General features: G+C 64.0%; 408 protein-coding genes, 4 tRNA genes, 3 pseudogenes and 1 riboswitch (1 of these 416 cut by a window edge). Of the genes and pseudogenes, 267 read left to right on the plus strand and 148 right to left on the minus strand.

Features of this window, described 5'->3' with window-relative positions; translation table 11 throughout:
- The 10 genes and pseudogenes from GEV01_RS05180 to GEV01_RS05225 form a co-directional block, all read right to left on the minus strand.
- Positions 1-474: pseudogene (locus GEV01_RS05180) on the minus strand (flagellar hook-length control protein FliK); the annotation flags it as partial.
- Between the two features lie 14 nt (positions 475-488).
- Positions 489-818, minus strand: coding sequence for a flagellar protein FliT (locus GEV01_RS05185; protein WP_152802353.1), 330 nt, complete (start codon positions 816-818; stop codon positions 489-491).
- A 3-nt stretch (positions 819-821) separates the two neighbouring features.
- A complete protein-coding gene (gene fliS / locus GEV01_RS05190) occupies positions 822-1,256 on the minus strand; it encodes a flagellar export chaperone FliS (protein WP_152802354.1) in 435 nt (144 codons plus the stop codon).
- A 28-nt stretch (positions 1,257-1,284) separates the two neighbouring features.
- Entirely contained in the window at positions 1,285-3,975 is a 2,691-nt protein-coding gene (gene fliD / locus GEV01_RS31400; protein WP_328595443.1) for a flagellar filament capping protein FliD, read from the minus strand.
- Positions 3,976-4,220: 245 nt separating this feature from the next.
- On the minus strand, positions 4,221-4,610 hold the full coding sequence (locus GEV01_RS05200; RefSeq protein ID WP_152802355.1) for a flagellar protein FlaG: 390 nt from the start codon (positions 4,608-4,610) through the stop codon (positions 4,221-4,223).
- A gap of 90 nt (positions 4,611-4,700) precedes the next feature.
- Positions 4,701-6,290, minus strand: a complete 1,590-nt coding sequence (locus GEV01_RS31405; protein ID WP_152802356.1) for a flagellin N-terminal helical domain-containing protein — start codon at positions 6,288-6,290, stop codon at positions 4,701-4,703.
- Between the two features lie 295 nt (positions 6,291-6,585).
- The gene (locus GEV01_RS05210) at positions 6,586-8,166 is read right to left on the minus strand and encodes a GGDEF domain-containing protein (RefSeq protein WP_152802357.1); all 1,581 of its coding nucleotides are present in this window, start codon (positions 8,164-8,166) and stop codon (positions 6,586-6,588) included.
- A gap of 151 nt (positions 8,167-8,317) precedes the next feature.
- Positions 8,318-8,965: a response regulator gene (locus GEV01_RS05215; RefSeq protein WP_008451315.1), complete on the minus strand. Its 648-nt coding sequence runs from the start codon at positions 8,963-8,965 to the stop codon at positions 8,318-8,320.
- A 23-nt stretch (positions 8,966-8,988) separates the two neighbouring features.
- The gene (locus tag GEV01_RS05220; protein ID WP_152802359.1) at positions 8,989-10,173 is read right to left on the minus strand and encodes a sensor histidine kinase; all 1,185 of its coding nucleotides are present in this window, start codon (positions 10,171-10,173) and stop codon (positions 8,989-8,991) included.
- Positions 10,174-10,209: 36 nt separating this feature from the next.
- A complete protein-coding gene (locus GEV01_RS05225; protein ID WP_152802361.1) occupies positions 10,210-10,779 on the minus strand; it encodes a hypothetical protein in 570 nt (189 codons plus the stop codon).
- Between the two features lie 115 nt (positions 10,780-10,894).
- Between GEV01_RS05225 and greB the strand changes: the two genes are divergently transcribed.
- The 3 genes from greB (at position 10,895) to GEV01_RS05240 (ending at position 14,308) form a co-directional block, all read left to right on the plus strand.
- Positions 10,895-11,461 carry a transcription elongation factor GreB gene (greB, locus tag GEV01_RS05230; RefSeq protein WP_008451309.1) on the plus strand — a complete coding sequence of 189 codons (567 nt, stop codon included), beginning with the start codon at positions 10,895-10,897 and terminating at the stop codon, positions 11,459-11,461.
- A gap of 139 nt (positions 11,462-11,600) precedes the next feature.
- Positions 11,601-12,338: a hypothetical protein gene (locus GEV01_RS05235; RefSeq protein ID WP_328595444.1), complete on the plus strand. Its 738-nt coding sequence runs from the start codon at positions 11,601-11,603 to the stop codon at positions 12,336-12,338.
- Between the two features lie 509 nt (positions 12,339-12,847).
- On the plus strand, positions 12,848-14,308 hold the full coding sequence (locus GEV01_RS05240; protein ID WP_175022943.1) for a TolB family protein: 1,461 nt from the start codon (positions 12,848-12,850) through the stop codon (positions 14,306-14,308).
- An 86-nt stretch (positions 14,309-14,394) separates the two neighbouring features.
- On the opposite strand, the gene GEV01_RS05245 is transcribed toward GEV01_RS05240, so the two are convergent.
- The 4 genes from GEV01_RS05245 to GEV01_RS05260 all read right to left on the minus strand — a co-directional run bounded on the left by GEV01_RS05245 (position 14,395) and on the right by GEV01_RS05260 (position 18,534).
- On the minus strand, positions 14,395-16,728 hold the full coding sequence (locus tag GEV01_RS05245; protein WP_008451305.1) for a RelA/SpoT family protein: 2,334 nt from the start codon (positions 16,726-16,728) through the stop codon (positions 14,395-14,397).
- A 112-nt stretch (positions 16,729-16,840) separates the two neighbouring features.
- Positions 16,841-17,044 carry a DNA-directed RNA polymerase subunit omega gene (gene rpoZ / locus GEV01_RS05250; protein ID WP_008451304.1) on the minus strand — a complete coding sequence of 68 codons (204 nt, stop codon included), beginning with the start codon at positions 17,042-17,044 and terminating at the stop codon, positions 16,841-16,843.
- A gap of 24 nt (positions 17,045-17,068) precedes the next feature.
- Positions 17,069-17,707 carry a guanylate kinase gene (gene gmk, locus GEV01_RS05255; RefSeq protein ID WP_152802367.1) on the minus strand — a complete coding sequence of 213 codons (639 nt, stop codon included), beginning with the start codon at positions 17,705-17,707 and terminating at the stop codon, positions 17,069-17,071.
- 83 nt (positions 17,708-17,790) lie between these two features.
- Entirely contained in the window at positions 17,791-18,534 is a 744-nt protein-coding gene (locus GEV01_RS05260) for a DUF72 domain-containing protein (RefSeq protein WP_152802369.1), read from the minus strand.
- Between the two features lie 112 nt (positions 18,535-18,646).
- Here GEV01_RS05260 and GEV01_RS05265 point away from each other — a divergent pair, with 112 nt between their 5' ends.
- A complete protein-coding gene (locus tag GEV01_RS05265) occupies positions 18,647-18,934 on the plus strand; it encodes a putative quinol monooxygenase (protein ID WP_152802371.1) in 288 nt (95 codons plus the stop codon).
- A 19-nt stretch (positions 18,935-18,953) separates the two neighbouring features.
- On the opposite strand, the gene GEV01_RS05270 is transcribed toward GEV01_RS05265, so the two are convergent.
- Complete coding sequence (locus GEV01_RS05270) at positions 18,954-19,844, minus strand: YicC/YloC family endoribonuclease (RefSeq protein ID WP_152803944.1); 891 nt, start codon at positions 19,842-19,844, stop codon at positions 18,954-18,956.
- Positions 19,845-19,932: 88 nt separating this feature from the next.
- On the opposite strand from GEV01_RS05270, the gene GEV01_RS05275 reads away from it, so the two are divergent.
- The 3 genes from GEV01_RS05275 to rph are packed head-to-tail and all read left to right on the plus strand — an operon-like array spanning position 19,933 to position 22,700.
- On the plus strand, positions 19,933-20,949 hold the full coding sequence (locus GEV01_RS05275) for a serine/threonine protein kinase (RefSeq protein WP_152802373.1): 1,017 nt from the start codon (positions 19,933-19,935) through the stop codon (positions 20,947-20,949).
- Positions 20,950-20,967: 18 nt separating this feature from the next.
- Entirely contained in the window at positions 20,968-21,948 is a 981-nt protein-coding gene (locus tag GEV01_RS05280) for a PP2C family protein-serine/threonine phosphatase (RefSeq protein WP_152802375.1), read from the plus strand.
- A gap of 23 nt (positions 21,949-21,971) precedes the next feature.
- A complete protein-coding gene (rph, locus tag GEV01_RS05285) occupies positions 21,972-22,700 on the plus strand; it encodes a ribonuclease PH (RefSeq protein WP_152802376.1) in 729 nt (242 codons plus the stop codon).
- A gap of 7 nt (positions 22,701-22,707) precedes the next feature.
- On the opposite strand, the gene GEV01_RS05290 is transcribed toward rph, so the two are convergent.
- Complete coding sequence (locus tag GEV01_RS05290; RefSeq protein WP_152802378.1) at positions 22,708-23,295, minus strand: hypothetical protein; 588 nt, start codon at positions 23,293-23,295, stop codon at positions 22,708-22,710.
- A 236-nt stretch (positions 23,296-23,531) separates the two neighbouring features.
- Between GEV01_RS05290 and rdgB the strand changes: the two genes are divergently transcribed.
- Positions 23,532-24,116, plus strand: a complete 585-nt coding sequence (gene rdgB / locus GEV01_RS05295; protein WP_152802380.1) for an RdgB/HAM1 family non-canonical purine NTP pyrophosphatase — start codon at positions 23,532-23,534, stop codon at positions 24,114-24,116.
- Entirely contained in the window at positions 24,113-25,372 is a 1,260-nt protein-coding gene (gene hemW, locus GEV01_RS05300) for a radical SAM family heme chaperone HemW (RefSeq protein ID WP_152802382.1), read from the plus strand. The genes rdgB and hemW overlap by 4 nt, the downstream gene beginning before the upstream one ends.
- Here the strand turns inward: hemW and GEV01_RS05305 are convergent.
- The 14 genes and pseudogenes from GEV01_RS05305 to pgi form a co-directional block, all read right to left on the minus strand.
- Positions 25,369-27,138, minus strand: a complete 1,770-nt coding sequence (locus tag GEV01_RS05305) for a methyl-accepting chemotaxis protein (protein ID WP_152802384.1) — start codon at positions 27,136-27,138, stop codon at positions 25,369-25,371. The two genes, hemW and GEV01_RS05305, sit on opposite strands and share 4 nt — an antisense overlap.
- 123 nt (positions 27,139-27,261) lie before the next feature.
- Positions 27,262-28,347: a patatin-like phospholipase family protein gene (locus GEV01_RS05310; protein ID WP_152802386.1), complete on the minus strand. Its 1,086-nt coding sequence runs from the start codon at positions 28,345-28,347 to the stop codon at positions 27,262-27,264.
- A 100-nt stretch (positions 28,348-28,447) separates the two neighbouring features.
- Positions 28,448-29,917 (minus strand): efflux transporter outer membrane subunit, encoded by a 1,470-nt coding sequence (locus GEV01_RS05315; RefSeq protein ID WP_152803946.1) that lies wholly within the window; start codon positions 29,915-29,917, stop codon positions 28,448-28,450.
- Positions 29,910-33,062 carry an efflux RND transporter permease subunit gene (locus GEV01_RS05320; RefSeq protein WP_152802387.1) on the minus strand — a complete coding sequence of 1,051 codons (3,153 nt, stop codon included), beginning with the start codon at positions 33,060-33,062 and terminating at the stop codon, positions 29,910-29,912. The genes GEV01_RS05315 and GEV01_RS05320 overlap by 8 nt, the downstream gene beginning before the upstream one ends.
- Positions 33,063-33,077: 15 nt before the next feature.
- Entirely contained in the window at positions 33,078-34,268 is a 1,191-nt protein-coding gene (locus GEV01_RS05325; protein WP_152802389.1) for an efflux RND transporter periplasmic adaptor subunit, read from the minus strand.
- A gap of 180 nt (positions 34,269-34,448) precedes the next feature.
- The gene (gene tal, locus GEV01_RS05330) at positions 34,449-35,384 is read right to left on the minus strand and encodes a transaldolase (RefSeq protein ID WP_152802391.1); all 936 of its coding nucleotides are present in this window, start codon (positions 35,382-35,384) and stop codon (positions 34,449-34,451) included.
- Between the two features lie 133 nt (positions 35,385-35,517).
- The gene (ampC, locus tag GEV01_RS31485; protein WP_408014826.1) at positions 35,518-36,630 is read right to left on the minus strand and encodes a class C beta-lactamase; all 1,113 of its coding nucleotides are present in this window, start codon (positions 36,628-36,630) and stop codon (positions 35,518-35,520) included.
- A pseudogene (gene blaOXA / locus GEV01_RS31490) lies at positions 36,616-37,377 on the minus strand (class D beta-lactamase); the annotation flags it as partial. The gene ampC and the pseudogene blaOXA (GEV01_RS31490), both read right to left, overlap by 15 nt.
- 28 nt (positions 37,378-37,405) lie before the next feature.
- Positions 37,406-38,230 (minus strand): class D beta-lactamase, encoded by an 825-nt coding sequence (gene blaOXA / locus GEV01_RS31495; RefSeq protein ID WP_408014827.1) that lies wholly within the window; start codon positions 38,228-38,230, stop codon positions 37,406-37,408.
- A gap of 135 nt (positions 38,231-38,365) precedes the next feature.
- A pseudogene (locus tag GEV01_RS31500) lies at positions 38,366-39,238 on the minus strand (M56 family metallopeptidase); the annotation flags it as partial.
- Positions 39,239-39,318: 80 nt separating this feature from the next.
- On the minus strand, positions 39,319-40,173 hold the full coding sequence (locus GEV01_RS05345; RefSeq protein WP_008451275.1) for an SIS domain-containing protein: 855 nt from the start codon (positions 40,171-40,173) through the stop codon (positions 39,319-39,321).
- Entirely contained in the window at positions 40,174-41,646 is a 1,473-nt protein-coding gene (zwf, locus tag GEV01_RS05350) for a glucose-6-phosphate dehydrogenase (protein WP_152802397.1), read from the minus strand.
- Positions 41,647-41,766: 120 nt separating this feature from the next.
- Positions 41,767-42,663: an SMP-30/gluconolactonase/LRE family protein gene (locus tag GEV01_RS05355; protein WP_152802399.1), complete on the minus strand. Its 897-nt coding sequence runs from the start codon at positions 42,661-42,663 to the stop codon at positions 41,767-41,769.
- 4 nt (positions 42,664-42,667) lie between these two features.
- The gene (gene pgi / locus GEV01_RS05360) at positions 42,668-44,317 is read right to left on the minus strand and encodes a glucose-6-phosphate isomerase (protein WP_152802401.1); all 1,650 of its coding nucleotides are present in this window, start codon (positions 44,315-44,317) and stop codon (positions 42,668-42,670) included.
- A gap of 208 nt (positions 44,318-44,525) precedes the next feature.
- On the opposite strand from pgi, the gene edd reads away from it, so the two are divergent.
- A complete protein-coding gene (edd, locus tag GEV01_RS05365; protein ID WP_152802403.1) occupies positions 44,526-46,448 on the plus strand; it encodes a phosphogluconate dehydratase in 1,923 nt (640 codons plus the stop codon).
- Between the two features lie 3 nt (positions 46,449-46,451).
- Positions 46,452-47,075: a bifunctional 4-hydroxy-2-oxoglutarate aldolase/2-dehydro-3-deoxy-phosphogluconate aldolase gene (gene eda / locus GEV01_RS05370; RefSeq protein WP_152802405.1), complete on the plus strand. Its 624-nt coding sequence runs from the start codon at positions 46,452-46,454 to the stop codon at positions 47,073-47,075.
- Between the two features lie 5 nt (positions 47,076-47,080).
- Here the strand turns inward: eda and GEV01_RS30715 are convergent, their stop codons facing one another.
- From GEV01_RS30715 to GEV01_RS05385, 4 genes are all read right to left on the minus strand, one after another.
- The gene (locus GEV01_RS30715) at positions 47,081-47,251 is read right to left on the minus strand and encodes a hypothetical protein (protein WP_175022945.1); all 171 of its coding nucleotides are present in this window, start codon (positions 47,249-47,251) and stop codon (positions 47,081-47,083) included.
- Between the two features lie 150 nt (positions 47,252-47,401).
- Positions 47,402-47,911, minus strand: a complete 510-nt coding sequence (locus GEV01_RS05375) for a hypothetical protein (RefSeq protein ID WP_235914253.1) — start codon at positions 47,909-47,911, stop codon at positions 47,402-47,404.
- Between the two features lie 54 nt (positions 47,912-47,965).
- Positions 47,966-48,586 carry a hypothetical protein gene (locus GEV01_RS05380; protein WP_152802408.1) on the minus strand — a complete coding sequence of 207 codons (621 nt, stop codon included), beginning with the start codon at positions 48,584-48,586 and terminating at the stop codon, positions 47,966-47,968.
- A gap of 5 nt (positions 48,587-48,591) precedes the next feature.
- Positions 48,592-50,028: a cytochrome P450 gene (locus tag GEV01_RS05385; protein WP_152802411.1), complete on the minus strand. Its 1,437-nt coding sequence runs from the start codon at positions 50,026-50,028 to the stop codon at positions 48,592-48,594.
- A gap of 92 nt (positions 50,029-50,120) precedes the next feature.
- On the opposite strand from GEV01_RS05385, the gene GEV01_RS05390 reads away from it, so the two are divergent.
- Complete coding sequence (locus GEV01_RS05390) at positions 50,121-50,969, plus strand: helix-turn-helix domain-containing protein (protein WP_152802413.1); 849 nt, start codon at positions 50,121-50,123, stop codon at positions 50,967-50,969.
- 7 nt (positions 50,970-50,976) lie between these two features.
- On the opposite strand, the gene GEV01_RS05395 is transcribed toward GEV01_RS05390, so the two are convergent.
- The 5 genes from GEV01_RS05395 to GEV01_RS05415 are packed head-to-tail and all read right to left on the minus strand — an operon-like array spanning position 50,977 to position 53,868.
- Positions 50,977-51,405, minus strand: coding sequence for a VOC family protein (locus tag GEV01_RS05395; RefSeq protein ID WP_152802414.1), 429 nt, complete (start codon positions 51,403-51,405; stop codon positions 50,977-50,979).
- A complete protein-coding gene (locus tag GEV01_RS05400) occupies positions 51,402-51,872 on the minus strand; it encodes a DUF6265 family protein (RefSeq protein ID WP_152802416.1) in 471 nt (156 codons plus the stop codon). The genes GEV01_RS05395 and GEV01_RS05400 overlap by 4 nt, the downstream gene beginning before the upstream one ends.
- A gap of 24 nt (positions 51,873-51,896) precedes the next feature.
- Positions 51,897-52,871, minus strand: a complete 975-nt coding sequence (locus GEV01_RS05405; protein ID WP_152802425.1) for a sensor domain-containing diguanylate cyclase — start codon at positions 52,869-52,871, stop codon at positions 51,897-51,899.
- The gene (locus GEV01_RS05410; RefSeq protein ID WP_152802427.1) at positions 52,868-53,494 is read right to left on the minus strand and encodes a chemotaxis protein CheC; all 627 of its coding nucleotides are present in this window, start codon (positions 53,492-53,494) and stop codon (positions 52,868-52,870) included. The genes GEV01_RS05405 and GEV01_RS05410 overlap by 4 nt, the downstream gene beginning before the upstream one ends.
- Before the next feature lie 2 nt (positions 53,495-53,496).
- On the minus strand, positions 53,497-53,868 hold the full coding sequence (locus GEV01_RS05415) for a response regulator (protein ID WP_152802429.1): 372 nt from the start codon (positions 53,866-53,868) through the stop codon (positions 53,497-53,499).
- 223 nt (positions 53,869-54,091) lie between these two features.
- Here GEV01_RS05415 and rpiA point away from each other — a divergent pair, with 223 nt between their 5' ends.
- Together rpiA and GEV01_RS05425 are read left to right on the plus strand one after the other, a co-directional pair.
- Positions 54,092-54,769: a ribose-5-phosphate isomerase RpiA gene (gene rpiA, locus GEV01_RS05420; RefSeq protein ID WP_070270432.1), complete on the plus strand. Its 678-nt coding sequence runs from the start codon at positions 54,092-54,094 to the stop codon at positions 54,767-54,769.
- An 87-nt stretch (positions 54,770-54,856) separates the two neighbouring features.
- Positions 54,857-55,222 (plus strand): hypothetical protein, encoded by a 366-nt coding sequence (locus tag GEV01_RS05425; RefSeq protein ID WP_152802431.1) that lies wholly within the window; start codon positions 54,857-54,859, stop codon positions 55,220-55,222.
- 43 nt (positions 55,223-55,265) lie between these two features.
- Here the strand turns inward: GEV01_RS05425 and GEV01_RS05430 are convergent, their stop codons facing one another.
- The gene (locus GEV01_RS05430; RefSeq protein ID WP_008451241.1) at positions 55,266-55,538 is read right to left on the minus strand and encodes an oxidative damage protection protein; all 273 of its coding nucleotides are present in this window, start codon (positions 55,536-55,538) and stop codon (positions 55,266-55,268) included.
- A gap of 34 nt (positions 55,539-55,572) precedes the next feature.
- Positions 55,573-56,883, minus strand: a complete 1,311-nt coding sequence (argA, locus tag GEV01_RS05435; RefSeq protein WP_008451239.1) for an amino-acid N-acetyltransferase — start codon at positions 56,881-56,883, stop codon at positions 55,573-55,575.
- A 55-nt stretch (positions 56,884-56,938) separates the two neighbouring features.
- On the opposite strand from argA, the gene hrpA reads away from it, so the two are divergent.
- Positions 56,939-61,177, plus strand: coding sequence for an ATP-dependent RNA helicase HrpA (hrpA, locus tag GEV01_RS05440; protein WP_152802433.1), 4,239 nt, complete (start codon positions 56,939-56,941; stop codon positions 61,175-61,177).
- A 66-nt stretch (positions 61,178-61,243) separates the two neighbouring features.
- Positions 61,244-62,359: an extracellular catalytic domain type 1 short-chain-length polyhydroxyalkanoate depolymerase gene (locus tag GEV01_RS05445; protein WP_175022947.1), complete on the plus strand. Its 1,116-nt coding sequence runs from the start codon at positions 61,244-61,246 to the stop codon at positions 62,357-62,359.
- A gap of 3 nt (positions 62,360-62,362) precedes the next feature.
- Here GEV01_RS05445 and GEV01_RS05450 read toward each other — a convergent pair whose 3' ends face one another.
- Positions 62,363-63,616 carry a putative Na+/H+ antiporter gene (locus GEV01_RS05450; protein WP_152802435.1) on the minus strand — a complete coding sequence of 418 codons (1,254 nt, stop codon included), beginning with the start codon at positions 63,614-63,616 and terminating at the stop codon, positions 62,363-62,365.
- Positions 63,617-63,750: 134 nt separating this feature from the next.
- Here GEV01_RS05450 and imuA point away from each other — a divergent pair, with 134 nt between their 5' ends.
- The 4 genes from imuA to GEV01_RS05470 all read left to right on the plus strand — a co-directional run bounded on the left by imuA (position 63,751) and on the right by GEV01_RS05470 (position 67,731).
- A complete protein-coding gene (gene imuA / locus GEV01_RS05455; protein WP_152802437.1) occupies positions 63,751-64,461 on the plus strand; it encodes a translesion DNA synthesis-associated protein ImuA in 711 nt (236 codons plus the stop codon).
- A complete protein-coding gene (locus GEV01_RS05460) occupies positions 64,391-65,869 on the plus strand; it encodes a Y-family DNA polymerase (RefSeq protein WP_152802439.1) in 1,479 nt (492 codons plus the stop codon). The genes imuA and GEV01_RS05460 overlap by 71 nt, the downstream gene beginning before the upstream one ends.
- A 31-nt stretch (positions 65,870-65,900) precedes the next feature.
- Positions 65,901-66,656: an alpha/beta hydrolase family protein gene (locus GEV01_RS05465; protein ID WP_152802442.1), complete on the plus strand. Its 756-nt coding sequence runs from the start codon at positions 65,901-65,903 to the stop codon at positions 66,654-66,656.
- A gap of 70 nt (positions 66,657-66,726) precedes the next feature.
- Positions 66,727-67,731: a thioredoxin fold domain-containing protein gene (locus tag GEV01_RS05470; protein WP_152802444.1), complete on the plus strand. Its 1,005-nt coding sequence runs from the start codon at positions 66,727-66,729 to the stop codon at positions 67,729-67,731.
- A gap of 8 nt (positions 67,732-67,739) precedes the next feature.
- Here the strand turns inward: GEV01_RS05470 and GEV01_RS05475 are convergent, their stop codons facing one another.
- The 3 genes from GEV01_RS05475 to GEV01_RS05485 are packed head-to-tail and all read right to left on the minus strand — an operon-like array spanning position 67,740 to position 71,009.
- The gene (locus tag GEV01_RS05475) at positions 67,740-68,087 is read right to left on the minus strand and encodes a hypothetical protein (RefSeq protein WP_070361027.1); all 348 of its coding nucleotides are present in this window, start codon (positions 68,085-68,087) and stop codon (positions 67,740-67,742) included.
- A gap of 54 nt (positions 68,088-68,141) precedes the next feature.
- Positions 68,142-69,068, minus strand: coding sequence for a sensor domain-containing diguanylate cyclase (locus GEV01_RS05480; RefSeq protein ID WP_152802446.1), 927 nt, complete (start codon positions 69,066-69,068; stop codon positions 68,142-68,144).
- 60 nt (positions 69,069-69,128) lie between these two features.
- Positions 69,129-71,009: a M61 family metallopeptidase gene (locus GEV01_RS05485; RefSeq protein ID WP_152802448.1), complete on the minus strand. Its 1,881-nt coding sequence runs from the start codon at positions 71,007-71,009 to the stop codon at positions 69,129-69,131.
- 251 nt (positions 71,010-71,260) lie between these two features.
- Between GEV01_RS05485 and GEV01_RS05490 the strand changes: the two genes are divergently transcribed.
- The 6 genes from GEV01_RS05490 (at position 71,261) to GEV01_RS05515 (ending at position 78,443) form a co-directional block, all read left to right on the plus strand.
- Positions 71,261-71,719, plus strand: coding sequence for an Hsp20 family protein (locus GEV01_RS05490; RefSeq protein WP_008451218.1), 459 nt, complete (start codon positions 71,261-71,263; stop codon positions 71,717-71,719).
- A gap of 156 nt (positions 71,720-71,875) precedes the next feature.
- Entirely contained in the window at positions 71,876-73,375 is a 1,500-nt protein-coding gene (locus GEV01_RS05495; protein ID WP_152802450.1) for a DegQ family serine endoprotease, read from the plus strand.
- 46 nt (positions 73,376-73,421) lie between these two features.
- Complete coding sequence (locus tag GEV01_RS05500) at positions 73,422-74,081, plus strand: response regulator (protein WP_008451216.1); 660 nt, start codon at positions 73,422-73,424, stop codon at positions 74,079-74,081.
- The gene (locus tag GEV01_RS05505) at positions 74,078-75,466 is read left to right on the plus strand and encodes an ATP-binding protein (RefSeq protein ID WP_152802452.1); all 1,389 of its coding nucleotides are present in this window, start codon (positions 74,078-74,080) and stop codon (positions 75,464-75,466) included. The genes GEV01_RS05500 and GEV01_RS05505 overlap by 4 nt, the downstream gene beginning before the upstream one ends.
- 32 nt (positions 75,467-75,498) lie before the next feature.
- A complete protein-coding gene (coaD, locus tag GEV01_RS05510; RefSeq protein WP_152802454.1) occupies positions 75,499-76,647 on the plus strand; it encodes a pantetheine-phosphate adenylyltransferase in 1,149 nt (382 codons plus the stop codon).
- A gap of 122 nt (positions 76,648-76,769) precedes the next feature.
- Entirely contained in the window at positions 76,770-78,443 is a 1,674-nt protein-coding gene (locus GEV01_RS05515; RefSeq protein ID WP_152802456.1) for a phospholipase D-like domain-containing protein, read from the plus strand.
- On the opposite strand, the gene GEV01_RS05520 is transcribed toward GEV01_RS05515, so the two are convergent.
- From GEV01_RS05520 to GEV01_RS05555, 8 genes are all read right to left on the minus strand, one after another.
- On the minus strand, positions 78,440-78,946 hold the full coding sequence (locus GEV01_RS05520; RefSeq protein ID WP_152802458.1) for a hemerythrin domain-containing protein: 507 nt from the start codon (positions 78,944-78,946) through the stop codon (positions 78,440-78,442). The genes GEV01_RS05515 and GEV01_RS05520 overlap by 4 nt on opposite strands.
- Positions 78,947-79,027: 81 nt before the next feature.
- Entirely contained in the window at positions 79,028-79,318 is a 291-nt protein-coding gene (locus GEV01_RS05525; RefSeq protein WP_152802460.1) for a type II toxin-antitoxin system RelE/ParE family toxin, read from the minus strand.
- A gap of 7 nt (positions 79,319-79,325) precedes the next feature.
- Entirely contained in the window at positions 79,326-79,610 is a 285-nt protein-coding gene (locus GEV01_RS05530; RefSeq protein WP_152802462.1) for a hypothetical protein, read from the minus strand.
- Between the two features lie 72 nt (positions 79,611-79,682).
- Entirely contained in the window at positions 79,683-80,426 is a 744-nt protein-coding gene (locus GEV01_RS05535; RefSeq protein WP_152802465.1) for a tetratricopeptide repeat protein, read from the minus strand.
- Between the two features lie 68 nt (positions 80,427-80,494).
- Positions 80,495-82,591 carry a bifunctional 2',3'-cyclic-nucleotide 2'-phosphodiesterase/3'-nucleotidase gene (locus tag GEV01_RS05540; RefSeq protein WP_152802466.1) on the minus strand — a complete coding sequence of 699 codons (2,097 nt, stop codon included), beginning with the start codon at positions 82,589-82,591 and terminating at the stop codon, positions 80,495-80,497.
- A gap of 87 nt (positions 82,592-82,678) precedes the next feature.
- Positions 82,679-84,412 carry a DUF3443 domain-containing protein gene (locus GEV01_RS05545; RefSeq protein WP_152802468.1) on the minus strand — a complete coding sequence of 578 codons (1,734 nt, stop codon included), beginning with the start codon at positions 84,410-84,412 and terminating at the stop codon, positions 82,679-82,681.
- A gap of 10 nt (positions 84,413-84,422) precedes the next feature.
- Positions 84,423-84,863: a DUF2844 domain-containing protein gene (locus tag GEV01_RS05550; protein ID WP_235914254.1), complete on the minus strand. Its 441-nt coding sequence runs from the start codon at positions 84,861-84,863 to the stop codon at positions 84,423-84,425.
- Positions 84,864-85,024: 161 nt separating this feature from the next.
- Positions 85,025-87,427, minus strand: coding sequence for a TonB-dependent receptor plug domain-containing protein (locus tag GEV01_RS05555; protein WP_152802472.1), 2,403 nt, complete (start codon positions 87,425-87,427; stop codon positions 85,025-85,027).
- A gap of 268 nt (positions 87,428-87,695) precedes the next feature.
- Here GEV01_RS05555 and GEV01_RS05560 point away from each other — a divergent pair, with 268 nt between their 5' ends.
- Positions 87,696-88,823, plus strand: coding sequence for a WD40 repeat domain-containing protein (locus tag GEV01_RS05560; protein ID WP_175022949.1), 1,128 nt, complete (start codon positions 87,696-87,698; stop codon positions 88,821-88,823).
- Positions 88,824-88,859: 36 nt separating this feature from the next.
- Positions 88,860-92,024: an error-prone DNA polymerase gene (locus GEV01_RS05565; RefSeq protein ID WP_152802476.1), complete on the plus strand. Its 3,165-nt coding sequence runs from the start codon at positions 88,860-88,862 to the stop codon at positions 92,022-92,024.
- Here the strand turns inward: GEV01_RS05565 and GEV01_RS05570 are convergent.
- The gene (locus tag GEV01_RS05570) at positions 92,021-92,440 is read right to left on the minus strand and encodes a PRC-barrel domain-containing protein (RefSeq protein ID WP_152803950.1); all 420 of its coding nucleotides are present in this window, start codon (positions 92,438-92,440) and stop codon (positions 92,021-92,023) included. The two genes, GEV01_RS05565 and GEV01_RS05570, sit on opposite strands and share 4 nt — an antisense overlap.
- Positions 92,441-92,663: 223 nt before the next feature.
- Here GEV01_RS05570 and GEV01_RS05575 point away from each other — a divergent pair, with 223 nt between their 5' ends.
- The 13 genes from GEV01_RS05575 to GEV01_RS05635 all read left to right on the plus strand — a co-directional run bounded on the left by GEV01_RS05575 (position 92,664) and on the right by GEV01_RS05635 (position 102,885).
- Complete coding sequence (locus GEV01_RS05575) at positions 92,664-94,352, plus strand: CTP synthase (RefSeq protein WP_152802478.1); 1,689 nt, start codon at positions 92,664-92,666, stop codon at positions 94,350-94,352.
- Positions 94,349-95,203, plus strand: coding sequence for a 3-deoxy-8-phosphooctulonate synthase (gene kdsA / locus GEV01_RS05580; protein ID WP_152802480.1), 855 nt, complete (start codon positions 94,349-94,351; stop codon positions 95,201-95,203). Before GEV01_RS05575 ends, kdsA begins: the two co-directional genes overlap by 4 nt.
- A 129-nt stretch (positions 95,204-95,332) precedes the next feature.
- Positions 95,333-96,616, plus strand: a complete 1,284-nt coding sequence (gene eno, locus GEV01_RS05585; protein WP_152802482.1) for a phosphopyruvate hydratase — start codon at positions 95,333-95,335, stop codon at positions 96,614-96,616.
- Positions 96,617-96,659: 43 nt separating this feature from the next.
- Positions 96,660-96,980, plus strand: a complete 321-nt coding sequence (ftsB, locus tag GEV01_RS05590) for a cell division protein FtsB (protein WP_008451141.1) — start codon at positions 96,660-96,662, stop codon at positions 96,978-96,980.
- An 8-nt stretch (positions 96,981-96,988) separates the two neighbouring features.
- Positions 96,989-97,786: a type 2 periplasmic-binding domain-containing protein gene (locus tag GEV01_RS05595; RefSeq protein WP_152802484.1), complete on the plus strand. Its 798-nt coding sequence runs from the start codon at positions 96,989-96,991 to the stop codon at positions 97,784-97,786.
- Between the two features lie 4 nt (positions 97,787-97,790).
- Entirely contained in the window at positions 97,791-98,180 is a 390-nt protein-coding gene (locus GEV01_RS05600; RefSeq protein WP_328595445.1) for a VOC family protein, read from the plus strand.
- A complete protein-coding gene (locus GEV01_RS05605) occupies positions 98,177-99,133 on the plus strand; it encodes an SRPBCC family protein (RefSeq protein WP_235914255.1) in 957 nt (318 codons plus the stop codon). Before GEV01_RS05600 ends, GEV01_RS05605 begins: the two co-directional genes overlap by 4 nt.
- A gap of 50 nt (positions 99,134-99,183) precedes the next feature.
- Positions 99,184-100,098, plus strand: a complete 915-nt coding sequence (locus tag GEV01_RS05610; RefSeq protein ID WP_152802487.1) for a L,D-transpeptidase family protein — start codon at positions 99,184-99,186, stop codon at positions 100,096-100,098.
- Positions 100,099-100,173: 75 nt separating this feature from the next.
- On the plus strand, positions 100,174-100,485 hold the full coding sequence (locus GEV01_RS05615) for a DUF4124 domain-containing protein (protein ID WP_152802489.1): 312 nt from the start codon (positions 100,174-100,176) through the stop codon (positions 100,483-100,485).
- 57 nt (positions 100,486-100,542) lie between these two features.
- Complete coding sequence (locus tag GEV01_RS05620) at positions 100,543-100,932, plus strand: VOC family protein (RefSeq protein WP_070357862.1); 390 nt, start codon at positions 100,543-100,545, stop codon at positions 100,930-100,932.
- Positions 100,933-101,009: 77 nt separating this feature from the next.
- Positions 101,010-101,708, plus strand: coding sequence for an aspartate/glutamate racemase family protein (locus GEV01_RS05625; protein WP_152802491.1), 699 nt, complete (start codon positions 101,010-101,012; stop codon positions 101,706-101,708).
- Positions 101,709-101,722: 14 nt separating this feature from the next.
- Positions 101,723-102,349, plus strand: coding sequence for a glutathione S-transferase family protein (locus tag GEV01_RS05630; RefSeq protein ID WP_152802493.1), 627 nt, complete (start codon positions 101,723-101,725; stop codon positions 102,347-102,349).
- A 5-nt stretch (positions 102,350-102,354) separates the two neighbouring features.
- Positions 102,355-102,885: a gamma carbonic anhydrase family protein gene (locus GEV01_RS05635; RefSeq protein WP_152802495.1), complete on the plus strand. Its 531-nt coding sequence runs from the start codon at positions 102,355-102,357 to the stop codon at positions 102,883-102,885.
- Here GEV01_RS05635 and GEV01_RS05640 read toward each other — a convergent pair.
- Both GEV01_RS05640 and GEV01_RS05645 read right to left on the minus strand, forming a co-directional pair.
- A complete protein-coding gene (locus GEV01_RS05640) occupies positions 102,870-103,364 on the minus strand; it encodes a hypothetical protein (protein ID WP_152802497.1) in 495 nt (164 codons plus the stop codon). The genes GEV01_RS05635 and GEV01_RS05640 overlap by 16 nt on opposite strands.
- Positions 103,365-103,382: 18 nt before the next feature.
- On the minus strand, positions 103,383-104,459 hold the full coding sequence (locus GEV01_RS05645) for an extracellular catalytic domain type 2 short-chain-length polyhydroxyalkanoate depolymerase (protein WP_152802499.1): 1,077 nt from the start codon (positions 104,457-104,459) through the stop codon (positions 103,383-103,385).
- 285 nt (positions 104,460-104,744) lie between these two features.
- Between GEV01_RS05645 and GEV01_RS05650 the strand changes: the two genes are divergently transcribed.
- From GEV01_RS05650 to GEV01_RS05675, 6 genes are all read left to right on the plus strand, one after another.
- Positions 104,745-107,081: a TonB-dependent receptor domain-containing protein gene (locus tag GEV01_RS05650; protein WP_152802501.1), complete on the plus strand. Its 2,337-nt coding sequence runs from the start codon at positions 104,745-104,747 to the stop codon at positions 107,079-107,081.
- A gap of 10 nt (positions 107,082-107,091) precedes the next feature.
- The gene (locus tag GEV01_RS05655; RefSeq protein WP_152802503.1) at positions 107,092-108,261 is read left to right on the plus strand and encodes a hemin-degrading factor; all 1,170 of its coding nucleotides are present in this window, start codon (positions 107,092-107,094) and stop codon (positions 108,259-108,261) included.
- Positions 108,262-108,393: 132 nt separating this feature from the next.
- The gene (gene mtoX / locus GEV01_RS05660; RefSeq protein WP_152802505.1) at positions 108,394-109,680 is read left to right on the plus strand and encodes a methanethiol oxidase; all 1,287 of its coding nucleotides are present in this window, start codon (positions 108,394-108,396) and stop codon (positions 109,678-109,680) included.
- A complete protein-coding gene (locus GEV01_RS05665; protein ID WP_152802507.1) occupies positions 109,661-110,380 on the plus strand; it encodes an SCO family protein in 720 nt (239 codons plus the stop codon). The genes mtoX and GEV01_RS05665 overlap by 20 nt, the downstream gene beginning before the upstream one ends.
- Before the next feature lie 5 nt (positions 110,381-110,385).
- Positions 110,386-111,651 carry an NAD(P)/FAD-dependent oxidoreductase gene (locus GEV01_RS05670; RefSeq protein ID WP_152802509.1) on the plus strand — a complete coding sequence of 422 codons (1,266 nt, stop codon included), beginning with the start codon at positions 110,386-110,388 and terminating at the stop codon, positions 111,649-111,651.
- Positions 111,652-111,699: 48 nt separating this feature from the next.
- Positions 111,700-112,107, plus strand: a complete 408-nt coding sequence (locus GEV01_RS05675) for an SRPBCC family protein (protein ID WP_152802511.1) — start codon at positions 111,700-111,702, stop codon at positions 112,105-112,107.
- Here the strand turns inward: GEV01_RS05675 and GEV01_RS05680 are convergent.
- Entirely contained in the window at positions 112,101-112,880 is a 780-nt protein-coding gene (locus GEV01_RS05680) for a MipA/OmpV family protein (RefSeq protein ID WP_175022951.1), read from the minus strand. The genes GEV01_RS05675 and GEV01_RS05680 overlap by 7 nt on opposite strands.
- Before the next feature lie 157 nt (positions 112,881-113,037).
- On the opposite strand from GEV01_RS05680, the gene GEV01_RS05685 reads away from it, so the two are divergent.
- From GEV01_RS05685 to GEV01_RS05695, 3 genes are all read left to right on the plus strand, one after another.
- Positions 113,038-113,730, plus strand: coding sequence for a response regulator (locus GEV01_RS05685; RefSeq protein ID WP_152802515.1), 693 nt, complete (start codon positions 113,038-113,040; stop codon positions 113,728-113,730).
- Complete coding sequence (locus GEV01_RS05690) at positions 113,727-115,115, plus strand: ATP-binding protein (RefSeq protein ID WP_328595446.1); 1,389 nt, start codon at positions 113,727-113,729, stop codon at positions 115,113-115,115. The genes GEV01_RS05685 and GEV01_RS05690 overlap by 4 nt, the downstream gene beginning before the upstream one ends.
- 77 nt (positions 115,116-115,192) lie before the next feature.
- The gene (locus tag GEV01_RS05695) at positions 115,193-115,813 is read left to right on the plus strand and encodes a PEP-CTERM sorting domain-containing protein (protein ID WP_152802516.1); all 621 of its coding nucleotides are present in this window, start codon (positions 115,193-115,195) and stop codon (positions 115,811-115,813) included.
- Between the two features lie 6 nt (positions 115,814-115,819).
- Here GEV01_RS05695 and GEV01_RS05700 read toward each other — a convergent pair whose 3' ends face one another.
- Together GEV01_RS05700 and GEV01_RS05705 are read right to left on the minus strand one after the other, a co-directional pair.
- Positions 115,820-116,998 carry a glycerophosphodiester phosphodiesterase gene (locus GEV01_RS05700; RefSeq protein WP_152802518.1) on the minus strand — a complete coding sequence of 393 codons (1,179 nt, stop codon included), beginning with the start codon at positions 116,996-116,998 and terminating at the stop codon, positions 115,820-115,822.
- Positions 116,998-119,394: a TonB-dependent receptor gene (locus tag GEV01_RS05705; protein ID WP_152802520.1), complete on the minus strand. Its 2,397-nt coding sequence runs from the start codon at positions 119,392-119,394 to the stop codon at positions 116,998-117,000. The genes GEV01_RS05700 and GEV01_RS05705 overlap by 1 nt, the downstream gene beginning before the upstream one ends.
- Positions 119,395-119,514: 120 nt before the next feature.
- Here GEV01_RS05705 and GEV01_RS05710 point away from each other — a divergent pair, with 120 nt between their 5' ends.
- A complete protein-coding gene (locus tag GEV01_RS05710) occupies positions 119,515-119,838 on the plus strand; it encodes a hypothetical protein (RefSeq protein WP_152802522.1) in 324 nt (107 codons plus the stop codon).
- Between the two features lie 2 nt (positions 119,839-119,840).
- On the plus strand, positions 119,841-120,581 hold the full coding sequence (locus tag GEV01_RS05715; RefSeq protein WP_152802524.1) for a hypothetical protein: 741 nt from the start codon (positions 119,841-119,843) through the stop codon (positions 120,579-120,581).
- A 25-nt stretch (positions 120,582-120,606) separates the two neighbouring features.
- Here the strand turns inward: GEV01_RS05715 and hslO are convergent, their stop codons facing one another.
- Both hslO and GEV01_RS05725 read right to left on the minus strand, forming a co-directional pair.
- Entirely contained in the window at positions 120,607-121,572 is a 966-nt protein-coding gene (gene hslO / locus GEV01_RS05720) for an Hsp33 family molecular chaperone HslO (protein ID WP_152802526.1), read from the minus strand.
- 3 nt (positions 121,573-121,575) lie between these two features.
- On the minus strand, positions 121,576-122,100 hold the full coding sequence (locus GEV01_RS05725; RefSeq protein ID WP_152802528.1) for a gamma carbonic anhydrase family protein: 525 nt from the start codon (positions 122,098-122,100) through the stop codon (positions 121,576-121,578).
- Between the two features lie 155 nt (positions 122,101-122,255).
- Here GEV01_RS05725 and GEV01_RS05730 point away from each other — a divergent pair, with 155 nt between their 5' ends.
- From GEV01_RS05730 to bamC, 10 genes are all read left to right on the plus strand, one after another.
- Positions 122,256-123,140: an alpha/beta fold hydrolase gene (locus tag GEV01_RS05730; protein WP_152802530.1), complete on the plus strand. Its 885-nt coding sequence runs from the start codon at positions 122,256-122,258 to the stop codon at positions 123,138-123,140.
- 251 nt (positions 123,141-123,391) lie between these two features.
- Positions 123,392-124,432, plus strand: a complete 1,041-nt coding sequence (locus tag GEV01_RS05735) for a threonine ammonia-lyase (RefSeq protein ID WP_152802532.1) — start codon at positions 123,392-123,394, stop codon at positions 124,430-124,432.
- Between the two features lie 29 nt (positions 124,433-124,461).
- Complete coding sequence (locus GEV01_RS05740; protein ID WP_152802534.1) at positions 124,462-125,295, plus strand: 3',5'-nucleoside bisphosphate phosphatase; 834 nt, start codon at positions 124,462-124,464, stop codon at positions 125,293-125,295.
- A gap of 118 nt (positions 125,296-125,413) precedes the next feature.
- Positions 125,414-126,298 (plus strand): protease HtpX, encoded by an 885-nt coding sequence (gene htpX / locus GEV01_RS05745; RefSeq protein ID WP_152802536.1) that lies wholly within the window; start codon positions 125,414-125,416, stop codon positions 126,296-126,298.
- Between the two features lie 43 nt (positions 126,299-126,341).
- On the plus strand, positions 126,342-126,965 hold the full coding sequence (locus GEV01_RS05750) for an L-threonylcarbamoyladenylate synthase (protein WP_152802538.1): 624 nt from the start codon (positions 126,342-126,344) through the stop codon (positions 126,963-126,965).
- A gap of 107 nt (positions 126,966-127,072) precedes the next feature.
- Positions 127,073-127,750: a site-2 protease family protein gene (locus tag GEV01_RS05755; protein WP_008451077.1), complete on the plus strand. Its 678-nt coding sequence runs from the start codon at positions 127,073-127,075 to the stop codon at positions 127,748-127,750.
- Between the two features lie 8 nt (positions 127,751-127,758).
- The gene (locus GEV01_RS05760) at positions 127,759-128,961 is read left to right on the plus strand and encodes a tryptophan--tRNA ligase (protein ID WP_008451074.1); all 1,203 of its coding nucleotides are present in this window, start codon (positions 127,759-127,761) and stop codon (positions 128,959-128,961) included.
- Positions 128,958-129,506, plus strand: a complete 549-nt coding sequence (locus GEV01_RS05765) for a class I SAM-dependent methyltransferase (RefSeq protein WP_152802540.1) — start codon at positions 128,958-128,960, stop codon at positions 129,504-129,506. Before GEV01_RS05760 ends, GEV01_RS05765 begins: the two co-directional genes overlap by 4 nt.
- An 84-nt stretch (positions 129,507-129,590) precedes the next feature.
- A complete protein-coding gene (gene dapA, locus GEV01_RS05770) occupies positions 129,591-130,466 on the plus strand; it encodes a 4-hydroxy-tetrahydrodipicolinate synthase (RefSeq protein ID WP_152802542.1) in 876 nt (291 codons plus the stop codon).
- Positions 130,467-130,604: 138 nt separating this feature from the next.
- On the plus strand, positions 130,605-131,720 hold the full coding sequence (bamC, locus tag GEV01_RS05775) for an outer membrane protein assembly factor BamC (RefSeq protein ID WP_152802544.1): 1,116 nt from the start codon (positions 130,605-130,607) through the stop codon (positions 131,718-131,720).
- Positions 131,721-131,879: 159 nt separating this feature from the next.
- Here bamC and GEV01_RS05780 read toward each other — a convergent pair whose 3' ends face one another.
- The 3 genes from GEV01_RS05780 to GEV01_RS05790 all read right to left on the minus strand — a co-directional run bounded on the left by GEV01_RS05780 (position 131,880) and on the right by GEV01_RS05790 (position 134,032).
- The gene (locus GEV01_RS05780; RefSeq protein ID WP_071849877.1) at positions 131,880-132,122 is read right to left on the minus strand and encodes a hypothetical protein; all 243 of its coding nucleotides are present in this window, start codon (positions 132,120-132,122) and stop codon (positions 131,880-131,882) included.
- 295 nt (positions 132,123-132,417) lie between these two features.
- Positions 132,418-132,894 carry a DUF7931 domain-containing protein gene (locus GEV01_RS05785; RefSeq protein ID WP_152802546.1) on the minus strand — a complete coding sequence of 159 codons (477 nt, stop codon included), beginning with the start codon at positions 132,892-132,894 and terminating at the stop codon, positions 132,418-132,420.
- Positions 132,895-132,910: 16 nt separating this feature from the next.
- Positions 132,911-134,032: a cupin domain-containing protein gene (locus GEV01_RS05790; protein ID WP_152802548.1), complete on the minus strand. Its 1,122-nt coding sequence runs from the start codon at positions 134,030-134,032 to the stop codon at positions 132,911-132,913.
- A gap of 103 nt (positions 134,033-134,135) precedes the next feature.
- Between GEV01_RS05790 and GEV01_RS05795 the strand changes: the two genes are divergently transcribed.
- Complete coding sequence (locus GEV01_RS05795) at positions 134,136-134,678, plus strand: FKBP-type peptidyl-prolyl cis-trans isomerase (RefSeq protein ID WP_008451059.1); 543 nt, start codon at positions 134,136-134,138, stop codon at positions 134,676-134,678.
- 12 nt (positions 134,679-134,690) lie between these two features.
- On the opposite strand, the gene GEV01_RS05800 is transcribed toward GEV01_RS05795, so the two are convergent.
- Positions 134,691-135,662 carry a hypothetical protein gene (locus GEV01_RS05800; protein WP_152802550.1) on the minus strand — a complete coding sequence of 324 codons (972 nt, stop codon included), beginning with the start codon at positions 135,660-135,662 and terminating at the stop codon, positions 134,691-134,693.
- Positions 135,659-138,349 (minus strand): DNA mismatch repair protein MutS, encoded by a 2,691-nt coding sequence (gene mutS, locus GEV01_RS05805; protein WP_152802552.1) that lies wholly within the window; start codon positions 138,347-138,349, stop codon positions 135,659-135,661. Before mutS ends, GEV01_RS05800 begins: the two co-directional genes overlap by 4 nt.
- Positions 138,350-138,528: 179 nt before the next feature.
- Here mutS and GEV01_RS05810 point away from each other — a divergent pair, with 179 nt between their 5' ends.
- Positions 138,529-139,431, plus strand: coding sequence for a LysR family transcriptional regulator (locus tag GEV01_RS05810; RefSeq protein ID WP_152802554.1), 903 nt, complete (start codon positions 138,529-138,531; stop codon positions 139,429-139,431).
- On the opposite strand, the gene GEV01_RS05815 is transcribed toward GEV01_RS05810, so the two are convergent.
- Entirely contained in the window at positions 139,403-140,794 is a 1,392-nt protein-coding gene (locus tag GEV01_RS05815; RefSeq protein ID WP_175022952.1) for an MFS transporter, read from the minus strand. The genes GEV01_RS05810 and GEV01_RS05815 overlap by 29 nt on opposite strands.
- A gap of 490 nt (positions 140,795-141,284) precedes the next feature.
- Here GEV01_RS05815 and GEV01_RS05820 point away from each other — a divergent pair, with 490 nt between their 5' ends.
- Positions 141,285-144,197: a M12 family metallo-peptidase gene (locus tag GEV01_RS05820; RefSeq protein ID WP_235914256.1), complete on the plus strand. Its 2,913-nt coding sequence runs from the start codon at positions 141,285-141,287 to the stop codon at positions 144,195-144,197.
- A 75-nt stretch (positions 144,198-144,272) separates the two neighbouring features.
- On the plus strand, positions 144,273-144,857 hold the full coding sequence (locus GEV01_RS05825; protein ID WP_152802561.1) for a cohesin domain-containing protein: 585 nt from the start codon (positions 144,273-144,275) through the stop codon (positions 144,855-144,857).
- Here GEV01_RS05825 and GEV01_RS05830 read toward each other — a convergent pair.
- Complete coding sequence (locus GEV01_RS05830; protein WP_152802563.1) at positions 144,854-145,669, minus strand: substrate-binding periplasmic protein; 816 nt, start codon at positions 145,667-145,669, stop codon at positions 144,854-144,856. The two genes, GEV01_RS05825 and GEV01_RS05830, sit on opposite strands and share 4 nt — an antisense overlap.
- A 93-nt stretch (positions 145,670-145,762) precedes the next feature.
- Between GEV01_RS05830 and GEV01_RS05835 the strand changes: the two genes are divergently transcribed.
- The 5 genes from GEV01_RS05835 to GEV01_RS05855 all read left to right on the plus strand — a co-directional run bounded on the left by GEV01_RS05835 (position 145,763) and on the right by GEV01_RS05855 (position 149,859).
- Entirely contained in the window at positions 145,763-146,701 is a 939-nt protein-coding gene (locus GEV01_RS05835) for an alpha/beta fold hydrolase (protein ID WP_152802565.1), read from the plus strand.
- Between the two features lie 157 nt (positions 146,702-146,858).
- Positions 146,859-147,332, plus strand: a complete 474-nt coding sequence (locus GEV01_RS05840; protein WP_152802567.1) for a VOC family protein — start codon at positions 146,859-146,861, stop codon at positions 147,330-147,332.
- A 12-nt stretch (positions 147,333-147,344) separates the two neighbouring features.
- Positions 147,345-147,758, plus strand: a complete 414-nt coding sequence (locus GEV01_RS05845; protein WP_152802569.1) for a YciI family protein — start codon at positions 147,345-147,347, stop codon at positions 147,756-147,758.
- A 33-nt stretch (positions 147,759-147,791) separates the two neighbouring features.
- Entirely contained in the window at positions 147,792-148,604 is an 813-nt protein-coding gene (locus GEV01_RS05850) for a YciI family protein (protein ID WP_152802571.1), read from the plus strand.
- 31 nt (positions 148,605-148,635) lie between these two features.
- The gene (locus GEV01_RS05855; protein ID WP_152803959.1) at positions 148,636-149,859 is read left to right on the plus strand and encodes an RNA polymerase sigma factor; all 1,224 of its coding nucleotides are present in this window, start codon (positions 148,636-148,638) and stop codon (positions 149,857-149,859) included.
- 318 nt (positions 149,860-150,177) lie between these two features.
- On the opposite strand, the gene GEV01_RS05860 is transcribed toward GEV01_RS05855, so the two are convergent.
- Positions 150,178-150,669: a hypothetical protein gene (locus tag GEV01_RS05860; RefSeq protein WP_152802573.1), complete on the minus strand. Its 492-nt coding sequence runs from the start codon at positions 150,667-150,669 to the stop codon at positions 150,178-150,180.
- 231 nt (positions 150,670-150,900) lie between these two features.
- The gene (locus tag GEV01_RS05865; protein WP_152802575.1) at positions 150,901-153,576 is read right to left on the minus strand and encodes a TonB-dependent receptor; all 2,676 of its coding nucleotides are present in this window, start codon (positions 153,574-153,576) and stop codon (positions 150,901-150,903) included.
- 288 nt (positions 153,577-153,864) lie between these two features.
- On the opposite strand from GEV01_RS05865, the gene GEV01_RS05870 reads away from it, so the two are divergent.
- Complete coding sequence (locus GEV01_RS05870; RefSeq protein WP_152802577.1) at positions 153,865-154,608, plus strand: GntR family transcriptional regulator; 744 nt, start codon at positions 153,865-153,867, stop codon at positions 154,606-154,608.
- Here GEV01_RS05870 and GEV01_RS05875 read toward each other — a convergent pair.
- The 4 genes from GEV01_RS05875 to GEV01_RS05890 all read right to left on the minus strand — a co-directional run bounded on the left by GEV01_RS05875 (position 154,575) and on the right by GEV01_RS05890 (position 157,561).
- On the minus strand, positions 154,575-155,453 hold the full coding sequence (locus GEV01_RS05875) for an alpha/beta hydrolase family protein (RefSeq protein WP_152802579.1): 879 nt from the start codon (positions 155,451-155,453) through the stop codon (positions 154,575-154,577). The genes GEV01_RS05870 and GEV01_RS05875 overlap by 34 nt on opposite strands.
- Entirely contained in the window at positions 155,446-156,033 is a 588-nt protein-coding gene (locus GEV01_RS05880) for a TetR/AcrR family transcriptional regulator (protein WP_235914257.1), read from the minus strand. The genes GEV01_RS05875 and GEV01_RS05880 overlap by 8 nt, the downstream gene beginning before the upstream one ends.
- Before the next feature lie 72 nt (positions 156,034-156,105).
- Positions 156,106-156,612, minus strand: coding sequence for a GAF domain-containing protein (locus tag GEV01_RS05885; protein WP_152802581.1), 507 nt, complete (start codon positions 156,610-156,612; stop codon positions 156,106-156,108).
- Positions 156,613-156,679: 67 nt separating this feature from the next.
- Positions 156,680-157,561: a LysR family transcriptional regulator gene (locus GEV01_RS05890; RefSeq protein ID WP_152802583.1), complete on the minus strand. Its 882-nt coding sequence runs from the start codon at positions 157,559-157,561 to the stop codon at positions 156,680-156,682.
- 88 nt (positions 157,562-157,649) lie between these two features.
- Here GEV01_RS05890 and GEV01_RS05895 point away from each other — a divergent pair, with 88 nt between their 5' ends.
- The 3 genes from GEV01_RS05895 to GEV01_RS05905 all read left to right on the plus strand — a co-directional run bounded on the left by GEV01_RS05895 (position 157,650) and on the right by GEV01_RS05905 (position 159,510).
- Positions 157,650-158,603, plus strand: a complete 954-nt coding sequence (locus GEV01_RS05895) for an aldo/keto reductase (RefSeq protein ID WP_152802585.1) — start codon at positions 157,650-157,652, stop codon at positions 158,601-158,603.
- A 155-nt stretch (positions 158,604-158,758) separates the two neighbouring features.
- A complete protein-coding gene (locus GEV01_RS05900) occupies positions 158,759-158,965 on the plus strand; it encodes a hypothetical protein (RefSeq protein ID WP_152802587.1) in 207 nt (68 codons plus the stop codon).
- Positions 158,966-159,132: 167 nt separating this feature from the next.
- On the plus strand, positions 159,133-159,510 hold the full coding sequence (locus tag GEV01_RS05905) for a KGG domain-containing protein (RefSeq protein WP_152802589.1): 378 nt from the start codon (positions 159,133-159,135) through the stop codon (positions 159,508-159,510).
- A 37-nt stretch (positions 159,511-159,547) separates the two neighbouring features.
- On the opposite strand, the gene GEV01_RS05910 is transcribed toward GEV01_RS05905, so the two are convergent.
- Complete coding sequence (locus tag GEV01_RS05910; RefSeq protein ID WP_152802591.1) at positions 159,548-160,045, minus strand: pyridoxamine 5'-phosphate oxidase family protein; 498 nt, start codon at positions 160,043-160,045, stop codon at positions 159,548-159,550.
- Between the two features lie 166 nt (positions 160,046-160,211).
- On the opposite strand from GEV01_RS05910, the gene GEV01_RS05915 reads away from it, so the two are divergent.
- The 6 genes from GEV01_RS05915 to GEV01_RS05940 all read left to right on the plus strand — a co-directional run bounded on the left by GEV01_RS05915 (position 160,212) and on the right by GEV01_RS05940 (position 167,627).
- Positions 160,212-160,859 (plus strand): PepSY-associated TM helix domain-containing protein, encoded by a 648-nt coding sequence (locus GEV01_RS05915; protein ID WP_152802593.1) that lies wholly within the window; start codon positions 160,212-160,214, stop codon positions 160,857-160,859.
- A gap of 18 nt (positions 160,860-160,877) precedes the next feature.
- The gene (locus GEV01_RS05920) at positions 160,878-161,393 is read left to right on the plus strand and encodes a DUF2271 domain-containing protein (protein WP_008451002.1); all 516 of its coding nucleotides are present in this window, start codon (positions 160,878-160,880) and stop codon (positions 161,391-161,393) included.
- Between the two features lie 9 nt (positions 161,394-161,402).
- A complete protein-coding gene (locus GEV01_RS05925; protein WP_152802595.1) occupies positions 161,403-162,224 on the plus strand; it encodes a DUF4198 domain-containing protein in 822 nt (273 codons plus the stop codon).
- A gap of 7 nt (positions 162,225-162,231) precedes the next feature.
- On the plus strand, positions 162,232-163,263 hold the full coding sequence (locus GEV01_RS05930; protein ID WP_152803963.1) for an FAD:protein FMN transferase: 1,032 nt from the start codon (positions 162,232-162,234) through the stop codon (positions 163,261-163,263).
- Complete coding sequence (locus GEV01_RS05935) at positions 163,260-164,624, plus strand: sulfite reductase subunit alpha (RefSeq protein ID WP_152802597.1); 1,365 nt, start codon at positions 163,260-163,262, stop codon at positions 164,622-164,624. The genes GEV01_RS05930 and GEV01_RS05935 overlap by 4 nt, the downstream gene beginning before the upstream one ends.
- Positions 164,625-164,882: 258 nt before the next feature.
- Positions 164,883-167,627 carry a TonB-dependent receptor gene (locus GEV01_RS05940; protein WP_152802599.1) on the plus strand — a complete coding sequence of 915 codons (2,745 nt, stop codon included), beginning with the start codon at positions 164,883-164,885 and terminating at the stop codon, positions 167,625-167,627.
- Positions 167,628-167,683: 56 nt separating this feature from the next.
- Here the strand turns inward: GEV01_RS05940 and GEV01_RS05945 are convergent, their stop codons facing one another.
- The 6 genes from GEV01_RS05945 to GEV01_RS05970 all read right to left on the minus strand — a co-directional run bounded on the left by GEV01_RS05945 (position 167,684) and on the right by GEV01_RS05970 (position 172,119).
- Positions 167,684-168,973: a DUF2325 domain-containing protein gene (locus GEV01_RS05945; RefSeq protein ID WP_152802601.1), complete on the minus strand. Its 1,290-nt coding sequence runs from the start codon at positions 168,971-168,973 to the stop codon at positions 167,684-167,686.
- Between the two features lie 11 nt (positions 168,974-168,984).
- Positions 168,985-169,317 (minus strand): hypothetical protein, encoded by a 333-nt coding sequence (locus tag GEV01_RS05950; RefSeq protein WP_008450988.1) that lies wholly within the window; start codon positions 169,315-169,317, stop codon positions 168,985-168,987.
- Positions 169,318-169,423: 106 nt separating this feature from the next.
- Positions 169,424-169,630, minus strand: a complete 207-nt coding sequence (gene hemP / locus GEV01_RS05955) for a hemin uptake protein HemP (RefSeq protein WP_008450987.1) — start codon at positions 169,628-169,630, stop codon at positions 169,424-169,426.
- 187 nt (positions 169,631-169,817) lie between these two features.
- Complete coding sequence (locus GEV01_RS05960) at positions 169,818-170,615, minus strand: Crp/Fnr family transcriptional regulator (RefSeq protein ID WP_043482248.1); 798 nt, start codon at positions 170,613-170,615, stop codon at positions 169,818-169,820.
- 302 nt (positions 170,616-170,917) lie between these two features.
- Positions 170,918-171,562: a response regulator gene (locus tag GEV01_RS05965; protein ID WP_008450985.1), complete on the minus strand. Its 645-nt coding sequence runs from the start codon at positions 171,560-171,562 to the stop codon at positions 170,918-170,920.
- An 89-nt stretch (positions 171,563-171,651) separates the two neighbouring features.
- Complete coding sequence (locus GEV01_RS05970; protein ID WP_070357812.1) at positions 171,652-172,119, minus strand: universal stress protein; 468 nt, start codon at positions 172,117-172,119, stop codon at positions 171,652-171,654.
- A gap of 390 nt (positions 172,120-172,509) precedes the next feature.
- On the opposite strand from GEV01_RS05970, the gene GEV01_RS05975 reads away from it, so the two are divergent.
- The 21 genes from GEV01_RS05975 (at position 172,510) to GEV01_RS06075 (ending at position 195,734) form a co-directional block, all read left to right on the plus strand.
- Positions 172,510-173,337, plus strand: coding sequence for a protein phosphatase CheZ (locus GEV01_RS05975; protein WP_070357811.1), 828 nt, complete (start codon positions 172,510-172,512; stop codon positions 173,335-173,337).
- The gene (locus GEV01_RS05980; RefSeq protein WP_152802603.1) at positions 173,337-175,235 is read left to right on the plus strand and encodes a chemotaxis protein CheA; all 1,899 of its coding nucleotides are present in this window, start codon (positions 173,337-173,339) and stop codon (positions 175,233-175,235) included. The genes GEV01_RS05975 and GEV01_RS05980 overlap by 1 nt, the downstream gene beginning before the upstream one ends.
- Before the next feature lie 241 nt (positions 175,236-175,476).
- Positions 175,477-176,880: a 3-isopropylmalate dehydratase large subunit gene (gene leuC, locus GEV01_RS05985; RefSeq protein ID WP_152802605.1), complete on the plus strand. Its 1,404-nt coding sequence runs from the start codon at positions 175,477-175,479 to the stop codon at positions 176,878-176,880.
- A 31-nt stretch (positions 176,881-176,911) separates the two neighbouring features.
- Entirely contained in the window at positions 176,912-177,037 is a 126-nt protein-coding gene (locus GEV01_RS05990) for an entericidin A/B family lipoprotein (protein WP_008450980.1), read from the plus strand.
- Between the two features lie 54 nt (positions 177,038-177,091).
- A complete protein-coding gene (leuD, locus tag GEV01_RS05995; RefSeq protein ID WP_152802607.1) occupies positions 177,092-177,739 on the plus strand; it encodes a 3-isopropylmalate dehydratase small subunit in 648 nt (215 codons plus the stop codon).
- 13 nt (positions 177,740-177,752) lie between these two features.
- Positions 177,753-178,823: a 3-isopropylmalate dehydrogenase gene (gene leuB / locus GEV01_RS06000; RefSeq protein WP_152802608.1), complete on the plus strand. Its 1,071-nt coding sequence runs from the start codon at positions 177,753-177,755 to the stop codon at positions 178,821-178,823.
- A gap of 33 nt (positions 178,824-178,856) precedes the next feature.
- On the plus strand, positions 178,857-179,984 hold the full coding sequence (gene asd, locus GEV01_RS06005; protein WP_152802610.1) for an aspartate-semialdehyde dehydrogenase: 1,128 nt from the start codon (positions 178,857-178,859) through the stop codon (positions 179,982-179,984).
- Positions 179,985-180,239: 255 nt separating this feature from the next.
- Entirely contained in the window at positions 180,240-182,984 is a 2,745-nt protein-coding gene (locus GEV01_RS06010; RefSeq protein WP_235914258.1) for a FimV/HubP family polar landmark protein, read from the plus strand.
- Between the two features lie 48 nt (positions 182,985-183,032).
- Complete coding sequence (truA, locus tag GEV01_RS06015) at positions 183,033-183,836, plus strand: tRNA pseudouridine(38-40) synthase TruA (RefSeq protein WP_152802614.1); 804 nt, start codon at positions 183,033-183,035, stop codon at positions 183,834-183,836.
- A gap of 8 nt (positions 183,837-183,844) precedes the next feature.
- A complete protein-coding gene (locus GEV01_RS06020) occupies positions 183,845-184,555 on the plus strand; it encodes a phosphoribosylanthranilate isomerase (RefSeq protein ID WP_152802616.1) in 711 nt (236 codons plus the stop codon).
- Positions 184,518-185,753: a tryptophan synthase subunit beta gene (gene trpB, locus GEV01_RS06025; RefSeq protein WP_152802619.1), complete on the plus strand. Its 1,236-nt coding sequence runs from the start codon at positions 184,518-184,520 to the stop codon at positions 185,751-185,753. Before GEV01_RS06020 ends, trpB begins: the two co-directional genes overlap by 38 nt.
- Positions 185,754-185,763: 10 nt before the next feature.
- Positions 185,764-186,561 carry a tryptophan synthase subunit alpha gene (trpA, locus tag GEV01_RS06030; protein ID WP_152802621.1) on the plus strand — a complete coding sequence of 266 codons (798 nt, stop codon included), beginning with the start codon at positions 185,764-185,766 and terminating at the stop codon, positions 186,559-186,561.
- A 69-nt stretch (positions 186,562-186,630) separates the two neighbouring features.
- On the plus strand, positions 186,631-186,906 hold the full coding sequence (locus GEV01_RS06035; RefSeq protein ID WP_328595447.1) for a BrnT family toxin: 276 nt from the start codon (positions 186,631-186,633) through the stop codon (positions 186,904-186,906).
- Between the two features lie 375 nt (positions 186,907-187,281).
- Positions 187,282-188,154 carry an acetyl-CoA carboxylase, carboxyltransferase subunit beta gene (accD, locus tag GEV01_RS06040; protein WP_070272686.1) on the plus strand — a complete coding sequence of 291 codons (873 nt, stop codon included), beginning with the start codon at positions 187,282-187,284 and terminating at the stop codon, positions 188,152-188,154.
- Between the two features lie 82 nt (positions 188,155-188,236).
- The gene (gene folC / locus GEV01_RS06045; protein WP_070272685.1) at positions 188,237-189,526 is read left to right on the plus strand and encodes a bifunctional tetrahydrofolate synthase/dihydrofolate synthase; all 1,290 of its coding nucleotides are present in this window, start codon (positions 188,237-188,239) and stop codon (positions 189,524-189,526) included.
- A 22-nt stretch (positions 189,527-189,548) separates the two neighbouring features.
- Positions 189,549-190,619, plus strand: a complete 1,071-nt coding sequence (locus GEV01_RS06050; RefSeq protein WP_152802623.1) for an SPOR domain-containing protein — start codon at positions 189,549-189,551, stop codon at positions 190,617-190,619.
- An 18-nt stretch (positions 190,620-190,637) separates the two neighbouring features.
- A complete protein-coding gene (locus GEV01_RS06055) occupies positions 190,638-191,126 on the plus strand; it encodes a CvpA family protein (protein ID WP_008450958.1) in 489 nt (162 codons plus the stop codon).
- Positions 191,127-191,165: 39 nt separating this feature from the next.
- Complete coding sequence (gene purF, locus GEV01_RS06060; protein WP_070272682.1) at positions 191,166-192,689, plus strand: amidophosphoribosyltransferase; 1,524 nt, start codon at positions 191,166-191,168, stop codon at positions 192,687-192,689.
- Positions 192,690-192,744: 55 nt separating this feature from the next.
- Entirely contained in the window at positions 192,745-193,989 is a 1,245-nt protein-coding gene (locus GEV01_RS06065) for a cystathionine gamma-synthase family protein (RefSeq protein WP_152802627.1), read from the plus strand.
- Positions 193,990-194,049: 60 nt separating this feature from the next.
- The gene (locus GEV01_RS06070) at positions 194,050-194,544 is read left to right on the plus strand and encodes a hypothetical protein (RefSeq protein WP_152802629.1); all 495 of its coding nucleotides are present in this window, start codon (positions 194,050-194,052) and stop codon (positions 194,542-194,544) included.
- 74 nt (positions 194,545-194,618) lie between these two features.
- Positions 194,619-195,734 carry a serine hydrolase domain-containing protein gene (locus tag GEV01_RS06075; protein ID WP_152802631.1) on the plus strand — a complete coding sequence of 372 codons (1,116 nt, stop codon included), beginning with the start codon at positions 194,619-194,621 and terminating at the stop codon, positions 195,732-195,734.
- Between the two features lie 3 nt (positions 195,735-195,737).
- Here GEV01_RS06075 and lexA read toward each other — a convergent pair whose 3' ends face one another.
- Complete coding sequence (gene lexA, locus GEV01_RS06080) at positions 195,738-196,376, minus strand: transcriptional repressor LexA (protein ID WP_152802633.1); 639 nt, start codon at positions 196,374-196,376, stop codon at positions 195,738-195,740.
- Between the two features lie 290 nt (positions 196,377-196,666).
- Here lexA and rpsF point away from each other — a divergent pair, with 290 nt between their 5' ends.
- From rpsF to GEV01_RS06115, 7 genes are all read left to right on the plus strand, one after another.
- A complete protein-coding gene (gene rpsF / locus GEV01_RS06085; protein ID WP_008450943.1) occupies positions 196,667-197,053 on the plus strand; it encodes a 30S ribosomal protein S6 in 387 nt (128 codons plus the stop codon).
- 18 nt (positions 197,054-197,071) lie between these two features.
- Positions 197,072-197,377, plus strand: a complete 306-nt coding sequence (gene priB / locus GEV01_RS06090) for a primosomal replication protein N (protein ID WP_043482237.1) — start codon at positions 197,072-197,074, stop codon at positions 197,375-197,377.
- 15 nt (positions 197,378-197,392) lie between these two features.
- On the plus strand, positions 197,393-197,683 hold the full coding sequence (gene rpsR, locus GEV01_RS06095; protein ID WP_008450941.1) for a 30S ribosomal protein S18: 291 nt from the start codon (positions 197,393-197,395) through the stop codon (positions 197,681-197,683).
- Positions 197,684-197,717: 34 nt separating this feature from the next.
- Positions 197,718-198,170: a 50S ribosomal protein L9 gene (rplI, locus tag GEV01_RS06100; protein ID WP_008450939.1), complete on the plus strand. Its 453-nt coding sequence runs from the start codon at positions 197,718-197,720 to the stop codon at positions 198,168-198,170.
- Positions 198,171-198,291: 121 nt separating this feature from the next.
- Entirely contained in the window at positions 198,292-199,677 is a 1,386-nt protein-coding gene (locus tag GEV01_RS06105; protein ID WP_008450937.1) for a replicative DNA helicase, read from the plus strand.
- 60 nt (positions 199,678-199,737) lie between these two features.
- On the plus strand, positions 199,738-200,364 hold the full coding sequence (locus GEV01_RS06110) for a DUF47 domain-containing protein (protein WP_070272676.1): 627 nt from the start codon (positions 199,738-199,740) through the stop codon (positions 200,362-200,364).
- A 21-nt stretch (positions 200,365-200,385) separates the two neighbouring features.
- On the plus strand, positions 200,386-201,396 hold the full coding sequence (locus GEV01_RS06115; protein WP_152802635.1) for an inorganic phosphate transporter: 1,011 nt from the start codon (positions 200,386-200,388) through the stop codon (positions 201,394-201,396).
- 28 nt (positions 201,397-201,424) lie between these two features.
- Here GEV01_RS06115 and GEV01_RS06120 read toward each other — a convergent pair whose 3' ends face one another.
- Complete coding sequence (locus tag GEV01_RS06120) at positions 201,425-202,615, minus strand: MFS transporter (protein ID WP_152802637.1); 1,191 nt, start codon at positions 202,613-202,615, stop codon at positions 201,425-201,427.
- A gap of 71 nt (positions 202,616-202,686) precedes the next feature.
- Between GEV01_RS06120 and GEV01_RS06125 the strand changes: the two genes are divergently transcribed.
- Positions 202,687-203,322 carry a TetR/AcrR family transcriptional regulator gene (locus tag GEV01_RS06125; RefSeq protein WP_175022956.1) on the plus strand — a complete coding sequence of 212 codons (636 nt, stop codon included), beginning with the start codon at positions 202,687-202,689 and terminating at the stop codon, positions 203,320-203,322.
- Positions 203,323-203,338: 16 nt separating this feature from the next.
- Here the strand turns inward: GEV01_RS06125 and GEV01_RS06130 are convergent, their stop codons facing one another.
- Both GEV01_RS06130 and GEV01_RS06135 read right to left on the minus strand, forming a co-directional pair.
- On the minus strand, positions 203,339-203,602 hold the full coding sequence (locus tag GEV01_RS06130) for a hypothetical protein (protein WP_152802640.1): 264 nt from the start codon (positions 203,600-203,602) through the stop codon (positions 203,339-203,341).
- On the minus strand, positions 203,580-203,969 hold the full coding sequence (locus GEV01_RS06135) for a hypothetical protein (RefSeq protein ID WP_217428360.1): 390 nt from the start codon (positions 203,967-203,969) through the stop codon (positions 203,580-203,582). Before GEV01_RS06135 ends, GEV01_RS06130 begins: the two co-directional genes overlap by 23 nt.
- Before the next feature lie 141 nt (positions 203,970-204,110).
- Between GEV01_RS06135 and GEV01_RS06140 the strand changes: the two genes are divergently transcribed.
- The gene (locus tag GEV01_RS06140) at positions 204,111-204,497 is read left to right on the plus strand and encodes a hypothetical protein (RefSeq protein ID WP_175022958.1); all 387 of its coding nucleotides are present in this window, start codon (positions 204,111-204,113) and stop codon (positions 204,495-204,497) included.
- Here GEV01_RS06140 and GEV01_RS06145 read toward each other — a convergent pair.
- On the minus strand, positions 204,474-205,073 hold the full coding sequence (locus GEV01_RS06145) for a TetR/AcrR family transcriptional regulator (protein ID WP_152802644.1): 600 nt from the start codon (positions 205,071-205,073) through the stop codon (positions 204,474-204,476). The genes GEV01_RS06140 and GEV01_RS06145 overlap by 24 nt on opposite strands.
- A gap of 72 nt (positions 205,074-205,145) precedes the next feature.
- Here GEV01_RS06145 and GEV01_RS06150 point away from each other — a divergent pair, with 72 nt between their 5' ends.
- The 4 genes from GEV01_RS06150 to GEV01_RS06165 all read left to right on the plus strand — a co-directional run bounded on the left by GEV01_RS06150 (position 205,146) and on the right by GEV01_RS06165 (position 207,719).
- Positions 205,146-205,601 (plus strand): nuclear transport factor 2 family protein, encoded by a 456-nt coding sequence (locus GEV01_RS06150; protein WP_152802646.1) that lies wholly within the window; start codon positions 205,146-205,148, stop codon positions 205,599-205,601.
- Between the two features lie 113 nt (positions 205,602-205,714).
- On the plus strand, positions 205,715-206,509 hold the full coding sequence (locus GEV01_RS06155; protein ID WP_328595448.1) for a metallophosphoesterase: 795 nt from the start codon (positions 205,715-205,717) through the stop codon (positions 206,507-206,509).
- Positions 206,510-206,519: 10 nt separating this feature from the next.
- The gene (locus GEV01_RS06160; protein WP_152802650.1) at positions 206,520-206,987 is read left to right on the plus strand and encodes a GNAT family N-acetyltransferase; all 468 of its coding nucleotides are present in this window, start codon (positions 206,520-206,522) and stop codon (positions 206,985-206,987) included.
- Between the two features lie 138 nt (positions 206,988-207,125).
- Complete coding sequence (locus tag GEV01_RS06165) at positions 207,126-207,719, plus strand: hypothetical protein (RefSeq protein WP_152802652.1); 594 nt, start codon at positions 207,126-207,128, stop codon at positions 207,717-207,719.
- Here GEV01_RS06165 and GEV01_RS06170 read toward each other — a convergent pair.
- Positions 207,602-209,959: a GspE/PulE family protein gene (locus GEV01_RS06170; RefSeq protein WP_152802654.1), complete on the minus strand. Its 2,358-nt coding sequence runs from the start codon at positions 209,957-209,959 to the stop codon at positions 207,602-207,604. The genes GEV01_RS06165 and GEV01_RS06170 overlap by 118 nt on opposite strands.
- 11 nt (positions 209,960-209,970) lie before the next feature.
- Positions 209,971-210,867 carry an MBL fold metallo-hydrolase gene (locus GEV01_RS06175; protein ID WP_152802657.1) on the minus strand — a complete coding sequence of 299 codons (897 nt, stop codon included), beginning with the start codon at positions 210,865-210,867 and terminating at the stop codon, positions 209,971-209,973.
- A 209-nt stretch (positions 210,868-211,076) separates the two neighbouring features.
- On the opposite strand from GEV01_RS06175, the gene GEV01_RS06180 reads away from it, so the two are divergent.
- The 11 genes from GEV01_RS06180 to GEV01_RS06235 all read left to right on the plus strand — a co-directional run bounded on the left by GEV01_RS06180 (position 211,077) and on the right by GEV01_RS06235 (position 233,903).
- Positions 211,077-212,702, plus strand: a complete 1,626-nt coding sequence (locus GEV01_RS06180) for an HD family phosphohydrolase (RefSeq protein WP_152802659.1) — start codon at positions 211,077-211,079, stop codon at positions 212,700-212,702.
- An 18-nt stretch (positions 212,703-212,720) separates the two neighbouring features.
- Positions 212,721-215,000, plus strand: a complete 2,280-nt coding sequence (locus tag GEV01_RS06185) for a CHASE2 domain-containing protein (protein ID WP_328595449.1) — start codon at positions 212,721-212,723, stop codon at positions 214,998-215,000.
- A 252-nt stretch (positions 215,001-215,252) separates the two neighbouring features.
- Entirely contained in the window at positions 215,253-221,138 is a 5,886-nt protein-coding gene (locus GEV01_RS31070) for a two-partner secretion domain-containing protein (RefSeq protein WP_235914259.1), read from the plus strand.
- A 215-nt stretch (positions 221,139-221,353) separates the two neighbouring features.
- Positions 221,354-222,952 (plus strand): ShlB/FhaC/HecB family hemolysin secretion/activation protein, encoded by a 1,599-nt coding sequence (locus GEV01_RS06200; RefSeq protein WP_152802661.1) that lies wholly within the window; start codon positions 221,354-221,356, stop codon positions 222,950-222,952.
- 28 nt (positions 222,953-222,980) lie between these two features.
- Positions 222,981-223,826, plus strand: coding sequence for a FecR family protein (locus tag GEV01_RS06205; protein WP_152802663.1), 846 nt, complete (start codon positions 222,981-222,983; stop codon positions 223,824-223,826).
- A 68-nt stretch (positions 223,827-223,894) separates the two neighbouring features.
- Positions 223,895-226,168: a heavy metal translocating P-type ATPase gene (locus GEV01_RS06210; protein ID WP_152802665.1), complete on the plus strand. Its 2,274-nt coding sequence runs from the start codon at positions 223,895-223,897 to the stop codon at positions 226,166-226,168.
- Positions 226,165-226,551 (plus strand): Cu(I)-responsive transcriptional regulator, encoded by a 387-nt coding sequence (cueR, locus tag GEV01_RS06215; RefSeq protein ID WP_152802667.1) that lies wholly within the window; start codon positions 226,165-226,167, stop codon positions 226,549-226,551. The genes GEV01_RS06210 and cueR overlap by 4 nt, the downstream gene beginning before the upstream one ends.
- A 1-nt stretch (position 226,552) precedes the next feature.
- A riboswitch (cobalamin riboswitch) is annotated at positions 226,553-226,773 on the plus strand.
- Positions 226,774-226,951: 178 nt separating this feature from the next.
- Positions 226,952-227,548 (plus strand): MotA/TolQ/ExbB proton channel family protein, encoded by a 597-nt coding sequence (locus tag GEV01_RS06220; RefSeq protein WP_152802669.1) that lies wholly within the window; start codon positions 226,952-226,954, stop codon positions 227,546-227,548.
- A 1-nt stretch (position 227,549) separates the two neighbouring features.
- Positions 227,550-227,885 carry a DUF2149 domain-containing protein gene (locus GEV01_RS06225; RefSeq protein WP_008450906.1) on the plus strand — a complete coding sequence of 112 codons (336 nt, stop codon included), beginning with the start codon at positions 227,550-227,552 and terminating at the stop codon, positions 227,883-227,885.
- Positions 227,872-231,870 (plus strand): cobaltochelatase subunit CobN, encoded by a 3,999-nt coding sequence (locus GEV01_RS06230; RefSeq protein ID WP_175022960.1) that lies wholly within the window; start codon positions 227,872-227,874, stop codon positions 231,868-231,870. Before GEV01_RS06225 ends, GEV01_RS06230 begins: the two co-directional genes overlap by 14 nt.
- Before the next feature lie 32 nt (positions 231,871-231,902).
- A complete protein-coding gene (locus GEV01_RS06235; RefSeq protein WP_328595480.1) occupies positions 231,903-233,903 on the plus strand; it encodes a TonB-dependent receptor in 2,001 nt (666 codons plus the stop codon).
- Here the strand turns inward: GEV01_RS06235 and GEV01_RS06240 are convergent.
- Positions 233,893-234,657, minus strand: coding sequence for a sulfite exporter TauE/SafE family protein (locus GEV01_RS06240; RefSeq protein ID WP_152802675.1), 765 nt, complete (start codon positions 234,655-234,657; stop codon positions 233,893-233,895). The genes GEV01_RS06235 and GEV01_RS06240 overlap by 11 nt on opposite strands.
- Positions 234,658-234,763: 106 nt before the next feature.
- Here GEV01_RS06240 and GEV01_RS06245 point away from each other — a divergent pair, with 106 nt between their 5' ends.
- A complete protein-coding gene (locus GEV01_RS06245; RefSeq protein ID WP_152802677.1) occupies positions 234,764-235,486 on the plus strand; it encodes a glutathione S-transferase in 723 nt (240 codons plus the stop codon).
- Here GEV01_RS06245 and GEV01_RS06250 read toward each other — a convergent pair whose 3' ends face one another.
- The 3 genes from GEV01_RS06250 to GEV01_RS31075 form a co-directional block, all read right to left on the minus strand.
- Positions 235,487-235,687: a heavy-metal-associated domain-containing protein gene (locus GEV01_RS06250; RefSeq protein ID WP_152802679.1), complete on the minus strand. Its 201-nt coding sequence runs from the start codon at positions 235,685-235,687 to the stop codon at positions 235,487-235,489. It abuts the gene before it with no gap.
- Between the two features lie 85 nt (positions 235,688-235,772).
- A complete protein-coding gene (locus tag GEV01_RS30720) occupies positions 235,773-236,459 on the minus strand; it encodes a choice-of-anchor E domain-containing protein (protein WP_175022962.1) in 687 nt (228 codons plus the stop codon).
- A gap of 49 nt (positions 236,460-236,508) precedes the next feature.
- On the minus strand, positions 236,509-237,177 hold the full coding sequence (locus GEV01_RS31075; RefSeq protein WP_235914261.1) for a choice-of-anchor E domain-containing protein: 669 nt from the start codon (positions 237,175-237,177) through the stop codon (positions 236,509-236,511).
- Positions 237,178-237,476: 299 nt separating this feature from the next.
- Here GEV01_RS31075 and GEV01_RS06265 point away from each other — a divergent pair, with 299 nt between their 5' ends.
- The gene (locus GEV01_RS06265; protein WP_235914262.1) at positions 237,477-238,499 is read left to right on the plus strand and encodes a sensor domain-containing diguanylate cyclase; all 1,023 of its coding nucleotides are present in this window, start codon (positions 237,477-237,479) and stop codon (positions 238,497-238,499) included.
- 11 nt (positions 238,500-238,510) lie between these two features.
- Here GEV01_RS06265 and GEV01_RS06270 read toward each other — a convergent pair whose 3' ends face one another.
- On the minus strand, positions 238,511-238,795 hold the full coding sequence (locus GEV01_RS06270) for a type II toxin-antitoxin system HicB family antitoxin (RefSeq protein ID WP_152802681.1): 285 nt from the start codon (positions 238,793-238,795) through the stop codon (positions 238,511-238,513).
- A gap of 276 nt (positions 238,796-239,071) precedes the next feature.
- On the opposite strand from GEV01_RS06270, the gene GEV01_RS06275 reads away from it, so the two are divergent.
- On the plus strand, positions 239,072-239,704 hold the full coding sequence (locus GEV01_RS06275; RefSeq protein ID WP_152802683.1) for a CCXG family PEP-CTERM protein: 633 nt from the start codon (positions 239,072-239,074) through the stop codon (positions 239,702-239,704).
- Positions 239,705-239,771: 67 nt separating this feature from the next.
- Here the strand turns inward: GEV01_RS06275 and GEV01_RS06280 are convergent, their stop codons facing one another.
- The 10 genes from GEV01_RS06280 to GEV01_RS06325 form a co-directional block, all read right to left on the minus strand.
- Positions 239,772-241,595, minus strand: coding sequence for a PhoH family protein (locus GEV01_RS06280; protein ID WP_152802685.1), 1,824 nt, complete (start codon positions 241,593-241,595; stop codon positions 239,772-239,774).
- A gap of 273 nt (positions 241,596-241,868) precedes the next feature.
- Positions 241,869-242,333 (minus strand): peroxiredoxin, encoded by a 465-nt coding sequence (locus GEV01_RS06285; protein WP_008450886.1) that lies wholly within the window; start codon positions 242,331-242,333, stop codon positions 241,869-241,871.
- A gap of 24 nt (positions 242,334-242,357) precedes the next feature.
- Positions 242,358-243,302: a polysaccharide deacetylase family protein gene (locus tag GEV01_RS06290; RefSeq protein ID WP_152803970.1), complete on the minus strand. Its 945-nt coding sequence runs from the start codon at positions 243,300-243,302 to the stop codon at positions 242,358-242,360.
- Between the two features lie 36 nt (positions 243,303-243,338).
- On the minus strand, positions 243,339-244,391 hold the full coding sequence (locus GEV01_RS06295; RefSeq protein WP_152802688.1) for a bifunctional UDP-4-keto-pentose/UDP-xylose synthase: 1,053 nt from the start codon (positions 244,389-244,391) through the stop codon (positions 243,339-243,341).
- Positions 244,392-244,413: 22 nt separating this feature from the next.
- Positions 244,414-245,358 carry a formyltransferase gene (locus tag GEV01_RS06300; RefSeq protein ID WP_152802690.1) on the minus strand — a complete coding sequence of 315 codons (945 nt, stop codon included), beginning with the start codon at positions 245,356-245,358 and terminating at the stop codon, positions 244,414-244,416.
- The gene (locus tag GEV01_RS06305; RefSeq protein ID WP_152802692.1) at positions 245,351-246,346 is read right to left on the minus strand and encodes a glycosyltransferase; all 996 of its coding nucleotides are present in this window, start codon (positions 246,344-246,346) and stop codon (positions 245,351-245,353) included. Before GEV01_RS06305 ends, GEV01_RS06300 begins: the two co-directional genes overlap by 8 nt.
- A gap of 11 nt (positions 246,347-246,357) precedes the next feature.
- Positions 246,358-247,497 carry a DegT/DnrJ/EryC1/StrS family aminotransferase gene (locus GEV01_RS06310; RefSeq protein ID WP_152802694.1) on the minus strand — a complete coding sequence of 380 codons (1,140 nt, stop codon included), beginning with the start codon at positions 247,495-247,497 and terminating at the stop codon, positions 246,358-246,360.
- A 53-nt stretch (positions 247,498-247,550) separates the two neighbouring features.
- A complete protein-coding gene (locus GEV01_RS06315) occupies positions 247,551-247,922 on the minus strand; it encodes an SMR family transporter (RefSeq protein ID WP_152802696.1) in 372 nt (123 codons plus the stop codon).
- Between the two features lie 18 nt (positions 247,923-247,940).
- Positions 247,941-249,602: a glycosyltransferase family 39 protein gene (locus tag GEV01_RS06320; RefSeq protein WP_152802698.1), complete on the minus strand. Its 1,662-nt coding sequence runs from the start codon at positions 249,600-249,602 to the stop codon at positions 247,941-247,943.
- Positions 249,602-249,994, minus strand: coding sequence for an Mth938-like domain-containing protein (locus GEV01_RS06325; protein ID WP_152802700.1), 393 nt, complete (start codon positions 249,992-249,994; stop codon positions 249,602-249,604). Before GEV01_RS06325 ends, GEV01_RS06320 begins: the two co-directional genes overlap by 1 nt.
- Positions 249,995-250,191: 197 nt before the next feature.
- On the opposite strand from GEV01_RS06325, the gene GEV01_RS06330 reads away from it, so the two are divergent.
- Positions 250,192-251,424, plus strand: coding sequence for a pyridoxal phosphate-dependent aminotransferase (locus GEV01_RS06330; protein ID WP_152802702.1), 1,233 nt, complete (start codon positions 250,192-250,194; stop codon positions 251,422-251,424).
- Between the two features lie 22 nt (positions 251,425-251,446).
- A complete protein-coding gene (locus GEV01_RS06335; RefSeq protein ID WP_152802704.1) occupies positions 251,447-252,769 on the plus strand; it encodes a homoserine dehydrogenase in 1,323 nt (440 codons plus the stop codon).
- Between the two features lie 103 nt (positions 252,770-252,872).
- On the opposite strand, the gene GEV01_RS06340 is transcribed toward GEV01_RS06335, so the two are convergent.
- The 4 genes from GEV01_RS06340 to GEV01_RS06355 form a co-directional block, all read right to left on the minus strand.
- A complete protein-coding gene (locus GEV01_RS06340; RefSeq protein WP_070273171.1) occupies positions 252,873-253,205 on the minus strand; it encodes a BON domain-containing protein in 333 nt (110 codons plus the stop codon).
- 226 nt (positions 253,206-253,431) lie between these two features.
- Positions 253,432-254,928 (minus strand): sigma 54-interacting transcriptional regulator, encoded by a 1,497-nt coding sequence (locus GEV01_RS06345; protein ID WP_235914263.1) that lies wholly within the window; start codon positions 254,926-254,928, stop codon positions 253,432-253,434.
- A complete protein-coding gene (locus tag GEV01_RS06350; protein ID WP_152802706.1) occupies positions 254,925-255,518 on the minus strand; it encodes a hypothetical protein in 594 nt (197 codons plus the stop codon). Before GEV01_RS06350 ends, GEV01_RS06345 begins: the two co-directional genes overlap by 4 nt.
- Entirely contained in the window at positions 255,508-256,932 is a 1,425-nt protein-coding gene (locus tag GEV01_RS06355) for a sensor histidine kinase (protein ID WP_152802708.1), read from the minus strand. The genes GEV01_RS06350 and GEV01_RS06355 overlap by 11 nt, the downstream gene beginning before the upstream one ends.
- Positions 256,933-257,110: 178 nt before the next feature.
- Here GEV01_RS06355 and GEV01_RS06360 point away from each other — a divergent pair, with 178 nt between their 5' ends.
- Positions 257,111-259,021 (plus strand): methyl-accepting chemotaxis protein, encoded by a 1,911-nt coding sequence (locus GEV01_RS06360; RefSeq protein WP_152802710.1) that lies wholly within the window; start codon positions 257,111-257,113, stop codon positions 259,019-259,021.
- On the opposite strand, the gene clpP is transcribed toward GEV01_RS06360, so the two are convergent.
- Positions 259,018-259,632 (minus strand): ATP-dependent Clp endopeptidase proteolytic subunit ClpP, encoded by a 615-nt coding sequence (clpP, locus tag GEV01_RS06365; RefSeq protein ID WP_152802712.1) that lies wholly within the window; start codon positions 259,630-259,632, stop codon positions 259,018-259,020. The two genes, GEV01_RS06360 and clpP, sit on opposite strands and share 4 nt — an antisense overlap.
- Before the next feature lie 144 nt (positions 259,633-259,776).
- Here clpP and GEV01_RS06370 point away from each other — a divergent pair, with 144 nt between their 5' ends.
- Both GEV01_RS06370 and GEV01_RS06375 read left to right on the plus strand, forming a co-directional pair.
- Complete coding sequence (locus GEV01_RS06370) at positions 259,777-260,445, plus strand: sigma-70 family RNA polymerase sigma factor (protein ID WP_152802714.1); 669 nt, start codon at positions 259,777-259,779, stop codon at positions 260,443-260,445.
- 70 nt (positions 260,446-260,515) lie between these two features.
- Positions 260,516-261,781 carry an alpha/beta fold hydrolase gene (locus GEV01_RS06375; RefSeq protein WP_152802716.1) on the plus strand — a complete coding sequence of 422 codons (1,266 nt, stop codon included), beginning with the start codon at positions 260,516-260,518 and terminating at the stop codon, positions 261,779-261,781.
- Between the two features lie 23 nt (positions 261,782-261,804).
- Here the strand turns inward: GEV01_RS06375 and GEV01_RS06380 are convergent, their stop codons facing one another.
- The 3 genes from GEV01_RS06380 to GEV01_RS06390 all read right to left on the minus strand — a co-directional run bounded on the left by GEV01_RS06380 (position 261,805) and on the right by GEV01_RS06390 (position 264,462).
- Positions 261,805-262,146, minus strand: a complete 342-nt coding sequence (locus GEV01_RS06380; protein ID WP_152802718.1) for a ribonuclease E inhibitor RraB — start codon at positions 262,144-262,146, stop codon at positions 261,805-261,807.
- 76 nt (positions 262,147-262,222) lie between these two features.
- Entirely contained in the window at positions 262,223-263,722 is a 1,500-nt protein-coding gene (locus GEV01_RS06385; protein WP_408014818.1) for a sensor histidine kinase, read from the minus strand.
- A gap of 2 nt (positions 263,723-263,724) precedes the next feature.
- A complete protein-coding gene (locus tag GEV01_RS06390) occupies positions 263,725-264,462 on the minus strand; it encodes a response regulator (RefSeq protein ID WP_152802720.1) in 738 nt (245 codons plus the stop codon).
- Between the two features lie 218 nt (positions 264,463-264,680).
- On the opposite strand from GEV01_RS06390, the gene GEV01_RS06395 reads away from it, so the two are divergent.
- The 25 genes from GEV01_RS06395 to GEV01_RS06515 all read left to right on the plus strand — a co-directional run bounded on the left by GEV01_RS06395 (position 264,681) and on the right by GEV01_RS06515 (position 288,898).
- Positions 264,681-265,748 (plus strand): porin, encoded by a 1,068-nt coding sequence (locus tag GEV01_RS06395; protein WP_152802722.1) that lies wholly within the window; start codon positions 264,681-264,683, stop codon positions 265,746-265,748.
- Between the two features lie 87 nt (positions 265,749-265,835).
- The gene (locus GEV01_RS06400; RefSeq protein WP_152802724.1) at positions 265,836-266,807 is read left to right on the plus strand and encodes a Bug family tripartite tricarboxylate transporter substrate binding protein; all 972 of its coding nucleotides are present in this window, start codon (positions 265,836-265,838) and stop codon (positions 266,805-266,807) included.
- 33 nt (positions 266,808-266,840) lie between these two features.
- A complete protein-coding gene (locus GEV01_RS06405) occupies positions 266,841-267,929 on the plus strand; it encodes an ABC transporter substrate-binding protein (RefSeq protein ID WP_152802726.1) in 1,089 nt (362 codons plus the stop codon).
- An 85-nt stretch (positions 267,930-268,014) separates the two neighbouring features.
- Entirely contained in the window at positions 268,015-269,790 is a 1,776-nt protein-coding gene (locus tag GEV01_RS06410; RefSeq protein WP_152802728.1) for an ABC transporter permease, read from the plus strand.
- A 26-nt stretch (positions 269,791-269,816) separates the two neighbouring features.
- The gene (locus GEV01_RS06415; RefSeq protein WP_152802730.1) at positions 269,817-270,887 is read left to right on the plus strand and encodes an ABC transporter ATP-binding protein; all 1,071 of its coding nucleotides are present in this window, start codon (positions 269,817-269,819) and stop codon (positions 270,885-270,887) included.
- Positions 270,888-271,231: 344 nt separating this feature from the next.
- A complete protein-coding gene (locus tag GEV01_RS06420) occupies positions 271,232-271,963 on the plus strand; it encodes a beta-ketoacyl synthase chain length factor (protein ID WP_152802732.1) in 732 nt (243 codons plus the stop codon).
- On the plus strand, positions 271,956-272,741 hold the full coding sequence (locus GEV01_RS06425; RefSeq protein ID WP_152802735.1) for a lysophospholipid acyltransferase family protein: 786 nt from the start codon (positions 271,956-271,958) through the stop codon (positions 272,739-272,741). The genes GEV01_RS06420 and GEV01_RS06425 overlap by 8 nt, the downstream gene beginning before the upstream one ends.
- A complete protein-coding gene (locus GEV01_RS06430; protein ID WP_043481206.1) occupies positions 272,734-272,988 on the plus strand; it encodes a phosphopantetheine-binding protein in 255 nt (84 codons plus the stop codon). The genes GEV01_RS06425 and GEV01_RS06430 overlap by 8 nt, the downstream gene beginning before the upstream one ends.
- Positions 272,989-272,999: 11 nt before the next feature.
- On the plus strand, positions 273,000-273,269 hold the full coding sequence (locus tag GEV01_RS06435; protein WP_070268435.1) for an acyl carrier protein: 270 nt from the start codon (positions 273,000-273,002) through the stop codon (positions 273,267-273,269).
- 5 nt (positions 273,270-273,274) lie between these two features.
- Complete coding sequence (locus tag GEV01_RS06440) at positions 273,275-273,820, plus strand: COG4648 family protein (RefSeq protein WP_152802737.1); 546 nt, start codon at positions 273,275-273,277, stop codon at positions 273,818-273,820.
- Positions 273,813-275,561, plus strand: a complete 1,749-nt coding sequence (locus GEV01_RS06445) for an AMP-binding protein (RefSeq protein ID WP_152802739.1) — start codon at positions 273,813-273,815, stop codon at positions 275,559-275,561. Before GEV01_RS06440 ends, GEV01_RS06445 begins: the two co-directional genes overlap by 8 nt.
- Positions 275,554-276,303 carry a glycosyltransferase family 2 protein gene (locus tag GEV01_RS06450; RefSeq protein WP_152802742.1) on the plus strand — a complete coding sequence of 250 codons (750 nt, stop codon included), beginning with the start codon at positions 275,554-275,556 and terminating at the stop codon, positions 276,301-276,303. The genes GEV01_RS06445 and GEV01_RS06450 overlap by 8 nt, the downstream gene beginning before the upstream one ends.
- Entirely contained in the window at positions 276,300-277,241 is a 942-nt protein-coding gene (locus GEV01_RS06455; RefSeq protein ID WP_175022964.1) for an LpxL/LpxP family acyltransferase, read from the plus strand. Before GEV01_RS06450 ends, GEV01_RS06455 begins: the two co-directional genes overlap by 4 nt.
- Entirely contained in the window at positions 277,228-278,799 is a 1,572-nt protein-coding gene (locus GEV01_RS06460) for an HAL/PAL/TAL family ammonia-lyase (RefSeq protein WP_152802746.1), read from the plus strand. The genes GEV01_RS06455 and GEV01_RS06460 overlap by 14 nt, the downstream gene beginning before the upstream one ends.
- Positions 278,786-279,220 (plus strand): acyl-CoA thioesterase, encoded by a 435-nt coding sequence (locus GEV01_RS06465; RefSeq protein WP_070268446.1) that lies wholly within the window; start codon positions 278,786-278,788, stop codon positions 279,218-279,220. Before GEV01_RS06460 ends, GEV01_RS06465 begins: the two co-directional genes overlap by 14 nt.
- Positions 279,217-279,825 (plus strand): outer membrane lipoprotein carrier protein LolA, encoded by a 609-nt coding sequence (locus tag GEV01_RS06470; RefSeq protein WP_152802748.1) that lies wholly within the window; start codon positions 279,217-279,219, stop codon positions 279,823-279,825. Before GEV01_RS06465 ends, GEV01_RS06470 begins: the two co-directional genes overlap by 4 nt.
- Positions 279,822-282,173 (plus strand): MMPL family transporter, encoded by a 2,352-nt coding sequence (locus GEV01_RS06475; protein WP_152802750.1) that lies wholly within the window; start codon positions 279,822-279,824, stop codon positions 282,171-282,173. The genes GEV01_RS06470 and GEV01_RS06475 overlap by 4 nt, the downstream gene beginning before the upstream one ends.
- 4 nt (positions 282,174-282,177) lie before the next feature.
- Positions 282,178-283,416, plus strand: coding sequence for an NAD(P)/FAD-dependent oxidoreductase (locus GEV01_RS06480; RefSeq protein ID WP_152803974.1), 1,239 nt, complete (start codon positions 282,178-282,180; stop codon positions 283,414-283,416).
- Positions 283,401-283,970 carry a DUF3261 domain-containing protein gene (locus tag GEV01_RS06485; protein WP_152802751.1) on the plus strand — a complete coding sequence of 190 codons (570 nt, stop codon included), beginning with the start codon at positions 283,401-283,403 and terminating at the stop codon, positions 283,968-283,970. Before GEV01_RS06480 ends, GEV01_RS06485 begins: the two co-directional genes overlap by 16 nt.
- 9 nt (positions 283,971-283,979) lie before the next feature.
- Positions 283,980-285,164, plus strand: coding sequence for a beta-ketoacyl-ACP synthase (locus tag GEV01_RS06490; RefSeq protein ID WP_152802752.1), 1,185 nt, complete (start codon positions 283,980-283,982; stop codon positions 285,162-285,164).
- Positions 285,161-285,622 carry an ApeP family dehydratase gene (locus GEV01_RS06495; protein WP_152802753.1) on the plus strand — a complete coding sequence of 154 codons (462 nt, stop codon included), beginning with the start codon at positions 285,161-285,163 and terminating at the stop codon, positions 285,620-285,622. The genes GEV01_RS06490 and GEV01_RS06495 overlap by 4 nt, the downstream gene beginning before the upstream one ends.
- A complete protein-coding gene (gene fabG / locus GEV01_RS06500; RefSeq protein ID WP_008450808.1) occupies positions 285,619-286,356 on the plus strand; it encodes a 3-oxoacyl-ACP reductase FabG in 738 nt (245 codons plus the stop codon). Before GEV01_RS06495 ends, fabG begins: the two co-directional genes overlap by 4 nt.
- Positions 286,353-287,579 (plus strand): beta-ketoacyl-ACP synthase, encoded by a 1,227-nt coding sequence (locus tag GEV01_RS06505; RefSeq protein WP_152802754.1) that lies wholly within the window; start codon positions 286,353-286,355, stop codon positions 287,577-287,579. Before fabG ends, GEV01_RS06505 begins: the two co-directional genes overlap by 4 nt.
- Positions 287,580-287,609: 30 nt before the next feature.
- Positions 287,610-288,260 carry a hypothetical protein gene (locus GEV01_RS06510; RefSeq protein ID WP_152802755.1) on the plus strand — a complete coding sequence of 217 codons (651 nt, stop codon included), beginning with the start codon at positions 287,610-287,612 and terminating at the stop codon, positions 288,258-288,260.
- 38 nt (positions 288,261-288,298) lie between these two features.
- Positions 288,299-288,898 (plus strand): 4'-phosphopantetheinyl transferase family protein, encoded by a 600-nt coding sequence (locus GEV01_RS06515; protein ID WP_235914265.1) that lies wholly within the window; start codon positions 288,299-288,301, stop codon positions 288,896-288,898.
- A 13-nt stretch (positions 288,899-288,911) separates the two neighbouring features.
- On the opposite strand, the gene GEV01_RS06520 is transcribed toward GEV01_RS06515, so the two are convergent.
- Positions 288,912-289,748 (minus strand): polysaccharide deacetylase family protein, encoded by an 837-nt coding sequence (locus GEV01_RS06520; RefSeq protein ID WP_235914266.1) that lies wholly within the window; start codon positions 289,746-289,748, stop codon positions 288,912-288,914.
- Between the two features lie 125 nt (positions 289,749-289,873).
- Here GEV01_RS06520 and GEV01_RS06525 point away from each other — a divergent pair, with 125 nt between their 5' ends.
- A complete protein-coding gene (locus tag GEV01_RS06525) occupies positions 289,874-290,602 on the plus strand; it encodes a class I SAM-dependent methyltransferase (RefSeq protein ID WP_152802759.1) in 729 nt (242 codons plus the stop codon).
- Between the two features lie 84 nt (positions 290,603-290,686).
- Here GEV01_RS06525 and GEV01_RS06530 read toward each other — a convergent pair whose 3' ends face one another.
- Together GEV01_RS06530 and GEV01_RS06535 are read right to left on the minus strand one after the other, a co-directional pair.
- Positions 290,687-291,244 (minus strand): outer membrane beta-barrel protein, encoded by a 558-nt coding sequence (locus GEV01_RS06530; protein ID WP_152802761.1) that lies wholly within the window; start codon positions 291,242-291,244, stop codon positions 290,687-290,689.
- 135 nt (positions 291,245-291,379) lie between these two features.
- Positions 291,380-292,012, minus strand: a complete 633-nt coding sequence (locus GEV01_RS06535; RefSeq protein ID WP_152802763.1) for an energy transducer TonB — start codon at positions 292,010-292,012, stop codon at positions 291,380-291,382.
- 152 nt (positions 292,013-292,164) lie between these two features.
- Between GEV01_RS06535 and GEV01_RS06540 the strand changes: the two genes are divergently transcribed.
- The 4 genes from GEV01_RS06540 to GEV01_RS06555 all read left to right on the plus strand — a co-directional run bounded on the left by GEV01_RS06540 (position 292,165) and on the right by GEV01_RS06555 (position 296,938).
- Complete coding sequence (locus GEV01_RS06540; RefSeq protein WP_328595450.1) at positions 292,165-292,803, plus strand: response regulator transcription factor; 639 nt, start codon at positions 292,165-292,167, stop codon at positions 292,801-292,803.
- 4 nt (positions 292,804-292,807) lie between these two features.
- A complete protein-coding gene (locus tag GEV01_RS06545; RefSeq protein ID WP_152802765.1) occupies positions 292,808-294,079 on the plus strand; it encodes a sensor histidine kinase in 1,272 nt (423 codons plus the stop codon).
- A 99-nt stretch (positions 294,080-294,178) separates the two neighbouring features.
- Positions 294,179-296,092: an MFS transporter gene (locus GEV01_RS06550; RefSeq protein ID WP_152802767.1), complete on the plus strand. Its 1,914-nt coding sequence runs from the start codon at positions 294,179-294,181 to the stop codon at positions 296,090-296,092.
- Positions 296,093-296,194: 102 nt separating this feature from the next.
- On the plus strand, positions 296,195-296,938 hold the full coding sequence (locus tag GEV01_RS06555; RefSeq protein WP_175022966.1) for a hypothetical protein: 744 nt from the start codon (positions 296,195-296,197) through the stop codon (positions 296,936-296,938).
- Between the two features lie 9 nt (positions 296,939-296,947).
- On the opposite strand, the gene GEV01_RS06560 is transcribed toward GEV01_RS06555, so the two are convergent.
- The 3 genes from GEV01_RS06560 to GEV01_RS06570 form a co-directional block, all read right to left on the minus strand.
- A complete protein-coding gene (locus tag GEV01_RS06560; RefSeq protein ID WP_152802769.1) occupies positions 296,948-298,474 on the minus strand; it encodes a hybrid sensor histidine kinase/response regulator in 1,527 nt (508 codons plus the stop codon).
- A gap of 5 nt (positions 298,475-298,479) precedes the next feature.
- Positions 298,480-299,970 carry an ATPase domain-containing protein gene (locus GEV01_RS06565; RefSeq protein ID WP_152802771.1) on the minus strand — a complete coding sequence of 497 codons (1,491 nt, stop codon included), beginning with the start codon at positions 299,968-299,970 and terminating at the stop codon, positions 298,480-298,482.
- Between the two features lie 142 nt (positions 299,971-300,112).
- Positions 300,113-302,266, minus strand: a complete 2,154-nt coding sequence (locus tag GEV01_RS06570; protein ID WP_152802773.1) for a diguanylate cyclase domain-containing protein — start codon at positions 302,264-302,266, stop codon at positions 300,113-300,115.
- 199 nt (positions 302,267-302,465) lie between these two features.
- Here GEV01_RS06570 and GEV01_RS06575 point away from each other — a divergent pair, with 199 nt between their 5' ends.
- The 5 genes from GEV01_RS06575 (at position 302,466) to GEV01_RS06595 (ending at position 309,775) form a co-directional block, all read left to right on the plus strand.
- Positions 302,466-303,650, plus strand: coding sequence for an efflux RND transporter periplasmic adaptor subunit (locus tag GEV01_RS06575; protein ID WP_152802775.1), 1,185 nt, complete (start codon positions 302,466-302,468; stop codon positions 303,648-303,650).
- 12 nt (positions 303,651-303,662) lie between these two features.
- Complete coding sequence (locus tag GEV01_RS06580) at positions 303,663-306,797, plus strand: efflux RND transporter permease subunit (RefSeq protein ID WP_152802777.1); 3,135 nt, start codon at positions 303,663-303,665, stop codon at positions 306,795-306,797.
- A 2-nt stretch (positions 306,798-306,799) separates the two neighbouring features.
- On the plus strand, positions 306,800-308,236 hold the full coding sequence (locus GEV01_RS06585; RefSeq protein ID WP_152802779.1) for an efflux transporter outer membrane subunit: 1,437 nt from the start codon (positions 306,800-306,802) through the stop codon (positions 308,234-308,236).
- A 127-nt stretch (positions 308,237-308,363) separates the two neighbouring features.
- On the plus strand, positions 308,364-308,981 hold the full coding sequence (locus GEV01_RS06590) for a TetR/AcrR family transcriptional regulator (protein ID WP_152802781.1): 618 nt from the start codon (positions 308,364-308,366) through the stop codon (positions 308,979-308,981).
- 86 nt (positions 308,982-309,067) lie between these two features.
- Entirely contained in the window at positions 309,068-309,775 is a 708-nt protein-coding gene (locus GEV01_RS06595) for a fumarylacetoacetate hydrolase family protein (RefSeq protein WP_152802783.1), read from the plus strand.
- A gap of 14 nt (positions 309,776-309,789) precedes the next feature.
- Here GEV01_RS06595 and GEV01_RS06600 read toward each other — a convergent pair whose 3' ends face one another.
- A complete protein-coding gene (locus tag GEV01_RS06600; RefSeq protein WP_152803977.1) occupies positions 309,790-310,638 on the minus strand; it encodes an SIR2 family NAD-dependent protein deacylase in 849 nt (282 codons plus the stop codon).
- A 123-nt stretch (positions 310,639-310,761) separates the two neighbouring features.
- On the opposite strand from GEV01_RS06600, the gene GEV01_RS06605 reads away from it, so the two are divergent.
- From GEV01_RS06605 to GEV01_RS06620, 4 genes are all read left to right on the plus strand, one after another.
- Positions 310,762-310,838, plus strand: a tRNA-Pro gene (locus GEV01_RS06605).
- A 396-nt stretch (positions 310,839-311,234) separates the two neighbouring features.
- Positions 311,235-311,933 (plus strand): hypothetical protein, encoded by a 699-nt coding sequence (locus GEV01_RS06610; RefSeq protein WP_152802785.1) that lies wholly within the window; start codon positions 311,235-311,237, stop codon positions 311,931-311,933.
- Between the two features lie 13 nt (positions 311,934-311,946).
- Positions 311,947-312,510, plus strand: coding sequence for a hypothetical protein (locus GEV01_RS06615; RefSeq protein ID WP_152802787.1), 564 nt, complete (start codon positions 311,947-311,949; stop codon positions 312,508-312,510).
- Positions 312,511-312,703: 193 nt separating this feature from the next.
- Positions 312,704-313,141: a helix-turn-helix domain-containing protein gene (locus GEV01_RS06620; protein WP_408014819.1), complete on the plus strand. Its 438-nt coding sequence runs from the start codon at positions 312,704-312,706 to the stop codon at positions 313,139-313,141.
- Here the strand turns inward: GEV01_RS06620 and GEV01_RS31505 are convergent.
- From GEV01_RS31505 to GEV01_RS06630, 3 genes are all read right to left on the minus strand, one after another.
- Positions 313,055-313,477, minus strand: a complete 423-nt coding sequence (locus GEV01_RS31505; RefSeq protein ID WP_408014820.1) for an STY0301 family protein — start codon at positions 313,475-313,477, stop codon at positions 313,055-313,057. The genes GEV01_RS06620 and GEV01_RS31505 overlap by 87 nt on opposite strands.
- A gap of 2 nt (positions 313,478-313,479) precedes the next feature.
- Positions 313,480-313,890 (minus strand): BPSL0067 family protein, encoded by a 411-nt coding sequence (locus GEV01_RS06625; protein WP_152802789.1) that lies wholly within the window; start codon positions 313,888-313,890, stop codon positions 313,480-313,482.
- A gap of 110 nt (positions 313,891-314,000) precedes the next feature.
- Positions 314,001-314,675 (minus strand): flagellar brake protein, encoded by a 675-nt coding sequence (locus tag GEV01_RS06630; RefSeq protein WP_235914267.1) that lies wholly within the window; start codon positions 314,673-314,675, stop codon positions 314,001-314,003.
- 322 nt (positions 314,676-314,997) lie between these two features.
- Here GEV01_RS06630 and GEV01_RS06635 point away from each other — a divergent pair, with 322 nt between their 5' ends.
- The 3 genes from GEV01_RS06635 to GEV01_RS06645 are packed head-to-tail and all read left to right on the plus strand — an operon-like array spanning position 314,998 to position 316,155.
- The gene (locus GEV01_RS06635) at positions 314,998-315,315 is read left to right on the plus strand and encodes a DMT family transporter (protein ID WP_152802793.1); all 318 of its coding nucleotides are present in this window, start codon (positions 314,998-315,000) and stop codon (positions 315,313-315,315) included.
- Positions 315,316-315,329: 14 nt separating this feature from the next.
- Complete coding sequence (locus GEV01_RS06640) at positions 315,330-315,695, plus strand: DMT family transporter (RefSeq protein WP_152802795.1); 366 nt, start codon at positions 315,330-315,332, stop codon at positions 315,693-315,695.
- Between the two features lie 46 nt (positions 315,696-315,741).
- Positions 315,742-316,155, plus strand: a complete 414-nt coding sequence (locus GEV01_RS06645) for a MarR family winged helix-turn-helix transcriptional regulator (RefSeq protein ID WP_152802797.1) — start codon at positions 315,742-315,744, stop codon at positions 316,153-316,155.
- On the opposite strand, the gene GEV01_RS06650 is transcribed toward GEV01_RS06645, so the two are convergent.
- A complete protein-coding gene (locus GEV01_RS06650) occupies positions 316,152-316,862 on the minus strand; it encodes a substrate-binding periplasmic protein (protein ID WP_152802799.1) in 711 nt (236 codons plus the stop codon). The genes GEV01_RS06645 and GEV01_RS06650 overlap by 4 nt on opposite strands.
- Positions 316,863-317,123: 261 nt before the next feature.
- Between GEV01_RS06650 and GEV01_RS06655 the strand changes: the two genes are divergently transcribed.
- Entirely contained in the window at positions 317,124-317,447 is a 324-nt protein-coding gene (locus GEV01_RS06655; protein WP_152802800.1) for an energy transducer TonB, read from the plus strand.
- A 4-nt stretch (positions 317,448-317,451) separates the two neighbouring features.
- On the opposite strand, the gene GEV01_RS06660 is transcribed toward GEV01_RS06655, so the two are convergent.
- Together GEV01_RS06660 and GEV01_RS06665 are read right to left on the minus strand one after the other, a co-directional pair.
- On the minus strand, positions 317,452-318,021 hold the full coding sequence (locus tag GEV01_RS06660) for a TadE/TadG family type IV pilus assembly protein (RefSeq protein ID WP_152802802.1): 570 nt from the start codon (positions 318,019-318,021) through the stop codon (positions 317,452-317,454).
- On the minus strand, positions 318,018-319,481 hold the full coding sequence (locus tag GEV01_RS06665; RefSeq protein WP_152802805.1) for a pilus assembly protein TadG-related protein: 1,464 nt from the start codon (positions 319,479-319,481) through the stop codon (positions 318,018-318,020). Before GEV01_RS06665 ends, GEV01_RS06660 begins: the two co-directional genes overlap by 4 nt.
- A 170-nt stretch (positions 319,482-319,651) precedes the next feature.
- On the opposite strand from GEV01_RS06665, the gene GEV01_RS06670 reads away from it, so the two are divergent.
- The 12 genes from GEV01_RS06670 (at position 319,652) to GEV01_RS06725 (ending at position 336,760) form a co-directional block, all read left to right on the plus strand.
- Positions 319,652-320,023 (plus strand): VOC family protein, encoded by a 372-nt coding sequence (locus tag GEV01_RS06670; RefSeq protein ID WP_152802807.1) that lies wholly within the window; start codon positions 319,652-319,654, stop codon positions 320,021-320,023.
- A gap of 252 nt (positions 320,024-320,275) precedes the next feature.
- Entirely contained in the window at positions 320,276-321,529 is a 1,254-nt protein-coding gene (locus tag GEV01_RS06675) for an ABC transporter substrate-binding protein (RefSeq protein ID WP_152802808.1), read from the plus strand.
- A 75-nt stretch (positions 321,530-321,604) separates the two neighbouring features.
- Positions 321,605-322,630, plus strand: a complete 1,026-nt coding sequence (locus tag GEV01_RS06680) for a LacI family DNA-binding transcriptional regulator (RefSeq protein ID WP_328595451.1) — start codon at positions 321,605-321,607, stop codon at positions 322,628-322,630.
- A 76-nt stretch (positions 322,631-322,706) separates the two neighbouring features.
- On the plus strand, positions 322,707-324,041 hold the full coding sequence (locus GEV01_RS06685) for a glycoside hydrolase family 5 protein (protein WP_152802810.1): 1,335 nt from the start codon (positions 322,707-322,709) through the stop codon (positions 324,039-324,041).
- A complete protein-coding gene (locus GEV01_RS06690) occupies positions 324,038-325,402 on the plus strand; it encodes a GH1 family beta-glucosidase (RefSeq protein WP_152802812.1) in 1,365 nt (454 codons plus the stop codon). The genes GEV01_RS06685 and GEV01_RS06690 overlap by 4 nt, the downstream gene beginning before the upstream one ends.
- Positions 325,403-325,435: 33 nt before the next feature.
- Positions 325,436-327,973, plus strand: coding sequence for a glycoside hydrolase family 3 protein (locus tag GEV01_RS06695; protein ID WP_152802814.1), 2,538 nt, complete (start codon positions 325,436-325,438; stop codon positions 327,971-327,973).
- 22 nt (positions 327,974-327,995) lie between these two features.
- Entirely contained in the window at positions 327,996-329,285 is a 1,290-nt protein-coding gene (gene fucP, locus GEV01_RS06700) for an L-fucose:H+ symporter permease (protein WP_152802816.1), read from the plus strand.
- A 160-nt stretch (positions 329,286-329,445) separates the two neighbouring features.
- Positions 329,446-330,078: a hypothetical protein gene (locus tag GEV01_RS06705; RefSeq protein WP_235914268.1), complete on the plus strand. Its 633-nt coding sequence runs from the start codon at positions 329,446-329,448 to the stop codon at positions 330,076-330,078.
- Positions 330,079-330,226: 148 nt separating this feature from the next.
- Positions 330,227-331,798 carry an oleate hydratase gene (locus GEV01_RS06710; RefSeq protein ID WP_152802818.1) on the plus strand — a complete coding sequence of 524 codons (1,572 nt, stop codon included), beginning with the start codon at positions 330,227-330,229 and terminating at the stop codon, positions 331,796-331,798.
- Positions 331,799-331,854: 56 nt separating this feature from the next.
- Positions 331,855-334,830, plus strand: a complete 2,976-nt coding sequence (locus GEV01_RS06715; RefSeq protein WP_152802820.1) for a sensor histidine kinase — start codon at positions 331,855-331,857, stop codon at positions 334,828-334,830.
- 119 nt (positions 334,831-334,949) lie between these two features.
- A complete protein-coding gene (locus GEV01_RS06720; protein ID WP_235914269.1) occupies positions 334,950-335,930 on the plus strand; it encodes a hypothetical protein in 981 nt (326 codons plus the stop codon).
- A 206-nt stretch (positions 335,931-336,136) separates the two neighbouring features.
- The gene (locus GEV01_RS06725; protein ID WP_152802824.1) at positions 336,137-336,760 is read left to right on the plus strand and encodes a 2OG-Fe(II) oxygenase; all 624 of its coding nucleotides are present in this window, start codon (positions 336,137-336,139) and stop codon (positions 336,758-336,760) included.
- A gap of 9 nt (positions 336,761-336,769) precedes the next feature.
- On the opposite strand, the gene GEV01_RS06730 is transcribed toward GEV01_RS06725, so the two are convergent.
- Together GEV01_RS06730 and GEV01_RS06735 are read right to left on the minus strand one after the other, a co-directional pair.
- On the minus strand, positions 336,770-337,237 hold the full coding sequence (locus tag GEV01_RS06730; RefSeq protein ID WP_152802826.1) for a cyanophycin metabolism-associated DUF1854 family protein: 468 nt from the start codon (positions 337,235-337,237) through the stop codon (positions 336,770-336,772).
- Positions 337,238-337,249: 12 nt separating this feature from the next.
- Positions 337,250-339,523 (minus strand): cyanophycin metabolism-associated ABC transporter, encoded by a 2,274-nt coding sequence (locus GEV01_RS06735; protein ID WP_152802828.1) that lies wholly within the window; start codon positions 339,521-339,523, stop codon positions 337,250-337,252.
- 261 nt (positions 339,524-339,784) lie between these two features.
- Here GEV01_RS06735 and GEV01_RS06740 point away from each other — a divergent pair, with 261 nt between their 5' ends.
- The 12 genes from GEV01_RS06740 to GEV01_RS06795 all read left to right on the plus strand — a co-directional run bounded on the left by GEV01_RS06740 (position 339,785) and on the right by GEV01_RS06795 (position 358,267).
- Entirely contained in the window at positions 339,785-341,950 is a 2,166-nt protein-coding gene (locus GEV01_RS06740) for a cyanophycin synthetase (RefSeq protein WP_152802830.1), read from the plus strand.
- A gap of 27 nt (positions 341,951-341,977) precedes the next feature.
- A complete protein-coding gene (gene cphA / locus GEV01_RS06745; RefSeq protein ID WP_152802832.1) occupies positions 341,978-344,548 on the plus strand; it encodes a cyanophycin synthetase in 2,571 nt (856 codons plus the stop codon).
- A 155-nt stretch (positions 344,549-344,703) separates the two neighbouring features.
- A complete protein-coding gene (locus tag GEV01_RS06750) occupies positions 344,704-347,568 on the plus strand; it encodes a type VI secretion system Vgr family protein (protein WP_152803980.1) in 2,865 nt (954 codons plus the stop codon).
- A gap of 7 nt (positions 347,569-347,575) precedes the next feature.
- On the plus strand, positions 347,576-348,424 hold the full coding sequence (locus tag GEV01_RS06755; protein WP_175022967.1) for a DUF4123 domain-containing protein: 849 nt from the start codon (positions 347,576-347,578) through the stop codon (positions 348,422-348,424).
- A 23-nt stretch (positions 348,425-348,447) separates the two neighbouring features.
- Positions 348,448-349,095: a DUF3304 domain-containing protein gene (locus GEV01_RS06760; protein WP_152802837.1), complete on the plus strand. Its 648-nt coding sequence runs from the start codon at positions 348,448-348,450 to the stop codon at positions 349,093-349,095.
- Positions 349,096-349,244: 149 nt separating this feature from the next.
- Positions 349,245-351,128, plus strand: a complete 1,884-nt coding sequence (locus GEV01_RS06765) for a T6SS phospholipase effector Tle1-like catalytic domain-containing protein (RefSeq protein WP_217428361.1) — start codon at positions 349,245-349,247, stop codon at positions 351,126-351,128.
- A gap of 25 nt (positions 351,129-351,153) precedes the next feature.
- On the plus strand, positions 351,154-352,128 hold the full coding sequence (locus GEV01_RS06770; RefSeq protein ID WP_152802841.1) for a DUF3304 domain-containing protein: 975 nt from the start codon (positions 351,154-351,156) through the stop codon (positions 352,126-352,128).
- 109 nt (positions 352,129-352,237) lie between these two features.
- Positions 352,238-353,698 carry a catalase gene (locus GEV01_RS06775; protein ID WP_152802843.1) on the plus strand — a complete coding sequence of 487 codons (1,461 nt, stop codon included), beginning with the start codon at positions 352,238-352,240 and terminating at the stop codon, positions 353,696-353,698.
- A 118-nt stretch (positions 353,699-353,816) separates the two neighbouring features.
- Positions 353,817-354,887: a patatin-like phospholipase family protein gene (locus GEV01_RS06780; protein WP_152803982.1), complete on the plus strand. Its 1,071-nt coding sequence runs from the start codon at positions 353,817-353,819 to the stop codon at positions 354,885-354,887.
- A gap of 118 nt (positions 354,888-355,005) precedes the next feature.
- Entirely contained in the window at positions 355,006-356,604 is a 1,599-nt protein-coding gene (locus tag GEV01_RS06785) for a sialidase family protein (protein ID WP_152802845.1), read from the plus strand.
- A gap of 72 nt (positions 356,605-356,676) precedes the next feature.
- Positions 356,677-357,801, plus strand: a complete 1,125-nt coding sequence (locus GEV01_RS06790; RefSeq protein ID WP_152802847.1) for a M14 family metallopeptidase — start codon at positions 356,677-356,679, stop codon at positions 357,799-357,801.
- A 1-nt stretch (position 357,802) separates the two neighbouring features.
- On the plus strand, positions 357,803-358,267 hold the full coding sequence (locus GEV01_RS06795; protein WP_152802849.1) for a CYTH domain-containing protein: 465 nt from the start codon (positions 357,803-357,805) through the stop codon (positions 358,265-358,267).
- 34 nt (positions 358,268-358,301) lie between these two features.
- Here GEV01_RS06795 and GEV01_RS06800 read toward each other — a convergent pair whose 3' ends face one another.
- The 5 genes from GEV01_RS06800 to GEV01_RS06820 all read right to left on the minus strand — a co-directional run bounded on the left by GEV01_RS06800 (position 358,302) and on the right by GEV01_RS06820 (position 365,116).
- Complete coding sequence (locus GEV01_RS06800; RefSeq protein WP_152802851.1) at positions 358,302-359,570, minus strand: DUF2863 family protein; 1,269 nt, start codon at positions 359,568-359,570, stop codon at positions 358,302-358,304.
- A gap of 144 nt (positions 359,571-359,714) precedes the next feature.
- Positions 359,715-362,423, minus strand: a complete 2,709-nt coding sequence (gene acnA / locus GEV01_RS06805) for an aconitate hydratase AcnA (protein WP_152802853.1) — start codon at positions 362,421-362,423, stop codon at positions 359,715-359,717.
- A gap of 86 nt (positions 362,424-362,509) precedes the next feature.
- Entirely contained in the window at positions 362,510-363,016 is a 507-nt protein-coding gene (locus tag GEV01_RS06810) for a hypothetical protein (RefSeq protein WP_152802855.1), read from the minus strand.
- Positions 363,016-364,020, minus strand: coding sequence for an HpcH/HpaI aldolase/citrate lyase family protein (locus GEV01_RS06815; protein ID WP_152802857.1), 1,005 nt, complete (start codon positions 364,018-364,020; stop codon positions 363,016-363,018). Before GEV01_RS06815 ends, GEV01_RS06810 begins: the two co-directional genes overlap by 1 nt.
- 103 nt (positions 364,021-364,123) lie before the next feature.
- Entirely contained in the window at positions 364,124-365,116 is a 993-nt protein-coding gene (locus GEV01_RS06820) for a malate dehydrogenase (protein WP_070268572.1), read from the minus strand.
- Positions 365,117-365,362: 246 nt separating this feature from the next.
- Here GEV01_RS06820 and GEV01_RS06825 point away from each other — a divergent pair, with 246 nt between their 5' ends.
- From GEV01_RS06825 to gltA, 7 genes are all read left to right on the plus strand, one after another.
- A complete protein-coding gene (locus GEV01_RS06825) occupies positions 365,363-366,172 on the plus strand; it encodes a GntR family transcriptional regulator (protein ID WP_152802859.1) in 810 nt (269 codons plus the stop codon).
- A 243-nt stretch (positions 366,173-366,415) separates the two neighbouring features.
- On the plus strand, positions 366,416-366,838 hold the full coding sequence (sdhC, locus tag GEV01_RS06830; RefSeq protein ID WP_152802861.1) for a succinate dehydrogenase, cytochrome b556 subunit: 423 nt from the start codon (positions 366,416-366,418) through the stop codon (positions 366,836-366,838).
- A gap of 1 nt (position 366,839) precedes the next feature.
- On the plus strand, positions 366,840-367,205 hold the full coding sequence (gene sdhD, locus GEV01_RS06835) for a succinate dehydrogenase, hydrophobic membrane anchor protein (protein ID WP_070357682.1): 366 nt from the start codon (positions 366,840-366,842) through the stop codon (positions 367,203-367,205).
- Between the two features lie 2 nt (positions 367,206-367,207).
- Entirely contained in the window at positions 367,208-368,986 is a 1,779-nt protein-coding gene (gene sdhA / locus GEV01_RS06840; RefSeq protein ID WP_328595452.1) for a succinate dehydrogenase flavoprotein subunit, read from the plus strand.
- Between the two features lie 10 nt (positions 368,987-368,996).
- Positions 368,997-369,707, plus strand: a complete 711-nt coding sequence (locus GEV01_RS06845) for a succinate dehydrogenase iron-sulfur subunit (RefSeq protein ID WP_008450684.1) — start codon at positions 368,997-368,999, stop codon at positions 369,705-369,707.
- 58 nt (positions 369,708-369,765) lie between these two features.
- On the plus strand, positions 369,766-370,047 hold the full coding sequence (locus GEV01_RS06850) for an FAD assembly factor SdhE (protein ID WP_008450683.1): 282 nt from the start codon (positions 369,766-369,768) through the stop codon (positions 370,045-370,047).
- 62 nt (positions 370,048-370,109) lie between these two features.
- Positions 370,110-371,411 carry a citrate synthase gene (gene gltA, locus GEV01_RS06855; protein ID WP_008450682.1) on the plus strand — a complete coding sequence of 434 codons (1,302 nt, stop codon included), beginning with the start codon at positions 370,110-370,112 and terminating at the stop codon, positions 371,409-371,411.
- Positions 371,412-371,471: 60 nt separating this feature from the next.
- On the opposite strand, the gene GEV01_RS06860 is transcribed toward gltA, so the two are convergent.
- Complete coding sequence (locus GEV01_RS06860) at positions 371,472-372,587, minus strand: PEP-CTERM sorting domain-containing protein (RefSeq protein ID WP_235914311.1); 1,116 nt, start codon at positions 372,585-372,587, stop codon at positions 371,472-371,474.
- Positions 372,588-372,705: 118 nt separating this feature from the next.
- Positions 372,706-373,896 (minus strand): NHL repeat-containing protein, encoded by a 1,191-nt coding sequence (locus tag GEV01_RS06865; RefSeq protein WP_152802865.1) that lies wholly within the window; start codon positions 373,894-373,896, stop codon positions 372,706-372,708.
- Between the two features lie 131 nt (positions 373,897-374,027).
- Here GEV01_RS06865 and GEV01_RS06870 point away from each other — a divergent pair, with 131 nt between their 5' ends.
- Positions 374,028-376,796 carry a M16 family metallopeptidase gene (locus GEV01_RS06870; RefSeq protein WP_152802867.1) on the plus strand — a complete coding sequence of 923 codons (2,769 nt, stop codon included), beginning with the start codon at positions 374,028-374,030 and terminating at the stop codon, positions 376,794-376,796.
- A 28-nt stretch (positions 376,797-376,824) separates the two neighbouring features.
- Here the strand turns inward: GEV01_RS06870 and GEV01_RS06875 are convergent, their stop codons facing one another.
- The 3 genes from GEV01_RS06875 to GEV01_RS06885 form a co-directional block, all read right to left on the minus strand.
- Positions 376,825-377,244, minus strand: a complete 420-nt coding sequence (locus GEV01_RS06875; protein ID WP_008450677.1) for a hypothetical protein — start codon at positions 377,242-377,244, stop codon at positions 376,825-376,827.
- A gap of 41 nt (positions 377,245-377,285) precedes the next feature.
- Entirely contained in the window at positions 377,286-377,663 is a 378-nt protein-coding gene (locus GEV01_RS06880) for a BlaI/MecI/CopY family transcriptional regulator (RefSeq protein WP_070268588.1), read from the minus strand.
- A gap of 79 nt (positions 377,664-377,742) precedes the next feature.
- A complete protein-coding gene (locus GEV01_RS06885; RefSeq protein ID WP_152802869.1) occupies positions 377,743-378,606 on the minus strand; it encodes an MBL fold metallo-hydrolase in 864 nt (287 codons plus the stop codon).
- Positions 378,607-378,710: 104 nt separating this feature from the next.
- Between GEV01_RS06885 and GEV01_RS06890 the strand changes: the two genes are divergently transcribed.
- Positions 378,711-379,631 (plus strand): LysR family transcriptional regulator, encoded by a 921-nt coding sequence (locus tag GEV01_RS06890; protein WP_152802871.1) that lies wholly within the window; start codon positions 378,711-378,713, stop codon positions 379,629-379,631.
- Here GEV01_RS06890 and GEV01_RS06895 read toward each other — a convergent pair.
- A complete protein-coding gene (locus GEV01_RS06895) occupies positions 379,612-380,925 on the minus strand; it encodes a leucine-rich repeat-containing protein kinase family protein (RefSeq protein WP_152802873.1) in 1,314 nt (437 codons plus the stop codon). The genes GEV01_RS06890 and GEV01_RS06895 overlap by 20 nt on opposite strands.
- A 330-nt stretch (positions 380,926-381,255) precedes the next feature.
- On the opposite strand from GEV01_RS06895, the gene GEV01_RS06900 reads away from it, so the two are divergent.
- From GEV01_RS06900 to GEV01_RS06925, 6 genes are all read left to right on the plus strand, one after another.
- On the plus strand, positions 381,256-384,111 hold the full coding sequence (locus tag GEV01_RS06900; protein ID WP_070357675.1) for a 2-oxoglutarate dehydrogenase E1 component: 2,856 nt from the start codon (positions 381,256-381,258) through the stop codon (positions 384,109-384,111).
- A gap of 70 nt (positions 384,112-384,181) precedes the next feature.
- Positions 384,182-385,432, plus strand: coding sequence for a 2-oxoglutarate dehydrogenase complex dihydrolipoyllysine-residue succinyltransferase (gene odhB, locus GEV01_RS06905; protein ID WP_152802876.1), 1,251 nt, complete (start codon positions 384,182-384,184; stop codon positions 385,430-385,432).
- 66 nt (positions 385,433-385,498) lie between these two features.
- Positions 385,499-385,810, plus strand: a complete 312-nt coding sequence (locus tag GEV01_RS06910) for a PspC domain-containing protein (RefSeq protein ID WP_152802878.1) — start codon at positions 385,499-385,501, stop codon at positions 385,808-385,810.
- A 15-nt stretch (positions 385,811-385,825) separates the two neighbouring features.
- Positions 385,826-387,256, plus strand: coding sequence for a dihydrolipoyl dehydrogenase (gene lpdA / locus GEV01_RS06915; protein ID WP_152802879.1), 1,431 nt, complete (start codon positions 385,826-385,828; stop codon positions 387,254-387,256).
- Between the two features lie 78 nt (positions 387,257-387,334).
- A complete protein-coding gene (gene zapE, locus GEV01_RS06920; RefSeq protein WP_008450662.1) occupies positions 387,335-388,432 on the plus strand; it encodes a cell division protein ZapE in 1,098 nt (365 codons plus the stop codon).
- A 17-nt stretch (positions 388,433-388,449) separates the two neighbouring features.
- Positions 388,450-389,166, plus strand: a complete 717-nt coding sequence (locus GEV01_RS06925) for a hypothetical protein (protein ID WP_235914270.1) — start codon at positions 388,450-388,452, stop codon at positions 389,164-389,166.
- A 92-nt stretch (positions 389,167-389,258) separates the two neighbouring features.
- Here GEV01_RS06925 and GEV01_RS06930 read toward each other — a convergent pair whose 3' ends face one another.
- Positions 389,259-390,062 carry a PP2C family protein-serine/threonine phosphatase gene (locus tag GEV01_RS06930; protein ID WP_152802883.1) on the minus strand — a complete coding sequence of 268 codons (804 nt, stop codon included), beginning with the start codon at positions 390,060-390,062 and terminating at the stop codon, positions 389,259-389,261.
- A 149-nt stretch (positions 390,063-390,211) separates the two neighbouring features.
- Between GEV01_RS06930 and GEV01_RS06935 the strand changes: the two genes are divergently transcribed.
- Together GEV01_RS06935 and GEV01_RS06940 are read left to right on the plus strand one after the other, a co-directional pair.
- Positions 390,212-390,412 carry a YdcH family protein gene (locus tag GEV01_RS06935; RefSeq protein WP_008450659.1) on the plus strand — a complete coding sequence of 67 codons (201 nt, stop codon included), beginning with the start codon at positions 390,212-390,214 and terminating at the stop codon, positions 390,410-390,412.
- A gap of 26 nt (positions 390,413-390,438) precedes the next feature.
- The gene (locus tag GEV01_RS06940) at positions 390,439-392,475 is read left to right on the plus strand and encodes an ATP-dependent DNA helicase (RefSeq protein ID WP_152802885.1); all 2,037 of its coding nucleotides are present in this window, start codon (positions 390,439-390,441) and stop codon (positions 392,473-392,475) included.
- 76 nt (positions 392,476-392,551) lie between these two features.
- Here the strand turns inward: GEV01_RS06940 and GEV01_RS06945 are convergent, their stop codons facing one another.
- Positions 392,552-393,529 (minus strand): NADPH:quinone oxidoreductase family protein, encoded by a 978-nt coding sequence (locus GEV01_RS06945; protein ID WP_152803986.1) that lies wholly within the window; start codon positions 393,527-393,529, stop codon positions 392,552-392,554.
- Positions 393,530-393,708: 179 nt separating this feature from the next.
- Here GEV01_RS06945 and GEV01_RS06950 point away from each other — a divergent pair, with 179 nt between their 5' ends.
- The 9 genes from GEV01_RS06950 (at position 393,709) to pbpC (ending at position 409,285) form a co-directional block, all read left to right on the plus strand.
- Positions 393,709-394,314 carry a toll/interleukin-1 receptor domain-containing protein gene (locus GEV01_RS06950; RefSeq protein ID WP_152802887.1) on the plus strand — a complete coding sequence of 202 codons (606 nt, stop codon included), beginning with the start codon at positions 393,709-393,711 and terminating at the stop codon, positions 394,312-394,314.
- 10 nt (positions 394,315-394,324) lie between these two features.
- The gene (locus GEV01_RS06955; protein ID WP_152802889.1) at positions 394,325-396,289 is read left to right on the plus strand and encodes a KGGVGR-motif variant AAA ATPase; all 1,965 of its coding nucleotides are present in this window, start codon (positions 394,325-394,327) and stop codon (positions 396,287-396,289) included.
- A 69-nt stretch (positions 396,290-396,358) separates the two neighbouring features.
- Entirely contained in the window at positions 396,359-397,096 is a 738-nt protein-coding gene (gene surE, locus GEV01_RS06960) for a 5'/3'-nucleotidase SurE (RefSeq protein WP_152802891.1), read from the plus strand.
- Complete coding sequence (locus GEV01_RS06965) at positions 397,093-397,968, plus strand: protein-L-isoaspartate(D-aspartate) O-methyltransferase (protein ID WP_152802893.1); 876 nt, start codon at positions 397,093-397,095, stop codon at positions 397,966-397,968. The genes surE and GEV01_RS06965 overlap by 4 nt, the downstream gene beginning before the upstream one ends.
- 29 nt (positions 397,969-397,997) lie before the next feature.
- A complete protein-coding gene (locus tag GEV01_RS06970) occupies positions 397,998-398,942 on the plus strand; it encodes a peptidoglycan DD-metalloendopeptidase family protein (RefSeq protein WP_152802895.1) in 945 nt (314 codons plus the stop codon).
- A gap of 7 nt (positions 398,943-398,949) precedes the next feature.
- Positions 398,950-399,957, plus strand: a complete 1,008-nt coding sequence (gene rpoS / locus GEV01_RS06975) for an RNA polymerase sigma factor RpoS (RefSeq protein WP_152802897.1) — start codon at positions 398,950-398,952, stop codon at positions 399,955-399,957.
- A 79-nt stretch (positions 399,958-400,036) separates the two neighbouring features.
- Complete coding sequence (gene rlmD, locus GEV01_RS06980; protein WP_152802899.1) at positions 400,037-401,374, plus strand: 23S rRNA (uracil(1939)-C(5))-methyltransferase RlmD; 1,338 nt, start codon at positions 400,037-400,039, stop codon at positions 401,372-401,374.
- A gap of 79 nt (positions 401,375-401,453) precedes the next feature.
- A complete protein-coding gene (locus tag GEV01_RS06985; RefSeq protein ID WP_152802901.1) occupies positions 401,454-407,189 on the plus strand; it encodes an alpha-2-macroglobulin family protein in 5,736 nt (1,911 codons plus the stop codon).
- Positions 407,186-409,285, plus strand: a complete 2,100-nt coding sequence (gene pbpC, locus GEV01_RS06990) for a penicillin-binding protein 1C (protein ID WP_152802903.1) — start codon at positions 407,186-407,188, stop codon at positions 409,283-409,285. The genes GEV01_RS06985 and pbpC overlap by 4 nt, the downstream gene beginning before the upstream one ends.
- A 57-nt stretch (positions 409,286-409,342) precedes the next feature.
- Here pbpC and GEV01_RS06995 read toward each other — a convergent pair whose 3' ends face one another.
- Positions 409,343-410,023, minus strand: coding sequence for a Bax inhibitor-1/YccA family protein (locus GEV01_RS06995; protein ID WP_152802905.1), 681 nt, complete (start codon positions 410,021-410,023; stop codon positions 409,343-409,345).
- A gap of 270 nt (positions 410,024-410,293) precedes the next feature.
- Between GEV01_RS06995 and ndk the strand changes: the two genes are divergently transcribed.
- The 19 genes from ndk to GEV01_RS07090 all read left to right on the plus strand — a co-directional run bounded on the left by ndk (position 410,294) and on the right by GEV01_RS07090 (position 428,995).
- Positions 410,294-410,701 (plus strand): nucleoside-diphosphate kinase, encoded by a 408-nt coding sequence (ndk, locus tag GEV01_RS07000; protein ID WP_008450630.1) that lies wholly within the window; start codon positions 410,294-410,296, stop codon positions 410,699-410,701.
- Positions 410,702-410,773: 72 nt separating this feature from the next.
- Positions 410,774-411,946, plus strand: coding sequence for a 23S rRNA (adenine(2503)-C(2))-methyltransferase RlmN (gene rlmN, locus GEV01_RS07005; RefSeq protein WP_043481175.1), 1,173 nt, complete (start codon positions 410,774-410,776; stop codon positions 411,944-411,946).
- Positions 411,946-412,767, plus strand: a complete 822-nt coding sequence (pilW, locus tag GEV01_RS07010) for a type IV pilus biogenesis/stability protein PilW (RefSeq protein ID WP_152802907.1) — start codon at positions 411,946-411,948, stop codon at positions 412,765-412,767. Before rlmN ends, pilW begins: the two co-directional genes overlap by 1 nt.
- 13 nt (positions 412,768-412,780) lie before the next feature.
- The gene (locus tag GEV01_RS07015; RefSeq protein WP_152802909.1) at positions 412,781-413,773 is read left to right on the plus strand and encodes a helix-turn-helix domain-containing protein; all 993 of its coding nucleotides are present in this window, start codon (positions 412,781-412,783) and stop codon (positions 413,771-413,773) included.
- Between the two features lie 28 nt (positions 413,774-413,801).
- Positions 413,802-415,061, plus strand: coding sequence for a flavodoxin-dependent (E)-4-hydroxy-3-methylbut-2-enyl-diphosphate synthase (ispG, locus tag GEV01_RS07020; protein ID WP_070268640.1), 1,260 nt, complete (start codon positions 413,802-413,804; stop codon positions 415,059-415,061).
- A gap of 22 nt (positions 415,062-415,083) precedes the next feature.
- A complete protein-coding gene (gene hisS / locus GEV01_RS07025; protein ID WP_408014821.1) occupies positions 415,084-416,391 on the plus strand; it encodes a histidine--tRNA ligase in 1,308 nt (435 codons plus the stop codon).
- Between the two features lie 40 nt (positions 416,392-416,431).
- Positions 416,432-417,085: a YfgM family protein gene (locus GEV01_RS07030; RefSeq protein ID WP_152802913.1), complete on the plus strand. Its 654-nt coding sequence runs from the start codon at positions 416,432-416,434 to the stop codon at positions 417,083-417,085.
- Between the two features lie 47 nt (positions 417,086-417,132).
- Positions 417,133-418,269: an outer membrane protein assembly factor BamB gene (gene bamB / locus GEV01_RS07035; RefSeq protein WP_152802915.1), complete on the plus strand. Its 1,137-nt coding sequence runs from the start codon at positions 417,133-417,135 to the stop codon at positions 418,267-418,269.
- Between the two features lie 4 nt (positions 418,270-418,273).
- Positions 418,274-419,620, plus strand: coding sequence for a ribosome biogenesis GTPase Der (der, locus tag GEV01_RS07040; RefSeq protein WP_152802917.1), 1,347 nt, complete (start codon positions 418,274-418,276; stop codon positions 419,618-419,620).
- A 182-nt stretch (positions 419,621-419,802) separates the two neighbouring features.
- On the plus strand, positions 419,803-420,039 hold the full coding sequence (gene hfq / locus GEV01_RS07045) for an RNA chaperone Hfq (protein WP_008450615.1): 237 nt from the start codon (positions 419,803-419,805) through the stop codon (positions 420,037-420,039).
- 42 nt (positions 420,040-420,081) lie between these two features.
- Positions 420,082-421,266, plus strand: coding sequence for a GTPase HflX (gene hflX / locus GEV01_RS07050; protein ID WP_008450613.1), 1,185 nt, complete (start codon positions 420,082-420,084; stop codon positions 421,264-421,266).
- Positions 421,267-421,283: 17 nt separating this feature from the next.
- Positions 421,284-422,585, plus strand: a complete 1,302-nt coding sequence (gene hflK, locus GEV01_RS07055; protein ID WP_235914271.1) for an FtsH protease activity modulator HflK — start codon at positions 421,284-421,286, stop codon at positions 422,583-422,585.
- Complete coding sequence (gene hflC / locus GEV01_RS07060; RefSeq protein WP_152802921.1) at positions 422,585-423,496, plus strand: protease modulator HflC; 912 nt, start codon at positions 422,585-422,587, stop codon at positions 423,494-423,496. Before hflK ends, hflC begins: the two co-directional genes overlap by 1 nt.
- Positions 423,497-423,648: 152 nt before the next feature.
- Positions 423,649-424,809, plus strand: a complete 1,161-nt coding sequence (locus GEV01_RS07065) for an ATP phosphoribosyltransferase regulatory subunit (protein WP_008450606.1) — start codon at positions 423,649-423,651, stop codon at positions 424,807-424,809.
- A 4-nt stretch (positions 424,810-424,813) separates the two neighbouring features.
- Entirely contained in the window at positions 424,814-426,124 is a 1,311-nt protein-coding gene (locus GEV01_RS07070) for an adenylosuccinate synthase (RefSeq protein WP_070268654.1), read from the plus strand.
- A 16-nt stretch (positions 426,125-426,140) separates the two neighbouring features.
- Positions 426,141-426,686 carry a phosphoribosyltransferase gene (locus GEV01_RS07075; protein WP_008450601.1) on the plus strand — a complete coding sequence of 182 codons (546 nt, stop codon included), beginning with the start codon at positions 426,141-426,143 and terminating at the stop codon, positions 426,684-426,686.
- A gap of 253 nt (positions 426,687-426,939) precedes the next feature.
- A complete protein-coding gene (locus tag GEV01_RS31080; RefSeq protein WP_152802922.1) occupies positions 426,940-427,593 on the plus strand; it encodes a choice-of-anchor E domain-containing protein in 654 nt (217 codons plus the stop codon).
- Positions 427,594-427,647: 54 nt separating this feature from the next.
- Positions 427,648-428,331: a choice-of-anchor E domain-containing protein gene (locus GEV01_RS07085; protein ID WP_152802924.1), complete on the plus strand. Its 684-nt coding sequence runs from the start codon at positions 427,648-427,650 to the stop codon at positions 428,329-428,331.
- Between the two features lie 67 nt (positions 428,332-428,398).
- Positions 428,399-428,995 (plus strand): MarC family protein, encoded by a 597-nt coding sequence (locus GEV01_RS07090; RefSeq protein WP_152802926.1) that lies wholly within the window; start codon positions 428,399-428,401, stop codon positions 428,993-428,995.
- On the opposite strand, the gene GEV01_RS07095 is transcribed toward GEV01_RS07090, so the two are convergent.
- Positions 428,992-430,485, minus strand: coding sequence for a S41 family peptidase (locus tag GEV01_RS07095; protein WP_152802928.1), 1,494 nt, complete (start codon positions 430,483-430,485; stop codon positions 428,992-428,994). The two genes, GEV01_RS07090 and GEV01_RS07095, sit on opposite strands and share 4 nt — an antisense overlap.
- 129 nt (positions 430,486-430,614) lie before the next feature.
- On the opposite strand from GEV01_RS07095, the gene GEV01_RS07100 reads away from it, so the two are divergent.
- From GEV01_RS07100 to GEV01_RS07110, 3 genes are read left to right on the plus strand one after another with little or no spacing between them, the layout of a single operon-like run.
- Entirely contained in the window at positions 430,615-430,902 is a 288-nt protein-coding gene (locus GEV01_RS07100) for an autorepressor SdpR family transcription factor (protein ID WP_070268662.1), read from the plus strand.
- Complete coding sequence (locus tag GEV01_RS07105) at positions 430,899-431,546, plus strand: SdpI family protein (RefSeq protein WP_152802931.1); 648 nt, start codon at positions 430,899-430,901, stop codon at positions 431,544-431,546. Before GEV01_RS07100 ends, GEV01_RS07105 begins: the two co-directional genes overlap by 4 nt.
- Positions 431,547-431,548: 2 nt before the next feature.
- Positions 431,549-432,499, plus strand: coding sequence for an alpha/beta hydrolase (locus GEV01_RS07110; RefSeq protein ID WP_152802933.1), 951 nt, complete (start codon positions 431,549-431,551; stop codon positions 432,497-432,499).
- Positions 432,500-432,502: 3 nt separating this feature from the next.
- Here GEV01_RS07110 and uvrB read toward each other — a convergent pair whose 3' ends face one another.
- Positions 432,503-434,575, minus strand: a complete 2,073-nt coding sequence (uvrB, locus tag GEV01_RS07115; protein WP_152802935.1) for an excinuclease ABC subunit UvrB — start codon at positions 434,573-434,575, stop codon at positions 432,503-432,505.
- Positions 434,576-434,688: 113 nt separating this feature from the next.
- Between uvrB and GEV01_RS07120 the strand changes: the two genes are divergently transcribed.
- The 7 genes from GEV01_RS07120 (at position 434,689) to GEV01_RS07145 (ending at position 439,120) form a co-directional block, all read left to right on the plus strand.
- Positions 434,689-435,891, plus strand: coding sequence for an amino acid aminotransferase (locus tag GEV01_RS07120; protein WP_175022969.1), 1,203 nt, complete (start codon positions 434,689-434,691; stop codon positions 435,889-435,891).
- A 122-nt stretch (positions 435,892-436,013) separates the two neighbouring features.
- Positions 436,014-436,089 (plus strand) — tRNA-Asn (locus tag GEV01_RS07125).
- 133 nt (positions 436,090-436,222) lie between these two features.
- Positions 436,223-437,554 carry a sensor histidine kinase gene (locus GEV01_RS07130; RefSeq protein WP_152803990.1) on the plus strand — a complete coding sequence of 444 codons (1,332 nt, stop codon included), beginning with the start codon at positions 436,223-436,225 and terminating at the stop codon, positions 437,552-437,554.
- 93 nt (positions 437,555-437,647) lie between these two features.
- Positions 437,648-437,723 (plus strand) — tRNA-Asn (locus GEV01_RS07135).
- 124 nt (positions 437,724-437,847) lie between these two features.
- Complete coding sequence (locus tag GEV01_RS07140; protein ID WP_152802937.1) at positions 437,848-438,408, plus strand: Asp23/Gls24 family envelope stress response protein; 561 nt, start codon at positions 437,848-437,850, stop codon at positions 438,406-438,408.
- A 201-nt stretch (positions 438,409-438,609) separates the two neighbouring features.
- Positions 438,610-438,771 (plus strand): hypothetical protein, encoded by a 162-nt coding sequence (locus GEV01_RS30915; protein WP_217428362.1) that lies wholly within the window; start codon positions 438,610-438,612, stop codon positions 438,769-438,771.
- Positions 438,772-438,826: 55 nt separating this feature from the next.
- The gene (locus GEV01_RS07145) at positions 438,827-439,120 is read left to right on the plus strand and encodes a BrnA antitoxin family protein (protein ID WP_152802939.1); all 294 of its coding nucleotides are present in this window, start codon (positions 438,827-438,829) and stop codon (positions 439,118-439,120) included.
- 38 nt (positions 439,121-439,158) lie between these two features.
- Here the strand turns inward: GEV01_RS07145 and GEV01_RS07150 are convergent, their stop codons facing one another.
- The 3 genes from GEV01_RS07150 to GEV01_RS07160 all read right to left on the minus strand — a co-directional run bounded on the left by GEV01_RS07150 (position 439,159) and on the right by GEV01_RS07160 (position 441,747).
- Positions 439,159-439,941, minus strand: a complete 783-nt coding sequence (locus GEV01_RS07150; protein WP_152802941.1) for a M28 family metallopeptidase — start codon at positions 439,939-439,941, stop codon at positions 439,159-439,161.
- Between the two features lie 143 nt (positions 439,942-440,084).
- Positions 440,085-440,858 (minus strand): ABC transporter substrate-binding protein, encoded by a 774-nt coding sequence (locus GEV01_RS07155; RefSeq protein ID WP_152802943.1) that lies wholly within the window; start codon positions 440,856-440,858, stop codon positions 440,085-440,087.
- Positions 440,859-440,874: 16 nt separating this feature from the next.
- Entirely contained in the window at positions 440,875-441,747 is an 873-nt protein-coding gene (locus GEV01_RS07160; RefSeq protein ID WP_152802945.1) for a TIGR02285 family protein, read from the minus strand.
- A 77-nt stretch (positions 441,748-441,824) separates the two neighbouring features.
- On the opposite strand from GEV01_RS07160, the gene GEV01_RS31085 reads away from it, so the two are divergent.
- The 7 genes from GEV01_RS31085 to GEV01_RS07195 all read left to right on the plus strand — a co-directional run bounded on the left by GEV01_RS31085 (position 441,825) and on the right by GEV01_RS07195 (position 449,750).
- Positions 441,825-442,157: a hypothetical protein gene (locus GEV01_RS31085; protein WP_235914272.1), complete on the plus strand. Its 333-nt coding sequence runs from the start codon at positions 441,825-441,827 to the stop codon at positions 442,155-442,157.
- Positions 442,158-442,166: 9 nt separating this feature from the next.
- Positions 442,167-442,862, plus strand: a complete 696-nt coding sequence (locus tag GEV01_RS07170; RefSeq protein WP_070268678.1) for a DUF3334 family protein — start codon at positions 442,167-442,169, stop codon at positions 442,860-442,862.
- A gap of 136 nt (positions 442,863-442,998) precedes the next feature.
- Entirely contained in the window at positions 442,999-445,014 is a 2,016-nt protein-coding gene (locus tag GEV01_RS07175; protein WP_152802947.1) for a methyl-accepting chemotaxis protein, read from the plus strand.
- A gap of 315 nt (positions 445,015-445,329) precedes the next feature.
- Positions 445,330-447,516, plus strand: a complete 2,187-nt coding sequence (locus GEV01_RS07180; protein WP_152802949.1) for a TonB-dependent receptor — start codon at positions 445,330-445,332, stop codon at positions 447,514-447,516.
- Between the two features lie 64 nt (positions 447,517-447,580).
- Positions 447,581-447,656 (plus strand) — tRNA-Asn (locus GEV01_RS07185).
- Positions 447,657-447,912: 256 nt separating this feature from the next.
- Positions 447,913-448,380, plus strand: a complete 468-nt coding sequence (locus tag GEV01_RS07190) for a DUF4429 domain-containing protein (protein ID WP_152802951.1) — start codon at positions 447,913-447,915, stop codon at positions 448,378-448,380.
- A 182-nt stretch (positions 448,381-448,562) separates the two neighbouring features.
- On the plus strand, positions 448,563-449,750 hold the full coding sequence (locus GEV01_RS07195; protein ID WP_152802953.1) for a hypothetical protein: 1,188 nt from the start codon (positions 448,563-448,565) through the stop codon (positions 449,748-449,750).
- Here the strand turns inward: GEV01_RS07195 and GEV01_RS07200 are convergent, their stop codons facing one another.
- Complete coding sequence (locus GEV01_RS07200; protein WP_328595453.1) at positions 449,751-450,515, minus strand: hypothetical protein; 765 nt, start codon at positions 450,513-450,515, stop codon at positions 449,751-449,753. It lies immediately after the preceding gene.
- 118 nt (positions 450,516-450,633) lie between these two features.
- Between GEV01_RS07200 and GEV01_RS07205 the strand changes: the two genes are divergently transcribed.
- The 4 genes from GEV01_RS07205 (at position 450,634) to GEV01_RS07220 (ending at position 457,063) form a co-directional block, all read left to right on the plus strand.
- A complete protein-coding gene (locus GEV01_RS07205) occupies positions 450,634-451,473 on the plus strand; it encodes a M15 family metallopeptidase (RefSeq protein ID WP_152802955.1) in 840 nt (279 codons plus the stop codon).
- A 114-nt stretch (positions 451,474-451,587) separates the two neighbouring features.
- Positions 451,588-455,295, plus strand: a complete 3,708-nt coding sequence (tssM, locus tag GEV01_RS07210; protein WP_235914313.1) for a type VI secretion system membrane subunit TssM — start codon at positions 451,588-451,590, stop codon at positions 455,293-455,295.
- Positions 455,292-456,260 carry a type VI secretion system-associated protein TagF gene (tagF, locus tag GEV01_RS07215; protein WP_152802958.1) on the plus strand — a complete coding sequence of 323 codons (969 nt, stop codon included), beginning with the start codon at positions 455,292-455,294 and terminating at the stop codon, positions 456,258-456,260. The genes tssM and tagF overlap by 4 nt, the downstream gene beginning before the upstream one ends.
- Positions 456,261-456,274: 14 nt before the next feature.
- Positions 456,275-457,063, plus strand: a complete 789-nt coding sequence (locus GEV01_RS07220) for an OmpA family protein (protein WP_152802960.1) — start codon at positions 456,275-456,277, stop codon at positions 457,061-457,063.
- A gap of 3 nt (positions 457,064-457,066) precedes the next feature.
- On the opposite strand, the gene GEV01_RS07225 is transcribed toward GEV01_RS07220, so the two are convergent.
- Together GEV01_RS07225 and tssK are read right to left on the minus strand one after the other, a co-directional pair.
- Complete coding sequence (locus GEV01_RS07225; RefSeq protein WP_152802962.1) at positions 457,067-457,849, minus strand: DotU family type IV/VI secretion system protein; 783 nt, start codon at positions 457,847-457,849, stop codon at positions 457,067-457,069.
- Positions 457,846-458,017, minus strand: partial view of a type VI secretion system baseplate subunit TssK gene (tssK, locus tag GEV01_RS07230; RefSeq protein ID WP_152802964.1) — the 3' portion only. It continues 1,172 nt past the right edge of the window; 172 of the gene's 1,344 nt are visible here — the last part of the coding sequence; the start codon falls outside the window, past its right edge — the gene reads right to left on this strand; it ends in the stop codon at positions 457,846-457,848. Before tssK ends, GEV01_RS07225 begins: the two co-directional genes overlap by 4 nt.

Raw genomic sequence — 458,017 nt, forward strand, 5'->3', positions numbered from 1 at the left:
GGCGGTCTCGGCGTCGGCCGCGCCCGGCGTTGCCGGCTGGCCTGGCGTGGCGTTGCCGGCGGGTGGGCGCGCGGTGCCCGGCGGTGTGGCCGGCGCGTCTTGCGAGGGGAGTGCGGGCGAGTACAGGCCGTCGCCGGCGTCGGCGGTTTCGCTGTAGACCAGCGTGGCCGAACTGCCGGGAGGACCGTTACCGAGCTGGAAGGTGGGACGGGGCTGGGCGCTGAGCACGGTCAGCGGCACTTCGGCGCCGACCTGCACGCCGGGCGGCAACATCATGCGCACCGCGTTGTCGGCTACCTTGACCAGGAAGCTGCCGTCGTTGAACTTGGACATGACCTCGGCCGTGACCGATTGTCCGACCAGGCTTTGCAGCGCGCGCTGGAATGCCGCCTGGCGGCCGTCGCCGACCGGGGCGACGGCGCCGGTGCCGACAGCCGGGCCGACCGGCAGGATGGTGACTGCTGGCGGCAGCATGGCACGCCCCCGCTTTAGACGCTGCCGTAGGCGTTGAGCACGCGCCGTTCAGTGCCGGTGGAGTTGAGCAGTTTGGACAGTTGCGCCATCCACGGCATGGTCAGGTCGCGGATCTGGCGGTCGGCGTTGAGCATCTGGCGGATCAGGTTGATCTTGCGTTCGCGGTCGGCGCCCTGCATCGGCTGCGCCGGCTCCTGCTCGCGCAGCGCCTGTACGTGGGCGGCGCAGCGCTGTTCCAGCAGCACCAGCTGGTCCCAGTCGCTGTGCGTGGCGGCCCGCACCATCTGTTCGGTCAGGTCGGCCATGGCGGCGTACACGGATAAGATATCTTGGCTGGTCATCATGAATCAGGCGCTCGCGAGATTGGTCGGGTGGATGCCGGTGGCGGCGGGGGTGTCGGCGATCGCATTCCAGGCGTCGCGCAACTCGGTCAGCAGGCGCTGCACTTCTTCCAGGATCGCTGGATCGTTGGTCAGGTTGGCCGTCAGCAGGCGCGCGCTCATGTATTCGTACAGCGCGTCCAGGCCCTCGGCGATTTCGCCGCCGGCTTTCTTGTCGAGCGCGGCGCGCAGGCCGCTGTCGATGATCATGATGGCTTTGGAGATCGATTTGCCCTTCTCGCCGATGTCGCCGCTGCGCATGCCGTGCAGCGCCGCGTTCAAGGCCACCATCGCGCCGTCGAACAGCATGACGATCAGCTTGTGGGGACTGGCGGCGACCACGCCGGTTTCCATGCCAACCTTGGCATAGGCGTGCACGCCAGTTTGTCGAGATCCAAACATACTCTGTCTCCTGTTAAAGCGTCAGCGGTTATTGCTTGGCAAGCGCCGCGAACTGTTGCGCCAAGAAGGACGCGGTGGTATTCATGCTGGCGATCGACGAGTCGAGCGCCGTGTACTGGGCGCGGTAGCGCGCTTCGATGTCGCCCAGCCGGGAGGCGAAGGCATCCTTCTGCTTGGCGATATCCTTGACCGAGTTGTTCAAACCCGTGGTGCGGCTGGTGAGCGCGCCATTGGCGCCCAGGTAGCCGGCCGCCAGCGCGTTGAGCTGATAGGCGTAGCCCTGGGAGAAGCCGAAGTTGCCGCGCGAGCCGGTGGTCTCGCCGGTGACCGTCAATTTCAGTCCATCGACCGGTCCGCCCGGCGAACCGGTCAGGGTCTGGCCGCTGCCGGTGGCGGTGTAGCCGCCGATGGTGCCGGCCACGTCCAGACCGTCGACCGATGCTCCGGTGCCGAATACGGCAGAGATGTCGGTGCCGGTCGCCGTGGCGATATGGATGTTCGATTTCGAGCCGTAGTTGGTCGAGGCCAGCTTCAGCTTGCCATCGTCGCCGACGGTGGCGGTGACGGTGGCGCCGGCGTTGGCAAACGCGCTGACGCCGTTGATCGACGATTGCAGCAGCGTGGCCAGCTGGCTGGGATTGTAGCTGCCGGCCGGCAGCGAGATCGTGGCGGTGTTGGCCAGCGTGGCCGGCTTGGTGTCATTCAGCGTCACGGTCCAGGTGGTATCGGCATCGATCACCGTTTCGGCCGGCAGCACGGCGTCGCCCTGCAGCGTTCCCTGGGTGGCCAGTTGGGTGATGTTGATCGGGTAGTCGCCGGCCTTGGTGTTGGTGCCGGAGCTGACAAACTTGACGTCCGGATCGCTGCTGTGGCCGACCGCTGCGAACAGGCCGGCGATGTCGCTGAAGTTGTTGGTGACGGCCTTTTGCAGCTTGGCGTTGTCCAGGGTCAGCGTGCCGTCCTTCTGGAACGAGATGCCGATCTGCGACAGGTTGGTCAGGCTGGTGCCTTGCAAGCCGGTGATCGAGGTGCTCAGCTGGCGACGGATCGAAGCTTGCAGATTGCGCAGGGTCGTATCGCCCAGCAGCGGGCCGCCGGTCTTGGTGTCCGGGTTATAGGCGCCCAACTGCGCTATCTGGTTGTTCAACTCGTTGTAGGCTTTCACGAAGCCGCTGACCGAGCCGGTCAACGAACCGCTGTCCTTGCTGACCGACAGCGACGAACTGCCAACCTTGAGGACGTTGATGGTAACGCCGCTGATCGCGCCGTTGATGCCGGTGCTGGTACTGGTGACGGCGATGCCGTTGACGGTCGCCAGCGTATCGGCGGCGGCCGCCTTTTGGCTCAGGTTTTGTACGCCGCCGGGATCGTAGCCGAGCAGGTTCACCAGTTCGCTATCCGGCGGATTGCCGCCGGAGCCGGCCAGGGTGATCTTCATGGTCGAACTGGCGCCGGTGGAGGACGAGGTCAGTATCAGGTGGTTCGGGGTGGCGTTGGTGCCGCTGGAACCGTCCGAAACGATGCTGGCGGTGACACCGAAGTTGCCCTTGTTGATCGCCGCCATGATCCCTTGCAGCGTATTGTTCGAGCTGTCGATGACGATGTTGCCGCTGGTGCGGCTGGAGTCCGCCGCGAAGCTGGCGCCGATGTAGGCGCCGCCGACACCGGCGGTGAATCCTGCCTTGGTGGGATCGGTGCCGCCGACAGTGATCGGGCTGCCGTCGGCGGACACCAGCGAGATGGAACTGACGGCTGTCGTGCTGGAACCGATATTGGCCGTGCCGCTGTTGCCGATGCCGCCGGTAACGGTGCCGCTGACGGCTTCGGTGATGGCGATGTTGCTGCCGTCCTCGTTCTTGAATTGCAGGTCGCCGCCGGCGGCTGTGCCGGTGATGGTGATGTTGGCGTCCGCCAGTGCGCGCCGGGCGGCGCTGTTGGGCGCCAGGGCGGCATCGAGCGAGGCGGCGGTGATGCCTCCGGCTGCTCCTGCGGCCACACCGGTGGCCTGGGTGGCGATTTCCACACCGCCGACCGACAGCGTATAAGTGCCGCCGCCGCTGGTGTCGATATTGCCGAAAGTCGAAGCGCCGGCGGCGCCGAACAGGGTGGCGCTGGTCAGGGTGGCGGCGGCCTTGGCCGACACGCCGGTGGTGGTGCTCTTGGCGTTGATGGCGTCGGCCAGCAGGCGCGCGCTGCGGGTGTTGCCGTCAGTGGCGATCGCGGTGTTGTTGATGCTGAGCGAGCCTGGCGACAGGCCGCCGCTCGACAGGCTGGCGCCCAGCTGGGTGCCAGTGATGCCGAAGGTGCCGCCGCTGGCGGTGCCGAGCGAGAAATTGATCGTGGTCTTGGCGCCCAGGCCGATGGCGGCCGTCGTGCTCTTCTTGCCGGTCGAGGCCAGCGTTTGCGCCTGCGCGATCTGGCTGACGTTGACGCGGTAGTTGCCTGCCTGCGCGGTGCTGCTCGCGGTGGCGGTCATGACCGTCGGGTCGCTTGGCGTGCTGATCAAGGTTTGAAAGCTGGAGACCGAGGTCAACCCGGACAGCGCCCCCTGGAACGAACCCAATGCGCCGGATAAATTGCCGAACGCGGACACCTTCGCCAGATAACTGGCCGACTTCTTGTCGTAATCGGCCAGCGGCTGCGACTCAACCGCCATCAGCTTGCTGACGATTTCATCGACTTTGATGCCAGAGCCTATGCCTGGTGAAGAGATGCCCACGATGTGCTCCTAAGTAAAGCAATAATATAAGACAATATCGGCAGAATCAAACCGGACTTGAGAGGGGAGAATACCTGCCAGTTCAGGCAAAGCTGAAAAAACGGGCAGCGGTCGGCGGTGCAGGGCGTGGCGGGGCGGCGGTATGGCTGCGCAACGGGCTTGGCCCGTGAGATACACAGCGTCGGCATGCCTGCTTGCAGGATGCCATGAAGACAGAAAAAGCGGCGCGCGCGAGCGCGGCCGCTTCAGGCGGTTTGCTGGATCAGCAAGCCGGAGGCGCCGGATTTCGATTCCAGCGATTTGGCGATTTCCAGCGCTTCGGGCGATGGAATCTGGCGCAGCACTTCCTTGGTGGTCTGGTCGATCACCTTGACGACGGTGCGCTTGGTGTCGCTATCGACCGAGAATTCCAGTCCCTGCGACTTGGCTTGCGCCGACTTGTTCAGCTGCGACACGGCCTGGTTGACCTGCTCCAGCGTCGGTACGTTGGCCGGGCCTTTGACGGCGGCCGCGGTTTCGACTGCCGTGGCCGGCGCGCGCGCAGCGCCCTGGGCGGCGACATCGCCGCTGGCGGCGTTGGCCGGGCGGTCTACTGGGCGGGCCTGGGTGGCCGTGCCGATGGTATCGATAGTCATGATGCTTCCTTTGTGAAAAATCCCCGGTTGAATAAATCAACCGGGGAACCTAGTCAGAGCGACCTTACCGCGTCAACCCTGCCCCGGATTTTAGCCACGCAGCAGGGACAGCACGCCGTTCGGCAGCGAGTTGGCCTGGGCCAAGATCGCGGTACCAGCTTGTTGCAGGATCTGGCCGCGGGTCAGGTTGGCCGTTTCCGATGCGAAGTCGGTATCTTGAATCCGGCTACGCGAAGCGGACAAGTTCTCCGTCGTCGTGTTCAGGTTCGAGATGGTCGAAGCGAAACGGTTCTGGATCGCACCCAGCGACGCGCGGTTGCTGTTGATCTGGTTCAGCGCCGAGTCGATGGTTTTCAGAGCCTTGTTGGCGCCGTCCACGCTCGACACGTCAACCTTGGCTACCGATTGCAGGTCCGAACCAGTGGAGCCGCTGACGATGGTCCCTAAGCCGCCTGCCGAAGCGACGGTGAAGCCGGTGTCGGAAGAGAAGTTCAGCTTGCCGCCGACGGTGATCGTGCTGCCGGTGGCTGGGCCGAGCTGCGAGTTCGCTGCCTGGGCAGCGGTGTTGCCCACCGCTGGCTGGTCAGTGCCACGGATGTTGGTCGTGGGCTTGGCCAGCAAGTCGTCGGTGGCGGCGTTGGTGTTATTGATCTCGATGTCGGCACCGGACGCATTGGACAGCGCCAGTTCCTTGACGCCGGTCGTGTTGTTGGTTTTAATCGATGCCGAGACACCGGTGGTGCCGACCTGGGCATTGATTGCCTGTGCCAAGGCCGACAGGTCGCCGCCTTTGACTTTAGCCGAGATGGTGACCGCGGTCGAGTTAGGGTCGTTTTCCAGCGAGTTATCGCCGCGCAAGGTGAACTGCAGCGAACCGTCGCCAACGCCTGCGGCGGTCAAGCCGGAGATGGTGGCGCTGGTGGAGGCCGTCGCGCTGACGCCGCTCTGTGGCGACAAAGCGTTGACACTGGCTGCAATCTTTTTGGCGGAGTCGCCAGCGGCAATGCTGACATTGGTAGCGACACCACTACCGGAGGTCAGGTTCAGCGTGTCGGCTGCCTGATTGTTGGCCACGTGAGCGCCAGGGGTTGCAGGGGCGGAAGCGGCAGTGGCGTCCGACAAGGTGCCTGGGCCGGCACCACTCTGGAAGAAGGCCGACAGCGTGTTATTGCCGATATCAGTGGCCTTGGCCGATTGTACGCCGATGCTGATGGTCTGGCCGGAGTTGGCGCCGACCTGGAACTGGGCCGAAGTCAGCGAACCGTCCAGTACGTTCTGGCCGTTGAACTGGGTCGACGTGGCAACGCGGTCGAGCTCGCCCGACAGAGCCGATACCTCGTTCTGGATCGATTTGCGGTCGGAATCGGAGTTGGTGCCGTTGGCGGACTGGACTGCCAGTTCGCGGATACGTTGCAGCAGGTCGCCTGCAGTGCTCAAGCCACCCTCGGCCGTTTGAGCCAGCGAGATACCGTCGTTGGCGTTACGTGCAGCCGTGGTATTGCCGCGAATTTGCGAGGTGAAGCGCTCGGAAATCGCCAGGCCGGCGGCGTCGTCTTTGGCGCTGTTGATGCGCAGACCGGAAGACAGGCGTTGCAGGGAAGTCGACAGCGAGGCTTGCGACGTGGTCAGGTTACGTTGCGAATTCAGCGATGCAATATTAGTGTTAATGACTTGTGCCATGATGTTTCTCCAAAATACTTCGATTCGGCGATATGCTCAGTTCCCATTGGTCTGCCTCCACATTCCGAGACAATCAAACCGCTGTTGTAATCGGTAACGGTTGCCCTGCGGGAAAATTAAGGGGCAAACAGCCGGGAAATTTTCGGAATCAGGCCTAAAGTTCAACACGCTTGCCCGTTTAAACGACCGCATTCGGGGAATCTTTAGGGCAAAAATAATTATATTTCGCTCTTTATTTTGGGCAAAAAAAAGCCCGGCGGGCGCCGGGCTGTAAGTATTTTGATAATAAAGCGGCTTAGTCGGCCACCACCACCCGGTTTTTGCCGGTCTGCTTGGCGGTGTACATGGCCTTGTCGGCCCGCTTGACCAGTTCGGTCTGCTCTTCGTTCGGGCGGCGCAGCGCCACCCCGGCCGAGAAGGTGATCAAGACTTTCTCGTTATCGTGCAGGAAGAAGTGCTTGGTCAGCTCGCGCTGCAGCCGGGTCATGGTGCTGGCCGCCGCCTCGACCGAGGTCTCCGGCATCAGGATCAGGAATTCCTCGCCGCCGAAGCGGGCGATCACGTCCATCGAGCGCAGCGTGTCCTTGACGATCTTGACCAGGTGCTTGAGCGCGGCGTCGCCGGCGATGTGGCCGTAGGTGTCGTTGAGCTTTTTAAAATCGTCGAGGTCGAGGATGGCGATGCACAGCGGCGTGCCGCGGCGGTCGGCGCGCGCGGTCTCGCGCTCGAACACATCGTCCAGGCCACGGCGGTTGAGGCTGCCGGTCAGCTGGTCTTCCCGCACCAGTTCGCTCAAATGCTGCAGCTTGGCCTCCAGCGCGTGGATGCGGTTCTCGGCATCCTGCACTTCCTGGCGCGCCAGCACCATCTTGTCGCGCGCCTTCAGGGCTTCGCTCTGCACCAGGCGGGTTTCCTTGAGCACTTCGTCGAGGATGGTGTTGAGCTCGGCGATATTGTCGGCCTTGCTGATCTTTTCCGAATAGCCGCCGATCTTTTCGTGGAAGTCGCCGGTCGAGGCCGCCACTTGGCCGAGGCGGTCGATAAAGGTCATCATCATGTTCTTGACGGTGAGCTTGACGTCCGACAGGCTGTGCTTGAGCTGGCCCTGCTTGTAGATCACTTCCTTCAGGCTGCGCGTGGCTTCCTCCAGCGCGCGCACGTCGATCGGGCCGGTGATCAGGTTTTGCACCGATTCGATCTGGCCGCGCAGCCAGCTGTCGTCGTCGAGCAGCTCGCTGACGTTTTCCAGCAACAGCTTGAACAGGCGCAGCAGCAGTTCCTGCTGTTCGCCGCTGTCGGCGCCGCGCAGCTCGATCTGGTAGCACAGCTGCTTCAGGCGCAGGGCGATCTCGGCCAGCGCCTCTTCGCTGTGGGCCAGCTTGGTGGCCGCGCCCAGCGATTCGGCCTCGGCCACCAGCACCGGGGCGCCGGACAGCAGCGAGGCGACCGCGAAGGTCAGCGTGCGGCTGAGCAGGTCGCGCAGCGTGCGGCTTTGCTCATCCTCGGCCGGCATGCCGGCCACCTCGATGCCGGACTTGCGGCTGATGAAGTGTTTTTCCACCAGCTGCGACAGGGCCTTGGCATAGCCTTCCCAGTCGCGCGACTTGACGGCGCGGTTGAAGCGGCGGCCGAAGTCGGCCAGGTCGCCGGTGTTGTCGGTCAGGCGGGTGGCGAACTGGCTCAGCACCGATTCCGGGCCGGGATCGACCGCGACGACGGGCGCGGCGGCCGGCTCGGCGGGAACGCCGGCGATTTCGTTATAGATGTCGCGGTAGGCCTCCGGCGTCGGCGCTATGCGGCGCACCGCCAGGCGCTTGAACGCCTCGCGTGCGATATCGGCCGGATTCTGCTCGGGAGTGGTGGGTTTGCTGGACATGTTACGCGCGGCCTCTTAAAGGTTTACTCATTCATACCATGATAAGTGCGCGTTGCGTTGGGCATAGCCCGGATAAAAGGCCGGAAGGTAGCTTTCATCTCGGCATTAAGCCTGAGCATTCCTGCAACCGCGTGCGCGCGCCGTCCAGTGCCTATTCTATCAATTGGTTCTTGATTGCGTAATGGGTCAATTCCGCGCTGTTTTTCAGCTTCATCTTGACCAGCAGCCGGGCCCGGTATTCGCTGACCGTCTTGACCGACAGCGACAGTTCCTTGGCGATCATGCCCACCGTCTTGCCGGAGGCGATCATGGTCAGCGTCTGGTACTCGCGGTCGGACAGGCTGTCGTGCGGCGGCGCCTCGTGGTCTTCGCCGACGTGGTTGGCCAGCTCCTGCGCCAGCGCCGGGCTGATGTACTTGAGCCCGCCCGCGACCTGGCGGATCGCCGTCACCAGCTCGCGCGGCGCGCTCTGCTTGGTCAAATAGCCGGCGGCGCCGGCCTTGAGCGAGCGGATGGCGTACTGGTCTTCGCGGTGCATGGACAGCATCAGCACCGCCAGCTCCGGTTTTTCCTTCTTGATCTGCTTGAGCACCTCGATGCCGCTGCGGTCGGGCATGGAGATGTCGAGCAGCATGACCTGGCAGTCCGACTTGCGGAACAGCTTGATGGCGTCCAGGCCGTTCTCCGCCTCGCCGGCCACGACGATGTCGCGCGTCTCGGCCAGGATTTGTTTCAAGCCTTCCCGCACGATGGCGTGGTCGTCGGCGATGAAGACCTTGATGATGGCTTTTTCTGACATGTGATTCTTGATCCTATCTTTTACTATTTCACAGCAGAAATGTTTTCACCCGCTATTGTAGCGCCGGCGGCGGCCGCGATGAGGGCCGCACGCTCGGTTTCGCGCTTAATTTTGATCGTCACCACGGTGCCGCCGCCGGCCGCGTGGCTCAGGTTGAGCGTGCCGCCCAGCGCGCGCGCCCGTTCGGCCATGCCGCGCAGGCCGAAGGAAGCGGGCTTGGCGCGGTCGGCCTGGCGGATGCCGCTGCCGTTGTCGCTGATTTTCAGGCTGACATGGTGCCGCAGCCGCGCCAGCTTGACGCTGACCCGCGTGGCGCCGGCATGCTTGGCGATATTGGTCAGCGCCTCCTGGGCGATGCGGAACAGCGCCGTCGCCTGTTCGTTGTCGAGCTCGACGTCGCGCTGGTTGGCGTTGAAGGTGCAGGCGATGCCCACCTGTTTCTCGAATTCCTTGACCTGCCACTCCAGCGCCTCGACCAGGCCCAGGTCCAGCACGGCGGGCCGCAAGTCCAGCGAAATGCGGTGCACGGCGTCGATGGTGCGGTCGACCAGGGCGTCGACGTAGTCGGTCTTGTCGCGCAGCACCGGATAGTCGCCGATCTCGTCGAGCCGCGCGGCCAGCATGGCCAGCGCCATCTTGATCGCCGTCAGGTTGCCGCCCAGCTCGTCGTGGATTTCGCGCGCGATGCGGGTGCGCTCCTGCTCCTTGACGCGCTCGGCATGGGCGCTCAGCTCGGCCAGCCGGGCGCGCGAATGGCGCACTTCCAGCTGCTCCTGCTTGCTGTCGCTGATATTGGTCATGATGCCGTCCCAGCGCACCGCGCCGCCGGCCAGCGCGTGCGGCGTGCAGCGCAGGTTGATCCACTTGACGTCCTTCCAGGCGTCGACCCAGATCCGGCCCTCCCAGTTCCAGCTCCACAGCGCGGCGGCCGACGCTTGCATGGCGTCCAGGTAGGACTTGCGGTCGTCCGACAGTATCAGTTCGAGGAAGCGGCCGGGATGGGCGTGCAGCTCGGCCGCCGTCAGGCCCAGCAGCGCCTGGCAGCCGTCGCTCAGATAGGGGAAGGAGACGGCGCCGTCGGCATGCAGCACGAACTGGAACACCAGGCCCGGCGTGTTGGAGACGATGGCGTCGAAGCGCGCGCGCACCTGTTCCAGTTCGTCGGCCAGGGCCGCGCTGTCGGGGCGGGGAGGGGAAGCTGCGCTCATGATAATGTTATAAATAGTATGGTTGATTTGACTGCGTCAGCGGGCCCGCCAGCGCGCGCGGAAGCGCCGCAGCAGCCGGCGGAAGCGCGCCATCCAGCTGCCCGGCGCCGGCGCCGCGTGCCGGCGCCAGTGGCGCCAGGCCTTGGCCAGCGCATCGACGCGGCGCCAGGCGGCGGTGGCGCGCAACCGTGCTATCCAGCGCTCCTTCAGCGCCAGGAACCAGTGCAGCAGCCGGGCGAACCAGACGATGGTCATCAGCACCGGCCGCGTCAGCAGGAAGATGCGCGCCACCGCCGCCGCGCCGCCGATCTTGGCCAGCACGATCACGAGCAGGCCCAGCAGCGCGTGGCCGTGCGCCATCGCCCACAGCGCCAGCAGCTTGACCGGGAACAGCAGCGTGGCCGGCAGCACGAACAGCGCCAGCGCGGCGCGCGGGCCCAGCGTGCAGATCCAGGCTTCCAGCCGGTGCAGCGGCGGCCACGACGACAGGCGGCGCAGCACGCGCATGCCGATGTCCCACAGCCAGTCCTCCAGCAACAGCAGCAGCGCCGCCAGGTAGACCAGCGGGGCAAACAGCGAGCGGCAGAAGCGGTGGAATAGTTTCATCGTTGAAGCGTTGTTCTATCGTTATCATGATACGTGAAAGCATCGCCGGCGCGGGGAAAAACACCGAACGTGCACAACAGCCCCGCCAGCGCACGAAGCCGTTACAATAGCCCGCATGAATAAAGCATTTGTCAAAGAGTCGGACCAGGACGACGACGAGGAAGCCGCCGCGCTGGCGCTGGCGATACCGGCCGGGTCGAAGAACTACATCCGTCCGGAAGGCTACCAGCGCATCAAGGATGAGCTGCTGCAGCTGATCGATGTCGACCGGCCGGAAGTGGTGCGCATCGTGCACTGGGCCGCGTCCAACGGCGACCGCTCGGAAAACGGCGACTACATCTACGGCAAGCGCCGGCTGCGCGAGATCGACCGCCGCATCCGTTTCCTGACCAAGCGCATGGACTCGGCCGCCATCGTCGACCCCAGCGTGCACCACGGCAGCGACCAGGTGTTCTTCGGCGCCACCGTCACCTATTGCAACCAGCATGACGAGACGCGCACCATCACCATCGTCGGCATCGACGAGCTCGATCCGCTGAATGGCAAGATCAGCTGGGTGGCGCCGGTGGCGCGCGCGCTGACCAAGGCGCGCGAAGGGGATGTGATCACCTTCCAGGCGCCGCACGGCGTGGAGGAGCTGGAAATCCTCGAGGTGAGCTATCCGGCCCCGGCTGCCGACTAGCGTCCGCCGATCGCTGCGCGGACTGTGCCTGCTGGCGCTGCTGGGCTGGCAGGCTTCCGCGCTGGCGCTGGACAGCTACATCATCGACCTGAACTCCAGCAAATCGGATTTCTATAACAGCCACATCCGGCGCCTGCTGGTGGCTGCGCTGGACGCGTCGAGCCCGAAGTATGGCGCCTACGAGGTCAAGATCTCGACCCTGCGCGTGCAGCGCGACCGGCTGATGCTGGAGATGATGAAAGGGCAGGGCGTCAACCTGAGCGCGCAGGTGACGTCGCCGGAATGGGAGCAGAAGCTGATCCCGGTGCGCATCCCGGTGGACAAGGGCGTGTCGGGCTACCGCATCTCGCTGATCGACGGCCGTGACCAGGCCGATTTCACCGCCGTGCGCACGCTGGCGCAGTTGAAGGCGATGAGCATGGGGGCGGGGCGGCAATGGAGTTCGACCGTGGTGTTTGCGCGCAACGGCTTCACGGTGCAGACGGGGGCGACCACGTCGGGCCTGCACCGCATGCTGGCGGCGCACCGCTTCCAGCATTTCCCGCGCGCGATAGACGAGGCGCTGTTCGAGCGGGAAGAATATGCGGCGGGCTTCCCGCAGCTGGCGCTGGAGCGCAGCATGGCGATCTACGTGCCGCTGCCGCGCTACTTCTTCGTCGGCGCGCAGCCGAGGCTGGCGCAGCGGCTGGAATACGGGCTGCAACTGCTGGTCGCCGACGGCCGCTTCGACCAGATCTTCCACGAATTCTATGACGGCCTGATCGAGAAGGCGGGCCTGCGCAAGCGCCGCCTGTTCCGGCTGGACAATCCACTGCTCTCCCCGCAGACGCCGCTGGCCAACAAGGCCTATTGGTACGACCCCTTCGATCAGCGCTGAGCGCTTGACGCCAGCGCGCAATGGCTTGCCAAATAAAATATCATTTATTGGCAATGTTACTTTTATGGTAAATTCCTTGTGGAAATAATTTCAAGCGAAGACTTCGCTTGATTGTGTTCTTGAATTTACCTAAGGGAGTTTGCATGGAGTCATTGCATCGCCGCCGGGTTCGCTCTGCGTTGACCGGCATCGTTGGAGCATCTGTGAGCTTGAGCATGTTCGCGGGCGTGGCATATGCCGCGCCCGATATCACGGTCCGGTATGTGCCGATGTCGCCAGGCGAGGCCGTTCTGAACCTCTCACTCAGCGGAGACGGCCGCTACGTCGCTTATCGCTCTCTGGCTTCCACCGGCACGCCGGACGATATTTATGTTCATGACCTCATTGGAGGCAGTCGTGTCAAGGCTAACCTGACCGTCAGCGGCGGCGAGTCCAGCGCCGCCAAGTGCGATGCACCGGTCATGAGTTCGGATGCCCGTTATGTTGTCTTCGGTTGCCTTGCGCAGCCCATGGGATCGCCGCCGCCGGTTGGTGGAGAGTCCTACTACGTTTACGACCGCATCGGCAACAAGACCGAGGTGCTGCCGATGACGAACTCCAACAGGATGTCGAGGGCTGTTCCTGCGGCGATCAGCGCGGATGGTCATTACCTTGCCTATCGAACTTACGACCCGACCTCGCCCCTTACCGCCAGCATTTACCTGCGGGATATGGTCAACCATACGACGCAAGTCACCAAGGCGAAATCCGCCATGAGCTCGTCGAGTATTGCCGACCAGATGACTTTCAGCGCCGACGGCCGTTACATCGCGTACAGCGGCAGAGTTTCTGTCAGTGCCGCGTTGATCGACACTTTTGTGTATGACGCGGCGACTGGCGTTAGTGAACAAGTCAATGTCGGCCCGAACGGTGCGCCGGTGCGGAATGCTACGCAGGCTTACTCGGCGTCCATGAGTGCGGATGGCGGTGCGGTGGTGTTCGTCTCGCCAGATGCGGGCCTGACGTCGCCAGCGGCGCCTGCGGGACTGGGCGCGTATGTGCGTGATCGGCTTGCCGGTAAGACCGAATTTGTCAGCGGCGCTACGAAAGGTCGCGTGCTCTCCGCGAGCATCAGTGCCAACGGGCGCTATGTCTCCTTCACGGCAGATCCCGCCCCCGGATTTGAGCGGGCCATGTATGTATATGACCGGTTGACAAAAAAAAGCAGGATTGTTCCGGGAGTCTTTGCTGGTTTCACTGCCGCTACTGGCACTCCTCGGCTCTCTGCGGATGGCCGCTATGTAGCGTTTGCGTCCCAGAACAGCTCGACCGGAGCCAGGTCCATCGGCCTGGCGGATCTGGGCGTCGCGGCTGGGTTGAAGATCACCAGTGCTGCGCTCTCGCTGACTGAAGGCGGCGCCGCCGGTACTTACACGATCGCCTTGGCGCAGGTGCCGAATGCCAGCGTGAACGTCAGCGTCACGCCGGACCAGCAACTGAGCGTGGCGCGCACGCAGCTGGTGTTCACGCCGGATAACTGGAACGTGCCGCAAGTGGTCAGCGTGCAGGCGCTGCAGGATGGCGTGGCCGAAGGCAAGCACAGCGGCGTCATCACGCACACCGTCACCAGCACCGACATCGACTACACCGTGGTCAAGCCGGCCAGCGTGACGGTGGCGATCACCGACGCCGTGGTGCCGACCGTGGTGCTGCCGGGCGCGACCTGGAATCAATCCGAACTGCCGGTCAGCGGCACCGCCGCGCCGGGCGCCAACGTGCTGCTGACGGCCACCAACCGCAGCACCGGCTGGCTGACCTCGGTCAGCGTGCTGGCCGATGCGCAGGGCAACTGGAGCCGCACCTTGAGCGGCCTGAGCGACGGCGTGATCGAGATCGATGCGCAAGCCGACGGCATCCACAGCGCGGTGCAAAGCATCACCGTGGCGCTGCTGCCGCCACCGCCGATCAGCCTGCCTCCGGCACAGCAGTAAACGCAAAAGGGCAGGCGCGATGCCTGCCCTTTTTATGCTGTGCGACAGCAGAGCTCGTGTCCAAATGTCAGACTTGACCCCGATTTTTAGCTGCGCTCGCGCAGGATGCGGTTGACGCCGGCCACGCGGCGCACATTGCGCAGCAGGCCCGCCAGGTGCACGCGGTCCTTCACCTGGATCGTGAAGCGCAGCTGGTGCAGCACGTGTTCCTTGTCCTCGTCCATGCCGACATAGGTGATGTTGGCGTCGGACTCGCCGATCTCGGCCGCCACGCGCGCCAGGATGCCTTTCTCGTTGTTGATCAGCAGCTTGATGCGGCTGTCGAAACGGCGGTTCAGCTCAGTTCCCCACTTGACCGCGATCCAGCGGTCCGGCTCCTTGACCTTCTGGCGCTTGGCCAGCGTGCAATCGTTGGTGTGCACCAGCAGCCCCTGGTCGCGGCGCAGCTGGCCGATGATGGAGTCGCCCGGTATCGGCAGGCAGCACGGCGCCAGTTGCACCGACACGCCTTCGCTGCCGCAGATGGTGACGGGATCCAGCTCGGCCGCGCTGTTGTGGTCGACCGGCGCGCTGGCCGATTCGCCGCCGCGCAAGCCGAAGATGTGGCGCGCCACCAGCGCCGCCATGCGCTTGCCGATGCCGATGTCGGCATACAGCTCGTCGAGCGACTTGGCGCTCGATTCGTTCAGCAGGCGTTCGGCCAGGTGCTCTTCCAGCTCCGGCTTGATGCCCAGCGACGACAGCGCCTGCGACAGCAGCTGCTCGCCCAGCGTGATCGATTCCGGCAGGTTGATGGTGCGCAGGTGGTGGCGGATCGCCGAGCGCGCCTTGCCGGTGCGCACGAACGACAGCCACGTCGGGCTCGGCCGCGAGTTGGCGTCGGTGACGATTTCCACGATGTCGCCGTTGCGCAGCTCGGTGCGCAGCGAGGCCGGTTCGTTGTTGATGTTGACCGATACCGTGTGGTCGCCGATGCCGGTGTGGATCGAGTAGGCGAAGTCGATCGGCGTGGCGCCGCGCGGCAGCGCGATGATCTTCGATTTCGGCGTGAACACGTAGACCGAATCCGGGAACAGGTCGACCTTGACGTGTTCGAGGAATTCGGCCGAGTCGCCGGTCTGCTGTTGGATGTCGAGCAGCGATTGCAGCCACGCGTGGGTGCGCTGCTGCAAGTCCGACATATTGGCTTCGCCGTTCTTGTACAGCCAGTGCGCGGCCACGCCCGATTCGGCGGTGCGGTGCATTTCCTGGGTGCGGATCTGGAACTCCACCGGCGTGCCGTACGGGCCGATCAAGGTGGTGTGCAGCGACTGGTAGCCGTTGAGCTTGCGGATCGCGATGTAGTCCTTGAACTTGCCCGGCATCGGCTTGTACAGCGAGTGCAGCGTGCCCAGCGCAACATAGCAGTTGGGGAAGCTGTCGACCACCACGCGGAAGCCGTACACGTCCAGCACCTGCGAGAACGACAGGTGCTTGCTGCGCATTTTTTTATAGATGCCGTACAGCGTTTTTTCGCGGCCGTAGACCTCGGCTTCGATGCTGGCCATGGACAGCGTGTTCTTGACCGATTCCAGGATCTTCTTGACCACCTCGCGGCGGTTGCCGCGCGCCGCCTTGACGGCCTTGGCCAGCGTGCGGTAGCGCAGCGGATACAGGTGCGAGAACGACAGGTCCTGCAGCTCGCGGTAGATGTTGTTGAGGCCGAGGCGGTGGGCGATCGGCACATACACTTCCATGGTCTCGCTGGAGATGCGCGCCTTCTTGGCCGGCGCCATCACTTCCATGGTGCGCATATTGTGCAGGCGGTCGGCCAGCTTGATCAGGATGACGCGCACGTCGGAGGCCATGGCCAGCAGCATTTTGCGGAAGTTTTCCGCCTGCGCTTCGATCTGGCTCTGGAACTCGATTTTTTCCAGCTTGGACAGGCCGTCGACCAGGTTGGCGACCGGCGCGCCGAAGCGCTCGATCAGCTCTTCCTTCTTGACGTCCTGGTCTTCCATCACGTCGTGCAGCAGCGCCGCCATGATCGCTTGCGCGTCGAGCTTCCAGTCGGCGCAGATCTCGGCCACGGCGATCGGGTGGGAGATATACGGCTCACCCGATTTGCGCACCTGGCCCAGGTGCATCTCGTCCGAGAAGCGGTAGGCTTCCTTGACCTTTTTCAGGTCGGCGGCGTTCATGTACTCGGCCAGTTTTTCAGTCAGGTGCGTGACGGAGGCGACGCCGGCGGTCAGGGTGGGCGTGGCCAGGGGCGACGAAGAAATCACAGGCGGTACGGGAGCTGGTGCGGATGAGGCGATGGTGGAGGCGGTGCTGTCCCCTGCGTCGGCGCCGGACATGGCTTCAGCCGGCGTGGTGGCCGGCTGTTTGGCCCGGGCGGGCTTGCCACTCAATGTCGGATCGGCAGGGATCAGATTCATACGGTTGCGTTCCGTCTCGATGAGAATGTGAAATCATAATATGCGATACAAGGATATCCCATACTACTGCTAAACCGCACCATTCACATTGTTCGGGAACGCTGGGCCCAACTTACATTGGGACCTTTTTCAACATTTCCAGACCGACTTTGCCGGCGGCGATTTCACGCAGGGCGACGACGGTAGGCTTGTCCTTGGCTTCCACTTTCGGGGTGTGGCCTTGCAGCAGTTGGCGGGCGCGGTAGGTCGCGGCCAGGGTCAGCTGGAAACGGTTAGGGATAGTTTTCAAACAATCTTCAATAGTAATGCGGGCCATCTTAACTCCTAAAATCTTGTGTAATTATTCAGCGTGGATACCCAATTGGGCAAAGAGCGAGGCGTTGCGCGCCGCTTGTTGCGCAAACCGGCAACGGGCCGCTCTGACAATCGCCGTCAGTTCCGACAGGGCGACTGCAAATTCTTCGTTGATGATAGCATACTCGAACTCGGGAGCGTGGGCGATTTCGCCGCCCGCCGCCAGCAGCCGGCGCGTGATCACATGCGGTGCGTCGGTGGCGCGTTTCTTCAGGCGTTCCTCCAGCGCGTCGATCGACGGCGGCAGGATGAAAATGCCGGCCGCCTGCGGGAACTGCTTCTTCACCTGGCGTGCGCCCTGCCAGTCGATTTCCAGCAGGATGTCGGTGCCGGTCTTCATCTGTTCTTCGACCATGATGCGCGAAGTGCCGTAGTAATTGCCGTGCACTTCGGCCCACTCCAGGAACTCGCCGGCGTCGGCGCGCTGGACGAAATCTTCGGCGGTGGTGAAGTAGTATTCCTTGCCGTGGGTCTCGCCCGGACGCGGCGCGCGGGTGGTGGTGGAAATCGACAGCTTGATGGTCGGTTCCTGCGCCAGCAGCGCGTTGACCAGCGTGGACTTGCCGGCGCCCGAAGGCGCGACGACCATGAACAGGCTGCCTGCGAATGAGGTGGTTGAGCTCATGTCTCTCTTTCGAAAACGTCAGCGGGCGAACAACTGCGTCGCCCAAAGACGTATTTTACCAAGAGCAAGCACTTGCATCCAATTTACAGCAGTGTGAGCAGGTGCAGGGCGGCGGCCGGTGCGCGTTCCTTGGCGCCGTTGATGAAGTAGACGTAGGCGTCGCCGGACTTGGCGCCTTGCTGCCACTGGCGCGCTTGCGCGGCCCACTGTTTCAGCTCGGCGCCGGTGTAGCCGGTCTCCAGCTCGCTGCGGGCGTTCATCAGGCGCGCGTAGACGAACTCGCCGGTGATCTCGGCGACGTTGGGATACTTGGGCGTGTCGGTGATGACGGTGGCGATCTTGTGCTTGCGCGCCAGCTGGTAATAGTCCTCGCACAGAAAGCTGGGGTGGCGGGCGTCGAGCACGTGGCGCAGCTTGCGCGTGCCGAGCTTGGTTGGCAGCAGCTGGAAGAAGGCTTGCAGGTCGTCGGGGTCGAACTGCTTGGTGGCGGCCAGCTGCCACAGGATGGGGCCGAGCTTGCCGCCCAGTTCATCGAGGCCGCTGCTCATGAAGCGGGCTATGGATTCGCCGGCTTCGGCCAGCACCTTGCGGTTGGTGGCGAAGCGGCTGGCCTTGACCGAGAACACGAAGTCGTCCGGCGTCTGCGCGGCCCAGGAGGCGAAGTGCTCGGGCTTGGCGGTGCGGTAGAAGGTGCCGTTGATTTCGATGCTGGTGACCTGGCGGCTGGCGTATTCCAGCGCCTTCTTTTGCGGCACGCCTTTGGGATAAAACGTTTCGCGCCACGGTGCGAAATCCCAGCCGCCTATGCCCACCCTGACACTTGCCATGCGCCTCTCCCCGAAAGTCGATGCGGAGATGATAACGGTTTTTGGTGGCCGGGGCTTTTCCTTTCGCCTGCCGCCCCCATCATGGAGGTTTCCGTTCACTCCAGGAGTTCTCATGCAAGATCTGATCGTCGTTGCCACCCTGACCGCCAAGCCTGGCCACGAAGCCGTACTCAAGGCCGCGCTGGAGCGCATCGTGCCGCTCAGCCGCGCCGAGGATGGCTGCATCCGCTATGACCTGCACGCCGACCTGGCCAACCCGGCCAGCTTCGTCATGCTCGAAGCCTGGCGCGACGCCGACGCGCTGGCGCGGCACGAAGCCACGCCGCACTTCCATGAGTTGCTCAAGACGGTCGGCGGGCTGGTGGAGGTGCAGGTCGTCAAGCTGAATCAGTTGCTGTAGTCACGGCCCCGCGCGGGCTTTACTCCAGGTTCTGCACCTGTTCGCGCATCTGCTCGATCAGCAGTTTGAGTTCCATCGACGCATCGGCCAGTTCCTTGACCGAGGCCTTGGCGCCCAGCGTGTTGGCTTCGCGGTTCAGTTCCTGCATCATGAAGTCCAGGCGCTTGCCGACCTGGCCGCCTTTTTTCAGGATGTGGCGGGTCTCGGTCAGGTGGGCCGACAGGCGGCCCAGCTCTTCGGCCACGTCGATGCGGATGCCGTACAGGATCACTTCCTGGCGGATGCGCTCCAGCGCGTCCTGACGCGACAGCGCCGAATTCGAACCCTGGCAGGCCAGGCCCAGCGCGTCCTGCATGCGCTCGACGGCTTTCTGCTGGAAGGCCGCCACCACCTGCGGGATCAGCGGCGTGATGCGCTTGACGATCACTTCCATCGCCTCGATGCGCGAGGTCAGCATCGCTTCCAGCGCCGCGCCTTCGCGCTGGCGGCTGACGACGAAGGCTTGCACCGTGCGTGCGGTCAGCGCGGCGACGTCGGCCTGCAGCGATTCCTGGCCGATCTGGGCTTCCTCGATGACGCCGGGCCAGCGCAGCAGCTCGGCCACCGACATGGTGGGCGCGGCCGGGAAATGGCCGCTCACTTCCGCCTGCAAGCGTTGTAATTCGGTCAAAAGCGGCAAATTCAGCGCCTGCGAACCGGCGGTGGCGGCCTTGCGGCCAAAGCTCAGGCGCAATTCCACCTTGCCGCGGGTGATAGCCGCCATGATTGCCGAGCGCAAATCGGGTTCCAGCGCGCGTAAATCGTCGTTTATTCGAAACTGCAAATCTAAAAACCGCGAGTTGACACTCTTGATTTCGATAGTCAGTGTTCCCGCCGCACTTTCACTGGTGGCGACCGCGTAGCCCGTCATGCTGGAAATGCTCAATGGATGTCCCCGATTTAATCTTTACAAAACAGTGATTTATCCACACAATCCGGTTGTTGAGGCGAGGAATCCTATGGCTGCACAAAACAACGCCCCGTTGCCAGATGGTCTGGAAATTGCTGGATATCGCATTGTAAAGAAAATTGCGTCCGGTGGGTTCAGTATTGTTTACCTCGCGTACGACGGCGACGGCGTGGCGGTGGCCATCAAGGAGTATTTGCCCAGCTCGCTGGCCCTGCGCCAGCAGGGCGAACTGGTGCCGGCCATCGCGAAAGCGCACCTGCCGGTGTTCCGCATCGGCCTCAAGTGCTTCTTCGAGGAGGGCCGGGCGCTGGCCCGCATCTCCCATCCGAATGTTGTAAGCGTGCTCAATTTCTTCCGCGCGCACGACACCGTCTACATGGTGATGGCCTACGAATCGGGCCATTCCTTGCAAGAACACATACAGCGCCAGCGCGCCAAGGGCAGCAAGGTGGGCGAGGCCTTCATCCGCACCATCTTCCTGCAGGTGCTCAAGGGCCTGCGCGAAGTGCACGCCAACAAGCTGCTGCACCTGGACCTGAAGCCGGCCAATATCTACCTGCGCACCGACGGCACGCCGATGCTGCTGGACTTCGGCGCCGCCCGCCAGACCGTCAACAACGACATGCCGACGCTGACGCCGATGTACACGCCCGGCTTCGCGCCGCCCGAGCTGTACGCCAAGACCGGCGGCCTGGGGCCGTGGTCGGACGTCTACAGCATCGGCGCGTCGATGTTCGCCTGCATGGTCGGTTCGCCGCCGCAACCGGCCGACCAGCGCAAGAATGAGGATAAAATGGCCGGCCACTACGACAAGCTGGCCGGCCAGTACACGCCGGAGCTGGTCGCCATGGTGCGCTGGTGCCTGGAGCTGGACCCGCTGGAACGCCCGCAAAGCCTGTTCGCGCTGCAGAAGGTGCTGCAGGCCGCGCCGGCCGCCGCGCCCACGCCGCCGCCGGCGCCGCAGGGCGTGATCGACCGGCTGGGCGACGGCCTGCGCGGCCTGGTCGGCCGGCTGGGCGGGCGCGGCAAAGCCAAGGCCAAGGCCGGCCCCGATACCTTGATTTAACCGACAAAAGGCTCATCCATGCAATTCTCCGTGTATCAGGAAAGCCACATCGGCGGCCGCAAGGTCAATCAGGACCGCATGGGCTACAGCTTCACCCGCGACGCGCTGCTGCTGGTGCTGGCCGACGGCATGGGCGGCCACCTGCGCGGCGAGATCGCCGCCACCGTCGCACTGCAATCGATTTCCGCGCTGTTCCAGCAGCAGGCCACGCCGTACGTGAAAAAGCCGCAGCGCTTCCTGGAGGAGGCGCTGCTGACGGCGCACCGCGACATCCACCAGTACCGCGCCGACCACGGCCTGGCGGAGACGCCGCGCACCACCATCGTCGCCTGCCTGATCCAGCACAACACGGCGACCTGGGCCCACTGCGGCGACTCGCGCCTGTACTGGATGCGCGACGGCCAGATCCTGGCGCGCACGCGCGACCACTCGCATGTGGAAAGCCTGATCGCCAAGGGCCTGGCGCAGCCGTCCGAATGCGCCACCCATCCCGACCGCAACAAGCTGTACAACTGCCTCGGCGCCGACAGCCCGCCGAAAGTGGACATCTCGGCCGGCGCCGGCATGCTGCCGGGCGACCTGATGCTGTTGTGCTCCGACGGCTTGTGGTCTATGCTGCCGGACGACGACATGGTGCGGCGCCTGCACAGCCAGACCGTGGTGCGCGCCGTGCCCGACTTGCTGCAGGCGGCGCTGGCCGCGGCCGGCAGCGCCAGCGACAACGTCACGGCGCTGGCCATCATGTGGCAGGGCAGCTCCTTGATCGACGGCGTGGGCGCCAGCACGCTGGCGGCGGCCGAACTGTCGACCGTGGTGTCGACCGAAGCGCTGCCGCAGGGCCTGCACAGCACCACGATCAACAGCGCGCCGGTGCCGGAGCAGGCCGCCGCGCCGGCGCCGCCAGCCGACCCCATCGACGCCTTCGACGACGATGAAATCGAGAAGGCCATCGCCGAGATCCGCGGCGCCATCGAAAAATCCTCCCAAATCCTGAAATAACATTGAAATAAGGAATACTGTTTATGACGTTTGAATCCCGCCCGAGCGGCCGCGCCGTCGATGCGCTGCGCACCCTGCGTCTGACCCGCGACTACACCAAGCACGCCGAAGGTTCGGTGCTGATCGAATGCGGCGACACCAAGGTGATCTGCACCGCCAGCATCGAAGACAAGGTGCCGGGCTTCCTGAAGGGCAAGGGCCAGGGCTGGATGACGGCCGAATACGGCATGCTGCCGCGCTCGACCCACACCCGCATGGACCGCGAGGCGGCGCGCGGCAAGCAGTCCGGCCGCACGCAGGAAATCCAGCGCCTGATCGGCCGTTCACTGCGCGCGGCGTTCGACCTGGAAGCGTTCGGCGAGCGTACCTTGCACCTCGACTGCGACGTGATCCAGGCCGACGGCGGCACCCGCACGGCGTCCATCACCGGCGCCATGGTGGCGGCGTATGATGCGTTCGCCAAGCTGGTGGCGCGCGGCGCGGTGCCGGCGATTCCGCTGAAGAGCTTCGTGGCGGCGATTTCGGTCGGCGTCTACCAGGGCATGCCGGTGCTGGACCTGGACTACATCGAGGATTCCGGCTGCGACACCGACATGAACGTGGTGATGAACGACGCCGGCCACTTCATCGAAGTGCAGGGCACGGCCGAAGGCGCCGCCTTCGACCGCGCCGGCATGAACCGCCTGCTGGACCTGGCCCAGGGCGGCATCGCCGACCTGATCAAGCTGCAGAAGCAGGCGCTGGGCTTGTAATGCCGGGCTAGTGGTCGTCGGTCAGCGTGTCGTCGGCGCGCCGATGTTTCGGCAGGCGGCGCTCGGACATGGTCTTGGTTTGATGGTCTACGTGCTCGATCAACATCAGGGCGGCGTTCAACGCGTCGCTCATCGTTTTGACGGCGGCGGTCATCGCCGTGGCCGGCGTGGGTTGCGGCACGGCTGCTTGCCGCTCCAGCTTGGCGCGCAGCAGCGCCGCGTTCGCCCAGTTGCGCTCTCCGGGCAGGCGTAGCCACAGGTCGCGCCAGGCGTTGCGGCCATCGCCTGCAATTTCCATCGTCATCTGGCGCGGCGACACGGCTTCGCCACGAAAGATCAATTCGTCACCGACGACCTCGGCGTGATGGTAGTCGTCGCGGTATTTCATGCGTACGCGCGTGGCTTCCGGCAGGAACAGGCATTTCCATTGATAGCCGCGCACCGGGGCCGCCAGGGCGCGGCCGGCGGCGATCCACTGCTTGAGCGCGCCGACGATCGCCTCGGCGGGCGATAAGGTGCTGCCGCTTTGCCGCAAATAATCAAGCAGCTCGGTATATGCGGCTGGTGGCACTGCGCAGATGCTTGGGGCATTCATACTCGTTCTCCTTCCTTGTTGTGTCCTGTTTTGTCTTGTTCTGTCTCGTTAGACCCGCTGCACTGCACAAAGTTCAAACGGGACGAAACGAGACAGAACGAGACAAGCAAACGAGTAACGATGCCCCAAGGGCCGTTCGGGGGGAGGGGGTATGCATGTCCTCCCGGCCGGGGCCGGCTGGGTTGCGGGCAAAAGGTTTACAATGGCGGCTTCACCGCCACATGCAGCCCTACACCATGACCCAACGCCTGATCCTCGCCTCGAACAACGCCGGCAAACTCAAGGAATTCAACGAACTGCTGTCCACCGTGGGCTTTTCCGTCCACGCCCAGGGCGAGTACGACGTGCCCGAGGCCGACGAGCCGTTCCACACTTTCGTTGAAAACGCCCTGCAAAAAGCCCGCCACGCCTCGCGCCTGACCGGGCTGCCGGCGCTGGCCGACGATTCCGGCGTCTGCGTCAACGCGCTGGGCGGCGCCCCCGGCGTGTACTCGGCGCGCTTTGCCGGCGAACCGAAATCGGACGCCCGCAACAACGAGAAAATGATCGCCGACCTGGCAGCCCATGCCGACAAGTCCGCGTACTACTACTGCGTGCTGGTGTTCGTACGCCACGCCGACGACCCGCAACCAGTCATCGCCGACGGCCGCTGGAACGGCGAAATGATCGCCACCCCGCGCGGCAACGGCGGCTTCGGCTACGACCCGCACTTCTACATCCCGGCACTGGGCAAATGCGCCGCCGAGCTGACGGCCGATGAAAAAAACGCCTTGTCGCACCGCGGCCAGGCCCTGCGCGCGCTGGTAGAGAAACTGAAATGATCCCGATTAAAATCGTCGGCGCCACCAGCAAGGCAGCCAAGCCGGCCACCGACATCAGCGAAGCGGCCGGCGTCGCCGCCAAATACCTGCAGGCCGGTTCGCTGAACCTGCAGGCGCTGCCGCCGTTGTCGCTGTACATCCACTTCCCGTGGTGCGTGAAGAAGTGCCCTTACTGCGACTTCAACTCGCACGAAGCCAAGGACGGCCATACATTCCCCGAACAGGAATACCTGGACGCGCTGCGCACCGACCTGGAAATGGCGCTGCCGCTGATCTGGGGCAGAAAGATTTATACGATATTCATCGGCGGTGGCACGCCGAGCCTGATGTCGGCCGCAGGGCTGGACCGCCTGCTGTCGGACGTGCGCACGCTGCTGCCGCTGGACAGCGACTGCGAGATCACGATGGAGGCCAATCCCGGCACCTTCGAGGCCGAGAAGTTCAAGTCCTACCGCGCCAGCGGCATCAATCGCCTGTCGATCGGCATCCAGAGTTTCAACAGCCGCCACCTGAAGGCGCTGGGCCGCATCCACGACGACAATGAAGCCAAGCGGGCGGTGGAAATCGCGCAGGCCAACTTCGACAACTTCAACCTCGACCTGATGTACGCGCTGCCGTCGCAGACGCTGGAGGAAGCGCGCCACGACGTCGAAACCGCGATGGCCTTCCAGCCGCCGCACCTGTCGCTGTACCACCTGACGATGGAGCCGAACACGCTGTTCGCCAAGTACCCGCCGGCGCTGCCGGACGACGACGCCAGCGCCGACATGCAGGACCTGATCGCCGAGCTGACCGCCGCCAACGGCTACGGCCAGTACGAGGTGTCGGCCTATGCGAAGGAGGGCCGCCGCGCGCGCCACAACCTGAATTATTGGGAATTCGGCGACTATCTCGGCATCGGTGCCGGCGCGCACTCCAAGCTGTCGTTCCCGCACCGCATCCTGCGCCAGGCGCGCTACAAGCAGCCCAAGGCCTATATGGAGCAGGTGCGCCTGGGCGCGCCGGTGCAGGACGAGTACGAGATCGGGCGCGACGACATGGGCTTCGAGTTCATGCTCAACACGCTGCGCCTGCACGGCGGCTTCGATCCCAACCTGTTCAGCGAGCGCACAGGGTTAAGCCTGAACGCGATCGAGCAGCAGTTGAACGCGGCCGAAGCCAAGGGCCTGCTCTACCGCGACTACAAGCTGATCAAGCCGACCGAGCTGGGCCAGCGCTTCCTCAACGACTTGCAGCAGATGTTCCTCAAGGGTTAGAACTCTTCCCAGTCCTGGTCGCCGCCGACGGCGGCGGGCTTGCCTGCCGATAGCCGCGAGGCTGCCGTTGCTGGCGCTGCGGGGCGCGCGGCGGGCGCTGAGGCCGGACGGGCAGGGCGGGCCGCCGGCAACGCCGTGGCTTGCACCGCTGCCTGCGTCCGCGCAGGGGCCGGAGCCGACCGCGCCGGAGCGGCCAGCGCCGTCTGCCGCACCTCATCCCCCAGCTTGAACGACGAAGCCACATCGGCCAGGCGCGCCGCCTGTTCCTGCATGCTGGCCGCCGCCGCCGCCGACTGTTCCACCAGGGCCGCGTTCTGCTGCGTCACCTCGTCCATCTGGCCGATGGCGATGTTGATCTGGTCGATGCCCAGGCTTTGCTCGCTGCTGGCCGAGGTGATCTCGCCCATGATGTCGGTCACGCGGCGCACGCTGGCCACCACGTCGCCCATGGTGGTGCCGGCCTGCTGCACCAGCCTGGCGCCGATGTCGACCTGCTCGACCGAATTGCCGATCAGCTCCTTGATTTCCTTGGCCGCCGCCGCCGAACGCTGCGCCAGGTTGCGCACTTCGGAAGCCACCACCGCGAAGCCGCGCCCCTGTTCGCCGGCGCGCGCCGCTTCCACCGCCGCGTTCAGCGCCAGGATATTGGTCTGGAAGGCGATGCCGTCGATGACGCCGATGATGTCGACGATCTTGCGCGCCGAGGTGTTGATCGAACCCATGGTGTCGACCACCTGGCCGACGATGGTGCCGCCGCGCTCGGCCACGTCGGACGCGGCCTGGGCCAGCTGGTTGGCCTGCTTGGCGTTCTCGGCGTTCTGCTTGACGGTGGAGGTCAGCTCCTCCATCGACGACGCGGTCTCCTCCAGCGAGCTGGCCTGCTCCTCGGTGCGCGACGACAGGTCCATATTGCCGGCGGCGATTTCATTGGAAGCGGTGGCGATGGTGGTGGTGCCGCTCTGCACCTGGCTGACCACATTGCGCAGCGCATCGTTCATGCCCTTCAAGGCGGTCATCAGGTCGCCGATCTCGCACTTGGTGGTCTCGGCGTCGAAGCGGGTGGTCAGGTCGCCGTTGGCGACGGTGGCGGCGATGTCCACCGCCGACTTCAGCGGCACCGTGATCGAGCGCGAGATCACCCACGCCGCCAGCGAGCCTATCGTCACCATCAGCACCGCCAGCACCATCAGCAGCATGTTGCTGCGGTCGTTGGCGGCGTCGATCGCATGGGCGGTGTCGTCGATGGCCTTGCGCTGCAAGGTCAGCAGCGCCTGCACCTTGTTCTGGTACGCCGTGGCCGACGGCATGAAGACATCCTTGTACAGTTTTTCCGCCTCCTCGGCGCTGCCGGCCTTCTTGGCGTTCATGATGTCGGTCTTGGCCTTCTGGTAGGTGGCGCGCAGCGCTGCGGAGGCGTCGAACACGGCCTTTTCCTCGTCGCTGACCAGCAGTTCCTTGAGTTTGCCTATCAGTTCGCCGCCGCGCTTGGTGCTGTCGGCGATGACGTCGGCGAAGGTGGTCGACAGCGTGTCGTCGCTGCTGCGGGCGATCAGCGCGGTGCGCGCCACGGCCGAGTAGATCAGCACGTACCAGTCGGAGGCCAGGCGTTCCTTGGCCAGCGGTTTTTCCATCATGTGGCGGGTGGCCTCGGCGTTGGCGCGGGCGTTGTACAGCGCCACCGAGGTGGCGAAGATGGCCAGCAGCAGGACGATGGCGAAGCCGACGGCGAGGCGGGTGCCGATACGCAGATGAGCCAGAAAGTTCATGATGTCACTCCGATGGAAGCGGCTGTGCGCGCCGGGCGGCGCGGCTTGCAGGGTTCAAGTATGCACCCGTGGCCCGGCGGCGGTCATGCAACTTCGGAGGGTTCCGTTGCTTTTTTGAAACAATCAGAAGGCGGCGGCCAGGCTCAGGTCGGGCCGCTCGCACCAGCGGGCGAAGGCCTCGGCCAGGCGTTCGCTTTCGGCGATGGCGCGGGTCCAGTCGCGGGTGCGGGCGGCGTGGTCCTGGCCGTAGAACTTGAAGTCGCGGCGGTCGGGCAGCTTGCCGTTGGGCAGGCTGGCGACGAAGGCGGGCGACGGCGACACCAGGATCACATTGTCCAGCGCCGGATCGCCGCCGCGGGCGCCGGCGCGGCGCCACGGCATGGCCTTGTCCAGCCAGCCGGGCACGATGTAGTCGCTGAAGTGCGGATACAGCACCAGGCCGGGATCGCGCTGGTAGGGCAGGTGCAGGTGGTAGTCGATCAGGCCGCCGTCCCAGTAGGCGCCGTCCGGGGCGCCGGCGATGGCCGACACGGCGTCGAGCACCAGCGGGATCGAGCCCGAGGCCAGCAGGGCGTCGCGCAGGTTGGCCGGCTGCAGGCCGACGAAGTGGGCGGCGAAGGCGTCGAAGGGCTGGCGCAGCCAGTCGGCGTCGTCGCCGGCGTGGTGGAAGACCACGCGTTCCATCGATGCGGCCAGGTGGCGGCGCGCCAGCGTGTTGCTGGCGGCGGCGTGTAGGAAGCCGGCCATCTCGCGCCAGCGTTGGCCGCCGGTGCGGCCGAGCGGGCCGACGCCGCGCACCGTCAGCACCGACAGGTGATGGTCGGGGTGGCTAACTGCTTCGGCGGCGCGGCCGTCGAGCAGTTCGTCGAGCAGGGCGCGGCAGGTCTGGCTGACGTAGGCGGGCGTGACCTTGGCCGGATAGCGCTGGGCGGCGTACAGGCGGGCCAGGCGTTTGTGGGCGGCGACCGGATCGTCGAAGGTGGAGGCGGCCATGCGCCAGGCGCCGATGGAGGCGCCGACCAGGCGGCGCTGGCGCGGCGCGGCCTGCAGCCAGCCGCCGAACATCCAGCAATCGAGGCCGTGCAGGATCAGGCCCTTGGGGCCGCCGGCGGCGGCCGGCACGATGGCGATATCGGCCGCTTGCACACCTTCGGCGGCAATACGCTGCCGGGCGCGCGCGCCCAGGCGGATGGTGATCGGAGAAGTCATGGTTGAAAATCCGCGAGTCATTCCCGCGCAGGCGGGAATCAATACTGAGCTTGTGACGGATACATTGTATGGGTTCCCGCCTGCGCGGGAACGACGGTGGTTATTTTATGCCGCCGCCGAGGGCGCGGTACAGGTCGATGGCGCTGGTGGTGCGCAGCAGGCGGGCTTGCACCAGGGCTTGCTGGGCGCTGAACAGTTCGCGCTGCGCGTCCAGCACGTCCAGCGAGCTGGCGACACCGTTGTCCTGGCGCAGTTGCAGCAGCTTCAGGCGGTCGGCCTGCGCTTCCTGCACCGCGCGCTGCGCCGCCACCTGTTCGCCCAGGTAGTCGCGTGCGGCCAATGCGTCGGCTACTTCGCGGAAGGCGGTCTGGATGGCTTTCTCGTAGTCGGCTACGGCGATGTTCTTGCGCACTTCTGCCAGGCCCAGGTTGGCGCGGTTGCGGCCGGCGTCGAAGATCGGCAGCGTCAGCTGCGGCGCGAACGACCAGCTGCCCGAGCCGCCGTCGAACAGACCATTGAGCGACGGGCTGCTGCTGCCCAGCGCGGCCGTCAGGCTGATGCGCGGGAAGAAGGCGGCGCGCGCGGCGCCGATGTTGGCGTTGGCCGATATCAGCCGCTGCTCGGCGGCGCGCAGGTCGGGACGGCGGGCCAGCAAGTCCGACGGCAGCCCGGCCGGCAGCGCGCTCAGGTCATCGATCTGGCGGTCGCTGGGCATGGCGCCGGCTGCACCGGCATTGGCGCCGCTGGCGGGTTGGCCGACCAGCAGCGTCAACGCGTTGTCGGCCTGTGCGCGCTGGCGGGCCAGCGTCAGCGCGGCGGCGCGCGCGGTTTCCATCAGCGTCTCGCTGGAGCGCAGGTCCAGGCGCGACGAGGCGCCCACTTCGGCGCGCTGCTGCGTCAACTTGTAGGTGCGGGCGCGGGCGTCGTAGGTCTGCTGCGCCAGCGCGTACTGCTCGGCGTAGGCGCGCTCGGTGTAATAGGCTTGCGCCACCTGCGCCACCAGGCTGATTTGCGCCGCCTGGCGCGCTTCGCTGGTGGCCAGGTAGGCCGCCAGCGCCGCATCGTTCAGGCTTTTCACGCGGCCGAAGAAATCCAGCTCGAAAGCGGAAATCGCCAATCCCGCGTCATAGCGCTTGCCGATCGAGGTCTGCCCGCTCGGCGACAGGAAGGCCGGTGTCTTGGCCTTGGTGACGGCCGCATTGGCGTTCAGATTCGGCAGACGGTCGGCCGACTGGATGTCGTACTGCGCGCGCGCCTCCTCGATGCGCAGCGCGGCCGTGCGCAGGTCGCGGTTGTTCTCCAGCGCGGCGGCGATCAGCTGCTGCAGGCGCGGATCGGCGAAGTAATCGCGCCAGCCGGTATCGACCGCCTCGCGGGCGCCGGCCGCCAACGGCAGCGGCACGCTGGTGCGGGCGGCCGCGCCAGCGGTATCGGCCGGGAAGGCCGCAGCCACCGGCGCGGCCGGGCGCTGGTAGGTCGGCGCCATCGAGCACGCCGACAGCAGGGCCGCCGCCAATACGGCCAGGGGCAGGACAGGCTTATGGACAGGCTTACGGGCAAACTTAGTCATAGGTTTCATGGTTCTTATCGTTCATTTCATGTGCGGCCAGTTTGCGCTGGCGTTCGCTGCCCTTGAAGATCTTGCGTATCACGACGAAGAACACCGGCACCAGGAACACCGCCAGCACCGTGGCCGTGATCATCCCGCCCATCACGCCGGTGCCGATGGCGCGCTGGCTGGCCGAACCCGCGCCGGTGGCGATCACCAGCGGCAGCACGCCGAGAATGAAGGCCAGCGAGGTCATGATGATCGGTCGGAAGCGCAGATGCACCGCCTCCAGCGTCGCTTCGATCAGGCCCTTGCCCTGCGCCTGCAAGTCCTTGGCGAATTCGATGATCAGGATCGCGTTCTTGGCCGACAGGCCGATGATAGCGATCAGGCCGACCTTGAAGTACACATCGTTCGGCAGCCCGCGCAGGCTGGCGCCCAGCAGCGCGCCCAGCACGCCGAGCGGCACCACCAGCAGCACCGCCACCGGGATCGATTCGCTTTCATACAGCGCCGCCAGCACCAGGAAGGCGGCCAGCAGCGACAGCGCGAACAGCATCGGCGCCTGCGAGCCGGAGGTCTTCTCTTCCAGCGACTGACCGGTCCATTCGATGCTGAAGCCCGGCGGCAGCTGCGCCGCCAGGCGTTCCAGTTCGTCCATCGCCTCGCCGGTCGAACGGCCAGGCGCGGCGTCGCCGGTCAGCTTGATGGCGGGGTAGCCGTTGTAGCGCACCAGCTGTACCGGACCTTGTATCCAGTGCGATTTGGCGAACGAGGAGAACGGCACCATCGTGCCGCTGGCGCTGCGCACGTTGAGCTGCATGATGTCTTCCGGTTGCAGGCGGCGCGGCGCGTCGGCCTGCACGATCACGCGCTGCTGGCGCCCGCTGCTGGCGAAGTCGTTGACGTAGGACGAGCCGAGCGCGGTCGACATCATCGAATTGATGTCGGCGAAGCTCACGCCCAGCGCATTGGCCTTCTCGCGGTCGATATCGACTTGCAGCTGCGGCGAATCCTCCAAACCTTCGGGACGCAGGCCCTTGAGGATGGCGCTCTTGCCGGCCATGCCCAGCAGCTGGTTGCGCGCCGCGATCAGCGCGTCGTGACCCAGCGCGCTGCGGTCCTGCAGGCGCGCGGTGATGCCGGTGGCGTTACCCAGTTCGCGGATCGGCGGCGGCGACAGCGGGAAGATCACCGCGTCGGCGATGCCGGACAGCGCACCGAACGCGCGCTGCGCAATGGCCTGCGCCGATTCCTCGGGGCCGCGTTCCTTCCAGTCCTTGAGCGGAATAAACACCAGGCCGGCGTTCTGGCCGTTGCCGGAGAAGCTGAAGCCCGCCACCGCGATGGTGCGGGCCACGCCCGGCTGCTTGCGGAAGTAGGCGTCGGCCTGCGCCAGCACGGCCTGCGTGCGGCTGGTCGACGCGCCGGCCGGCAGCTGCACGTTGGCGATCAGGTAGCCCTGGTCTTCGTTCGGCAGGAAGGACGACGGCAGGCGCGCATACAGCCAGCCCACCACGCCGCAGATCAGCGCGAACACCACCAGGTAACGGCCGGTGCGCTTGATCATCTTGGCGATCACGCCCTGGTAGCCGGTGGCCGTCACCGCGAACTGGCGGTTGAACCAGCCGAAGAAGCCTTTCTTCTCGTGGTGATGGCCGGCCTGCACCGGTTTCAAAATGGTGGCGCACAGCGCCGGCGTCAGCGTCAGCGCCATCAGCGCCGAGAACAGCATGGCCGACACCATCGCCAGCGAGAACTGGCGGTAGATCGCGCCGACCGCGCCGCCGAAGAAGGCCATCGGAATGAACACGGCGATCAGCACCAGCGTGATGCCGATGATGGCGCCGGTGATCTGGCCCATCGCCTTGCGGGTGGCGTCGCGCGGCGACAGGCCTTCCTCGCTCATGATGCGCTCGACGTTTTCCACCACCACGATGGCGTCATCGACCAGGATGCCGATGGCCAGCACCATGCCGAACATGGTCAGCACGTTGATCGAGAAGCCGAACAGCTGCATCGCGGCGAAAGTGCCCATCAGCGCCACCGGCACCACGATGGTCGGGATCAGCGTGTAGCGGAAGTTTTGCAGGAACAGGTACATCACCAGGAACACCAGCACCACCGCTTCGAGCAGGGTCTTGACCACTTCCTCGATGGAGATCTTGACGAACAGCGAGGTGTCGTAAGGGATGGTGTACTTCACGCCGGGCGGGAAGTACTTGGCCAATTGATCCATCTTCTCGCGCACCGCGGTCGCCGTTTGCAGTGCGTTACCGGTCAGCGACAGCTGCACCGCGATGGCCGCGAACGGCGCACCGTTCAGGCGCGCGTTGATGTTGAAGTTGGCGCCGCCCATTTCGATGCGCGCCACGTCCTTCAAGCGCACCAGCGAGCCGTTGGGATTTGCGCGCAGTACGATCTGGCCGAATTCGGTGGTGGACGACAGCTGGCCCGTGACCACGATGGGCGCGGAGAAGGTCTGCTTGGCGGGGCTGGGCAGGTCGCCCAGCGTGCCCGATGTGACCTGGGCGTTCTGTGCGCGGATGGCGGCGGTGACGTCGGCCATATTCATCTTCAGGCCGATCAGCTTGGCCGGATCGACCCAGATGCGCATCGCCCGTTCGGTGCCGAACAACTGCGCCTGGCCCACGCCCGGTATGCGCTTGATCTCGTTGACCACGTTGCGCGCCATGTAGTCGCCAAGGCCGGTCGGATCGAGGCGGCCGTCGGTCGAAGTCAGGCCGACGAACATCAGGATGTTGGAGCGCGCCTTGTTGACCTGCACGCCCTGCTGCGTAACGGCGGCCGGCAGGCGCGATTCCACGCGCTTGATGCGGTTCTGTACATCGACCGCCGCCAGGTCCGGATTGGTGCCGGGGACGAAGGTGACGGTGATGGTCACGGCGCCGCTGGCCTCACTGGACGATTCGACGTACTGCAGGCCGTCGGCCCCGTTCATCTCCTGTTCGATCACGCTGGTGACGGCGTCGTCCAGCACCTGCGCGGTGGCGCCGGGGTAGTTGGCCGTCACCACGATCGATGGCGGCGCGATGGTCGGGTATTGCGACACGGGCAGCACCGTGATCGCCAGCATCCCGCCCAGCAAAATGAATAGTGCGATCACCCACGCGAACACGGGGCGGTCGATGAAAAACTTGGCCATCAGGACTCCCCGGGGTTATTTGGCGGAAGCAGCAGCTGCGGCCGGCGCGGCGGCGGGCGACGTGCCCACCGGGCCTTTCCACGGCTGCGGATTGACGGTGGCGCCGGGCTTGGCCTTCTGGAAGCCTTCGACCACGATGCGCTCGCCGCCTTTGAGGCCGGAGCTGACCACCCAGTTCTGGCCATCGTTGGCGGTGGCCGTCACCGGCTGCGAGATCACCTTGTTGTCGGCGCCGACGATCAGCACCGACGAGCCTTCAGGGCTGCGCACCACGGCCTGCTGCGGCACGCTGATGGCCGCTTCGCTGACGCCTTGCTCCAGGCGGGCGCGCACATACATGCCGGGGAGCAGGGTGCGGTTAGGGTTGGGGAATTCGGCACGCATCGCCACCGCGCCGGTGCTTTCGTCCACCGACACGTCGGAGAACAGCAGGCGGCCGGCTTGCGGATAGGCCTGGCCGTCTTCCGTCACCAGCGTCACGCGCGCCTCGTTCTTGCCGGCGCCTTTGAGCTTGCCCTCGGCCAGCGCGCGCTGGAGCTTCAGCAGCTCGGTCGACGACTGGGTAATGGTGACGTAGATCGGGTCCAGCGTCTGCACGGTGGCCATCGGCGTCGCTTCGCCCTGGCCGACCAGCGCGCCTTCCGTGACCAGCGCGCGGCCGATGCGGCCGGAGATCGGCGAGCTGACGGTGGCGTAGCCCAGCGTCAGGCCGGCGTTGGTGCGCGCGGCCTTGGACGTGGCCAGGTCGGCGGCGGCCTGCTTCTGCGCGGTGACGGCGTCGTCGTATTCCTGCTGGCTGACGGCTTGCGCGGCCAGCAACGGTTTATATCGTTTTACCTTTAAGTCGGCCTGGGCCAGGTTGGCCTCGGCCTTGGCGACGGCCGCCTGGGCGCTGTCGTAGGAAGCCTGGAACTGGGCCGGATCGATGCGGAACAGCACCTCGCCCGCCTTGACGTCGCCGCCTTCCTTGAACACGCGCTGCAGCACGATGCCGGCGGTCCGGGCGCGCACCTGCGCAATGCGCGACGCTTCCGTGCGGCCCGGGAGTTCGGTGCTCAGGGTGAGGGCGGCGGGAGCGACGGTGATGACGGCGACGGCGGCGGGGGGCGGAGCTGCGGGAGCCGCGGCTTTGTCGCCGCAGGCAGTCAACAGGGATAAGGCGAAAACGGCGGAGGCAACGGCGGTATAACGAGGGACTGATCTCATGGATGAAGGTCTCGTGAAAGGAGGTATGTATCGAGCTTGGTCAGCCATGCTGGGGCGCTGGCTAAGGTCGCAACATTGTAATACAGCCAGTAATGTAACGTTTTGTATAGGTCAAAGGCGAAAAAAAGCGGGGACGCGGCCTGCGCCGCGTCCCCGCCTGGTGTGCCGCCGTGCGCCGGATCAGCGCATGCCGGAGATGATTTGCTTCAGTTTGCCGGAGTCGGCGCAGAAGGCGCGGATGCCTTCGCCCAGCTTTTCCGACGCCATCTGGTCTTCGTTGAGCTGGAAGCGGAAGGTCTTCTCGTCCTGCGACAGCTTGATGATGCCGGCGCCCGGCACGCTCTCCGTGCTCAGCTTGCGCTCGACCGGCGCGTTGGAGTCGGCCAGCTTTTGCAGCAGGTCCGGGCTGATGGTCAGCAGGTCGCAGCCGGCCAGTTCCAGGATCTGGCCGGTGTTGCGGAAGCTCGCGCCCATCACTTCGGTCTTGTAGCCGAACTTGCGGTAGTAGTTGTAGATGCGGCGCACCGACTGCACGCCCGGGTCTTCGGCGCCGACGTAGTCGATGCCGGTCGATTTCTTGTACCAGTCGTAGATGCGGCCGACGAACGGCGAGATCAGCTGCGCGCCCGCTTCGGCGCAGGCGATGGCCTGGCCCAGCGAGAACAGCAGCGTCATATTGCAGTGGATGCCTTCTTTTTCCAGGATCTCGGCGGCGCGGATGCCTTCCCAGGTGGCGGCCATCTTGATCAGCACGCGCTCGCGCTCGATGCCGGCCTGCTCGTACAGCTTGATCAGCTCGCGGCCCTTGGCTACCGAGCCTTCGACGTCGAACGACAAACGGGCGTCGATCTCGGTCGACACGCGGCCCGGGATGATGCGCAGGATCTGCTTGCCGAAGGCGATCAGCAGATGGTCGATGGTCTCGGCGATCGAGTTGTCGAGGTTGTCGCGCACGGCCTTTTCCAGCAGCGGCTTGTACTCGTCCTTTTGCACCGCCTTCAGGATCAGCGAAGGATTGGTGGTGGCGTCGCGCGGGGTGTAGGCCTGGATCGACTGGAAATCGCCGGTGTCGGCCACTACGGTGGTGAATTTCTTGAGCTGTTCGAGCTGGTTCATATGCGCTGACTATCAGTTGAGGGGAGTAAGGCTTGCCTTATTGTACTCAACCGTGAAGAATTGTTAAAGAATGCGAAATCCAATAGTCTCCATATTGTCACGCAATAAAGGTCAGTTTGCCGATTAGGCAAGATCATTCCCTTCGTTGCTCCAGCTGGGACAGGATGCGGTGGGCGGCTTCGATCCGCGCCGCGCCCGGATAAAATTTGTTGGCCAGCATGACGATGCCGGTTTTCCGGCCGGGGCTGAAGAGCACGTAGGCGCCGAAGCCGCCGGTCGATCCGGTCTTGTGGAGCAGCGCATCGGCTTGCGGCGCCAGCGGCGGCGTCAGCGGCGTGACCGGATTGCTCTTCCACGTCACCTGTTCGGACGCGCTGACCAGCAGGCCCGGCAGGCCTGCGGCGGCGGGGTATTGTTCCCAGATCAGATCCTGGGTCATCGCGCCGAGCTTGAAGTAGCCGATATGCGTAGCCTCGACCGCCTGGCGCAGCGGTTCGTCCAGCGCAGCTTGGCCCAGGTTGGCGTCGACGAAATGGATCAGGTCCGCCGCCGTGGTCTTGATGCCGTAAGCCTCGGGTTCCAGCACATCGGGATGGACGCGCACCGGCGCATTGGCGTTGTTATAGCCCTGGGCGTAGTGCCTCATCTGCTCCGCCGGCACCTTGATGTAGGTTTGCCGCATGCCCAGCGCGGGCAGCAGCTGCTTTTCCATCGCGTCCGCAAAGGGCAGCCCCATGCTCTGGGCGCTGATCATGCCCAGCAGGCCGATAGTCAGGTTGGAGTAGGTTCGGCTGGCGCCGGCGGCGCTGGCCGGCTGTTGCCAGCTGCGGTAATAGTCCATCAGCTGATCGTAGTTCTTGATGTTGTCGGGCACCTGCATCGGGAATTCGCCGGCCGTGTGCGTGCCCAGGTGGATCAGGTTGATGTGGTCGAAGCTGCTGCCGCGCAGCGCCGGCATATGCTGGCTGACCTTGTCGGACAGCGCCAAGCGGCCCTGGGCTTGCGCGTAGGTGGCCAGCGTGGCCACCAGCGTCTTGCTGACCGAGCCGACCTCGAACAGCGTGTCGCGGTCGACGGGCTGGCGGGTCTCCCGCGAGGCGAGGCCGTAGTTGAAGACGTAGTTTTTACCGTGATCGGTGAGCGCCAGCGCCATGCCGGGGACATCGTATTTTTTCATCAGCGGCTCGATGGTCTGGTCCACCGTTTCCCTGAGCAGTGCCTCCTGTTCCACGGAGCCCAACAGCAGCGGGAGTTCCTTGAGCAGCGCCTCGCGCGCCAATACGCCGGCCGGGACATTCTTCGGCTGCGTGTCGTCCCTTTGCATCAGGTGCGCGAAGCTGAAGCTGCGCTTGCCCTTGCTTGCCCATCCCACGTACCAGCCGTAGCCGGAAGCGGAGCCGGTCTTGCCGTGGATGCGCCATCCGGCCAGCGGCTGGTCGATCTGCGTCAGGCGCGCAGTCATGTCGTAGGCGCGGGCGCTGACGCCCAGCTGGCGGTTGACCACCTTGTTCAGGAAGGTCAGCTGCTCCAGCGGCGAGATCTTCAGCGACGAGGAGATCCACGACAAGGTCAGGCCGTCATGTTCGGCATCGCCCGCGACGTCGGCGTTCCCGTATTTGAATTTGCTGGCGTAGCCGGCGAAGCGCTGCATGCCCAGCTGCTGCGTGACCTGCTGCGAATACCAGACCACGGAGTCCTTCATCCACTTGGTGGGATCGGTATCCTGGCGCCAGTCGTCGCGCCAATCGACATAGCCTGCACGGAACGGCAGCTTGGGCGTGTGCTGGTCTTTCAGGATGCCGGCGTCGTAGCCCATCAGGCTGATGGCGATCTTGAAGGTCGACGCCGGTGTCACCTGGCGCTGGCACTCGCCCCGCTGGAACAAGGTCGGGCCGTTGCTGTCGGCAAGCGCCGTGCACACTTCGGTGGCGTGGGCGGCGGAAATCGGGACGAGACTAGCCAGCGCCCCCAATATGATGTGGCGAAAATTCATACAACTCCTTTGGTGGTGTTACGTGTGTTTAGAGCGCGTCCAGTTGCGCAGGCAGGTCGCGCAGGAACGCGTCCTTGGTTCTGGGGCCGGCGGCGGAGCCGGCCTGTTTGTCCGCCAGTACCAGGCGGGAAAAGACCACGGTGCGCCCGTCCTTGGTGGCCCAGCCGACAAACCAGCCGTAGCTGTGCTGCGGGTCGTCGCTGCCGTCGGCCAGCACCGGCGAGGCGGTGCCGGTCTTGCCGTGGAGCTGCCAGCCGTTCGGCAAGGTGCCCAGTGCGGTGAGGCGGGCGGTCATGTCGTAGGCGTGGGCCGACAGCGGCAACTGCCGGTTGACGACCTTGCGCAGGAAGGCCGTCTGCTCGGCCGCCGATATCTTCAGGCTGGACGCGATCCAGGACATGGCCAGGCCGTTGTCCTTGCCGGCGTCGCCCGAGACATCCAGGTTGCCGTAGCCGAAGCTGTTCACATACTGCTGGAAACGGCGCGCGCCGATATCGGCCGTCACCTGCTGCGCGTACCACACGGTGGAGTTGCGTATCCAGCTGGTCGGGTCGGTCGTGACGCGCCAGTCGGGGTTCCAGTCGATATAGCCGGGCTTGAACGGCAGGCTGGGGGAGTGGGCGTCGCGCAGTATGCCGCTGTCATAGCCCATCAGGCTGACGGCGATGTTGAAGGTCGACGCCGGCGTGACGCGCTCGTCGCAAAGGCCGTCGTGGACCAGCTGCGCGCCGCTGGCGGCATCGACCATTTCGGTGCAGCTGAAGGTGGCCGGCGTTGCCGTATGCGCTGTCGGCGCGGCGCGGTCGGCCAGGGCGGGCTGGAATGCCAGGCTGGTGGCGAAGACGCCTGCCAGGCCGGTGATGGTGGCGGCGCGCGCCCACGGTCCGCGCGGCGTGGCGCCCGGTTCGCGGATCAGGCTGATGCGCGCGGCCACCGTACGGGCGCTGACGCCGCCGAAGGCCAGCGCTGTATTGGCTGGATGCGTAGCTGGATGCGTGGCCGGATGCGGCTGCAAGCGCAGTTGCGCCACCAGCGCGGCCGCATACGCCTTGCGCTGCGCTGGAGGGCGGTTGCGCAGCACGTCGCGGTCGCAACCGAGCTCCTGCGCCCATGCCAGGTTGTCGCGCAGCAGACGCATGAAGGGATTGAACCACAGCAGTGTTTGCAGCACGATGCCGGCGCTCATCCATTGCAGGTCGTGACGGCGCAGATGCGTCAGTTCGTGTTCGACGATCATCTGCTGCTGCTCCGGGTCGAAGCTGCGCAGGTGGCGCGGCAGCAGCAGGCGCGGGCGGAACCAGCCGAACAGCATCGGCGAGATCGGCGCATCGACTTCGATGACGGTGAGCGATGGCGGCGGCGGTGTGGCGGCGATGTCCAGGCCCAGATGCCGGCCCGCCAGGATCAGGCGCTCGCCGGTGGCGGCCAGGCCGTTCAGTGTGCGGTGCGCCTGTAGCACGCGGCCTGTGGTGTAGGCCAGCCCCAGCAAGTAGAGCGACAGCCAGGCTTGCGCGCCGAAGGTCAGCCAGGCGCGGTAGTCGGTTGCCGCATTGCCGCTATCGGCCTTGGCGGCGGCCGGCGCCGGTGTAGCGGCGTGGTCCGGAGCGGCGGGGGAGGCCAGCATGGTCTCGGGCAGTTCTATCGCAGGAAGCAGGCGCAGCCGCTCGCTGTGCGGCAGCAGGATGGCCAGGAAGGTCGCGATGATCGTCATCTGGCCCAGCAGCCAGGTGGAGCGCTGCACGGCGACCTGGGGCAGGTGGCGGCGGCAGGCGGCCGTCAATGCCCACACCACCAGGCCGGCGGCCAGGCAGCCCAGGCTGGCGAGCAGAAAACGGAATATCAGAAAGGTGGAAATGGCCATACGACGCCTTTGTGCGACAGATGTCACGCATTATGTGACACGTGTCGCAAGACGTCAAGAACCTTTGTTGCCCGGGTTGGTCAGCCGATGAAGGAGTCGAACTGCAGGTCGAACTCTTGCAGCGCTTTCTGGGCGTTCTGCATCTTCTTGCGGAACTCGGGGCCGCGTTGCAGCGCCAGGCCGACCGCCAGCACGTCGATCACCACCAGGTAGGCCAGGCGCGCCGAGATCGGCGTGTAGGGATCGATGTTGAAGATCAGGTCGATCGGGATCAGCACCGTCGCCAGGTCCGCCAGCGGCGTGCCCGATGGCGCCAGCACGATCACGTCGGCGCCGCCGCGGCGGGCCAGCTTGATCGAGCGCACCAGCGACGGGCTGTTGCCGCGCTGCGAAATCGCCACCACGGCGTCGCCGGTGCGCAGCAGGGCGGCGGCGATACTGTGGATGTGCGGGTCGGCGTAGGCCACGGTCGGCACGCCGGAACGGAAGAACTTGTGCTGCGCATCCGCCGCCACGATGCCCGATGTGCCCTGGCCGTAGAACTCGATCTTGTTGGCCTTGGACAGGATGTCCAGCGCCTTCTGGATCGCTTCCGGGTCGAGGTTGTTGCGCAGGTCCAGCAGCGTGTTGATCGAGCGGCTACAGATCTTGTTGACCAGGTCTGCGGCCAGGTCGTCCTGGGTCGGCTGCTCGTTCAGGCCGGGCAGGGCCAGCGCCAGGCCTTGCGCCAGCTTGAGCTTGAACTCATGCCAGCCATCGTAGCCCAGCGTGCGGCAAAAACGCACCACGGTCGGCTCGGACACCTGCGCGCTCTTGGCGAGCGCCGTGATGTTCTGGCTGACCGTCTGGCCCGGATGATCGAGTACGGCCAGCGCGACCTTGCGCTCAGATTTGGAGAGCGAGTCGAGCTGGGTACGGATGGAGTCTAAAAGCATTTAATCCTCAGGCAAAGCTTCTTCGCGCCACTGAAGGCCATCGCGGCCGATCAGTGCCGATGCGGCGGCAGGGCCCCACGTGCCGGAGGCGTATGGAATCGGGAAGCTGTCGTCGGCTTCCCAGTTGTTCAGGATAGGTTCGACCCATTCCCACGCCGCTTCCAGTTCGTCGCCGCGCATGAACAGCGTCAGCTGGCCGCGCAGCACGTCGAGCAGCAGGCGCTCGTAAGCGTCCATGCGTGGCGATTTGAACGATTCGCGGAAGTCCAGTTCCAGCTCCGCCTGCTTCAGGCGCATGCCGTCGCCCGGCGTCTTGGCCATCAGGTTCATGCGCAGGCCTTCGTCCGGCTGCAAGCGGATCACCAGCGAGTTGGGCTGGAAGCTGTTGGTCGGCTGCGCGAAGATCGAATGCGGGATCTGCTTGAAGCGCACCACGATCTCGGCCAGGCCGTCGGCCATGCGCTTGCCGGTACGCAGGTAGAACGGCACGCCGGCCCAACGCCAGGTATCGATTTCCGCCTTCATCGCCACGAAGGTCTCGGTGCGCGAATGTTCCGGCGCATCCGGTTCGTCGCGGTAGCTCGGCACTGCCTTGCCGTCCACGTGGCCGGCGCGGTACTGGCCGCGCACGATGTTCTGCGCCAGCGTGGTCGGGGTGAATTTTTTCAGCGAACGCAGCACCTGCAATTTCGCATCGCGCACGGCGTCCGGCGCGATCGAGGTCGGCGGCTCCATGGCGACGATACACAGCAGTTGCAGCAGGTGGTTTTGCAGCATGTCGCGCAGCGCGCCCGAGGTGTCGTAGTAGCCCATGCGGTTGCCCACGCCCAGCTTCTCGGCGATGGTGATCTGCACGTCGGAGATCCACTCGCGGCGCCACAGCGGCTCGAACAGGATGTTACCGAAGCGCAGGGCCAGCAGATTCTGCACGGTCTCCTTGCCCAGGTAGTGGTCGATACGGTAGATCTGCGACTCTTCGAAGACCTTGCCCACTTCGGCGTTGATCTGTTTGGCCGAGGCCAGGTCGCGGCCCAGCGGTTTTTCCAGCACCACGCGCGAGTTCTTCGTCACCAGGCCGTTGGTCTTCAGGTTCTCGCAGATCTGAGAGAAGATCGCCGGCGGCGTCGCCAGGTAGTAGACCTTGGTGATGGCGTCGTCCTTGCGCAGCGCCTCGACCAGCGATTTGTAGCTGTCGGAGTCGGTGGCGTTGAGCGACACATACACGATGCGGGCGGTGAACTTGGCCCAGGCGGCCGGCGTGACGGCCGGCGACTTGATGTGCGGTTTGGACGTGGTCTCTACCGTGTTGAGGAAGTCTTGCTGGCTGGCGTCGGCGCGGCCGACGCAGATGATGCGGGCGGTGGCCGGCAAGTCGTTGGCCACGTCGCGGGCGTACATCGCGGGCAGCAATTTGCGCATCGCCAGATCGCCGCTGCCGCCAAACAGAACCAGGTCAAAATCGGTAAGAGCCATAATTATTCGCAGTATGTAGAGTGCTGAAAGAGGGATGTCTAGTCGTGACCGTAAATTTACTACGCAAATTATCGTTTTGCAAGAAAATTTACTACAAATGCTGCGGTTGCAGCATATAGTTTATTCGATATAGGCAGGCTCCGTGCGGCCGGCCACATCGACGCGGATGGCCAGCAGTTTGCCGCTGAGCGGATACTGGGCCAGTTCGGGCGCGGGACGGGCGCCGGCGCTGGTGACGTACAGCGTGCGCAGGTCGGCGCCGCCGAAGGCCATCATGGTCGGGCAGCGCACCGGCAGCGCGATCTCGCCGATCAATTCGCCGGACGGCGACAGCTTGACCAGGCGCGCGCCTTCGAACATCGCCACCCAGTAATTGCCTTCGCTGTCGACGGCGGCGCCGTCGGGACGGCCGCCGTAGTTGTTCTCCTTGTCCATCGAGAACTGGTGCAGCAGGCGCTGGTTGGAAGCGAGTCCGGTGGCGACGTCGAAGTCCAGCTTCGTGACGCGGTGGGCGCTGGTGTCGGCGTGGTACATGGCCGTGTAGTCCGGGCTGAAACCTAGGCCGTTGGAGTTGGTCATGCCGCCCGACCAGGCTTTGCGGATCGCGCCTTTTTCGAGCACGAACATCTCGGCGGCCGGCTTGTCGCGCGGTTCGTAGATGGTGCCGACCCAGAAGCGTCCGGCGCCGTCGACGTGGCCGTCGTTGAAGCGGGTGATGGCGGTGTCGTAGGGCGCGGCGGCGATTTCGGTCAGGCGTACTTCATCGCTGCCGGTGTCCAGGTGCGCGAAGCCGCTGCGCATGGCGACCACCAGGCCGCCCTGGTTGCTGACGGCCAGCGTGGCCGGTTCGCTGGAGAGCTTCCACGAACGGTGCGCGCCAGTGGCGGGGTCGAGGCGGTGCACGGTGAAGGTGGGGATGTCGACCCAGTATAGCGCCTGCTCCTGCGCGTGCCACAACGGGCACTCGCCGGTTTGCATGACGGCGTCGTAGGCGATTTCGATGTGTGGTGTGCTCATGGTCTTAGATGTGCTGTGCGGCTTTGGCCATGATGATCAGGCCATTGGTGGAACTGTCGTGGCGTTCCGGCTTGATGTCGCCGGTCAGCTCCGCGTGGATGTTCTTGGCCAGGACTTTGCCCAGCTCCACGCCCCACTGGTCGAAGCTGTTGACGTCCCAGATCACGCCCTGCACAAAGGTCTTGTGCTCGTACAGCGCGATCAGCGCGCCCAGCGTGGACGGCGTCAGCTGGTCCATCAAAATGGTGTTGGACGGACGGTTGCCGGGGAAGGTCTTGTGCGGCGCCAGTTCGTCGATCTCGGCTTCGCTCAGCTTCTGCGCGGTCAGGTCGGCGCGCACTTCGGCGGCGGTCTTGCCGGTCATGAAGGCTTCCGATTGCGCGAAGCAGTTGGCCAGCAGCGAATCGTGATGTCCCGCCAGGTCGTGCGTGGCGCGCAGCGCGGCGATGAAGTCGATCGGCGTGACGTCGGTGCCTTGATGTAGCAGCTGGAAGTAGGCGTGTTGCGCATTGGTGCCGCACTCGCCCCACACCACAGGGCAGGTCGGCGTATCGACTTCGGCGCCGCCACGTGTGACGCGCTTGCCGTTGCTCTCCATGTCCAGCTGTTGCAGGTAGGCCGGGAAGCGGCTCAGGTCCTGGTGATACGGCGCGATCGACAGCGAGCCGGCGTTCAGGAACTGGCGGTTCCAGAAGCCGATCATCGCCAGCAGCACCGGCATGTTCTGTTCCAGCGGCGCGGTGCGGAAGTGCTCGTCCATCGCATGCGCGCCGGCCAGGAAGTCGCTGAAGTAGCCGAAGCCCACCGCCAGCGCCACCGCCAGGCCGATCGCCGACCATACGGAATAACGGCCGCCCACCCAGTCCCAGAACGGGAACATATTGGCCGGATCGATGCCGAAGGCCTGCACCGCCGCGGTGTTGGTGGAGACGGCGACGAAGTGGCGCGCCAGGTCTTCCTCTTTCGCGGTCTGCAGGAACCAGCTGCGGGCGGTGCCGGCGTTGAGCATGGTCTCGGCGGTGACGAAGGTCTTGGAGGCGACGATGAACAGCGTGGTCTCGGGATTGACCTGCGCCAGCGCGGCGTCCATGTCATGGCCGTCGACGTTGGAGACGAAGTGCATCTTCAGGCGCGGATGCGCGTACGAGCGCAGCGCCAGCACGGCCATCTTCGGGCCCAGGTCCGAGCCGCCGATGCCGATGTTGACGACGTCGGTGATCGGCTTGCCCGTGTAGCCCAGCCAGGCGCCGCTGCGCACGCGGTCGGTGAAGTCCTTGATGTGGTCCAGCACCGCGTGCACGTCGCGGCCGATGTCCTGGCCGTCGACGGTCAGTGCCTTGCCACGCGGCATACGCAGGGCCGTGTGCAGCACCGCGCGATGTTCGGTAAGATTGATCTTTTCTCCGGCCAGCATGGCGTCGCGCTGGCGCTCCACGCCGCGTTCGCGGGCCAGGTCCAGCAGCAGGCCGATGGTGTTGGCGTCGAGGCGGTTCTTCGAATAATCGAGGAACAGGCCGGCCGCGTCCACCGTCAGTTTGGGGAAGCGCTGCGCGTCGGCGGCGAACAGCTGGCGCAGTTGCCAGTCTTTTGCATCGGCGGCGTGGGATTCGAGGGCGAGGAAGCTGGAAGTGGAGGTCAGTGCTGGCTGGCGCATAATCATTGGGCGTCGTTAAGTCTGAGGGAGGGATGCGTGAATGATACATGAAAAAGAGGTAAATTCACTACGGTTCCGTTAAAACTCTCCGTTCCGGGCTGCGCAGGGTGGGCGGCCAACAACCCCGGACGCGGGCGGGATAATAAAAGTAGGCTGAATTCGAAATTTTGTAGTAAAATTTCACGGAATTCATTCATAAGGAACGATCATGGCGTTGCATCCAGTCCTAGAAACCGTCACCGCACGCATCATCCAGCGCAGCAAGCCGTCGCGCGGCGCGTATCTGGCCCATCTTGAGGCCGCCCGCGTCAAAGGCGTCCAGCGCGGCGCGCTGGCCTGCACCAACCTGGCCCACGGCTTTGCCGCTTTCCCCGCCAACGACAAGCTGTCGCTGAAGGAACTCAAGAAGCCATCGGTGGCGATCGTCTCGGCCTACAACGACATGCTGTCGGCCCACCAGCCGTTCGAAGGCTATCCGGCGCTGATCAAGGATGCGGTGCGCGAAGTCGGCGCGGTCGCCCAGTTCGCCGGCGGCACGCCCGCCATGTGCGACGGCGTCACGCAAGGCCAGCCGGGCATGGAGCTGTCGCTGTTCTCGCGCGACGCCATCGCCATGTCGACCGCCATCGCGCTGTCGCACAATATGTTCGACTCCGCCGTCTACCTGGGCGTGTGCGACAAGATCGTGCCGGGCCTGCTGATCGGCGCGCTGCACTTCGGCCACCTGCCGGCGGTGTTCGTGCCGGCCGGCCCGATGACCACCGGCCTGTCCAACTCCGAAAAAGCCAAGATCCGCCAGCTGTACGCGCAGGGCAAGGTCGGTCGCGCCGAGCTGCTGGAAGGCGAATCGCAGTCCTACCACAGCGCCGGCACCTGTACCTTCTACGGCACCGCCAACAGCAACCAGATGTTGATGGAAGTGATGGGCCTGCACCTGCCGGGCGCCGCCTTCATCACGCCGAACACGCCGCTGCGCGACGAGCTGACCAAGGCTGCCGCCCAGCGCGCCGCCGTCATCACCGCGCAATCGAAGGAATATCTGCCGGTCGGCCACGTGGTCGATGAGAAGTCCATCGTCAACGCCATCGTCGCGCTGCTGACCACCGGCGGCTCGACCAACCACACGCTGCACCTGGTGGCCATCGCCAAGGCGGCCGGCATCGTCATCGACTGGAACGACTTCGACGAGCTGTCGAAAGTAGTGCCGCTGCTGACGCGCATCTACCCGAACGGCAACGCCGACGTGAACCACTTCCACGCCGCCGGCGGCACCGGCTTCGTCATCCGCGAACTGCTGGATGGCGGCCTGCTGCACGACGACGTCACCACCGTGCTGGGCAAGGGCCTGCGCGCGCACTGCGCCGAGCCTTTCCTGGGCGAGGGCGGCAAGGGTGTTATCTGGAAAGACTCGCCGACCGAGTCGGGCGACGAAGCGGTGCTGCGCAAGATCACTGCGCCGTTCTCGCCGGACGGCGGCACCGTGCTGGTACAGGGCAACCTGGGCCGCGCCGTGATGAAGGTCTCGGCCGTCAAGCCTGAGCACCAGACGGTGGAAGCGCCGGCGCTGGTGTTCAACTCGCAGGAAGATTTCATGGACGCCTACAAGGCCGGCCAGCTCGATCGCGACTTCGTCGCCGTGCTGCGCTTCCAGGGCCCGCGCGCCAACGGCATGCCGGAACTGCACGCGCTGACCCCGGCGCTGGCCAACCTGCAGGACGCCGGCCGCCATGTGGCGCTGGTGACGGACGGCCGCATGTCGGGCGCCTCGGGCAAGGTGCCGGCGGCGATCCACGTGTCGCCGGAGATCCTGGCTGGCGGTCCGCTGGGCCTGGTGCGTGACGGCGACATCATCCGCGTCTGCGCCAAGAGCGGCACGCTGGAAGCGCTGGTTGAATCGAGCGTATGGCATTCGCGCTCGCTGGCCACTGCCGACCTGACGCCGAACGGCGTGGGCATGGGCCGCGAACTGTTCGCCATGTTCCGCAACAGCGTGTGCGAAGCGGAGAAGGGCGCGACCACGTTCCCGCTGCCGTCGCCGATTCCTACCACGGTGGGCCTGCATGACAAAGACCCGGTCGGCAACACCGTGCCTGGTTCCGATGAAGATTACTCGATGAAGAAAGATGCGTAAATCATGACCATGACTCTGCTCGACATTATGCGTACCTCGGCCGTGATCCCTGTGATCGCGATTGACGAACCTGAACATGCAGTACCGCTGGCGCGCGCGCTGGTGGCCGGCGGCATCCGCGTGCTGGAAGTGACGCTGCGCACCAAGCACGGCCTGGGCGCGATCAAGGCCATGTCGGCGGTGGAAGGCGCCATCGTTGGCGTCGGCACGTTGACGCAGCCGGAGGAGTTTGCTGCCGCGCGCGATGCGGGTGCGGTGTTCGGCGTGTCGCCGGGTTTGACGCCGGCGCTGATCGCCGCCGCCAAGAGCAGCGGCCTGCCGCTGCTGCCGGGCGTGATGACGCCGTCGGAAGTGATGGCTGCGCGTGAGCAGGGCTTCCGTCAATTGAAGCTGTTCCCGGCGGTGCCGGCGGGCGGCATCGGCATGTTGAACGCGATTGGCGGTCCGCTGCCGGACGTGATGTTCTGCCCGACCGGCGGCATCTCGCAAGAGACCGCGTCGCAGTTCCTGGCGCTGAAGAACGTGGCCTGCGTTGGCGGCTCGTGGTTGACGCCGAAAGATGCTATCGCAGCCGGCGACTGGGAGCGCATCACTGATCTGGCGAAGGCGGCCAGCGGTTTGCGCTGATTGGGCTAGACAGAAAATAAAGCGGCATCAGGTAAACGAAACCCCAAAAGTTGGCTTCCAACTTTTGGGTTTTTTTTCATTGAGGCGCTTTCGTGGTCAGAACAAGTACGTGCTGCTGAACTAATCAGCAGGAACAGGGTGTCGGTAGGCAGCTGCACGGCTATTGTGGTATTCATCCGATTTTCTCCCCTATTTTCTTCTGCTTTCCCCGAGTTAGACCGGGAGTCGCGGAGATAGTTCAATCCATGGAAAAATAGGGGAAAGCAGGGGTGAAAATCGGGCTTTTGCCACAAGGAGCGGGGTGGGGTACCCCATATACATACTCGTCAGCGATTCGGATTCAGGCAGAACAAGCCCGCTTTGGTCGCGAGCTCCAGTACCGGCGCGGCTTGTTCGCGGTTTTTGAAGTACAGGATGTTGGTGTCATCCCAGCCCGCCGCGTAGATGCAGCCCAGTTCCGGCAGGATGATGAACTGCGACGGCACGCCGTAGTCGTTGAAGCGCGACTGCCGCACAAAGCCTTCGCGGTCCGTGTAGCGCTTCAGCACCAGCTTGGCCTTGGCCGGCCAGCGGCCGCGGTAACGCAGCGTGTAGACCGGCGTCAGGTCGAACAGCGCCGCCCAGTGCTGCTCGAACTTCTTGTTGCGGCGTACGCGCTCCTCGCCTTCGAAGCAGTCCAGCAGATCCCACTCGCTCTCGTCGTCGAGCCAGTGGTCGAACACGGAAATCGCCAGGCGCTCCATGCCGCCGTCCGAGTCCAGCTCGCGGATTTGCTTCAATTGCGGAAACTGCCGATCGATTTCGGCAGCGACGTTCGCGTCAACGCGAGACAGCATCTTCATATACTTCTTTCATTGGTGACTGGGTCTTCAGCGCCGAAGTATATACGCTCAGCGGCCCAACACAAATGTGGCGAGGTATTTCGCCGGCACCGTCACCTCATACAGAGCGCCGGACAAGGCCGCGACGATCAGTGTGGCAGCAGCGAAGCCGGAGACCACCAGCAGCGCGGTGGCGCCGCGCATCGCCACCGCGCCCAGGCGATCACGCGCCAGCCAGTGCAGCGCCCGGGCCAGATGGACCGTGATCGCCAGCACGGCCAAGAAGTAGTAGGGCATGAAGAAGTAACGATACGGCAGCACATGCATGCCGGCGGCGGCATAGTAGAAGTTCGTATCGAGCCCGAACTGCATGCGCCCGGCCAGCACCGCCCCCACATGCACCAGCAGGAAGAACGCCAGGTACAACCCCGAACCGAGTTGCAGCAGGTCGAGTCCCTGATGCCGGTCGCGCCATCTGCGGCGGACGAAGGTCAAGCCGCTGGCGACCTGGCTCGCTGCACATAACAGCAGGATGATTTCAACCACCCGGTTGCGGTACACCGCGCGGAACGCCTCCATGAAGTGGATGTGGGCCTCCACGCTGCCGATCGCCAGCAGGTGGTTGAACAGATGTAGCGTCAGAAAAGCGCCGAGTACACCAGCGCCTGCGCGATGGATCCTGTGCAGCATATGGCTTACGCGACGCGTTCGCGCAGCCGCATGCGCAGGCCGACCGGCGACATCGTGAACGCCATCAGCTCCTCCGGCTCCTCGCCGTCCACCGTGTCCAGCGTAGCGATGTCGAAGCTGCTGAGCACCATGGCGCTGGCCAGCTTGATCTCCAGCAGCGCCAGATAGCGCCCGGGGCAGGTGCGCACGCCGGCGCCGAAGGGCATCGACACATGCTTGTCCATCGCGCCGTCGCCTTTTTTCAGCCAGCGTTCCGGATCGAACTGGTCGGCCTGTGGGACGTGGCTGTCGCTGACGCTGTCATGGCGCATCACGCACCACACCAGGCCACCCTTGGGAATCTGCACATCGCCGATCACGCTGTCGCGCAAAGCCTCCAGCGGCATGAAGGGCGCCACCGGCTTCAGGCGCATCGCCTCCTGGGCGCAGGCGTCGAGGTAGTCCAGGCCATCCATCTGCTCGATGTTGAACGCCGCCGGATCGGGCGCGACGCGCAGCACTTCTTCACGCGCCTTGCGCATCGCGGCAGGGTTCTGCTGCAGCAGGTAGAGCATCCAGGCCAGCGTGTTGCTGGTGGTGTCCTCGCCGGCCAGCAGCATGGTGGTGACGTTGCCCGCGACGGCGACGTCATCGAGGCCGCTGTCGCCTTCGTCGGCGGCGCAGATCATCGCCTCCAGCAGGTTGGCGGGATGCTCGCGCCGTTGCGGCTCTGCGGCCAGGCGGACGCGCGCCGCGGCGATCAGCTCATCGACCGCCTTGTCGAGCTCCCGCACGCAGTTGTCCAGATGATGGTCGCGCGGCAGCTTGACGTAGCGCCAGTAAGGGAACAGCGAAAACGAGCGGCGCGACACCTCCGGCAGGATGGTGTCCATGTGGCGCTGGATCACGTCCTCGCCGCCGTCGATGGTGTTGACCTCGGAGCCGAACGCCAGGCCGGCGATTACGTCGACGCTGAAGCGCTTCAGATCCTCGGTCAGGTCGATGGCGCTGCCGTCGCGCGCCGCCTGGCGCCAGCGCCGCTGCAAGCGCAGGCCGACCGACACCAGCGAAGGGAAGTAGGCCTTCACCGCATGCGGCGCAAGCGCCGTCATCACCATGCGGCGCTGGTTGCGCCAGGCCGCGCCTTCGGCCAGGAACACGCCGGGACGGCCGCCCATTTCGTTCGATACCTGGGCCGTGATGGACGGGCGGCGGAAGCCGTCGGGCCGGTCGCGCAGCGCGGCGTTGACCAGATCGTGCCCGGCCAGCACCACCGTCGTCGTCTTGCCTATGCTGATCTTGAACATGGGACCAAAGCGCTTGCTCCACTCCTCCACGCTCTGGTGGATGTGCCGCAGCTCCATGTTCGGCAGGTTGCCCAGCAGCGGCCATGGGCGCGGACCTGGCAGGCTGTCCACGGTGCGCAGGCGGGTGGCGGCGGGGGCGGTGATCGTATTCTCCATGTCGGCTTCCTCTCGTTATGATGGCTCCATGATGCCGCGCCGCCGCCGCCGCGTATTGAACGTTTGCGACAGCTTTGGTATAAACTTTGCAAATGTCCGACACCGAACCATCCCTGACGCGTTTGATCGTGCCGCCGTTTGCGCTGGCCTCCTGCGTGCGCGCCTACATCACGCGCAGCACGGTGGAAGCGCCGCTGACCGATCCGGCCGACCGCTTCAATCACTTCCCGGCCACGCCGCATTGTTCGATCACCTGGTTCATCGAAGGCGAGGCCGAAGTGGTCGAACCGCCGGGCATGCCGAAGACCGAAATCCGCGCCGTGTTCGTCGGCCCGCAGACGCGGCCGATGGCGACTTACAATCCGGGACCGGTGCGGATACTGATGGTGATGTTTTATCCGCAGGCGATGCACGCGCTGAGCGGCATCGACGTGCCGGCCTGGGTCAACCGCTGGGATGACGCCGGGACGGTGCTGGGGCCGGAGTGGGCCGCGATGTCCGACGCGGTGCTGGCCGCCCCCGACGACGTTGCGCGGCTGGCGGCGCTGGAAGCCTTCCTGACGCCGCGCTGGCAGGCGGCGCGTCCCGGCGGCGCGGGCGCGACGGCGGGCGACTGGGTGCGCCACCTGGCGTGGCAGGTGGCCGATACGGCGCTGGGGCGCGGCGTGCGCAGCATCGAGCGCCACATCAAGGCGCGCGCCGGCCAGCCGATGCGCAAGCTGCTGCGTTTGCAGCGCGCGGAGCAGTCGTTCTTCGACGCCCGCGAAGAGTTCCTGGCGGGGCGGGTGGTGTGGTCCGACGTGGCCGCGCGCGGCGGCTATTCCGACCAGGCGCACTTCTGCCGCGAAGCGCGCGAGATCACCGGCCACAGTCCGCACGAACTGGCCCGCATCATGAAATCCGAAGACGAAAGCTACTGGATCTACCGCATCTGGACTTGAGCCGGGATCAGCGCAGCGTGCCGCCCCAGGCGGCCGGGTCGATGTCGGCGATGGTTTGCGTGAAGGTCCAGATATGGCCGCCGGGATCGGCCACCGAGTACTGCCGCTCGCCGAACGGGTAGCCGGTCGGCGGGCTGAGCGAACGCGCGCGGGCCGCCATGGCGCGCTTGTAGTGCTGCTCGATGTCGGTGATGCGCACCATGATCGAGTGGCAGGGATGCGGGCAGGGCGGCGCGGGACTGGGGCGCTGCGCGACCACCACCGCGCCGGCGCCGCCGTCGATGTCGAGCTGGATGCGGTGGTCGCCGATGCGCAGCCGCTCGCTGAAGCCGAATGCGCCGCACAGCCACTCCGCCGCCAGCGCCACGTCGGGGTAGTGCAGCACCGGTATCACCAGCACCGCCTGGATCGAACGGTTGGGCGCCAGCGGCGTCATAAAGTGCCTCCGCAGGCGCCGCGCACCAGCGGGAATTCGATGCGCTTCAGCGCGCCGTTGCGCTGGCCTTCGATGCTGGCGCGCAGCGTGGCCGGCGCCTCGTAGCGGTAGATCACGCGCTGCGGAAAATCGTGTTCCAGGTTTTCAAACACCACTTCCGTGGCGCTCTGCGCGATGGCGTGGAAGCTGGCCGCCGGCTTGCCGGCCGGCTGCGCATGGAACACGGCCTTGCCGTCGCCGCCGTCGGCGATGCGCATGAATTCGTACGTCGCCAGCTTGCCGCCCCTGATGGTGCGGCCCATGCCCAGCATGGAGCCGGCGGCCGGCGCGGTCCATTGTTCGCCCGATCCGGCCTCGCCGGCGGGATCGACCCAGCAGCCGCTGAGCCAGGAGAGCTGCTCCAGCGGCGCCGCGTGGACGGAACATAGCGCGCCCCAGGCTGCCAATAAAACGGTCACGTTGCGCATACTGATCCTCGGTGTGGTGGGTGGTCAAGCCGGCAGCATGGATTCGATGCGGTTGCGGCCGTTGCGCTTGGCCTGGTAGAGCGCGCGGTCGGCGGCGCCTATCAGCGCTTCGATCTCGACCGCCGTGTCGACCTTCTGCGTGGCGATGCCGATGCTGACCGTGATCTGGCGCAGCTCGCCGTTGTTGCGCTCGTGCGGGATGGCCAGCTCCTGCGCGCGGGCGCGGATCGCCTCGGCCATCACGGTGGCCTGCTCGACGTCGGTCTCGGGCAGTATCATCGCGAACTCCTCGCCGCCGTAGCGCGCCATCAGGTCGCACGGGCGCTTGAGCATGCCCGCCAGCGCGGCCGCCACCTGGATCAGGCACTGGTCGCCCTTCTGGTGGCCGTAGTGGTCGTTGTAGGCCTTGAAGTGGTCGATGTCTATCATCAGCAGCGACAGCGGCGTGCCGCCCCGCTTGGCGCGGCGGTGCTCCTTTTCCATGGCGACGTCGAAGTGGCGGCGGTTGGCGATGCCGGTCAGGCCGTCGGCGAAGGTCTGCGAGCGCAGCACCATGGCCTGCTCGCGCAGCAGCTTCTCGCGGCCGACGGCGATGCTGACGTCGCTGATCTGGATCAGGCAGTGGCGCGGCGCCCCCTCGACGGCGATCGGCGTCACTTCCACCGCCTGCTGGATGCGCTCGTTGCGGGCGGCCGCCACCGGGCTGGCGTGCAGCGCGAACGGCGCCTTGTTGAGCGTCTGCGACAGCAGCGACGGAAAATTGTTGTACAGCGCCTGCTGGATGGCGGCGTCGACCCGGCCGCCGCGCAGGCCGGGGCAGACGGTGAAGAAATCGGCGCCGATCACCTTGTCGTGGCCCAGGCCGGAATACTTGATCATCCACGAGTTCCACAGCACGATGCGGCGTTCGTTGTCGAGCACGATGGCGCCCAGGTTCACCGTGCACAGCACGCTGTGCAGCAGGTGCAGGCGGTGCGCTTCGTTCAACGGATTCATCATGCCTGGCCCATCGCGCGGGCAATGTAGAGGTTGATCTGCTCCTTCAGATCGTGCAGCGCCGAGATGTCCAGCACGAAGGCGACGTAGCCGTGGATCTGGTGCTTCTCCAGCACGAAATCGATGTGCAGCATCAGCACCACGGTGTCGTGCTGGCTGCCGGAGGCGATCAGGATTTCATCGCTGGTGCCGATGTGGTACTGCGGCAGCGAGCCGTGCAGCTCGCGCTGGAAGATGTTGGCCAGCGTGCCGACGCAGGAGTTGAGGATGATGTTGCCGATCTCGCACATGGCTTCCTGCTCCATCTCGGTCAGCTCCTTGAGCGGCACCGATTCGCCCACCATCAGGCGCACGATCTCCAGGCTTTTATCCTCGGGGAACATGAGGATGGCCTCGGTCGAGAAGGCGCCCTCGTAGTGCTGGCTGACGCCGCAGATGGCGCCGGCCTCGGGCGCCTTGCCGTCGAGCACGCGCGCGGCCTCGGCGCGGTTGATGAAGCTCACCGACGGCACCGACATGCGCACCGTCTCGTTGACGATGGCGCTCATCGACGCCGCCGCCTGGCCGACGCCGATGTTGAAGATTTCGATCAGCGCATCGGTTTCCAGTTCGGACAGTGAGAACATGATCAAGCCGCCTCCAGCGTGGCCAGCAGTTGCGCGATGCGCGCCTCGGTGATCGGCTTTTCCATGAAGCCGATGCCCAGCTGGGCCGCGCGCTCGCGCGTGGCCGCCTGCACATTGGCCGTCAGCAGCGAGATCGGGATGGTGGGGAATTCCTGGCGCAGCTGCTCGGCGGCGGCGATGCCGCCCATGCCGGGCATGTTGACGTCCATCAGGATCAGGTCGGGCGGGGCGGCGCGCGCCTTGGCCAGCGATTCCTCGCCGGTGCCGGCCTCCTCGACGATCCAGTCGGCGTGCAGGCCGGCGATGTACTGCCGGGCCATCATGCGCGAAACGCGGCTGTCATCGACAATCAAGACTGTTTTGGCTGGCGTCATGTCTCATCCCCGGCGATCGTTTTTGGACCTGCGTGCACTTCATTCTCGCATATCCGGCCCCATCGCTGGCAAGCATCGTTGCGTAGTCGCAGCGCTTGTGCCAGTCTGCGACACCGGCGCCCGCAGCGTGTTGTCTGAGCGCAATTTTTGGCCGAAAACGGTGGCGGACGGGGGCGATCCGTTAAAATAGCGGGATAGCCTTCCCCTCTCTTATAGAAACATCATGACCCAAGACGAACTGAAACAAGCCGTAGCCCGCGCCGCCATCGATTACGTGGTGGACAACGAGATCATCGGCGTCGGCACCGGCTCCACCGCCAACTTCTTCATCGACGAGCTGGCCAAGATCAAGCACCGCATCAAAGGCGCGGTGGCCTCGTCGGAAGCGACCGCGGCCCGCCTGCGCGGCCACGGCATCGAAGTGTTCGACCTGAACGACGTGCCGGCCATCGCCGTCTACATCGACGGCGCCGATGAAATCACCAATACCGGCGCCATGATCAAGGGCGGCGGCGCGGCGCTGACGCGCGAGAAGATCGTCGCCTCGGTGTCCGGCCAGTTCGTCTGCATCGCCGACGGCTCCAAGCTGGTCGACGTGATGGGCAAGTTCCCGCTGCCGGTGGAAGTGCTGCCGATGGCGCGCGCCTCGGTCACGCGCGCGCTGGCCGCCATCGGTGGCACGCCGAAGCTGCGCCTGAAGGCCGGCACCGACGAGGCCTTCATCACCGACAACGGCGGCATGATCATCGACGTCGCCGGCCTGTCGATCACCGATCCGGTGGCGCTGGAGCAGCAGATCAACCAGATCGTCGGCGTGATCGCCGTCGGCCTGTTCGCCGCGCGCGGCGCCAACGTCTGCCTGCTGGGCATGGCGGACGGCGTCAAGACCCTGAAGTTCTAAGCGTGTCGTTCCCGCGCAGGCGGGAACCCATGCTGAGTATGGATTCCCGCGTGCGCGGGAACGACAGTTCACCTTTTCCGGGCTTCCATGAAACGCTCCTTGATCCTCCTGCTGTGCGGCACGTCCTTGCTCAACGCCTGTTCGTGGCTGCCTGCCTCCCTGGGCAAGGCGCGGGAGGAAGCGGCGCCGCCGCGCAAGCCGGCGCCGCGCACCACGGCCGACGATGGCACGCCGATCAGCTACAACGATGGCGTCGAAATCCAGAAAGTGCCATTCCGCGCCGGCGTCTCGTCGGCAACGGTGGAGAAACTGGCTGCGCAGCAGGGCTGCAAGGGCGGCTGGGGTGCGGGCTTGGTGAGCGAACCGGGACCGGTCGAGGTGTATCGCATGACTTGTGAAAACGGCAAAGTTTTCATGGCAAGATGCGAACTGAAGCAGTGTAAAGCGATGTGAAGTACTACGCACCGGCGGCAGGCGCCGCCGGCGTTGACCGGATTTACTCGGTAGGCGGCACGTAGCCCATGGCCGCGTCGGCGCCGTCGCCGAAAAAGTGTTTTTCCATCTGCGTCGCCAGGTATTTGCGGGCGCGCTGGTCGGCCAGGTTCAAACGGTTCTCGTTGACCAGCATGGTCTGGTGCTTCAGCCAGGCCGCCCAGGCTTCTTTCGAAACCGATTCATAGATCTTCTTACCCAGTTCGCCCGGATACGGCGGGAAGTCCAGACCTTCGGCTTCTTTGTTGAGTTTGATGCATTGAACGGTGCGGGCCATCTGTGTTGCTCCTAAAGCGGTATGTAAAACGACATTATAAGGTCTTAATCAAAACCTGGGACTTGCGCTGCCAGTTGTACATGCGCTGGCGGTCCTTGGGCAGGGCGTCGACGGTGACGGGCACGAAGCCGCGCTTCTGGAACCAGTGCGAGGTGCGGGTGGTCAGCACGAACAGCTTTTGCACGCCGATGGCGCGCGCGCGGTTCTCCATGTGCTTGAGGATGCGCTCGCCGTCGCCCTGGGCCTGGACTTCCGGGTTAACCGTCAAACATGCCATTTCGGCCATTTTTTGTTCCGGGAACGGATACAGCGCGGCGCAACCGAAGATCACGCCATCGTGCTCGATGACGGAGAAGTAGTCGATTTCGCGCTCGATCAGCTCGCGGCCTCGCTTGACCAGCGTGCCGTCGGCCTCCAGCGGCTCGATCAGCTTGATGATGCCGCCGACGTCCTCGATGGTGGCCTGGCGCAGCGATTCCAGGTTCTCGTGCGAGATCATGGTGCCCACGCCATCGTGGGTGAACAGCTCCAGCAGCGCCGAGCCGTCCATGCTGAACGAAACGATGTGCGAGCGTTCGACGCCGTTGTCGCACGCCTTGATGCAGTGCTTCAGGTAGAAGGCGGTGGCGTCCGGCAGGAAGCCGGCCTGCAGCACGGCTTCGGCCTGGTGCGACGACAGTTCGCGGATCTCGGTGCCGCCGGCGTCGGTCATCATGCCGGTCTCGGTGATGAAGATCAGCTTGTCCGCATGCAGGGCGATGGCGGTGCTGCACGCCACGTCTTCCATGGTCAGGTTGAAGGCTTCGCCGGTCGGCGAGAAGCCCAGCGGCGACAGCAGCACCAGGCCATCCGAGCCGAGGATGGAGTGGATGGTTTCGGCGTCGACCTTGCGGGTGACGCCGGTCAGTTCCAGGTCCACGCCGTCGATCACGCCCAGCGGACGGGCGGTGATGAAGTTGCCGGAAATGATGCGGATGGCCGCGTTGGACATCGGCGTGTTCGGCAAGCCCTGGCTGAAGGCGGCCTCGATATCGAGGCGCAGCTCGCCGGCGGCTTCCTTGGCGCACTCCATGGCGGCGATGTCGGTGATGCGCACGCCGTTGTGGAAGCGGCCTTCGACGTTACGCAGGGCCAGCTGCTCGGCCACCTGGGGGCGCGAGCCGTAGACCACGGTAACGTTGATGTCGAGCGCGTGCAGCAGCGACAGATCGTGGGCCAGCACCTGCAGCGCGCCGGCGCTCACGAGCTCACCAGGGAAGGCGACCACGAAGGTCTTGCCACGGAAGGCGTGGATGTAAGGCGCGACTGAGCGCAGCCATTGGACGAATTGGGTAGGGTTTTCCATTAGCCGCATTATAATTCGGTGCGCGACTTCCGCGCCAAAACCTTTGTAAAAAACAATGTCAGAAGCCAGTAACAAGTCTAAAGGCGCGTCCAGCACGCCCGCCAGCACGCAGAACCGCCCCTCCCGCACCCCGCAAGCGCCCAACGCCCGGCCAGGGCAGGGCCAGCCACGCCCGCAAGGGGAGGCCCGCCCGCGCAGCGGTGAGCCGCGTCCGGCCGGCCAGCAGCGCCCGCCGCAGCAGCCGCGTGTCGCGCGGCCGCCCCGCGCAGCGCTGTCGGACGGCGAGGGCGGACTGATTGCGCCGCCGCGCCGCGAGCCTCGGCCACGTCTGACGCCTGAAGAACAAGCGGCCCGCGACGCCGAACGCGCCTTCCGCAACCCGCTGCCGCCGATCACCTATCCCGAAGACCTGCCGGTCTCCGGCCGCCGGCACGAAATCGCCGAAGCGCTGCAAAACAGCCAGGTCATCATCGTCTCCGGCGAAACCGGCTCCGGCAAAACCACGCAGCTGCCGAAGATCTGCCTGGAACTGGGCCGCGGCCAGAAAGGCCTGATCGGCCACACGCAGCCGCGCCGTATCGCCGCCTCGTCCACCGCCAAGCGCATCGCGCAGGAGCTGGGCACGCCGCTGGGCGAAACGGTAGGCTTCAAGGTCCGCTTCGCCGACACGCTGACCAAGGGCGCCTCGGTCAAGCTGATGACCGACGGTATCCTGCTGGCCGAAACGCAAACCGACCCGCTGCTGAAGAACTACGACACCATCATCATCGATGAAGCGCACGAACGCAGCCTGAACATCGACTTCCTGCTCGGCTACCTGAAGCAGCTGCTGCCGCGCCGTCCGGACCTGAAGGTGATCATCACCTCCGCGACCATCGACGCCGACCGCTTCTCGCGCCACTTCGGCACGCCGGAAAAACCGGCGCCGGTGATCGAAGTCTCCGGCCGCCTGTACAAGGTGGAAGTGCGCTACCGCCCGATCGAAAGCGATATCGTCAATCCAGCCGTGGCCAACGCCGAAGGCAAAGGCCAGCGCACCGCCGCCGCCCGTGAAAAGCGCGACCTGATGGACGCCGTGGTCGACGGCGTCGACGAACTGGCCCGCCTGGGCTCGGGCGACGTGCTGGTGTTCCTGCCCGGCGAACGCGAAATCCGCGACGCCGCCGAAGCCCTGCGCAAGCACCATCCACCGCACGTGGAAATCCTGCCGCTGTTCGCCCGCCTGTCGGCCGAAGAGCAGGAGCGCGTGTTCAAGCTGACCAACGCCCGCCGCATCGTGTTGGCCACCAACGTCGCCGAAACCTCGCTGACCGTGCCGGGCATCCGCTACGTGGTGGACGCCGGCCTGGCCCGCGTGAAGCGCTACAGCTACCGCAACAAGGTCGAGCAGCTGCAGATCGAACCGATCGCGCAATCGGCCGCCAACCAGCGCGCCGGCCGTTGCGGCCGCGTGGCCGATGGCGTCTGCATCCGCTTGTACGAAGAGCAGGACTTCCTGCAACGGCCGAAGTTCACCGAGCCGGAAATCCTGCGCTCGTCGCTGGCCTCGGTCATCCTGCGCATGAAGTCCCTGCATCTGACGGACGTGGAGACCTTCCCGTTCATCGAACCGCCGCTGGCGCGCGCCATCGCCGACGGCTACCAGCTGCTGCAAGAGCTGGGCGCTGTCGACGAATACAACCAGCTGACGCCATTAGGCAAGAAGCTGTCCAAGCTGCCGCTGGATCCGCGCGTAGGCCGCATGATCCTGGCCGCGCTGGACAACGTCTGCCTGAACGAAGTGCTGATCATTGCATCCGCGCTGTCGGTGCAGGATCCACGCGACCGTCCGATGGAGCACCAGCAGGCCGCCGACGAAGCGCACAAGAAGTTCGCCGACGAGAAGTCGGAGTTCCTCAGTTATATCAAGATCTGGAAGTGGTTCGAAAACGCGATTGAGCACAAGAAGACCAATCGCCAGCTGATGGACAACTGCCGCACCAACTTCCTGTCGCAGCTGCGGCTGCGCGAGTGGCGCGACGTGCATTCGCAGTTGCTGACCATCGTGAAGGAGCAGGGCTGGCGCATCAACGAAACGCCGGCCACGTACGAGAACCTGCATCTGGCGCTGCTGACTGGCCTGCTGGGTAACATCGGCTTCAAGGGCGAGGACGAACCGGGCGCCGGCTACCTGGGCGCACGCGGCATCAAGTTCAATATCTGGCCGGGCTCCTCGCTGCTGAAGAAGCCGGGCAAGTGGATCATGGCGGCCGAACTGGTCGACACCACGCGCCTGTATGCGCGCTGCGTGGCGCAGATCCAGCCGGAGTGGCTGGAAAAGGTCGGCGGCCATCTGCTGAAAAAATCGTGGGGCGAGCCGCGTTGGGAGAAGAAGTCCGCGCAGGTCAGCGCATCCGAACGCGCCACCTTGTATGGGCTGGTGGTGTACAGCCAACGCCGCATCAACTACGGTTTGTTCAATCCGGTCGAGGCGCGCGAGATTTTCATTCGCGATGCGCTGGTCGGCGGCGACTACGAAACGCGTGCGCCGTTCTTCGCGCACAACCACAAGTTGATCAAGGAGATTGAGAACCTTGAACACAAGTCGCGCCGTCTCGACGTGCTGGTGGACGATGAACTGATCGCCGCCTTCTACGACAAGCTGATACCGGCCGATGTGGTCAACGGCGCCGGTTTCGAGAAGTGGCACAAGGACGCGACGTTCGCCGAACCGAAGCTGCTGTACCTGAACCGCGACGAATTGATGCGCCACGAAGCGGCCGGCGTCACCACGGACCTGTTCCCGAAAATGATGTCGGTGACAGGGCTGGAAATGCAGCTAACCTATCACTTCGAACCTGGCAGCGTGCGCGATGGCGTGACCATGGCGGTGCCGCTGTATGCCTTGAACCAGCTGCCACGCGAACGTTGCGAATGGCTGGTGCCGGGCATGTTGAAGGAGAAGGTGCATCTGCTGCTCAAATCCCTGCCGCAGAAGCTGCGCCGCCATTGCGTGCCGCTGCCGGATTACGCCGCCAAGTTCTGCGAGCGTGTGCATGAAGCGGGCGTGTTCGGGCGTGGTGATCTGGTCGACGCGATCATCGCCGACATCCGTTCGCAGATCACGATCTCGGTGCTGACCAGCGACTTCAAACCGGAGACGCTGCCGGCGCACCACTTCATGAACTTCAAGGTGATCGACGAGCACGGACGCCAGCTGGAGATGGGCCGCAACCTGGCCACGCTGCAAGCCGAATTCGGCACGCAGGCGCGGGAGAGCTTCCAGAAGATGGCCGAGTCGTCCGGCGGCCAGGGCGTGAGCATGCGTGCGTTGGGCAGTGGCGGCAGTGCGTCGTCGTCTGCCGCATCGTCGTCGGCGTCGGCGAAAGCTGGCGCACCGGCGGCGCAAGGCAAGGGGGCTCCCGCAGCCGCCGGCGCCGCGCCGACGGCCACCAGCGGCATCACGCTGACCGGCCTGACCTCGTGGACTTTCGGCGAGCTGCCGGAGCTGCTGGAAATCGCGCAAGGCAAGCTGACGCTGATCGGCTTCCCGGCGCTGGTGGACAAGGGCGCGCACTGCGATCTGGAAGTGTTCGACGATCCGACCGTGGCGGCGCGTACGCACCGTGTCGGCTTGCGCCGCCTGTTCTCCTTGCAGATGAAGGACCAGATCAAGTTCATCGAAAAAGGCATCCCGGGCTTGCAGCAGATGGGCATGCAGTTCATGAGCATGGGCACGCAGGAAGAGCTGCGCGAGCAGATCATCAACAAGGCGCTGGATATCGCTTGCCTGCAAGACCCGCTGCCGGTGGATGCGGCCAGCTTCGCCAAGCGCAAGGACGAAGGAAAGTCGCGCCTGGTGCTGCTGGTGAACGAGATTGCGCGTCTGCTGTCGCAGGTGCTGACCGAGTTCCATGGCCTGCCCAAGCGTTTGCAAGGGCTGCCCGCGCAGGCTGCGTCGGATATGCAGGCGCAGTTGCAAGGGCTGGTCAACAAGCGCTTCCTGTCGGAGAACGAGTACAGCCAGCTGTCGCACTTCCCCCGCTATCTGAAGGCGATGAATGTGCGTATCGAGAAGCTGCGCGGCGACCCCGCGCGCGACGCCAAGCTGATGGCCGAATGGCAGCAGGCGGCGATGCTTTACCAGCGCGCCAACAAGGATAAATCGGCCGGCAAGAATACCGATCCGAAGATGGTGGAATTCCGCTGGATGCTGGAGGAGTTGCGCGTGTCGCTGTTCGCGCAGGAGCTGCGCACGCCGATGCCTGTATCGGCCAAGCGTCTGCTGAAAGTGTGGGAGTCGATGCAGCGCTAAGCGCGCTGGCGCACGCAGGCTGAGGGAGGTTCGGAGTAGACTTTATCGCAACAGGAGATCGCCGCGATGAAGAGAGCCGCCAGCAGTTTGTTACGTACTTTGGTCCGCTCGGGGAAGCGGCAGAGCCGTGCCGTCAGCAAGATCGTGACGGCGTTGTTCGCCGCGCCCGCAGCCGCCAAGCCGAAACGAAAACGCAAACCCGCCACGAAGGTCGCCAAGGCGGCGACGCGTGTACGCGCCGCGCCGGCGGCGATACACGTCCCGCCGTCGCCCGGCAAATGGCTGGCCTCCCACTTCTCCGCACCGCCCGGCATCGGCACGCCCGGGCGCCGCATGAGCTACTGGCTCTACCTGCCCAACAATCCGCCCGAAGACACGCAACGCAAAGGCTTGCCGTTATTGGTGATGCTGCACGGCTGTCATCAAACCGCCACCCAGTTCGCGCAAGGCACGCGCATGAATCAGTGGGCGGAGCAGATGGGCTATGCCGTCCTCTATCCGCAGCAGTTGGTCAGCACTCATGCCCAGCGCTGCTGGAAATGGTATGACCGCGCTACGCAGGAAGGCGGCGGCGATGTGCCCATCATCGTCGGAATGATCGATAAAGTGATGACGCAATATGCCATCGACCGTTCGCGCATTTACATCGCCGGCATTTCGGCGGGCGCCGGCATGGCCAACATCGTCGCGCTGAATCATCCGCACTTGTTCGCCGCAGTGGGGCTGCATTCAGGCCCCGTGTTCGGCGCGGGCCACAACACCATCGGCGCGCTGGGCGTGATGCAGCATGGCGCCGCCCTGCGTGCCGACGCCGCCGCACACGAAGTGCTGACGCGCCATCCCCAGTTCCCCGGCATGCCCGCGATCCTGATCCAGGGCGCGGGCGACAATGTAGTCCGTCCCATCAACCAGATCCAGCTTGCGCGCCAAAGCCAGCTGCTGAACCGCCTGTCGGCAGTACCGAAGATCACCCACAAACCGCAAGGACGCAGCGGCCGCCACAACGCCCACCAGCTGCACGACTTCTACGAAGGAAGAAAACTCCTGCTGCGCGTCGCCCACATCGCCGACCTCGAACACGCCTGGAGCGGCGGCGATCCGGCACTAGCCTTCAACGCCAAGGCCGGCCCGGATGCCAGCAAGATGATGCTGGAATTTTTCTCACGCCATCAGCGCGGCTAGGCGTTACAGCAGAAACGCCAGCGCAGCCACGGCCGTCGGCGCCAGTGCGCCGGCCAGCAGGCCGATAGCGCCTATCGATTCATCCTGGAAGCCGCGACGCAACAGCGATACGCCGGCCGGATTCGGCGCGTTGGCGATCACCGTCAAACCACCGCCCGCCACCGCGCCCGCCACCAGCATGTATTGCGACTGCGCCGAAATCCCTTCGATCAGCGAGCCGAGATAGGTCAGCGCGGCATTGTCCGTAATCGCCGTCAGACCCAGCGCGCTGAAGAACAGCGCCACCGGCGGCAGGCTTTCCACAATCGGCTGCAACCACCATTGCTGCATGCCGCCCAATACCACCAGCCCGGCCAGGAAGAAGCCCACCAGCAGGCCTTCCTTGACGATCAGGGGATTCTGGTAGCGCTGGTAAGCCTGCGTGAATCCCAGGAACAGCATGAAGATGCCGAGGAACAGCACCGGGTGATGCCCCAGCACCACCACCGCAGCCAGGAAGACCAGATGAATGGCCGTCACCATCAACGGCACGGCGGGCGCCGCATCAACCCCGGCCGGCGCGGCGGCCGGCGCGCGCAAATGCGGACGCAGGATGAAGCTGACCACGGTCGCGTTGATCACCACCGCGATCGCCGCCTTCCAGCCGAAATGCGTGGCCATGAAGGCGCTGTCCCACTGCCAGGTGGTCGCCACCATCAGCACCGGCGGCGCGGCGTAGGCGGTCAGCGTGCCGCCTATCGAGACGTTGACGAACAACACGCCCAACGCGCCGTACTTCAGCCACTCCGGCATGCCCTCGCGGAAGATCAGCGGCGCCAGCATCAGCGCGGCCAAGGTCATCGCGGCCGGCTCTGTGATCAGCGAACCGGTCAGCGGCACCAGCGCCAGGCCGAACCACACCAGCGCCAGTTCGGTGCGCATCGGCAGCAGCCTGGCCAGCACCATCAGCATGCGCTGCACTATGTCCAGCACCGGCCGCGACGCGGCCACCACCATTACCGTGAACACGAACAGCGGCTCGGTGTACTGGCGCGATTCGGCGTAGCTGATGGCGGCGTCGCTGCCGCCCAGCAGCGCCATGGCGATAATCAGGATGAAAGCCCAGAAACCGAACACCACTTCCACCTCGCCCAGCAGGTGGAACAGCCCCGCGTGGCGCGGATGGCGGTGCGATAACACTTCGAAGGATTTGGCTGCGAAGGTGTGCAGCAGCGCCAGTCCGAACAGGATGGCGCCGACCAGTTGTATGGTTTGCAAAGGATGTCCTTGTTGAGTTGCCTGAACTACATGGTACAGCAAGGGGCGCACGATACAGTTTTGACCTTGCCAAAATCGCCTGCAAATAGTACTGTGTATTTATACAGTATTTGCGGTAAAATCCGTTCCACATCATGAACCGATCAGCTACTCTTGCCGCGCCTGAAGCCGTCCATCCATCGCTATGGCTGGCGTCGCAGCTGGCGCACAGCGCTACCCGCTGCGTCGACACCGGCTTTGCCGCCTTGTCGGCGCAGCTGCCGGGCGGCGGCTGGCCGTTGGGCGTGCTGATCGACCTGCTCGTGCAGCAGCACGGCATCGGCGAGCTGCGCCTGCTGCGGCCGGCGCTGCTGGGACTGGGCAAGCGGCCCATCGCGCTGCTGCAACCGCCGCACGCGCCGCAGGCGCTGGCGCTGGCGGCCCTGGGGCTGGAACCGTCGCAGCTGATCTGGATACGCAGCGGCGCCAAAAGCGGCGACGCCTTGTGGGCCGCGGAACAAGTGCTGCGCAGCGGCTGCTGCGGCGCGCTGCTGCTGTGGCAAAACCATGCGCGCGGCGAAACGCTGCGACGCCTGCATCTGGCGGCGCAAAGCGGGGACACGCTGTTCTGCATGCTGCGGCCGCTGGCCGCCGCGCAGGATGCGTCGCCCGCGCCGTTGCGGCTGTCGCTGCATACCGCGCCGGGCGGCGTCAACATCGGCTTTGTCAAACGACGAGGGCCGCAGCGCGACGCCCCCTTGTTCTTGCCCTTAACCCCATCGCTCTTACAACGCCATGCGCCTCTGGATCGGAATACACCTGCCACGGCTCCCGCTCGAAGTGTTCTGCCCGCGCTGGTCGGATGACCGCTGTACGGTGGTGCTGGAGCAGGAGCGGGTGGTGGCCATGTCAACGCTGGCGGAACAGGCCGGGGTAGAGGCGTGCATGCGGCGCGGCGGCGCGCTGATGCTGGCACCGCAAGCGCAGTTCCAGCAGCGCGCGCTGCAACTGGAGGCGGATGCCCAGCACGCGGTGGCGATGGCGCTGCTGCAATTCACGCCGCAGCTGGCGCAGGCGGAGGAGGCCACGCTGCTGCTCGACGTGGGCGCCAGCCTGCGCCTGTTCGGCGGCGTGCGCGCGCTGTGCCGGCAAGTGGCGGCCAGCATGGAGGCGCTGGGTTTTACCGCCGTGCTCAGCTGCGCGGCCACCGCGCGCGGAGCCTGGTTGCTGGCCCGTAGCAATGCCGGACGGGCCTTGACGATGGAGGCGTTAGCGCGGCGCATGGACCGCTTGCCCAGCAGCCTGCTGCCCCCGGCTCGGCCCTACCTGAGCTGGTTGGAGGGCATCGGGTGCCTGACGCTGGGCGAGATGCGCCGCCTACCGCGTCCCGGCTTGCAGCGCCGCTGCGGCCGGGCCTTGCTGGACATGCTGGACGACGCCTACGGCGAACGGGCCGAGATGCACCAATGGCTGGCGGCGCCGGCCAGCTTCCGCGCCAAACTGGAGTTGTTCGACCGCGTGGAAAACGCCGAGGCCTTGCTGTTCGGCGCGCGCCGCCTGCTGCAACAGCTGACCGGCTGGCTCAGCGCGCACCAGTTCGCGGTCGAGCGCATCCGCCTGCTGCTGGAGCATGAACGCGGCAAGGTGGCCGGCCCGCCGACGGTGATCGACATCGTGCTGGCCGAGCCGGTCTGGCGCGACGAGCATCTGGTGCGCCTGCTCAAGGAACGACTGGCCAAGCAGGTGCTGGATGCGCCGGTGATCGGCCTGTGCCTGGAGGCGCCGCAGGTACAGCCGATGGCGCCGCCGAGCGACTCGCTGTTCCCCGAGCCGGGCGGCAGCAAGGAGGACTGGCAGCGCCTGCTGGAAGTGCTGACCGCGCGGCTGGGGCCGGAGAACGTGCTGCAGGCCGCGCCGCGCGCCGACTACCGCCCCGAGCAGGCCAACGCCTGGGTCAGCGTGCAGGAAAAAATCCGTCCCTCCGACGCCCGCGCCCAGCTGCCGCCGGACATGCCCAGCCTGCCGCGCCCTGCCTGGCTGCTGGCCAAGCCCATCCCCTTGCTGATGCGCGACCACCGGCCGTTCTACGGCTCGCCGCTGAAGATCATGTCCACCGGCGAGCGCATCGAGGCCGGCTGGTGGAGCACCATGCAAACCCGCGACTATTTCATGGCCGAGGGCGAGGATTTCGCCCACTACTGGCTGTACCGGGAGCGCACCGGCCACGAGGGCGAACAGTCGGCGCGCTGGTATCTGCACGGTTTGTTTGGTTAAATGGAGGCTGTCATTTACAGCAGGAAGCACCATGCGATCTGAACGATTTGAATTCCCCGGCGCCGACGGCCAGAAGCTGGCGGCCCGGCTCGATATGCCGACGGGGGAGATCAAGGCCTATGCCTTGTTTGCCCATTGCTTCACCTGCGGCAAGGACGTGTTTGCCGCCAGCCGCATCGCCCAGGCCCTGACCGAGCATGGCTTTGCCGTGCTGCGTTTCGACTTCACCGGCCTGGGCGCCAGCGAGGGCGAATTCGCCAACACCAATTTCTCGTCCAACCTGGCGGACCTGCTGGCGGCGGCCGACTATCTGCGCGGAAGCCGCATGGCGCCCAGCCTGCTGATCGGCCACAGCCTCGGCGGTGCGGCGGTGCTGGCGGTCGCGGCCCAGGTGCCGGAAGTGAAGGCGGTGGTGACGCTGGCCGCGCCGAGCGACCCCGGCCAAGTGACCGGCATGTTCAGCCAGCACCTCGATGAAATCGCCCGCACCGGCGAGGCGCAGGTGCAGCTGGCGGGCCGGCCTTTCCGCATCAAGCAGCAATTTGTCGAGGATGCGGGCGCGCACAATTTGAAGGTGAAAATCGCGGCCCTGAAGCGGGCCTTGCTGGTGATGCACGCGCCGGGCGATGACACGGTGGGCATCAGCAACGCGATGGAGATTTTCACCGCCGCCAAGCATCCGAAGAGCTTCATCTCGCTCGACAGCGCGGACCATTTGCTGACCGATCGCGACGACGCCGTCTACGTGGCGAACCTGATCGCGGCCTGGAGCGATCGATATATCTGAATAACATTGTTATATAATATTTTCTTTTGTTTAATGCCTGGCTGCGCCGGCAAATCAGGAAAGGTTAGCGATGAACGTATTCAAACAGAGCTTCGGACAGTGGCGCGCACTCGGCGCCGTGGTGGGCATGGCCGGCGCGATGCTGGCGCCGCCGGCGCAAGCAGATGGCCGCAGCGCAACCCACAACCTGCTGACCAACGTGGCGCGCGCCAACAGGAGCCTGGGCATCACGGAAAACGACAGCCGTGCCGTGCCAACCCTGGTGCGCGGCATGTACGTGCTGAACGATAACAAGGGCGCCTTTGTTGGCATCATCAATGAAGCGGGCACGATCTACGGCGACGCGCAAGGCTTTCAGGTATTCACCACCAACGGCACTCCGCCGCGCAAGATGAACAGCGAAGAGTTGAACGATCTGCGGCAGGAGGTGATGGGCGCCATCGAGTACGACAAGCTGATCAAGGTCACTTATGGCGACGGTGGCGGCCGCAAGCAGGTGCTGTTCTCCGCCGTCGATTGCGGCTTTTGCCAGCGCTTCGAGCAGGAGCTCAGCAAAAATGGACGCGGTGTGAACACCACCTTCTACGTTTTGCCGTCGTCGCTGCAGGAGCTCAAGGGCGCGGGCGTGGCGAAATGGCAGACCGCGTCGCGCCTCTGGTGCGCCGAGAATGGCGCCGCCGCCTGGAAGAAATACTGGAGTACGCTGGACGTGGCGCCTGGCCGCACTTGCGAGTTCGATCCGAAAACCGCCGAACAAACCGGACTGAACCTGAAGCGCATCCTGGCCGGCCTGGGCGCCCGCATCCACGGTACGCCGAGCATCTTGCGCGAGGATGGTTCGATCCTGAACAACGAGATCAATATGGACTTCGCTTACATGAACAAGGCTTTCGGCAGCGATGGCTTGCCCAAGCTGGCGGCGGCCAAGCAGCCGCAGTGGCTGGTGGCGGCGGCCGATGTGCCGTCATCGCAGAATGGCGACGACGCACAGCAGACCGCTGCGCAGCCGGGCGCGCAGCAGTCGAAGAAAATCAAGATCGATGTGAAGGATGCGTTGAAGAAGCTGTTTAACTAAGGCCGGAGTTACTCGTCGTCGAATTCTTCGGCGAGGTCTTTCCAACCCTTGCCGGCGGCGAAGGTGTTGAATTCGTCCGGCGCTTCCAGCACCAGCAGTTTGCTTTCCTGCAGGACGGAGTCGCCGGCGGTCAGGGCCGGGCCCTTGTAGCCGACGGTGCGCAGTTGCGCGACCACGGCGTCGATCAGCGATTTGTCCTTGTGCAGGCCGCTGATCGAAGCGCTAAAGTCCACATACACGTCGATCGCGCCGTAACCTTCGTCGAAGATACGGATCGCCTTGGCGTCATGGGCACGGCCGGAGCCGTCGGTGGCCTTGAAGGGGCCGCTGAGTTGGATGTCGGTGTCTTTGTTCATACGATTAGCATACACCAAATCATCCGTTCGCCGAAGCGCCCGGGCTGGCCGGGCCTAGCGCGAGACGGCGTTGCGGCCCTTGTGCTTGGCCCGGTACAGCGCCTGGTCGCCCAGTTCGTAGATCTGGTCCTGGCTCAGCGTCGCGTCCGGCTGTATGAAGGTCAGCCCCAGCGACAGCGTCACATGACCGCCGGGCGTATTGGCCTGGTGCGGGATGCGGCGCGCTTCCACGTTGGCGCGTATCTGTTCGGCCAGCGCCTCGCTTTCATTGCTGCTGTTGCTGGCGAACAGGCAGGCGAACTCGTCGCCGCCGATGCGGAAGCACAGGTCGCCCGGCCGGTGCAGCGTCTTGTGCATGGCGTCGGCAACGGCCTTGAGCACGTGGTCGCCTTGCGGATGGCCGTAGTGGTCGTTGTATTCCTTGAAGCGGTCGACGTCGATCAGCAGCAAGGTCAGCAGGCGGCGGTCGCGTTGGGCGCGCTTTTGTTCTTCGCCGAAGCGGATGTTGAAATAGCGGCGGTTCTTCAGCCCGGTCAGCTCGTCGGTGACGCTGTCGACCTGCGCGGCCTTGGCTTCGGTGATGTCGGTGGAGAAGGCGCAGGTGGCATAGACCTCGCCGTCGTCGTCGAGCAGCGGGAACTTCACGGTCATGTAGGTGTGCAGCGTCTTGTCGCGGTGGTAGACCGATTCTTCCTCGTGGATGGCGCGCTTTTCCAGCGCGGCCATGCGGTCGTTGCGCCACAGCTGTTCGGCGATTTCGCGCGGGAATAATTCAAACACATTGGAGCCGACGAAGCTTTCGGCATCGTAGCCATCGAGGATCTCGAAGTGGCGGTTGGCCATCGTGACATTGCCTTGCAAATCCTTAGTCGAGATCAGGACGGAGGCATTGTCGAGCAGGGCGCGGAATATGCGGTCGGACGCGCGCAACTCTTCTAGCTCGGTGCGCGGTGGAGGATGGGTGTCGTTCCGATCTGGCATGGGGCCAGTATAACCTGATGGGGCGCCGGCACAACTGGCCGGCCCCCAACGGTACGACAATTACTTCAGCGGTTGCAGAATTGCCTCAAGGCGGTCCGGCGTGCCTTCGATGCGTTCCAGGCGCGGATACTTCAGGCCGCCGTGGTAGTCGAGCGCGTAGGTCTGGTACAGATTGCCCTTCTTGACCAACAGGCTGATCGGTTCCTTGCCGGTCTTGGCCGCGGTGACGGCGGCGCGCAGCACTTCGGCCTTGTAGGCGCGGCCGTTGACGGCCAGCAGCGTGCTGCCGCCCGACAGGCCGGCCTTGAAGCCCAGGCCTTCCCACTGGAAGGCTTCCAGCTTGCCTTCCGCACCCACCGAGAAGCCCAGCGAGTACTGGAAGTTGGCCGACTTGCTTTGTTCTTCCTGGGCCTTCATGAAGTCGGTCGGCTTGTCGGTGTAGACCAGTTTCCAGCCGGCGCGCGCCAGGCCGTCCAGCGGAGCGCCTGGGCCGTGGCCGTCGAGGCGGGTGCGCAGGAAGCTGGCCCAGTCGTAAGGCTGGATGGCGTTGAGCGCCTTCACCACATCGTCAAACGTGTAGTGCTTGGCGACGTTGACGCCGTCGTCGACGCCGAAGAAGTTGCGGGCGAAGTCGTTCAGCGAGCGCTTGTCGCCGGATTTTTCGCGTATCAGGGTGTCGGCGTCCAGCCAGATCAACTCGCCTTCCGAGTAGTAGTCCTCGGCGCGCTGCCAGTTGTTCCAGCCTTGCGGACGGCGGGCGTTGACGATCGGATCGTTGGTGGTGTCCTGCACCGCGCGCCATTCGCGGCCGCGGGTGTTGTCGTAGCGGGCGGCGGTGGCGGCCAGCAGGTCGCGCGTGTGCTCGGTCTTGATCAGTCCGGAACGGGCGGCGATCACCGCGCCCCAGTACTGGGTCTGGCCTTCGTACACCCACAGCAGCGAGTTCTGCAGCGGGGTGTTGAAGTTGGGGACGTTCTGGTCGGCCGGGCGGCGGAACTTGCCGTTCCACGAGTGCGTGAATTCATGCGGCAGCAGTTCGCGCCGCGCCTCGTGCTTGGCCCACTCGCTGAAGTAGCCCAGCTTGACGCCGTTCTCGCTCGACTGGTGATGCTCGCGGCCTATGCCGCCGAACTCGTCGCTGATGGCGAACAGGAAGTCGTAGTGCTGGTAGTGCTGCGAGTTGAACAGCTTGTAGGCCTGCTGCACCATGGCGCGGTGCGGGGCGATCTGTTCCGGCGTCGCTTCCAGCTGCTCGGCCGTGTCGGCCACCACGTTCAGGTGCACCGGCACTTTCGCGCCCGGGTCGAGGTCGATGCGGCGGAAGTGGCGGCCGGCGAACAGCGGCGAATCCATCATCGCTTCCAGGTCCAGCGGCTTGAAGGCGATCTCGTCGCCGTTGCGCGTGGCGGTCTCCAGCGCGGTGCCGTATTGCCAGCCGGCCGGCACGGTCAGGTTGGGCTGCATGGTGATGCGGCGGCTGTTGTAGCCGGCCGGGTACAGCGTCAGCGATTGCCATTGCACGCCGAGGATGTCGTTGGTGATCGTGGTGCGGCCCTGGTTGGCTTCCACCGGCGACAGGTACTGGAATTCCACCTCCACCGACGATGCATCCTTCGGCACCTCGATATGGAAGGCGTAAACGTTGACGGTGTCGCGCTTCCATTCCAGCGGCTTGCCGTTGGCGCTGACCTTGAGGCCGGCGAACTGGTTCAGCGCGCCGCTCGGGCCGTGGTTGGCCGGTATCCACTGCGGATACAGCAGCGTCAGCTTGCCCGGCTTGGCGGGGATGCTCTCGCGCACGCGGAAGATTTGTTGCGCCGTGTTGGTGGCGTCCACTTTCAAGACGATGGTGCCTGGGTAAGGCTGTTCGGAGATGGCTTCTGCCTGGGCGCTGAAGGCGGTAGCCATCAGGACGGCGAGGGCGGCACGAGATATAGACATGTGGTCGATAAATGGGATGGACAAGAAGAAGAGTGTAGCACGGGGGTAACTTGCAAATCTGGCAAAGGCATGGCGCAGTGCAGCGTAAATATTTTCAAAAAAATTTGCGGCTCTGGGGATCTTGTGGCCGTTTTTCAAGGCCTTGAAAGCCCCGGAAACCATCCTATATCGGACTCAGTGGTTGCCCAGATGGGGACCACCGAGGGGAATCTTCCCCGCCCATATCGCTTAACTTGAAAAGGATATCTACCATGCGCAACTTCGACCTGACCCCACTGTATCGCTCCGCCATCGGCTTCGATCGTCTGGCACAACTGCTGAACGACGCCCAGCGCGGCGATGCCACCCCTAGCTACCCACCGTACAACATCGAGCTGGTCTCGGACGACCAATACCGCATCGTGATGGCGCTGGCCGGCTTCGACCGTTCGGAAATCGACATCACCTTCGAACGCGATTCGCTGCACGTGGTTGGCCGCAAGCAGAAGGATGCCACCGAGCGCACCTATCTGCACCGCGGCATCGCGGCCCGCGATTTCGAGCAGCGCTTCCAGCTGGCCAACCATGTCAAGGTGACCGGCGCCAGCTTCGACAACGGCATGCTCAGCATCGAGCTGGTGCGCGAAGTGCCTGAAGCGCTCAAGCCGCGCAAGATCGTCATCGGCGGCGGCGAGAACGTCACCGCCCTGGAGCAGCGCCAAGCCGCCTGATCCGGCCTGACTGAGTAGTCCTGACTGGCCGGTATATCCGGCCAGTTTTGCGTAAACTTCACCCCGCTTGTAAGCAATTGTATAGTTAAGACGGGTCTAAGTTTTTACCCTCATATTGGATACATCTACAAACCTCATTCATTCAGGAGTGCAGCTATGTCCGTATCGACTCTCAAACGTGCAGCCCTTGCCGTGGCCGTGCTGGGCGTGATAGGCGTGGGCGGCGCCGTCGCCGTTCAACAGGGAACCGCCGTTGCCGCCGCCCCCGCCGTGGCCCAGGCCGCCGCGCCGCAAGCGGGTACGCCCGTCGCCGTGCCTGCGCCGACCATCGCGCTGCCCGACTTCAGCGTGATCGCCGAACATAACGGCCCGGCCGTGGTCAACATCAGCGTCACCGGCAGCACCAAGACCGCCTACGACGGCGGCGAACAGGCCGGCCGCGCAGATCCGTTTGCCGACGATCCGTTCTATGAATTCTTCCGCCGCTTCCAGGGCCCGCAGCAGCGCGGCGGCCAGCGCAGCGTGCCGACCCACGGCCTGGGCTCGGGCTTCATCATCAGCGCCGACGGCATCATCCTGACCAACGCCCACGTGGTGCGCGACGCCAGCGAAGTGGTGGTCAAGCTGACCGACCGCCGCGAGTTCCGCGCCAAGGTGCTGGGCTCCGATCCGAAAAGCGATGTGGCCGTGCTGAAGATCGACGCCAAGAACCTGCCGGTGGTACCGCTGGCCAAGGGCAACGACCTGAAAGTGGGCGAGTGGGTGCTGGCCATCGGCTCGCCATACGGCCTCGACAACACCGTGACCGCCGGCGTGGTCAGCGCCAAGGGCCGCTCGCTGCCGGACGGGAATGTGCCGTTCATCCAGACCGACGTCGCCGTCAATCCCGGCAACTCGGGCGGCCCGCTGTTCAACACGCGCGGCGAGGTGGTCGGCATCAACTCGCAGATCTACAGCCAGACCGGCGGCTACCAGGGCTTGTCATTCGCGATCCCGATCGAGGTGGCCGGCAAGATCAAGGACCAGATCGTTTCGACGGGCAAGGTCACGCACGCCAAGCTGGGCGTGACGGTGCAGGAGATCAACCAGGGCTTCGCCGATTCCTTCAACCTGGCCACGCCTGAGGGCGCGCTGGTGTCCAATGTCGAGAAGGGCGGCCCCGGCGACAAGGCAGGTCTGAAACCGGGCGATGTGATCCGCACGCTCAACGGCGCCAAGATCGTCAGCTCCGGCGATTTGCCGGCAATGGTGAGCCTGGCCACGCCAGGTGATAAAGTGACGATAGAAGTCTGGCGCCAGGGCAAGCTGGAATCGCTGAAAGCCACGCTGGGCAACGCCAACGACAAGGTCGCGGCGGCCGATGGCGAGCGCCCCGACCAGGCCAGCGCCAAGCTGAAGCTGGGCTTGTCGCTGCGTCCGCTGGAAAGCATCGAGAAGCGCCAGTCCGGCATTCCGAACGGCTTGCTGATCGAGGATGCGCGCGGCGCGGCGGCCAATGCCGGCGTGCAGCCGGGCGATGTGCTGCTGTCGGTGAACGGCCGTCCGGTCAACACCATCGAGCAGGTGCGCGAGGTGGTCGACAAGTCCGGCAAGTCGGTGGCATTGCTGATACAGCGCGGCGACGATAAAATCTTTATCCCGGTGCGACTGGGCTAAGCCGGAACGCCGGCAGAACGCAACACAAAAACAGAAAGGAAACAATATGCGACTTCTGCTGGTAGAAGACGACACGATGATCGGCGAGGTAGTGCTCGACCTGCTGAGGGCCGAGCACTACGCGGTCGACTGGGTCAAGGACGGCGACATGGCCGACACCGCGCTGCAAACCCAGACCTACGACCTGGTGCTGCTGGACCTGGGCCTGCCGCGCAAAGACGGCCTCGACGTGCTGCGCTCGATGCGCGCGCGCAAGGAGCTGACTCCTGTGCTGGTCGCCACCGCGCGCGACGCCAAGGAACAGCGCATCGCCGGCCTGGACGCCGGCGCCGACGACTACGTGCTCAAACCCTACGACCTCGACGAACTGCTGGCGCGCATCCGCGCCTTGCTGCGCCGTTCGGCCGGCCGCGCCGAGCCGATCTTCGAACACGGCGGCGTGACGGTCAATCCGCAAACCCGCGAAGTGATCGCCGAAGGCAAGCAGGTCAACCTGTCGGCGCGGGAATGGGCGGTGCTGGAAGCGCTGATCGCTCGGCCGGGCATCGTGCTGTCGCGGCATCAGCTGGAGGAAAAGCTGTACAGCTGGAAGGATGAAGTCAACAGCAACGCGGTTGAAGTCTACATCCACGGCCTGCGCAAGAAGCTGGGCGCGGAACTGATCCAAAACGTGCGCGGCCTGGGATACATGGTGCCCAAACTATGAAGGTGAAGATGCCGTCGCTGCCACGGGTGCCCGTGGTAACGCACTCGCTGCGCGGACGTTTGCTGTGGTTCCTGCTGGCCGCCATCACGATGGCGGCCATCGCGCAGGCGATGATCGCCTACCGCAGCGCGCTCAGCGACGCCGACCAGATCTTCGACTACCACATGCAGCAGATGGCGATGTCGCTGCGCTCCAGCGCCACGCTGACCAACAAGGCGGCCGACACGGCGGCCGATCCCGAAAACGACGACCTGGTGGTGCAGGTATGGACGCCGGACGGCGCGCAAGTGTTCCGTTCGCTGTCGCGCGCGGCGCTGCCGCAGCGGGCCGTGCTGGGCTTCTCCAACGTCAAGGCCAACAACACCACCTACCGCATCTTCTCCGTCCAGACCAGTAACCAGACGGTGCAGGTGGCGCAGGACATGGCGGTGCGCCAGCGCATGGCGGGCACGCTGGCGCTGCGCACGGTCGGCCCGATCGCCGTCATGGCGCCGGTGCTGATGCTGGTGGTGTGGTGGGTGGTCAGCGGTTCGCTGGCGCCGGTGTCGCGCGTCAAGCGGCAGGTGGCGGCGCGTCAGGCGGACGATCTGTCGCCGGTGTCGGAAAACGATTTGCCCGATGAAGTGCTGCCGCTGGTGCACGAGCTGAACCTGCTGTTCGGCCGCGTGCGCACGGCGTTCGACGCCCAGCAGCACTTCGTCGCCGACGCCGCCCACGAACTGCGCTCGCCGCTGGCGGCGCTGAAGTTGCAGGTGCTGAGCCTGGAACGGGCGCAGGACGAGGCCGCGCGCAGCGTCGCCATCGGCCGCGTCACGGCCGGCATCGAGCGCGCCACGCGGCTGGTCGAACAGTTGCTGGTGCTGGCGCGGCAGGAAGGCTCGGTCAACGACGTCAAGCTGGAGCCGGTGCCGATCAGCGACCTGGTCAAGCGCACGCTAGGCGACATGGCCGGCCTGGCGCAAGCCCGCCAGATCGACCTGGGCCTGCATCATGCCGACGAAGCCGCCGTGGATGGCCAGCCCGATGCGTTGATCATCCTGCTGCGCAACCTGGTCGACAACGCCATCAAGTACACGCCGGCCGGCGGCACCGTCGATATCGACCTGCGCCGTGTTGCGGGCGCGACCAAGGCCGCGCCGGGCCGCGTCATCCTCTGCGTCGAGGATTCCGGCCCCGGCATCCCGCCGGAAGAGCGCGAGCGCGTGTTCAGCCGCTTCTACCGCGTGCCGGGCAGCTCGGCCGGCGGTAGCGGGCTGGGGCTGGCGATCATCAAATCCATCGCCGAACGCCACGGCGCCGCGCTGACCCTGGGCCAGTCCGAGCGCCTGGGCGGGCTGCTGATCAAACTCGATTTTCCTGAGACTGCAAGGGCCACTCCAGTCTAAAATGCAACTTTGACATGGCGTTGGAGTGGCGTATGAGGAAAATCGGCTTTTCGGGCACCCTGGACCCGATCACCAACGGGCATATGTGGGTGATGAACGAAGCCCGTTCGCTGGCGGACGAGGTGGTGGTGTTCCTGTCCGAAAACCCGGCCAAGAAGCCCAAGTTTTCGGCCGAGGAGCGCAAGAACATCATCGCCCTCAGCTGCGCCGAGCAGGGCTGGGACAATGTGCAGGTGGTCATCGTCAAGGGTGACTACACGGCGCGCGCCGCCAAGAAGCAGGGCGTGCACTGCCTGATACGCGGCATCCGCACCACTGCCGATTTCGACTATGAAAACCTGATACAGCAAACCAACGTCGACGTGCTGCAGGGCGCCAAGACCATCTTCGTCATGCCGCCGCGCGACCTCGGCTCGGTCAGCTCCAGCTTCGTCAAGGCGCTGGAAGGGCCGATCGGCTGGAACTGGATCATGAAGAAATTCGTGCCCGGCCCGGCCTACCACGCCTGGGTGCTGAGCTGGCTGCGCAAGGAGTGGGAAACGCTGTGGGACTACGCCCACCGCGACGCCACCGCCATCGCCCATGCCGATCAATGGTTCGCGCAGCTGACCGGCGCCTCGGCCTACGGCGGCCCGGCGCGGCACTATCACAACCTCGACCACCTGGTGCACGGCCTGTGCGAGATCCGCGTGTGGGCGGCCAACACCGGTCCCGATCCGGCGGACGTGGACATCGTCAAGCAAGCGTTCTGGTTCCATGACGCCGAGTACGGCCACGGCGGCGATCCGGGCGCGCTGACCAACGAGGAAGCCAGCGCCCAGCTGTGGCTGGGCAGCCACCTGGGACAGGAGATGGGCGACGCGGCCGAGCTGATACGCGCCACCGACCACTTCCAGGAAGCTTCGATCAGCCACCGCCTGAAGGACACGCTGCTCAGCGTCGACCTCGCCATCCTCGGGCAGGACGACGAGGTCTACCAGAACTATGCGCGCGCGATCCGGCAGGAATACATCCATCTGCCGGACCCGGAGTACCGCCGGCAGCGCGGCGGCGCGCTGGCCCATCTATGCCGCAAGGCCGAGGCCGGCCAACTGTTCGGCAACGCCTATTTCGCCGACCAGTACAACGAGCGCGCCATCGACAATATGCAGCGGGAGATGGAGCGGCTGGCCGCTGCGTGAAAAAAAATCACGGGGCCACCGTCATAGGTGCGCGGTATCCGCGGTGATAAAGTGTGTAGATTCGATGCATATTACGAACTATAGTGCATTGACTTTCCGCAAACTTTCTCACCGGAGGAGTTATGCCTGCTCATCTTCAAGTGATCGCCAATTCCGATGATGCCCTGCTGGCCTGGACGCCAGAGCCCTGGAGCGATGACATCGTCGGCTTCCGCCTGGAACGCAAGGATTTGCTGACCGGCAATATCAAAGTACTCAACAACCGCATCCCGGCCAGCTCGGCGGGAACGGCCGTGCCGGCCGGCGGCATCGCCTCCACCGACTCGCCGATACGCCGCTGCATGTGGATGGACCACGACGTCGAACAGGCCGGCAAGGCCGCCTACCGGGTGACGCCGATGACGGCCGGCGCGAACGGCGCCGGCGGCTTCGTGCTGCGCGAGGCCGAAGCTTCGGACTGGGTGGCGCCGCGGGCGGCGGACGCGTCGTCGGAAGGCGTGGCCGCCTACTTCAACCGCGGCACCATCATGTCGCAGGTGGTGACGCGGCTGGTTGGCGGTGAAGTCAGCATCAAATCGCTGAAGGCCCTGAAGGCGCAGCTGGCCGAGCCGGGCTATCCGGGGCGCCGCTACCTGGCGGGGCAGGCCCGTCATGCGCTGCTGGACTTCATGGCCAATGCCGACCGTCGCGGCAACCACATCTACGCCGCGCTGTATGAGCTGAACGATCCCGAGCTGATCGCCGGCCTCAAGGCGTTCGGCGAACGCTGCCATCTGCTGCTGGGCAACGGCACCTCCACCTTCGACGACACCGCGCATGAGCTGGAGGCGGCCGGCGTCATCGTCAAGCATCGCGACCTGTCGCACAAGGGCGCGTCCAGCCCCAGCGTGCACAACAAGTTCGTGGTCGAGGTGGAACCCGCAGGCGGCCAGGCGCAGCGCGTACTGACCGGCAGCACCAACTGGACCACCACCGGCTTGTGCACGCAGTTGAACAATGTGCTGGTGGTCGAGCGTCCCGTCACCGCCAATCGCTTCTATCAGCAATGGCGCAAGCTGGCCGAAGTGGGCGACGACATGCCCGACGCGCTGCGCGTTGCCAACGGCCGTCCCACGGACGACGGCAAGGTGACGACCTTCTTCGCCGCCACCAAGGCGCAGGCGGAATTTGCGCCGGTGCTGGAGGCGATCGCCAACGCCAAGCAGGGCGCGCTGTTCTTGATGTTCATGCCGGGGCAGTCGCCGCTGCTGCAGGCGCTGCTGGCGCGCGTGACCGAGACGGATGCGCCCTACATCCGCGGCGTGGTGTCGGCGGTGACGCAGAGCGAGAAGGGCGTCGTCACCGAGCACAACGCGCAGGTGATCGCCAACGGCGCCGACCTCAATCGCTTCCATAACGAAGTGCTGAAGCCGGACGGCGTACCGCCGGCCAATCTGCCGGCCTGGGCGCTGGAGGAATTCCAGCGCAGCATGTACCTGAATGCGGGCTTGAACGCGATCATCCATTCGAAGACGATAGTCATCGATCCGTTCTCCGACGACTGCATGGTGGTGACGGGATCGCACAACTTTTCGCCGGCGGCGTCGAGCAAGAACGATGAGAACCTGGTCATCATCCGCGGCGACAAGGCGCTGGCGCAGGCGTATGCGGTGCATATCGAAGGCGTGTACGACCACTTCGCGTGGCGGGCCTTCCTGTCGAACGGCGGCGATCCGAAATCCATCTTCCAGCCGCTGACGGGCTGGAAGAGCGGCAACCGCGCCAAGGAGCTGGCGTTCTGGATGAGCCAGGCCTAGTGCGGAGGCAGTTCGATCTGTTCCTTGCGGGCGGCGACCTGGGCGCCGAGCGCATCGAGGTCCAGCTTGGCCTTGCGGGCCTTGGGGAACATCTCGGTTTCTTCTTCCTTGACGTGATGGTCGATCAGCTCGGATAGGACCTTGACTTTGGCATCGTACAGATCGCCGGTGGGCTCCATCGAAATGATTTGTGCGATCAGGTCCTTGGCAGAGGCATGCTCGACGACGGCTTCGTCGAGCATGTCGTCATCCTTGGTGGCGGCGCGCACGGCGGGGTAGAAGATTTCCTCTTCGGCGGTGGCGTGCTTGGTCAGTTCGGTGCAGATCTGCAAAGCCAGTTTTTGTTTGCTGACGTGCGCGCGGTCGCCCAGTTCTTCGTATTGTTCGAACAGCGACTTGACGTGCTCATGGTCTTCCGTCAGCAACGTGATCGCATCCTGGACATCGGTTTCGGTCGGGATAGGCTTGGGGATTTTGTCCTGCGGACGGGCGGTGGTTCTCATGTCGGCTCCTTGCGTGGCGAATGATAGGGGGATACTGCTTACCCAGTCTAGGAGCGCGACTAATGAAGGTCTGTGCGCTGCTCAACGCTGCCGTTGTTGTCGCTGGCTCTGTATTGCAAGAACAAACACCGTGTCGATATCGGCAAAGTACCTGTAAATAACGACATAGCCATGTCTTCGCTTGCCAATGAAGAGTTCCCGTTTGCCGTCGCGGATGGAATGGCCGATCAATGGGGTAAGTTTCAGAACATTGATCGATTGCTGGATTTCCTGAATCTTGGTTGATGCGTTTGGCGTTTTGTTTTGAACTAGAAAATTCAGAATGCGATCGAGATCGTCGATCGCTTCTGGCATCAGTTCCAGGCGTGCCATGATCTGATCAGGGAGTGAAGTTCTTAGGCGTCGGTGGTGGAGGGGTTTCGCCAGCAGCTCGTCGCTTCAGGTAGTCGCTGGCCTCTTCCCAGGAAATTGAGCGCTTGTCCTTCAGGAATTTCTCGAATCTTTCATCGGCGATCGAGTGGATTTTTTCTTTTCCCATGAGCTGGGCAATCTTTTCCGCTATCGACTCCAGGATAAATTCCTGCGCTTTGATTTTGTCGTTGTCCGTTAGGGCATTGAGACTTCGACTGAGTGCGGTTGGCAATTCAATGGTGAGTTTTGGCATGACATTCTCCCGCAGTGATGGTCGATTCTAGCACTGCGGGCCCGCCGGATTTACGACGCCATCAAATGCGCGTCAAAAGCGATTCCAGTTGTTGTGGCGGTGTTCGGCGGCTTCCTTGAGCAGGTAGCCGGCGCGGCGTTCGTCTTTGGGACTCAGGGCGTCGCCCAGTTGTACCGTCATCGCCAGTTCCTGGATCGCCGGCGGATATTCGTGCTCGGCGGCTTCTTCCAGCAGGTGGCGGGCGCGCGCCGTGTCTTGCGCCACGCCCCGGCCTTCCTGGTAGATGTTCGACAGCAGGAACATCGCATGCGGATTGCCCAACTCGCTGGCGGCGTTCAGCCAGTGCGCGGCCTGTGCGTCGTCGCGCGCGACGCCGTCGCCGTTTTTGTACAGCATGCCCAGCACCAGCGCAGCCTTGGCATGGCGCTGCCCGGCCGCCATCGCGTACCAAGGCGCGGCCGCTGCCGGCGCCGCCTTCACGCCCACCACGCCCACCCGCAACATCTCGCCCAACTGGAAGGCGGCATCGACGTCGCCGCCGCGCGCGGCCTGCTCGAACAGCTTGAGCGCATCGGCCCGCTGGTCGGGACGGGTTTGATACAGCAACGCCAGCTCACGCTGCGCCACCGGCATCTGCTGCGCCGACCACGACATCAGCTTGCGCTCGGCGCTGGCGTCGGCCTGCTGCATGGCTCTCATGCCCACGGTTTCGATTTGCGCCGAGGTCGGCTTTTCCTGCTGCAGCTGGCAGCCGAACAGGAACACGCCGGCCAGCACGGCGATCAGCGCGACAGCAGGATAATTTTTAACTTGCATGATATGGACCTCACGATAAGCGGAGCCGGCGTCACCGGCCCCGCGCACCACGCTTTTTTTGCTCAGACTTACTTGCTCAGATCCACCGCGTACTTGGCGAAGCCGTTCGCATCCGTCGCGCCTTCAGCCGTGACGGCGGTGATGCCGCTGCTCTTCGCCAATGCCAGATGGCCAGGCGCCGAACGCAGTATCACCGGACCAGCCGTCGCCACCTTGACGAAGCTCCAGCTGCGCGCGCTGCCGTTGGCCGCCAGCGTGACCTTGCCGCTGGCCGCGCCTTGCGCCGTCAGGTAGTTGCTGACCACGGTCTGGTTGGCGTCCGGCGACTTGATGATGGTCTTGCTGCCGTCGATGCCAGGCACGGCGCCGCCGCCGCCCGCGCGGTAGTCGTTGGTGGCGACGATGAAGTCGTCACCGTCGGCCACTGCCTTGCCCAGGTAGGTCAGGTTGACGATGCGGCTGCCCACCGGCTTGGTCACGTCGATCTGATAGGTCAGCGCATTGTTCTCGGCGTAGAACACGTCGTAGTTGTAGATCGTGCCGTACGACGGTACCAGGTCCTGCTCGGTGGTTTTGGCCGGATCGATCTGGCCGAACTGCTTGGCCGCCGTTTCCAGCCAGGCCTTCAGGTCGGAACCCTTGATCTTCACTGCCTGCAGGTTGTTGTTGCTGTACAGGTAGAGGTCGCCCGGATTGCGCACTTGCAGGCCGATTGGTGCGGCAGCGCTGGCGCCCGGCGCGACGTCGGTGAAGTCCGAAGCACCATTGCGGCCCGCCTTGAACGGCGCGCTGCACGAGATCACCGGAATGTTCTTGTAGCTGGAGATGGTCGCATCGGTGCTGGCGGCGATGAATTTCTTCACGTAGTCCAGCTGCGCCTGGTTGACCAGCTGGATTGCGCTGACGTCGCCGACCAGCGCGAAGTAGGCCGACATCTCGAAGTCCGTGGTCACGCCCAGCGGCTGCTTGGCGTAGGCGATGGTGGCCGCGTGCTCGGTGGCGACGATGGGCGCGATGGCCGGGTCGGCCTTGACGATGGTGGCGCCGTCGGTGTACTTGAAGCCGCGCGATTCCACGCTGGTCTTATCCTGCTGCACCACCCACTTGCCGCCGGTGAAGACCAGCGTCATCTTGATGATGCCCAGGCGACGGCCCCAGCTCTGCGCCATCACGGTCGGCACGCCGTTGACGAAGCCGTTGACGGCGTCGATCTTGGCGCTGGCCGGGAAGGCGGCGAACGATGGATCCAGTGCCGCCGCGCCGGTCTCTTTACCTTTCGGGAAGATCAGGTGCGAGTGGCCGATCAGCAGCGCGTCGATGCCGGTGCTGGTCAGGTGATAGCTGCCGTTTTCCATTTTCGGGCTGTAGGCGCTTGGGTCCAGGCCGCCGTGCGACAGCGCCACCACCAGGTCGGCGCCCTTGCTGCGCATCTCGGGCACGTACTGCTTGGCCGCTTCCTGCACGCCGGTCACGGCGACTTTGCCGGCCAGGTTTTTCTGGTCCCAGTCCAGGATCTGCGGCGGCACGAAGCTCATGATGCCGATGTTCATCTTGACGTCGAGCTTGCTGCCGTCCGGCTTGGTGGCCGAGAAGGTGCGCGGCAGCAGGGTGTACGGCTGGACGATGGGCTTGTTGCTGGCCACGCCGGTGACGTTGGTTAGCACCAGCGGGAAGGATGGCGCACCGCAGGTGCCGGTCGGCTTGGCGACGCCGGGAATGCCGAAGTCGGTATTGGTGATCTGGCTCAGCAGCGGCAGGCCGTAGTTGAACTCGTGGTTGCCGAAGCCGCCGCCGTCGTACTTCATGGCGTTCATGGCTTTATGCACGGCCAGGGTGTCGGTGCAGGCGATCGGCTTGGTCGCGGCTTGCAGGTCGCCCAGCAGGGTGCCCTGGATGACGTCGCCGTCGTCCAGCAGCACGTTGTTCGGATTCTCGGTGCGGGCGGCGTTGACCAGGGTCGAAGTGCGCTCCAGGCCCAGGCTGGTGTCTTCGGCCAGCGAGTAGTAGTTGTAGCTCATCACGTTGGCGTGGATGTCGGTGGTTTCCATCAACGCCAGGGTGACTGTCGTGCCTTCCGGGATCGCCGGAGGAGGCGTGTAATCGCCGCCGCAACCGACCAGACCGGCTGCCGTCATCGCAGCCAACATCACCAGATTTAGTTTCATCGAGACCTCAAAGATTAAGAAAATTCAAGGTGGCGACTGTACCCAACGCAGATGACATGGCCGTGACAAAACACAAACTATTACGTACTAGTAAGCCCAGAGCGGTCCTGGCTTGCCGTTGACGGTGGCGCCCTCCATCACCACGAACACGCGGCGGCCGTAGAAGAAGGGCAGTCCCCAGTCGAAATAGCTGCCGGCGCCGGTGGCCGCGCCCACCGTGCCGCCGACCTGCGCCGCCGAGATGGTGGATGCCAGTTGCACCAGGTTGGCGACGCTGAAGTTGACGGCGCCGCTGGCGCTGCCGTCGGCGGCGGCGTTGACGGCGCTGAGCGACAGCGTGGCTGCGGGGCAGTAGAAGTCGCCGCCCGAGCAGGTGCGTATCGTGCTGTCGCTGAAGAAGTAGCCGTTGGAGCCGCTGTCGATGAAGCTGGACGCGTAGTTCTTGCCCTTGTAGGTGGTGCTGAAGTCGCCGCTGCTGTTGGTCTTGAACAGCGTTTCGCCGGCGATAGCGTTGTTGGCCTGCGTGTTGACGCCGAAGATCAGCGTGCCGCTCACCGAGCTCAGGCCGGCCGTGCCGACGGCGGGCAGCACCACCAGCACGCCGTTGTTGTTGGCCGCGAACGAGGCCACCGGGTTGCTGACCTGCGACGCCAGCGGCATGCTGCTGGCCGTGCAGCCGTTGGCGGTGCAGGCGTAGTAGGCGCCGCCGACCGCCGACCTGGCGCAGCTGTCGCCGCAATCCTGCTTGAACAGGCCGACGCCGAGTATGCCCTTGGCGCCCATGGCCGCCAGCGTGCCGAGGTTGTTGCCGGCGCTGCTGCAGCTGGACGGCGTGGCCGCGTAGTTGGCGCCGCCGTCGCCGATGACCTGGATGGAAATGCCGGCCGCCTGTTCATCGGCCATGCGCACGTCGGCCTGGCGCACCGCGCCCCAGGTGTAGCCGCTGATGAACTTGCTGCACTCGCCGGCGTCGGCGCCGGACGGGGCGGCGACGGCCGGCAGCTTCAACGCCGCGTCGAGCGGGGCCAGCAGACGCAGGCCGTAGGAGCCGGTGTCGAGCAGCACGTGGTCGATGGTCTGGCAGGTGCTGGTGCCGGGCCGGCACACCGTCACGCTGACGTAGGGGATGTTGATCGCGCCGTTGACGCCGGTCGGGCCGCTGTCGACGATGATGGCGGTGCTGTTGCTCAGCGGCGCGGTCACGCTCAGCGCGGCGCTGGCATTGACGTTGCCGCCGTCGCCGCTGCAGGACAGGTTGTAGACAAAGTTGCCGGCCGCGTTGGGCACGATGTTGACCGAGCCCGATGTCGCCTTGGCGCCGCTCCACGCGCCGCTGGCGGTGCAACTGCCGGCGTTGGCCGACGACCAGCTCAGCACCGAACTCTGCGCCGTGGTGATGCTGGCCGGCGCCAGCGTGAGGTTGACGCTGGGCGAGGGCGGCGGCGTGCTGACGACCACGCTGGTGGTCTTGCTGACGCCGCTGCAAGTGACGGTGTAGTAGGCGGTGCCGGCCGCGCCCGCCGTGACGGTCTGCGTGCCGCTGTTGTCCAGCGCGCCGCTCCAGGCGCCGGACGCTGTGCAGCCGTTGGTGCTGGGATTGCTGACGCTCCAGCTCAGCGTGACGACCTGGCCGACGGTGGTGGCGGTCGGCGTGGCGCTGATGCTGACCACCGGCGTGACGGCGGCGGCTGCTTGCGTGGTGGCGGTGCTGGCGGCGGTGCTGCTGTCGCCGCCGCCGCCGCCGCAGGCGCTGAGCAACAAGGCCAGCAGCGCCGCGCCGGCGCGATGCCGCAGACGGCCGGAGGCAAGGGACGTTGGCATGCGCGGCTCCCTATTCGATGACGCTGGTGTCGAAGCCGGCCGGCAGCGTGCCCGGTATCCACGCATGGCCTGCATAGGCGCGCATGTGGCCGCCGGAGACGATCACCACGTCCTGCTGCTCGACCGCCAGTTGCGAATGGCCGGCCTTGGGACGCTTGGCGGCGGTGCTGGTCAGCACCGCGAACTTGTCGCCCAGCAGGGTGCGCAGGTCGGGCAGGGCGGGGCCGTTCCAGCTGACGGCGAACACCACGCCCTCGGCGTTCATGTATTCGCGCACCACGGTGCCGCTGTCGAGCGTGCTCTGGCTGACGGTGTAGACCGCCGTGCCGCCGGCGCCGGCCGTAGCCAGCGCGCGCGCGCCCTGGCGGACGGGCGCCGTGCCGAAGTTGGACGGGGAACTGCCCAGCGCCGCATAGGCGAGCGCGCCTTGCAGCAGGGAGAGTAACAACATGAGTAAGAATGCCCGGCGCATAGCCCGCTCCTGTGCCTAAGATGCAGGCAGTGTAGAACGGCATCGGGTTGGATGGCGTTAGCGAGATGTAAGCAAACGTTACGCGCCGGCGGAAACGAAAACGGCGCCCGCAGGCGCCGTCGATGCTCACCGCAGCAAGCTTAGAACTTGACGTACAGGCGGCCGAAGTAGGACGCGCCGTTCAGGCCGAACTGCACGCTTTCATACTTGAAACCGTTGTCGGTCTGGTCCGGGTTCTGCGTGGTCGGCTTGACGTTGAAGATGTTGTTGCCGCCGAAGGTGAACTTCATGTTTTTGTTGATGGTGTAGGTGAAGCTCAGGTCGGCCGAGGTCTTCGACTCGTAGTGCTGGTTAGGCACGCCGGCTGCCGTACCGTCGAAGGTGCCCAGCGTTTGCGGACCGAAGTGGATGATCTTCAGATCGCTTTCCCACGGGCCAGTCACGTAGTCGAAGCCCAGCGTGGCCTTCGAACGCGGCGCGCCTTGCTCGATGTACAGGCGCTCCTTCTCCGACAGTAGCACGTCCTCGAAGCCTTTCAGCGATGCCGGCGCATGGATGCCGGTCACTTCCGTCTTGCTGACGTTGAGCGCCAGGAAGGTGGTCAGCTTGTTGGGACCGAAGTTGGTCTTGTGCGACGCGGTCAGGTCCAGGCCCTGGGTCTTGGTGTCGACCGAGTTGACGAAGAACTGCGCTTCGCCCACGCCCAGCTTGGCCAGGCGCTCGGCCAGGGCTGGATAGGTGTCGGCATTGAAGCGGCCGGACAGCACGATGCGGTCCTTGATCTTGATGTTGTACAGGTCGGCGGTGACGGAGACGGCGGCGTTCGGCGTCCAGGTCGAGCCCAGCGTGAAGCTGGTCGATTTCTCTTCCTTCAGCTTCGGAATGCCGGCCTCGTTGGCGACGGCGCCACCGTTCGGCGCCAGCACCACGTCGGTGGCCACGCCGCCGATGAAGTCGGTGAAGGTGGACGAGAAATACACCTGCTGCAGCGACGGCGCGCGGAAGCCGGTACTGGCCGAGCCGCGCAGCAGCACGCTGTCGGCCACGCGCAGGCTGCCGGCCAGCTTGCCGGTGACGGTCGAGCCGAAGTCGCTGAACTTCTCGTAGCGCACCGCGCCCTGCAGCTTGACGGTCTTGCTCAGGTCAGCTTCCAGGTCGAGGTAGGCGGCGGTGCTGTGGCGCTTGGCGTTGACCTGGTCGCCCGGCTGGAAGCCGGGGAAGCCCTGGCTGCCGGCGTTGCCGCCGAAGCCGATGCCGTCGACGTCGTTGTACGAGCCCGGTTCGCCGGCGAAGATCTTGTAGTTCTCGCTGCGGTACTCGCCGCCGAAGGCGACGTTCAGGCCGTCACCAATGAGGCCGTCGTAGTAGTGGTTCAGGTCGAGGTTGGTGGTCAGCTGCTGGAACGAGAAACCGCCGGCGTCGAAGCGGTCCGGGCTGATGCCCTTGCCGCCGCTCAGCAGATCCTTGTTGGCGATCGATGCGTTGATCGTGTGGCTGATGTTGTACTTCATCTTGTTGTAGCCGTAGGTCTGCGACACGTCCATATTCCAGTCGCCTACCGTGCCGCGATGGCCGACGGTCGCATAACGGTCGTCGATGTCGGCGTTGATGAACGGCACGAAGCCGTTCGGGTACATGGCGGCCGAGTTGCGGCTCGGGATGTCGTCGGAACCGACGCCGCCGCGCGCGAACGCGGCGCTCGATGCATCGCGGGTCTGGGCGCCGGCGGTGAAGTAGAGCTTGCCGGTGCCGGTGGTCGGCAGTTCGCCGTTCAGGTACAGCGACTGGTTCTTGGTCTTGGTGTCGCCGATGATGCGCGGGTTGCCGGCGTCGGCGCGGTTGGAGCGGCCACGGTCCAGGTACTCGCCGGTGATGCCGAGCACGCCGCCGCTGCCGATCTCGAAGCCGCAGTAGGCCGAGGTCAGGTAGTTCTTGCCGTCGCGCTTGGAGTATTCGCTGAAGCCGGCGATGGCTTCGCAGCCCTTGCTCTTTTTCAGGCCGATGTCGATCACGCCGGCGATGGCGTCCGAGCCGTACTGGGCGGCGGCGCCGTCGCGCAGCACCTGCACGTCCTTGATCGCCAGCAGCGGAATGGTGTTCATGTCGGTGCCGGTGTTGCCGCGGTTGCGGGCGCCGAACAGGTTGACCAGGGCGGTGGTGTGGCGGCGCTTGCCGTTGACCAGCACCAGGGTCTGGTCGGAGCCGAGGCCGCGCAGCGCGGCGGAGTCGACCAGGTCGGCGCCGTCGGAGCCGCTCTGGCGGGTCGAGTTGAACGATGGCGAGATATAGGTCAGCGTTTGTGCCAGGTCGAACTGGCCGCCTTGTTCTGTGCTCTTGCTCATCGGGATGATATCGACCGGCACGACGGTGTCGGTGGATGACGTGGTCGCGCGGCGCGAACCGACCACGCTGACCGACTGTATCTGGGTTTCCTGCTTGGCTTCGGGGGCGGTCTGCGCGAAGGCGGAGGGGGCGAAGCTCAGGGCTGCTGCGCCGTACAGGCTGAGCAGTACGGCATGACGTAAAGGCGTGGTGGCGAACAAGTTTTCTCTCCCGTGAAAAATCTGATTCTAGTCAAATAGTTCATAAGGAAATGATTTTTCTGACAATTTTGCAGCCAAACTTTATTTACTGTTGTTTTTGTCGCGCCGGCCCTGCGTAGTCCTACGTAGGGCCATAGTTTTAGCCAATAAATTCGCTGGCGTTGCCTATTGCACTAGGCCGCTGGTGACATTTTAATGATTTTGCTTTGCGGAAAATATGTACTATGGTCCCGATCCCAACCACATCGGCCATCCAAGGAGCGGAATGATGAAACGTGCGCTTGCTCTCGTTCTTTCAGGCCTCGTCATGGCCTGCGCCTTTGGCCAGGGCAATCCTGCTCGCGGCGTGCGTCGCCCGCCTAAACTTCAGCTCTTCCATGAAGTCAACCTTTCAACTTTTTGGCATCAGGCGATTATTCGCCAACTGGCATTCAGCCCTGACTCCCAGTACGTGGCCGTGAAGCTTGATCCGGTGCTGGGGACAACGGAGCTGGTGATTGTCGAGGTGCTCACCGGGAAAAAAATATCCACCCTGCGTTCTCCGGAATACCTGGGGATGTCTCAGAACGACAGGGTGCAGTGGCTTGATAACCAGGTGGTTTTTCTTGGCTCATACTATCGATGGAATGCGCTGTCTGGAGAACGGCTTGCAGATGCGCCAGTGGTCGGCTGGCAGGCCATATTCAATCAAGACCGCACTCAACTTGCCACGGTGGAGAACGTACTGGGTACGCCTTCGTATCTTCATGTTTATGATACGAAAACCTGGTCCGACAAAAAAATATACGCGGATGGTCTGTCGATTGGAACGATTGCATGGACCTCAGACGATCATCTCGTCATGAGCGTAGGCGTAACGCGAAAATCGATGGGGAAGACTATCGCCGGGCACCAGATCGGCCGCGGTCCTGACGTAGGTCCTGACGTAGCACTACTTCTATTCGATCCCCAAAGCCAGCAGTTCATCAAGTCGCTTTGGTTCCCGGCCCGCGCAAGGAAAACCGCCAAGGGGATAGAGTGGGATATATCCGCTGACTTAATGCTAGGGATTTCCTGCTTCGGTTCCAACAGCGTCACATTGAGCGTCAACAAAATTCTGGATGGACGCACGTTCGACATCAAGCAGTTTTATTCGGACCAGCAGGTCAAGTCGAATTCCGTTGCGATGGTAGGTGGCCAGGCATGTTCGGCGGACGGGCGGTTTTTATTCATTAAGGATGTCGATAGTTGGGATGGCCGTCATAAGGCGTCCAATAGCATCATCGACCTGGCTTTATCCAGGCAAGTCGCGAGCTTTCCAGGCGGGAAGGAGGAAATCGCAAGCAGTGAGAACGGGCAGTTTTTGGCTTTTGGCGGCAAAAAAGGTATCTCAATCTTCCTCTTGAATGGAGAGTAGGGTGTATTATACTGTATAAAAACACAGTATAAAATCATGAGTACATCCTCTGTGCAGGGTTTGCCGGCTTATGCCGAGCTGTTCTGCCTGACTAATTTTTCCTTCCTTCAGGGCGCGTCCAGCGCCGAGGAACTGGTCGCGCGCGCCGTGCAGCTGGATTATGCCGGCCTGGCGATTACCGACGAATGCTCGCTGGCCGGCGTAGTGCGCGCTCACGCCCAGGCCAAGGCTGCCGGGCTGCCGCTGCTGATCGGTAGCCATTTCCACCTGAAGAACCCGGACGGCAGCCCGGCCCTGTCGCTGATCGCCCTGGCGCAGGACCGCGAAGGCTACGGCAATCTCTGCGAGCTCATCACGATAGGGCGCAACCGCGTCGCCAAGGGCAGCTATCTGCTCACGCCGGCCGACCTGGCCGCACCGCCGCCCACTCATGCACACCTGAAGGGCTTGCCAGGCTGCCTGATGATCTTGCTGCCGCATTACCCGGCCTTCCAGCCGGACGATGTCGACCGTCTGCACGCGCAGGCGGCGTGGATGGAGGCCAACTTCCCCGGCCGCAGCTGGATGGGGCTGAGCCTGTTGCAGCGTGCCTTCGACGAGGCGCACCGCCTCAGCATCGACGAGGTGGCTTTGCAGCACGGCATGCGGGTGGTGGCGGTCGGGCAGGTCTGCATGCATGTGCGCTCGCGCAAGCCCTTGCATGACACCCTGTGCGCGGTGCGCGTCGGCAAGCCTGTGGGGGAGTGCGGCTATGCGCTGGCGCAGAACGCCGAACAGCATCTGCGCTCGCGGTTGCGGCTGGCGAACCTGTATCCGCCGCAGGCTCTGGCGGAAACGTTGAGCATCATGCGGCAGTGCAGCTTCAACCTCAACCAGCTGCGCTACGAATACCCGCGTGAGCTGGTGCCGCAAGGCCAGACGCCGGCCAGCTATCTGCGGCAGGAAGTATATGCCGGCGCGCAGGGGCGCTTTCCGGCGGGCCTGTCCGTCAAGGTGCGCGGCCAGATCGAGAAGGAGCTGGAACTGATTGCCGAGCTGGAGTACGAGCCTTACTTCCTGACGGTCTACGATATCGTCCGTTTCGCCCGCTCGCAGGGCATCCTGTGCCAGGGCAGGGGATCGGCGGCCAACTCGGTGGTCTGCTATTGCCTCGGCGTGACCGAGGTCGATCCCGAACGCAGCAATATGCTGACCGGGCGCTTCATCTCCAGGGAGCGCAACGAGCCGCCCGATATCGATGTCGACTTCGAGCACCAGCGGCGCGAGGAGGTGATCCAGTACATCTACAAAAAATACGGCGCGGACCGTGCCGCGCTGGCGGCCGTGGTCATCAGCTACCGTCCGAAGAGCGCATTGCGCGACAGCGGCAAGGCGCTGGGCGTGGACCTGGCCATCGTCGAGAAGGTGGCCAAGGCGCACCACTGGTTCGACAGCCGCAACGACCTGCTGGGCCGGCTGGCCGAGTGCGGACTGGACCCGGAGTCGCAACTGGCGCAGCAATGGGCCGCGCTGGCGATCAGCCTGCTGGGCTTCCCGCGCCATCTGTCGCAGCATCCGGGCGGCTTCGTCATCTCGCACGACAAGCTGTCGCGGCTGGTGCCGATCGAGGCCGCCACGATGGAAGGACGCTGCGTCATTCAATGGGACAAGGACGATCTGGAAGAACTGGGCCTGATGAAAGTGGATGTGCTGGCGCTGGGCATGTTGTCGGCGCTGCGGCGCGCGCTGGACCTGGTGGGCGCGCAACGCGGCGAGCCGTTCCGCATGCAGGACATTCCCAAGGAAGACCCCGCCACCTATGACATGATGTGCGAGGCCGACACCATCGGCGTGTTCCAGATCGAATCGCGCGCGCAGATGAGCATGCTGCCGCGCCTGCGTCCCCGGAAGTTTTACGATCTGGTGATCGAAGTGGCGATCGTGCGGCCGGGGCCGATACAGGGCGGCATGGTGCATCCGTATCTGCAGCGGCGCATGCACCCCAAGCTGATCGATTCTCCGCCGGGGCTGGACGAGGCGCTGAAGCGCACGCTCGGCGTGCCGATCTTTCAGGAACAGGTCATGCAGGTCGCCATCATTGCCGCCGGCTTCACCGAGGGTGAGGCCGACCAGTTGCGGCGGGCAATGGCCGCCTGGAAGCGCAAGGGCGGCGTCGATAAGTACCAGCAAAAAATTATGGATGGCATGAGGCAGCGCGGTTACGAGGAGGCGTTCGCGGCGGCCATCTGCGAACAGATCAAAGGCTTCGGCGAATATGGCTTCCCCGAATCGCACGCCGCCAGCTTCGCGCTGCTGACCTATGCCAGTTCCTGGCTCAAGTGCCACGAGCCGGCCGCCTTTCTGTGCGCGCTGTTGAACAGCCAGCCTATGGGTTTCTACACCCCGTCGCAACTGGTACAGGACGCCAAACGCCACGGCGTGCAGGTACGCGAGATCGACGTCACCATCAGCGGCTGGGATACCTCACTGGAAGAACGTGTAGGCAAGCGCAGCCAGCCGGCGGTGCGCCTGGGCCTGTCGCTGCTGAAGGGCATGCGCGCCGAAGCGGCCGCGCGCATCGAGCAGGCGCGGGCCGAGCGCCCCTACGCCAGCGTGGCCGACATGGCGCGGCGCGCGGACCTGGAGCGCCACGACCTGCAAGTGCTGGCCGCCGGCAACGCCCTGCAGCAGCTGTCGGGCAACCGCAGGCAAGCCTTGTGGCAGGCGGTCGGCGCCGTGCCGGACAAGGATCTGCTGCGCCCGACCATGCCGGACGAAGACATTCCCGTGCTGAAACCGCCGACGGAAGGCGAGGAAATCCTGGGCGATTACCGCTCGCACGGCCTGACGCTGGGCCGCCATCCGCTGGCGCTGCTGCGCGCCAGGCTGCTGGAGCACCGCTTCCTGCCGGCCGCCACGCTCAACACCTACACCAACGGCATGCTGGCGCGCGCCTGCGGCATGGTGACGGTGCGACAGCGCCCCGGCACGGCCAAGGGCGTGCTGTTCATCACCATCGAGGACGAGACCGGCAACGTCAACGTCATCATCTGGCCGACGCTGGTCGAGCAGCAGCGGCGCGAGGTATTGAGCGCGCCGCTGCTGGGTGTGTATGGCGTCTGGCAGCAGGAGGGCGTGGTGCGCCACCTGGTCGCCAAGCGGCTGGTCGACATGTCCCACCTGCTGGGACGGCTGCCGACCATCAGCCGGGATTTCTGCTAGCGCCGCTGCGCGTCGTGCTGGCTGCCGGTGGCGTAGTAGGTGTGGATCTGGCTGGCCCAGGTCTGGTTGGCCATGTTCGGCCAGTGGTCGCTGTCGAAGCCGGGCGCGTTTTCGATGCGCTCCTTCTCCAGGTTCAGCGTGAAGCGCTTGTTGATGGTGTCCAGCGTCAGCGCCTCCCAAGGCACGGCGAACAGTTTTTCGCCGAGCGTGAACACGCCGCCGTACGACATCACCGCATAGGCGATGTTGCCGGTGCGCATGTCGAGCATGATTTCCTTGATCTCGCCCAGGTGCTCGTCCTTCAGATTGTGCACATGGTTGCCGATCAGCGTGTCGGCGCCCATCAGTTCCGGACCGGGGCCTTTATGGCCGTTGTCCACATACATGCCCAAGGCATCGAGTTCTTCGTAGTTCATCATGACCTCCCTGTTTGATTGAGTTGTCATTTTTGCCTGCCCACGGACGGCGGTCTGTACGGTGAAACACCGTGCTGACGGATAGGCAAGCTGGCTATTTTTGCACTTTCCCTCATAGGCGTTTCCCGCCCGGTTGAGGATTTTTCCGGGCAGGAAGGTGAAGAATCGGACGTTTTAGGGTATAATTTCAATTTCCCGCACGTGCCGTTCGGCACCATCTGCAATGACCAAATTTGTCTTCGTCACTGGCGGCGTCGTGTCTTCCCTTGGTAAAGGGATTGCCGCCGCCTCTCTCGCCGCGATCCTCGAATCGCGCGGCCTCAAAGTCACCATGCTCAAGCTCGACCCGTACATCAACGTCGATCCTGGCACGATGAGCCCTATGCAGCACGGTGAAGTATTCGTCACCGACGACGGGGCCGAAACCGACCTCGACCTCGGCCACTACGAGCGCTTCATCTCCACCCGCATGAAAAAGGTGAACAACTTCACCACCGGCCAGATCTACGAATCGGTGATCCGCAAGGAACGCCGCGGCGAGTACCTGGGCAAGACCGTGCAGGTCATCCCTCACATCACCAACGAAATCCAGGACTACATCCGTCGCGGCGCCGAAGGCTACGACGTGGCCCTGTGCGAAATCGGCGGTACCGTGGGCGATATCGAATCGCTGCCGTTCCTGGAAGCCGCACGTCAGCTGAGCCTGCGCGCTGGCCGCAAGAACACCGCCTTCGTCCACCTGACGCTGGTGCCGTTCATCGCCTCCGCCGGCGAGTTGAAGACCAAGCCTACCCAGCACTCGGTGCAGAAGCTGCGTGAAATCGGCATCTCGCCGAACGCACTGCTGTGCCGCGCCGACCGCGCCATCCCGGAAGACGAACGCGCCAAGATCTCGCTGTTCTCGAACATCGAAGAGCAGGCCGTCATTTCCGTGTGGGACGTCGACACCATCTACAAAGTGCCGCAGATGCTGCACGACCAGGGCCTGGACGCGATCATCTGCGAAGCGCTGGACCTGAACCCGGCCCCTGCCGACCTGTCGGTCTGGAGCCGTTTGATCTACACGCTGGAGCATCCGAAGAGCGAAGTGTCGATCGGCATGGTCGGCAAGTATGTGGAACTGACCGAGTCGTACAAGTCGCTGACCGAAGCGCTGCGCCACGCCGGCATCCACAACGAATCCAAGGTCAACATCGAGTACATCGACTCGGAAGAGATCGAAACCACCGGCTGCGCCGCGCTGGGCAAGTACGACGCCATCCTGGTACCGGGCGGCTTCGGCAAGCGCGGCGTGGAAGGCAAGATCATGGCCGCCCAGTTCGCCCGTGAAAACAAGATCCCTTACCTGGGCATCTGCCTCGGCATGCAGGTGGCGCTGATCGAATACGCCCGCCACAAGGCCGGCCTGACCACCGCCAACTCCACCGAGTTCGACCTGGACACCGCACAGCCTGTGGTCGCCCTGATCGACGAGTGGCAAGGCCAGGACGGCAAGGTCGAGAAGCGCGACGAGAACTCCGACCTGGGCGGCACCATGCGCCTGGGCGCGCAGACCTGCGCCATCAAGCCGGGCACGCTGGCTTCGGAAATCTACGGCGCGGTCGTCACCGAGCGTCACCGTCACCGCTACGAAGCCAACAACCACTACCTGCCGCGCGTTGAAGCGGCCGGCCTGGTGGTCGCGGCGCGTACCCCGACCGAAGACCTGTGCGAAATCATGGAACTGCCGCGTACCGGCGAAAACTCGCACCCTTGGTACATGGGCGTGCAGTACCACCCAGAATTCAAATCGACCCCGCGTGACGGCCATCCGCTGTTCACGTCCTACATCAAGGCAGCACTGGCCCACAAGGCCGCCGGCGGCAACCGCCTGCACGCTGTGACCGATGCACTGCAAGGAGATGCAGCATGAAACTGTGCGGATTTGACGTTGGCCTCGACCAGCCGTTCTTCCTGATCGCCGGCACCTGCGTGATCGAATCGCGCCAGATGGCGTTCGACACCGCCGGCGCGCTGAAGGAAATGACGGCCGCGCTGGGCATCCCGTTCATCTACAAGTCCTCGTTCGACAAGGCCAATCGTTCCTCCGGTACCTCGTACCGTGGTCCGGGCCGCGACAAGGGCCTGGAGATCCTGGGCGACGTCAAGCGCGAACTGGGCGTGCCGGTGCTGACCGACGTGCACTCGATCGACGAAATCGCCGAAGTGTCGGCGGTGGTCGACGTGCTGCAAACCCCGGCCTTCCTCTGCCGCCAGACCGACTTCATCGTCGCCTGCGCCGAGTCCGGCCTGCCGGTCAACATCAAGAAGGGCCAGTTCCTCGCCCCGCACGACATGAAGAACGTCATCGACAAAGCCCGCCTGGCCGCCAAGACCAAGGGCCTGAACGAAGACAACTTCATGGCCTGCGAGCGCGGCGCCTCCTTCGGCTACAACAACCTGGTCTCGGACATGCGTTCGCTGGCCATCATGCGCGAATCGAACTGCCCTGTGGTGTTCGATGCGACCCACTCGGTGCAACTGCCAGGCGGTAATGGCACGTCGTCCGGTGGCATGCGTGAAATGGTGCCGGTGCTGTCGCGCGCGGCCGTGGCGGTCGGCGTGGCCGGCTTGTTCATGGAAACGCATCCCAACCCTGCAGAAGCCCTGTCGGACGGCCCGAACGCCGTACCGCTGGGTCGCATGAAGGAGTTGCTGTCCACGCTGATCGAGCTGGACCGCATCACCAAAAAAGCTGGCTTCCTGGAAAACAGCTTCAACTAATGCAGCATACCTGGCGTACGGGTTTTCGTATGATCGGCCCTCCGGCGCCGGGTACAATTCCCGTTATTTCGTCCGCAACGCGCATCAGAACGCGTAGCGACTTCGCATCGCCTAACTTTGGAGAATGACATGAGTGCTATTGTTGACATTATCGGCCGTGAAATCATCGACTCGCGCGGCAATCCTACCGTCGAATGCGACGTGCTGCTGGAATCCGGCGTCATGGGCCGCGCTGCCGTACCGTCGGGCGCATCGACCGGTTCGCGCGAAGCGATCGAGCTGCGCGACGGCGATCCGAAGCGTTACTTCGGCAAGGGCGTGCTGCAAGCCTGCGAGAACATCAACACCGAAATCTCGGAAGCCATCATGGGCCTGGACGCCAATGAACAAGCTTTCCTGGACCGCACTCTGATCGACCTGGACGGCACCGAAAACAAGGCACGCCTGGGCGCCAACGCCATGCTGGCCGTGTCGATGGCTGTCGCCAAGGCCGCCGCTGAAGAAGCCGGCCTGCCGCTGTACCGCTACTTCGGCGGTTCGGGCGCGATGCAACTGCCAGTGCCGATGATGAACGTGATCAACGGCGGCGCGCACGCCGACAACAACCTGGACATCCAGGAATTCATGATCATTCCAGTCGGCGCACCTTCCTTCAAAGAAGCGGTCCGCTACGGCGCCGAAGTGTTCCACACGCTGAAAAAGATCCTGCACAAGAAGGGTCTGAGCACCGCCGTGGGCGACGAAGGCGGTTTCGCGCCATCGCTGTCCAACCATGAAGAAGCGATCAAGCTGATCATCCAGGCGATCGAAGAAGCCGGCTACGAGCCAGGCACCCAGATCGCCATCGGCCTGGACTGCGCTGCTTCCGAGTTCTACAAGGACGGCAAGTACGAGCTGGAAGGCGAAGGCCTGAGCCTGACCGCCACCGAGTTCACCAACCTGCTGGCGACCTGGTGCGACAAGTACCCGATCATCTCGATCGAAGACGCGATGCACGAAGGCGACTGGGACGGCTGGGCGATCCTGACCAAGGAGTTGGGCAAGAAGATCCAGCTGGTGGGCGACGATCTGTACGTCACCAACACCAAGATCCTGAAAGAAGGCATCGCTAAAGGCATCGCCAACTCGATCCTGATCAAGATTAACCAGATCGGCACCCTGACCGAAACCTTCGCCGCCATCGAAATGGCCAAGCGCGCCGGCTACACCGCCGTGATCTCGCACCGTTCGGGCGAAACCGAAGATTCGACCATCGCCGATATCGCCGTTGGCCTGAACGCCCTGCAGATCAAGACCGGCTCGATGTCGCGTTCGGACCGCATGGCCAAGTACAACCAGCTGCTGCGTATCGAAGAAGATCTGGGCGATATCGCTTCCTACCCAGGCCGCGACGCGTTCTATAATCTGAAGTAATTAAGCAAGCGCGGCCGGATCACTTCCGGCCGCTGTTCACTCCATGCGTCTGATCACCCTCGCACTGGCAGCCCTGCTGCTGTTGATACAGTACCCGCTCTGGCTGGGGAAGGGCGGGTGGCTGCGCGTGAAAGACTTCGAGGCCCAGGTCGACACGGCCCACAAGAAAAACGCGGAACTGATCGCCCGCAACGCCAAGCTCGACTCCGAAGTGCGCGACCTCAAGGACGGCACCGGCGCAGTGGAGGAGCGTGCTCGCTACGAGCTCAGCATGATCAAGCAAAACGAAATCTTCATCCAGATCGTCGGCAAGGGCCAGGCCGCTGCGCTGCCGCCGCTGGCGCCCAAACCTTCCGACAACTGAGCCCCTTCATGGCAATCCGCGCTGGCATACTGCTGATGTTGGCCACGCTTGCTCCGCTGGCACAGAGTGCAGGCGTTTGCACGCCGCTGCGGGTCGGCTATATGGACCAGAACCGGCCGCCCTACTGGATGGGCGAGGGCGAGCAGGTGCCCGAGCCGCCCGGCGCGGCGGTCGACCTGATACGCAACGCGGTCATGGGTTCCGGCTTCAACTGCCTGCCGACGCTGGTGCGGCTGCCGGTGGCGCGCTTGAAGGTGGCGCTGGAGGCGGGCGACATCGACATGACGCCGCTGGCCGAGCAGCCCAGCTATTCCGCCGAGATCGCGCTGCCACGCGACAAAGAGGGCAATATCGACCGCAACCGCGCGCTGCACAATACGCTGGTGGTGCTGGTGCGCGTGAAGGACAAGATCCCGGCCGCTGCCAATCCCAATGACTACTTCCGAGGCAAGGTGCTCGGTTCGCCGCAAGGCAATGCCTACAACGCGCGCCTGCGCGAAGCCGGCCTGACCATCGACGACGGCGCCCGCGACCTGGAGCGCAATATCGAGAAGCTCAAGCTGGGCAGGGTGGACGGCGTGGTGGTCAACCTCGTCAAGCCCGAGCATCTGGCCGTGACGCTGAAACGCTATCGCGGCGTGGTGGTGCAGTTGCCGCAACCCTTGATCAACACGCGGCTGTGGCTGGCGTTCAACGCCGGCTACTACCGCGCCCATCATGACCAGGTCGAAGCGCTGTGGAGCTGGCTGGACTCGCACCGCGGCCGTCTCGGCGACGTCATGCAAAAATACCGCAAGCAGGAGTGAAGCCGTGAGCAATCCTTTGCACCAACTCAGCGCCATCAGCCTGTTCGTCGAAGACGTGGCGGCGGCCAAGGCGTTTTATCTCGATGTGTTCGGCGTGCCGGTGGTGTATGAGGACGAGGTATCGGCCGCGCTCAAGTTCGACAAGCTGATCGTCAACCTGCTGCACGTGGGCAGCGCGCCGGTGATCATCGAGCCCGGCGTGGTGGCGCCGCGCGATGCCGGTTCGCGCTTCCAGATCAGCATCTGGGTGCCGGATGTGGATGCGGTCTGCGCACAGCTGCGGCAGCGCGGTGTCACCATCCTGGCAGGCCCGGTCAACCGCCCCTGGGGCATGCGTACCGCTAACTTCGTCGACCCCGCGGGCCACAGCTGGGAAGTCGCACAACAACTATGAAAAAACGCACCATCTTCGCCATCGGCGCCGGCTACGGTTTGCTGATGCGATTGCTGTTCGCCTATTTCCCGCCGCTGCAACCGTTTGGACAAGAGGCCGCAAGCGGGCCCATGCTCGGTTCCTTCGTCGTCCTGGTGCCGCTGCTGATCGGCATCTACACGGTCTATTCCGCGCGCGGGCAATCGCCGTCGGCCAGCTTTGCCATCGTCGCGCCGTGGGCGCCGCTGTTCGCCTTCGTGGCCGGCACGGCGCTGCTGCTGATCGAGGGATCGATCTGCATCGCCCTGGCTTTCCCGATCTTCATGCTGTTCTCCTCGCTGGGCGGCGTGATCGGCATGATGCTCGGCAAGCTCAACCGGATCAAGACTGGCGCCATGAACGCCTTGCTGATGCTGCCGCTGCTGACCGGTTACGCGGAAACGCATGTGCAGTTGCCGCAGCAGCTCAGCCGCTCGACCGAGTCGGTCCACATCGCCGCCAAGCCGGAGGTGGTGTGGGGGCTGATCAATCACGCGGTCGACATCCAGCCGGCCGAGATGCGCGGCGGCCTGGCCTACGCGATAGGCTTGCCGTATCCGATCGAAGCCGTCACCCAGCCGGTGGCCGGCGGCCGCGTGCGCAAGCTGCGCTGGGCCAAGGATGTGCACTTCGACGAACCGATCACGGCGTGGGAAGAAAACCGCTACATCCAATGGACCTACGATTTCAAGCCGGAGTCGTTCCCGCCCGGCGCGCTGGACGATCACGTGCTGATCGGCGGCCGCTATTTCGACCTGGTCGACACCTCCTACCGCCTCACGCCGGAGGCTGGCGGCACCCGGCTCGACATCGTCGTCAACTACCGCGTCAGCACCAACTTCAACTGGTACGCCGCCTGGTGGGGCAGGGTGCTGGTCGACGATTCGGCGCGCGCCATTCTGCGCTTCTACCAGCGCCGCAGCGAACAGGCCTAACGCACAGGCTTAAGCTAGAATAAGCGCCCATTACGTTATTCGAGTCTGGCTTGAGAGTCTTATTTTTTGTCGCATTGCTGGTGGCTGGCACGGCCGGCGCAGCCACCGTCGGCCCGAAGGCGCACGGCCCGGAAGTGCTGCGCGCACAAGTGCTGCTGGACCGCGCACATTTTTCCACCGGCGAAATGGACGCCGCCTACGGCAGCAATATGCGCCAGGCCATACTCGGCTTCCAGAAGCTGCATCAGTTGCCGCTGACAGGCGTGGTCGATGCTGCCACATGGATCGAGCTGGAGCGCGACCAGGCGCCCGTGCTGGACACTTACACCATCACCGCGCAAGACATTGCCGGTCCCTACACGCCCATCCCGGCCGGCATGATGGCCAAGTCCAAGCTGCCCGCGCTGGGCTATGCCAGCCTGGCCGAAGCGCTGGGCGAACGCTTCCATTGCAGCCCCGATCTGCTGCGCCGCCTCAACCCCGGCAAGTCGCTGAGCCGCGCCGGTACCCGCATCACCGTGCCCAACGTGGCCGCCGCCAAACCGCTGCCGAAAGCCAGCTCCATCCTGGTCGATGCGAAGGACGGCACGCTGACCCTGCTCGACGCGGGCGGCATGCCGTTCGCGCAGTTCCCCGCCAGCACAGGCAGCAAGCACGACCCGCTGCCCGAAGGCCGCTGGCAGGTGCGCGGCGTCGCCACCGATCCCGAATACCGCTACAACCCCAAGCTGTTCTGGGACGCCAAGGCGGGCGATGCCAAGGCTCGCCTGGCGGCCGGCCCCAACAACCCGGTCGGCGTCGCGTGGATAGAACTGAGCAAGGAACACTACGGCATCCACGGCACGCCCGAACCGGGCAAGATCGGCAAGACCCAGTCGCACGGCTGCATCCGCCTCACCAACTGGGACGTGATGACCGTGGTCCGCTCCATCGCGCGCGGTGCGGTGGTGTTATTGCAAGAGTAGTGACATTTCAATAGATTTCCAATAAGAAATTTTTTGTACAATCGGGCCGTCGATTCTTCATGAGAACAATCCACCATGCCCCGCTTACTACTGACCATCACCTTGCTCTGCGCCAGCGCCGCCGGCCACGCGCAAGTCTACAAATGGGCCGACGCCCAAGGCCGCATCCACTACACCGACAACAAGGACGATGCCGGCGACTTGCCCGTCGCCGAGTTGAAGATGAACGGCCAGCCGACCGTGCTGCCGGCGCCGCAAGCCCATGGCCCGACCTGGCAGCAGCGCGACGCCGAGTTCAGGCAACGCCTGCAATACAAGCTGCTGGCGCCCAACTATCGTCCGCGCAAGCCGGCCGCGCCTGCACCCGCCGCAGAACGCCAGACCTGACGATATTCGCGCCCCTCGCCGCCAGCCTGTTTTACAATGGCGGCACAGGAGGTGTTCATGACTATCCATCTTGATCATTTGTTGATACCCGTGCGCGACAAGATCGCGGCGGCAAAGCAGCTGGCGGAACTGCTGGGCGTGCCCTGGTCGGCCACCGGCGTCGGCCCCTTCGCGCCGGTGTTCGTCAGCGACAGCCTGACCATCGACTTCGACCAGTGGCCCGAACCCATCCCGCTACAGCACTATTGCTTCCGCGTGGAGCAGGCGGACTTCGACGCCATCCTCGGCCGCATCAAGGCCGCCGGCATCCCTTATCGCAGCTCGGTGTTTGCGGATAACGACAACCAGGTCGGCAGCTACAACGGCGGCAGCATCGTCTACTGGAACCAGCCCGATGGCCACCAGTGGGAAATCCTGACCGTCAGCTACGCCCGTCCCGAGGCCTGAGCAAAAATACCCGGCGGCGTGTATGCTTGCGGGCCGGGCCCGCGTGTCGCGAGGCCGGTTTTGCGGAGGGAGCGCGGTTGAAAACAATAGGCCTGATAGGCGGCATGAGCTGGGAATCGACGGTACCTTACTACCGCCAGATCAACGAGACGGTGAAGCAGCACCTGGGCGGTCTGCACTCGGCCAAGGTGGTGCTGTACAGCGTGGACTTCCACGAAATCGAACGCCTGCAACACGCCGGCGACTGGGACGCGGCCGGCGCCGTGCTGGCCGATGCGGCGCGTTCGCTGCGCGCGGCCGGCGCGGATTTCCTGGTCTTGTGCACCAACACCATGCACAAGGTGGCGCCCGCCATCGAGGCGGCTGTGGACATCCCGCTGTTCCACATCGCCGACCCGACCGCCGCTGAAATCAAGCACGCCGGCCTGCACAAGATCGGCCTGCTGGGCACGCGCTTCACGATGGAGCAGGCGTTCTACAAGGACCGCCTGCGCGAGCGCCACGGCCTCGACGTGGTGGTGCCGGAGCAGCACGACCGCGACATCGTCCACCGCATCATCTACGAAGAACTGTGTCTGGGCCGCATCGTCGACAGTTCGCGCGACGAGTACCGGCGCATCATCGCCGGCTTGGTGGAGCAGGGCGCGCAGGCTATCATTCTGGGTTGTACCGAAATCTCGCTGCTGGTCGCGCAGCGGGACGCCGCCGTGCCGCTGTTCGACACCACCGCCATCCACGCGCGCAAGGCCGCCGAGTGGGCGCTGGCCCAGGTTTAACTATTGGAGAAAACATGAAATTAATCGGTATGCTGGATTCGCCTTACGTGCGCCGCGTAGCCGTCACGCTGCAGTTGATGGGTGTGCGCTTCGAACATCAATCGCTGTCGGTGTTCAGCACCTACGAGCAATTCCGCCAGATCAATCCGGTGGTCAAGGCGCCGACCCTGGTGGCCGACGACGGCACCGTGCTGATGGACTCGACGCTGATCGTGCAGTACGCGGAAGCGCTGGCCATGCCCGCCAGCCGTCTGACGCCGTCGATGCCGACCGAACTGATGCGCTCGCTGCGCGCGCTGGGGCTGGCGCTGGCCGCCTGCGACAAGGGCGTGCAACTGGTGTACGAGCGCATGGTGCGTCCGGCCGAGAAGCTGCACCAGCCGTGGGTGGACCGCGTCACCGCGCAGATGCTGTCGGCCTTCGATGCGCTGGAAGCCGAACTGCGCGCGCATCCGCTGTCGGTGGCGGCGCTCGATCATGCCGGCGTGATGACGGCCGTGACCTGGCACTTCATGCAGCAGATGTTGCCGGAAGTGGTCGATGCATCCCGCTATCCGCTGCAAGCCGAATTCTCTCGCCAGGCCGAAGCACTGCCTGCCTTCCAGGCCGCGCCGCACGGCGACACCACCTACATCGCATAAACGACATGCCTATTTCCAGTTATCTCAACACCAGCCCCGTCCTGGGCGAAAACATTTATCTGCACGCCTCCGCGCAAGTGATCGGCGACGTGCGCATCGGCCGCGACAGCTCGGTCTGGTGCAATACCGTGCTGCGCGGCGACGTCAACCGCATCGTCATCGGCGAGTGCAGCAATGTGCAGGATTTCGCCATTGGCCACGTCTCGCACAAGAACGCCGCCAAGCCGGACGGCTCGCCGCTGGTCATCGGCGATTACGTGACCATCGGCCACTCGGTGCTGCTGCACGGCTGCACCATCGGCAATGAGTGCCTGATCGGCATGGGCTCCATCATCATGGACGATGTCGTCGTGCAGGACCAGGTGATGGTCGGCGCGGGCAGTCTGGTTTCGCCGGGCAAGGTGCTGGAAAGCGGCCACCTCTACGTTGGCCGCCCGGCGCAGAAGGTCAGGGCGCTGACCGCCGAAGAAATCGCTTATCTGAAATATTCGGCGGAGCACTATGTCCGCGTGAAGAACAACTACCTGGCGGCTTGATAGTCATCGGGCCGCAGTTTCTGGCTGGCCCAATAGCCATAGTCGACGTCGATGTTTTCCAGCAGCGCCACGAAGTTGGTGGCCTGGCTGGTCAGCAGGTCGGCCGACTGCGACATCAGGTTGCTCTGCTTCTCCACCAGCTTGGACATGGTGTTGGCTTGCCGCAGCTGTCCATAATCTTCGATCAGGATGGCGCAGCCTTTGTGCCAGTTCTCATTCTGCGCGTGCAGGCGCTGCATGATGGCGGCCTGCAGCTGCGTCCACTCGCTCCAGACGACCGGATCCCAGAGCCGCGCTGCCAGCGCCAGCGACACGGTGCTGTTGTTGATCAGGTGCGCGGCGTCTTTTTGCACCAGCCTTTGCGCGGTCATGGCATGCGCCAGCGGTGCGATCGCATTCGACGCGATGGCTGCGGATTCGGCGACGAGGCCCGATGAGTCGAGGGCGTTCACGCGGGTCGTGATGGGAAATTTGCTCATTGAATTCTCCTTGGTCGCTCAAGCGCACAGGCGGTCGAGCATGGCGTGTATCGCCTTGATCTGCACCGCGTTGCGCGAATAGTACGGCGACGCGGCGTCCTTGTTGCTGTATCCCCACCAATCCCAGCAGCCATCCGGATTCTGGATGGAGCCGTTGTCCGTGCCCTCGGCCTGCGGATAGAGCACGATGATGTCGTTGCTTTCGGCGATGTGGTTGTAGCCCGTCGTCGTGATGTAGCGGTTGCCGTACGGCGGCTGGTTGGCGATGTCCGCGCGGCCGTTGACGTAGTCGGTGTAGTTGTAGCCCTGCTTGCAGCCGTGCAGCGCGATATGCACGCGCGGCGCCTTCACCGCGCCTTGCAGCACTCTGGATGGAATGTAGGCATAGCCGAAGCGGCTCATGCTGGCCCACGGCGCATCCTCGCCCAGGAACTCCGTCTGGTCGAAGCGCAGCAGTTGGCCGTTGGCCTGCGCGGCCGGCGCTTTCAGGTCGTCGTAGATATGGCGCAGGATGTCGTGGGATTGCATGAAGCCGCCGTTGTTGATGTAGGGCGGCTGGTTGGTCGGCAAATCCGAATCCTCCGGGTTGTCGGTGATGATGCTGTGGCCGGCGGGCACGTCGTCGCGGTAGACGATGTTGTCGCGCTTCACGCCCAGCATTTCGTAGAACTGGCGGGTTTTCGCCACGACGTCGGAATAGACCACGTCATCTTCGCTGCCGGTGAAGATGTAGAGCCGGTCGTCGGCGAGGTTGGCGATGTCGTCGATCAGGCCGGCCTTGGCTGTGTCGCGCGCCATCTCGACCAGGCGTTGTGCGTCGGGACCGGTTTGCGGGATCAGCGGGTTCATGCAGATGTACAGGGAATTCTCGATGCGGGAATCTTCCGCCGTCACCAGTCCGCTGGGCTGGTAGGTTTCGGCGCAGCGGAACGGCCCGCCCGCGATGATGCCCGCGCCCGCAAAGCTGGCCGAACGGGCCAGGTGCAGCTGCACGGTCATGAAGGCGCCGGACGACAGGCCGGAGATGGAGTTGTTTCCCTTTGACGCAGCATACGATCCGAGTTGAACGATTTTCCCGTCTGCACTAGCAACCATCGTGGACCTCCTGTCATGAATTTTTCGGGGGAATTGGCCTGTAGCTGCCGGCCGGGTAGAAGCGGTATTCTGCGTGCGCCTCACGGCGGACTCTTGAGCTTTATCAAGATACGCGAAGAATAGAAAGATGCAAGAAGAATAATGTTTAACTTTTATCTAGCAATGCAGTCGCGGAATCTCACAGCGCCCGCGCTTGTAAATGAGAATCATTATTGTTAGAATGTATTTTTGCCAGCAATCGCCGTAGGTCCGAGAGCCAGCCGTCACCCTCACTCTTGGAACTCTATGGCCGCTATCATTTCGGGCGCCCGGCATACGGCCGCGCCTTTGTCTCCCCACGCCGTGACACTGGCGGTGCGATCCGCTTTGCTGACCTTGCTGGGCGCCGCGCTGCTGCCGGCCTACGCTGTTGAAACCGCCGATGCACCCGCCGCATCCGCCGCGCTCGGCGAGATCCTGGTCAAGGCCAAACGCGACGACAGCAGCAACACCCGCAGCGGCGCCACCGTCGTCATCGGCGCCGAGCAGATCAGCCAGAACAACGCCATCGACATGGCCAATATCGCCCGCTACGCGCCGCTGGTCAGCGTGCCGACGGCGGCCAGCGGCTCCGGCAATATCTGGGACGGCGCCGGCAATACCGGCATCAACATCCGTGGCGCCGAAGGCAACCGCGTCAGCCTGGAGCTGGACGGCATCGCGCTGCCGGACGCTGCACCCAAGCCGGACGGCAACTCCACCAACTCCTTCGGCATCGGCCGCGACTACTTCGATCCCGAAACCTTCCGCGAAATACGCATCGGTTCCGGCACCAGCCCGGCCGGCGCCGGCACGCCCGGCATCGGCGGTTCGGTATCGTTCATCACCAAGACGCCGGAAGAGTACCTGACCACCCGCAAGCTCTACGCCGACTACAAAGTTGGCTACACTTCCGACCGTGGCGCCCGCGTGCACGCGGTCACTGCTGCGGCCACGCTGAGCGAGAACCTGAAGGGCCTGATCGTCGGCGTGCACCGCGCCGGCGACGAAGGCAAGAGCCGCGGCAATGTCGCGCTCAATCCGGACGACTGGACTTCCGACGCCGTACTGGCCAAGCTGAACTGGACGCTGAGCGGCAACCAGAAACTGGGCTTCACCGTCGACAACTACAAATCCACGCACGACCGCGTCTACGCCAACAAGCTGGGCCCGTCGTATCCCGAAGGCGCGACGCAGAACTCGCGCACCGAGCGCACCCGCTACAGCATCGAGCACCACTACACGCCGGGCTCCGGCCTGCTGTTCGACACGCTGGACACCCGCGCCTACACGCAGAACGCCTCGGTGGTCGACCTGACCCGCGCCAGCTACATCACCGGCAACCAGCCTTACCTGCGCAACATCACGACCGGCTTCTACAACAACAGCAAGGGCCTGGCGACGGACGCCACCAAGCAGCTGGACGCGAACAGCCTGCTGAGCTACGGCATCAGCTACGAGCAGCAGGAAAGCCGCCGTCCATGGCAGGAAGACCGCACCGTCATCAAGACCGGCGCGCACCAGATCACCATGAAGAACCGCATGGCCGACATGGACACCGACAAGCTGGCGGCCTATTTGCGCGGCGAGTTCGGCTTCACGATGCTGGGCCGCCAGGCCACGCTGACGCCCGGCTTGCGCGGCGAACAGCGCAAGCTGCATCCGAAAAACCTGGAAGCGTATTTCATCGCCGTGCCAAGCGCGGCCAAGGAAATCAAGGATGAAACCGATTCCTTCTTCACGCCCAGCCTGAACCTGTCGGTCGAACTGGCACCGGGCTTCAGCGCCTACGCGCAGTACAGCCGAGGCACCCGCCTGCCGACCGCGGCCGAGCGCACCGGCACCTACGATTCGTTCACCTACACCGCCGCCGGCAACGCCTACGCCGTGATGGGCAATCCGAACCTGAAGAAGGAAACCAGCAACGCCTTCGACATCGGCCTGAAAGGCACGCCGACGCCGGGTGTGGAGCTGAGCACCTCGGTGTTCTACACCAGCTACAGCAATATGATCGAGTACGCAGCGCAGCCGCTGGACCCGGTCAACTATCCGACCATCACCTTCGGCCTGTTCCGTCCGGAGAACGTCGGCAAGGCCAACACCAGGGGCATCGAAGTCAGCGGCCGTTTCCAGCTGGGCCAGTGGCTGGCGCCGATGAAGGGCTACAGCGTGGCGCTGGCCGGCGGCATCTCGCAGGGCACGGCGGAAAACCGCACGACCGGCAAGAAAGCCGACCTGCCGTCGGTGCAGCCGTACAAGGCCAACGCCGTGTTCGCCTATGACGATCCGGCACTGCGCGGCGGCGCGGCCTTCGCGGTCAGCACCGTGCGCGGCAAGAAGGCCGCCGACGACGTGATCTCCGATAACAGCACCGCGCGCTTCAGCGTTCCAGGTTCGACCGTGATGGACTTCACGGCCTACTGGAACATCGGCAAGCACGTGGTCCTGAATGCCGGCGTCTACAACCTCGGCGACAAGAAGTACTGGGACTACGCTTCGGCGCGCAGCCTGCCTGCCGGCACCACCGCCGCCACGCTGGCCGATATCGAACGCTATGTCCGTCCGGGCCGCAACTACGCGGTCAACCTCAAAGTGATCTACTAAGGAGTTACCCATGAAAGCTCATCACCGCTTTGCCCTGGCGCTGACCGGCGCCCTGTTGCTGAACTATCTGCCAGCCAGTGCCGCCAGCTTGTCCGAACGCTACGACGCGCTGCGCACCAGCCAGCCACGTCTGCAAGCGCGCGACGCCGCCAAGACCTTGAACGTGTCCGAAGCCGACCTGCTGGCGATCGGCATCGGCAAGACCGTCACCCGTTTGCAGGAAGGCGAGAACGTGCCGCGAGAAATCATGCGCCGCGCGCTGGACCTGGGCACGGTGATGGCGCTGACGCGCAACGAGAACGGCGTACTGGAACGCACCGGCGTCGCCACCAGGCTCAAGCCGCAGGAAGAAATCACCGGCCTCGACGCCGACAAGGAAAAGGAACGCGAAGCCCGCATGCGCAACATCGCCGGCGGCTACCTGGGCGGCGAGATCGACATGCGCTTCACCTTCAAGAATTGGAAGTATGCGTTCGCCGTCGTACAGCCGGGCAAGGACGGCGTGGTGTCGCGCAGCCTGCAATTCTTCGATGCGCACGGCGACGCCGTGCACAAGGTCTACGTGAAGAGCGAGGCCGGCGTGCCGGTGTTCGACAAGCTGGTGGCGGACTTCCGCAACCCGGTGCAAAGCGCGGACCTGAAAGTGACGGCGGCGCCAGTCAAGACGGCCGAGAAGCCGGACAGCGCCATCGACGTCAAGGAATTCCAGATGGCGTGGAACGAGCTGACCGATGTGCACCAATTCAACCGCCTGCTGGGTGAGTTCGGCGTGTCGCGCGAACAGGCGATGCGCCTGGCGCCGGCCAGTTCCGTGCAGCGCGTGACGCCGCTGGCGGTGCGCCAACTGCTGGAAGAATCGGCCAAGCAGAAGCTGGAGATCATGGCCTTCCTCGGCAACGAGGCGGCGATCCAGATCTACAGCGGCAAGGTCAGCAAGGTGCAGGAGGCGGCCGGCTGGTTCAACGTACTGGACCCCGAGTTCAATCTGCACCTGCGCGACAACGCCTTCAACAGCGGCTACGTGATCAAGCGCGCCGGCGTGACGTCGGTGGAATTCTTCGACAAGAACGGCGAGCTGGTGGTGAGCTTCTTCGGCGTCCGCGAGCGCAACAAGCCGCAGCCGCAAAGCTGGGTCGACATGACGGCCGCGCTGCCTAAGGCCGGCGCCGATCGCCGCTGATCGGTAAAAATAGACGGAACTTGCATGCGAAAAGCCAGCTGTTGCTTTTCGCGCAAGCGGAAAAGTAACTGTTGATTTTTCAATCGGACGATGTCAAATTGCATATCTTAATAAAAATGCATGGAGACCGGAATGAAATTGCTGCCCGTCGTCAGTGTGCTCTTTTCCGTATTGCTGGCCGGCCCCGCAGGCGCCGATGAAACCTGCAACTCGCCCTACATGGCCAACCTGATCAAGGGCCAGGAAGACTACGTCCATGTCTGGACGCTGGGCATCCAGGGCGTCGGCAATGGCCAGGACAAGCTGGTGACGATCGACGTCAACCCGGCCTCGCCGAAGTACGGCAAGGTGATTCATTCGGTGTCGGTGCCGGGGCGCGGCGACGCCCACCACGTCGGCTTCACCGAAGACCGCAAATACCTGTGGGCCGGTCGTCTGCAGGACAGCAAGATCTTCGTGTTCGACGTCGGCACCGACCCGGCCCATCCCAAGCTGGTGAAGACCATCAACGATGTGGTCGACAAGAGCGGCTTCGTCGGCCCGCACACCTTCTACGCGCTGCCGGGGCGGATGCTGGTCGGCTTCCTGTCGAACCCGCGCGACATGGGCGGCGCCACCGGCATGGCGGTGTACAACAACAAGGGCGACGTGGTGGCCCGCTATCCCAACCCGACCGACAAGATCGGCGACGTGCAGGGCGACGGCTATGGCTATGACCTGGCGATCAATCCCGGCCGCAACGCCATGCTGACCTCCAGCTTCACCGGCTACAACAACTACCGCACCGACCTGGGCAAGCTGATCAAGGATCCGGCGGCCATGCAGAAGTTCGGCAACACCATGGTGCTGTGGGACTTCAAGGCCATGAAGCCGCAGCAGATCTTCAGCACCCCGGGAGCGCCGCTGGAAGTGCGCTGGTCGCAAGCCGCCGGCGACAACTGGGCGATCACCGCCACCGCGCTGACGTCCAAACTGTGGCTGGTCCGGCCGGACGCCAGCGGCCGCTGGCAGGCGCGCGATGTCGGGGCGATCGGCGACCCGGCCCAGACGCCGCTGCCGGTCGACATGTCGATCACGGCCGATGGCAAGGGCCTGTGGGTCAACACCTTCATGGACGGCAAGACCCGCTTGTTCGACCTGAGCAATCCTGAAGCGCCGCGCCAGGTGTATGAAAAAGTCACCGGCAAGCACGTCAACATGGTCAGCCAGAGCTGGGACGGCAAGCGCCTGTACATCACCACCAGCCTGCTTGAACACTGGGACCTGGACAATGACGACCACTTCGTCAAGCTCTACCACTGGGATGGCCGCGAGCTGAACCAGCAGTGGAAGATCGATTTCTACAAGGAGAAGCTGGGGCGTCCGCACCACATGAAGTTCAGCGCGAAGCCGGCTCCCAATGTGGCGTCGATACGCTGACATCTGGGCGCTGCTGCCGCTGCTGCTGTTGAGCGGAACGGATGGCGCGCGGCTGGCCGGTGCGGCGCAGCGCCAGGCGGCCGTGCCGCCGCAGCTGATCGTGCCCGCCGCCGGCAGCTACCACCTGCCTGTGATCCAGCAGGGGCCGCGCGGCACGGTGCTCGACAGCGACGGCCGCGACATGCCGCTGGAACGCTACACCACCGGCCGCGTCACGCTGCTCAATTTCATGTACACCTATTGCAGCGACCCGACCGCGTGTCCGGCGCTGTTCTCCACCTTGCACGGCTTGCGCGAGCGTCTGCTCAACACGCCTGCGCTGGCGCGGCGGGTGCAGTTCGCCAGCGTGTCCTTCGACCCCGTCAACGACACGCCGGAGGCGATGCGTTTCTATGGCGGCGCGCTGGGCAGCGCCGGCCAGCCCTTGCGCTGGCACTTCCTGACCTCGCGCTCGGTGGAGAAGCTGCAACCCATCCTCGACGATCTGGGGCAGAGCACGTCGGTGCAGCTCGACGCCCAGGGCAAGCCGACGCGCCTGTACTACCACCAGGTCAAGCTGTTCCTGCTCGACCGGCAGGGGCGGGTGCGCGAGATCTACAGTCCGGCCTTCCTGCAGCCCGAGCTGATCTACCGCGATATCCAGACGCTGCTGCTTGAAACGGACACCGCCCAGGCGGCGGACGGCCGGCGGCGGTACTAGCGGCCATGTCGACGCACAGCCGCATATCGGCCAGGCACTCGGTGGTCATCGTCGGTGGCGGCGCGGCCGGCATCGCCACGGCGGCCAGCCTGCTGGCGCGGCATCCCGGGCTCGACGTCGCCATCGTCGAACCGGCCGACACCCACTACTACCAGCCCGGCTGGACGCTGGTGGGCGGCGGCGCCATGCGCAGCGCCGCCACCGCCCGGCCGATGGAGAGGGCGATGCCGCGCGGCGCGCGCTGGATCAGGGCGGCGGTGGCCGGCTTCGCGCCGCAGCTCGACGCCATCGTGCTGGCCGATGGCGGCCTGCTGCACTATCGCCAGCTGGTGGTGTGTCCCGGCCTGAAGCTGGACTGGGACGCCATCGCCGGACTGTCCGGGACGCTGGGCCGCAACGGCGTCACCTCGAACTACCTGCACCGGCTGGCGCCCTACACCTGGCAGATGGTGCGGCAGCTGCGCGGCGGCCGCGCGCTCTTCACTCAACCGGCCATGCCGATCAAGTGCGCGGGTGCGCCGCAAAAGGCGATGTACCTGGCGGCCGACCATTGGCGCCGCAACGGCGTGCTGGGCGATATCGGGATTGAATTCTGCACGGCCGGTGGCGTGCTGTTCGGCGTTCCGGATTATGTGCCGGCGTTGATGGAGTATGTCGACGCCTATGGCATCGACCTGCGCTTCGGTAACGCGCTGGTCGCGGTGGATGGCGCGGCGAGAACGGCGACCTTCCGCCGCGCCTTGCCGGGCGGCGGCAGCGAAGAGATCCGGCGCGGTTTCGACTTGCTGCACGTGGTGCCGCCGCAGGTGCCGCCGGACTTCATACGCGGCAGCGCGTTGGCCGACGCGGGCGGCTGGCTGGACGTCGATCCGGCCACGCTGATGCACTGGCAATGGGACAACATCCATGCGCTGGGCGATGTCATCAACTGCGGCAACGCCAAGACCGTCGCCGCCGCCCGCCGCCAGGCGCCGGTGGTGGCGCACAATGTGCTGGCCGCGCTGGGCGGCGTCAAACAGGGAGCGCAAGGCCTCGCGCGCTACGACGGCTACGGCGCCTGTCCGCTGACGGTGGAGCGCGGCAAGGTGGTGCTGGCCGAATTTTGCTATGGCGGCCGCTTGTCGCCCAGTCTGCCCGGCTGGCTGATCGAGGGCACCCGCCCGTCGCGGCTGGCCTGGCTGCTCAAGCGGCATGTGCTGCCGCCCCTGTACTGGCGGGCCATGCTGAAGGGACGGGAGTGGCTGGCCGGGCCGGACGTCGATTGCATTTAAATTAATACTTGGCTATGCTGCGCTCTCCATCGTATCGAGGAGAATTCCATGTGGACTCATGTAGCAAGCATAGAAACAAGCGCCACGCCGGCGGCTGTCTGGGCGTTGTGGTCCGACGTCGCCGGCTGGAAGCAGTGGAACGCCGGCATCGTGAATATCGAACTGCACGGGCCCTTTGCCGACGGCACGCGCTTCACGATGCAGGTGCCGGGTGACGACATCTTCACCAGCACCCTGTTGACCGTGCGCGAGAACCAGGAGTTCACCGACGAGACCGTCATCGACGGCAATCGCGTGCTGGTGTTCCACCGCATCGAAGTACTGCCGTCCGGCCTTACGCGCATCAGCTACAGCACCGAGATCACCGGCCCGCAGGAAGCGGAATTCGGGCCGATGGTGGTGGGCGATTTCCCCGACGTGCTGGCGGCGCTGAAGCGCTGCGCGGAAAATCAGTAGGCGTAGCTGACGTAGACCGCGGCGGTGGGGCTGGTCTTGCGCTCGGTGAGCGGGCTGCGCGCGGCTTCGCGCAGCAGGTGAGTGGCGCCCACCATCGTGGTGATGCCCCATTTCTGGTCGAGCTTGTGCTGCCATGTCAGCATGACGTTGGCTTCGTACAGGCCGGACTTCGGCTGATAAGCCTTGAACTTGGACGTGCTCGCCTGCTTGGCGGTGACGCCGTAGTAGGTCTGCGCATATTTGCTGTCCGCAAAGCCGGCGCCGACGCCCAGCGAAATCTTATCGTTGGGCGCGTCCAGCAAATGCGCCGTCACGCCGGTGTGGAAGGTCTTGCCGTTCTCGCGCTGCGACAGCGGGATGTCCGCGCTGACGTTAAGCTCCAGCAAAGGGATGGGCTTGTAGCCCAGGCTCAGCATGGCGTTGGCGCTGCCCTTGATATCGCCCATGCCCTTCAGGTTCGCGCTGCCGGTGTTGCCGAACAATCCCTTTTCATTCTTTTCCTTGCGGTCGCCGCGATAGCCCAGTGCCGCGCTGTAGGTCAGCGGGCCGCCGTCGCCGCCGTAGCCGATGCCGCGCAGGGTGCTGGCGAAGAAGCCGCTGGCATGGCTGTAATCGATCAGGATCACCGGTGCGACGGTGTTCTGCTTGGAGCCGGAGTAGCGCGCACCGGCGGCCACGCCGCCGCCGAGCATGAGTTGGCTGTCGTCGGCCGCAAGGGCCAGGGTGGGCAGCAGCAGGCAAGCGGCGGCTGCGGAGATCAGGCGTAAGTTCATGGTGAAGTCCATTCAAAAGTAGTGCCGGCGCCCCAATGGCCCGGTAAACTGCGAGCAGTATGTTCACCACGCATGAAGGCAATCTGAGCCTTTGATGAAGAAAGCATGAAGATGGTTCTTTAGCTCATCTTCAGATTCGGATGTTCTAATACCGCCTATGAAAATCCTGCTGATAGAAGACGACCTGGACCTGGGCAACGGCGTGCGCATCGCGCTGTCGGAGCAGGGCATGGACGTGGTCTGGGTACGCACCCTGGACGACGCCGCACGCAGCCTGGCGCACGATGGCTGCGACCTGGTGCTGCTCGACCTGGGCTTGCCCGACGGCGATGGCCTGGCCCTGCTCGCCCAGTTGCGCCGCAACCCGGTGCAGGGCGACAGCGGCGGCCTGCCGGTGCTGATCCTCAGCGCGCGCGATACGCTGGACGACCGCTTGTCCGGCCTCGACCGGGGCGCCGACGACTACCTGGTCAAGCCCTTCGTGCTGGCCGAGCTGCTGTCGCGGGTGCGCGCGCTGGCGCGGCGCAGCTACGGCTTCGACGGCGAGAGCATCGAAGTGCGCGGCCTGGCGCTGCATGCGCCGACGCGGCGCGTCAGCGTGGGCGGGCGCGCGGTGGAGCTGACCGCCAGCGAATATGCGCTGCTCAAGATGCTGATGATGCGCACCGACCGCGTGCTGACGCGGCGCGTGCTGGAGGAGCAAACCCTGCCCGGCAGCCAGACCAACGCCAGCAACACGCTGGACGTGCACATGGCCAACCTGCGGCGCAAGATAGGCGAGGGCTATATCCGCACCGTGCGCGGCATCGGCTACGTGATCGACCAGCAGGCGCGCGGCGGTGCCGCGTGAATTGGCTGCGGCGCCTGTGGCGCGTGGTCGCCGAGCCGACGCTGGCGCGGCGGCTGATGATGGTGCAGGTGGTGCTGGTGCTGGTGATGTGGGGCGGCGTGATTACCCTCATCGTCCACAATGGCGGCGACAGCTCCAGCTATCTGAACTCCACCAAGTCTTTCGATGCGGTCATCCGCGTGGCGGAGAACCTGGCCAGCCAACCGGTGCTGCAGCAGCAAAGCCTGCTCGCCATCGACGAGGCGCTGCGCGAGGAATTCGATGCCAGCGAGCTGCACGAGCTGGGGCCGATGCTGCTGGTCTGGCAGGGCGAGCGCCTGGTCTACCGTTCGAAGGCGGCGTCGCTGGCTCTGAGCGGCAAGGGCGCGGACGGCGTGGAAACCGTGTATATCCAAGGCGAGCGTTACCGCGCGCGCACCGTGCGCTCGCGGCGGTCGGACATGTGGCTGACGGCGGCGGCGCCGGTCGGCTGGATCAATGTGTTCGTGACGATTAATTCTCGCGGCTACTTCCTGCTGCCTTTGCTCATCAGCCTGCCGCTTTTGCCCTTGCCGGCGTGGTGGTCGATCCGCATCGCGATGCGGCCGTGGCGGCGGGTGGCGCAGGAGGTGGCGGCGCGCGGCCCGCATGATCTGACGCCGTTGCAGTTCAAGCCGCCGCACCGCGAACTGGCGGCGATGGTCGACAGCGTCAACGCCTTGCTGCTGCGGGTCAGCCAGAGCGCGCTGCGCGAACGTAGCTTCATCGCCGACGCCGCGCATGAACTGCGCACGCCGCTGGCGGCCATGCGCGTCAATGCGGAAGCCTTGCAGGGACAGGACAACGGGCCGGTGCAGCGCGAGCTGTTGAACGGCATCCTCAGCAGCGGCAACCGCGCCGGGCGGCTGGTCGGCCAGTTGTTGCAGCTGATGCGCAGCGACGCCACCGGCAGCGAGCCGCACGTGCGGCTGGGGCTGGACGCCTTGCTGCAGGATAGGCTGGCGGCCTTGTCGGGGCTGGCTTCACGCGACGGCATTGAGTTGGAGTTGGCGGTGGCGGAGCCGGTGTGCGTGATGGGGCAGCACGAGAGCCTGGTGTCGCTGGTGGACAATCTGGTGGAGAACGCGATCAAGTACAGTCCGCCGCATGGCGTGGTCAGGGTGAGTTTGTCGCGGGTGGCGGGGCAGGCCTTGCTGACGGTGGAGGACCAGGGGCCGGGCATCGTGCCGGAGTTGCGCCTGCGCGTGTTCGACCGCTTCTTCCGCGATCCGCAGCAGACCAAGAGCGGCAGTGGCTTGGGGCTGGCGATCGCCGCCTCGGCGGCGGCCAGCCATGGTGGCCGCATCGAGCTGGGCGACGCCCAGGGCGGCGGCTTGCTGGCGCAGGTGCAACTGCCGTTGACTTAGCGCACGGTACGAAATGTGTTGTTAATACATTCATGCTGGCATATTATAAAGTTATCAAATAATTTATAAGGCCGATCATGAAGAAGATGTTGAAAGTTGCAGCCACCTTGTGCGTGGCGCTGGCGTGTTCGGCCAGCGCCGGCGCGGCGTCGATCACCATCGATTTTGAACACCTGCCGGGAGCCGATGGCGTGCTCGGCACGGCCGACGATGTGCCGACCCCGAACGAGTTCCTGCAACCATTGGGCGAGAGTTACGCCGCCATCGGCCTGCATTTTTCGCAGGGTTCGCTGCTGCAGGCGGCGTTTTACGATGGCGATGCGCAGAACCATTTCATCAGTTCGACCAGTCCTGTCGCCACGCTGTCCGTGCCGGTGTATGGCATTTCCATCGAGAGTTTTTCGTTCTGGAATGCGACGCTGACGGCCTATGACAGCCAGGGCCACGTGCTGGCCACGAATACGCTGGTGAACCCGTTGTCCGGCCAGGAAGCCATGCGCGGTGCGCTGAGCATCACCAGCGCCGCGCCGATTTACCGCTTCTCGATTCTGCCGCCTGAACAGCAGCAGATCCTGAATCTGGACCGCCTGGTGTTGAACACGTCGCCGGTGCCGGAACCGGGCCAGTTCGCCATGCTGCTGGCCGGCCTGGCGCTGACGGCAGGCTATGCCCGCCGTCGCTCCCGCTCAGTGCGCTAAACCCATTCAGCCCAGGATGGCGGCCCGGCCCAGCGCCGGGTCGTCGGTGAAGAAGCCGTCCATGCCGGTGGCGATGTAGCGCTTGATCTCGGCGATCGAGCCTGCCTCGTTGCGCGCAGCATCGCCGGCATTGTTGCGGAAGTCCGCCGCCAGGAAATGATTCTCCGGACGGAAGGTCCACGGCTCCACTCGCAAGCCCACCTTGTGCGCATCATCGACCAGCGAGCTAGTCTGGTCCAGGCTGCCGTCCTTCTTCAGCGGGATCAGCGAGCGCGTCGGCGGCGCCACCACGTCGGCGTATTGCGCGATGTCGCGCAGGCCGGCCGGCGTGCACATCTGCGCGAAGGTCAGCGTGCCGCCGGCCTTGGCCACGTCCATCGGTCGCACGTTCTCGGCGATCACCAACTGCATCAGGCGCAGGTTGGCGCGCTGGCCCAGCTTGCCGCGCATGTACTTCAGGTTGGCCACTTCGAAGGACTGGATCTCGACCGGATTGCGGCGCGTGTAGTCGTGCGCGGCCAGGATGGACAGGAAACGGTCTTCCAGCGGCAAACCGACGCTGGCGAAATACGTCGAATGTTTGAGCTCCGGCACCAGGCCGATGATGCGACCGCGCGCCGCCGCTTCCGCCGCCGTGAAGTCGATGATCTCTTCAAACGTCAGCACCTGGAACATGCCGTCGTACCGGGCGCTGCCCGGACGGTATTGCGGCAGGCGCTCGACCGCGCGCAGCGTCTTCAGCTCGGCCAGCGTGAAGTCGTCGACGAACCAGCCTTCGTGGGTTTCGCCGTCGATGGTCTTGCGCGTCTTGCGGCCGGCGAATTCGGGATGGCTGGCGACATCGGTGGTTTCGCTGAGGAAGGCTTCATGGCGCGCGACCAGCACGCCATCCTTGGTGCTGCACAGGTCGGGCTCGATGTAGTCGGCGCCGTCGGCGATGGCCTTGGCGTACGAGCCCAGCGTGTGCTCGGGACGCAGCGCGCTGGCGCCGCGGTGGCCGAACACCAGCGGGGTTTTCGGACCCGCGCCGACCGCGCCCACGCCCGGCATGCCGGACAGGTCGGGCGAGGCAGGCGAGGCCGCCGCCAGCACGGAGCCGGGCAGCATCAGCGCGGCGCCGGCTGCCGCCGCCGTCTGGATGAAGCCGCGCCGCGACAGGCGTTGAGGTAAATACAGTCCGTTCATCAGAAGTCCGCCATCAAAGTCAGGAAGCCCTGGCGTGGTGCGATCGGGAAGGTGTTGTACGTGCCGCTGGCCGCGCCGACCACCACGTTCAGGCTGCCTTCGCGATTGGCCAGGTTGCTGACGTTCAAACGGTAGCGGGCGTTCTTCACCCAGCTGTTGTTCAGGAAAGGCAGCTTGCCCGATACGCCCAGGCTCATCAGGAAGTAGCTCGGCACGTCCAGGTCGTTGGTGTAGGTGGCGTAGCGCTTGCCGACGTAGTCGCCGATCAGCTGGAACTCGGTGTCGGCCACGGTCATCGTGGCGACGAACTTGTTCATCCACTCCGGGCTGCCCGGCACGGACTTGCCGGAGGTCGGCACCACATCCTTGCCGTTGTTGTAGTTGTCCGAGTAGGTCGAACGGTTGAACGATACAGCATCGTAGAACGAGAACATGCGGCCGAAATGCAGCGTGCCGGAGATGTCGATGCCGTCGGTCTTGACGCTGCCGACGTTGGCCAGCACCGGATTGCCGCCGATGATGGAGGTGATCACCGGCGTCGGGCTGATGGTCAGCAGGCGGTCCTTGAAGTCGACGTGGTACAGGCTGACCTGGCCGTCGAAGGCTTTCAGCGGGCCCAGGTCCAGCTGGTGGCTGGTGCGCATGCCCAGCTCGTAGGTGATCGAGGTCTCAGGCTTGGCGGTGCTCTTGAACAGGTCGAACGCGGCCTGGCTCGCCAGGCTCCACGGCGAGGCGCCACCGCCGCCGTAGGTGACGAACTGGCGCATATTCTTTTGCACGTTGACGAACATCTGGTCTTGCGGCGTGATGTCCCAGCGCGCGCCGACCTGCGGCAGGAACCATTTCTTGGTGATGATCTCGCCGACCGGCAGGGCCAGCGAACCGTTGGCGATCGCGCCCTTGGCCGGCTGCACCGGGAACTGGCCGTCGGCAAACTGCAGGCTGGACTTGAAGCCGGCTTGCAGCGCCAGGTCGTCGCGCACGCGCCACTCGTCTTGCAGGTGGATCTGCGCGACCTTGTTGTTGATCTCGCTGCCGTACTGCGTGATCAGCGGATTGCTCGGACGGTCGTATGGCGAGCTCGGGTTGTTCACGTCCAGCGCGTACCAGCGGCGGTAGGCCGACGAGCGGTTGTGCTCCAGCCACAGGCCGCCTTGCAGCTTGTGGTTGCCGAACTCGCTGGTCAAGGTCGACAGCCAGCCGTTGCGGTTGATCGCGTATTCGGTGGTGCGGGTGGCGTAGCCGGAGTTGCCAAACACCTGCTTCAGGTTCTGGCCGGGGAAGTAGACCGCGAACAGGCCAGGCAGGCCGGCCACGCCGATCGGACCGGCCACCACGCCGACGCCGTCGTCGTTGTGGTAGTAGACCTGGTTGGACCAGGTGGTCGATTCGCCGATGTTCATGTCGAACTTGGCGTAGGTCAGGTAATCCTTGCGCTGGGCGTCGCTGTAGTAGTTGCGGTAGTTGTTGCCTTCGGCCGCAGGCGTGGCGCCGGTCGGCGACAGGTAGTTCAGCGCGGTCTGGAAGTTCGGGTACATGAACGGACGGGTGTACGGCTGGTACTTCTCGGTGGCCGAGCGCACGGTGGCGTCTTCGTTCGGCTCGATCTTGTCCGAATAGTTGAAGAACAGCGTCAGCTTGCCGGCGTTGCTCTGGTTGACATACTTGGCGTTGACCTGGTCGCCGCCCTGGCGGCCGTTGAAGTCCCAGGCCTTTTGCTCGTGGTGGACGGCCGAGATGTAGGCGCTGTTGCCGCTGCCGAAGTCGCCGGTGTCGTAGCGCAGGAAGGTGCGCGAAGTGTTGTAGCTGCCGACGGTCTGCTGCACGGCCAGGTTGCGGCTGCGCTGCGGATCGCTGGAGAAAGTCTCGATGGTGCCGCCCAGGTTGCTGGTGGACGCGGTCGACAGGTCGCCGGCGCCGGACGACAGGATGACGTTGCCGACGTTCTCGCTGATGACGGCGCGCTGTGGCGACAGGCCGTTGTAGTTGCCGTACTGCTGGTCGCCGAGCGGCACGCCGTCCATGGTGTAACCCAGTTGCGGGCCGCTGAAGCCGTGGATGAACAGCGACAGATTCTGCTCGTTGTTGCCCCATGGGTCGGCGGTCTGGAAGCTCACGCCCGGCAGGGTTTGCAATGCCTTCAACGGGTTAATGCCCGGCAGGATCTTCTGCATATCGCCCTTGGTCAGCGCGACCGAGGAGCGGGTTCTGCGGGTGGCGATTTCGATCGTGGCGACCGGAGCGGCGGCCGCCGCTTCGGCTTCCGTAGCGTGGCCGGCTGCGGTGGCCGGTGCGTCGGCGGCCATGTCGGCCACGGCGGCGGCGACGTTGGCGGCCATCGCCAGCATGGGGAAGCTCAGCGCGGCGAAGCACACTGCGGATAATTTCTTGTTCATGATCGGCCTTGAATACCAGTTGGAGGGAAATGAAAACTTTGCGCATGATAGGCACTGAGTGTTACCGGATCATGACGCCGGTGAGATACACTGCTGACTGCAAACAAGGAGAGGATCACGATGCGCAAACTTTTGATGCTGGCGCTGGCGGGGTTGGTAGCTCAGCTGGCCGGCTGCTATACGGTGAACCAGGCGGCGCTGGGCAACTTCATCACGCAGACGGTGCAGCCTGGCATGCCGCTGGATCAGGCGCTGGTGCGCATGCGGACCGAAGGCTTTTACTGCAATACCAGTTCGGCCGGCACGGTGACGATCTGTACCCGCAACCAGGAGCGCTTGCTGCGCGGTTCCTGCGTCGAGCGGGTTGACCTGGTGCGCAGCACCACCTCCACCCAGACCCTGGGTTCCATCGACGTGATGGAAACCCGCTGCGCTAAATTCTGACCATGGATACCAAGCCGAGCTTGCAAGACTGGGCGCTGGCCGCGATCGGGATCATGTTTGTCCTGATGGGGCTGGTGATACTTCCACACGATCTCAACATCGGCGTGACGACCATCGCCTTATTCGGCGTGTGCGCCGCAGTGGGCGTCAACACGATCGTGCGCAAGCGGCGTTATGCGCGGCAGCGCGTGGATGGGGTTCAGGTTGTCGGTGGCGTGCGCATCCGGCCTTCGCGGCTCCGGCTGGTCTTGTTTGGCGGTTTGCTGCTGGGACTGGGTGTCGTGCTGCTGGTCTTTAGTTCCACCGCGCCGTATCTGATCTGGCTCAGCTTTTGGGTGATCGTCGTCGTGGGCGCGCTGATGCTGGTCGGCGTCGCCGTGGGGTATCTGCCAAACCAATATATCGAGTTCAGGCCGGACGGATTGGTGTTGGGCTTCAAGAGCTGGGCGGTGCTGCTGCCATGGGACCGGATAGCGCGGGTGTCCGCCGGCGAGATGCACCGCAATCCGGTGCTGCTGCTATCGCTCGACGCACCGGAAACCTGCGACGTCACGCCACCCGCCAAGCTGGGCAAATTCCTGAAATACGTTGGGCAAAGCCGAGGCTGGATTGGCGCCGATATCTTCCTGATGACGACGCACTTCGGCATCGATCTGCCCGTGCTGGTCGGCGCCATCAGCCGCTACGTGGCGGACCCCGCAGCGCGCGCCGAGCTGGCGCCGCCGAAGGCGTTGGAGGGCTGACCCCGACGGGGACAGCCCGAGGGGTTTAGTGCTTCACTTCACCAGCCGGGATCAGCGCTTCGACCGGCGCATCGGTGGCGAACAGCTGGGCGCAGTCGACCTTGTCGTAGTCGTAGTGCTGGCCGCAGAAGTCGCAGTTGACGCCGACGTGGCCTTGCTCTTCCAGCACGCTGTCGACTTCGGCGCGGCCCAGCATCTTCAACATATTGCCGACCTTCTCGCGCGTGCAGGTGCAGTGGAAGGCAGGGTGCAGCGGCTCAAACACGCGGATGGTCTCCTCCCAGAACAGGCGCTCCATCAGCACGTCGATGGTGGTCGACAGCAGTTCCGCTTCCTTCAGCGTGGAGCCGAGGATCACGGCGCGGTTCCAGGTTTCCAGCGCGTCGTCTTCGGTCAGCGGCGCGGTCTCGACGGCGGTCTTGCCGCCGTTGTAAGGCAGCTTTTGCAGCAGCAGGCCGCGCGAGACGTTGTCGTCCGCCGCCAGCCACAGCTTGGTGTCCAGCTGTTCCGAACGCAGCATGTAGTTTTCGATGACGGTGCTGACATCGTCGCCGTCCAGCGGCACGATGCCCTGGTAAGGCTGCTGGCCAGGCATCTTGTCGGCCGGGTCGAGCGTGATGATGAAGCGGCCCTTGCCATGCTCGTTCAGCAGCGCTTGCAGCTTGGCGTCGTCGGCGATGGCCGCGTCGGGATCGAGCTTGGCGGTGGCGCGCAGGTTCAGGTCGGCGTCGCATTCGACCACCAGCAGGCGCAGCGGGCCGTCGCCGTGGATCTGCATGATGATGGTGCCGTTGAACTTCAGGTTGGCCGACAGCAGCGCGGCCGCAGCCACCATCTCGCCCAGCAGTTTCTTGACCGGGGCAGGGTAGGCGTGGCGCGACAGCACCTCGCGCCAGGTGGCGGAAATGTCGATGAACTCGCCGCGCACGGCGGCGTTATCGAAGATGAATTTTTGCAGGGTGTCCTGGCCGGTGATGGGGGTAATGCTCATGTGTTATCCGATCTTTTTGAGTTGCGTCTTGAACAGTTGGCCGCGCTTGACATAGCTGTCGGCGCTGGCGAGCAGGCGGGCCGCGTCGTCGGCGGTCAGCGTGCGCACGGCCTTGGCCGGCGAGCCGATAATCAGCGAGTGGTCCGGAAATTCCTTGCCTTCCGTGACCAGCGCGCCGGCGCCGACCAGGCAGCCCTTGCCGATCTTGGCGCCGTTGAGGATCACGGCCTGGATGCCGATCAGGGCGCCGTCGCCGATGGTGCAGCCGTGCAGCATGGCCTGGTGGCCGATGGTGACGTTGCTGCCCACGGTGAGCGGGTAGCCCATGTCGGTGTGCATGACCGTGCCTTCCTGGACATTGCTGTTTTCGCCGATGGTGATGCGTTCGTTGTCGCCGCGCAGGGTCGCACCGAACCACACCGAGCTGTTGGCGTGCAGGCTGACTTTGCCGATGATGGTGGCAGAGTCGGCTACAAATGACGATGCATCGATCTCGGGCGCGTGTTCGCCCAGTTGATATATAGACATTGGAAACCTTAGTTGAGTGCTGAATACAGCGCTGATGAGCGGTGGGATGGCGCTATTTTACGCTTGAGCGGCTATCGAACGGTCGTGCTATTATTTTACTTCATCGCCAGCAAGCAACCGATATTGCGCCGGCTTACGCATTTTCAAGGACCATCATGACCTTCACTTCGTCCCGCTCGGAATTCCTGACCATCCGTGGCCTGCGCTGCCACGTGCGCCACTGGGGGCGGGATGGCGCTCCCAAAATCTTCATGCTGCACGGCTGGATGGATGTCGGCGCCTCGTTCCAGTTCGTGGTCGACGCCCTGCAGGGCGACTGGCATGTGATCGCGCCGGACTGGCGCGGTTTCGGCCTGTCGCAGCGCTGCGGCGGCGATACCTACTGGTTCCCCGACTACCTGGCCGACCTGGATGCGATCCTGCGCCACTACTCGCCGGACGAGGCGGTCAATCTGCTGGGGCACAGCATGGGCGGCAACGTGGTCGGGCTGTACGCCGGCGCGCGGCCGGAGCGCATCCGCAAGCTGATCAACCTGGAGGGCGGCGGCCTGCGCTCCAGCAAGCCGGAGCAGGCGCCGGGCCGCTACGCCAAGTGGATGGACGCGCTGCTGGAGCAGCCCGAGCTGCGCAACTACCCGTCGCAGGCGGCCGTCGCGGCCCGTCTGCAAAAGACCAACCCGCGCCTCGGCGACGAGCGCGCGGCCTTCCTGGCGCAGCACTGGTCGGCGCAGAACGATGCGGGCGAATGGGAAATTCTCGGCGATCCGGCGCACAAACAGCCCGGCCCGCTGCCCTACCATGTGGAAGACATCATGGCGTGCTGGAGCGCGATCACGGCGCCGGTGCTGTGGGTGGAGGCCGAGCAGACCAATATGTGGACCTGGATGGGCGGCGAGCAGGAGGGGCGTGCCGAACTGGAGCGCCGCCTGGCGCACCTGCGCGACCTCGAATGCAAGGTGCTGGCCGACGCCGGCCACATGCTGCACCACGACCAGCCCGAGGAGCTGGCCCACCTGATCGAAGCCTTCCTGGCGCGCTAAGCGGAATCGCTTGCCAAGGCTTTAGCTATTTGGCATGATTGAACACATGACCTCTTATCCGACCATCTTGCCAACCCGCCGCCACGTCGCTTCCGACGCTGGTGCCGCTGCGTTGGCCGGTCGGAGCCTGTCCGCCGTCTCCATTATTCGAATTATTCAGGGTCGCTGAGCTGCGGCTGCGCCGGTGCTCGGCGCCCCCAGCCTCCACGGGCTCAGCCCGCATTCCCTCGAATATTTTATGGAGCAGCACCATGAGCACATCCTATCCCTCGCTGGCCGAGATCCGCGACACCGCCCATCGCCTGCAAGGCAAGATCCTTGAAACGCCCGTGTGGCGCTGGCAGACCGGCGTCATCGAAGAACAATTGGCCGGCGGCGAAGTCTGGCTGAAACTGGAATTGTTCCAGAAGACCGGCACCTTCAAGTTGCGCGGAGCCCTCAACTGCATCGCGGCGCTGGACGAGGCGGCACGGCGTCGCGGCATCGTCGCCGTCAGTGCCGGCAACCACGCGATCGCGGCGGCCTATGCCGCACGGCTTGCCGGGTGCAGCGCCAAGGTGGCGATGCCGCAGCACGCCAGCCCTGCCCGCATCGCCGCCTGCCGCGAGCTGGGCGCCGAAGTGCTGCTGATGCCCGATGTGCACCAGGCCTTCGCGCGCGGCCGCGAGATCGAGCGGGACGAGGCTCGCACCATGCTGCACCCCTACGAGGGGCCGCTGACGGCGCAGGGCACGGCGACCATCGGCCTGGAATTGATGGCGCAGATCCCGCAGCTGGACGCGGTAGTGGTGCCTGTGGGCGGCGGCGGCCTGTGCGCGGGCATCGCCGCCGCCGTCAAGCAGATCAACCCGGCCTGCGCGGTGTACGGCGTGGAGCCCTACGGCGCCGATGCGCTGTACCGTAGCTTCGCCTCGGGCCGGCCGGAAGCGTTGGAGCGGGTCGACACCGTGGCCGACAGCCTGGGTGCGCCGTATGCGATGGCCTACAGTTTCGGCGTATGCCGCCGCTTCGTCGACGAAGTGGTGCGGGTCAACGACGACGAGATCTGCCTGGCGATGCTGCACCTGTTCCGCGACGCCAAGCTGGTGGCGGAACCGGCGGCGGCTGTGGCGACGGCCGCCCTGTTCGGGCCGCTGCGCGAACGGCTGGCGGGCAAGCGCGTGGCGCTGCTGGTGTGCGGTTCGAACATCGATCCGGTGCGCTTCGCCGAGCTGCTGGCGCGGGGCGCGCGCGTCCGCAGCGCCGGGCTTGACGCGGCGGCACATGGTTTGAGCGCAGGCAGCGTACAATGATCACTTCATTGCCGTAATCACTGAGCCATATGTTGAAAGTCGATCTGCACTGCCATTCCAATGTTTCCGACGGCGTCCTCGCTCCGGCCGCCGTGGCGCAGCACGCGCGCAAGGCGGGGGTGGACGTGTGGGCCTTGACCGATCATGACGAAGTGGGCGGCATCGCCGCCGCCCGCGTAGCCGCCCAGGAGCAGGGCATGCGCTTCGTCACCGGGGTGGAGATTTCCATCACATGGGCCAACGAAACCGTGCACATCGTCGGCCTGCAGATCGACGAGCACAACGCCGGGCTGGTCGCCGGCCTGGCCCGCACGCGGTCCGGCCGCGACAACCGTGGCCGCGAAATCGCCCATCAGCTGGCCAAGGCCGGCATACCGGACGCCTACGAGGGCGCGCTCAAGTATGTCGGCAATCCCGACCTGATGTCGCGCACCCACTTTGCACGCTACCTGGTGGAAGTGGGCGCCTGCGCCAACATCCCCGAAGTGTTCAAGAAATACCTGTCCGAAGGCAAGCCCGGCTACGTGCCGCATTGCTGGGCCACGCTGGCCGATTCGGTCAACTGGATACGCGGCGCCGGCGGCGTCGCGGTGATCGCCCATCCGGGCCGCTACAAGTTCAGCCAGCTGGCGCAGGGCCAGTTGTTCGACGAATTCAAGCAGCTGGGCGGCACGGCGATCGAGGTCGTCACCGGCAGCCATACGCCGGACCAGTACGCGGTCTACGCCCAGCTGGCCAACAGCTACGGTTTTCTGGCTTCGCGCGGCACCGATTTCCATGCGCCGGGCGAATCCCGCGTCGATTTCGCGCTGCTGCCGCCGCTGCCGGCCAACGTCACACCCGTCTGGCACGACTGGTTTTAATCGGTAAATTACCGCGTCGATTACCGGCGCGTTGTAAGAGCTTGTATCTTGCATTTGCGTTCGCACGGTCATACCTTATGATTTGGGCAAATTTTTTGCCTGTACCGGAGACCCTCCCATGAAACGCATCATCCTGTTTATCGCCACCAACCTCGCCGTGATGCTGGTGTTGTCCATCGTCCTGTCGCTGCTGGGCATAGGCCGTCCGGGATCGGGCAACACGCTGCAACTGGGCAGCCTGCTGGCGTTTTCGCTGGTGGTGGGCTTTACCGGCGCGATCTTCTCGCTGCTGATCAGCAAGCCGATGGCCAAGTGGTCGACCGGCGCCCGCGTGATCGCCGCGCCGTCGTCGTCGACCGAGCTGTGGCTGGTCAACACCGTCAAGGCGCTGTCCGAGCGCGCCGGCATTGGCATGCCGGAAGTGGCGGTCTACGACGGCGAGCCGAACGCCTTCGCCACCGGCGCCTTCAAGAACTCGGCGCTGGTGGCGGTGTCCACCGGCCTGCTGGAAAACATGAACCGCGACGAAGTCGAAGCTGTGCTGGGCCACGAAGTCGCCCACATCGCCAACGGCGACATGGTGACGATGACCCTGATCCAGGGCGTGGTGAATACCTTCGTGGTGTTCCTGGCGCGGGTGGTGGGCTTCTTCGTTGACAACATGCTGCTGAAGAATAACGACAATGAGCGCCGTGGCCCTGGCATCGGGTACATGGTGACGGTATTCGTGTGCGAGATCATCTTCGGTCTGGCCGCCTCGCTGATCGTGGCCTGGTTCTCGCGCCAGCGCGAATTCCGCGCCGACGCCGGCTCCGCCAAGCTGCTGGGCAGCAGTGTGCCGATGCAGCACGCGCTGGCCCGCCTGAACGGCATGGAGCCGGGCTCCTTGCCGCAGTCGATCGCGGCGGCCGGCATCACCGCCGCCGGTGGCTGGAGCGCGCTGTTTTCGACCCACCCGCCGTTCGAACAGCGTATTGCCGCCCTGCGTAGCGTACAATCCTAAGCGTTATTAACAGCGGCCGGGAGCATGCCCCGGCAGCGGCCATATGAGTCAATTTTTCCAGGTCCATCCCGTCAATCCGCAGCCGCGCCTGATCAAGCAGGCGGCGCAGATCGTGCACGACGGCGGCATCGTCGCCGTGCCGACGGATTCCTGCTATGCCCTGGTCTGCCATCTGGATGACAAGGCCGCCGTCGAGCGGCTGCGGCGCATCCGCGGCATCGATGAAAAGCACCACCTGACCCTGCTGTGCCGCGACCTGAGCGAGATCGGCGTCTACGCGCGGGTCGACAACCGCCAGTTCCGCCTGCTGAAGGCGGCCACGCCGGGTCCGTTCACCTTCATCCTGGAAGCGACCAAGTGCGTGCCGCGCCGGCTCAGCCATCCGTCGCGCAAGACCATCGGCCTGCGGGTGCCCGAGGATGCCATCGTCCACGCGCTGTTGGAGGAATTGCAACAGCCGCTGCTGGGCACGACGCTGATCATGCCGGGCGAGGACGATGCGCTGAACGACGCCGACACCATCTGCGAACGCCTCGGCAAGCAGATCGAGCTGATCATCGACGGCGGCGCCTGCAGCATGGAGCCCACCACGGTGATCGACCTCACCGGTTCGGACGCCGAGCTGGTGCGCCAGGGCAGGGGCGATGCGGCCATGTTCGGCCTGTAAGCCCGGCCTAAGCCTGGGCTGTCATTGTCAGGCATTCAACAGGGCAAGTGCGCCGGCCCCTGACGGCGCAGCAAGTGGCTTACCCGGCCTCTGGTAAAATCCCCCTCATGAACGAAACCGACAGTATTATCCAGACCATCACGGTCTACCTGATCCCTGTTCTTTTTGCAATTTCCCTGCACGAAGCCGCACACGGATACGTCGCCCGCTATTTCGGCGACCCCACCGCAGCCAACGAAGGGCGCCTCACCGCCAATCCGCTGCGCCACATCGATCCTTTCGGCACCATCATCCTGCCGCTGATCCTGAGCCTGCTGCACTTGCCTGCGCTCGGCTACGCCAAGCCGGTGCCGGTCGATTTCGGCCGCCTGCGCAATCCGAAGAAGCAGATGGCGCTGGTGGCGGCTGCCGGTCCGGCGGCCAACTTCGCCATGGGCCTGGGCTGGATGGCGCTGTGGGTGGTGATGATCCAGGCGCTGGGCATGCCGCCGGACGACTTCTTCGTCAAGATGGCCGAGGCTGGCTATGGCGTGAACTCGGCGATGTGCATCTTCAACCTGATACCGCTGCCGCCGCTCGATGGCGGCCGCATCGTCACCGGCATCCTGCCGATGCCACTTGCGCGCAAGTACGCGCAGATCGAGCGCTACGGCATGTACGTGTTCATCGGCCTGATCCTGATGATGCAGTTCGGCTTGTTGACCGGCTTCCTGGTCGGCGGCATGCACTTCTTGCAAAGCATCTTCTATGTGCTGTTGTACCCCCTTATTTTCATTCTGAGCTGAGCCCGACTATGTATCCCGATCGTGTTGTATCCGGCATGCGCCCCACCGGGGCCATGCACCTGGGCCACTATCACGGCGCCTTGAAGAACTGGATCAAGATGCAGTCCGAGTTGCCATGCCTGTTCTTCGTGGCCGACTGGCACGCGCTGACCACGCACTACGACGACCCGACCGTCATCGAGCGCAGCACCTGGGACATGCTGGTCGACTGGCTGGCCGCTGGCATCGATCCGTCGCAGTCCACGCTGTTCATCCAGTCGCGCGTGCCGGAACATGCCGAGCTGCACCTGCTGCTGTCCATGGCCACGCCGCTGGGCTGGCTGGAGCGCGTGCCGACCTACAAGGACCAGATCGAGAACCTGGCCAACAAAGACCTGGCCACCTACGGCTTCCTCGGCTACCCTCTGCTGCAGGCCGCCGACGTGCTGATCTACCGCGCCAGCCAGGTGCCGGTAGGCGACGACCAGGTGCCGCATATCGAGATGATGCGCGAAATTGCGCGCCGTTTTAATCACTTGTATGGCAAGGAAAAGGGCTTCGAAGAGAAGGCGCAGGACGCCGTCAAGAAGCTGGGCAGCAAGCGCGCCAAGCTCTACAACGAACTGCGCACCGAATACCAGCAGGACGGCAAGGAAGAGGCGCTGGAGCAGGCTAAAGCCATGCTGGACGACGCCCAGAGCCTGTCGATGGGCGACCGCGAGCGCCTGTTCGGCTACTTGGAAGGCAGCCGCAAGCTGATCCTGGTCGAACCGCAAGCCCGCCTGACGGCCGCCTCGCGCCTGCCGGGCCTGGATGGTCGCAAGATGTCCAAGAGCTATGGCAACTCGATCGCGCTGCGGGAAGACAAAGCCTCGGTCGAAAAGAAGATCCGCACCATGCCGACCGACCCGGCCCGCGTGCGCCGCACCGACGCCGGCGATCCGGCCCGTTGCCCGGTCTGGCAGTTCCATCAGGTGTATTCCGACAACGCTACCCAGGAATGGGTGGTAAAAGGATGTAAATCCGCCGGTATCGGCTGCATCGAATGCAAACAGCCGGTGATCGACGCCATCGTCAAGGAACAGGAGCCTATGCACGAGCGCGCCCAGCAATATCTGGACGACCCGTCGCTGGTGCGCGCCATCGTCGCCGACGGCAATGACGCGGCCCGCAAGCTGGCGCTGGAAACCATGCGCGACGTGCGTGAAGCGATGGGGTTGGCCTACTCATGAGCGAACTGATCTCTCCTTGGGTGCAGCGCTATGCACCGCTGATCCCGGGCGGCGAAGTGCTGGACCTGGCCTGCGGCAGCGGCCGCCATTCGCGCCACCTGGCCTCGCTGGGCCATGCTGTGGTGGCGGTGGACCGCGACGCCGAGGCGCTGGCCGCCGCGGCCGGACCGGAAATCACCACCAGCGCCATCGACCTGGAAGAGGCGGGCGCCGCCTGGCCCTTCGGTCCCGACCGATTTGCCGGCATCGTGGTCACAAACTACCTGCATCGCCCGCTAATCGCCGACATGTTGACCAGCCTGGCGCCGAATGGCGTGCTGATCTACGAGACCTTCGCGGACGGCAATGCCCAGTTCGGCAAACCATCGAATCCGGCCTTTTTGCTGCAGGCCGGCGAGCTGCTGGAACTGGCGCGCAGCCACGGTTTGCGCGTGGTGGCCTTCGAAGACGGCGTCATCGATACGCCGAAAGCTGCCATGGTGCAACGTCTGTGCGCCGTGAAGCCTGATTTTCCCCGCGTGGCGGCACTTTTACCGCCATTTTGACGGCCGATTTGTCGCCCCGAATGCACCATATCGGCGGCCTATCGTCTACAATCGTTGTTTTAATACTTTATGCAGTGGTTTCCTATGATTAAGGGCAGCATAGTAGCAATCGTCACCCCGATGAACGCAGACGGCAGTCTGGACTTCGAGGGTCTGAATCAGCTGATCGACTGGCACATCGCCGAAGGTACGGACAGCATCGTCATCGCCGGCACCACCGGCGAATCGGCCACGGTGAGCGTGGAGGAGCACTGCGCGCTGATCAAGGCGACGGTTGCCCACGCCAAGGGCCGCATCCCGATCATCGCCGGCGCCGGCGCCAACTCGACCGCCGAGGCGATCAAGCTGACCCGCTTCGCCAAGGAAGCCGGTGCGGACGCCACGCTGCAAGTGGTTCCTTACTACAACCGTCCTACCCAGGAAGGCATGTACCAGCACTTCAAGGCCATCGCCGAAGCGGTGGACCTGCCGGTGATCCTGTACAACGTGCCGGGCCGTACCGTTGCCGACATGAGCAACGACACCATCCTGCGCCTGGCGCAAATCCCTAACATCGTCGGCGTGAAAGATGCGACCGGCAACATCGGCCGCGGCTACGACCTGCTGCGCCTGGCGCCGAAATCGTTCGCCGTGTACTCGGGCGACGATCCGACCGCGATGGCGCTGATGCTGGCCGGCGGCGCCGGCAACATCTCCGTCACCGCCAACGTTGCCCCGCGCGACATGGCCGACATGTGCGAAGCGGCGATCGCCGGCAATATCGCCAAGGCAGTGGAACTGAACAATAAAATGTTCCCGCTGCATCAAAAACTGTTCATCGAGCCGAATCCGGTGCCGGTCAAATGGGCGCTGGCGGAAATGGGCAAAATGCCCGCCGGCATCCGTCTGCCGCTGGTGCCGCTGGCGGCCGACTGCCACGAAGCGGTGCGCGCGGCCCTGCGAGAAGCCGGCGTGCTGTAAAAACCTTAGCAACAAGCCCCGACTTCGGTTCGGATCAACCCTGATTTGCTGCTTTTCAGCTTCTTAAACAGTAACGACATGACTATTCGCAAGACAGCTTCTATTTCCTCGCAGCGCGCCGTCGTAGTAGGCGCATTGATGGCCAGTTTGACCGGTTGCGGCATGATCAGCTCCGTTGTCGGTAACGATAAAGTGGACTACAAGTCCGCCAAGAAGGCCAGCACGCTGGACGTGCCGCCGGACCTGACGCAATTGCAGAAAGATAACCGCTACTCGCTGCCGGATTCGAACAACGGCGTCGCTACCGCTTCCGGCTACAACGCTTCCAAGGGCATCGTCGCCGGTCCTGGCGCCATCGTTCCAGGCACGCCTGCGGCCGGTACCGTGGTACCGACCAGCATCAACGATATCAAGGTCGAGCGCGACGGCAACCAGCGCTGGCTGGTGATCAAGCAGACGCCTGAGCAACTGTGGCCGCAGCTGAAGCAGTTCTGGGAAGATTCGGGCTTCGTGCTGGCCAAGGAAAACGCCACCGCCGGCACCATGGAAACCGAGTGGAACGAAAACCGCGCGAAGATTCCGCAAGATTTCATCCGCAATACCATCGGCAAGGTCTTCGACTCGGTTTATTCGAGCGGCGAGCGCGACAAGTTCCGCACCCGCATCGAACGCCGCGCCGACGGCGCCAGCGAGATCTACGTCAGCCATCGCGGCGCGCAGGAAGTTGTCACCGGCGCCCAGAAGGAATCGACCACCTGGACCCCGCGTCCTAACGATCCTGGCCTGGAAGCTGAATTCCTGGCGCGCCTGATGACCAAGCTGGGCAATGGCGCTGAAGTAGCGCAAGCCAAGACCGCCGTCGATGGCGCGATTGTGCAACCGCAGCATGCATCGCTGGTAGGTGCAGGCGCCGAGCGTGCCGTGCAGGTGGACGAGGGCTTCGACCGCGCCTGGCGCCGTGTCGGCCTGGCGCTGGACCGCGCAGGCTTCACGGTTGAAGACCGCGACCGCACCCAGGGTACTTACTTCGTCCGCTACGTCGACGACACGACGGAAACCAAGGGCTTCTTCGGCAAGCTGTTCAGCTGGGGTTCGTCGTCGGAAGCCGATAAGGAAGCGCAGCGCTACCGCATTTCGGTGAAAGCCGGCGCGGGCAATAGCAGCACCGTTACCGTGTTGAGCAATGCCGGCAAAGCGGAAGCGTCGCCGGTCGCCGATAAGATCCTGACGCTGCTGCACGAGCAATTGAAATAAAACGATACAAAATAAAAAACCGGCTTTAGCCGGTTTTTTTATATCTGCATCGACATGGTTCTTTCCATTTGGATGCAAAAGCTTGAGACGAAAAAAAACCCGCTGGCACTGAACGCGATCTTGAGCGCGTTCAGGCTAGCGGGTTTTTTCGCAAGCTGATTACTTCGAAGCAGCAGGAGCAGCAGCAGCCGAAGCGGCTGGAGCAGCAGCAGCGTCCGAAGCAGCAGGAGCAGCAGCGGCTGGAGCAGCAGCGTCAGCAGCTGGAGCAGCGGCTGGAGCAGCAGCAGGAGCAGCAGCTTCTGGAGCAGCTACTGGAGCTGGAGCAGCAGGAGCTTCTTCTTTTTTGGAGCAAGCAGCCAGAGCAACAGCCAGCAGGGAAACGATCAGCAGGGATTTTTTCATGGGGTTTTCCTTAATTAATTCAAAATTAAACACATTGTTGCGATTAATAATTACCGGTAATTATCGCTCATTAGGTCGTCTTCGAAGGCTTTCGTACCTAGAATGGTGCCTGCCAGACAACGGAAACTTCCTAACCGAATATTATAGCGATTTTTAGTGCGTCGCAATAGGACAAACAGCCGTTTCCACAACTATTTTGCGATATCGCAACATTTCGGTTTCGACTCCACTTTAGCAGAGTTTGCACGAAATACCAGTGTTCGCATCGAACTCCGGCATTTTACCTTGAACTGACTCATAATCCAGTTGAGTTTGCGTACAATCCGGGCGCCGACTCTAACCAAATTGTAATAAAACGTTCGGCACTGGTTTGGGTATCTTCCGCCCCGTCAAAAACCGCTTCGCCACGGAAATGATCGGCATGAAAGCGGCGCACAATGTGGCGGTCGTCGGCGATGCAGAATGAGTCCGTCAGCTGGCGCAATTGCTGGCTGGTGCGGCGCACTTCGACCAGGTGGCCGTAGTCCTTGATCAGGCGCAGGAAGCGCGGCGCGTCGCGCTCGACGGCGCGGCCCTCGTGCGCCGCCAGTTGCAAGCGGCCGCCGTTTTTCAGGTAGTGCCGCAGCTGGGCGTCGGTGGAGCTGGCGCCCAGTTCCCAGACGTGGAAATCCGGGTCGAACATGGTCAGCGTATGCTCGGCGCGGGCGATGCAGCTGGACAGGTGCTGGAGAAATTCCGCCCTGGTGGTGAATGGAAAACTCTGCCGTTCCATGCTGCTTCCCCCGTGGTTAGCCCAACTCGATCCAGCCGTCCTGATACCAAGTGTATAACGCGTCCATAACGTCGTCCGACGCCTGGCCCAGCTCGGCGCCGGTCAGTGCGCGGTTGTTGGCCAGCAGCTCCAGCGTGATCTTGTCGGCGCGGCTGACGCCGAACGATTCGCCGTTGATGAACACATGTTTGCCGCGGTACAGCATTTGCGTCTTGCGCGACAGCGACAAGCCTTTTTTGGCCGCGCTTTCGCCGAACTTGCCGAACGTCAGCGGCTTGGCCGGGCCGGTGAAGAACACATTGTGCTTAGGCTCGGACATGTACTCGCCCAGGAAGATGGTGATGTCTTCCTCGGTGAAGCTGACCTTGTTGATTTCCTCGGCGATCGTGTTCAGCATGTGGCGCGGGATTTCCGCCGGCTTGGCGGTCGCCTCCAGCTCCGGATCGCCGTAGCGGCCCGGCAGGTCGATCGAGTCGGCCATGAATTGCAGGAAGGCCTCGCCCAGCTCCTGGTAGGACGGCGAACGGAAGCCGATCGAGTAGGTCTGGCAATCGCCGATGGCGATGCCGTCGTGCGCGTAGTGCGGCGGCAGGTACAGCATGTCGCCCGGGTTCAGCACGAACTCTTCGTTCGGCTTGAAGTTGGCCAGGATTTTCAGCGGCAGGCCTTCGACCAGCGTCAAATCCTTCTGCGGGCCGATGCTCCAGCGGCGCTGGCCCTGGGCCTGCAGCAGGAACACATCGTAGGAATCGAAGTGCGGACCGACGCCGCCGCCATCGGTGGCGAAGCTGACCATCAGGTCGTCCAGGCGGGCATCGGGAATGAAGCGGAACTGGCGCAGCAGCGCGTCGGCCTTGGCGTCGAACAGATTGACGCCCTGGACCAGCATGGTCCATTCCTGCTGGTCCATCGGCGGCAGGCTTTCCAGCGGGCCGTGCTGCATATTCCACTGGCCGTCGACGTTGGTCACCAGGCGCGATTCCGCGTGGTTGGTCGAGGCCAGCTTGGTCAGTGCCTCCATGCTCAGCAAAGGCTTGAATCCGGGGATGGCGTTGCGGATCAGCAGGGGCTTCTTGTGCCAGTAGTCGCGCAGGAACTGCGCCGGCGTGATATCGCCGAGGAGAGGTAATTTTTTCATGCGCTCATTATAACCATCGCCGCGCCGATTGTCGGGCTGGCGGCGGTCCGGCAGGCGATCCAAGGTATAATTCCGGGGCTTATATACAGAAAGGAATTACAAAATGAAGATTGCCAAGAACACGGTCGTGACTGTGAATTACAAGCTGTCCGATGCCCAGGACAATCTGATCGAAGACGGCCGTCAGCCTATGGTTTACCTGCACGGCGGCTACGAGAACACGCTGCCTAAAATTGAAGAAGAGCTGGACGGCAAGGAAGTCGGCTATTCGTCGATCATCCAGATCGAGCCGGAAGATGCGTTCGGCGACTACGACGCCACGCTGGTCAAGGTCGAGCCGCGCAACCGCCTGCCGGAGCCGCTGGAAGTGGGCATGCAGTTCGAAGGCATGCCGGACGGCGACGATGGCGAAGAAGCGATGATCTTCACCGTCACCGATATCGCTGACGACAAAGTGGTCCTGGACGGCAATCACCCGCTGGCCGGCATGGCGCTGCGTTTCTCGCTGAGCGTTGCCGATGTGCGTGAAGCCTCGGAAGAAGAAATCGCCCACGGCCACGTGCACGGCGCCCACGGCCACCACCACGGTGACGAGGACGACGAAGGCGAAGACGGCGATCACGTCGCCATCCACCCGATTCACTAAGCAGCAAGTGAATTAAGGCGTCGCCTCGGCGCTGCCGCCTTTGAGCGTGAACAGGGCGGCGGTGCCGGGTGCGACGCGCACCTCGGCCCATTCGGCGGCCAGGCTCAGATGTCCCACATTGCCACGCCAGACGATGGCCGGTTCGGTCCCCGCGCCGCTCTGCGTATCGACCAGCAGCACCTTCCCTTTGAATTTTTCCGCCATCGCCCGTATCTGCCGGCGCGGTTCGGCGAAGCCATCCTGTTTCGATTGAAAACTCGGCAGCAGCGAGAAGCCTTGCTCCGCCTGCACGCCGACATCGCCGTCCGAGAACAGCACCAGTCCCTGCATCTTCTGCCGCTCCGCCAGCGTGAACAGGCGGTGCAGCCAGGCGCGGTTGGCCACCAGGCGGTCTTCGTACTCGCTGTTGCGGCCCGCCTCGGCGCGGAAGTGGTTGTTATTGGCCGGCAGGTTGATGGTGGCGAACAGCACCTTGCCGTATTCCCAGTGCGCGTTCTCGGCATAGCTGCGGAACTTGGCGCTGGCCGACAAACGCGTCATCGGCAGGCGGCGTTCGCCCAGCGATTCGCCGTCGGCGTAGAACAGTTCGCGCAGGCGGTTCAGGCGTTCGATGGCGTTCGAGCGGCCGATGGAATTGACGCACGCGCTCCAGTCGCTGCCGGCCAGCGATACGATCATCGGCGGCGCCGCATCGTTGAGCAGCGCGCGGCGCTGGGCATACAGCCTGTCGCTGCAAGGCTCGGTGCTGGCCTTGATGCCGGTGGCGACGATGAAGGCGGGCGCGATCAGCGTGGCGTCGGCGATGGCGCGCTTGAGCACCGATTCATCCGGCCCGCTCTTGAACGAGTGGCCGATCACGCCGAACTGGAAGCCGCGCATCGCCGGCTGCACGGCCTGCGCCGGGCCGGCCGTCAGCGCCGCCAGCGCAGTCAGCGCCGACAGGCCAACGGCCATGGCAAAACCGTGGGCGCGCTGCCGCATCATGCCTGGGCCGTCTCCGTCAGGCGCTTGAGTTGGTACAGACGCTCCAGCGCTTCGCGCGGCGTCAGCGCATCCGGATCGAGATCGTCGAGCGCATCGAACAGTTCGCGCATCGCCGGGCTGGTGGCGGCGGGCGCGCTGTGCGCCGGTGCTGCGAGTTCCTCGTCGTCGGCATCGGCGGTCGGCGCGGCGAACAGGTCCAGCTGCGGCGTGGCGTCCAGCGCCTGCGCTTCCAGGCGGGCCAGGTGCTTGCGCGCGGCCTTGATCACCGGCTGCGGCACGCCGGCCAGCTGCGCCACCTGCAAGCCGTAGCTTTGCGATGCCGGCCCGTCCTGCACCGCGTGCAGGAACACGATGCTGTCCTTGTGCTCGACCGCCGACAGGTGGACGTTGGCCGCCGTCGGATGGCTCTCCGGCAGCTGCGTCAGTTCGAAGTAGTGGGTGGCGAACAGCGAGAAGCTGCGGCTGGTGTCGATCAGGTGGCGCGCGATCGCCCACGCCAGCGCCAGGCCGTCGAAGGTCGAGGTGCCGCGGCCCACTTCATCCATCAGCACCAGCGAATGCTCGGTGGCGCCGTTCAGGATCGCCGCCGATTCGGTCATCTCCACCATGAAGGTCGAGCGGCCGCCGGCCAGGTCGTCGGTGGCGCCGATGCGGGTGAAGATGCGGTCGATCGGGCCGATGGTCGCGCTGGTGGCCGGCACGTAGCTGCCCACGTAGGCCAGCAGCGTGATCAGCGCCACCTGGCGCATGAAGGTCGATTTACCGCCCATGTTAGGGCCGGTGATCAGCAGCAGGCGGCGGTCTTCGACGAAGCGGCAATCGTTGGCGATGAAGCGTTCGATCTGGTTCTCCACCACCGGATGGCGGCCTTCGGCGATGTTGATACACGGCGTATCCACCAGCTGCGGCGCGCACCAGTTGTGGCGCAGCGCGTGGTCGGTCAGCGAGGTCAGGGCGTCCAGCTGGGCCAGCGCCTTCGAGATCGTCTGCAGGGTGCCGATGAACGGCGCCAGGTCGGCCAGCAGCTGGTCGTACAGCATCTTCTCGCGCGCCAGCGCTTTGTCCTGCGCCGACAAGGCCTTGTCTTCGAAGGCCTTCAGTTCCGGCGTGATGTAACGCTCGGCGTTCTTCAGCGTCTGGCGGCGGCGGTAGTCGTCCGGCACCTTGGTGGTCTGGCCGTGCGTGACTTCGATGTAGAAGCCGTGCACCTTGTTGTACTCCACGCGCAGGTTGGCGATGCCGGTGCGGGCGCGTTCGCGCGTCTCCAGGTCGACCAGGAACTGGCCGGCGTTTTCGGACAGCGCGCGCAGCTCATCGAGTTCCGCGTCGAAGCCGCGTGCGAAGACGCCGCCGTCGCGCACCATCGCCGCCGGCTCCAGCGCCACCGCGCGTTGCAGCAGATCGAGGCAGGCCTCGGGCGTGGCCATGTCGGCGTGGATCGCGGCCAGCAGGCCGTCGGTGTCGGTCAGCGCGCGCTGCATCGCGTGGCGCAGGGCCGGCAGTTGCTGCACGCCGTCGCGCAGGCTGGCCAGGTCGCGCGGGCGTGCCGACAGCAGCGCGATGCGGGTGGTGATGCGTTCGATATCCGGCACCTGCGCCAGCGTGTGCGACAGCGTGCCGGTGGCGTCGGCCTGGCCCAGCGCGGCGATGGCTTCGTGGCGCGAGCGGGCGATGGCCTGGTCGCGGCGCGCGTGGTGCAGCCAGTGGCGCAGCAGGCGCGAACCCATCGCGGTGCGGCAGTGGTCCAGCAGCGAGAACAGGGTAGGGGATTCCTGGCCGCGTATGGTTTCGGTCAGTTCCAGGTTGCGGCGGGTGGCAGCATCGAGGCCGATGAATTCGTTTTCGGTTTCGGTGGTCAGCGAGCGCACGTGTTGCAGGCCGCGTCCCTGCGTCGACTGGGCGTAGCGCAGCAGCGCGCCGGCCGCGCCGAACGCCGCGCCCAGGCCGTCCGCGCCGAAGCCGGTCAGCGTCGCCACGCTCAGCTGGTCGAGCAGCGCCTTGTGGCCGCCGACGACGTCGAAGTGCCAGTCGGGCACGCGGTTGACGTGGCAGCTCAGGGTTTCCTCGAACAGGTCGGCGTTATCGCCGCGCAGCACCTCGGCCGGCGCGATGCGCTCCAGCTCCTGCTGCATGCGGGCGGTGACGGTGCGGGTGTCGCCGGAGAATTCCATCAGCTTCAGCGCGCCGGAAGCCAGCGACAGCCACGCCAGTCCGGCCGTGGCGACTTTGCGCTGGCTGATGATGCACATCGCCAGCAGCGGACGTTCGGCCTTTTCCGGCAGCAGGTCGGCGTCGGTCAGCGTGCCCGGCGTGACTACGCGCATCACCTTGCGTTCGACCGGGCCCTTGCTGGTGGCCGGGTCGCCGATCTGCTCGCAGATCGCGCACGACTCGCCGATCTTGACCAGCTTGGCCAGATAGCCTTCGAGCGAATGGAAAGGCACGCCGCACATCTTGATCGGCTGGCCGCCCGAGCTGCCGCGCGCGGTCAGCGTAATGCCCAGCACGCGCGCCGCCTTTTCCGCATCCGAGTGGAACAGCTCATAGAAATCGCCCATGCGGTAGAACACTAGCATGTCCGGGTACTCGGCCTTGATGCTCAGGTACTGCTGCATCATCGGGGTGACTTTTTCGGTGGGGCTGTTCTTGACGGCGGCGGCGTTGATTTCGGTCGGGACGGTGGTCATTGGTTCTTTTTCGGCGGTGCGTGAGTCTGGTTTTGCTGGGGCGAAAACGGCCCCGGCGCGTAACCCGTCATTCTACCGCTTTCGGGCGCGCACTCCCAAAGAACCGAACGCGGAAGACTTCATTCCCGCTTGCGGTGTAAGATTGCATAAAAAGTAACCGGAAAAGAAGGCATGCAGCAATGGATAAATTGAAGGCGATGCAGGTTTTCGTCCGGGTCGTGGACAAGAAGAGCCTGACGGTCGCAGCGCAGAACTCCAATCTTTCCGTTGCGATGGTGAGCAATTACCTCAAATATCTTGAAGACGACCTGGGAACCGCGCTGGTCGTTCGCACCACCCGCGCGCTGTCGGTCACCGATTTCGGCACCTACTATTACGGCATCTGCCTGAACGTGCTGGCGATGATCAAGGAGAGCGGCGAGCTCGCCGCCAACTTCACCGGCAATCCCGAAGGTACGCTGAACCTGACCGCGCCGCGCACTTTCGGCGTCGTCGCGCTGCTGCCGCGCCTGAACGCGTTCTACGCGCAGCAGCCCCGGATACGCATCGACGTCTCCATCAGCGACGACATCGTCGATATGAGCAAGACCGACTACGACGCCGCCATCCGCCTCGGGCCCTTGCCCGATTCGAGCCTGGTGGCGCGGCCATTGCGCCCGTATGGCGTGGTGCTGTGCGCGTCGCCGGACTACCTGGCAGTCAACCCGCCGCCGTCGACGCCCGACGACCTGGTCCGGCATCAGTGCATCGCCACCTACTTCGACCACAAGACCGTCTGGAACCGCCTGCAGACGACGTGGGCATTCATCGGCGCCGACGACGCGACGCATCAGGTGAACGTGCCCTTCAAGATGCAGGTGAACGATGCGCAGGGCGTGTGCGCGTTGGTATTGCAAGGCGCGGGAATTGCGGTGCTGCCGGAAATCCTGGCGCAGCCGTGGCTGCAAAGCGGCCAGCTGGTGCGCCTGCTGCCGGACTACCGCCTGCCCGATCGGGCCATGCATCTGGTCTACCGGAAAATGGACTTCATGCCGTCGAAGCTGAAAGCCTTCATCAACTTCCTGCTAGACGAGTTTGCGTAACGGCAGGCTCGAATTTTCTCAAGCCCAAAAAGCCGACCAGGCCGCCGATGGCCAGCGCGGAAATCGACCACAGCAGCGCGGGAGCCATGCCGCCGGCGAAGCGTTCCGCCGTGACGTCGCCGACGATCAAACCCATCGCGGCGACGCCGATCAGGCCGCCGATCTGGCGCGATGCGTTGAGCACGCCGGAGGCGACGCCGATGTAGCGCTGCTCGGTCGACGACACCATCGCATTGGTCATCGCCGGCACCGCCAGTCCGATGCCCACTCCGGCCACGATGAACTGGATGCCGATATCGGCATAACGGCCATCGCCGACAAACGGCAGCATCGACAGGTAGCCCAGCGCGGCCAGGGCGATGCCGCAGGTGAGCACCGTCCGGTAGCCATGCTTGACCATCAGTTTTCCGCACAACAGGTTGGCGGCCATGATGGAGCCGGTCATCGGCAGGAACGCCAGGCCGGTGTCGAGCGGCGTGTAGGCCCACGCATACTGGAAGAACAGGCTGAACAGGAAGATCAATCCGTAGAACGCGAAATTGACCAGGACGCCGATCAGCGACGATGCGGCGAAATGGCGGTTGCCGAACAGGTGCAGCGGCAGCATGGGGTGGGCCATGTGTTTTTCGATCGCGACGAACGCTGCGCCGGACAGCAGGAACACCATCATGCCGCCGACCACCGCCGGCGAGTGCAGGCCGGACGCGTTCACCTGTATCAAGGCCAGCGTGAAGCCGCCCAGCGCCAGGGCGGCCAGCATCTGTCCCGGAATATCGACCACGCGGCCGGCCGTGCTGGCGGCGTCCTGCACGCAGCGCCAGGCGATGAGGCTGCCAAGCAGCGCGATGGGCACGTTGACAAAGAAAATGGCGCGCCATCCCGTCAATGAAATGAGCGCGCCGCCGAACACCGGGCCGAGCGCCAGCGCCATGCCGCCCGACGCGGCCCACAGGCCGATCGCCCGGCTGCGTGCGTTCTTTTCCGGGAAGGTCTGGTTGACGATGGCCAGCGAGGCCGGCACCACCAGCGCCGCGCCCAGTCCCTGCAACAGCCGGCAGGCGATCAGCGCCGTCAGGCTGCCGGCGAGGCCGCACAGCAAGGAAGCCAGCGCAAACAGCACGAAGCCGAGGATGAAGACTTTCCTGGGGCCGAAACGGTCGCCCAGCGCGCCTGCCGTCAGCAGGAAGGCGGCGAAGGTCAGCGTATAGCCGCTGACCACCCATTCGAGATGCGCGATGGTGCCCGCGAATTCGACGCGCAGGCTGCGCAGGGCGACGTTGACCACGCTGACGTCGAGTATGACGATGACGAAGGCGAGGCAGGATGACAGCAGCGCGAGTTGCTTGCCGGTTCGAATGGACATGGTGAGTTCTCCTGTTGCGTGAGGCTGGGTAGCAGGAGGCCATGCTAGTTTCCCAACCATCGTGCGGTAAAGAATTCATCTCTGAAAACACTTTCAAGCGGCGCTGAACAAACGAAGGCGCGCCGGCCGTCTGCTTTCGTTTTGTGCTTGCCTGCGAACAATATAAACCGGAGCTGTGTATTAAAGACAACAGTGGTTTTTTGTGTTTGTGGCTGAAATGCTCAGATTTCCACGACGCGGCAAAAAAATCCGGCGCAACTGTTGTGACAATAAATTAAGTAAGTAATACTTAAGTTGAAACTTTTGCATGTCTTGTTCGCAACGCATGCCTGTTTCGTCGAGCATATTTGTTCTTGCTGCACAGGGAAAACGGACCTTTCGGATCAACAATAAAATTAAGGGTATAGCAGGCATGAAACTTTCAGTGAATCCGTCATCGACTCCCCGCCTCAAAAAGGCCAGGGCAACGCTGCGTCCTACCGCTGGACGCATGTTATTCGCTTTCATGGCACTGGGCTGGACCGTCTCCGGCTCCGCCGCCGTCATCGCCGCAGAGGCGTCAGCCCAGAGCCAGCCTACCGGCGACTTCTGGCAAGACGTCGGCCCGGCCGGCGGCCGCACCGCGCAAGCCGCCGGCACCACCGGGCCGCGCCGCTTCCACGCCGCCAGCCTGAACCGCAACGGCCTGAAGAAGCTGGCCCAGTCGGCGCCGCTGGAGCGCACCGAGGCCGCCGCCGTCAGCCCGCTGATCATTTCCCTGCCGCACCCGGACGGCGGCTACCAGCGCTTCGCCATCGTCGATTCGCCTATCATGGAAGCCGGCCTCGCCGCCAAGCACCCTGAAATCAAGACCTACGCCGGCAAGGGCATCGATGACCCGAACGCCAGCCTGCGCATGGACATCACGCCGCTGGGCCTGCACGCTTCGGTGCGCACGCCGAAGGGCGCCTGGTATGTCGATCCGCAAACCGCGCTGGACGACAGCGTCTACAACAGCTATCACAGCCGCGACCTGGCGAACGCCCACGGCGCCTTGCGCGAAGCACCGCTGACCGAGGCGCAGATCGCCGTGTCGCAGGGCTTCTACCACGCCGACGACAAGGTCCAGGTGCGCGGCGCCGGCTTCACGCCGGGCGCTTCGGTGACGGTTTCGGTGCGCAACGAAGGCGACACCGGCAGCCGCCAGAGCGTGGTTGTCACCGCCGACGCGGAAGGCGTGATCAACACCACGCTGGTGGCCGATCCATCGCGCAACACCGGCGCCTACGAAGTCGTCGCCAGCGACGGCACGTCGTCCAGCACCGTGGCCTACCACGTGGTGGACGATCTGGCCGCGGCCGCGCCCGCCTCCGGCAACCAGCTGCGCACCTATCGCCTGGCGCTGGTAACGGACCCATCCTACGCAACCTATTTCGGCGGCTCGGCCAATGTCACGGCGGCCAAGGTCACGCTGATCAACCGCGTGACCCAGGTCTATGAAGACGAGACCGCGATCCGCCTGGTGCTGATCAACGCCACCGACGCGCTGAACCTGGACACCGCCGCGCAGATGACCGGCGCCAACGGCCCATGCGGCGCCGCCGCCTGCTTCACCGCCAGCCAGTCGTCCAGCTGCGGCAGCAGCACGCTGACCCGTAACCGCATCGTCGCCGGCTTGCTGGCCGGCGCCCGCAACTTCGATGTCGGCCACATCGCACTGGGCCTGAACGGCGGCGGCATCGCCAGCCTGGGCGTGGTCGGCGGCAACAGCAAGGCGCAGGGTTGCACCGGCATTCCCACCCCGGTCGGCGACTTCTACGCGGTCGATTATGTGGCGCACGAACTGGGCCACCAGTTTGCCGGCAACCACACCTTCAACGGCGTGATCAGCAATTGCTCGGGCGGCAACCGCAACGCCGGCACCTCGGTGGAACCCGGCAGCGGCTCGTCGATCATGGCCTACGCCGGCATTTGCGGCACCGACAACCTGCAAACCCACAGCGATGCCTATTGGTCGCAACGCAGCTTCGATGAGATCGTCACCTACACCTCGGGCGCCGAAAGCACGCTCAACGAAGTGCAGCAGCTGGCGTTGACCAACTTCGGCGGCACCCAGCAGTTCAAGCTGCGCTACAACGGCAACGATACGCCGGCCATCATCAACGGCACCAACTACACCACGGCCGGCGTCAAGGCGGCGATCCAGGCCATCAGCGGCTGGCCTGCGGGCGCCACCGTCACCGTCAGCTCGCTGAGCGCCACCGGCGCAACGATCACCTTCGGCGGCACGCTGGCCGGCACCCCGGCCGACGTGCTGCAGGTGGTGGCTTGCAGCGGCGGTTGCAGCGGCTATGTCGGCGAGATCGCCGTCGGCGGCGCCACCACCCGTCGCGGTTCGCTGTCGTTCACCGGCAATACCACGCCGGTCGTCAGCGTGCCGGCCGGCTACACCATTCCGGTGCGCACGCCGTTCGCATTGACCGGCAGCGCCACCGATGGCGAAGGCGACACCCTGACCTACTTGTGGGAGCAGAACGACCGCGCCTCCGCCAACGGCACCGGCTTGATCAGCAACAGCAAGGTCGACGGTCCGCTGTTCCGCCAGTTCGGCGTACAGGCCGTGGTCAGCAACGCCGACACCATCAAGTATGGTTCGCCGGGCGAAAACCACGTCACCACCAATCCGACCCGCGTGTTCCCGGACCTGGCGCAGATCCTGGTCAACAACACCAATGCTGAAACCGGTGTTTGCCCGACCGCCGCCGCGACGCCAACCGCCGCCGACATTGCGTGCTTCTCGGAATACCTGCCGACCGCCGCCTACGTGGGCTACAACGCCAACGCCAATCCGGCCGCGCTGAACTTCCGCCTGACGGTGCGCGACGGCCGTGGCGGCGTGGGCAACGCCAGCACCAAGCTGACCCTGGCTCCGAGCGCCGGTCCCTTCCTGGTGACGTCGCCGAACAGCGCAGTCTCGGTGGATGCCGGTTCGACCCAGACCGTGACCTGGTCCGTGGCCAACACCGACGTCGCACCGGTGAACACCGCCAACGTGAAGATCACGCTGTCCACCGACGGCGGCAACACCTACCCGTACACGCTGGCGGAAAGCACCGCCAACAACGGCAGCAAGTCGGTCACGCTGCCGCTGGTGGCCAGCACCACGGCGCGCGTCAAGGTGGAAGCGGTCGGCAACATCTTCTTCGATGTGTCGAACGCTGACTTCACGATCCGCCTGGTGGGCGACATCAATGCCGACGGCGCCGTCAATTGCGACGACTATGCCATCGTCAAGGCGTCGCTGGGCAAGCGCACCGGCCAGGCCGGCTTCGATGTCCGCGCCGATCTGAACAAGGACGGCCTGGTGGATGCACGCGACCTGGCGGTCGTGTCGCAACGCATCGCCGGCGGTTGCCGTCTGTAAGCCTACCTGCTGTCGGCGCCGCTTGATGGCGGCGCCGATGCCGAATCTAAGCCCGATGGGCAAAGGAAAATGAATATGTTGAGTTTGAATAAATGGAAATACCAGGCCGGTGCCGCGCTGCTGGCCGCCGCTTTCGCCGCACCGTCGGCCTACGCCGCCGATCCGTCGCTGAGCATCGTCGCCACGCCATCGACCGGCGTGGTCGGCTCGACCATCGACCTGGACATCCGCATCGCCGACGTGACGGATTTGTACAGCTACAATTTCTCGCTGGTGTTTAACCCGTCCTACCTGCAAGTGACGGGCGCGAGCGAGGGCAGCTTCCTGGGCACGGGCGGCGGCGCCACCGACTTCGGCGTGGTCGACCTGAACGGCACGCCGGGACTGGTGTCCTATGTGTACGGCGCGAAATTCGGCGCCGTGCCAGGCGAGAGCGGCAGCGGCAGCCTGGCGCACCTGAGCTTCAAGGTGATCGGCGCCGGCACCAGCACCCTGGGCTTCTCCGACGTCGGCTTCTTCAATTTCGCCGGCAACGACATCGCACCGCAATACGGCGCGCTGACGCTGGTGACGACCGCCGTGCCGGAACCTGAAACCTATCTGATGATGGGTGTCGGCCTGATCGGCCTGGCGGCATTGCGCCGCCGTCGCGCGGGCTAAGGCCGCGCAGCGCTGCCGCTACCCTGCGGCGGCAGCGCTTCATACTTCTTCAGCAGTACCGGCAGGCGCTTGCGGCCCTTGCTGCCCATCCAGTTCCACATCTCTTCCACGGCCGCGCCGTGCGAGCCGTAGTAATCCTTGTTGACCATCAACCACAGCGAGTGCGAACTCCACAGCTGTTCCAGCCGCACCAGATCCTTGCCGTATTCGCGCGCCAGCACCTCGTCCATATCGCCGGGCACGTTCAGCGACATGGCGACGGCGTCGACGCGGTGGCGCTTGAGCTTGTCGAAATTGCGGCGCGCGTCGGCGGCGCCGTCGTCCACGGCCAGGCCGGCCGCGCGCAGATCGCCGGCAAACGAGACGCCGTGCGTGACGCCCACCCGCCGCTTGTGCAGGAAGCCGGGCAGGTCGCGCTCGGCCGCCGCCCGGTCGGCCGCGCGCACGATGATCACCGTGTAGTGCTGCAGGCCGCGCATCGGATCGGGCTTGCCGTCGGCGCCGCGTGGATAGACCACGGACGGCAGGCCGGCCGGCGGCGACGCCAGCGCGGTGGCGTCGATCTGGCCGGCGTTCACCGCCAGCAGCAGGCGCGCGGTCGGCAGGCGCACCAGTTCGGTCTTGCAGCCCGCCGCCGCAGCCATTTCGTTCAGCAGGTCGACGGTGGCGCCGGGCGCCGCCGGGATCGTATCCGTGCCGATGAAATAGGGCGGGGCGTTTTGCGAGGTGTAGCCGATGCGCAGCACGCAGGCATCTGCTCCGGCGCTCAGCAGAACAAGTAGTGAGGTGATGAAAGGGCGTCTGAGGTTCATGAATTATGAATGATCACTTGCCTTTTGGCTGATTGATAGCCATGAATTTAAATCATATAGTGATTGCACTACCCACCCACTCAGGAGCCTAACATGAACACCAGCACCACGATTCTTCGCCGCACCATGCTTGCCGCCGCACTGGTTTTGAGCACCGGCCTGGCCGCCGCAGCCGCCGCCCCGATCGACGTCAAGGTCGCCGGGTTCACCGACAAATACGCGCAAGTCAACGGCGTCAAGCTGCACTACAAGATCGGCGGCCAGGGCAGCCCGGTCGTGCTGCTGCACGGCTACGGCCAGACCGGCCATATGTGGACGCCCGCGATGGCCGAACTGGTCAAGCGCCACACCGTCATCGTGCCCGACCTGCGCGGCGCCGGCGGTTCGGAAAAACCGGAGAGCGGCTACGACAAGAAAACCATGGCCACCGACATCCATGAACTGGTCAAAGGCATCAGCAAGGAGCCCGCCGCCGTGGTCGGCCACGACATCGGCCTGATGGTGGCCTACGGCTACGCCGCCCAGTTCCCGGCCGACACCAGCAAGCTGGTGTTGATGGACGCCTTCATCCCGGGCGTCGGCGACTGGCGCAACGCCTTCCCGGCCAAGGCCGTGTGGCACTTCCACTTCTACGGCGAAACGCCGCTGGCGCTGGTGAAGGGCCGCGAACGCATTTACTTCGAACACTTCTGGAACGACTTCTCGGCCGATAAAACCAAGTCGGTCAAGGAAGCGGACCGCAAGCTGTACACCGCGGCCTATGCCCAGCCGGGCGGCATGCGCGCCGGCTTCGCCTACTTCAGTGACTTCGAACGCGACGCCGCCGACTTCGGCCCGCTGTCGCAGACCAAGCTGACCATGCCGGTGCTGACGCTGGCCGGCCAGTACTCGGCCGGCGAATTCCTCGGCAAGCAGGTCGGCACCGTGGCCACCAATGTGAAGAGCGTGATCGTCCAGGGCTCGGGCCACTGGCTGATCGACGAAGCGCCGGAGCAAGTGGTGCCGGCCATCGTGGGCTTCATCGACCAGTAATCCATCTGTCGCGCCGGCCTCCGGGCCGGCGCGCGATGCCGGCAATAAAAAAATTAAAAAATATTTTAAAAAGTCTGTCGATTTGGTTCGTGCTGCTTCGTCGTGGAGGTAGAGTGAGCGTTTCACTCGGTTCAACCCACACTTCAAGGAGAGCACCATGACTGCAAAAGTAGATCCTATCCCTCAAGGCATGCACAGCGTCACCCCGCATCTGGTGGTTGACGGCGCGGCGGCGGCCATCGAGTTCTACAAAAAAGCCTTCAGCGCCGTCGAGACCGCGCGCATGGGCGGCCCCGACGGCAAGATCATGCACGCCGCCGTGCGCATCGGCGATTCTCAGGTCATGCTGGTGGACGAGTTCCCCGACTTCGGCAACCTCGGCCCCCTCAAGCTCAAGGGCAGCCCGGTGACGCTGCACATCTACGTGCCCGATGCCGACGCCACCTACGCCCAGGCGATCGACGCCGGCGCCACCGCCAGGATGCCGCCGGCCGACATGTTCTGGGGCGACCGCTACGGCCAGGTCACGGATCCGTTCGGCCACGTCTGGTCGATCGCCACCCACGTCAAGGACATGACGCCGGAAGAAATGGGCGAAGCCATGAAACAGCAAATGCCTAACTGCGGCTAAGGGGAGAATGACATGCGCTTCATGATTATCGTTAAAGCCACCGAGGATTCCGAGGCCGGCAAGATGCCGAGCACCGAGCTGCTGACGGCGATGGGCAAGTTCAACGAAGAGCTGGTCAGCGCCGGCGTGCTGCTGGCCGGCGAGGGCGTGCATCCCAGCTCCAAGGGCGCGCGCATCCGCTACGACGGCGCCACGCGCACCGTCACCGACGGTCCGTTCGCCGAAACCAAGGAGCTGATCGCCGGCTTCTGGCTGCTGCAGGTGAAGTCCAAGGAAGAGGCCATCGAGTGGATGAAGCGCTGCCCGAATCCGTTCGACGTGCCGTCGGAAATCGAAATCCGCCAGGTGTTCGAGATGGAGGATTTCGGCGAGGTCGCCACGCCGGAGCTGGTCGCGCAGGAAGAAGCCTTGCGCGCCCGCCTGTGATGCTGCTACCTTAGCGGAAAAAAGGAGCATGCGATGGAATTCATGATACTGCGCCGCGCCAACCAGAGCACCGAACGCGGCCAACAGCCGCCGGCGCTGGAGCCGGGAACTTTTCTCAAGCCCAGCACCGAGGCGGTGCGCCTGTTGCGCCGCGGCGGCGAGTGGAGCCAGCTGCACGGGCCGTTCGCGCCCAGGGAACTGGTGGCCGGCTTCACGCTGATCGAGGCGGCATCGAAAGAGGATGCGATCGAGCAGGTGCGCTGGTGGCCCTTGTTCGACAGCGGCGCAGTGTATGAAATCCGCGACGCCGGCTGTGCCGGCAATTGCCACGGCTTCGACGAGCGCGGCACGGTGGAGGGCAACGTCCCGCGCCGTGACGAGGCCTTGACGCGCTACGTCATCTTCATCCGCTCCGACGCCGGCGCCGAGGCCGACCTGGTGCCGCCGCCGGAAGTCATCGATCGTATGAACGCCTACAACGAGGACGGCGTGCGGCAGGGCGTGCTGCTGGCGGGCGAAGGCCTCAAGGCCACCGCCACGGCCACGCGCGTCCATTTCGCCAATTCGAAAACCTCGGTGGTCGACGGTCCGTTCACCGAAGTGAAGGAACTGATCGCCGGCTACTGGATGGTGCAGGCGGCGTCGATGGAGGAGGCCATCGCCTGGGCCAAGGTCTACCCCTATCCCGGCGACGGCGACCTGACGCTGGAGATACGCGAAGCCTGCGAGCGCATCGCCCACCAGGAATTTACGCCGGAAATGCGCGCCGCCGAAGAGCGCCTGCGCGCCGAGCTGCTGGAAACGGAGCTGCGCGAAGCGTTCAAGAAAAAAGCCCGTGGCGGATAAGATCCACAAAATCGTCGAGGCGGTGTGGCGGATGGAGTCCGCCAAGATCATCGCCGTTCTGGCGCGCATGTTGCGCGATGTCGGCCAGGCCGAGGAGCTGGCGCAGGATGCGCTGGTGCTGGCGCTGGAGCGCTGGCCCGAAAGCGGCGTGCCCGACCAGCCGGCCGCGTGGCTGACCACGGTCGCCAAGAACCGCGCGCTGGATGTGCTGCGCCGCCGCCAGATGCATCAGGAAAAAGAAGCGGAGCTCACCTACGAAATCGAAGGCGTGCTGCAGGACGCCGCGCCCAACCTCGACGCCGCCGTGGCCGATGCGCTGGAAAACGATATCGGCGACGACCTGCTGCGGCTGGTGTTCGTGGCCTGCCACCCGGTGCTGCCCACCGACGGCCGCGTGGCGCTGACGCTGCGCCTGCTGGGCGGCTTGAGCACCGAGGAAATCGCCCGCGCCTTCCTGGTGCCGGAGGCGACGGTGGCGCAGCGCATCGTGCGCGCCAAGCGCACGCTGGCCGAGGCCAAGGTGCCGTTCGAAGCGCCGCGCGCGCACGAGCTGGTCGAGCGGCTGGCGTCGGTGCTGCAAGTGATCTACCTGATCTACAACGAAGGCTATTCCGCCAGCGCCGGCGCCGACTGGATGCGGCCGGCCCTGTGCGAGGAAGCGCTGCGGCTGGGCCGCATCCTGGCCGAGCTGGCGCCGGACGAGGCGGAAGTGCACGGCCTGGTGGCGCTGATGGAGATCCAGTCGTCGCGCGCCCGCGCCCGCGTCGGCCCGGGCGGCGAACCTATCCTGCTGCTGGAGCAGGACCGTTCGCGCTGGGACCAGCTACTGATACGGCGCGGCCTGGCGGCATTGGCGCGCGCCGAGCAGACCGGGCGCGGCCTCGGTTCCTACGGCGTGCAGGCGGCCATCGCGGCCTGCCATGCGCGCGCGCTGCGCGCCGCCGATACCGACTGGCAGCGCATCGCCGCGCTGTACGACGCCTTGTCGCAGCTGGCGCCGTCGCCGGTGGTGGAGTTGAACCGCGCGGTGGCGCTGTCCATGGCCTTCGGGCCGGCGGCGGGATTGGAAGTGGTGGATGGCTTGATGGAGGTGGCGGCGCTGAAGCACTACCATCTGCTGCCCAGCGTGCGCGGCGATTTCCTGGCCAAGCTGGGACGGCACGGCGAGGCCCGCCTCGAATTCGAACGCGCGGCGCAGTTGACGCAGAACGAGCGCGAACGCACCCTGCTGCTGGCGCGCGCCGCCGCGCAATAAAAAAGCCCGCGTAGTGCGGGCTTACGTAGGGTTTCGATCTATCATTTTATGGGTGCCTATCCGTCTTAGAGTCGCCACCTCTCCGTCGATCTCAAGGGAAATTTTGTGGGAGTGATTTGAAAATACGTCGATCGTGTACACCTTTGGATTCTTGAATCCAGAAAGCGGATGGAGTCGCCGCATCGTGGGGATAGGGTCTTTTTGAAGGTCTCTCACCGCTTCCTTCACTTCCTTCTGAATATCAACCGGAAGCGCTTTAAGATCCCTCGCGAACTTTGGATGGAATTTTATTGACGTGATCAGAATGCGGCATCGCAATTACACACCTATTGCCTTGAAGAGCTCGTCAACGTTCGCGAACGAACCAGGCACAACCTCTTCTGCCTCCGCGATGTGCTCGCCAACAATCCAGGCTAATGTGTTCAGGTTGTTGTGGAACGCTGCAACTTGATCCAGTAGTGCATCGTACGACGCGACGATGCCATCCTCTTCAGTAAGGCGACAGTCATCGATAGCGCACTGGCGCTTTACGACCAAAAGTCCGTAGTATTCATCGGCGAGTGCCGCAGACTTTGAGAAGACGGACTCCAGTTCATTCAGTCCCTTCGTCGTGGGAAATACAGTCTTTTGCAGAGTTTGGATGTAATGATCCATCGCCAACGCCATAGCTTGAAACTTCACGGTTTTATCCGCGAGCGCATCCACAGTTTCATCGATTTTTCCGAGGAGACTAAGATCTCGAGCTTGGGGGATGGCATTTATGACTTGGCGCCCCAATGCGCCTAGCTTCCGTAATTCAGTTGCTGACATTTTGACCTCCTAACGGAGTTCCAGTAGGTATTTGGGTAAGTATAGGGTACTGGAGCAAATTCGCGTGTGAGGGAGGTCACAATATTGAGTGCCATGCTGGATTTATTGAAAAAATGGCAATTAGTTGGGTCTATTCGCATAAAAAAAGCTGGCCCCCACGGGAGTTAAGGGCCAGCAAACCTTGGTACAACAGACTCTTACAACAACCTCTTTACAACTTCAAACTACCCATTACAGCTTGGCGCGCAGACCCAGGTAGAAGGTGCGGCCGTTCGAGTAGAACGCGCGCGGCTGGTCAGGCGTTTCCGCATACATCTTGATGGTGGTGTTGGTCAGGTTCAGCGCATCGAAGGTGACGGTCAGCTGCTCGTTGATCTTGTAGTTCAACGAAGCGGCCAGGTTGCCCGCGCCCTTCACGTGCTGGCTGGCGCCACGGTCCACGCCGGCCTTGTAGCTGGAGCGGTAGTTGTAAGCCAGGCGCGCACTGAACTTCGCATCCTCATAGAAGCCGGTGATGTTGTAGGTGCTCTTCGACGAGTTCAGCAGCTCGGAACCGTCGGCCAGCTTGCCATCCGCGTAGGTGTAGTTGGCCAGCACGCCGAAGCTGTTGAACAGCGGCTGCTGGTAGCTCAGCTCCACGCCCTTGTTCTTGCCGCTGGTGTTGAATGGCGAAGTGATCTGGTACTCCGTCATCTTGTTTTGCTTGTTGTTGAAGAAGGTGCCCACGCTGCCACCCTGCGCCACCACCGACACCAGATCCATGTAGAACAGGCCTGCCGACAGCGAGGATTTCGGCGCGAAGTACCACTCGGCGCTGACTTCCGCGTTGTTGGAACGTACCGGATCGAGCTTGACGTTGCCGCCGGTGGCGCTGAGCGCGTCGTCGTTCAGCGATACCGAGCCGCCCAGCGCGCTGTAGTCGGGACGCGAGATCGCCCGCGACAACGCACCACGTACCACCAGGTCTTTGTTCACGTCGTACTTGATGTTGGCGCTAGGCAGAACGTCGTTGTAGGTGCGTTCGAACGTGGTCGGGGTGTAGTCGCCGAAGGCCGAGCCTTTGATCGGGTTGGTGCCGCCGGACAGGTTGACGATCGAGGTCTGCTTGGTGCGCACGCCGCGCAGGCCGACGTTGCCGCTCCAGCTGTCGCCAGCCAGGTTGGCCATGCCGTACACCGCGGTGGTCTTCTCGTTGACCTTGAACTCGTCCTGCCAGTTGTGGCGCAGGACGAAGTCGATCACGCGGTTGCCCGGTACCGCGCCCCATGCGCCCAGCGCCGCGCCGTCATAGCGGAAGTAGGACGACGACAGGCCGCCGCCCAGGTTGGAGGCGAAGTCGCTCGGATACTGCTGGCCGCTCCATGCCGGGCCCGGATTGGTGGCGCCCAGCGGACCCAGTCGGGATTCCAGCGGGTGCTCGGCGCTGCGTTTGTGGTCGGTCAGGCGCACGCCGAACTTGACCGAGTCGAACACGCCCTGGCTGATGCGCAGGTCGCCGTCCAGCTGGGCGTAGTGTTCCTTGTCGATCGACTGCGATTCGCCGCCGCCGGCCCAGGCCGTGCTGCCAGGCGTGGTGGTTACGCCGCCGGGGTAGGAGACGGTGGCCGGGCTCAAGCCGTTCAGCTGGTAGTTCATGCCGCCGCTGACGTTGTTCTGGTAGTAGACGTCGCCGTGGTCCCAGCCTTCGCCGTGGGTCATGCCGGCCTTGCCGCTCAGGGTCAGGTCTTGCGTGGCGCGGTACTTGAAGTTGAAGTCGACGTAGTAGGCTTCGCCGCCCGCATCCGGACGGTAGATGTTGTCGACCTCGCCCGAGTTGGTGGCGAAGCTGGCGGCGGTGACGGTGCCGCCCTTGGTGGTGAAGGCGGTCGGCACCAGGTTGTCGCGGTTGAACGAGTTGCCGGGCGCCGCCAGCCAGTTGGTGTTCTGGTGCGGAGCGCTCAGCTTGGAGTAGAAGCCGTTCAGGTCCAGCGTCAGTTCCTTGCTCGGTTTGATTTCCACGTCGAAGGCGCCGCCTTCGCGTTTTTTCTTTTGCTCGAACAGCGATGCGCCGATGAAGGTCGGCACGTACAGGCCGGCCAGCGACGGATTGGCCTTGGCGGCCGCGCTGTTCTTGCCGATCGTCACATAGCCCAGCACTTCCTGGCCATCGCGGCGCACCGTGGTTTTTTCCGAGAAGGCTTGCACCAGCACGCCGGCGGTGTTGGTGTCGTTTTTCCAGTTGAACAGGCCGGAGAACTGCGGCTCGGTCTTCTTGGCCAGATCGTTGTACACGGCCTGTACCGACGCTTCCAGCGTCAGCGCTTTCTTGAATTCCAGCGGACGGCGGGTGATGACGTCGATGGCGCCGGAGACGCCGCCTTCGACCAGGTCGGCGGTCTGCGATTTATGCACGACGATGGAGCTGACCAGTTCGGACGGCAGCAGCGAGAAGCTGCTGGAACGGCCGACGTTGCCGCCGAATTGGTTCAGCACGAACCAGTCGCCGGTGCTGATGGCGTGGCCGTTGAACAGGGTTTGCTGCAGGGAAGGGCTGGTGCCGCGCAGGCTGACGCGGTCGTTCTCGCCGAAGCCGCCTTCGCCGCCGGCGGAGGACTGGATGTTGACGCCCGGCAGGCGCTGGATGGCGTCGGCGACGTTCTTGTCCGGCATCTTGCCGATGTCTTCGGCGGTGACGACTTCGACCACCGAGTCGGCATTGCGTTTTTGTTTCAGCGACTGTTCCAGGGCGGCGCGTACGCCCGAAACGGTCACGATGGTTGGCGTTTCTTCAGGTTGCGTCGCCTGTTGCGCCATGGCCGGCGCCGCAAACACGGCGCTGGCGATCATCAAACCGACCGCGGCTGCGATCGGGGTCAGGCCGGCACGGGCCGGCGTCATAGTAGTTGCTGCGTGCTGTTGAAACTTCATTGCCAATCTCCAATATGGCCCTAGCTTGAGCCTGTTCACTTCTTGTGATGATGAATCTTTCGCAAGATTCCCCCTTGCAAACCAAACAACAAAACCAGTTCGATGCCAATATACTGTAAACAATGATACCAAAGCGCTACCAGTTACAAAATAATTGTGATTGTGGTGCTTTTTAGACAAAAAATGGCTTAGTATTCCCCTTGTTGGTGCAAAAAATTAAAAATACACCAATGTTTCTGCAATATTTTGGTACTAAATTGGTACTTGTTTGTGGGTAGAGGGAATCAAATGGTGACGCTAACCAACATCATGCAAGTGCTCAGCGAGAGCAGCAGCCTGCCGCTGTATCACCAGTTGCAGCGGGCCTTGCGCGAGGCCATCGCCCAGCGCGTGCTGCTGCCGGACGACGCCCTGCCGCCGGAACGCAAGCTGGCCACCGACCTGAACGTGTCGCGCCTGACGGTGCGCAAGGCGCTCGACGGCCTGGTGGCGGAGGGCTTGCTGGTGCGGCGTCCCGGTTCCGGCAACTTCATCAACCACACCCGCATCGAGCAGAATTTTTCCAAGCTCACGTCATTTTCCGAGGACATGCGCGCGCGCGGCCGCCGGCCCAGCAGCACCTGGGTGCACCGCGCGGTCGGCATCGCCACCAGCGAGGAGGCGGTGCGGCTGCGCCTGAGTCCGGGCGAGCAGGTCTACCGTTTCCACCGCATCCGCTTTGCCGACGACACGCCGATGTGCGTGGAGTACGCGACCGTGCCCGGCTGCTACCTGCCGTCGATGGAGTCGGTGGATAAATCGATGTATGAAGCGCTGAACCGCTACGGCAACCGGCCGGTGCGGGCCTTGCAGCGGCTGTCGGCGCTGCTGCTGAGCGCGGAGCAGGCGCGGCTGCTGGACGCGAAGGAGGCGGATGCGGGACTGGCCGTCGAACGTTTGGGTTTCCTGTCCGACGGCCGGGTGGTGGAATTTTGCCGCTCGTACTTCCGCGGCGACGCCTACGATTTCGTGGCGGAGCTCAGCTCGGTCTGAAGCTGCAGCTGCAGCCAGCCCAGCGCGTCTTCCCACAGCGGCTGGGCGCTGGCCCGGAAGTAGCCCATGTGGCCGATGGCGCCGATGCCGGCGCGGGCCGGATCGATGTCGGCGGTGGTGACGCTGGCGTTGCGGTAGCCGGCCATGAAGGCGTCGCGCGAGGCCGGCGGCGCCCACAGATCGTCCAGCGCGTTGACCGCCATCACCGGCATGCGCACGCGGTCGTAGCTGCTGCGGATGTCGCCCATCCTTGGATCGTCGAAGAAGTAGCGCGGGTAGCCGCACCAGCGCTTCCACTGGCGGTAGATGGACAGCGGCAAATCCTCTCCCATGCCCAGCTTGCTCCAGGCCAGGTAGCCATGCCAGCGCGTCAGCAGCGGGCCGGCGATGTGCCAGGTGATCCAGACCTTGATGCGTTCCAGCGGCGGCATCCAGCCGTGCCAGCCGGCGCTGGTGCCGAACAGGTAGCAGGCGGCGATCTTGTGCTGGTTGGGCAGCAGGCCGAGCGCGTGGCCGCCGTAGGAATGGCCGATCATCAGCAAGGGCAGCGGCTCGTCGGCCATGTAGTCGACGGCGGCGGCCAAGTCGAGCCGGCCCCAGTCCAGGAAGTCCACTTCGAAGCCCTTCAGTGTTGCCGGGCTGGACAGGCCGATGCCGCGATAATCCAGCGTCAGCACGCGGTAGCCGCGCGCGGCGGCGAATTCGGCGAAGCGGCGGTAGTAGCCCTGCGGTACGCCGGTGGCGCTGGCGACGATCAGCTGCGCCTGCGCCGCGCCGGCGGCCGGGTAGAGCGTGGCGACGACCGGGTAGCCGTCGGCCGCTGTCAGGGTGAGCTGCTTAGTCATGGGCGTTTCCTTGAAGTTGGGTGCGCAGCAGCGGGAACAGGGTGGCGCTGACCAGTTCCATCGGCGCCACGCTGCCGGCCACGCGGGCTTGCAGCAGCGCGCCTTCGTAGGCGGCCACGATCAGCGCGGCCAGGCCGGCGGCGTTGGCGATTTTCCCCGACGCCTGGAAGGCCTGCGCCAGTCGTTCGCGGATGGCGGCAAAGCCGTCGGCCAGCGCCTTGCGGATGGCGATGTCGTCCACTTCCGATTCCAGCGCCACCGTGGCCAGCGGGCAGCCGCGCTGGAAACCGCTGGCGGCCAGCAGTTGTTGGGCGCGGGCGGTCCATAGTTCCAGTGCGGCCACCGGGTCGGACGCGGTGGGCAGCAGCTTGTCGAGCAGGGCGCACAGTTCGGCCACCTGCTGTTCGATGGCGGCCACGGCCAGTTCGGTTTTACCGCCGGGGAAGTGGTGGTAGAGGCCGCCCTTGGGCGTGTCGGCGGCGGCCAGGATCTCGCTCAGGCCGACGCCGTGCAAGCCCTTGCGTTGCAGCGCGTCGCCCATGGCGCGGATAAGGCGGTCCCGGGTAGGTGGGGTGGTCATGGGTTTACTGTACAGACCGGTCGGTCTGTTGGCAAGCGAAAAAATAGTCCCGGCGCGCCGGGACCATGTTTTTTAAGCCAGCGTGGCTTCGAGGATCTTGACCAGCATCTCGATGCCGTCGGCGTCGGTCTGGTCGAAGCGGTTCGGCAGCGGGCTGTCGAGGTCGAACACGCCGACGATCTCGCCGCCGGCGCCGCGCACCGGCACCACCAGCTCCGAGCGGGAGTTGACGTCGCAGGCGATGTGGCCAGGGAATTCATGCACGTCCGGCACGACGATGGACTTGCCTTCCACCACGGTGGTGCCGCAGACGCCGCGCCCCTTCTTGATGCGGATGCAGGCCGGCTTGCCCTGGAACGGCCCCAGTACCAGCTCGTCGCCCTTGAGGAAGTAGAAGCCGGCCCAGTTCAAGCCCGGCATGCTGTTGAAGACCAGCGAGCTGAAGTTGGCGGTGTTGGCGATCAGGTCGCGCTCGCCGTGCACCAGGCCGGTCAGTTGCGAGCGCAGGTCGTCGAACATGGCGAGCTTGGCGGCGGGAGTGTCGGTGCCGTAGGCGGTGTCGCTGAGGGTGAAAGTCATGATGTTCTTCTAAGAAAAATATGCCGAGGACGATATGGTAGCCGTTTCCGCAGCGGCGCGCTGCGGATCAGCCCAGCGTCTCGGTGGCCAGGCGCCGCAGCAGGGCGGTGGCGGGATGGCCGTCGGCGACGATCAGGCCCAGGCCGGCCGCCAGTTCGTCGCCTTCCTTCAGCTTGCGGTAGGACACGCCGCTGCGGCTGATCGCCGCGAACGAGGCCGGCAACAGCGCCATGCCCTTGCCGGCCGCGACATCGCTGAGCAGCACATGATGGTCGTGCGGCTCCAGCAGGAAGCGCGGCGCGAAACCGTGGCGGCGGAACACGGCATGGCTGTGGTCGAAGAAGGCCGGCTGGCGCGCGCGTTCGAACCAGTACACCGGCTGGTCTTGCAGGTCGGCCAGCGACAGGCTGCGGCGTTTGGCCAGCGGATGGCGGCTGGCCAGCGCGACCAGCGTCGGCTGCTTGCCCAGCTGGAGCACGGGCAGGTCGAAGGTCTTGGTCGGCAGCGCGATGATGGCCGCGTCCAGCCGCCGCGCGCGCAGGCGGGCCACCAGGCGCGGCGAGGCGTCGAACACGGTGTCGAGCGGGGCGCCGTCCAGCGTGGCCGTCACGCCGTCGGTGAAGGCGCGGAACAGGTCGGACTCCATCGACGACGTCATGCCCAGCCGCAGCCGCGTGGCCGGCTGGCGTGTCTGCAGCGCCTGCTCGGCCTGCTCCAGCAGCGCCAGGATGCGCAGCGCGCGCGGCAGCAGCTCGGTGGCGGCCGGCGTCAGCGCGACGTGCTGGGTGTCGCGCTCGAACAGGCGCACGCCCAGCCGTTCCTCCAGCTGCCGCACGGCGCGGCTCAGCGGCGGTTGCGTCATGTGCAGCTGCTCGGCGGCCTGGCGGAAGTTCAGGCATTGGGCGACGGCGACGAAGATCTCCAGTGCGTGGGTGTCGAGTTTTCTCATGATACCGAAAAGGTATCACGATTTTGCACATTCCGCGCGCCGCCCATGCTGGCTAGACTCGCCTGCATCGACAAACAAGGAGGTCAGCATGAAAAAATTATCGGGTATTGGCTTGGGCTGCATGGGCATGTCGGAGTTCTACGGTTCCACCGACGACGCGCAATCGCTGGCGACGCTGGAGGCGGCCTACGAGGCGGGCGTCACGCTGTACGACACGGCCGATTCCTACGGCGCCGGCCACAATGAAGAGCTGGTGGGCCGCTTCCTGCGCGGCAAGCGCGAGCATGTCACGCTGGCCACCAAGTTCGGCCTGGTGCGCAAGGCCGGCAGCTACGAGCGCCGCGTCGACAATTCGCCGGCCTACATCCGCGAAGCGTGCGAGGCCTCGCTGCGCCGGCTGAACGTCGAGCATATCGATTTATACTATATACACCGTTTGAACCTGGCGGAGACGCCGCTGGAAGTGTCGATGGAGGCGCTGGCGCAACTGGTCCGCGAGGGCAAGATCGGCGGCATCGGCCTGAGCGAAGTGTCGCCCGCCACCTTGCGCCGCGCCGCCGCCGTGCATCCGGTGGCGGCCGTGCAAAGCGAGTACTCGCTGTGGACGCGCGACCCGGAGGATGGCGTGCTGGAAGCCTGCCGCGAAGTGGGCGCCGTGTTCTGCGCCTACAGCCCGCTGGGCCGCGGCTTCTTGACGGGCAAGGTGATGCCGCTGGAAGAGGGCGATTTCCGCAAGTTCAGTCCGCGCTTCGCCGGGGACAACCTGGCCGCCAACCAGCGCATCGTCGACATCGTGCGCGAGATCGCCGCCGGCAAGGGTTGCACCCCGGCGCAACTGGCGCTGGCCTGGCTGCTGGCGCAGGGCGACGATATCGTGCCCATCCCCGGCACCAAGCGCATCCCGTATTTGCTGGAGAACCTGGGCGCGCTGCGCGTGCAGCTCAGTGGCGAAGAACTGGCGCGCATCGGCGCCGCGCTGCCGCCCGGCATGGCCGTCGGCGAACGCTATCCGCTCGAAGGCATGAAAGGACTCAACTCTTAACGACTCCTGGCGACTCCTAGCCGTTTTCCGTGACACTCCTACGATAGTTGTAGGCAGCCTCCGATGGCGTGCGCGCGCCGCCCGCGATACTCTGGAGTCGGTGCGCTGCGGCCTGTGGACGTGGCGTTTTGTTGACCACTTAAAACGGATTACATATGTCGACCAGAAAAAAGAACGCCGTCCTACCGCGTCAGGGAAAACAGGGAATATCGTCCAGGGAAGAGAAAGCCGCGCCGTGCGGACCGCCGCGCTTGTCGCCGGAAATGGGCGCCATGCTAATGGTGGGCGAGGAGCACATCATCATCAATCAGGAGGTGAACGACAACATCGGTTTCATGGCGGACTACATCGAATCCGTCTGAGTGAAAAATGTAAGAGACATTCGGTTAGCCGACCAACCGGTACCCGGAATGATCCTACGTGGTTGGCTGTCTGCGTCCTATATTGTGCGGCTGGGTCGTGCACTACGATGACTGCTCCTGTGCAGCAAGCAGGATCAGTCAGCGGTAGGCAACGACAGGAGGCAATCATGGCCACTTCCAACCAGGGCGGGGATCAAGGCAGCAAGCAAGGCGACAAATCCGGCAGCCAGCAGAAGGACACCAGCAAGCGCGGTTTCGCTTCGATGGACCCGGCACAGCAACGTGAGATCGCGGCCGAAGGCGGTCGCGCGGCTCACGAGAAAGGCACGGCGCACGAATTCACATCCGAGGAAGCGCGCCGCGCAGGCAGCATGAGCCATAAGAACGATGCCCGCAGCAGCCAGGGCAGCACCGGCAGCAGCGCATCGCAAGGCAGCGGCAGCGGCAGCAAGGGCCGCAACGACGAGGATGAGGATGACAATAGCCGAAGCGGCCGCAGCGGTTCCAGCCGTTCGGGGTCGTCCGGCGGCAGCTCCAAATCCTGATCGATAGCATGACGGGGCAGTTCAGCTGCCCCTTTTTTTACAGGCAGATCGTCGTGTGGCGCCCGGGCTGCGTCGGCGCGCGGCCGCTGAGGGCGGCCCTGGCCAGCTGGAACAGCTGCTTCATCCTGCCTGCGCCCGCATCCCAGTACTCGGCGCTCTGGATGCGTACCCGGATCAAGGCGAGGTGCGGATCGTCCAGCCCGCCGGGGAACCAGCCGCGCACCATCGGGTTCCATAGCTCGCGCGCCTTGGCCCTGTCCTTCAGCAGATAGGCCCGACCGGCCACCGACAGGTACAGGCTCTCGGCCGGGTTGGAAAAACTGACATTGACGCCGGGATGGCGCTCCAGGTCGCCCGCGAAGTCGGCTTCGTCGGACGTGAAAAACCATAGATTGCCTTCGTTGTCGATCTGCTGCGCGGTCAGCGGACGGCTGCTGATCTGTTCGTCTTCGCCAGCCGTGGTGAACATGCCGAAGCGCACATCCTTGATCTTGGCGGCGAGGGTGTTGATTTGTTCCTGAGTATAGAGCGGCATGATGCGCCTCCATGATGGTCGTGGACGGTCAGCCCCAGCTTAACCCGCCTGCGCCGCGCTCACCGTGCGCGACTTCACCCAGATTTACATTGTCGATACACGATGGCGATTGACTTCGCAAATGATAATCATTATCATCTGCGTTTATCCCATTGAAGGAAAGCCCTTGAGCGCCCAAGCCGCAGCCTCCACCCGCAACGCCAGCCGTGCCGTTTGGCTCAAGCATCTGCACCAATGGCACTGGGTCAGTTCGGCGATGTGCCTGATGGGCATGTTCTTGTTCAGCATCACCGGCATCACCCTGAACCACTCGTCGCAGATCGAGGCCAAGCCGGCCGTCGTGCGCCAGCAGGCCATCGTGCCGGCCACGCTGACGGCGCAGCTGCGCGCCTACGCCTCCGAGCACGACGGCGACAAGCAGCCGCTGCCGGCCGCCGCCGAGCAATGGCTGCTCGCCACCTGGAAGGTACAGGCCGGCGGCCGCGCCGCCGAGTGGGCCGCCGATGAAGTCTACCTGCCGCTGCCCAAGGCCGGCGGCGACGCCTGGGTGCGCATCGCGCTGGAAGACGGCGCTGCCGAATTCGAAAACACCGACCGCGGCTGGGTCTCCTGGCTCAACGACGTGCACAAGGGCCGCAACACCGGCACGGCCTGGAACTGGTTCATCGATATCTTCGCCGGCGCCTGCCTGGTGTTCTGCATCACCGGCCTGCTGATCCTGAAATTCCACGCGGCCAACCGCCCGTTCACCTGGCCGATGGTGGGCCTGGGCGTCCTGATTCCGTTTGTCATCGCACTGCTGTTCATTCATTAATCTCACGACAGGTACTCCATGAAACTACGCTATTCCATCGCACTCAGCCTGCCTCTGGCCAGTGCCTCGGCCATGGGCGCCGATCTGGCCCTCAAACTCGAAGTGCCGCAACTGAACGTGGCGGAGTACCACCGCCCCTACATCGCGGCCTGGCTGGAAAACGCAGACCAGAAAGTGGTGGCCAACCTGGCCGTGCTGTACGACACCAAGAAGAAGGACAACGCCGGCACCAAGTGGCTTAAGGACATCCGCCAATGGTGGCGCAAGAGTGGCCGCGATCTGGAAATGCCGATGGATGGCGTGAGCGGCGCGACCAAGGCGCCGGGCGAACAGTCGCTGAGCTTCCCGGGCGCGAAAGCCACGCTGGACAAGCTGCCGGCCGGCCAGTACACGCTGGTGGTGGAAGCCGCGCGCGAAGCCGGCGGCCGCGAAGCGGTCAAGGTGCCGCTGCAATGGCCGCCGAAGTCGGCGCAGAACGTGAGCGGCCAGGGCAAGGAAGAGCTGGGCGCCGTGGTAGTCCAACTCAAACCTTAAGGCTTGTCCATGAAACTGTATAAATCGTTTATCGCCTTGGCGCTGGCCGGCCTGTCCCTGAGCGCGCAGGCGCACAAGCCGTGGCTGCTGCCGTCGTCGACCATTGTCGAAGGCAAGGAAGCCTGGGTGACCGTGGATGCCGCCATTTCCGAAGGTCTGTTCGATATCGATCACCAGCCGCTGAAGCTGGACGGCATCGTCATCACCGGCCCGGACGGCGGCAAGCTGGCCATGGAAAACGTCGGCAACGGCAAGCTGCGCAACACCTTCGACGTCAAGCTGCCGAAGCCGGGCACTTACCGCATCGCGCTGGTGTCGCAGAGCGTGATGGGCAGCTACAAGGACAAGGCCGGCGAGATGAAGCGCTTCCGCGGCACCGAGGAATCGCTGGCCAAGGATGTGCCGGCCGACGCCACCGATGTCAAGCTGACGCGCACGCAGGGCCGGCTGGAGACTTTCGTTTCGACCGGCACGCCGGACATGGCGGTGTTCAAGCCGACCGGCGTCGGCCTGGAGCTGGTGCCGGTGACGCATCCCAACGATATGCGTGCGGGCGAGAAGGCTACCTGGCGCTTCCTGTTGGACGGCAAGCCTGCGGCCAACCAGGGCTTCAGCCTGATCCCGGGCGGCGTGCGCTATCGCGGCACGCTGGGCGAGATCCGCAAGAACACCGACGCCAACGGCGAAGCGACGTTCGAGCTGCCGGCTGCGGGCATGTATCTGGTCAGCAGCGCCTGGCCGGCCGCCGCGCCGCAGGTGCCGGGCCAGCCGCCGCAGATGGCGCCGCGTCGCGTGACCTACGCGGCGACGGTAGAAATCCTGCCGCAGTAAGTTTGTGATGCGTCGTGTCCTGTTGCCGCATGTGGTGTCCGACGAGCCGGCGCCCGCCGACGGCGTGATCCGCGATTTCGGCGGCCGCAGCATGGGCACCAGCTGGTCGGTGCGGCTGGTGGCCGCGCCTGGCGGCGATTGCGCCGAGTTGCAGCAAAGTCTGCAGCAAGGTCTGCAACAGCAGCTGGACGCGGTGGTGGCCGAGATGAGCCACTGGGAACAGGACTCCGACCTGGGCCGTTTCAACCGCGCCGAGGCGGGCAGCTGGCGTCAGCTGCCGCCGGCGTTTTTCGATGTGCTGGCGTTTGCGATGGAGGTGGCGCGTGCCTCGGGCGGCGCCTACGATCCTTGCGCCGGCGAACTGGTGAACCTGTGGGGCTTCGGCCCGCACGGCAGGTTCGACCAGCCCGATTTCGTGCCGCCTGCCGACGCGCAGATCGCCGCCGTGCGCGCAGCGCTGGCCGCGCATCCGGTGGTGCTGGAGCGCGACGGCCGCCGCGCCTTGCAGCCGGGCGGCGTGCAGCTGGATTTGTCGGCCGTGGCCAAGGGCTACAGCGTCGACCGGCTGGCGTATTTTTTGAAGTCGCAGGGCTATGCGCACTACCTGGTCGAAGTCGGCGGCGAGCTGCGCGGCGCTGGCGTCAAGCCGGACGGCCAGCCGTGGTGGGTGGCGCTGGAGCAGGTGGCCGATGAGGCCGCTCCGCCGCTGGATGAACTGGTGCTTGCCCTGCACGGTCTGTCGGTAGCGACCTCGGGCGACTACCGCCGCTATTTCCAATCGAACGGCCAGCGCTATTCCCACACCATCGACCCGCGCAATGGCATGCCGATCGCCAATGATCTCGCCTCCGTCACCGTGGTCCATCCGCAATGCATGGCCGCCGACGCCTGGTCCACCGCCTTGACGGTGCTGGGCTGCGAGCACGGCCTGCGTCTGGCCGAACAGCAAGGCCTGGCGGCGCGCTTCGTCGCCCGCCATCGCGACGGCGGTTTTACCGAACACATGAGTACCCATTTACGCAGCATGCTCGACGAATGATCTGGACCAACGACCCCACCCGATTGATGCTGGTAGCCAGCCTGGCGATGAGCTATGCGCTGGTCTGCCTGGCGCCGTATCTGCGCACGCGCCGCAAGCACCTGGCCGCGCAGCGCGCCAAGGCCGAGGCGGCCGCGAACCCGGGCTGGATCGTCGCCTACGCCAGCCAGACCGGCAACGCCGAGGAGCTGGCCGGACAAACGCTGGCGACGCTGCGGCTGGCCGGCATCCCGGCGCAGCTGAGCGAACTGTCGGCGTTGCAGGACGAGGATCTGCAACGCGCCGAGCGCATCCTGTTCCTGGTCAGCACCTACGGCGAGGGCGACGCGCCCGATGCCGCCGCCGCCTTTGCCGGCCGCCTGATGACCAGGGGCCTGGCGCTGCCGCACTTGCATTACGCCGTGCTGGCGCTGGGCGACAGCGCCTACGCCCAGTTCTGCGGCTTCGGCCGCGCGCTGGATGCATGGCTGCAGGAGCAGGGCGCGCAAAGCCTGTTTCCCCGCGTTGAGGTGAACCGCAGTTCGGCCGAGGCCATCGGCGCCTGGCGCCAGCAGCTCAGCCATCTGGCCGGCACCAGCGATGCGCCGGACTGGGGCGCACCGGCCTTCACGCCGTGGCGCCTGGCCGCGCGCGTGCTGCTCAATCCGGGCAGCGCCGGCGCCCCGGTCTACCACCTGGAACTGGAACCGCAGGACGGCGCGCTGCCGGCCTGGGAATCGGGCGACCTGGTGCAGGCCGCCGCGCCGTCCGATGCCGAGCGCGCCCGCGAATACTCGATCGCTTCGATACCGGCCGACGGTCGCGTGCACCTGCTGGTGCGCCTGCACACGCATGCGGACGGCAGCCACGGCGCCGCCTCGGGCTGGCTGACGCAGCAGGCCGAGGTCGGCCAGACGGTGCAGCTGCGGCTGCGCCAGCACCGCCGTTTCCGGCTGGAAGACAATCTGCAACGGCCGCTGATCCTGATCGGCAACGGCAGCGGCATCGCCGGCCTGCGCGGCCACCTGAAGGCGCGGACAGCGGCAGGCAGGGCGCGCAACTGGCTGCTGTTCGGCGAGCGCAATGAAGCTCACGATTACCACTATCGCGAGGAACTGGCGACCTGGCAGTTGCACGGCAAGCTGGAAAAACTGGACATGGTGTTCTCGCGCGACCAGCCGCAGCGGCGCTACGTGCAGGACCGCCTGGCCGAGCAGGCGGACACGGTGCGCGCCTGGGTCGCGGCCGGCGCCGCCATCTATGTGTGCGGCAGCCTGGACGGCATGGCGGCCGGCGTCGACGCCGCCCTGGCCGCCGCGCTGGGCCGCGATGCGCTCAACCAACTGGCCGCCGCCGGCCGCTACCGGCGCGACGTTTATTGATGTTTTATTACAACGCACCAACTCAGTGCAAATTCACAAGTTCTGATAGTATTAAAATATTACGTTTTATCCATTATAAATTTTCCGCATATTGAAATAAAATTTTGTAATTTTGCGTAAATTTCGAACTTGTGAGGTTTGTTCTTTATTTGCTTCAATAATGTATCAAATTGTAGTCCCAGCCCCGATAATTCTGTTATCGAAGAGCAATGTTGATGGTGTTGCCCTCGATTTCTATGTTTTTATTCGGGAGTTTGAATGGTATTGCAAGAAAAAATCGGCGTACGCTCCGTGCGCATCGCTTTGAGCGTGCTGACCGGCACGGTACTGATCGCTGGCCAGGCCTTTGCAGACGAGGCTATCCAGAAAGTTGAAATCACCGGTTCGAGCATCAAGCGCATCGCCGTCGAAGGCGCACTGCCTGTGCAGCGCCTGTCGCAGGAACAAATCGCCAAGACCGGCGCCACCACCGTTGCCGACCTGATCCAGTCGCTGCCGGCCATGCAGGGCTTCAGCATCGCCGCCACCGCCGCCGGTTCGAACTCGGGCGGTATCGTCTCGGCCTCGATCCACAACATCGGCGAGAGCTACACCCTGGTCCTGCTGGACGGCCGCCGCATCGCGCCGACCGGCTCGGGCAGCACCATCAACCTGAATTCCATCCCGATGAGCGCGGTTGAGCGCGTCGAGATCCTGACCGACGGCGCTTCCGCCCTGTACGGTTCGGACGCGATCGCCGGCGTGATCAACTTCATCCTGAAGAAAAACGCCCAAGGCGGCACCATCGACGCCACCTGGTCGCAGCCGACCGCCGGCCGTCCAGGCCAGTCGTACAACACCAACCTGACCTATGGCTTCGGCGATCTGCAGGAAGACCGCTTCAACATCCTGGCGACCTACCGCCACGACGAGCAGAGCCCGGTCAAGGCGACCGACCGCTCGTTCGCGTCGACTTCCTACATCCCGTTCAACTACAACGGCCACAACTACATCTACGACCGCACCAGCCCTGCGGCGGCACCGGCCAACGTCGGCGTTACTTTCGGCAACGGCATGGCGCCGATCGGCTTCAGCCCTTACCTGATGAAGAACGGCAGCTGCCCGCAGCAGACCTACCTGAGCCTGAACAACACGGCCGACACCCGCAACTGCTCGTTCGACTCCACCCCGGCCGTGGAAATCTCGCCGCAGAACAAGCGTGACAGCTTCTTCTCCAAGGCCCAGTACAAGGCCAGCGACGATATCACCGTGTTCGCCGAAGTGGCCCTGTCGCGCCTGGACCTGACCGCGCGCATCGCCCAGAACATCGCGCCGTTCACCATCGCGCCGGGTTCGGACCGCTACAACACCTACGTGCTGCCTTACCTGACCGCCGAGCAGGCCGCCAACGTCAAGCAAGTGTCGGGCAGCTACCGCACCTACGACTGGGGCACCCGCAACAGCCAGACCGTGACCGACGCCCAGCACTTGGTGGTGGGCGCCGACGGCGAGATCGGCGCCTGGAGCTTCGGCACCGGCCTGACCTGGTCGCGCAACAAGCTCGACGAGCGTTATGTGGGCGGCTATGCGCTGACCAAGGAATTCAAGGACATGTTGGCCACCAACGCCTTCAATCCGTTCGCACCGATCGGCGCCCAGAGCGACGCCACCAAGGCGCAGATCGCCAACTCGATCTTCCACGGTTCGGTACGCGAAGCATCGACCACGCTCAAGGGCGTGGACGCGCACGGTTCGCGTGAAGTGTTCACGCTGCCTGGCGGCGCCGCCAACCTGGGTATCGGCGCCGACTACCGCGAGTACGCTTACCAGCAGACGCCATCGGCTGATGCTGTCGGCGGCAAGATCTACAACCTGACCGCACAGCCTGCCTACGACATGAAGCGTGCGTCGTACGGCGTGTTCGGCGAGCTGCTGGCGCCTGTGACCAAGGAGCTGGAAGTGAGCCTGGCTGGCCGTTACGACAGCATCGCCGGCGTCGACAACCTGCTGGCTCACCGCAAGATGGGCGAGACCCAGTCGGCCAGCACCTACAAGGTGTCGGCACGCTGGCAGCCGGTCAAGACCGTGCTGGTGCGCGGCTCCTACGGCACCGGCTTCAAGGCGCCTAGCATGCTGGACATCGGCCAGCCGCTGGTCAGCGCCGGCGTGACGCAGAACAGCTACGCTTGCCCATTCCCTAACACCGACATGTGCCGTCCAGGCAATGTGCAGTACAACCTGCTGTCCGGTGGTAACGAGAACCTGAAGCCTGAGCGTTCCAAGCAGTACTCGATCGGTTTCCGCGTCGAGCCTAACGCGTCGTTCTCGTTCGGCGCCGACCTGTGGGATGTGAAGATCAGCGACGCCGTGTCGTCGATCAGCGAGCAGCAGATCTTTGCCGCTCCGGGCAAGTTCCGCGACCTGTTCACCACCTTCACCGAACCGTCGACCGGCAACACCTACTGGGCGATGAAGAGCCTGTCGATCAACATCGGCAAGACGCACAACCAGGGTATCGACTACGACATGGTCGGCCGCCAGAAGTTCTCGTTCGGTCAGCTGACCGCCAACCTGAACGGCACCTACCTGATGAAGTCGGACTACACCCGTCCGGGCACCGATGGCGACTGGACCAGCGACATGAACTTCTTCGGCATCGACAACAAGGTAGCGTTCCGCCACATCGTGCGCGCCGCGCTGACGCTGGACACCGGCAAGGTCAGCAACACGCTGAGCGCCAACTACCGCAACGGCTACCAGGATGCACAGGCCACCGTGCGTAACGTCGACACCGGCAAGGACGAGAGCATCCGTCTGTGGGTGCCGTCGTACCTGACGATCGACTGGCAGGGCAAGCTGGCGCTGAGCAAGACCGCGTCGATCCGCATGGGCGTGAAGAACTTGCTGGACCGTGAACCGCCGCTGTCGCTGCGCGCTTCGTCGGGCCACCAGGTCGGCTTCGACCCGCGCTACACGGACCAACTGGGCCGCTCGGTCTACCTGACCGGCACCATGGCGTTCTAAGCGCTTGATCCTGTAAGTAAAAAAGCCCTGACCGGTCGTTCTGGTCAGGGCTTTTTTTATTCGGCGCTGGCTTGTTCCAATCCGCGCGCCAAACTGGAGATGCTGGGGTTGTCGATGAACACGCAGCGCTTGCCGGTGCGCTTGCAGTAATCCTTGACCCGCCAGTAGGCGCTGTGGCTGATGCAGCCGGTCTGGCAGATCACCAGGTCGGCCGCCGCCAGGCTGGCGTCGAGGCGGTTGGCGTTGTCCTCCAGGCCGCCGTCGTGGTGGGCGAACTGCGCGCCTTCGCGCTCGATCAGCTCGCGGTAGGTGGCGACGTTGCCGCTGCGTCCGCCCACGCACAGCACGGCGCGGTCGTTCAGGCTGAGCGGCATCTTCATGACGTGCTCGACGATCTGGCGCGTCTCTTCCTGCACCGGTTCGGCCGCCGTCTGCAGCTTGGCCAGTTCGAGCTTGAGCTCGTTGATCTGGTTGCGCATGGCGCGTTCGCGCTCTTCCATCTGCCCCAGGCGCTCGGCCAGCTTGGCGCGGCTTTCCAGGCCGGGGATGGACTCGCGCAACTGCTCCAGCTCGACTTTCAGCGAATCGATCAGGCTGTCCTTGCCGACCGACTGCGCGCGCAGCTGCATCAGCTGGGCTGCATGCCGTTCGGCGTCACCGCTCTTGTCCGCCAGCAGGGCCGCGCTGCGTTGCTGCGCCTTGGCCAGGTCATGCGTCAGGCGCGCATTCTCGGCCAGCGTGGCGTTGAACTTGGTGATGTCGGCGCGCACGCAGGCGCCGGCCTGGTGCTGCACCATGTGCAGGTCGCGGCACATCTGTTCTTCCAGCTCGGCATTGCAGCGCGGATGCGTCAGGCCGGCCCAGAAGGCGCCGGCGACGTCGCCGTTGGCCACGGCGGTGCGCCACATGGCGGCGACCTGTTCGGTGGTCTTGGCGGCGCGGAAGCGCAGCAGCACGGCGGCGTAGCGGCGCTCCAGTTCCTTTTGCAGCGCTTCCGACAGGCGGTTGCGGTTGCCGCACTCGGTGACGGCGCCGACGTGCACCTCATAGTCGTCGGCCAGCACCTTGCCGGACGTGACCTTGTCCACCAGCTTGCGCAGCACGCCCAACGGGAAGCCGACGCCGACCAGCGGGCAGTGGCAGGCATGGCCCAGCTCCCACAGCCGGCGGCGGCGCGAGGCGTGCGAGTCTTCCTGCTGCAGCGCGTCCATGACATTGCCGATCACCGGCTTGAGCACTTGCTGTTCGGCGGGGCGGGGTGGGGCGGCGGCGGGCGCCAGCGTGCCGGCCACCTGCGGCATGGCGGCGGCGATGATGGCCGCCAGCGGATCGTGTTTCTCGCACATGGACGGGCTCCTCAGGCGGTGGCCGGCGCGGTACGCGCGCGGGCCATGATGCGGCTGAGGAAGTTGGTCTTTTCCTGCAGGTGCATATTGCGTTCCACCTCGGTGGCCCACTGCTCGGACAGCTGCTGGCAGGTGGCGCTGAGCACCGGCGCCAGGTCCGGCAGGCTGGCCAGCGCTTTCAGGTGGCGTTCGATGACCGAGGCCAGCTTCACGCAGCCGCCGGCGTCGTCGCTGCCGGCCGTGTAATGCGACATCAGATGCAGCACGGCGGACAGCATCAGTTCTGGATTGTGCCCGCCGTGGGAGGGGGCGAGAAAAATCGGATTGCTACGGTCTATGGCCATCAAACGCTCCTGGATTCAGTGGGAGTCTGGCTGGCGATCGCTGGCTTGCTCAAGGGGAGTGCGGGCGCGGCAAGCGCCCGGGTTCACGCACAGTGAACGGCTTACATCATGCGGTCAGGATCAGCTTGTTGAGCTGGGTGATGCGCAGACGGTAAATGCGGCCCGAATGTTCGATCTCGACTTCGCGGCCATCGCCCATCAGGCTGGCGCTGGTGATGCGCTTGGTCGGCACGACGGCCGGCGCGGCCACGAGGGTGGCGGCGTGGGCGTGGGCGGTGATGGCGGGTGGGGTGGCGGGCATGGTCGTAGTCATCTTCTGGGCTCCTTAAATAAGAATGATTCGTATTTGCATTCATTATTGTAGAAGCGCGGAAGGAATGCAAGGGTTATTTCAACGTTATTTAAAAGTTATTTGACGGAGATGCAGGGGGAGCATAAAAAAAGGCCCGGCTGGAGAGACCGGGCCCAAGCTGGGTAAGGCGGCGGGGGCCGCGCGGGGCTTACAACGCAGCTAGCAATTGACCCGGCGTGACGCTGTCGCCACCCTTGGTTTTGGCGGCCGCCAGCTGCTTGGCGCGGGTGCGGGACGGCGGCAGGCGGCGCAGGGTTTTCAGCGCTTCCGGATCCTTGATGCCGATGGTGCGCTGGTCGACGCTGATCAGGCCGATCTCGTTGAAGGCCGACAGCGTGCGGCTGACCGTTTCCAGCGTCAGGCCCAGGTAGCTGCCGATTTCGTGGCGCGTCATGCGCAGGTTGAACAGCTTGCTGGAATACCCCATCTGGGCGAAGCGCTCGGCCAGCGACACCAGGAAGCGCGCCACCCGCGCCTCGGCGCTCAGCGCGCCCAGCATGCCGATCATGGCTTGCTCGCGCACCAGCTCGCGGCTCATGACGCCGTACATCATGTTCTCCAGTTCCAGGTGGACACGTCCCAGCGCCGTCAGCTTTTTGAACGGCAGCAGTATCAGGTCGCAGTCGGACAATGCCACGGCTTCGGAGGAATAGTGGCGAGTGTGGATGCCGTCCACGCCCAGCATGTCGCCCTTCATCGGGAAGCTCAGCACCTGCTCGTTGCCGAACTCGTCGATCAGCACCGTCTTCAGGAAGCCGGAGTTGACGATGTACAGCGTGTCGAAGGGCTGGCCGATGGTGTGGATGCGCTGGCCGGTCTTGAACTGCACGTGCTGGAACAGCAGTTCCTCGGTGGTGATCGAGCACGCCGCCGGGATGTGCAGCAGGTCGCAGACTTCCTTCAGGTTGGACCAGAGCCGCCCTTGACGCTGACGGCCCGCCTCCATCGACGAGGACTGCATGGTCGCGGTGGTGGCCGGGCGAATTTCAGACGTTTGCGTAGACAGCATGTTGATCTCCTGTGTACAGGTATTGCTTTTCGAAAGGACGGGAACGGGGCTGTGCCGCGCTGCTTGGTTTCCTGTTGTGGTGTCGCACGGCATCGTGCTGCCTGTCTGGTGCCGTGCAGCATGAATCGTATGGTTTCAGTATGCCAACGCGGTGGGGAGATAGATATCAGCAATGGCTGAATATGCGCGTAGGAGCCAGCGCAGGCTTGTAGGAGTTGTCCTAACGAGGGACGGGGAGATCAGGTCTTGAAGGGGGATAACAAACGATGAGCCACGGCATATTGCACCATCTCCGACAGCGAACTCATGCCCATCTTCTGCATGATGCGGGTCTTGTGGGTGCTGACCGTCTTGACGCTCAGGTGCAGGCTGTTGGCGATTTCGGTGATGGACTTGCCGGCCACCAGCAGCGAAAACACTTCGAATTCCCGGTCCGACAGCTGTTTATGCAACAGGCTTTCGTTGGGCATCATGATGTTGAGCGCCAGTTGCTCGGCCACCTCGGTGCTGATGTAGGGGCGGCCGGAAGCCACCTTGCGGATCGCGCCGACCAGCTGGGTGCCGGCGCTTTCCTTGGTCAAATAACCCTGGGCGCCGGCGCGGATGGCGCGCACCGCGTACTGTTCCTCTTCGTGCATGGTGAGGATCAGGATGGCAAGCTTGGGCGCCTCCGCCTTGATCTGGCGGATCAGGTCGACCCCGCTGCGGCCGGGCATGGACAAGTCCAGCAGCAGCAGGTCGAACCCGCCCTGGCGCACGTGGCCCAGGACTTCGAAGCCGTCGATGGCCTCGCCTACGATATCGATGTCGGGTGCGCCGTCGAGTATGCGCTTGAGACCTTCGCGCATGATGGTGTGGTCGTCGGCAATGACAATACGAATCATAGTGGTGCTTAAAAAGTGATTAAAAGTAAGTATTCTTATTTTTGAGCTAATCTTGTGATCTTACTACAAAAATGTAACACGTCCGCGCTTTATTTGCTGCCGGGTTCCTTGATCAGGCGATGCACCAGCACCGGTGTTTTGGCGTGCGACAACACCTTGTTGGTCACGCTGCCCAGCAACAGCTGGCCCCAGCCGCTGCGGCCGTGCGAACCCATGAAGATCAGGTCGCAACGGTGTTTTTCCGCCACATCGACGATCTTCAGCGCCGCGCTTTCCGCGAACGCCGTCACCGCCTCGCAGGGCACGCCGCGCTTGGCGCAGGAATCGACCACGTCCTGCGTGTGCTCCTGGCCGGCGCGCAGCATGGCGGCGCGGTATTCGTCCTCGCTGGGGTAGCTGGGCGGGATGATCTCGACGTAGATCGGGTACTGGTACTCGGGCGCCACGAACAGCACCAGTACCTCGGCCTTCATCTGTTCGGCAAAGGCCACCCCGGCGCAGGCGGTTTTGCTGGAAACGGCGGAACCGTCGGTGGTAATCAAGATTTTGCGGTACATGATGAACCTCCTTTTAAAACCAGCTGGCTGCTCTTAATTGTAGTCCCGATTTACATTATTGTTAGTATGGAAAGACTTGATGATTATCAAATAAAAGCAGTTTATCCCGTAGCGCTCGTGTTGGCTTTCATACTTTTTACCTGCTTTTTTTGCACCCGAGCACTACTTTTGTGTCTCAAGGCGTGTTTTGTCGATCTAACCAATGTTAGTATCTCCAAATACAACGAAACTTGGCTTGGACCCGGAGCGCAGGGCAGGCGACCCTACTCCGGGATTGAATAATCTGGCTGCGCCCTGCTACACTCGGGTAAGTGCGTTATATTGCCGAGCGTCATCACAGACAAGCAAGTTTAGGGCAGCAATTTTACAAATTATGGAGAAGCAGGGATTATGACCAACGCCGCTGACGATTTCGACGCATTATTTGATGAAGTGTCTGCTCAGAGCAAGACCGCAGCGCCTGCTCCAGCGCCTGCTCCCGCACCAGCTTCGGCGGAAGACGACCTGGAAAGCCTGTTCGACGAAGTCTCGTCGGCCCGGCCTGCGGATGTCGCGGCTGCCGCGCCCGCCCCAGCGCCCGCGGCCAACGGCGCCGCGCCGGCCGACGGCGCCGAGGCCGAAGACAAGCCGATGTTCGAACGCCTGGGCGGCATCGTCCGCCTGCTGCACGATTCGCTGCGCGAACTGGGCTACGACAAGGCGCTGACCGAGGCTTCGTCGCAGATCAACGACGCCCAGGACCGCCTCGAATACGTCGCCACCCTGACCGAACAAGCCGCCAACAAGGTGCTCAACACTCTGGATGAAGGCATGCCGGAGCAGGATACGCTGTCGAAAAAATCCAAGGACATGGAAAACCGCTGGGCCGACCTGTTCGCAGGCAAGCTGAGTCTGGACCAGTTCAAGCAGCTGGCCGGCGACTCGCAAGCCTTCGCGGTGGCCGTGTCGGCCGCCACCGAGGCCGAAAAAGCCCGTTTGCTGGAAATCATGATGGCCCAGGACTTCCAGGACATCACCGGCCAGCTGATCAAGAAAGTCGTGACCATCACCAAGACGGTGGAGCACGAACTGGCAGAACTGCTGCGCGACAATGCGCCGCCGGCGGTACGCGAGAAAATCGCGCAAAAAGAAGTGTCCCTGATGTCCGGCCCGTCGGCACCTGCCGTCGCGCTGAACCAGGACAATGTCGACGACCTGCTTGCTGACCTGGGATTCTAATGGACGATATGCTCAAGGATTTCGTCGTCGAGGCGATGGATCTTGCGGTCAACGTTGAAGAGCATCTGCTGCGGCTCGAACGCGACCCGGACAACAAAGAGACACTCAATGCGGTGTTCCGTTCCTTCCACACCATCAAGGGCGGCGCCGGTTTCATGGGCCTGCCTGCGCTGGTGGCTGCCTGTCACCTGACCGAGAATCTGTTCGACGCGCTGCGCACCGGCGCCGCGCCGGTCACGCCGATCGCGATCGAGGCGGCGCTGCAAGCGTCGGGCTTCGTGGCCGACCAACTGGCCGAACTGAACAACGGCGCCGAGCCGGACAGCCTGCCGGCCATGCCGAAGGATCTGGAAGTCATCCTGACCGACGCCATCGAAGGCAAGACCACCGCTGCTCCGGCCAAGGCCGCCGCGCCGGCGCCAGCCCCTGCTGCCGCACCGGCTGCTGCCGCTGCTCCGGTCGCAGCGCAAGCCTCGGCCCCGTCGGCCGATGGCCTGGACTGGGAAGGCATGTACGAAGCCGTGATGCCGGCCGGTAGCTACACCAAGCCTGCGGCCTCCGCCGCGGCGCCTGCTGCACAGGCTGCGTCCGCACCTATCCCTGCCGCCGAACTGGCCGCCGTTGTGGCCGCCGTGCACGCCGCCGCCCCGGCATCCTCGCCGGCCAAGCGCGAAGCCGCCGAAAAACGCGAAGAACGTCCGCACGCCGCGCCGGCCAAGGAAGAATCGATCCGCGTCGACGCCGTCAAGCTGGACGCGCTGCTGGAAGTGGCCGGCGAATCGGTGCAGGCCGCCAACCAGGCCGCCGTGCTGCTGGAACGCCTGCTGCAATTCAAATTCGAAGGCCAGGCCCAGACCCTGATGGCCACGCTGGCGGAAACGCTGGAGCGCGCCTCGCGCTACTCCACCGAACTACAACGCGCCACGCTGGCGACCCGCATGCAGCCGGTCGGCCGCCTGTTCCAGAAGTTCCCGCGCCTGGTGCGCGAACTGGCGAAAGACCTGGGCAAGGACGTCGAACTGACCATCGAAGGCGCGGAGACCGAAGTCGACCGCGTGGTGGTGGACAGCCTGTACGATCCGCTGGTGCACATGCTGCGCAACTCGCTGGACCACGGCGTCGAATCGCCGGAAGACCGCCTGGCCGCAGGCAAGCCGGCCAAGTCCTATATTTCGCTCAAAGCATGGCAAGAAGCAAATAGCGTTATGATTGTGCTTCAGGACGACGGCAAAGGCATGGATCCGGTGGTGCTGCGCACCAAGGCCCAGCAAAAAGGCTTGATCTCGGAATCGGTGCAGCTGACCAACGACGAATGCTTCCAGCTGGTATTCTTGCCGGGCTTCTCGACCAAGGAAGTCGCGTCCAGCGTGTCCGGCCGCGGCGTCGGCATGGACGTGGTGAAGACCGCCGTGGAGAAAAACCGCGGCGCCATCCACATCGAATCCGCGCTGGGCAAGGGCACCAAGTTCGCCATCCGCCTGCCGATCGAGTTGTCCATCGTGCCGACCATGCTGGTATCGACCTCGGGTGCCGCGCTGGCGCTGCCGATGGCCGTGGTGCAGCGCGTGGTCGAACTGCCGGAAGTGTTCATGGAAGTGGGCGGCGCGCCGGTGCTGAAAGACCAGGGCCGTCCGCTGCCGGTGCGCTCGCTGGCCGATTCGCTGGGCTACGAGAGCTGCCGCGAGAAGGTGGGTATTGTTGTCGCTGCACCACAGCCGTACATCCTGGCGGTGGAAGCGGTCGACGGCACTGCCGACCTCGTAATTAAACCGATGACCGCGATTACCGTCGAGGGCATTACCGGCACCGCGCGTTCGGCCGAAGGCGAACTGGTGCTAGTGGTGGGCCTATCGTTCCTAATGGACGGATGTCGAGGTAGTGTACGCATGGCGGCCTAGTCTGAGGACTGGGCCAGATAGACCAAAAGCCTGCGTTCACGCAGGCTTTTTTTTATTTGTAGTTTTATTTTCAATACCAAATTTTGCAAAAGGAGTCATAAAAAGTGTATCGGTAGGCGGAACTGCATCGGCTCACGAGGCCGGCCAGCGGCGGCCGCTACCGCATTGCACAATATGGCATAATCGAAGTGGATCACTCACACAGGCAGCAGTAGTTCCCTTGATTGGGTACTCATAAATCATGATGAAGACGCTTTACGACAAACTCTGGGAATCCCACGTGGTCAAGGCCGAGGAAGACGGCACCACGATCTTGTACATCGACCGTCACCTGGTACACGAAGTCACCAGCCCGCAGGCTTTCGACGGCCTGCGCGCCGCCGGCCGCCAGCCGTGGCGCATCTCGGCCAACCTGGCCGTGGCCGACCACAACGTGCCGACCACCTCGCGCGCCGACGGCATCGCCGATCCGGTCTCGCGCCTGCAGGTGGAAACGCTGGACAACAACGCCAAGTCCTACGGCCTGACGTATTTCAACATGAACGACAAGCGCCAGGGTATCGTCCACGTGATCGGGCCCGAGCAGGGCGCGACCTTGCCGGGCATGACGGTGGTCTGCGGCGACTCGCACACGTCCACCCACGGCGCGTTCGGCGCGCTGGCGCACGGCATCGGCACCTCCGAAGTGGAACACGTGCTGGCCACCCAGACGCTGCTGCAAAAGAAATCCAAAGCCATGCTGGTGCAGGTCGACGGCGCGCTGCCGGCCGGCGTCACCGCCAAGGACGTGGTGCTGGCCATCATCGGCAAGATCGGCACCGCCGGCGGCACCGGCTACTGTATCGAGTTCGGTGGTTCGACCATCCGCGCGCTGTCGATGGAAGGCCGGATGACGGTCTGTAATATGGCGATCGAAGCGGGCGCGCGCGCCGGCATCATCGGCGTCGACGACACCACCATCGACTACGTCAAGGGCCGTCCGTTCTCGCCGGCCGGTCCGCACTGGGACCGCGCGGTCGATTACTGGCGCACGCTGCACAGCGACGCCGGCGCCAAATTCGACCTGGTCGTCACGCTCAACGCCGCCGAGATCAAGCCGCAAGTGACCTGGGGCACCTCGCCGGAAATGGTGACGTCCATCGACGGCCGCGTGCCGGATCCGGACCACGAAAAGGACAGCGTCAAGCGCGACGCCATCGAGAAGGCGCTGGTCTACATGAACCTGAAGCCGAACACCGCGATCGAGGACATCCGCATCGACAAGGTCTTCATCGGCTCCTGCACCAACTCGCGCATCGAGGATTTGCGCGCCGCCGCCGACGTGGTGCGCGGCAAGCACCGCGCCTCCAACGTCAAGCTGGCGCTGGTGGTGCCGGGCTCCGGCCTGGTCAAGGCGCAAGCCGAGAAGGAAGGCCTGGACCGCGTGTTCCGCGACGCCGGTTTCGAATGGCGCGAGCCGGGCTGTTCGATGTGCCTGGCGATGAACGCCGACCGCCTGGAACCGGGCGAGCGCTGCGCCTCCACCTCGAACCGCAATTTTGAAGGACGCCAAGGCCAGGGCGGACGCACCCATCTGGTGTCTCCCGCGATGGCAGCGGCAGCCGGTATCGCCGGCCATTTCGTCGACGTACGCAGCCTGCGTTGATTTGACTACACCATAACGAGAAATCCTCATCATGAAAAAACTATTCGCCCTGTCCATCATCGCGCTGATCCTGACCGGCTGCAACACCGTCAACGGCTTCGGCAAGGACGTCAAAAAAGTCGGTGAGTCGCTGGAAGGCGCTTCGACCAAAAAATAAACCGCAGCACGGCGGGCCGCGACGGTCCGCCGTCGCACAACCCGAACGAGAATCATGGACAAATTTACGATCTACGAAGGACTGGTGGCCCCGCTCGACCGCGCCAATGTCGACACCGACGCCATCATTCCGAAGCAATTCCTGAAGTCCATCCACCGCACCGGCTTCGGCCCGAACCTGTTCGACGAGTGGCGCTACCTGGACCACGGCGAACCGGGCCAGGACAACAGCAAGCGTCCGCTCAATCCCGACTTCGTGCTCAACGAAGCACGCTACCAGGGCGCATCGATCCTGCTGGCGCGCAAGAACTTCGGCTGCGGCTCCTCGCGCGAGCACGCGCCGTGGGCGCTGGACCAGTACGGCTTCCGCGCCATCGTCGCGCCTTCGTTCGCCGACATCTTCTTTAACAACTGCTACAAGAGCGGCTTGTTGCCCATCGTATTGCCTGAAGCGCAGGTCGATCACCTGTTCAATGAAGTCAAGGCCTTCCCCGGTTATCGCCTGGTGGTCGACCTTGAACAACAGCGCATCTCCACCAGCAATGGCAGCGTCTCCTATCCCTTCGAGATCGACGCCTTCCGCAAATACTGCCTGATGAACGGGCTCGACGATATCGGCCTGACGCTGCGTCACGCCGACGCTATCCGCGGTTTCGAAGAGCGCCATCTGGCAACCCAACCTTGGTTGGCCAACGTCATCTAATCGAAGAAGAACTATGAAAATCGCTATCCTCCCGGGCGACGGCATCGGCCCGGAAATCGTCGCGCAAGCCGTTAAAGTCCTGAACGTACTGGGCGAAAAATTTGAGCTGGAAAGCGCGCCGGTCGGCGGCGCCGGCTACGCGGCCCACGGCCACCCTCTGCCGGAAGGCACGCTGGCGCTGGCCAAAGCGGCCGACGCGGTGCTGTTCGGCGCCGTCGGCGACTACCAGTACGACACGCTGGAACGCGCGCTGCGTCCGGAGCAGGCGATCCTCGGCCTGCGCAAGCAGCTGGGCCTGTTCGCCAACCTGCGTCCGGCGATCCTGTATCCGGACCTGGCCAACGCCTCGACCCTGAAGCCTGAAGTGGTGTCCGGCCTGGACATCCTGATCATCCGCGAACTGACCGGCGACATCTACTTCGGCCAGCCACGCGGCGTGCGCGAGTGCCCGGACGGCGCCTTCAAGGGCCAGCGCGAAGGCTACGACACCATGCGCTATGCCGAAGGCGAAATCCGCCGCATCGCCCACGTGGCGTTCCAGGCTGCGCAGAAGCGCGGCAAGCGCCTGACCAGCGTGGACAAGGCCAACGTGCTGGAGACCTTCCAGTTCTGGAAAGACATCGTCACCGACGTCCACAAGGAATACCCTGACGTGGCGCTGGAGCATATGTACGTCGACAACGCCGCGATGCAGCTGGTGCGCGCGCCGAAGAAGTTCGACGTCATCGTCACCGGCAATATGTTCGGCGACATCCTGTCCGACCAGGCGGCGATGCTGACCGGTTCGATCGGCATGCTGCCGTCGGCCTCGCTGGACGCCAACAACAAGGGCCTGTACGAGCCGTCGCACGGTTCCGCGCCTGACATCGCCGGCAAGGGCATCGCCAATCCGCTGGCGACCATCCTGTCGGCCGCGATGATGCTGCGCTACTCGCTGAACAAGGCCGAACAGGCCGACCGCATCGAGAACGCCGTCAAGCACGTGCTGTCGCAAGGCCTGCGCACCGCCGACATCTACGAAGCCGGCACCACCAAGGTGGGCACGGAAGAGATGGGCAACGCGGTGGTCAAGGCTTTGGTATAAACGGTATAAATATTTAAGACAAGGAAGAGCAAAATGAAACTCGTAGGCTTGGTAGGTTGGCGCGGCATGGTTGGTTCGGTCCTGATGCAGCGCATGCAGGAAGAGGGCGATTTCGCCCACATCGAACCGGTGTTTTTCACCACCTCGAACCCGGGCGGCGACGCACCGGCGATGGCGAAGAATGAAACCAAACTGAAAAGCGCCACCGACATCGACGAACTGAAAAAGTGCGAGATCATCATCTCGTGCCAGGGCGGCGACTACACCACCGAAGTGTTCCCTAAACTGCGCGCCGCCGGCTGGAACGGCTACTGGATCGACGCCGCCTCCACGCTGCGCATGGAGAAGGACGCCGTCATCGTGCTGGACCCGGTCAACCTGCACGTCATCAAGGACGCGCTGGGCAAGGGCGTGAAGAACTACATCGGCGGCAACTGCACCGTGTCGTGCATGCTGATGGGCCTGGGCGGCCTGTTCCAGCACAACCTGGTCGAGTGGATGACCTCCATGACCTACCAGGCGGCATCGGGCGGCGGCGCCCAGCACATGCGCGAGCTGCTGACCCAGTTCGGCACCATCAACGCATCGGTGAAATCGCTGCTGGACAATCCGGCCGCGGCCATCCTGGAAATCGACCGCCAGGTGCTGACCACCCAGCACGGCCTGAGCGCCGAAGAGACCAAGCAGTTCGGCGCACCGCTGGCCGGCAACCTGATCCCGTGGATCGACAAGGACCTGGGCAACGGCCAGTCGAAGGAAGAATGGAAGGGCGGCGCCGAGACCAACAAGATCCTGGGCCTGGGCGCGGACTTCGGTTCGAAAGCCATCCCTGTCGACGGCCTGTGCGTGCGCATCGGCGCCATGCGCAGCCACTCGCAGGCGCTGACCATCAAGCTGAAGAAAGACGTGCCGATCGACGAGATCCACGACATCATCGCAGCCAACAACCAGTGGGTCAAAGTGGTGCCGAACACGCGTGAAGCGTCGGTCAAGGATCTGTCGCCGGCCGCCGCTACCGGCAGCCTAACGATTCCGGTCGGCCGCCTGCGCAAGATGAGCATGGGCGACGACTACCTGTCGGCCTTCACCGTCGGCGACCAGCTGCTGTGGGGCGCGGCCGAACCGCTGCGCCGCATGCTGCGCATCGTGCTGGACAAGTAACAAGCTCTCGGGCAATTGTTAAAGCAGAAGGGGTTTTCTCTATGAGCTCTCATAGGGGAAATCCCTTTTTTTGGTTTAAAGTAGGCATAGACGTTACACATCCTCATGTATCACTAGAGAAACATCGTGCAAAGCTTGCATGCTCTGGAGCATGATGATATGTTGATATATCTGGGAAAGTAACATTTTCCCTCTGACAACCAGATGCCGCCCACTATGCACGTACCAACTCGCCCCAGTATTGTTTCATTCGCGTTGAAGACGCTCACTGGAGCTGTCGCCAGCGCGGTCTTGGTGGCTTCGGCCAACGCAGCCGGGCTCGGCAAGCTGACCGTCCTGTCGTCGCTGGGGCAGCCGCTGCGGGCGGAGATCGAATTGACGGCCGTGTCCGCCGATGAAGCGGGCGCGCTGGTCGCCAAGCTGGCGCCGGCCGAAGCCTTCCGCACCGCGAACATCGATTTCAATCCGACCTTGCTGTCGCTGCGCTTCGAAGTCGAGCAGCGCAATGGCCGCCAGGTGATACGCGTCACCTCCACCCAGCCGGTCAACGAGCCCTTCGTCGACATGCTGCTGGAACTGAACTGGACCGGCGGCCGCATGGTTCGCGAATACACCTTCCTGCTGGATCCGGCCGACATGCGCGCGACGCAAGCGCCGCAAGTAGCGCCGCCGGTGGACCTGAACCGCAACACCGCGCCCGCCGCTGCGACAACTGCGCCTGCCGCGTCCGCTCCGGCCGCCGCATCGGTTGCGCCGGTCGCGCAGAGCACGCCTGCACCGGCACGCCAGCCGGCCGCCAAGCCTGCCGTCAACGAATACACCGTCAAGTCCGGCGACAACCTGACCCGCATCGCCAACCAGGTCAAGCCGGTCGATGTGTCGCTGGACATGATGCTGGTGGCGCTGTACCGCGCCAATCCGGAAGCCTTCTCCGGCAACAATATGAACCGCCTGAAGTCGGGCCAGATCCTGGCCGTGCCGGATGCCGACACGATCCGCAACAGCGCGCCGGAAGGCGAGGCGCGCGGCGTGGTGGTGGCGCATGCGGCGGACTTCAACGCCTACCGTGCCAAGCTGGCGGGGCAGGTCGCCAACAGCACGCCGGCCAAGGAGCCGGACGCCACCCAGAACGTCTCGGGCAAGATCACCGCCAAGGTGGAAGAAAAGCCCAGCGCCGTCAACACCGCCAAGGACAAGCTGACGCTGTCGAAAGCCACCTCCAGCGCGCCGGTCGAAGGCAAGACCGGCCTGGCCGTGGAAGACAAGATCGCCCGCCAGAAGGAAATGGACGAGGCCGCCGCGCGCACCAAGGAACTGGAAAAGAACGTCCGCGACCTGGAAAACCTGATGTCGGTCAAGAACAAGGCCGGCGCGGAAAACGTCAAGCCGTCGGCTTCCGCTTCGGCGGCGGCTTCGATGCCGGCCTCGGCTTCGGTCTCGGCCGAAGCGTCGGTGCCGCCCAAGCCCAAGCGCACGCTGGTGATCCCGCCGAAAAAGCTGGAGCCTAGCCTGTTCGAAACGCTGATGGACAACCTGCAGTACGTGGGCCTGGCCGGCGCCGGTTTGCTGGCCGCCGCAGGCGCGTTCATCGCTTCGCGCCGCCGCAAGAAATTCGAAGTGCCGAAGGAGGAAACCAGCATCCTCGGCGATACCGCGATGCCGTCCCAGGTGCTGATCGCCGAAGCCGGCGGCCAGAGCGTCGATACCAACAACAGCGTCTTCAATTCCAACTTCGCGCCATCGGCCAGCCAGCTCGATACCAACGAGGTCGATCCGGTGGCGGAGGCCGACGTCTACATCGCCTACGGCCGCGACGCCCAGGCGGAGGAAATCCTGAAGGAAGCGCTGCGCAGCCATCCGGAGCGCCACGCCGTTCGCCTGAAGCTGCTGGAAATCTACGTCACCCGCAAAGACCCGCGTTCGTTTGAAACCCAGGCTTCCGAGCTGTATTCGCTGACGCGCGGCCAGGGCGACGAGTGGGCGCAGGCCGCCGCCATGGGCCAGACGCTGGACCCGAGCAATCCGCTGTACTCCGAAGGCGCCGCCGCATCCGCCGACGGCGACGGCTCCACCATGTTCGCCGCCGCGCCGGCCGCTGTTGCCGCTGCGGGCGTAGCCGCCGGCGCCGCCGCCTTCAGCGCATCCGACTTCACCAGCGACTTCGACGCTCCGGCGCCTGCTCCCGCGCCTGCCGCTGGCGGCCTCGACCTGGACCTGGGCTTCGACGCCCCGCCTGCCGCCGCCGACAACTCCATGGACTTCGGCAGCGACATGGACACCGCCTTGCCGCAAGCCGCTGACGCCTCCGTGTCGCCGGCCTCGGTAGCTGCGGAATCCGACAACCTGATGGACTTCGATCTGGGCGGCTTGAGCTTCGAGCCGGCCGCCGCCGCGCCTGCGCCAGCCGAGGCTCCGGCCCCGGCCGCACAGCCGGAAGACGCCTTCAACCTGGCCTTCGACGCGCCAGCACCGGCGGCGCCAGCACCCGCGCCAGAGGAAGACCTGAGCATGGACTTCGGCCTGGACCTGCCGGCTGAAGCCGCCCCGGCTCCAGCCGCGTCCAGCCTGCCGTCCGCCAGCAGCGATCCGCTGGACCTGGACTTGATGAACTTTGAGATTCCCGAAGTGCCGGCCATGCCCGCACCGGCGCCTGTCGGCGAAGTGGATATCGACGATTTCGCGCTGCCAGAGGCGGAAGAGGTGGCTCCGGCGCCCGCACCTGCGGCGCAGGAGTTCGACCTGTCCGGCATCGACCTCGACCTGGACACCGCACTGGGCGGCGCCGGCACGGCCGCCGCAGCCGATGCAGCCCCAGGCCATGTGCGCGACGACAACCTGTCGGCCCACCACATGGAAATGGACACCAAGCTGGACCTGGCGGTCGCCTACCAGGAGATCGGCGATAAGGAAGGCGCGCGCGAACTGCTGGACGAAGTGCTGCGCGGCGGCAGCGACGAACAGATCGCCAAGGCCAACGCCATGCGCGCCCAATTGGGGTAATGCGGCTCCGTATATAATGGCTGACTCAGACATTACATCGGGCAGCAATTGAAACGGATAGCAATCGGCGTCCAGTACGACGGGACCGCGTGGAACGGCTACCAGAAACAGGCGGACGGCCACACGGTCCAGGACAAGCTGGAACAGGCGCTGGAGAAATTCGCCAGGGTGCCATTGGCCACCACCTGTGCCGGCCGCACCGATACCGGCGTGCACGCGCTGGAGCAGGTGGTGCACTTTGACACCGAGCTGGTCCGCGACACCCATTCCTGGGTGCGCGGCGTCAACGCCTTCCTGCCGCCGTCGATCGCCGTGCGCTGGGCCAAGCAGCTCGACGGCGACCCGACCGTCAACGACTTCTTCCACGCCCGCTTCAGCGCCCGCGCCCGCACCTATCACTACGTGCTGTACAACAATCCGATCCGTTCGCCGCTGCTGGAAGGGCGGGCCGGTTTCTGCTTCCGCCCGCTGGACGTGGAACTGATGCAGCAGGCCATCCCGCCGCTGCTGGGCTGGCACGACTTTACTGCTTTTCGCGCCGCGCAGTGCCAAGCCAAGTCGCCGGTCAAGCTGATGCACGACATCCAGATCAAGCGCCACGGCGAGTTGGTGGTGTTCACCATCACCGCCAACGCCTTCCTGCACCACATGGTGCGCAACCTGGTCGGCTCGCTGGTCTACATCGGCACCGGGCGCGAGAAGCCGGAATGGCTGGGCCAGCTGCTGGAAACCAAGGACCGCCACGCCGCCGCGCCGACCTTCATGCCGGACGGCCTCTACCTGGCGAAAATCGACTACGACCCCAAATGGGAATTGCCGCTGGAAACCACCAGCGCGCTGCCCTGGTTTTAAGGAACGTTATGCGCACCCGTATCAAAATCTGCGGGCTGACCCGCGTGGAAGATGTGCAAGCCGTGGTGGATGCCGGCGCCGATGCGATCGGCTTCGTGTTCTACCCGAAGAGCCCGCGCTACGTCACGCCCGGGCAGGCCGCCGAACTGATACGCGCCGTGCCGCCCTTCATCACCTGCACCGGCCTGTTCGTCAACGCCATGCCGGAAGAGGTCGCTGCCACCTGCAAGGTGGTGCCGATCTCGCTGATCCAGCTGCATGGCGACGAGACGGTGGAGCAGTCGGCCGCCATCGCTGCGGCGGCCGGGCGACAGTTCATGCGGGTGTTCCGCGTCAAACCTGACACACAACCGTCCGATTTGCTAGAATACGAGCAGCTATGCCGCGCCGCCAGTCCCTTGTTCACCAGCCTGTTGCTGGATACCTATGTGGATGCCTATGGTGGCGCAGGAAAGGGTTTTGATTGGTCTCTCATTCCAAAAGATCTCGCGCCTCGGGTCGTTTTAAGTGGTGGCTTGAGCGTACACAACGCGACTGACGCGGTGGTACGTGTACGCCCCTACGCCGTCGACATCAGCAGTGGTGTCGAAGCGTCCAAGGGGATCAAGGATGCCCGCAAGATCGCCGATTTTATCGCGGCGGTGCGGGCCGGAGATGCCATGAAAGAAAGCGAAGCCCATCATGATGAACACCCCACCAAAGCCGCTGTTCCACGCTAAAGACTATCACCTGCCCGATACCAAGGGCCATTTCGGCCCCTACGGCGGCTCCTTCGTCGCCGAAACCCTGACCTACGCGCTTGCCGAGCTCAACGAAGCCTACGCGCGCTACAGCAAGGATCCCGAGTTCCTCGACGAGTTCCGCTACGAGCTCAAGCACTTTGTCGGCCGGCCGTCGCCGATCTATCACGCCAGGCGCTGGTCCGAACTGGCTGGCGGCGCGCAGATCTACTTCAAGCGCGAAGACTTGAACCACACCGGCGCCCACAAGATCAACAACGTCATCGGCCAGGCCCTGCTGGCCAAGCGCATGGGCAAGCCGCGCATCATCGCCGAGACAGGCGCGGGCCAGCATGGCGTCGCCACGGCCACCATCTGCGCCCGCTTCGGGCTGGAGTGCGTGGTCTACATGGGCAGCGAGGACGTCAAGCGCCAGGCGCAGAACGTCTACCGCATGAAGCTGCTGGGCGCGACCGTGGTGCCGGTGGAGTCCGGCTCCAAGACCCTGAAGGACGCGCTCAACGAAGCGATGCGCGACTGGGTCACGAATATTGAAAACACCTTCTACATCATCGGCACCGTGGCCGGCCCGCATCCTTACCCGATGCTGGTGCGCGACTTCCAGTCGGTGATCGGCGAGGAGTGCCTGGTGCAGATGCCGGAAATGACCGGCCGCCAGCCCGATTGCGTGGTCGCCTGCATCGGCGGCGGCTCCAACGCCATGGGCATCTTCTATCCGTACATCGACCAGAAACAGGTGCGCCTGATCGGCGTCGAGGCGGCGGGGGAGGGGCTGGACGGCGACAAGCACGCCGCCTCGCTGACCAAGGGCTATCCGGGCGTGTTGCACGGCAACCGCACCTATCTGCTGCAGGATGAGAACGGGCAGATCATCGAGACCCATTCGGTATCGGCCGGCCTGGATTATCCGGGCGTTGGGCCGGAGCACGCTTACCTGAAGGACAGCGGCCGCGCCGAGTACGTATCGATCACGGACGAGGAGGCGCTGAAGGCCTTCCACGACTGCTGCCATATCGAAGGCATCATCCCGGCATTGGAATCGTCGCACGCGCTGGCGTACGCGGCCAAGCTGGCGGCGACCATGCCGAAAGATAAAATCATTTTGGCCAACCTGTCGGGCCGGGGCGACAAGGACATGCATACGGTTGCAGAACGTATGGGTTTGAACTTCAACTAAGGAAAACGACATGTCCAAAATCGCAGCAACTTTCAGCGCCCTGAAGGCGCACAAAAAAACCGCGCTCGTCACTTTCATCACCGCCGGCGATCCGTCGCCCGAGCTGACCGTGCCGCTGATGCATGCCATGGTGGCCGGCGGCGCCGACATCCTGGAACTCGGCGTGCCGTTCTCCGATCCGATGGCCGAAGGCCCGGTGATCCAGCGCGCGTGCGAGCGGGCGCTGGCCAACGGCGTTGGTATCCACGACGTGTTCGGCTACGTGGCGGAATTCCGCAAGACCAATCAGACCACGCCGGTGGTGCTGATGGGCTATGCCAATCCGATCGAGCGCATCGGCGCGGCGACGTTCATCGCCAAGTCGAAGGCGGTGGGGGCGGATGGCGCCATCGTGGTCGATTACCCGCCGGAAGAGTGCGAAGAGTTCGCGGCCGCGATGCGCGCCGCCGAGCTGGACCTGATCTTCCTGCTGGCGCCGACCTCGACCGAAGCGCGCATCGCGCAAGTGGCCAAGGTTGGCGGCGGTTTCAGCTACTACGTCTCGCTGAAGGGCGTGACGGGCGCCGGCAATATCGACACGGTGGAAGTGGCTGAGCGGCTGACGGCGATACGCCGCCACGTGCAGTTGCCGATCGGCGTAGGCTTCGGCATCCGCGACGGCGCCACCGCGCGCGCCGTGGCCGAGGTGGCCGACGCGGTCGTCATCGGCAGCCGCATCATCCAGGAAATCGAAAGCGCCGGCAAAGACAAGGCTGTGGCCGCAGTACAAACCTTCGTCACCGGCATCCGCACCGCCCTCGACGCCTGACCTCCCGCAAATCCCGACCGCTCACCTTGATACATAGTTAAGAACTGACTATGTTGAAGGGGAGCGGTCGTGCGCTTCGAATGGGATGCCCGCAAGGCTAAAACCAACCTCCGCAAGCATGGAGTGAGTTTCGACGAGGCGGTATCGGCATTTCATGATGGCCGGTCTAGGTCGTTGGCCGATGTCGAACACTCTGGTGATGAGGAGCGGTTTATTCAAATCGGCGCCAGCGACCGGGGCAGGCTACTCACGGTGTGTTATTGCTATCGCGATAATGATGTCATTAGAATATTTTCTGCGCGCAAGGCCAATTCATTGGAAGCGCAACTTTATTTTTGGGAGTGAGCCATGTGCGAGGACGATATCGACATTTCCCGGTGTGTCCCGGTTTCAAATCCGTTTAGAGAATTGTTGACACATGAGCTGGCTCTGCGCTTGCCCAACGATACGATCAGCTATTTCCAGAAAATCGGCGATGAATTTGGCTGGCCAGCAGATCGAATAATTGAGTTGTATTTAAGGAATCTGGCTAGTACCGGACACCGAATTTCCTTGGATTTGCCTATATTGGACGCGGAGCGTGCGCGGGAAGCTGTAGGGGATTCCTTCTAAAACCCCATCAATTTCATGACGAACCTTAAAAATTGTTGTACAGCAAAGTTCGACAGGGGGGCAAGAAACGGCTACACTTCGGCCACAAGTTAGCTGCAAGGAGAATTTATGAGTTGGTTGGAAAAACTGCTGCCCCCACGTATCCAGCGTTCCGACGCTGCCGCACGCAAGACCATGCCCGAGGGCCTGTGGGTCAAATGCCCATCCTGCGAAGCCGTCCTGTACCGCACCGATCTGGAATCGAACCTGCACGTTTGCCCGAAATGCGACCATCACATGCGTATCCGCGCTCGTGAACGCCTCGACAGCCTGCTCGACGCCGGCGGCCGCTATGAAGTCGGCATGGACACCCTGCCAGTCGATACGCTGAAGTTCAAAGACAGCAAGAAATACCCAGACCGCCTCAAACAAGCCATGGAAGCCACCGGCGAGACCGATGCGCTGATCGTCATGGGCGGCGCCATCATGAGCCTGCCTTGCGTGGTGGCTTGCTTCGAATTCGAATTCATGGGCGGCTCCATGGGCTCCGTGGTCGGCGAGCGCTTCGTGCGCGGCGCGCAAGTGGCCTTGGAACAGAAAGTACCGTTCATCTGCATCACCGCCACCGGTGGCGCCCGTATGCAAGAGGGCCTGCTGTCGCTGATGCAAATGGCGAAAACCACCGCCATGCTGACCAAGCTGTCCGACAAGAAGCTGCCGTTCATCAGCGTGCTGACCGACCCGACCATGGGCGGCGTGTCCGCATCGTTCGCCTTCATGGGTGACGTCGTGATCGCCGAGCCGAAAGCGCTGATCGGCTTCGCCGGCCCGCGCGTGATCGAAAACACCGTGCGCGAAAAACTGCCGGAAGGCTTCCAGCGTGCCGAGTTCCTCGTCACCAAGGGCGCCGTCGACATGATCGTCGACCGCCGCAAGATGCGCGAAGAAATCGCCCGTCTGATGGCCCTGCTGCAAAATCAAGCGGTGGAAGTGCTGGCCTAAAAGCAGCGACTTCCTCACGCAACGGCGCGCAATCGGCTATCATGCCGGCCTGCGCGCCGTTTTTCATTTCTGAGCCATCATCATGTCGAACCTCCCAACTACTTTGCCTGCCTGGCTTGCGCTGCTTGAATCGCGCCATGCCGAAACCGTCATCAACATGGGCCTGGACCGCGTACTCGCCGTCAAGGAGCGTCTGCAGCTGAGCTTCAGCTGCCCCGTCATCATGGTGGCCGGCACCAACGGCAAGGGTTCGACCTGCGCCATGCTGGAATCGGTGCTGATGCGCGCCGGCTACAAGGTCGGCCTGTACATCAAGCCGCACTTCCTGGACTTTAACGAGCGCGCCCGCATCAACGGCGAGCTGGCCAGCGACGAAGTGCTGGTGGCCGCCTTCAACGCGGTCGAGGCCGTGCGCGGCGATACCCCGCTGACCTATTTCGAATTCACCACGCTGGCCATCATGCATCTGATCGCGGGCGCCGGCATGGATGTCGCGATTTTGGAAGTGGGCCTGGGCGGCCGCCTGGATGCGGTCAACATCGTCGATGCCGATGTCGCCATCGTCACCAGCGTCGACATCGACCACACCGACTACCTGGGCGACACCCGCGAAGCGATCGGCTTCGAGAAGGCCGGCATCTTCCGCGCCGGTAAAACCGCGATCTGCTCGGACCCGGTGCCGCCGCAGTCGCTGATCGACCACGCCAACGCCATCGGTGCCGACCTGTGGCTGATGGGCCGCGATTTCAACTATTCCGGCGACAAGCAGCAGTGGAACTACGGCGGCCGCTCGCAGCGCCGCAATTCGCTGGCCTACCCGAGCCTGCGCGGCGCCAACCAGATCCTCAACGCCTCGGCCGTGCTGGCCGCGCTGGAAGCGCTGAAGCTGGAATTGCCGGTGGGCGCGCAGGAAGTGCGCACCGGCCTGGTGACGGTGGAACTGCCGGGCCGCTTCCAGGTGCTGCCTGGCCGCCCGACCGTGATCCTGGACGTGGCGCACAATCCGCACGCGGCCTCGGCGCTGAACCAGAACCTCGGCAACATGGGCTTCCACCCCTACACCTACGCGGTGTTCGGCTCCATGCACGACAAGGATATCGACGGCGTGATCGCCGCCATGTCCGAGCATGTGGACCACTGGTGCCTGGCCACGCTGCCGTCGCCGCGCTCTGCCAGCGCCTCGGAACTGGCGGCCAAGGTGCAGATCGTGCAGGAAGAAAAGGCCGAGCGCACCATCAATATCTTCGACGATCCAGCCGCCGCGTATGCAAATGCGATCAGCCGAGCCGGGGAGAATGATAGAATTGTGGTCTTTGGATCTTTCCTCACGGTCGCCGGCGTCATGGCGGCGCGAAAATCCGCATTCCATTGAACGCACAGGACTGAAATCACGCATGGGCTTGTTCTCGAAACTCGGTAAAAACAAGCAAGAGACCGCTGGTCAAGACAGCGGCTATTACACCAGCGCAGATGACCAGGACGCGACGGAGCGCGCACGCTCCAAGCGCGCCTCGTCGGCGGATGGTTCCGCCAAATCCCGCCGCGGCAAAGACCGCGAAGCGGACGACCCGGTGTTGCCGGAAAAGAAACGCGCACGCCGCCGCCTGGTCGGTGCGATCGCGCTGGCGCTGGGCGTGGCCATCGGCCTGCCGATGGTGCTCGATTCCGAACCCAAGCCGCTGTCGTCCGATATCGAAATCAAAATCCCTGCCAAGGACAAGCCGGCCGAAGCCGCGCCTGCCGCCGCACCGGTAGCCCAGAGCGCCGCGCTGGACAGCAGAGAAGAAATCGTCGAAGACGTCAAACCGTCCAAACCTGCCGCAGCCGCGCCGGTAGCCGCGCTGGCCGCCGCTGTGCCGGCCACGCCGCCTGCCATCGCCCCCATCAAGGTCGACACCACCAAGGCCGACGCCCTCAAGCGCGAAGCCGAGCAAAAGGCCGAAGCCAAGCTGAAAGCCGAAGCCAAGGCGGAAGCCATCGCCAAGAACAAGGCCGACAACGAAGCCAAAGCCCGCCAGGACGCCGACTACAAGGCGGAAATCGAACGCAAGCAAGCCGAGGTGAAAGCCGAAGCCAAGGCCAAGGCCGACGCCAAGGAAACCGAACGCAAGCTGGCCGAAGCCAAGGCCGCCAAACAGGCCGAAAGCGCCAAGCCGGCCGCCGGCAACTCGGAAGATGCGCGCGCGCTGGCCATCCTGGAAGGCAAGGCCGCCGCCAAGCCTGCTGCTGCCGCCGAGACCGGCCAGAAATTCGTCTTGCAAGTGGCCGCGCTGAGCGACCAGGGCAAGGTGGACGAGCTGCGCGACAAGTTGAAGAAAGCCGGCATCAGCTCCTTCACGCAAAAGACGCCGTCCGGCGACATCACCCGCGTGCGCGTGGGGCCGTTCACCAACAAGGATGAAGCCGAAAAAGTACGGGCCAAGCTGACCGCGATGGGCCTGAGCGGCCGTCTCGAAACCGTTTGATCCAGCAGGCTGCCCGACGTGACGATCTTTGATTACCTGGTGATTTTTGTATTGGTCGCGTCGGTCATCATCAGCATGATGCGCGGCCTGGTGAAGGAAGTGTTGTCGTTGGCAAGCTGGGTGGTGGCCTTCGTGGTCGCCAACGCCTACGCCGCCGCGCTGGCGCAGATGCTGCCGCCGGTGGTGCCGGGCGAGGTGCTGCGCCTGATCCTGGCTTTTATCGCGCTGTTCATCGGCGTACGGATTTTGATGGGCCTGCTGGCCATGGCGCTGGGCGCCTTGCTCGATGCCGGCGGCCTCAGCCTGGTGGATCGCGCGCTGGGCATGGTGTTCGGCTTCGGCCGCGGCCTTGTCATTGTGCTGGCCGGTGTCATCCTGTGTGGGATGACGTCGATACCGCAACAAGCATTCTGGAAGGATGCGCTATTGAGTCCGCTCGCGGAGACCGGAGCGCATACGGTGAAAGCCTTTCTTCCCGCTGCCATGGCGCAGCATGTGAATTTTTGAATTCTTTAAATCTGTAGCACCAAGTCCAGGAGCAACATCATGTGTGGCATCGTCGGCGTCGTATCCCATCAACCTGTCAATCAACTGCTGTATGACGCATTGCTGCTGCTGCAGCACCGCGGCCAGGATGCGGCAGGTATCGCGACCAATCACAGCAGCATGTTCGCCATGCACAAGGCCAACGGCCTCGTTCGTGACGTTTTCCGTACCCGTAACATGCGTACGCTGCAAGGCAATTCCGGCATCGGTCACTGCCGCTATCCAACCGCCGGCTCGTCGAGCGAGGAAGAAGCGCAACCGTTCTACGTCAACGCCCCGTTCGGCATCACGCTGGCGCACAACGGCAACCTGACCAACTGGGAACAGCTCAAAAAAGAAATGTTCCAGAACGACCGCCGCCACATCAACACCGATTCCGATTCGGAAGTGTTGCTGAACGTGCTGGCCCACGAAATCCAGAAAGCCACCACCGGCATCTCGATCGACGCCGACACCATCTTCGAAGCCGTGACCGTGCTGCATCGCCGCGTGCGTGGCGGCTACGCTGCCGTGGCGCAGATCGCCGGCGTCGGCCTGCTGGCCTTCCGCGATCCGTTCGGCATTCGTCCGCTGTGCCTGGGCATCAATGAAACCGAGCAGGGCGCCGAGTACCTGATCGCTTCCGAGTCCGTGGCGCTGGAAGGCATGGGCTTCCGCTTCGTGCGCGACATCGCGCCGGGCGAGGCCGTCTTCATCGACGCCGACAAGCAGCTGCATTCGCGCCAGTGCGCCGACAACCCGTCGCTGAACCCTTGCGTGTTCGAGTTCGTCTACCTGGCTCGTCCTGATTCGGTGATCGACGGCGCGTCCGTCTACGCCACCCGCCTGAAAATGGGCGAGTACCTGGCCGAGAAGATCAAGCGCGAATTCAAGGATGGCGAGATCGATGTCGTCATGCCGATTCCGGATTCGTCGCGTCCTGCCGCGATCCAGCTGGCGCTGGCGCTGAACGTGGAATACCGCGAAGGCTTCATCAAGAACCGCTACATCGGCCGTACCTTCATCATGCCGGGCCAGGCTGCGCGCAAGAAGTCCGTGCGCCAGAAACTGAACGCCATCGCTTCCGAGTTCAAGGACAAGGTCGTGCTGCTGGTGGATGACTCCATCGTGCGCGGCACCACCAGCCGCGAGATCGTGCAGATGGCGCGCGAAGCCGGCGCCAAGAAGGTGATCTTCGCTTCGGCGGCGCCACCGGTGATCTTCCCTAACGTGTACGGCATCGACATGCCTACCCGTGACGAGCTGATCGCCTACGGCCGCAGCACCGAGGAAGTCTGCCGCGAGATCACCGCCGATCACCTGGTCTACCAGGATATCGACGCGTTGAAGCGCGCCATCTCGGACGTCAACCCGGCGTTGAAGAACTTCGAGGCTTCGTGTTTCGACGGCGTCTACGTCACCGGCGACATCTCCAAGGACTACCTGGACAAGCTGGAATACGCGCGTCATCATCCGAAGGCCGCCGGCCCCGAAGATGCGGGCCGCTCGCAACTGAATCTGAATCTCGCGACCGCCGAAGGCTGATGTCGCGCCCGGTGCGGTTCACTCCGCACCGGGCTTTTTTTTTGACTGCTTGAACATGAACGACAAGAAAAACTACGGCTTCACCACCACCATCCTGCACAACGATCGCCAGAAGGGCATCGAGCACGGTTCGCTGCACAAGCCCATCCACACCTCGGTCGCCTTCGGTTACGCAGACGCGCGCCAGCTGGCCTCGGTATTCCAGGGCAAGGAGCCGGGCTTCCGCTATGGCCGCCAGGGCAACCCGACCATCTCCGCGCTGGAAGACAAGGTCAACAAGATGGAGCAGGGTGTGGGCACGATCTGTTTCGCCACCGGTATGGGCGCGATCGGCGCAGTGTTCCAGTCGCTGCTGCGCGCGGGCGATCATGTGGTGTCGTCGTCGTTCTTGTTCGGTAACACCAACAGCCTGTGGCAGACCACCATGGCACAGGGCGTGGGCGTATCGTTTGTCGACGCCACTGACGTCGCCAATGTCGCCGCCGCCATCACCGACCAGACCCGCGTGGTGTTTGTCGAAACCATCGCCAACCCGCGCACGCAAGTGGCGGACCTGAAGCGCATCGGTGAGCTGTGCCAGCAGCGCGGCATCCTCTACATCGTCGACAACACGATGACCACGCCTTACCTGTTCCGTCCGAAATCGGTTGGGGCAGGGCTGGTGGTCAACGCGCTGACCAAGTCCATCGGCGGCCACGGCAATGCGCTGGGCGGCAGCCTGACCGATACCGGCGCCTACGACTGGACCCGCTTCCCCAACATCTACGAGAACTACAAGAAAGCCGCGCCGCTGCAATGGGGGCTGGCGCAGATCCGCGCCAAGGGCTTGCGCGACTTCGGTTCCTCTTTGGCGCCGGAAGCGGCCCACCACATCGCCGTCGGCGCCGAGACGCTGGCGTTGCGCATGGAACGCACCAGCGCCAATGCGCTGGCGCTGGCCAAGCTGCTGGAATCGGACGAGCGCGTGGCGGCCGTCTACTATCCCGGCCTGGCCTCGCACCCGCAGCACGCGATCTCCAGCGAGCTGTTCCGCAGCTTCGGCTCGCTGCTGAGCTTTGAGCTGAAGGACGGCATCGACTGCTTCGATTTCCTGAATCGCCTGAAGCTGGCGATCCCGGCCTCCAACCTGGGCGATACGCGCACGCTGATCATCCCGGTGGCGCACACCATCTTCTTCGAGATGGGCGCCGAACGCCGCGCTTCGATGGGCATCGCCGAATCGCTGATACGGGTGTCGGTCGGCATTGAGGATACCGACGATCTGTTGGACGATTTCACCTGCGCCCTGGAAGCTTGCTGATCACCGCGGCCAGTTGTGATAATCTAAGCTTTCAATTTTACTAAGCACGGAGGAGGCGTCATGAGAGCAGCATGGGTTCTGGCTTTGACCGTGCTGTCGAGTAACGCCTTTGCCGAAGAGCCGTCCCGCCGCCTGGCCCGGCAAGCGGAGATCGAGTACTACACCAGCCACTACGACGGCGCCGATATTTCCCTGGCCCGATTCGACTGCCAGCAACCCTACATTCCGATGCGTCCGGCCACGGCCAGCCGCGCAGCGGTGTCGCAGGCGCTGGCCGCGTGGCGCGCCTGCTACGACAGGTTCCTTGCCAACTACAACGCAGCTCTGCCGGTCGGCAAGAGCATCCCCGCCGACCTGGCCGATTTGATGACCGACGATGAGATGAGCGCCGCGCAAACGCTGATGAGCCAGGTGTTCGTGCAAGTGGCGGACGACGCCAAGCGCCAGGCGGACGCGGTCACAGTGGCGGAGGCCGCGTGGGAAGGCCGGCGCGGCGACATCGCCTTGAGCGCGCGCGAGCTGCCGCACCTGCCGGTAACGGCCGGCAAGCGCTGAGCTGCCGCCGTTTGGCAGGAATTGACGCAATATTGTCTGTCCGTCGTGGCTAGAAGTTTGCTAGTCTGCGCGACATGACTATCCCTTTCCCCCTGAAGCGAATGCTGGCCCTGCTTGGCGGCGCGCTGCTGGCCGCCGCTGCGCAAGCGGCCCCGGTCAGCGACGCCGAGTTGCTCGCCATGATGAAAACCCGCGTCGATATCGACCACGCCGGCACCGGCATGGTGATCGGCATCATCGACGCCAAAGGCAGTCATGTGCTGGCCTACGGCAGCCTGAGCGAGGGCGGGGCGGCTGTCGATGCGGACTCGGTCTACGAGATCGGCTCCATCACCAAGGTGTTCACTGCCACCATCCTGAGCGACATGGCCCTGCGCGGCGAAGTGAGTCTGGCCGATCCGGTGGCGCGCTACTTGCCGGCCGCTGCTGCGCCGCCGGCTTTCGGCGGGCGGCAGATCACGCTGCTCGACCTGTCGTCGCAGGTCTCCGGCATCCCAAGCATTCCTTCCAACCTTGCGCCCAAGGATGACGACAATCCCTTCGCCGACTACACGGCGCCACAGCTGTACGAATTTGTGCACGGCTTTACGCCCTCGCGTGCGGCGGGCGAGCGCTACGAATATTCGAATGCCGGCGTCGGCCTGCTGGGCCATGCGCTGACGCTGCGCACCGGCGTCGATTACGAAACCCTGGTGCGCCAGCGCATCACCGGCACGCTGGGCATGAACAGCACGGCCGTCACGCTGACGCCGGCCATGCGCCAGCATCTGGCCATCGGCTACGGCATGCCGGGCGTGGTCGCGGCCAACTGGGACATGCCGGTGCTGGCAGGCATGGGCGCGCTGCGCTCGTCGACGGCGGACATGCTGAAGTTCGTAGGGGCGAATATGGGATTGCTGAAGACGCCGCTATACGGCGCGATGCAGGCCGCGCACCAGCCGCGTCACACGATCGAGGGCAGGGTAGGCGCGTCGGTGGCGCTGGGATGGCATGTGCTGGAGCAGCATGGCTCGCACATCGTCTGGCATAACGGCGGCACGGGCGGCTACCGTACGTATATCGGCTTCGACACCAGCACGCAGCGGGGCGTGGTGCTGATGTCGAATTCGCACATGGGTTCGGACGATATCGCCAGGCGGGCGCTGAACAGCGCCTTCCCGCTCATCGTGCCGAAGCCGATGTCGATGTAAGGCTTAGTGCCAGCTGCGCATCAGGCCGACAGCCAGGCCTTCCAGCGCGAACTCGTCCGCTTCAGGATCGACCTTGATGATCTTGAAGTCCGGGTTTTCCGGCAGCAGCTCCAAGGTGGAGCCGGTCTTGCGGTAGCGCTTGACCGTGACGTCGTTGCCGATGCGGGCCACGACGATCTGGCCGTTCTTGGCGCTGTCCACCTTTTTCACGGCCAGCAGGTCGCCGTCCATGATGCCGGCGTCGCGCATCGACTCGCCGCGCACCTTGAGCAGGTAGTCCGGCCGGGAAGAGAACATGGCCGGGTCGACGCTGTAGCTGGTTTCCAGGTTTTCCTGCGCCAGGATGGGCGAGCCGGCGGCCACGCGGCCGATCAGCGGCAGCGACATCATCAGCGACACCGGTACTTTCGGCGTGGCCGGTTCGGCGTGCACGCCCAGCAGGCGGATGCCGCGCGAGGTGCCGGCGGCGATCTCGATCGCGCCCTTGCGCGCCAGCGCCTGCAGATGCTCCTCGGCCGCGTTGGCGGATTTGAAGCCCAGTTCGTTGGCGATCTCGGCGCGGGTCGGCGGGAAGCCGGTGTTCTCGATGGCATCCTTGATCAGATTGAGAATTTGTTCCTGTCTTGCGGTGAGCTTGATCATAGAGTGCTTTGGGCCTGTGTATATAGACAGTCTGTATTTTTGTACAGTGTGAAGCGAAATGCAAGGGAATTTGTTGCTTTGCGCGAAATAAATTCATGATGGGGTCAAGTCTGACATTTGGACACGACCTCGACCGTAGCGCCGCGTTGCGGTCGAGCTCGTGTCCAAATGTCAGACTTGACCCCGGATTGTCTTTTGCCGGAAAAGCTGATATAGTCGCGGGCTTACCTCTTCCCACACCTGTCTTGACGCCAGGGTGGGCTATATTCACAGTCCTTAAGGGAGTTTGTATGCGTCACTATGAAATAGTATTTATCGTCCACCCGGACCAGAGCGAGCAAGTGCCCGCCATGATCGAGCGTTACAAGACCTCGGTTACCACCCGCGGCGGCGCCGTGCACCGTGTTGAAGATTGGGGCCGTCGTCAAATGGCTTACTCGATCCAGAAACTGGCTAAAGCACACTACATCTGCCTGAACATCGAATGCGACAACGAGACCCTGGTCGAGCTGGAAACCGCCTTCAAATTCAATGATGCCGTGCTGCGTCACCTGACCGTCAAGATGAAGAAAGCGGAAACCGCTCCTTCGCCGATGATGAAGTCGGTACAACGTGAAGATGCAGCGAAATCGCATCGCACCGAAGCTCCAGCAGTTGCTGCTGCTCCTGCGGCCTAATTGTTGCCAGGAACCGAGCTGAACCAGCTCCAGTTTATTGCCCTCATCGCCGAACGGGACGCCTTGCGCTACACCCCGGCCGGCATGCCGATCGTGAATGCTGTACTCCAGCACCGGTCGCAGCAGATGGAGGCAGGCATTGCCCGATTGAGCGAGTTTGAAATTTCCGCGGTTGCCGCGGGCGAGATTTCAGGCCGCTTCAGTCAGGCGCCACTGGCCGGCATGTATCAGTTCACCGGGTTCCTGAACAAGAAGAATCGCAATAGCAAAAGCCTGGTGTTTCACATCATTGATTTTAGTGCTGTCCCAGACAGCTCAATTTAGATACAGGAGCCTAAAATGGCATTCGGTAAAAAGTTCGACAAAAACAAGCTCAAGCTGAAAGAAAAGCGCAAGCAACAAAACCCACTGTTCAAGCGTAAGAAGTTCTGCCGCTTCACCGCAGCAAACGTTGAACAGGTTGACTACAAAGACGTCGACACCCTGAAAGACTTCGTCCAGGAAAACGGCAAAATCATGCCAGCACGTCTGACCGGTACCAAAGCGCACTACCAGCGCCAAGTTGACACCGCAATCAAGCGCGCTCGCTACCTCGCGCTGCTGCCTTACACCGATCTGCACCACGCTTAATCGCGTCGTCTAGATAAGATCCTGGAGAAGAACTATGCAAATCATTCTGTTAGAAAAAGTCGTCAACCTGGGCAACCTGGGTGAAGTCGTTAAAGTTAAAGACGGTTACGCACGTAACTTCCTGATTCCGCAAAAAATGGCCCGCCGCGCTACCGCGTCCGCCGTTGCTGAATTCGAAGTCAAGCGCGCTGAACTGGAAAAAGCTGCTGCTGAAAAGCTGGCCGCTGCTCAAGCTCAAGGCGAGAAACTGAACGGCATGACCGTGAACGTTTCGCAAAAAGCTGGTGTTGACGGCCGTCTGTTCGGCTCCGTCACCAACTTCGACATCGCTGAAGCCCTGACCAAAGCTGGTTTCGCTGTTGAAAAAGCTGCTGTGCGCATGCCTACCGGTCCTCTGAAGACCGTTGGCGAGCACCCAGTAAGCGTTGCTCTGCACACCGACGTGGTGGTAGAAGTGACCGTTGCTGTCGTAGGCGAAGCTGCCTGATATCAGACCGGACGGCAACGTCTGGTCGGTATAGCAACACATTGAAAAAGCCGGGCTTGCCCGGCTTTTTTCTCGTCATAAATTTGTAATACGGCTCAAGCAAGCAGGTATAATTCGCGCCATGAACGCCCCCTCCGATCCGCAAGTAGATTCACTCCGCGTCCCGCCGCATTCCATCGAAGCAGAACAGTCCGTCATTGGCGGCCTGCTGCGCGATAATGCGGCGTTCGACCGCATTGCGGATATGATGAACCCCGAGGACTTCTACCGCTACGACCACCGCATCATCTTCGAGCAGATCGTCAAGATGATCAACGGTTCGCGTCCGGCCGACGTCATCACCGTGTTTGAAACCCTGTCCCAGCTGGGCAAGGCGGAAGACGTGGGCGGCCTGACCTACCTGAACGCGATGGCGCAAAACACGCCATCGGCCGCCAACATCCGCCGCTATGCCGAGATCGTCCGCGATCGTTCCATCCTGCGCCAGCTGATCACGGTGGCCGACGAAATCTCCGGCCAGGCCTTCAGCCCGCAGGGCAAGGAAGTCAAGCAGATGCTGGACGAGGCGGAATCGAAGATCTTCGCCATCGCCGAGCAGGGCGCCCGTGGCGCCGCCGGCTGGATCCCGGTGCAGCCGCTGCTGACCCAGGTGGTCGAGCGCATCGACGAGCTGTACTCGCGCGAAAGCCAGTCCGAAATCACCGGCGTGCCGACCGGCTGGATCGACCTCGACCGCATGACCTCCGGCCTGCAGCCGGGCGACATGGTGGTCGTCGCCGGCCGTCCGTCGATGGGCAAGACCGCGTTCTCGATGAACATCGCCGAGAACGTCGCGGTGGAAGAAGGCCTGCCGGTCGCCGTGTTCTCGATGGAGATGGGCGGCGTACAGCTGGCCATGCGTATGCTGGGCTCGGTCGGCCAGCTGGACCAGCACCGCCTGCGCACCGGTAAGCTGAACGACGAGGATTGGCCGCGCCTGACGCACGCCATCCAGAAAATGAACGACGCCCAGGTCTACATCGACGAGACCCCGGCGCTGAACCCGATCGAAATGCGCGCCCGCGCGCGCCGCCTGTCGCGCCAATGCGGCAAGCTCGGCCTGATCGTGGTCGACTACTTGCAGCTGATGACAGGCTCGACCCAGGGCGACAACCGCGCCTCGGAAATCTCGGAAATCTCGCGCTCGCTCAAAGGCCTAGCCAAAGAGTTGCAGTGCCCGGTGATCGCACTATCTCAGCTGAACCGCTCTCTGGAGCAACGCCCCAATAAACGTCCCGTCATGTCCGACTTGCGCGAATCCGGCGCTATCGAGCAGGATGCGGACGTCATCATCTTCTTGTATCGCGACGAGGTCTACAACCCGGACTCGCCCGATAAGGGAACGGCCGAGATCATTATCGGTAAGCAGCGTAACGGCCCGATCGGCTCGGTTCGCCTGACCTGGATCGGCCAATACACGAAGTTTGGCAACTACGCCGGTAATCTGGCGCTGTACCAAGGCGACTAATCTTTACGCCGTCCCGTACCCGGGGGCGGCGATCTGCAGTACACATTTACGGAGAATAAAATGTTTGGACGTTTGATGCCCACCGAGGGCAAATTTTTTGACCTGTTTAACCAGCACGCCGACCTGTGCGTCAAAGGTGCAAAAGAGATGCTGGGCCTGATGTCCAATTTCGACGATCTGGAAAACCGCGTGCACGCCATCGAGTCGATCGAGAAGCAAGCCGACAAGATCACCTACGCCACCGTCGACCTGTTGCACAAAACCTTCATCACGCCGATCGACCGCGACGACATCCACAAGCTGATCACCCGCATGGACGACATCCTCGACCTGCTGGAAGACGCCGGCCAGACGGTATCGCTGTACGACCTGCATTCGGTGACGCCGGAAGCCAAGCGCCTGGCCGAACTGGTGCTGGCCTGCACCGAGAAGGTCCAGCAAGCCGTGGCCCTGCTGCACAACATGGACAACTCGCGCCAGATCGTTGCCATCTGCGAAGAGATCGACCGCCTGGAATCGGACGCCGACCATGTGATGCGCGCCGCCATGTCCAAGCTGTTCCGCGACGAACCGGACGTGCGCAACCTGATCAAGATGAAAGCCATCTACGAAATCCTGGAAACCGTGACCGACCGTTGCGAAGATGTGGCCAACATCATCGAAGGCATCATCGTCGAAAACGCATAACTACAAAAAGAATCGTCCAATATGCATACCCTACAAATCAGCATCTACGTGCTGGGCCTGTTGATCGCCCTGGCACTGGTGTTTGACTTCATGAACGGCTTCCATGACGCCGCCAATGCGATCGCCACCGTGGTGTCGACCGGCGTGCTCAAGCCGCAGACGGCGGTGGCCATGGCCGCGCTGTTCAACTTCATCGCCATCTTCGTGGTCGGCCTGCACGTGGCGTCCACGGTGGGCAAGGGCACCATCGATCCCGGCGTCGTCGATCAATACGTGATCTTCGGTGCACTGGTCGGCGCCATCGCGTGGAACCTGTTCACCTGGTACTACGGCATTCCTTCGTCGTCGTCGCACGCGCTGATCGGCGGCCTGGTCGGCGCCGCGGTGGCCAAGTCCGGCACCAGCGCGCTGGTCGGCGATGGCCTGCTGAAGACTGTCAAATGGATCATCATTTCGCCGCTGATGGGCTTTGTGTTCGGCTCCATCATCATGCTGATCGTGTCGTGGCTGTTCGTGCGCTCGACGCCGCGCCGGGTCGACAAGTGGTTCCGCCGCCTGCAACTGGTGTCGGCCGCTTCGTACAGCCTGGGCCACGGCGGCAATGATGCGCAAAAAACCATCGGCATCATCTGGATGCTGCTGATCGCCGTCGGCCAGGTGCCGGTGGACGCGTCGGCGCCGCCGCTGTGGGTGGTGATCTCGTGCTACGGCGCGATCTCGTTCGGCACCCTGTTCGGCGGCTGGCGCATCGTCAAGACCATGGGCCAGAAGATCACCAAGCTCAAACCGGTGGGCGGCTTCTGCGCCGAAACCGGCGGCGCGATGACCTTGCTGATCGCTTCGCACTTCGGCGTGCCGGTATCGACCACGCACACCATCACCGGCGCCATCGTCGGCGTGGGTTCGTCGCAGAAGATGTCGGCCGTGCGCTGGGGCGTGGCGGGCAACATCGTCTGGGCCTGGGTCTTCACGATACCGGCCTCGGCGTTTGTCGCCGCGCTGGCGTTCTGGGTCGGACACCACATCATGTAAAACCAAAGGGAGCTTCGGCTCCCTTTTTTTACGCCCGCTCGGGTAGTGGCGCAGGCGCCGCGTGGCGCCAGAGCGCGGCGGAAGTCAGCAGCAACAGCGTGCCGGCGCCAAGGAAGAGGGCGCCGGTGCCGATCTGCGCCAGCAGGCCCGCCGCCGCCAGCGACAGCGGCGTGATGCCGACCGAGGCCAGCGCCAGCACGCTCATGGTCCGTCCCAGCATATCGCTGCGCACGCTGCCTTGCAGCCAGCTCAGCACCTGGATGTTCACGTAGCCGGCCACCGCGCCGAGCAGGGCGGCGTCCAGGCCCACCCACCACAGCGGCAGCGGCAAGGCCAGTCCGGCCAGCAGCAGGCTGAGCGCAAACGATGCGGCCGCCGCGCTGCGATGCACCGTCAGCGGCGAGCGCCATTTGGCGGCCAGCGCCAGGCCGAGCAGCGAGCCGGCGCCGGCGCACGCCATCAGCAGCCCCAGTCCCGACGAGCCGTGCCGCTCACCGGCCAGCACGACCAGGCCGATCTGCGTCGCGCCGGTCGCGCAGAAATTGATGCTGGCGAAGCTGATCAGCACAGCGCGCAGGCCGGCGTCGCGCCAGACGTAGCGCAGGCCGGCGGCGATGGCCGGCATGATGCCGCCGGCTTCAGCGCCGGGCATCGCCGTGTGCGGGCGGGCGGCCATGCACAGCGGCACGATGATGATGTAGGCATAGCTGGCCGCGTCGGCGATGAAGACGAACAGCAATCCGTACTGCGCGATCAGCAGGCCGCCCACGGCCGATCCGGCCAGCACGCAGATCTGCATGCTCGATTGCAGCAGCGCGTTGGCGCGTTGCAGTTGTTCCGGCGGCACCAGCTCCGGCAGCAGCACGCGCAGGGCCGGCGAGGTGAAGGCGTCGGCCACGCCGAAGCAGAAGGCGATCAGATACAGCAGCTGCAGGTTCAGCGCCTGCCGGTGCAGCAGCAGGGCGATCAGCGCCACGCACAGCGTCTGCGCCGTGTAGGCCACGGCCAGCACCGTGCGCGCGGGGAAGCGGTCGCTGACGGCGCCGCCCAGCAGCATCAGCAGCGCGCGCGGAATCGCCAGCGCCATCATGACCGAGCCGAGCGCCAGGCTGGAACCGGTCATCTGCAGCACCAGCCAGGGCAGGGCCAGCATGAAACCGACATCGCCCAGTTGCGAGATGGTCGAGCCCACCCAGACATGCTTGAACCGGCTGTTCATTTTGATCTCCAAAAAAAGTGAATGTGTGTTTACATTCGCATATTTCGGCGGAATTGTCTATGATTCCGTGCATGAGCCAAAACAAAGTCGTCGCCGCCCCCCAACAAAAGCGCAGCCAGGCCACGCTGGAGCGTCTGCTGAACGCCACCATCCGCTCGCTCGACGAGCACGGGCTGGAAGGCACGGTGATCCCGCGCATTGCCGCGCTGGCCGAGGTCGCGCCGGCCAGCGTCTACCGCCGTTTCGTCAACAAGGATGCGTTGATGCGGGCTGCCTTCCTGCACCTGCTGGAGCGCAGTAACGAGGCGAACAAGAGCCAGCTGCCGGCGATGCTGCAGCACCCCACCTTGCGTGAAAGCGCCGACGCGCTGATACGGCTGATGTTTTTGCAGTACCGCCAGCATCCGCGCCTGCTGCGCGCGCTGGCGCGCTTTATCGACGCCGACACCGACACCGCATTCGTCGCCGCCGCCCGCGCCATCATGGAAGAGAATGTGCAGCTGTCCGTGCAATGCCTGCTGGTGCATCGCGGGCAGATCCGCCACGCTTCGCCCGAGCGCGCGCTGCAATTCGCGGTGCTGCACGCCATCACATCGATCGAAGCGATCGCGCTGGAGCCGATGTCCTTGTGGCATAACGTGATACCGGAGCCGGATGAAAAGCTGGCCGAGGAACTGGCCCGCAGCTTTGTCGCTTATCTGAGCTGATAGTAGGGCAACGGTCTTAATGCCCTGATTCTGGCTGAATGCCGAGTCGACGATAGGCTTCGTCGAGAATCTGTTGGCGCTCCGCTTCGAGGAGGTCAGGCGGTAGTACCACGGTAGTTTTTTTACCGTTTTTATTCTTGAGTACGTAGGTGTAGTCATCTTCCGGCTTGGCCGGGAAGAATCGGGGAATTGCCCAAGCGCAGAAAATTGCAACTGTCATCGAGCCTAGCATCCACGAGCCGATGTACAGCAATCCATCAACGACTTCTGGCCAGTTCATTTTTTTGGCCCCTCAAGACATCAAAAAGCACTGCAATCGGCCACAGTATAGCGCCGATTAAATTCGAGATTCGCTCGCTATCCGCCTGGGTAAAGAGATCGTCACGGCGAGCCAGGCTCAGATACAGACTCACCGCCCAGACTGTTAAACCGATCCACACGGCGAGGTTGGCCTTTTGTGCCCAACGGTCTTCGCGGCGATCGAAGGAGATGATGCCTGGCGCATGCCGTTTTGTACCCCGGATCTCTCTGGCCCGCGTAAAAGGCAGCAGCATTCCCAAAGCCGCGCCACCGACCGTCGGCCCTATGAATGCAGTTGCGCCAGCGTCGTGTATGCTTTGGCGTAGCAAAAATTCCAGGATGGCCATCAGCCATGGGAATGCCCAGCTAAGAATTCTAGTTTCCATGTCGTCGCTGCCGGAATTGGAATTGCCACTGTAGGTCCGTTCTGGCTGCGGTGAGTTGATCTGGATTGCAGTAAAATCGGATACCCCATTGACGGACGCAGCATGAAGAAAATTGATTTTCCCCAGTTGATGCAACTGGCTCAGGCTTCCGCCGGCATCACGGCGCCGTGCAGTTGCAATGCTGTGTCGCTGGCGGCGTGGCAGCGTCTGCCGACCTCGCTGGAGCTGGACCGTTTCGAGGAAATCGGCACGCTGATGGACGACCCGTACGACGAGCCGACCTTCGCCGAATACCATCCGCACGGCACGCGCTACGAAAGCGACGACGCGCCCATCGCGCCGCGCTACTATCCGTGCAACCGCAGCCAGCTGGCGCGCTGCCTGGACTGCGGCCGCCACTACCTGCGCTACAACGAGGCGGGCGGCTACTTCACCGAGCTGCGCATCCGCGCGCTGCAACCCGGCTTACTGGTCGACGCCGCCCTGTAAGCCCAGCATGCGCGCCGCCATGGCGCGCGCCAGCACCGCCGGCGCGGGCACCGCTACCGGCAGATCCGTGAACGCTTCGTCGATCGCCAGGTTCGCCAGTCCGTGCGCCAGGCTCCAGCCGGTCAATGCCAGCTCCGGGCCGCGCTCCGCATCGAAGGCAGTGGCCGCCATGACCAGGACATTGAACGCCGCTTCCGCCGCCTGCTTCAAATCGGGGTAGCGCGATTTCTGCGCCAGCAGGGGGCCGAACATCAGGCGGAACTGCGCCGGCCGCGCGCGGGCAAATTCCACATACACCTCGCAGATATCCATCAGCCGCAGGCCCTGGCTGCGCGCGCCATCGGCGTCCGCCGCCGCCATCGCCGAGGCCAGCCCGGCGAAGGCCTGCGCCGCCACGGCGGCCAGCAAATGCTCGCGGCTGGGAAAGTGGTGATACGGCGCGGCATGCGACACGCCGGCCGCCTTGGCGACCTCGCGCAAGGTCAGCGCCTGCGCGCCGTTCTGCGCCAGCAAGAGAGCGGCGGCATCGAGCAGGCTGTCGCGCAGATTGCCGTGGTGGTAGGGTTTGGTGCTCATAAAGTCATCTTGACACGAGAAAGATATCGTCGCACTATACAGATCTTTCTTGTGTAAAGATTGGAGGCGATCATGTACCACTTTATCGTTGGCCGCAAATTGCAGCGGGCGTTCAGGGACATCAACGCGGGCGCCTACGAGCGCGTGCTGCCGCAATTCGCCGCCGCGCACCGGCATTTGATGCACGGCCACCATCCGCTGGCCGGCGAGCGCCGCACGTTGGCGTCGACGACGCAGTGGTATGCACGCCTGAAGCGGCTGCTGCCCGGCCTGCGCTTCGACATCGACGCCATCGCCGTCACCGGCTGGCCGTGGCGCACCATCGCCACCGTGACGTGGAAGGACCGCTTCACGCTGCCCGACGGCAGCACTGGCGCCAACCAGGGCGTGCATGAGTTCGAATTGCGCTGGGGCCGCGTGCACAAGCTGGAGGTGCATTGCGACACGGCCAAACTGGAAAACTACTGCCGCCACATGGCCGCCGCCGGCATCGCCGAAGCCGCCGCCGCGCCGATCAGCGATGTCTGATGACGACGTAAAATAGGCTATCATGCCGCCTCTTTACCCGTTTGATCGTTTTCCCCATGATAGTTCCCCGCAGCAAGCACTTTTCACCGCGCCGGAGCAGGCTGGAGGCGTTGGTGAATCTCGTCCTGATGGGGGGCGTGGTCAGTGCGCTGAGTTACCACTGCGGCCTGCACGGCCGCCTCGGCGTGACCCGCCATGCGATCGCGCTGCCGGAAGGCAAACGCCTGCCGCGTCCGCTCAAGATCGCGTTTGCTTCGGATTTCCACGCCGGCCCGCCCACCCATGCGGGCATCTTCCATGACCTGTTTGCCGCCATCGCCACCGAGCAGCCGGACGTGCTGCTGCTCGGCGGCGACTACGTCTCCGGCCCCGCCGCCAATGCCGCCGTGATGTGCCCGCCGCTGGCGGCTTGCCAGCCGCCGCTGGGCAAGTTCGCGGTGCTGGGCAACCACGATTTGTCGACCGACGACGCCGACATCTGCCGCCGCTTCGAAGCGGTCGGCGTGCAGATGCTGGTCAACCGCGCGATGACGCTGCCGGCGCCGTTCGGCAACGTGTCGATCTGCGGCCTGGACGATCCCTGGACCGGTGAGCCTGATGCCGCCGCCGCCTTTGCCGGCGCAGGCGCCGTGCGCGTGCTGCTGATGCACGCGCCGGACGGCCTGCTATCGCTGGAAGGGCGGCAGTACGACGTCGCCTTTGCCGGCCACACGCACGGCGGCCAGATCGCGCTGCGCGACGGCACGCCGCTGGTGCTGCCGGAAGGTCCGCTGTCGCGTCCCTATCATTATGGACGCTTCCCGGTGCGCGGCAACGGCGAGCTGATCGTCAGTCGCGGCGTGGGTTGCAGCCGCATTCCGGTGCGCATCAACGCCAATCCGGAACTGGTCATCTGTACTGTGCAATAATTTGCATATCATGCATACCGACATCCAACTCCAAACCGAAGATCCCGCCGCGCGCGATTCCCTGTTGTTGATGGAAGAATTGTCGACGGCGCTGGAAGCCATCACCGGCGACAGCGGCAACGCCTCGTTCGACGCCAACGATGTCTACGGCCCGGCCGGCTGTTTCGTGGTGGCGCGCGACGCCAGCGGCCATGCGCTCGGCTGCGGCGCGCTGCGTCCGCTGGAACCGGGCGTGGCCGAGATCAAGCGCATGTATGCGCGCCACGGCACGAGCGGCGTCGGCAGCGCCGTGCTGCGATTCCTGGAGGATGAGGCGCTGGCCATGGGTTACCAGGCCGTGTGGCTGGAGACGCGGCTGGTCAACCGCCGCGCCGTCGATTTCTACGAAGCGCGCGGCTATCAGCGCATCGCCAACTACGGCAAATACATCGGCAACCCGCTGGCCGTCTGCTTCGAAAAACAATTGCCCACGCCGTAACAGCTTGATAGCACGCCGGCCTTAAGCACACGTTAGCTGTCAGCCTGGTCTTACACGCAGATGGCCCGTGCGCTGCTTACGCGCAGGCCTGAAGCTTGCGACAATGTTGCCTGAATTTTAAAGAAGACATTGGCTATCATGAAAATCATCGATCAGCGCTACCTCGCCAGCGACAACCGCTATTCCTCACAACCTTGCCTGCTCAGCATACTGGAGCTGGACCGCGACGCGCCCACGCCCGCCGCCATCAGCGCGCTGGAGCGCCGCCTGCAAGCGATCCTGCCGGGCCTGCGCCGCCAGCGCAACCTGGTGGGCAAGCGCTGCGCCGACGTGCCGCCGCTGGTGCAACTGGTGCAGCAGGTGGCGATGGAATTGCGCCGCCTGGCTTTCAATGAAGTGACCTTGGGTTTCGTCGGCGTGGTGCCGCACATGCGCGGCCGCTACCGCTTGGTGCTGCCGTATTCGGCCAAGGCCGCCGTCGCGCCGGCGCTGGCCATGGCCACGCAGCTGGTGGACCGCCAACTGGCCGGCCGCGCCTTCAATCTGCAAGCCGGCCTGACGCGCCTGCGCGCGCTGGCCGACCGCCGCGTCCTGCCGCGCAACGGCAAGCGCGCCTACTTGATGCAGACCGCGCGCACCATCTTGATGTCGGTAATGCCCAACAAGACTTTCTCGATGCCGTCCATCTTCAAGGTCAGCATGCCGTCTTCCAATGCGGCCGCCAGCAGCTGAGCAACGCGCGCATGTTCCTGCAGCAGCTTCTTGACCTTGTCGCTGCCTATCAGCAGCTCGTGCAAGCCGACGCGGCCCTTGTAACCCTTGTTGCACTCCTCGCAGCCGACCGCGCGGTATAGCGTGAACTTGCCGTCCTTGGCGTAGCGCTGGCGCCAGCCGTCCAGCACGGCGGCGCGGCCGGCGGCGCCGTCCTTGATGAAGCTGTCGGTGTTGAGCAGCTCTTCGCAAAACTCCGTCAACAGCAGTTTCAATTCCTCCTCGCCCGGCTGGTAAGCCTGCTTGCACTTGCCGCACAGGCGCTTGGCCAGCCGCTGCGCCAGGATGCCCAGCAGCGCGTCGGCGAAGTTGAACGGGTCCATGCCCATGTCCAGCAGCCGCACGATGGATTCCGGCGCGCTGTTGGTGTGCAGCGTGGCGAACACCAGGTGGCCCGTCAGCGAGGCTTCGATGCCCATGCCCACGGTTTCCTTGTCGCGCATCTCGCCGACCATGATGATGTCCGGATCGGCGCGCAGGAAGGCCCGCATCACCGTGGCGAAGTCCAGCCCCGCCTTGCGGTTGACCTGCACCTGGCGCAAGCCTTTCTGCGTGATCTCGACCGGGTCTTCGGCGGTCCAGATCTTGGTGTCCGGCGTGTTCAGGTAGTTGAGCACCGAGTGCAGCGTGGTGGTCTTGCCGGAGCCGGTCGGGCCGCAGACGAAAAACAGACCATACGGTTTCTCGATGGTGGCGCGCAGGCGCTCCAGGTTGAAGGGCAGCACGCCCAGCTTGTCGAGCGGGATAGGTTCGCCGGCCGCCAGTATCCGCATGACGATGTCCTCGACGCCGCCGGCCGACGGTATCGTCGCCACCCGCAGCTCGATGTCCAGCGGACCGTACTTCTTGAACTTGATCTTGCCGTCCTGCGGCTTGCGGCGCTCGGAGATGTCGAGGTCGCACATGATCTTGACCCGCGCCACCAGCGCGCTGCGGTAGGAAGCGGGTATCTCGATGTAGGGCACCAGCGTGCCATCCTTGCGGAAGCGGATGCCGGTCTTGCCCTTGCCGGGCAGCGGTTCGATGTGGATGTCCGACACGCCCTGGCGGTGGGCGTCGACGATGATCTTGTTGAGCAGTTTGACCAGCTCGTTTTCCACCGCCTCCGACACCTCGACCGTGCCGCCTTCGCCGTCGACCTCGTCGTCGTCCATGCCCGACAGCAGCTCGCCGACGCTGCCCATGTCGCTGGTGGCGCCGAAGAAGTGCTCCAGCATCTGCTGGAACTCGCGGTTGCTGGTGACGCGGTACACCGGCTTGGCCTTGGGGAAGATCTGGTTGACGATGTGGGTGTGCGCCACCCGGTCCGGGTCCAGCGCCACCACCAGCATGCCTTCCTTGCTGTCTTCCAGCGGCATCCAGCCGGATTCCTCGACGTACTGGCGCTTGAGGTTCTTCAGCAGCTCCACCGGCTTGATGCGGTCGGGCCGGAAGTGCTCGTACGGCACGCTGAAGTGCCGCTCCAGCGAGGCGCCGATGGCCGCCAGCTTGACCTGGAATTCATCGATCAGCACATCCTCGACATCGAGATCCTTCTTGCGGGCCGAACGCGTGGCCAGCTCCAGCTCGGGCAGCGACAGCACCGCGTCCGTCACCAGACCGTCATATTTGGTGCGTACCATCTGCGGTGGTTTCAAACGCTGGCTGAAGGCCACCGACAGCGTATCGCACAGCTCCTTCACGCCGGCCTCGGCGATGGCGGAGAAGGGGCAGCGGTCGCGGTTGTTGATGAATTGCACCACGCCCAGCAGCTCGCGCGATTGCACCGAGATCAGCGGCGCCACCAGCATCTGCTTGGTGCGGTAGCCGGTGCGCTGGTCCACGCCCTGCTGGAAGCGCAGCTCCGGCGAGTAGCGCGACAGCTCGGCCTGGTCGTAGACGTCGGCGATGTTGACGGTCTTGCGGGTCAGCGCGACGTAGCCGGCGATGGAGGCCGGCGTCACCGCCAGCTTGAGGTCGCGGAACGAGGTCAGTCCGGTCTTGACCTTGGAAACGATGTAGTCTTTTTCATGGTCCATCGCGTACAGCGTGAAGCGGTCGCAATTGAACAGGTCGCAGAACTCCATGCCGAGGTCGAGCATGATTTCGTCCAGGTTGCTGGTGGCGTGGATCTTGGTCGTCACCGTTTGCAGCTTCTGGAAAAACGCCAGCCGCAGGTCGACATCGCTGGGGTGTGGACTGGGGTTGCCGGCGTCGTTCATGATCGCTTTCGCTAGGTCAAGTGAACTTCCATGCCTTCATAAGCGAGGAAGACCTTCAGATCACCCAGCAGCGGCGCGTGGCGCGCCATGACATCGGCGAACACGGCTTCGAGTTCGTCGTCGCTGCGGGTCGGTTCATGATGGGTGCAGTATAGCGCTTTGGCGCCGGTGCGCAGCGCCATGGCGAACGCGGAATCGAAGGTGCCGTGGCCCCAGCCCTGCTTGGCCGGGTATTCCTCGCGGGTGTAGGAGCAATCGACGATCAGCGCGTCGACGCCTTGCACCACGGCGTCGATGGCGGCGTTGCGTTCCGCCATCCACAGTTCGTAGGCGGCGTGCTCCGGGTGGCCGGGCGGATGGATGTTGTAGTGCGGCTCATGGTCGCCAGTGAAGAACACGGACTTGCCATGGCATTCGATACGATAGCCGAGGTCGGTCACCGGATGGTTCATCACCACGTTGCGCACCAGCGCGTCGCTGACCTGGACCGGCTCGTCGATGGTGAGCGTCTGGTATTCGATGGTGGCGTCCATCTGGGTTTCGCTGACCGGGAAGTAGCTGTTCTGCAGCTGCACGCCCATCACATGCTCGATGCCGTTGCCGGTGACGGGGTCGGTGACGCCGTGCAGGCGCACCCGGCTGCCGCGCACGAACAGCGGCGTGAAGAAGGGCAGGCCGTGGATGTGGTCCCAGTGGCTGTGGGTGATGAAGATGTTGGCGTGGATGGGCGCTGTCTTGTTCTGCAACAGGGACTGGGCCAGCGAGAATATGCCGGTGCCGCCATCGATGACGATCAGGGTGTCGTTGTCGGTGCGCACTTCGATGCAGGTGGTGTTGCCGCCATAGCGCGCGGTGCGCGGGCCGGGGGAGGGTATGGAACCGCGCACTCCCCAAAAAATAAATTTCATACAAAGTCCCTGTTTTTTTCGCTCTATGCTACGGCCGATGATAGCTTTTTTTCCCGGCAACAGGGAAAAACCCGACACTGGCCGAGGTAATTTTGTGTCATGGACCATTTCCCGATGTACAACAGCTTGCGCTGGAGCTACACTTCAAAAGTACTCCTGCGCGCCCTGCGGCAGCGAGCGCTTCTCCAACAGGTATCGAAAAAACAACCATGCAAGAGTTGAATCAAACGCAGATCGCCCAGCGCCTGGACCAGCTGACCGAACTCAGTGTCCAGCTGGGCAGCAGTCACGATACCGAGACGCTGTTGGAGCGTATCCTGATCGTTGCCAAAAGCATGACCAACGCCGACGGCGGCACGCTGTACCGGCCCAGCGAGGACAAACGCTACCTCGACTTCACCATCCTGATCAACGACACGCTGCAAACCCACCAGGGCGGCGTCAACGGCGCGGCCATCACCGCGCCCGGCGTGCCGCTGTTCGACGACAACGGCGAGAAGAACCTGGCCTCGGTGGCGGCCTACGCCGCGCACTTCGGCCTGTCGGTCAACATCGAGGATGTCTACAAGGCCGACGTGTTCAACTTCTCCGCCATGGTCAAGTTCGACCAGCTGCGCCACTATCATTCGCAATCGTTCCTGACGGTGCCGATGAGCGACCACGAGGGCGAGCTGGTCGGCGTGCTGCAGCTGATCAACGCCAAGGACGACAGCGGCGCGATCCGCGCCTTCAGCCAGACCGACCAGCGCTTCATCGAAGCCCTGGCGGCGCAGGCCGCCGTGGCGCTGACCCACCAGCGCCTGATCGCCCAGTTGGAAGAACTGCTGGAATCGCTGGTCAACCTGATCAACATCGGCATCGATGAAAAATCGCCGTACACGGGCCGCCATTGCCAGTTCGTGCCGGAGCTGACGATGATGCTGGCCGAGGCCGTGCACAACACCGAGACCGGCCCGATGGCCGATTTCCGCATGAACGACGCCGACCGCAAGGAGCTGTGGCTGGCCGGCCTGCTGCACGACTGCGGCAAGATCACCACGCCGGTGCACGTGGTCGACAAGGCCACCAAGCTGGAAACCATCTTCGACCGCATCGCCCTGATTGACACCCGCTTCGAGGTGCTGCAGCGCGACGCCGAGATCGCCGCGCTGAAGCGCCAGGTGGCGGCCGGCGGCGACCAGGCCGCCGTCGCCGCCATCGCGCAGGAGCTGGCCGAACAGCAGGCTGCGCTGCGCGCCGAGCGCGACTTCATCCGCGACGCCAACGTCGGCGGCGAGGGCATGCAGGCGGCCGACCAGGACCGCGTGCGCGCCATCGCCCAGCGCCGCTGGACCGGCCCCGACGGCGTCGAGCGCGACTTCCTCGACGCCGACGAGGTGATGAACCTGACCATCAAGTTCGGCACGCTGACCGAGTCCGAGCGCAAGGAAATCAACAACCACATCTCGATGACGATCCGCATGCTGGAGGCGCTGCCGTGGCCCAAGCATCTGAAGAACGTGCCGGAATACGCCGGCGGCCACCACGAGCGCATGGACGGCAAGGGCTATCCGCGCGGCCTGACCAAGGACCAGATGTCGGTGCAGGCGCGGCTGATGGCGATCGCCGACATCTTCGAGGCGCTGACCGCCAAGGACCGCCCCTACAAGAAGGGCAAGATGCTGTCGGAATCGCTGCGCATCCTGGGCAACTTCTCGCTCAACGGCCACATCGATCCCGACCTGTTCGACATCTTCATCCGCAGCAAGATCTACCTGGAGTTCGCCCACAAGAATATGGACGAAAAACAGATCGACGTCATCGACGAAGCCAAAATCCCCGGTTACACGCCCTGAGCCGGGCAAGGAGAGCGCGTGCGCCTGTTCCCCGCCAAGTGGGCCAAGACCCTGCTGAAGTATGGCCCGCGCTGGCTGCTGGGCATCCTGGTGACGGCGTTCGGCGTGGCCTACACGGCCGGCGTGGTCGAGATCGACGCCGTGCGCCGCCTCGACAGCCTGCTGGCCGGCGAGCGCATGAAGCTCGAACCGCCCGTGCTCGACCCCCGCATCGTCATCGTCGACATCGACGGCAAGGCCCTGACCGAAGTGGGGCGCTTTCCGTGGAGCCGCAACATCCAGGCCAGGCTGGTCACGCAGCTGACCCGGCACTACCAGGTCAGCGCCATCGGCTTCGATATTTCCTTTCCCGAGCCGGACACCAGTTCCGGCTACGGCGTGCTGGAGCAACTGTCCAACGGCGAGTTGAAGGACGTGCCGGCGCTCAAGCAGCGGCTGGCAACGCTGAAGCCAGCGATGGACTACGACGGCCTGTTCGCCGGCGCGCTCAAAGGCCAGCCGGTGGTGCTGGGTTTTAATATGTCGGCCGACCAGGTCAAGGGCCAGCTGCCGGCCCCCATCATCACCGAGCAGGACTTGAACGGCCGCGAACTGCTGGCCTATTCCGCGCCCGGCTACGAGGCCAACATCGGCGTGCTGCAGAGCGCCGCCGCCGGCGCCGGCAGCTTCAGCGTGGTCACCGACCTGGACGGCATCGTCCGCACCGCCGGCCTGATCCAGCAGGTCGGCGACAACTACTACCCGGCGCTGTCGCTGGCGACGGCCGGCGTCTACCTGAAGGCGCTGGCGATCAAGCCCTTCCTGTCGCAGACGGTGGACCAGCTGTCGCAAAACCAGCTCTCCAGCGGCGGCTTCGATTCCGTCACCATCCTGTTGCCGGGCAAGCGGCAACGGGTGATCCCGGTCGGCGAGGCGATGACCACCGTGGTGCAGTTCCGCGGCCAGGGCGGCCCGCGCGGCGGCGCCTTCCGCTACGTGTCGGCGGCCGACGTGCTGGCCGGACGGGTGCCGGAAGCGCTGCTCAAGGGCGCCATCGTGCTGGTCGGCACCACCGCGCCCGGCCTGGTCGACTTGCGCGCCACGCCGGTCAACCCGGAATACCCGGGGGTGGAAATCCACGCCAACATCATCAAGTCCATCCTCGACATGCGCTTCAAGTCGCGCCCCGACTGGGCCGGCGCGATCGAGGGCATCGTCATCCTGCTGGTGGGCCTGGCGCTGAGCCTGGCGCTGGCGGCGCTGTCGCCGCTGCGCTCCATCCTGCTGGGCGCGCTGGTGCTGGGCGCGGCGGTCGGCGTCAACTACTACGCCTACAGCGAGCTGAACCTGATCTTCAACCTGGCCATGCCGCTGATCGTGATCTTCGCGGTGTTCGTGCTCAACGTCGCCTGGGGCTATTTCTTCGAGGTGCGCAAGGGGCAGGCGCTGGTGTCGCGCTTCGGCGAATACGTGGCGCCCGAGCTGGTGGCCGAGATGGCCGACGATCCCGAAAAATACAATATGGACGGCGAGAGCCGCGAGCTGACCGTGCTGTTCGTCGACGTGCGCGGCTTCACCACCATTTCCGAAGGGCTGACGCCCAAGCAGCTGCGCGAATACATCAACCTCTACCTGACGGCGATGTCGGAAGACATACGCGACAGCCATCGCGGCACGCTGGACAAGTACATCGGCGACGCCGTCATGGCCTTCTGGGGCGCACCGGTGGCGTTTGCCGACCACGCCAGCCGCGCGGTCGCCACCTCGCTGCTGATGCAGGCTTCGGCCCACCGCCTCAACGACGACTTCGTGGCGCGCGGCTGGCCGCCGCTGAAGATAGGCATAGGCCTCAACTCCGGCCTGATGCACGTGGGCGACATGGGCTCGAAAATCCGCCGCGCCTACACCGTCATGGGCGACGCCGTGAACCTGGGTTCGCGGCTGGAAGGCATCACCAAGGTCTACGGCGTCGGCATCGCGGTGGGCGAGGCCACCCGCGCCGCCGCGCCGGAGTTCGCCTACCGCGAACTGGACCTGGTGCGGGTCAAAGGCAAGAACGAGCCGGTGGCGATTTTCGAACCGATCGTGCTGGAAAAAGACCTCGATGCCGCCACCCGCGACGAGCTGGAGCGCTGGCATGCGGCCCTCGCTGCTGTGCGCCTGCAACAGTGGGACCAGGCAATGCAGATTATTGTTGAGTTGATGGCAATATTTCCAGAGCGCAGCCTTTATTCCCTCTATACTGAGCGCATCACTTACTACCGAGCACATCCTCCCGGCGTGGACTGGGACGGCGTCACCACGTTCGAAACCAAATAGTAAAAAAAGCTCAAAGATGATGGCGAAACAATAAAGCGCAATCTAGCCACAAGCTGGGAAAAAACTGTCTTCGGGACAGGAAAAAAAGTGGCGGCCACGGCAAAGAAGACTACACTGGTAGGAACATTAGTTTCCTACTGGCTATACTTTGCGGGGTGCTTTTATCCCTCCTGCACAACCAACCTGAAAACTCGCCTGCGGGGCATCATGACGCCCACGGGCACGAATCCACACCGGATAGAGGATGTCGTTATGAAAGCCCAGACCAGCCGCTCCCCACAACGCCGCGCCGCAGCCGCGCCGCTGCGCCGCAAACTGATCGCCGTGCTGGTGGCCACGTGCTACGCCACGGCGCAGGCTGGTCCGGTCAACCCGTCGGTGGTGGCGGGGCAGGCCAGTTTCAACCTCACCGGCAAGACCTACTCAATCACCAATACGCCCAACACCATCATCAACTGGCAAAGCTTCTCGCTGGCCTCGGACGAGATGGCGCGCTTCATCCAGCAGAGCGCCGACAGCAAGGTGCTGAACCGCATCACCGGCCAGGACCCGACGCGCATCCTCGGTTCGCTGCAATCGAACGGCAAGGTGTTCCTGATTAATCCGAACGGCGTGATCTTCGGCGCCGGTTCGCGGGTGGATGTCAACGGCCTGGTCGCGTCCAGCCTGGCGATGTCGAACGCCGATTTCCTGGCCGGCAAAAACAACTTCAGCGGCAGCGCCACGGCGGGCAAGGTCAGCAACGCCGGCGCGATCACCACGCCGTCCGGCGGCCAGATCTTCCTGGTCGCGCCGGCGGTGGAAAACAGCGGCGTGATCTCGTCGCCGAACGGCGATGTGGTGCTGGCGGCGGGGCATAGCGTGCAGCTGTTCGATTCGAAGGATCCGAATGTGCAGGTGGTGGTGTCGGCGCCGGCCGACCTGGCGCTGAACCTGGGGCAGATCGTGGCGCAGGGCGGCCGGGTCGGCGTGTACGGCGCGCTGGTCAGCCAGCGCGGCGCCATCAACGCCAACAGCGCGGTGCGCGGCGCCGACGGCCAGATCATCCTGAAATCCAGCGGCACCACGCTGCTGGAGGCGGGCAGCACGACCACCGCCACCGGCAGCAATCTGAACACGGGCGGCGATATCCGGCTGCTGGGCGCGCAGGTGGGCCTGACCGGCAATGCCGTGGTCGACGCCAGCGGCGCGGCGGGCGGCGGTTCGGTGCTGGTCGGCGGCGATTACCAGGGCAAGAACGCGGCGGTGCAGAATGCGCAGCAATCGTATGTGGGCAAGGAAGCCGTCATCAAGGCAGACGCCACGGGCTATGGCGATGGCGGCAAGGTCATCGTCTGGAGCGACAAGGCGACGCAGATGTTCGGCAGCATTTCCGCGCGCGGCGGCGCGGCCGGCGGCAATGGCGGCTTCGTCGAAACCTCAGGGCACTACCTGGACATGCAGGGCAACGTCGATACCCGCGCGCCCAAGGGGACCACCGGGAATCTGCTGCTCGATCCTACCAACATCTTTATCGCATCCGGCAGCGGTGACGCCATCGCCCAAGGGATGGTGTCGACCGGTTTCGGTACCTTGTCGGGCAGCGGGCCCTTCCTGGAGACCGGCCTGTTCCAGGATTCCTTGCTGCTGACGGGGACGCTTCAAACTGCATTGAACAACAATACCGTCACGGTCAACACGGCCAACGTCAAGGGCAGCGGCAGCGGCGATATCACGGTCGCGAGTGCGCTCGTCTTCGCCAACGGCGGCACGCTGTCGTTGAATGCCGACCGCGACATCAAGTTGAAGGCCCCCATCACGGGCACTGGCGTCAATCTGGCGCTGACCGCGGGGCGCACCATCGACCAGTCCACCCAGCCTATCGATGCGCTGACCATCCAAAGCCTCAATGCGATGGCCGCCACCGACATCAAGATGGATAACGAATTCAACACCATCGGCGGGGTGGCATCGCTGCAGACGACCACCGGCAACGCGACGCTGACGGCGGTCAACGTCAATCTCGGCAACAGCAACATCGGCGGCACGCTGACGGCCAAGGCCAAGAACGGCGATCTCGTCGTCAGCGGCAACGTCAGCAGCGTCGGCGATATGGCGCTGACGTCGACCAAGGCCAACGGCCTGCTTACGCTGAACAATGGCGTTGCGGTGGGTTCTTCCGCCGGCAACATCACCGTGACGGCCGACAATATGGCGCTGAGCGGTACGCTGTCCGCCATTGCCGGACATGGCGTGCTGCTGACGCCGTTCACGGCCTCCACCGAGATTCGGGTCGGTGTCGGCGCTACCGATGGCGCCGGGGTGCTGGGCTTGAGCCAGGCTGAACTCGTCGGCGTGACCCTGCCGGCAAACGGTTCATTGACGATAGGCGGCGGCTCCGGCGGTCCCGGCAACGGCACCAGCGGCCTGACCGTGGTCGGCAACCTGGATCTGACCGGCGGCCAGAATGCCGGCTCGCTGACGCTGCAAACCGGCGGCGGCGACCTGACCATCAACAACGGCGCCGCCATCAACAACACCGGCGTGATCAGCCTGCAGACGCCGTTCAGCGGCGATCACCACATCACCAATAACGGCAGCGTCACCTCAGCCTCCAACATCAATCTGAACGGCGCCCGGATGACGCTGGCGAACGGCTCGGTGAACGGCACTGCCATCAGCCTGTACACCACCAATGCAGTCAATCTGGGCCTGGCCGATGGCCCGTCCAGTACGCTGGCGCTGAGCAGCGCCGACCTGGCTGGCGTGCACCCCAGCGACGGCGCGCTGCTGGTCACCTCCACAGCCGGCAATATCGTCGTCAGCCAGCCGATGACGTCGACCAACAAGCTGACGCTGACGACAACCGGCAACATCGACCTGCAAGCGGCGCTATCGCTGGGCGGCCTGACGCTGCATGCCGGCAGCGACATCACCGCCACCGGCGGCGTCACCGTCAACGGCGTGTTCAACCTGGACGCGGGCAACTGGTCGCAGCTCGGCAGCCTGCCGGCCTTCAGCGCCTACGATTTCCGCATCGGCAGCGGCGGCAACTTCGTGCGCGCGGCTGGCGGCGACGGCAGCCGCGGCTCGCCGTTCCAGCTGGTCGACGTTTATGGTCTGCAAGGCATCGGTTCGCTGTCGCGTGTCAGTCAATCCTATGTGCTGAACAACGATATCGACGCCAGCGAGACCGCGCACTGGAACCAGACCGGTCCCTCGGCCTTCTCCGGCTTCAAGCCGATCGGCGATCCCGACCACTCTTACTCCGGCACCTTCGACGGCAACCACAAAACCATCAGCGGCCTGAACATCAGCCGCGCCGCCGACAACCATGTCGGCCTGTTCGCCATCCTGGGCTCGGGCACGATCCGCGACCTCAAGCTGACCGACGCCGCCGTCGAAGGCTTCGGCTACACCGGCGCGCTGGTGGGCGGCATCCAATTCGGCGGCACCGTCAGCGGCGTCGCCGTCGAGGCCAACGTCAAAGGCAACGACGCCCGGGTCGGCGGACTGGCGGGCTATTCCAACGGTTCCATCAGCAACTCCTTTATGGTCGGCGACGTCATTGCCCTGAACGTCAACAGCGTCGGCAATACCGGCGGACTGGTCGGCGAAGTGAGCGAGAGCGCCGCGCTGAGCAGCACCTTCAGCAGCGGCACGGTCAGCGCCAATGGCGTAGGCCTCAACGCGCTGGTCGGCCACAATGGCGGCATCTCGCCCAGCGCGGTCACGTCCAGTTTCTTCAGCACCACGAGCAACGTCATCGACAGCGTCAACGCCGCCGGCCTGACCAGCACGCAGATGATGCAGCAGGCCAGCTTCAGCGGTTTCGATTTCGTCAGCACGCCGGTATGGCGCATCTACGAAGGCCAGACCACGCCGCTGCTGAAAGCCTTCCTGACGCCGCTCACCGTCAACGTCACCGGTCCCGGCTCCACCAAGGTGTACGACGGCCTGCCGGGCAGCTACGTCCAGGCGTATAGCCACCCCGATGTCAGCGGCGCGATGGGGTATATCGGCGGCGTCAACGCCGGCACCTACCAGATCGCCACCGGCCTGTATTCGACCAAGTACGACATCAGCTACAGCGGCTCGGCGCCGCTGGTCATCACGCCCGCCACGCTGAGCGTCAACCTGCTCAGCCGGGAATACAACGCCAACAACAACGCCACGCTCAGCGGCGCCACCCTGAGCGGCGTGCTGCATCAGGGCGAAGGGCCGCTCGATGTGGTCACGCTGGTCGCCGGCGAAGGCAGCATCGTCCACTATGCCGACAAGAATGTCGGCGTCGACAAGACCGTCACCCTCAGCGGCTCCGCGCTGGGCCTGTCCGGCGCCAGCGCCGGCAACTACGTGCTCGGCGCAACCCCCAGCATCAAGGGCACGATCACCGCGCGGCCGGTATCGACCTGGACCGGCAACAGCAGCAACGGCCTGTGGAGCGACGCCGGCAACTGGACCGCGAACATCGGACCGGACGGCGCCAACGTGCTGGCCGCGGTCATCGGCCCCAGCGCCGGCACCATCACCTACGCCGGCGGCGTGAACGACGCCACGCTCAACACCATCACCGTCGGCAGCGGCAGCCAGCTGGCGCTGACCGGCGGCACGCTCACGATCGCCAGCGGCGGCAGCAAATCCTATCTGACCGGCGCCACGCTCAACCTCAACGGCGGCGGCCTGGTGCTGAACGGCGCGATGGAAGCGACCAACCTGACGCTGGCCAACGGCGTGGTGAGCGGCACCAACAGCGCCGCCAACCTGACCGTCAACACCTTGACGCAGACCGGCGGCAGCATCAATATGAGCGGCTCGCTGGCCGTCAATGCCTTCGGCAACATCGCCGTCGGCACCCTGCGGGCGCAGAACGGCATCACGCTCAACGCCGGCGAGAGCGGATCGATCTCCCAGACCGGCGCGCTGACGTCGGACAGCCTGCACGTGATGGCTTCCAGCGGCATCACGCTGACCAACACCGGCAACCACGTGGGCGCCTTCTACGGCGCCAACGGCACCGGCGGCATCCAGCTCAACAACACCGTCGCCAGCGGCGAACTGCAGCTGGGGCCGTTGAGCAGCTCCAGCGGCAACATCGTCATTGACAATCACGGCGGCATCCGTACCAACGGCGCCATCGTGGCGGGCAACGGCGGCGGCGTGTCGATCGCCGCGCACAGCCCGGTGACGATCACCGACAGCATTTCGGGAAGTGACATCACGCTGTCGGCCAGCACCGACATCATGTTGATCGGTAACTCGAATCTGCATGCCAACAACACCATCAGCCTGGCCGCCATCAATGACATCGTGCTGGGCGGCCATTTGACGGTGGATTCGGCGACCGGCAGCATTTCGGCGCTCGCCACCAACGGCAACATCAGCGTCGGCAGCCCCACCGACATCAACAGCAACGGCGGCGCGCTCACGCTGGCTGCGCCGTTTGGTTCGGTGAGTGCGCAATCTATCTCGCTGGCCAACGGCACCGTGCCGAACATTAACTCCGGCAACGCCGCCGCCGACGCTGCCGCCAAGGCCGCCGCCGATGCCGCCGCCAAGGCCGCTGCCGATGCCGCCGCCAAGGCTGCCGCCGATGCGGCCGCCAAAGCCGCTGCCGATGCCGCCGCCAAGGCCGCCGCCGATGCGGCCGCCAAAGCCGCGGCCGATGCTGCGGCCAAGGCTGCTGCGGACGCCGCCGCCGATGCCGCCGCCAAGGCTGCTGCGGATGCCGCCGCCAAAGCCGCCGCCGATGCCGCCGCCAAGGCCGCTGCGGACGCCGCCGCCAAAGCCGCTGCCGATGCCGCCGCCAAGGCCGCTGCGGACGCCGCCGCCAAGGCTGCCGCCGATGCCGCCGCCAAGGCCGCAGCCGATGCCGCCGCTGCCGCTGCCGCAGCAGCAGGCAACCAGACGGCCACGCCGGTGGCCCAGGCGCTCAATTCCACGGTCAACATCATCAACACCATCACCCAGGCCACCAACGGCAAGCCTTCGCCGGCGGTCTCCACCACGCCGGATACGGTGCTCGCTTCCAATACGTCCAGTGGCGGCGGCAACAGCAAACCGGATGACAAGGTGCCGGATGAAAAGGACAAGGGCGGCAGCAAGGTGGAACAGACCGCTAGCAAACTTGAACCGACCAAAAAGATGTACTGCAATTGAAATCGCGTCGAACGCAAGGGGCCCGTCGCCGGGGCGGGCCCGTTTGTGAGCTGAAATGCCACACAATGCGCCAGCCCTATCAAATTCAACGTTTCAAATAGGCATTGCTTATAGCGGCTATGCTAGCATCGGAAGAGCGTTTGCAAACTGCGTCATCGTGCACGACAAACTTTCCAAGTTAGCAAAACACACGCGATAAAACTAAGAGCCTACCCATGAGAAAAAGCTTAACGCGCCTGCTAGCAGGTTCCCTTCTTGCCGCCGCTGTCGCCTCCGCCTGGGCAGCCCAGCCGGCCGACGATGGCGCCGCCATCCGGTTCGAAATTTCCCGTTTTGAGGTCAAGGGCAACACCTTGTTGCCGCAAGCCGAGATCGACGCGCTGCTGGGCAAATTCACCGGCAAGGAGCGCGACTTCGGCGACGTCCAGCGCGCGCTGGAGGCGCTGGAAGAGGTCTACCACAAGCGCGGCTACAACGTGGTGACGATCGAACTGCCGGAGCAGGAACTCAACCGTGGCGTGGTCGTGCTGCGCGTGGTGGAAACGCGCATCGGCCGCATCAGCGTGCGCAACAACCTGTACTTCGACGAGAACAATATCCGCCGCAGCCTGCCGGCCTTGCAGGAAGGCCGCACGCCGGACCTGAAGGCGGTCTCGGCCAACCTGAAGCAGGGCAACGAGAGCCCCGCCAAGGAAGTCACGCTCAAGCTGCAAAGCGGCGACAAGGACGAGGAAGTCGACGCCGTGCTCGACGTCAAGGACCAGCGCATCTGGAAGGGCATGGTCAACATCGACAACACCGGCACCACGCAGACCGGCAAGACCCACGTCGGCTTCATCCTGCAGAACGCCAACCTGTTCAACCTCGACCACCTGGCCTCGCTGCAGTACACCACCTCGGCCGAGGAGCCGGGCCGCGTCAAGGTGTACGGCGCCGGCTACCACATCCCCTTGTACGCGCTGGGCGATTCGCTGGACTTCTTCGCCAGCTATTCGAACGTCGATTCCGGCACCGTGTCGGCCGGCGCCGTTAACCTGGCCGTCAGCGGCAAGGGCGCGGTGTACGGCGCGCGCTACAACCAGAGCCTGGCCAAGCGCGGCGAGCTGGAATCCAAGCTCAGCTACGGCATCGACTACAAGGCCTTCAAGAACAATGTGCAGCTGCTGGACCAGGCCGCAGGCCAGCAGCTGGGCAACGACGTCACCGTGCATCCGCTCAGCATCAGCTACCAGGGCACGCTGCCGATCGCGCAGGGCGAAGTGAGCGGGCAGGTGACGCTGCTGCGCAATATCTCCGGCGGCACCAATGGCGGCCAGGCCGCCTTCACGCTGGCGCGCGACGGTTCCAAGGCCGACTACACCATCCTGCGCCTGGCCGGCAGCGTGACGCGCGCGGTGGCCAACGACTGGCAGCTGCGCGCCATCGTCAACGGCCAGTACAGCAGCGATGCGCTGATCCCCGGCGAGCAGTTCGGCGCCGGCGGCGCGACCTCGGTGCGCGGCTTCGCCGAACGCGAAATCTCCAACGACTCCGGCCTCGGCGTCAACCTGGAAGCCTACACGCCCAATGTCTGCAGCCACGCCGGCTGGAACTGCCGCTTCCTGGGTTTCTACGACACCGCCTACGTCAAGCGCAACCATGCGCTGCCGAGCGAGATGACCAGCACCACCATCGCCAGCGTGGGCCTGGGCGCGCGCTTCGTGCTGTCGACCTACGTCAACCTGCAACTCGATTACGGCCATGTGGTGCGCGCCGGCGCCACCGGCCGCGACAACGCCAACCGCCTGCACCTGCGACTGGGCCTGGCCTACTGATGCGGCACTGAATACACTGGAAATCAAAATGCTACAGCCAAAAAACTCTACCGTACTCAAGACCCTGTTCCGGGGCTTGCTGTTGCTGGCGCTGTGCGGCATGGCCGGCGCGGGCTGGGCCGCGCAGGTGGCGGGCACCATCGTGCAGCTGAGCGGGCCGCTGCTGGCCAAGAAGGCTGACGGCGTGGTGCGCATCCTGTCGATGCGCTCCGAAGTCGAAAGCGGCGATACGCTGGTGACGGAAAAGAACACCTACGCCATGGTCAAGTTCATCGACAACAGCGAGATCACGCTCAAGCCGGCCACCACGTTCAAGGTGGAGAACTTCAGCTACGACGCCGGCAAGCCGGATGCGGACAACGCGTCCTTCAACCTGGTCAAGGGCGGCCTGCGTTCGGTGACGGGTTTGCTGGGCAAGCGCAACAAGGAAAAATTCGCCATGAAGACGCCGAGCGCCACCATCGGCATCCGCGGCACCACCTTCATCGCCGACATCGTCGAGCCGAGCGCGGAGGCGGTGGCCGCGCGCATGGCCTACAACCTGGCCAGCACCGCCGCGCTGGACCCGACGGCCGCGCCGGTGCAGCCGCTGATGCTGGCGCAGTTGACGCTTCCATCGCCGACCGCCGCCCGCGCGCCCGGCCTGTATGTGCAGGTGCTCGACGGCTTGATCCACGTGACCAACCCTTCCGGCACGGCCAACTTCAGCGCCGGGCAGTTTGGCTTCACGCCGAGCTTCAGGACGCCGCCGATCATCCTGCCGGCCAATCCCGGCATTCCGTTCACGCCGCCGCCGGCGTTCAGCCAGAGCACCGGCCCGTCGTCCAGCACCGGCCCAGGCAAATCGAATACCGTCGATTGCGAAGTGCGCTGAAAAGGACTTGACCTTCCCATCGTGGGATACTTGATGCTGTCGTCATCGAGTCGCCCATTGGGTTTGCCATGTCCACTTCCGTTAATCCCGTAACACTGTCGATCAAAATCGAGGGCATGACCTGCGCTTCCTGCGTGGGCCGTGTCGAGCGCGTGCTGGCGGCCGTGCCGGGCGTGGACAAGGTCAGCGTCAACCTGGCGACCGAATCGGCGCGGGTGGAGTCGTCCGCGCCGCTCGATGTCGCGGTGCTGGTGCAGGCGGTCGACAAGGCCGGGTATCAGGCTGCGCCGGAGCAGCCTTTGTCCGCCCCGGCCCCGGCTCCCGCTCACGGCGCGTTGCCGCATCTGCTGGCGGCGCCGGCGGGCGGCCGCGCGGTGCTGCTGGCGGCCTTGCTGTCGCTGCCCTTGCTGCTGCCGATGCTGCTGGAGCTGGCCGGCGTGCACTGGATGCTGGACGGCCGCGTGCAGATGCTACTGGCGACGCCGGTGCAGTTCTGGCTGGGCGCGCGCTTCTACCGCGCCGGCTGGCTGGCCGTGCGCGCCCGCAGCGGCAATATGGATCTGCTGGTAGCCTTGGGCACGAGCGCGGCGTATGGCTTGAGCGTCTATCAGCTGCTGTCATCGACGGCCGCCATGCCGCATCTGTACTTCGAAGCGTCGGCGGTGGTGATCACCTTGATCTTGCTGGGCAAATGGCTGGAGGCACGCGCCAAGCGCCAGACCACGTCCGCGATCCGCGCCTTGCAGGTGCTGCGGCCGGAATCGGCGCGGGTGCGGCGCGGCGCGCAGGATGTGGACGTGCCGATCGCCGAGGTGCTACCGGGCGAACTGGTGGTGGTGCGGCCGGGCGAGCGGGTCGCGGTCGACGGCGAAGTGGTGGAGGGCGCCAGCCATGTCGACGAGGCGCTCATCACCGGAGAGAGCCTGCCGGTAGCGCGCCATGCGGGCGACCGCGTGACGGGAGGCGCCATCAATGGCGAAGGCCTGCTGCTGGTGCGGGTGACGGCGGTGGGCGCGGAGAGCACGCTGGCGCGCATCATTCGTCTGGTCGAGGATGCGCAGGCGGCCAAGGCGCCGGTGCAGCATCTGGTGGACCGCGTCAGCGCGGTGTTCGTGCCGGTGGTGCTGGTGCTGGCTGTGCTCACGCTGGCCGGCTGGTGGCTGGCGACCGGCGACGCGGAACGGGCCATCATCAATGCGGTGGCGGTGATGGTGATCGCCTGCCCATGCGCGCTGGGATTGGCGACGCCCGCCGCCATCATGGCCGGCACCGGCGTGGCCGCGCGCTATGGAATACTGATCAAGGACGCGGAAGCGCTGGAACTGGCGCACCGCATCACCACCGTGGCGTTCGACAAGACCGGCACGCTCACCGAGGGCAAGCCATCGCTGGTGGCGTTTGAGCCGGCGGAATCGGCCGGCGTCGATAAAACGCGGCTGCTGCAACTGGCCGCCGCCATTCAGCGCGGCAGCGAACACGCGCTGGCCCGCGCCGTCACAGATGCCGCCGCTGCCGCCACCGCGAGCGCCGCGACCGGCGACGGCGCCATCGCCGCCGCGCCGAGCGTTTCCGGTGTCGCCGCATTGCCCGGCCGTGGCGTTGCGGCCACCGTCGATGGCGCGCGCCTGATCCTGGGCAGCACGCGCCTGATGCAGGAAGAGGGCGTCGCACTGGACGCCCTGCGCGCCCGCGCTGCAGAACTGGAGCAGCAAGGCCTGACCATCTCCTGGCTGGCCGCATCAAACGCGCCGCAGCCCGTGCAGCTACTAGGCCTGCTAGCCTTCGGCGACCGCATCAAACCCCAAGCGCGGGCCGCCCTGCAAGCGCTGCACGACATGCACATCCAAACCATCCTGCTCACCGGCGACAACCAAGGCAGCGCCGACGCCGTCGGCAAAGAACTGGGCGCAGGCCGCATCGTCGCCAACATGCTCCCCGCCGACAAAGCCGCCACCGTCGCCGCGCTGAAGAGCAAGGAAAGCTGCATCGCCATGGTCGGCGACGGCATCAACGACGCCCCTGCGCTGGCCGCCGCCGATGTCGGCATCGCCATGTCCAGCGGCACCGACGTCGCCATGCACGCCGCCGGCATCACGCTGATGCGCGGCGATCCGGCGCTGGTGGCAGCCGCCATCTCGATCTCGCGCCGCAGCTACAGCAAAATACGCCAGAACCTGTTCTGGGCTTTCATCTACAACCTGGTTGGCATCCCGCTGGCCGCCTTCGGCCTGCTCAACCCCATGGTCGCAGGCGCCGCGATGGCGCTCAGCTCCGTCAGCGTGATCAGCAACGCCCTGCTGCTGCGCCGCTGGAAGCCGGACCACCTGAAAGGACAAGCATGAACATCGGACAAGCGGCAACAGCCAGCGGCGTCTCCGCCAAGATGATCCGCTACTACGAAAGCATCGCCCTGATCCCGGCGGGCCGCCGCAGCGAAGCCGGCTACCGCATCTACGGCGACAACGACCTGCACACGCTGCGCTTCGTCAAGCGCGGCCGCGCACTGGGCTTCTCGCTGGACCAGATCCGCGATTTGCTCTCGCTGTGGCAGAACAAGGAGCGCGCCAGCGCCGACGTCAAGACCATCGCTCTGGGCCACGTGACGGAACTGAACCAGCGCATCGCCGAGCTGACCGAAATGCGCGACACCCTGCAAACGCTGGCCGGCTGCTGCCACGGCGATCATCGCCCCGACTGCCCGATTCTCCAAACTCTTGCCGGTTAAAGTATAATCGCCCGGTTTTGGTGCCCGCGCGTCTGTCCAGATGCGCAGTTAAACGGGAAACATGAAGCTGGCCACGCCAGCCCACATGTGCTGCCCCCGCAACGGTAAACAAGCGTCGTCGTTGACGACAAATCCGCCTCTTCAGACCACTGTGCCCGCGCATGGGAAGGTCAGGCGGTGTCGCTTGCCAGCCCGGATACCGGCCAAGACAGGTGGAAATGCCCAGGCATTTCTGTTCAATCCGCTCACGGGGAGGTGAGCGGCTTGCATCTGTTTTGATCTACACCTATGCATCGATTTTTCGCGCCACGGCTTTGCCGACTGGCGGCCGTGCTTCGCGCACGCGCCGTCCGCGTGCGCGCACGCCCTGATTTTCTCTCCCTGCCTATTGGACCATCCCATGTTTAACCTGCCCACCGACGCGGCCGTGCACTCCATCGAGACACTGCTTTACTCCATCTCCACCGTCCTGTATCTGCCCGTGCTGCTGGGGATTGCAGCGCTGGTGCTGCATATGCTGGTGTGCTTCGGCACCTTCGGCGCTGAATGGCTGGAACGCCGGCGCGGCGTACGCGTGCTGGTCGCCACCGCCAAACAGGAAATGGCCGCCGTGCTGACCGCGCAGGAAGGCGAGCCGGGACTGGACGCCCGCCTCGAACGTCTGGTGCAGCGCGCCGACGCCAACGGCGTGCGCCGCCTGGACGCGGTGCGCTTCGTGGTGCGCGTGGGCCCGGCGCTGGGTTTGATGGGCACCCTGATCCCGATGGGCATTTCGCTGGCCGGCCTCGCGCAGGGCAACCTGCCGAAGATGGCCGAGTCGATGACCACCGCCTTCACCGCCACCGTGGTCGGCCTGGCGTGCAGCGTCAGCGCGTATGTACTGAGTTTGGTGCGCGAGCACTGGCTGCGCACGGACCTGACCGAGATCGCCTACGTGGCCGAATCCCACCTTGCGGCGCAAGACCACAAGCCGCACCTCGTGCGCGCGGGAGCCTGAGATGCGCTATATGAACCGCCACCGCTTCAGCCGCATCGGCGAGCATAACGAAGATCCGCTGTCCGGCGTCGCCAACCTGTTCGACGCCAGCATCGTCTTCATCGTCGCCATGATGCTGGCGCTGTTCTCGGCCTGGAACATGATGGACCTGCTGGATCCGAACTCCGAAGTCACCATCGCCAAGAAAAGCGCCGACGGCCACGTCGAGGTGCTGACCAAGAAGGGCTCTGAAATCAAGGTCAGCAAAGTGAGCGACAAGCCGCTGTCGGGCTCCGGCAAGCGCTTGGGCACTGCGTATCAGCTGCCGGATGGGAAGGTCGTCTATGTACCGGAATAACAAGCTGTGGGTGCTGCTGCTGTTGCTGGCGTCCCTGTGCATCGGCGGATATGTGCACTCCGCGCAGGCGCCGCGCACGCTGGCGCTGATGCTGGGCGATGTGGAATCGCGTCCGGCCGTGCTGGCGGTGCGCGGCCTGCAAGCCGAGTTGAAAGAGCTGAACGTCGCCGTGCGCATCATCCCCGCCAACGGCATGACGCCGGCCGACCGCGCGGCCCTGACCAGCGCCGATGTCGCCGTCGTCAACGCCAAGGGCCGCCAGGCCATGGTGGGCCTGAGCGCCGAACTGCTGGCGCTGCAAAAGGCACGCCGTCCGGTGTTCGCGGTCGGCGGCGCCATCGACGACAGCCTGCGCGAGCAGGGCGTGCGCGATGACGCCGCCATCCAGTCCTACCACCGCGAAGGCGGCGTGGAGAACGTAGGCAATCTGCTGCGCTACATCCTGCGCAACCACTTCGGCGCCAAGCTGTCCGTGGCGCCGGTGCATGCGATGCCGGAAGTGGGCCTGTACGACGTGGCGGCCAATCGTACGTCGAGCAGCTACGAGCAGTACCTGCAAGGCTACGCCAACTACAAGGCCGGCGCGCCATGGATCGCCGTGCCGTTCTACCGCGCCAGCCTGGTGGCGGGACAAACGCTGCCGCTGGCGGCCATCGTCGCGCGGCTGGAGGCCAGCGGCTACAACGTGCTGCCGGTGTTCGGCTATCCGTACGACGTGCCGCTGCGCTTCCTGCTCGATGAAAACGGCAAGAGCCGCGTCGAGTTGATTGTCGCATTGGGCATGAAGGTGGGCGGCACCGCCAACACCGGCGCGCTGCTGGACAAGATCGGCGTCCCGGCCATCAACGCCATCACGCTGAGCCAGCAGTCGCTGGCGCAGTGGCAGGAGTCGAAGATAGGCCTCGACATCATCGAGCGCACCTGGCAGCTGGCCGGCGCCGAAGTGGCGGGCCTGATCCAGCCGACTGTGGTCGCCAGCCGCGAACGCATCAGCGATGCGCAGACCGGCCTGGCCTACGTCGAGGAGACGCCCATCCCCGAACGCATCGAGCGCCTCAATGAGCGCGTCGCCAGCTGGATGGCCTTGCGCCAGAAGGCCAACGGCGACAAGCGTATCGCCATGATCTACTTTAACTATCCGCACGGTTCCGAGACTATCGGCGCGGCCTACCTGAACGTGCTGCCGGAAAGCCTGTGGCAGATCGTCCAGCGCCTGAAGCTGGAGGGCTACCAGACCGGCGCCGCGCTGCCGCCGTCGCAGGACGAGCTGCAAGGCGAGATCCAGCAGTGGGGCAATTATCCCGGCAAGTCGAAGGGCGACTACATGGCGGGCCTGAAGCATCTGGCCGAAAGCGGCCAGGCGTTGCTGGTGCCGCTGGCCGATTACCAGAAATGGTTCGCCACGCTGGCGCAGCCGCTGCGCGCATCGATAGAAAAATCCTGGGGCAAGCCGGAGAACGCGCCTGTCCTGTGGCGCAACGCCAAGGGCGAGCCGTTCTTCGTCTATCCTGCGCGCCGCTTCGGCAATGTGCTGATGGCGCCGCAGCCCGGCCGCGCGTGGGAGCAGAACCTGGAGAAGCTGCACAACGAAGTGAGCATGCCGCCATCGCATGAATACATCGCCTTCTATCTGTGGCTGCAAAAGGGCTTCCAGGCCAACGCCGTTATGCACATCGGCACCCACGGCACGCAGGAATGGCTGACCGGTAAAGAGGCCGGCCTGTCCGACAGCGATCCGACCGAAGCGCTGATCGGTGCCATGCCCAACATCTATCCGTATGTGATGGACGACGTGGGCGAGGGCATACAGGCCAAGCGCCGTGGCATGGCCGTCATCATCGACCACATGACGCCACCGTTCGACGTGGCGGGCCTCAACCCCGACCTGCGCGAACTGGGCGCGCTGCTGAACGACTACCGCGTGGCCGAACAAAAAAGCCCGCTGCTGGCGCGCAGCCACCTGACGGCGATCAACCGCCTGGCAGCCAAGAGCGGCGTGTTGAAGGACATGAAAAAGACCGAGCTCAAAACCGAAGCCGACATGGAAGGCCTGGAGGAATACCTGGACGACACCGGCAGCAAGCTGACGCCGTTCGGCCTGCACACCTTCGGCGTGGCGCCGAAAGCGGAGCTGCGCAACGCCACCGCGCGCGCAGTGGTCAGCCTCGACACCACGTCGACGCCGGAGCAGAAAACCAAACGCATCGCGCAGCTGGAGGGCGATATCGAACGCAGCGCCGGGCTGGAACTGGAGCGCCTGATGCAGGCGCTGTCGGGCCGTTACATTCCGACCGGCGCCAGTGCTGACCTGGTACGCAATCCGGACGCGCTGCCGACCGGCCGCAACTTCTTCGGCCTCGATCCGTCGCGCATCCCGAGCAAGACTACCTACGAAGCCGGCTACAAACTGGCGCAGCAACTGGCGGAAGACTACCGCAAGCGCCATGGCGCCTGGCCGGACAAGTTGAGCATGAACCTGTGGGGTGTCGAAACCTCGCGCCACGAAGGCATCATGGAAGCGCAGGCGATGGCGCTGATGGGCGTGCGTCCGACCTGGGACGAGCGTGGCCGCGTGACCGGTGTGGAAGCGCTGACCCGCAAGCAGCTGGGCCGCCCGCGCGTGGACGTGACGCTGATCTCGTCCGGCCTGTTCCGCGACCTGTTCGGCAATCTGCTGACGTTGATGGACCAGGCGGCGCAGCTGGCGCAGAAGCAGGACGACAACGGTCCCGGCGAAGGCGGCAACGTGATGCAGGCGCACAGCCAGAAAACCGTGGCCGCATTGCAGGCCAGGGGCATCTCCGCCGAGGAGGCGCAGCGCATGGCGTCGGTGCGCATCTTCGGCCTGCCGAGCGGCGCCTATGGCACGCAGATCGAAAAGCTGATCCCGCTGACCAACGCCTGGCAGAACGAGAAGGAAGTGGCGGACGTGTTCATCAACCGCATGAGCCATCCGTTCGGCGCGGGCTACTGGGGCGACGACAAGGCCGATCCGGGCCAGCGCCGCGAGCTGTTCAAGCAGGCCATCAGCGGCAGCAAGATCGCGCTGCACAGCCGTTCCAGCAATCTGTTCGCGACGCTGGATAACGACGACTTCTTCCAGTACCTGGGCGGTACCGCGATGGCGATCCGCAGCGTGGACGGCAAGACGCCGGAGGTGATGGTCAGCGACCTGTCCAACCCGCGCAAGCCGGGCCACAAGACGCTGGAGCAGTACATGGGCCAGGAGATGCAGGCCCGCTACCTGAACCCGCGCTGGGCCGACAGCATGCTCAAGGAAGGCTATTCCGGCGCGCGCTACATCAACCGCGTGGTCGACTACCTGTGGGCCTGGCAGGTCACGGTGCCTGAGGTGGTGGACGGCGGCAAATGGCAGCGCATGTACGACACCTATGTCGAAGACCGCCACGGCCTGAAGGTGCGCGAGCGCTTCGCCAACAGCGGCAACCTGCGCGCATTCCAGGCGATCACAGACCGCATGCTGAGCGCGATCGAACGCGGTTACTGGAAGCCGAGCGACGCGGTGCGCGAAAAACTGACGCAGCAGAACGCGCAGGCGATCAAGGATGGCGGCGTGTCGTGCAGCGCCGATTCATGCAGCAAGGCGACGATGAAGATCGCGCCGCACTTCAGCGGCCAGTTCGTGCCCAACGTCGGCACCAACGCGGCGATCGCGCGCGGTGCGGCGGCGCAGCTGCAAGCCTTGCAGGCCAAGGCGCAAGAGACACCTTCGCCTTCGCCCGCGCCAGCGCCTATGCCCGCGCCCGCGAAAGACAAACCGGCCGAACCTGCGGCCAAGACCAAGCCCTCAACCGAAGCCGCTGACGCCAAGGTCAACGGCTTTGAAATGGAAACCCTGGCCAAGCTGACGCCGGTGCAAAAGACCATCGGCACGCTGGCCCTGCTGGCGCTGGCCGCCGGCCTGATAGGCGTCGGCTACATCGGCCGCCGGAACAAATTACGCAAACTGAAGGAGTATCTATGATTGTTTCATCGATTGTCGCGTTGGCGGCCATAGTGCCGTTGGTCGCAAGTGATAGTACCGTGGTGGAAGCAGTGGAAGTGCGCGGCCACTACGACAATGGCGTTGGCACCTCCGGCGCCGCCAGCCAGGGCTCGGTGACGGCGGCGCTGATCGCCAACCGCCCGGCGCTGCGTCCCGGCGAGCTGCTGGAGTTCGTACCCGGCGTGATCGTCACGCAGCACAGCGGCGACGGCAAGGCCAACCAGTACTTCCTGCGCGGCTTCAACCTCGATCACGGCACCGACTTCGCTACCTTCATCGACGGCATGCCGGTCAATATGCGCACCCACGCGCACGGCCAGGGCTACACCGACCTGAACTTCCTGCTGCCGGAACTGGTCGACCGCATCAACTACAAAAAAGGCCCGTACTACGCGGACGAAGGCGACTTCGCATCCGCAGGTGCGGCGCATATGGGCCTGGCCAACAAGCTGAAGGAAAACACCGCCAGCGTCACCGTCGGCGAGCACCAGTACTACCGCGCCAATGTGACCGGCTCGACGCCGCTGGGCGAGGGCAACCTGGTCTACGGCGCGGAGCTGGGCCACAACAACGGGCCGTGGGTCAGCCCGGAAGCTTTCCACAAAAGCCTGGGCGTGCTGCGCTACAGCCAGGGCGGCAGCGACAACCAGTTCAGCATCACCGGCATGGCCTACAAGGGCGCCTGGTATGCCAGCAGCCAGATTCCGAAGCGCGCGGTGCAGAGCGGCGAGATCGATCCCTACGGCGCGATCGACCCGACCGACGGCGGCATCACGTCGCGTTACAGCCTGTCCGCCACGCTGCGCAAGCGCAGCAGCGACACGCTGTTGCAGGCCAACGCCTATGTGGTGCAATCGAGCCTGGACCTGTACAACGACTTCACCTACTTCCTCGACGACCCGGTCAACGGCGACCAGTCGCGCCAGACCGAGAAGCGCCGCATGACGGGCTTCGACGTGGCGCATACGTGGTTCAGCAAATGGGGCGGGCTGGATGTGAACAACAAGGTCGGCGTGCAGGGACGTTATGACTACCTGTCGCCGCTGGCGCTGCACAGCACAGTCAAGCGCCAGATCACCGGCACCATTTCGGAATCGAAGGTCAAGGAGGCCAGCGCCGGTGTCTATCTCGAAAACACGGTGCAGTGGCGCGAGTGGCTGCGCACCACGGCAGGCCTGCGTTACGACCGCTATCGTTTTGACGTCAGCAGCAACATCGCCGAGAACACGGGCAAGGTCAGCGACGGTGTGACCTCGCCGAAAATTTCGATGGTGCTGGGGCCTTGGGCGAAGACGGAATTCTTCCTCAACTACGGCGAAGGCTTCCACAGCAACGACGCGCGCGGCACCACGGTGCACCTGACGCCGAAGGAGCGCGAGCCTATCGATCCGGTCACGCCGCTGGTCAAGACGCGCGGCGCGGAGCTGGGTGTGCGCACCGAGTTCCTGCCAGGGCTGCAAAGCTCGATGGCCTTGTGGAAGCTGCGCTCCGCGTCCGAGCTGGTGTTCTCCGGCGATGCTGGCGATACGGCAGCAAGCCGCGGCAGCTACCGTTCGGGCATCGAGTGGAACAATCACTACATCGCCGCGCCATGGCTGTTGTTCGACCTGGACCTGGCGTATTCGCGCGCCCACTACACCGAGCATGACGAGGCGGGCGACTACATTCCCGGCGCGGTCGGTAAGGTGGCTTCGTTCGGTGCGACCATTGCGGATATCGGCCCGTGGTCCGGCGCGTTCCAGATGCGCTACTTCGGCCCACGTCCGCTGATCGAGGATAACAGCCAGCGTTCGGCGACGACGGCGATCGCGTATGCGCGCATCGGCTACAAGATCGACCGCCGCTGGGCCGTGTCGCTGGATGCCTTCAATCTGTTCGACCGCAAGGCCAGCGATGTGGACTACTACTACCCATCGCGCTTGCCGGGCGAGCCGGCGGAAGGCGTCAGCGAAATCCACTACCATCCGGTGGAGCCGCGCACCTTCCGCCTGACGCTGAAGGCTACGTTCTAGAGAACATCCAGATCGTCAGCACCGCGCCGACGATCACGACGAAGCCGCGCATGACTTTTTCCGGCAGGCGGTGGATCAGCCATCCGCCGCACAAACCGCCGGCGATGCCGCCCACGCACAGCGCCAGTGCGGCGGGCCAGCTGATCAAGCTGGAGGTGGCGAAGATCAGCGTGGCGGCGGCGTTCATCGCCATCGCCAGCACGTTCTTGGTGGCGGCGGCGGTGCGTACCTGCTGGCCGGCGATGGTCAGCGCGGCCAGCATCAGGAAGCCGATGCCGCCGCCGAAGTAGCCGCCGTAGACGGCGATGCAGCTTTGCACCAGCACCAGCGTCCAGCGCGGCATGCTGCCCGCTGCGTGCAGTGGCTTCTTGCGGAAGCTGCCCCACGCGAACACGCTGGTGGCAAACAGCACCAGCCAGGGCACCAGCCGCGCGAAGAACGACGGCGGCGTATTCAGGAGCAGGATGGCGCCGAAGATGCCGCCTATGGCGCTGATGATGAGCATCTGCTTGAACGTCAACGGCCCGACGTCGCCCGCCAGCTTGCGGCCGGCGTGCGCGGAAGTGATCTGGCTGGGGAACAGCGCGATGGTCGATGTCATGTTGGCGGCCAGCGGATTCAGGCCGGCCAGCAGCAGCGCCGGGAAGGTGATGAAGGAGCCGCCTCCGGCCAGTGCGTTCTGTACGCCGGCCAGGAAACCGGCGGCGGCGACCATCAGGACGATGTGGATTTCAAGCGGCGGGACTGGCGGCATAGGGGCTCGGCGTATTCAGGAGTGGTCGGGACAGCGGTCGATTATAACCGTGTGATGAATATCGTTCCGGGCGCTGCGCGAAGCTTGTCAATGCTACTATCTTGGCATGACGACACCATACCAACTTTACTATTGGGACGGCCTGCAGGGCCGCGGCGAATTCGTGCGGCTGGCGCTGGAGGAGGCGGCAGCGCCGTACGTGGACGTGGCACGGCAGAAGAAGGGCATGCCGGAGCTGCTGGCCTGCCTGGATGGCGGCCAGGTCGATCATCCATCGTTCGCGCCGCCGGTGCTGCGCGCGGGCGAGCTGCTGATCGGGCAGACGGCCAATATCCTGATGTATCTCGGCGCGAAGCACGGCCTGGCGCCGCGCGCGGAGGCGGGGCGACTGTGGACCAACCAGCTGCAGCTGACCATCACCGACATCGTCAGCGAGGTGCACGACACGCACCATCCGATTTCCACCAACCTGTATTACGAAGACCAGAAGAAGGAAGCCAAGGCGCGCGCCAGGGATTTTCGCGAGCAGCGCATACCGAAGTTCCTCGATTACTTCGAGGGCGTGGTGGCGCGCAATCCGGGGCGGGGCGGCTATGCGGTGGGCTCGCGGCTGACGTATGTGGACTTGTCGCTGTTCCAGCTGGTGGAAGGCCTGCGCTATGCGTTTCCGAAGACGATGGCCCGGTTGGAGCCATCGTATCCATCGCTGATCGCCTTGCGCGACAAGGTGGCGCTGCGGCCGAACATCGCTGCCTACGTCCGGTCGAAGCGGCGGATACCGTTCAATGAAGACTGCATCTTCCGCCGCTATCCGGAGCTGGACAAATAATCAGGCCGCGCTGGTGACGGGATATCCCGCATCGGCGATGGCCGATTTCAACGGCGCCAGCGCGCTGGCGCTGGCGATCCTGACGGTCTTGCTGGCCAGGTCGATCTCGACCTGCGCGGCCGCATCGACCGCCTGCACCGCCTTGGTGACGGCGCCTACGCAATGGCCGCAGCTCATGTTTTCCACTTGCAGCTGATACATCGTGTACTCCCTAAACAGTTTCGATGTACATACTGTAGCCCTTCCAGTGGTGGGAAGGTCAAGTGCTGCTTCGCTGCGGCCCCGCTCAGGGCGATTTGCGCCGGCGCAGTGCCGCGCCGACCAGGCCCAGGCCGGCCGCCAGCATCGCGTAGGTCTCCGGCTCCGGCACGGGCGGCGGCGGCACGTAGGTGTAAGTGACGCTGCCATAAGCATCGAACGAAGGCTGCACCAGCGAGCGCGTGTTGCCGGAGGTGCCGATGACGCTGGCGCTGGACGTGCCGGTCAGGGCAGCGTGGAGGTTGCCCAGTCCCGAGAACAGGGCCAGCGTGGGCAAGTCGGTATAGCTCATGGTGCTGCTGAACGGCGCTCCCGAGAAGGTGTACACGGCTCCCGAGGTGCCGGCGAAATTGCTGATGCCGTCGAACTTGGCCTCCAGGAAGACATGGCTGCCGCCCGAGGTCAGCGTTTGCGTCAGCGTCGGTACCGTCATGGTCAGCACGCTGCCCGCGGTGCCGGTGATGGTGGAGACCGAGTTCTTGCTCAGGTTCTCCACGCTGATGGAGGTGTTGAAGTCGCTGAACAGCGTGATCTGCACAGATTGCAGCGTACCCAGGCTGAGGTTGAACTTGCTGAAGTCCAGGCCGCCCGTGTTGCCCTTGGCGTTGGCAATCACGTTGGAGTTGACGGTGTAGCTCTGGGTCGGGACGTTGGCGTATGCGTTGCTTCCCGCAATAGCAGTACCGGCCAGCAGCAGTTTGGTGAGATTTTTCATGGCATTCCCCGCGTTTTATCCGTTAGCGTTGGTCATGGCTGGCCGTGGATCAGGCTTGCCTGGTGCGCGCTTGCCGGCGCTTGGCGAGCACGCCCATCACGCCCATGCCCAGCAACAGCATGCCGTAGGTTTCCGGTTCGGGCACTGCGGGGGTGTAGGCATAGGTCACGGTGCCGTAGCCGTCGGCCGTGGTGGCGAACTGCGAGTCGATGCCGTCGCCGGATGTCGTGGAAGTGGCTTGTGCGGTGATCAGCGTATTGATGCTGCCCGGGCCGCTGAACAGGGCCAGGTCGCTGGGGCCGCTGTAGGTGGCGGAATTGTAGGCCAGGAAGCTGTTGGCGGTGCCGCCGGTGCCGCCGCCGCCCGCCACGGTGATGACGGTGTTGAACAGCGAGGCGCTGATCAGCACCAGGTTGCTGTTGTCGGGACGGTCCAGGAACACGCTGACGTCCAGCGTCACCGGAACGTCGGCGGGGTCGTCGTTGTAATTGGTCAGCATGACGCTGCCGTTCAGGTGGGAGTACAGCTCGAACGTGACCGAGGTCAGGGTGCCCAGGGCTGGATTGAATTTCTGGAAGTTCAGGAAGTCGGACCAGTCGGTATCCTGGCTGACGATGACGTTGCTGGAGTTCGATACCGTCAGCGTTGTGGCAGACGCGGCAGTCGCCATCAGGCAGGAGGCGGTCAGCAGCAGTGCTGTAATCTTGTTGAGCTTCATAAAAATCTCCTACCGGACTGAGGGGTTTGGTTAATTATTTGCAATGCAAATTGACTTAGGCACATCGACTTCCGAATGAATCCAGATTAGCATTCGGTGAGAAAATTGCATTCCTTTTTTGAATTTATAGGTGCATTTTTGCAATTGAAATGACACCAAAGAAATCTTCCGTCGCGTTGCATCCACACCCCTGATTTTCCGTTGTAATTACCACAATTTCTGGACCGATGGCGGGGCTGGTGATAGTATGAAACCCAGTCAGACCGGGCCTCCGTCTCACTTTTGTGGATGCTGAATACATGAAACCTCATCCTGCAACGCGCGATATGGTGCGACTCAGCATCGACGAGCTGGTCGAGGCAATTCAATGCATGCCCGTGGGTGTAACGATTATCGACCGCAGCCTGACGATGCGGTTCTGGAACGATGCGTTCAGCCGCTTGCTGGATTTTCCCGATGACCTCATGCGTCCGGGCGTGGCGCTGGAAGACCTGTTCTATTTCAATGCGCGGCGCGGTGACTTTGGCCCCGGCAACGCCGACGAGCAGGTCCGCGAACGGATCCGCCTCAGCCTGATGTTCGAACCCCACCATTTTGTCCGCACCCGTCCCAACGGAACCATCCTCGACATCACCGGCCGCGTGATCCATGGCCAGGATGGCGAGGTGATCGGCTTCGTCACCATCTACCAGGACGTGACGGTGGAGCGGCAGCACGAGCAGCGCCTGCTGGCGACCAACAAGGAACTGCAGGTCGCCTATGACGACTTGCGGCTGGCGCAGATCGGCTACGCGGCGATGGAGGAGGACCGGCGCCACTACTATCAGCTGGCGGTGCGCGATCCGCTGACGGGCCTGTTCAGCCGCTACTACATGGAAGACGCCGCCGCGCGCCTGATTGAAATGCATGAGCGGAACACGTCGACCCAGCTGGCCCTGCTGGTGTTCGATATCGACCGCTTCAAGCAGATCAACGATGTGTACGGCCATCTCAGCGGCGACACCGTGTTGCGCCGGGTTGGGCAGTTGCTGGTCCAGCAGTCGCGCCGCACCGATGTCGCGGTGCGGTTTGGCGGCGACGAGTTTGCGGTGTTCCAATCGGGTGTCAGCGACAATGAATGCCTGGCGTTTGCCGAGCGTTTTCGCGCCGTCGTGGGCGCGGCGGAGTTCGACGGCGACATGGCGCCGATCAAGCTGTCGATCAGCCTGGGGGTGGCCGAGCACCGGATAGGCGAATCGATGAACGATTTGCTGTACCGTGCCGATGCGGCGCTGTACGAAGCCAAGCGCGCCGGCCGGAATTGCGCGCGCAAGGCGCTGTAGCGGGGAAGGGGCTAGTCCTCGGGCGGATCGTCCAGCTTGGCCAGATCCAGGCTGACCAGCGCCCAGATGCCGCCGGCGTAGTCCGGCTCGCGGGACAGGTATTCGACCTCGGAGGGTTTGATTTCGAACGCCTTGCCCTGTTCGACCAGCTGGCCCACGTGGCCGTAGATGGCTTTGGTGGCGTTGCTCATGGCCTTGTCCACGGTTTCACCCGTGGTCACACAGCCGGGAATGTCCGGCACGGTGACGCCATACTTGGTATCGCCTTTTTTTCGGATGAGGATAGGGATGTCCATGGTCTTACCTTGGCGGTGGTCCGAAAGGCTGGCGAAATCAATGACTTGGAGTGTCTAGTGTCATACAGGTTGGTGCCGGTTTCAAGCAATTTCGTGGCCGACCTCGTATGGATTGTGCACTGCATTAACGATTGACATTAAAAATTGCTTGCGATACCATTTAATTAATTCTTAATTGCATTTTAAATTGCAAATTGGAAACTTTAGGCCGGTCCCCAATCCACGTACCTGCCAACGCTCAGATACTCCATCCAACCTTTTCTCTACGGGATCAGCATGAAAACCATTAAATTCGCCGCAGTTGCACTCGCCTTGGCCGCCATCGGCAGCTCCAACGCCGCCGTCATCACCTTCCAGACCGGCAGTTCCGGCGCCGGCCCATTGGCCACCGCGGATGACTACCGCAGTGTGGTGGACGCAGCCGTAGTGGGCGGTCACTCGACCGTGCTGGGCAGCTACGACAATGTGTCGAACAACTCGATATTCGGTGCCGGTTCGACGAACATCGCCTTCAAGTCCACCATCGATTTCGGCCTGAGCGCCGCCGGCACCTACTCGTTCCGCGCCGGTGTCGACTTCGGCCGCGGCGGCGCCGTGTTCCTGGACGGCAGCGCTGTCGCGCTGAACACCAACGACATGTGGTGGAACTACGACTACAACACCGCCAACGGCTCCTTCCTGATCAACAACCAGGCCCTGTCGGCCGGCAACCACACGCTGACCATCTACGGCCTGGAAGGCTGCTGCGACGGCGGCCAGCAGGTGCAGTACGCCGCTGCCGGCAATGCGTTCCAGAGCTTCAACGCCGACACCCTGGCGCCGGTACCTGAACCGGAAACCTACGCCATGCTGCTGGGCGGCCTGGCGCTGGTCGGCGCCTACAGCCGTCGCCGCAACAACAAAGCCTGATAGCAAAAAGAAGCCCCGCCGGCATTGCTGCGGGCGGGGCTAACAGGTACGGGTTTATTCTACTACATTACAGAACGTCACTCGCGTGATCTGCCAGGCGCGAGCGTTCGCCGCGCGCCAGCGTCACGTGACCGCTGTGCGACCATCCCTTGAAGCGATCCACCACATACGTCAGGCCGCTTGACCCTTCGGTCAGGTAAGGTGTGTCGATCTGCGCGATATTGCCCAGGCACAGAATCTTGGTGCCGGGACCGGCGCGCGTCACCAGCGTCTTGACCTGCTTGGGCGTCAAGTTCTGCGCTTCGTCGATGATCAGGAACTTGTTGACGAAAGTGCGGCCGCGCATGAAGTTGAGCGACTTGATCTTGATGCGCGAACGGATCAGGTCCTGCGTTGCCGCGCGACCCCACTCGCCGCCGTCCGAATCGGACTTGTTGAGCACTTCGAGGTTGTCGTCGAAGGCGCCCATCCATGGCGACATCTTCTCTTCCTCGGTACCCGGCAGGAAACCGATGTCTTCACCGACCGGCACCGTCACGCGGGTGACGATGATTTCGTTGTAGAGCTTGGTCTCCAGCACTTGCGCCAGGCCGGCGGCCAGGGCCAGCAGGGTCTTGCCGGTACCGGCCTGGCCCAGCAGGGTGACGAAGTCGCATTCCGGATTCATCAGCAAGTTCAAGGCGAAGTTCTGCTCGCGGTTGCGGGCGGTGACACCCCACACATTGTTCTTGTTGTGGCTGAAGTCGCGCAGGGTCTGCAGCACGGCGGTCTTGCCGTTGATCTGCTTGACCTGGCCGTAGAACGGCGTTTCGCCATTCTTGGGCTCCAGGAAGATGAACTGGTTGACCAGCAGCGACGGCACGAACGGGCCGGTGACGCGGTAGAACGTCGCGCTCTGGCCGTTCTTGTTTTCCTGCCAGCTCTCCAGATCCTTGCCGTGCTTGGTCCAGAAATCGTCCGGCAGCTGGACGATGCCCGAGTACAGCAGGTCGGTGTCTTCCAGCACGTGGTCGTTGAAGTAGTCCTCGGCCGGCAGGCCCAGCGCGCGCGCCTTGATGCGCATGTTGATGTCCTTGGACACCAGCACCACAGGGCGGCCTTCCTGTTCCGCTTCCAGCGAGCGGACCACGGACAGGATCTGGTTGTCGGCTTTGCCGACCGGCAGGCCGACCGGCAGGTCGGCCGTTTGCAGGCGCGTCTGGAAGTACAGGCGGCCCTTGGCGTCCTTGTTGCCCAGCTTGGACAGCGGGATGCCATTCTCGATGGCGTCGTCGTCGGTGTTGGAGACCAGCGCATCCAAAGTGCGCGACACCTGGCGGGCGTTGCGCGCCACCTCGGTCATGCCCTTCTTGTGGTTGTCCAGCTCTTCCAGCGTCATCATCGGCAGGTAGACGTCGTGCTCCTCGAAGCGGAACAGCGACGATGGATCGTGCATCAGCACGTTGGTGTCCAGCACGAACAGCTTGGTGGTGCCGGTCTGGTCGGCGTGGCGGCTGGTCGACGACTTGATCGCCACTTCATGCGGCTTGTGCTTGGCCGGATGCGGGGCCTCGGCGGTGATCGGCGTGACCTTGCCGCGCGCGGCCGGCACCGGCTTGGCCTTGGCGGCCGGTTTGGCCGCGGCTGGCGCGATGCCGGCTGCGGCGTTCTTCAATACGGCTGGGGCGGCCTTCAGTACGGCCGCCACGGCTTTGGACTTGCTGCTGGTTTTCGGTGCTTCGACTTTGGTTTTTGCTACAGGCACTGCTTTGACAGGCGCCGCTTTCTTCGGCGCGGGCGCGACTTCAGCCACCGCTGCGATGGCGGGGACTGGGCGCGGCCCTGTCGCTTTTGGATAATCTTTCGCCAGAAGTAAAGTCGCTGGCTTACTAGGTAATTTTGGCAGTGGCATCAGGATCTCATTTGAAGAATATCTGGAGGAATCCGCCCATTGGTGCAGCACGCTTCCCGGTCAAGGAAACGTTGGGACCGTTGGGGTGGATGCTGGGTAAAAACAGGGTTATAAGACTGCCGACGGGCGCTCATCATGCCCGGAGAAAGTACCGCGTGGTGGCCGGCTGGCCACCATGTAGGGTGGTGGTGTGAATTACAGTGATGACTCAAAATAGCTGAATAGGCTTGGTTCGGTTGGGCAACTCCGGAAGCTGCAACGCGCATCCTGAAACTAAGCCTGACGCGCTACAAATTCCAGCACTTCATCGACGTGACCCGCTACCTTCACGCCTCTCCATTCTTTCACCAATTGACCGGTAGCGTCAATCACAAACGTACTGCGTTCGATGCCGCGTACAGTCTTACCGTACATTTGCTTCATCTTCATGACGCCGAACTGCAGGCAGACGGCCTCATCAGGGTCGGAAATCAGCTCGAAGGGCAGGCCCAGCTTGGTCTTGAAGCTTTCGTGCGAGCGCAGCGAGTCGCGGCTGATGCCGTAGACTTCGGCGCCGGCGGCCTGGAATTGCTCGTGCAGGTCGCGGAAAGCCATGTTTTCGGTGGTGCAGCCCGGGGTGTTGTCCTTGGGGTAGAAGAACAGCACGGTATGGCGGGCGGGACGGCCCGACAGCTGGAAGGTCTGGCCGCTGGTCATGGCGGCGGAAAAATCGGGTACGACGGATGGGCTATCAGCCACAGGCACTCTCCTGAACGATACGCATTAAGAACGGGCGGCGCCCTGTACGATCAGCTGTCCCGAACGACCCGGCAGCTCGCCCCAGGTGATCGGACAAACCGGCATGGTCTGATGCCGGACCTTCTGATGGTAATCGGCCATCGACGCCAATGTGTAACCCTGCGCCTTCCAGCCAGCCAATAACTGCTCGAATATGGGGGCGAGTTTTTGCCCTTCAAGTTCGGAATGCAAAGTATAAACGTGGTCGCGCGTGGCGCCGGCCGTCAGCTTCAGCAGGAAGGCGGCGATATTGCCGGTGCCGATGGTGACGCCGTCGATTTCGCGGCCCAGCAGCTCATCCAGCGTCGGCAGCGTGGTCGGCAGCTGGATGTGGGACAGCACCTTGTCGCCGTCGGATAAGCGATGCGGGCCGTCGGCCGGATTGGCCAGCGTGCCGTTGTCGTTCAACACGCAGCGGCCGTCGGACGCGTAGGCGTAGCCGGCGGCGTCATGCTCGGCGAAGGCGGCGTTGTTCATCTGCCAGCCGGCGGCGCCGTGGGTGCGTGGCGCCGTGCCGAACACTTGCGAAAAACGGGCGGCGGCCTTGCGCATCATCCTGGTGGACCAGGCGCCGTCGCGCTTGGCGACATTGTCCTGCCACAGCACGTGGTCCCAGGTATGGATGCCGCATTCGAAACCGGCGTCGCGCACGGAGCGCATCTCGCCGGCGCAATCCTTGCCGATATCCGGACCCGGCAGCAGGGTGCCGTACATCAGCGTCTTGAGGCCGTAATGCTCAACGACGGACGTGCGCGAGACTTTGCTGAAGAAACCCGGACGCAGCGCGCGGCGCAGCGCCCAGCCGGTGTGATCCGGCCCCAGCGAAAACAGGAAAGTCGCCTGGGCCTTGTGGGCCTTCAGCATCTGCACCAGGTTCATGGTGCCTTCACGGGTGCCGCGGTAGGTGTCGACATCGATCTTCAACACCATCAGCGGCGCTTGCGTTTGCAAAGTCTCGGTCAAATCTTAGTCCATCAGTTTTTGTGCTTCGGCCACCTGGCCGCGGTAGGCGTCGAAGATTTTCTTCAGCGCGTCGGCCATCGAGGTGGTCGGCTTCCAGCCCAGCTCTTCGCAGGTGTTGGTGATCTTAGGCACGCGGTTCTGCACGTCCTGGTAGCCGGTGCCGTAGTAGGCGCCCGAAGTGGTTTCAACGATCTTGACCTGCTTGGCGCCGGTGGCGTACTCAGGATATTCCTCGGCCAACTTCAGCATCATGCCGGCCAGGTCGCGGATCGAGTAGTTGTTGACCGGGTTGCCGATGTTGTAGATCTTGCCCGAAGCAGCGCCGTCCTTGTTGTCGATGATCTTCATCAGCGCGTCGATGCCGTCGTCGATGTCGGTGAACGCGCGTTTCTGCGCGCCGCCATCGACCAGCGAGATGTTCTCGCCGCGGACGATGTGGCCGAAGAACTGCGTCACCACGCGCGACGAGCCTTCTTTCGGCGTGTGGATCGAATCCAGGCCGGCGCCGATCCAGTTGAACGGACGGAACAGCGTGAAGTTCAAGCCTTCCATGCCGTAGCCCCAGATCACGCGGTCCATCAGCTGCTTGGCGTTGGAGTAGATCCAGCGCGGCTTGTTGATCGGGCCGCAGACCAGTTCCGAGTTCTCAGGATCGAACTCGTCGTCGTGGCACATGCCATACACTTCCGAGGTCGACGGGAACACCAGGTGCTTGCCGTACTTGGCGGCCGAGCGGACGATAGGCAGGTTGGCCTCGAAGTCCAGTTCGAACACGCGCAGCGGCGCCTTCACGTAGGTCGACGGTGTGGCGATGGCGACCAGCGGCAGGATCACGTCGCATTTCTTGACGTGGTACTCGACCCATTCCTTGTTGATCGTGATGTCGCCTTCGAAGAAGTGCATGCGCGACTTGTACGCCTCGTTCTCCAGCACGTCGGTGATGCGGTCGGTGCTCATGTCCATGCCGTAGACATGCCAGTCGGTCGTTTCCAGGATGCGCTTCGACAGGTGATGGCCGATGAAGCCGTTGACGCCGAGGATGAGGACTTTTTTCATTTGATAGTTACCCAGGTAATGTTCATTGTCCGCCAGCGGACAGCTCCGCCAGGCGGGATTGCAACTGCTCAGCCGTCACGGGTTCCCCGTCGGCCGTCAAGGCGGAAATCGTCAGCATGCGGCCATCGCCGCACACGCCAAAGATGCAATTATCCACTACTGTCAAGCCCGGTGGCAAACTTAGCGATACAACATTGCCGAAATTGCCAGACAATCGGGCCCGTTGCAGCACATAACGCACACCGCCGATATCGGTGAAGGCGCCCGGGTAGGGCGGCGCCACGGCGCGGTGCAGGTTGTACACATCCTGCGCCGGCATCAGCCAGTTGATGCGGCCATCCTCGGGCTTGCGGCCGCCGAAGTAGCCGCCCTTGCTCAGGTCGTTCTTGATGCGCGGTGCCGTGCCGTCCAGCAGCGACGGCAGCACGCGCCACAGCGCCTGCTCGGCCGCCACGGTGACTTTGCCGAACACTTCGTGCGCGGTGTCGTCCGGCAGGATGGGCACTTCCATCTGCGAGACGATGGCGCCGGCGTCGGGCTTGACGGTCATCTCGTGCAGCGAGGCGCCGGTGACGGTGGCGCCATTGAGCACCGCCCAGTTGACTGGCGCGCGGCCGCGGAATTCCGGCAGCAGCGAGCCGTGCATATTGAACGCGGGCGCCACCGCCAGCAGCTCGGCCGGCAGCATGTTGCGGTAGTAGAAGCTGAACATCAGGTCCGGCTTGGCCGCCTGGACCTGCTCCAGCAGCTCCGGCGATTTGGCATCGTCCGGCGTGATGTAGGGAATGCCCTCGGCCTGGCACAGCGAAATCACCGATTCGAACCAGATGTTTTCGTTGTCGCTGTCCTCGTGCGTGACCACCAGCGCGACGTCGACACCGCCGGCAAGTAGCACCTTCAGGCAGCGGACGCCGACGTTGTGGTAGCCGAAGACGACGGCGCGTTGCGGTTTATCGAAATCAGTCATGGCCTCGGCCTACGGTACGTTTCTCCACACCGGCCGGCATGTCGAGCGACTGGCCGGGTTTTTGTTCCAGTATCGTTTGTACCACGTAGCGAGGGCGCGCGCGCACTTGCTGGAAGATGCGGCCGACGTATTCGCCCAACAGGCCGATGCCGAACAGGATGGTTCCCATGAAGAAGAATGCAATCGCGAACAGCGTGAACAGACCCTCGGCTTCCGCGCCCAGGAACAGGCGGCGTATCAGCAGCACGAACACCAGCAGGCCGGAGGCCAGCGACAGCAGGATGCCGAACATCGAGAAGAATTGCAGCGGCACCAGCGAGAAGCCGGTGACCAGGTCGAAATTCAGACGGATCAGGCTGTACAAGGAGTACTTCGATTCGCCGGCCGCGCGTTCCTCGTGCTCGACGATGATCTCGGTCGGCTTGCGGGCGAAGCGGTAGGCCAGCGCCGGCACGAAGGTGTTGACCTCGCCGCACTGGTTGACCAGGTCGATCACATTGCGGCCGTAGGCGCGCAGCATATTGCCCTGGTCGGTGATCTTGATGTTGGTGATGCGTTCGCGCAGGTGGTTCATGGCCTTGGACGCGTAGGTGCGCCACGCCGAATCCTGGCGCTTGCGGCGGATCGAGCCGACGTAGTCGTAGCCTTCGCGGATCTTGGCGACCAGGTTGCCGATTTCCTCGGGCGGGTTCTGCAGGTCGGCGTCCAGCGTGATCATGATGTCGCCGCGCGACGCTTCGAAGCCCGCCAGGATGGCCATGTGCTGGCCGTAGTTACCGTTGAACAGCACCACGCGGGTGACGTCGGGGCGGGTGCGGAACTGCTCGGCCAGGATCGACACCGAGTTGTCGCGGCTGCCGTCGTTGACGAACACGATCTCGTAGGTCGTGTCCAGCTTGTCGAGCGCCGGGTACAGGCGGTCGAACAGCGCTTGCAGGCCGGCCTGTTCGTTATAGATCGGGATAACGACGGTAATTTCAGGTTTCATCAACGACACGCTCATTTGATCAAAATCGCTTTCACGGCTGCGACGGCACGGTCGACATCGGCCGTAGTCATGGCATAGAACATCGGCAGGGTGACGGTCAGGCGGCCGATTTTTTCCGAGACGGGGAACATGCCCTCCTTGAAGCCGCGCTCGCGGTACATGGTGAACAGGTGGATCGGTGCGTAGTGATAACCGGTGCCGATGTTGTAGCGCTCCTGCATGGCGCGCATGAAGTCGGCGCGCGTGGTCGGGCCGTTATCGGGCAGCACGATCTGGAACAGATGGTAATTGCTGGACTCAAACGCCTGCAGCGGCAGCTGGGTGCCGGACAGGGCTTCGAAATCCGCGCCGAAAGCCTGGTAGTAATGGCGCGCCAGGTTGCGGCGGTGCGCGGTGATGTTGTCGATGTTGGCGAACTGGCCCAGGCCGATGGCGGCCATGATGTCGCTCATGTTGTACTTGCCGCCCAGGACATCGACATCGATGCCGTCGACGCCGCTGCGGGTCACGCCTTGCAGGCGGTACTTCTCGGCCAGCTTGGCTTCTTCGAGATTGTTCAGCACCAGCGCACCGCCTTCGCCGGTGGTGATGTTCTTGTTGGCCTGGAAGCTGAACGAGACGAAATCGCCGAACGAGCCGATGCGCTTGCCATTCCATTCGGAGCCGAAGGCCTGGGCCGCGTCCTCGATCACGCGCAGATTGTGCTTTTTGGCGATGGCGTACAGGCGGTCCATGTCGACGGGCAGGCCGGACAGGTAGACCGGGATGATGGCCTTGGTGCGCGGGGTGATCGCGGCTTCCACTTTGTCGAGGTCGATATTGCGGGTGATCGGGTCGATATCGGCGAACACCGGCGTGGCGCCTACTTCGATGATGACGTTGGCCGTGGCGACCCACGAGATCGACGTGGTGATGACTTCGTCGCCGGCGCCGATGCCGGCGATGCGCAGCGCGATTTCCATCGTGCAGGTGCCGGAATTGAAGGTGCGCACGGGGCGGCCGCCGAAATACTCGGACATCTGGGCTTCGAAGGCGGCCACTTTCGGGCCGCTGGTGATCCAGCCGGAACGCAGCACGTCGCTGACGGCGGCGATGGTTGCCTCATCGATTGTAGGTTTCGAAAAAGGCAAGAAGGGTAAGGCGGAGGTCATTGGGTAGTTCGCTCTCGTTGTTTTTGGCTTATGGCCGCATTCTAAATTGTTCGTCAGGTACGCGCCAGCAAGGCGACGCCCACCAGGATGATGCCGATGGCGACCAGGCGCTGCACCGTCAGCGCTTCGCCGAACAGGTACCAGGCGCCGACCGCCGTCACCACATAACCCAGCGACAGCATCGGGTAGGCGATCGACACGTCCACCCGCGACAGGGCGATGATCCACAGCACTACCGACAGCACGTAGCAGGTCAGGCCGCCGATGATGGGCAGCTGGCTCGCCACCTTGAGGCCGACCGAGAACAGATTGTTCAGCGTCAGATGGATCTCGCCGATGTTCTTGGTGCCGGCCTTGAGCAGCAGCTGGGCCACCGCGTTGAGCAGCACGCCGACGACGATAAAACTGAAAGTTGCAATATTCATTAATATTATTTATAAGATTTACAGGTTGGCCACCACGACGCGGCGCGTATCCTCGGCCACCACGCGCATGGTCAGGCCGTCCTCCTTGAGCTCGGCATACTTCTCCGGGCTGAGGATGGCCAACGCCTTGACGCCTTGCGCGGTGTGCTGATTCCACAGCACCACGAACTGCTCGACCGTCGGAATCGACAGCTCCGGCTGCTGGCGCAGGCCGAAGGTGAACTCATCCCAGTAATCGACCAGCACCACGGTGCGTTGCAGGTAGAAGGTCATCGACTGCTCGTAGGTGTCGACCGAATAGATCTTGGTGTCGGGCTTGAGCTCGGGCAGCATCTTCATTGCCACCACTTTACCGGCGCGCATTTTGCCATACGGCTCGAAGCCGGTCAGTATCAGCTGGGTCGCGATGAAGCCGGCCACGGCCATGGTGAGCACCGTCAGGTCGCGGCGCAGGTGGCGCGCATGCAGCAGCGCCAGCGCGCCGCCGGCCGCGGCGATGATGCCTGCCATCAGCACCCACGGCTGGTAGGCTTCCAGCAGCGCGGTTTCCTCGTGGTGGCGCACGGCCATGTGCACCATCTGCGGCACGGCGGCCACGCCGCCCACGCCGATCAGCACCAGCAGGCCGGCGGCGATCATGCGGTTGCGGCGCGAGGCGTTTTCCAGATACACGGCGATCAGCAGGGCCAGCGCCGGGAAGATCGGCAGGATGTAGCCGGGCAGCTTGGAGCTGGAGTAGCTGAAGAAGAAGAAAATGAACACGGCCCAGATCAGCAGCATCAGCTTGGGCTGGAACACGCCGCTGCGCTCGCGGCGCACGGCGCCCCACAGCGCCTGCGGCAGCACGCCCAGCCACGGCACGATGCCGGGGATCAGCATGGCGAAGAAGTAGTACCACGCGCCTTCGCGGTGGTGAGTCTTGAGGAAGAAGCGTTCCCAGTGCTCGTGCACGAAGAAGAAGTGCGGCTGCTCGGGATTGCGCAGCGCCACCAGCACGAACCACGGCGTGGCGACGGCGAAGAACAGCAGCAGGCCCTTGCCCAGGTGCAGGCGCTTCCAGATGGCGATATCGCCCGACAGCGCCGAGTACAGCACCAGCACCGCGCCCGGCAGCACCAGGCCGATCAGGCCCTTGGCCAGCACCGCCAGCGCCATGCCTGTCCAGCACAGCAGCATCCAGTTGCGGCGTTCGCCGTCGGAGGCGCCGTCGCGCTGGGCGATCAGCACCGCGCACAGCACGATGGTCATCATGCCGGACAGGCTCATGTCCAGCGAATCGATCTGGCCGGAAGCCACCCAGAACAGGCTGGAACCGAGCGCCAGCGCGGCGTAGAAGCCGGCACGCGCACCGAACACGCGGTTGCCCGCGTAGCCGGTCAGGATCACGCCGCCCAGGCCGCACAGGCCGGTCCACAGGCGGGCTTGCCACTCGCCCAGGCCGAACACGGCAAACGAGGCCGCGTTCATCCAGGTTTGCAGCGGCGGCTTCTCAAAATACTTGATGCCGTTCAGGCGCGTGGTGATCCAGTCGCCGTTGACGAACATTTCGCGCGCCATTTCGGCGTAGCGGCCCTCGTCGGGCGGCACCAGCGTGCGCACGCCCAGCACGTACAGCCAGACGATGATGAACGCGGCCAGCAGCGTCCAGACGAATTTCTTGGAGTTGTACAGGTCGTTCATCAGGCGGGCTTGCCCTCGGTGTGGTCAATGATCAGAGCGAGCGTGACCTTGCGGCCTTCGCCCATCAGGATGTTGTAGGTGCGGCAGGCGGCCTGGCTGTCCATGCATTCGACGCCGATGCGGCGCATGGTCAGCGCGGCGGTCAGGCGTGGGTGAATGAAGCGCTGCTTGGCGCCGGTGCCAAGGATGACGACGTCCGGGTTGTCGCCGCCGATAGTGACGAAATGCTCTGCGGTAATAGATTCGAAGGTGGGGGCATCCCAGGCGCGCGGCGGGATTTCCGGCAGCACGATCAGGCTGTAGTTATAGCGCTGGGCGTTGATTTCGACCCCGGTTTCATCGTAACCGGTAACGGTCTGGTATTTTTGAGTATCGCTGGCGTGGAGCTTCATGACAGAAATCGCGGTTTTAGTCGGCAAAAGAAGCGCCATTGTAGCGTTTTTCCGGGGTGTTCCTGAGCTTTCCATTCCTCAAAGGTTGATTAAATGGGAGGCTTTCGGCAGAATGGGTCTTTTCGCATTGCAGCACGGGCCGCCGGGGCGATTTTGGCAGTCCTGAGCGGTTTGCCTCACCAAGACAGGATTTTATTTTGCGACCGATTCAAAAATCGAACAAATTAGCGGAAGTCTGCTACGAGATCCGCGGCCCGGTGCCGGAAAAAGCCCGGCAAATGGAGGAAGAAGGCCACAAGATCACGAAGTTGAATATCGGCAACCTCGCCGTGTTCGGTTTCGATCCGCCGGATGAAATCGTCCAGGACATGAAAATCAACCTGCACAATGCTGCGGGTTACACCGATTCCAAGGGCATGTTCGCGCCGCGCAAGGCCGTGGTGCACTACACCCAGGGCAAGAATATTCCCGGCGTGACCATCGAGGATGTCTACCTCGGCAATGGCGCGTCCGAGCTGATCGTGATGTCGATGAACGCGTTGCTCAACACCGGCGACGAAGTGCTGGTGCCGGCGCCCGACTATCCGCTGTGGACCGCCGCCGTGTCGCTGTCGGGCGGCACGCCGGTGCACTATGTGTGCGACGAGATGCAGGACTGGTTCCCGGACATCGAAGACATGCGCCGCAAGATCAATTCCAACACGCGCGCCATCGTCGTCATCAACCCGAACAATCCGACCGGCGCGCTGTACCCGGTCGAGCTGCTGTTGCAGATCATCGAACTGGCGCGTCAGCACCAGCTGATCATCTACGCCGACGAAATCTACGACAAGGTGCTGTACGACGGCGCCGAGCACGTGTCCATCGCCTCGCTGGCCGATGACGTGCTGTTCGTCACCTTCAACGGCCTGTCGAAGAACTACCGCGCTTGCGGCTACCGCGCCGGCTGGATGGTGGTGTCGGGCGAGAAGGGCCATGCAAAAGACTATATCGAAGGCCTGAACATGCTGGCCTCGATGCGCCTGTGCGCCAACGCGCCGGGCCAGTTTGCGATCCAGACCGCGCTCGGCGGCTACCAGTCGATTCACGACCTGGTGGGACCGGGCGGACGCCTGCTCAAGCAGCGCGACCTGGCTTACAAGCTGCTCACCGATATTCCAGGCGTAACTTGCGTCAAGCCGAAAGCTGCGCTGTACATGTTCCCACGCCTTGATCCGAAGATCTACCCGATCGCGGACGACCAGCAATTCGCCTACGAGCTGCTGGCTGAAACAAAAGTGCTGATCGTCCAGGGCAGCGGTTTCAACTGGATCGCGCCGGATCATTTCCGCGTCGTGTTCCTGCCGAATTCGGACGATATGATCGAGGCCTTCGGCCGCATCGCCAAATTCATGGAAGGCTACCGGAAACGTCACGGCGCCAGCTTCTAATAAAACAATAGAAACGATTTATATGAAACCCATCAAAATAGGTTTGTTAGGCGTCGGCAATGTCGGCGGCGGTACGTTCGATGTGCTGGCCCGTAACCAGGAAGAAATTCGCCGCCGCGCCGGACGCGGCATCGAAGTGGTGGCCGTCTCGGCCCGCAACCTGGAGCGCGCCAAGACGCGCACCGGCGGCAAGGTCAAAGTGGTGGCCGACCCGTTCGACATCGTCAACGATCCCGAGATCGATATCGTCGTCGAGCTGATCGGCGGCTACGACCAGGCCAAGGCGCTGGTGCTGCAAGCCATCGCCAACGGCAAGCACGTCGTCACCGCCAACAAGGCGCTGCTGGCCGTGCACGGCAATGAAATCTTCGCCGCCGCGCAAGCCAAGGGCGTGATGGTGGCGTTCGAAGCGGCCGTGGCCGGCGGCATCCCCATCATCAAGGCGCTGCGCGAAGGCCTGACCGCCAACCGCATCGAATGGCTGGCCGGCATCATCAACGGCACCACCAACTTCATCCTGTCCGAGATGCGCGACAAGGGCCTGGACTTCGCGACCGTGCTCAAGCAGGCGCAAGAGCTGGGCTATGCCGAAGCCGACCCGACCTTCGACATCGAAGGCGTGGACGCGGCGCACAAGGCCACCATCATGTCGGCGATTGCCTTCGGCATTCCGGTGCAGTTCGACAAGGCGCACGTTGAGGGCATCTCCAAGCTGAACGCCATCGACATCCGCTACGCCGAGCAGCTGGGCTACCGCATCAAGCTGCTGGGCATCGCCAAGCGTGCCAAGGTCAACGGCGTGGAAGGCGTGGAGCTGCGCGTGCATCCGACGCTGATCCCATCGAAGCGTTTGATCGCCAACGTCGAAGGCGCGATGAACGCCGTGCTGGTGCATGGCGACGCCGTCGGCGCCACGCTGTACTACGGCAAGGGCGCAGGCTCCGAGCCGACCGCGTCGGCCGTGATCGCCGACCTGGTCGACATCACCCGCCTGGCCACGGCCGACGCCGAGCACCGCGTGCCGCACCTGGCCTTCCAGCCGAACGCGATGACCGATATCGAGATCCTGCCGATGGCGGAGATCACCACCAGCTACTACCTGCGCATGAACGTCAGCGACCAGCCGGGCGTGCTGGCCGACCTGACGCGCATCCTGGCCGACGCCACCATCTCGATCGACGCCATGATGCAGAAGGAGCCGGCGGAAGGCGAGACGCGCACCGACATCATCTTCCTGACGCACCAGACGCAGGAGAAGAACGTGCTGGCGGCCATCGCCAAGATCGAAGGCCTGGCCACAGTATGCGGCAACGTCACCAAGATCCGCCTGGAAAACCTGAGCTGATTTAAAGACGAAAAAAAACCGGACAGCGTCTACGCACGCTGTCCGGTGAAGGGTTTCTCCTATTTACTCCGGGGTTGCTGCTACTACGGTACTGCGGTACTACTTACTTCGAAGCGACGGTCAGTTCGCTTTTTACTTCTTTCACGCCAGGCACAGCCGACGCAACCTGAATCGCCTTGGTGCCGATGTCGGTGCTCGCTACCGCGCCGCTCAACACAACCACACCGTCGGTGGTGGTCACGCCGATTTGTTTTTGATCTGCCAGGGAAGCCTTGATTTTGCTGGTGATGGCTTCGTCATTGGTGGCGGTGCCGGTCTTGGCGGCGCCGGCCATGGCGGCTTCGGTCTGGCCTGCGGCAAACGCGGTGCCGGTGGCGGCAGCGGCGGTCAGGGTGGCGGCAACCATCAGGCGGGCGATCAGTTTGGTAGTCATCATGATTTGCTTCCTTTTTTCAGTTTAAGGGTGAAACGTCAGTGACGTTATCCTCTCCTTTGCAAACCCCGTGCCAGCTCTGAAAACCACATTGAAATCAAAGGCTTATGTATAATTTTCCTAGTGGAAACCGATCGCCCGTGGTATTTCAGGCCATATTGCCCGGGTTTTGTCGGGAGATGGCGACAAGCTTCCGCCGCCATTCCGCAAGTGGCTGATTTGTAAGGGATTATTCCTGTCGCTCGGCGGCGACAGCGGCGCCGTCGGCGCGGAACAGGCTGGCATCCAGGTCGTGTTTTTGCAGCAGACGGTAGAACTCCGTGCGATTGCGTTCGGCCAGGCGGGCGGCGTCGGCCACGTTGCCGTCGGTCAGCTTCAGCAGCTGGACCAGGTAGTTGCGCTCGAAGCGCTGCTTGGCTTCGGTGTAGCTCAACACCTCCAGCGACGGCACCCGCAGCGCCCGCTGCACCAGCGACAAGGGCACCAGCGGCGCCGTCGCCAGCGCGCACACATGTTCGACCACGTTGTACAACTGCCGCACATTGCCCGGCCAGGCGGCCGTGGTCAGCGCCTCCAGCGCGCCGGGGGCATAGCCGCGCACGGTCTTGCCGTACTTGGCGGCCAGCGTCTGCAGGAACTGGGTCGCCATCGGCGCGATGTCTTCGCGGCGCTGCGACAGAGGCGGCAAGGTCAGCGTGATGACGTTGAGGCGGTAGTACAGGTCTTCGCGGAACTGGCCTTCCTGCATCGCCACGTCGAGGTCGCGGTGGGTGGCCGACAGGATGCGTACGTCCACCGGGCGCGCGATGTCCGAGCCCAGCTGGCGCACCACGCGCTCCTGCAGCACGCGCAGCAGCTTCACTTGCAGCAGCAGCGGCATGTCGCCGATCTCGTCGAGGAAGAGCGTGCCGCCGTCGGCCGCCTGCAACAGGCCTTCGCGGCTGGCGACGGCGCCGGTGTAGGCGCCCTTGACGTGGCCGAACAGTTCGGACTCCAGTAGCGCCTCCGGTATCGCGCCGCAGTTGACGGCGATGAAGGGCGCCTTGCTGCGCCGGCTGGCGCGATGGATGGCGTTGGCCAGCAACTCCTTGCCGGTGCCGCTTTCGCCGCGGATCAGGATGCTGGCGTCGGAGGCGGCTACCAGCCGCGCTTCGGCCAGCAGCTCGTCCATGCACTGGCTGCGGCTGATCAGGCCCGCGCGCCAGGCGTGGTCGCCGCTGGCGGGGCCGGGCTCGGGCGCGGACAGGCTCAGCGCCTGGACGATGCGCTCCAGCAGCGTCTTGGCGTCGAAGGGTTTGGTCAGGTAGGCGTAGGCGCCCAGCGTGGTGGCTTCGACCGCGTCGGGGATGGTGCCGTGGGCGGTCAGCAAGATCACCGGCAGCGCAGGGTAGGTGTGGCGGATTTCCTGGAATAGCGACATGCCGTCGCGGTCCGGCAGGCGGATGTCGCTGATTACCAGGCGCGGCAGCTCGATCGACATGCGCGCCAGCGCGGCCTCGGCGCTGCCGACGGCGGTGACGCGGTAGCCGTTGGCGGTCAGGCGCATGGACAGCAGACGCAGCAGGTCGGCGTCGTCGTCGACCAGCAGCAGGTGGGCGCCCTGGCCGGCGTCGGCGCTGCGCGGGGCGCCGTTGTCGCGCTCGCGGGTCAGCGAGCCGGGCTCGCGCCGCTGGCTACCCGCCGCCGGATCGGCGCCGGTCGTCATGTCATCGGCCCGGGCGCTCATTTGATCACCGCCTGCGGCCCCACCGCCGGACGGGCCGGCAGCGTGCGTTCGATGGTCTTCAAGCCTTCCAGCATCTCGTTGAGCTGGTCGATGCGGCGCTGGCTGTCCTTTTGCTGCAAGGCCAGCTTGTCGGCATGCTCGGCCAGTCGCCGCGTCTCGGCGCAATTGCTGGACAGTAGTTGCGCCAGCGCCTTGAACGGCTGCGCCTCGGTCTCGGTGGCGGTGGCCACGCTGTCGAGCAGCGCCTGGGCGCGCGCCAGGTCGCCGCTGCCGCGCGTCAGCATCAGCACCATGCCCATCTGGATCGCCACGCGTGGGCTGCGCTGTTGCAGGCCCAGGCCGCTCAACTCTTTCAGCATATCGCCCTGCGTCATCTTGCGCAGTTGCAGGTGATAGCTGAGCAGCGGCCCGACCTCGTCCGGCGGCGGTGGCGGCGGCAGTTCGACGATGACCGGTGGCGGCGGCAGCGTCACCTCGGCCGGCGTGGGCAGCGTGGGGCGGGGCGTGGTCAGCGTGCAGGCGGCCAGCGACAGGCTGAGCATCAGCAGCAGCCAGCGGCGCCCCGCAACGGAAGTTAAATCATAGGTCATAAGGCAATTCAATTCGGAAATGCGCGCCCCGTTCGGAGGGCAGCAGTTGCAGGGCGCCGCCATGGGCGGCAACGTATTCGTACACGATGGACAGGCCGATGCCATTGCCCCGGCGCGCACCGGGCGGCTGGCGCGCGCCCTGGTAAAACGGTTCGAAGATGCGGGCCGCGTCGTCGGGCGCCACGCCCGGTCCCTGGTCGATGCAGTCGATGCGCAGCTTGCCGCCGGCCTCGGCGAGATGGAAGGCCACCTGTCCGCCGTGTGGACTGAAGCGCACCGCGTTCGACAGCAGGTTGCCGACCGCGACCGCCAGTTTCTCGGCGTCGACGGCGATGGTCCGGGCCGTGCCCTCGACCGTGACGCTCAAGCCGGCGGCCTGCGTTTGCAGGCGCTGGGTGGCGATGGCCTGGGCCAGCAGCACCGCCACGTCGGTCGGCTCGCGTTGAAGGTGGTGGGCGTCGAAGGTGGCGGCGTTGTAGCGCAACAGCGCTTCGATCTGCGATTGCAGCGCCGCCGTGTTCTGGTTGAGGATGCCGGCGATCTCGCGCTGGTTGGGCGACAGTGCGCCGGCCACGCCATCCTCCAGCAAGGCCACGCCTTCGCGCAGCGCCGCCAGCGGCGTCTTCAGCTCGTGCGATATTTGGCGCAGGAAGCGCGCCTTGTCCGCCTCCAGGTCCGACAGCCGCTGGCGCAACCAGTTCAGCTGCTGGCCCACGCGCTGCAAGTCGCTGGGGCCGCGCACGGCGATGGGCTGGTCGTAGCGGTTCTCGCCGAGCCGGTCGATGGCCGACTCGATCTGCGCCAGCGGGCGCGACAGCCACAGCCCAAAGCCGCCCGCCAGCAGCGCCGCCAGGACGATGGACGCCATCACTTGCCCCTTCAGCACGCCGCGCCGCTGGTCCAGCTCGCTCAACAGCACGCTGTTGCGGCGTTCCACTTCCAGCTTGACCTCGTCGGCCAGCTCGGCGTTCACCGACGGCAGCGGCGCCAGCACTTTCTCCAGCGCCTGCTGGCGCGCGCTGGAGCGCGGCCGCGCCGGCGCCTGCAGGATGTCCCAGGCCTGCTCGCCGGCACGGCGCCAACGGTCGAAGGTGCCGGGCGGCGTGTAGGGCAGGGCGGCGGCCACCGCGTCCAGCGCCGCGCGCGCCTCGCGCCAGGCGTCGGCGTAGCGCGTGCGGAAGGCGGGATCGTCCAGCACCAGGAATTGGCGCGCGCTGCGCGCCATGGCGACGCTGCGCTCGGCAAGTTGTTGGGTGTTTTCGGTCAGTGCCAGGGCGTGGCGTCCGCTGTCGCGGCTGTGGGCGGCGAGCCGGTCCAGTGTCCACAACGCGTGCAGCGAGGCCGCGCTCAGCAGCACGGCGATCAGCAGGAAGACGCCCAGCAGCAGCTGGCGAAACGAAAGTTTCGTTAGCATCGTCGTTAATTAGTCTCTATATGGTCTGAATGATATGGTGAAAGCGGCCTTACAGCCTGTTCGATTGGTTGCGTTGTTGTTCGGCACGGAAGCGGAATATTATGTTGCGCATGGCAACACTCTTCGATTACGCTGATTTACAAATGTAGTTGTGCCGATTTAACCTTTGGGGAGTGTCATGGCTAGTCTTCTGCGGCGTTTGTCGATCCAGCAAAAACTGATGCTCAGCATGGCGGCCTGCCTGCTGCTGTTCCTGGCGATTTCAGCCACGCTGAGCGTGGTCATGACGGGCAACAGCATCCGCGAGCGGGTGGTCAACCAGGAGCTGCCGGCCGAGGTGGGCGAAATCCGCAACGACATCCTGCGCCAGATCGGCGAACCGCTGGCGGCCACGCTGTCGGTCAGCGGCAATACCTTCCTGCTGGACTGGGAAAAGGCGGGCTTGCCGGACAGCGGCGTGCCGGCCTGGATCGCCTACTCGGCCAGCATCCGCAAGACCATGAAGGCCGCCGCGGTGTCGTGGGTCTCCGGCAGCACCGGCAAGTATTTCGACGACAAGGGCTACAACCGCACGCTGGACAAGGGCGCGGCGGGCGACCAGTGGTTCTACGGCTTCCTCGCCAGCGGCAAGCCGTATTCGCTGAACCTGGACAAGGAGCCGGGCGCGACCACCTACAACGTCTTCATCAACACCCGCTTCGATACCGGCGACGGCAAGATCGGCGTCGCCAGCCTGGGGCTGTCGGTCAACAAGCTGGCCGAGAACATCCGCAGCTACAAGGTCGGCTTGTCCGGCTTCGTCTACCTGGTGCGGCCGAACGGCATGCTGATCGTGCACCGCGAGACCGCGCTGGCGGACGGCCAGCATTTTATGAAGGATCTGCCGGGCTTCAACGCCGAGCTCAGCACCAAGCTGCTGGGCGGCCAGAGCTACGCCAGCGCCAGTTACTCGGCGCCGGGCGGCAAGCGCCTGGTGGCCTCGTCCTTCGTGCCGGAGTTGAACATGTATGTGATCGCCGAAGTGCCGGAGGCCGAAGTGCTGGGCGCCGTGACGCGCTCGGTGACGATCTCGGCGCTGGTGGGCGGCCTGGTGGGCGGCGGTATCGGCCTGTTCGTGGTCTTCCTGGTCAGCCGCGCGATTGCCGCGCCGGTGGCGCGCGCCGCGCAGATGCTGGGCGAAATCGCCGACGGCAATGGCGACCTGAGTCGCCGCATGCCGGTCGAGAGCGAGGACGAGGTGGGCGCGCTGGCCGATGGCTTCAACCGTTTCGTGTCATCGCTGAACGCGACGATACGCAAGGTGCGCGACAGTACGGAAACCATCGCCACGGCATCGAGCGAGATCGCCAGCGGCAACCTGGATTTGTCGGCGCGCACCGAGGCGCAGGCCTCCAGCCTGGAAGAGACGGCATCGGCGATGGAAGAGCTGACCGCGACCGTGACGCAGAACGCGGAAAGCGCCAAGCAGGCCAACCAGCTGGTGCAGTCGGCGTCCGGCTATGCGACCGAGGGCGGCGAGGTGGTGGGGCGCGTGGTGCAGACCATGGTGTCGATCAAGGATAGCTCGCGCAAGATCGTCGACATCATCGCCGTGATCGACGGCATTGCCTTCCAGACCAATATCCTGGCCTTGAACGCGGCGGTGGAAGCGGCGCGCGCCGGCGAGCAGGGACGCGGCTTCGCGGTGGTGGCCTCCGAGGTGCGCAACCTGGCGCAACGCTCGGCCAGCGCGGCCAAGGAAATCAAGGAACTGATCAGCGATTCGGTGGTCAAAGTGGATGCGGGCAGCGTGCTGGTGGACGAGGCGGGCGTGACGATGAACAAGATCGTCTCGTCGGTGGAGCAGGTGACCAGCATCATGGGCGAGATCGTCGCCGCCAGCCACGAGCAGAGCGAAGGCATCGCCCAGGTCAACCTGGCGGTGACGGAAATCGACAGCACCACGCAGCAGAATGCCGCGCTGGTGGAGGAGGCCGCCGCAGCGGCGGGCTCGCTGCAGGAGCAGGCAGCCAACCTGGCGGAAGTGGTCAGCGTGTTCAAGCTGGAAGACGCGCCGCGCGCGGGCGGCTCGCGCCTGGCCTTGCGTTAGGCCTGATCGCGGGACGTCAGCACGCGGTCGATCAAGCCGTATGCCGCGCCCTGCTGGGCCGACATGTAGTTGTCGCGGTCCGAATCTTTTTCGATCCGCGCCAGCGGCTGGCCGGTGCGTTCGGCGTAGATGGTGTTGAGGCGATGGCGCTGGTACAGCACTTCGCGCGCCTGGATCTCGATGTCGGACGCCACACCCTGCGATCCGCCGTGCGGCTGGTGCATCATGATGCGGGCGTTGGGCAAGGCGTAGCGCTTGCCGATGGCGCCCGCCGCCAGCAGGAAGGAACCCATGCTGGCGGCGAACCCCGTGCACAGCGTCGACACGTCCGGCTTGATGAACTGCATCGTGTCGTACACCGCCATGCCGGCGTACACCGAGCCGCCCGGCGAATTGATGTACAGCGAAATATCCTTGCCGGGATCGTCCGATTCCAGGAACAGCAGTTGCGCGACGATCAGGTTGGCCGATTGCTCGGTCACTTCTCCCACCAGGAAGATCACCCGCTCCTTCAGCAAGCGCGAATAGATGTCGAACGCGCGCTCGCCGCGTGCCGTGTGTTCGATGACGGTGGGTACCAGGCCGAGCGCCAGCGGAGATTGCGAAGTCATGATGGTCCTTTTGCGATAGAGTTGGGTATCGCTTGACGTTTGCCGGCCGGCGCTGTGTGACAATAAAAAAATATATCGCCGGCGTGTCACACTTTGGCCCTGCCGAGCGTCAAGTGGCACCAGCCTCATACAAGGAGATTCACCATGTCCAGCATTGCCGACACCGACGGCGCCCTGTTCGAGCGGTTGCGTCCGCGCCTGAAAGCGATCAGCTGCCGCATCGTCGGCAGCGAGGCGGAAGCCGAGGACATCGTGCAGGATTGTTTTCTCAAATGGCGGGTCGCCGAGCAGGGCGCGCTGGAAACGCCGGCCGCCTGGCTGACCACCGTCGTGCAGCATCAATCGATCGACCGGCTGCGCAAGCGTGCGCGGGATGCGGCGGCCGCGCACGCCGCGATGGAGCTGGCGTCCGATGCGGCGGCCGAGACGCCGGAAGAGAGCCTGCTGCGTCGTGCCGAACTGGGCGAGGCGCTGGCCCGCTTGCTGGCCTGCCTGTCGCCCTCCGAGCGGCTGGCGGTGGTGCTGCATGACGTGTTCGAGTGCGGGCACGCCGAGATCGCGGCCAGGCTGGGCATCAAGACGGCGGGCGCGCGCCAGCACCTGGCGCGCGCCCGCCGGCGCTTGCGCGAGGATGACCTGCCGCCGGGAGAAAAGCTGTGCCGCGAACTGCTGCGCCGCTTCCAGGCCGCGATCAACGGCCTGGACGTGCCGGCGATGATGATGCTGCTCGGCGACGAGCAGCCGGTATCGGTGCTGGCGTCGCGCCGCGTGCAGGCATGCGCCAACGATGCGTCATACGCGCTGGCGGCTTAGACTGTTGCTTTCCATTGCGCCCTAAGTTGGGTTAAGCTTGTAAATTAACCAAGACTACCAGGAGCGTCGATTGAGCAGGCCGTTTTCCAGAACATATGCTGCCGCAGCACTGATGTGCGCTTTCGCGATGATGCCGGCCGTGGCGTCCGCCGCCAGCGAGCAAGCGGATGGCGTCAACGTCGGCGCCTATCATGTCGATGCGGTCAGCGCGGGCAGCGGCTCGTACACAGTGATTTTCGAATCGGGCTTCGCCAGCGACCTGTCGGTATGGCGGCGGGTGGCGCCGGAGATCGCCAAGTCGGCCAAGGTGTTCGTCTACTCGCGTGCCGGCATCGGCAAATCCGATGCGCGTCCCGAAGCGCGTACGCCCCAGCGCAGCGCCGCCGAATTCGAACAGGTGATCGAAGCGGCGCACCTGTCGCCGCCGTTCATCCTGGTGGGCCATTCGTATGGCGGCTACCTGATACGCCTGTTCGCCCAGCGCCATCCGGAGCAGGTGGCGGGCATGGTGTTTGTCGACGCCAGCATGGAGCGCTTCGATACCGAACTTAAAAAGATCGACGCCGCCAAGGTGGCGCAAGACCAGAAGTATCTCGACACTCTGACGCCCGCGCCGCTGAAGGCGGAGAGCAAGCTGGTGGACGAGGCTTTCGCGGCGGCCAGCCTGCTGCCGGCGCCGAAGCTGCCGGACGTGCCGGCCGTGGTGCTGACATCGACGATGGTGCGCGAGCAGCCGGAGTTCTTCATGCACACGGTGCCTGCGGTGGCGGTGTGGCGTTCGCTGCATGAGCAGCTGTTCACGCAGTTCTCCAGCGGCAGCCATGTCGTAACCGCCAACAGCGGACACAATATCCATCTGGAGGAACCGGCGCTGGTGGCCGGCGCCATACAGCAGGTGATCGCCAGTGCGACGGAAAAGGAGCAGCGCCGCGTGCGCAAGCTGGCGCAGGAAAAGCTGCTGGGCACCCTGGATCGCGCCGGCGCGCTGTTGCAATCGAAGCGCGACGGCGAGGCCGGGCAGCTGGTGGCGAGTGCGCTGAAGGAGAGCGGCTATGGCGAGAACGAGATCAACGGCCTGGGATATACGATGCTGGGCAAGCGCAAGCAACCGCAGGTCGCGGCGCTGGTCATGAAGTTCAACGCCGACACCTTCCCGGCGTCGGCCAATGCGCATGACAGCTATGGCGAACTGCTGCTCGAATTGAAACAGCCCTTGCAGGCAAAGGCGCAGTTCCAGCAGGCGATCGCGCTGGGCACGGCCGGCGGCAAAAGCCCGCAGGCGATGGAAGGCTACCGGGGCAACCTGGCGAAAGCCGAGAAGGCGCTAGCTCAGTAACGGCAAGCGCCAGGGGGCGGAAATCAGACGGCTGGGCCGACGTCCATGCCGTCGTAGGATTCGAGCTGGTGCTCTTCGGCGAACTTGTAGAGTTCCTGGTTGCGGACGTGCAGCGTATCGGCGGTGTGGTGTTCGACTTTTTCAACGTGCAGCCACCACAGCGCGGGTACGCTGGCTTCCGGCTTGGAGTCGTAGATGCCGACGATCTGATAGCCCTTGGCCTTCAGCAGCGCCGAGACGCCTTCCAGTTTGCTCTTGGTAGTGTCGGCGAAAAAATAGCCCCACAACAGCGGCTTCGAAATATCCCACGGCGCGTTCTGCTTCATGTCGGCAAACAGCTCGACCATGTCTTCTTTGGTGATCATGTACTTATCCTTGGTTGGTGCGGTAGCGCTAATGCGGTAGCGCGTATTTTACCGCAGCGGCGTTGGGGGCCGTGGTTCAGGTGTGGGGGAAGGTTACGGTGACTTTCAGGCCCTGGCCGCCTGCGGCTTCGTCCAGCGTGATGCTGGCGCCGTGCAGCGTGGCGATGTCGCGGACGATGGCCAGGCCCAGGCCGGCGCCGCCGGGATTGCGCTCCAGCGTCGCGGCGGCGCGGTAGAAGGGGGCGAAGACCCGCTCACGCTCGGCGGCGGCGATGCCATGGCCGCTGTCTTCCACCTCCAGCAGCACGCCGCCCGCGCCAGGCCGCACCCGCAGCGTCACGGTGCCGCCCTGCGGCGTGTAGCGCAGCGCGTTGTCCACCAGGTTGGCGATCAGTTCATGCAGCAGCAAGGCCTGGCCCTGCACCACGCACTCGCTGTCCGCCTCCAGCGACAGGTCGATCTGCTTGGACACCGCCGCCATCGCCATCTCCAGCCCCACCTGGCGCGCGATGTCGCGCAGCGAGGCCGGTTCCGATTGGGCCGCCGCGCCGTCGGCGTCGCCGCCATGTTCGATGCGCGCCAATGTCAGCAGGCGGTTGGCCAGGTTGACCGTCGAATCGGTGGTGGCGGCGATGCTGTGGACGATCTCGCGCAGCGCCGCCCGCGTGGCTTGCGGATCGGCGTTCGGCCGGTCGCATTCGCGCAGCGCCAGTTCGGCCTGGGTCTTCAGCACCGTCAGCGGCGTGCGCAGCTGGTGCGAGGCGTCGGCGATGAAGCGGCGCTGGCTGCTGATCAGGATCTGCAGTCGCGAGCGCGAGCTGTTCATCGCCGCCACCAGCGGCCGCACTTCCTTGTGCACCAGCGTCGGATCGACATCGGAGGAGTCGTTCAGCTTGCGCGTCTCCACCGCGATCTTCAGGCGCATCAGCGGTTGCAGCACCAGCCGCACGGCGAACCACACCAGCAGCGCCAACGCCAGCAGCAGCAAGGCCTGCCACGCCAGCGTATCGAACAGGATCTGGTTCGACAGTCCGCGCCGCGCCTCCAGCGTTTCGCCGACTTGTATCAGCGCGATGCCGCGCATCGAATCGTCGTACACCGGCTGCAGCAGCGCGGCGATGCGCACCGGCTGGCCGTTGTAGTTGGCATGGTAGAAGCGCACCAGTGCCGGATAGGCCTCCGAGCGCGGCACGTTGGCCGGCACCGGCGGCAGATCGGCGTAGCCGGACACGGTCTCGCCCTTGATGCCGGTGACTTTGTAGTAGATGCGGCCCAGCGTGTCGGTCTCGAAGCTGTCCAGCGCCACGTAGGGCACGTCCGCCACCACCTTGCCGTCGACGATGGACACGCGCTCCGCCAGCGCCCGCGTGGAGGCCAGCAGCGAGCGGTCGTAGGCGACATCGGCCGCGTCCAGCGCGTTGCGGTAGACCGAGATGGTGTTGAGCGCCACCAGCACCAGCAAAGGCCCCAGCAGCCAGCGCAGCAGCTGGCCGCGCAGGCTGCCCAGCGGGGCCCCCGGTCCGAAGCGGCGTGCCAGTCGCTCCAGCAGCGGCAGGCGGCGCGGCGCCCCGTTCAACGTCAGCCGCCCTTGGCGCCGCCGGCCGGCGCAGGGGCGGGAGCAGGAGTGGCCGCGGGCCGCGGTTGCAGCAGGTAGCCGATGCCGCGCAGCGTGGTGATGACGGCGGCATCCGGCGCGGCGATGTCGAGCTTCTTGCGCACGCGGTGGATATACAGCTCGATCGCATCGAGGTTGGCATCGTCCGCCAGTGCGAACACTTCGTCGAACAGCTTCTCCTTGGAGACGGCGCGGCCGGAGCGTGTGATCAGCGTCTCCAGCACCGCGTGTTCGCGCGGCGTCAGCGCCAGCGCGGTGCCGGCGTAGGTGAACATGCGGGTGACGGTGTCGAAACTGAGCGCGCCGCAGCTGTGCACCAGCGCCTCGTTGCCCACGCTGCGGCGCAGCAGGGCCTTGACGCGCGCCTCCAGCTCCGCCAGCTCGAAGGGCTTGGCCAGGTAGTCGTCGGCGCCCAGGTTCAGGCCCTGCACGCGGTCTTCCAGGCCGCCGCGCGCGGTCAGTATCAGCACGGGAGTCTGGCCTCGCGGGCCGCCGCGCGCGCGCAGGCGCTTGAGCACTTCCAGGCCGTCCATGCGCGGCAAGGTCAGATCGAGGATGAGCAGCGCGTAGTCCTGGGTGTGCAGCAGGGCGTCGGCATCGGCGCCGTTGTCGGCGCATTCCACCGTCAGATTGGCGTCGCGCAGGGCTTTGGACAGCCAATGTGATAGCTCGGTGTGGTCTTCAACTAACAGAATGCGCATAAATTCTTGCCAACAATATGAAATAAGTTCAGTGTAAGGCCAGAATCATGGTCTCAGCCGCCCCAAAAGGGAAGCCCTTACCTGATTTGTGGTGCATGGGCGACAGCAAACCATGCCGAAGCAGCTATGAAAGGTAATTGAAAGGAAGCGACTCCTATAGTGACAGCCTGATTGAAAAGATCAGGCATCACAAATAACTACATCCTCTGGAGACCTACATGAAAAAATCCTCGTTGACCCTCGCTATCATGGCATTGGCGGCAGCCGCCGGCGGCGCCGCCCAAGCCCAATCGAACGTGCAGGTCTACGGTTTGCTGGACGTCGGTGTGGAAACCGCCAACAACAAGACACCAACCGGCGGCAGCATGACCAGTGTGATCTCCGGCGGCATGAACACTTCGCGCTGGGGCCTGCGTGGCACCGAAGACCTGGGCGGCGGCCTGAAAGCCGTGTTCAACCTGGAAGGCGGCATCCTGATGGACACTGGCGCCCAGGACGGCGTGCTGTTCAAGCGCCAGGCCAACGTCGGCCTGGAAGGCGCCTTCGGCCGCGTGATCATCGGCCGTTCCTTCACCAGCGTGTACGACACCGTGATCTCCTTCGACCCGATGGGCTTTGCGCCTTACTACTCGTGGGCGACTTCGGGCCCGGCCACCGGTCCTAGCAAATACGGCTTCACCACCCAGTACGACAACATCATCAAGTACGCCGGCACCGTCGGCGACTTCAAGTTCGGCGCCAACTACGCAGCAGGCGAGCAGACCACCGGTGCGCAGGACAGCGCCAAGGTCGGCATGTCCGGCGTCTACAAGATCGGCGCCGTCAACCTGATGGCGACCTGGGAGCGCAACAACGGCAACACCGTCCCAGCCACCGGCAACCGCGACAAGAACACCGTCTGGCACCTGGGCGCGAACTATGAAAACGGTCCGGTGAAACTGTGGGGCGTGATGCGCGACTACAAACTGGTGGCCGGCAAGGCGCTGACCCCGGACGTCAAGGCCACCACCACCTGGGCCGGCATCGCCTACAAAACCGACGACGTGACCACGCTGACCGGCGCGATCTACCACGTCAACGTCAAGAACGTCGCCGCCGGCAAGGACGCCGATCCAACCATGTACGTGGCGCGCTATCGCTACGCTCTGTCCAAACGCACCGACCTGCATGTGTCGGCTGCCTATGCCAAGGCCAAGAATGGCCAGCTGACCGGCCTGTCGCGTGACGATGCCGGCTACGGCGACACCCAGCGCGGCGTCACCGTCGGCATGCAGCACCGCTTCTAAGCCGAAGAATGGAGCGCGGCATTTTGCAAAAAATGCCGCGTTCTGAAAGCGCTTTGAAAGCTTCACCGTTCTAAGATACCTACCAAGATGACTAAAGTTTTGCTGGCTTTGATTGCCGCGCTCCTTTTGTGCGCGGCAGCGCAGGCGGCAAGCCTGGAGTGCATCGTGCCGTCCAAGCCGGGCGGCGCGATGGACCTCACTTGCAAGCTGGCGCAAAAGGGTTTGCAGGGCTTGCGCGGCACGCCGAAGCCGCCGCCGTCGGATATGCACATCAGCTATCTGCCGGGCGGGATAGGCGCGGTGGCCTGGCATTCGCTGGTGTCGCAGCGGCGCGCGGAACCAAACACGCTGGTGGCTTTTTCGGGCGGCTCGCTGCTCAATCTGGCGCAGGGCAAGTTCGGCAAGGCCAAGGCTTCCGATGTGCGCTGGGTGGCGGCGCTGGGCGCCGACTACGGCATGATCGCGGTGCGCGCCGATTCGCCCTACAAGACATTGGGCGAGCTGGTGGCGGCGCTGAAGGATCACCCGGAGAAGGTGCTGATCGGCGTCTCCGGCACCATCGGCAGCCAGGACTGGCTGAAGATGGCGATGGTGGTCAAGACCGCCGGCGTCGATCCCAAGGTGCTGCGCTTCGTGGCGCTCGAAGGCGGCGGCGAGGCCTTCACCGCGATGCACGCGAACTACGTGCAGGTGGTGTCCGGCGACGCCAGCGAGGCGACGCTGTACGCCGCAGGCGGCAATACACGGGTGCTGGCGATACTGGCCGAGCACCGCCTGCCGGGCGTGTTGGCGAATGTGCCGACGGCCCGCGAGCAGGGCATCGACGTGGTGTGGCCTATCATCCGCGGCGTATGGATGGGGCCACAGGTGTCGGATGCGGATTACCAGCACTGGGTGTCGAACTTCGACCGCGTGCTGGCCAGTCCTCAGTTTGCGCAGATGCGCGCGGCGTCGGGCCTGTTCCCATTCGGACTGACCGGCGATGCGCTGGCAGCATATGTAAAAAAGGCCGTAGACGATTACGGCAGGCGTGCCGCCGAACTCGGTCTGGTGCGCTGATCACCAAAAATATCAATAACGACGGAGACAATTATGATGTTGAAAACCACCTTGGCCGCTGCATGCGCCACCCTGTTTGCCGGCGCGGCCTTTGCACAGGTTCCCGCCGGTTATCCCGCCGACTACCAGAAGATCATCGACGGCGCCAAGAAGGAAGGCAAGCTGGTAATCTACGGCGCCACCGACAGCAAGGCCACGCAGCCGCTGATCAAGGACTTCAACGCGCTGTACCCGGGCATCACCGTCGAATACAACGACATGAACTCCACCGAGGTGTACAACCGCTTCATCTCCGAAGTGGCCGCCGGCGGCAATACCGCCGATGCCATGTGGTCGTCCGCGATGGACCTGCAAATGCGCCTGGCCTCCGACGGCTACGCGCTCAAATACAAATCGGTCGAAGCGGCCAAGATCCCCGGCTGGGCGGTCTGGGACGACCAGGCCTACGGCACCACGTTCGAGCCGGCCGCCATCGTCTACAACAAGCGCCTGGTGGATGCCAAGGAGGTGCCGCAGACGCACGCCGACTTCGCCAAGCTGATAACGCAGCCTAAATTCAAGGACAAGGTCACGACCTACGACATCGAGAAATCCGGCGTCGGCTTCATGTTCATGACCCAGGACGCGCGCGAAAATCCGAAGTTCCTGGAACTGGAAAACGCCTTCGGCGAAGCCAAGGTGCGCGTGCAGTCGTCCACCGGCACCATGATGGAGCGTATCTCGTCGGGCGAGAACCTGATCGGCTACAACGTGCTGGGTTCCTACGCGCTGGTGCGCGCCAAGGCCGATCCGTCGATCGGCGTGGTGCTGCCGAAGGATTACACGCTGATCCTGTCGCGCGTACTGTTCATCAACAAGGCCGCCAAGAACGTCAACGCCGCCAAGCTGTGGCTGGACTACATGCTGTCGCACCGCGGCCAGGTCATCATCGCCAATGATTCCAAGCTGTTCGCGATCCGCGCCGACGTCACCGGCGAAACCACGTCGGCGGACCTGATCAAGCAGATCGGCAAGGACAACGTCAAGCCGGTGCCGGTCCATCCTATCGTGCTGCAGTTCCTGGGGCCGGCCAAGCGCATGGCCTTCCTCAAGCAGTGGAAAGAAACCGCAGGCAAGAAGTAATCGCTGACAGGCCAGCCCGCACGCCGCGCGCATTCGCCGCGCCCCGTGCGGGCCGCAACATCCCATCCGCCTCATCGGAAATACTATGCAAACTCTGACTCTCCCGGGCTCGGGCCGGCGCAGCATCAACTGGACGCGCGGCGTCGTGGTGACGCTGGCCGCCATCGCCATCTTCCTGCCGCTGCTGCTGATTTTCTACCAAAGCTTTTTGAACGCGCCGTTCTTCATGCCCGCCAAGGAGCTGGGCCTGGACGCCTATCGCTTCATTTTCGAAGACCCCGATTTCTCGGTGGCGTTCAAGAACGCCTTCCTGCTGGCCGCCGGCCTGACCGCCATCGCCGTTCCGCTGGGCGGCATGCTGGCCTTCCTGATGATACGCACCGACCTGCCGGGCCGCGGCTTCATCACGCCGATGCTGCTGGTGCCCATCTTCGTCTCGCCGATGGTGATGGGCTTCGGCTACGTGGTCTCGATGGGGCCTGTCGGCTTCTACTCGCTGTGGGCCAAGGACATCCTCGGCTTCATCCCGTGGAATATCTACTCCTTCACCAGCATCGTGGTGATCGCCGGCCTGACCCACGTGCCGCACGTCTACCTGTACGCCTCGTCCGCGCTGAAAAGCCTGGGCTCCGACGTCGAGGAAGCGGCGCGCGTCACCGGCGCCTCGCCGCTGCAGGTGATGTTCAACGTCTCGCTGCCGATGATCACGCCGGCGCTGGCCTATGCCGCCGTGCTGGTGTTCTTCCTCGGCTTCGAGGTGTTCGGCCTGGTGCTGGTGCTGGGCGATCCGGAAGGCCACCTGGTGCTGGCCACCTATCTGTACAAGCTGACCAACAAACTGGGCACGCCGTCCTACCATCTGATGGCCGCCGTCGCCGTCTGCCTGGTGATGGTGACGATGCCGCTGGTGATGATCCAACGCTGGCTGCTCAAGTCGGCCAACAAGTTCGTCTCGATCAAGGGCAAGGGCGCGCGCTCCAAGGCCATGCCGCTCGGTAAATGGAAGTGGCTGGCCTTCGCGCTGATCTTCGCCTGGCTGATGTTCACCATCATCATGCCGATGTCGGGCATCGTGCTGCGCTCCTTCGTGCAGTACTGGGGCGAGGGCGTCAACCTGCGCGACGTGCTGACGCTGCAGCACTTCCGCGAAATCATGGAACAGCCGGCGCTGATGCGCGGCATCCTCAACACCGTCCTGATCGGCGTGATCGGCGGCGCCTGCGCAGTGATCTGCTACTGCGCGATCGCGCTGGCCATGCACCGCAAGCCGGACGGCATCACCCGCTTCCTGGACTACAGCGTGTTGGTGCCGCGCGCCGTGCCTGGCCTGCTGGCCGGCCTGTCCTTCCTGTGGGTGTTCCTGTTCGTTCCGAGCTGGCTCGATGGCATGTTGAAGGGCATGGACAATGGCGTGGCGCTGTGGCTGAGCGAGAACGCGATACCGCTGCTGCGCTCCGTGCGCTCGACCATCTTCGCCCTGTGGCTGGCGTATTCGGTGGTGTGGCTGGCCTACGGCATGCGCCTGATCTCCACCGCGCTGCTGCAGGTGGGGCCGGAGCTGGAGGAAGCGGCGCGCGCGGTCGGCGCATCGCGCAGCCAGGTCACGCGCGACGTCACCGTGCCGCTGGTGAAGTACGGCCTGCTGGGCGCGTGGCTGATGGTGTTCCTGATCTTCGAACGCGAATATTCCACCGGCGTGTATCTGCTGTCGCCGGGCACCGAGGTGATAGGCGCGATGCTGGTGTCGCTGTGGGCCACCGGTTCCACCGACCTGGTGGCGGCGCTATCGTTCATTAACATTTCGCTGGTGGCCATCGGCCTGGGCGTCGCCCTGCGCTTTGGCGTGAAGCTGCATAACTGATAAAAATTATGAAACGAGACCTCATCATGAATGAACTGACCGTCAACGACCTGCACCTGGACTACGGCACCGGCGCCCACGCCAACCAGATTCTGAAGGGCGTGTCCATGCATCTGCAAAAGGGCGAAGTGGTGGCGCTGCTGGGCCCATCGGGCAGCGGCAAGACCACGCTGCTGCGCGCGGTGGCCGGCCTGGAAAGTCCGAAGCAGGGCACCATCGCCATCGGCGACCGCAATGTGTTCGACGGCGCGAAGAACTTCGAGATGGCGGCCGAGCACCGCAACCTGGGGCTGGTGTTCCAGTCCTATGCGCTGTGGCCGCACAAGACCGTGTTCGATAACGTCGCCTATGGCCTCAAGCTGCGCAAGATGGGCAGCAGCGAGATCAAGGACAAGGTCGCGGACGTGCTGAAGAACCTGGGCCTGGGCCATCTGGCCGAGCGCTTCCCGCACCAGCTGTCGGGCGGCCAGCAGCAGCGCGTGGCGATCGCGCGCGCGCTGGTGTACAACCCGCCGGTGATCCTGCTGGACGAGCCGCTGTCCAACCTGGACGCCAAGCTGCGCGAGGAAGCGCGCGCCTTCCTGCGCGAGCTGATCGTGCGACTGGGCCTATCGGCGCTGATGGTGACGCACGACCAGGCCGAGGCGATGGCGATCTCGGACCGCATCCTCCTGCTCAACAACGGCAAGATCGAACAGCAAGGCACGCCGCAAAGCATGTACGAAACGCCGGACACGCTGTTCACCGCCGAATTCATGGGCAGTAACAACCGCCTGCCGGCCAAGGTGGTGCAGCGCGACGGCGCCAACGTCATGCTCGACATCGGCGGCGCAAAACTGCAGGGCATCGCGCGCGGCGCCGGCAGCGGCGAGCCGTCGACCATCATCCGCGTGGAGGAAGTGAAGGTCAGCGCCATGCCGGTGGAGAACGCGATCGAGCTGCCGCTGCTGACCTGCATGTACCTGGGCGACCGCTTCGAATGCCTGTTCAAGAGCGAGGGCGGGCCGGAAATGAGCTTGCGCGCCTACTCCAAGCACAGGCTGGAGGCGGGCAAGTATTGGCTGCAACTGCCGGCCGACAAGCTCTGGGTGTTCTGACCCGCCCGACGTCCCGCCTAATCCGGGGACCTGACCCCGGATTAAGGGACGTGCCCCGCTTTCGCATCCCCGCGAGACACGCACTCAACAGTGCTGAATCATTTTCCCCTCCGCTGCATTTGCTTTCTTCTGCCAAAAAACGTGATTTTTGGAGAGAATTTGCGCTGCCGTATGCACAAAATATGAAGTTAAACGACAAAAAAGTTGCCCTAGGTCCATTTATTTGAGGTGACAGCAAGAACTGTCGTTTATAATTTGAAAAGTACGTCGGCTGGCGGTTCTGCGGCATGTGAGCATGAGGTCGTACCTTCTTTTTATCTCAAAGCTCTGGATTATTTAACAACATGCGTACGAATGGTGTCAGTTTTTCTATCTCCCGGCATGCCGAATGGGCGCCTGGCCTGACCGGCCCCGAGGCCTGGCAGCAATGGGCGCAAGCGCCGTTCGCCATCCAGCCCGGCGAAGAGCCGGGCGTCAAGGCGATGCCGGCGATGCTGCGCCGCCGTGCCGGTTTTCTCGGCAAGATGGCGCTGGAAGTCGCCTACCAATGCCTGGACGGGCGCACCGATATTCCGACGGTTTTCTGCTCGCGCCATGGCGAGGTTGCGCGTTCTCTTGAATTGCTGACCGACCTGGCGCGCGGCGAACCGCTGTCGCCGACGGCGTTCAGCATGTCGGTGCATAACGCCATCGCCGGGCTGCTGAGCATCGCCCGCAGCGACCGCGCCAATCAACTGGCGCTGGCCGCCGGCGCGGCCACCATCGAGCACGCGGTCATCGAAGCCTGCGGCATGATGGCGGACGGGGCGCCCATGGTGCTGCTGGTCGCTTGCGATTGCCCTTTGCCGGCCTTGTTTGCATCGTTCGAGGATTGCGAAGAACAGCCCTATGCCTGGGCGTGGCTGTTGACGCCAGCAGGCGACGATGCCGTCTCGCTGAGCTGGAGCGCGAGCGCCGAGGCGCCGTCCGCCGGCATGCCGGCCGGCCTGGAAGTGGCGCGTTTCCAGCTGCGCGGCGCGCGGCGCCTGGAGCGCAACGATGGACGCATGCGCTGGAGCTGGAGCCGCGATGCGTGAGTGGCTGCCGGCCAGGCTGTCGCTATACTGGCGCGTGTTCGCCACCGGTTTGAGCTTTCTGGTGTTCGGTATCGGCGGCCTGCTGTTGCGGGTGGCGGTGTTCCCCGTGCTGAATGTGCTGGTGCGCCAGCCGGAACGGCGCGTGGCCGCCGCGCGCACGGTGATACGGCTGGCGTTCCGCAGCTACGTCGATCTGATGCGCGCGCTCGGCGTGCTGCGCTACGAAGTGCGTGGCATCGAGAAGCTGGACCGGGGTGGATTGCTGATACTGGCCAACCATCCGACCTTGATCGACACCGTGTTCCTGATGGCCTTCGTGAAGAACGCCGATTGCATCGTCAAGGGCGCGCTGTGGAACAACCCGTTCACGCGCGGGCCCGTGCGGGCGGCGGGCTACATCAACAACGAGGGCGGGGCGGAACTGGTGGACGATTGCATCGCCTCTCTGCGGCGCGGCAATAACCTGATCGTGTTCCCGGAGGGGACGCGGACGCCGGCCGATGGCGTGATCAGCATGAAGCGCGGCGCGGCCAACATCGCGGTGCGCGGCGCGCGCGACATCACGCCGGTGCTGATCCGCTGCGAACCGCCCACGCTGGGCAAAGGCGAGAAGTGGTGGCGGGTGCCGCCGCGCCGCGTGCTGATACGGATAGACGTGCAGGACGACCTGGCGGTGGCGGCATTTACCGACGCTGCATCCAGCGAGGTGATGGCGGCGCGTCAGTTGACTGAATTTTTACAGAATTATTTTACCGGGAAGTGCGAAAGCCATGCTTGAACTGGAAGTGAAAGAACTGATCATCGATGTACTGCAGCTGGAGGACATCACACCGGCCGATATCGATAGTGCGGCGCCGCTGTTCGTCGAGGGCCTGGGCCTGGACTCGATCGACGCGCTGGAGCTGGGCGTGGCCCTGCAGAAGAAGTACGGGATTTCCCTGTCCGCCGATTCGGAGGACACCCGTCGCCATTTCGCCTCGGTGCAGGCGCTGGCGGCCATGATCGACAGCCACAGAAAAAAATAAGGGAGTAGTACATGATTGATTTGAATGAAATGAGCAAGGACCAGCTGCAGGCTTGGGTGGTGGATCTGCTGGCCGAGATGTTTGAACTCGACAAGGCCGATCTGAGCGCCGAGTCGAACCTGTACGCCGACCTGGATATCGACAGCATCGACGCGGTCGACCTGGCGGTGAAGCTCAAGCAGCTGACCGGCAAGCGCTTGCAGCCGGAAGTGTTCAAGACCATCCGCACCATCGGCGACGTGGTCGATGCGCTGGCCGGCATGACGGAGCAGGCGGCGTAAGCACGATGCCGATGACTGTATTGACGGCGGTGGTGACGCTGCTGTATCCGCTGGCGATCTGGTTCGGTCATGGACAGGTGGAGCCGCGCTGGCTGGCCGGCCTGCTGCTGCTGGCCGTGGCCACGAGGCTGCCCGCGCTGAAGCTGAGCGGCGTTGCACGCTGGTCGGTGGCGGGCGCGCTGGTGCTGATGGCCTGCGCGGCGTGGAGCAACCTGCTGCTGCCGTTGAAGCTGTATCCGGTGCTGGTCAATGCGGCGCTGCTGGCGGGCTTCGGCTACAGCCTGGCGACGCCGATGTCGGCGGTCGAGCGCATGGCGCGTCTGCGCGGCGAGGACTTCCCGCCGGTGGCGCAGGCCTATATGCGCAAGGTGACGCAGGTGTGGTGCGGCTTTTTTATCGTCAACGGCGCCATCGCTTTCGCCACCGCGCTGTGGGCGTCGGAGGCCGTGTGGTCGCTGTACACCGGCGTCATCTCGTACGCGCTGATGGCGTTGCTGTTCGGCGCAGAGTATCTGGTGCGCCTGCGTTTCAAGCGCCTGCATCATGTCTGAACGGATTGAAAACCTGTACGCGGCCGTCGCGGCGCGGCCCGCCGACGGCGTGGCCGGCTGGTGTGCCGGCGCCGCCGTGGACAACGCGGCCTGGCTGGCGCGTGCACGCGCATGGCACGCGCTGCTGCGCGGCCTGCCGGGCAGCGACTTCGCGCTCTACCTGGACGATAGCCTGGAATTCGGCGCAGCCTTGCTGGGCGCCTGGCATGCCGGTAAAACCATCTGGCTGAGCGCCGATACACTGGATGCCAGCTGCGCTGCCTTGCGCGGCTCGGTGGACGGCTTCCTCGGCCAGTTCCCGGCGGAGCTGCTGCCGATGCAGCCGGCCGAATCGGGCGCGGTGTCCAGCCCCGAACAAATGGGCGGCGTCCTGTCCGCCGATCTGCCTGCGCTGGTGGTGTTCACCTCCGGCAGCACCGGCGCGGCGCAAGCCATCCCCAAGAAACTCTCGCAACTGGCGAGCGAGGTCGCAACCCTCGACGTGCTGTTCGGCGCCACCGCAGGCGATGCCGCCGTGCTGGCGACCGTCTCGCACCAGCATATCTACGGCCTGCTGTTCAAGGTCTTGTGGCCTTTGAGTAGCGGCCGCGCGGTCCACGCGCTCAGCATCGCCTATCCGGAAGAACTGGCTGCCGCCATCGCCGCCGGCCCGTGCGTGCTGGTAGCCAGCCCGGCGCACCTGAAACGCTTGCCGGACCATCTGGACTGGAGCGGCGCCGCGCGCGCGCTGCGCGCCGTGTTCTCGTCCGGCGGACCGTTGGCTGCGGACGCCGCGCTGGCCGCTGGAGCCTTGCTGGGCAGCGTGCCGGTGGAAGTGTATGGCAGCTCGGAGACCGGCGGCGTGGCCTGGCGTCAGCGCAGCGGCGTCGCCGACGACGCCTGGCAGCCTTTCCCCACTGTGGCATGGCGCCTCGGCGCGGACGACACGCTGGAAGTGCGGTCGCCGCACCTGGCCGACGACAACTGGCTGGCGCTGGCCGACCGCGCAGCGCGCAGCGGCGAGCAGCGCTTCCTGCTGCTGGGCCGCAGCGACCGCATCGTCAAGATCGAAGAGAAGCGCATTTCGCTGACGGGGATGGAGGCGGCGCTGCTGGCCTGCGGCCTGGCGGCCGAAGCCCGCGTGGTGCTGTGCGAGCCGGATGGCGGCGAACGCCAGCGCCTGGCGGCCTTCATCGTGCCGACGCCGCGAGGCCGCGAACTGCTGGCGGCCGAAGGCAAACCCGCGCTCAACGCCCGCCTGCGCGCCGTGCTGGCCGCGACCGTGGATGCGGTCGCGCTGCCGCGCCGCTGGCGCTACCTGGATCAGATGCCGGTCAATGCCCAGGGCAAGACCACGCTGGCCGCCTTGCTGGCGCTGCTCGGCAGCGACGATGGCACCACCGGCCAGCGCCCGCGCTTCCCGCGCATGCGTGAGCTGGAACGCGAACCGCTGCGCGTGCTGCTGGAAGTGGACGCGCCGGCCGACCTGCTGTACTTCGACGGCCACTTCGACGTCGCGCCCATCCTGCCTGGCGTGGTGCAGGTCGACTGGGCCATCCACTACGGCCGCCAATATTTCAGCCTGCCGCCGCGCTTCCTGGGTGTGAACGCGCTCAAGTTCCAGCAGGTGATACAACCGGAGCTGCCGGTGCAGCTGGAGCTGGTGCACGACACGGCCAAGGGCTGCCTGCAATTCCGCTACCTGTCGGACGCCGGGCAGCACGCCAGCGGCCGCGTCATGCTGGGAGGCGCGGATGCCTGACTTTAAACCCTGCATCGTGGTCCCCGTGTACAACCACGAACACGCGATCGCTGCGGTGCTGGACGGGCTGCTGCGTCACGGCACGCCGTGCATCCTGGTCGACGACGGCAGCAGCGCCGCCTGCGCCGCCGTGCTGGACGCGCTGGCGCTGCGGCATGCGGGCAGCGTCACGCTGGTGCGCCTGCCGCAGAACCAGGGCAAGGGCAGGGCGGTGCTGGGCGGCTTCCGCCGCGCCGCGGAACTCGGATACAGCCACGTGCTGCAGATCGACGCCGACGGCCAGCACAATACCGCTGACGTACCGGCCTTCCTGGCGCAGGCGGCCGCCCATCCGGACGCCGTCATCGCCGGCCATCCGGTCTACGACGAGTCGGTGCCCAAGGCCCGCCTGTACGGCCGCTACGCCACCCACATCTGGGTGTGGATAAATACGCTGTCGTTCGACATCAAGGATTCGATGTGCGGCTTCCGCGTCTATCCGGTCGCCCCGGTCAATGCGCTGGCGGCGCGGCGTCCCATCGGCGCGCGCATGAACTTCGATACCGACATCCTGGTGCGGCTGTTCTGGGACGGCCTGCAGGTGATCAACCTGCCGACCCGCGTCAGCTATCCGTCGGACGGCGTATCGCACTTCCGCGTATGGCGCGACAATGTGCTGATCTCGTGGATGCACACCAAGCTGTTCTTCGGCATGCTGCCTCGCATCCCGCGTCTGCTGGCGCGCAAATGGCAGGTTCGATGAGCGCGCGCGGTCGGCACTGGGCCTCCATCAACGAACTCAGTTTCGTCGCCGGCATGCGCCTGCTGTTCTGGATCTGCCGCGTGTTCGGCCGCTGGCCGTTCCGCGTGGTGCTGTATCCGGTGCTGGGCTGGTATGTGCTGACCAAGCCGCTGCCGCGCCGCGCTTCGCAGGAATACCTGCGGCGCGTGGCAGGCTACACGTCGACGGCGGTGCCGGGCGTGCTGCACCACTTCGCCGCTTTCGGCGAGAGCATTCTGGACAAGATGCTGCTGTGGGGCGGCTTGTTCAAGCTCGATACGGTCGACCTGCACGGCAGCGAACTGATTACCGACGCACTTGCGGCGGGGCGCGGCGGCCTGCTGATCTGCGCCCACCTGGGCAACCTGGAGCTGTGCCGCGTGCTGTCGCGCCAGCGCCGCGACATGAAGCTGACGGTGCTGGTGCACACCAAGCACGCGCAGGCTTTCAACGACATGCTGGCCCGCCTGAATCCCGACAGCCAGCTCAATCTGATGCAGGTGACGGAGATGTCCCCGGCCACCGCGATCTTGCTGTCCGAGCGCGTGGCGCGCGGCGAGTTCGTGGTCATCGCCGGCGACCGCGTGCCGGTGTCGCACAATCCGCGCGTGGCGATCGCCGACTTTCTCGGCGAGCCGGCCGCCTTCCCGGTCGGCCCCTACGTGCTGGCCAATATCCTGCAATGCCCGGTCTACCTGCTGTTCTCTGCCCGCCAGGGGCGCAGGTCGGCCGTGCATTTCGAAGCCTTCCGCGACGCCGTGCGCATTCCTCGCCAGGGCCGCGACGCCGCCTTCCAGCAGCTGGCCGCCGATTATGCGCGGCGGCTGGAGTACCACAGCCTGCGCACGCCGCTGCAGTGGTTTAACTTTTACGATTTCTGGCACTTACCCCAATTGGAACGTTCCGATGCACCTCGCTGACATAGCCCAACTTAACACCACGCCGCGCACCGTGCGCTTCGACCGCAACCGTCTGACGATCGAGGATATCGTCGACATCGCGCAAGGCCGCGCCGTCGCCGAGCTGTCGGACGATCCGGCCTTCCGCGCCGCCATCGCGCGCGGCGCCGATTTCCTGGATCGCCTGCTGCGCGAGGACGGCACCGTCTACGGCGTCACCACCGGCTACGGTGATTCCTGCACCGTGGTGGTGCCGCCGGAACTGGTGGCCGAGCTGCCGCACCACCTGTACACCTACCACGGCGTCGGCCTGGGCGAGTACTTCACGCCGCCGCAGACGCGGGCCATCCTGGCCTCGCGCCTGGCGTCGCTGAGCAAGGGCTATTCCGGCGTCAGCGTCGAGCTGCTGTTGCAGATCACGCGCCTGCTCGACGCCGGCCTGCTGCCGCTGATTCCTTCCGAAGGTTCGGTCGGCGCCAGCGGCGACCTGACGCCGCTGTCCTACCTGGCAGCGGTGCTGTGCGGCGAGCGCGAAGTCTGGCGCGACGGCGTGCAGGTGCCGGCCGCCCAGGCCTTGCAGGAAGCCGGCATTACGCCGCTGCGCCTGCGGCCGAAGGAAGGACTGGCGATCATGAACGGCACCGCCGTCATGACCGCGCTGGCCTGCATGGCCTACGACCGCGCCGAATACCTGGTCCAGCTGACCACCCGCATCACGGCCATGGCTTCGTTCGCGATGGATGGCAACGCCCACCACTTCGACGAAGTGCTGTTCTCGGTCAAGCCGCACGGCGGCATGCAGCAGGTGGCGGCGTGGCTGCGCAGCGACCTGCCGACCGACCAGTGGGAACGCAACGGCAAGCGCCTGCAGGACCGCTACTCGATCCGCTGCGCGCCGCACGTGATCGGCGTGCTGGCCGATGCGATGCCGTTCTTCCGCTCATCCATCGAGAATGAACTCAACAGCGCCAACGACAATCCGCTGATCGACGCCGACAACGAGCGCGTGCTGCACGGCGGCCATTTCTACGGCGGCCATATCGCCTTCGCCATGGACGGCATGAAGAACGCCGTCGCCAACCTGGCCGACCTGCTGGACCGCCAGATGGCGCTGCTGGTCGACAGCCGCTACAACCACGGCCTGCCGGCCAACCTGTCCGGCGCCACCGGGGCGCGCGCGCCGATCAACCATGGCCTGAAGGCTTTGCAGATCAGCGCATCGGCGTGGACGGCGGAAGCGCTCAAGCTGACCATGCCGGCCTCGGTGTTCTCGCGCTCGACCGAGTGCCACAACCAGGACAAGGTCAGCATGGGCACCATCGCCGCGCGCGACTGCCTGCGCGTGCTGGAACTGACGGAGCAGGTCGTGGCCGCGCTGCTGATCACCGTGCGCCAGGGCGTGTGGCTGCGCTGCCAGCTCAGCCCCGAACTGCAACCGCAGGCCGCGCTGGCGGCGATGCAGGAAGCGCTGGGTGCTGACATCAAGCCGGTCGAGGAAGACCGCCGCCTGGAGCCGGACCTGCGCCTGCTGCTGGAGCGCATCCGCGCCAAGGCATGGGATCTGTATGCGCCGAACTAACAAGGACAGCCGCTGGTTCGCGGAAATCGAGATGCAGGTGCAGTTCTTCGACCTGGATCCGATGGAGATCGTCTGGCACGGCCGTTACGTCAAGTACCTGGAAGTGGTGCGCTGCGCGCTGCTGGACAAGATAGGCTACAACTACCCGCAGATGAAGGAGTCCGGCTACGCGTGGCCGGTGATCGACATGCAGCTGCGCTACGTGGGTTCGGCGACGTTCGGCCAGACGCTCAAGCTGCGCGCCGATATCGTCGAATGGGAAAACCGCCTGAAGATCGACTACCTGATCACCGACGCCGCCACCGGCAAGCGCCTGAACCGCGCCAGCACCACCATGGTCGCCGTCGATATCGCCACCAAGGAGATGTGCTTCGTGTCGCCTCCTGTGCTGTTTGAAAAATTGGGAATAGAGCCTGTATGAAGCTGATGAAATCGATCCTGCTGGCGGCCGCGCTGACTGCGCTGGGCCAGGCCCACGCCGCCGTGCCGGTGGCGAAGATCCAGGCCATGCTGGCCAAGCCGCCGGTGATGTGCGGCCGCTTCGACCAGAGCAAGCAGCTGGCCGGCATGAAGAAACCGCTGGCCGCCAACGGCCGCTTCTGCGTGGTCGCGGGCAAGGGTGTGCTGTGGCGCACGCTGCAGCCTTTCCCCAGCACGCTGCGCCTGACGCGCGACGAAATCGTCAACTACCAGGGCGACCGCGTGGCGATGCGCCTGGACGCCAAGACCGAGCCGACCGTCCGCATGATCAACAACGTGCTGTTCTCGCTGTTGTCCGGCGACCTTGGCCAGCTGGAGACGCTGTTCGAGGTGGATGGCACGGTCGACGCCAGCAGCTGGAGCGTGATGCTCAAGCCGCGCCAGGCGGCGCTTGAAAAAGCGATCGGCACCATCAAGCTCGATGGCGGCGCCTACGTCAAGAGCATCGTCATGGGCGACGCCGCCGGCGACCGCACCACCATCGTGTTCTCTGCGATCCAGTCGGGCGAAGCCGCGATGAGCAAGGAAGAGGCGGCGCTGTTTTGACCCGCACCCGCCAACTCGCGCTGCTCTGGGCCTTTGCCGTCTGCCTGCTGCTGGGGCATAACGCCTATCTGTGGCTGGTGCAGCGCATCGTGCCGGACACCGACATCATGGCGCTGCTGCCGGTGCAGGAGCGCGATCCGTTGCTGCAGCAATCGTTCAGCCACATGGTCGATGCGGCGCAGCAGCGCGTGTTGGTGCTGGTCGGCGCGGCCGACTGGGAAGACGCCAAGCGCGCCGCCGATGCCTACGGCGCCGTGCTCGCGGCCCGCAAGGATGTCTTCGAGGCGACGCCGATCAACGAACAGACGCAGAGCGACTGGCTGGCGCTGTTCCAGCAGCATCGCCTGGCGCTGCTGACGGCGCAGCAGGAAGCGCAGTTGCATCATCAGCCGGCGCAGTTCTGGCTCGAAGCGGCGCTGAACAAATTGTATAGCCCGTTCGGTGGCCCGAACCTCGGTTCGTGGCGCGAAGATCCATTCGGCCTGTTCGCCGGCTGGGTGCAGGAGCGCGCGCAGGAAACGCCGGTGCGTCCGCGCGACGGCCACCTGTTCGTCGCCGATGCGCAGCGCCAGTACGTGCTGCTGCCGCTGACGCTGAAAGTGCCCGCGCTGTCGATGACGGCGCAGGACACCGTGCTGCCGCTGCTGAAGCAGGCCGGCGACGCCGCCCGCAAGGCCACGCCGCAAGTCGAATTGATACAGGCCGGCGTGATCCTGCACGCGGCCAACGCCAGCGCGCAGGCCAGCGGCGAGGTGTCGACCATCGGCATCGGCTCGCTGCTGGGCATTGTGCTGCTGATGTGGTTTGCCTTCCATTCGTTCAAGCCGATTTCCCTGATCCTGCTGTCGATCGGCATCGGCTGCCTCGGCGCGCTGTCGGTATGCTGGCTGCTGTTCGGCCGCGTGCACTTGATGACGCTAGTGTTCGGCGCGAGCCTGATCGGCGTGGCGCAGGACTACGGCATCTACTTCCTGTGCAACCGCCTGGCGGCCGACGAGCAACTGGCGTCGCCGGCGCTGCTCAAGCGCCTGCTGCCCGGCCTGGGCCTGACCCTGCTGGCGGCGGTGATCGGCTACATGGGACTGGCGTTGACGCCGTTCCCCGGGCTGCGCCAGATGGCGGTGTTTTCCGCGCTCGGCCTGGTGTTCGCCTGGCTGACCGTGGTGTGCTGGTTCCCGGCGCTGATCGGCAGCCGCACGCTGAAGAGCGGGGCGCTGGTGCGCGGCTATGGCGCGGCCTTGCTGCGCTGGCCTTTGCTGCGCGCGAACCGCACCACGCTGCTGGCCGCCGTGGCGTTCGCGCTGGCGGCGGGCTATGGCATCAGCCGCCTGGGCGCCAACGACGATATCCGCCTGCTGCAAAATCCGCCCAAGCACCTGATCGCCGACCAGCTCAAGCTGAGCAAGCTGCTGGACGCGCCGACGCCGGTGCAGTACTTCCTGGTGCGCGGCGACTCCGTCGAGACGGTGCTGCAGCGAGAGGAGGCGCTGAAGGCGAGGCTGGACCTGATGGCCGCGGCGCGGCGCATCTCCGGCTACCAGGCGATGTCCAACTGGGTGCCGTCCGCGCGCACGCAGGCAGGACGCCTTGCGCTGATTGAAGAAAAACTGTTGGCCGACGGCGGCCCGCTGCAAGCCATCGCCGCGCAGACCGGCGAGGATGCGCAGTGGATCGCGGCCACCGCCGGCGGCCTGCGCGCGGCCGGTGCGCCGCTGACGCTGGACGCCTTCCTGAAAACTCCGGCCAGCGAGCCATGGCGCCATCTGTGGCTGGGTGAAACGAATGGCGTCTACGCCAGCATCGTCGCCCTGCGTGGCCTGTCCAACGCTGCCGTGCCGCAGGTGAAGCTGGCCGCCGATGGCCTGCCGGGCGTGCAATGGGTCGACAAGGTAGCCGAGATTTCATCTGTGCTGGGCCGCTATCGCGAATACATGGGCTGGGTGGTGCTGGGTGCTTATGCGGTGGTGTTCGCGCTGCTGTTCCCGCGCTACCGGCGCCGTACCTGGCGCGTGCTGGCGCCGACCGCGCTGGCCAGCATCGCCACGCTGGCCTTGCTCGGCTTTGCGTCGCAAAGCCTTCAGCTGTTCCACGTGCTGGCATTGATGCTGCTGCTGGGCGTAGGCGTCGATTACGGCATCTTCATGCAGGAACATCCGGACCGCCGCGACCGCACGCCCTGGCTGGCGGTCGGCATGTCGGCGGCGAATACTATCCTGTCCTTTGGCTTGCTGGGCTTGAGTTCCACCCCGGCGCTGCAAGCGTTCGGCCTGACGATGCTGCTGGGGACCGCGCTGGTCTGGCTGATCGTTCCCTGTTTTGGCTCCACTAAAGAAAGCAACAATGACTGACGCAATGAACATCGAAGCCGTTGAAATCCTGATCGTCGGCGCCGGTCCCGCAGGTTCCGTGGCGGCCGCGCTGCTGCGCCAGCAGGGCCGCCAGGTGCTGGTGATCGAGCGCGAACAGTTCCCGCGCTTCTCCATCGGCGAGAGCCTGCTGCCGCAAAGTATGGCCTACCTGGAGCAGGCCGGCATGCTGCAAGCCGTGGTCGAAGCGGGCTTCCAGTTCAAGAACGGCGCGGCCTTCATGCGCAATGGCTGCTACACCGATTTCGATTTCCGCGACAAGCACTCGGCCGGCTGGGGCACCACCTACCAGGTGCAGCGCGCCGACTTCGACCACGTGCTGGCGAAGGAAGCGGAACGCTTCGGCGCCGAAGTACGCTATCGCCATGAAGTGCTGGATATCGAACTTGGCAAGGACGGTGCGTCCGCGCTGGTAACGGTCAAGGGCGCGGACGGTGCGCAGTACCAGGTGCGCGCAGGCTTCATCCTGGACGCCAGCGGTTTCGGCCGCATCCTGCCGCGCCTCCTGGACCTGGAGACGCCATCCAATTTCCCGGTGCGCGGCGCGATCTTCACCCACGTCGAAGACGGCATCCACGGCGGCGGTTTCGACCGCACCAAGATCCGCGTCACCGTGCACCCCAAGCATTGCAATGTCTGGTTCTGGACCATCCCGTTTGCCGGCGGCCGCTGCTCGCTCGGCGTGGTGGCGGAGACCAGCTTCCTCGACCGCTACCAGGGCAGCGCCACCGAGCGCCTGCAAGCCATCGTGGCGGAAGAGCCGTCGCTGTCGGCGCTGCTGCAGAACGCGAAGTGGGATACGCCGGCACGCCAGATCGTCGGATACTCGGCCAACGTCGACAAGTTGTGGGGCGAGGGCTATGCCTTGCTGGGCAATGCGGGCGAGTTCCTCGACCCGGTGTTTTCGTCGGGCGTGACCATCGCCTTCAAGTCGGCCAGCCTGGCCGCCGCCGCGTTGCAGCGCCAGTTCGCGGGCGAGCAGGTGGACTGGCAGGCCGATTTCGGCGCACCGCTGCGCAAGGGCGTGGACACCTTCCGCGCCTTCGTCGAATCGTGGTACGCAGGCGGGTTCCAGACCATCATCTTCCACGACAAGCAGCAGCCGGAGGTGCGGCGCATGATTTCGTCCATCCTGGCCGGCTATGCCTGGGACCAGAGCAACCCGTTCGTCAAGGACACGCCGCGCCGCCTGGCGGCGCTGGAGGCGATATGCGCGGCAGCGTGATGCGCTTTCGCGCGTCGGCGCTGGCGTCAGCGGCGCTGCCGCTGCTGCTGGCCGCCTGCGCCACCACGCCGCCGCCTCAGGCCAGGCTGGGACTGAAGCTGGCGCCGGCGGCGCTGGGCACGTCCATCAGCGTGCAGCAGCATCTGAAGGTGGAGCGCAACGGCCGCACCGACGATCTCGATGTCGCGCTGCAGGTGGAGCCGGACGCGATCGACGTGGTGGGCCTGGCGTTCAGCCAGCGCGTGCTGACGCTGCACTACGACGGCAAGGAACTGAGTTCGTGGCGGCACGTGATGCTGCCGTCGCAGGTGCGTGCCGAAGATGTGCTGGAAGACATGCAGCTGACTCTGTGGCCGGCCGAGGCCATCGCCGCCGCGCTGCCGGAAGGCTGGCGCATTGCCGAGCAGGGCGCCTACCGCACCCTGTTCCTGAAAGATGAACCGATTATGCAGATCAGCTACAGCGGAACGCCGCGCTGGAGCGGCACCGTAGTGCTGGACAATCTGCGCTATCACTATAAGCTGACGATACAGTTTGCGGCGCCTACCGACTGAGACCGAGGAATGTTGAATTTTTATCTGAACGCTTGCGGCATCATCTGCGCACTGGGCGACGGCCCGGAGCAGGTGAAGGCACGCCTGTTCGCCGGCGAGACAGGACTGGCGGCAACCGAACGCCATTCGCCCGGCCGCGCGCTGCCGCTGGGCTGCGTGCAGGCGCAGCTGCCGTCCGTGGAGCATCTGCCGCTGCATCAGCGCAGCCGCAACAACGCGCTGGCGCTGGCGGCGCTGGCGCAGATCCGTTCCCAGGTGGACGCCGCCGTCGCGCGCTACGGCGCGGACCGCGTCGGCGTGGTGATCGGCACCAGTACGTCCGGCATCGGCGAGACCGAGCAGGCCATGGCCTGTCATGTCGCCACCGGCGAACTGCCGCAGGACTTCCACTACGGCCAGCAGGAGATGGGATCGCCGGCCGATACGCTGGCGCGCGAACTGGGCCTGGGCGGACCGGCCTATGTGCACTCCAGCGCATGCTCGTCGAGCGCCAAGGCCATGGCCAGCGCGGCCCGCCTGATCAAGATGGGCTTGTGCGACGCCGTGCTGACCGGCGGTGTCGATTCGCTGTGCGCGTTCACGGTGGCCGGTTTTGCCGCGCTGGATTCGGTCAGCGCGGCGCAGTGCAATCCGATGAGCGCCAACCGCGACGGCATCAATATCGGCGAAGGCGCGGCCTTGTTCCTGATGACTTCCGAGGCGGCGCCGGTGGCGCTGATGGGCTGGGGCGAATCGTCGGATGGCCATCATATGTCGGCCCCCGATCCGGCGGGCGTCGGCGCGCGCATGGCGATGGCTCAGGCGCTGGAACGTGCCGGCGTCGCCGCGGCGCAGATCGACTACATCAATATGCACGGCACGGCGACGCGGCAGAACGACGCCATGGAGTCGGGCGTGATCGCGGCGCTGTTCGGCCACGAGGTGGCGGTCAGCTCGACCAAGCCGTTCACCGGCCATACGCTGGGCGCGGCCGCCGCCATCGAGGCGGCGCTGTGCTGGCTCGCCATGCAGGACGATAACCCGCAAGGCCGGCTGCCGCCGCACCTGTGGGACGGCGTTGCCGATCCGGCGCTGCCGGTGCTGAACCTGGCGGCGCCCGGCGCGGTGCTGGGCCGTCCGCTGCGCCGTGTGCTGAGCAGCTCCTTTGCGTTCGGCGGTTCCAATGCGGCGCTGCTGCTGGGGAGGACCGCATGACGATGCCGGACGTGCGCGAACTGGTGCCGCATTCCGGCCAGATGGTGCTGCTCGACCGCGTGCTGAGCGCGGACACCGACACGCTGTGCGCCGAGGTGCGCATCCACGCCGGCAGCATGCTGGCCGGGGAGGGCGGCGTCGGTGCCTGGGTCGGCATCGAATACATGGCGCAGGCGATAGCCGCGCACGCGGGCTGGCTGGCGCTGCAGCGCGGCGAAGCGGTCAAGGTGGGCTTCCTGCTCGGATCGCGCAAGTATGCGTGCAGCGTGCCGCTGTTCGCCACCGGCAGCGTGCTGCACGTGCATGTGCAGCGCGTGCTGCAAGGTGAAAACGGGCTGGGGGCTTTCGACTGCCGCATCGATGTTGCGGACGGCGCAAGCGCGGTGGCGACGGCCACGGTGACGGTATTCCAGCCCGATAATGTCAATCAATTTCTCAAAGATGGAAACGCGGTATGAATCAGAATAAGTCCATGAGCGTGCTGGTGACGGGATCGTCGCGCGGCATCGGCAAGGCGATCGCGCTGCGCCTGGCGCGCGACGGTTACGATGTGGTGCTGCATTGCCGCAGCGCGCGCGGCGAGGCCGATGCGGTCGCGCAGCAGATCGCGGAAATGGGCCGCGCGGTGCGCGTGCTGCAGTTCGATATCGGCGACCGCGCCGCCACCGCCGCCGCGCTGGAAGCGGACATCGCGGAACATGGCTGCTACTACGGCGTGGTGTGCAACGCCGGCGTCGCACGCGACAACGCCTTCCCGGCCATGTCCGGCGAGGACTGGGACATCGTGCTGCAAACGAACCTGGACGGCTTCTACAACGTGCTCAATCCGCTGGTGATGCCGCTGGTCCAGCGCCGCAAGCCGGGCCGCATCGTCACGCTGGCGTCGGTGTCGGGATTGATCGGCAACCGTGGACAGGTCAACTACAGCGCGGCCAAGGCCGGCATCATCGGCGCCACCAAGGCGCTGGCGCTGGAGCTGGCCAAGCGCGCCATCACCGTCAACTGCGTGGCGCCGGGATTGATCGAAACCGACATGACCAGCGAGGTACCGATGGAAGAAGCGCTGAAGATGATACCGGCCCGCCGCATCGGCAAGCCGGAAGAGGTGGCGGCCGCGGTCAGCTTCCTGATCGGCGAGGAGGCCGGCTACATCACCCGCCAGGTCATTTCCGTCAACGGGGGGCTGGCATGAGCCGCCGCGTCGCCGTCACCGGCATGGCCGGCATCAGCCCCCTCGGCAACGACTGGGCCACGATACGCGAGCGCCTGGGGCAGTACCGCAACGCCGTCGTGCGCATGGAGGAGTGGGAGGACTACGAGGGCCTGAACACGCGCCTCGGCGCACCGGCAGCGCCGTTCCCGCTGACCGAACGTTATAACCGCAAGGCGATCCGCAGCATGGGCCGCGTCGCCCTGATGGCCACGCGCGCCAGCGAACTGGCGCTGGCCGACGCAGGCCTGCTGGAGCACCCGCTGCTCAAGAGCGGCGACCTGGGCGTGTCCTTCGGCTCGTCGGCCGGCACGCCAAGCGCCATCGGCGATTTCGGCCGCATGATGGAGGAGCGTACCACCAAGGGCATCAACGCCACCACCTACATCAAGATGATGGCGCATACGGCGCCGGTGAACATCGGCGTCTTCTTCGGCATCACCGGCCGCGTCATCACCACTTCAAGCGCCTGCACCTCCGGCAGCCAGGGCATAGGCTACGCCTACGAGGCTATCCGCGGCGGCAAGCAGCTGGCGATGGTGGCGGGCGGCGCCGAGGAGCTGTGCGCCACCGAGGCGGCGGTGTTCGACACGCTGTTCGCCACCAGCACCCGCAACGATGCAGGCCATACCACGCCAAGGCCGTTCGACGGCGGCCGCGATGGGCTGGTGATCGGCGAGGGCGCGGGCTGTCTGATCCTGGAGGACCTGGATCATGCGCAGGCGCGCGGCGCCGTGATCCACGCGGAGCTGGTCGGCTTCGGCACCAACAGCGACGGCTGCCATGTCACCCAGCCGAATGCGGCCACCATGCAGAAGGCGATGCAGCTGGCCTTGCAGGACGCGGGCCTGCAGCCATCGGACATCGGCTACATCAACGCGCACGGCACCGGCACGCACCAGGGCGACATCGCCGAGTCGCAGGCGACGCTGGCGGTGTTCGGCGGCGGCACGCCTATCAGCTCCCTCAAGAGCTACATGGGCCACACGCTGGGCGCCTGCGGTGCGCTGGAAGCCTGGATCAGCATCGAGATGATGCGCGAGGGCTGGTTTGCGCCGACCATCAATCTGGACGTAATCGATCCGGCGTGCGCAGCGCTGGATTACATCGCCGGCGAAGGCCGGCAACTGAAGTGCGAGTACGTGATGTCGAATAACTTCGCTTTCGGCGGCATTAACACGTCGCTGATTTTTAAACGGTACTAACAGCTATTTCACGCTAACTAGGAACGGAAAATGAAAAAGAAATTTCTTCTACTGACACTGACTTTGATTGCGGTTACTGGATGCCGTACGCGGCCACTTCCGATCTCATATACTTTGACCACGTTGCCTGAGGTTGGAATGCAAGCTACGGCCGGGGTTGGAGAACGCCTTGTAACACAGGCATTGGCTAGATCTGTTCCGGTTTTAGCGATTCAAACGGATCAACCTATCGGTGACTATTTGGTTCTGAAAGGACGCTATCAGCAGTCTCAACAAAATACTGAGTACGCCACTTTTCCGAACGTGAAGATGAGGAAGATCTCTGACAATGGGAATCATTCTAACGATCTATTTTTCTTCGAAAAAGATAAAGGTACAAAGGTTCTCTGTGTCTCTCGAAGAAGTTGCGCGGAGGTTGAGTACATTACGGAGTACGCAACATCTTATAGCCCCCAATCGCTTCAGCAGACACTTCTCTATAACGGAAAAATCGGCAATCGCATCACTTTAAGCTATCGTGAATTTTCGCAAGATCTCGCGCGGCCGGCCTTCACTAACGAGGTTGCATATGATCTTTCAGAATCAAAGATTCTTGGTTATAAGGGGGCTAGGCTAGAAGTGATATCTGCGACAAACACTGAACTGACGTATCGCGTTGTCGCAGGATTTGATGCGAGATAGATCCATATGATGATATGAGTGTTCACGCAAATTTGTGGTTGACGGATCTGGACCTAGTCACGGACGAGGGACTGATACTGCATCGCGACTGGTTGTCCGCGAGCGAGATGGCGCGCTACAGGCGGTTCGTCCGCGCCCAGCGGCAGCGCCAGTTTGTCGCCGGCCGGGTGCTGGCGCGGATGGCGCTGGGCTCCTTGCTGGGCGTGGCGCCGCGCGATATCGTGCTGGAGGACCGGCCGGGCCAGGCGCCCTTGCTGAAGTCTCCGGCGCCGCGCGGCGGCCTGCCGGGTTTCAGTATCGCGCACAGCGGCCGCTGGGTGGCGTGCGCGGTGAGCGGGCAGACCGCGTTGGGACTGGATATCGAAATGCGCGACCCGCAGCGCGATCTCGCGGCATTGGCGGCGCAAGCCTTCGATGAGGACGAGATGGCGCAATGGGCGCGCTTGCAGGAATTGGATGAGGCGCGACGCGTAGCCGGTTTCTACGGCTTGTGGAGCGCGAAGGAAGCCCGCTTCAAGCTGGGCGTGGTGGCGGCGGCGCATAGCGTGGCGGTGCCGCACGAAGAATTATCGGTGGTGCTGTGCAGCGAGCTGCCGCTGAAGGCGCCGCCGGCGATAGCGCTGCATAGGTTGCCGTGACTGCGTTGCCCGATCACTGCCACAGCCAGCCCCACAGGCCGGGCAGGCGCTGTTTGGCGGCAGGGTCGTCGACGGTGCGGGCCAGCGCGGCGCGCTCCAGTTCCGCGCGGTCGTCGTAGAAGGGTTTGTCGGCCAGTGGCACGTTGAGTTCGCGCGCGACGTCGAGCAGGATGTCCAGGTATTCCTGGATGTGGCGCGAGGTGTAGGTGTTCACGTCGTGGAAGGTGACGACCACCGGCGTGCTGCCGTCCACCGCCGGCATGTCGCCTGCGGCCCAGCGTATGCGGGTCTCGGCCAGGTGCGTGAGCATGTTGGAGCGTTTGTGCCAGCTGAAGTTGATGCCGTAGATTTTGCCGTCGTTGGCATTCAGGTCGGTGAGCAGCATGTGCATGCCGTGGCGGTGGTAGGAGTCCAGCGTGCTTGCGTCATAGGCCCAGAACGGCGGGCGCACCAGCTTGGGGGCGACGCCGGTGACGGCGGTCAGGTCGTCGACGCCGCGCTGCATCGATTCGTCCAGCGTGTCGCGGCTCATGAAGCGGTGGTTGGAGTGGAAGGTGGTGGCGCTGTGCAGCGCGACCACGTGGCCTTCGTCGTGCTCGCGCCGTATCAGGGCGCGGCCGACGTCCGTGCCGCCGCCGTTCCAGGCGCGGGTCTGGGTGAAGAAGACTGCCTTGATGTGGTCCTGCAGCGGATTGCTGGCCAGCGTTTCGAGGATATGCACGGTCGGATTGTCGCTGCCGGCGGCGGCCGGCCCGTCGTCGAACGTCAGCAGGAAGCGCACCGGCGCGGGCGGCGCGTCCTGCGCTGCGGCGGGGGCGTTCAGCAGCAGCGCACAGACAACAGGCAGCAAGCGGGAAAGATGGACTGGCACGGGCAATCGGCATGGCGTTCAAAGCAGGACCGATATTGTACGTTGGTTTGCCGCCAGGGTCGCTTTTTTGACATTTTATAAACTATGGAACAACAAAGGGTTTTATGAGCGCCAACCTGGATTTACTACAGCCACCGGCGGAGCCGCACGTGCCGGAGACGGCGTTCGGCAAATGGTTTCTACGCACGGAGACCTGGACCGTGCATGTGCTGGAGCGCGCGCTGGCGGACTTGCAGCGCTTGATGCCGGCCGACCAGCCGCGCGAGTTCGGCGTGGTGGCGGACGTGGGTTGCGGCTTCGGCCGCTCGCTCGGCAAGCTGCACCAGCGCTACGCGCCGCAGCGCCTGATCGGCATGGATATCGATCCCGAGATGCTGCAGGAATCGGCCAGGGAAGTGGCGGCGCTGGGCATCGCCGCCGAGTTTATCTGCTGCTCCAGCTCCAACATCAAGCTGGAGGACGACTCGGTCGACCTGCTGTTCTGCCACCAGACCTTCCACCACCTGATCGACCAGGAGCGCGCCATCGCGGAGTTCTACCGCGTGCTGAAGCCGGGTGGCGTGCTGCTGTTCGCGGAATCGACCCGGCGCTACATCCACTCGTGGATCATCCGCCTGCTGTTCCGCCATCCGATGGATGTGCAGAAGACCGCGCCGGAGTACCTGGCCATGGTGCGCGCCGCCGGGTTCTCCGTGCCGGATAGCGCGGTGTCCTATCCCTTCCTGTGGTGGAGCCGCGAAGACCTGGGCCTGCTGGAGACGGCGCTGCGCATCAAGCCGCCGGCCGTGCGCGAGGAAACGCTGATCAACCTGGTCGCGGTCAAGCCGCGCTAGAACGCAAAAAAGCCCCATCGGCCTGGACGCGATCGAGATCGCGCCCGGTGCCGATGGGGCTTTTTCTATGTGGTGCGGGGTAGCTTAGAAGCTGTAACGCACGCCGGCCGAGAACATGTCGGCTTTGACGTTGGACGAACCGTCTTTGGCGACTTTGCCGAAGTTTTCGTATTCAGCAACGAAGCTCACTTGCTTGTTCAGTACGAACGCTGCGCCAACGCTGATGTATGGCGTGGTGCGGGTTTCGGTGTCGGACGAGTAGGTCGAGCGGTATTGGGCGGTCACTTTTTCGTGAGCAGCGGCCAGGCCCAGTTTGCCGATCAGCGAGAACTGTTCGTTCAGTGGCAGGGTGCCGGTGGCGGCGGCGTAGAAAGCGCGCGGCTTGGAGGTCAGGGTTGCGCCGTTGCCGGAAACCGATACTTCACGCAGGTCGGCGTAGCCGATTTCGGTGCCGAAGTTCTTGTTGTAGTTGTAGCCGCCAACCAGCTTGTAAGCGGTGGTGCTTTCTTTGAACGATGCGATACCTACGTCCGCTTTTTGTTCTGCACGGCCGATGTTGCCGCCGACGTAGAAGCCTTCAGCCTGAACTGCCAGTGGGGCGGCCAGAGCTGCGATCATTGCGATCATGGTGATTTTTTTCATTGTTGTTTCCTTTAGTGGCTAAATTGAATGGCTAAAAAAGCGAAACGAAATGTCCGGCCAAAACCGGGCATTTCGTTTCGCAAGGGCAACATTATACAGTTTGGTACTAAATCCGGCAAGTCATCTCAAACCAGCTTAATCATCCAGGCTCCAGACGTACTGCATGCGGGTCCAGGATTGCTGGGGCACACCGTCCAGCGTGCCGGGCTTGAACTTGCACAGCCCCAGGCCGACCTGGGCGGCGCGGTCCAGATCGCGGAAGCCGCTGGATTTTTCCACCTTTGAATCGGCCACGCGGCCGTCTGTGCCGATCAGCAGGGCCAGGGTGACGGTGCCGGTGTCGCCGTTGCGCAGCGCGCTCTTTGGATAGTCCGGCTTGGCGCAGGCCTTGGCGTCCACCACGGCCGCCACCAGCAGCGGGGCGGCCTTGACGGCTGTCTTCTCGCCCGGTTCGGCGATCCCGGCCTGCGGCGGGCGGGCCGGCGGCTGGTCTGTCAGCGGCCGCGCCGTCACCGGCGGCGGATTGGTGGGCAGCACCGGCGTTTCCATCTGCGGCACGAAGATCTCGGGCGGGGCCAGCTTGGGCAGTGGCACGTCGGGCGGCAGCACCTTGGGCGGCGGTGTTTCTGGCGCGGTCGGCGTCAGGTCGATCACCGATTCCTTGACCTTGAACACCGTCAGCTTGGAGCCATGCAGGAAGGCGGCCAGCAGCGCCACGTGCAGAACGGCCACGACCGTCAGACCGGTGAGATTCTTTTTCTGGTGCATAAAGTGCTCCTTGGTGGTGGTGGAAATTGCTATGTGTTGGAAGTATACTATTCCATGTAATAGCAAAATAAAAGGAAATTGGAAGAATATTTTGCGCGGTGCCGGTGTGTTATGCTTCCACCATCGGGTAGTAAATATTCCAGGAGGTAGTAGTGAAGAAAATACGGGTGATGCTGGCGGACGACCATCCGATCGTGATGACGGGCTTTGCGATGTCGCTGGAAGGGCAGGGGCTGCATGTGGTGGCGCAGGCGCGCACGCCGGAAGAGGCGGTGGAGCAGTACCGCGCGCACAAGCCGGACGTGGCCGTGCTCGACCTCCGCTTCGGCGAACAGCTGACCGGCCTGGACGCGGCCAAACAGATCCTGGCGCAGGCGCCGGACGCCGCCATCGTCTTCCTCAGCCAGTTCGACCAGGACAGCCTGATCAAGGAAACCTACCGCCTTGGCGGCCGCGCCTTCATGACCAAGGATTGCGATCCGGCCGACCTGGCGGCGGCGGTGCGCCGCGCCCATGACGGCGAACTGTACTTCCTGCCGCACATCGCCGAGCGGCTGGCCAATCTGTCGGTGCGCGGCGATGCGTCGCCGCAGTCGCAGCTGGACGAGCGCGCGCTGGAAATCTTCACGCTGATGGCCGAGGGACTGACCAACGCGGAGATCGCCGAGAAGCTCGATGTCTCCACCAAGACCATCAGCAACATCAGCCAGGCGGTGAAGGAAAAGCTGGGCGTGCACCGGCCGGCCTACATCACGCGGCTGGCCGTCAAGCACGGATTGATCGAGCCGTAAGCGCATGCGCTTCGACTTCTGGCGCCACTGGAGCGTGCGCGCGCGGCTGCTGTGCGTCACCGTCATCCCGCTGGCCTATATGTTCTGCACCTTCGTCTGGTACGCCTATCATTCGCGGCTGTCCGAAGTGCGCGAGGAGATGGCCGAGCGCGGCCCGCTGGTGGCCAAGGTGCTGGCCGGGAGCAGTGAATTCAGCGTGCTGTCGCGCCGCTACGACGACCTGCGGCTGACCATCAACGGCCTGCTGCAATCGGATGCCAGCATCGACCGCATCGAAGTGCTGGACGCGCAGCGGCACGAACTGGTACAGGCCTCGACACGCGCGCCGGGCCGTCCGGACGCCCGCTACTACGAGGCGCCCATCCTCAAGCGGCTGATGTTCGTCACCATGCTGGCGGCCGACGGCAAGCCCTATCTGAAGGACAAACCGGCCGGCAGCAGCGTCGCCGTCGAGACCATGGGCTATGTGCGGGTGACGATGTCGCCGTCGGCGATGCTGGTCAAGCAGACGCGCCGTTTTTACGTCGAGCTGCTGGTGGCCAGTATGGGCCTGCTGGTGTGCGCGCTGCTGGCGTGGCAGCTGTCGCAGGGTTTGAACGAGTCGCTGCAGGCGTCGATGCACAAGCTGCGCGCGGCCGATGCCGAGAAGCGCCGCCTGATCCGCAAGGTCAACACCGCCGTCGAGGATGAGCGCAAGAGCATCGCGCTGGAGATCCACGATGAATTGAACGCGACGCTGATCGCCGCGCGGCTGGAGGCGCAGCGCATCGTCGACGTCAGCCCGGCGGGCGAGGTGCGCGAGCGCGCGCAGTCCATCATCACGCTGGCGCTGGGGCTCTACAACAGCGGCCGCACGCTGGTGCGCCGCCTGCGCCCCGAGGTGCTGGACATGCTGGGACTGGACGGCGCGGTGGAGGAGATGGTGCGCCACCACGACCGCGCCGGCTGCCGCATCACCTTCCAGGCCGAGGGCGATTTCGCGCGGCTGGAAAGCGGCATCGGCATCTCGGCCTATCGCATCATGCAGGAGGCGCTGTCCAACATCGCCAAGCACGCCCGCGCCACGCAGGCGACGGTGGCGCTGACGTTGGACGCGCAAGGCCTGCGCATGGAGGTCGCCGACAACGGCACCGGCTTCGATGCGGCGCAGGCATCGGCGGGCATAGGCCTGGTCGGCATGCGCGAGCGGGTGGCCGCATTCGACGGCCGCATCGAGGTCGCCACCGCCATCGGCGCCGGTACCCGCATCGTCATTTTCTTGCCCATTTTGATTTGACGCTAGCCTATTGCCCGATGGCATGTTCGTGCAGGATTGCATGAGGTTATAATCCGCTCAATCTTTCCGTAACACTCACCAGAACGGATGCCGCACGATATGAGCCAGCCCAATCAGTTTTCCCTGTTGACGCAACGCCGCTTCGCGCCGTTTTTCTGGACCCAGTTCCTCGGCGCGTTCAACGATAATCTGTTCAAGACCGCGCTGGTCGTGATGCTGACCTTCGATGCGCTCAGCTGGACCACGCTGTCGCCGTCGCTGATCACCAACCTGATCCCCGGCCTGTTCATCCTGCCCTACGTGCTGTTCTCGGCCACCGCCGGCCAGCTGGCCGACAAGTTCGAGAAGTCCGGCCTGACGCGCTTCGTCAAGTGGCTGGAGGTGGCCATCATGTGCATCGCCGGCGTCGGCTGGATGACGCACACCCTGTGGCTGCTGGTGACGGCGGTGGTCGGCATGGGCATCCACTCCACGCTGTTCGGCCCCGTCAAATATGCCTACCTGCCGCAGCAGCTCAAGCCCGATGAACTCATCGGCGGCAACGGCGTCACCGAGATGGGCACCTTCGTCGGCATCCTGCTGGGCGAGATCCTGGGCGCGGTGCTGGTGGTGCAAAAGCCCAACGGCATCGTCTTCGAAGCTGTCGCCACCATCGCCGTGGCGCTGCTTGGCCTGATCGCCAGCTACCGCATCCCCAACGCGCCGGCGCCCGTACCTGAACTTAAAGTGAGCTGGAACTTCGTCGACGAATCGATCCGCAACATCAACTTCTCGCGCAAGAACCGCGTGGTGTTCCTGTCCATGCTGGGCAACTCGTGGTTCTGGTTCTACGGCGCGCTGGTGCTGGCGCAGTTCCCGGTGTACGCCAAGGATTATCTGCATGGCGACCACAGCGTGTTCGTGCTGCTGCTGACGGTGTTCTCGCTGGGCGTGGGCAGCGGTTCGCTGCTGTGCGAACGCCTGTCCGGCCGCAAGGTGGAAATCGGCCTGGTGCCGTTCGGCTCCATCGGCCTGTCGCTGTTCGGCGCCGACCTGTATTTGTCCAGTAACGCCTATGCCGCAGCCGCAAGCAGCGCCGCGCTGGCGGCCGGCCCGCATCTCGACGCCTTCGCGATGATGGCGCAGCACGGCATGTGGCGCATCCTGCTCGACGTGCTGATGATCGGCATGTTCGGCGGCTTCTTCATCGTGCCGCTGTTCGCGCTGATCCAGACCCGCTGCGATCCCGCCCACATGTCGCGCACCATCGCCGGCATGAACATCCTCAACGCGCTGTTCATGGTGGCGGCGGCCGGCCTGGCCATCGTGCTGCTGGGGCAGGGCTTCACGATTCCGCAGCTGTTCCTGGTGACGGCCGCGCTCAACGCGGTGGTGGCGGTGTACATCTTCTCGCTGGTGCCGGAGTTCCTGATGCGCTTCCTGGCGTGGATGCTGATCCACACCGTGCACCGCGTGCGCACCATCGACGCCGACCGCATTCCGGCCGAAGGCGCGGCGGTGCTGGTTTGTAACCACGTCAGCTACGTCGACGCCATCGTCATCGGCGCGGCCAGCCCGCGTCCGATCCGCTTCGTGATGGACCACCGCATCTTCAAGCTGCCGCTGCTGGGCTGGATCTTCCGCACCGCGCGCGCGATCCCGATCGCGCCGGCCAAGGAAGACCCGTGGCTGATGGAGAAGGCCTACGTCGACATCGCGCAGGCGCTGCACGAGGGCGACCTGGTATGCATCTTCCCCGAAGGCCGCCTGACCAGCACCGGCGAGATCAATGAGTTCAAGGGCGGCGTGGCCAAGATCGTCGAACGCACCAAGGTGCCGGTGATCCCGATGGCGCTGCGCGGACTGTGGGGCCACCTGTTGAGCCGCAGCGGCGACAATGTGTTCGAGCGCGCCTTCCGGACCGGCCTGCGTTCGCGCCTGGCGCTGGCGGTCGGCACGCCGGTGGCGCCGAACGACGTCACGCCGGAAGGCCTGAAGGAGCGCGTGCTGGCGCTGCGCGGCGACTGGAAGTAGCAGTCGCTTACGGGTGGTTACAAAGTAGTTATAAAAACGTACAAGTTTTCTTTAGAATAAGTCGCTGCCTTACCAGGGCAAAGCACACTCCAGGGAGAACCAATGTACGTACAAAAAAAACTCATCACCGCACTGGCTGTCGCCGGCGCCTTCACGCTGGCCGGCTGCGGCGGTGGAGACTTCTTGCCCAACCCGATCAAGTTGCCGGACTACGGGACGCCGGTGGCGTCGACGGTGACGGTCGACTTCAATAACGGCATCGACGGCTGGACCAGCGACGTCGCCGACTACAACGACCAGGACCGGCCGACCGAAGTGGCGTCGGGCTGGAAGGATTTGCCGGCGCCCTTGACCGGCAAGGGCTACTACCTGGCTTCGCATAACAACAGCGACGACGTGCTGACCTACGCCAGGCGCCAGCTGGACGGCTTCGTCAAGCACGCCAAGTATCTCGTCACCTTCGAGATGCGCTACGCGACCGATGCGGCCACCGGCTGCATGGGCGTGGGCGGCTCGCGCGGCGAGAGCGTGTGGATGGTGGCGGCGGCCAGCTACGACTACATCAAGACCGTGCAGCAGCCGAACGGCAACTATCGCGTGAACGTCGACCGCGGCAACCAGGCCGCCTCCGGCCCGCAGGGCAAGGTGCTGGGCACGCAGGGCGTCGAAGGGCTGAGCTGCTCCGGCGGCAAGTGGGCCAGCACCACGCGCAAGTCGAGCGAGGCGATCGAGGTGACAGCCGACAAGGACGGCCGCATCTGGGTCATGCTGGGCACCGATTCCGGCTTCGAAGGCACCAACGCCCTTTACCTGCAAGGCGCCACCATCAACATCAAGCCGCTCTGACAGACGCCGTCAGCGCGCCGCCTGCACCTGCTCGCGGTTCTGCCGCGCGCCGGCCAGGCGGATGATCTGCTCCAGCTCCACCGGCTTGACCAGGTGATGGTCGAAGCCCGCCTCGCCGGTGCGGCGGCGGGCGTCGCTCTGGCCCCAGCCGGTCAGCGCGATCATCAGGATACGCTCCGTGCCGGGACGCTGGCGTATCGCCCGCGCGGTTTCGTAGCCGTCCATGCCGGGCATGCCGAGGTCCATGACGATCATGTCCGGCATCGCCTCGGCCGTCGCCGCGATGGCGCCGGCGCCGTCGTACACGGCGCGCGCGTCGAAGCCGTCGATCTCCAGCAGCGCCGCCAGCGAATCGGCGGCGTCGCGGTTGTCGTCCACCACCAGCACCTGCATCTTGCGGCCGTCGGCGCCGTTGGCGGCCGGCTGCGGCGCCGCCTCGCGCGCCGCGCTGCTGACCACCGGCAGGCGGATCTCGAATTCGCTGCCGCGCCCGGGGCCTTCGCTGCGCGCCTCCACCGAGCCGCCGTGCATCTCGGCGAACTGGCGGGCCAGGCTAAGGCCTATCCCCAGGCCGCTGGAGAACTGGCCGGAGACGGTCTTGCTTTGCTCGAACATGCGGAAGATGCGGGCGATCGCCTCCGCCTCCAGCCCTATGCCGCTGTCGCGCAGCGTCACCCGCAACTCGTCGCCGCTGCGCTCCGCCCGCACCACCACGTTGCCGCCCTGCGGCGTGAACTTGACCGCGTTCGACAGGATGTTGGCGAAGATCTGCACCACGCGCGCATAGTCGGCGTCGATCATGATCTCTTCCGCCGGCAGCTGCCAGGCGATGTGGATGCGCTTGGCGTTGGCCGCTTGCAGGCAAAGCTCGCTGACGTGGTTCATCACCGCGCTCAGCGAGACCAGCTGCGGTTGCAGCTTGATCTTGCCGCTGGTGATGCGGGCCACGTCCAGCAGGTCGTCCACCAGTCGCGTCAACAGCCGCACCTGGCGCTCCACCATGTCGCGGATGCGCGCCACCGGCGCCGCGTCGGGATACATATGCGTCAGCAGCGAGACCGAGGTGCGGATCGGCGCCAGCGGATTGCGCAGCTCGTGCCCCAGGCTGGCGAGGAATTCGTCCTTGCGCCGCGCCGCCTCGCGCACCTGGTACTGTTTTTTGCGCGCGCGCAGCGTGGCGTGCAGCGCGGTGATCAGGGCCAGCGAGCGCACCGGCCGCTCCATCAGGCTCAGGTTGCCCAGACCGGCCACGGCCTGGCGCACCGTCGACGAATCGGCGCCGCGATGGGTCAGCAGGATGATGGGCAGGTCCGACCAGTCGGGCTGGCGCTCGACGCATTCGAGCAGCAGCTTGTAGCCGCCCGGCGCCAGCGCTTCCTCCACCGTCAGCACGGCGCCCGCGCCCAGCTCCAGCTGCGCCGCCAGCTCGGCCAGCGAGCGGCACACATGGCTGTCGATCGCCGCCATCGCCAGCACCTTGGCCGCCAGCGGGGCGTCCTGGCCGATCGGGGCGTAGATCAGGATGCGCGTCTCCATCGCGTTCAACCGGCCGCCCGGCCGCCGCCCGGCCCGTCGTAGGTGGGCACGCCGGTCAGGATGCCGTGGAAGTCCTTCAGCACCGGGCCGACTTCGATGCCGCCGCTGCCGATCTGGAAGCGGCGGATGGTGCGCTCGTGCGAGCTGCCGCGCTTCTTGAACACGGAGATCGCCTGCCGCACCTCGCCCTGCGCCTCGAAGTAGCGCAGCATGATGACGTTGTCGGCGATGTAGCTGGCGTCGACGGTGGTGGTCATGCCGCTGCCTATCATGCCCTGCTGGACGCCGACGATGATGCTGACCACGCCGCGCTGGCCCAGGTAGGTCAGCAGCTCGTGCAGGTAGATGGAGAGGAAGCGTTCGTCCGGCACCGCGTTCAGGTAGCCGTTCAGGCTATCGATGACCACCACGCGCGCGCCGCGCTCCACCGCCTGCATCACCGCGTGCGAGAACTGGCCCGGCGCCAGCTCGGCCGGGTCGATCTGCTGTATCGTCAGCAGCTGGCGGTCGATCGCCTCGTTGAGCCGCAGGCCCAGGCCGGCCGCGCGGTTCAGCATATTGTTGCGCGCCTCCTCGAACAGGAACATCGCGCACGGCTCGCCGCGCTGGGTGGCGGCGTGGACGAACTGCGCCGCCAGCGTCGACTTGCCGGTGCCGGGCGGGCCGGAGATCAGGGTGCTCATGCCTTCTTCGAGGCCGCCGCCGATCTGCTGGTCCAGCGCCGGCAGGCCGCTCGACAACTGGCGCCGCGCGCCGCTCACGCGGCTGGTGGCCGCCACCAGCCGCGGGTAGATCTGCAGCCCGCCGCTGATGATCTTGTAGTCGTGGGCGCCGCCGTGGAAGGCGATGCCGCGGTACTTGACCACGCGCAGGCGGCGCCGGTCGGTGCCGTAGGCCTGGTCGGCCAGGTCCAGTGTCAGCACCGCGTGCGCCACGCTGCGTACCTGCAGGTCGGTGCTCAGGGCGGTGCGGTCGTCGAGGAAGATGGTGGTGCAGCTGCGGCTGGTCAGATACTGTTTGAGCGCGAGCACCTGGCGGCGGTAGCGCAGCGGGCTCTCCGCCAGCAGCTGCAGCTCGGACAGCGAATCGAGCACCACGCGGCGCGGCTTGTACTTGTCGATGGCGCTGACGATGCGCTGGGTGGTGGAGCCCAGTTCGATCTCGGACGGGTGGAAGATGGTGTACTGCTGCTCGGGATCGAGCACGTCCTCGTTCGGCAGGATCTCTTCGATGTGGATGCCTTCCATGCTCCAGCCGTGCGAGTTGGCGACGCTGAGCAGTTCGACGGCGGTTTCGGCCAGCGTGATGTACAGCACCGATTCGCCCAGGCGCGCGCCCTCGTTGAGGAACTGCAGCGCCAGCGTGGTCTTGCCGGTGCCCGGTTCGCCCTCGACCAGGTACAGGCGGTCGCGGGTCAGTCCGCCGGCCAGGACTTCATCCAGCCCCGGCACGCCGGACGAGAGAAAGAGGTTGGTGACGCTGTTCTGGGTTTGCATGTCCGCGATCCGAAAAGTAGGCGCCGCAGGCCGGATGGCACGGCTTGTTTTCAGCTGATACTACCTGAATCGGGACGGACGGGATTTTCGATAGCAAGCGTGCGTACGCTGGCGTACATAGCGGTCTCGCAGCGGCGACGGGTCAGCGCCGCGCCCTTTGCTGCAGGCTTTGCTGCTTGTTGAGGTACATGGCGCGGTCGGCGCGGCCGAGCAGCATTTCGATATCCTGCGGGTCGTCCGGGTGGTGGATGGCGATGCCGATGCTTGCGCTCAGCGAGACGGTGGCGGTCTTCAGCGTGAACGGCAACTGCAGCGCGGGGTGCAGCTTGTCCGCGGTTTCCTGGGCGGCGGCGTCGCTGTGCAGGTTCTCCAGGATGACGACGAATTCGTCGCCGGCCAGCCGGCCCACGGTATCGGTCTTGCGCACGATGTGCCGCACGCGGTCGGCGAACTGGCGCAGCAGCTCGTCGCCTTCCTCGTGGCCGTAGCGGTCGTTGATCTGCTTGAAGCGGTCGAGGTCGAGGAAGAACACGGCGCAGCTCTGGCGCAGGCGGTTGGCGCGCTGGATCGCTTCGGTCAGCGCGGCCATCAGCGCGCGGCGGTTGGGCAGGCCGGTCAGCGTGTCGCGCAGCGCCATCGCCTCCATCGAGGCGAACAGCGACTTGCGCTCGCTGATATCGTGCAGGAAGGCGATGAACAGATGGCCGCTGCTGCGCGGCACATAGGCCAGCGACACTTCCACCGGCAGCTCCTTGCCGGCGCGGTTGTGCAGCGTCAGTTCGATGCGGCGGTTGAGCACCGTGTCGGTGTCGCTGTCGGCCAGCTGGCGCATGTCGCGCTCGTAGGCGCGGCGCAGCAGCGGCGGCAGCACCATGGCCGCCAGCGGCTGGCCGATCACTTCGGCGCGGCTCCAGCCCATCAGCTTCTCGGCCTGGCGGTTCCAGTCCAGCACCACGCCGCCCGGATCGAGGGCGATGAAGGCGTCGTGGGCGTTGTCGAGGATGGCCCGCAGTTCGGCGGCGCGTTCCTGCAACAGCAGCTGCGTGCTTTGTTCCTGCGCCAGCGCGCGTTCCAGCAGCAGCGCCTTGCGGGCGATTTCGCGGGTGCGCTCGGCCACCGTCGATTCCAGCTGCTCGTTCATGCCGCGCAGCGTGGACAGGTGGCTTTGCTCGTTGCGTACCAGGTCGGCCAGCGCGCGCGACAGCACCTGCGCCTCGTGGAAGCTGTCGACCAGCGGGATCGCCGGCAGCGATTCCGGTGGGGTATCGGCCGGGGCGGCGGAGCGTTCCTCGATGTTCTTGCTGAGCGCATTGAGTGGGCGCGTCAGGCGCCGCGCCGCCGCCGACGCGGCCAGCGCCATGGCGCCGCCGAGGATGGCGCCCAGCAGCAGGATCTGGCGCTCCAGCGCGCGCGCGCCGGCCAGCGCCACGTCTTCCGACTGGCGCACCAGCACCGACCAGGTCAGCGTGGCGGGATCGTTGGGATGGCCGGTGCGCGAGAAGCCGGTCAGGTAGCTTAGTCCGTCGGCCCAGGTTTCCTTCAGCGATCCCGGCACGCCCGACTGCGACAGCGCCAGGCTGGTGTTGTTGAGGGTTTTCTCTTCCATGCCCTTGGGACCCAGCATCACGGTGCCGTCGCCGCGCACCACGATGATGTCGGCCGAGTACTGCTTGTCGGCCGGCGCCAGGATGGTCTGCACCAGGCGCCGCGCCCAGCCCCAGCTCATGTGCACGCACAGCACGCCGCGATAGCTGCCGTCCGAACGCAGCACCGGGCCGGCCGCGTCGACGAAGCGCCACGGGTCGGCGCTGTAGGGCAGCTTCTTGCCGAGCAAGGTGGCGGGGTGGAAGTCGCCGGCGTACAGCTTGTCGTGGCCGCCCTTGAACCAGGCGCGCGTGCTGACGTCCTGGCCTTCGAGCAGGCCCTGGGTGGCGGCGTAGACGCTGCCGTCCGGATTGGCGAGGCCGATCCAGGCGTAGTCGGGGAAGGTTTTTTGCAGGCTTTCGAGCACCTGGCGGATTTCGGCGGGGGACTTGGCGTCGCGGATCTGCGGCAGCTCGGTCAGCAGCTGGACGTCGCCGGTGGCCTTCTGCACCACGCGGTTGAGCGAATCGCGCATCTGCCACGACAGCTGCTGCAGCCGCTGGCCCGCTTCGCGCTCGGCGTAGTCGATGGCGAAGTGATCGACCAGCACCAGCAGCGACAACACCGACATCAGCACCGTCGCAGCGACGCCCACCGTCACCAGCGTGGTGAGGCGAGGCCGTGCCGTGCTTTTGGAGTGCGGCGAAATCATGAGCGCGGGCCGAAAAAATGATGTCCTGAAGTAATTAATTCATTGTAGCACCGGCCATGGCGCGCGCCTCTGCCACCCCGAGAAATTCATTGCTGAGAGCCACGTTCTGCCTTGCACTGCACAAAAAAGTTGCTTGACTTAATTAGAATGATCGTTCATTCTATGACTTATGCACATTTTTTATACAGAAAGTCCCACTATGGAAGCTCTTTTCTGCAGGACAGCTGCCCTGATCACCGCAACCGTGCTGATTGCCGGTTGCTCCAAATCCACGGCCGAAGCACCTCATGCGCAGGTGGCGGAAGTGGGCGTTTTTAAAGTGGCGCCGGAAGCGCTGCAGATCACGACCGAACTGCCGGGCCGCACCGCCGCCTTCCAGGTGGCCGAAGTGCGCCCGCAGGTCAGCGGTCTGATTCAAAAACGCCTGTTTGTCGAAGGCGCCGACGTCAAGGCCGGCGTCGCGCTGTACCAGATCGACGCGGCCAGCTACCAGGCTGCCTACAACTCGGCCAAGGCGGCACTGGCCAAGGCCAGGGCCAACCTGATGACCAGCGGCCCGAAAGTGGCCCGCTACAAGGATCTGGTGGCGATTGAAGGCGTGAGCCGCCAGGACTACGACGACGCCGTCGCCGCCAACGAGCAGGCCAAGGCCGATGTGGAATCGGCCGCCGCCGCGCTGGAGCAGGCGTCGATCAACCTGAAATACACGCATGTCGATGCGCCGATCAGTGGCCGCATCAGCCGTTCGGCCGTGACGCCGGGCGCGCTGGTGACGGCCAACCAGGCCGCCGCGCTGACCACCGTGCAGCAGCTGGACCCGATCTACGTCGACGTGACGCAGTCGAGCGAAGACCTGCTGCGCCTCAAGCGCGAGATGGAAAGCGGCGGCTTGAAGCAGTCCGGCGGCCAGGCCAAGGTCACGCTGCTGCTGTCGGACGGCAGCAAGTACGCGGAAAGCGGCAAGCTGCAGTTCTCCGACGTGACGGTCGATCCGGGCACCGGCAACGTCACGCTGCGCGCGCTGTTCCCGAATCCCAAGCACGATCTGCTGCCAGGTATGTTCGTGCGCGCGGTGCTGGAATCCGGCGTCAACGAGCAGGCCATCGCCGTGCCGCAGCAGGGCGTGACGCGCAACCCGAAAGGCGAGGCGACCGCGCTGGTGCTGAACAAGGAAGGCAAGGTCGAACAGCGCACGCTGGTCACGGGCGGCACGCTTGGTAACAAGTGGCTGGTCAAGTCCGGCCTGAGCGCGGGCGATCTGTTGATCGTCGAAGGTGTGCAGAAGGTCAAACCGGGTGCACCGGCCAACGCCGCCAAGCCTGTCGCGGCGCCGGCTGCCGTCGCTGGCGGCGCCATGCCGTCCAACGCCAAGAGCGCCCAATAAAGGAGCATCGTCATGTCACGTTTCTTTATTGATCGCCCGATCTTCGCGTGGGTCGTCGCCATCGTCATCATGCTTGCGGGCGTGATCGCGATTCTCGGCCTGCCGATATCGCAGTATCCAAGCATTGCGCCGCCGTCGATTTCGATCAGCGGCTCCTACCCGGGCGCCTCCGCCAAGACGGTGGAAGACGCCGTCACCCAGGTCATCGAACAGAAGATGAAGGGCATCGATGGCTTGCGCTACATGTCCTCGTCGAGCGACGGCACTGGCGGCATCAGCATCACGTTGACCTTCAAGAGCGGCACCAACCCGGACATCGCCCAGGTGCAGGTGCAGAACAAGCTGCAACTGGCGACGCCGCTGCTGCCGGCCATCGTCACACAGCAAGGCCTGGTCGTGGCCAAGGCTACCAAGAACTTCCTGATGGTGCTGGGCTTCGTCTCCGAAGACGGCAGCATGAAGCAGGCCGACCTGGGCGACTACGTGGCTGCCAACGTCATCGACCCGCTGAGCCGCGTGCAAGGTGTGGGCGATGTGACGCTGTTCGGTGCCCAGTATGCGATGCGCATCTGGCTCGATCCGGCCAAGCTGCAAAGCTACCAGTTGACGCCGGCGGACGTGACCGCCGCGATCACCGCGCAGAACACCGAGGTATCCGCCGGTGAGCTGGGCGGCGCACCGGCCGTGCCGGGCCAGCAGCTCAACGCCACCGTATCGGCGCAGAGCCGCCTGCAGACGCCCGAGCAGTTCGGCGCGATCCTGCTGAAGACCGCGTCCAACGGCGCCACCGTACGCCTGCGCGACGTGGCCCGCATGGAGCTGGGCAGCGAGAACTACAATGTACTGGCGCGCTACAACGGCAAGCCGGCCACCGGTGTCGCGATCAAGCTGGCCACCGGCGCCAACGCGCTGGAAACCGCCAACGCCGTCAAGGCCAAGATCGCATTGATGGAGAAGCAGTTCCCGAACGGGATGAAGGCCGTCGTGGCTTTCGACACCACGCCGTTCGTCAAGCTGTCGATCGAGGAAGTGGTCAAGACGCTGGTGGAAGCGGTGATCCTGGTGTTCCTGGTGATGTACCTGTTCCTGCAGAACTTCCGCGCCACGCTGATCCCGACGATGGCGGTCCCGGTTGTGCTGCTGGGTACCTTCGCCATCCTGTCGGCGCTGGGCTATTCGATTAACACGCTGACCATGTTCGCGGTAGTGCTGGCGATTGGCCTGCTGGTGGATGACGCCATCGTGGTGGTGGAAAACGTCGAACGCGTGATGACGGAAGAGGGCTTGTCGCCTATCGAAGCGACGCGCAAATCGATGGGCCAGATCAGCGGCGCGCTGGTGGGTATCGCGATGGTGCTGTCGGCGGTGTTCGTGCCGATGGCCTTCTTCAGCGGTTCCACCGGCGTGATCTACCGCCAGTTCTCAATCACCATCGTTTCGGCGATGGTGCTGTCGGTGGTGGTGGCGATGGTCTTTACGCCGGCCTTGTGCGCGACGCTGCTCAAGCCTGTGGCCAAGGGCCATACGGCGATCAACACCGGCTTCTTCGGCTGGTTCAACCGCAGCTTCGAGCGCAGCAGCGTGAAGTACCAGGGCTGGGTCGGCGCACTGCTGAACCGCAGCGGACGTTCGCTGCTGATGTACGCGCTGCTGCTTGGCGTGCTGGCCTTCGTGTTCGTGCGCCTGCCGACTTCCTTCCTGCCGGAAGAAGACCAGGGCGTGCTGTTCTCGCAAATCCAGTTGCCGACCGGCGCGACGCAACAGCGCACGCTGAAGGTGATTGAGAAAGTCGAGCAGCACTTCCTGAACGAGGAGAAGGATTCGGTAGCGTCGGTGTTTGCGGTGGCTGGCTTCAGCTTCAGCGGCAACGGCCAGAACACCGGTATCGCCTTCGTCCGCATGAAGGACTGGGCGGAGCGCAAGAGCGCCGGCCAGCGCGTGAACGCGATTGTCGGCCGCGCCATGGGCAGCTTCTCGCAGATCAAGGATGCGATGGTGTTCGCCTTCGCGCCGCCTGCGGTGCTGGAACTGGGTAACGCCAGCGGTTTCGATTTGCAGCTGCAGGACCAGGGTGGCGTCGGCCACGATGCGCTGATGGCTGCGCGTAACCAGATGCTGGGCATGGCGTCGAAAAATCCGGTGTTGATGGCTGTGCGTCCGAACGGACAGGAAGACACGCCGCAGTACAAGATCACCGTCGACCAGCAGAAGGCCACGGCCCTCGGCCTGTCCATCGCCGATGTGAACAAGGTGCTGAGCACCGCATGGGGTAGCGCCTACGTCAACGACTTCGTCGACCGTGGCCGCGTGAAGAAGGTGTACATGCAGGGCCAGCCCGATTCGCGCATGTCGCCGGAAGACCTGGGCAAATGGTTTGTCCGCAATGCGGATGGCGAGATGGTGCCTTTCTCGGCCTTCTCGAGCGGCAAGTGGGTGTTTGCGTCGCCGCGTCTGGAGCGTTACAACGGCTTGCCGTCCACCGAGATTCTCGGCATGCCTGCGCCGGGCCAGAGCTCGGGCGCCGCGATGGCGGAGATCGAAAAGATGGCGGCCCAGCTGCCGCCTGGTATCGGCTTCGAATGGACCGGCCTGTCGACGGAAGAACGCGACTCCGGCTCGCAGACCACGCAGCTGTATGCGATCTCGATCCTGATCGTGTTCCTGTGCCTGGCTGCGCTGTATGAAAGCTGGTCGATTCCGTTCTCGGTGCTGCTGGTGGTGCCGCTGGGTGTGATCGGCACAGTGCTGGCGACGTTTGTGTTCAAGCTGTCGAACGACGTGTACTTCCAGGTCGGCTTGCTGACCGTGGTGGGGCTGGCGGCGAAGAACGCGATCCTGATCGTGGAGTTCGCGAAGGAGCTGCAGGAGCAGGGCGTAGAGCTGAAGCAGGCGACCTTGCAGGCCGTGCGTCTGCGCTTGCGGCCTATCCTGATGACGTCCATCGCCTTCGGCCTCGGCGTGCTGCCGCTGGCGATCAGCAGTGGCGCCGGTTCCGGCAGCCAGAATGCGATCGGCGTCGGCGTGTTGGGCGGGATGCTGTCGGCTACCTTCCTGGGCATCTTCTTTGTGCCGGTGTTCTTTGTGCTGGTACGCGGTTTCTTTAGTAAAAAGGCCGCCGCTCCAGCTGCTGCTGTGGAGGCGCATTAATCATGAAAAAATCCTTACTCACGATGGCGGCGCTGGCGATGCTGGCCGGTTGCAGCCTGGCGCCGGTGTATGAACGCCCGGTGCAACCGGTGGCGCAAGCATGGCCGGCCGGTGACGCCTACAAAGGCGTGCCTGCTGCGGCGGCCGATGCCAAGCCGGTATCCGAAATCCAGTGGCGCGAATACTTTGCCGACGAACGCCTGCGCAAAGTGATCGCGCTGGCGCTGGCCAACAACCGCGATCTGCGCGTCTCGGTGCTCAACATCGAGAAGGCCAAGGCGCAGTACAACATCGACAGCGCGGCGCTGCTGCCCAAGCTGTCGGCCAACGTCAGCCAGAATGCGTCGCGCACGCCGTCCAACATGACCGGCACCGGCGAGGCGGCCATCAACCGCCAGTACAGCGGCGGCCTGGCGATGGCGTCGTATGAGCTGGACTTCTTCGGCAAGGTGCGCAACCTGTCGGAGGCCGGCTTGCAGACCTACCTCGGCACCGAGGAAGCGCGCCGCGCGCAGCAGATTACGCTGGTGGCCGAAGTGGCCAACGCCTATCTGACGCTGATCGCGGACCAGCAACGCCTGAAGCTGGCGGCGGAAACGCTGCAAAGCCAGCAGACGTCCTATGATCTGAGCAAGAAGCGCTTCGATTCCGGCGTCACCTCCGGCGTTGATATGTATGAAGCGCAGACCAGTGTGGAAGCGGCGCGCGGCGACATGGCGGTCTACACCGCGCAAGTGGCGCTGGACCAGAACGCGTTGACGCTGCTGGTCGGCGGCAGCGTGCCTGCGGACCTGCTGCCTGCCGGCGAACCCGGCGCGGTGACGCAGATGGCGGCGATTCCCGCCGGCCTGCCGTCCGACCTGCTGCAAGACCGTCCCGATGTGCAGGAAGCGGAGCGCGCGCTGCGTGCCGCCAACGCCAACATCGGCGTGGCGCGTGCGGCCTTCTTCCCGAGTATCTCGCTGACGGCGTCGGGCGGCAGTGCGAGCAGCACCTTGTCCGGATTGTTCAAGGCCGGTTCGTCGACGTGGAGTTTTATCCCGCAGATCAACCTGCCGATCTTCGACGGTGGCGTCAATCGCGCCAACCTGAATATCGCCAAGGCCAACCGCGACATCTCGGTGGCGCAGTACGAGAAGGCGATCCAGGTGGCGTTCCGCGAAGTGGCCGACGCACTGGCCCAGCGCGGCACGCTGGACCAGCGCATCGCCGCGCAGCAGGCCCTGGTCGATGCGGCCGAGAAGAGCTTCCGCATCCACGAGGCGCGCTACCGCAAAGGCGCGGACTCCTATCTGAACGCGCTGGTGTCGCAGCGCGCGCTGTACGCTGCGCAGCAGGGCCTGATCACGGCGCGGCTGGGCAAATCCAGCAACGCCGTCACCCTGTACAAGGTGCTGGGCGGCGGCTGGCAGCCGGAAGTCGCGCCGCAACGCGGCTAAACCGAGAGCAGCGGCGCGCGCGCGTATTGTTGCGCGCCTGCCGCCTTTGACTGTTGGTTCATTGACAAAAGCAGCCCGCTTCGCCACAGTACCGCCTCAGGCAAGCCCGTTTTCCAAGAAAGACCCCATGACCACAGCCCCCACCGCAAAACGACGCACCGACCCGGAACGGGCGCAGAACCGGCGCAACCAGGTGCTGGAGGCGGCTGCCGTGTGCTTCGCGCGCAGCGGCTTCCATGGGGCCAGCATGTCGGAAATCTCCAAGCAGGCCGGCATGAGCGCAGGCCATATCTACAACTACTTCGACAGCAAGGACGCCATCATCCTGGCCTTTGTCGACCGCGAGGCCGAATACGTGTCCGGATTGCTGCGCGACCTGGCGACGCGGGAGGATCCGCTGGAGGCGATACTGGACGATGCGCACATCCACATCGACGAGTCGCTCGACCCGCAGCCGTGGACTGTGCCGCTGGAGATGTTCGCCGAAGCGTCGCGCAATCCGGTGATCGCGGCCAAGCTGCGAGAGAACGAAGAAGTCTCGCGCGCGCAACTGCGTGCGCTGGTCAAGAGCGGCCGCGAAAGCCGCCAGCTGCCGGTGGACGATGTGCTGCTGGATGGCCGTCTCGATACGATGATTTCGTACTTCCAGGGCTTGTCGATCCGCGCGCTGTACCGGCCGAACATGAACCGCGCCAGCCTGGTCGAGGCCTTCCGCGTCGCCATGCGCGCGCTGCTGATGACCTGATTTGTCTCGTATTGTTTCCGTCCGCTGCACGCGGGCGGAGGCTGTTGTACCATGTCCGATCTGCCGTTTCAGCTGATCGGAGCATCATGACTTCCTACGTAATTCCCGCCCACGACATCGTCGGCCTGCCGGTTGCCGGCACCGCCGATCTGTTCCCTGTACGCCGCGTCTACTGCGTCGGCCGCAACTACGCGGCGCACGCGCGCGAGATGGGCTTCGATCCCGATCGCGAGCCGCCGTTCTTCTTCTGCAAACCGAATGACGCGCAGGCGGTGATCGCCGTCGCGCCGGGCCAGGTGCTGGACCTGCCGTATCCGCCTGCCACCGCCAACCTGCACTACGAGTGCGAGCTGGTGGTCGCCATCGGCAAGGGCGGCAGCAATATCGCGGTGGAAGACGCGGCCCAGCACATCTTCGGCTACGCCGTGGGGCTGGACATGACGCGGCGCGATCTGCAGTTCAAGATGCGCGACGCCGGCCGTCCATGGGAGATCGGCAAGGCCTTCGATTATTCGGCGCCGGTGGGCGTGATTCAGCGCGTGGCCGAAGCGGGCGATATCGGCCACGCGGCGATCCAGCTGGATGTGGATGGCGTGACCAAACAGTCGGCCACCATTGCGCATCTGATCTGGTCTGTCAGCGAGACGATCGCCAACTTGTCCACGCTGTTCGCGCTGGCGCCGGGGGATTTGATTTTCAGCGGTACGCCGGAAGGCGTGGGCGCGGTGGTGCGCGGCCAGACGCTGGTGGGCAAGGTTGATGGTTTGCCGGGTATCGCCGTCAAATTGGTGTAAACGGTTTAGCTATTTTAGCTGCGGGCTGGTAGCAGCTCCGCGATCCCGGTCAGGGCGGCGAGGGCGCCCATCGCCAGGCCGACGTCGAGCGGGTTGGCGACATTCGGCTCACGGGGATTAATCCGTATCATGCGGCCGTTGTGGTGCATCACCACGCGCTGGCCGAAGTTGCGCACCGATGGTATCACCGAGCCTGCGCCCAGTTCGATCACCAGCGGGCGCTCGGCCTTTTGCAGCACGGCGTGCAGGCGGGCTTCCTGTAGTACCGCGCGGCGCTCATTCCATCCCCAATCGCCGAACATCAGGATGTTCGGCCGCGCCATGCCGCCGCAGTGCGGACAGGTTGGCGGCTCGTTCAGCAGGCGGCAGGCTTCGGTGTCGACTTCGGGGATGAACTGGTCGGCGCTCCAGATATCGGGGCCGCAGGGTTGCATGCATTGCAGGTGGTGGATGGAGCCGTGGCATTCGTAGATGCGCTGCGGGTCGAAGCCGGCGCGCTGGAAGTGGCCGTCGACGTTGCTGGTGAAGACGCCGTAGCCTGCATCCATCGCGTCGCCCCAGGCCTTGAGCAGGGCGAAGCCCGTGTGTGGCGGCGTGTCGCGGTAGAGTTGCAGGCGGTGGCCGTAGAAGCCCCAGGCCAGGGTGGGATCGGAGCGGAAGGTGTAGGGTGTGGCGACGCTGGAAAACTCCATGCGCGCGCGGCCGAGGGCGGGGTAGACCTTCCAGAAGCCGTCGTTGCTGCGGAAATCGGGCAGGCCGGAATCGACGCCCATGCCGGCGCCGGCCGCCACGATCAGGGCATCGGCCTGTTGGACGAGGTCGGCGGCTTGTTGCAGTGCGGCGAGGTCGGCGGAGGCGGGCATGCGGGTTTTCGATGGCGGGCGGAAAGGCACATCTTACTCCTGCCGAGGGTGGCGGAGGTTGCAACGCGGGTCAAAAGCAAACATGACAAATACTTAAAGCGGCTGCTATAATTCCAAATTCGTCGGGGCGTAGCGCAGCCTGGTAGCGTACTTGCATGGGGTGCAAGGGGTCGGAAGTTCGAATCTTCTCGCCCCGACCAATAGAATCAATGAGTTAGGCCAGCCTTAGGGGTGGCCTTTTTCATTTCTACGTGTCCGTCTCCGGGTTGTGTCCGGAATGAGAGACGTCGCTTGGGCAGAGGAAGTGTAGCCGAGGAACTTCCCCAAGTGCTTACATCAGCGCGCATTGTAGTAGCGGCAATGGCCGCCAAAGGCCCCGAAACCCTTTCCTTCTTGTTCTGTATTGCAGAATTACGGGGCGCAAACGGCTGCATGCGTAAAAGTGGCATGTAATCATGCCTTGGGGGGCAAGAAAAAGCGTGACAATTCGCGCATTTCTCGTTTTGGCAAGATGCTATTCTTGCTCTGGGAGTTTCGGAAAAATAGCTACTGCAGTGAATGCACTAATAAAGTATTGAACTCTAAAGGAGTCAACTATGTCGATGGTAATGGCGCAGGCTGCTCCAGAGCCCAGATTACTTGGTGCCGCCAAAGTTAAAAAACTGACTGCCAGCATTGGAGAACCTATTCCCACTGAGCTATTGCTCGGAAAGAAGAGGGTGTCAATTGCAGGCCTCGTCGGGCGGGTGATCGACAATTTTCGGCATCAGCGAGAGATGCTTGAAAGCAATGGACGATCGTGGCCGTGTGTCAGAGTCACGCCGTACGCGTCAGACTCGAAGCCAGCATATTATCTAGTACCGCTCGACTTAGGGACCGACGCAAAGCCGAAAGGTGACCGAGCAGAAATTAGTAGTGGTCGTGCTGGTAATCGAGCGGCGAAAGCCGCGCACGCCGCTGGCTTTAAAGTACAGGAAATCTCGCCATCGGAGGCAGACAAGGCATTCGCTGAAAGACTTGGAGAGCTTCTTGAAAAACATGCGGTTGGTGGAATTGGAAACAGCGAGCCTCCGCATAGCCCATTTGAGGTAACAACCGATTCTGCGGGCGTCGAGATTGTCTACTCGATAGGGTACTTTGTCAGTACCAAACAGGGTTTCGGATTTTCCTCCCCTGCTAAGCGTGAACTCGAGTGGGGTTCATATCTCTTCGGCACAAATATAGGCGGTGTCATTAACTTCGGCGATACCCTATGGCCTGTCCCCGATGTAGATTTAATTCATATATCTGTCTGAGTCCGGGAGTGACATGAGTGCTGACTATGGTCAACTGAAGGATATCGTTGGGGCCGCTACCTCGCTGATGGCTGCTGCATCAGCTATCGGCGTAACTTGGCTCCGCCGGGCAAAGTGGATGCCCCCTGAAGAATCTGTGCCTGGAGGAACGCTGCGGGTAGCTGGTCTTGTGTCGGCGGTAGCTATTGGCATTCTATTTTTAGAACGCCAAAAAATTGGCCTAGAAACAATGTTACTTATTGGTGCCCTCGCAGGTTTATTTACAATAATGTCGCTAACAATAAGCATATACACAAATACACGCTACTCCTTCGTTTACCCGGAATCGAGTAAGCGTGGGGCACCGTTAAAACGAACGCTTGGCGGCCATAAGCTTACTGCGGAAGCACAACATATTTCGGAGGAGCGCCGGATGGAGCCTCAAGCGTTATTTGTAAACGCCGCATACGACAAAAATCTAGTATGGACACAATCGTCCCAAGCTCTGGTTCAGACCGCAAGCGTTCTTGGGTTCATTGCGTTGCAGGCATCCGGCTCCATCGCATTATCAGCGATAGCTATCGGATTGAGCATATAATTTATTTCACGCTCCCCCGCATAACGTTCATGAGTGTCGTTGGCTAGGAAAATTGGCGGGCGTCTGCACTACAGTAAGGACTGTAGCCTGTTGATTTGCACCGAAAATTGCCCCACTTTCCCCAGTAATTTGCAACTGAATCTGACCCACGTGAAGGGCACAATTCGGCCTGTCTTACTGGCAGGAGATCGGAGTGATCAACGTGGCTTTACTAGGCATAATTCGACGCTGGCACATTCGTGACCAGATTCCCCTACGCGAGATCGCCAGGCGACTAGGCATCTCACGCAATACTGTCCGACGCTATTTGCGCTCGGAAATTACTGAGCCCAGCTATGCCGAACGCCGTATCGCGAGCGGGTTGGACAAATACTCTCTGCAATTATCAGGATCGCTTAAAGCCGAGACAAGCAAGCCGCGTAAGCTGCGCCGCAGTTTGAAACAGATCCACGCGGACCTGAAAGAGCTGGGTTATGAAGGATCGTATGACCGCGTAGCAGCGTTTGCCAGGCAGTGGAAGGCGGGTCAAACTGAGTGGGTCAATTCATCTAGCAAACGAACAGCAAGAGACTTCTACACCAACTTCGTTGTACTGGTTCCTGGAACGTCGAACGATGCAACGGTCGATTGATTCGGGAAGACGGTAGGCTTGTTCTATTTCGCCTCCTTGTCCGTAGGAGCAAATCAGCCATTTTTCGCGCGATGCCAAACCGCTGTATGTGGTCTTCTCAAGCCTTGCGTTGAGTTGCGTATAGTCTCCCCTGAGCTCTGCTCTTGGCTCTAGGTCAGGCGGCCCAATCACGAGGCCAGCATTCGCGAGCAATAGGCGAGTTGGAACCAGTCCTCTCCAGCCTGGCGAGGATTTGATCTGCACAGCAGAGGCACTGATCTCAGTTGGGCACTGCGGAACTTCTGCGGAAGCTAGTCCGCTAAGGGCCGCGATCAAAAGAGAGGCTGCTGTATGCATGGTTATTGAATGATGTAGAAGGCATCGGCATTATCGCAGTCCATGATGCGCTTGGCCTTGGCTTCTTCTGGGCTGTAGTAATCGAAGCGTCGTGACTTGATCCTGCGACCTTTCCATTGGTCCATGACGACGATGAATTTTGGCTTTCCGGTGGCTGTGTCCTTCGGGCCGGAGTACATGAAAAGGGCAGCGTGACTGCCGTGTTTTCCGATGAAGCCGGCGACTGGACTAGAGAACGTTGCGATGGCTGTTCCCTGTGCGATCCGTGCCGCGTCGAGAACGTGCTTGCCTGCGCGCCAGTGCAGGGTACGAGGTGCGTTCGCATAAATCTGTACCAAGGCGACGCATTCACTGCTGCCGACCGGCGCGTGTCCTTGGAGTTTGTTGATATCGCCTGCGTATCTGTATTCCATGTTGCCACCTCGATGAACGGGATCACTTGGTCGATAGTGATCCTGCTCACGAGACGGCTAGTTGGGAATGCTCAACGGCTTATCGTTTAAGTCATACCGCGCGACGATCTCTATCGCTGTCGCGGGGCATTGTTGAACAACGCCATAACGTTCTTGATCTGGGTTTCGGTCTCCGGCGTCATGTTGACGAACATGCAGCCGAGATGGATCTGCTCGCCCGCCAGGAAGGACCGGAAGGCGCGCGTGTAGCGGATTTCCAGTTCTGCGACGATGACGGTTTCCTCGTCCAATACCAGTTGCACATCCACCAGTTTGCGCCCCTTGAGCAAGCCCTTGGCCTGGCTCTTCGAGCAGTGCAGGCCGACCCCGCCCAGCGAGAAATCATAGATCGACCATTCTTGTTCGATGCCGTGCAGTTCCAGCGCAGCCGTGAAACTGGTGCCCAGCGGCGTTTCCACGCGCTCCGAGGCGCGCCGGTCCAGCACCGAGCAGGTTTCCGGGAAGGTCATCGGGATCAGCTGCGGCTGGCCGGGGAGCGAATCCCAATCCGGCTTGGACAGGCGGAACTGCAATTTCGCTGTGCGCAGCACGGCGACAAAGGTGATCTTGCCAGCCGGCAGGCTTGCACCTTCGTTTAACTCCATCACGAAATGCGGCTGCTCGGGGTCGACGGACAGTATGCGTCCGAGCACCGCTTCGCGGCTGCCGGACACGTACATCGAGATCGCGTCGCCGTGCGAAGCCAGGAGGGTTAGCGTGTCGCCGATCTCGTCTTCGCTCGCCATTTCATGGAAGCTGGCCGAGGCCGGGATCGGCGTTATGGCATCTTGTGGCCGTGGCGGTCCTTTACGGATCGGGACGGCAAGGGGTTCGTTGAGCATCATATCGTTTGCCTGATAAGTGCAACTACAGACGCGGTTTGGGTCTGTTTATAAACCCATCATAGACCACAGATTGCCGAAAGGCAATTTATTTTGCGTGCCGAGAAATGGTGAGGAAGGAACAACGGGATGGTCTCGCCGCAATCGTTTGTTGACATGTCAGTTGAAGCTAATATAATGCATGCACATGCATATAATTATCTCCCAACCTCACCTAAGGACATGTATGAACTGGATCTATCTTGGAATCGCCGTACTCTTTGAAATTGCGGTCGCTATCTCTGCCGGCAACGCGAAGGGCTTCGCCCACTTCTGGTGGAGCGTCTCTACCCTCGTCACCGGTGCGATCGGCACCTACTTCCTCAGTCTCGCATTGCTCACCTTCCCGGTCGGCGTTGGCTACGCGATCTGGACGTCCGTCGCCGGAGTAGGGATCGTGGTCCTCGGCACGCTGTTCTTCGGGCAGCGGCTTAATCTGAAAAAAATCATCGGCATCGCGATGGTGATCGGGGGCGTGGTCGGCCTTCAACTGAGCGGCGCATAAGGAAAGGAACCATCATGACTACAACTGACAATCAACGCGCATGGATCATGTTGCTGCTGGCCGGTGTCTTCGAGATCGGCTACGCCCTCAGCGTGGGCGGCAGCAAGGCCTTCACCTTGTGGGGCTGGTCGATCTCCGCCGTCGTGTTTTTCCTGCTGACGCTGTACGCGCTCAGCGTGGCCCTGAAGACGATAGACGTCGGCATCGGCTACGCGGTGTGGGCGGGAATCGGCGCGGTCGGCGCGGCGGTGTTTGGCAGCGTTCTGTTCGGCCAATCGCTTGCGCTGAGCCAGGTGTTTTGGCTGGCGCTGATCATCGCCGGCGTGGTCTGGCTGAAGCTGGCGGACAGCGAGAAACTCCAGGCGCGCAGGGGGGCGTGATGTAAAATAGTCCGGCAATTTCTTATTGGAAACTACGGACTGATTTATGTTAAAGAGAAGCGATTCATGGCTCAACCTGACTCAAGTGGTCGCCAATGTTGAGTCCGCCCTTGCTTCGGTTCTCCAGGCCCGCCATGGCATCGGCCTGTCGGAATATCGCGCGCTGGAAGTGCTGGCCCGCTCGCCGAAAAGCGAGCTGCGCATGCAGGAGCTGGCCACGCATCTGCGTCTGAACCAGAGCTCGGTTTCGCGCCTGGTCGAGCGTCTGGAGCGCGACGGTCTGACGATCCGCGATCTCTGCCCCGCGGACAAACGCGGGGTCTACACGGTGCTGACCAGGGAAGGGCGCGCGCGCCTCGAACGCGCGCAGCCCGATTACGACAGCGCGCTCGACGCGGCGCTGAAGGAGCATGGCGGCGAGCGATTGCTGTCGGCGCAAGGCGAGGCCGGCGCCCGCTAGCTGCCGGGCGCGACGCGCTGCTGTATGGCTTCGATGACTTTCTCAGCCCGCATCTGGCGCAGCACGCTGGACAGCCGGGGCACCAGCTCCTCGTGCTTCTTGTGCAGGTAGTGGTACACCGGGAACGAGGCCAGCGGGGGACTGAGCACATGCACCTCGTCCAGCTTCAGGGTCTTGACCACCGCCAGGCCCGACAGGCGGTTGCCGACCACGATGTCGGTCCGCCCCACCATCATTTTCTGGAAGGCTTGTGTCATCGTCGGCACCGCCTCGGTCCGCATGCCTATCGTATTCTCCTGGACGATCTTGATCCCGCGCACGTGGCCGATGGTGAACGGCCTCAGGCTTTCCCAGCCGTGGACGATGAAATTGGTGCCATGGGTGAACACGACGATTTCATAGGTCAGCAGCGGCACCGGCACGATCAGCAGATTGCCGTAGGTCTGGTCCATGCCCAGCTTGCGATACAGCTCGCCGTCCATGCGGCCTTCGTTGGCGTAGATCAGCGTGCGTTCGCCCGGCAGGCGGTGCACCGTCAGCTCGTAGCCCAGCCGGTTGTAGGCTTCGCGCAGGACTTGTTCGGCGATCTCGGTGGCGGGGTCGGCGCCCACCAGGGTGGAGACGTTGACCATCGGCTTCCCGGGCGCGGTGTAGGCGGCGGGGAACCAGGGCAGTAATGCCAGCCGGAGGAAGGTGCTGCGCCGCATGGTCAGGTACGTTGTGCGTGGAGGGTCACGGAGCTCAGCACCAGCATATACGTTGCCCGCCGGATGCGCCATTGGATTCTGGACAGCGTCCGGAGCGGCCGCGCGCGGTGCGGCGGGTTTTTGCAGGAAAGCAACACTGTAGCTTGCCGGCATCGACAGGCGCGGGCGGCGAGGCGTAGGATCGAAGTGCTTACAGCGGCGGCGATCCCGTCGCTGTGGCAGGCACAGTCCATTCCATTCACCTCACCATAAGGAACGCCCATGAAACGTCTCGCCATTGCTGCGCTCAGTTTGCTATCGGCATCGCTGCCGGCCTTCGCCGCCGACAAGATGGCTACGCTCGACCCCAAGGTGCCCTGCGTGATCGAGTATCCCAAGGCCTCGCTGATGAATGAAGAAAAGGGCACGGTGGTGCTGAGCCTGAAGCTGTCGGCCGACGGCAAGGTGCAGGAGTCCAAAGTGAGCAAGTCCAGCGGCTTCAAGAACCTGGACAAGGCCGCCTCCACCAGCATCACCAAATGCAAATTCCAGGCGCCCGGCGGCGAGCAGTGGCAGACCCTGGAGTACGTCTGGAAACTGGAGTAAGCGTTCAGGGGCATAGCGGACTGCCCGGCAGCAGGCCCAGCGACTCGGCCTTGGCGATGGTGGTTGCTAACGGCAGCGCGCCGGGCACGCTGAACAGCGGCACCATGGTCTGGTAGGCCACCGCGTCGCAGCCGCCATTGCCGTTGGGCGTGCACACCCGGGCGCGCACGAAGCGGATGCAGCTGGCGCCGTTCGGGTCGGCGATGCAGTTCAGGCGGGCGCGCGCCACGCAGGCCGGCAGGCTGGCCGTGGGGATGGGCGTCAGCGTCAGGGCGCCGTTGCCGGCGCGCATCAGCGCCAGGTAGTCGATCTGCACATGGGCGTCGCTCACCGGCTGCCCCATCGTCAGCATGCCGGGCGTGCTGCGCAACAGCGCCGTCTGGCGCACCTGGTTCATCACGCTCGCGCTGCTGAAGTCGCTCACGGCGGCCATCGCGGCGGCGCGGCGCGTCACCTCTTGCAGCGTGTTGAGCAGGTACATCGCGCGCGCCACTTCCATCACCACATACAGCAGCGTAAAAAACACCAGGGCGATCAGGCTGAACTCGACCGTGACGATGCCGCGCGTCTTCATGGCAGCAGCTCGATGGCGCCGCCCAATTCCTGGTCCTGCACGGCGCCGGCGAATTCGGCGTGCAGGGTGGTGGCGGTGGCGGGCACGGTCATGAAGAACTTGCCGACCGCCAGTACGCTGGCGGTGACGGTGCCGCCGGCCGCCACCGGGCAGGACAGCAGCGCCACGTTGAGCACGCGGCGCTGGCGCAGCCCCGGCTGGTTGGCGCTGGACGGCGCCTGGAAGTTGGCGCCCACCAGCGCCTGGTAGGGCGGCAGCGCCGGATAGCTGGCCGCCACCGGCACGCCGGGCGTGTACAGCTGGGCCCAGGTGGCGACGGCGAAAGGGGTATAGCCGCCCGCCGGCTCGGGCGAGCCGGGCGTGTAGGAGCTGTAGGGCACGGCCTTGGCGTAGGACCACAAGGGGCCGTAGTCGGCGTTGACGGTGCCGGCCGGCGAGGGCAGGGGATCGGCCACCGTCCACAGCTTGTTGTGGGCGGCGTCGCCGTACGACTTGGCCGACTGCGTGGTGCGCGGGGTGCTCATCCACGGTATCGCCGCGTAGGCGTAGGCCTTGATGTTGGCGTCGGGCGGGGCGCCGTTGGGACTGCAGGCGCCGCCCACGTACTGGTCGAAGCGCGAGTTGAGCTGTGGGTAGAGCGTGGCCAGCGGGAAGCCGCGCTTGACCGTGATGGCGCCGCCCTGCAGGCGCGGCATCTGCAGCGTGCCGGTGCACACATAGGGGCCGGTCACGCTGTCGGCGGTGTTGGCGGCGCTGCCGGTGCTGCCGGGCGGCGACAGCGGATCGATGACGAAGTGCTCCGCCGCCAGGCCGCTGGCGTTGAGCTGCATCAGGTCGTAGGCGATGCCGCGCCGGAAGCCGTATTCCACCAGTTCGTTGCGCGCCGGCGGGCCGGGGTTGGCGCGCGAGGCGGCCGGCGTGGCCGACAGCGCGCACACCGCCAGCGGCGTGGCGGCGATGGTCTGGCGTCCGGCCACGGCGCGTGCCGACGTGGCGAGGTCGGCCAGCGTGCTCGATAGCGCGCGCATGAACACGGTGGCGACCTGGCCGTAGGCGGCGTTCAGCGCGCCGGTGTCGGCGCGCGCGTACAGCAGGCCGTCCGGCGCGGACTGGGCGCTGGCGGCATCCTGCCATGGCCCGGCCGCGTCCGGCGTCGCGCTGAAGCGCAGGGCCGCGCTGGACCAGGTGATGGCCAACTGGCCGTGCTGGTAGCGCAGTTCGCTGGCGGCCGTGGCCGCCTTGGTCAGCGCGCTGGCGACGCCGGCCGCGGTTCCGTTGAGTTCGCGTGCGGCGGCCAGCGCGGTGGCGTCGGCCAGCACTTGCAGTTCGGCCTTGCGGTTGTACAGCTGCCCCAGGTCGAGCGCCATGCCGACGAATAGCAGCAGGCCGAGCAGGGCCAGGCCGAACATCATGGCAAACGCGCCGCGCTGCCGGCGCGGCCTGCGGCGGTGGGTGTCCATGCGCGGGCTCCTGATGGTCGATACCCTTCGATTCTATCCACCTGGAAATATCCGCTTTTGATCGAAGGCAAGCGCCACGCTCCTGACAGAAACTGTCACAGCCTGGTCTTACCATGGTGTTCATGCGGTGCCGGAAATGAGCGCCGCGCTAACCCACCAGGAGAACATTCATGATCAGCCCTAACTATGTCTTGCTGTACGTCGACGATCCGGTCGCCAGCGCCGCCTTCTACGCCGACCTGCTGGGCCAGCAGCCGGTGGACACCGCGCCGACCTTCTCGCTGTTCATGCTGGAGAACGGCCTGAGGCTGGGCCTGTGGTCGCGCCACACGGTGGAGCCGAAGGCGCTGGCTTCCGGCGGCGGCAGCGAGCTGTGCATCAGCGTGGCCGACCGCACGGTGGTCAACGACATGCACGCCGACTGGTCGGCGCGCGGCGTCGCCATCGCCCAGCGCCCGGTGGCGATGGACTTCGGCTACACCTTCGTCGCCGTCGACCGCGATGGCCACCGCCTGCGCGTGTTTGTGCGCGAAGGCGAGTAAGCGTAATTGGTGGCGCCGGCCTGCCGGCCCGGCTCCACCATTTACGGTTGACACTCAAAAACAATGAATGCTATATTCGTCAACATGGATTGGTAACGTTTCCAATCCATGCGTTTCTTCATGACACGCACCCCTCGTCTCTTCGTATCGAAGTTGCCGGCGCCCGGTGGCGCCGGATTTTTTACGCTGACGGGGCGGGCGGCGGTCATGCATAATCAAGCGCCGGGAGACATCGGCGTTCAAGGAGACAGGATGACTAAGCAGGGTAGGGGCGGCTTGGCCGCCGGATGGCTGGCGGCATGGGCGCTGGCGGCAGGCGCCGCCCAGGCGGCCGCGCCGGCCGGCCCCAGGGCCGAGGTGATGCACTGGTGGACGTCCAGCAGCGAGTCGGCCGCCGTGCGCAAGTTCGCCGAGGCTTACCGCGCCGCCGGCGGCGTCTGGGTCGACACGGCCGTGGCCGGCGCCGACCAGGCCAAGGCCGTGGCGATCAACCGCATCGTCGGCGGCAATCCGCCCACCGCCGCCCAGTTCAACACCACCAAGCAGTTCCGCGACCTGATCGACCAGGGCTCGCTCAACAACGTCGACGACATCGCCGCGCGCGACCACTGGGACCAGCTGATGCCCGGCCCCATGCTCGACGTCATCCGCGTCAACGGCCATTACTACGCGCTGCCGGTGGACATCCACATGTCGACCTGGATCTGGTATTCGAAGGCGGCGTTCAAGAAGGCCGGCATCGCCAAAGAGCCGGCCACGCCGGACGAGCTGTTCGCCGCGCTGGACCAGCTGAAGGCGGCCGGCGTGGTCGGCCTGGCCCACGGCGGCCAGCCGTGGCAGGAAAACATCCTGTTCCAGGCCATGCTGGCCAATGTCGGCGGCAAGCAGCTGTACCTGCAGGTGCTGCGCGACCGCGACCCCAAGGCGCTGAACTCGGAAGCGTTCAAGAAAGTGCTGGTGGCCTTCAAGCGCCTGCAAAGCTATGTCGACACCGGCTCGCCCAACCGCAACTGGAACGACGCCACGGCCATGCTCATCAGCGGCAAGGCCGGCGTGCAGATCATGGGCGACTGGGCCAAGGGCGAGTTCGCTGCCGCCAAACAGACCGCCGGCAAGGATTACGGCTGCATCGCCGGCCTCGGCCCGGCCGTGCCCTACCTGATCCAGGGCGACGCCTTCGTCTTCCCGAAAACCACCAACGCCGACGCCGTCAAGGCGCAGAAGCTGCTGGCCACGTCCATGCTGGCGCCGGCCGCGCAGCTGGAGTTCAGCAAGCTCAAAGGCTCGCTGCCGGTGCGCAGCGATATCGACGTGGCGTCGATGGACGCCTGCGCCCAGGCCGGCATGGCGATCATGAAGGACAAGTCGCGCCAGGTCGGCATGATCGAAGTGTTCCTGACGCCGGACCAGAACGGCGCGCTGCAGGATGTGCTGACGGCGTTCTGGAACACGAAGATGCCGGTCGAGAAGGCGCAGAAAAGCATCGCCGCCGCGCTGCGCGACTGACGCCGCCGCGCTTGTCACCGCCGTATGCCATGGGGTATGCTTGCCGCCGCATAGACTGAACGGATAAGGGGACTTGTGGCAACCATCAAAGATGTGGCCCGCCTGGCGGGAGTGGGGCTGGGCACCGCGTCGCGCGTGATCAGCGGCAAGGGTTCGGTCTCGCAGGCGACGCTGGAAAAAGTGCGCGCGGCGATCGACGAGCTGGAGTTCCGCCCCTCGCACGCGGCGCGCACGCTGCTGTCGGGCAGTTCGCAGATGATCGGGGTCTACATTCCCTATCTGAGCGGGACGTTTTATACGCCCATCCTGCAGTCGATCTACACCGCGCTGCGGGCCGCAGGCTTGAACATGGTGGTGGCCTTCGGCGTCGGCGAGGGCGATGCGCGGCAGCAGGCGATCGAGGGCGTGAACTTCCTGATCGAACGCGGCAGCGACGGCCTGATCGTGATGAGCAATGCGCTGGAGGATGAGGATTTTGTCGCGCTGGGACCGTTCCAGCAGCGGGTGGTGGTGATCAACCACGCCTTCGCCAGCATCGCCGGGCAGTGCTTCACCGTCGACCACGAGGCCGGCGGCCGGCTGGCGGCGCGCACCTTGCTGGAGCAGGGCCATCGCTGCATCGCGGTGATCGCCGGCCGCGCCAGCGCGCCGGACAACCAGCAGCGCATCGCCGGTTTTATGGCGGAGCTGGCGGCGGCGGGCATAGACCCGGCCTCGGTGTGGATGGAGGATGGGCAGTTTTCGCCGGAGGGCGGCTGGGCTTGCGCCGAGCAGCTGATGGCGTCGGGGTACGAATACACGGCGGTGTTCTGCGCCAATGACGAGATGGCGGTGGGCGCCTTGTCCTGCTTCCAGCAGGCCGGGGTGGCGGTGCCGGAGCAGGTGTCGGTGCTCGGCTACGACGATACGCACAGCGCGGAATTCACCGCGCCGCGCCTGACCAGCGTGCATATCCCGTGGAGCGAGATGACCTTGAACGGCTTGAATTACCTGCTCAACCACTGCTATGAGCTGGAGCGCCCGGTGCAGCGCGAGTATGCGCTGCATGTGACGCAGCGGGCCTCGCTGGGGCCGGCGCCGGACGGCGGTAAAAAGGCGTAAAGAATGAGGGTGTGCGCTGGTCGCACGCTCTTTTTTTGGTGTATATTGGAAACGATTCCACATACGGAGATGCTGGATGGTGACAACAAGATTGCTAGGCACCGCCTGGCTGGCGGCGGCCTTGCTGGGCGGCGCGGCGGCGTGGGCGCAAGCGCCCGTGCCCGCGCCCGCGTCCGCGCTGCCGATGCTGCACACCGAGGGCACGCAGTGGCTGGCGGCCGACGGCAGCCGGCCGGCGCTGCGCGGCGTCAACCTGGGCAACTATCTGATCCAGGAGTTCTGGATGATGGGGCAGGGCAGCGCCGGCATCGACGACCAGTGCAAGCTGGAGGCGGTGCTGGACCGCCGCTTCGGCTACGCGGAACGCGAACGCCTGTACGCGCTGTACCGCGACAACTGGATCACGCAGCGCGACTGGGACATGCTGCCCAAGATGAAGCTGAACCTGGTGCGCCTGCCCTTCATCTACAGCGTGGTGGAGGATGAAAAGAACCCGCGCCACCTGCGCGCCGACGCCTGGCGCTATCTGGACAACGCGATAGCCGAAGCCGAGAAGCGCGGCATCTACGTGATCCTCGACCTGCACGGCGCCGTCGGTTCGCAGGGCTGGGAGCACCACAGCGGCTGCGCCGGCAAGAACAAGTACTGGGACACGCCGGACTACCAAGCCCGCACCATCTGGCTGTGGCAGCAGATCGCCGCGCGCTACAAGGACCGCGGCGCGGTGGCCGGCTACAGCATCCTCAACGAACCTTGGGGCACGACGCCGGAAAACCTGGCCGTGGTCATGGGCACGCTGTACCGCGAGATCCGCAAGGTCGATCCGAATCACGTCATCATCCTGCCCGGCCACAGCAAGGGCATAGACGCCTACGGCAAACCGTCCGAGCATGGCCAGGTCAACGTCGCCTTCGAGATGCATCCGTACCCGGGCCACTTCGGCTGGGGCAAGCCGGGCGCCGAGGTCCACCGCGACTGGCTGCAATGCGACGCAGATAAGGGCGGCAAAGGCGGCGTCTGCGCATGGAAGGCGCAGCAGCAGCAGCAACTGAACACCGCCTACTTCATCGGCGAGTTCCAGCCCTGGGCCTTCATGGGACCGGAGCTGGGCGGCCAGGTCACGCGCGCCACCTACGATACCTACGTCGCCAACGGCTGGGCCTCGACCGCCTGGTCCTACAAGCTCGTGACCAATCAGGGCGGCCAGGGAAAAGGCACCTGGGGCCTGGTGACGAACGCCCCCGGCGCGAAGATACCCAAGCTCGATTTCAACACCGCCCCGCTGGCCGAGATCGAAAACCTGTTCCGCCTGTTCGGCAGCGTGCCGTACGAGCCGCAGCAAACCATCATCAAGTGGATGAACGCCAGCGTTCCGCCTACTCCCTTCGCCCCATCAATAAAAAAACCATGACCATGATTCTTACCGACCTGCCTACGGCGATCCAGCGTTCCGATTTTGCCAGCGACTTCCTGTGGGGCGTTTCGACCTCGGCCTACCAGATCGAGGGTGCCGCCGCCGAAGACGGCCGCGTGCCGTCGATCTGGGACACCTTCAGCGAGACCCCGGGCAAGATCCGCGACGGCGCCACCGGCGCCGTGGCCTGCGACCACTATCACCGCTGGGAGGAAGACCTGGACCTGGCGCAGTCCATGGGCCTGAACTCCTACCGCTTCTCGATCTCCTGGCCGCGCATCTTCAACGGCGTGGACGCCGAGCCGAACGCCAAGGGCCTGGAGTTCTATTCGAAGCTGGTGGACGGCATGCTGGCGCGCGGCCTGCAACCGTGGTGCACGCTGTATCACTGGGATCTGCCGCAGTACCTGGAAGACCGTGGCGGCTGGGCCGACCGCGCCACCGTCGACGCCTACCTGCACTACGTCGACGTGATGAGCAAGCACCTGGGCGGCCGCGTGCAGCACTGGATCACGCACAACGAGCCATGGTGCACGGCCATGCACGGCAACTGGGACGGCATGCACGCGCCGGGCAACAAGAGCCTGCCGCTGGCGCTGCAGGTATGCCACAACGTGCTGGTGTCGCACGGCCTGGCCGTGCCGCTGATACGCGCCAACGTGCCGGGCGCGAAGGTGGGCATCGCCCTGAGCCTGCATCCGGTGCAGGCGGCCAGCGACAGCCTCGCCGACCAGCAGGCCGTGGTGCGCCACGACGTGCTGCGCAACCGCTGGTTCCTGGACGCGCTGTATGGCCGCGGCTATCCCGAGCTGGCGCTGCAACTGGTCGGCCAGGATGCGCCGACGGTGCTGCCGGGCGATATGGAGGCCATCGCCGCGCCCATGGATTTCCTCGGCGTGAATTACTACTTCCCCGAGGTGGTGCGGCATGCGCCGGACCAGTATCCGCTGCGGACCTCCATCGTCTATCCGCAGGACCGCCAGCGCACCGACTTCGGTTGGGAAGTATCGCCGCAAGGCTTGATCGATCTGCTGGAACGCGTGGCACGCGACTACCCCACCGGCGATTTGTACGTGACCGAAAACGGTTCCTCGTACGACGATCACCTCACCGCCGACGGCGCCGTGAACGACACAGCGCGCCGCGACTACCTGATCCGCCACCTGGCCGCCATGCGCGACGCCATCGGCGCCGGCGGCAACATCAAGGGCTATTTCGCCTGGAGCCTGCTGGATAACTTCGAATGGGCGGAAGGCTATCTGCGCCGCTTCGGCCTGACCTACATCGACTATCCGACGCAGCGCCGCATCCTCAAGCAGAGCGGCCAGTGGTACAGCGCCTTCCTGCGCCAGGCATAAAAAACAATATCAACAACGGAGACAAGTACACGAATGAAGACCAATAACCACACCCTGCGCCGCGCCGTGCTGGCCGCCACGCTGGCGCTGGGCGGCGTCTGTTTCGCCACCGCCGCATCCACCGCCGCGCCGTTGACCGACTGGCCGCACATCACCAGCGCCGTCAAGCAGGACAAGGCCATGGAAGCGCGCATCGCCAGGATCGTCGCCGGCATGACGCTGGCGCAGAAGGTCGGCCAGATGACGCAGCCGGAAATCAAATTCAGCACGCCGGAAGACATCCGCAAGTACTACATCGGCTCCGTGCTGAACGGCGGCGGCAGCTGGCCGGACGGGAACAAGCACGCCAGCGCGGCCGACTGGGTCAAGCTGGCCGACGCCTACTACGACGCCTCGATGAGCACCGACATGAAGGTGCAGATCCCCGTCATCTGGGGCATCGACGCCATGCACGGCAACAGCAATATGTACGGCGCCACGCTGTTCCCGCATAACATAGGCCTGGGCGCCGCGCGCGACGCGAAGCTGATCGGCGAGATGGCCAAATCGGTCGCCAAGGCGGTGCGCGCCACCGGCATCGACTGGGTGTTCGCGCCGACGCTGGCCGTGGTGCGCGACGACCGCTGGGGACGCACCTACGAGTCCTTCTCGGAAGATCCGGCTATCGTCAAGGACTACGCCGGCGCCTACGTCAAGGGCCTGCAGGGCGATCTGAAATCGGACAACACCGTGGTCGCCACCGCCAAGCACTTCATCGGCGACGGCGGCACGGCCGAAGGCAAGGACCGCGGCGAGAACCAGTCCACCATGTCCGAGATGATCAACATCCACGCCCAGGGCTACTACCCGGCGCTGCAAGCGGGCGTGCAGACGGTGATGGCCTCCTTCAACAGCTGGAACGACGTCAAGGGCGGCTCCGACCACGGCAAGATGCACGGCAGTAAAGAGCTGCTGACCGACGCGCTGAAAACCAAGATGGGCTTCGACGGCCTGGTGGTCAGCGACTGGAACGCCATCGCCGAAGTACCCGGCTGCGCCAACGACAGCTGCGCCGCCTCGATCAACGCCGGCGTCGACATGGTGATGGTGCCTGAGCACTGGAAGGCCTTCATCGCCAACACCATCGTGCAGGTGGAGAAGGGCGAGATCCCGATGTCGCGCATCGACGACGCCGTCACCCGCATCCTGCGCGTGAAGCTGCGCGCCGGTCTGTTCGACGGCAAGAAGCCGTCGCAGAACATCTACGCCGGCAAGCAGGAGCTGCTGCAGGCGCGCGCGCTGGCGCGCCAAGCGGTGCGCGAATCGCTGGTGCTGCTGAAGAATAACGGCGGCGTGCTGCCGCTGGCGCGCGGCAAAAAGATACTGGTGGTCGGCAAGAGCGCCGACAACATGGCCAACCAGTCGGGCGGCTGGTCGCTGACCTGGCAGGGCACCGACAACAAGAACAGCGACTACCCGGTCAGCGACACCATCCTGGCCGGCATCCAGGACGCCGCCGGCAAGGACAACGTCACCTTCAGCGAAAACGCTGCCGGCGTCGATGTCAGCAAGTTCGACGCCGTCATTGCCGTCATCGGCGAGACGCCGTACGCGGAAGGCGATGGCGACATCGGCCCATCCGGCACGCTGCGCCTGTCCGGCCGCCATCCCGAGGATCTGGCCGTGCTGCAGGCCGTGTCGGGCAAGGGCAAGCCGGTGGTGACTGTGCTGATGACCGGCCGTCCGCTGTTCGTCAACGACCTGCTGAATTTGTCCGACAGCTTCGTCTCGGCCTGGCTGCCGGGCACCGAAGGCAAGGGCGTGTCCGACGTGTTGTTCCGCAAGGCGGACGGCAAGGTCAATGTCGACTTCCACGGCAAGCTGTCGTTCTCGTGGCCGAAGTCGGCCTGCCAGTCGCCGCTCAACGTCGGCGATGCGGCCTACGATCCGCTGTTCAAGTACGGCTACGGCTTGACCTACGCAGGTGCGGCAAGCAAGGGCGCCTTGCCACTGCTGGACGCAAGCTATCCGGCCGGCGGCTGCGGCAAGGCCACCTCGGTGCCGGTGTACGCGCCGGCCGATCGCTCGACCTACGCGCTCTACGTCCACAGCGGCGGCAAGCGCGTGGCCCTGGGCGCGGACCTGAACGCCGTCTTCAACCTGCCGACCGTCAAAGTCGAAACCGCGCAGATCAACACCCAGCAGGACGCCAAGCGCCTGACCTGGAGCGGCCCGGCCAAACTGGAAGCGCAAGCGGCCCAGGCGCAGAAGCTCCCAGCATTCGCATCGGCTGACGGCGCGCTGCAATTTGATGCTATCGTGTCGGCTGCGCCGCAGGGCAAGGTCGGCGTCGGCATCGAAACCGTGGAGCTGGACGCCAGCGCCGTGTTCCAGCGTTTGGCGGGCAAGGGCAAGCAGACGGTTAAAATCCCGCTGGCCTGCTTCAGCGCCAAGGGCTTGTCGATGGCGGCACTGAGCACGCCGTTCAGCGTGTCCGCCGATGCGCCGTTCGCGGCGACGTTCGCCAACATCCAGATCGTTGGCGGCGCCGCCAAGGACAAGGATGCGCTGGCATGCGGCGACTTTAAATAAAACATCAGGAGACTCTTAAAGCATGGAACACTATTCGCAAGCCGTCCCGATGCAGGGCGGCCAGACGCAGACCGGCGGTAATACCGGTCCGCTGATTATCGTCACCATCCTGTTCTTCATGTGGGGTTTGCTGACCTCCCTGAACGACGTGCTGATCCCGCACCTGAAGGCGGTCTACACGCTGACCTATGTGCAGGCGATGCTGGTGCAGTTCTGCTTCTTCGGCGCCTACTTCATCGTCTCGCTGCCGGCCGGTATGCTGATCAAGAAAATCGGCTACCAGAACGGCGCCGTCGCCGGCCTGACCATCGCGGCCGCCGGCTGCGCGCTGTTCTACCCAGCGGCCACCAGCGGCTACACGCTGTTTCTGATTGCCTTCTTCGTGCTGGCGGGCGGCATCACCATCCTGCAAGTGGCGGCCAATCCTTACGTGACGGTGCTGGGCGATCCGCAGACGGCCTCCAGCCGCCTGACCCTGACCCAGGCCTTCAACTCGCTGGGCACGACCGTGGCGCCTGCGCTGGGCGGCATGCTGATCCTGGCCGGTGGCGTGATGAGCTCCGCCGACCTGGCCAAGCTGACCACCGAACAGCTGTCGGCTTACCACGCGACCCAGGCGGCCAGCGTGCAGGGCCCTTACCTGGTGCTGGCTGCGGCCTTGCTGGCATTGGCGGTCTTGTTCGCGCTGGCGCGTCTGCCGAAGATCGTCGACGCCGAACAGGCGGACGGCGAGAGCGCCGGCTGGTCGGCCGTGCTGCAGCATCGTCATCTGGTGCTGGGCGCGCTGGCGATCTTCCTGTACGTGGGCGGCGAAGTCAGTATCGGCAGCTTCCTGATCAACTTCATGGGCGACCCTAAAGTGGCGGGCCTGTCGGCCGCCGACGCGGCGCCGTTCGTCAGCTACTACTGGGGTGGCGCGATGGTGGGCCGCTTCATCGGCTTCGCCGCGATGCGCTACGTCAGCCCGGGCAAGGCGCTGGCCTTCAACTCGGCGGCCGTGATTGTGCTGGTGCTGACCGCCATCTTCAGCGGCGGCCATGTGGCGATGTGGGCGATGCTGGCCGTCGGCCTGTTCAACTCCATCATGTTCCCGACCATCTTCTCGATGGCGCTCAACAAGCTGGGTCCATTGACCGGTCAGGGTTCGGGCGTGCTGTGCATGGCCATCGTCGGCGGCGCGCTGGTGCCGTTCGCGCAAGGCCTGCTGGCCGACACCATCAGCCTGCAGATGTCCTTCCTGGTGCCGGCGGTCTGCTACACCTTCATCCTGTACTTCGGCCTGAAATACGCCGGCATGTATTCGGAGAAGTAACTTGCCGCGGGTATATCCACCATGGGTGTACCCGAATTCTCCTTCTAGCAAACCTACTGAATTTTTTACTGAATTCTACTGAATTGAACTTCGCTGTACTCTGCGTGTCTAACTCAGTACCCGCAAGCAGAATTCAGTAGGTTTCAGTAAGGAGAACAGTATGGTTGCCACAATGAGCGTGAGCGTCTCCCCATCCACCTTGCTGGCGCTGATGGAGCGGCTACGTGAAACCGGCGCCCCCATCGACCCAGCGGAGGCCGTCGACGCCGCGATCCAGCTCTGGCTTACCACGACATGCGCCGCGCCGCCGGCCACACCGCGCGGCTATCAATGGAAAACGCTGTTTCTGCCTGAGGGCACATGGCTGCGCATGGCCTATCGCAACGACCACGAATATGCGATCGTCGAAGGCGACCATATCATGTACAAGGGCCGCGCCGTCTCGCCCAATCAATTTGCCAGCGGCTATGCCGACAGCGTGCGCAATGCATGGCAGGATATATCGATCCGCATGCCTGGCGAAAAACATTGGAAGATAGCCGACCTGCGACGCCGCGAATTGGTCCGCGCCGCAGCCGCTGTCCCTGTCATGGCGGCCACAGCGAGTTTGCCCGGTGCGCCACCTCCGCCATCTTCGCCATCTTCGCCATTGCCCGCGGCTGTTGTCATACCCCAGGCCCCTTTGGCTACTCCCGCGCCATCCTTGCCCCGCAATGTCACTCCGGGCCCCGGCTGGACGGAGCCTGAGCGCCGAAAATTCCGCTTCCGCCTTGAAGACGTCGCCTTCGACTGATGGCCGCAGTACAGGCCTGCCTAGCAGATATATTTTTTGGATTTTTGATCTAGCGCATGGAAGTAGTGCTTTAGCGTAACGTACGGCATTTTTGATAACAAATCCCGCACTATCATGGCAACTTATTTCCAAGGAAAAGGACAGCGCCATGAACAAATCCATCAAAGCATATCTGGTCGGCGGCGGCATCGGTTCACTGTCGGCAGCGGCCTTCATGATCCGCGACGCCGGCGTCGACGGCCGCAACATCACCATCTTCGAAGCCATGCCGCTGGCCGGCGGCAGCCTCGATGGCGGCGGCGATGCCGACAACGGCTACACACTGCGCGGCGGCCGCATGCTCACCACCGACAACTACGAATGCACCTGGGACCTGTTCAAGTCCATCCCCTCGCTGGAGCACGAAGGCCAGAGCGTCTACGACGAAACCGCCGCCTTCAACGAAATGCACAAGTCGCACTCGCAGGCCCGCCTGGTCGACCGCAACCGCTTCCGCGTCAACGTCACATCGATGGGCTTCACTATGCAGGACCGCACCGAGCTGCTGGCCCTGGCCGAAGCGGACGAGGAAAAGCTCGGCAACAGCGCCATCACCGACTGGCTGTCGCCCGAATTCTTCGACACCAAATTCTGGTACATGTGGGCTACCACCTTCGCCTTCCAGCCTTGGCACAGCGCAGTGGAATTCAAGCGCTACCTGCATCGCTTCATGATGGAGTTCTCGCGCATCGAAACGCTGGCCGGCGTCAAGCGCACCGTCTACAACCAGTACGACTCGCTGGTGCGGCCCTTGCAGCACTGGCTGCAACAGCAGGGCGTACAGGTCGTCCACGACTGCAAGGTCGACGACATCGAATTGATGGAGGAGGGCGGCGTGCTGACCGCCACCGCGCTGCGCTGCACCCGCAACGGTGAAGCCACGACCATCGCCGTCGCCCCGCAGGACCTGGTTTTCTTCCAGAACGGCTCGATGACCGACGCCTCCAGCCACGGCAGCATGCACAGCGCGCCGCCCAAGCTGGACAAGCGCGACAGCCAGGGCTGGGCCCTGTGGGAAAAGCTGGCGCTGGACCGTCCGCAGTTCGGCAATCCAGCCGCCTTCAATTCCAGCATCCCGGAATCGTGGTGGGAGTCCTTCACCGTCACGCTGAAAGACCCCGCGTTCTTCAACAAGATGGAGCAGTTCAGCGGCAACGTCGCCGGCACCGGCGGCCTGGTCACGTTCAAGGATTCGAACTGGCTGATGTCGATCGTGCTGGCGCACCAGCCGCACTTCGCCGGCCAGCCGGAAGGCGTGCAGGTATTCTGGGGCTACGCACTGCACCCCGACCGCATCGGCAACTTCGTCGCCAAGCCCATGGCCGATTGCAGCGGCGAAGAGATCCTGCGCGAGCTGTGCGGCCACCTGAACTTCGACATGGAGATCATGGACAAGGCCAACTGCATCCCTTGCCGCATGCCCTACATCACCAGCATGTTCATGCCGCGATTTAAAAGCGACCGTCCGCTGCCGGTGCCGCCCAACTCGCGCAACCTGGCCTTCGTCAGCCAGTTCGTCGAGGTGCCGGAAGACGTGGTGTTCACCGTCGAATACTCGGTGCGGGCGGCGCAGATGGCGGTCTACCAGCTGCTGGACGTCAAGCGCGAGATACCGCCGGTCAGCCACCACGACCAGTCGCTCAAGGTCAAGCTCGACGCGCTGGTCAAGGCCTTCAGGTAGACCACAGCCGCGCGGGCGTGTGGTAAATTCGGCGTTTCCCCGAATAGAAATTTCCCATGCCCGTTCAACTCCGCGGTATCGCCCGCGCCGGCGTGATCGCCTTACTGGCCTTGGCCGCCTGCACCCACGCCATCGCCGCCGCTCCGACATACTGGCGCAGCGGCCTGCTGCAAACCGGGTGGGGCAAGAAGGACGGCGCACCATCCTCGGTCTACTCGATGACGCAGGACAGCGCCGGCATGCTGTGGTTCGCCGCCCGCGACGGCCTGTATCACTTCGACGGCGCCCGCTTCGAGCGCGCCGACCGCGTCGACGGCAATCCGCTGCTGTCGCCGGTGACGCTGTGCGTGGATGCCTACGGCGACGCGCTGTGGGTGGGCTACCAGTTCGGCGGCGTCAGCGTTTTCGAACACGGCAAGGTGCGCCACTACCGGGAAGCACAGGGCGTGCCGGCCGGCTCCATCTATCATTTCGGCAGAACGCCGAAGGGCGCGATGTGGTTCTCCAGCAGCCAGGGCATGCACTGGCTCGATGGCGAGCGCTGGCGCCACGCCGGCCCGCAGGACGGCCTGCCGGAAGGCCAAACCAATGCTTTCAATGTGCTGCCCGACGGCAGCCTGCTGGTCTACTTCCCCGACGGGATATACCGCAGCGAGCCGGAGTCGCACCGCTTCCGGCGCGTGCTGGAGCAGCCCGGCGTCGAGGGCGGCGAGTTGCGGCCGGACGGCGCGCTGGTGATCAACAGCCAGCTGCACGGCATGCAGCTGTTCGATCCGGCCAAGGGCACGGTCGCGCCGTTCGCGCTGCACAACGGCCAACTGCCGATGCAGGGTTACGCCATCGACCGGCGCGGCGCGCTGTGGGTCAGCGTCGGCAACGGCGTGCAGCTGCTCGACCGCGACCAGCGTCCGCAAAAGACCTTCACGCCGGCACAGGGACTGGTGGGCAAGGGCTTCAGCTCCATGCTCGACGACCGCGAAGGCAATATGTGGCTGGCCACCGAGGCCGGCATCAACCGCATACGGGAAACCCGGCTGACGGCGATCGAGCTGCCGGTCGGCATGGACGCGCCCAGCGTGGTGGCCGGCAGCGACGGCATGGTCTGGATTAACAACCTCAAGTCGCAAGGGGCCTTCGACCTGCCGACCTTCGGCCTGGCCGCCGACGGCACGCGCAGCGCCACGGAGATCAGGAAAGTCTCCGCGACCTACCGCCACACCGATGGCACGATCTGGTTCGCCACCGACAAGGCGCTGTGGCGCCGCCAGGGCGCGCAACTGCAGTCGTGGCAGCGGCCCGCTGATCTGGGCGACAAGGATACGCAGGCGATGGCGATGGACGCGCAGGGCACGCTGTGGCTGTCGATCATCGGCAAGGGCGTGTACGGCTTCCGCGACGGCGCCTGGCTGGCGCGCAACGGCCGCAGCGACCTGCCCAAGCGCACCGCCGTTTCGCTGATGACGGATGCCGGCGGCGGCGTGTGGTTCGGCTACACCGAAAACAATCTGGCGCTGCTGGACCACGACAAGATCCGCCAGTTCGGCGCCGCCGACGGCCTTGAGGTGGGCAACATCCTGGTCATGTCGCGGCGCGGCGAGCGGCTGTGGGTCGGCGGCGAACGCGGGCTGGCCTGGTTCGACGGCAAGCGCTTCACCACCCTGCACGACGCCGACGGCAAGGGCTTTCACGGCGTCTCCGGCATCGTCGAGACGGCGGGTGGCGAGCTTTGGCTGCACGATGTCGATGGCCTGGTGCGCATTGACGCCAAGGCGCTGGAGGGCTTGCGCGGCGACGCTGCCGACCAGCCGGCCGAGCGCTTCAACTATCTGGACGGCCATGATGGCACGCCCGCCCAAGTGCGGCCGGTGCCCACGCTGGTGCAGGCCACCGACGGCCGCCTGTGGTACGCCACCGACAGCAGCGTGGGCTGGATCGATCCGGCGCACATCGGCCGTAACGGGCGCGCACCGCTGGCGTGGGTGACGGCGCTCAAGACCGCGCAGGGCAGCTACCTGCCGGGGCAGGGCATCGCCTTGCCGCCGCATACCGACAGCCTGGAGGTGGACTTCACCGCCGCCGCGCTGTCCATCCCCGAGCGCACGCGCTTCCGTTTCCGCCTGACCGGCCTGGAGACAGCGTGGCGCAACGCCGGCAGCGCGCGCCAGGCTTTCTACACCAACCTTGGCCCTGGCGACTATCGTTTCGAGGTGGTCGCCGCCAACGAAGACGGCGTGTGGAGCAGCACCGCCGGCAGCGTGGCGTTCAGCATCGTACCGTCGCTGACGCAGACGATCTGGTTCAAGCTGGCGTGCGGCGCCGCCGTGCTGACGGCCTTGTACCTGCTGTATCGCTGGCGCATGGCCGCGGCGACGGCGCGGATCGGCGAGCGCCTGCGCGAGCGGGCGCTGGAGCGCGAACGCATCGCGCGCACCTTGCACGACACCTTCCTGCAAAGCCTGCAGGGGCTGATACTGCGCTTTGACCTGATCAAGAAAGCGCTGCCCGCCGCCGATCCCGCGCAGCAGCAGATCGACAAGGCGCTGCAGGCCGCCGACGACGTGATCTACGAGGGCCGCATGCAGGTGCTGGACCTGCGCGTGACCAACGACTACCGGGGCGACCTTGGCGCGGCGCTGACGGACTTCGGCCGCGAGACGGCGCAGCAGCATGGCGTGGCGTTCTCGCTCAACACCTCAGGTGCGCCGCGCCAGCTGGCGGCGATGGTGCAGGACGAAGTATTCGCCATCGGCCGCGAAGCCTTGTTCAACGCCTTCCGCCACGCCGGCGGCAGCGAGGTCGCGGTCGACCTGGATTACTCCGTCCGCGCCTTCGGCATGACGGTGCGCGACAACGGCAAGGGTATCGACCAGGACGTGCTGGCGGCCGGACGGCGTCCCGGCCACTGGGGCCTGGTCGGCATGCGCGAGCGCGCGGAGCGCATCGGCGGCACGCTGGCATTGGACAGCTCGCCGGCATCGGGCACGCGGGTGTGCCTGCGCATGCCGGCGCGCAGCGCCTACGCGCCAAAATAAGGGCGCCGCCTGCATGATCTGCTGACCGCCGCTATACTTGCCATATTCGCTACGCGGAGGTGTTCATGGCAGTCGGCATCGGAAGGAAACAGTGGTTTGGATTGATCGTCCTGGCGACGATGTCAGCACATTATTTCTACTTCCGCGTGCCGTTCATCGCCAACGATTACGGCCGCAACATGGCCGACTGGCCTTTGCTGGGCGACCTGCTGGTGACGTTCCCGCTGCTGTACTACTTCATGTTCCGCCCGTCGTTGAAGGCGTTCCTGCTCAAGTGGCTGGTGTTCGCGATGGCGGGATGCGCTTTCGGCAGCGCGATCATCGCCGACGGCAGCAAGGATCTGTGGCGCGGCATCGAGCGTTTTTGGCCTTTGATGGCGCTGGTGCAGGGCGCGCTGGAACTGTACCTGCTGGTCTACATGGTGCGCCGTATCGCGGCCCTGATGCGCCTTGACGGCAACGCCGACGAGGCGATGGCGACGGCCATACGCGGCCGTTTCGCCGGCACGGGCTTTGCGCCGTTCGCGTTGTTCGAGGCGCGCATCTGGTACTACGGCCTGTTCATGCGGCGCGGCGAGCGTTTGCGCTACACCGGCCAGCAGCACTTCAGCTACGACAAGAACGACGGCAACGTCTCCAACCAGTTCGCGCTGATCATGGTGATGCTGTTCGAGATGCCGCTGTCGCACTTCATGCTGCATCTGGTGGCGGTGAAGCCGGTGTATGCGTGGGTGGTCGATGTGCTCAGCGTGTGGTCGGTGCTGTATCTGGTGGCGGAGTACCGCGCCAGCCAATGGCGCCCGGTGTCGCTGGACGAGAAGGCGGTACTGATACGCTGCGGCGTGTTCGCCGCCGACCGCGCGGTATCCTACGACATGATCGAATCGGTGGCCCGCTGCGGCAACGACATCCGCCGCCAGCGCGGCGTGCTGCGCTACCGGCAGTTCGGCAGCATGAATGTGGAGATACGTCTGAAGGCCGGCAGCAAATTGATGAACGGCTTCGGTCGCGCCCAAGCCATCTCGCGCATCTGCATCAGCCTCGACAAACCCGACGCCTTCATCGATGCCGTGCGCTCGCGGCTCGCGGCATTAGGCTAGAACGCCCATCAGCATTGGTCCTTATCCAGTTCCATGTCATTCTCCTGAGGTGGTTCCGGGAGCTTCATTGTAGGCCTTTCAGGCCCGGACCGACGGGCGCACGAATCCATCTTGCGACTGCTTTTCGGGATCGATTTGCGCGAAATCAGCAGTGCGCCGGACCAGGCGGCATATGAGTGTTACCATGGCCGCTCACCAGGAGTCCTATGCCTACCGAACTCCCCGCCAGCGACTATGGCCTGCATCAACCGACGCTCGATGGACTGGCCTTGCATGGCTGGTCGCAACAGAACCTGTTCCTATCCCATGATCTGACGCTGGCCCTGGCCGCCGAATGCCGCGCCGGCGCCGCTGCCGGCGCATTGGCCTTGGCCGCTGTCGGCCGTGGGACCGCGCAGGCGGTGCGCGGTGACATACGCGGCGACCGCATCCTGTGGCTGGAAGCCGGCCAGTCCGCCGCCTGCGACCGCTATCTGGTGGTGATGGAAGCCTTGCGCCTCGCGCTGAACCGGGAATTCTTCCTGGGCCTGGACAGCTACGAAAGCCACTACGCGCTCTACACGCCAGGCGCCGCCTACAGCAAACACCTGGACCGCTTTCGCGACGACGATCTGCGCACCGTGTCGGTGGTGATCTACCTGAATCCCGATTGGCAATTGGAGCAGGGCGGCGCGCTGCGCCTGCATCCGCTGGATGCGCCCAGCAGCGACATCGCGCCCATGGGCAGCCGGCTGGTGCTGTTCCTGTCGGCCGATATGCCGCATGAAGTGCTGCCGGCCACGCACGACCGGCTGTCGCTGGCCGGCTGGTTCCGCCGCCGGCCGCACTGAGAGACGCGCTTACAGGAAGCGGTCGAGGATTTTCTTGCTGTGCTTATCCAGATCGCGCACGTCGCGGATCAGATAGTGGATGCCGTGGATGTCGGAGATCAGCAGCGTATCCACCGTCAACCGGCGGATGTCTTCCTCGCCGCGCAGCACGAACTCCGTGTCGCCGCGATCGGTCGCCACCGACCAGGTGCACGGCGTCGCGAAGCTGGTCACGCTGTTGATGCGCGCGATCTCCGGCATGAACTCGCGTCCCTCCAGCTCCTCGCGCACCAGCTGCCCAACGGCTGCCGGCAAATCCTCGATGCGGTCGATCCAGCCCACTTCCTTGCCGTCGGTGCTCACCAGCGCGATGCCGTCATCCGGCGCCTGCACCGGGAAGGCGCGCACCGGCGCCACGCTCTCGTGGACTTCGCCGTCGGCCGTGGTCAGTACCAGGCGGCCGAAGACGTTGCGTGTCAAATCAAAATTCGTCGTCATATTCTTGTTCTCTTATTCTTTGCTGGCGCTGTCGTCGAGATCCGTATCGACGTTGCGGGCTTGCGCCTGATACAGGCGGTAGTAGGCGCCTTCGCGCGACATCAGGTCGTCGTGCGCGCCTTCCTCCACCACCACGCCGCGGTCCAGCACCACCAGGCGGTCTGCCTTCTGCAGCGTGGACAGCCGGTGCGCGATGGCGATCGTGGTGCGGCCTTGCACCAGATTCTCCAGCGCGCGCTGGATTTCCTTCTCCGTCTCCGAGTCGACCGAGGACGTGGCCTCGTCGAGGATCAGGATCTTCGGATCGATCAGCAGCGCGCGCGCAATCGAGATGCGCTGACGCTCGCCGCCGGACAGACCCTGTCCGCGCTCGCCGACCATCGAATCGTAACCCTGCGGCAGACGCAGGATGAACTCATGCGCGTGTGCGGCGCGGGCGGCGGCGATGATCTCGGCACGCGTCGCTTCCGGTTTGCCGTAGGCCAGATTCTCGGCGATGGTGCCGAAGAACAGGAAGGGCTCCTGCAACACCAGGCCGATATTGCGGCGGTAGTCCGACACCGCGAACGAGCGGATGTCCACGCCATCAAGCATGATCGCGCCTTCCGATACATCGTAGAAGCGGCAGATCAGGTTGACCAGCGTCGACTTGCCCGAGCCCGAATGGCCCACCAGGCCGATCATCTCGCCAGCCTTGATGTCGATGGAGATGCCGCGGTTGACGGCGCGGTTCCCGTAGCGGAAGCCCACTTCGCGCAAGGTGATATTGCCATCCACCTTGGCCAGCTTGACCGGGTTCGCAGGCTCCGGCACCGACGACACGTGGTCGAGGATGTCGAAGATGCGCTTGGCGGCAGACGCCGATTTCTGCGTCACCGACACGATGCGGCTCATCGAATCCAGACGGCCGTAGAAGCGGCTGGAGTAGGCGATGAAGGCCGACAGCACACCCACCGTGATATGGCCCTTGGACACTTGATAGATGCCGAACACCCAGATCACCAACAGTCCCAGCTCCGTCAGGAACGACACGGTAGGCGAGAACAGCGACCAGATTTTATTGAGCTTGTCGTTGACGGCCAGATTGTGCTTGTTGGCGGTGCGGAAACGCGACGCTTCGCGCGACTCCTGCGCGAACGCCTTCACCACGCGGATGCCGGGGATGGTATCGGCCAGCACGTTGGTCACTTCGCCCCACACGCGGTCGATCTTTTCGAAGCCGGTGCGCAGGCGGTCGCGCACCACGTGGATCAGCCACGCGATGAACGGCAGCGGCAGCAGCGTGAACAAGGCCAGCCACGGATCGATGGAGAACAGGATCACGCCGGTCATGATGATCATCAGACAGTCCGACGCGAAGTCCAGCAAGTGCAGCGACAGGAACACGCAAATGCGGTCGCTCTCGCTGCCGATGCGCGACATCAAATCGCCGGTGCGCTTGCCGCCGAAGTATTCCAGCGACAGCCGCAGCAAGTGGTCATAGGTCTCGGTGCGCAGGTCGGCGCCGATGCGCTCCGACACCAGCGCCAGCACATAGGTCTTGCCCCAGCCCAGCACCCACGCCAGCACCGCCGACGCCACCAGGCCCGACATGTACAACGCCACCAGCGACGAATCGACCGGCGCGCCGTTTTGATAAGGGATCAGCACCTTGTCCATCAGCGGGATGGTCAGGTAGGGCGGGATCATGTGCGCGCCGGTCGACAGCAGCATCAGCGCGAAGCCGAAGCCCAGCTGCAGCTTGTACGGCCCGGCGAAGCGCCACAGGCGGAACAGCGTCCAGGTCGACGGCGGCGTGTAGACCACCTTGGTGCAGATCGGGCACTCTTCCTGTTCCGGCTCCAGCGGCGCCTTGCAGCTCGGGCACACGCTTTTTTCCTCGCGCACCACCGGCACGCCTGTTGCGTGGCTGTCGCGGTGGGCGTCGAATTGTTCGACCAGGCGGATCGCGTGCAGGTTCTGGCCCAGCGTGAAGCGCCAGGCGCCCAGCCGGCCGCCCTGGTTGACCAGCTCCAGATGGCCGACGCCGGCGTGATCGTGGTGTTTCAGCGCCAGATCCTTGGCGAAAGCCCAGCTTTGCCAGTCGCTGCGGCCCGGCGCGCGCGCCAGTACGCGCTGGTCCGTGACGAGAATTATCCCCTTGGAAAAACGAAGTTGTTCATCCAAGTCAACCTCCAGGGCACTTGCAACGTTTTCCCCTTGGGAAAGTTGTGCCTGTATCTCGGAACGCCAGCGCTCAGGAAGCTCGCTCTGGCTGGAGTCGGAGGAAAGTTGTTCTGTTGTCATCGTGCAGCGTACTCCAGTGGCGAAAAGGTGGAACAAAGGTGGAACTAGTAGGTGTTGCAGCTGATAAAAGCGCTGTATTTACGGTATTCTGTCAGTTGATACATCCTTGACAGAAATCAAGAAAAATCAGTGTTTTGTTGGCGGCAAGTATAACGCACGCGCAGGGTGGGCCAAATGCAATTTGGCGGCCAGCGGTGGTACAGAGGTTAAAATACGGCGCGGGCTGGCCACGGCTGATAACAAAGATACAAGAATAGAAACATGACCAAGAAGAAAGACATAGAAGTTCTCCGCGTCACCCATTTGCGCGGACCCAATATCTGGACCTATCGCCCGGTGATCGAGGCATGGCTGGACATTGGCGAGCTGGAGAATTTCCCCTCGAATTTGTTGCCTGGTTTGTATGAGCGCCTGACCGCCATCCTGCCCGGTTTGATCATCCACCGCTGCGGCGTGGGCGAGCACGGCGGCTTCCTGGAGCGCCTGCGCGACGGCACGTATGCCGGCCACATCCTCGAACACGTTGTGCTGGAACTGCAAAACCTGGCCGGCATGAAAACCGGCTTCGGCAAGACGCGCCAGATCGGCGAGAACACCGGCCTGTACAAGATGGCCTTCCGCACCCGCCAGGAACAGGTCGGCCGCGCCGCCCTGGCCGCCGGACGCGACCTGCTGATGGCGATGATCGAAGACCGTCCCTACGACCTGGCCGCCACCGTGATCGACTTGACCGATCTGGTCGAGTCGGTATGCCTGGGCCCGAGCACCGCCAACATTGTCGACGCCGCCACCGTGCGCAAGATTCCATCGATCCGCCTGACCGACGGCAACCTGGTGCAGCTGGGCCATGGCGCCCGCCAGCGCCGCATCTGGACCGCCGAAACCGAAGACACCAGCGCCATCGCCGAAGGCATCGCCAGCGACAAGGACTTGACCAAGTCGCTGCTGGCCTCGTGCGGCGTGCCCGTGCCTGAAGGCGAGCTCGTCACCAGCGCCGAAGCGGCCTGGGAAGCGGCGCAGGACATCGGCGTGCCGGTCGTGGTCAAGCCGTATGACGGCAACCATGGCCGCGGCGTCTCGCTCAACCTGATGACCGAAGCCGACGTCACCGCCGCCTACGCCCTGGCCGCGCGCAAGGGCGACAGCAAGAGCGTGATCGTCGAGCGCTTCATCGCCGGCAACGAACACCGCCTGCTGGTGGTGGGCAAGCGCCTGATCGCGGCCGCCGCCGGCGAATCGCTGTGGGTCACCGGCAACGGCAAATCCAACATCATCGAACTGGTCGACGACCAGATCAACACCGATCCGCGCCGTGGCACCACCGAAGATTCGCCGCTTAACGCGCTGGCGCCTGAACATGGCGCCGAGATCATCCTGGAACTGGAGCGCCAGGGCATGACCGCCTATTCCGTGCCGCAGGACGGCCAGAAAGTGCTGATCCAGCCGAACGGCAACGTCGCCTTCGACGTCACCGACAAAGTGCACCCGCAAGTGGCCGCGATGGCCACGCTGGCCGCGCGCGTGGTCGGACTGGACATCGCCGGCATCGACGTGGTGGCCGCCGACATCTCGCGTCCATTGGAAGAGCAGGGCGGCGCCATCATCGAAGTCAACGCCAGCCCTGGCCTGCTGGCCCACCTGAAGCCGGCCAGCGGCGAGCCGCGCAACGTCGGCGAAGCCATCGTCGACCACCTGTTCGCGCAGGATGAAAGCGGCCGCATGCCTATCGTCGGCATTACCGGCAAGCACGGCGCCACCATGGCCTCGCGTCTGATCGCCTGGCTGCTGCAAATCAGCGGCAAGAAGGTCGGCCTGAGCTGCGCCGACGGCCTGTTCGTCAACGGCCGCTTGCTGCCGCGCGACGGCTTCACCGACTGGGAAACCGGCGAACGCCTGCTGCTGAACAAGAACGTCGAAGCCGGCGTGTTCGAAGCCAGCGCCCGCATGATCCTGACCGAAGGCCTGGCCTACGACAAGTGCGCGGTCGGCGTGGTGACCGACGTCAGCGATTTCGAAGACGTGGCCGAGTTCCACATCGCCAGCCTCGACAAGCTGTACGGCGTGCTGCGCACCCAGGTCGACGTGATCTTGCCGAGCGGCGTGGCGGTGCTCAACGCCGCCGACGCGCAAGTGGTCGACATGGCCGACCTGTGCGACGGCGAAGTGATTTTCTACGGCGTCGACGAGCATCTGGCCGCCATCGCCCAACACCGCCAGGATGGCAAGCGCGTGGTGTTCCAGCGCGCCGACCGCATCGTGCTGGCCCAGGGCTACGACGATGCCGCCAGCCTGCCGCTGTCGCCGCTGGTGCCGCCTGAAGCCGTGCTGGCCGCGATTGCCGCCGGCTGGGCGCTGGGCCTGACGCCGGAGCTGATCGGCGCCGGCCTGCGCACCTTCGAGGCGAACCCAAAGCGAACTCATCACTGATACATCACTGAAAGCATAAGCAGATTTATGGAAGTCATCCGCACCCGCGCCCTTCGCGGCCCGAATCTTTGGAGCCACCACACGGCGGTGGAAGTGATCGTATCGTGCCCGCCCGAGGAGCAGTCGATCGCCACGCTGCCCGGCTTCGAGCAGCGCCTGCACGCGCGCTTCCCCGCCATCGGCGCCCTGCACACCACCGGCCACGACGACGCCGTGCCGCTGGCGCGCGTGCTGGAAGTGGCGGCACTGAGCCTGCAAGCGCAGGCCGGTTGCCCCGTCACCTTCAGCCGCACTACGGCCACGCTGGAAGAGGGCATCTACCAGACCGTCGTCGAGTACACCGAGGAAGCCGTCGGCCGCCTGGCGATGACGCTGGCGCACAACCTGATCAACGCCGCCCTGGCCGACACCCCGTTCGACCTGACCGGCGCCTTGAACGAACTGCGCGACCTCGATGAAGACGTGCGCCTGGGCCCAAGCACCGGCGCCATCGTCAGCGCCGCCATCGCGCGCGACATCCCGATCCGCCGCCTGACCGAAGGCAGCATGGTGATGTTCGGCTGGGGCTCGCGCCAGCGCCGCATCCAGGCCGCCGAAATGGACAGCACTAGCGCCATCGGCGAATCGATCGCCCAGGACAAGGAACTGACCAAGAAGCTGCTGCACGCGGCCGGCGTGCCGGTGCCTATCGGCCGCTCGGTCGAAGACGTGGAAGACGCCTGGGCCGCAGCGCAGGAAATCGGCCTGCCGGTGGTGGTCAAGCCGAAGGACGGCAACCAGGGCAAGGGCGTCACGGTCAACGTGATGTCGAAGGAGCACCTGGAAAAGGCCTTCAACACCGCCAAGGAATTCCGCGACAACATCATGGTCGAGCGCTATCTGCCGGGCCACGATTACCGCCTGCTCGTCATCGGCAACAAGCTGGTGGCCGCCGCGCGCCGCGATCCGCCGCAAGTGGTGGGTGATGGCGTGCACACCGTGCGCGAACTGGTCAACATCGTCAATTCCGATCCGCGCCGCGGCAGCGGCCATTCGACCTCGCTGACCAAGATCCGCTTCGACGACATTGCCCTGGCGCGCCTGGCGCTGCAGGACCTGGAAGCCGATTCGATCCCGGCCAAGGGCCAGCGCGTCATCCTGCGCAACAACGCCAACCTGTCGACCGGCGGCACCGCCACCGACGTCACCGACGACGTGCACCCGGAAGTGGCGGCGCGCGCGGTGGAAGCGGCGCAGATGATCGGCCTCGATATCTGCGGCGTCGACGTGGTCTGCGACGGCGTGCTGCAACCGATCGAGAACCAGCGCGGCGGCGTGGTGGAAGTCAACGCCGCTCCAGGCCTGCGCATGCACATCGCGCCATCGTTCGGCAAGGGCCGCGCGGTGGGCGAAGCCATCGTCAACACCATGTTCGCGCCGGGCGAGAACGGCCGCATTCCCGTGGTCGCCGTCACCGGCACCAACGGCAAGACCACCACCGTGCGCCTGATCGCCCACCTGCTGACCGCCAGCGGCCTGCGCACCGGCATGACCAATACCGACGGCGTCTACATCGAAGGCCGCCAGACCGACAGCGGCGATTGCAGCGGTCCGCGCAGCGCCCGCAACGTGCTGCTGCATCCCGACGTCGACGCAGCCGTGTTCGAAACGGCGCGCGGCGGCGTGCTGCGCGAAGGCCTGGCCTTCGACCGCTGCCAGGTTGCCGTCGTCACCAACATCGGCAGCGGCGACCACCTCGGCCTGAACTACATCACCACGGTGGAAGACCTGGCCGTGCTGAAACGCGTGATCGTGCAGAACGTGTCCGAGAGCGGCTTCGCCGTGCTGAACGCGGTCGATCCTATCGTCGCCGGCATGGCTGCGACTTGCCGTGGCAAAGTGATCTTCTTCGGCGCAGATCGTGGCCACCCGGTGATCGCCACCCACCTGGCGCAGGGCTGCCGCACCGTGTACGTGGAAGACGGCCATGTGGTGGCCGCCGAAGGCAAGGACGTTCATCGCATCGCGTTGGCGGAAGTGCCGATCACCCGCAACGGCGCCATCGGCTTCCAGGTTGAGAACGTGATGGCCTCGGTGGCCGCCGCGTGGGGCGTGGGCATCAGCTGGGACGCGATCCGCCTCGGCCTGAAAACCTTCGCCAACGATTCCGACAATGCGCCGGGCCGCTTCAACGTGTTCGACTACAAGGGCGCGACGCTGATCGCCGACTACGGCCACAATCCGGACGCCATCCTGGCGCTGGTGCAGGCGGTGGAGACCATGCCGGCCAAGCGCCGCTCGGTGGTCATCAGCGGCGCCGGCGACCGTCGCGACCAGGACATCACGCAGCAGACCGAAATCCTCGGCCGCGCCTTCGACGACGTGATCCTGTACGAAGACCAGTGCCAGCGCGGCCGCACCGACGGCGAAGTGGTGGCCTTGCTGCGTTCGGGCCTGAACGGCGCCCCGCGCACTTCGCACATCCAGGAGATCTACGGCGAGTTCCTCGCCATCGACACCGCCCTGGGCCGCCTGAAAGAGGGCGATCTGTGCCTGATCCTGGTCGACCAGGTGGAAGAAGCGCTGGCCCACATCGCCAAGCGCATCGCCGGAGCCTGAGGCTAGGTGCTCCAAGTAAAAACCGGCCTGCTGGCCGGTTTTTTTTCGTCCCGGCGCCGGTGATATTTGGTGACATTGCAATCGGACGCGGGATTCCTGCGGTCAATGGGATAATGCTAAATCAGCAATTCTATTTATACCGATTGAGCATGCAAATGACCGAAGTGCCGGAGCAGCTGCGCGCGTCGCTGGCGGGCTTCTCAAGCGAACGCCGCCTGTACGCGCTGACCGTGGACGGCGCCAACCCCGACGACCTGATGGTGGAAGCCTTCTTTGCCGACGACCCGCTGCAGGGCGTGGGCGAACGCGACATCATCGCGCTCTCACCCAGCGCCCACCTGGCCCTGGCGAGCCTGCTGGGCAAACGCGCCGTGCTGGAAGTGAGCCTGGCCGACGGCAGCCGCGCGCGCTTCAGCGGCCATGTCAGCCAGGCGGGCATGCTGGGCAGCGAAGGCGGCCTGGCGCGCTACCGCCTGCGCCTGACGCCATGGCTGTCGCGCCTGCGGCACGTGCGCAACAGCCGCGTATGGCAGGACTGCAGCGTCACCGACATCGTCGACGCGGTCCTGGGCGGCTACGCGCCGGACGCGCTGTGGCGCTGGAGCGGCGACGTCGCCGCCTTCATGGAGCAGGTGGCGCCGCGCAGCTACTGTTGCCAGTACCGCGAATCCGATCACGACTTCATCCTGCGTTTGCTCAGCGAGGAAGGCCTGGGCTGGCGCTTCGAGGACACGCCGGACGGCGCATGCATGGTGCTGTTCGCCGACAGCACGCAGGACAGCGCCGTGCCGGAGGACGCCAGCAGCGCGGCCGCCGGCGGCCTGCGCTACCACGCCGCGCGCGTCGGCGAGAGCCAGGACACGATCCAGTCGCTGCGCGCCAACCGCCGCCTGCACGCCAGCCTGATGACGGTGCTCAGCTACGACTACAAAGCCAAGAAATCGACCGCCGCCAGCGCCCCGACCCGCCTGCCGGCCGGCGGTGGCAAGGCGCCGATGGTCGAGAGCTACGACCACCCCGGCCAGTATTTCTACACCGACGCCGCGCAGGCGGAGCGCTACGCCGGCCTGCAGATGCAAGCGCACGAGGCGGACGGCCGCCTGTGGCAGGCCCGCTCGACCGTGCGCACGCTGCGTGCCGGCACCCGCTTCGCGCTGACGCAAGGCCCGCTGGCCGGCGGTGGTGACACCCCGGCCTACGTGGTGCTGCGCGTGTTCAGCGTCGGCATCAACAACCTGCCGGCACCGGCGCGGCAAGGCCTGGCCGAGTTGTTCGGCCCGATTCCCGAATTGCTGGAGGAGGTCGCCGTCGAACGCTCTGCGCAGCTGCCGGACGAATTCGCGCTGGCGCTGCAGCAGGCGCGCGACAGCGGCTACGCCAACTGCTTCGAAGCGCTGCCGGCCGAACTGCCATGGCGGCCGATGGCCAACGGCCGCTCCGCGCGCCACCACGCCAAACCGACCGCGCGCGGCAGCCAGAGCGCCATCGTGATCGGCGCCGACGGCGGCGACCAGCCCAACGGCGCCGACGAACTGTATTGCGATGCGCTCGGCCGCGTGCGCATCCGCTATCACTGGCAGGACGACGCCAACGCCACCTGCTGGGTGCGCGTGGCGCAGCGTTCGGCCGGCGGCGGCATGGGCAGCCAGTTCCTGCCGCGCATAGGCCAGGAAGTGCTGGTGCAGTTCATCGAGAACGATATTGACCGCCCCATCATCATCGGCGCGTTGTACAACGGCCAGGGCGAGGGCGGCGTGCCGCACACGCCGGGCGGCGAACCAGGTGGTGACAGCGCCGGTGTGTTCGATCCCGCGCACGACCATGGCGTATCGGCGCAGGGCAATCTGGCCGGCGGCAACAGCCCGCCATGGCACGGCGCTTCGGGCGACAGCGCCGGCCACCGCAACGGCGCGGCCCAGTGGGGCATGCGCAGTAAGGAGTTCGGCGGCGCGGGCTACAACCAGCTGCTGTTCGACGACACCGACGCGCATGGACGCGTGCAGCTGCGCTCCACGCACGCCGCCACTGAACTGACGCTGGGCCACCTGATCCACAGCGCCGACAACTATCGCGGCAGCCTGCGCGGACAAGGCGCCGAACTGCGCACCGATGCCTATGGCGTGGTGCGCGGCGGCGCGGGCCTGCTGGTCACGAGCTACCAGGTCAGCCACAACCTCGCTGAGCGCGAACCGATGGGCGACAACACGTCCGGCATCGCGCTGATGAAGCAGGCGGTCAAGCTGAGCGAGACCTTCAGCGACGCGGCCAAGACGCATGAAGCCGTGGCCTACGCCGGCCACCTCGGCGGCGGCAAGGCCAATGCCAGCGTGCTTGATGAGAAGTCTGCGCCGCTCAAGGCGATGCTGGCGGCGGTGTCCGGCATGGTCGGCGACGCCAGCCTGGATGCGGCGCAGGCCGATGCAGCGGGCAAGGACAGCAGCCCCGGCGACGGCAAACTGCCGCACAGCAGTTCGGCCATCATCGCCGTCTCCGCCAAGAACGGCCTGGGCGTGACGGCCGGGCAGGGCCTGCAATTGGCCAACGGCGAAACGCTGACGCTGATGAGTGGCGGCGACAGCCAGTACGCCTCGGGCGGCCAGCTCCGCCTGCACAGCGGCCAGGCCATCGGCGTGCTGGGCGGCGCGGTCAAGGCGGGCGAGCAGGGCGTCGGCGTGCAACTGATCGCGGCCAAGGACGCCGTCGACATCCAGGCGCAGGCCGATGAGTTGAAAGTGCAGGCGCGCGACGATATCAACCTGGCCAGCGCCAATGCCTATGTCGACTGGGCCGCGGCCAAGCGCATCAGCCTGTCGACGGCGGGCGGCGCCAACATCACCATTGACGGCGGCAATATCACCGTGCAGTGTCCCGGCAAGATCACCATCCATGCCGGCACCAAGAATTTCGCCGGGCCGGAGAAGCTCGGCTATGCGCTGCCGCCGCTGCCGCGTTCGATCTGCAAGAAATGCAAGCGCAGCGCCGCCAAATCCGGTTCGCCGTTCTCGCTGGTGGAAGGTTGAGGATGCCATGCTGATCAATCGTCATCCCGTCGGGTGGAAAGACGCGCTGCACGCCAGCCTGCAAGGCTGCGAAGAAAATGTCTACGCGCTGGTGGACGGTGTGCACAACGAGTTGTTCTATCCAAAATTGAAGAAGACCGAAGGCTTCCGCTATCTGTCGCTGTACGCCACGGCACCGGCGGCCGACGAGGAAACGCTGGGGCTGGCGCCGATACTGGTGCAGTACAGCGGCGCGCAGCGCAAGCGGTGGGATGCGTTGATCGAGCTCACCGACGGCAAGCCCGCGCTCAGCATCATCGTTACGCCGGAGTCGATCGAGCAATTGGCGGCGCGGCTGCTCCCGTGGTGCGTGGTCGATGCCGACGGCTACACGCTGGCGCTGTCGTTCGCCGACACGCGCATCCTGCCAGTATTGGCGGACGCGCTGACGCCGCAGCAGCGCAGCCAGTTCCTCGGCCCCGCGCTGCGGTGGCGCTATACGGGCCGCGATGCAAGCTGGGTGGAGCTGCCGCTACCGCTTGAGCAAGCTTTGCCGCCGGCGGACAAAGTACAGCTGTCGGCGCAGCAGGTAGCGGCGCTGATGGCTGCGTCCGAGGCCGACAGCATCGCCTTCCAGTTCGCGCAGTACATCAGCAAACCGCTGGCCGCGTACACGGCTTATGATGCGCATGCGATGATCCGTCAGTGGCTGCAGGTGGCGGACCGAGTCCTGATCGAAGGCAATCAGGATCGCTTTGCACTGTGCGAATTTGGTATTGAACGGCCCGAACTGCTGAAAGACCAACGGTACCTGGCTTTGCTGGAACACGGCTCGGGCCCCCGCACACTGGATGAAACCCGCGCATTGCTGTCATAGCAGATGGAATCGAATACAAAATCATGAATCTGAAAACTACCTTCCGACTTGTTCTCCTGTTCGCAGGAGTGTCCACGCTGCTCGCAGGATGCGCGCATGCACAACCTGCGCCACCAAAAAACCTGGGTGTCGCCGTTCGCTCGATCAATTACTCCGGCAAGGAGGTCGTGCTGATGGTGATCGATCCGAAGGACAAGAAAAATGGCGGTGGCGGCGACGCGTTGAATCCCTACAGCACGGGCGGAACAATTTGTTGTTACTCCATTCCAGCGGAATGGCATCCGGGCTTGCAAGTGATTGTGAAGTACAACCTCTATCCCGACCCGACATGGCATGAGCAATTGGTCGACATACCGCCTTATCCAGAAGGCATCGCCGGCGAGATTTGGCTCGCCATGCACGAGGATGGTCGCGCAGAGGCCGTCGTGTCGCATTTCGACCCGACGCGGCCGGAATGGCCGGGGCGAGTAAAGGGAAGGCCAGTGCAGTCCGTCGAGTATGCGCTGCGAGTCAAAAGAGACAAACTGGCAAACAAAAAAAGTATGCTGGAATCGATGGAGAAGGGCCTTAAAGATGGCTCGGAACGGACCCAGGAACAGATCGATAGATTGCAATCATCAATTAAGTATATGAAAGAACAGATTCGTCAGATGGAAGAGGGCCGTCCATGACTGCAAAGTTAGGTGTAAGTATCTTGCCAAGCAATGCTGATCCAGCATCGGCTGGCTTGTTTTTTCTCCCTGATGAAGTGGGAACCATTGCGGACATAGATAAAGCTAGAGAATGTCCGCAAGTAGGGGCGTACCCACCGCCGTGTGGCGTGAAATTGCGTTTTGGCTTCTTTTTTGACGGGACAAATAATAACCTTCAGCGAGACTTCCCGACGTCCAACCACAGTAATGTGGCTAGGCTCTACTTGGCTTTTCCTGGTGACGATGGTGTCGAGCCATGGCCCAAGGACCAGACTTTTCCTCATTATTTTCGCACTTATATCCCTGGCGTCGGGACAAAGTTTGAACCGGTTGCCGATACCGGCGAAGGCGATATGAAGAAGGATGGCCTCGCGTTTGCCAAGCGCGGGCAAAACCGGATTATCTGGGCCTTGGTGGAGGCGATTAATCACGTTCATCAATACTACCTCGGCACCAGCCTGGTCAGCGCCGCCGCGTTTTTGAGCGAATACAATACGCTCGATCTCCCCAGCTTCGGCGCCACCAAAGGCGGCTGGTTTAATCTCAGTCGCGGCGAGGTGGACAAATTGACGGCCGCGTTCACCAAAACCTTGAGTGAGCTGCATACAAAACTCGCGGTCTATTTGCCGATCGGCGAAGGCCAGAAGAAGGACAAGGGAGTCGTCGAGCATCTCTACTATTCGATCTTCGGCTTCTCGCGCGGCGCGGCGGAAGCGCGCGTGTTCGCCAACTGGTTCCTCTGGCTATGCAGGCTCGACGCCAAGCTGACGAAAAAGCCGGGGCCGACGCTGGGTTCGATCCCGGTCACGTTCGATTTCATGGGGCTGTTCGACACCGTCGCCTCGGTCGGACTCGCATCGTCCGCACCAGTGTTCGGAGCCCACGGCCACTACGGTTGGGCGGACGCCACGGATTCGCTGAAGGTGCCTGAGGTTCCTCCCACCAAGTGCCTGCATCTGGTCTCGGCGCACGAGATCCGCCGCTCGTTCCCGCTCGACTCCATCATGAGCGGGAACACGTCTCCGGCTAACTGCACCGAGATCGTCATGCCGGGCGTGCACTCGGATGTGGGCGGCGGCTATTTCCCCAAAGAGCAGGGCCGTGGCAAGGACGCGCAAGGAGAGGATATGCTGTCGCGCATCCCCTTGTCGATGATGTACCGCGAAGCACGTTTGGCCGGCGTGCCGTTGAAGCTGGAAGACGCGCCGGAAACGGTCAAGCGCGGATTCCGCGTCAGTCCCAAACTGATCGAAACTTTTAATGCTTTCGTGACTGCCAGCGGGAGCACCGCTAAAGCTCCACCACAGCCGCTGCACGAGATCATGGCGAAGCAGCACCAGTTGTACATCCAGTGGCGAAAGAAAATGATCGGCAATATGAAGGCCTTGCAGAGCGTGATCGACAGCGACAGCTGCGACCGCGAAGACATCCTTGCCGCCGATAAGGAACTGGCCGAGGAAGTGGAGAAGTTCGGTGAGTGGCGTGCCTGGAAGCAGGGCATGAAGACCGACAGCCAAACGCAAACGCCATTCAGCTACCCGGAATGGTCGACCATCGAAACCTACTGGGATCAGCCTGCGCCGCCTGCCGCCATCACGGATTTGTTCGACAACTACGTGCACGATTCGCGCGCCTGGTTCAAACCGTTCGGCAAGAACTCGGAGGATGTTCTGGAAGGGATGGAGCAATTGGCGATGCACGAAGAGAAGATCCTGGAATGGGAGCGCAACCCGGTGGGACCCAAGCCGGAGCCATTGACCAAGGCGGAATTTGACGCGGTTACTAAATACAAGCCTTATCGCAATACCGCACAGGCCTGTGCTGCGGCTGGTTTCGTTTCGAAAGGCCGCGAGGGCGTCGGCTTGAGCGGCGGATTTTTGCGCTATCGAAAAATCTATATGGGCAACGACCGATTCAAGCCTGAAGGCGCTGTCTATGCGCAGGCCAAGCCGGCGACCAGCAATTCTCCTGTCGCCAGGGTTGATGCGGACGTCGTCGACCAAAACGCATAAGGGCTCAGCCCGAGGAGCGCACTGCTTGAAAACCATGTTTGCCAAACGCCTTGCCCTGATGAGCTTTGCACTGCCGGCGCTGGCTGCTGCGGCTGACCCGGACGTATTCTCCGGCATCTATTCCGTCACCGATCCGGTCACAGGCATCGAAGTCGATGTGCTGAAAATCCGTCAGTACTCGGACGGCTACGGTGTCTTTTTTTACCTGTCGGGGGAAGCACCGCGCGGTTCGGTGAGGGCAACGGAGGCAGCCGCTCCAGGCCGTATTCCGGCTGCATTCCCCACGGATCCGAATGTCCGCACCTTGTCGGTGCCGGATGTTGGCAGCCTGTACTACGCCCCCGGCGGCGCCTATTCTCCCGTAGGGCGCTCGGACACCGGCTATATGTCGCAGATGGATGGACTCGATATGTATGCGCTGAAGCGGCGGCCGTTGCCCAAGGCGCGTGAGCGCGGTGTCAACGGCATTCATGCATACACGCCGTCGGCAGACGAAGGAGAAGTCTCCGTCCGCGCCTTGAATTACTCCCCGAGCGCTTTCCAGCTTGGCATCAGCTCCGCTGCGAACAGCAAGAATGCCGTCGATACCGATCCGCTGAATCCCTACATGGCTAGCGCGCTCAATTGCTGCTTCTACCTGCCCGGGAAATGGAGCCCGTCCCTGCAAGTGAACATCGAGCTGCTCGCGCCGGATGGCAAGCTGAAAACCGTGCCTGTTGCCGTCCCTCGGTATGAGAGTCCGCAAGACTTGGACGTGGCGGTGAGTCGGGATGGCCGCGTTGAGATCCTCTTTCTACGAGACTCCGTGACGCAGCCATTACCAAAGCCTCCGGAAGCGGAAAGCACCATCGCGAAAGCCGCGGAATGGAAGCGCCGGCAATTGTTCCTTGATGACTTGACCAAGCGGCTGCCTGGGTTGCCTGAGGATGTCCAACGGAGCTACCGGGAAGAGATTGCGTCCCGCAGCAGCGCCCTGCGGGATGCCAAGCTCGGCAAGTAAAACACCGTTAATAGTGTTTAGCTATTGATTCAATAAAATTAATTGGCTTTGTGTTTTTGGCTGTGCTCCTTAGAATGATTTCACTATCAATCTTCAAGGAGTCATAGCAATGAGCCAGCCACCGATCACCACCGCCTCGGGCATCCCGGTCGCCGACAACCAGAACTCCGCCAGCGCCGGCCCGCGCGGCCCGCTGCTGCTGCAAGACTTCCACCTGATCGAAAAACTGCAGCACTTCAACCGCGAGCGCATCCCTGAGCGCGTGGTCCACGCCAAGGGTTCGGGCGCTTACGGCACCTTCACCGTCACCCACGACATCACCAAGTACACCAAAGCCAAACTGTTCTCCGCGATCGGCAAGAAGACCGACACCTTCGTGCGCTTCTCCACCGTCGGCGGCGAGAAGGGCAGCGCCGACACCGAACGCGATCCGCGCGGCTTCGCCATGCGCTTCTACACAGAGGAAGGCAACTGGGACCTGGTCGGCAACAACACGCCGATGTTCTTCATCAAGGACGGCATCAAGTTCCCCGACTTCATCCACACCCAGAAACGCGACCCGCAGACCAACCTCAAATCGCCGACCATGATGTTCGACTTCTGGAGCAAGACCCCGGAAAGCCTGCACCAGGTCACGATGCTGTTCTCCGACCGCGGCACGCCGGACGGCTACCGCCACATGGACGGCTTCGGCAGCCACACCTTCAGCCTGATCAACGAGGCCGGTGAGCGCGTCTACGTCAAATGGCACTTGAAGACCAGGCAGGGCATCAAGAACCTGCCCGCCGCCGAAGCCACCCGCATCGCCGGCACCGACCCGGACTACGCGCAGCGCGACCTGTTCGGCGCCATCGCTGCCGGCGACTTCCCGCAGTGGGACGTCAAGCTGCAAGTGGCCACCGAGGCCGAACTGGCCGCGTGGGAAGCGCGCACCGGCTGGAATCCGTTCGACCTGACCAAGGTCTGGCCGCACAAGGATTTCCCGCTGATCCCGGTCGGCGTATTCGAGCTGAACCGCAACCCGCTCAACTACCACGCCGAAGTGGAGCAGGCCGCGCTGTCGCCATCGAACGTGGTGCCGGGCATGGGCTACTCGCCGGACAAGATGCTGCAAGCACGCCTGTTCGCCTACCACGACGCCCAGCTGTACCGCGTCGGCACCAACCACCAGCACCTGCCGGTGAACGCGCCGCGCTGCCCCTTCCACAACCAGCAGCGCGACGGCGCCATGGCCATCGCCAACGGCGGCGCGGCGCAGAACTACGCGGCCACCGAAGCGGGCGGCAGCAACCCGCAAGGCCTGGGCCACGGCGAACCGGCGCTGGCGCTGCAAGGCGGCGCAGCCCGCTACGACGGCCGCGGCCAGGAAGACGATTACACGCAAGCCGGTAATCTGTTCCGCCTGATGCCGGCGCAGGAGCAGCAGAACCTGTTCGACAACATCGCCGGTCCGCTGAGCCAGGTGAGCGCCGAGATCATCGCCCGCCAGCTGGGCCACTTCGACCAGGCCGACCCGGCCTACGGCGCCGGCGTGCGCGCCGCACTGGCCGCGCGCGGAGTGGTGGCCTAAACAGAAGCTGCGGACTGCGCGCAATTGCACTACAATCGGATGGTGCAGTGCAGCGTAGTCCGCATCCTTCCGGAGGTCACACTTGAATCGCAAACCCGCTCCACTCGCGTCGCCTTCGATGCCGGGACAAGTCGTGCTGGCGCTGCAAGGCGGCGGCGCGTTGGGCGCCTACCAGGTGGGCGTCTACCAGGCCATGCACGAAGCCGGCGTCGAGCCGGACTGGGTGATCGGTACTTCCATCGGCGCCATCAACGGCGCCATCATCGCCGGCAACGAGCCGCGCTACCGCATGGACCGGCTGCGCCAGTTCTGGCACCGCATGGAGCAGAACGCGCTGGGCTTTTCCGCCATGCCGCGCGCTCTGGCCAACGCCGTCACGGTGGGGCAGGGCATACCGGCCTTCTTCGAACCCAATCTCTCTTCATGGTGGAATCCCGATGCGCGGGTCGGCGTCGAACACGCGTCCTTCTACCAGACCACGCCGCTGCGCACCACGCTCGATACGCTGGTCGATTTCGACTACATCAACGCCCGCCATACGCGCCTGACGGTGGGCGCGGTCAACGCCCGCAACGGCGACATGCGCTACTTCGACAGCCGCACGGAGGCGCTGAACGCTTCGCATGTGATGGCGTCCGGCGCGCTGCCGCCGGCCTTTCCCGCCGTGCGCATCGATGGCCAGCCTTACTGGGACGGCGGCATCTATTCCAACACGCCGATCGAAGCGGTGCTGGACGACGAGCCGCGCCGCAGCTCGGTGATCTTCTCGGTGCAGGTGTGGAACCCCGACGGCAGCGAACCGCAAAGCATGTTGCAGGTGCTGGACAAGCACAAGGAAATCCAATACGCCAGCCGCGCCAGCAACATCGAGCAGCAGCGCAAGCTGCACCGGCTGCGCCATGTGATCCGCCAGTTGACGCTGCACCTGTCGGACGAAGCGGCGATGACGCCGGAAGTGCGCGAGCTGGCCGCGTGGGGCTGCGGCACCACCATGCACGTGCTGTCGCTGAAGGCGCCGCGCGTCGGCAACGAGGACCACACCAAGGACATCGACTTCAGCGCCGCCGGCATCCGCGCCCGCTGGCACGCGGGCTACGAAGACACCAAGCGCTTCATCGAGATGCGGCCGTGGGACCGCGAGATCGACCCCATCGAGGGAATAGCGATCCACGAGCTGCCGCAGCGCTAGGTCGCCTCGACGATCTGGCCGATCCCGCCGCTGCCGGTAGCGTGGACGGAAAACAATTCTTGCAAGAAACTAAATATATTGCTTATAATTGTTTCCCTTGGTAAATATTTATAAGCCCATGAATTCTCTCTTTCTTTGTTTGACGGCCAGGCGGCTGGCCGCTGCGGTCATAGGCGTCGCCGCGTTGCAGCTCGGCGGCTGCGCCGTCAATACCTCGGTGGCCGATCCCTTGAAGTTGACCGCGCAATCGACGGATCTGCCGGTAGCCGTCAGCATCACGGCCAATACCGACGAGATTTCCGGCTTCAATACCATCAAGCTGCGCCGCATGGCGGAGGGGGAGAAGCCCGGGGGCGTGAAATTGCTGGCCGAGCATCTGGTCATGCGGCGCGTTGCGCCCGGCATGGCGCGCGACACCTCGCTGTTCATCGGCGCGCTGCAGCCCGGCGAATACGAGTTCGTCGAATTGATCGATACGTCCTCGAACAAGTTATTGCGGGTTTATTCGTCCGGCATGGTGGGGACCTTCAAAGTCGAATCCGGCAAGGCGACGGATCTGGGGCGCCTGATCGTGACGCGCGCGAACTTCAGCGTGGATTTCGGCCGCAGCGCCCATGACGTCTCCAATGCCGAACTGATCAACCGCTTCGCGCCCGAGTACAGCAAGATGTTCGGCGCCGGCGCCAGCCCGGGCTGGAGCGGTCCGCGTAGTGAACGGGACAAGGTCGAAGAGTTTGCGCGCGCGCACCCGTTCGGCGCCCAATGCGCCGCCGAATTGCCCGATGGCCGAGTCGCCGCCGCCAGCCGCATGGGCGCAGTCCTGCTGCGTTCGAAGCAGGGCCGCTGGAGCACGCTGAACGCCCAGCAAACGGAAACGCTGTCGTGCGTATTGCCGGTGACGCTGCCGGATGCCGAACTGATCGCGGTGGGCGAGTTCAGCACCTTGCTGCGCAAAGCCCCCGGCAGCGACAGCCTGGTGCCCATCGACGCAGGCAATCTGCCGCCCGGGAATCTGCTGCGCATTGGCGGCAACCCCAAGGACGGCTGGTATCTGATGCATTGGAAAGGCCGGGACCTGACCATCTTCCGCGCGCGCCAGCTGGAAGGCGGCGATTGGCAGGCGGTGCACAAGGTCGTGCTGCCCGGCTCCCTGTCGCGCAGCGATGCGGTCTTCTGGCCATGGCACGATGCGCGCGGCATGGGCTTTTCGCTGCCGGACGGCCGCATGGGCCAGCTTGATTACGACACCGGAAAATGGATAGAGCGCAAACCGCCGGGCAAGGCAAAACTGGCCGCCTTCCTGCATGCGCATGACGGCACGGAGAGTATTCTGGTGGCAGCCGGATTGCTGGGCAAGTTCCCCGACCCCTATTTCTCCCGCGACCGCGGGCAGAGCTGGACGCTGATGGTGTCGCCGCTTAAAGTCCTGGTGTCGCCGGTGATTCCCCTGAACGATGGGCGGATGCTGATGACCGGCCAGGTGTACGGCAAACGCGAGCTGCTGGCCAGCAGCGACGACGGCAAGACCTGGGCTTCCTATGCCGATTACAATTTCTCCGGCGGGCCGGCGATGCTGCCTTCGGGCCTGATGCTCGACATCCAAAGTTCGCACCAGGGCGTCGTCACCATCCGCAGTTCCGCGGACAGCGGCAAGACCTGGCTGCAGGAGTATTCGACATTTGACCTGGACTCCGTGCTGAAGCAGCTCGCAAAATAAGGCGGCGCGCCTTGGGCTGCCGGCGCGGCTGGTAAAATAGCGTCATCGGCATTCACTTAATATTGGATCAACATGACCATCAAAATCAGCCAAAACTTCGACTCCGGCGCCATTGAAGTGCTGCGCGCGGACAGCGCGGCGGAAATCGAACTGAATCTGCGCAAGGACTCGCACGCCGACATCCACCAGTGGTTCCACTTCCGCCTGCAGGGCGCGCGCGGCCAGCAAGTGCGCATGCGCTTCCTGAACGCCGGCCAGGCCACCTACGCCAAGGGCTATGAGGACTACCAGGCCGTCGCCAGCTACGACACCGAAACCTGGTTCCGCGTGCCGACCTCCTTCGACGGCGAGGTCATGACGATCAAGCACACGCCGGAAACCGACAGCGTCTACTACGCCTACTTCGAGCCGTATTCGTTCGAGCGCCACCTGCGCCTGCTGGGCGAAGTGGCCGAGCATCCGCAGGCCCGCGTGCTCGACCTGGGCAACACCATCGACGGCCGCGACATGAACCTGGTCGTCATCGGCCAGCCGGAAGCGGAAAAGAAAATCTGGGTCATCGCGCGCCAGCACCCGGGCGAGTCGATGGCCGAATGGTTCGTCGAAGGCCTGATCGATTCGCTGCTGGACGACGCCAATCCTATCGCCCGCAAGCTGCTGCAACGCTGCGTGTTCTACATCGTGCCGAACATGAACCCGGACGGCTCGGTGCGCGGCAATCTGCGCACCAACGCCTCGGGCGCCAACCTGAATCGCGAGTGGATGACGCCATCCGTCGAGCGCAGCCCGGAAGTGCTGTACGTGAAGCAGAAGATGCACGAAACCGGCATCGACATGTTCTTCGACATCCACGGCGACGAGGCACTGCCTTACAACTTCGTGGCCGGTAACGAGATGCTGGAGAACTTCAGCGAAGAGCGCCGCGTCAAGCAGCAGGACTTCATCGACCGCTACAAGAACGCCAGCCCGGACTTCCAGGACAAATACGGCTACGCCGCCAGCAAGTACAAGGAAGACATGCTGACCCTGGCGTCGAAATACGTCGGCCACCACTTCGGCTGCCTGGCGCTGACCCTGGAGATGCCGTTCAAGGACAACGCCGACCTGCCGGATCCGCATGTGGGCTGGAACGGCGCCCGCAGCGCGGCGCTGGGCGCGGCCATGCTGCAACCTATCCTGCTGTCGCTGGACGCCTGAGATGGGCGTTGAAATCGAGCGCAAGTTCCTCTTGCGCGGCGATGCGTGGATGAGCCTTGGCGAGCCGGTGTTTTTTCGCCAGGGCTATCTGTCGTCGCACAAGGATCGCGTGGTGCGCGTGCGCATCGAGGGCGAGCGGGCGGTGATGACGATCAAGGGCCGCAACGTCGGCGCCACGCGCGGCGAGTGGGAGTATCCGATACCGATGGCCGATGCGGTGGAGCTGCTGGATCGCCTGTGCGAACAGCCGTTGATCGAGAAGTATCGCCGCCGTATCGATTACGCCGGCAATGTGTGGGAAGTCGACGAGTTCCTCGGCGCGAACGCGGGATTGGTCGTGGCCGAGATTGAATTGAGCTCGGAAGACCAGGCGTTCGATAAGCCGGAGTGGATAGGGGAGGAAGTCACCGACGACCTGCGCTACCTGAACTCCAGCCTGATCAAGCACCCATATTCAGCTTGGTAAAAAAAAGCCCCGTGAGGGGCTTTCTGCTTTCCGCTTAGTGGAAGTGCTCGGTGCCTGTCGGCGCATCCTCGGGCATTTCCGCGTGCGCCAGTTCGCCGACCGGGTCGGCAAACAGCGGTGCGCCGCAGTCGTCGCAGAACTCCGCCACGAAGCGCTCGCTGTGCTTCTTGATCTGCGTGACGCCGGAATCGTTCAGGTGGCTGATGATCTCCTCCACCGGCGTAATCGGCTTCTGCAGGATGCCGCCCGGGCCGCCTTGCAGCGGACCTTCCGGCGGCGTGCCTTCCTCGTCTTCCTGCCCGTACAGCGGCCACACCACGCCGTAGATCACGTCCGGCGTCGAACGCTGGGTGAAGGCCACGCGGTACTCGTCGATCTGGCCGTCGGCGCTTTCCTCGCCGAAGCCGGCGATCACCGCGCGCAGTTCCGACGGCTCGATCGCCAGCGTGTGCGTCAGGTAGTGCACGGCGGCGCGGATCGATACCGGACGGATCAGCTTGTCCGCCTCGCGGCAGGCCATGTAGTAAGCCTCCGGCAGCAGCAGCTCGACGCCGCAGCCCGGCAGCAGGCGGTTGATGGTCGGCGTGACCTGCGCGCGCCACTGTTCCAGCGCGTTGGTGCGTTCGTTGACGAAGTTGGCCTGGTTGGCCGGCATCTGCCAGCGGAACAGCGGGCCACCCGCCGGCGCCACCACGGCCACCAGCAGGTAGCGCGTGTCGGCCAGGAAGGGCGCCGTCTCCGGCACCTTGGTGTCGGCCTTCAGCACCGTGCCCTTGAGCGCGGCCTGCGCCAGCTTGTGCACCTTGGCGTAGGTCTCGACATGGCTGCGCGGCAGCTGGTCGATCGAGAACAGCGTCGGCGACATCGCCATGTGCGTGCCGTCGGCCAGCAGGTGGGCCGAGAAGTGCGCCGACAGCGTGGTCAGGATATCGGCCGGGATCGCGCCCGAGGCGATGGCGAAGCGGGTCCACGCCAGGATGGGCGCGGCCACCAGCAGCACGTCGTACTGCTTGGCGACGCCGTCGGTTTCGATGGTGATGGAGCTCGACTCGCTGACCGCCTCCACGCCATCCATCAACACGTCGTACGCGTTCAGGTCTTCCTTGAACAGGCTGTTCAAGGTCGAATCGATGGTGTCCTGGTGGCCGGTCTTGAGGAGTTTGTGGAGCTGCGCATCGAGGCTATGTTCCCAGGCCCGCTCTTCGATACGGCTGGCCGCCTGCCCGACTGCGAGGGCATAGGTGACGAGGCGCTGGCTCTCGGCAGACAACTTATGGGATGAATCTTTATTTGGACGACGCATAGCGCAATAAGAGTCTCATAAAAGTGGATAAAGCGGATCAGTCATGCAGATGATAACCCTTATGAACCGTATTGTAGTTGATTCGGCAAACGTGCATAAAAAAACGCCGGACTAGCCGGCGTTCTCTATGAAACAACTAACTTTTTACGCGGCCAGCAGCTGACGCAGTACGAACGGCAGGATGCCGCCGTGCTTGTAGTAGTCGACTTCGATCGGGGTGTCGATACGCAGCAGCACTTTCACTTCCTGTGCCGGCTTGCCTTCGCGGTGGATGACCAGGGTAGCCAGTTGCTGTGGCTTGATCTCGCCTTCCAGACCCTTCAGGTCGTAGACTTCCTTGCCGGTGATGCCCAGCGATTCAACGCTGTCGTTGCCGATGAATTGCAGCGGCAGCACGCCCATGCCGACCAGGTTGGAGCGGTGGATACGTTCGAACGAACGCACGATCACAGCTTTCACGCCCAGCAGCTGGGTGCCCTTGGCTGCCCAGTCGCGCGACGAGCCGGTGCCGTACTCTTCGCCGCCGAACACCATGGTTGGCGTGCCTGCAGCAACGTACTTCATCGCTGCGTCGTAGATCGACAGCTGTTCGCCGGTAGGCTGGTGAATGGTGATGCCGCCTTCAACCGCCGAACCGTCCGCCTTGGCAGGGATCATCTTGTTCTTGATACGCACGTTGGCGAAGGTGCCGCGCATCATGATCTCGTGGTTGCCGCGACGCGAGCCGTAGGAGTTGAAGTCCGCCTTCATCACGCCGTTAGCCAGCAGCCATTTGCCCGCCGGGCCGTCTTCCTTGATGGAGCCGGCAGGGGAGATGTGGTCGGTGGTGATCGAATCGCCGAACACGCCCAGTGCGCGCGCGCCGGTGATGCCGGTGGCGGCCGCTTTCGGGGTCATCTCGAAGCCGTCGAAGAACGGTGGCTCGGCGATGTAGGTCGACGCAGGCCAGTTGTAGACATTGCCTTCGGTCGACGATACGTGTTCCCACAGCTTGCCTGGGTTGCCCTTGACGTCGGCGTAGTTCGATTTGAACACTTTCGAGTTCATCGCGAACTTCATCAGCTTGGCGATCTCTTTCGAGGTCGGCCAGATGTCGCCCAGGTACACGTCCTTGCCGTTTTTGCCCTTGCCAACTGGCTGGGTCATCAGGTCGACGGTCATGTTGCCGGCGATGGCGTAGGCCACGACCAGCGGTGGCGATGCCAGGAAGTTCGAGCGGATGTTCGGGTGAATACGCGCTTCGAAGTTACGGTTGCCGGACAGCACGGCCGAAGCGACGATGTCGTTGCTGCTGATGGCAGCGTTCAGTTCCGGGGTCAGGTCGCCGGCGTTACCGATGCAGGTGGTGCAACCGTAAGCGGTCACGCCGAAGCCCAGTTGCTCCAGGTATGGCAGCAGGCCGGCGGCGGTCAGGTACTCGGTGACGACGCGCGAGCCAGGAGCCAGCGAAGTCTTGATGTGCGGAGCGACGGTCAGGCCGGCTTCGACAGCTTTCTTCGCCAGCAGGCCAGCAGCCAGCAGCACGCTCGGGTTCGAGGTGTTGGTGCACGAGGTGATCGCAGCGATCAGCACGTCGCCGTTTTTCACGTTCACGCCGTTGGTGGTGGTGTAGGTCTTGGCCAGGTCTTCGGCTTTTTTATTGAAGCCGTTGTCGGTGGTCGGTTTCGAGAACAGTTCGGTGAAGTTGTTTTTCACGTTGCCGATTTCGATACGGTCCTGTGGACGCTTAGGACCGGCCAGCGAAGGAGTAACGCTGGTCAGGTTCAGTTCTACCACGCGGGTGTAGTCGATGTCGCCGGCTTTCGGTACGCCGTACAGGCCCTGGGCCTTGAAGTAGGCGGCGAATGCAGCGATTTCGTCCTTGGTGCGGCCGGTGCCTTCGAAGTATTCGACGGTGGCGTCGTCAACCGGGAAGAAGCCCATGGTCGCGCCGTATTCAGGCGCCATGTTGGCGATGGTGGCGCGGTCGGTCAGCGACAGCGTCTCGGTGCCTTCGCCGAAGAACTCGACGAACTTGCCGACGACTTTTTCTTTACGCAGCAGTTCGGTGATGGTCAGCACCAGATCGGTTGCGGTGCAGCCTTCGCGCAGCACGCCGGTCAGGTTCACGCCGATCACGTCCGGGGTCAGGAAGTAGACTGGCTGGCCCAGCATGCCGGCTTCCGCCTCGATGCCGCCCACGCCCCAGCCGACTACGCCGATGCCGTTGATCATGGTGGTGTGCGAGTCGGTGCCGACCAGGGTGTCCGGGTAGTAGACGCCGTCAGCGGTCTTGTGCACGCCGCGCGCCAGGTATTCCAGGTTGACCTGGTGGACGATGCCGAAGCCCGGAGGCACGACGCCGAAGGTGTCGAAGGCTTGCATGCCCCATTTCATGAACTGGTAGCGCTCGTTGTTGCGCGAGAATTCCAGCTTCATGTTCAGGTCCAGCGCGCCTTTTTCGCGGAAGTGGTCGATGGTGACGGAGTGGTCGACCACCAGATCCACTGGCACCAGCGGTTCGATTTTCTTGGCGTTGACGCCCATCTTGTAGGCGACGTTGCGCATTGCTGCCAGGTCGGCCAGCAGTGGCACGCCGGTGAAGTCTTGCAGCACGACGCGGGCGACGACGAACGGGATCTCGTCGGTACGGTCGGCGGTCGCGCCCCAGTTGGCCAGCTGCTTGACGTGTTCTTCGGTGACTTTCTTGCCGTCGCAGTTACGCAGGACGGATTCCAGCACAACACGGATCGATACCGGCAGGCGGGAGATTTTGGCGCCCAGGCTCTTTTCCAGGGCTGGCAGGGAGTAGAACTTGCCCTTTTTGCCGGAAATGTTGAAATCCTTAAGCGTGTTCAGAGTGTTGCGGGACATGACCTCTCCTTCGTGGGTATCGTCTATTATTGAAGTTAAAACCGTGTTGCTGGCGCCCGTGCCGGCGCGCCTCTTTTGGAACTAAATCACTGAATCGTGGTCTTGGTGCTGGTCGGCTCCGATGCATTGGTGGCGACCGGTTTCAATTGCTCGGCGTTGCGGCATTCGTTGGCCAGCTGGCGGTTCTGCTTGGAGTCCAGCAGCATGCCCTTGGATGGAATGCCGATCCAGATCAGGCCGTACAACTTGTTTTCGAAACGCTGCGCGCCGGTGGTGGTGCCCACGCGGGTCAGGCGGTGCAGACGCTTCTTCCAGCGCAGCGCGATGTGCGCTTCGTCGCCGGCGTTTTCATAGATGGTGATCTTGTTGCCCAGTTCGCAGTCGAACTCGGTCACGGCCGAATCGGTGACGGCCGGTTCATCGGCGTCTTCATCCGGGGTCTTGGTTTCGGCCGGCTTGGCGGCGGCTTTGGACTTGCCGGCCTTCTTGACGGTTTTCTTGGCCGGCGTGGCGTTCTGCGCGTGGGCGCCGGCGGCCAGGGTCATGGAGGCCAGCGCAAAGCTGCAGGCCAGGAGTAGTTTGGAGATGGACATCAAAGTGCTTCCAGGGTTGGTTCGGTGGGGCTGCCGTTGATCAGCGCGGCGGCGGACTCGGGCAAGCTCAGCCCGGCCAGCTTGGCGCGCTGCAAAACGGTCCAATAGTATCTGTAGCTTGCACGGTCGTGCAAGCGCCCGTTTTGGGAAATTGGCCCCCATTGCACAGCCTCCGCTTCAAGCAGGATGGCGGCTGCCTCGCTGACCTCGGACAGGCGCGGCGTGAAGGTCTTGATAATCGGTTTGATCTGGTTCGGGTGGATGCTCCACATGCGCGTGTAGCCGAATTCGGCGGCGGCGCGCTGGGCATCGTTGGCGGCGACCGCCGTGTCCTTGATCTCGGTGGTCACGTTATGCGACGGCACCTTGCCGTGCGCGTGGCAGGCGGCGGCGATTTCCAGCTTGGCGCGCACCACCAGCGGGTGCGTGAACTGGCCCGGCGTGCGCATCGCGGCGGCGGGGATCGCGCCGTAGTGCGAGGAGACGAAATCCATGATGCCGAACGACAGGCACTGCACCTGGGGCAGGGCGGCGATGTCGTAGGCTTCGCGCAGCGCGCCGTGGGTTTCGATCAGCACGTGCACCGGTAAGTCCTTGCGGCCGGCCTTGGCGGCGTGGACGTTGATGATCTTGATCGCGGCCGCCACTTCTTTGGCGCTGTGCACCTTGGGCAGCACGATGTAGGCCAGCGGCTGGGCGGCGGCGCAGATGATCTCCACGTCCTGCGAGAAGAACGGGCTGTGGACATCGTGCACGCGGGCGCCGATGCGTTTGAATTTGTTCTCGTCCGACAGCAGCAGCTCCGCCACCAGGCGGGCGTGAGCTTCCTCGTTGCCGGCGCTGGCGCCGTCTTCGCAATCGAGGGTGATGTCGAACAAGGGGCCAAGTTCTTGTTGCAGGGCGATCGATTTGCGCATCAGCTTTTCGGAGCCGGCGTAATGGTCGCAGGCCGGCAGCAGCAGCGGCTGGCGATTGCCCTGGAATAAAACCTCGGATGGGTGCATGCGGGAATGGTCAGTAGATACAGACGCCGCGCTGCTCTCGGCAGCGCGGCGGGTGCGGCGGATCGGTGGTTTAACCGGTTCCACTTGCGGGTGGTGTCAGAACTTAGGCCGGCAGCAGGTGCTTGACGCCTTCGCGCTCTTCGGTCAGTTCTTTCAGGGTAATGTTGATGCGCTCTTGCGAGAACGCGTCGATTTCCAGGCCCTGGACGATTTTGTATTCGCCGTTTTCGGTGGTCACTGGGAAGCCGAACATGGTGCCTTCAGGGATGCCGTACGAACCATCCGAAGGAACGCCCATGGTGGTCCACTTGCCGCCGGTGCCGACGTGCCAGTCGTGCATGTGGTCGATCGCTGCGTTGGCTGCCGATGCTGCCGACGACAGGCCGCGTGCCTCGATGATCGCTGCGCCGCGCTTGCCGACGGTAGGCAGGAAGGTGTTGGCGTTCCATTCCTGGTCGTTGATCAGGTCCTTGACGTTCTTGCCGTTCACGGTGGCGAAGCGGTAGTCGGCGTACATGGTCGGCGAGTGGTTGCCCCATACGCACAGCTTTTCGATGTCCTTGACCGCGGTGCCGGTCTTGGCAGCCACTTGCGACAGCGCGCGGTTGTGGTCCAGGCGCAGCATGGCGGTGAAGTTCTTGGCCGGCAGCGATGGCGCCGATTTCATGGCGATGTAGGCGTTGGTGTTGGCTGGGTTACCGACCACCAGTACTTTGACGTTGCGCGATGCGACGGCATCCAGCGCCTTGCCTTGTACGGTGAAGATCTGGGCATTGGCTTCCAGCAGGTCTTTACGTTCCATGCCTGGGCCGCGTGGACGGGCGCCAACCAGCACGGCGTAGTCGACATCCTTGAAGGCGGTCATCGGGTCGGAGTGGGCGGTCATCTCGGTCAGCAGCGGGAAGGCGCAGTCGTCGATTTCCATCATCACGCCTTTGAGCGCTTTCTGGGCTTTTTCGTCGGCGATTTCCAGCAGTTGCAGAATGACTGGTTGGTCCTTGCCCAGCATGTCGCCGTTGGCGATGCGGAACAGCAGAGCGTAACCGATTTGACCGGCGGCGCCGGTGACAGCAACACGCATTGGGGTTTTAGCCATGATGAATCTCCAAAGTGGGAATTAAAACGTTCTCGAAGCTGGACCGGAGCCGGTCCGGGAAAACCGTAATCATACTGCAAATTGAGCGCTTAGAATCTATGCGGAAGCGTCGGCTATAGCGTCTCGCCGGGGAGTGTAGGCCTGTGGCAGGCATCTGTCAATCCTATCTTATGTCTTATATAAGACAGATAAGTTATTGCCGGTTTTTCTGGACGGCAGGGGCCATTTGTGGTGAAATCTTGGTCTATGAATTCCGTCCCGCCCAATCCGAACAGCAATTCCACCGCCGCCAATGCCGGCGGAGCGGCCGGATCGTCGGCGGGCGCCGCGGCGAATCCGTCGCCGACTTTCTCCCCACTGTACCAGCAAATCAAGGCCCTGATCACGCAAAGCCTGCAATCGGGCGAGTGGAAACCGGGCGAGTTGATCCCCAGCGAAGTGGAACTGGCCAACCGATTCAAGGTCAGCCAGGGCACCGTACGCAAGGCCATCGACGAACTCGCCGCGGAAAACCTGGTGATGCGCAAGCAGGGCAAGGGCACTTTCGTGTCCACCCACCACGAGGCGCGCGCCCACTTCCGCTTCCTGCGCCTGATGCCCGACGAGGGCGTGCCGCACTACCCCGAAAGCAAGTTCATCGAAGTCAAGCGCATGCGCGCGCCGGCCGACGTGGCCCGCCTGCTGGACCTGAAGTCCGGCGACGCCGTCATCTTCATCAAGCGCGTGCAGTCCTTCGACGGCGTGCCGACCATCGTTGAGGAACTGTGGCTGCCGGGCGTCACCTTCAAGGGACTGACCGCCGAGCGCCTGGTCGAATACAAGGGGCCGATGTACGGCCTGTTCGAATCCGAGTTCGGCACCCGCATGATACGTGCGACCGAGAAGATCCGCGCCGTCTGCGCCGGCGCCGAAGACGCCGCCCTGCTGCACATCGACGCCGCCACGCCGCTGCTGGCGTCCGAGCGCGTGTCGTTCACCTATGGCGACAAGCCGGTGGAACTGCGCCGCGGCCTGTACTCCACGGAGCGCCATCACTATCACAATGAACTGAACTGAGTGAGTTGAATTTAGGAGACCCTGAAGCACATAAAAAAACCGCTTCAGGCAGCGAAAACAGGGCGCCGTCACACCCCGGTAGCATTGTTGCGCTGATAATACGTTGAGCTACGGAAAGTAGCCGTCGCATAGTGTTGCCAAACACTATTTTGGTTATATGTAACAATAGATATTGGTTATGAGTGCGAAAATCGGCGAAAATCGCAGTCTCGATATTTTTGTTTATGCTTAGGAGGTCTTGTTATGTCAGAAGCCGTAAGGGAAGCCCCAAAAAAAGAACGGCCGGAGTTCCGTAACATCCACGTTACCGAATTGTCCAACTACCGCATGCCTTTGGCAGCCATCGTCTCCATCCTGCACCGCATCAGCGGCTTCATGATGTTTGCACTGCTGCCTTTCGTGCTTTATCTGCTGGAGCAGAGCTTGCGCTCCGAGATCTCCTTCGCTTACTACCAAGGGATTGTGTCCTATCCGCTGGTCAAACTGATCATCCTGGCCCTGGTCTGGGGTTATATGCATCACTTCTGCGCTGGCGTACGCCACCTGGTGATGGATGCCCACATCGGCCTGGACAAGGATTCCGCCCGCAAATCGTCGGCCACCGTGCTGGTGATCAGCCTGGCGCTGACCGCCGTGGTCGCGCTCAAACTGTTTGGAGTGTTCTGAGATGGCAAACAACAATGTTGGACCTAAACGCCTGGTAGTCGGCGCCGGCTACGGCATGCGCGACTGGCTGGCACAGCGCGTGACCGCCATCATGATGGTGCTGTACACCGCCATCCTGCTGACTTCCTTCCTGACCGGCCAGAACTTCACGTATGAAGGCTGGGCTGGCTTGTTCGCACAGCAGTGGTTCAAGCTGATCAGCGCCGTGACGCTGTTCGGCCTGTTCTTCCACGCCTGGATCGGCGTGCGTGACATCTGGATGGACTATGTCAAAGCCGTCGGCCTTCGCCTGACCCTGCAAATCGCCACCATCCTGTGGTTGGTCGCTTGTGCCGTTTGGTCGGTACAGATACTCTGGAGTGTGTAATCGTGGCAGCTATCAAATCTGCAATCCCTACCCGCCGCTTTGACGCGGTAATCGTCGGCGCCGGCGGCTCCGGCATGCGCGCATCCCTGCAACTGGCTGAAGCCGGTCTGAACGTGGCGGTGCTGTCGAAAGTCTTCCCAACCCGTTCGCACACCGTGGCGGCACAGGGCGGCATCGGCGCATCGCTGGGCAATATGGCCGAAGACAACTGGTTCTGGCATATGTTCGACACCGTCAAGGGTGGCGACTACCTGGGCGACCAGGATGCGATCGAATTCATGTGCCGCGAAGCACCGAAGGTCGTCTACGAGCTGGAACACTTCGGCATGCCGTTCGACCGTAACCCAGACGGCACCATTTATCAGCGTCCGTTCGGCGGCCACACCGCCAACTTCGGCGAGAAAGCCGTGCAGCGCGCCTGCGCCGCGGCCGACCGTACCGGCCACGCACTGCTGCACACCCTGTACCAGCGCAACGTGCGCGCCCGCACCCACTTCTTCGTCGAGTGGATGGCGCTGGACGTGATCCGCGACGCCGAAGGCGACGTGGTCGGCGTAGTGGCCCTGGAAATGGAAACCGGCGAATGCATGATCCTGGAAGCGAAGACCACCATCTTCGCCACCGGCGGTGCAGGCCGTATCTTCGCCGCTTCCACCAACGCCTTCATTAACACCGGCGACGGCATGGGCATGGCGGCACGCGCCGGCCTGCCGCTGCAAGACATGGAATTCTGGCAGTTCCACCCGACCGGCGTGGCCGGCGCCGGCGTCCTCATCACCGAGGGTGTACGTGGCGAGGGCGGTATCCTGATCAACTCCGAAGGCGAGCGCTTCATGGAGCGTTACGCTCCGACGCTGAAGGATCTGGCGCCGCGCGACTTCGTGTCGCGCTCGATGGACCAGGAGATCAAGGAAGGCCGCGGCTGCGGTCCTAACAAGGATCACGTCATGCTGGACCTGCGCCACATCGGCGCCGACACCATCGCCAAGCGCCTGCCGTCGATTCTGGAAATCGGCCACAAGTTCGCCAACGTCGATGCGACCAAGGAACCGATCCCGGTCGTGCCAACCATCCACTACCAGATGGGCGGTATTCCAACCAACATCCACGGCCAGGTCGTCACGCCAAACGGCGACGGCACGCAGCGCGTGGTCAACGGCCTGTACGCGATCGGCGAATGCGCCTGCGTATCGGTGCACGGCGCCAACCGCCTGGGCACCAACTCGCTGCTGGACCTGGTGGTCTTCGGCCGCGCGGCCGGCAACCACGTCGTCGCGCAAAACCTGAAGCAGAAAGAGAACAAGCCTCTGCCTAAGGACGCCGCCGACTTCGCCATGGGCCGCCTGAACAAGCTGGAAACCTCGACCGGCTCGGAAAAAGTGCAGGGCGTCGCCAACGACATCCGCGCCACGATGCAGAAGTACTGCGGCGTGTTCCGTACCGACGAGCTGCTGACCCAGGGCGCCAAGGAAATCATGGTGCTCGACGAGCGCCGCAAGCACGTGTCGTTCAAAGACAAATCCAAGGTGTTCAACACCGCGCGCGTCGAAGCGCTGGAACTGGACAACCTGATCGAAACCGCGAAAGCGACGATCACGTCGGCTGTCGCCCGCAAGGAATCGCGCGGCGCCCACGCCCACAGCGATTTCCCGCACCGCGACGACGACAACTGGATGAAGCACACCCTGTGGTATTCGGAAGGCAACCGACTGGAATACAAAGCGGTCGTTACCAAGCCATTGACGGTTGATACCTTCAAACCGAAACCACGTACTTTCTAAGGGCTAGAACATGGCACGCACTCTCAAACTGAAAATTTATCGTTACGATCCGGACCAGGACGCCAAGCCGTACATGCAGGACGTGACGGTCGAGCTGAAAGACACCGACAAGATGCTGCTGGACGCACTGCAGCGCATCAAGTCCGACGTCGACGATTCGCTGGCCCTGCGCCGCTCGTGCCGCGAAGGCGTGTGCGGTTCGGACGCGATGAACATCAACGGTAAAAACGGCCTGGCCTGCACCACCAACCTGAACGAGCTGACCGAGCCTATCGTGCTGCGTCCGCTGCCAGGCCTGCCGGTGATCCGCGACCTGATCGTCGACATGACCCAGTTCTTCAAACAGTACGATTCGATCAAGCCTTACCTGATCAACGATTCGATCCGTCCTGAAAAAGAACGCCTGCAAACCCCGACCGAGCGCGAAGAGCTCGACGGCCTGTACGAGTGCATCCTGTGCGCGTGCTGCTCGACGTCGTGCCCATCGTTCTGGTGGAATCCGGACAAGTTCGTCGGTCCAGCTGGCCTGCTGCAAGCCTACCGCTTCATCGCCGACTCGCGCGACGAAGCCACCGGCGCGCGTCTGGACAACCTGGAAGACCCGTACCGCCTGTTCCGCTGCCACTCGATCATGAACTGCGTCGACGTTTGCCCTAAGGGTTTGAACCCGAACAAGGCGATCGGCAAGATCAAGGAATTGATGGTACGCCGCGCGATCTAAGCTGCATTTCACGGGCGGCGGCCTCGTCGCCCGTTTTCGTATAAAGTAGCACATCCATATGACTGAACCGAACAGCTCAGCGCATCAGGCCGACCCCGCCAACCGAGCGCGCCTGCGGTGGCGTTCCCGCCGGGGCCTGTTGGAAAACGATATTATCCTGACCCGTTTTCTCGATGCGCATGAAACCGAATTGACCGACGAAGAAGTGGACGCATTCACGCGGCTCCTCGATTTGTCGGACAATGCCCTGATGGATCTGGTACTGGCCCGCAAGGAGCCGGAAGGCGAGGTCGATCTGCCGCATGTGCACGCACTGCTGCAGCGACTGCGTCGCGCGTAAAGACACACCCAGAAAAGTTTCGTTTTTTTTATTTGTCGCATCTCTCCAAGAAGGAAGAGTCCATGAACACCTCTGATAACAAAGCCACCCTATCGTTTTCCGATGGCAGCCCATCGGTAGAATTCCCGATCTACAAAGGCACCGTCGGTCCTGACGTGATCGACATCCGCAAACTGTACGCCGGCACCGGCAAGTTCACCTACGACCCGGGCTTCATGTCGACCGCGGCATGCAACTCGTCGATCACCTACATCGACGGCGACAAGGGCGAGCTGCTGTACCGCGGCTACCCGATCGAGCAACTGGCCGTGAACGCCGATTTCATGGAATCGTGCTACCTGCTGCTGAACGGCGAACTGCCGAACAAGGTCGAAAAAGAGAAGTTCGTCGAAACCGTGACCAAGCACACCATGGTCCACGAGCAGATGCAATTCTTCTTCCGCGGCTTCCGCCGCGACGCGCACCCGATGTCGGTACTGGTCGGCACCGTCGGCGCGCTGGCTTCGTTCTACCACGACTCGCTGGACATCAACGATGCCAAGCACCGTGAAGTATCGGCCATCCGTCTGATCGCCAAGATGCCTACCCTGGTGGCGATGGCTTACAAATACTCGATCGGCCAGCCGTTCGTGTACCCACGCAACGACCTGTCGTACAGCGCCAACTTCATGCGCATGATGTTCGGCAATCCGTGCGAAGAATACAAAGTCAACGACGTGCTGGTGCGCGCCCTGGACCGTATCCTGATCCTGCACGCGGACCACGAGCAGAATGCATCGACCTCGACCGTGCGTCTGGCCGGTTCGTCGGGTGCGAATCCGTTCGCCTGTATCGCTGCCGGTATCGCCTGCCTGTGGGGCCCTGCCCACGGCGGCGCCAACGAAGCGGCGCTGAACATGCTGAAGGAAATCGGCACCGTCGAGAACATTCCTGCCTTCATCGCTCAGGTGAAAGACAAGAACTCCGGCGTCAAGCTGATGGGCTTCGGTCATCGCGTGTACAAGAACTTCGACCCGCGTGCAAAACTGATGCGCGAAACCTGCTACGAAGTGCTGAACGAACTGGGCCTGCAAGACGACCCACTGTTCAAGCTGGCGATGGAACTGGAAAAGATTGCACTGAACGACGAATACTTCGTTTCGCGCAAACTGTACCCGAACGTCGACTTCTACTCGGGCATCGTGCAGTCCGCACTGGGCATCCCAGTGTCGCTGTTCACCGGTATCTTCGCCATGGCTCGCACCATCGGCTGGATCGCCCAGTGGAACGAAATGATCGCCGATCCAGAACAGAAAATCGGCCGTCCACGCCAGCTGTTCGTCGGTTCGACCACGCGTGAAGTGAAGCCGCTGGACAAGCGTTAATCGCCGGTCCTACGCAGCACATAAAAAGCCCGCCGGTACTGGATGCGCTCTTGAGCGTGTTCAGGCCGGCGGGCTTTTTTTCGTACTCCCAATGCGGCGGCCGTTGAGCATGCCCATGCACGCCAGGCCCATCAGCAGCAAGGCGTAGGCGGAGGGCTCGGGTACCGCACTGACCGACAGCAGGAAGGCGTGCCGGCTGAAGGTCTGCAGGTTGGTGGCTTCGCCGACGATCCAGCCGTTGTCGTTGATGCCGTATGCCTGCGTCAGCACCCAGCCTGCCGCTCTGCTGTCGCTATCGACAAAGCTGGTGAGATCGACCATGCGTCCGCCGTCCCACAGCGTGGCGCGCCATGTGCTGCTGTCGTTGTTATTGCCCGTATATGTGTAGCCTACGACCTGGTTGCGATTGTTGATCGCCCAAGCCTGTCCGCCATCGTAGCCGGGCGCTCCCAGGTTGCTGACGGTGTCGCCATTCCACAGCGTCGCTTGCCAGGTGCCATTGGCCAGCTGGGAGGAGCCGACTATCGCGCCGTTGTCATTCACCGCTGCCGCGCTGCTGCCGGCGCCTCCCAGTGTGTCCAGTCCGCGCACGCCGCCGCCTTCCCATACCATGGCGTGCGATGCCTCACTGCCGGTAAAGTAGGCATCGCCGACCACCACGCCGTGGTTATTGATGCCGAGGGCGTAGTCGTTGCCGCCAAGGGTGGGCAGGTAGGTCGTGCTGTTGCCGTTCCAGACCGTCGCCCTTGAGGAGCCAGGGGCCGCGGTTGTATAGCCGGCGATCTGGCCTGCATTATTGATCGCTCTCGCATTGCTTTGAGTGCCGGGTGAGAGCGCGAGTGGGCTGCCGCTGGCAGCATTCCAGGAGGTGGCCGTTATCGAGGTGCTGCTGTACAAGGAATAGCCCACGGTCTGGCCGCTGCCATTGATCGCTCTCGCGGCGCTGCTGGATGGGCCGAGCGAGCCGAGATCAGTAGTCGTCGATCCGCTCCACAGGGTCGCATGGTTGCCAGCGCCTTCGAAGTAGCTGGAGCCTACAATCTGGCCCTGGTTGTTAATCGCCCTAGCAACCCCGTCGACGTCGGGCAGGCTCAGATTCTTATAAACATACGATTGGGCCTGTGCGGTGCCAAGAAGCAGCACGCCCGTAGCCATCGCGGCACACCAGATTTTCATTTTCAACGGATCCTCCTGTAATGATTCGTCAGAAATTTAATTATAAATAAGTTAATGAAATTTTGAAAACAGTTTATTTTTAAGTGAATCTACCGGAACAGCGCTGATCGCCGGTCGCTTAGGGCAGGTAGGTCTGGATCACCGTGTTCTGCACGCGCCCGTACAGCATCGGCTTGGCATAGGCGATGCTGGCCAGGGCCGGCGTGCCCCACGCCAGTTGCGGCGTGGACAGCGTGCCGTTCGGCGCGATCTTGCGCACCGCGCCGCTGCCGCTGACGTACAGGTTGCCTTGCTCGTCCATCGCCAGCGCGCTGGCGGCGGTCAGGTTCAGGCTGCCGGTGCCGGCGGCGCCATCGGCCGCGCCGCGCACGCCCGGGATGCCGGCGAACACGGTCGACCCTCCCTGCGGCACCAGTTTGTAGATGACCGAGTTGCCGCTGTCGGCGATGTACAGCACGCTGTCCGTCTCATTGCCGTAGACGACCGAGGCGGGCGCGTAGTTGGCGGCGCTGCCTTGCGTGCCGGCCAGCAGGCTTGCCACCTCGGCGCGCGTGATGAGCGAGTTGCCGAGCTTGGGATTGAGGCGCATGACGCTGGCGCCGCCCTGGTCGACCGCCGCCAGTTCCTCGTAGGCGGAGGCGGCAATCCAGTTGTAGCGCAGACCCGCGAGCTTGGTCGTGTTGGGATTGACGACGCCGTCCAGTCCGACGATGCGGAAGCGGTAGGAGGCGTCGTCCGCCTGGTCGATCACGCGCAGCAGGCCGCTGCGGCTGATGCCCACCGCGTTCGGCGCGGTGAGCGGCGCGCCGGCCGCGCCGCCCGCGTGCAGTGTCAGCACGCCGCTCGGCGACAGCTTGCGGATGGCGTTCTGGCCCGTGTCCGCCAGGTAGACGTTGCCCTGGTAATCGGCCGCGAACTGCGGGGCGGGCGTGAAGGGCAGCGTCGCCAGCAGCACCGGCGCGCACTTGACGGCGATGTTGTTCACTGCCGCACTGCCGACCGTGCCGCTGCCGTTTTCCAGCTTGCAGGTGGCGCTGGCGCTTTGCGTTTTGATGACGGCGGCATAGGCCGTGCCCGCCGGGACGGTGGTCGGAAAAGTGAAGTTGCCGCTGGTCGGCACATCGACACTGTCGCCGCCGTTGGTCAATGTCAGCGCGGCGCCGGCGGGCAGACCGGTGACGGTGCCGCCTATCGCGTATTTGGTGACGACGGGCGCCGGCGGGGTGTTGTCGCCGCCGGAGCCGCCACAGCCGCCGAGGGCGCAAAGCGCGGCGATGGACAAGGGAAGTAAGGGCAGCTTGCTTTGCATGACGGACTCCTGACGATGGGTGTGCTGTCTTTATAGCATGCTTATTTAAAAGGCCATTTCCCATATTGTTACTTGGAGTAACAAGAGAAAGATTGTAGGATTGGCATTCCAAAAAACTTTCCACATACCATATGAAACGCACATTGCGTGTATCGCTGCTTGCCGCCCTGGTGGCGTCTGCCTTTAATCCTGCCGGCGCGGCGCCGGCCGCCGCGCCCAAGGCTGCGGTGGTCGACCTGAAACCGTACACCGTCCCGTATCAGAAGTTCACCTTGCAGAACGGCCTGACGCTGATCGTCCATGAAGACCACAGCGTGCCGCTGGTCAGCGTCAACGTGTGGTACCACGTCGGATCGCGCAACGAGAAGCGCGGCAAGACCGGCTTCGCCCACCTGTTCGAACACTTCTTCTTCAACGGTTCGGAAAACTATCCGCACGGCTTCCGCGAAGCGATGGACGACCTGGGCGCCAGCAGCCGCAACGGCACCACCAGCAACGACCGCACCAACTTCTATGAAGACGTGCCGGTCTCCGCGCTGGACCGCACGCTGTACCTGGAGGCCGACCGCATGGGCTTCCTCGCCAACTACATCAGCAAGGAGATGCTGGAGCGCGAGCGCGGCGTGGTGCAGAACGAGAAGCGCCAGGGCGAGAACCAGCCCTACGGCCGCGTGCACATCGAGGAAGCGCAGCGCATGTATCCGGCTTCGCATCCGTATTCGTGGCCGGTGATCGGCTACATGGAAGACCTGAACGCCGCCAGCCTGGACGACATCAAGGAGTGGTACCGCACTTACTACGGCCCGAACAACGCGGTACTGGTGCTGGCCGGCGACATCAAGCCGGAGCAGGCGCTGGCCACGGTGAAGAAGTACTTCGACGGCATTCCGCCCGGCCCGCCGCTGGTGCGCACCAACAGCTGGATCCCCACGCTGGACCGCAACATCCGCGACGAGATGGAAGACCAGGTTGCGCAGGTGCGCATCCAGCGCAGCTATCACGCGCCGGTGTGGGGCGATCCGGAAACGGTGCGCCTGTCCATCCTGGCCGAGGTGCTGACCGGCTCCAAGAGCGCGCGACTGACCAAGCGCCTGGTGTACGACAAGGCCCTGGCCACCGGCGTCAACGCCCGCGCCGACGGCAACGAGCTGGCCGGCACCTTCTCCATCCGCGCCACGCTGAAGCCGGGCGTCGATGTCGCCGTGGTCGAGCGCGAGATCGACGCGGTGGTCGATGAACTGCTGGCGCATGGCCCGACCGCCGATGAGCTGGCGCGCGTGCGCACCAAGTTCTATGCCGATTCAGCGCGCCAGATCGAACGCCTGGGCGGCGGCGGTGGCCGCAGCGGCCTGCTGGCCGAGAGCATGATGTTCGGCGGCTCGCCGGACGCCTACCTGGGCGACCTGCGCGCATTGGCCGCAGCCCAGCCGGCCGACGTCAAGGCGACCGCCAACAAGTGGCTGCACGGTGTGCATCACTACACGATGGTGGTCAAGCCTTTCCCTAAACTGGCCGCGGGCAAGACCGCGATCGACCGCAAGGTGCTGCCGCCGCTGGGCGATGCGCCTGCCGTCAGCTTCCCGGCTATGCAGCGTGCGCGCCTGGCCAATGGCCTGAATGTGGTGCTGATCGAGCGCCACGGCGCGCCCATCGTCAACGCGGCCTTGTCGGTCGATGCGGGAGCGGCCAGCGATAGCGCGGCCAAGTCCGGTCTGGCCTCGCTGGCATTGGAACTGCTGGACAAGGGCACCAAAACCCGCGACGCCTTCCAGTTGTCGAACGCGCTGGAAATGCAGGGCGCGCAACTGGGCACCACCACGCAGGCCGACCGGACGCTGGTGCGCCTGCAATCGACCGCCGCCAACCTGGGCGCTTCGCTGGACCTGATGGCCGACGCGGCGCTCAACGCCAGCTTCCCGGCCGACCAGTTCAAGCTGCAGAAGCAGCGCCGCATCGCCCAGATCGCGCAGGAGAAATCCTCGCCGGCCGGCAGTGCGCAGCGCGTGATGGCCGGCCTGCTGTACGGTGCAGACAGCGCCTACGGCAAACCGGCCAGCGGCGATGACAAGACGGTCGAAGCGCTGACCCGCGATGATCTGGTGAACTGGCATCGCGAGTGGTTCAAGCCGGGCAGCTCGACGCTGGTCGTCACCGGCGACACCACCATGGCCAAGCTGATGCCAATGCTGGAAGCGTCGTTCGGCAAATGGGCGGCTGGCAGCGCGCCGGTCAAGCCGTCGGTGGCGGCGCCGGCTACGCAGGGCAAGCGCGTGTACCTGATCGATCGTCCGGATGCGCCGCAGTCGATGATCGTGGCGGCGCACGTATCGCAGCCGCACGGCCAGCCTGAGGATCTGGCGATGGAGCCGGTGATGCAGAACTTCGGCGGCATGAGCACCTCGCGCCTGAACCGCAATCTGCGTCTGGACAAGCACTGGAGCTACGGCACCTCGGCGGGCCTGACCAATGTGCGCGGCCAGCGCGCCTTCACGGTGATGGCGCCGGTGCAGACCGACAAGACCAAAGAGGCGATGCTGGAAGTGGCGAAGGAGATCAAGGGCGCGGCGGGCGAGCGTCCGCTGGCTGGCGAGGAATACGCCAGCATCATGCGCAATATGACGTCGCGCCTGCCGGCGCGCTTCGAGTCCATCGACGCGCTGGAAAACGCGGCCTTGCAGAGCGTGAACCTGCGCCTGCCGGACGACTACTGGACCAACTACGCCAGCCGCATCAGCGCGTTGACGCAGGCGCAGCTGGCCGACGCGGCGCCGAAGTACATCCATCCGGAGCAGGTGGTGTGGCTGGTGGTGGGCGATGTGCGCAAGATCGAAGCTGGCGTGCGCGAACTGGGCTGGGGCGAAGTCATCAAGCTCGATGCCAGCGGCCAGCCTTTGAAGTGATGTAGTGGTTGCGGCCGGCGGCGCGCTGTCAGTCCGATTCGGATTGAGGGTTGCGCCGGTCGGGCCGCACCACCAGCAGCCACCAGGCGATCACGCCCAGCGTGGCTTGCGGCAGGTTGAACAGGAACTTGCCGATAACGACAGGCTGGCGCTGCGGCCAGGGCAGGTTGGCGGTTTCCGTGATGATGTTGGTGTGATAGAGGCACACCAGCAGCAACAGCACCATGGCGATCGCCCAGATCGACAGCAGGCCGGTGACGCGGCGCCGCAGCACGGCCGCAACCGGATAGGCCAGGATGCAGCAGGCAAAGTAGGCGAACAGGTTGGCCATCAAATCCTGCAGGCGGAAATGCGGCAACATGATGGGCACCGCACAAATCGCCAGCGCGAGCATGACGGCGATAACAGGGTGAGGGCGCTCGGGCCAGTGGTTGAGACGGCTGATCATAGGTAAGGCTCTGATGAATGGGGCCTCATTGTAGATCAGCTTTATTTTTCCTGATCCAGCAGCGCCTGGATTTCCTCGCGTTCTTTCTTGCTGACGTGACCGCCGCGCAGGGCGGCCAGCACCAGCGCCTTGCCGGAGCCGGAGAAGGCTTTCTGGATCAGCTCTTTCAACAGATTGGTTTGCAGCGAGTCCTGCTCCTGCGCCGGAGCGTAGATGTGGGCGCGCTGGCTTTCGTCGCGGGTCAGCAGGCCTTTGGTGTGCATCACTTGCAGCAGCCGCAGCACCGTCGCGTAGTTCATGTCGGGACGCGCTTCCACTGCCGCCTGGTGTACCTGCTTGGCGGTCGCCGGTCCGCTTTGCCATAAGAGGCGCAGCATTTCGAGTTCGGACGGGGTGGGCTTCGGTGGGGCAGTGGTCATGGCGATGATGGAATGCGGGACAATGCATCTAGAATAAAATATCTAGATGCATTTGTCTAGTTCTAACGCACCAAGCGCATTACCACTTCATTTCGCCCTTGGCGACTTTGGCGCTGGTTTCCAGTGCGCCGTTCAGGCCTGCGTTCGGATACAGCTCCTTCATGCGGGCGATCAGCGCCGCCGAGTTGGCCGCCTTGGCCGTTTCAGCTTCGAAGCGCACCAGGTAGTCGCGGGTGAAGCCGATGGCGTCCGGCGTCAGCGCCGTGCCTTGCTTGAAGTGGCCAGGCACGATGGTCGCAGGTTTCAGTGCTGCCACGCCGTCCAGCGCCGCCAGCCATTGCTTGCGCGATTCGGCAGTCTGCGTGTCGGCGGTCCAAACGTGCAGGTCGTTGAACAGCACCACGCCACCCACCACCGCCTTGATCGATGGAATCCACACATAGCTGCGCTCAGGCGTCGGGCCCTTCAGGCCTTCGATTTTCAGCGACTGGCCTTCCAGCTTGATGGTGTCGCCTTGCAGCGGCTGCGGCACGATGATGCTCTTCGGTGCGTTGTCCTTCAGGATAGGACCCCAGAACGCGACCTTGGCATCCTTCTTCTTTTCGATGCCGGCGATGGTTTGCGGCGTGGCGACGATCTTCGCGTCGGGGAAGGCGGCGTGGATCACGTCCAGGCCGAAGTAGAAGTCAGGATCGCTGTGGCTGACGTACACGGTGGTCAGGTGCTTGCCGCCGGCGCGGATCTGTTCGACCAGCTTGAGCGCTTCGCCGCGCGAGAACTGGGCGTCGATCAGCACCGCATCCTTGGCGCCGCTGACGATCACCGAGGCAACCGGGAAGATGGCCGCTTCGCCGGGATTGAACACTTCCAGCTTCAGCGGGGCGGCGGCGGCGCCGGCAACGGTGGCGGCGAGGGCGGCGGACAACAGGGTTTGCTTGATCATGATGGTCTTTCGTGTGGAGTTGGAATGACGTCATCTTAAATTTCTTTATCCGATAGAAAAATAGGGTAATTTGCACCTGTTAATTGCATAAATCGGACGAATAGATGGACAGGATCACGGCGGCACAGGTTTTTGTCAGCATTGCCGAGCGCGGCAGCATGATCGCGGCGGCCGAGGCGCTGGACATGTCGCGCGCCATGGTGACGCGCTATCTGGCCGAGATGGAGGAGTGGGCCGGCGCCCGCCTGCTGCACCGGAGCACGCGCCGCCTGAGCCTGACCGATGCGGGCGACCTGACGCTGGCGCGCTGCCGCCGCATGCTGGAACTGGCCGACGCGATGGAAGTGGCCGGTGGCGCCGACGCCGACTCGCCGCAAGGCCTGCTGCGCATCACTTGCTCGCAATCGCTGGCGCAGGCCGCGCTGTCGGTCGCCGTCACTGCTTTTTTGAAGCGCTATCCGCGCACGGCGGTCGATCTGCAGATGAACAACCGCGCCGTCAACCTGGTCGAGCAGCGCATCGACCTGGCGCTGCGCATCACCAACGCGCTGGAGCCAAACCTGATCGCGCGCCAGCTGGCGCAGTGCGATTCAGTGGTGTGCGCCGCGCCGTCCTATCTGGCCGAGCGCGGCACGCCGCTGCGGGCCGAAGACCTGGCCGCGCACAACTGTCTGACGTACACGTATTTCGGCAAGAGCCTGTGGCAGTTCACGGACCGCGACGGCGATGCGGTCTCGGTGCCGGTCAGCGGCAACCTGTCGGCCAATGAGGATTTGATTTTGCTGAAGGCGGCGGTGGAGGGCGCCGGCGTCGCGCTGCAACCGCTGTACAGCGCGGCGCCGCTGATCGCCGAGGGCAAGCTGGCGGCGCTGCTGCCGGACTACGCGCCGCAGCAGATGGGCATCTACGGCATCTACACCTCGCGCCAGCACATGTCACCGGCGCTGCGGGCGATGCTGGACTTTTTACTGGACTGGTTCGCCCGCGATCCGGCCTGGCTGGCGCTTACGCACGCAGCGAATTAATCAACCGCTCGGCCTCCTCCAGCGACGGCCGGGCGCCGACATCGGCCGACACGCATTGCGCCTGCAAGGCCGTCAGCGACGCTTGCGTGGCGGCTGGCAGGTCGCAGCGCTCCATCAACTCCTCCAGCAGCAGGCCGAAGGCACGCACTTCCAGCCTTTGCAGCGCCGCCGCATGCGGCCCGTCCGGCGCGAACAGCGAGGCCGCGCCGAAGTCGCCCAGCAGGCTGCGACCCCGGCCGCAATGCAGGATGTTGTGCCCGTACAGGTCGCCGTGCATGATGCCGCGCTGGTGCAAATGCCGCGCCGCCGAGACGATGCCGCACGCGATGCCGAACAGCTCATCAACGCTGAAGCGCTTGTCGGCCGGGTAGGTATCGCGGGTGCAGCTCTCCAGGCTGGGCGGGCCGGCCAGGTTGCCGAAGCCGGGATCGATCAGCGGCATCACGCAGCCGTGCACGCCATCCGGGTGGCCCAGCACCTCACCCAGCACCGGGATCAGATTGGGATGGTCGCCTGAGTTGACGAAGGCCGTCATCTCGCAGCGCGGCAGGCCGTCGCTGGTGACGGCGCCCTTGAACAGCTTGATCGCCACGTCCTGTTGGCCGCCAGTCTGTTGCAGCACGGCCTGGTGGATCACGCCGGACGCGCCTTCGCCCAGCTTCTGCCCGATCTGCAAGCGCTCCCACGGGATGCCGGCGATGCTGGTGGCGGCATCGGCCGCCTGCTCATCCGCCGCGCTGAACGGATTGCCCGCGTAAGCCAGCCACGACAGGCGCGGCATGCCGAGCAGCCAGTCCGGCAGTTCCTCCAGTTGATTGGCGGCGATGCGCAGCAGCTCCAATCGCGTGCAGGAGGCCAGCTGCGGCGGCAGCGCGCGCAGACGGTTCCCCGCCAACATCAGCTTTTGCAACTGCGTGCAGGCGCCGATGGCGGCGGGCAGCTCCTCGACCCGGTTGTCGGTCAGGATCAGCCAGCGCAGCTGCGGCGGCAGCGACGCGGCCGGCACCTCGCGGATCTGGTTGCTCTTGAAGCCGACCATCGTCAGGCCAGGGCAGGCGCCCAGCACCGCCGGCAGCACCGTGAAGCGGTTGGCCGAGCAGAAGATCACACGCAGCCTGGTCAGGCGCGGCAGGTCATCCGGCAGCGTGGAGAGCGCGTTATCGGACAGGTCGAGGATCTCCAGCGTATCGGCCAGGTCGAAAATCTCGGGAGGGAACTCGGTGAGGCCGCAGGACAATTGCAAGCGCTGGATGCCAGCCAGTTGTCCGGCGCGTAACTGCGCTAGGGTGTGCATGAAGACGGGGAGGGGATCGGAAAGCGCTATTCTACAACCTCCATGGCCGGCCCCAAAAGCCGTTAAAAATATGGAAACATTGCCCGCCGACCGCGCAGCCATGCGGCTTAAATGAAAATTAATATCGAAACATTTGTTACGCTTTTTGTCGTACAAATGGTTGTTGGGATACAATACCGGTGCTATCCTGAATGACCGATTTTTGTAGTACTGAAGAACTATAGCCCTTCCCCACAACTTGATGTGCAATCCGCTAACCGGTCAGGCCGTGTCGCGGAAGGTTAGATTAACCCGCTAATTCCTCGCGAAGCGCGAAGAAAGGTGAGCAATATGATGCAACAATATACGTCCAACTCCTACCTGTTTGGTGGGAACGCCCCGTACGTTGAAGAACTGTACGAAGCGTATCTCAACAACCCAGGTTCCGTGCCAGACAACTGGCGTGCCTATTTCGACGCCATGCAGCACGTGCCGGCCGTCGACGGTACCAACAAGCCAGACGTCGCTCACGCCTCCGTCATCGCCTCCTTCGCCGAACGCGCGAAAGCCGGCCCTATCCGCACCGTGGTTGCTTCCGCCGACGCCGAAATGGGTCGCAAGCGTGTCGCCGCAACCCAGCTGATCGCCGCTTACCGCTACCTGGGCTCCCGCTGGGCCAACCTGGACCCACTGCAGCGCCAGGAACGTCCGTCGATCCCTGAGCTGGAGCCGACTTTCTACGGCTTCACCGATGCGGACATGGACACCGTATTCAACATCAGCAACACCTACTTCGGCCCAGAGACCGCGACCCTGCGCGACCTGCTGAACTACCTGCGCGACACCTACACCCGTTCGATCGGCGCAGAGTACATGTACATTTCCGATCCGGCTGAAAAGCGCTGGTTGCAGGAACGCCTGGAATCGATCCGTTCGACCCCGAACTTCACGCCTGAGAAGAAAAAGCACATCCTGGAGCGCCTGACCGCAGCTGAAGGCCTGGAACGCTACCTCCACACCAAATACGTCGGCCAGAAGCGCTTCTCGCTGGAAGGCGGTGAAACGTTCATCGCCTCGATCGACGAAATCATCCAGCGCGCCGGCGAAAAAGGCGTGCAGGAGATCGTTATCGGCATGGCCCACCGTGGCCGTCTGAACGTGCTGGTCAACACCCTGGGCAAATCGCCTAAAGACCTGTTCGAAGAATTCGAAGGCAAGCACGGCGACGACCTGCCGGCCGGCGACGTCAAATACCACCAAGGCTTCTCGTCGGACATCTCGACCGCTGGCGGTCCTGTCCACCTGTCGCTGGCGTTCAACCCGTCGCACCTGGAAATCGTCAACCCTGTGGTTGAAGGTTCGGTCAAGGCGCGCATGGACCGTCGCGGCGACACCCTGGGCAAGCAAGTGCTGCCTATCCTGGTGCACGGCGATGCGGCATTCGCAGGCCAGGGCGTTGTGATGGAAACCCTGAACCTGGCCCAGACCCGCGGCTACGGCACGGGCGGTACGGTTCACATCGTCATCAACAACCAGATCGGCTTCACCACGTCCGACCCGCGCGATGCGCGTTCGACCATCTACTGCTCGGACGTCGTCAAGATGATCGAAGCACCGGTGCTGCACGTGAACGCCGACGATCCTGAAGCCGTGGTACTGGCTTCGCAGATCGCCATGGACTACCGTCTGCAGTTCCAGAAAGATATCGTTGTCGACATCATCTGCTATCGCAAACTGGGCCACAACGAACAAGATACGCCAGCGCTGACCCAGCCGCTGATGTACAAGAAAATCGGCCAGCACCCAGGCACCCGCAAGCTGTACGCGGACAAGCTGGTTGCCCAGACCGTGATCGCTGCCGACGGCGGCGAACAGATGCAAGCCGCCTTCCGCGATGCGATGGACGCAGGCAAGCACACCGTCGATCCAGTGATCTCCAACTTCAAGAACAAGTACGCAGTCGACTGGCTGCCGTTCCTGAACCGCAAGTGGACCGACTCGGCCGACACCGCCGTGCCGATGACCGAACTGAAGCGTCTGGCCGGCCGTATCACCACCGTGCCTGAAGGCTTCAAAGTACACTCGCTGGTCGAGAAAGTACTGGGCGACCGCGCCAACATGGGCAAGGGCGAACTGAACCTGGACTGGGGCATGGGCGAACACCTGGCCTACGCATCGCTGGTCGCTTCGGGCTACGCAGTGCGCCTGACCGGTCAAGATGCCGGCCGTGGCACCTTCGTACACCGTCACGCCGTGCTGCACGACCAGAACCGCGAGCGTTGGGATGCAGGCACCTACGTGCCGCTGCAAAACATCGCCGAAGGCCAGGCGCCGTTCACCGTGATCGACTCCGTGCTGTCCGAAGAGGCGGTACTGGGCTTCGAATACGGCTACTCGACCGCGGAACCAAACACGCTGACGATCTGGGAAGCCCAGTTCGGCGACTTCGTCAACGGCGCGCAAGTGGTTATCGACCAATTCATCAGCTCCGGCGAAGTGAAGTGGGGCCGCGCTTCGGGCCTGGTCATGATGCTGCCGCACGGTTACGAAGGCCAGGGCCCAGAGCACTCGTCGGCACGTCCAGAGCGCTTCCTGCAACTGTGCGCCGACAACAATATGCAAGTGGTTCAACCGACCACCGCGTCGCAGATCTTCCACGTGCTGCGTCGCCAGATGGTGCGTCAGTTCCGTAAGCCGCTGGTGATCCTGACTCCTAAATCGCTGCTGCGTAACAAGGATGCGGGTTCCTCGCTGAACGAGCTGGCCAAAGGCGCGTTCCAGACCGTGATCGGCGAAGTCGACGAGAAAATCGACGCTAAGAAAGTCAAGCGCGTGGTCGCCTGCTCGGGCAAGGTCTACTACGACCTGGTCAACGCACGCAAGACCCGCGGCCAGACCGACACCGCCATCATCCGCGTTGAACAGCTGTATCCGTTCCCGCACAAATCGTTCGCTGCCGAACTGAAGAAGTTCCCGAACCTGGCGGAAGTGGTGTGGGCGCAGGACGAGCCGCAGAATCAGGGCCCATGGTTCCAGATTCAGCACAACATCTTCGAGAGCATGGACGCAGGTCAGCGCCTGGCATACGCCGGCCGCCCAGCGTCGGCATCGCCGGCTGTCGGCTACTACGACAAGCACTACGCCCAGCAAAAAGACCTGCTGGAAACGGCGTTCTCGAAGCTGAAGGGCTTCATCCTCACCAAATAATCACTTAATGACGGAGCGCCCTGCTGCTACGCGGCGGGGTGCCGTAACAATAAAATATACGGAGTTTTACATGGCACAAATCGAAGTCAAAGTCCCCCAGCTGTCGGAATCGGTAGCAGAAGCAACCATGCTGACCTGGCATAAAAAAGTCGGCGACGCAGTCGCTCGCGACGAAAACCTGATTGACATCGAAACCGATAAAGTCGTTCTGGAACTGCCGGCCCCAGCCGCAGGCGTTCTGGTCAAAATCATCAAGGGCGACGGCAGCACCGTGGTTGCTGACGAACTGATCGCTATCATCGACACCGACGGCGCCGCCGCCGTTGCCGCTCCAGCCGCCGCCGCTCCAGCAGCCGCACCTGCCGCAGCAGCAGCAGCAGCAGCCGCAGCCGCCACCGGCGGTTCGAAAGGCGACGTGGCCATGCCTGCCGCCGCCAAGATCCTGTCGGAAAAAGGCCTGAGCGCTGGCGATGTCGCCGGTTCGGGCAAAGACGGCCGCGTGACCAAGGGCGACGCCCTGGCCGCCGGCGCCAAAGCACCAGCCGTAGCCCCACTGGCTCCAGCCGCTGCCAAGCCAGCACTGCAACAAGTTGCCGCACCTGCGATCGCCAGCCTGGGCGAGCGTCCGGAAGAGCGCGTGCCGATGAGCCGTCTGCGCGCACGTATCGCCGAGCGTCTGATCCAGTCGCAATCGACCAACGCCATCCTGACCACGTTCAATGAAGTGAACATGGCGCCGGTCATGGAACTGCGCAACAAGTACAAAGACAAGTTCGAAAAAGAGCACGGCGTCAAGCTGGGCTTCATGTCCTTCTTCGTCAAAGCCGCTGTTGCCGCGCTGAAGAAATACCCGATCATCAACGCATCGGTCGATGGCAACGACATCGTCTACCACGGCTACTTCGACATCGGTATCGCTGTCGGTTCGCCACGCGGCCTGGTCGTGCCTATCCTGCGCAACGCCGACCAGATGTCGATCGCTGACATCGAGAAGAAAATCGGCGAATTCGGCGCCAAAGCCAAAGACGGCAAGCTGACCCTGGACGACCTGACCGGCGGCACCTTCTCGATCTCGAACGGCGGCACCTTCGGCTCCATGCTGTCGACCCCGATCATCAACCCGCCACAATCGGCCATCCTGGGCGTGCACGCGACCAAGGACCGCGCTGTTGTTGAAAACGGCCAGATCGTGATCCGTCCAATGAACTACCTGGCAATGTCCTACGACCACCGCATCATCGACGGCCGCGAAGCCGTACTGGGCCTGGTCGCAATGAAAGAAGCGCTGGAAGATCCAGCACGTCTGCTGCTGGACCTGTAATCGCCGGGCTGTCATTGCCACATCCTCCGGCCCGTCCGGGCCGGGGGAATTCTCAGAGGGTCATCAATGAGCGTATCTGAAGAAATCAAGCGTTTGCACGAATTGCACCAGGCTGGCGCGCTGTCGGACGAAGAGTTCGCCGCCGCCAAAGCCCGGTTGCTGGACAAGGAAGCACCTTCCGGTATCTCCAACGACATCACCCGATTACGCCGCTCGCAAAGCGATCGCTGGCTGGGTGGCGTGTGCGGCGGCCTGGGACAGATCACCGGCGTCGAAGCCTGGATCTGGCGTCTGCTGTTCGTACTGTTCGTGCTGACCTTTGGCTTCGGACTCGCCATCTACATTCTGCTATGGATTTTCGTACCAGAAGAGAACTGATAGGAAAATAAAAAAATGAGTAAACAATTTGACGTAGTAGTCATCGGCGCCGGTCCTGGCGGTTACATCGCGGCGATCCGCGCAGCACAACTGGGTTTCTCGGTCGCTTGCGTCGACGCATGGGAAAATGAAAAGGGCGGCCCAGCCCCAGGCGGCACTTGCACCAACGTTGGTTGCATCCCGTCGAAAGCGCTGCTGCAATCGTCGGAGCACTTCGAGCACGCCGGTCACGCGTTCAAGGACCACGGCATCGATGTCGCCGGCCTGTCGCTGAACCTGCCGCAAATGCTGAAGCGCAAGAACACCGTCGTCAAACAGAACAATGACGGCATCCTGTTCCTGTTCAAGAAAAACAAAGTCACCTTCTTCCACGGCCGCGCAGCTTTTGCCGGCGCCGCCACGGCTGACGGCTACCCGCTGACGATCTCCGCGCCTGCCAACGAGACCATCAACGCCAAGCAAGTCATCATCGCCACCGGCTCCAACGCCCGTGCCCTGCCAGGCGCAGAGTTCGATGAAAAACTGATCCTGTCGAACACCGGCGCACTGGCCATCGAAGGCGTGCCTGCCAAGCTGGGCGTGATCGGCGCCGGCGTGATCGGCCTGGAAATGGGTTCCGTATGGCGCCGCCTGGGTTCCGAAGTGACCGTGCTGGAAGGCCTGCCTGTATTCCTGGGCGCGGTCGATGAGCAGATCGCCAAGGAAGCCGGCAAGCTGTTCGCCAAACAAGGCCTGAACATCAACCTGGGCTGCAAGATCGGCACCATCACCAAGGGCGCGGACAACGTCACCGTGGCCTACGAAAACGCCAAGGGCGAAGCGCAGACCGCCGTGTTCGACAAACTGATCATCTCGATCGGCCGCACCCCGAACACCGACGGCCTGGCCGCCGACAAAGTGGGCCTGAAGCTGGACGAGCGCGGTTTCGTGGCCGTCGACGACGACTGCAAAACCAACCTGCCAGGCGTATGGGCAGTGGGCGACGTGGTACGCGGCCCGATGCTGGCGCACAAGGCGGAAGAAGAAGGCGTTGCTGTTGCAGAGCGCATGGCTGGCCAGCACGGCCACACCAACTTCAACACCATTCCTTGGGTGATCTACACCTCGCCGGAAATCGCGTGGGTAGGCCGCACCGAGCAGCAACTGAAGGCCGACGGCGTTGCATACAAAGCCGGCACCTTCCCATTCCTGGCGAACGGCCGCGCACGCGCGCTGGGCGATACCTCGGGCATGGTCAAGTTCCTGGCCGATGCGAACACCGACGAAATCCTGGGCGTGCACATCATCGGACCGATGGCTTCCGAGCTGATCGCCGAAGCCGTCGTGGCGATGGAGTTCCGCGCTTCGGCTGAAGACATCGCGCGCATCTGCCACGCTCACCCGTCGCTGTCGGAAGCAACCAAGGAAGCTGCGCTGGCAATCGACAAGCGCACGCTGAACTTCTAAGCAGTACCCCTAAGCGGACTGCGGGCGGACTGCGGTCCGCCCGTTTTTATTTGCGCGCCGCCACAAAGAATCGAACACATGAACGTCGAAGAGTTTTACCAGCATGCGCTGCAAGAGCGCAATTTCAAGGCCGATGCCGCCCAGCGCCGCGCGGTCGACCGCCTGCAGCTATGCTACGACGAGTGGGTGGCCTACAAGGGCCAGCGTTCCAGCACCTTCAAGCGCCTGATCAACCGTCCCGACGTGCCGAAGGGCGTGTACATGTGGGGCGGGGTGGGGCGCGGCAAGTCCTTCCTGATGGACAGCTTTTATTCGGTGGTGCCGCTGGTGCGCAAGACGCGTCTGCACTTCCACGAGTTCATGCGCGGCGTGCACCGCCAGCTCGACGAGCTGACCGGCGTCGCCAATCCGCTGGACGAAGTGGCCAAGCGCATCGCCAAGAAATACCGCCTGATCTGCTTCGACGAATTCCATATCTCCGACGTGGCCGACGCCATGATCATGTACAACCTGTTGAGCGCATTGTTCGACAACGGCGTGTCCTTCATCATGACCTCGAACTACGATCCGAAACTGCTGTATCCGGACGGCCTGCACCGCGACCGCATCCTGCCGACCATCCAGCTACTGTACGACAAGCTGGACGTGATGAACATCGATGCCGGCGTCGACTATCGCGGCCGCGCGCTGGAGCAGGTCGATTCCTACCTGACGCCGCTGAATGCCAACACCGACCACAAACTGCGCGAGGCCTACGCCAGCATCGCCGAGAGCGCCGACGAGGATCCGGTGGTGCGCATCGAGGCGCGCGAGATCCGCGCGCTGCGCCGCGCCGGCACCATCATCTGGTTCGACTTCAACACCCTGTGCGGCGGCCCCCGCTCGCAGAACGATTACCTGGAAATCGCCAGCCGCTTCCATACCGTGATATTGTCCGGGATCCCGATGATGTCGGCATCGATGTCGTCGGAGGCGCGGCGCTTCACCTGGCTGATCGACGTGTTCTACGACCAGGGCGTCAAGCTGCTGATGTCGGCCGAGGTCGAGCCGGAAGAGCTGTACACCAACGGCACGCTGGCCAACGAATTTCACCGCACGGTGTCGCGCATCGTCGAGATGCAATCGCGCGAGTACATGGATAAGGAGCAGCGCGCCGCAGCCGGGGCGCTGGCTTGATGCAACAGGATAAAAATATGAGACCAAGTTTGAAACCGCTGGGCGATATGATCGCCGTCGCAGCGCTGGCCGCCCTGGCGGCGCTGGCGGCGCCGGTGCAGGCCGAGAGCAATGTGCAGCCCGTGCCGCCTACGCGCTCGGTCGAGCAGGCCAACGCCACGCTGGCCAAGGTGGCCAAGGAGCGCGCCGTGGTGCATGCGGAATTCGCTGCCAGCGAGAGCGTGTGCTACACCAAGTTCTTCGTCAATCACTGCCTGGACCAGGCCAAGGAAAAGCGCCGCGTGGCGCTGTCCAGGCTGCGCGCTACCGAGGTGGAAGCCGAGCACTTCAAGCGCGCCGACTCGGTCGAGAAGCGCGACGCCGACCTGGCCGAGCGCGCCCGCAAGGATGCGGAGGAAGAGAAATACCGCGCCACCCTGCCGCCGAAGGAGGCCAAGGTGGTGGACGACACGCCGCGTCCGGCGCCGAAGGGCGGCAAGATCGTCGACCGCGAGGCCGAGCATGCGGCCAAGGTCAAACGCCAGGAAGCGCAGGATGCGGCCGATGCAGGCAAGCGCGCCGCCGCTGTCGCCGCTTTCGAGAAGAAGCAGGTCGACGCGCAGAAACGCCAGGAAAAAGTGGCGAAGAAGAAGGCTGAAAGCGACGCCAAGCGCGCGGCGCATGAAGAGTCGGAGAAGAAGAAGGCTGCCGCTGCTGAGGCTGCTGCAGCTGCCGCCTCCGTCAAGAAGCCGTAGCATCCCACTGTCATTCCCGCGCAGGCGGGAATCCATGCTGAGCTTGCCCTGGCGGCGTTCTATGGGTTCCCGCCTTCGCGGGAACGACCGCGTCAGACCGCGCGCCGCATTTTCTGCACGGTGTAGTTGGCCGCTTCCTTGGGCTGCTCCACCAGCTTGATGATCGCCATCGAGCAGTTATCCCCCTTGCCCTGGGCGCGTTCGCCGGCCTTGGCGATCAGGCGTTCGGCCGCCTGGCGCGGCGTGTTGCGCTGTACCGCTGCCGCCAGTTCCGTATCCTTGAATAATTGCCACAGGCCGTCCGAGCACAGCAGGAAGGCATCGCCCGCCGTCAATCCCTCATGCACGCCGAGCGTGACGTAGGGCGACTTGAAACTATTGCCCAGCGCATTGCTGAGCAGCTTGGAACTGCGGTGCTTCTTTGCCGCGTCCAGCGGCAGCTTGTCCTCGCTGACCAGGTGCTCGACATAGGCGCTGTCGTTGCTGCGCATGGTGCAGGTCTCGCCGGTGAAACGGTAGATGCGCGCATCGCCGACATGGGCCCAGACCGCCTGGCCGGCCGGCGTCAGCACCATCAACGCCATTGCGCTTTGCGGCTCGGCGGTCTGGGCGATCGGATTCATCTTGATGACCTGGTGCGCCTCTTCGGCGATGGCGCGCATCAATTCCTGCAGGCGGGGCAGGCTGGGAGTGTCGCCGACACGCAATTCATCGAATAAATGCTTGCTGGTCAACAGCACCTGGTCCGAACCGATGGGGCTGTGGTTGCCGTCCGCCAGCACCGCCATCACGTAGCCAGGGGCTTGGGCGGCCGTGTACAGGGCCACCCGGTCGTTTTGTTGCGACCTGTTTCCGATGTGCTGGGCCGTGCCGGCTTCTATTTTGTATGCGCTCATATGCGACACTGTATCCTACACTGCGGGTGAGCCATCATTATGTTGGCGGCGCGGGCTGCCGTAGATTAAACTATGCACCGTGTCGCAGTTTGTTTGCAATACGTTTGTTGTTCCAGTGAAACTATCTGTGTGAGTAAAGACTGAGAATTATGACTGATGTACAAGATATCCAGCGTCGTCTGATTGAACTCGACGTCGAACACCGCGATTTGGACGCGGTCATCGACATGCTCACACTGGACGGTCATCACGACCAGCTGCAATTGCGGCGCCTGAAAAAGCGCAAGCTGCAATTGAAAGACCACATCACTCTGCTGAAAATGCAACTAGTGCCCGACGTTCCGGCCTGAGTCCGGCCGCCCCATTTAAGTTTATTTTGACCGAACACCTTCCCACGCCCGCCGACACCATCCCCGCCGTAGTCGGCGCCACGCCCGAGCAGCCCCCCGGAAAACACGATGCCGAGGTCGAGCGCCTGTTCGGCGCCGGCGGGCCGCTGGGTCCGGCTGTGGGCGAGTACCGTCCGCGCCGTTCGCAGACGGAGATGGCTAAGGCCGTGGCCGACGCCATCGCCAACCAGACCACGCTGATCGCCGAGGCCGGTACCGGCACGGGCAAGACCTTCGCCTATCTGGTGCCGGCGCTGCTGTGGGGCGGCAAGACCATCGTTTCCACCGGTACCAAGAACTTGCAGGATCAACTGTTCCTGCGCGACATCCCGACCGTGCGCGCCGCCTTGCAGGCGCCGGTGTCGGTGGCCTTGCTGAAGGGGCGGTCGAACTACGTCTGCCACTACCATCTGGAGCGCACGCTGCAGAATGGCCGCATGACCTCGCGCGACGACGTCGGCCATCTGCGCGAAATCTCGCGCTTCCTGAAAATGACCAGCTCCGGCGACAAGGCCGAGCTGGCACGTGTGCCGGAAAACGCGCTGATCTGGAACCTGGTGACGTCGACCCGCGACAATTGCATGGGCGCGGAGTGCCAGTACTATCAGGATTGCTTCGTCATGAAGGCGCGCAAGGAGGCGCAGCAGGCCGATGTGGTCGTGGTCAACCATCACCTGTTCTTCGCCGACGTTGCGCTGAAGGATTCCGGCATCGCCGAGCTGCTGCCGTCGGCCAATACCGTGATCTTCGATGAGGCCCACCAGCTGCCGGATACCGCCACTTTGTTCTTCGGTGACACGTTTTCGACCTCGCAAGTGCTGGAATTGTGCCGCGATGTGCTGGCCGAAGGCTTGTCCAATGCCCGCGACGGCGCCGACTGGGGCAAGGTCGTCACGGTGGTGGAGAAGGCGGCGCGCGACCTGCGCCTGACTTTCCCGCAGGATATCGTGCGCCTGTCGCTGCCGCAGATCGCGCCGTCGAGCGACTTTTTCCCTGCTTTGCAGACGCTGAAAGACGAGCTGGACGGCATGCTGGCGGTGCTGGAAACCCAGGCCGCCCGTGCGGAAACGCTGGAACAATGCCGCCAGCGCGGCCTGGAACTGGCGCAAAAATTGTCGGATTGGAAATTTGACCCGAAAGCGCGGGTGGAAAAGGGCGCCGAGGCGGTGTTCTGGGTCGAGGCTTATGCATCCTCCTTGCAGCTGCACAAGACGCCTTTGTCGATCGCGCCGATCTTCAACGGCCAGCGCGAAGGCGTGCCGCGCAGCTGGATTTTCACCTCCGCGACGTTGGCGGTGAAGAATGATTTCACCCATTTCTCCGAACAAATGGGGCTGGAGGGCGAGCCGTCGAAGACCTGGCCGAGCCCGTTCAACTACGAACAGCAGGGGATTTTGTACGTCCCGCAAGGCTTGCCTGACCCGAATTCCATGGGATATACCGACGCCGTGCTGGATCATGCGCTGCCGATTATCGAAGCGGCGGGCGGAAAAACCTTTCTTTTGTGCACGACTTTGCGCGCCGTGAAGCGCGCCGCCGAGCGTTTGCGCGACGAATTCGAGAAGCGCGGCTTGCCGTATCCGCTGTTTGTCCAGGGCGATAAAGGCCGTACCGAGCTGCTGGATCAGTTCCGCAAGGCAGGAAATGGCGTGCTGATCGGCTCGCAAAGCTTCTGGGAAGGCGTCGATGTGCGCGGTGATGCGCTGTCTTTAGTGATTATCGACAAGCTTCCGTTCGCGCCGCCGGACGATCCGGTGCTGGCCGCACGCATCGAAGTGATGGAAAAACAAGGCAAAAACGGCTTCATGCATCACACTTTGCCGGAGGCGATTATTAACCTGAAGCAAGGTGCTGGCCGTCTGATCCGTGACGAGGGCGACCGTGGCGTGCTGATGTTGTGCGATCCGCGCGTGATTTCCAAGCCCTACGGCAAGCGGATTTGGCAGAGTTTGCCGTCCTTCAAACGCACCCGCGAGCAGGCCGAAGTCATCGAATTCTTCACAAACAAGAATTCAGATCAGTAACTATTGGTATCAATAAATGCTGCCGCCGCGCCGTCGACGGCAGCATTGCGCTGACGCCGGCGGCTCGCTTCATTTATCAGTCCGGCAATATCACCACCTTGCCCGTGACCTTCCTGGCCGCCATGTCCTTGAGCGCCTGAGCAGTCTCTTCCAGTTTGTACCGGCCCGAAATATGCGGCTTGATCTTTCCTTCTTGCAACCATCCCATCAACTGACGCATGCCGGCCAGGTTGGCCTTGGGCTCGTGTTTGACGAACTCACCCCAGAACACGCCGACCAGCGACGCACCTTTGAGTAGCATCAAATTGAGCGGCAGTTTCGGGATCTCGCCGTTGGCGAATCCGACCACCAGATAACGCCCGCGCCAGGCTATCGAACGGAAAGCCGGCTCCGAGTATTCACCGCCGACCGGGTCGTAAATCACGTCCGGGCCCTTGCCGCCGGTCGCCGCCTTGATCGCTTCACGCAAATCTTCCTTGCTGTAGTTGATCAGCACGTCCGCGCCGTGCGCTTTGCACACTTCCAGCTTCTCATCGGTCGAAGCGCAAGCAATGATGCGGGCTCCAAGGGCTTTGCCTATCTCGATCGCAGCCAGCCCCACACCGCCTGCCGCGCCAAGTACTAGCATGATTTCGCCAGCTTTTAGCGCGGCTCGGTCCACCACCGCGTGATGCGAGGTGCCGTAGGTCAAAGTGATGGCCGCCGCCGTCTCGAAATCCATACCCGGCGGCATGGGAGCCAGGGCTTGCACGGGCGCTAAAAGTTGTTGCCCGAAACCACCGGTGGGAGTGAAGGCGATGACACGGTCGCCGGGTTTGAAAGTTGTCACATCGTCAGCAACCGAGCGCACCACGCCGGCCACTTCGCTGCCCGGAATAAAGGGCAGTTCCGGCTTGAATTGATACTTGCCTTGAATGATGAGCACGTCCGGAAAATTGACGCCGGCTGCTTTGACATCGATCACGACCTGTCCCGGACCGGCTTGCGGATCGGGTAAATCCTGGACGGTCAGGGTGTCCGGCAATCCCCAGTTCTGGCATACGACAGCTTTCATCATGGTCTCCTTGTTTTAAAAATAGAACGGTCGTTAGATTTTTATGATACCTGAAACCGCCACCCGTTTGCGCAAAGTTCGGCCTGCCGCACGTTTGCGTTCGCGCAAAGTGTCTGCGGAACGGCTTGTTAGAGTTGGTTAAACGCTGCCCCTCTGTCGGAGCGGCATCGGAGGATGTCATGACTATCCGTCACGGCTGCTTTTTCAGTTACGCGCACGGCCAGCACGCTTACATGAGCAAGTTTAAAAACGATCTGGTGGACGCGCTCAAATGCTACCTGGAGCCGCACTTCGACAACGAGAACGAGCTCTTTGTTGATAGCGAGCAACTCGGCGGCGGGGATGACATTGACCAGAAGCTGGCGCGCGCCATGTGTGAGAGCGCTTGCATGATTGTTATTTATACACCGAAGTACGAAGCCCATGCGTACACCCGTCGTGAGTTTGCAGCAATGCAACTTATTGAAAATGAGCGCAAGCAGTGGTATCCGCTGCCCAGCCACCTGATCATTCCCATCATCATGACTCCGCACCCGGACGGCTTGCCGCCGCAAATTTCCGGGCCGGGCATGTATGTCGATTTTTCGCGCTACACGCTGGCCAGCGCCGATTTGAAAACCAATCCTGAATTCATTCCCGACATCAGGAAGATCGTCGCGCGCATTGCCGAGCATTACCACTACCTAAAACGATGCACGCCGCCGGAGCATGACTGTGGCCGTTTTGTCATGCCGGACATTCCGCCGGAATGGCGTGCCATTCCTCCTCCACACTTCCCACGCTAAAAGGTTTGCCATGGAAACCACTGCCTTGTCGCTGCCGCCGTTGACCGGAACCGGCGAAGTCATCACTTTCTATTCTTACAAGGGCGGAACGGGGCGCACGATGGCCTTGTCCAATATCGCGGTGCTGCTGGCCCGCCAGCAGAACGCCACCTCGCCCGTGTTGATGATCGATTGGGATTTGGAGGCGCCGGGCCTGCACCATTATTTCGACCACCATGAGGAGCGGCCCGGGGTGCTGGAGCTGTTCGAGGCGTGCCGCGAGCAACTGATGCGCCGAGGCAAGAGCTCGGCCCTGCTGGACGAGGAGGAGCTGGCGCGCGAGGTGCTGGCCGCCGTCGGCTGGGAGCAGTATGTCAGCCGGGTCGACCAGGGCAGCCAGCTGTACCTGATGCGCGCCGGCCGTTTCGACGACAGTTACGGCGAACGGCTGGCGGCGATGCACTGGGATCAGCTGTTCGACAGTTGCCCGGCGCTGTTCCGTTGCTTCGCCGATAATCTCGCGAGGCATTTCCGCCACGTGCTGGTCGATTCCCGCACTGGCCGCACCGACAGCGCCGGCATTTGCACAACCTTGCTGCCGCGCAAGCTGGTAGTGGTCTTCACGCCCAACCGCCAGAGCCTGGAGGGCGTGCAGGCTACAGTCATGCGCGCGACCGCCTATCGCCGCAGCCACGAAGACGAACAGCGGCCATTATTGGTCTATCCTCTGCCATCGCGCATCGAAATGGGCGACAGCGTGCAGCGCGCCCAGTGGCGGCGCGGCGATCCGCAGCAGCGCATCAGCGGCTACCAGCCCATCTTCGAGCAGTTGCTGAGCACCAGTTACGCCATGCCGAACATCTCGCTGGACAGTTATTTTGACGAAGTCCAGCTACAGCAGACCCGCACCTTCGCCTACGGCGAGCAGCTGGCGGTGTGCATGGACCGGGGCGGCGACCGTTTTTCGCTGACACGCACCTTCGACGCCTTTCTCGACTGGCTGGCAGGCGGCTATTTCCCATGGCAGTCCAGCCGCGAAATCCGCTTGATGGACACGATTGCCGACGCGCGCCGGGTGCTGGCGGCAGGCGGCGCGCGCGCGCTGTCGCAGCCGCTTGCGCTCGGCCTCAATCAGTTGGGCGAACTCTACCGTGGCGAGGGCAGGCTGCGGCAGGCGTTGACTTGTTTTGAGGAAAGCATGACGCTGCGCCAGCTCGGCCTGGGCGAAGACCATCCCGACACGCTGGTCAGCAAGAGCAATCTGGCGGGCGTGCTGCGCTCGCAGGGCCAGCTGGACGATGCGCAGTTCCTTGAGGAATGCGTCGTCGAAGCGCGCGAGCGCTTGCTGGGGCCGGAGCATCTCGATACGCTGGCGGCGCGCGCCAATCTGGCTGCCACGCTGGCGGGGCAGGGGCGGCTGGCCGAAGCGCTGGCCATGCAGGATGCGGTGCTGGAAGCCTATGTGCGCATGCTCGGCGCGGAACACCTGCTGACGCTGGCCTGCAAGGCCGGCCGGGCCGACATGCTGTTCCAGCGCGGCGACACCGAACACGCCCGCATCGCGCAGGAGCAGGTGCTGGCCGCGCGCAAGCGGCTGCTGGGCGCCGAGCATGCCGACACACTGCGCAGCAAGGCCGCGCTGGCCACCACCCTGTTGCGGATGCAGGAGCTGGACGCCGCCGGCAGCCTGTTCGATGCCGTACTCCAGGCGCAGGTCAGGCGTCTGGGCCCGGATCACCCGGAAACCCGCAAGGTGCGCGAACAGTTGGCCGATGTGCAAATGCAGCTGGGCGGCCCGGTCGGGGCGCGCATCGGCGAGCAGGCGCTGGTGCCGGAACTGCATCAGGACGGGGCCATGGACGACTACGGCGATGCCCTGTCGCGGCCGTTGCGCCCGCGCGGCGTGCCCAGCCAGAGCGGGCTATGGACCCGCGCCGGCGACGAATTGCTCGCGCTGGACGGCCATCTGTCCGCTTCCAGGCCGCCGTCGCGCTAGCGCAAATTTATCTGGTGTGGAGCCCGCCGGCACGCGCAGTCCGGCCATTGCTTCAGGTAAAATCATTGTATGAGAATCCTGATCAGTAATGACGACGGCTACCTGGCGCCGGGCATCAACGCGCTGGCCGAGGCCCTTGCACCCATCGCCGACATCGTGGTCGTGGCGCCCGACAGCAACCGCTCCGGCGCTTCCAATTCGCTGTCGCTGGACCGGCCGCTGTCGGTGCAGCGGGCCGCCAATGGTTTCTATTTTGTCAATGGAACGCCGACCGACTGTGTCCACGTCGCGCTGACCGGCATGCTGGACTACCGGCCCGACCTGGTGGTCTCCGGCATCAACAACGGCCCGAATATGGGCGACGACACGCTGTATTCCGGCACCGTCGCCGCCGCCACCGAGGGCTATCTGTTCGGCATACCCGCCATCGCCTTCTCGCAGGGCGCCTACGGCTGGGAGCACATCGAAGACGCCGCCCGTCATGCGCGCGACATCATCCAGCGCTATTATGAAACGTTGCCGGCGCCGTATCTGCTGAACGTCAACATCCCGAACCGCCCCTACGAGCAGCTGTCGACTCCGGTCGCCACGCGGCTGGGTCGGCGCCACCAGGCCGAGCCGGTGATAAGGGCCAAGGATCCGCGCGGCAGGGAAATTTTCTGGATCGGCCCGCCGGGCGCGACCAAGGATGCGGGCGAGGGCACGGATTTCCATGCCTGCGCCCAGGGACTGACCTCGATCACGCCGCTGCAGATCGACCTGACCCACAAAACTCAACGCGATGCATTGGCAAAGGCCCTGGCATGAACGAGAAGAACCGTAGCTTTCCCCTCCCGCTATCCTCGGTAGTCGATAAGGGGGCCAAGAAGGCGACGGTGTTCGCGCCGGTGGCCACGCCGCAGACGGCGACCCAGAACGCGGCCCGCCACGTGCCGCCGCAGCACGGTTATTCCACTGCGCGGCCGGTGGCGGCGCCGTCCAAGTCGCACAGCTACGCGATGGAACGGGCGCAGCCGGCGGTGGCGCAGGCCCCGCGCGGCAATCCGCTGGTGTCCGACGCGGTGCGCCGCGCCATGGTGCAGCGGGTGGCCAGGCAGGGCGTCAAGGATGCGGTGGTGCTGGGCGCGATGGAGAGCGTGCCGCGCCATATGTTCATGGACGAGGCGCTGGCTTCGCAAGCCTATATCGACGCTTCGCTGCCGATCGGCCACCACCAGACCATCTCCCAGCCCTACATCGTCGCCCGCATGATCGAAGTGATGCGTAACGGCGGTCCCTTGCAGCGCGTGCTGGAAATCGGCACCGGTTGCGGCTACCAGGCGGCGGTGCTGTCCTGCGTGGCGCAGGAGGTGTATTCGATCGAGCGCATCAAGCCGCTGCACGAGCTGGCCAAGGCCAATCTGCGGCCGCTGCGCGTGCCGAACCTGCGTTTGCACTACGGAGATGGTATGCTAGGCCTGCCGCAAGCGGCCCCGTTCGACGGTATCATCCTGGCCGCCGCCGGTCTGGAAGTGCCGCAAGCACTGCTGGATCAGCTGACCATAGGCGGTCGGCTGGTGGCGCCGGTGGGCGCGCGCGCGCAGCACCTGGAATTAATTACACGCATCGGCAAGGCGGAGTGGACCAGCCAAACGCTGGAGGACTGCCATTTCGTCCCGCTGCGTCCGGGCACAATATGATGTGCCCGTACCATTAGATTAAGATGAGAATGACAAATAAAAGCAACCTGCTCGCATTGAGCTTTGCGCTCGCTTTCTTGAGCGCCTGTAGCACCACCCCGAATCAGGCACCGGTCGTCGACCGCACCGTGCCGCCGCCAGTCAAACCCGCCACCCCCAGCGAAACGGCGCAGATCGCCCGCGACGAGCGCGGCCTGTACACGGTCAAGAAGGGCGACACGCTGATCCGCATCGCACTGGAATACGGCCAGAACTACCGCGACCTGGTGACGTGGAATAACCTGGCCAACCCGAACGATATCAAGGTCGACCAGGTGCTGCGCGTGCTGCCGCCCGACAGCGCGGCCGGCAACGGCGTGCAGACCGGCGCCATCGTCATGCCGCCGCCGGACAAGACGCCGCCGCCACCGCCCGTGGTCAAGAAAACCGAGCCGAAAGGCGAGAAGAAAGCCTACTCGGAAAGCGCGCTGGCCGAGCTGCAGCGCCCTGAGGGCAGCGGCAAGAGCGAGGGTAACGGCAACGGCAACATCAAGCCGTCGCCGGCCGTGGTCGCCGCGCCGCCGGTGGCCGCAGCCGCCGCATCGACCGCCGCCAGTGCCGAAGATGAAAAACTGAGCTGGATGTGGCCGTCCGACGGCCGCGTCATCGCCACCTTCGATGAAGGCAAGAACAAGGGCGTCGATATCGCCGGCAAGGCGGGCCAGCAAGTCGTGGCTGCCGGGGCCGGAAAAGTGATGTATGCCGGCAGCGGCATCCGCGGATATGGTAATCTCGTTATTGTGAAGCACAGTAATAGCTTGTTGTCGGCCTACGCCCACAATCGCACGATTGTGGTCAAGGAAGGCCAGAGCGTGACCAAGGGACAAATGATTGCGGAAATGGGCGATTCCGACGCCGACTCCGTCAAACTGCACTTTGAAATCAGGCAGCAGGGCAAACCGGTGGACCCGTCCAGATTCCTGCCTAACCGCTAGACTAGCCATGACACAGACGCCGCACGACCCGATGGATGACGACTCGGCCCCGGATGAATTCCCGGACGAGAGCAATGATGATGTCGCCATCGAATCGGCGGACGGCGAAGCCGAAGTCGCCGAACCCGCCGTCGTGCTGGAAAGTGTCGACGAATTGAAGAAAGTGCTGGCGGCCGAGCTCTCGACCGACACCACCCAGCACTACCTGAACCAGATTGGCACCCGGCCGCTGCTGACGGCGCCGCAGGAAGTGCACTACGCCACGCTGGCCAAGGCCGGCGATTTCAGCGCCCGCCAGACCATGATCGAGCACAATCTGCGGCTCGTCGTGTCCATCGCCAAGCACTACATCAACCGCGGCGTGGTCCTGCTCGACATGATCGAGGAGGGCAACATCGGCCTGATGCGCGCCATCGACAAGTTCGAGCCGGAGCGTGGCTTCCGTTTCTCCACCTACGCCACCTGGTGGATACGCCAGAGCATAGAACGCGCCATCATGAACCAGGCCCGCACGGTGCGGTTGCCGGTGCACATGGTGCGCGAGCTGAACCAGATCCTGCGCGGCAAATACCACCTCGAAGCCCAGCACCACAACGGTAAGGACGCCACCGCCGAGGACATCGCCGAGCTGGTCGGCCGCCCGGTGGAGGAGGTGCAGGATATCCTGGCGCTGTCCGAGCACGCCACCTCGCTGGATGCACCGCTGGACAACGATCCGCAATCGTCGCTGATGGACATGCTGCCCGGCGACGCCGAAGACAGCCCGGACGCCCGCGCCGAGCACCACGAGATGACCCTGCTGGTGCGCGACTGGCTGACCAAGCTGCCGGACAAGCAGCGCATCGTCATCATGCGCCGCTTCGGCCTCGACAACGACGACCCGGCCACGCTGGAAACCCTGGCCGAGGAAATGGGCGTCACCCGCGAGCGCGTGCGCCAGATCCAGCAGGAAGCGCTGGTCAAGCTGAAACGGGCCATGGCCGCGCGCGGCGTGGTGCGCGATTCCCTGCTGTAGTCTCTTCCCATTCTGCTATCATGTCGGCCCCGGCATATGAGTGCCGGCGCTAGCCATTCCCAATCCAACATTGAACGTTATGCAAGAAAATACAATCTTCATCAAGTCGCTCGACATGGACGCCCGCGGCGTCGGCCATCTGGAAAATGAAGACGGCTCCCAAGGTAAAGTGGTGTTTGTAGAAGGCGCACTGCCTGGCGAGACGGTGAAATTCACCACGTTCAAGAAGAAGAAAAACTGGGAAATGGCGCGCATGGACGAGCTGCTGCATGAATCCCACATGCGCGTGCAGCCGAAGTGCGTGCACTTCGAAATGTGCGGCGGCTGCTCGATGCAGCACCTGGAGCCGACCGCCCAGGTGGCGATCAAACAGCGCGTGCTGGAAGACAACCTGCAACACATCGGCAAGGTGCGTCCGCTGTCGGTGATGCGCCCGATGTACGGCCCGACCTGGGGCTACCGCTACCGCGCGCGCCTGTCGGTGCGCCACGTGGCCAAGAAGAACACGGTGCTGGTCGGCTTCAAGGAAAAGAAAACCATCTTCGTGGCCGACATCCAGAGCTGCCAGATCCTGCCCAAGCATGTGTCGGACCTGCTGCTGCCGCTGCGCGCGCTGATCGGCTCGATGACCCTGTTCGACCAGATTCCGCAGATCGAAGTGGCCATCGGCGAAGGCGTGACCGCGCTGGTGCTGCGCATCATGGCGCCGCTGGGCAATGGCGACGACGCCAAGCTGAAGGCTTTCGCCGACCAGCACAACGTCCAGTTCTGGCTGCAGACCAAGGGCCCGGAAACGGCCGCGCCGTACTACCCGCTGGACCAGGAGCTGTACTACCTGCTGCCGGAATTCGGTATCAAGATGCCATTCAAGCCGGTCGATTTCACGCAGGTGAACCACTACATCAACCGCGTGCTGGTGGCCAAGGCCTTGCGCCTGCTGGAAGTGCAGCCGGAAGACCGCGTGGCCGACCTGTTCTGCGGCCTGGGCAACTTCACGCTGCCGCTGGCGACGCAGGCGCGCGAAGTGGTCGGCATCGAAGGCGCGACCTCGCTGACTGAGCGCGCGCTGGACAACGCCAAGGCCAACGGCCTGTCCGACAAGACGACCTTCTACACCCGCAATTTGTTCGAAGTGACGGCCGATCACCTGATCGAGCTGGGCAAGTTCGACCGCATGCTGATCGACCCGCCACGCGACGGCGCCATGGCCCTCAGCGAAGCGCTGGTGGCGCTGAGCCAGACCCGCGCCGATCTGCTGCCGAAGCGTATCGTCTACGTGTCGTGCAGCCCGTCCACGCTGGCGCGCGACGCCGGCATCCTGGTCAACGCCGGTTATGTGCTCGACAAGGCAGGCGTGGTCAATATGTTCCCGCACACTTCGCACGTGGAATCGATGGGTGTGTTCAACTTGGCCTGATGTATTTCCGGTAATGTTGTTGACTTTGCCCGGGGCGTTTGCAACACTGGTCTGATTCCTTATCAGCACCGGAGTTGGCATGCGCCTCCTGTCCCGTTTTATAGGCATGGCTGCCCTGTGCAGCCTGCCGCTGGCCGTTCTGGCCCAAACCACCGTCACCTCCTTTTCTCCCAGCGGCGTCGTCAAAGGCGTGCGCCAGGTCACGGCGCGCTTCAGCGGCCAGATGGTCCCCTTGGGCGACATGCGCCTGGGCGATCCCTTCACCATCGATTGTCCGGAAGAGGGCAAGGGCCGCTGGATCGACGGCAAAAACTGGAGCTACGATTTCGTCCGCGACCTGCCGGCCGGCGTGGCGTGCAGCTTCACGCTGAAGAGCGATGCCCAAGACCTGGCGGGCAAGCCGCTCGCCGGCGAACACCGTTTCGCCTTTAATACCGGCGGTCCCGCGATTGTGCAATCGGTGCCTCGCGAGGGTGCGTCGGACATCGACGAACAACAGATCTTCATCCTCGGCCTCGATGCGCCGGCCGGTGACGACACCGTCGCCGCCCACGCCTGGTGCCGCGCCGAAGGCATCAACGAAAAAATCGGCGTGCGCGTGCTGAAAGGCGCGGAGCGCGAGCAGATACTGGAGCAGCGCAAGTCCTTCACCGACCGCTATCTCACGCTGTACTTCAAGGCGCGCGGCGTGGTGTGGGGCGCCACTGCGAAGGTGCGCAGCAAGCGCCTGGAGCAGCTGCCGCTGACGGTCCTGCAATGCAAGCGCCGCTTGCCGGCGAATGCCGAGGTGTCGCTGGTCTGGGGCGCGGGCATCACCGCCGACAGCGGCATCGTCACCACGCAGGACCAGACCTGGTCGTACAAGACCCGGCGCGAATTCACCGCGGACTTCAGCTGCGACCGATTGAAGGCCGATGGCGGTTGCATTCCCTTCCTGCCGATGCGCCTGCAGTTCACCGCGCCCATTCGCATGGCCGACGCGCTGGCCATCAAGCTGACCGGCCCTGGCGGAAAAATCTTCAAGGCCGGCGTCGACAAGGAAGAGGCCAAGGCCGAATATGTCAGCTGGCTGACCATCAACGGACCGTTCCCCGAAAAGTCCAAACTGACGCTGTCGCTGCCGGCCGGCTTGAAGGACGACGCCAACCGCGCCTTATTGAATCAGGCGCGCTTCCCGATGACGGTGCAGACCGACGCGCAGCCGCCGCTGGTCAAGTTCCCCGCGCGCTTCGGCATCATCGAGGCCAAGGGCGACCGCCTGCTGCCGGTCACGGTGCGCAATATCGAGAGCAGCCTGGCCGGCCGCACCTCGCGGGTCGACGGCGCGGCCTTGCGCGTCAACGATGGCGCGGTCGCGCAGGATGAGCAGGACAAGCAGATCATGGACTGGCTGCGCCGCATATCCGGCTACGGCTGGGAGCCGCAGGAACTGTACGGCGACGCGCTCTACAAGCCGCTGCTGGGCGACAGCAAGCGCGCGCCGGCCGGCGCGGTCGAGCGCTTCACCATGCCCAAGCCGGGCGGCAAGCAGGCGTTCGAAGTGGTCGGCATCCCGCTGCGCAAGCCGGGCTTTTACGTGGTCGAACTGGCCAGCCCCAAACTGGGCGCGGCGCTGAACGACAAGCCTTCCACCGCCTACGTCAGCTCAGCGGCGCTGGTGACGAATATGGTGGCGCACTTCAAGCGCGGCGCGCAGTCGTCGCTGGTGTGGGTCACGTCGCTGGACAAGGGCAAGCCCGTGCCACAGGCGCAGGTGACGGTGCGTGATTGCGCCGGCAAGCAGGTATGGCAGGGCGTCACCGACGGCATGGGCGTGGCCCGCATCGCGCAGGAGCTGGCGGAAGGCCACTGCGACAACACCAGCGGCTACTTCATCAGCGCCCGCAGCGGCGCCGACATGACCTTTACGCTGTCCAGCTGGACGCGCGGCATCGAGAGCTGGCGCTTCAACCTGCCGACGGAAGACAGCAGCGCGGACACCGTCATCGCCGCCACCGTATTCGACCGCACGCTGCTGCGCGCCGGCGAGACGGTGCACATGAAGCACTTCCTGCGCCGCCATGTGCAGCAGGGCATTGCGCTGGTCGGCACGGGCGATGCGCTGCGCAAGGCGCAGCCGGGCAGCATCTTCGTCATGCACGAAGGCAGCGAGCAGAAATACGAACTGCCGATCGCCTGGAGCGCCAACGGCAGCGCGGAAAACCAGTGGGTGATCCCGGCCGATGCGAAGCAGGGCTGGTACCAGATCATGCTGGGTGGCCGCACGGCTGGGCGCTTCCGCGTCGAGCAGTTCCGCGTGCCGACCATGAAAGCCATCCTGCAAGGACCGAAGACGCCGGCCATCCTGGCGCCGGCGGTGGATCTGGATGTGCAGCTCAGCTACCTGTCCGGCGGCGGCGCGGGCGGAGCGCCGGTTCAGCTGCGTACCGTGGTGCAGGACAAGGCGGTCAGCTTTGAAGACTATGCGGACTTCACCTTCAGCACGGGCGATGTCAAGGTCGGCGTCGAGCGCAGCAACGGCGCTTTCGATGAAGACGAAGGCGTGTTCGATGAGGGCGAAACCGATGCTGGCACAGGTAATGGCGCGGTCAGCGGCCCCGCTGGCATCAAGACCCGCAGCCTGACGCTGGACAAGGCCGGCGGCGCCCGCGTCACGCTTGATCAACTGCCGGTGGTGCAAACCCCGCGCGACCTGACGGCCGAAATGTCCTACCAGGACGCCAACGGCGAAACGCTGTCCGTCTCCACGCGCATACCATTGTGGCCGTCCAGTTATGTGATCGGCATACAGCCGGACGGCTGGGTGCTGAGCAAGGACGCGCTGAAGTTCCAGGTGGTGGTGCTGGACCTGCAAGGCAAGCCGGTGGCGGACGCCCCGGTGTCTGTGGACTTCTTCCAGCGGCAGTCGTACTCGCATCGACGCCGTTTGATCGGCGGCTTCTACGCCTACGAGAACAACAACGAAGTCAAGGCCCTGGGCGCGGCCTGCGAAGGCAAGACCGATAACAAGGGCCTGCTGATCTGCCAGGTCAAGGCGCCCGCATCGGGCAACCTGATCCTGCGCGCCAAAACGCAGGATGCGCAACAGCGCGTCGCGATGACCAACCGCGAAACCTGGGTGGCCGACGGCGCCGACTGGTGGTTCAACGCCACCGACAACGACCGCATCGACCTGCTGCCCGAGAAGAAGCGCTACGAACCGGGCGAAACGGCCAGCTTCCAGGTGCGCATGCCGTTCCGCGAAGCGACCGCGCTGATCACGGTAGAGCGCGAAGGCGTCATCGACACCTATGTGCGTCCGCTGTCGGGCAGTGCACCGGTGTTCACCATTCCGGTCAAGAACAGCTACGCGCCGAATGTGTACGTGTCGGCGCTGGTGGTGCGCGGCCGCGTGGCCAGCGTGCAGCCGACCGCGCTGGTCGACCTGGGCAAGCCCGCCTACAAGCTGGGGATCACGCCGCTGCGCGTGGGCTGGTCGGCCAATGAACTGAAGGTTCAGGTCACGGCGGACAAGCCGGTCTACAACATCCGCGACAAGGCCACGGTGGCGGTCAAGGTCACGCGTGCGGACGGCTCGGCGCCGCCCGCCGGTGCGGAGGTGGCGCTGGCGGCGGTCGATGTCGGCCTGCTGGAGCTGATGCCCAACACCAGCTGGGATCTGTTGGAAGCGATGATGCAGCAGCGCAGCCTGCAAGTGCAGACGGCGACCGCGCAGATGCAGGTCGTCGGCAAGCGCCACTTCGGCCGCAAGGCCGTTCCGCACGGCGGTGGCGGCGGCAAGGGCGCGGGACGTGAGCTGTTCGATACGCTGCTGTTCTGGAAAGGCCGCGTCGCGCTGGACGCCAACGGCGAAGCCACGGTGCAGGTGCCGATCAACGATTCGCTGACGGCCTTCCGCATCGTCGCTATCGCCAGCGCCAACGCCGACTTGTTCGGCACCGGCCGCACCGAGGTGCGCAGCTCGCAGGACTTGATACTGCTGTCAGGCCTGCCCGCGTTGGTGCGCGAGGGCGACCGCTTTCGCGCCGGCTTCACGCTGCGTAACACCACCGACGCCGCCGTCAAGGTCGCACTGACCGCCAACGCGGGCGGCAAGGCGCTGGCGCCGCAGCAGGTGTCGCTGGAGGCGGGGCAGGCGCAGGATATCGGCTGGGATTATCAGGTGCCGCTGAATGTCAGTTCGCTGGCGTGGGACGTGAACGCCAGCATCGTGGCCGAAGGCGAGGGCGGTCCTGAGTCGCGTGACCGCTTGAAGGTCAAGCAGAAAGTGGTGGCCGCCGTGCCGGTGCGGACCACGCAAGCCACTCTGCTGCAACTGGACGGCAAACAGACGATGAAGGTCCGCCTGCCTGACGACGCGCTGCCGGGACGCGGTGGCGTGCAGACGCAGTTCAGCGCCCGCCTGGGTAGCGATCTGCCGGGCGTGCGCGATTACATGAGCGCCTACCCATACCGCTGCTTCGAGCAGGTCAGCTCGCGCGCCATCGCGTTGCATGACAAGGCGATGTGGCAGTCGGCAGTCGATACGCTGCCGGCGCATCTGGATGCCGATGGCCTGGTCAAGTACTTCGCCAGCATGCAGCAGGGTTCAGACTCGCTGACCGCCTATGTGCTGTCGGTCTCTCAGGAGGCGGGCTATGACATCCCGGCGGAACTGAAGGGGCGCATGGAGACGGGCCTGATGGCCTTCGTGCAGGGCAAGGTGACGCGCTACTCGTCGCTGCCGACCGCCGACCTGGCGATCCGCAAAGTGGCTGCGCTGGAGGCGCTGTCGCGTTCCAACGGCATCCTGCCGGAAGCGCTGGAGTCCTTCGCCGCCGAGCCTAACCTGTGGCCGACATCGGCGGTCATCGACTGGTACCTGGTGCACAAGCGTTCGCCGAAGCTGCCGATGCGCGCGCAGCAGCTGGCGCAGGCCTTGCAGATCCTGCGCTCGCGCCTGAACCTGCAAGGCACGACGATGGGCTTCTCGACCGAGCGCACCGACGACTGGTGGTGGCTGATGGCGTCCGCTGACACCAACGCCAACCGCCTGTTGCTGGCGATGGCGGACAACCCGGCCTGGAAGGACGACATGGGCCGCCTGGCGCGTGGAGCGCTGGGACGCCAGAAGAAAGGCCGCTGGGGCACGACGGTGGCCAATGCCTGGGGCACGCTGGCGATCGACCGCTTCTCGCAGAAATTCGAGAGCGTGGCCGTCACCGGCACCAGCAGCGCCACGCTGGCGCAGGCCAGCAAGAGCATCGCCTTCGGCGGCGCGTCCAACGGCGGTAGTGCGATGCTGCCTTGGCCGCGCGGCACCGGTGAGCTGGAGCTGAGCCACGTCGGCACAGGCAAGCCATGGGTGACGGTGCAAACGCTGGCGGCGCTGCCGTTGACGGCACCGGTGTCCAGTGGCTACAGGATCTCCAAGACCATTACGCCGGTGGAGCAGAAGAAGGCTGGCGTTTGGTCGCGTGGCGATGTCTATCGCGTGCACCTGGATCTGGAAGCGCAGTCGGATATGACCTGGGTGGTGGTGGACGATCCGATTCCGGCCAGCGCCACTGTGTTGGGTTCCGGGCTGGGACGCGATTCGCAGCTGCTCAGTACTGGCAACAAGAGCACCGGCTGGACCTGGCCGGTGTTCGAGGAGCGTACCTTCGAGGGTTATCACGCGTTCTACCAGTTCGTCCCGAAAGGTAAGTGGAGCGTGGAGTACACTGTGCGTTTGAATAATCCGGGCCAGTTCAACCTGCCGACTACGCGTGTCGAAGCGATGTACAGCCCGGAGATGTTTGGCGAAGCGCCGAATGCACCGATGAGCGTGAAATGAAACTGATAGCAGCAAGCTTGCTGGCGCTGGCCGGCGCCGCGCATGGCGCCGCGCCGAATGCCGATGCGTTTAGCGTACCGACGCCGGAGCAGGTGCGCGCCGGCTACCGCTCGTCGGAGGCCGAACTGTTGGACCGCAACGGCCAGCCGGTGCAGTCGCTGCGCATCGACATGAAAGTACGCCGCCTGCCGTGGGTGGCGCTGGCCGATATCTCCCCCAGCCTGCCGGCCGCCGTGCTGCAAGCCGAAGACCAGCGTTTCTACGAACACGGAGGCGTGGACTGGAGCGCGGCCACCAAGGCCGCCTGGGACAACCTGTTCCGCAACCGTCCGCGCGGCGCGTCCACCATCACCATGCAGCTGGCTGCGCAGCTGGACCCGCATCTGCAGGCCTCCGCCAAGGGCCGCAGCTGGGGCCAGAAGTGGGACCAGATCAAGGCCGCCCGCGAGATCGACGCCAGCTGGACCAAGCCGCAGATCATGGAAGCCTATCTGAACTTGGTGTCGTTCCGAGGCGAGCTGCAAGGCGTGGGCGCGGCGGCGCGGGGCCTGTTCGGCAAGGCGCCGTCGGGATTGAACCTGACCGAATCGATGATCCTGGCCAGCCTGCTGCGCGGGCCGGGCGCGGCGCCCAAGGTGGTGTGGCAGCGCGCGTGTGCGCTGTCGCGTGAACTCAAGGCGCCTGCTACCTGTAGCGAGATCGAACTGAGGACCATGATCGCGATGAGCCGCCCGCTGCTGGCGGCCGATTTGCCTCCCGCGCCGCAGGTAGCGCAGCAGTTGCTGACCAGCGGCGGACAGTCGGTACGCAGCACGCTCGACGCCGACCTGCAGCGCTACGCACAGGCGGCCTTGCGCCAGCAGCTGATGTCGCTGCGGACGCGCAACGTCAACGACGGCGCGGTGGTGGTACTGGATAACGCCAGCGGCGAGATCCTGGCCTATGTCGGCAATGCCGGCACCGGCGAGGTCGATGGCGTGGTGGCGCTGCGGCAGGCCGGGTCCACGCTCAAGCCTTTTCTGTACGAGCTGGCGCTGGAGCGCAGGCTGATCACGGCCGCGTCGGTGATGGACGATACGGCGATCGACATCTCCACGCCGACCGGCCTGTATATCCCGCAGAACTACGACAAGGAATTCAAAGGCCACGTCAGCGTGCGCACCAGTCTCGCCAGCTCGCTCAACGTGCCGGCGGTGCGTACGCTGGTGATGACGGGCATGGATCGCTTCTACGAACGCCTGCATGACGTGGGCTTGAACAGCCTGACCGAATCACCGGACTATTACGGCTATTCGCTGGCGCTGGGATCGGCCGAGGTCACGCTGCTGGAGTTGAGTAACGCCTATCGCACGCTGGCCAACGGCGGCGTGTATGGCCCGGTGACGCTGGCGCCGCGTGGGGCTGCTGCGTCCACGCGGCGGGTGCTGGACGGCAGGGCGGCCTTCATCATCGGCGACATCCTGTCCGACCGCGCGGCGCGCAGCCTGACTTTCGGCCTGAAGAACGAGCTGGCCACGACCTTCTGGAGCGCCGTCAAAACCGGCACCAGCAAGGACATGCGCGACAACTGGTGCATGGGTTACACCGACCGGTACACGGTGGGCGTCTGGGTCGGCAACTTCGATGGACAGTCGATGTGGGATGTTTCCGGCGTCAGCGGCGCGGCGCCGGTGTGGCGCGACGTGATGGATTACCTGCATCGCGGGCAGCCGGGCAGGGCGCCGCAGGCGCCGGCTGGCGTGGTGCGCCAGCAGATCGTCTACCAGCCGGCGCTGGAATCGGCGCGCGGCGAATGGTTCATCGCCGGCACCGAAAGCCCTGTCATCGCGCTGGTGCAGGAGACCCAGCGCGCCGCGAAGATTCTCTACCCTGGCGAAGCAAGCATCATCGCCATCGACCCCGACATCCCGGACGCCATCCAGCGCGTCTTCTTCCAGGCGCAGGGCGGCAAGGGTCTGTCGTGGCGCCTCGACGGCGCCGATCTAGGCCAGGCCAACACCGACTACGCCTGGCGCCCCGTCCCCGGCCCACACCAGCTGGCCCTGATCGACGCCAACGCCCAAGTCATCACCACCACCCGCTTCCACGTCCGCTAACCCCACCATAAAAAAAGCCGGCGCTAGGCCGGCTTTCGTTGGTGTTGCTGGTGTCGCTTAGTCGCGGTTGCCGCCGAAGATGCCCAGCAGCGACAGCAGGTTGACGAAGATGTTGTACACGTCCAGGTAGATGTTCAGCGTGGCGCGGATGTAGTTGGTCTCGCCGCCGTTGATGATCTGCTGCACGTCATACAGGATGTAAGCCGAGAAGATCGCGATCGCTACCACCGAGATCACGATAGCCAGCGCCGGGATGCCCAGGAAGATGTTGGCGATCGAAGCCAGCAGGATCACCACCACGCCCGCGAACAGCCAGTTGGCCATGCCCGAGAAGTCGCGCTTCGATACCGTGGCGATGGTCGCCAGTACCGCGAACACCGACGCCGTGCCGCCAAACGCGGTCATGATCAGGAAGCCGCCGTTGGAGAAGCCCAGGATGCGCGACAGCAGAGGCGTCAGCCACAAGCCCATGAAGAAGGTGAAGCCCAGCAGCAGGGCCACGCCCAGGCCGGAATCCTTGTTCTTCTCAATGCCCCAGATGAAGCCGAAGGCGATCCCCAGGAACAGCAGCGCCATCAGCCCGCCGCCCAGCGGCAGGTGCAGCGAGACGCCCAGCACCGCGCCAAAAATGGTCGGTACCATCGACAGCGCCAGCAGCCAGTAGGTGTTGCGCAGCACTTTGTGTTGCACCGACTGGCGGCTTCCCGCCAGGTCGTAGGTGTTTTGCATGTTGTTCATAGAGAACCTCCTTCATAGTGATTCGAATACCGCTTGCCAAAAGCATAGCACGCCGGGGTAAAAATGCGCAAAATTGCCCAGAAAACCTGCTTAAAGATGGCTTAATGCGGTCATATGCCTGATTTTTCCTCGCAAAACAGCTTCCGATGGCCTATCTTGCAAGCTTATCTACTGCCGTTTCTCGGTATATGGGGTGTTCTATGGTAAAATCAAAGGTTGATTGAGTTATCAATTTTGTTTTAAACCTTTCTTTTTATTGGAGTTTTTTAAATGGCAATCGAACGCACCCTGTCGATCATCAAACCAGACGCAGTTGCAAAAAACGTAATCGGCCAAATCTACAGCCGCTTCGAAGGCGCTGGCCTGAAGATCGTTGCTGCTCAAATGAAGCAACTGTCGCGTGAAGAAGCCGAAGGCTTCTACGCTGCACACAAAGAGCGCGGTTTCTTCAAGGATCTGGTTGACTTCATGGTCTCCGGTCCAGTCATGATCCAAGCTCTGGAAGGCGAAAACGCAGTCCTGAAAAACCGCGAACTGATGGGCGCTACCGATCCTAAGAAGGCTGACAAAGGCACCATCCGCGCCGATTTCGCCGATTCGATCGACGCTAACGCTGTTCACGGTTCCGACGCTGTCGAAGCCGCCCAAGTTGAAATCGCTTACTTCTTCGGTAAGTAATTTTTAGTAGATCCGTTTCCGCGCCGCGGTGCGGAAACGGAAAAAATGATTAGTACTGTTTTGAACCAGAATATGAACGCACCTCTGACCAACTTGCTGGACTTCGATCCCGCGCAACTTATCGCTTATTGCGCCGAGTTGGGAGAGAAGCCGTTCCGCGCCAAGCAACTGCAGCGCTGGATCCACCAATTCGGCGCGTCGGATTTCGACAGCATGACCGATCTGGCCAAGTCGCTGCGCGACAAACTGAAAACCCGCGCCCACGTTACGGCGCCGGCCATCATCAGCGACCACACGTCCACCGACGGTACCCGCAAATGGCTGGTCGACGTCGGCAACGGCAACGCGGTCGAAACCGTGTTCATCCCGGAAGAAAACCGCGGCACGCTGTGCATCTCGACCCAGGCCGGCTGCGCCGTCAACTGCCGCTTCTGCTCGACCGGCAAGCAGGGCTTCTCGCGCAATCTGTCGGTTGGCGAAATCATCGGCCAGCTGTGGATGGCGGAGTTCGAATTGCGCCGCACCAAGGGCATCGAGCCCGGCCCGAAAGGCGAACGCCAGATCACCAACGTGGTCATGATGGGCATGGGCGAGCCGCTGCTGAACTTCGAGCCGACCGCCACCGCCCTCAAGCTGATGCTGGACGATAACGCCTACGGCCTGTCGCGCCGCCGCGTGACCCTGTCCACCTCCGGCGTGGTGCCGATGATGGACAAGCTGTCGCAGGAAGTGCCGGTGGCGCTGGCCGTCTCGCTGCACGCGTCGAACGACAAGCTGCGCGACAGCCTGATCCCGCTGAACAAAAAATACCCCCTCAAAGAGCTGATGGCCGCCTGCAAGCGCTACCTGGAATTTGCGCCGCGCGACTTCATCACCTTCGAGTACTGCATGCTCGACGGCGTCAACGACTCCGACGAGAACGCCCGTGAACTGCTGGCCCTGGTCCAGGACCGCGAGTTCGGCGTCAACTGCAAATTCAACCTGATTCCGTTCAATCCCTTCCCGGAATCGGGCCTGCTGCGCTCGAAGAACCCGCGCATCAAGGCCTTCGCGCAGATCCTGGTCGACGGCGGCATCGTCACCACCATCCGCAAAACGCGCGGCGACGATATCGACGCCGCCTGCGGCCAGCTGGCCGGCGAAGTCCAGGACCGCACCAAGGTCGCCCAGCGCATGGAGAAGATGGCCGAGTATCAGCAAAAATTCGGCGCCAACTTCGGCAAGATCGTGGAGATTCGTTCCTGATGACCTTCCTGGCGCAGCGGAGCCGGCTCAGTCTCGTCGCCTTGTGCGCGGCAGGGGCGTTGGCCGGCTGTGCGTCGCCGGGACCGGAACGCGGCAACAGCGGCCAGGCCGAACTGGCCACCGTGTCGGACCAGACTGCGGCCCAGCGCAAGGTGGAGATCCGCATGCAGCTGGCGGTCGGCTACTACGAACAGGGCCAGTACCCGTTCGCGCTGGACGAAGTCAAGCTGGCGTTGACGGCCGATCCGGCCTATGCCGACGCTTACGGCATGCGCGGCCTGATCTACCAGGCGATGGGCGAGTACGGCCTGGCCGAGGATAACTTCGTGCGCGCCCGCAAGCTGGCGCCTGCGAACCCGGATCTGGCCAACAATTACGGCTCTTTCCTGTGCCAGGCCGGCCGCGTGGCCGAGGCGCTGCCGCTGTTCGATGCGGCCCTGGGCAACCGGTCCTACCGTTCGCCGGCCAACGCCGCGAACAACGCCGGTTCCTGCGCACTGAAGATCAAGGATTACGCCAGCGCGGAGCGTTATCTGCTGCAAGCCTTGCAGTTGACGCCCGACCTGCCGGCCACCAACGCCAATCTGGCGCGGGTATATTTTGAAAAGCGCGATTATGTGCGCGCCAATTTCTTCATTACCCGTCTGAACAAGGTGGCAAAGATGGAGAGCCTGACGGCCGAAGTGCTGTGGCTCGGGATTAAGGTGCAGCATAAAGCGGGCGATACGGGAGCGGAAACCAGCTGGGCGACGCAATTGCGCCGCCACCACCCCGGCTCGACCGAGTATGCTGCTTATCAACGTGGGGCGTTTGATGAGTGAGACAGGGATACCAATGAATTCAGAGTGGGCAGAACCGCCAAAGGACCAGGGCAGCAGCCTGGCCACGCCCGGAGCACAACTGGCAGCCCAGCGCGAAGCGATGGGGCTGACGGTCGAACAGATTGCCGACCAGCTGAAGCTGGCCCCGCGCCAGGTCAAGGCGCTGGAAGCGGGCGACTACGCCGCGCTGCCGAATATGGCCGTGGTGCGCGGCTTTGTGCGCGCCTACGCCAAGGTCGTGAAGATAGACGCCACGCCGCTGGTGGCGATGATCGAAGTGATCTCGCCGACCAGCCACGAGGCTGCGCCGCCGCGCAAGGAAATCGCCGCCACCTTCACCGAGTCGCGCTTCCCGTCGATGACGGGACGTTCGCCTGGCCCGGCCGCATGGCTGGTCGGCGTGGCCGTCGTGGTGGTGGTTGCCGCCGCCGGCGCGTATGCCTACCAGACCGGTTTGATCCCGGCCTCGCTGTTCCAGCGTTCGGACAAGGATGCATCGGCCAGCGCGACCGCCGAAGCGGCCAAGCCGGCCGACGTGGCGGTGGCGCCGATCGAGACCACGATCGCCAAGCCAGGCCAGGAAACCGCGCCGTTGCAGTCGCCGAGTGTGCCGCTGATTTCGGTGCCGCCGCCAGGCGCTCCGGCGGATGCAGCGCCAGCGACGACGCCAGCAACGACGCCAGCCGCTGCGGCGCCTGCGCCAGCACCGGCCGCGCCGGTTGCGCAAGTGTCGCCGCCAGCGCCCGCACCCGCTCCGGTGGCAGCCAGCGGTAATCAGCTGGTGTTGAAAGTGACGCAGGATTCGTGGGTGGAGATCCGCCGCCCAGGCACGACGCCGCTGATTTCGCGGCTGGTGAAAGCCGGCAGCACCGAGACCTTCGATATCAAGGATCCGGCACTGCTGATCGTCGGCAAACCGGGCGGCGTGGAAGCCACGCTGGGCGGCGCGCCGCTGGCGTTGCCGCCGGTCGCAGGCGGTACGATCTCGCGCGTGAACATCAAATAAGCAAGTTAAAAGTACGAATAGAACGATCATGTCTTCAACGCAAACAGCTATCCCTTCGGGACCATTGAATCGCCGCGCCAGCCGCCGCGTGCTGGTGATGCACGGCCAGCGCAAGATCTGGGTGGGCGGCGACGCCCCCGTGGTGGTGCAGTCGATGACCAACACCGACACCGCCAACGTGATCGAGACCGCGATTCAGATCAAGGAACTGGCGCGCGCCGGTTCGGAGCTGGTGCGCCTGACGGTGGACCGTCCTGAAGCCGCTGCCGCCGTGCCGTACATCCGCGAACAGCTGGACAAGATGGAGATCGACGTGCCGCTGGTCGGCGATTTCCACTACAACGGCCACACGCTGCTCAACGATTATCCGGAGTGCGCCAAGGCGCTGTCGAAGTACCGCATCAATCCGGGCAACGTCGGCAAGGGCGCCAAGCGCGACACGCAGTTTGCGCAGATGATCGAAGTGGCCGCGCGCTACGACAAGCCGGTGCGCATCGGCGTCAACTGGGGCAGCCTGGATCAGGCGCTGCTGGCCCGCATCATGGATGAAAACGCCGGCCGCGCCGAGCCGTGGTCCGCGCAGGCGGTGATGTACGAGGCGCTGATTACCTCGGCCATCGAGAACGCCGTGCGCGCCGAAGAACTGGGCCTGGGTCGCGACAAGATCATCCTGTCGTGCAAAGTCTCGGGCGTGCAGGATCTGATCGCCGTGTACCGCGAACTGGCCAAGCGCTGCGACTATCCGCTGCACCTGGGCCTGACCGAAGCGGGCATGGGCAGCAAGGGCATCGTCGCTTCGACGGCCGCGCTGTCGGTGCTGCTGCAAGAGGGTATCGGCGACACCATCCGCATCTCGCTGACACCGGAGCCGGGCGGCGACCGCACCAAGGAAGTCGTGGTCGGCCAGGAGATCTTGCAGACCATGGGCCTGCGCAAATTTACGCCGATGGTGATCGCGTGCCCGGGCTGCGGCCGCACCACCTCGACCACCTTCCAGGAACTGGCCGACAACATCCAGACCTATCTGCGCGACCAGATGCCGGAGTGGAAAAAGACCTACCCGGGCGTGGAGGCGATGAACGTAGCCGTGATGGGCTGCATCGTCAACGGCCCTGGCGAATCGAAGCATGCCAACATCGGCATCAGCCTGCCGGGCACCGGCGAATCGCCGGCCGCGCCGGTGTTCGTCGACGGCGCCAAGTTCGCCACGCTGCGCGGTGATCGCATCGTTGAAGAGTTCCAGGAAATCGTACTGAATTACGTGAAAAAGAATTATGTCCAAAACTGAGAAAATTGTAGCCGTCAAAGGCATGAACGACATTCTGCCGACCGATTCGCATCTGTGGCAGCTGTTTGAAAATACCGCGCAATCGGTGGTGCAGAGCTATGGCTTCCAGCAGATCCGCACGCCTATCGTGGAAAACACCGCGCTGTTCGCGCGCGCCATCGGCGCCGTGACCGACATCGTGGAAAAGGAAATGTACTCGTTCGAAGACTCGATGAACGGCGACAAGCTGACCCTGCGTCCTGAAGGCACGGCCGGCACGGTGCGCGCGGTGATCGAGCATAACCTGGTCTACGAAGGCCCTAAACGCCTGTGGTACACCGGCCCGATGTTCCGCCACGAGCGTCCGCAGCGCGGCCGCTATCGCCAGTTCTACCAGTTCGGTTGCGAAGCCGTCGGCTTCAACGGTCCTGACGTCGACGCCGAAATGATCATGCTGTGCCGCCGCCTGTGGGATGACCTGGGCCTGGAAAACATCCGCCTCGAACTGAACTCGATCGGCGATGCCGAAGAGCGCGCGCGCCACCGCGTCGACCTGATCGCATATCTGGAAAAACACGAAGACCTGCTCGACGCCGAAGCCAAGCGCCGCCTGCACAGCAACCCGCTGCGCATCCTGGACACCAAGAATCCGGCGCTGCAGGAAATCGTCAACGCCGCGCCGAAGCTGCTGGACTACCTGGGCGAAGAATCGCTGGCCCACTTCAACGGCGTGCGCAAGATCCTCGACCACAACAACATTCCGTACGTGATCAATCCGCGCCTGGTGCGCGGCCTCGATTACTACAACCGCACCGTGTTCGAATGGGTGACGGACGCACTGGGCTCGCAAGGCACCGTGTGCGCCGGCGGCCGTTACGATCCGTTGATCGCTTCCTTCGGCGGCAAGCCGACGCCCGCCGTCGGTTTCGCCATGGGCATCGAGCGCCTGCTGGAACTGATGAAGGAAGCCGGCGAGCCGGTAGCGCCGGGCCAGTGCGACGTCTACCTGGTGCACCAGGGCGAAGCGGCGCAGCTGCAAGCCTTCGTGCTGGGCGAGCGCCTGCGCGACGCCGGCCTGGATGTGGTCATGCACGCTTCGACCGCCAACGGCCCTGGCAGCTTCAAGACCCAGATGAAAAAAGCCGATGGCAGCGGCGCCTCGTTCGCCGTCATCATCGGTGAAGACGAAGTGGCCAACCACACCGCCAGCGTCAAGGCGATGCGCGCGGAAGAGGGCGCGGCGCAGCAGTCGACGGTGCCGTTCGACGACGTCGTCGATTTCGTCGTCGACCAGATCACCGATAGCGGCGACCATCACCACCACGTGCACGACGAGCATTGCAATCACTAAGCTGTACTTTCAATAACCCATAACTAGCAGACGAACTGACATGGCATACGATCTCGAAGAACAAGAACAAATTGCGACCCTCAAAGCATGGTGGGACAAGTACGGCAATCTGACCTCGTGGGTACTGATCGCCGGCCTGGCCGCGTATTCGGGTTTCACCGGCTGGAACTACTACCAGCGCACCCAGTCCGCACAAGCGTCGGCGCTGTACGACGAGCTGCAAGCGGCCGTGGGCACCAAGGACAACGCCAAGGTGCTGCGCGCCGCCGCCGACATGGAAAGCAAATTCGGCAGCACCGCCTACGCCTCGATGAGCGCGCTGGTCGCGGCCAAGAGCAGCTTCGAAGCGAACGATCTGAAATCGGCCAAGGCCCAGCTGCAATGGGCTGCCGAGCATGGCGGCGACGAATTCAAGGCGGTGGCCAAGGTACGCCTGGCCGGCCTGCTGCTGGACGAGAAAGCCTACGATGAAGCGCTGAAAGTGCTGGCTGGTGAAGTGGCGCCGCAGTTCGCCGGCTCCGTGGCCGACCGCAAGGGCGACATCCTGGTCGCGCAGAACAAGCTGGTGGAAGCCCGCGCCGCCTACCAGGCCGCGCTGGACGCCACCGACAAGAAGAACCCTGGCCGTCAGCTGATCCAGCTGAAATTCGAAGCCATCGGCGGCTCCGTGCCTGCCGCCAAGGACGCAGCGTAATTCATCGGCGCCGGCCATCGCCGGCGCCTCCAGATCAAGGTTAAAAAATGCGTATTACCGAAAAAGTTATTGCTGCAAGCGTGTTTGCGATGTTGGCCGGTTGTTCCTTGTTCTCGTCCAAAGAAACCAAGAACCTGCCTGCGCCGCTGGTTGAACTGAAGGGCGGCGTCACGCCCAAGACGGTCTGGAAATACTCCTTGGGCAAGGCCGGCACCGCCGTCTTCACCCCGGCGCTGGTGGGCGACAGCCTGTACGTGGCCGACGCCGGCGGCGCGCTGGTGCGCCTGAACGCGGCCACAGGCAAGGAACAATGGCACGTCAAGACCGGTTCCGACCTCACGGCCGGCGTCGGCAGCGATGGCGACGTTACCGTGGTCGGTGGCGTCAAGGGTGTTATCCTTGCGTTCGACGCCAACGGCAAGCAGCTGTGGAAAGCCCAGGCCAGCAGCGAGGTGCTGTCCTCGCCGGTGGTGGGCGGCGGCGTGGTGGTAGTGCGCAGCGTCGACAACCAGATCACCGCGTATGAAGCCAAGACCGGCGTCAAACGCTGGAGCGTGGCCCGCACCACGCCGGCCCTGACCCTGCGCAACGCGCCGGGCATGGTCATCAACGGACCGAATGTGTATGTCGCCCAGCCTGGCGGCAAGCTGCTGGCGCTGGCCCTGGCCGGCGGCCTGACCCGCTTTGAAGTGGTGGTCGGCGAACCGCGCGGCGCCACCGAGCTGGAACGCGTGACCGATATCGCCGGCACGCCGGTGATCCTGGAAAAAGATGTGTGCGCCGTGTCGTACCAGGGCCGCGTGGCCTGCTACGACGCCATCACCGGCGCACCGCACTGGAGCAAGCCAGCTTCGTCCGACGTGGGCGTGGCGGTGGACCAGCGTTTTGTATTCGTCTCCGACGACAAAGGCGAAGTTGCAGCCTACAGCCGTGAAAACGGCAGCAACGCCTGGAAGAACGACAAGCTGGCTTACCGCCGCCTGTCGACGCCTGTGTCCTACGGCCGTGCCGTAGCCGTCGGCGACTACCAGGGTTACATCCATCTCCTGTCGCGGGAAGATGGCGCTTTGCTAGGTCGCGCCGCGACCGATGGCAGCCCGATTCAATCGGACCCTGTTATCGCCGGCACGAATTTGATTTTCCAAACCCAATCAGGGACAGTGACCGCTCTCGCGGTCGAGTAATAAAATGAAGCCGGTAATCGCACTAGTGGGTCGACCCAATGTAGGGAAATCGACCTTGTTTAATCGTCTGACCCGCTCGCGCGATGCGCTGGTGGCGGACTTGCCTGGGTTGACGCGAGATCGTCACTATGGCGAGGGCCGTGTCGGCGAACGTCCCTTCCTCGTCATTGACACGGGCGGCTTCGAGCCGGTCGCCAAGGAAGGCATCATGCATGAGATGGCCAAGCAGACCAAGCAGGCCGTGGCCGAAGCCGACATCGTCGTCTTCCTGGTCGACGGCCGCCAGGGCCTGACGCCGCATGACAAAACCATTACCGACTTCCTGCGTAAAAGCGGCCGTCCGGTCATGCTGGTCGTGAACAAGTCGGAAGGCATGCGCTACACCGCAGTCGTCGCCGACTTCTACGAACTGGGACTGGGCGAGCCTTACTCGATCTCGTCGGCACACGGCGACGGCGTTGCCGACCTGGTGGACGAGGCGCTCGACCTGGCCTTCGCCCAGCGTCCTGAAGACGCGGCCGAGCTGGAGAAGACCGACCACGGCATCAAGATCGCGCTGGTCGGCCGCCCGAACGTCGGCAAGTCCACGCTGATCAACACCCTGGTGGGCGAAGAGCGCGTGATCGCCTTCGACATGCCGGGCACCACCCGCGACTCGATCGAGATTCCGTTCGAGCGCGACGGCAAGCAGTACACGCTGATCGACACGGCCGGTATCCGCCGCCGCGGCAAGGTGTTCGAAGCGATCGAAAAATTCTCGGTCGTCAAAACGCTGCAATCGATCTCGGAAGCCAACGTGGTCGTGCTGATGCTCGATGCCCAACAGGACATCTCCGAGCAGGACGCCCACATCGCCGGCTTCGTGCTGGAGACCGGCCGCGCGCTGGTCATCGCCGTCAACAAGTGGGACGGCCTGCGCAGCGACGAGCGCGACGAGATCAAGATCGACATCGACCGCAAGCTGGACTTCCTCGGCTTCGCCAAGATGCACTTCATCTCGGCGCTGAAGGCGCAGGGCATCGGCCCGTTGATGAAGTCGCTGGACCAGGCTTATGCAGCCGCGTTCGCCGACCTGTCGACGCCCAAGCTGACCCGCGCGCTGATCGAAGCGGTGGAGAAGCAGGAGCCGCGCCGCAAGGGTTCGATCCGTCCGAAGCTGCGTTATGCGCACCAGGGCGGCATGAATCCTCCGGTGATCGTCATCCACGGCAATGCCCTGGACGCGGTCGGCGAGCCGTACAAGCGCTATCTGGAAAAGCATTTCCGCGATACGTTTAACCTGGTGGGTACGCCGCTGCGCATCGAACTGCGTACCGGTAAGAATCCATTCGCGAAAACTCCGTCGAAATAAGCGGTTTTTTTGCAGGTGCGCCCTGCAAAAAAGGCAAAAACAGGTTACAGTGGCTTAGAAGCACCATTCTCCCCGTGGCGAACGGTGTTTCAGCGAAAAATGTTTGACTTTCGCTGGGCCACGTACTTGAAATTAAGCGTTTCGCCTCCAATTCCAACACAACAACATAAAATGGAGCTGTTATGAGCAACAAAGGGCAACTGTTACAAGACCCATTCCTCAATGCCTTGCGCAAAGAGCATGTTCCTGTCTCGATCTACCTGGTCAACGGCATCAAGCTGCAAGGCCATATCGAATCGTTCGATCAGTACGTCGTACTGCTGCGTAACACCGTGACCCAGATGGTCTACAAGCACGCCATCTCCACCGTGGTACCGGCACGCGCCGTCAACCTCAACATTGAATCCGAAGCGGAATAAGCGCTTGCAACACCGCTTCTTCCCAATCTGCCTGACCGTCGTATGCGCGCAGCTCTAGTCGGTATCGATTTCGGTCAGGGCGACTTTGCCGCCAGCGTCGAGGAACTGCAACTGCTGGCCCGCTCAGCAGGTGCGGAACCGGTAACGACGATCACGGCCAAGCGCTCCTCTCCGGACGCAGCCTATTTCGTCGGCAGCGGCAAGGCCGATGAAATCGGTCTGGCCGTGCTGGATCACCGCATCGAAATCGTCATCTTCAATCACGCGCTGTCGCCGGCTCAACAGCGTAACCTGGAAAAGCGCCTGAACATTCGGGTGCTGGACCGCACCAGCCTGATTCTCGACATCTTCGCCCAGCGCGCCGCCTCCCACGAGGGCAAGCTGCAGGTGGAGTTGGCTCAGCTGCAGCATCTGGCCACGCGCCTGATACGCGGCTGGACTCACCTTGAGCGTCAAAAGGGCGGTATCGGTTTGCGCGGTCCCGGCGAAACCCAGCTGGAGACCGACCGCCGGCTGATCGGCGAGCGGGTCAAGGCCTTGCGCGCGCGTCTGGACAAGCTGCGCAAGCAGCATGAAACCCAGCGCCGTTCGCGCGGCCGCAGCCAGACCTTCTCGGTGTCGCTGGTCGGCTACACCAATGCCGGCAAGTCGACGCTGTTCAACGCCGTCACCAAGGCCGGCGTTTATGTAGCAGATCAATTGTTCGCCACGCTGGATACCACCTCGCGCCGTGTCTACATGGGGCAGGAAGTGGGCAATGTGGTGATCTCCGATACGGTCGGTTTCGTGCGCGAGCTGCCGCACCAGCTGGTGGCGGCGTTCCGCGCCACGCTGGAGGAGACCATCCATGCCGACCTGCTGCTGCACGTCGTCGACGCTTCGTCGCCGGTGCGCATGGAGCAGATCGAGCAGGTCAACCTGGTGCTCAAGGAAATCGGCGCCGATCATATCCCGCAGATACTGGTGTGGAACAAGATCGACGCCGCAGGCCTGGAGCCGTCGGTTGAGCGGGATGAATATGATAAGATTTCCCGCGTTTTCCTCAGCGCCCGCACCGGTCAAGGACTGGACCTTTTGCGCGGCGCCATCGTGGAATGGGCCAAGAACGCGCCGGGTGCCCGGCTCAATCAGGCCTACCACGTCGATGAAGAAGCAGACGAAGAACCAGCTGAACCCGAAGCGGAACCGGATAGCAGTCCCACCCTTACTCATGTCGGATCACACTAATGCGTGTCTCGTCACTTATGAAACGTCTCGGCTTGAAGCTGTCGCTGAACGATCCCCGCTGGGGCTCGGACCAGAAAGAAGGCAAGCCGCAAGCCAATGAAGGCAAGAAGCCCGGCGAAGGTCCACCGGATATGGAGCAGCTGTGGCGCGATTTCAATCAGCGCCTGAACAGCTTCTTCGGCCAGAAGAATCGTCCCGACGGTAATGGCGGTGGCAGCGGCGGCGGCAACGGCGGCCGTTCCGACCTGGCCGGCATGCGCGCCACCGCAGGCGCCATCGGCGCCGTGGTCGCGCTGATCTGGCTCGCCAGCGGCTCCTTCATCGTGCAGGAAGGGCAGGCCGGCGTGGTCTACACCTTCGGCAAAGTCAGTCACCTCGCCGGCTCCGGTTTCAACTGGCGCTGGCCGTATCCGTTCCAGAGCGACGAAACCGTCAAGGTCTCGCAAATGCGCATGGTGGAAATCGGCTACCGGGGCAACGTCAAGAACAAGCAGGCGCGCGAATCGCTGATGCTGACCGACGACGAGAACATCATCGACATCCAGTTCGCCGTTCAGTTCAAGCTGAAAGACCCGGTGGCCTGGCTGATGAACAACCGCGACGAGGAGGACACCGTACGCCAGGTGGCCGAGACTTCGATCCGCGAAATCGTCGGCAAGAACAAGATGGACTTCGTGCTGTACGAGGGCCGCGACAAGGTCGCCCTCGAAACCCAGCAGCTGATGCAGCAGATCCTCGACCGCTACGCTTCCGGCGTGCTGATTTCGAACGTCACCCTGCAAGCGGTGCAACCGCCGGAGCAGGTGCAGGGCGCCTTCGACGATGCAGTCAAAGCAGGGCAGGATCGCGAGCGCCAGAAGAACGAAGGCCAGGCCTACGCCAACGACGTGATTCCTAAAGCGCGCGGCGCCGCTTCGCGCTTGTTGCAGGAAGCCGAGGGCTATCGTTCGATGGTCACTGAAAACGCCACCGGTAACGCGGCGCGCTTCAAGCAGGTGCTGACCGAGTACCAGAAGGCTCCGGGCGTCACGCGCGACCGCATGTACCTGGAAACCATGCAGCAGATCTTCACCAGCGCAAGCAAGGTGATGGTCGATGCCAAGAGCGGCAGCAACCTGCTGTATCTGCCGCTGGACAAATTGATCGCCCAGGCTGCGGCCACCGACAGCGCTGCCGCAGCGGCTCGCGCCGCCGCGCAGGCAGCCGCCATGCCGCCATCGACCACCACGCTGCCGGCCGATGTGATGCCGCAGGTGGAAGTCAGTCGCCAGCGCGATTCACGCGCCCGCGATGCCTTACGTGAACGGGAGGGTCGTTAATGAACCGCATAGCCAGTACCCTCATAGCGGCCTTCGTCGCCTTCCTGCTGCTGTCGTCGACCATGTTCGTGGTCGACCAGCGCAAGTATGCGATCGTGTTCGCGCTGGGCCAGATCAAGGAAGTGATACGCGAGCCGGGGCTGCATTTCAAACTGCCGCCGCCGTTCCAGAATGTCGTGTATCTGGATAACCGCATCATGACCATCGAGACGCCGGACGCCGAGCGCTTCATCACGGCCGAGAAGATGAACATCCTGGTCGACAGCTTCGTCAAATGGCGCATCGGCCGCAACGAGAACCAGCCCAAGCTGTACTACGTGACTTTCGGCGGCGATGAGAATCGCGCCCGTGACCGTATGTCGCAGATCGTCAAGGCGGCGCTGAACGAGGAAATCACCAAGCGCACCGTCGGCGAAGTGATCTCCGGCCAGCGCGGCAAGGTGATGGAGGGCATCCGCGCCAAGGTGGTGGCGGAGTCGGCACAGATCGGCGTCGAGATCATCGACGTGCGCCTCAAGCGCGTGGAGTACGTTGAGCAGATCAACAACTCGGTGTATGAGCGCATGAAGGCGGAGCGTCTGCGCGTGGCCAACGAGCTGCGTTCGACCGGTTCGGCCGATTCGGAGAAGATCCGCGCCGATGCCGACCGTCAGCGCGCCGTGATCCTGGCGGAAGCCTATCGCGATGCGGAGCAGATGCGAGGCGAGGGCGATGCCAAGGCTTCGGCCATCTACGCTGAAGCATTTGGCAAGAACCCTGAGTTCTACAAGTTCTATCGCAGCCTGGAAGCCTACCGCGCAACCTTCAAGAATCACGGCGACGTGATGGTGATGGATTCGAGCTCGGACTTCTTCAAGTATTTCAAGGGCTCCGGCGCCGCCGGCCCGGCCCCGGCTCCTGCCAAAAAATAAGTTGTATAGCCATTTCCGCCTAGGCGGAAATGGCTGCTATCGTATCTTTTTCCCCTCCCGCAACGCATTTTCGCGTAAAATATCAGGTTCGGCCTTCCGCTTCACGGGCCACGGCGCGTGCGTCACATTGTTCATTTTTAAATTGCCTCCCCATGCCGAATTGGCTTTTGCCCGAGAATATCGCCGACGTTTTGCCGTCGGAAGCCCGCAAGATTGAAGAGTTGCGTCGCCTGATGCTGGATAATTTCCGTCTGTACGGATATGAACTGGTGATGCCTCCGCTGCTGGAGTACCTGGAGTCGCTGCTGACCGGCGCCGGCGAGGATACAGACCTGCGCACCTTCAAGCTGGTGGACCAGTTGTCTGGCCGTATGCTGGGCCTGCGCGCCGACATGACCATCCAGGTGGCGCGCATCGACGCCCACCTGCTGAACCGTGCCTCGGTCACCCGCCTGTGCTACGCCGGCAGCGTGCTGCACACCCGTCCGTCGGGCCTGCACTCGACTCGCGAGCCGTTGCAGATCGGCGCCGAGATTTACGGCCACGCCGGCCTGGAAGCCGACGCCGAGATCCAGGAACTGGCGCTGGCCTCGCTGGCCCTGGCCGGCTTCACCGAAGTGCGCCTGGACCTGACGCATGTGGGCGTGCTGCGCGCCATCATCGAAGGCGACGCTGCTGCGGCCAAGGACGAAGCCAGCCTGTACCTGCTGCTGCGCGCCAAAGACGTGCCGGGCCTGCAAGCCCTGACTGAAAAATACTCGCCGGTGGTGCGCGATGCGCTGCTGGCTCTGCCGAATCTGTACGGCGATGTCGAAGTGCTGAAGCGGGCGCGCGAAGTGCTGCCCGATCTGCCGGGCATCGCCAAGGCGCTGGCCGAACTGGCGGCGTTGGCGGCCTCGGCCATCAACCGCGCCGAAGTGGCGATCGACCTGGCCGACCTGCGCGGCTATCAGTACGAAAGCGGCGCGATGTTTGCGCTGTACGTGCCGGGCCTGCCGAACGCCGTGGCGCGCGGCGGCCGTTACGATCACGTAGGCGAGGCCTTCGGCCGGGCGCGTCCCGCCACCGGCTTCTCGCTCGACCTGCGCGAACTGGCGCGACTGTTGCCGACCGCGGAGCGCAAGCATTCGATCCGCGCGCCGTGGGGCAATGCGCCGGAATTGAAGGAAAAAATCGCCGAACTGCGCAAGTCCGGCGAAGTCGTGATCCAAAGTTTGCCGGGTCACAGCAACGAACTGGACGAGTTCGAGTGCGACCGCGCTCTGGTTCTCGACGATAATGGTAGCAACTGGATTCTTAAAAACTTAGGTTAGTGTGATGTCAAAGAAAAACGCAAAAAACGTCGTCGTCATCGGTACCCAATGGGGCGATGAAGGTAAAGGCAAGATCGTCGACTGGTTGACCGATCATGCACAAGGTGTGGTCCGCTTCCAGGGCGGCCACAACGCTGGCCATACGCTGGTCATCGGCGGCGTCAAGACCGCGCTGCAACTGATCCCGTCGGGCATCATGCGCCCGGGCGTGGCCTGCTACATCGGTAACGGTGTGGTGGTGTCGGTGCCGGACGTGCTGCGCGAAATCGACAAGCTGGAAAAAGTCGGTGTCGAAGTCGCGTCGCGCCTGAAGGTGTCGGACGCAGCGCCTGTGATCCTGCCTTACCACTCGGCACTGGACCTGGCCCGTGAAGCCAAGCGTGGCGAAGCTAAGATCGGCACCACCGGCAAGGGCATCGGCCCAGCCTACGAAGACAAGGTCGCGCGCCGCGCGATCCGCGTCGCCGACCTGCTGAACGAAAAGCGCTTCGCAGAAAAACTGGCCGAGAACCTGGACTACCACAACTTCGTGCTGGAACACTATCTGAAGGCGCCTAAGGTCGACTATCAGAAGACGCTGGAAGACGCGCTGGCCTACGTGCCGCGCCTGCGTCCGATGGTGACCGACGTGTCGAGCGCGCTGTACGCAGCGCACAAGGCCGGCGCCAACCTGCTGTTCGAAGGCGCGCAAGGCTCGCTGCTGGACGTGGACCACGGCACCTATCCATTCGTCACCTCGTCGAACTGCGTGGCCGGCAATGCCGCCGCCGGTGCCGGCGTCGGTCCGAACATGCTGCACTACATCATGGGCATCACCAAGGCCTACACCACCCGCGTCGGCTCCGGCCCGTTCCCTTCGGAACTGCCTACCGATGCAGGCGTTGGCCATCACCTGGCGCAAGTGGGCCACGAATTCGGCACCGTGACGGGCCGCGCCCGCCGCTGCGGCTGGTTCGACGCGGCGCTGCTGCGCCGCTCGGTGCAGATCAACGGCGTGACGGGCATGTGCCTGACCAAGCTGGACGTCCTGGACGGCCTGGAAACGCTGAAGCTGTGCACCGGCTACACCATCGACGGCGTGGCCGTGGACATCTTCCCGTCCGGCGCTGAAGAAGCCGCCCGTTGCGTGCCGGTGTACGAAGAAATGCCGGGTTGGACCGACAGCACCGTGGGCGCCAAGTCGCTGGCGGCACTGCCGGCCACGGCCCGCGCTTACATCAAACGTATCGAAGAGTTGGTCGGCGTGCCGGTTGACATGGTTTCGACCGGCCCGGATCGCGAAGAAACGATCGTGCTGCGTCATCCATTCGAGTAATAAAAGGATTTTGCAAATGACGACCCCACAAACGAACGAAAAACACCTCTGGGTCTCCTGGGATGAATACCACCGCCTGATCGAGCGCCTCGCGCTCAAGGTGCACGAGTCGGGCTGGAAGTTCGACCAGGTGCTGTGCCTGGCGCGCGGCGGCGTGCGTCCTGGCGACGTGTTCTCGCGCATCTTCGACGTGCCGCTGGCGATCCTGTCGACCAGCTCGTACCGCGAAGAAGCGGGCACCGTGCGCGGCGACCTGGACATCGCCAAATACATGACGATGACCAAGGGCCCGCTGAGCGGCCGCATCCTGCTGGTCGACGACCTGGCCGATTCGGGTGTCACGCTGGTCAAGGTGATGAAGCACTTGAAGGACAACTTCGAAGGCGTCACCGAAGTGCGTTCGGCCGTGATCTGGACCAAGGGCAGCTCGGTGTTCAAGCCGGACTACCAGATGGAAGAACTGCCACACAACCCGTGGATCCACCAGCCGTTCGAAGACTACGACGGCATCCGGCCGCACCAGCTGGCGGCATGGATCAAGAAGGGCGAGAGCGCAAACTAAGCTGTTTTGTTGCTCTGCAGAAAGCGGCCGATGGCCGCTTTTTTTACATGTGGTTACTTGACGACAAATAAATACTTTAGGGCAATAATAGTTGCAAATATATCCTGTTAGATGTGGAAAAAGAAATGCAAATAGGATATTTTGTGTTAAGATTGCTTTAAGGTTTGGCGGAAACAGATTTTTTGCCACGCCACGAAGTCTAGCTGGGCAAAAATATTTCCCCTGTGAAAAAATAATCTGAATTGGAATATCAATGAATTTGAACAAAATCGCGCAAGCTCTCTTCGTAGCAGGTTGCTTCGTTTCCGCAGCTGCATCGGCTGCCACCCAAACCTTCACCAGCAATGTCATCGCCAGCACCCAGACCGATCTGACCGCCGTGCTGAACTTCGCACAGTTCAACGCATCGCTGGGCACGCTGACTTCCGTTAAATTCGATCTGTTCGCCGACGTGGCCGGCAAAGTCGACCTGACCAACTACAACGACGACGCGATTACCGTTCCTGTCAGCCTGAGCGTGGACGTGTGGCTGAACCGTCCGGACAACAGCACCCTGGTCCTGTTCTCGGCGCCTCTGCTGAGCCAGAACGCCACCATCGACGGCAACGGCACCCTCAACCTGAACAACGCTTACTCGCTGTCGAACAGCGCCAGCTTCAATGGCGCCAGCGATCTGGCCCTGTTCACCGGCAACGGCAATGTTGCCACGCTGTTCGCGGCCAAGGCTTTCACCCAAGCCAACGGCGACGGCGTTGAAGCGGACTTCATGACCACCGTCGGCGGCTACGGCAAGGTAACTTACACCTACACCACCGCTCCAGTCCCTGAGCCAGAAACCTACGGCATGCTGCTGGCCGGCCTTGCTCTGGTAGGCGTCGCCGCCAAGCGCAAAGCGCGCAAGGCCTGAGCTGCACCAACTCGATACGCCCGCCGAAAAAACGGACATTAACACGGATAGAACATGAAAAAACTGACTCAAACTCTCGTCGCTATCGCGGCCCTGAGCGGTGCGGCCGCTGCCCAGGCTGCTACCCACACCGTTACCGTCAATTCCAACGTCATCGCCAACGCCAAGATCGGCAACGGCGTGCTGGACCTGACCAAATTCAACACCACGCTCGGCACCCTGCAATCGGTGAAGGTAGAGCTGTTCAGCTCGTTCACGCCGACGCTGAAAGTGGAAAATCTGAGCACCAGCTCGGGTTCGACGATCACCGCGACCGCCAGCGAAAAACTGGTACTGAGCGCTGCGACCGGCAACCTGGTCGTGCTGCAAGGTTCGGTCTCGAAGAGCTTCGTCGAAGCGTCGTTTGACGGTTCCGCCAACTACGCCGGCCTGTCGGGCGCGACCTATGCTCCTGGCGCCACGCTGTTCAGCAATTCGGCACTGTTCTCGGACGCCGCCACGCTGTCGCTGTTCTCCGGCACCGGCGCGGTACACGCCAACCTGGCTGGCACCGCCAGCTCGGAATTCAACGGCACTTCGGGCAACACCAAGTCGCTGAGCGTTACGTCGTTCAACGGCTACGCCAACGTGACCTACACCTACGTCACCACGCCAGTACCAGAACCAGAAACCTACGCCATGCTGCTGGCTGGCCTGGGTCTGATGGGTGTGGTAGCACGCCGCCGCAAATCGGCTTAAGTCGAATCTGGTGGTACACTGCAAACGGGAGCTTCGGCTCCCGTTTTTCTTTTGACCCAGAGATGCCATGACCCAGAACTTTTTCCAGACCTTCATCCTGCTGCTGCTGGTGACTGACCCGTTCGGCAACGTGCCGCTGTTCGCCAGCGTGCTCAACCCCGTGCCGGTCGCGCGCCGCTCGCGCATCGTCATCCGCGAGTGCGCGATCGCCTTCGTGCTGCTGCTGGTCTTCATGTTCTTCGGCCGCCACTTCCTGACAGCGCTGCAGTTGTCGGAAGTGTCGCTGCGCATCGGCGGCAGCGTGATCCTGCTGCTGATCTCGATCCGCATGATCTTCCCGCACCCTGATGGCGTGCTGGGCCGCACCGAGGGCGGCGAGCCGTTCATCGTGCCGCTGGCGATCCCGGCGCTGGCCGGGCCGTCGGCGCTGGCCACGGTGCTGCTGTTCTCGCGCGAGAGCACCGGCGAGGTGCTGGTGCACGTGGCCGCGCTGGCGGCCGTGGGCGTGGTCTGGCTGGCGGTGTTCCTGAGCGCTGAGAAACTGCAGAAAGTCCTCGGCCCTCAGGTGATGACCGCCTTTGAACGGTTGATGGGCTTGATCCTGACCGCGATGTCCATCGAAATGCTGCTCGGCGGCATACGCGAGTTCGTCAAGACGCTTTAAGGCCGGGCAGCGCGGGCGCGCAAGTCGGCCGCCACCGCATCGAGCAGGCGCCAGGCGCGGGCGCGGTCGCCTTCGCCGTCGGCCAGCTGGATGGGCAGGTCCGGCTTGACGCCGGCCACCTCGTTGCTGCCGTCGGCGCGCAGGCGCGTGCAGTTCGGTACGCGGTAGCGCAGGTGCGAATGCGGCAGCTCCACCGGCGGCGCGTCGGTCATGAAGCCGCAGCCGTCGCCACTGCTGGCGCGGCCGACGATGCGGGCGCCGACAGCGTCCTGCATCAACGTGGCAAACATCTCGGCCGACGAGGCGCTGCCGCCGTCGGTCAGTACGTACACCGGGCCGTTCCAGGCACCGCGCAAATCGTCCACCTCGGCCGCCCAGTAGATGCTGGAGGCGATTTTCTTGTTGCCGAAGGCCTTGGCCGGCAGGTAGTCGGCCTGTCCGCTGGCGTAGCCGGCGTCGATCAGGCGGCTGCATCCATACGGCTGCCACGGCCGCTGTTCATTCCATACCCACGACAGATCGCAGCCGCGCGCCGCGATGCCTGCCTTGCGCGCCTCGAACGCGGCGATCGATTGTTCCAGCATCGCCCGCGCTTCCGGCGTCGCATCCTTTTCCTTTTGCGCCGCGCGCAGTTGATCCAGCTGCTCGTCGAAGTATGGCGCCGCCAGCGGTGCTGCCACCATCAGCATGCGCGCCGAATGCACGTCGCGCGCGGTGAACAGGCGCGTGGCCCAGTCGCCGCTGTCGTTGCCTCCCGGGTTGCCGCCCACATCGACCAGCACCGCCGCCACCTTCTGCTCGCGGAAGCTCTGTAATTGCGCCGCGAGCGTGCGCATCCAGGCCGCGCTGGCGGCTTCCTTCACCGGCTTGATGTCGGCTTCGCTCATCGCACCCTTGGCCTGGCGCTCCGACCAGGCTTGCACGCAGGCGGCAGGGGAGGCGTCCTGCTGGCGGAAGCGGGCGATGCGCACGACGCCCAGGCGCGTGCCATCCGGCGCCGTCACCACGCCGCTGCGGAAGCTGCGCGTCAGGCCGTCGGCTTCCAGCGTGGTGCCGGGCAGGCTTTCGAACGGCAGCGAGAACGCCACGCCGCGCTGCGGTGCATAGCCGAGTGCCGCGCAGGCCTGCGCTGCGTTCAGCCTGGAGTAGTCGATGTTGGGCAGCGCCGGCGGCTGCGCTATCTTCGCTTGCAGCACCGGGCCTGCGGAGGACAGGTGGCCGTCACGGAAGCCGCTGACGAAGCCGGACAGTGCCGCCTTGGCCATGGCATCGTCTTCGGCGATCTCCAGCAGGCGGCGGGTGCGCTTGTCCAGTGCCGGCAGATTGACGCCGCCCTGTGGCGAGGCAAACCACGCCAGGTTGGCGTAGCGCTGCTCCAGCGCTGTCTTCAGCGCGGCGTAGTCGTCCAGCCAGTCCTGGCGCTCGAAGGCGTCAGCGGTGGAGTTGAGGAGCAGGGCGGGTATCAAAGCCAGTGTGGCGGCAAGGCGCATCGGTTGTCGCTTTCGCAGTTAATTAAAAAGCAAATCATAGTCATGCCGGCGGCACGCGTCAAATCGCTTGACCTGGGTTCGATGGAGGTCTATATTTAGATGGTTATCTAATTAGATGTTTGTCTCAATATGAAGGCTTCCAACAATGCGTTCAAGGCGATCGCCGATCCGGCAAGGCGCGAGATATTGCGCCTGCTGCGTCCGGGCGAGATGACGGCCGGCGACCTGGCGGCGCATTTCGACATGAGCAAACCCACCATGTCGCATCACTTCGCGGTGCTGGCCGAAGCCGACCTGATTACCCGCCGCCGCGAAGGGCAGACCATCTGGTACGGCTTGAACACCACGGTGCTTCAGGATGTGCTGTCGTGGATGATGGACCTGGCCGGCCCCGAAACCAAACCGAGGAAAAAATGAGAACACGCTATCTGCTGTTTTGCTTCGTCCTGATCGCCGCCGCCTGCGCGGCCACCTACTACCTCTCGCCGCAGCTGCCCGAACGCGTGCCCACGCACTGGAACATCGACGGCGTTGTGGACGGCTACAGCTCGCGCGCGGCCTTATGGTTGCTGGGTCCCGGCCTGATGGCGGCGATCGCGCTGACCGGTGTGGTGCTGCCGGCCATCTCGCCGCGGCGCTTCGACATGGCCGGTTTCGAATCGACTTACTACTATACGTTCGGCGTTGTCGTCGGCATGCTCGCCTACGTTTATGCGCTGGTGCTGGCGGCCACGCTGCACGTCGGCGTGCCGATGGAGCGGGCCATTCCGGCCGGCGTCTTCATCCTGCTTATCCTGACCGGCAACCCGATGGGCAAGGTGCGCCGCAACTTCTTCCTGGGCATACGCACGCCGTGGACCATCGCCAGCGAACGCGTTTGGTACGCCACGCACCGGCTGGCGGCGCAGCTGATGGTGGGCAGCGGCGTACTGGGCCTGCTCGCCTTGTGCCTGGGCGCCCCGCATTGGGTGCTGCTGGTGCTGATCATGGCCTGGGCCCCGCTGGCGGCTGGCTACTCGCTGCTGCTGTACAAACGTCTTCCTCAACAAATCGGAGAATAGGTATGCGCTTCAAGCTCTTGCTGTCGCTGTTGATGTTATCTGTGTCGGCCCATGCGGCGCAGCGGCCGGTGTCGCTGGATGTGGGCGGCGGCACCTTGTATGGAACGGAGCTGCTGCCGGATGGCGGCGGCAAGGTGCCGGTGGTGCTGCTGCACGCAGGCTCCGGCCCGACTGACCGCGACGGCAACAGCAAGCTGCTGCCGGGCCCTAACGACTCGCTGCTCATGGTGGCCGAGGCGCTGGCCAAGCATGGCATCGCATCTGTGCGCTACGACAAGCGCGGCACAGCCGCCAGCGCGCTGCCGGTGTGGAAGGCGCAGGATCTGCGGCTGGACGACTACATCGGCGACGCCACCGCCTGGCTGCGCAAGCTGCGCGCCGATCCGCGCTTCTCTCGCGTGGTGATGGCGGGGCATAGCGAAGGCGCGCAGATCGCCGCCGAGGCTTGCCGGCAGGCGCCGGCCGATGCCTGCGTGCTGATCGCCGGCGCCGGCCATCCGCTCGACGACATCCTGCGCGACCAGCTCAAGCCGAAGCTGCCGCCGCCGCTCTTCGACCAGAGCGAACGCATACTGGCCGCGCTCAAGCAGGGCAAGACGGTTGACGATGTGCCGCAAGGTCTGATGATGCTCTACCATCCGTCGGTGCAGCCGTATCTGATTTCGTCGCTGAAGCACGATCCGCGCACGGCGATTGCGGCGTTGTCCATGCCGGTGCTGATCCTGCAGGGGACGTCGGACATCCAGGTGCAGGCTTCGGAAGCGCAGGCGCTGGCGGCGGCCGCGCCGCGTGCCAAACTGGTGATGGTGGAGGGTATGAACCATCTGCTGAAGATCGTCGGCAGCGACGAAGCCTTGCAGATGAAATCCTACGGCAGCCCGGAGCTGCCGGTGGCGCCGCAACTGATCGACGCCTTGAGCACATTCGTCAAGGCGCCGTCAGCGGGCAAGTAAGCATCAGGCGATATTGTCCGCGCCCGGTGCGCCGAACAGCTGCTGCTTGAGATGATGCAGCTGGTCGCGCACCTGTGCGGCTTTTTCGAACTCCAGGTTCTTGGCGTGATCGAGCATGGCTTTCTCCAGGCGCTTGATCTCCTTGCTGATCTGCTTCTCGCTCATGGATTCGTACTTGGCCGTCTCCTGCGCCACCTGCAGCTCTTCGCGCGCATCCTGCGGGCTGTAGACGCCGTCGATCATATCCTTGATGACCTTGTGCACGCCGCGCGGCACGATGCCGTTGGCGGTGTTGAAGGCGATCTGCTTGGCGCGGCGGCGTTCGGTCTCGCCGATGGCGCGTTCCATCGAATCGGTCATGCGGTCCGCGTACAGCAGCGCCACGCCGTTCAGGTTGCGCGCGGCGCGGCCGATGGTCTGGATTAGCGAGCGCTCGGAGCGCAGGAAGCCTTCCTTGTCGGCGTCCAGGATCGCCACCAGCGACACCTCCGGCAAGTCCAGGCCCTCGCGCAGCAGGTTGATCCCAACCAGCACATCGAAGGTGCCGATGCGCAGGTCGCGCAGCAGTTCGACCCGTTCCACCGTTTCGATATCGCTGTGCAGGTAGCGCACCTTGATGCCATGGTCGCTCAGGTATTCGGTCAGCTGTTCGGACATGCGCTTGGTCAGCGTCGTCACCAGCACGCGCTCGTTCTTGGCGACGCGCAGCGTGATCTCGGACATCAGGTCGTCCACCTGCGAGCTGGCCGGGCGCACGATGATCATCGGGTCCACCAGGCCGGTCGGGCGCACCACCTGCTCGACTACTTGGTCTGCGTGGGTGCGTTCGTATTCGGCCGGGGTGGCGGAGACGAACACGGTCTGCCGCATCTTCTGCTCGAACTCCTCGAACTTCAGCGGCCGGTTGTCCATCGCGGACGGCAGGCGGAAGCCGTAGTCCACCAGGTTGGCCTTGCGCGAACGGTCGCCGTTGTACATGGCGCTCAACTGGCCGATCAGCACGTGCGACTCGTCGAGGAACATCAGCGCGTCCTTCGGCAGGTAGTCGACCAGCGTCGGCGGCGGCTCGCCGGGCAGGGCGCCGCTCAGGTGGCGCGAGTAGTTCTCGATGCCCTTGGTGAAGCCGATCTCGGTCATCATTTCCAGGTCGAAGCGGGTGCGCTGCTCCAGGCGCTGTTCTTCGATCAGTTTGTTCTCCTTGCGGTAGAACTCCAGCCGCTCGCGCAGCTCCACTTTGATGGTTTCGATCGCGCGCAGCACGGTCGAACGCGGCGTGACGTAGTGCGAACCTGGATACACGGTGAAGCGCGGGATCTTTTGCTTGACGCGGCCGGTCAGCGGATCGAACAGCTGGATCGATTCCAGCTCGTCGTCGAACAGGTCCAGGCGCACGGCCAGTTCCGCATTCTCCGCCGGGAAGATGTCGAGCGTGTCGCCGCGCACGCGGAAGGTGCCGCGGCCGAAGTCCACTTCGTTGCGGGTGTACTGCATCTGGATCAGGCGGGCGATGATGTCGCGCTGCGACACGCGGTCCTTGGCGCGCAAGGTCAGGATCATCTGGTGATATTCGGTCGGATTACCGATACCGTAGATCGCCGACACGGTGGCGACGATGATGACGTCGCGCCGCTCCATCAGCGACTTGGTGCACGACAGGCGCATCTGCTCGATGTGCTCATTGATGGACGAATCCTTTTCAATGAACAGGTCGCGCTGCGGCACGTAGGCTTCCGGCTGGTAGTAGTCGTAGTAGGACACGAAGTACTCGACCGCGTTCTCCGGGAAGAACTCGCGGAACTCCGAATACAGCTGCGCGGCCAGCGTCTTGTTCGGCGCGAAGACGATGGCGGGGCGGCCCTTGCGGGCGATCACATTGGCCATCGTGTAGGTCTTGCCGGAGCCGGTCACGCCGAGCAGCGTCTGGAAGAACAGGCCGTCGTCGATGCCCTCGCATAGCTGGTCGATCGCGGTGGGCTGGTCGCCGGCGGGCGGGAAGGGTTGGTGCAGCTTGAACGGCGAGTCGGGGAAGGTGACTACCGTTGCGCTTGGGGTATCTACTACTGGTAAATCAGCCATCTTGTCCGACCTTTGTTAAAATAATGGCCTGCCAGCGGCCTGAGCGTTTTTTTCGAGGGGCGCTGTCTACCTTCAACCGCTGCGTACCGCTTCCAATCGAATCCAATCTTATCATGACGAATCCTAGCTTGTTCAGCGCCATCGACATGGCCCCACGCGACCCTATCCTGGGTATTACCGAAGCATTTAACGCCGACCAGAATCCGGCCAAAATCAATCTGGGCGTGGGCGTATATTATGACGACAACGGCAAAGTGCCGCTGCTGTCGTGCGTGCAGAAAGCGGAAGCAATCCTGATCGCCGCGCCGGCCCCGCGCACCTACCTGCCGATCGAAGGCCTGGCTGCCTACGACAAGGCGGTGCAAGAACTGGTATTTGGTGCCGACAGCGCGGTAATTCAAGAGAAGCGGGCAGTGACGGTGCAGGCTATCGGCGGCACCGGCGCGCTGAAGATCGGCGCCGACTTCCTCAAGCGTTTCGCGCCGGATTCGCAGGTCTACATCAGCGACCCAAGCTGGGAAAACCACCGTGCGCTGTTCGAAAGCGCCGGCTTCACCGTCAACAACTACGCCTACTACGATGCCGCCACCCACGGCGTGAACTTCGCCGGCATGCTGGCCGGCTTGAAAGCCATGCCGCGCGGCTCCATCGTGCTGCTGCACGCCTGCTGCCACAACCCGACCGGCGCCGACCTGACCTCGGCCCAGTGGGATGAAGTGATCGCCGCCGTGACCAATGGTGGCCTGGTGCCGTTCCTGGACATGGCTTACCAGGGCTTCGGCGCAGGCATCGCGGAAGACGGCGCCGTGGTGCGCCGCTTCGCCGCTGCGGGCGGTCCGCTGCTGGTGTCGAATTCGTTCTCGAAGTCGTTCTCGCTGTACGGCGAGCGCGTGGGCGCGCTGAGCGTAGTCGCCGCCACCGGCGAAGAGGCTGGCCGCGTGATGTCGCAGCTGAAACGCGTGGTGCGCACCAACTACTCGAATCCTCCGGTCCACGGCGGCAAGGTGGTGGCCACCGTGCTGACCACGCCGGAACTGCGTCAGCTGTGGGAAGACGAGCTGGCCGGCATGCGCGTGCGTATCAAGGAAATGCGTGAAGCCTTCGTGGCCAAGCTCAAGGCCAAGGCGCCAGCCCATGATTTCGCTTTCGTGCGCGACCAGGTCGGCATGTTCTCGTACTCGGGCCTGAGCAAGGCGCAAGTGGAGAAACTGCGCGAACAGTCGATCTACGCCGTCGATACCGGCCGCATCTGTGTCGCGGCGCTGAATTCCCGCAATATCGACATCGTCATTGACGCGATCGCCAAAGTGCTTTAAACTCTTGCTTCTTCGGGTTGAGCGACTAAGCTTAATCCGGAAGGATGCAACAAATACTGAAAAACTTGTTCTGTCAGAAACCTTGATAGAATGATCTAAACAGTATAAAATGTTGCCTCTAATCCCTGATAGCTCAGTTGGTAGAGCGACGGACTGTTAATCCGCAGGTCCCTGGTTCGAGTCCAGGTCGGGGAGCCAGAACACAGAAAAGCCCAGCCTTAACCGGTTGGGCTTTTTGCATTGCGGCGAGAATTTTTTTACAACTATTCGCCGAATCGGCCTACCATCTGGATCACTGCACAGTTTTCGACTGATCAAGGAGCCTGTCGTGATGGTTCAAGAGCATGTTGTTTCCGATGATTTCCTGGGGAAGTGGCAGCAAACCACGAATGTGATGGCGGAGGTCTTCGATGTGCCGGCCGGCCTGATCATGCGCGTGCTGCCGCAGCAGATCGAAGTGCTGGTCTCCAGCCATACGCCTGGCAATCCCTACGAGGCGGATGAAAAAGCCAATCTGAACACCGGCCTGTACTGTGAAACGGTGATGGCCACGCGCGCCATGCTGCACGTGCCGCACGCGCTGGAAGACGAGCGCTGGAAAGATAATCCCGACGTTGCGCTGAACATGATTTCCTACCTGGGCGTGCCGCTGCTGTGGCCCGACGACGAGGTGTTCGGCACGATCTGCGTGCTCGACAGCAAGAAGCGGGTGTATCAGCAGCGTTACGTCGATCTGCTGTGGGAGATCAAGCGGGCGATTGAGGCCGACTTCCAGGTCATGGACCAGCAGCAGAAGCTCATCGCAAGCAATGCCGACCTGCTCAAGGTCAACCGGGCGCTGTTGCGCAGCAATGGCGACCTGAAGGCGGCGCTGGACCGGATCAGCACGATGCAGGGCGAGTTGCTGCGGGCCGAAAAAATGTCGGCCCTGGGCAAGCTGGTGGCGGGCGTCGCGCACGAGCTGAACACGCCGATCGGCAACGGCTTGATGGTGGCCAGCACGCTCAAGAGCAATGCCGAGGCCATGGCCGGCGAGCTTGAAGTGGGTGTGACGCGCAAGCGCATGGACGACTTCATCGGCAGCATCGACCAGGGGGCGGATATCCTGTTGCACAGCCTCGGGCGGGCGGCCGAGCTGGTGGGCAGCTTCAAGCAGGTCGCGGTGGACCAGTCCGGTGCGGGGAGGCGCGAGTTCGATTTGAAGAAGACGTTCGGCGAGATCCTCGCGACGCTGGCGCCGGCCATCCGCCAGAGCGGCCACAGTGTGCTGTGCGAGGTGGCGGATGGTATCACCATGGATAGCTACCCGGATCCGCTGGAACAGTCGCTGGTCAATCTGGTCAACAATGCACTGATACACGCCTTCCCCAATGGCGCGCAAGGCCAGATCCGGATCTCGGCGCACAGGCTGGCCGATGACTGGATCGAGGTCAGCGTTGCCGACGATGGTGTCGGCATTCCCGCGCTCAATCTGGCGCGAGTGTTCGATCCTTTCTTCACGACCCGGCTGGGGCAGGGCGGCAGCGGGCTGGGCTTACACGTGGTGTACAACCAGGTAACGGCCGCCTTGCGCGGCAGCGTGCGCGTCGATAGCGAACCCGGCCGGGGCGCCTGCTTCACGCTGCGTGTGCCCCGGGTGGCGCCGGCGGAGCATGCCGCTTAGCGGCGTGAAGTTGCCGGCCTTGCAAATCGGCACAAAAAATTTCACGACGGGGTCGCCAAATTCGTTTTGAGCGGATATAATTCGGGCCTCAATTCCCTGATAGCTCAGTCGGTAGAGCGACGGACTGTTAATCCGCAGGTCCCTGGTTCGAGTCCAGGTCGGGGAGCCAGAATTTAAGTTGTATAGAATCAAGGGGTTACATGTTTCGGCGTGTAGCCCCTTTTTTCGTTCCAGTCCCATACCCGGCGTGAGATAGCGTGGCCGGAAATGCATTTGATAAAAATGAGAGGCGTATGAAAGTACTTTCGCTGAAATGTGAGAACTGTGGGGCACAACTCGATGTTGGTCCAAAAGCTAGCACATGCGTTTGCAGCTACTGCGGGGGAGAGCAACTGGTCGAACGCGGCGATGAGGATGATTCGCCGCTGGAGCAGGAGGAAATGCTGGAAGAGGTGGGCCTGCTGATCATGAACCGCATGGCGTCGGAACGTGCGATCGCGCGATTTGAAAGTGATATTTCCGATATATGCGAAGAGCGCGACAGCAATATTCAAGTTTTGCATAAGACTCAAGAAAAAGAAGGCTGTTTAGTTCTTCTAATCCTGCTCATCGGTGCCATTGCCGCAACAATTTTCCTTGCTTGGTTTTCAATTTCGTTTTGGTTTTTAATTCCGATTATCTTCTTCCAGGTGATGCTAGTGGCGGTGCTGCTCGCCATTTTCAGGCCTAGGAAAGAGACTGAGACGACAATCGAAGCAAGCGCTGAGGCTAAAATGGCGCCACTGAAAGAGCAGATTGCCAGACACCAGGCGATTATCGATTCCTGTGATTATGGTACGACGGGCGAGAGTTAGCCGTTGTTTAGCACGGTTGGCATGACGGACAGCTGAGCTCGGGAGACTGAACTGCGTCAGTCCTTTAGCCGATGGGGCGCCAAGCATCAATCTTGATTTACTTCAAACAGAGCGGAGCGGTTCGTTGATGCACCTGCTTTGATTAGATGTCCTAACAAATTAACCCTGTTGCTCTAATTTTTTGTTAGTACACTTAAATCAATGCTAACCGTCATTGAGACACCGGAGTTTATGGCTTCGGCTGCTGCGATATGGACTGAGGCGGAGCGTATCGATTTCATCGACTGGATCGCTGACAATCCGCTGGCCGGGGATGTGATTCCTGGTGCAGGTGGGTTGCGCAAGGTTCGCTGGACGCGGTAGGGGACTGTCGATGATTTGCGGCCGGAGTTCCTGCTGAGATTGAAGGAAAAATTTGATGAGCAAGCGAACCAAACCAACTTTTGACCCTGAGATGATCGAGTTTGAGGAGGCGCTGCTGCGCAGCCTTGACCAGTCCATGCGTGGCGAAGGGCGAGTGAATACCTCTCAGCAGATCGCCGCCCGCCGTGGCCGCCCGGTCGGGAGCGTCAAGGCCAAGCCCAAGGTGCCTACCACCATCCGTTTCGATCAAGATGTTCTCGATGCGCTCAAAGCGAGTGGGCGCGGATGGCAAACTCGCGTGAACGAGGCTGTGCGGGACTGGCTGGCCCGACAATCAAAGACGAACTAGCCGTTTCCGCACCGCCGCGCCCGCCGTCTGCGCACCCCTCAAGGCTTGGCGTGCGTTCTCGGATCCTGGTCCACCTTCCACAGGAAATCAAAAATCGTCCTGGTGACGATGGCGGCCGGGCCGAAGTGTACGTTCTCCCAACTATCGGTGGTCTTGTGATAGTGGGGGATGCCTTCCGCCTTGCCGAATACCCGGTTGTTGATGCCGATTTTGCCGAAGGGGCCGGCATCATAGGAGAACGTTCCGCTTTTCTCGGGCGGGTATTCGTGCGAATAGTCGTCGCTGTCGTCGTTGACGCCGTTGTACACCTCTTCGTACCACGTGCTGGCGTAGCGGTTCAGCTGCGCGGGCGTGAAGCTGCTCCACTTGTCGTATCCCAGGCCTATCATGTCGATCGAGATCATCAGCACGATGTTCTCATTCGGGAAGTCCGGCAGCGGGTGGGCGACGTGGTACATCGAGCCCATTTCATGCTGCTCTTCCGCGCCATAGGCGACAAACATCAGCGTGCGCTTGTTTTCCCCCTTGTGCTGCATGAACATGCGCGCCAGCTCCAGCGTCGCGGCCAGCCCGGACAAGTCGTCGTTGGCGCCGGGATAGTGGATGTCGTCGGGCGTCTGGCCCAGATGGTCGCGGTGGGCGCTGATGATGATGACTTCTTCGGACAAGTCCGGGTCGTTGCCGGGGATGATGCCGATCACATTGCTGGTCGCCATGCGTTGGCCCAGCAGGGGATTCTCCGGATTGCCGTGGCTTTCGCCGTCCGGTACAGCATGAGCATGCTGCGGCCTAAAATCGATTTCATGAAAACTCTTTCTCATCAGGAAAGCATGAAATGTATCAATTTAGGCAACTGAGGATGTGGTGCGTTACGTGGTGTTACATTCCGGGCGGGAACAGGAAGTATTCGGGGTGGTTCCGTATCATTTCCGCCGTCTGCGGCGATAGCAGCGGATTGGGGAGGTTAAACACCAGCCGGTGTTTCATGTTGTTGGCGATCAGCGATTTGCTCCAGCGCCGGTCGAATATGGCGTTGAACGTGCCGTCCTCGATCATGATGCGCAAGCCTCTTTCGATGCGCTCGGCCAGCGCCGGCTTCTTCGGCGAGACGAAGAAAAACACCGGCGCGGGATAGGCGATCGCGAAGGTTTTTTTCAATGGTGAGGTCGGCATCCCGCTTCTTGGCCAGCTCCTCGTCGATCTCGTTCGCTCCCAGGGCGATGCCATCGAAGCGCTTGGCCTTCAACATCTGGACCAGCGTTTCGTACGAAGACGACGTCACCACGTGCAGCCCGGCCGCCTGGTTGATGGCCGTGTCCGGCCAATCCAGGCCCTGGCCGATGCTGATGCGCTTCAGGTCGGCCATGGTCTTGATCTGGGCGAAGCGCTCGACCGAATCCTTGCGGATGATCATCAGCCGGCAGCCCAGCAAGCCTTTCATCAGGGGGATGTGCACGGGAATCACGCCCTGTTCGCGCGCGGTCGACGTCATGCTCCAGTAGATATCCAGTTCCCGTCCGGCGCGCAGCACCGCGAATGCGCGATCCTGGTTCATGCGCGTGTCCACCCAGCGCCACTGATCGGGCTCAGCGGCCGGCGCCTTGGCCAGCGCCGTGGTGAGCAACTCCATGATGTAGATCGTCCAGGGCTCGCGCTGGTTGACGTTGGGGACAAGCAGTTCTTCGGCGCGGACGCAGCCGCACATGATGGCGATCAATGCAGCAAGAAGCATGCGCATGGTTTGCCCCCTTGGTCTACGGTTCGACGCGCGCCAGCATCGGCTTTTCGCGCCGCCGGTAGAAGGCCGAGAACTGCTCGGCATAGCGCTGCCGGGCATCCTGGCTGATCCATTTGTCCACGCTGCTGCGCAAGGCTTGCGCGCCTTCCTTGCTGGCCAGCAGGCCGTCCAGCTTGCGGGCCGTGGCCTTGCCCCAGTCGGTTCGCGGGCAGGCGAAGCCGAGTTTGATCGGTTCGGCATTGCCGGCGATCGGGAAGCTGCGCAGCTCGCTCAGCTTGGGGTGGCGGGCTTTGTAGTAGGCGAGGACGAAGTCGTAGTCGATGGTGTAGTCGGCCCGGCTCAGCAGCATTTTCGACAGGATGCTTTCGCCATAGCTGGCGATCGCCGTTTGCTTGAGCGTGGAGTTCGGCGGACGGTGGCGCAGCGCGGCGTCGAGCTGCGCGCCAAAGCTGCGCTTCTCGCTGACCAGGCCGCGCAGCTCCGGCATCGCCAGCAGCCGCGGCAGGTCGACCTCGCCGCCGGCGTTGAGCGGCAGCGCCGCCGCGACCTCGGCCCGCGCCACCAGCTGCAGCGGCGGCAACAGGCCGGTTTCGACGATGTGGGCGCGTTGCATGCGCTCGGCGTTAATCAGGGTGAAGGAGTAGCACGCCTGCTCGCCGGCATCCAGCATGGTCCAACTGCGCTTGAGGTTGGCATACAGGAAGCGGTGCTGGACTTGCGGCCATCGTCCCTGCACGTAGGCGATCTGGGCGTCGGTGATGCCGGCGCCAGGCTGGTTGCGCGCGCGTATCGACGCCGGCGGCAGGTCCGGCATCAGCCAGGTCATCACAGCCTGCGCCGCCGCACTGGCGGGCAGCGTCAGGCTCAGGGCGAGGAGTAGGGCGCGCATGGGCGTTTCGTGGGTGAACGGTGTCATGCCATTATCGCTACTGTCCAGCCGGAAATCACGGGCTTTGCGGCGTTTTTTTGCAGCCGTTGGGCTTTTTGCATTTTGGCACGCAATTCTCACTGAAATGCGCGATTCCGGTGGACGGAAATCTTGCACCTCGGTATTCTGAATCTTATTTCTGGCCAGAAGGGAAAGCGATGGTCATCTCAGCCGAAGCGGTCGATCCGGTGCAGCGGGTGCGTGCCCTGGAGCGCGAAGTCGCGCTCTTGCGCAATACCCTGGCCACCATGCCGGCCGCAGGCAGTAACCAGGAATGGAAAGATGAGGTCGTCCGCTTGCTGAGCGAAGTGGTCTTGTTCCGTCTCTCGCTGGACCAGGAAACTGTGCTTTCATCTTTTAAAAATAAATAGAGGTAGATTATGAGCGAGGAAAACAAGGAAGTCGTGTACGGGACCGAAGACTTGCTGATGAGTCTGTGCAATTCAGTGACCCGTGTCTTGAACGTCGCCACCCAAAGCAAAGTCAATTATTCCGGCATGGTGCAGCGCATCACCAAGACCGGCCTGAAGCCGGACATCGGCTGTTTCGTGTTGTTCGACGGCGGCTTCACCGGCCTGGTGGTGCTGAACTTTGCGGCCGACACGGCCATGGAAATCTACGAACGCTATATGCTGCACATGGGCATGCCGAAGTCGGAGCTGGCCAGCTCCCACACGTCGGACGAGGTGTCCAACATCATGGGCGAGCTGATGAACCAGATCGTCGGCGACTTCACCGGCAAGGTGCGGCGCGAACTGCAAACCAATATCACCCAGAACCAGCCGAAGATGCTGGTGCTGACCAAGCAGGTCATGCTCAGCGTCGACACACCGTTGGATCGCCCTGAGATGCGGCGCGTCACGTTTTATACAGAAAAGAGTAATATCTTTTATCTGGAGTTGGCGATCGACCGGACCGAGTTCATCCGTCTGCACGACTTCGATTCCAGCGAAGTGGAAGATCCCGATGCGCTCATGGACCAGGAGCGCAGCAATCAGGGTGGGTCATCGATGGCGTCCGACATCTCGGCCGAGGACGAGGCCAATGACGAGCTGCTGAAATCCCTGGGCATGTAGTGGCGGGGCGATCCGGTGGCTTGTGCCTTTAAAGCCACCACAGCCGAGTTCTATCGGACTATGATCGAAAGCAGGGGGACCGCTGCAGGGGCTTGTAGCGGGGCGGTCCAGTGATCGGCACTCACGAAAGCGCGACATGGACAAGCACACCTCTCTTGGCGGGCTGCGGTTGGGGCACAAATTCCTGATCCTGAGCCTGATTGCCGTGATACTGGCGAGCATACCGACCTGGCTGTACATGCGGGAAGCGGGCAAATCGCTGGATGCCTACCTGGATGAGCGTACCGGCGTCCCCGCCGTGCTCGACGGCCTGCGTGTGGTGCAGCTGACCCAGCAGCACCGGGGCTTGTCGGCGCTGGTGCTGGGCGGAGTGGCGGCCGCCGAAGAGAAGCGCGCGGCCAAGCAAAAAGAGGCCGACAGCGCCTACGCGACCACCGATGCGCTGGTGAAAAGCCTGCATGACACCACCTTGGACGCCGCCTGGTCGCAGGCGCGCGGCGATTGGGAAACCTTGCGCAGCCAGGTCTCCAACAAAAGCATCTCGGTCACGCAAAGCTATGCCGCGCATACGGCGCTGGTGCCCAAGCTGCTCAAGGTGAACGACCTGATCGGCGATTTCTACGGCCTCAGCCTCGACCCCGACCGCGACACCTACCAACTGATCCAGGCCATGTTCTACCAGCTGCCCTACCTGGCCGAGGAGCTGGGCAAGACGCGCGCGCGCGGCGCCGGCTTGCTGGCGAAGAAGGAGGCGAGCCCGACCGACCGTCTGCAACTGTCGTCCATCGTGGCGCGCGTGACGGACCGGCTGGACCAGACGCTGACCGCCTTCTACAAGGCCACCCGCTACAACGGCGACTTTGAAACCACGCTGGCCCCGGCCATGCGCGACGCCGACCAGGCCGCGCGCCAGATTATCGATCTGGCCAACCGCGAGATCGTGCAGCCCGAGGCGCTGACCTATTCGGCGGAAAACTATGTGGCGCTGTCGACCAAGGCCATCGACCTGCAGTTCGCGCTCAACGCGGCGGCCAGCAAACAGCTCGACACCATCCTCGCCGACAAGATCGGCGCCTTCTACGTCACCCGCTGGACGATGCTGGGCGCCATGCTGGGCCTGCTGGCGCTGGCAGGCTATGTGGCGTTGCTGATCTCGCGGTCGGTGACGCGGCCGCTGAACAATGCCATCGCCGTGGCGCAGAGCGTGGCGCGCGGCAATCTGGTCAACGACTTCGACGTCGGCGCTCCCAACGAAGTGGGGCAGATGCTGCGCGCGCTGCGCGACATGAACGACAGCCTGCGCGGCATCGTCGGCGAGGTGCGCGGCAGCATCGACCATATCAGCGCGGCCACCCGCGATATCGCCAGCGGCAATGCCGATGTCTCGGCACGGCTGGAATCGCAGGCCTCCAATCTGGAGGAGACCGCCTCGTCGATGGAAGAGCTGACCTCGACCGTGCGCCAGAATGCCGACAACGCGCGCCAGGCCAACCAGCTGGTGATCAGCGCGGCCGGTGTCGCCACCCATGGTGGCGAGGTGGTGTCGCAGGTGGTGCAGACGATGGGCGAGATCAACGAGAGTTCGCACAAGATCGTCGACATCATCAGCGTGATCGACGGCATCGCCTTCCAGACCAATATCCTGGCGCTGAACGCGGCGGTGGAAGCGGCGCGCGCGGGCGAGCAGGGCCGTGGTTTCGCGGTGGTCGCCAGCGAGGTGCGCAACCTGGCGCAGCGCTCGGCCGCCGCCGCCAAGGAAATCAAGGAGCTGATCGGCCGCAGCGTCGAGAAGGTCGAGATCGGCAACCGTCTGGCCGACCAGGCCGGCGAGGCGATGGGCGAGATCGTCAGCAGCGTGCAGCGCATCACCATCATCATGTCGGACATCGCCACCGCGTCGGCCGAGCAGGGCACGGGCATCGAGCAGGTCAACGAGGCCGTCACGCAGATGGACGACATGACCCAGCAGAACGCCGCCCTGGTCGAACAGACGGCGGCGGCCTCGGCCAGCCTGGAAGAGCAGACCCAGCAACTGGTGGGGGCGATGAGCCGCTTCGTGCTGGGCACCGAGGAGCGTGGCGGCGCCCCGGCGCCGCGTCCGGCCGCGCGGCCTGTGGCGAAACAACAACGTTTAGCGATCCGCCATGCCTGAGCGGCAAGCTTGAGCAATTCTTCATACGCCCGGCCGGGACGGACTGTTTGACCTTTTATTATTCAGTCCGCCCTGCTGGCGCACCAAATTTCTATCAGTAAATTCCACTTTGCTTATATTGCGCTTGCAATACCTGCTATCAATGAAAGAAAATACCGCCTTTTTGCAAGACGGTGCATTCTAAGCATCGAAAACGGCTTCAACTCCGCTTGCGCTGCCACGGTCACGTCAGATGATCGGACAGTATCAAAAGAAAGAGAGAACAGGAGACACACTGTTTTTTACTCTTTGCGTTACCTCAAATCGGGATATTGAATGATCAAACTGTCGAAGATGCACAAGCGCTTGCTGGCGCTGAGCGCTGTTATGCCTATCGGTTCCGCCATCGCGCAAACCGCCGTCCAGCCACAGCTGGAAACCGTGACCGTCACTGCCCAGCGCCGTGCCGAGAACATCAAGGATGTACCGGTCTCCGTCACCCTGCTGAAGGATGAGAAGCTGGACGTGCTGCTGTCCGGCGGCCAGGATATCCGCGTGCTGGCCGGCAAAGTGCCGTCGCTGAACGTGGAATCGTCGAACGGCCGTACCTTCCCGCGCTTCTACATCCGCGGCTACGGCAACACCGACTTCAGCACCTTCGCTTCGCAGCCGGTATCGCTGGTGTATGACGACGTGGTGCAGGAAAACGGCATCCTGAAAGGCTACCCGATGTTCGACGTGGCCGGCGTGGAAGTGCTGCGCGGCCCGCAGGGCACGCTGTTCGGCCGCAACACCCCGGCCGGCGTGGTCAAGTTTGAATCGGAAAAACCGAACACCAAGAAAATCGAGGGTTACTACAATCTGTCGTGGGCCACCCACAACACCATCAATGCCGAAGGCGCCGTCAACGTGCCGCTGTCGAGCGAGTGGGCGATGCGCGTATCGACGCTGCGCCAGCACCGCGACAACTTCGTCGACAACACCTTCACCAAGCAGAACGACGTGCTGGAAGGCTACAACGAACACGCCGAGCGCGTGCAGTTCCTGTACACCCCAAGCACCACCTTCAGCGCCTTGTTCAACGTGCACTCGCGCACCACCGACGGCAGCGCCCGTCTGTTCCGCGCCAACCTGATCAAGAAGGGCACCAACGACTTCGCTGACGGCTACGACTTCACCAAGATCGCCACCAACGGCCAGAACACGCAGAGCCTGAGCACCAACGGCGCCAACGCCCGCCTGACCTGGGACCTGGGTGCGGTCAAGCTGTTCTCGATCACCGGCTACGAAGCCGTGGACGACTACTACAGCCGCGGCGACATCGACGGCGGCAGCCCGGCCGGTCCTGGCTTCATTCCCTTCCAGGTGCAGACCGGCGGGGGCTTGAGCGGCCTGCACCAGTACACCCAGGAGTTCCGTGTCGAGTCGAAGAATGCGGGTCCGCTGAACTGGCAGACCGGCGTCTACTACTTCAAGGAAAGCGCCAGCGGTTACACCAACAACTTCGACAGCAACACCCAGCTGCAGACCTCGCACCTGGCCAGCCATCAGAACAACACCGCTGCTGCAGTGTTCGGTTCGCTGACCTATGACGTGTCGGACCAGCTGGTGCTGCGCGGCGGTGTGCGCTACACCAACGACAAGAAGGACTTCGCCACCACCGCGCGCATGAACGTCACGCAGACCGGTCCTGATTCGGTCGACGAGAGCAAGCACAAGGCCAACTGGGACATGAGCGCGACCTACAAGATCAACAAGGACGTCAACGCCTACGCTCGCGTAGCGACCGGCTTCCGCGCGCCGAGTATCGCTGCCGCCTCGGCATCGGTGCCGATCACCGTGGCCGATGCTGAAACCATCACCTCGTACGAAGCCGGCATCAAGGCCGACCTGTTCAACCGCCGCGCCCGCGCATCGTTCAGCGTCTACAACTACGATGTGAAGAACCAGCAGCTGACCGTGGTTGGCGGTAACTCCAACGTCACCAAGCTGATCAACGCAGCCAAGACGGTGGGCCGTGGCGTGGAAGCGGACTTCGAAGCCTTCATCACGCCGGACTTCAAAGTCACGGCCGGCGGTTCGTACAACTTCACCGAGATCAAGGATCCATCGCTGTCCGTGGCCAAATGCGGTTCGTGCACCGTGACCAATCCGCTGAACGCGGCCGGCCGCGTCGTCATCGACGGCAACCCGCTGCCACAGGCGCCGAAGTACATCCTGAACGCCACCGCGCGCTACAACTGGGCGCTGGCCGACGGCAACCTGTTCGTGCTGACCGACTGGGCTTACCGCAGCAAGATCAACTTCTTCCTGTACGAAGCCAAGGAATTCACCGGCAAGCCTATGCTTGAAGGCGGCCTGCGCGTGGGTTACAACTGGCAGGGCGGCAAGTACGAAGTGGCGGCGTTTGGTCGCAACATCACCAACACCGAGCGCATCACCGGCGCGATCGACTTCAACAATCTGACCGGCTTCGTCAACGAACCGCGTCAGTTCGGTGTGCAGTTCAAGGGCGGCTTCTGATTTTTGGAATTTTTCCCGCTAGCCTAGACAGCTAGAAATTGGCCGTATATAATGCGGCCTCTTTTCCCTGATAGCTCAGTTGGTAGAGCGACGGACTGTTAATCCGCAGGTCCCTGGTTCGAGTCCAGGTCGGGGAGCCAGAATTTTAGTAGTACAGGATTAAGGGGTTACATGCCTAGGCGTGTAACCCCTTTTTTCGTTTTGGGACGGTAGGCAGTCCTTGGGCATAGTTCCCATGAGATCCGGCGGATCAAGCGGTATTTTGAGCGTCTGGCGAACTGGTGGCGATTCAGCTATGCTATTAAAACTAATTAATATTTTGCAATAGTCAATTGCGAAAGCGCTTGCGTAACTGCTATTTCGATTCATTGTGGCCGACCGAGAAAAAGGAAGAGAATGAACAGCGTTTACACTATGAAGGGTGTACAAGATTCACTTGAGGTGTTTGAGGACAAAGTTACGATAACTCCGAAGGGTATTCTTGGCTTTATGAATAAAGGGCTGAAAGGCACAAAGACGATACCGTTTAGTTCAATCATGGCTATCCAGTTTAAGGAAGCCGGGGCACTGTTCAGTGGCTATTTGCAGTTCACCATCCCTGGTGGCAACGAAAGTCGCGGTGGAGTGTTTTCCGCAGCTAGCGATGAGAACTCCTTTATGTTTGCAAACAAGAGCAATAATGAGTTGGCAGCGACAATCAAGGAGCACATCGAACAAAAGGTGCGGGAATTACGAGTACCTTCCGTCGTAGCTCAGCCAGTAACCAGTCTTGCTGATGAATTGCAAAAATTAAGCGGTTTGCGTGATAGTGGCATTCTTTCCGAGCAAGAGTTTCAGGCTGCTAAATTGCGTTTGATTTCCTAACCGTATTTCTCCGTCTGGTTCTCCTTGTGATCCGCAAACGTTGAGGCCAACTAGGAGATTGCAACATTTAAAATGTTGTAGAAGAAGCCCCGACGGGAAACCATTGGGGCTTTTTCATTGCCAGATCGCCATGTCTTTCATGCTATATTTTGTGTCTTATCACTGAGACGGAGATGGCGCAGATGTTGACGAGATTGTTTGCAGCGGTGGTGCTGGCGTTGCCGATGGCGGCCGCTCTGTGTGCGGAACCCTTGCCGGTCCAGGTGCGCCTGACGCACGTGGCGCCCGACACCTGGCGCGCGGACTATCAATTCTCGCAACCGGTGACGGCGATGCGGTTCGAGCCGGTCGGCGACTTGCGCAAGTTCGCCTGGAAGGTGCTGACGCCGGGCGTGGCGCTGACCACCGGCGCCACCTACGACGCGCTGGCCGCCACCGACGGCAAGCCGCTGCGGCAGCTCTCCGTGGAAATCTCGGCCATTGATCAACCGCTGGGCAAGTACTACCTGGCGACCGACCGGTTTTCGGATGGCGGCCGCCTCATCTACCTGGGCTTCTTGCAAGGCGAGGCGTTGCAGGACAAGGCGGTGCGCGATATCGCAGCCAACTTCACGCTGCAAGGACTCGGCAAGGAAAACGTGCTGATGCCGGCCGTCGCAACCGCTCCTGCCGGCAGCGCGACGCCGTATGCCTACTTCGGCCCGCAGTCACCGGTCACTGCCGGCGAGGGGCAAGTGCTGCTTGATCCTCAACTCTCAGCCTGGGCCAAAAGCCTGCTGCTCGACACGACCGCCAAGATGTCCGTCTACTACAGCGCGGCCTACGGGCAGAAGCTGAGGCAACCCATGCTGCTGATGGTGGCCGTCAACGATACCACCACGCCGGGCCTGTCGTTCAAGGGTGGAGTGATCGGCGCGCAGATCGCCTACCGCCTCGGCGGCACGGCCTTGCTGACCCCTGAAAGCCCGAAGAAGCGGGAGATCATCACCCAGGTGGTGGCGCATGAAATGGCGCATCTGTGGCAGGGCAATGTACGCCGTGGCGGCGTCAGCGAACAGTCGCCGCCGTGGGTGCACGAAGGCGGCGCCGAGGCGATGGCGCTCGACGGCCTGCTGCGCACCGGCATCTGGAGCGCCGAGCAAGGCAAGGCCTACACTGACGCCACCCTGGGCGAATGCGAAAAGCTGGAACACAGCTTCGCCACCTATCGCGGCATCTACGCCTGCGGCTTCGAGCGCTTCAACCGGCTCAAGGTCGACATCGTGCCGCTGTGGCGCGACATGATCGCGGCAGCCGACGGCAAAGGCGAAATCTACAGCGAAGCCATGGTCGATGCGCTGGCCGCGCGCGGAGGCAAGGCCGCGCCTTGATCAGTGCGCGGGGGCGTTGCAGGCCGGGTCGGCATCCCAGCGGCCTGAGCAGATACGCGACCGGCACAACATGCCTTCGATCAGCCCCAGCTGCTTGCAGCGCGCCAGCAGTTGCGCGGTGCTGTCGCCTTCCTGACGCTCGACTACGTCGCGGCTGCGCTCGGGCAGCACGGTAGCCGGCTTGGCCGCGTGGGCGACCAGTGCGGTGAGCAGGGCGACGTCGGTGTCGCCGCTTGTGGCTGGAGCGGAGGTGGCGGTGTGCGCCGCCGTCGGACGCGGGCTCGCGGCGCTTGCCATGATGACGCTGCTTGCCGCCGCCGGTTTGTGCGACGTGGATGCCACATGTGGCGCCTCGGGCTTGGCCTGCGCGACGGCAACTGGCCTGGGCATGGGCGATGCATCGACGGTCGCCGGCGGCCGTGCCACGACCTCGTTGACGATCGCTGCCGGCTGTTCGGCTTGCACGGCGGCCGGGGCATCCGGTTCGGCCTGGCGCCGCTCGACGGCGCTGTTGACGTGGTCGCGGCTGCGGACCAACGAGCTTGGCGTCAGCGTCTTCTCGTGCATCAGCCACGCGACCGTGCACATGGTCGCCAGCAGCAGCCCCAGGCCGATGGTCCAGCCGTCGATGGTCCAGCCGGTGGTGCGCGGCGCTTTGGCGGCGGGACGGGGACCATGCTCCAGGTTCGCCAGGATGCGCTTGCCGCTGTCCGCCGCCGGGCGATTCGAACTCATCAGATCGGGTTTTTGCTTCGACGTATCCACGGTATTTCCTCCGAATTTGATCTGCTCTTTCACGCCGCCGGCGCAAGCGCCTACGATGAAGCGTGCTCGCCCTTCAGTGTCCGATCTGCGGTGCGACCTTGCTTTGACGGAGCGCATCATGTTTCTCTTTTCGGTAGTGCTGTTCTTTGTGTTGGCGTGCCTGGGCGCGTGGCTGGCCTTGTTCCCGGCTGGGCGCGATGTGGTGGCGCAGTCGATGTCGGCCATCGGCCGCCGTATCGGACAGGGATTGCGCGGCGGCTACCGGCAGGGCGCGCAGCAGGCGGCGCAGGCCGGACGCAGCGCCGGCGGCGGCCTGATGCGCGCGCTGGCGTTTTTGCAGCGGCGTTATCTACTGGTGTTGTCGGCCGCCGTGCTGCTGACCGTGCCGCCGATGCTGGCGTTGGTGCTCAGCGGACGCAATATGCTGGGCGGCTTCGACAGCGACAGCCACGCCATCAACGACCAGATCGCGGACCTGCTGAAAGGCGAACAACTGGCGGCGCCGGCGCCGTTGCCGCCGCTGGTGTTCACCACGGCGGAGGTGACGCTGGTGCGCCCCATGCTCGACAGCGCCAACCGCAACTGGCAGTTGCTCGATCCCGACTTTGCGCAGCGCCTGCTGCTGGTGTTCAAGATCATGAAAGAGAACCACGGCTACGACATGGCGATCCTGGAGGGCTACCGCAGCCCGGAGCGGCAGAACGCGCTGGCCGCAGCCGGCCCCGCCGTCACCAACGCCAAGGCCTTCCAGAGCTATCACCAGTTCGGCCTGGCGGCGGACTGCGCCTTCCTGCGCGACGGCAAGCTATTGATTTCGGAGCGCGATCCATGGGCGATGCGCGGCTACCGCTTGTACGGCGAAGCGGCCGAATCGGTCGGCCTGCACTGGGGCGGGCGCTGGACCATGATGGACTTCGGCCACACCGAACTGCGCGTGGCAGGCACGGTGCGGAAATAAGACGGCGCACTGACATCGTTGTTTTGCGTCAAGAAATTGCCGCATTGTTGGTGGCACCATTGACCGGTCCGCTTGCTGCTCAGGCGCTATCGTCCACGCCGGCCTCGACCCATGATGCGAAGAATCTGGTACTTCCTTACCGATACCCGCCACCTGACCATCATCGGCCTGACAGCGATGGCGGCGTTTTTCTATCTCGGCGCGCAAGTGCTGGAGCTGGCACTGATCTGGGCGCTGGCGGCGACCGGGCTGATGCTGCTGCTGGCCGGCCTGGTCTGGCTGTGGCGGCGCCGGCGGGCCGCGCGCGAGTCCGAGGAGCTGGGCGCGGCCATCGGCGCGCAGGCCGCCGCCACAACGCCGCCGGAATCGCTGGCGCGCGACCAGTCGGACGCCGAGGTCAAGGCCATCCGCGACAGCATGCTCAAGGCGATAGAGACGATCCGTGGCTCGAAGATGGGCATCGTGTCCGGCACGCGCGCGCTGTATGAACTGCCGTGGTACATGATCATCGGGAATCCCGCAGCGGGCAAGAGCACGGCCATCACCAACTCGGGCTTGCAGTTCCCTTTCGCCGACGGCAAGATCGTGCACGGCGTGGGCGGCACGCGCAACTGCGACTGGTTCTTCACCACCGACGGCATCCTGCTCGATACGGCGGGGCGCTATGCGGTGCTGGACGAACACCGCGCCGAGTGGCACGGCTTTCTCGACCTGCTGAAGAAGTACCGCCGCCGCGCGCCCATCAACGGCATCCTGATTGCGGTCAGCATCGCCGAGCTGCGCGGCGACGATCCCGAAGTCGGCATCAAGCTGGCGCGCAGCCTGCGCAAGCGCGTGCAGGATTTGATCGAGCGGTTGGAGGTATTCGCGCCGGTGTACGTGGTGTTCACCAAGGCCGATCTGATCGCGGGCTTCGGCGAATTCTTCGCCCGCGCCGAACGCGGCGAGCGCGAACGCGTGTGGGGTGCCACGATGCCCTACAAGCGCAAGGCCAGCAGCCAGCAGATGATGGCCTTCTTCGACCACAGTTTCGATGAGCTGTGCGCCGGCCTGAAGGAACTGAGCGTGGCCAATATGAGCCAGCAGCGGCGCGACCGCATGGAGCCTGGCGTGTTCACCTTCCCGCTGGAGTTCGCGACGATACGCGCGCCGCTGCGCAGCTTCCTCGTCACGCTGTTCGAGGAGAATCCTTTTCAATTCAAGCCGGTGTTTCGCGGCTATTACTTCACCAGCGCCTTGCAAGAGGGCGCGGCGGTCAGCGAGCAATCGCGGCGGCTGGCGAAGCGCTTCGATCTGACGGTGCCGGATACGCCGCCGGTAGCGGGCAGCGGGCAGTCGGGCTTCTTCCTGCTCAAGCTTTTCCGCGACGTGATCTTCGCCGACAAGGACCTGGTGTCGCAGTACGCCAGCAAGAACAAGGTGCGCCTGACCTACGCGGCCTTCTTCGCGGCGGCGGTTCTGCTGGGTGTATCGCTGGGCGGCTGGAGCTGGTCGTATCTTGGCAACCGCCAGTTGGTCAGCAACGTGCAGGCGGACCTCGACAAGGTGATCAAGCTGCAGGCCAAGCGTCTGGATTTGCAATCGCGCTTGGAGGCGCTGGAGATCCTGCAGGATCGTATCGAGCAGCTGGACAAATATCGCACCGACCGGCCATGGTCGCTGCGTATGGGTCTGTATCAGGGCGAACTGTTGGAGCGCAAGCTGCGCGAGGAGTACTTCAGCGGCGTGCGGGAGGTGATGCTCAAGCCCGTCGTCGCCAACCTGGAGACGCTGCTGTCGGAGATGAACGCGCACGCCGATCAACTGCAGGCGCCGGGTGCGCAGGCTGCCGCTGCCACGGCACCAGCTGCGCCGGGCCGCCAGTTCCAGGAAGCCTCCGCCGTCAACGTCGAAGACGCCTATAACGCATTGAAGAGCTATCTGATGTTGGCCGATACCTCGCACGCTGAACCCAGCCACCTGAACGACCAGCTGACCCGCTACTGGCGCGGCTGGCTAGAGAACAACCGCGGCGCCATGCCGCGCGAGCAGATGATACACAGCGCCGAACGGCTGATGACGTTCTACCTCGCGCAGACAGCCGATCCCTCCTGGCCGCGCATCGAGCAGAAGCTGGCGCTGGTGGACCAGGCGCGCGAGAACCTGCGCCGCGTGGTGCGCGGCATGCCGGCCAGGGAGCGCGTCTACGCCGACATCCGCGCCCGCGCCAACACGCGCTATCCGGCGATGACGGTGGCGCGCATGGTGGGCGAGCAGGATCAGTCGCTGGTAACGGGCAGCTACGCCATCCCCGGCGCCTACACCCGCGAGGCATGGGAGAAGTTTGTGCAGGATGCCTTCCGCGAAGCGGCAACGCACGAACTGCAAAGCGCGGACTGGGTCCTGAAAACGGCGGCCCGCGACGATCTGACGCTGGAAGGCAGCCCTGAACAGATCCAGAAAGGGCTGACGGATTTGTACAAGGCCGACTACGCGCGCGAGTGGCAGAAGTTCGTCCAGGGCGTCACCATCGCCAACCTGAATGGCTTCGATGCGGCGGTGACGGCGATGAACCGCTTGGGCGATCCACAGTCGTCGCCCATCTCCAAGCTGCTGACCGCCATCCACCAGCAAACGTCGTGGGACAATCCAGCCATCATGAGCGCCGAATTGAAGGAGGTGCAGACGGGCTTCGTCAACTGGGTCAAGAACAGCGTGCTGCGGCGCGGGCCTTCGCAGGTCAACGTCAACGTTCAGCTGGACCAGGCCAGGGCCGACAAGCCGATGGGCCCCATCGGCCGCGAGTTCGCCGGCGTCGGTAAGCTGGTGGCGACCAAGGACAAGGATGCGTCGCTGATGCGCTCCTACATGGAGACGCTGTCGAAACTGCGCAGCCGCTTGAACCAGTTGAAGAACCAGGGCGATCCCGGCCCCGGCGCGCGGCAGTTCATGCAGCAGACATTGGAAGGCAGCGGCTCCGAGCTGGCCGACGCGCTGCGCTACGTCGATGAGCAAATGCTGACCGGGATGAGCGACGCACAGAAGCAGTCCATCCGTCCCATCCTGGTGCGGCCGTTGATGCAGACCTTCGCCGTGCTGGTTGGCCCGGCCGAGGCGGAGATCAACAAGACCTGGGTAGCGCAGGTCTACGAACCGTTCCAGCAATCGCTGGCGAACAAATATCCGTTCTCGCCGAACGCTCGCATCGAAGCCGGCAGCGCGGAGATCGCCCAGTTCTTCGGGCCGGACGGATTGATCGCCAAGTTCGCCACCGGCGCCATGGGGCCGCTGGTGCTGCGGCGCGGCGATGTGCTGGCGCCGCGCACCTGGGCCGACATGGGCATCACACTGTCGCCGCAGACCGTGGCGCGCTTCCCCGGATGGATAGCGCCGATAGGCGCGGGCGGCGTTGCCTCGTCCTCCGCCGCCGCGCAGACCATCTTCCAGCTCCAGCCGATGCCGGCGCCCGGCACGCTGGAGTACACGGTCGATATCGACGGCCAGCAGCTACGCTACCGCAACACGCCGGCGCAGTGGGCGAACATGGTGCATCCGAGTCCGCAAGGTGCACCCGGGGCTCGTATCACGGCGGTGGCCTTCGACGGCCGCAGCGTGGACGTGTTCAATGAGCCCGGCCAGTTCGGCCTGAAGCGCATGATCGACGCGGCGGCCAAGCAAAAACGAGAGGGCGGCATGTTTGAGCTGCGCTGGACCAGCGGCGCGATCACGGTGACGATGGGGTTGAAGATCATCAGCAGCCCGGAAAGCAGCGGCGCGGGGCCGCAGGACCAGGGCTTTCGTGGCTTGAAGCTGCCGGAAACGATAGTCGGAGCGGCGCGATGAAGCGGCCGCCGCAAACCGCCCGCATTGGCTACTTCGGCAAGCTGCCGACGCGCGGGGACTTTATCAAGGCCGCCGACAACCTGGCGCTCGCCAACCTGCTGGACGGCTGGCTGGCCGAGGTCATGAATCTGCTCAGCGCCGATCCGCGCTGGAAGCTCAATTACGACGCCATGCCACCGTTGGACTTCGCCTTCGTCGGCACGCGCAGCAAGCGCGCCATTGCGGGCCATCTGCGGGCCAGCAGCGACCTGTCGCAGCGGCGCTATCCCTTCCTCAGCATGAGCGCCATCGAGATCGACGAGCCACGCAGCTTCGTGGCGCGCAGCCCGATGGTGCTGGCGCCGTTATGGGACGTGCTGGCGCCACTGGCGAACCAGGTGCTCGATGCGGCGGAACCTGAGGCGAGCTTGCAGACGATGGCCGCCACCACCGTCGATATCGATCCGGGCGATGCTGGCCACGAGCAGGTCTTCATGGATTTTCTCGATCGCCACAACATCGCCGGGCTGGAGGCGATGCTGGGCCGCGCATCTGTGCGCCAGATGATATTGGCGGTTGGTCTGTTGTTACAGCCGGTGTGCCGCAGCGGCGCTGCGCGCCTGGACAAAAGCCTGGTGCTGCCGCTGCCGCCGATGGCGCGTCAACGCTATCTGGTGGCGTCGTTCTGGCTGGACCTGATCGCACCCTTCTTGCTGCAGGCGGATTTTGAACTGAGCCTGTTCTTTTGCGAGCAGCGCGGACAGCATACGCTGGTGATAGGCTTCGGCGGCGCCGCGCCGGAAGTCCTGCAAGCGCTGATCGATCCGCGCTACGCGGCCGAGCAGCAGATCGCCTTCGAGTACGCGGGATGGGTCGATGAACTCATTGTCGATGACGCCGGCGTGCAGAAGCTGTCGGCATACCTGGAGCAGGGGCAGTTGTCGCTGCGCTCGGCCCACGCGCTGTTTCACGAAACCTTTGTCTGACAAGGAGCCATGCGATGCGCCAGCGGACCATCTGGCCGGCGGTGATGCCGGTTTTGCTGTCGATGTCATTCCATTGCGCCGCGCAAGCGCCGCAACCAGCCACGCCCAAGCCTGGGCAAATCCTGGTCAGCGGCGCGGTGCCCGACGAGGCAAGCAAGGCCGCCTTGCTTCAACGCGTGCGCGAGTTGTATGGCGCCGATCGCGTGGTCGACCAGGTCGCGATCTCGCCGGTTTCGTTGCCGCCCAACTGGAACGGCTATGTGCAAAAACTGATTCAACCGAATCTGAAGCTGATCAGCAAGGGCGAGCTGAAGATCGACGGCACCAACGTCGCGCTGCGCGGCGAGGTGGCGAACGAGGCGCAACGCCAGCAGATCGCCAGCGATATCGCCACCAGCCTCAATCCCAGCTACACCGTCAACAACGGCTTGCGCGTCAGCGCCGCCGAACAGAATCTGCTGGACGAAACGCTGGCCAAACGCATCATCGAATTCGAGAGCGGCAAGGCGGCATTGACCGCATCCGGCCAGGGCATCCTCGACGAGATGGCGGCCGCGCTGCAGAAGGTCAAGGGCAAGAAGGTCGAAGTGATCGGCCATACCGACAACGTCGGCCTGAGGGAGAGCAATCTCGCCTTGAGCCAGGCGCGCGCCGAAGCTGTTCGCGCCTACCTCGCCGGCAAGGGCATCCCTGCGGATATGGTGATGGTGTCGGGGCAGGGGGCTGACCGGCCTGTCGCCGAAAACAACAACGCGGAAGGCCGTGCACGCAACCGCCGCATCGAGTTCCGCGTTGCGCAATAAGGCTTAGGGCAGGGTGATCGTCACGTAGGCCGGACGCGGCGCCAGCTTCACCAGGTCGCTGTAGCCGGCCAGCGTGTTCTGCGTCGAATGCGACAGCGACGACGACAGCCCGATGTAGGCGCTTAATCCGATCACTGCAAACACGGCGCACATGGCCCACAGCGGTGTATTGCTGCGTAGCTTGTGGACGATCTGGTCGGGCCGTTCGGCCTGCGGCGCGAAGCCCTTGCTCTTGCCCTGAATGTGGGCGATCTCGTCGCCCACGCGGGCGGTCATGTAGGCCAGCTTGTCGCCGGCGTCCAGCGCGTACTTCCCACGGAAGCCGATCAGCAGGCACATATGGAAAACCTGCAGCGCCGCCAGGCGCGCGCCGCCGGCGCTGCGCAGCGCTTCGAGGCGGTCGAAGAAGTGTTCACCGGCTAGCTGATCGCCAAAGATCACCAGTTGCAGCGGGCGCCGTTCCCAGGCGAAGCGCATCGCACAGGATGACGACAGGATGATCTCGTCCAGCGCCGCGCAGAAGGCGTACTTGGCGGCGTCGATATCTTCGCCCTGCGCGCGCAGCTTGCGGGCCTCGCGGTCGAACTCTGCGAGGTAGGCGGTGACGGTGTCGAGCAGGGACGCCTCGCCTGGCGGCACGCTGCCGTTCTTCAGCATGAACAGCAGGTAGAAGCCATCCTGCAGCAGGTCCACCAGCGTTTGCACGTGGCCGTAGCCGGGCTGCTGCTGGCGGCGCTGACCGCCCATCAGCGTGGGGATGGCGCGGCGCTCGACGGGCGGAGTCATGCTGTCACCGCTATCAGGCCAAGGCGCAGGTCTCGTATGCCTGCCGGGACGTAGATCGAAATCGACTGTGCTTTCAACATCTGCTCATACAGCATGCCCTTGCCCTCCAATGCGAAGTAGTAGGTATCCGGTTGCACGGGAATAGCAGCCGGCACTTGCGGTGCATGG

This window comes from Rugamonas rivuli, assembly GCF_009380165.1.
Taxonomy (GTDB): domain Bacteria; phylum Pseudomonadota; class Gammaproteobacteria; order Burkholderiales; family Burkholderiaceae_D; genus Rugamonas; species Rugamonas rivuli.

Bases quoted from the DNA above. Each gene is read 5' to 3' on its own strand.
- GEV01_RS05695 (WP_152802516.1), top strand. From the start codon at position 115,193: ATGAAGAAGATGTTGAAAGTTGCAGCCACCTTGTGCGTGGCGCTGGCG.
- GEV01_RS06295 (WP_152802688.1), bottom strand. From the start codon at position 244,391: ATGAAAAAAGTCCTCATCCTCGGCGTCAACGGCTTCATCGGCCATCAC.
- GEV01_RS06715 (WP_152802820.1), top strand. From the start codon at position 331,855: ATGCCCGTTCAACTCCGCGGTATCGCCCGCGCCGGCGTGATCGCCTTA.
- GEV01_RS05875 (WP_152802579.1), bottom strand. From the start codon at position 155,453: ATGACTAAGCAGCTCACCCTGACAGCGGCCGACGGCTACCCGGTCGTC.
- GEV01_RS06420 (WP_152802732.1), top strand. From the start codon at position 271,232: ATGCGTACGAATGGTGTCAGTTTTTCTATCTCCCGGCATGCCGAATGG.
- GEV01_RS05470 (WP_152802444.1), top strand. From the start codon at position 66,727: ATGAACGTATTCAAACAGAGCTTCGGACAGTGGCGCGCACTCGGCGCC.
- GEV01_RS05475 (WP_070361027.1), bottom strand. From the start codon at position 68,087: ATGAACAAAGACACCGACATCCAACTCAGCGGCCCCTTCAAGGCCACC.
- GEV01_RS06560 (WP_152802769.1), bottom strand. From the start codon at position 298,474: ATGGAGACGCGCATCCTGATCTACGCCCCGATCGGCCAGGACGCCCCG.
- GEV01_RS06925 (WP_235914270.1), top strand. From the start codon at position 388,450: ATGAGACCAAGTTTGAAACCGCTGGGCGATATGATCGCCGTCGCAGCG.
- GEV01_RS06600 (WP_152803977.1), bottom strand. From the start codon at position 310,638: ATGCCCGCCTCCGCCGACCTCGCCGCACTGCAACAAGCCGCCGACCTC.
- der (WP_152802917.1), top strand. From the start codon at position 418,274: ATGAAGCCGGTAATCGCACTAGTGGGTCGACCCAATGTAGGGAAATCG.
- GEV01_RS06635 (WP_152802793.1), top strand. From the start codon at position 314,998: ATGAACTGGATCTATCTTGGAATCGCCGTACTCTTTGAAATTGCGGTC.
- GEV01_RS06410 (WP_152802728.1), top strand. From the start codon at position 268,015: ATGCAAACTCTGACTCTCCCGGGCTCGGGCCGGCGCAGCATCAACTGG.
- folC (WP_070272685.1), top strand. From the start codon at position 188,237: ATGTCGAACCTCCCAACTACTTTGCCTGCCTGGCTTGCGCTGCTTGAA.
- GEV01_RS06800 (WP_152802851.1), bottom strand. From the start codon at position 359,570: ATGCGTCGTCCAAATAAAGATTCATCCCATAAGTTGTCTGCCGAGAGC.
- gltA (WP_008450682.1), top strand. From the start codon at position 370,110: ATGAACACCTCTGATAACAAAGCCACCCTATCGTTTTCCGATGGCAGC.
- GEV01_RS05310 (WP_152802386.1), bottom strand. From the start codon at position 28,347: ATGACTTCTCCGATCACCATCCGCCTGGGCGCGCGCGCCCGGCAGCGT.
- GEV01_RS06670 (WP_152802807.1), top strand. From the start codon at position 319,652: ATGATCAGCCCTAACTATGTCTTGCTGTACGTCGACGATCCGGTCGCC.
- GEV01_RS06135 (WP_217428360.1), bottom strand. From the start codon at position 203,969: ATGGCCATCCTGGAATTTTTGCTACGCCAAAGCATACACGACGCTGGC.
- GEV01_RS05670 (WP_152802509.1), top strand. From the start codon at position 110,386: ATGTCGACGCACAGCCGCATATCGGCCAGGCACTCGGTGGTCATCGTC.
- GEV01_RS07145 (WP_152802939.1), top strand. From the start codon at position 438,827: ATGAGCAAGCGAACCAAACCAACTTTTGACCCTGAGATGATCGAGTTT.
- rpiA (WP_070270432.1), top strand. From the start codon at position 54,092: ATGACCCAAGACGAACTGAAACAAGCCGTAGCCCGCGCCGCCATCGAT.
- GEV01_RS05325 (WP_152802389.1), bottom strand. From the start codon at position 34,268: ATGAGATCAGTCCCTCGTTATACCGCCGTTGCCTCCGCCGTTTTCGCC.
- GEV01_RS06140 (WP_175022958.1), top strand. From the start codon at position 204,111: ATGAAGAAAATTGATTTTCCCCAGTTGATGCAACTGGCTCAGGCTTCC.
- hemP (WP_008450987.1), bottom strand. From the start codon at position 169,630: ATGACTACGACCATGCCCGCCACCCCACCCGCCATCACCGCCCACGCC.
- GEV01_RS06860 (WP_235914311.1), bottom strand. From the start codon at position 372,587: ATGAAAATCTGGTGTGCCGCGATGGCTACGGGCGTGCTGCTTCTTGGC.
- GEV01_RS05570 (WP_152803950.1), bottom strand. From the start codon at position 92,440: ATGAACTACGAAGAACTCGATGCCTTGGGCATGTATGTGGACAACGGC.
- GEV01_RS05835 (WP_152802565.1), top strand. From the start codon at position 145,763: ATGAACACCAGCACCACGATTCTTCGCCGCACCATGCTTGCCGCCGCA.
- GEV01_RS06660 (WP_152802802.1), bottom strand. From the start codon at position 318,021: ATGAAGACGCGCGGCATCGTCACGGTCGAGTTCAGCCTGATCGCCCTG.
- GEV01_RS06210 (WP_152802665.1), top strand. From the start codon at position 223,895: ATGTCCACTTCCGTTAATCCCGTAACACTGTCGATCAAAATCGAGGGC.
- GEV01_RS06775 (WP_152802843.1), top strand. From the start codon at position 352,238: ATGAGCCAGCCACCGATCACCACCGCCTCGGGCATCCCGGTCGCCGAC.
- GEV01_RS05630 (WP_152802493.1), top strand. From the start codon at position 101,723: ATGAAATTAATCGGTATGCTGGATTCGCCTTACGTGCGCCGCGTAGCC.
- sdhD (WP_070357682.1), top strand. From the start codon at position 366,840: ATGGCAAACAACAATGTTGGACCTAAACGCCTGGTAGTCGGCGCCGGC.
- GEV01_RS31075 (WP_235914261.1), bottom strand. From the start codon at position 237,177: ATGAAGCTCAACAAGATTACAGCACTGCTGCTGACCGCCTCCTGCCTG.
- tssM (WP_235914313.1), top strand. From the start codon at position 451,588: ATGCGAAGAATCTGGTACTTCCTTACCGATACCCGCCACCTGACCATC.
- GEV01_RS30720 (WP_175022962.1), bottom strand. From the start codon at position 236,459: ATGAAAAATCTCACCAAACTGCTGCTGGCCGGTACTGCTATTGCGGGA.
- GEV01_RS05950 (WP_008450988.1), bottom strand. From the start codon at position 169,317: ATGGCCATAGACCGTAGCAATCCGATTTTTCTCGCCCCCTCCCACGGC.
- pbpC (WP_152802903.1), top strand. From the start codon at position 407,186: ATGAAACTGATAGCAGCAAGCTTGCTGGCGCTGGCCGGCGCCGCGCAT.
- GEV01_RS06160 (WP_152802650.1), top strand. From the start codon at position 206,520: ATGCATACCGACATCCAACTCCAAACCGAAGATCCCGCCGCGCGCGAT.
- GEV01_RS05930 (WP_152803963.1), top strand. From the start codon at position 162,232: ATGCGTCGTGTCCTGTTGCCGCATGTGGTGTCCGACGAGCCGGCGCCC.
- GEV01_RS05240 (WP_175022943.1), top strand. From the start codon at position 12,848: ATGGGATCGCCGCCGCCGGTTGGTGGAGAGTCCTACTACGTTTACGAC.
- GEV01_RS05800 (WP_152802550.1), bottom strand. From the start codon at position 135,662: ATGATGCGGCAGCGCGCCCACGGTTTTGCCATGGCCGTTGGCCTGTCG.
- GEV01_RS06470 (WP_152802748.1), top strand. From the start codon at position 279,217: ATGAAGCTGATGAAATCGATCCTGCTGGCGGCCGCGCTGACTGCGCTG.
- GEV01_RS05615 (WP_152802489.1), top strand. From the start codon at position 100,174: ATGCCCCGCTTACTACTGACCATCACCTTGCTCTGCGCCAGCGCCGCC.
- GEV01_RS07015 (WP_152802909.1), top strand. From the start codon at position 412,781: ATGAATTCAGAGTGGGCAGAACCGCCAAAGGACCAGGGCAGCAGCCTG.
- hslO (WP_152802526.1), bottom strand. From the start codon at position 121,572: ATGAGCATTACCCCCATCACCGGCCAGGACACCCTGCAAAAATTCATC.
- GEV01_RS06480 (WP_152803974.1), top strand. From the start codon at position 282,178: ATGAACATCGAAGCCGTTGAAATCCTGATCGTCGGCGCCGGTCCCGCA.
- GEV01_RS06935 (WP_008450659.1), top strand. From the start codon at position 390,212: ATGACTGATGTACAAGATATCCAGCGTCGTCTGATTGAACTCGACGTC.
- GEV01_RS06370 (WP_152802714.1), top strand. From the start codon at position 259,777: ATGTCCAGCATTGCCGACACCGACGGCGCCCTGTTCGAGCGGTTGCGT.
- trpA (WP_152802621.1), top strand. From the start codon at position 185,764: ATGTCCAAAATCGCAGCAACTTTCAGCGCCCTGAAGGCGCACAAAAAA.
- GEV01_RS05430 (WP_008451241.1), bottom strand. From the start codon at position 55,538: ATGGCCCGCACCGTTCAATGCATCAAACTCAACAAAGAAGCCGAAGGT.
- GEV01_RS06640 (WP_152802795.1), top strand. From the start codon at position 315,330: ATGACTACAACTGACAATCAACGCGCATGGATCATGTTGCTGCTGGCC.
- GEV01_RS06175 (WP_152802657.1), bottom strand. From the start codon at position 210,867: ATGAAATTTATTTTTTGGGGAGTGCGCGGTTCCATACCCTCCCCCGGC.
- GEV01_RS06710 (WP_152802818.1), top strand. From the start codon at position 330,227: ATGAACAAATCCATCAAAGCATATCTGGTCGGCGGCGGCATCGGTTCA.
- GEV01_RS06395 (WP_152802722.1), top strand. From the start codon at position 264,681: ATGAAAAAATCCTCGTTGACCCTCGCTATCATGGCATTGGCGGCAGCC.
- GEV01_RS05785 (WP_152802546.1), bottom strand. From the start codon at position 132,894: ATGGAACGGCAGAGTTTTCCATTCACCACCAGGGCGGAATTTCTCCAG.
- GEV01_RS07140 (WP_152802937.1), top strand. From the start codon at position 437,848: ATGAAAGTACTTTCGCTGAAATGTGAGAACTGTGGGGCACAACTCGAT.
- bamC (WP_152802544.1), top strand. From the start codon at position 130,605: ATGGCCAGTTTGACCGGTTGCGGCATGATCAGCTCCGTTGTCGGTAAC.
- GEV01_RS06955 (WP_152802889.1), top strand. From the start codon at position 394,325: ATGGAAACCACTGCCTTGTCGCTGCCGCCGTTGACCGGAACCGGCGAA.
- zwf (WP_152802397.1), bottom strand. From the start codon at position 41,646: ATGGCTCTTACCGATTTTGACCTGGTTCTGTTTGGCGGCAGCGGCGAT.
- GEV01_RS06525 (WP_152802759.1), top strand. From the start codon at position 289,874: ATGAGCGCCAACCTGGATTTACTACAGCCACCGGCGGAGCCGCACGTG.
- GEV01_RS06795 (WP_152802849.1), top strand. From the start codon at position 357,803: ATGGGCGTTGAAATCGAGCGCAAGTTCCTCTTGCGCGGCGATGCGTGG.
- GEV01_RS06910 (WP_152802878.1), top strand. From the start codon at position 385,499: ATGAGCGTATCTGAAGAAATCAAGCGTTTGCACGAATTGCACCAGGCT.
- GEV01_RS06320 (WP_152802698.1), bottom strand. From the start codon at position 249,602: ATGAACGACCTGTACAACTCCAAGAAATTCGTCTGGACGCTGCTGGCC.
- GEV01_RS05560 (WP_175022949.1), top strand. From the start codon at position 87,696: ATGAAACGTGCGCTTGCTCTCGTTCTTTCAGGCCTCGTCATGGCCTGC.
- asd (WP_152802610.1), top strand. From the start codon at position 178,857: ATGAAACTCGTAGGCTTGGTAGGTTGGCGCGGCATGGTTGGTTCGGTC.
- edd (WP_152802403.1), top strand. From the start codon at position 44,526: ATGGCGTTGCATCCAGTCCTAGAAACCGTCACCGCACGCATCATCCAG.
- GEV01_RS06145 (WP_152802644.1), bottom strand. From the start codon at position 205,073: ATGAGCACCAAACCCTACCACCACGGCAATCTGCGCGACAGCCTGCTC.
- mtoX (WP_152802505.1), top strand. From the start codon at position 108,394: ATGAAATTGCTGCCCGTCGTCAGTGTGCTCTTTTCCGTATTGCTGGCC.
- GEV01_RS05530 (WP_152802462.1), bottom strand. From the start codon at position 79,610: ATGCCAAAACTCACCATTGAATTGCCAACCGCACTCAGTCGAAGTCTC.
- GEV01_RS05990 (WP_008450980.1), top strand. From the start codon at position 176,912: ATGAAAAAACTATTCGCCCTGTCCATCATCGCGCTGATCCTGACCGGC.
- GEV01_RS31070 (WP_235914259.1), top strand. From the start codon at position 215,253: ATGAAAGCCCAGACCAGCCGCTCCCCACAACGCCGCGCCGCAGCCGCG.
- GEV01_RS05270 (WP_152803944.1), bottom strand. From the start codon at position 19,844: ATGACGGGCTACGCGGTCGCCACCAGTGAAAGTGCGGCGGGAACACTG.
- GEV01_RS06125 (WP_175022956.1), top strand. From the start codon at position 202,687: ATGAGCCAAAACAAAGTCGTCGCCGCCCCCCAACAAAAGCGCAGCCAG.
- GEV01_RS06585 (WP_152802779.1), top strand. From the start codon at position 306,800: ATGAAAAAATCCTTACTCACGATGGCGGCGCTGGCGATGCTGGCCGGT.
- GEV01_RS06345 (WP_235914263.1), bottom strand. From the start codon at position 254,928: ATGAGCGCCCGGGCCGATGACATGACGACCGGCGCCGATCCGGCGGCG.
- GEV01_RS05945 (WP_152802601.1), bottom strand. From the start codon at position 168,973: ATGTGCGAGAAACACGATCCGCTGGCGGCCATCATCGCCGCCGCCATG.
- GEV01_RS05345 (WP_008451275.1), bottom strand. From the start codon at position 40,173: ATGCTTTTAGACTCCATCCGTACCCAGCTCGACTCGCTCTCCAAATCT.
- GEV01_RS06115 (WP_152802635.1), top strand. From the start codon at position 200,386: ATGCATACCCTACAAATCAGCATCTACGTGCTGGGCCTGTTGATCGCC.
- zapE (WP_008450662.1), top strand. From the start codon at position 387,335: ATGAACGTCGAAGAGTTTTACCAGCATGCGCTGCAAGAGCGCAATTTC.
- GEV01_RS05265 (WP_152802371.1), top strand. From the start codon at position 18,647: ATGCAAGATCTGATCGTCGTTGCCACCCTGACCGCCAAGCCTGGCCAC.
- fucP (WP_152802816.1), top strand. From the start codon at position 327,996: ATGGAACACTATTCGCAAGCCGTCCCGATGCAGGGCGGCCAGACGCAG.
- GEV01_RS05850 (WP_152802571.1), top strand. From the start codon at position 147,792: ATGGAATTCATGATACTGCGCCGCGCCAACCAGAGCACCGAACGCGGC.
- GEV01_RS06555 (WP_175022966.1), top strand. From the start codon at position 296,195: ATGTACGTACAAAAAAAACTCATCACCGCACTGGCTGTCGCCGGCGCC.
- GEV01_RS05320 (WP_152802387.1), bottom strand. From the start codon at position 33,062: ATGGCCAAGTTTTTCATCGACCGCCCCGTGTTCGCGTGGGTGATCGCA.
- GEV01_RS05405 (WP_152802425.1), bottom strand. From the start codon at position 52,871: ATGATGAATCCGTTGAACGAAGCGCACCGCCTGCACCTGCTGCACAGC.
- GEV01_RS07065 (WP_008450606.1), top strand. From the start codon at position 423,649: ATGCCGAATTGGCTTTTGCCCGAGAATATCGCCGACGTTTTGCCGTCG.
- GEV01_RS05725 (WP_152802528.1), bottom strand. From the start codon at position 122,100: ATGTCTATATATCAACTGGGCGAACACGCGCCCGAGATCGATGCATCG.
- GEV01_RS05940 (WP_152802599.1), top strand. From the start codon at position 164,883: ATGGTATTGCAAGAAAAAATCGGCGTACGCTCCGTGCGCATCGCTTTG.
- hflK (WP_235914271.1), top strand. From the start codon at position 421,284: ATGAAACGTCTCGGCTTGAAGCTGTCGCTGAACGATCCCCGCTGGGGC.
- GEV01_RS06780 (WP_152803982.1), top strand. From the start codon at position 353,817: ATGCCGGGACAAGTCGTGCTGGCGCTGCAAGGCGGCGGCGCGTTGGGC.
- GEV01_RS05920 (WP_008451002.1), top strand. From the start codon at position 160,878: ATGAAACTACGCTATTCCATCGCACTCAGCCTGCCTCTGGCCAGTGCC.
- GEV01_RS06625 (WP_152802789.1), bottom strand. From the start codon at position 313,890: ATGGAATACAGATACGCAGGCGATATCAACAAACTCCAAGGACACGCG.
- GEV01_RS06945 (WP_152803986.1), bottom strand. From the start codon at position 393,529: ATGAAAGCTGTCGTATGCCAGAACTGGGGATTGCCGGACACCCTGACC.
- GEV01_RS06810 (WP_152802855.1), bottom strand. From the start codon at position 363,016: ATGTCCATCTCCAAACTACTCCTGGCCTGCAGCTTTGCGCTGGCCTCC.
- GEV01_RS06725 (WP_152802824.1), top strand. From the start codon at position 336,137: ATGCCTACCGAACTCCCCGCCAGCGACTATGGCCTGCATCAACCGACG.
- GEV01_RS06870 (WP_152802867.1), top strand. From the start codon at position 374,028: ATGAAACGCACATTGCGTGTATCGCTGCTTGCCGCCCTGGTGGCGTCT.
- GEV01_RS06340 (WP_070273171.1), bottom strand. From the start codon at position 253,205: ATGATGACTACCAAACTGATCGCCCGCCTGATGGTTGCCGCCACCCTG.
- GEV01_RS06785 (WP_152802845.1), top strand. From the start codon at position 355,006: ATGAATTCTCTCTTTCTTTGTTTGACGGCCAGGCGGCTGGCCGCTGCG.
- GEV01_RS06265 (WP_235914262.1), top strand. From the start codon at position 237,477: ATGAAACCTCATCCTGCAACGCGCGATATGGTGCGACTCAGCATCGAC.
- GEV01_RS05465 (WP_152802442.1), top strand. From the start codon at position 65,901: ATGCGATCTGAACGATTTGAATTCCCCGGCGCCGACGGCCAGAAGCTG.
- GEV01_RS06535 (WP_152802763.1), bottom strand. From the start codon at position 292,012: ATGCACCAGAAAAAGAATCTCACCGGTCTGACGGTCGTGGCCGTTCTG.
- tal (WP_152802391.1), bottom strand. From the start codon at position 35,384: ATGAACCAGCTCGAACAGCTCAAGAAATTCACCACCGTAGTGGCCGAC.
- GEV01_RS07120 (WP_175022969.1), top strand. From the start codon at position 434,689: ATGACGAATCCTAGCTTGTTCAGCGCCATCGACATGGCCCCACGCGAC.
- htpX (WP_152802536.1), top strand. From the start codon at position 125,414: ATGAAACGCATCATCCTGTTTATCGCCACCAACCTCGCCGTGATGCTG.
- GEV01_RS06550 (WP_152802767.1), top strand. From the start codon at position 294,179: ATGAGCCAGCCCAATCAGTTTTCCCTGTTGACGCAACGCCGCTTCGCG.
- GEV01_RS06735 (WP_152802828.1), bottom strand. From the start codon at position 339,523: ATGACAACAGAACAACTTTCCTCCGACTCCAGCCAGAGCGAGCTTCCT.
- GEV01_RS06120 (WP_152802637.1), bottom strand. From the start codon at position 202,615: ATGAACAGCCGGTTCAAGCATGTCTGGGTGGGCTCGACCATCTCGCAA.
- GEV01_RS06200 (WP_152802661.1), top strand. From the start codon at position 221,354: ATGAGAAAAAGCTTAACGCGCCTGCTAGCAGGTTCCCTTCTTGCCGCC.
- GEV01_RS05935 (WP_152802597.1), top strand. From the start codon at position 163,260: ATGATCTGGACCAACGACCCCACCCGATTGATGCTGGTAGCCAGCCTG.
- GEV01_RS05860 (WP_152802573.1), bottom strand. From the start codon at position 150,669: ATGTCAGCAACTGAATTACGGAAGCTAGGCGCATTGGGGCGCCAAGTC.
- GEV01_RS05705 (WP_152802520.1), bottom strand. From the start codon at position 119,394: ATGAACAAGAAATTATCCGCAGTGTGCTTCGCCGCGCTGAGCTTCCCC.
- GEV01_RS05425 (WP_152802431.1), top strand. From the start codon at position 54,857: ATGAAACGCTCCTTGATCCTCCTGCTGTGCGGCACGTCCTTGCTCAAC.
- GEV01_RS05735 (WP_152802532.1), top strand. From the start codon at position 123,392: ATGAGCACATCCTATCCCTCGCTGGCCGAGATCCGCGACACCGCCCAT.
- GEV01_RS06950 (WP_152802887.1), top strand. From the start codon at position 393,709: ATGACTATCCGTCACGGCTGCTTTTTCAGTTACGCGCACGGCCAGCAC.
- hflX (WP_008450613.1), top strand. From the start codon at position 420,082: ATGCGCGCAGCTCTAGTCGGTATCGATTTCGGTCAGGGCGACTTTGCC.
- GEV01_RS07205 (WP_152802955.1), top strand. From the start codon at position 450,634: ATGTTTCTCTTTTCGGTAGTGCTGTTCTTTGTGTTGGCGTGCCTGGGC.
- GEV01_RS05855 (WP_152803959.1), top strand. From the start codon at position 148,636: ATGGAGTCCGCCAAGATCATCGCCGTTCTGGCGCGCATGTTGCGCGAT.
- GEV01_RS06150 (WP_152802646.1), top strand. From the start codon at position 205,146: ATGTACCACTTTATCGTTGGCCGCAAATTGCAGCGGGCGTTCAGGGAC.
- GEV01_RS06880 (WP_070268588.1), bottom strand. From the start codon at position 377,663: ATGACCACTGCCCCACCGAAGCCCACCCCGTCCGAACTCGAAATGCTG.
- rpoS (WP_152802897.1), top strand. From the start codon at position 398,950: ATGACACAGACGCCGCACGACCCGATGGATGACGACTCGGCCCCGGAT.
- kdsA (WP_152802480.1), top strand. From the start codon at position 94,349: ATGAAACTGTGCGGATTTGACGTTGGCCTCGACCAGCCGTTCTTCCTG.
- GEV01_RS06505 (WP_152802754.1), top strand. From the start codon at position 286,353: ATGAGCCGCCGCGTCGCCGTCACCGGCATGGCCGGCATCAGCCCCCTC.
- dapA (WP_152802542.1), top strand. From the start codon at position 129,591: ATGATTAAGGGCAGCATAGTAGCAATCGTCACCCCGATGAACGCAGAC.
- GEV01_RS07105 (WP_152802931.1), top strand. From the start codon at position 430,899: ATGAGAACACGCTATCTGCTGTTTTGCTTCGTCCTGATCGCCGCCGCC.
- GEV01_RS05815 (WP_175022952.1), bottom strand. From the start codon at position 140,794: ATGTCCATTCGAACCGGCAAGCAACTCGCGCTGCTGTCATCCTGCCTC.
- leuB (WP_152802608.1), top strand. From the start codon at position 177,753: ATGAAAATCGCTATCCTCCCGGGCGACGGCATCGGCCCGGAAATCGTC.
- GEV01_RS06845 (WP_008450684.1), top strand. From the start codon at position 368,997: ATGGCACGCACTCTCAAACTGAAAATTTATCGTTACGATCCGGACCAG.
- pilW (WP_152802907.1), top strand. From the start codon at position 411,946: ATGACCTTCCTGGCGCAGCGGAGCCGGCTCAGTCTCGTCGCCTTGTGC.
- GEV01_RS06050 (WP_152802623.1), top strand. From the start codon at position 189,549: ATGGGCTTGTTCTCGAAACTCGGTAAAAACAAGCAAGAGACCGCTGGT.
- hflC (WP_152802921.1), top strand. From the start codon at position 422,585: ATGAACCGCATAGCCAGTACCCTCATAGCGGCCTTCGTCGCCTTCCTG.
- GEV01_RS06460 (WP_152802746.1), top strand. From the start codon at position 277,228: ATGCACCTCGCTGACATAGCCCAACTTAACACCACGCCGCGCACCGTG.
- ndk (WP_008450630.1), top strand. From the start codon at position 410,294: ATGGCAATCGAACGCACCCTGTCGATCATCAAACCAGACGCAGTTGCA.
- GEV01_RS07150 (WP_152802941.1), bottom strand. From the start codon at position 439,941: ATGAGAAAGAGTTTTCATGAAATCGATTTTAGGCCGCAGCATGCTCAT.
- GEV01_RS05305 (WP_152802384.1), bottom strand. From the start codon at position 27,138: ATGAACTTTCTGGCTCATCTGCGTATCGGCACCCGCCTCGCCGTCGGC.
- GEV01_RS05595 (WP_152802484.1), top strand. From the start codon at position 96,989: ATGGCAATCCGCGCTGGCATACTGCTGATGTTGGCCACGCTTGCTCCG.
- odhB (WP_152802876.1), top strand. From the start codon at position 384,182: ATGGCACAAATCGAAGTCAAAGTCCCCCAGCTGTCGGAATCGGTAGCA.
- GEV01_RS07070 (WP_070268654.1), top strand. From the start codon at position 424,814: ATGTCAAAGAAAAACGCAAAAAACGTCGTCGTCATCGGTACCCAATGG.
- GEV01_RS06225 (WP_008450906.1), top strand. From the start codon at position 227,550: ATGCGCTATATGAACCGCCACCGCTTCAGCCGCATCGGCGAGCATAAC.
- GEV01_RS05395 (WP_152802414.1), bottom strand. From the start codon at position 51,405: ATGACGCCGCTGGCGCCCAACCGTTCGATCCAGGCGGTGCTGGTGATA.
- GEV01_RS05290 (WP_152802378.1), bottom strand. From the start codon at position 23,295: ATGAATGCCCCAAGCATCTGCGCAGTGCCACCAGCCGCATATACCGAG.
- GEV01_RS05500 (WP_008451216.1), top strand. From the start codon at position 73,422: ATGCGACTTCTGCTGGTAGAAGACGACACGATGATCGGCGAGGTAGTG.
- GEV01_RS06655 (WP_152802800.1), top strand. From the start codon at position 317,124: ATGAAACGTCTCGCCATTGCTGCGCTCAGTTTGCTATCGGCATCGCTG.
- lpdA (WP_152802879.1), top strand. From the start codon at position 385,826: ATGAGTAAACAATTTGACGTAGTAGTCATCGGCGCCGGTCCTGGCGGT.
- GEV01_RS06245 (WP_152802677.1), top strand. From the start codon at position 234,764: ATGACGACACCATACCAACTTTACTATTGGGACGGCCTGCAGGGCCGC.
- GEV01_RS06755 (WP_175022967.1), top strand. From the start codon at position 347,576: ATGCTGATCAATCGTCATCCCGTCGGGTGGAAAGACGCGCTGCACGCC.
- GEV01_RS05200 (WP_152802355.1), bottom strand. From the start codon at position 4,610: ATGACTATCGATACCATCGGCACGGCCACCCAGGCCCGCCCAGTAGAC.
- GEV01_RS06315 (WP_152802696.1), bottom strand. From the start codon at position 247,922: ATGAATATTGCAACTTTCAGTTTTATCGTCGTCGGCGTGCTGCTCAAC.
- GEV01_RS05415 (WP_152802429.1), bottom strand. From the start codon at position 53,868: ATGACGCCAGCCAAAACAGTCTTGATTGTCGATGACAGCCGCGTTTCG.
- GEV01_RS06240 (WP_152802675.1), bottom strand. From the start codon at position 234,657: ATGCCGCCAGTCCCGCCGCTTGAAATCCACATCGTCCTGATGGTCGCC.
- GEV01_RS06685 (WP_152802810.1), top strand. From the start codon at position 322,707: ATGGTGACAACAAGATTGCTAGGCACCGCCTGGCTGGCGGCGGCCTTG.
- GEV01_RS05710 (WP_152802522.1), top strand. From the start codon at position 119,515: ATGCGCAAACTTTTGATGCTGGCGCTGGCGGGGTTGGTAGCTCAGCTG.
- GEV01_RS05380 (WP_152802408.1), bottom strand. From the start codon at position 48,586: ATGCTGCACAGGATCCATCGCGCAGGCGCTGGTGTACTCGGCGCTTTT.
- imuA (WP_152802437.1), top strand. From the start codon at position 63,751: ATGAACCGATCAGCTACTCTTGCCGCGCCTGAAGCCGTCCATCCATCG.
- GEV01_RS07130 (WP_152803990.1), top strand. From the start codon at position 436,223: ATGGTTCAAGAGCATGTTGTTTCCGATGATTTCCTGGGGAAGTGGCAG.
- GEV01_RS05565 (WP_152802476.1), top strand. From the start codon at position 88,860: ATGAGTACATCCTCTGTGCAGGGTTTGCCGGCTTATGCCGAGCTGTTC.
- GEV01_RS07155 (WP_152802943.1), bottom strand. From the start codon at position 440,858: ATGCGCATGCTTCTTGCTGCATTGATCGCCATCATGTGCGGCTGCGTC.
- GEV01_RS05485 (WP_152802448.1), bottom strand. From the start codon at position 71,009: ATGTCTATATCTCGTGCCGCCCTCGCCGTCCTGATGGCTACCGCCTTC.
- GEV01_RS05975 (WP_070357811.1), top strand. From the start codon at position 172,510: ATGACCAACGCCGCTGACGATTTCGACGCATTATTTGATGAAGTGTCT.
- GEV01_RS05550 (WP_235914254.1), bottom strand. From the start codon at position 84,863: ATGTTGTTACTCTCCCTGCTGCAAGGCGCGCTCGCCTATGCGGCGCTG.
- GEV01_RS06900 (WP_070357675.1), top strand. From the start codon at position 381,256: ATGATGCAACAATATACGTCCAACTCCTACCTGTTTGGTGGGAACGCC.
- GEV01_RS06335 (WP_152802704.1), top strand. From the start codon at position 251,447: ATGAAACCCATCAAAATAGGTTTGTTAGGCGTCGGCAATGTCGGCGGC.
- GEV01_RS06730 (WP_152802826.1), bottom strand. From the start codon at position 337,237: ATGACGACGAATTTTGATTTGACACGCAACGTCTTCGGCCGCCTGGTA.
- coaD (WP_152802454.1), top strand. From the start codon at position 75,499: ATGAGGAAAATCGGCTTTTCGGGCACCCTGGACCCGATCACCAACGGG.
- GEV01_RS31505 (WP_408014820.1), bottom strand. From the start codon at position 313,477: ATGCATACAGCAGCCTCTCTTTTGATCGCGGCCCTTAGCGGACTAGCT.
- GEV01_RS05605 (WP_235914255.1), top strand. From the start codon at position 98,177: ATGAAAAAACGCACCATCTTCGCCATCGGCGCCGGCTACGGTTTGCTG.
- GEV01_RS07090 (WP_152802926.1), top strand. From the start codon at position 428,399: ATGACCCAGAACTTTTTCCAGACCTTCATCCTGCTGCTGCTGGTGACT.
- GEV01_RS05315 (WP_152803946.1), bottom strand. From the start codon at position 29,917: ATGACTAAGTTTGCCCGTAAGCCTGTCCATAAGCCTGTCCTGCCCCTG.
- GEV01_RS05525 (WP_152802460.1), bottom strand. From the start codon at position 79,318: ATGGCACGCCTGGAACTGATGCCAGAAGCGATCGACGATCTCGATCGC.
- GEV01_RS05400 (WP_152802416.1), bottom strand. From the start codon at position 51,872: ATGCGCAACGTGACCGTTTTATTGGCAGCCTGGGGCGCGCTATGTTCC.
- GEV01_RS06250 (WP_152802679.1), bottom strand. From the start codon at position 235,687: ATGTATCAGCTGCAAGTGGAAAACATGAGCTGCGGCCATTGCGTAGGC.
- GEV01_RS06740 (WP_152802830.1), top strand. From the start codon at position 339,785: ATGACCAAGAAGAAAGACATAGAAGTTCTCCGCGTCACCCATTTGCGC.
- GEV01_RS07085 (WP_152802924.1), top strand. From the start codon at position 427,648: ATGAAAAAACTGACTCAAACTCTCGTCGCTATCGCGGCCCTGAGCGGT.
- acnA (WP_152802853.1), bottom strand. From the start codon at position 362,423: ATGTCCCGCAACACTCTGAACACGCTTAAGGATTTCAACATTTCCGGC.
- fabG (WP_008450808.1), top strand. From the start codon at position 285,619: ATGAATCAGAATAAGTCCATGAGCGTGCTGGTGACGGGATCGTCGCGC.
- GEV01_RS06445 (WP_152802739.1), top strand. From the start codon at position 273,813: ATGTCTGAACGGATTGAAAACCTGTACGCGGCCGTCGCGGCGCGGCCC.
- GEV01_RS07190 (WP_152802951.1), top strand. From the start codon at position 447,913: ATGAACAGCGTTTACACTATGAAGGGTGTACAAGATTCACTTGAGGTG.
- GEV01_RS06435 (WP_070268435.1), top strand. From the start codon at position 273,000: ATGATTGATTTGAATGAAATGAGCAAGGACCAGCTGCAGGCTTGGGTG.
- GEV01_RS06130 (WP_152802640.1), bottom strand. From the start codon at position 203,602: ATGAACTGGCCAGAAGTCGTTGATGGATTGCTGTACATCGGCTCGTGG.
- GEV01_RS05755 (WP_008451077.1), top strand. From the start codon at position 127,073: ATGAACGAAACCGACAGTATTATCCAGACCATCACGGTCTACCTGATC.
- GEV01_RS05515 (WP_152802456.1), top strand. From the start codon at position 76,770: ATGCCTGCTCATCTTCAAGTGATCGCCAATTCCGATGATGCCCTGCTG.
- GEV01_RS06165 (WP_152802652.1), top strand. From the start codon at position 207,126: ATGAAAATCATCGATCAGCGCTACCTCGCCAGCGACAACCGCTATTCC.
- GEV01_RS06310 (WP_152802694.1), bottom strand. From the start codon at position 247,497: ATGACCTCCGCCTTACCCTTCTTGCCTTTTTCGAAACCTACAATCGAT.
- GEV01_RS06825 (WP_152802859.1), top strand. From the start codon at position 365,363: ATGAATTCCGTCCCGCCCAATCCGAACAGCAATTCCACCGCCGCCAAT.
- GEV01_RS06495 (WP_152802753.1), top strand. From the start codon at position 285,161: ATGACGATGCCGGACGTGCGCGAACTGGTGCCGCATTCCGGCCAGATG.
- clpP (WP_152802712.1), bottom strand. From the start codon at position 259,632: ATGACTTCGCAATCTCCGCTGGCGCTCGGCCTGGTACCCACCGTCATC.
- GEV01_RS06405 (WP_152802726.1), top strand. From the start codon at position 266,841: ATGATGTTGAAAACCACCTTGGCCGCTGCATGCGCCACCCTGTTTGCC.
- GEV01_RS06885 (WP_152802869.1), bottom strand. From the start codon at position 378,606: ATGATCAAGCAAACCCTGTTGTCCGCCGCCCTCGCCGCCACCGTTGCC.
- GEV01_RS05925 (WP_152802595.1), top strand. From the start codon at position 161,403: ATGAAACTGTATAAATCGTTTATCGCCTTGGCGCTGGCCGGCCTGTCC.
- GEV01_RS06895 (WP_152802873.1), bottom strand. From the start codon at position 380,925: ATGCACACCCTAGCGCAGTTACGCGCCGGACAACTGGCTGGCATCCAG.
- GEV01_RS06205 (WP_152802663.1), top strand. From the start codon at position 222,981: ATGCTACAGCCAAAAAACTCTACCGTACTCAAGACCCTGTTCCGGGGC.
- mutS (WP_152802552.1), bottom strand. From the start codon at position 138,349: ATGACCACCGTCCCGACCGAAATCAACGCCGCCGCCGTCAAGAACAGC.
- GEV01_RS05900 (WP_152802587.1), top strand. From the start codon at position 158,759: ATGTCGACCAGAAAAAAGAACGCCGTCCTACCGCGTCAGGGAAAACAG.
- GEV01_RS30915 (WP_217428362.1), top strand. From the start codon at position 438,610: ATGCTAACCGTCATTGAGACACCGGAGTTTATGGCTTCGGCTGCTGCG.
- GEV01_RS05845 (WP_152802569.1), top strand. From the start codon at position 147,345: ATGCGCTTCATGATTATCGTTAAAGCCACCGAGGATTCCGAGGCCGGC.
- GEV01_RS05220 (WP_152802359.1), bottom strand. From the start codon at position 10,173: ATGAGCGCAGCTTCCCCTCCCCGCCCCGACAGCGCGGCCCTGGCCGAC.
- GEV01_RS06400 (WP_152802724.1), top strand. From the start codon at position 265,836: ATGACTAAAGTTTTGCTGGCTTTGATTGCCGCGCTCCTTTTGTGCGCG.
- GEV01_RS06565 (WP_152802771.1), bottom strand. From the start codon at position 299,970: ATGCAAACCCAGAACAGCGTCACCAACCTCTTTCTCTCGTCCGGCGTG.
- GEV01_RS05885 (WP_152802581.1), bottom strand. From the start codon at position 156,612: ATGACTTTCACCCTCAGCGACACCGCCTACGGCACCGACACTCCCGCC.
- GEV01_RS06650 (WP_152802799.1), bottom strand. From the start codon at position 316,862: ATGCGGCGCAGCACCTTCCTCCGGCTGGCATTACTGCCCTGGTTCCCC.
- GEV01_RS05505 (WP_152802452.1), top strand. From the start codon at position 74,078: ATGAAGGTGAAGATGCCGTCGCTGCCACGGGTGCCCGTGGTAACGCAC.
- GEV01_RS06590 (WP_152802781.1), top strand. From the start codon at position 308,364: ATGACCACAGCCCCCACCGCAAAACGACGCACCGACCCGGAACGGGCG.
- GEV01_RS07170 (WP_070268678.1), top strand. From the start codon at position 442,167: ATGAGCGAGGAAAACAAGGAAGTCGTGTACGGGACCGAAGACTTGCTG.
- accD (WP_070272686.1), top strand. From the start codon at position 187,282: ATGAGTTGGTTGGAAAAACTGCTGCCCCCACGTATCCAGCGTTCCGAC.
- GEV01_RS05620 (WP_070357862.1), top strand. From the start codon at position 100,543: ATGACTATCCATCTTGATCATTTGTTGATACCCGTGCGCGACAAGATC.
- GEV01_RS06065 (WP_152802627.1), top strand. From the start codon at position 192,745: ATGAACGACAAGAAAAACTACGGCTTCACCACCACCATCCTGCACAAC.
- GEV01_RS30715 (WP_175022945.1), bottom strand. From the start codon at position 47,251: ATGAATACCACAATAGCCGTGCAGCTGCCTACCGACACCCTGTTCCTG.
- trpB (WP_152802619.1), top strand. From the start codon at position 184,518: ATGATGAACACCCCACCAAAGCCGCTGTTCCACGCTAAAGACTATCAC.
- GEV01_RS06630 (WP_235914267.1), bottom strand. From the start codon at position 314,675: ATGGCGAGCGAAGACGAGATCGGCGACACGCTAACCCTCCTGGCTTCG.
- GEV01_RS05810 (WP_152802554.1), top strand. From the start codon at position 138,529: ATGGATAAATTGAAGGCGATGCAGGTTTTCGTCCGGGTCGTGGACAAG.
- GEV01_RS06645 (WP_152802797.1), top strand. From the start codon at position 315,742: ATGTTAAAGAGAAGCGATTCATGGCTCAACCTGACTCAAGTGGTCGCC.
- GEV01_RS06675 (WP_152802808.1), top strand. From the start codon at position 320,276: ATGACTAAGCAGGGTAGGGGCGGCTTGGCCGCCGGATGGCTGGCGGCA.
- GEV01_RS06750 (WP_152803980.1), top strand. From the start codon at position 344,704: ATGACCGAAGTGCCGGAGCAGCTGCGCGCGTCGCTGGCGGGCTTCTCA.
- GEV01_RS06105 (WP_008450937.1), top strand. From the start codon at position 198,292: ATGAACGCCCCCTCCGATCCGCAAGTAGATTCACTCCGCGTCCCGCCG.
- GEV01_RS07195 (WP_152802953.1), top strand. From the start codon at position 448,563: ATGTTGACGAGATTGTTTGCAGCGGTGGTGCTGGCGTTGCCGATGGCG.
- GEV01_RS06690 (WP_152802812.1), top strand. From the start codon at position 324,038: ATGACCATGATTCTTACCGACCTGCCTACGGCGATCCAGCGTTCCGAT.
- GEV01_RS05490 (WP_008451218.1), top strand. From the start codon at position 71,261: ATGCGCAACTTCGACCTGACCCCACTGTATCGCTCCGCCATCGGCTTC.
- GEV01_RS05680 (WP_175022951.1), bottom strand. From the start codon at position 112,880: ATGAACTTACGCCTGATCTCCGCAGCCGCCGCTTGCCTGCTGCTGCCC.
- GEV01_RS05750 (WP_152802538.1), top strand. From the start codon at position 126,342: ATGAGTCAATTTTTCCAGGTCCATCCCGTCAATCCGCAGCCGCGCCTG.
- uvrB (WP_152802935.1), bottom strand. From the start codon at position 434,575: ATGGCTGATTTACCAGTAGTAGATACCCCAAGCGCAACGGTAGTCACC.
- GEV01_RS07180 (WP_152802949.1), top strand. From the start codon at position 445,330: ATGATCAAACTGTCGAAGATGCACAAGCGCTTGCTGGCGCTGAGCGCT.
- purF (WP_070272682.1), top strand. From the start codon at position 191,166: ATGTGTGGCATCGTCGGCGTCGTATCCCATCAACCTGTCAATCAACTG.
- rlmD (WP_152802899.1), top strand. From the start codon at position 400,037: ATGCAAGAAAATACAATCTTCATCAAGTCGCTCGACATGGACGCCCGC.
- GEV01_RS31405 (WP_152802356.1), bottom strand. From the start codon at position 6,290: ATGGCACAAGTCATTAACACTAATATTGCATCGCTGAATTCGCAACGT.
- GEV01_RS06270 (WP_152802681.1), bottom strand. From the start codon at position 238,795: ATGGACATCCCTATCCTCATCCGAAAAAAAGGCGATACCAAGTATGGC.
- GEV01_RS06110 (WP_070272676.1), top strand. From the start codon at position 199,738: ATGTTTGGACGTTTGATGCCCACCGAGGGCAAATTTTTTGACCTGTTT.
- GEV01_RS05730 (WP_152802530.1), top strand. From the start codon at position 122,256: ATGACCTTCACTTCGTCCCGCTCGGAATTCCTGACCATCCGTGGCCTG.
- GEV01_RS05870 (WP_152802577.1), top strand. From the start codon at position 153,865: ATGGTGACGCTAACCAACATCATGCAAGTGCTCAGCGAGAGCAGCAGC.
- GEV01_RS06290 (WP_152803970.1), bottom strand. From the start codon at position 243,302: ATGGTGTTGAAGATCGATGTCGACACCTACCGCGGCACCCGTGAAGGC.
- cphA (WP_152802832.1), top strand. From the start codon at position 341,978: ATGGAAGTCATCCGCACCCGCGCCCTTCGCGGCCCGAATCTTTGGAGC.
- GEV01_RS05715 (WP_152802524.1), top strand. From the start codon at position 119,841: ATGGATACCAAGCCGAGCTTGCAAGACTGGGCGCTGGCCGCGATCGGG.
- GEV01_RS06570 (WP_152802773.1), bottom strand. From the start codon at position 302,266: ATGATTTCGCCGCACTCCAAAAGCACGGCACGGCCTCGCCTCACCACG.
- GEV01_RS06815 (WP_152802857.1), bottom strand. From the start codon at position 364,020: ATGCACCCATCCGAGGTTTTATTCCAGGGCAATCGCCAGCCGCTGCTG.
- GEV01_RS05760 (WP_008451074.1), top strand. From the start codon at position 127,759: ATGTATCCCGATCGTGTTGTATCCGGCATGCGCCCCACCGGGGCCATG.
- eda (WP_152802405.1), top strand. From the start codon at position 46,452: ATGACCATGACTCTGCTCGACATTATGCGTACCTCGGCCGTGATCCCT.
- GEV01_RS06275 (WP_152802683.1), top strand. From the start codon at position 239,072: ATGAAAACCATTAAATTCGCCGCAGTTGCACTCGCCTTGGCCGCCATC.
- GEV01_RS06995 (WP_152802905.1), bottom strand. From the start codon at position 410,023: ATGAACAACATGCAAAACACCTACGACCTGGCGGGAAGCCGCCAGTCG.
- GEV01_RS07110 (WP_152802933.1), top strand. From the start codon at position 431,549: ATGCGCTTCAAGCTCTTGCTGTCGCTGTTGATGTTATCTGTGTCGGCC.
- pgi (WP_152802401.1), bottom strand. From the start codon at position 44,317: ATGCGCCAGCCAGCACTGACCTCCACTTCCAGCTTCCTCGCCCTCGAA.
- hfq (WP_008450615.1), top strand. From the start codon at position 419,803: ATGAGCAACAAAGGGCAACTGTTACAAGACCCATTCCTCAATGCCTTG.
- rplI (WP_008450939.1), top strand. From the start codon at position 197,718: ATGCAAATCATTCTGTTAGAAAAAGTCGTCAACCTGGGCAACCTGGGT.
- GEV01_RS05385 (WP_152802411.1), bottom strand. From the start codon at position 50,028: ATGGAGAATACGATCACCGCCCCCGCCGCCACCCGCCTGCGCACCGTG.
- GEV01_RS06490 (WP_152802752.1), top strand. From the start codon at position 283,980: ATGTTGAATTTTTATCTGAACGCTTGCGGCATCATCTGCGCACTGGGC.
- leuC (WP_152802605.1), top strand. From the start codon at position 175,477: ATGATGAAGACGCTTTACGACAAACTCTGGGAATCCCACGTGGTCAAG.
- GEV01_RS06965 (WP_152802893.1), top strand. From the start codon at position 397,093: ATGAACGAGAAGAACCGTAGCTTTCCCCTCCCGCTATCCTCGGTAGTC.
- GEV01_RS06615 (WP_152802787.1), top strand. From the start codon at position 311,947: ATGAGTGCTGACTATGGTCAACTGAAGGATATCGTTGGGGCCGCTACC.
- GEV01_RS05700 (WP_152802518.1), bottom strand. From the start codon at position 116,998: ATGAACGGACTGTATTTACCTCAACGCCTGTCGCGGCGCGGCTTCATC.
- GEV01_RS06325 (WP_152802700.1), bottom strand. From the start codon at position 249,994: ATGAAGCTCCACGCCAGCGATACTCAAAAATACCAGACCGTTACCGGT.
- rdgB (WP_152802380.1), top strand. From the start codon at position 23,532: ATGACCCAACGCCTGATCCTCGCCTCGAACAACGCCGGCAAACTCAAG.
- GEV01_RS05840 (WP_152802567.1), top strand. From the start codon at position 146,859: ATGACTGCAAAAGTAGATCCTATCCCTCAAGGCATGCACAGCGTCACC.
- GEV01_RS06450 (WP_152802742.1), top strand. From the start codon at position 275,554: ATGCCTGACTTTAAACCCTGCATCGTGGTCCCCGTGTACAACCACGAA.
- GEV01_RS05520 (WP_152802458.1), bottom strand. From the start codon at position 78,946: ATGAGAACCACCGCCCGTCCGCAGGACAAAATCCCCAAGCCTATCCCG.
- GEV01_RS06075 (WP_152802631.1), top strand. From the start codon at position 194,619: ATGACTATCCCTTTCCCCCTGAAGCGAATGCTGGCCCTGCTTGGCGGC.
- GEV01_RS07220 (WP_152802960.1), top strand. From the start codon at position 456,275: ATGCGCCAGCGGACCATCTGGCCGGCGGTGATGCCGGTTTTGCTGTCG.
- ispG (WP_070268640.1), top strand. From the start codon at position 413,802: ATGTCTTCAACGCAAACAGCTATCCCTTCGGGACCATTGAATCGCCGC.
- GEV01_RS05865 (WP_152802575.1), bottom strand. From the start codon at position 153,576: ATGAAGTTTCAACAGCACGCAGCAACTACTATGACGCCGGCCCGTGCC.
- GEV01_RS05635 (WP_152802495.1), top strand. From the start codon at position 102,355: ATGCCTATTTCCAGTTATCTCAACACCAGCCCCGTCCTGGGCGAAAAC.
- GEV01_RS06580 (WP_152802777.1), top strand. From the start codon at position 303,663: ATGTCACGTTTCTTTATTGATCGCCCGATCTTCGCGTGGGTCGTCGCC.
- cueR (WP_152802667.1), top strand. From the start codon at position 226,165: ATGAACATCGGACAAGCGGCAACAGCCAGCGGCGTCTCCGCCAAGATG.
- GEV01_RS07075 (WP_008450601.1), top strand. From the start codon at position 426,141: ATGACGACCCCACAAACGAACGAAAAACACCTCTGGGTCTCCTGGGAT.
- gmk (WP_152802367.1), bottom strand. From the start codon at position 17,707: ATGAGCTCAACCACCTCATTCGCAGGCAGCCTGTTCATGGTCGTCGCG.
- GEV01_RS06545 (WP_152802765.1), top strand. From the start codon at position 292,808: ATGCGCTTCGACTTCTGGCGCCACTGGAGCGTGCGCGCGCGGCTGCTG.
- GEV01_RS05645 (WP_152802499.1), bottom strand. From the start codon at position 104,459: ATGGTTGCTAGTGCAGACGGGAAAATCGTTCAACTCGGATCGTATGCT.
- GEV01_RS05675 (WP_152802511.1), top strand. From the start codon at position 111,700: ATGTGGACTCATGTAGCAAGCATAGAAACAAGCGCCACGCCGGCGGCT.
- GEV01_RS06425 (WP_152802735.1), top strand. From the start codon at position 271,956: ATGCGTGAGTGGCTGCCGGCCAGGCTGTCGCTATACTGGCGCGTGTTC.
- GEV01_RS06430 (WP_043481206.1), top strand. From the start codon at position 272,734: ATGCTTGAACTGGAAGTGAAAGAACTGATCATCGATGTACTGCAGCTG.
- GEV01_RS06595 (WP_152802783.1), top strand. From the start codon at position 309,068: ATGACTTCCTACGTAATTCCCGCCCACGACATCGTCGGCCTGCCGGTT.
- GEV01_RS06180 (WP_152802659.1), top strand. From the start codon at position 211,077: ATGCAAGAGTTGAATCAAACGCAGATCGCCCAGCGCCTGGACCAGCTG.
- GEV01_RS05210 (WP_152802357.1), bottom strand. From the start codon at position 8,166: ATGTCCAGCAAACCCACCACTCCCGAGCAGAATCCGGCCGATATCGCA.
- GEV01_RS06020 (WP_152802616.1), top strand. From the start codon at position 183,845: ATGCGCACCCGTATCAAAATCTGCGGGCTGACCCGCGTGGAAGATGTG.
- GEV01_RS06695 (WP_152802814.1), top strand. From the start codon at position 325,436: ATGAAGACCAATAACCACACCCTGCGCCGCGCCGTGCTGGCCGCCACG.
- GEV01_RS06390 (WP_152802720.1), bottom strand. From the start codon at position 264,462: ATGCGCATTCTGTTAGTTGAAGACCACACCGAGCTATCACATTGGCTG.
- GEV01_RS07100 (WP_070268662.1), top strand. From the start codon at position 430,615: ATGAAGGCTTCCAACAATGCGTTCAAGGCGATCGCCGATCCGGCAAGG.
- fliS (WP_152802354.1), bottom strand. From the start codon at position 1,256: ATGTTTGGATCTCGACAAACTGGCGTGCACGCCTATGCCAAGGTTGGC.
- GEV01_RS05540 (WP_152802466.1), bottom strand. From the start codon at position 82,591: ATGAAACTAAATCTGGTGATGTTGGCTGCGATGACGGCAGCCGGTCTG.
- GEV01_RS06510 (WP_152802755.1), top strand. From the start codon at position 287,610: ATGAAAAAGAAATTTCTTCTACTGACACTGACTTTGATTGCGGTTACT.
- GEV01_RS05355 (WP_152802399.1), bottom strand. From the start codon at position 42,663: ATGAGCACACCACACATCGAAATCGCCTACGACGCCGTCATGCAAACC.
- rpsF (WP_008450943.1), top strand. From the start codon at position 196,667: ATGCGTCACTATGAAATAGTATTTATCGTCCACCCGGACCAGAGCGAG.
- GEV01_RS06380 (WP_152802718.1), bottom strand. From the start codon at position 262,146: ATGATCACCAAAGAAGACATGGTCGAGCTGTTTGCCGACATGAAGCAG.
- GEV01_RS05245 (WP_008451305.1), bottom strand. From the start codon at position 16,728: ATGAATCTGATCCCTGCCGATCCGACATTGAGTGGCAAGCCCGCCCGG.
- sdhC (WP_152802861.1), top strand. From the start codon at position 366,416: ATGTCAGAAGCCGTAAGGGAAGCCCCAAAAAAAGAACGGCCGGAGTTC.
- ftsB (WP_008451141.1), top strand. From the start codon at position 96,660: ATGCGTCTGATCACCCTCGCACTGGCAGCCCTGCTGCTGTTGATACAG.
- GEV01_RS05665 (WP_152802507.1), top strand. From the start codon at position 109,661: ATGTGGCGTCGATACGCTGACATCTGGGCGCTGCTGCCGCTGCTGCTG.
- GEV01_RS06305 (WP_152802692.1), bottom strand. From the start codon at position 246,346: ATGAAACCTGAAATTACCGTCGTTATCCCGATCTATAACGAACAGGCC.
- GEV01_RS06230 (WP_175022960.1), top strand. From the start codon at position 227,872: ATGTACCGGAATAACAAGCTGTGGGTGCTGCTGCTGTTGCTGGCGTCC.
- greB (WP_008451309.1), top strand. From the start codon at position 10,895: ATGAATAAAGCATTTGTCAAAGAGTCGGACCAGGACGACGACGAGGAA.
- GEV01_RS05905 (WP_152802589.1), top strand. From the start codon at position 159,133: ATGGCCACTTCCAACCAGGGCGGGGATCAAGGCAGCAAGCAAGGCGAC.
- GEV01_RS05225 (WP_152802361.1), bottom strand. From the start codon at position 10,779: ATGAAACTATTCCACCGCTTCTGCCGCTCGCTGTTTGCCCCGCTGGTC.
- GEV01_RS06850 (WP_008450683.1), top strand. From the start codon at position 369,766: ATGACTGAACCGAACAGCTCAGCGCATCAGGCCGACCCCGCCAACCGA.
- hemW (WP_152802382.1), top strand. From the start codon at position 24,113: ATGATCCCGATTAAAATCGTCGGCGCCACCAGCAAGGCAGCCAAGCCG.
- GEV01_RS05970 (WP_070357812.1), bottom strand. From the start codon at position 172,119: ATGTACCGCAAAATCTTGATTACCACCGACGGTTCCGCCGTTTCCAGC.
- GEV01_RS06440 (WP_152802737.1), top strand. From the start codon at position 273,275: ATGCCGATGACTGTATTGACGGCGGTGGTGACGCTGCTGTATCCGCTG.
- hrpA (WP_152802433.1), top strand. From the start codon at position 56,939: ATGTCAGAAGCCAGTAACAAGTCTAAAGGCGCGTCCAGCACGCCCGCC.
- rpoZ (WP_008451304.1), bottom strand. From the start codon at position 17,044: ATGGCCCGCATTACTATTGAAGATTGTTTGAAAACTATCCCTAACCGT.
- GEV01_RS05640 (WP_152802497.1), bottom strand. From the start codon at position 103,364: ATGAGCAAATTTCCCATCACGACCCGCGTGAACGCCCTCGACTCATCG.
- GEV01_RS06610 (WP_152802785.1), top strand. From the start codon at position 311,235: ATGTCGATGGTAATGGCGCAGGCTGCTCCAGAGCCCAGATTACTTGGT.
- GEV01_RS06070 (WP_152802629.1), top strand. From the start codon at position 194,050: ATGAGAGCAGCATGGGTTCTGGCTTTGACCGTGCTGTCGAGTAACGCC.
- eno (WP_152802482.1), top strand. From the start codon at position 95,333: ATGAGTGCTATTGTTGACATTATCGGCCGTGAAATCATCGACTCGCGC.
- GEV01_RS05895 (WP_152802585.1), top strand. From the start codon at position 157,650: ATGAAAAAATTATCGGGTATTGGCTTGGGCTGCATGGGCATGTCGGAG.
- GEV01_RS05275 (WP_152802373.1), top strand. From the start codon at position 19,933: ATGGCTGCACAAAACAACGCCCCGTTGCCAGATGGTCTGGAAATTGCT.
- GEV01_RS07095 (WP_152802928.1), bottom strand. From the start codon at position 430,485: ATGCGCCTTGCCGCCACACTGGCTTTGATACCCGCCCTGCTCCTCAAC.
- GEV01_RS05830 (WP_152802563.1), bottom strand. From the start codon at position 145,669: ATGAACCTCAGACGCCCTTTCATCACCTCACTACTTGTTCTGCTGAGC.
- GEV01_RS05215 (WP_008451315.1), bottom strand. From the start codon at position 8,965: ATGTCAGAAAAAGCCATCATCAAGGTCTTCATCGCCGACGACCACGCC.
- GEV01_RS07175 (WP_152802947.1), top strand. From the start codon at position 442,999: ATGGACAAGCACACCTCTCTTGGCGGGCTGCGGTTGGGGCACAAATTC.
- GEV01_RS06985 (WP_152802901.1), top strand. From the start codon at position 401,454: ATGCGCCTCCTGTCCCGTTTTATAGGCATGGCTGCCCTGTGCAGCCTG.
- GEV01_RS06355 (WP_152802708.1), bottom strand. From the start codon at position 256,932: ATGCTAACGAAACTTTCGTTTCGCCAGCTGCTGCTGGGCGTCTTCCTG.
- GEV01_RS05545 (WP_152802468.1), bottom strand. From the start codon at position 84,412: ATGCCAACGTCCCTTGCCTCCGGCCGTCTGCGGCATCGCGCCGGCGCG.
- GEV01_RS05650 (WP_152802501.1), top strand. From the start codon at position 104,745: ATGGCCGCTATCATTTCGGGCGCCCGGCATACGGCCGCGCCTTTGTCT.
- leuD (WP_152802607.1), top strand. From the start codon at position 177,092: ATGGACAAATTTACGATCTACGAAGGACTGGTGGCCCCGCTCGACCGC.
- rpsR (WP_008450941.1), top strand. From the start codon at position 197,393: ATGGCATTCGGTAAAAAGTTCGACAAAAACAAGCTCAAGCTGAAAGAA.
- GEV01_RS05890 (WP_152802583.1), bottom strand. From the start codon at position 157,561: ATGAGAAAACTCGACACCCACGCACTGGAGATCTTCGTCGCCGTCGCC.
- bamB (WP_152802915.1), top strand. From the start codon at position 417,133: ATGCGTATTACCGAAAAAGTTATTGCTGCAAGCGTGTTTGCGATGTTG.
- GEV01_RS05790 (WP_152802548.1), bottom strand. From the start codon at position 134,032: ATGAAAAAATTACCTCTCCTCGGCGATATCACGCCGGCGCAGTTCCTG.
- GEV01_RS06575 (WP_152802775.1), top strand. From the start codon at position 302,466: ATGGAAGCTCTTTTCTGCAGGACAGCTGCCCTGATCACCGCAACCGTG.
- GEV01_RS06300 (WP_152802690.1), bottom strand. From the start codon at position 245,358: ATGACTGATTTCGATAAACCGCAACGCGCCGTCGTCTTCGGCTACCAC.
- GEV01_RS05185 (WP_152802353.1), bottom strand. From the start codon at position 818: ATGATGACCAGCCAAGATATCTTATCCGTGTACGCCGCCATGGCCGAC.
- GEV01_RS05765 (WP_152802540.1), top strand. From the start codon at position 128,958: ATGAGCGAACTGATCTCTCCTTGGGTGCAGCGCTATGCACCGCTGATC.
- GEV01_RS05685 (WP_152802515.1), top strand. From the start codon at position 113,038: ATGAAAATCCTGCTGATAGAAGACGACCTGGACCTGGGCAACGGCGTG.
- GEV01_RS06170 (WP_152802654.1), bottom strand. From the start codon at position 209,959: ATGAACGACGCCGGCAACCCCAGTCCACACCCCAGCGATGTCGACCTG.
- GEV01_RS05795 (WP_008451059.1), top strand. From the start codon at position 134,136: ATGAAGATTGCCAAGAACACGGTCGTGACTGTGAATTACAAGCTGTCC.
- GEV01_RS07225 (WP_152802962.1), bottom strand. From the start codon at position 457,849: ATGACTCCGCCCGTCGAGCGCCGCGCCATCCCCACGCTGATGGGCGGT.
- rph (WP_152802376.1), top strand. From the start codon at position 21,972: ATGACGTTTGAATCCCGCCCGAGCGGCCGCGCCGTCGATGCGCTGCGC.
- GEV01_RS06465 (WP_070268446.1), top strand. From the start codon at position 278,786: ATGCGCCGAACTAACAAGGACAGCCGCTGGTTCGCGGAAATCGAGATG.
- GEV01_RS06220 (WP_152802669.1), top strand. From the start codon at position 226,952: ATGTTTAACCTGCCCACCGACGCGGCCGTGCACTCCATCGAGACACTG.
- GEV01_RS06665 (WP_152802805.1), bottom strand. From the start codon at position 319,481: ATGGACACCCACCGCCGCAGGCCGCGCCGGCAGCGCGGCGCGTTTGCC.
- GEV01_RS05480 (WP_152802446.1), bottom strand. From the start codon at position 69,068: ATGCCAGATCGGAACGACACCCATCCTCCACCGCGCACCGAGCTAGAA.
- GEV01_RS05780 (WP_071849877.1), bottom strand. From the start codon at position 132,122: ATGAAAAAATCCCTGCTGATCGTTTCCCTGCTGGCTGTTGCTCTGGCT.
- GEV01_RS06820 (WP_070268572.1), bottom strand. From the start codon at position 365,116: ATGGCTAAAACCCCAATGCGTGTTGCTGTCACCGGCGCCGCCGGTCAA.
- GEV01_RS05390 (WP_152802413.1), top strand. From the start codon at position 50,121: ATGTCCGACACCGAACCATCCCTGACGCGTTTGATCGTGCCGCCGTTT.
- GEV01_RS05965 (WP_008450985.1), bottom strand. From the start codon at position 171,562: ATGATTCGTATTGTCATTGCCGACGACCACACCATCATGCGCGAAGGT.
- GEV01_RS06930 (WP_152802883.1), bottom strand. From the start codon at position 390,062: ATGAGCGCATACAAAATAGAAGCCGGCACGGCCCAGCACATCGGAAAC.
- argA (WP_008451239.1), bottom strand. From the start codon at position 56,883: ATGGAAAACCCTACCCAATTCGTCCAATGGCTGCGCTCAGTCGCGCCT.
- GEV01_RS06350 (WP_152802706.1), bottom strand. From the start codon at position 255,518: ATGACCTATGATTTAACTTCCGTTGCGGGGCGCCGCTGGCTGCTGCTG.
- GEV01_RS05280 (WP_152802375.1), top strand. From the start codon at position 20,968: ATGCAATTCTCCGTGTATCAGGAAAGCCACATCGGCGGCCGCAAGGTC.
- tagF (WP_152802958.1), top strand. From the start codon at position 455,292: ATGAAGCGGCCGCCGCAAACCGCCCGCATTGGCTACTTCGGCAAGCTG.
- GEV01_RS06875 (WP_008450677.1), bottom strand. From the start codon at position 377,244: ATGATCAGCCGTCTCAACCACTGGCCCGAGCGCCCTCACCCTGTTATC.
- GEV01_RS06415 (WP_152802730.1), top strand. From the start codon at position 269,817: ATGAATGAACTGACCGTCAACGACCTGCACCTGGACTACGGCACCGGC.
- GEV01_RS05575 (WP_152802478.1), top strand. From the start codon at position 92,664: ATGACCAAATTTGTCTTCGTCACTGGCGGCGTCGTGTCTTCCCTTGGT.
- GEV01_RS07030 (WP_152802913.1), top strand. From the start codon at position 416,432: ATGGCATACGATCTCGAAGAACAAGAACAAATTGCGACCCTCAAAGCA.
- GEV01_RS06760 (WP_152802837.1), top strand. From the start codon at position 348,448: ATGAATCTGAAAACTACCTTCCGACTTGTTCTCCTGTTCGCAGGAGTG.
- GEV01_RS06360 (WP_152802710.1), top strand. From the start codon at position 257,111: ATGGCTAGTCTTCTGCGGCGTTTGTCGATCCAGCAAAAACTGATGCTC.
- GEV01_RS05655 (WP_152802503.1), top strand. From the start codon at position 107,092: ATGAAAGCTCATCACCGCTTTGCCCTGGCGCTGACCGGCGCCCTGTTG.
- GEV01_RS06530 (WP_152802761.1), bottom strand. From the start codon at position 291,244: ATGAAAAAAATCACCATGATCGCAATGATCGCAGCTCTGGCCGCCCCA.
- lexA (WP_152802633.1), bottom strand. From the start codon at position 196,376: ATGATCAAGCTCACCGCAAGACAGGAACAAATTCTCAATCTGATCAAG.
- GEV01_RS05820 (WP_235914256.1), top strand. From the start codon at position 141,285: ATGTTATTCGCTTTCATGGCACTGGGCTGGACCGTCTCCGGCTCCGCC.
- GEV01_RS06485 (WP_152802751.1), top strand. From the start codon at position 283,401: ATGCGCGGCAGCGTGATGCGCTTTCGCGCGTCGGCGCTGGCGTCAGCG.
- rlmN (WP_043481175.1), top strand. From the start codon at position 410,774: ATGAACGCACCTCTGACCAACTTGCTGGACTTCGATCCCGCGCAACTT.
- GEV01_RS05960 (WP_043482248.1), bottom strand. From the start codon at position 170,615: ATGGAGGCGGGCCGTCAGCGTCAAGGGCGGCTCTGGTCCAACCTGAAG.
- GEV01_RS05375 (WP_235914253.1), bottom strand. From the start codon at position 47,911: ATGCTGTCTCGCGTTGACGCGAACGTCGCTGCCGAAATCGATCGGCAG.
- GEV01_RS31080 (WP_152802922.1), top strand. From the start codon at position 426,940: ATGAATTTGAACAAAATCGCGCAAGCTCTCTTCGTAGCAGGTTGCTTC.
- GEV01_RS06455 (WP_175022964.1), top strand. From the start codon at position 276,300: ATGAGCGCGCGCGGTCGGCACTGGGCCTCCATCAACGAACTCAGTTTC.
- GEV01_RS06890 (WP_152802871.1), top strand. From the start codon at position 378,711: ATGGACAGGATCACGGCGGCACAGGTTTTTGTCAGCATTGCCGAGCGC.
- GEV01_RS05260 (WP_152802369.1), bottom strand. From the start codon at position 18,534: ATGGCAAGTGTCAGGGTGGGCATAGGCGGCTGGGATTTCGCACCGTGG.
- hisS (WP_408014821.1), top strand. From the start codon at position 415,084: ATGAACGACATTCTGCCGACCGATTCGCATCTGTGGCAGCTGTTTGAA.
- GEV01_RS05740 (WP_152802534.1), top strand. From the start codon at position 124,462: ATGTTGAAAGTCGATCTGCACTGCCATTCCAATGTTTCCGACGGCGTC.
- GEV01_RS05445 (WP_175022947.1), top strand. From the start codon at position 61,244: ATGAAGAGAGCCGCCAGCAGTTTGTTACGTACTTTGGTCCGCTCGGGG.
- GEV01_RS07160 (WP_152802945.1), bottom strand. From the start codon at position 441,747: ATGCGCGCCCTACTCCTCGCCCTGAGCCTGACGCTGCCCGCCAGTGCG.
- GEV01_RS05980 (WP_152802603.1), top strand. From the start codon at position 173,337: ATGGACGATATGCTCAAGGATTTCGTCGTCGAGGCGATGGATCTTGCG.
- GEV01_RS05460 (WP_152802439.1), top strand. From the start codon at position 64,391: ATGCGCCTCTGGATCGGAATACACCTGCCACGGCTCCCGCTCGAAGTG.
- GEV01_RS06790 (WP_152802847.1), top strand. From the start codon at position 356,677: ATGACCATCAAAATCAGCCAAAACTTCGACTCCGGCGCCATTGAAGTG.
- GEV01_RS05825 (WP_152802561.1), top strand. From the start codon at position 144,273: ATGTTGAGTTTGAATAAATGGAAATACCAGGCCGGTGCCGCGCTGCTG.
- GEV01_RS05880 (WP_235914257.1), bottom strand. From the start codon at position 156,033: ATGACCACCCCACCTACCCGGGACCGCCTTATCCGCGCCATGGGCGAC.
- GEV01_RS05535 (WP_152802465.1), bottom strand. From the start codon at position 80,426: ATGCAAGTTAAAAATTATCCTGCTGTCGCGCTGATCGCCGTGCTGGCC.
- GEV01_RS06705 (WP_235914268.1), top strand. From the start codon at position 329,446: ATGGTTGCCACAATGAGCGTGAGCGTCTCCCCATCCACCTTGCTGGCG.
- GEV01_RS06970 (WP_152802895.1), top strand. From the start codon at position 397,998: ATGACAAATAAAAGCAACCTGCTCGCATTGAGCTTTGCGCTCGCTTTC.
- GEV01_RS06865 (WP_152802865.1), bottom strand. From the start codon at position 373,896: ATGCAAAGCAAGCTGCCCTTACTTCCCTTGTCCATCGCCGCGCTTTGC.
- GEV01_RS06720 (WP_235914269.1), top strand. From the start codon at position 334,950: ATGTCAGCACATTATTTCTACTTCCGCGTGCCGTTCATCGCCAACGAT.
- GEV01_RS05410 (WP_152802427.1), bottom strand. From the start codon at position 53,494: ATGTTCTCACTGTCCGAACTGGAAACCGATGCGCTGATCGAAATCTTC.
- surE (WP_152802891.1), top strand. From the start codon at position 396,359: ATGAGAATCCTGATCAGTAATGACGACGGCTACCTGGCGCCGGGCATC.
- GEV01_RS05495 (WP_152802450.1), top strand. From the start codon at position 71,876: ATGTCCGTATCGACTCTCAAACGTGCAGCCCTTGCCGTGGCCGTGCTG.
- GEV01_RS05910 (WP_152802591.1), bottom strand. From the start codon at position 160,045: ATGCCGCTCTATACTCAGGAACAAATCAACACCCTCGCCGCCAAGATC.
- GEV01_RS06280 (WP_152802685.1), bottom strand. From the start codon at position 241,595: ATGCCACTGCCAAAATTACCTAGTAAGCCAGCGACTTTACTTCTGGCG.